The sequence below is a fragment of the Leptolyngbya sp. FACHB-1624 genome (genome assembly GCF_047649235.1).
In the GTDB taxonomy this organism is placed as follows: domain Bacteria; phylum Cyanobacteriota; class Cyanobacteriia; order Leptolyngbyales; family Leptolyngbyaceae; genus Leptolyngbya; species Leptolyngbya boryana.
Genome location: NZ_CP180258.1, coordinates 2,705,293 through 3,166,665 on the forward strand (window position 1 = coordinate 2,705,293; position 461,373 = coordinate 3,166,665).

At 46.5% G+C, this 461,373-nt stretch carries 432 protein-coding genes, 22 tRNA genes and 4 pseudogenes (2 of these 458 cut by a window edge); 245 read left to right on the top strand and 213 right to left on the bottom strand.

The genetic code is table 11. From position 1 onward, the window contains the following. From ACMUEV_RS12545 to recQ, 4 genes are all read left to right on the top strand, one after another. On the top strand, positions 1–1,184 hold the 3' portion of the coding sequence (locus tag ACMUEV_RS12545; protein ID WP_190651987.1) for an iron uptake porin. 559 nt of this gene lie to the left of the window's left edge; only the last 1,184 of its 1,743 coding nucleotides appear in the window; the start codon falls outside the window, past its left edge; the stop codon is at positions 1,182–1,184. 162 nt (positions 1,185–1,346) lie between these two features. After that, positions 1,347–1,793, top strand: coding sequence for an RrF2 family transcriptional regulator (locus ACMUEV_RS12550; protein WP_017288756.1), 447 nt, complete (start codon positions 1,347–1,349; stop codon positions 1,791–1,793). Positions 1,794–1,841: 48 nt separating this feature from the next. Continuing rightward, complete coding sequence (cysK, locus tag ACMUEV_RS12555; protein ID WP_017288755.1) at positions 1,842–2,807, top strand: cysteine synthase A; 966 nt, start codon at positions 1,842–1,844, stop codon at positions 2,805–2,807. Between the two features lie 147 nt (positions 2,808–2,954). Continuing rightward, positions 2,955–5,336: a DNA helicase RecQ gene (gene recQ / locus ACMUEV_RS12560; protein WP_242044523.1), complete on the top strand. Its 2,382-nt coding sequence runs from the start codon at positions 2,955–2,957 to the stop codon at positions 5,334–5,336. On the opposite strand, the gene ACMUEV_RS12565 is transcribed toward recQ, so the two are convergent. After that, entirely contained in the window at positions 5,333–5,854 is a 522-nt protein-coding gene (locus ACMUEV_RS12565; protein ID WP_190651986.1) for a TM2 domain-containing protein, read from the bottom strand. The genes recQ and ACMUEV_RS12565 overlap by 4 nt on opposite strands. A 77-nt stretch (positions 5,855–5,931) precedes the next feature. Continuing rightward, entirely contained in the window at positions 5,932–6,141 is a 210-nt protein-coding gene (locus ACMUEV_RS12570) for a hypothetical protein (protein WP_190651985.1), read from the bottom strand. A gap of 186 nt (positions 6,142–6,327) precedes the next feature. Between ACMUEV_RS12570 and ACMUEV_RS12575 the strand changes: the two genes are divergently transcribed. Together ACMUEV_RS12575 and ACMUEV_RS12580 are read left to right on the top strand one after the other, a co-directional pair. Continuing rightward, on the top strand, positions 6,328–6,699 hold the full coding sequence (locus ACMUEV_RS12575) for a hypothetical protein (RefSeq protein ID WP_242044522.1): 372 nt from the start codon (positions 6,328–6,330) through the stop codon (positions 6,697–6,699). Next, positions 6,696–7,118, top strand: a complete 423-nt coding sequence (locus ACMUEV_RS12580) for an HNH endonuclease (RefSeq protein ID WP_190651984.1) — start codon at positions 6,696–6,698, stop codon at positions 7,116–7,118. Before ACMUEV_RS12575 ends, ACMUEV_RS12580 begins: the two co-directional genes overlap by 4 nt. 13 nt (positions 7,119–7,131) lie before the next feature. On the opposite strand, the gene ligA is transcribed toward ACMUEV_RS12580, so the two are convergent. Next, positions 7,132–9,153, bottom strand: coding sequence for an NAD-dependent DNA ligase LigA (ligA, locus tag ACMUEV_RS12585; RefSeq protein WP_190651983.1), 2,022 nt, complete (start codon positions 9,151–9,153; stop codon positions 7,132–7,134). A 260-nt stretch (positions 9,154–9,413) separates the two neighbouring features. Between ligA and ACMUEV_RS12590 the strand changes: the two genes are divergently transcribed. Beyond that, positions 9,414–9,614 carry a hypothetical protein gene (locus ACMUEV_RS12590; protein WP_190651982.1) on the top strand — a complete coding sequence of 67 codons (201 nt, stop codon included), beginning with the start codon at positions 9,414–9,416 and terminating at the stop codon, positions 9,612–9,614. Here the strand turns inward: ACMUEV_RS12590 and ACMUEV_RS12595 are convergent. From ACMUEV_RS12595 to ACMUEV_RS12630, 8 genes are all read right to left on the bottom strand, one after another. Further along, positions 9,580–10,230 (bottom strand): HAD family phosphatase, encoded by a 651-nt coding sequence (locus ACMUEV_RS12595; protein ID WP_347277613.1) that lies wholly within the window; start codon positions 10,228–10,230, stop codon positions 9,580–9,582. The genes ACMUEV_RS12590 and ACMUEV_RS12595 overlap by 35 nt on opposite strands. A gap of 82 nt (positions 10,231–10,312) precedes the next feature. Further along, on the bottom strand, positions 10,313–10,663 hold the full coding sequence (locus ACMUEV_RS12600; RefSeq protein ID WP_190651980.1) for a hypothetical protein: 351 nt from the start codon (positions 10,661–10,663) through the stop codon (positions 10,313–10,315). A 42-nt stretch (positions 10,664–10,705) separates the two neighbouring features. After that, positions 10,706–11,116, bottom strand: coding sequence for a MerR family DNA-binding protein (locus tag ACMUEV_RS12605; protein ID WP_017288745.1), 411 nt, complete (start codon positions 11,114–11,116; stop codon positions 10,706–10,708). Then, positions 11,116–11,370, bottom strand: a complete 255-nt coding sequence (locus ACMUEV_RS12610; protein ID WP_017288744.1) for a hypothetical protein — start codon at positions 11,368–11,370, stop codon at positions 11,116–11,118. Before ACMUEV_RS12610 ends, ACMUEV_RS12605 begins: the two co-directional genes overlap by 1 nt. Continuing rightward, on the bottom strand, positions 11,367–13,628 hold the full coding sequence (locus tag ACMUEV_RS12615; protein ID WP_190651979.1) for a heavy metal translocating P-type ATPase: 2,262 nt from the start codon (positions 13,626–13,628) through the stop codon (positions 11,367–11,369). Before ACMUEV_RS12615 ends, ACMUEV_RS12610 begins: the two co-directional genes overlap by 4 nt. 20 nt (positions 13,629–13,648) lie before the next feature. Further along, positions 13,649–13,843 carry a heavy-metal-associated domain-containing protein gene (locus ACMUEV_RS12620; RefSeq protein ID WP_017288742.1) on the bottom strand — a complete coding sequence of 65 codons (195 nt, stop codon included), beginning with the start codon at positions 13,841–13,843 and terminating at the stop codon, positions 13,649–13,651. Positions 13,844–14,018: 175 nt separating this feature from the next. After that, on the bottom strand, positions 14,019–15,854 hold the full coding sequence (locus ACMUEV_RS12625) for a polysaccharide deacetylase family protein (protein ID WP_017288741.1): 1,836 nt from the start codon (positions 15,852–15,854) through the stop codon (positions 14,019–14,021). Positions 15,855–16,080: 226 nt separating this feature from the next. After that, positions 16,081–16,785: a HEAT repeat domain-containing protein gene (locus tag ACMUEV_RS12630; protein WP_199329558.1), complete on the bottom strand. Its 705-nt coding sequence runs from the start codon at positions 16,783–16,785 to the stop codon at positions 16,081–16,083. Between the two features lie 94 nt (positions 16,786–16,879). On the opposite strand from ACMUEV_RS12630, the gene hisB reads away from it, so the two are divergent. After that, entirely contained in the window at positions 16,880–17,512 is a 633-nt protein-coding gene (hisB, locus tag ACMUEV_RS12635; protein WP_017288739.1) for an imidazoleglycerol-phosphate dehydratase HisB, read from the top strand. Continuing rightward, complete coding sequence (locus tag ACMUEV_RS12640) at positions 17,512–18,060, top strand: hypothetical protein (RefSeq protein WP_190651978.1); 549 nt, start codon at positions 17,512–17,514, stop codon at positions 18,058–18,060. The genes hisB and ACMUEV_RS12640 overlap by 1 nt, the downstream gene beginning before the upstream one ends. Positions 18,061–18,091: 31 nt before the next feature. On the opposite strand, the gene ACMUEV_RS12645 is transcribed toward ACMUEV_RS12640, so the two are convergent. Further along, positions 18,092–18,913, bottom strand: coding sequence for an SDR family NAD(P)-dependent oxidoreductase (locus tag ACMUEV_RS12645; RefSeq protein ID WP_190651977.1), 822 nt, complete (start codon positions 18,911–18,913; stop codon positions 18,092–18,094). 277 nt (positions 18,914–19,190) lie between these two features. Here ACMUEV_RS12645 and crtW point away from each other — a divergent pair, with 277 nt between their 5' ends. Together crtW and ACMUEV_RS12655 are read left to right on the top strand one after the other, a co-directional pair. Further along, a complete protein-coding gene (crtW, locus tag ACMUEV_RS12650; protein WP_017288736.1) occupies positions 19,191–19,955 on the top strand; it encodes a beta-carotene ketolase CrtW in 765 nt (254 codons plus the stop codon). Positions 19,956–19,985: 30 nt separating this feature from the next. Beyond that, positions 19,986–20,819, top strand: a complete 834-nt coding sequence (locus ACMUEV_RS12655) for a class I SAM-dependent methyltransferase (protein WP_190651976.1) — start codon at positions 19,986–19,988, stop codon at positions 20,817–20,819. Positions 20,820–21,005: 186 nt separating this feature from the next. Here ACMUEV_RS12655 and ACMUEV_RS12660 read toward each other — a convergent pair whose 3' ends face one another. The 3 genes from ACMUEV_RS12660 to ACMUEV_RS12670 all read right to left on the bottom strand — a co-directional run bounded on the left by ACMUEV_RS12660 (position 21,006) and on the right by ACMUEV_RS12670 (position 26,071). Beyond that, positions 21,006–21,383, bottom strand: a complete 378-nt coding sequence (locus tag ACMUEV_RS12660; protein ID WP_190651975.1) for a hypothetical protein — start codon at positions 21,381–21,383, stop codon at positions 21,006–21,008. A 100-nt stretch (positions 21,384–21,483) separates the two neighbouring features. Next, entirely contained in the window at positions 21,484–23,217 is a 1,734-nt protein-coding gene (locus tag ACMUEV_RS12665; RefSeq protein WP_347277612.1) for a hypothetical protein, read from the bottom strand. 7 nt (positions 23,218–23,224) lie between these two features. After that, positions 23,225–26,071, bottom strand: coding sequence for a glycerol-3-phosphate acyltransferase (locus tag ACMUEV_RS12670; RefSeq protein WP_190651974.1), 2,847 nt, complete (start codon positions 26,069–26,071; stop codon positions 23,225–23,227). 124 nt (positions 26,072–26,195) lie between these two features. Here ACMUEV_RS12670 and ACMUEV_RS12675 point away from each other — a divergent pair, with 124 nt between their 5' ends. From ACMUEV_RS12675 to ACMUEV_RS12685, 3 genes are all read left to right on the top strand, one after another. Further along, complete coding sequence (locus tag ACMUEV_RS12675) at positions 26,196–27,893, top strand: iron uptake porin (RefSeq protein ID WP_190651973.1); 1,698 nt, start codon at positions 26,196–26,198, stop codon at positions 27,891–27,893. 11 nt (positions 27,894–27,904) lie between these two features. Beyond that, a complete protein-coding gene (locus tag ACMUEV_RS12680) occupies positions 27,905–28,786 on the top strand; it encodes a hypothetical protein (protein ID WP_348251397.1) in 882 nt (293 codons plus the stop codon). Positions 28,787–28,899: 113 nt separating this feature from the next. Then, on the top strand, positions 28,900–30,210 hold the full coding sequence (locus tag ACMUEV_RS12685) for a cytochrome P450 (RefSeq protein WP_190651971.1): 1,311 nt from the start codon (positions 28,900–28,902) through the stop codon (positions 30,208–30,210). Between the two features lie 164 nt (positions 30,211–30,374). On the opposite strand, the gene psb30 is transcribed toward ACMUEV_RS12685, so the two are convergent. Continuing rightward, on the bottom strand, positions 30,375–30,503 hold the full coding sequence (gene psb30 / locus ACMUEV_RS12690) for a photosystem II reaction center protein Ycf12/Psb30 (RefSeq protein ID WP_017288728.1): 129 nt from the start codon (positions 30,501–30,503) through the stop codon (positions 30,375–30,377). Positions 30,504–30,687: 184 nt separating this feature from the next. Between psb30 and ACMUEV_RS12695 the strand changes: the two genes are divergently transcribed. The 4 genes from ACMUEV_RS12695 to ACMUEV_RS12710 all read left to right on the top strand — a co-directional run bounded on the left by ACMUEV_RS12695 (position 30,688) and on the right by ACMUEV_RS12710 (position 34,344). Beyond that, positions 30,688–31,392, top strand: coding sequence for a response regulator transcription factor (locus tag ACMUEV_RS12695; RefSeq protein WP_017288727.1), 705 nt, complete (start codon positions 30,688–30,690; stop codon positions 31,390–31,392). Beyond that, positions 31,389–32,555, top strand: coding sequence for a sensor histidine kinase (locus ACMUEV_RS12700; RefSeq protein WP_017288726.1), 1,167 nt, complete (start codon positions 31,389–31,391; stop codon positions 32,553–32,555). Before ACMUEV_RS12695 ends, ACMUEV_RS12700 begins: the two co-directional genes overlap by 4 nt. Before the next feature lie 205 nt (positions 32,556–32,760). Beyond that, complete coding sequence (locus tag ACMUEV_RS12705; RefSeq protein ID WP_190651970.1) at positions 32,761–33,549, top strand: alpha/beta fold hydrolase; 789 nt, start codon at positions 32,761–32,763, stop codon at positions 33,547–33,549. Between the two features lie 99 nt (positions 33,550–33,648). Continuing rightward, positions 33,649–34,344: a hypothetical protein gene (locus tag ACMUEV_RS12710; protein WP_190651969.1), complete on the top strand. Its 696-nt coding sequence runs from the start codon at positions 33,649–33,651 to the stop codon at positions 34,342–34,344. A 126-nt stretch (positions 34,345–34,470) separates the two neighbouring features. Here ACMUEV_RS12710 and ACMUEV_RS12715 read toward each other — a convergent pair whose 3' ends face one another. The 5 genes from ACMUEV_RS12715 to ACMUEV_RS12735 all read right to left on the bottom strand — a co-directional run bounded on the left by ACMUEV_RS12715 (position 34,471) and on the right by ACMUEV_RS12735 (position 37,874). Further along, the gene (locus tag ACMUEV_RS12715; protein ID WP_277880399.1) at positions 34,471–35,436 is read right to left on the bottom strand and encodes a glutathione S-transferase family protein; all 966 of its coding nucleotides are present in this window, start codon (positions 35,434–35,436) and stop codon (positions 34,471–34,473) included. Positions 35,437–35,823: 387 nt separating this feature from the next. Further along, entirely contained in the window at positions 35,824–36,132 is a 309-nt protein-coding gene (locus tag ACMUEV_RS12720; protein WP_190651968.1) for a hypothetical protein, read from the bottom strand. 164 nt (positions 36,133–36,296) lie between these two features. After that, complete coding sequence (locus tag ACMUEV_RS12725) at positions 36,297–36,557, bottom strand: hypothetical protein (RefSeq protein ID WP_017288720.1); 261 nt, start codon at positions 36,555–36,557, stop codon at positions 36,297–36,299. Positions 36,558–36,801: 244 nt separating this feature from the next. Beyond that, positions 36,802–37,128, bottom strand: coding sequence for an NfeD family protein (locus tag ACMUEV_RS12730; RefSeq protein WP_190651967.1), 327 nt, complete (start codon positions 37,126–37,128; stop codon positions 36,802–36,804). 227 nt (positions 37,129–37,355) lie between these two features. After that, positions 37,356–37,874 carry a DUF6658 family protein gene (locus ACMUEV_RS12735; RefSeq protein ID WP_026148706.1) on the bottom strand — a complete coding sequence of 173 codons (519 nt, stop codon included), beginning with the start codon at positions 37,872–37,874 and terminating at the stop codon, positions 37,356–37,358. A gap of 169 nt (positions 37,875–38,043) precedes the next feature. On the opposite strand from ACMUEV_RS12735, the gene ACMUEV_RS12740 reads away from it, so the two are divergent. Further along, entirely contained in the window at positions 38,044–38,931 is an 888-nt protein-coding gene (locus ACMUEV_RS12740) for a lysylphosphatidylglycerol synthase domain-containing protein (protein ID WP_190652093.1), read from the top strand. Here ACMUEV_RS12740 and ACMUEV_RS12745 read toward each other — a convergent pair. The 3 genes from ACMUEV_RS12745 to ACMUEV_RS12755 form a co-directional block, all read right to left on the bottom strand. Then, on the bottom strand, positions 38,922–40,319 hold the full coding sequence (locus ACMUEV_RS12745; RefSeq protein WP_190651966.1) for a hypothetical protein: 1,398 nt from the start codon (positions 40,317–40,319) through the stop codon (positions 38,922–38,924). The two genes, ACMUEV_RS12740 and ACMUEV_RS12745, sit on opposite strands and share 10 nt — an antisense overlap. Before the next feature lie 120 nt (positions 40,320–40,439). After that, on the bottom strand, positions 40,440–41,360 hold the full coding sequence (locus tag ACMUEV_RS12750; RefSeq protein ID WP_190651965.1) for a HetZ-related protein 2: 921 nt from the start codon (positions 41,358–41,360) through the stop codon (positions 40,440–40,442). A 158-nt stretch (positions 41,361–41,518) separates the two neighbouring features. Next, positions 41,519–41,773, bottom strand: coding sequence for a hypothetical protein (locus ACMUEV_RS12755; protein WP_017288715.1), 255 nt, complete (start codon positions 41,771–41,773; stop codon positions 41,519–41,521). Positions 41,774–42,060: 287 nt separating this feature from the next. Here ACMUEV_RS12755 and ACMUEV_RS12760 point away from each other — a divergent pair, with 287 nt between their 5' ends. Continuing rightward, positions 42,061–42,735 carry a sugar transferase gene (locus ACMUEV_RS12760; RefSeq protein ID WP_086371008.1) on the top strand — a complete coding sequence of 225 codons (675 nt, stop codon included), beginning with the start codon at positions 42,061–42,063 and terminating at the stop codon, positions 42,733–42,735. Between the two features lie 135 nt (positions 42,736–42,870). Here ACMUEV_RS12760 and galE read toward each other — a convergent pair whose 3' ends face one another. Beyond that, positions 42,871–43,869: a UDP-glucose 4-epimerase GalE gene (gene galE / locus ACMUEV_RS12765; protein ID WP_017288712.1), complete on the bottom strand. Its 999-nt coding sequence runs from the start codon at positions 43,867–43,869 to the stop codon at positions 42,871–42,873. A 604-nt stretch (positions 43,870–44,473) separates the two neighbouring features. Between galE and ACMUEV_RS12770 the strand changes: the two genes are divergently transcribed. Further along, positions 44,474–45,682, top strand: coding sequence for a YdcF family protein (locus ACMUEV_RS12770; RefSeq protein ID WP_017288710.1), 1,209 nt, complete (start codon positions 44,474–44,476; stop codon positions 45,680–45,682). Positions 45,683–45,763: 81 nt separating this feature from the next. Here ACMUEV_RS12770 and ACMUEV_RS12775 read toward each other — a convergent pair whose 3' ends face one another. Then, the gene (locus ACMUEV_RS12775; RefSeq protein ID WP_190651964.1) at positions 45,764–46,834 is read right to left on the bottom strand and encodes a glycosyltransferase family 1 protein; all 1,071 of its coding nucleotides are present in this window, start codon (positions 46,832–46,834) and stop codon (positions 45,764–45,766) included. Between the two features lie 194 nt (positions 46,835–47,028). On the opposite strand from ACMUEV_RS12775, the gene ACMUEV_RS12780 reads away from it, so the two are divergent. Then, the gene (locus ACMUEV_RS12780; protein WP_017288708.1) at positions 47,029–48,783 is read left to right on the top strand and encodes an ABC transporter ATP-binding protein; all 1,755 of its coding nucleotides are present in this window, start codon (positions 47,029–47,031) and stop codon (positions 48,781–48,783) included. Between the two features lie 52 nt (positions 48,784–48,835). On the opposite strand, the gene ACMUEV_RS12785 is transcribed toward ACMUEV_RS12780, so the two are convergent. The 3 genes from ACMUEV_RS12785 to ACMUEV_RS12795 are packed head-to-tail and all read right to left on the bottom strand — an operon-like array spanning position 48,836 to position 51,162. After that, entirely contained in the window at positions 48,836–49,915 is a 1,080-nt protein-coding gene (locus tag ACMUEV_RS12785) for a DUF4350 domain-containing protein (protein WP_190651963.1), read from the bottom strand. Then, positions 49,915–50,535: a DUF4129 domain-containing protein gene (locus tag ACMUEV_RS12790; RefSeq protein WP_017288706.1), complete on the bottom strand. Its 621-nt coding sequence runs from the start codon at positions 50,533–50,535 to the stop codon at positions 49,915–49,917. Before ACMUEV_RS12790 ends, ACMUEV_RS12785 begins: the two co-directional genes overlap by 1 nt. A 6-nt stretch (positions 50,536–50,541) precedes the next feature. Then, positions 50,542–51,162, bottom strand: coding sequence for a CPP1-like family protein (locus ACMUEV_RS12795; protein WP_017288705.1), 621 nt, complete (start codon positions 51,160–51,162; stop codon positions 50,542–50,544). Positions 51,163–51,537: 375 nt separating this feature from the next. On the opposite strand from ACMUEV_RS12795, the gene ACMUEV_RS12800 reads away from it, so the two are divergent. The 4 genes from ACMUEV_RS12800 to ACMUEV_RS12815 all read left to right on the top strand — a co-directional run bounded on the left by ACMUEV_RS12800 (position 51,538) and on the right by ACMUEV_RS12815 (position 53,967). Further along, entirely contained in the window at positions 51,538–51,972 is a 435-nt protein-coding gene (locus ACMUEV_RS12800; RefSeq protein ID WP_415354770.1) for a response regulator transcription factor, read from the top strand. Positions 51,973–52,002: 30 nt separating this feature from the next. Further along, positions 52,003–52,902 carry a transposase family protein gene (locus ACMUEV_RS12805; RefSeq protein ID WP_415354771.1) on the top strand — a complete coding sequence of 300 codons (900 nt, stop codon included), beginning with the start codon at positions 52,003–52,005 and terminating at the stop codon, positions 52,900–52,902. 57 nt (positions 52,903–52,959) lie between these two features. After that, positions 52,960–53,250 (top strand): winged helix-turn-helix domain-containing protein, encoded by a 291-nt coding sequence (locus ACMUEV_RS12810; RefSeq protein WP_415354772.1) that lies wholly within the window; start codon positions 52,960–52,962, stop codon positions 53,248–53,250. A 153-nt stretch (positions 53,251–53,403) separates the two neighbouring features. Then, positions 53,404–53,967, top strand: a complete 564-nt coding sequence (locus ACMUEV_RS12815; protein WP_017288703.1) for a DUF3611 family protein — start codon at positions 53,404–53,406, stop codon at positions 53,965–53,967. 12 nt (positions 53,968–53,979) lie between these two features. Here the strand turns inward: ACMUEV_RS12815 and ACMUEV_RS12820 are convergent, their stop codons facing one another. Continuing rightward, positions 53,980–54,240 carry a DUF2949 domain-containing protein gene (locus ACMUEV_RS12820; RefSeq protein WP_190651962.1) on the bottom strand — a complete coding sequence of 87 codons (261 nt, stop codon included), beginning with the start codon at positions 54,238–54,240 and terminating at the stop codon, positions 53,980–53,982. Positions 54,241–54,679: 439 nt separating this feature from the next. Here ACMUEV_RS12820 and ACMUEV_RS12825 point away from each other — a divergent pair, with 439 nt between their 5' ends. From ACMUEV_RS12825 to ACMUEV_RS12835, 3 genes are read left to right on the top strand one after another with little or no spacing between them, the layout of a single operon-like run. Further along, a complete protein-coding gene (locus tag ACMUEV_RS12825; protein ID WP_190651961.1) occupies positions 54,680–56,326 on the top strand; it encodes an alpha/beta hydrolase in 1,647 nt (548 codons plus the stop codon). A 7-nt stretch (positions 56,327–56,333) separates the two neighbouring features. Then, on the top strand, positions 56,334–57,185 hold the full coding sequence (truB, locus tag ACMUEV_RS12830; RefSeq protein WP_190651960.1) for a tRNA pseudouridine(55) synthase TruB: 852 nt from the start codon (positions 56,334–56,336) through the stop codon (positions 57,183–57,185). A gap of 32 nt (positions 57,186–57,217) precedes the next feature. Continuing rightward, complete coding sequence (locus ACMUEV_RS12835; RefSeq protein ID WP_190651959.1) at positions 57,218–57,691, top strand: molybdenum cofactor biosynthesis protein MoaE; 474 nt, start codon at positions 57,218–57,220, stop codon at positions 57,689–57,691. Between the two features lie 426 nt (positions 57,692–58,117). Here the strand turns inward: ACMUEV_RS12835 and ACMUEV_RS12840 are convergent, their stop codons facing one another. Further along, positions 58,118–59,503 carry a hypothetical protein gene (locus ACMUEV_RS12840; RefSeq protein ID WP_190651958.1) on the bottom strand — a complete coding sequence of 462 codons (1,386 nt, stop codon included), beginning with the start codon at positions 59,501–59,503 and terminating at the stop codon, positions 58,118–58,120. Positions 59,504–60,596: 1,093 nt separating this feature from the next. On the opposite strand from ACMUEV_RS12840, the gene ACMUEV_RS12845 reads away from it, so the two are divergent. The 3 genes from ACMUEV_RS12845 to dut all read left to right on the top strand — a co-directional run bounded on the left by ACMUEV_RS12845 (position 60,597) and on the right by dut (position 64,714). Further along, the gene (locus ACMUEV_RS12845; RefSeq protein WP_242044512.1) at positions 60,597–62,423 is read left to right on the top strand and encodes a S8 family serine peptidase; all 1,827 of its coding nucleotides are present in this window, start codon (positions 60,597–60,599) and stop codon (positions 62,421–62,423) included. A 123-nt stretch (positions 62,424–62,546) separates the two neighbouring features. After that, a complete protein-coding gene (gene hflX, locus ACMUEV_RS12850) occupies positions 62,547–64,265 on the top strand; it encodes a GTPase HflX (protein ID WP_017288697.1) in 1,719 nt (572 codons plus the stop codon). 11 nt (positions 64,266–64,276) lie between these two features. Next, positions 64,277–64,714 carry a dUTP diphosphatase gene (dut, locus tag ACMUEV_RS12855; protein WP_190651957.1) on the top strand — a complete coding sequence of 146 codons (438 nt, stop codon included), beginning with the start codon at positions 64,277–64,279 and terminating at the stop codon, positions 64,712–64,714. A 161-nt stretch (positions 64,715–64,875) separates the two neighbouring features. Here the strand turns inward: dut and ACMUEV_RS12860 are convergent, their stop codons facing one another. From ACMUEV_RS12860 to ACMUEV_RS12900, 9 genes are all read right to left on the bottom strand, one after another. Further along, the gene (locus ACMUEV_RS12860) at positions 64,876–65,361 is read right to left on the bottom strand and encodes a WbuC family cupin fold metalloprotein (protein ID WP_242044511.1); all 486 of its coding nucleotides are present in this window, start codon (positions 65,359–65,361) and stop codon (positions 64,876–64,878) included. A 168-nt stretch (positions 65,362–65,529) separates the two neighbouring features. Beyond that, positions 65,530–67,254 carry an ABC transporter ATP-binding protein gene (locus ACMUEV_RS12865; RefSeq protein ID WP_026148700.1) on the bottom strand — a complete coding sequence of 575 codons (1,725 nt, stop codon included), beginning with the start codon at positions 67,252–67,254 and terminating at the stop codon, positions 65,530–65,532. Between the two features lie 418 nt (positions 67,255–67,672). Continuing rightward, entirely contained in the window at positions 67,673–68,287 is a 615-nt protein-coding gene (locus tag ACMUEV_RS12870; RefSeq protein WP_190651956.1) for a DedA family protein, read from the bottom strand. Between the two features lie 139 nt (positions 68,288–68,426). Then, on the bottom strand, positions 68,427–70,046 hold the full coding sequence (locus tag ACMUEV_RS12875; RefSeq protein ID WP_347277611.1) for an alpha/beta hydrolase: 1,620 nt from the start codon (positions 70,044–70,046) through the stop codon (positions 68,427–68,429). A 99-nt stretch (positions 70,047–70,145) separates the two neighbouring features. Further along, positions 70,146–71,339, bottom strand: a complete 1,194-nt coding sequence (locus tag ACMUEV_RS12880) for a glycosyltransferase family 2 protein (protein WP_190651955.1) — start codon at positions 71,337–71,339, stop codon at positions 70,146–70,148. Between the two features lie 80 nt (positions 71,340–71,419). After that, entirely contained in the window at positions 71,420–73,639 is a 2,220-nt protein-coding gene (locus ACMUEV_RS12885; protein WP_199326392.1) for a GumC family protein, read from the bottom strand. Between the two features lie 308 nt (positions 73,640–73,947). Beyond that, entirely contained in the window at positions 73,948–74,709 is a 762-nt protein-coding gene (locus tag ACMUEV_RS12890; RefSeq protein ID WP_017288689.1) for a WecB/TagA/CpsF family glycosyltransferase, read from the bottom strand. Between the two features lie 1,653 nt (positions 74,710–76,362). Beyond that, positions 76,363–77,007, bottom strand: a complete 645-nt coding sequence (locus tag ACMUEV_RS12895) for a serine O-acetyltransferase (RefSeq protein ID WP_225885690.1) — start codon at positions 77,005–77,007, stop codon at positions 76,363–76,365. Between the two features lie 24 nt (positions 77,008–77,031). Next, entirely contained in the window at positions 77,032–78,306 is a 1,275-nt protein-coding gene (locus ACMUEV_RS12900; RefSeq protein WP_242044510.1) for a glycosyltransferase family 4 protein, read from the bottom strand. A 441-nt stretch (positions 78,307–78,747) separates the two neighbouring features. Here ACMUEV_RS12900 and ACMUEV_RS12905 point away from each other — a divergent pair, with 441 nt between their 5' ends. After that, positions 78,748–79,755, top strand: a complete 1,008-nt coding sequence (locus tag ACMUEV_RS12905; protein ID WP_017288685.1) for a glycosyltransferase — start codon at positions 78,748–78,750, stop codon at positions 79,753–79,755. A 123-nt stretch (positions 79,756–79,878) separates the two neighbouring features. On the opposite strand, the gene ACMUEV_RS12910 is transcribed toward ACMUEV_RS12905, so the two are convergent. Further along, entirely contained in the window at positions 79,879–81,168 is a 1,290-nt protein-coding gene (locus tag ACMUEV_RS12910; protein WP_190651953.1) for an O-antigen ligase family protein, read from the bottom strand. 580 nt (positions 81,169–81,748) lie between these two features. Here ACMUEV_RS12910 and ACMUEV_RS12915 point away from each other — a divergent pair. Next, positions 81,749–83,401, top strand: coding sequence for a GMC family oxidoreductase (locus tag ACMUEV_RS12915; RefSeq protein ID WP_347277610.1), 1,653 nt, complete (start codon positions 81,749–81,751; stop codon positions 83,399–83,401). Positions 83,402–83,504: 103 nt separating this feature from the next. Here the strand turns inward: ACMUEV_RS12915 and sat are convergent, their stop codons facing one another. Further along, complete coding sequence (gene sat / locus ACMUEV_RS12920; RefSeq protein WP_190651951.1) at positions 83,505–84,668, bottom strand: sulfate adenylyltransferase; 1,164 nt, start codon at positions 84,666–84,668, stop codon at positions 83,505–83,507. Between the two features lie 793 nt (positions 84,669–85,461). Here sat and ACMUEV_RS12925 point away from each other — a divergent pair. The 3 genes from ACMUEV_RS12925 (at position 85,462) to ACMUEV_RS12935 (ending at position 88,876) form a co-directional block, all read left to right on the top strand. Further along, positions 85,462–87,165 (top strand): DUF4435 domain-containing protein, encoded by a 1,704-nt coding sequence (locus ACMUEV_RS12925; RefSeq protein WP_190651950.1) that lies wholly within the window; start codon positions 85,462–85,464, stop codon positions 87,163–87,165. A 160-nt stretch (positions 87,166–87,325) separates the two neighbouring features. Beyond that, a complete protein-coding gene (locus ACMUEV_RS12930; protein WP_190651949.1) occupies positions 87,326–87,940 on the top strand; it encodes a class I SAM-dependent methyltransferase in 615 nt (204 codons plus the stop codon). 477 nt (positions 87,941–88,417) lie between these two features. Beyond that, positions 88,418–88,876 carry a hypothetical protein gene (locus ACMUEV_RS12935; protein ID WP_348251396.1) on the top strand — a complete coding sequence of 153 codons (459 nt, stop codon included), beginning with the start codon at positions 88,418–88,420 and terminating at the stop codon, positions 88,874–88,876. 170 nt (positions 88,877–89,046) lie between these two features. Here the strand turns inward: ACMUEV_RS12935 and pyrC are convergent, their stop codons facing one another. Further along, entirely contained in the window at positions 89,047–90,075 is a 1,029-nt protein-coding gene (pyrC, locus tag ACMUEV_RS12940) for a dihydroorotase (RefSeq protein ID WP_190651947.1), read from the bottom strand. Positions 90,076–90,552: 477 nt separating this feature from the next. On the opposite strand from pyrC, the gene ACMUEV_RS12945 reads away from it, so the two are divergent. Next, a complete protein-coding gene (locus ACMUEV_RS12945) occupies positions 90,553–90,795 on the top strand; it encodes a hypothetical protein (protein ID WP_017288677.1) in 243 nt (80 codons plus the stop codon). Positions 90,796–91,232: 437 nt separating this feature from the next. On the opposite strand, the gene ACMUEV_RS12950 is transcribed toward ACMUEV_RS12945, so the two are convergent. After that, complete coding sequence (locus ACMUEV_RS12950) at positions 91,233–91,766, bottom strand: hypothetical protein (protein ID WP_190651946.1); 534 nt, start codon at positions 91,764–91,766, stop codon at positions 91,233–91,235. 68 nt (positions 91,767–91,834) lie between these two features. Beyond that, positions 91,835–93,079, bottom strand: a complete 1,245-nt coding sequence (locus ACMUEV_RS12955) for a serine/threonine-protein kinase (RefSeq protein ID WP_199329554.1) — start codon at positions 93,077–93,079, stop codon at positions 91,835–91,837. A gap of 480 nt (positions 93,080–93,559) precedes the next feature. On the opposite strand from ACMUEV_RS12955, the gene ACMUEV_RS12960 reads away from it, so the two are divergent. From ACMUEV_RS12960 to ACMUEV_RS12980, 5 genes are all read left to right on the top strand, one after another. After that, positions 93,560–94,036: a hypothetical protein gene (locus tag ACMUEV_RS12960; RefSeq protein ID WP_017288673.1), complete on the top strand. Its 477-nt coding sequence runs from the start codon at positions 93,560–93,562 to the stop codon at positions 94,034–94,036. Between the two features lie 88 nt (positions 94,037–94,124). Continuing rightward, positions 94,125–94,628, top strand: a complete 504-nt coding sequence (locus ACMUEV_RS12965) for a hypothetical protein (RefSeq protein WP_190651945.1) — start codon at positions 94,125–94,127, stop codon at positions 94,626–94,628. A gap of 99 nt (positions 94,629–94,727) precedes the next feature. Beyond that, on the top strand, positions 94,728–95,153 hold the full coding sequence (locus tag ACMUEV_RS12970; protein WP_036046024.1) for a hypothetical protein: 426 nt from the start codon (positions 94,728–94,730) through the stop codon (positions 95,151–95,153). 103 nt (positions 95,154–95,256) lie between these two features. After that, positions 95,257–95,742: a hypothetical protein gene (locus ACMUEV_RS12975; RefSeq protein WP_017288670.1), complete on the top strand. Its 486-nt coding sequence runs from the start codon at positions 95,257–95,259 to the stop codon at positions 95,740–95,742. 107 nt (positions 95,743–95,849) lie between these two features. Beyond that, complete coding sequence (locus ACMUEV_RS12980) at positions 95,850–96,347, top strand: hypothetical protein (protein WP_017288669.1); 498 nt, start codon at positions 95,850–95,852, stop codon at positions 96,345–96,347. On the opposite strand, the gene ACMUEV_RS12985 is transcribed toward ACMUEV_RS12980, so the two are convergent. Next, positions 96,344–96,481 (bottom strand): hypothetical protein, encoded by a 138-nt coding sequence (locus ACMUEV_RS12985; protein WP_190651944.1) that lies wholly within the window; start codon positions 96,479–96,481, stop codon positions 96,344–96,346. The genes ACMUEV_RS12980 and ACMUEV_RS12985 overlap by 4 nt on opposite strands. A gap of 56 nt (positions 96,482–96,537) precedes the next feature. Between ACMUEV_RS12985 and ACMUEV_RS12990 the strand changes: the two genes are divergently transcribed. The 4 genes from ACMUEV_RS12990 to ACMUEV_RS13005 all read left to right on the top strand — a co-directional run bounded on the left by ACMUEV_RS12990 (position 96,538) and on the right by ACMUEV_RS13005 (position 98,091). Beyond that, positions 96,538–96,804, top strand: coding sequence for a YkvA family protein (locus tag ACMUEV_RS12990; RefSeq protein WP_190651943.1), 267 nt, complete (start codon positions 96,538–96,540; stop codon positions 96,802–96,804). A gap of 39 nt (positions 96,805–96,843) precedes the next feature. Then, a complete protein-coding gene (locus ACMUEV_RS12995) occupies positions 96,844–97,389 on the top strand; it encodes a hypothetical protein (RefSeq protein WP_190651942.1) in 546 nt (181 codons plus the stop codon). A 99-nt stretch (positions 97,390–97,488) separates the two neighbouring features. Next, positions 97,489–97,674 carry a YqaE/Pmp3 family membrane protein gene (locus tag ACMUEV_RS13000; RefSeq protein ID WP_017288666.1) on the top strand — a complete coding sequence of 62 codons (186 nt, stop codon included), beginning with the start codon at positions 97,489–97,491 and terminating at the stop codon, positions 97,672–97,674. A 45-nt stretch (positions 97,675–97,719) separates the two neighbouring features. Next, the gene (locus tag ACMUEV_RS13005) at positions 97,720–98,091 is read left to right on the top strand and encodes a phage holin family protein (protein ID WP_017288665.1); all 372 of its coding nucleotides are present in this window, start codon (positions 97,720–97,722) and stop codon (positions 98,089–98,091) included. Between the two features lie 52 nt (positions 98,092–98,143). Here ACMUEV_RS13005 and ACMUEV_RS13010 read toward each other — a convergent pair whose 3' ends face one another. After that, positions 98,144–98,503: a hypothetical protein gene (locus ACMUEV_RS13010; RefSeq protein ID WP_017288664.1), complete on the bottom strand. Its 360-nt coding sequence runs from the start codon at positions 98,501–98,503 to the stop codon at positions 98,144–98,146. 317 nt (positions 98,504–98,820) lie between these two features. On the opposite strand from ACMUEV_RS13010, the gene ACMUEV_RS13015 reads away from it, so the two are divergent. The 6 genes from ACMUEV_RS13015 to ACMUEV_RS13040 all read left to right on the top strand — a co-directional run bounded on the left by ACMUEV_RS13015 (position 98,821) and on the right by ACMUEV_RS13040 (position 102,764). Beyond that, a complete protein-coding gene (locus tag ACMUEV_RS13015; RefSeq protein ID WP_026148694.1) occupies positions 98,821–99,027 on the top strand; it encodes a hypothetical protein in 207 nt (68 codons plus the stop codon). Between the two features lie 408 nt (positions 99,028–99,435). Next, on the top strand, positions 99,436–99,954 hold the full coding sequence (locus ACMUEV_RS13020; protein ID WP_190651941.1) for a phycocyanin subunit beta: 519 nt from the start codon (positions 99,436–99,438) through the stop codon (positions 99,952–99,954). Between the two features lie 85 nt (positions 99,955–100,039). After that, positions 100,040–100,528, top strand: a complete 489-nt coding sequence (gene cpcA, locus ACMUEV_RS13025) for a phycocyanin subunit alpha (protein WP_017288661.1) — start codon at positions 100,040–100,042, stop codon at positions 100,526–100,528. Between the two features lie 116 nt (positions 100,529–100,644). Continuing rightward, the gene (locus tag ACMUEV_RS13030) at positions 100,645–101,481 is read left to right on the top strand and encodes a HEAT repeat domain-containing protein (RefSeq protein WP_017288660.1); all 837 of its coding nucleotides are present in this window, start codon (positions 100,645–100,647) and stop codon (positions 101,479–101,481) included. Between the two features lie 45 nt (positions 101,482–101,526). Continuing rightward, a complete protein-coding gene (locus ACMUEV_RS13035; protein WP_190651940.1) occupies positions 101,527–102,342 on the top strand; it encodes a HEAT repeat domain-containing protein in 816 nt (271 codons plus the stop codon). Between the two features lie 221 nt (positions 102,343–102,563). Continuing rightward, positions 102,564–102,764, top strand: coding sequence for a hypothetical protein (locus tag ACMUEV_RS13040; RefSeq protein ID WP_190651939.1), 201 nt, complete (start codon positions 102,564–102,566; stop codon positions 102,762–102,764). A gap of 411 nt (positions 102,765–103,175) precedes the next feature. On the opposite strand, the gene ACMUEV_RS13045 is transcribed toward ACMUEV_RS13040, so the two are convergent. The 6 genes from ACMUEV_RS13045 to ACMUEV_RS13070 all read right to left on the bottom strand — a co-directional run bounded on the left by ACMUEV_RS13045 (position 103,176) and on the right by ACMUEV_RS13070 (position 107,931). Next, positions 103,176–103,433, bottom strand: coding sequence for a phycobilisome linker polypeptide (locus ACMUEV_RS13045; RefSeq protein ID WP_017288658.1), 258 nt, complete (start codon positions 103,431–103,433; stop codon positions 103,176–103,178). Between the two features lie 19 nt (positions 103,434–103,452). Next, on the bottom strand, positions 103,453–104,322 hold the full coding sequence (locus ACMUEV_RS13050; RefSeq protein WP_017288657.1) for a phycobilisome linker polypeptide: 870 nt from the start codon (positions 104,320–104,322) through the stop codon (positions 103,453–103,455). Between the two features lie 133 nt (positions 104,323–104,455). After that, a complete protein-coding gene (gene cpcA / locus ACMUEV_RS13055; RefSeq protein ID WP_017288656.1) occupies positions 104,456–104,944 on the bottom strand; it encodes a phycocyanin subunit alpha in 489 nt (162 codons plus the stop codon). 79 nt (positions 104,945–105,023) lie between these two features. After that, complete coding sequence (locus tag ACMUEV_RS13060) at positions 105,024–105,542, bottom strand: phycocyanin subunit beta (RefSeq protein ID WP_017288655.1); 519 nt, start codon at positions 105,540–105,542, stop codon at positions 105,024–105,026. Positions 105,543–105,973: 431 nt separating this feature from the next. Then, positions 105,974–107,476 (bottom strand): response regulator, encoded by a 1,503-nt coding sequence (locus tag ACMUEV_RS13065; RefSeq protein WP_190651938.1) that lies wholly within the window; start codon positions 107,474–107,476, stop codon positions 105,974–105,976. After that, positions 107,473–107,931 (bottom strand): response regulator, encoded by a 459-nt coding sequence (locus tag ACMUEV_RS13070; RefSeq protein ID WP_242044507.1) that lies wholly within the window; start codon positions 107,929–107,931, stop codon positions 107,473–107,475. Before ACMUEV_RS13070 ends, ACMUEV_RS13065 begins: the two co-directional genes overlap by 4 nt. 521 nt (positions 107,932–108,452) lie before the next feature. Here ACMUEV_RS13070 and ACMUEV_RS13075 point away from each other — a divergent pair. The 3 genes from ACMUEV_RS13075 to ACMUEV_RS13085 all read left to right on the top strand — a co-directional run bounded on the left by ACMUEV_RS13075 (position 108,453) and on the right by ACMUEV_RS13085 (position 110,114). Continuing rightward, on the top strand, positions 108,453–109,040 hold the full coding sequence (locus ACMUEV_RS13075; RefSeq protein ID WP_017288652.1) for a phycobiliprotein lyase: 588 nt from the start codon (positions 108,453–108,455) through the stop codon (positions 109,038–109,040). 3 nt (positions 109,041–109,043) lie between these two features. After that, complete coding sequence (locus tag ACMUEV_RS13080) at positions 109,044–109,613, top strand: hypothetical protein (protein WP_017288651.1); 570 nt, start codon at positions 109,044–109,046, stop codon at positions 109,611–109,613. 81 nt (positions 109,614–109,694) lie between these two features. Continuing rightward, entirely contained in the window at positions 109,695–110,114 is a 420-nt protein-coding gene (locus ACMUEV_RS13085; RefSeq protein ID WP_017288650.1) for a helix-turn-helix domain-containing protein, read from the top strand. Between the two features lie 108 nt (positions 110,115–110,222). Here ACMUEV_RS13085 and ACMUEV_RS13090 read toward each other — a convergent pair whose 3' ends face one another. Further along, a complete protein-coding gene (locus ACMUEV_RS13090; RefSeq protein WP_017288649.1) occupies positions 110,223–110,975 on the bottom strand; it encodes a phycobilisome rod-core linker polypeptide in 753 nt (250 codons plus the stop codon). Between the two features lie 298 nt (positions 110,976–111,273). Here ACMUEV_RS13090 and ACMUEV_RS13095 point away from each other — a divergent pair, with 298 nt between their 5' ends. The 3 genes from ACMUEV_RS13095 (at position 111,274) to ACMUEV_RS13105 (ending at position 113,880) form a co-directional block, all read left to right on the top strand. Beyond that, on the top strand, positions 111,274–112,158 hold the full coding sequence (locus ACMUEV_RS13095; protein ID WP_190651937.1) for a tetratricopeptide repeat protein: 885 nt from the start codon (positions 111,274–111,276) through the stop codon (positions 112,156–112,158). 18 nt (positions 112,159–112,176) lie between these two features. Next, positions 112,177–112,797: an HAD-IB family phosphatase gene (locus ACMUEV_RS13100; protein ID WP_199329552.1), complete on the top strand. Its 621-nt coding sequence runs from the start codon at positions 112,177–112,179 to the stop codon at positions 112,795–112,797. Positions 112,798–112,872: 75 nt separating this feature from the next. Beyond that, a complete protein-coding gene (locus ACMUEV_RS13105) occupies positions 112,873–113,880 on the top strand; it encodes a tRNA-dihydrouridine synthase family protein (RefSeq protein WP_190651935.1) in 1,008 nt (335 codons plus the stop codon). On the opposite strand, the gene ACMUEV_RS13110 is transcribed toward ACMUEV_RS13105, so the two are convergent. The 4 genes from ACMUEV_RS13110 to ACMUEV_RS13125 all read right to left on the bottom strand — a co-directional run bounded on the left by ACMUEV_RS13110 (position 113,877) and on the right by ACMUEV_RS13125 (position 119,404). Beyond that, on the bottom strand, positions 113,877–114,998 hold the full coding sequence (locus ACMUEV_RS13110; protein ID WP_190651934.1) for an ABC transporter permease: 1,122 nt from the start codon (positions 114,996–114,998) through the stop codon (positions 113,877–113,879). The genes ACMUEV_RS13105 and ACMUEV_RS13110 overlap by 4 nt on opposite strands. A gap of 71 nt (positions 114,999–115,069) precedes the next feature. Beyond that, positions 115,070–116,176: an ABC transporter permease gene (locus ACMUEV_RS13115; RefSeq protein WP_190651933.1), complete on the bottom strand. Its 1,107-nt coding sequence runs from the start codon at positions 116,174–116,176 to the stop codon at positions 115,070–115,072. Further along, positions 116,173–118,104 (bottom strand): ATP-binding cassette domain-containing protein, encoded by a 1,932-nt coding sequence (locus tag ACMUEV_RS13120; RefSeq protein ID WP_190651932.1) that lies wholly within the window; start codon positions 118,102–118,104, stop codon positions 116,173–116,175. Before ACMUEV_RS13120 ends, ACMUEV_RS13115 begins: the two co-directional genes overlap by 4 nt. Positions 118,105–118,108: 4 nt before the next feature. Continuing rightward, entirely contained in the window at positions 118,109–119,404 is a 1,296-nt protein-coding gene (locus tag ACMUEV_RS13125; protein ID WP_017288642.1) for an HlyD family secretion protein, read from the bottom strand. An 84-nt stretch (positions 119,405–119,488) separates the two neighbouring features. On the opposite strand from ACMUEV_RS13125, the gene ACMUEV_RS13130 reads away from it, so the two are divergent. Continuing rightward, positions 119,489–120,127 carry a TetR/AcrR family transcriptional regulator gene (locus ACMUEV_RS13130; protein ID WP_190651931.1) on the top strand — a complete coding sequence of 213 codons (639 nt, stop codon included), beginning with the start codon at positions 119,489–119,491 and terminating at the stop codon, positions 120,125–120,127. Positions 120,128–120,158: 31 nt separating this feature from the next. Here the strand turns inward: ACMUEV_RS13130 and ACMUEV_RS13135 are convergent, their stop codons facing one another. Next, positions 120,159–122,021: a tetratricopeptide repeat protein gene (locus tag ACMUEV_RS13135; protein WP_190651930.1), complete on the bottom strand. Its 1,863-nt coding sequence runs from the start codon at positions 122,019–122,021 to the stop codon at positions 120,159–120,161. Between the two features lie 185 nt (positions 122,022–122,206). On the opposite strand from ACMUEV_RS13135, the gene ACMUEV_RS13140 reads away from it, so the two are divergent. Next, positions 122,207–122,725 (top strand): hypothetical protein, encoded by a 519-nt coding sequence (locus ACMUEV_RS13140; RefSeq protein WP_017288639.1) that lies wholly within the window; start codon positions 122,207–122,209, stop codon positions 122,723–122,725. Between the two features lie 78 nt (positions 122,726–122,803). On the opposite strand, the gene ACMUEV_RS13145 is transcribed toward ACMUEV_RS13140, so the two are convergent. Together ACMUEV_RS13145 and ACMUEV_RS13150 are read right to left on the bottom strand one after the other, a co-directional pair. Then, positions 122,804–125,029: a PhoX family protein gene (locus ACMUEV_RS13145; protein WP_190651929.1), complete on the bottom strand. Its 2,226-nt coding sequence runs from the start codon at positions 125,027–125,029 to the stop codon at positions 122,804–122,806. Positions 125,030–125,194: 165 nt separating this feature from the next. Continuing rightward, positions 125,195–125,596: a YMGG-like glycine zipper-containing protein gene (locus ACMUEV_RS13150; protein WP_017288637.1), complete on the bottom strand. Its 402-nt coding sequence runs from the start codon at positions 125,594–125,596 to the stop codon at positions 125,195–125,197. 154 nt (positions 125,597–125,750) lie between these two features. Between ACMUEV_RS13150 and ACMUEV_RS13155 the strand changes: the two genes are divergently transcribed. Then, positions 125,751–127,442, top strand: coding sequence for a 6-pyruvoyl-tetrahydropterin synthase-related protein (locus ACMUEV_RS13155; protein ID WP_190651928.1), 1,692 nt, complete (start codon positions 125,751–125,753; stop codon positions 127,440–127,442). Here the strand turns inward: ACMUEV_RS13155 and ACMUEV_RS13160 are convergent. Beyond that, positions 127,424–128,938, bottom strand: coding sequence for a UbiD family decarboxylase (locus ACMUEV_RS13160; RefSeq protein ID WP_190651927.1), 1,515 nt, complete (start codon positions 128,936–128,938; stop codon positions 127,424–127,426). The two genes, ACMUEV_RS13155 and ACMUEV_RS13160, sit on opposite strands and share 19 nt — an antisense overlap. A 227-nt stretch (positions 128,939–129,165) precedes the next feature. On the opposite strand from ACMUEV_RS13160, the gene ACMUEV_RS13165 reads away from it, so the two are divergent. After that, positions 129,166–129,975: a hypothetical protein gene (locus ACMUEV_RS13165; RefSeq protein WP_190651926.1), complete on the top strand. Its 810-nt coding sequence runs from the start codon at positions 129,166–129,168 to the stop codon at positions 129,973–129,975. 38 nt (positions 129,976–130,013) lie between these two features. Here ACMUEV_RS13165 and ACMUEV_RS13170 read toward each other — a convergent pair whose 3' ends face one another. Next, on the bottom strand, positions 130,014–134,219 hold the full coding sequence (locus tag ACMUEV_RS13170) for a CheR family methyltransferase (RefSeq protein ID WP_190651925.1): 4,206 nt from the start codon (positions 134,217–134,219) through the stop codon (positions 130,014–130,016). Between the two features lie 630 nt (positions 134,220–134,849). Here ACMUEV_RS13170 and ACMUEV_RS13175 point away from each other — a divergent pair. Next, a complete protein-coding gene (locus ACMUEV_RS13175) occupies positions 134,850–135,230 on the top strand; it encodes a response regulator (protein WP_017288634.1) in 381 nt (126 codons plus the stop codon). Positions 135,231–135,256: 26 nt separating this feature from the next. On the opposite strand, the gene ACMUEV_RS13180 is transcribed toward ACMUEV_RS13175, so the two are convergent. Next, positions 135,257–135,808: an IS630 family transposase gene (locus tag ACMUEV_RS13180; RefSeq protein WP_415354687.1), complete on the bottom strand. Its 552-nt coding sequence runs from the start codon at positions 135,806–135,808 to the stop codon at positions 135,257–135,259. 20 nt (positions 135,809–135,828) lie between these two features. After that, the gene (locus ACMUEV_RS13185) at positions 135,829–136,332 is read right to left on the bottom strand and encodes a helix-turn-helix domain-containing protein (protein WP_415354688.1); all 504 of its coding nucleotides are present in this window, start codon (positions 136,330–136,332) and stop codon (positions 135,829–135,831) included. 208 nt (positions 136,333–136,540) lie between these two features. Here ACMUEV_RS13185 and ACMUEV_RS13190 point away from each other — a divergent pair, with 208 nt between their 5' ends. The 14 genes from ACMUEV_RS13190 (at position 136,541) to ACMUEV_RS13255 (ending at position 150,418) form a co-directional block, all read left to right on the top strand. After that, complete coding sequence (locus tag ACMUEV_RS13190; protein ID WP_026148689.1) at positions 136,541–136,846, top strand: hypothetical protein; 306 nt, start codon at positions 136,541–136,543, stop codon at positions 136,844–136,846. A gap of 179 nt (positions 136,847–137,025) precedes the next feature. Further along, positions 137,026–137,946 carry a tetratricopeptide repeat protein gene (locus ACMUEV_RS13195; protein ID WP_190653662.1) on the top strand — a complete coding sequence of 307 codons (921 nt, stop codon included), beginning with the start codon at positions 137,026–137,028 and terminating at the stop codon, positions 137,944–137,946. A gap of 388 nt (positions 137,947–138,334) precedes the next feature. Continuing rightward, positions 138,335–138,796 (top strand): tRNA (cytidine(34)-2'-O)-methyltransferase, encoded by a 462-nt coding sequence (locus ACMUEV_RS13200; RefSeq protein ID WP_190653661.1) that lies wholly within the window; start codon positions 138,335–138,337, stop codon positions 138,794–138,796. An 809-nt stretch (positions 138,797–139,605) separates the two neighbouring features. Next, on the top strand, positions 139,606–141,441 hold the full coding sequence (locus ACMUEV_RS13205) for a peptidoglycan DD-metalloendopeptidase family protein (protein WP_017288629.1): 1,836 nt from the start codon (positions 139,606–139,608) through the stop codon (positions 141,439–141,441). Between the two features lie 98 nt (positions 141,442–141,539). Next, positions 141,540–141,612 (top strand) — tRNA-Met (locus ACMUEV_RS13210). Positions 141,613–141,811: 199 nt separating this feature from the next. Further along, positions 141,812–142,321: an Arm DNA-binding domain-containing protein gene (locus tag ACMUEV_RS13215; protein WP_199329751.1), complete on the top strand. Its 510-nt coding sequence runs from the start codon at positions 141,812–141,814 to the stop codon at positions 142,319–142,321. An 18-nt stretch (positions 142,322–142,339) separates the two neighbouring features. Beyond that, positions 142,340–143,038: a tyrosine-type recombinase/integrase gene (gene xerC, locus ACMUEV_RS13220; protein WP_199329750.1), complete on the top strand. Its 699-nt coding sequence runs from the start codon at positions 142,340–142,342 to the stop codon at positions 143,036–143,038. A gap of 124 nt (positions 143,039–143,162) precedes the next feature. Continuing rightward, positions 143,163–145,280: a DNA phosphorothioation system restriction enzyme gene (locus ACMUEV_RS13225; RefSeq protein WP_415354773.1), complete on the top strand. Its 2,118-nt coding sequence runs from the start codon at positions 143,163–143,165 to the stop codon at positions 145,278–145,280. Between the two features lie 5 nt (positions 145,281–145,285). Next, positions 145,286–145,450 carry a hypothetical protein gene (locus ACMUEV_RS13230; RefSeq protein WP_190653660.1) on the top strand — a complete coding sequence of 55 codons (165 nt, stop codon included), beginning with the start codon at positions 145,286–145,288 and terminating at the stop codon, positions 145,448–145,450. Further along, complete coding sequence (locus ACMUEV_RS13235) at positions 145,447–147,501, top strand: AAA family ATPase (RefSeq protein WP_190653659.1); 2,055 nt, start codon at positions 145,447–145,449, stop codon at positions 147,499–147,501. The genes ACMUEV_RS13230 and ACMUEV_RS13235 overlap by 4 nt, the downstream gene beginning before the upstream one ends. Before the next feature lie 11 nt (positions 147,502–147,512). Further along, the gene (locus tag ACMUEV_RS13240; RefSeq protein ID WP_199329749.1) at positions 147,513–148,394 is read left to right on the top strand and encodes an Rpn family recombination-promoting nuclease/putative transposase; all 882 of its coding nucleotides are present in this window, start codon (positions 147,513–147,515) and stop codon (positions 148,392–148,394) included. Between the two features lie 74 nt (positions 148,395–148,468). Beyond that, entirely contained in the window at positions 148,469–148,924 is a 456-nt protein-coding gene (locus tag ACMUEV_RS13245) for a DNA phosphorothioation-associated protein 4 (RefSeq protein WP_190653658.1), read from the top strand. Between the two features lie 3 nt (positions 148,925–148,927). Then, positions 148,928–149,434, top strand: a complete 507-nt coding sequence (locus ACMUEV_RS13250) for a hypothetical protein (protein WP_190653657.1) — start codon at positions 148,928–148,930, stop codon at positions 149,432–149,434. A 30-nt stretch (positions 149,435–149,464) separates the two neighbouring features. Continuing rightward, complete coding sequence (locus ACMUEV_RS13255; RefSeq protein WP_190653656.1) at positions 149,465–150,418, top strand: HNH endonuclease; 954 nt, start codon at positions 149,465–149,467, stop codon at positions 150,416–150,418. On the opposite strand, the gene ACMUEV_RS13260 is transcribed toward ACMUEV_RS13255, so the two are convergent. Continuing rightward, on the bottom strand, positions 150,415–150,666 hold the full coding sequence (locus tag ACMUEV_RS13260) for a helix-turn-helix transcriptional regulator (RefSeq protein WP_348251647.1): 252 nt from the start codon (positions 150,664–150,666) through the stop codon (positions 150,415–150,417). The two genes, ACMUEV_RS13255 and ACMUEV_RS13260, sit on opposite strands and share 4 nt — an antisense overlap. Positions 150,667–151,124: 458 nt before the next feature. Here ACMUEV_RS13260 and dndD point away from each other — a divergent pair, with 458 nt between their 5' ends. Continuing rightward, the gene (gene dndD / locus ACMUEV_RS13265; protein WP_415354787.1) at positions 151,125–153,038 is read left to right on the top strand and encodes a DNA sulfur modification protein DndD; all 1,914 of its coding nucleotides are present in this window, start codon (positions 151,125–151,127) and stop codon (positions 153,036–153,038) included. Between the two features lie 18 nt (positions 153,039–153,056). Continuing rightward, on the top strand, positions 153,057–153,458 hold the full coding sequence (gene dndE, locus ACMUEV_RS13270; protein ID WP_190653654.1) for a DNA sulfur modification protein DndE: 402 nt from the start codon (positions 153,057–153,059) through the stop codon (positions 153,456–153,458). A 5-nt stretch (positions 153,459–153,463) separates the two neighbouring features. On the opposite strand, the gene ACMUEV_RS13275 is transcribed toward dndE, so the two are convergent. Then, positions 153,464–154,951, bottom strand: coding sequence for a phosphoadenosine phosphosulfate reductase family protein (locus ACMUEV_RS13275; RefSeq protein WP_190653653.1), 1,488 nt, complete (start codon positions 154,949–154,951; stop codon positions 153,464–153,466). Between the two features lie 198 nt (positions 154,952–155,149). Between ACMUEV_RS13275 and ACMUEV_RS13280 the strand changes: the two genes are divergently transcribed. Beyond that, positions 155,150–157,222, top strand: a complete 2,073-nt coding sequence (locus ACMUEV_RS13280; protein ID WP_242044898.1) for a DNA phosphorothioation-associated putative methyltransferase — start codon at positions 155,150–155,152, stop codon at positions 157,220–157,222. Positions 157,223–157,271: 49 nt separating this feature from the next. Here ACMUEV_RS13280 and ACMUEV_RS13285 read toward each other — a convergent pair whose 3' ends face one another. From ACMUEV_RS13285 to ACMUEV_RS13300, 4 genes are all read right to left on the bottom strand, one after another. Continuing rightward, positions 157,272–159,923, bottom strand: coding sequence for a type I restriction enzyme HsdR N-terminal domain-containing protein (locus ACMUEV_RS13285; RefSeq protein WP_190653652.1), 2,652 nt, complete (start codon positions 159,921–159,923; stop codon positions 157,272–157,274). 7 nt (positions 159,924–159,930) lie between these two features. Then, positions 159,931–160,533, bottom strand: coding sequence for a hypothetical protein (locus ACMUEV_RS13290; RefSeq protein WP_190653651.1), 603 nt, complete (start codon positions 160,531–160,533; stop codon positions 159,931–159,933). 48 nt (positions 160,534–160,581) lie between these two features. Next, complete coding sequence (locus ACMUEV_RS13295; RefSeq protein ID WP_415354608.1) at positions 160,582–161,739, bottom strand: transposase; 1,158 nt, start codon at positions 161,737–161,739, stop codon at positions 160,582–160,584. Between the two features lie 112 nt (positions 161,740–161,851). Then, positions 161,852–162,394 (bottom strand): effector-associated domain EAD1-containing protein, encoded by a 543-nt coding sequence (locus ACMUEV_RS13300; RefSeq protein ID WP_190650011.1) that lies wholly within the window; start codon positions 162,392–162,394, stop codon positions 161,852–161,854. 158 nt (positions 162,395–162,552) lie between these two features. Between ACMUEV_RS13300 and ACMUEV_RS13305 the strand changes: the two genes are divergently transcribed. Continuing rightward, complete coding sequence (locus ACMUEV_RS13305; RefSeq protein ID WP_190650012.1) at positions 162,553–163,233, top strand: hypothetical protein; 681 nt, start codon at positions 162,553–162,555, stop codon at positions 163,231–163,233. Positions 163,234–163,379: 146 nt separating this feature from the next. Here the strand turns inward: ACMUEV_RS13305 and ACMUEV_RS13310 are convergent, their stop codons facing one another. Further along, entirely contained in the window at positions 163,380–164,411 is a 1,032-nt protein-coding gene (locus tag ACMUEV_RS13310) for an IS5 family transposase (RefSeq protein WP_415354662.1), read from the bottom strand. 158 nt (positions 164,412–164,569) lie between these two features. Beyond that, the gene (locus tag ACMUEV_RS13315; protein ID WP_190647544.1) at positions 164,570–166,597 is read right to left on the bottom strand and encodes an NACHT domain-containing protein; all 2,028 of its coding nucleotides are present in this window, start codon (positions 166,595–166,597) and stop codon (positions 164,570–164,572) included. Between the two features lie 160 nt (positions 166,598–166,757). Here ACMUEV_RS13315 and ACMUEV_RS13320 point away from each other — a divergent pair, with 160 nt between their 5' ends. The 6 genes from ACMUEV_RS13320 to ACMUEV_RS13345 all read left to right on the top strand — a co-directional run bounded on the left by ACMUEV_RS13320 (position 166,758) and on the right by ACMUEV_RS13345 (position 173,793). Further along, the gene (locus ACMUEV_RS13320; protein WP_190647546.1) at positions 166,758–167,981 is read left to right on the top strand and encodes a caspase family protein; all 1,224 of its coding nucleotides are present in this window, start codon (positions 166,758–166,760) and stop codon (positions 167,979–167,981) included. An 8-nt stretch (positions 167,982–167,989) separates the two neighbouring features. Next, positions 167,990–168,922, top strand: a complete 933-nt coding sequence (locus tag ACMUEV_RS13325) for a hypothetical protein (protein ID WP_190647548.1) — start codon at positions 167,990–167,992, stop codon at positions 168,920–168,922. A gap of 139 nt (positions 168,923–169,061) precedes the next feature. Continuing rightward, positions 169,062–170,276: a toll/interleukin-1 receptor domain-containing protein gene (locus ACMUEV_RS13330; RefSeq protein WP_190647550.1), complete on the top strand. Its 1,215-nt coding sequence runs from the start codon at positions 169,062–169,064 to the stop codon at positions 170,274–170,276. Then, positions 170,273–171,982: a hypothetical protein gene (locus tag ACMUEV_RS13335; protein ID WP_190647552.1), complete on the top strand. Its 1,710-nt coding sequence runs from the start codon at positions 170,273–170,275 to the stop codon at positions 171,980–171,982. The genes ACMUEV_RS13330 and ACMUEV_RS13335 overlap by 4 nt, the downstream gene beginning before the upstream one ends. A 4-nt stretch (positions 171,983–171,986) precedes the next feature. Beyond that, complete coding sequence (locus ACMUEV_RS13340) at positions 171,987–172,649, top strand: hypothetical protein (protein ID WP_190647554.1); 663 nt, start codon at positions 171,987–171,989, stop codon at positions 172,647–172,649. Positions 172,650–172,782: 133 nt separating this feature from the next. Continuing rightward, complete coding sequence (locus tag ACMUEV_RS13345) at positions 172,783–173,793, top strand: hypothetical protein (protein WP_190647556.1); 1,011 nt, start codon at positions 172,783–172,785, stop codon at positions 173,791–173,793. A 286-nt stretch (positions 173,794–174,079) separates the two neighbouring features. Here ACMUEV_RS13345 and ACMUEV_RS13350 read toward each other — a convergent pair whose 3' ends face one another. Then, on the bottom strand, positions 174,080–174,265 hold the full coding sequence (locus tag ACMUEV_RS13350) for a hypothetical protein (protein WP_190647558.1): 186 nt from the start codon (positions 174,263–174,265) through the stop codon (positions 174,080–174,082). A gap of 252 nt (positions 174,266–174,517) precedes the next feature. Between ACMUEV_RS13350 and ACMUEV_RS13355 the strand changes: the two are divergent. The 6 genes and pseudogenes from ACMUEV_RS13355 to ACMUEV_RS13380 form a co-directional block, all read left to right on the top strand. Further along, positions 174,518–174,721: pseudogene (locus ACMUEV_RS13355) on the top strand (hypothetical protein); the annotation flags it as partial. Between the two features lie 138 nt (positions 174,722–174,859). Further along, a complete protein-coding gene (locus tag ACMUEV_RS13360; protein WP_348251645.1) occupies positions 174,860–176,782 on the top strand; it encodes an NACHT domain-containing protein in 1,923 nt (640 codons plus the stop codon). An 83-nt stretch (positions 176,783–176,865) separates the two neighbouring features. Further along, a complete protein-coding gene (locus tag ACMUEV_RS13365; RefSeq protein ID WP_190647562.1) occupies positions 176,866–177,039 on the top strand; it encodes a hypothetical protein in 174 nt (57 codons plus the stop codon). A gap of 112 nt (positions 177,040–177,151) precedes the next feature. Beyond that, entirely contained in the window at positions 177,152–177,529 is a 378-nt protein-coding gene (locus ACMUEV_RS13370) for a hypothetical protein (RefSeq protein ID WP_190647564.1), read from the top strand. Then, entirely contained in the window at positions 177,526–177,927 is a 402-nt protein-coding gene (locus ACMUEV_RS13375) for an HNH endonuclease (protein ID WP_190647566.1), read from the top strand. The genes ACMUEV_RS13370 and ACMUEV_RS13375 overlap by 4 nt, the downstream gene beginning before the upstream one ends. A 496-nt stretch (positions 177,928–178,423) precedes the next feature. Next, positions 178,424–178,627, top strand: a complete 204-nt coding sequence (locus tag ACMUEV_RS13380) for a hypothetical protein (protein WP_190647568.1) — start codon at positions 178,424–178,426, stop codon at positions 178,625–178,627. Between the two features lie 75 nt (positions 178,628–178,702). Here ACMUEV_RS13380 and ACMUEV_RS13385 read toward each other — a convergent pair whose 3' ends face one another. Together ACMUEV_RS13385 and ACMUEV_RS13390 are read right to left on the bottom strand one after the other, a co-directional pair. Further along, a complete protein-coding gene (locus tag ACMUEV_RS13385; RefSeq protein WP_190647569.1) occupies positions 178,703–181,171 on the bottom strand; it encodes a beta strand repeat-containing protein in 2,469 nt (822 codons plus the stop codon). 423 nt (positions 181,172–181,594) lie between these two features. Further along, a complete protein-coding gene (locus ACMUEV_RS13390) occupies positions 181,595–182,320 on the bottom strand; it encodes a hypothetical protein (RefSeq protein WP_242044227.1) in 726 nt (241 codons plus the stop codon). Between the two features lie 125 nt (positions 182,321–182,445). On the opposite strand from ACMUEV_RS13390, the gene ACMUEV_RS13395 reads away from it, so the two are divergent. The 4 genes from ACMUEV_RS13395 to ACMUEV_RS13410 all read left to right on the top strand — a co-directional run bounded on the left by ACMUEV_RS13395 (position 182,446) and on the right by ACMUEV_RS13410 (position 184,217). Beyond that, entirely contained in the window at positions 182,446–182,880 is a 435-nt protein-coding gene (locus tag ACMUEV_RS13395; protein WP_017288620.1) for a hypothetical protein, read from the top strand. 88 nt (positions 182,881–182,968) lie between these two features. Further along, positions 182,969–183,268, top strand: coding sequence for a hypothetical protein (locus ACMUEV_RS13400; RefSeq protein ID WP_190647571.1), 300 nt, complete (start codon positions 182,969–182,971; stop codon positions 183,266–183,268). Between the two features lie 210 nt (positions 183,269–183,478). Then, positions 183,479–183,697 (top strand): hypothetical protein, encoded by a 219-nt coding sequence (locus ACMUEV_RS13405; protein ID WP_190647573.1) that lies wholly within the window; start codon positions 183,479–183,481, stop codon positions 183,695–183,697. Between the two features lie 349 nt (positions 183,698–184,046). After that, positions 184,047–184,217: a hypothetical protein gene (locus ACMUEV_RS13410; RefSeq protein WP_154660832.1), complete on the top strand. Its 171-nt coding sequence runs from the start codon at positions 184,047–184,049 to the stop codon at positions 184,215–184,217. A 56-nt stretch (positions 184,218–184,273) separates the two neighbouring features. Here the strand turns inward: ACMUEV_RS13410 and ACMUEV_RS13415 are convergent, their stop codons facing one another. The 3 genes from ACMUEV_RS13415 to ACMUEV_RS13425 all read right to left on the bottom strand — a co-directional run bounded on the left by ACMUEV_RS13415 (position 184,274) and on the right by ACMUEV_RS13425 (position 186,935). After that, positions 184,274–184,660, bottom strand: coding sequence for a hypothetical protein (locus tag ACMUEV_RS13415; protein WP_086371011.1), 387 nt, complete (start codon positions 184,658–184,660; stop codon positions 184,274–184,276). A gap of 218 nt (positions 184,661–184,878) precedes the next feature. After that, positions 184,879–185,751, bottom strand: coding sequence for a transposase family protein (locus tag ACMUEV_RS13420; protein WP_190647575.1), 873 nt, complete (start codon positions 185,749–185,751; stop codon positions 184,879–184,881). Positions 185,752–186,029: 278 nt separating this feature from the next. Then, positions 186,030–186,935 (bottom strand): LysR family transcriptional regulator, encoded by a 906-nt coding sequence (locus ACMUEV_RS13425; protein WP_190647577.1) that lies wholly within the window; start codon positions 186,933–186,935, stop codon positions 186,030–186,032. 103 nt (positions 186,936–187,038) lie between these two features. On the opposite strand from ACMUEV_RS13425, the gene ilvD reads away from it, so the two are divergent. Next, positions 187,039–188,733 carry a dihydroxy-acid dehydratase gene (gene ilvD / locus ACMUEV_RS13430; RefSeq protein WP_190647579.1) on the top strand — a complete coding sequence of 565 codons (1,695 nt, stop codon included), beginning with the start codon at positions 187,039–187,041 and terminating at the stop codon, positions 188,731–188,733. On the opposite strand, the gene ACMUEV_RS13435 is transcribed toward ilvD, so the two are convergent. Both ACMUEV_RS13435 and ACMUEV_RS13440 read right to left on the bottom strand, forming a co-directional pair. Then, positions 188,722–189,288, bottom strand: coding sequence for an IS630 family transposase (locus ACMUEV_RS13435; protein WP_190647581.1), 567 nt, complete (start codon positions 189,286–189,288; stop codon positions 188,722–188,724). The genes ilvD and ACMUEV_RS13435 overlap by 12 nt on opposite strands. A 25-nt stretch (positions 189,289–189,313) precedes the next feature. Next, positions 189,314–189,673, bottom strand: coding sequence for a transposase (locus ACMUEV_RS13440; RefSeq protein WP_190647583.1), 360 nt, complete (start codon positions 189,671–189,673; stop codon positions 189,314–189,316). A gap of 287 nt (positions 189,674–189,960) precedes the next feature. Between ACMUEV_RS13440 and ACMUEV_RS13445 the strand changes: the two genes are divergently transcribed. Beyond that, entirely contained in the window at positions 189,961–192,033 is a 2,073-nt protein-coding gene (locus ACMUEV_RS13445) for a beta strand repeat-containing protein (RefSeq protein ID WP_190647585.1), read from the top strand. Between the two features lie 15 nt (positions 192,034–192,048). Here ACMUEV_RS13445 and ACMUEV_RS13450 read toward each other — a convergent pair whose 3' ends face one another. The 9 genes from ACMUEV_RS13450 to ACMUEV_RS13490 all read right to left on the bottom strand — a co-directional run bounded on the left by ACMUEV_RS13450 (position 192,049) and on the right by ACMUEV_RS13490 (position 199,228). Continuing rightward, positions 192,049–193,083: a hypothetical protein gene (locus tag ACMUEV_RS13450; protein ID WP_415354774.1), complete on the bottom strand. Its 1,035-nt coding sequence runs from the start codon at positions 193,081–193,083 to the stop codon at positions 192,049–192,051. A gap of 1,498 nt (positions 193,084–194,581) precedes the next feature. Continuing rightward, positions 194,582–194,959: a hypothetical protein gene (locus ACMUEV_RS13455; protein ID WP_190648797.1), complete on the bottom strand. Its 378-nt coding sequence runs from the start codon at positions 194,957–194,959 to the stop codon at positions 194,582–194,584. Positions 194,960–195,241: 282 nt separating this feature from the next. Then, positions 195,242–195,697: a hypothetical protein gene (locus ACMUEV_RS13460; RefSeq protein WP_242044279.1), complete on the bottom strand. Its 456-nt coding sequence runs from the start codon at positions 195,695–195,697 to the stop codon at positions 195,242–195,244. Next, positions 195,694–196,263 carry a metal-dependent hydrolase gene (locus tag ACMUEV_RS13465; protein WP_242044278.1) on the bottom strand — a complete coding sequence of 190 codons (570 nt, stop codon included), beginning with the start codon at positions 196,261–196,263 and terminating at the stop codon, positions 195,694–195,696. Before ACMUEV_RS13465 ends, ACMUEV_RS13460 begins: the two co-directional genes overlap by 4 nt. Before the next feature lie 58 nt (positions 196,264–196,321). Next, positions 196,322–196,927, bottom strand: a complete 606-nt coding sequence (locus ACMUEV_RS13470; RefSeq protein WP_190648794.1) for a PEP-CTERM sorting domain-containing protein — start codon at positions 196,925–196,927, stop codon at positions 196,322–196,324. 109 nt (positions 196,928–197,036) lie between these two features. After that, positions 197,037–197,213 carry a hypothetical protein gene (locus tag ACMUEV_RS13475; protein WP_348251655.1) on the bottom strand — a complete coding sequence of 59 codons (177 nt, stop codon included), beginning with the start codon at positions 197,211–197,213 and terminating at the stop codon, positions 197,037–197,039. 11 nt (positions 197,214–197,224) lie between these two features. Continuing rightward, on the bottom strand, positions 197,225–198,001 hold the full coding sequence (locus ACMUEV_RS13480; RefSeq protein WP_190648788.1) for a hypothetical protein: 777 nt from the start codon (positions 197,999–198,001) through the stop codon (positions 197,225–197,227). Between the two features lie 29 nt (positions 198,002–198,030). Further along, complete coding sequence (locus tag ACMUEV_RS13485; protein WP_190648785.1) at positions 198,031–198,618, bottom strand: hypothetical protein; 588 nt, start codon at positions 198,616–198,618, stop codon at positions 198,031–198,033. 193 nt (positions 198,619–198,811) lie between these two features. Continuing rightward, the gene (locus tag ACMUEV_RS13490; protein WP_190648782.1) at positions 198,812–199,228 is read right to left on the bottom strand and encodes a hypothetical protein; all 417 of its coding nucleotides are present in this window, start codon (positions 199,226–199,228) and stop codon (positions 198,812–198,814) included. Between the two features lie 110 nt (positions 199,229–199,338). Between ACMUEV_RS13490 and ACMUEV_RS13495 the strand changes: the two genes are divergently transcribed. After that, positions 199,339–199,521, top strand: coding sequence for a DUF4278 domain-containing protein (locus ACMUEV_RS13495; RefSeq protein ID WP_190648779.1), 183 nt, complete (start codon positions 199,339–199,341; stop codon positions 199,519–199,521). 78 nt (positions 199,522–199,599) lie between these two features. Here the strand turns inward: ACMUEV_RS13495 and ACMUEV_RS13500 are convergent, their stop codons facing one another. The 3 genes from ACMUEV_RS13500 to ACMUEV_RS13510 all read right to left on the bottom strand — a co-directional run bounded on the left by ACMUEV_RS13500 (position 199,600) and on the right by ACMUEV_RS13510 (position 201,300). Next, positions 199,600–199,920 (bottom strand): hypothetical protein, encoded by a 321-nt coding sequence (locus ACMUEV_RS13500; RefSeq protein ID WP_190648776.1) that lies wholly within the window; start codon positions 199,918–199,920, stop codon positions 199,600–199,602. 6 nt (positions 199,921–199,926) lie between these two features. After that, positions 199,927–200,922 (bottom strand): pentapeptide repeat-containing protein, encoded by a 996-nt coding sequence (locus ACMUEV_RS13505; protein WP_190648773.1) that lies wholly within the window; start codon positions 200,920–200,922, stop codon positions 199,927–199,929. Positions 200,923–200,994: 72 nt separating this feature from the next. Then, positions 200,995–201,300: a hypothetical protein gene (locus tag ACMUEV_RS13510; protein WP_199329319.1), complete on the bottom strand. Its 306-nt coding sequence runs from the start codon at positions 201,298–201,300 to the stop codon at positions 200,995–200,997. Between the two features lie 170 nt (positions 201,301–201,470). On the opposite strand from ACMUEV_RS13510, the gene ACMUEV_RS13515 reads away from it, so the two are divergent. Then, a complete protein-coding gene (locus tag ACMUEV_RS13515) occupies positions 201,471–201,926 on the top strand; it encodes a hypothetical protein (RefSeq protein ID WP_190648770.1) in 456 nt (151 codons plus the stop codon). 64 nt (positions 201,927–201,990) lie between these two features. Here the strand turns inward: ACMUEV_RS13515 and ACMUEV_RS13520 are convergent, their stop codons facing one another. From ACMUEV_RS13520 to ACMUEV_RS13555, 8 genes are all read right to left on the bottom strand, one after another. After that, positions 201,991–202,269, bottom strand: a complete 279-nt coding sequence (locus ACMUEV_RS13520; RefSeq protein WP_242044277.1) for a hypothetical protein — start codon at positions 202,267–202,269, stop codon at positions 201,991–201,993. 198 nt (positions 202,270–202,467) lie between these two features. Continuing rightward, the gene (locus ACMUEV_RS13525) at positions 202,468–203,634 is read right to left on the bottom strand and encodes a pentapeptide repeat-containing protein (protein ID WP_190648767.1); all 1,167 of its coding nucleotides are present in this window, start codon (positions 203,632–203,634) and stop codon (positions 202,468–202,470) included. Next, positions 203,631–204,320, bottom strand: coding sequence for a hypothetical protein (locus tag ACMUEV_RS13530; RefSeq protein WP_190648765.1), 690 nt, complete (start codon positions 204,318–204,320; stop codon positions 203,631–203,633). Before ACMUEV_RS13530 ends, ACMUEV_RS13525 begins: the two co-directional genes overlap by 4 nt. Before the next feature lie 210 nt (positions 204,321–204,530). Beyond that, positions 204,531–204,965, bottom strand: a complete 435-nt coding sequence (locus ACMUEV_RS13535) for a hypothetical protein (protein ID WP_190648762.1) — start codon at positions 204,963–204,965, stop codon at positions 204,531–204,533. Then, positions 204,962–205,456 carry a hypothetical protein gene (locus ACMUEV_RS13540; protein WP_190648759.1) on the bottom strand — a complete coding sequence of 165 codons (495 nt, stop codon included), beginning with the start codon at positions 205,454–205,456 and terminating at the stop codon, positions 204,962–204,964. The genes ACMUEV_RS13535 and ACMUEV_RS13540 overlap by 4 nt, the downstream gene beginning before the upstream one ends. 113 nt (positions 205,457–205,569) lie before the next feature. Then, a complete protein-coding gene (locus ACMUEV_RS13545) occupies positions 205,570–206,265 on the bottom strand; it encodes a hypothetical protein (RefSeq protein ID WP_190648756.1) in 696 nt (231 codons plus the stop codon). A 200-nt stretch (positions 206,266–206,465) separates the two neighbouring features. After that, the gene (locus tag ACMUEV_RS13550; protein WP_415354707.1) at positions 206,466–206,759 is read right to left on the bottom strand and encodes a hypothetical protein; all 294 of its coding nucleotides are present in this window, start codon (positions 206,757–206,759) and stop codon (positions 206,466–206,468) included. A gap of 158 nt (positions 206,760–206,917) precedes the next feature. Then, entirely contained in the window at positions 206,918–207,172 is a 255-nt protein-coding gene (locus ACMUEV_RS13555) for a helix-turn-helix domain-containing protein (RefSeq protein ID WP_017288588.1), read from the bottom strand. Between the two features lie 504 nt (positions 207,173–207,676). On the opposite strand from ACMUEV_RS13555, the gene ACMUEV_RS13560 reads away from it, so the two are divergent. From ACMUEV_RS13560 to ACMUEV_RS13570, 3 genes are all read left to right on the top strand, one after another. After that, positions 207,677–207,940: a hypothetical protein gene (locus ACMUEV_RS13560; RefSeq protein WP_190648056.1), complete on the top strand. Its 264-nt coding sequence runs from the start codon at positions 207,677–207,679 to the stop codon at positions 207,938–207,940. Beyond that, the gene (locus tag ACMUEV_RS13565) at positions 207,933–208,097 is read left to right on the top strand and encodes a hypothetical protein (RefSeq protein ID WP_348251627.1); all 165 of its coding nucleotides are present in this window, start codon (positions 207,933–207,935) and stop codon (positions 208,095–208,097) included. Before ACMUEV_RS13560 ends, ACMUEV_RS13565 begins: the two co-directional genes overlap by 8 nt. Positions 208,098–208,186: 89 nt before the next feature. Continuing rightward, complete coding sequence (locus ACMUEV_RS13570; protein WP_190648058.1) at positions 208,187–208,687, top strand: hypothetical protein; 501 nt, start codon at positions 208,187–208,189, stop codon at positions 208,685–208,687. 63 nt (positions 208,688–208,750) lie between these two features. Here ACMUEV_RS13570 and ACMUEV_RS13575 read toward each other — a convergent pair whose 3' ends face one another. Further along, a complete protein-coding gene (locus tag ACMUEV_RS13575; RefSeq protein ID WP_190648061.1) occupies positions 208,751–209,185 on the bottom strand; it encodes a 3'-5' exonuclease in 435 nt (144 codons plus the stop codon). 186 nt (positions 209,186–209,371) lie between these two features. Here ACMUEV_RS13575 and ACMUEV_RS13580 point away from each other — a divergent pair, with 186 nt between their 5' ends. Beyond that, positions 209,372–211,183 (top strand): hypothetical protein, encoded by a 1,812-nt coding sequence (locus tag ACMUEV_RS13580; protein WP_190648062.1) that lies wholly within the window; start codon positions 209,372–209,374, stop codon positions 211,181–211,183. A gap of 458 nt (positions 211,184–211,641) precedes the next feature. Here ACMUEV_RS13580 and ACMUEV_RS13585 read toward each other — a convergent pair whose 3' ends face one another. The 11 genes from ACMUEV_RS13585 to ACMUEV_RS13635 form a co-directional block, all read right to left on the bottom strand. Then, positions 211,642–211,881 (bottom strand): hypothetical protein, encoded by a 240-nt coding sequence (locus ACMUEV_RS13585; protein ID WP_348251630.1) that lies wholly within the window; start codon positions 211,879–211,881, stop codon positions 211,642–211,644. A gap of 796 nt (positions 211,882–212,677) precedes the next feature. Continuing rightward, entirely contained in the window at positions 212,678–212,986 is a 309-nt protein-coding gene (locus tag ACMUEV_RS13590; protein WP_190648068.1) for a hypothetical protein, read from the bottom strand. A gap of 114 nt (positions 212,987–213,100) precedes the next feature. Then, positions 213,101–213,173, bottom strand: a tRNA-Thr gene (locus ACMUEV_RS13595). Between the two features lie 106 nt (positions 213,174–213,279). Then, the gene (locus ACMUEV_RS13600; protein WP_190648070.1) at positions 213,280–214,773 is read right to left on the bottom strand and encodes an RluA family pseudouridine synthase; all 1,494 of its coding nucleotides are present in this window, start codon (positions 214,771–214,773) and stop codon (positions 213,280–213,282) included. Further along, a complete protein-coding gene (locus ACMUEV_RS13605; protein ID WP_190648072.1) occupies positions 214,757–215,884 on the bottom strand; it encodes a glycosyltransferase family 4 protein in 1,128 nt (375 codons plus the stop codon). The genes ACMUEV_RS13600 and ACMUEV_RS13605 overlap by 17 nt, the downstream gene beginning before the upstream one ends. Before the next feature lie 9 nt (positions 215,885–215,893). Then, positions 215,894–216,190 (bottom strand): hypothetical protein, encoded by a 297-nt coding sequence (locus ACMUEV_RS13610; RefSeq protein WP_017288575.1) that lies wholly within the window; start codon positions 216,188–216,190, stop codon positions 215,894–215,896. Further along, entirely contained in the window at positions 216,190–217,341 is a 1,152-nt protein-coding gene (locus tag ACMUEV_RS13615; RefSeq protein WP_017288574.1) for an NAD-dependent epimerase/dehydratase family protein, read from the bottom strand. The genes ACMUEV_RS13610 and ACMUEV_RS13615 overlap by 1 nt, the downstream gene beginning before the upstream one ends. 169 nt (positions 217,342–217,510) lie before the next feature. Beyond that, on the bottom strand, positions 217,511–218,101 hold the full coding sequence (locus ACMUEV_RS13620) for a chromophore lyase CpcT/CpeT (RefSeq protein ID WP_190648074.1): 591 nt from the start codon (positions 218,099–218,101) through the stop codon (positions 217,511–217,513). A 59-nt stretch (positions 218,102–218,160) separates the two neighbouring features. Beyond that, on the bottom strand, positions 218,161–219,309 hold the full coding sequence (locus ACMUEV_RS13625) for an esterase-like activity of phytase family protein (protein ID WP_190648076.1): 1,149 nt from the start codon (positions 219,307–219,309) through the stop codon (positions 218,161–218,163). A 211-nt stretch (positions 219,310–219,520) separates the two neighbouring features. Beyond that, on the bottom strand, positions 219,521–220,063 hold the full coding sequence (locus ACMUEV_RS13630) for a pyridoxamine 5'-phosphate oxidase family protein (RefSeq protein ID WP_190648078.1): 543 nt from the start codon (positions 220,061–220,063) through the stop codon (positions 219,521–219,523). A gap of 191 nt (positions 220,064–220,254) precedes the next feature. Continuing rightward, entirely contained in the window at positions 220,255–220,455 is a 201-nt protein-coding gene (locus ACMUEV_RS13635) for a heavy-metal-associated domain-containing protein (RefSeq protein ID WP_017288566.1), read from the bottom strand. 205 nt (positions 220,456–220,660) lie between these two features. Here ACMUEV_RS13635 and ACMUEV_RS13640 point away from each other — a divergent pair, with 205 nt between their 5' ends. Genes ACMUEV_RS13640 through rpiA form a run of 3 tightly spaced genes read left to right on the top strand, consistent with a single transcriptional unit; the run spans position 220,661 to position 223,363 of the window. Then, positions 220,661–221,695 carry a hypothetical protein gene (locus tag ACMUEV_RS13640; protein WP_190648079.1) on the top strand — a complete coding sequence of 345 codons (1,035 nt, stop codon included), beginning with the start codon at positions 220,661–220,663 and terminating at the stop codon, positions 221,693–221,695. 18 nt (positions 221,696–221,713) lie between these two features. Then, positions 221,714–222,619: an outer membrane beta-barrel protein gene (locus ACMUEV_RS13645; RefSeq protein ID WP_190648081.1), complete on the top strand. Its 906-nt coding sequence runs from the start codon at positions 221,714–221,716 to the stop codon at positions 222,617–222,619. Positions 222,620–222,658: 39 nt separating this feature from the next. Further along, positions 222,659–223,363, top strand: coding sequence for a ribose-5-phosphate isomerase RpiA (rpiA, locus tag ACMUEV_RS13650; RefSeq protein ID WP_190648083.1), 705 nt, complete (start codon positions 222,659–222,661; stop codon positions 223,361–223,363). A gap of 100 nt (positions 223,364–223,463) precedes the next feature. Here rpiA and ACMUEV_RS13655 read toward each other — a convergent pair whose 3' ends face one another. Beyond that, positions 223,464–223,931 (bottom strand): YbjN domain-containing protein, encoded by a 468-nt coding sequence (locus ACMUEV_RS13655; RefSeq protein WP_190648085.1) that lies wholly within the window; start codon positions 223,929–223,931, stop codon positions 223,464–223,466. A 216-nt stretch (positions 223,932–224,147) separates the two neighbouring features. Here ACMUEV_RS13655 and ACMUEV_RS13660 point away from each other — a divergent pair, with 216 nt between their 5' ends. Continuing rightward, complete coding sequence (locus ACMUEV_RS13660) at positions 224,148–225,023, top strand: DUF2267 domain-containing protein (RefSeq protein ID WP_190648087.1); 876 nt, start codon at positions 224,148–224,150, stop codon at positions 225,021–225,023. Between the two features lie 41 nt (positions 225,024–225,064). Here ACMUEV_RS13660 and ACMUEV_RS13665 read toward each other — a convergent pair whose 3' ends face one another. The 3 genes from ACMUEV_RS13665 to ACMUEV_RS13675 all read right to left on the bottom strand — a co-directional run bounded on the left by ACMUEV_RS13665 (position 225,065) and on the right by ACMUEV_RS13675 (position 227,646). Continuing rightward, a complete protein-coding gene (locus ACMUEV_RS13665) occupies positions 225,065–225,337 on the bottom strand; it encodes an HNH endonuclease (protein ID WP_190648089.1) in 273 nt (90 codons plus the stop codon). A gap of 36 nt (positions 225,338–225,373) precedes the next feature. Further along, entirely contained in the window at positions 225,374–226,354 is a 981-nt protein-coding gene (locus ACMUEV_RS13670) for an ABC transporter ATP-binding protein (RefSeq protein WP_190648091.1), read from the bottom strand. A gap of 167 nt (positions 226,355–226,521) precedes the next feature. Beyond that, positions 226,522–227,646 (bottom strand): ribonuclease Z, encoded by a 1,125-nt coding sequence (locus ACMUEV_RS13675; protein ID WP_415354775.1) that lies wholly within the window; start codon positions 227,644–227,646, stop codon positions 226,522–226,524. Between the two features lie 158 nt (positions 227,647–227,804). Between ACMUEV_RS13675 and ACMUEV_RS13680 the strand changes: the two genes are divergently transcribed. Beyond that, the gene (locus tag ACMUEV_RS13680; RefSeq protein ID WP_190648093.1) at positions 227,805–229,010 is read left to right on the top strand and encodes a SpoIID/LytB domain-containing protein; all 1,206 of its coding nucleotides are present in this window, start codon (positions 227,805–227,807) and stop codon (positions 229,008–229,010) included. 121 nt (positions 229,011–229,131) lie between these two features. Here the strand turns inward: ACMUEV_RS13680 and ACMUEV_RS13685 are convergent, their stop codons facing one another. Next, positions 229,132–230,385 carry a hypothetical protein gene (locus ACMUEV_RS13685; RefSeq protein ID WP_190648095.1) on the bottom strand — a complete coding sequence of 418 codons (1,254 nt, stop codon included), beginning with the start codon at positions 230,383–230,385 and terminating at the stop codon, positions 229,132–229,134. A 174-nt stretch (positions 230,386–230,559) separates the two neighbouring features. On the opposite strand from ACMUEV_RS13685, the gene ACMUEV_RS13690 reads away from it, so the two are divergent. Genes ACMUEV_RS13690 through ACMUEV_RS13705 form a run of 4 tightly spaced genes read left to right on the top strand, consistent with a single transcriptional unit; the run spans position 230,560 to position 234,043 of the window. Continuing rightward, the gene (locus tag ACMUEV_RS13690; RefSeq protein ID WP_190648097.1) at positions 230,560–231,036 is read left to right on the top strand and encodes a thioredoxin domain-containing protein; all 477 of its coding nucleotides are present in this window, start codon (positions 230,560–230,562) and stop codon (positions 231,034–231,036) included. Continuing rightward, a complete protein-coding gene (locus tag ACMUEV_RS13695; RefSeq protein ID WP_190648098.1) occupies positions 231,008–231,949 on the top strand; it encodes a cytochrome c biogenesis protein CcdA in 942 nt (313 codons plus the stop codon). The genes ACMUEV_RS13690 and ACMUEV_RS13695 overlap by 29 nt, the downstream gene beginning before the upstream one ends. A 19-nt stretch (positions 231,950–231,968) precedes the next feature. Further along, the gene (locus ACMUEV_RS13700) at positions 231,969–233,369 is read left to right on the top strand and encodes a sensor histidine kinase (protein WP_190648100.1); all 1,401 of its coding nucleotides are present in this window, start codon (positions 231,969–231,971) and stop codon (positions 233,367–233,369) included. Then, positions 233,369–234,043, top strand: coding sequence for a response regulator transcription factor (locus ACMUEV_RS13705; protein WP_017288552.1), 675 nt, complete (start codon positions 233,369–233,371; stop codon positions 234,041–234,043). Before ACMUEV_RS13700 ends, ACMUEV_RS13705 begins: the two co-directional genes overlap by 1 nt. Before the next feature lie 139 nt (positions 234,044–234,182). On the opposite strand, the gene ACMUEV_RS13710 is transcribed toward ACMUEV_RS13705, so the two are convergent. Then, positions 234,183–235,367: an RpoD/SigA family RNA polymerase sigma factor gene (locus ACMUEV_RS13710; protein ID WP_017288551.1), complete on the bottom strand. Its 1,185-nt coding sequence runs from the start codon at positions 235,365–235,367 to the stop codon at positions 234,183–234,185. Between the two features lie 573 nt (positions 235,368–235,940). Here ACMUEV_RS13710 and priA point away from each other — a divergent pair. Further along, positions 235,941–238,385 carry a primosomal protein N' gene (gene priA, locus ACMUEV_RS13715; protein WP_190648102.1) on the top strand — a complete coding sequence of 815 codons (2,445 nt, stop codon included), beginning with the start codon at positions 235,941–235,943 and terminating at the stop codon, positions 238,383–238,385. Positions 238,386–238,453: 68 nt separating this feature from the next. Here the strand turns inward: priA and queA are convergent, their stop codons facing one another. Next, a complete protein-coding gene (queA, locus tag ACMUEV_RS13720) occupies positions 238,454–239,527 on the bottom strand; it encodes a tRNA preQ1(34) S-adenosylmethionine ribosyltransferase-isomerase QueA (RefSeq protein WP_017288549.1) in 1,074 nt (357 codons plus the stop codon). Positions 239,528–239,709: 182 nt separating this feature from the next. Here queA and ACMUEV_RS13725 point away from each other — a divergent pair, with 182 nt between their 5' ends. Further along, complete coding sequence (locus ACMUEV_RS13725) at positions 239,710–240,099, top strand: hypothetical protein (RefSeq protein ID WP_190648104.1); 390 nt, start codon at positions 239,710–239,712, stop codon at positions 240,097–240,099. Here the strand turns inward: ACMUEV_RS13725 and ACMUEV_RS13730 are convergent. Next, a complete protein-coding gene (locus ACMUEV_RS13730) occupies positions 240,096–240,536 on the bottom strand; it encodes a YraN family protein (protein WP_017288547.1) in 441 nt (146 codons plus the stop codon). The two genes, ACMUEV_RS13725 and ACMUEV_RS13730, sit on opposite strands and share 4 nt — an antisense overlap. A 15-nt stretch (positions 240,537–240,551) precedes the next feature. On the opposite strand from ACMUEV_RS13730, the gene ACMUEV_RS13735 reads away from it, so the two are divergent. Next, the gene (locus ACMUEV_RS13735; RefSeq protein WP_017288546.1) at positions 240,552–241,040 is read left to right on the top strand and encodes a pentapeptide repeat-containing protein; all 489 of its coding nucleotides are present in this window, start codon (positions 240,552–240,554) and stop codon (positions 241,038–241,040) included. A 258-nt stretch (positions 241,041–241,298) separates the two neighbouring features. Here the strand turns inward: ACMUEV_RS13735 and uvsE are convergent, their stop codons facing one another. Both uvsE and ACMUEV_RS13745 read right to left on the bottom strand, forming a co-directional pair. Further along, entirely contained in the window at positions 241,299–242,276 is a 978-nt protein-coding gene (uvsE, locus tag ACMUEV_RS13740) for a UV DNA damage repair endonuclease UvsE (protein ID WP_190648106.1), read from the bottom strand. A gap of 113 nt (positions 242,277–242,389) precedes the next feature. Continuing rightward, a complete protein-coding gene (locus tag ACMUEV_RS13745) occupies positions 242,390–242,602 on the bottom strand; it encodes a DUF2945 domain-containing protein (protein WP_017288544.1) in 213 nt (70 codons plus the stop codon). Positions 242,603–242,646: 44 nt separating this feature from the next. On the opposite strand from ACMUEV_RS13745, the gene gorA reads away from it, so the two are divergent. Continuing rightward, on the top strand, positions 242,647–244,077 hold the full coding sequence (gene gorA, locus ACMUEV_RS13750; RefSeq protein WP_199329262.1) for a glutathione-disulfide reductase: 1,431 nt from the start codon (positions 242,647–242,649) through the stop codon (positions 244,075–244,077). Between the two features lie 117 nt (positions 244,078–244,194). Then, positions 244,195–245,862 (top strand): chaperonin GroEL, encoded by a 1,668-nt coding sequence (gene groL / locus ACMUEV_RS13755; RefSeq protein ID WP_190648108.1) that lies wholly within the window; start codon positions 244,195–244,197, stop codon positions 245,860–245,862. 87 nt (positions 245,863–245,949) lie between these two features. Here the strand turns inward: groL and thiD are convergent, their stop codons facing one another. Further along, the gene (thiD, locus tag ACMUEV_RS13760) at positions 245,950–246,765 is read right to left on the bottom strand and encodes a bifunctional hydroxymethylpyrimidine kinase/phosphomethylpyrimidine kinase (protein ID WP_017288541.1); all 816 of its coding nucleotides are present in this window, start codon (positions 246,763–246,765) and stop codon (positions 245,950–245,952) included. Positions 246,766–246,795: 30 nt separating this feature from the next. After that, complete coding sequence (locus ACMUEV_RS13765; RefSeq protein ID WP_190648110.1) at positions 246,796–247,092, bottom strand: hypothetical protein; 297 nt, start codon at positions 247,090–247,092, stop codon at positions 246,796–246,798. Between the two features lie 508 nt (positions 247,093–247,600). On the opposite strand from ACMUEV_RS13765, the gene ACMUEV_RS13770 reads away from it, so the two are divergent. Further along, entirely contained in the window at positions 247,601–248,986 is a 1,386-nt protein-coding gene (locus ACMUEV_RS13770; RefSeq protein ID WP_190648113.1) for an acyltransferase family protein, read from the top strand. Between the two features lie 541 nt (positions 248,987–249,527). Further along, positions 249,528–250,193 (top strand): hypothetical protein, encoded by a 666-nt coding sequence (locus ACMUEV_RS13775; protein WP_017288537.1) that lies wholly within the window; start codon positions 249,528–249,530, stop codon positions 250,191–250,193. A 339-nt stretch (positions 250,194–250,532) separates the two neighbouring features. Here the strand turns inward: ACMUEV_RS13775 and ACMUEV_RS13780 are convergent, their stop codons facing one another. The 5 genes from ACMUEV_RS13780 to ACMUEV_RS13800 form a co-directional block, all read right to left on the bottom strand. Beyond that, positions 250,533–251,093: an NYN domain-containing protein gene (locus tag ACMUEV_RS13780; protein WP_051077865.1), complete on the bottom strand. Its 561-nt coding sequence runs from the start codon at positions 251,091–251,093 to the stop codon at positions 250,533–250,535. A 146-nt stretch (positions 251,094–251,239) separates the two neighbouring features. Then, positions 251,240–251,524, bottom strand: coding sequence for a Mo-dependent nitrogenase C-terminal domain-containing protein (locus ACMUEV_RS13785; RefSeq protein ID WP_190648115.1), 285 nt, complete (start codon positions 251,522–251,524; stop codon positions 251,240–251,242). A gap of 139 nt (positions 251,525–251,663) precedes the next feature. Beyond that, entirely contained in the window at positions 251,664–252,041 is a 378-nt protein-coding gene (locus tag ACMUEV_RS13790; protein WP_190648117.1) for a response regulator, read from the bottom strand. Continuing rightward, on the bottom strand, positions 252,031–255,306 hold the full coding sequence (locus ACMUEV_RS13795; RefSeq protein WP_190648119.1) for a PAS domain S-box protein: 3,276 nt from the start codon (positions 255,304–255,306) through the stop codon (positions 252,031–252,033). The genes ACMUEV_RS13790 and ACMUEV_RS13795 overlap by 11 nt, the downstream gene beginning before the upstream one ends. After that, the gene (locus ACMUEV_RS13800; protein WP_190648121.1) at positions 255,303–257,669 is read right to left on the bottom strand and encodes a response regulator; all 2,367 of its coding nucleotides are present in this window, start codon (positions 257,667–257,669) and stop codon (positions 255,303–255,305) included. Before ACMUEV_RS13800 ends, ACMUEV_RS13795 begins: the two co-directional genes overlap by 4 nt. A 547-nt stretch (positions 257,670–258,216) precedes the next feature. On the opposite strand from ACMUEV_RS13800, the gene ACMUEV_RS13805 reads away from it, so the two are divergent. The 3 genes from ACMUEV_RS13805 to ACMUEV_RS13815 all read left to right on the top strand — a co-directional run bounded on the left by ACMUEV_RS13805 (position 258,217) and on the right by ACMUEV_RS13815 (position 259,990). Further along, positions 258,217–258,540, top strand: coding sequence for a hypothetical protein (locus ACMUEV_RS13805; protein ID WP_017288531.1), 324 nt, complete (start codon positions 258,217–258,219; stop codon positions 258,538–258,540). A gap of 42 nt (positions 258,541–258,582) precedes the next feature. Beyond that, positions 258,583–258,711, top strand: a complete 129-nt coding sequence (locus ACMUEV_RS13810; RefSeq protein ID WP_277880192.1) for a hypothetical protein — start codon at positions 258,583–258,585, stop codon at positions 258,709–258,711. Positions 258,712–258,868: 157 nt separating this feature from the next. Then, positions 258,869–259,990: a site-2 protease family protein gene (locus ACMUEV_RS13815; protein ID WP_415354776.1), complete on the top strand. Its 1,122-nt coding sequence runs from the start codon at positions 258,869–258,871 to the stop codon at positions 259,988–259,990. A 151-nt stretch (positions 259,991–260,141) separates the two neighbouring features. Here the strand turns inward: ACMUEV_RS13815 and ACMUEV_RS13820 are convergent, their stop codons facing one another. From ACMUEV_RS13820 to ACMUEV_RS13845, 6 genes are all read right to left on the bottom strand, one after another. Next, on the bottom strand, positions 260,142–261,245 hold the full coding sequence (locus tag ACMUEV_RS13820; RefSeq protein WP_190647927.1) for a catalase family protein: 1,104 nt from the start codon (positions 261,243–261,245) through the stop codon (positions 260,142–260,144). A gap of 114 nt (positions 261,246–261,359) precedes the next feature. Next, positions 261,360–261,623, bottom strand: a complete 264-nt coding sequence (locus tag ACMUEV_RS13825) for a hypothetical protein (RefSeq protein ID WP_026148678.1) — start codon at positions 261,621–261,623, stop codon at positions 261,360–261,362. A 342-nt stretch (positions 261,624–261,965) separates the two neighbouring features. Then, positions 261,966–263,147 (bottom strand): RtcB family protein, encoded by a 1,182-nt coding sequence (locus ACMUEV_RS13830; protein ID WP_017288526.1) that lies wholly within the window; start codon positions 263,145–263,147, stop codon positions 261,966–261,968. Positions 263,148–263,705: 558 nt separating this feature from the next. Then, positions 263,706–264,725, bottom strand: a complete 1,020-nt coding sequence (locus ACMUEV_RS13835; protein ID WP_190647925.1) for a mechanosensitive ion channel family protein — start codon at positions 264,723–264,725, stop codon at positions 263,706–263,708. 80 nt (positions 264,726–264,805) lie between these two features. After that, positions 264,806–266,089, bottom strand: coding sequence for a TIGR00341 family protein (locus tag ACMUEV_RS13840; protein ID WP_190647923.1), 1,284 nt, complete (start codon positions 266,087–266,089; stop codon positions 264,806–264,808). 87 nt (positions 266,090–266,176) lie between these two features. Next, the gene (locus tag ACMUEV_RS13845) at positions 266,177–267,448 is read right to left on the bottom strand and encodes a phospholipase D-like domain-containing protein (RefSeq protein WP_190647921.1); all 1,272 of its coding nucleotides are present in this window, start codon (positions 267,446–267,448) and stop codon (positions 266,177–266,179) included. A gap of 199 nt (positions 267,449–267,647) precedes the next feature. Between ACMUEV_RS13845 and ACMUEV_RS13850 the strand changes: the two genes are divergently transcribed. Next, complete coding sequence (locus tag ACMUEV_RS13850; RefSeq protein ID WP_190647919.1) at positions 267,648–268,490, top strand: metallophosphoesterase; 843 nt, start codon at positions 267,648–267,650, stop codon at positions 268,488–268,490. Between the two features lie 34 nt (positions 268,491–268,524). On the opposite strand, the gene ACMUEV_RS13855 is transcribed toward ACMUEV_RS13850, so the two are convergent. The 10 genes from ACMUEV_RS13855 to rppA form a co-directional block, all read right to left on the bottom strand. Beyond that, positions 268,525–269,373 (bottom strand): DUF1206 domain-containing protein, encoded by an 849-nt coding sequence (locus ACMUEV_RS13855; RefSeq protein ID WP_190647917.1) that lies wholly within the window; start codon positions 269,371–269,373, stop codon positions 268,525–268,527. 179 nt (positions 269,374–269,552) lie between these two features. Then, complete coding sequence (locus ACMUEV_RS13860; protein ID WP_190647915.1) at positions 269,553–271,448, bottom strand: cation:proton antiporter; 1,896 nt, start codon at positions 271,446–271,448, stop codon at positions 269,553–269,555. A 105-nt stretch (positions 271,449–271,553) separates the two neighbouring features. Further along, positions 271,554–272,918, bottom strand: coding sequence for a glycoside hydrolase 100 family protein (locus tag ACMUEV_RS13865; protein ID WP_190647913.1), 1,365 nt, complete (start codon positions 272,916–272,918; stop codon positions 271,554–271,556). 57 nt (positions 272,919–272,975) lie between these two features. Further along, the gene (locus tag ACMUEV_RS13870) at positions 272,976–273,785 is read right to left on the bottom strand and encodes a glucose 1-dehydrogenase (protein WP_190647911.1); all 810 of its coding nucleotides are present in this window, start codon (positions 273,783–273,785) and stop codon (positions 272,976–272,978) included. A 37-nt stretch (positions 273,786–273,822) separates the two neighbouring features. Next, complete coding sequence (locus ACMUEV_RS13875; RefSeq protein ID WP_017288517.1) at positions 273,823–274,431, bottom strand: fasciclin domain-containing protein; 609 nt, start codon at positions 274,429–274,431, stop codon at positions 273,823–273,825. Between the two features lie 71 nt (positions 274,432–274,502). After that, on the bottom strand, positions 274,503–275,135 hold the full coding sequence (locus ACMUEV_RS13880; RefSeq protein ID WP_017288516.1) for an SAM-dependent methyltransferase: 633 nt from the start codon (positions 275,133–275,135) through the stop codon (positions 274,503–274,505). A gap of 21 nt (positions 275,136–275,156) precedes the next feature. Continuing rightward, positions 275,157–276,515 (bottom strand): APC family permease, encoded by a 1,359-nt coding sequence (locus tag ACMUEV_RS13885; protein ID WP_415354777.1) that lies wholly within the window; start codon positions 276,513–276,515, stop codon positions 275,157–275,159. A 73-nt stretch (positions 276,516–276,588) separates the two neighbouring features. Next, positions 276,589–276,978: a hypothetical protein gene (locus ACMUEV_RS13890; RefSeq protein ID WP_190647907.1), complete on the bottom strand. Its 390-nt coding sequence runs from the start codon at positions 276,976–276,978 to the stop codon at positions 276,589–276,591. Between the two features lie 312 nt (positions 276,979–277,290). Further along, entirely contained in the window at positions 277,291–278,607 is a 1,317-nt protein-coding gene (locus tag ACMUEV_RS13895) for a sensor histidine kinase (protein WP_190647905.1), read from the bottom strand. A 15-nt stretch (positions 278,608–278,622) separates the two neighbouring features. Then, positions 278,623–279,297: a two-component system response regulator RppA gene (gene rppA / locus ACMUEV_RS13900; protein ID WP_190647903.1), complete on the bottom strand. Its 675-nt coding sequence runs from the start codon at positions 279,295–279,297 to the stop codon at positions 278,623–278,625. A 122-nt stretch (positions 279,298–279,419) separates the two neighbouring features. On the opposite strand from rppA, the gene ACMUEV_RS13905 reads away from it, so the two are divergent. Continuing rightward, positions 279,420–279,812: a hypothetical protein gene (locus ACMUEV_RS13905; protein ID WP_017288511.1), complete on the top strand. Its 393-nt coding sequence runs from the start codon at positions 279,420–279,422 to the stop codon at positions 279,810–279,812. A gap of 68 nt (positions 279,813–279,880) precedes the next feature. On the opposite strand, the gene ACMUEV_RS13910 is transcribed toward ACMUEV_RS13905, so the two are convergent. From ACMUEV_RS13910 to ACMUEV_RS13935, 6 genes are all read right to left on the bottom strand, one after another. Beyond that, the gene (locus ACMUEV_RS13910) at positions 279,881–281,425 is read right to left on the bottom strand and encodes a hypothetical protein (RefSeq protein ID WP_190647902.1); all 1,545 of its coding nucleotides are present in this window, start codon (positions 281,423–281,425) and stop codon (positions 279,881–279,883) included. A gap of 144 nt (positions 281,426–281,569) precedes the next feature. Then, a complete protein-coding gene (locus tag ACMUEV_RS13915) occupies positions 281,570–281,713 on the bottom strand; it encodes a hypothetical protein (protein ID WP_172410460.1) in 144 nt (47 codons plus the stop codon). A gap of 21 nt (positions 281,714–281,734) precedes the next feature. After that, on the bottom strand, positions 281,735–283,072 hold the full coding sequence (locus ACMUEV_RS13920; RefSeq protein ID WP_190647900.1) for a ferric reductase-like transmembrane domain-containing protein: 1,338 nt from the start codon (positions 283,070–283,072) through the stop codon (positions 281,735–281,737). Positions 283,073–283,074: 2 nt separating this feature from the next. Then, complete coding sequence (locus tag ACMUEV_RS13925) at positions 283,075–283,872, bottom strand: superoxide dismutase (RefSeq protein ID WP_017288507.1); 798 nt, start codon at positions 283,870–283,872, stop codon at positions 283,075–283,077. A 29-nt stretch (positions 283,873–283,901) separates the two neighbouring features. Further along, entirely contained in the window at positions 283,902–284,240 is a 339-nt protein-coding gene (locus ACMUEV_RS13930; protein WP_190647897.1) for a phage holin family protein, read from the bottom strand. A 27-nt stretch (positions 284,241–284,267) separates the two neighbouring features. After that, positions 284,268–284,429, bottom strand: a complete 162-nt coding sequence (locus ACMUEV_RS13935) for a hypothetical protein (RefSeq protein WP_190647895.1) — start codon at positions 284,427–284,429, stop codon at positions 284,268–284,270. Positions 284,430–284,604: 175 nt separating this feature from the next. Here ACMUEV_RS13935 and ACMUEV_RS13940 point away from each other — a divergent pair, with 175 nt between their 5' ends. After that, positions 284,605–285,642 carry a beta-galactosidase gene (locus ACMUEV_RS13940; protein ID WP_415354778.1) on the top strand — a complete coding sequence of 346 codons (1,038 nt, stop codon included), beginning with the start codon at positions 284,605–284,607 and terminating at the stop codon, positions 285,640–285,642. A gap of 150 nt (positions 285,643–285,792) precedes the next feature. After that, positions 285,793–286,833 (top strand): AI-2E family transporter, encoded by a 1,041-nt coding sequence (locus tag ACMUEV_RS13945; RefSeq protein ID WP_017288503.1) that lies wholly within the window; start codon positions 285,793–285,795, stop codon positions 286,831–286,833. Here ACMUEV_RS13945 and ACMUEV_RS13950 read toward each other — a convergent pair. Continuing rightward, positions 286,830–287,864: an AI-2E family transporter gene (locus ACMUEV_RS13950; protein ID WP_190647891.1), complete on the bottom strand. Its 1,035-nt coding sequence runs from the start codon at positions 287,862–287,864 to the stop codon at positions 286,830–286,832. The two genes, ACMUEV_RS13945 and ACMUEV_RS13950, sit on opposite strands and share 4 nt — an antisense overlap. Positions 287,865–288,360: 496 nt before the next feature. On the opposite strand from ACMUEV_RS13950, the gene ACMUEV_RS13955 reads away from it, so the two are divergent. From ACMUEV_RS13955 to ACMUEV_RS13970, 4 genes are read left to right on the top strand one after another with little or no spacing between them, the layout of a single operon-like run. Beyond that, a complete protein-coding gene (locus ACMUEV_RS13955) occupies positions 288,361–289,080 on the top strand; it encodes a TVP38/TMEM64 family protein (RefSeq protein WP_242044239.1) in 720 nt (239 codons plus the stop codon). A 2-nt stretch (positions 289,081–289,082) separates the two neighbouring features. Continuing rightward, the gene (locus tag ACMUEV_RS13960; protein WP_190647889.1) at positions 289,083–290,630 is read left to right on the top strand and encodes a mercuric reductase; all 1,548 of its coding nucleotides are present in this window, start codon (positions 289,083–289,085) and stop codon (positions 290,628–290,630) included. Positions 290,631–290,661: 31 nt separating this feature from the next. Further along, entirely contained in the window at positions 290,662–291,387 is a 726-nt protein-coding gene (locus tag ACMUEV_RS13965) for a TVP38/TMEM64 family protein (protein WP_190647887.1), read from the top strand. A gap of 54 nt (positions 291,388–291,441) precedes the next feature. Further along, complete coding sequence (locus ACMUEV_RS13970) at positions 291,442–292,053, top strand: JmjC domain-containing protein (protein ID WP_190647885.1); 612 nt, start codon at positions 291,442–291,444, stop codon at positions 292,051–292,053. A gap of 140 nt (positions 292,054–292,193) precedes the next feature. On the opposite strand, the gene ACMUEV_RS13975 is transcribed toward ACMUEV_RS13970, so the two are convergent. Beyond that, positions 292,194–293,054, bottom strand: a complete 861-nt coding sequence (locus tag ACMUEV_RS13975) for a cytochrome c biogenesis protein CcdA (protein WP_190647883.1) — start codon at positions 293,052–293,054, stop codon at positions 292,194–292,196. A 41-nt stretch (positions 293,055–293,095) separates the two neighbouring features. Further along, the gene (locus ACMUEV_RS13980; RefSeq protein ID WP_415354779.1) at positions 293,096–293,395 is read right to left on the bottom strand and encodes a TlpA family protein disulfide reductase; all 300 of its coding nucleotides are present in this window, start codon (positions 293,393–293,395) and stop codon (positions 293,096–293,098) included. On the opposite strand from ACMUEV_RS13980, the gene ACMUEV_RS13985 reads away from it, so the two are divergent. The 3 genes from ACMUEV_RS13985 to ACMUEV_RS13995 all read left to right on the top strand — a co-directional run bounded on the left by ACMUEV_RS13985 (position 293,361) and on the right by ACMUEV_RS13995 (position 296,145). After that, a complete protein-coding gene (locus ACMUEV_RS13985) occupies positions 293,361–293,717 on the top strand; it encodes a hypothetical protein (protein ID WP_199329258.1) in 357 nt (118 codons plus the stop codon). The two genes, ACMUEV_RS13980 and ACMUEV_RS13985, sit on opposite strands and share 35 nt — an antisense overlap. Before the next feature lie 296 nt (positions 293,718–294,013). Beyond that, the gene (locus tag ACMUEV_RS13990) at positions 294,014–295,471 is read left to right on the top strand and encodes a sensor histidine kinase (protein WP_190647878.1); all 1,458 of its coding nucleotides are present in this window, start codon (positions 294,014–294,016) and stop codon (positions 295,469–295,471) included. Then, the gene (locus ACMUEV_RS13995; RefSeq protein ID WP_190647877.1) at positions 295,468–296,145 is read left to right on the top strand and encodes a response regulator transcription factor; all 678 of its coding nucleotides are present in this window, start codon (positions 295,468–295,470) and stop codon (positions 296,143–296,145) included. Before ACMUEV_RS13990 ends, ACMUEV_RS13995 begins: the two co-directional genes overlap by 4 nt. Positions 296,146–296,243: 98 nt before the next feature. Here ACMUEV_RS13995 and ACMUEV_RS14000 read toward each other — a convergent pair whose 3' ends face one another. Then, positions 296,244–296,981 (bottom strand): DUF2808 domain-containing protein, encoded by a 738-nt coding sequence (locus ACMUEV_RS14000; RefSeq protein WP_190647875.1) that lies wholly within the window; start codon positions 296,979–296,981, stop codon positions 296,244–296,246. A gap of 217 nt (positions 296,982–297,198) precedes the next feature. On the opposite strand from ACMUEV_RS14000, the gene ACMUEV_RS14005 reads away from it, so the two are divergent. The 4 genes from ACMUEV_RS14005 to ACMUEV_RS14020 all read left to right on the top strand — a co-directional run bounded on the left by ACMUEV_RS14005 (position 297,199) and on the right by ACMUEV_RS14020 (position 301,118). Then, positions 297,199–298,002, top strand: a complete 804-nt coding sequence (locus ACMUEV_RS14005; protein ID WP_190647873.1) for a hypothetical protein — start codon at positions 297,199–297,201, stop codon at positions 298,000–298,002. Between the two features lie 548 nt (positions 298,003–298,550). Beyond that, on the top strand, positions 298,551–299,930 hold the full coding sequence (gene mgtE, locus ACMUEV_RS14010) for a magnesium transporter (RefSeq protein ID WP_190647871.1): 1,380 nt from the start codon (positions 298,551–298,553) through the stop codon (positions 299,928–299,930). Positions 299,931–300,059: 129 nt separating this feature from the next. After that, the gene (locus ACMUEV_RS14015) at positions 300,060–300,437 is read left to right on the top strand and encodes a hypothetical protein (protein ID WP_190647869.1); all 378 of its coding nucleotides are present in this window, start codon (positions 300,060–300,062) and stop codon (positions 300,435–300,437) included. A gap of 207 nt (positions 300,438–300,644) precedes the next feature. After that, positions 300,645–301,118 carry a phosphate-starvation-inducible PsiE family protein gene (locus tag ACMUEV_RS14020; protein WP_190647867.1) on the top strand — a complete coding sequence of 158 codons (474 nt, stop codon included), beginning with the start codon at positions 300,645–300,647 and terminating at the stop codon, positions 301,116–301,118. 111 nt (positions 301,119–301,229) lie between these two features. Here the strand turns inward: ACMUEV_RS14020 and ACMUEV_RS14025 are convergent, their stop codons facing one another. Both ACMUEV_RS14025 and ACMUEV_RS14030 read right to left on the bottom strand, forming a co-directional pair. Then, complete coding sequence (locus ACMUEV_RS14025; protein ID WP_242044238.1) at positions 301,230–302,792, bottom strand: Na+/H+ antiporter; 1,563 nt, start codon at positions 302,790–302,792, stop codon at positions 301,230–301,232. 69 nt (positions 302,793–302,861) lie between these two features. Continuing rightward, positions 302,862–304,268 carry an ATP-binding protein gene (locus tag ACMUEV_RS14030; protein WP_190647863.1) on the bottom strand — a complete coding sequence of 469 codons (1,407 nt, stop codon included), beginning with the start codon at positions 304,266–304,268 and terminating at the stop codon, positions 302,862–302,864. Between the two features lie 55 nt (positions 304,269–304,323). On the opposite strand from ACMUEV_RS14030, the gene ACMUEV_RS14035 reads away from it, so the two are divergent. The 3 genes and pseudogenes from ACMUEV_RS14035 to ACMUEV_RS14045 all read left to right on the top strand — a co-directional run bounded on the left by ACMUEV_RS14035 (position 304,324) and on the right by ACMUEV_RS14045 (position 308,431). Further along, positions 304,324–305,001: a response regulator transcription factor gene (locus ACMUEV_RS14035; protein ID WP_017288493.1), complete on the top strand. Its 678-nt coding sequence runs from the start codon at positions 304,324–304,326 to the stop codon at positions 304,999–305,001. A gap of 196 nt (positions 305,002–305,197) precedes the next feature. After that, the gene (locus tag ACMUEV_RS14040; protein WP_190647861.1) at positions 305,198–305,590 is read left to right on the top strand and encodes a response regulator; all 393 of its coding nucleotides are present in this window, start codon (positions 305,198–305,200) and stop codon (positions 305,588–305,590) included. Between the two features lie 126 nt (positions 305,591–305,716). Next, positions 305,717–308,431: pseudogene (locus tag ACMUEV_RS14045) on the top strand (cation-transporting P-type ATPase). Positions 308,432–308,637: 206 nt separating this feature from the next. Here ACMUEV_RS14045 and ACMUEV_RS14050 read toward each other — a convergent pair. From ACMUEV_RS14050 to ACMUEV_RS14075, 6 genes are all read right to left on the bottom strand, one after another. Further along, a complete protein-coding gene (locus ACMUEV_RS14050) occupies positions 308,638–309,021 on the bottom strand; it encodes a DUF302 domain-containing protein (protein ID WP_190647860.1) in 384 nt (127 codons plus the stop codon). 70 nt (positions 309,022–309,091) lie between these two features. Continuing rightward, on the bottom strand, positions 309,092–309,811 hold the full coding sequence (locus ACMUEV_RS14055; RefSeq protein ID WP_190647858.1) for a DUF305 domain-containing protein: 720 nt from the start codon (positions 309,809–309,811) through the stop codon (positions 309,092–309,094). Positions 309,812–310,188: 377 nt separating this feature from the next. Next, positions 310,189–310,761 carry a rhodanese-like domain-containing protein gene (locus ACMUEV_RS14060; protein ID WP_242044236.1) on the bottom strand — a complete coding sequence of 191 codons (573 nt, stop codon included), beginning with the start codon at positions 310,759–310,761 and terminating at the stop codon, positions 310,189–310,191. Positions 310,762–310,769: 8 nt separating this feature from the next. Then, positions 310,770–311,465, bottom strand: coding sequence for an MBL fold metallo-hydrolase (locus ACMUEV_RS14065; protein WP_190647856.1), 696 nt, complete (start codon positions 311,463–311,465; stop codon positions 310,770–310,772). 63 nt (positions 311,466–311,528) lie between these two features. Further along, entirely contained in the window at positions 311,529–312,377 is an 849-nt protein-coding gene (locus ACMUEV_RS14070) for a sulfite exporter TauE/SafE family protein (RefSeq protein ID WP_190647854.1), read from the bottom strand. Then, positions 312,377–312,718, bottom strand: a complete 342-nt coding sequence (locus ACMUEV_RS14075) for a rhodanese-like domain-containing protein (protein WP_190647852.1) — start codon at positions 312,716–312,718, stop codon at positions 312,377–312,379. The genes ACMUEV_RS14070 and ACMUEV_RS14075 overlap by 1 nt, the downstream gene beginning before the upstream one ends. A 502-nt stretch (positions 312,719–313,220) precedes the next feature. On the opposite strand from ACMUEV_RS14075, the gene ACMUEV_RS14080 reads away from it, so the two are divergent. After that, complete coding sequence (locus tag ACMUEV_RS14080; RefSeq protein ID WP_026148674.1) at positions 313,221–313,580, top strand: ArsR/SmtB family transcription factor; 360 nt, start codon at positions 313,221–313,223, stop codon at positions 313,578–313,580. A 120-nt stretch (positions 313,581–313,700) separates the two neighbouring features. On the opposite strand, the gene ACMUEV_RS14085 is transcribed toward ACMUEV_RS14080, so the two are convergent. Further along, a complete protein-coding gene (locus ACMUEV_RS14085) occupies positions 313,701–314,441 on the bottom strand; it encodes an aspartate/glutamate racemase family protein (RefSeq protein ID WP_026148673.1) in 741 nt (246 codons plus the stop codon). 128 nt (positions 314,442–314,569) lie between these two features. Between ACMUEV_RS14085 and ACMUEV_RS14090 the strand changes: the two genes are divergently transcribed. Further along, complete coding sequence (locus tag ACMUEV_RS14090; RefSeq protein WP_036044628.1) at positions 314,570–314,845, top strand: transposase-like zinc-binding domain-containing protein; 276 nt, start codon at positions 314,570–314,572, stop codon at positions 314,843–314,845. 1 nt (position 314,846) lies between these two features. Here ACMUEV_RS14090 and ACMUEV_RS14095 read toward each other — a convergent pair whose 3' ends face one another. Then, positions 314,847–315,563 (bottom strand): GntR family transcriptional regulator, encoded by a 717-nt coding sequence (locus ACMUEV_RS14095; RefSeq protein WP_190647850.1) that lies wholly within the window; start codon positions 315,561–315,563, stop codon positions 314,847–314,849. Between the two features lie 517 nt (positions 315,564–316,080). Between ACMUEV_RS14095 and ACMUEV_RS14100 the strand changes: the two genes are divergently transcribed. The 5 genes from ACMUEV_RS14100 to ACMUEV_RS14120 all read left to right on the top strand — a co-directional run bounded on the left by ACMUEV_RS14100 (position 316,081) and on the right by ACMUEV_RS14120 (position 322,219). Continuing rightward, positions 316,081–317,271 carry an ABC transporter ATP-binding protein gene (locus ACMUEV_RS14100; protein ID WP_190647849.1) on the top strand — a complete coding sequence of 397 codons (1,191 nt, stop codon included), beginning with the start codon at positions 316,081–316,083 and terminating at the stop codon, positions 317,269–317,271. Positions 317,272–317,343: 72 nt separating this feature from the next. Next, positions 317,344–318,636, top strand: a complete 1,293-nt coding sequence (locus tag ACMUEV_RS14105) for an ABC transporter substrate-binding protein (RefSeq protein WP_017288476.1) — start codon at positions 317,344–317,346, stop codon at positions 318,634–318,636. Between the two features lie 82 nt (positions 318,637–318,718). Beyond that, entirely contained in the window at positions 318,719–320,422 is a 1,704-nt protein-coding gene (locus tag ACMUEV_RS14110; protein ID WP_190647846.1) for an iron uptake porin, read from the top strand. 118 nt (positions 320,423–320,540) lie between these two features. After that, entirely contained in the window at positions 320,541–321,392 is an 852-nt protein-coding gene (locus tag ACMUEV_RS14115; RefSeq protein ID WP_036045960.1) for an ABC transporter permease, read from the top strand. Positions 321,393–321,394: 2 nt separating this feature from the next. Further along, the gene (locus tag ACMUEV_RS14120; RefSeq protein ID WP_190647845.1) at positions 321,395–322,219 is read left to right on the top strand and encodes an ABC transporter permease; all 825 of its coding nucleotides are present in this window, start codon (positions 321,395–321,397) and stop codon (positions 322,217–322,219) included. Positions 322,220–322,336: 117 nt separating this feature from the next. Here ACMUEV_RS14120 and ACMUEV_RS14125 read toward each other — a convergent pair whose 3' ends face one another. Further along, positions 322,337–322,963, bottom strand: a complete 627-nt coding sequence (locus ACMUEV_RS14125) for a hypothetical protein (RefSeq protein ID WP_190647843.1) — start codon at positions 322,961–322,963, stop codon at positions 322,337–322,339. 244 nt (positions 322,964–323,207) lie between these two features. On the opposite strand from ACMUEV_RS14125, the gene ACMUEV_RS14130 reads away from it, so the two are divergent. Next, entirely contained in the window at positions 323,208–323,669 is a 462-nt protein-coding gene (locus tag ACMUEV_RS14130; RefSeq protein WP_190647841.1) for a cupin domain-containing protein, read from the top strand. Between the two features lie 149 nt (positions 323,670–323,818). Continuing rightward, positions 323,819–324,649, top strand: coding sequence for an arylamine N-acetyltransferase (locus ACMUEV_RS14135; RefSeq protein WP_347277587.1), 831 nt, complete (start codon positions 323,819–323,821; stop codon positions 324,647–324,649). Between the two features lie 30 nt (positions 324,650–324,679). Here ACMUEV_RS14135 and arr read toward each other — a convergent pair whose 3' ends face one another. After that, on the bottom strand, positions 324,680–325,096 hold the full coding sequence (gene arr, locus ACMUEV_RS14140) for an NAD(+)--rifampin ADP-ribosyltransferase (RefSeq protein WP_242044235.1): 417 nt from the start codon (positions 325,094–325,096) through the stop codon (positions 324,680–324,682). Positions 325,097–325,277: 181 nt separating this feature from the next. Here arr and purT point away from each other — a divergent pair, with 181 nt between their 5' ends. Next, positions 325,278–326,510, top strand: coding sequence for a formate-dependent phosphoribosylglycinamide formyltransferase (gene purT / locus ACMUEV_RS14145; RefSeq protein ID WP_190647837.1), 1,233 nt, complete (start codon positions 325,278–325,280; stop codon positions 326,508–326,510). Between the two features lie 97 nt (positions 326,511–326,607). On the opposite strand, the gene ACMUEV_RS14150 is transcribed toward purT, so the two are convergent. Further along, entirely contained in the window at positions 326,608–330,624 is a 4,017-nt protein-coding gene (locus ACMUEV_RS14150; RefSeq protein ID WP_190647835.1) for a PAS domain-containing protein, read from the bottom strand. Between the two features lie 160 nt (positions 330,625–330,784). On the opposite strand from ACMUEV_RS14150, the gene ACMUEV_RS14155 reads away from it, so the two are divergent. Next, entirely contained in the window at positions 330,785–331,177 is a 393-nt protein-coding gene (locus tag ACMUEV_RS14155; RefSeq protein WP_190647833.1) for a response regulator transcription factor, read from the top strand. A gap of 5 nt (positions 331,178–331,182) precedes the next feature. Next, positions 331,183–332,610 carry an ATP-binding protein gene (locus ACMUEV_RS14160; protein ID WP_190647824.1) on the top strand — a complete coding sequence of 476 codons (1,428 nt, stop codon included), beginning with the start codon at positions 331,183–331,185 and terminating at the stop codon, positions 332,608–332,610. 45 nt (positions 332,611–332,655) lie between these two features. On the opposite strand, the gene ACMUEV_RS14165 is transcribed toward ACMUEV_RS14160, so the two are convergent. Next, positions 332,656–338,490, bottom strand: coding sequence for a HAMP domain-containing protein (locus ACMUEV_RS14165; RefSeq protein ID WP_190647822.1), 5,835 nt, complete (start codon positions 338,488–338,490; stop codon positions 332,656–332,658). Between the two features lie 276 nt (positions 338,491–338,766). Between ACMUEV_RS14165 and ACMUEV_RS14170 the strand changes: the two genes are divergently transcribed. Further along, positions 338,767–339,108 carry a hypothetical protein gene (locus ACMUEV_RS14170; RefSeq protein ID WP_190647820.1) on the top strand — a complete coding sequence of 114 codons (342 nt, stop codon included), beginning with the start codon at positions 338,767–338,769 and terminating at the stop codon, positions 339,106–339,108. A gap of 112 nt (positions 339,109–339,220) precedes the next feature. On the opposite strand, the gene ACMUEV_RS14175 is transcribed toward ACMUEV_RS14170, so the two are convergent. The 4 genes and pseudogenes from ACMUEV_RS14175 to ACMUEV_RS14190 form a co-directional block, all read right to left on the bottom strand. Beyond that, on the bottom strand, positions 339,221–339,988 hold the full coding sequence (locus tag ACMUEV_RS14175) for a hypothetical protein (protein ID WP_017288462.1): 768 nt from the start codon (positions 339,986–339,988) through the stop codon (positions 339,221–339,223). A 79-nt stretch (positions 339,989–340,067) separates the two neighbouring features. Next, on the bottom strand, positions 340,068–340,952 hold the full coding sequence (locus ACMUEV_RS14180) for an alpha/beta fold hydrolase (protein ID WP_190647818.1): 885 nt from the start codon (positions 340,950–340,952) through the stop codon (positions 340,068–340,070). A gap of 183 nt (positions 340,953–341,135) precedes the next feature. Then, positions 341,136–341,720, bottom strand: coding sequence for a toll/interleukin-1 receptor domain-containing protein (locus tag ACMUEV_RS14185; RefSeq protein WP_242044240.1), 585 nt, complete (start codon positions 341,718–341,720; stop codon positions 341,136–341,138). 276 nt (positions 341,721–341,996) lie between these two features. Further along, a pseudogene (locus ACMUEV_RS14190) lies at positions 341,997–343,951 on the bottom strand (COR domain-containing protein); the annotation flags it as partial. A gap of 159 nt (positions 343,952–344,110) precedes the next feature. On the opposite strand from ACMUEV_RS14190, the gene ACMUEV_RS14195 reads away from it, so the two are divergent. The 4 genes from ACMUEV_RS14195 to trpS all read left to right on the top strand — a co-directional run bounded on the left by ACMUEV_RS14195 (position 344,111) and on the right by trpS (position 346,961). Then, positions 344,111–344,410, top strand: a complete 300-nt coding sequence (locus ACMUEV_RS14195; protein WP_190647812.1) for a helix-turn-helix domain-containing protein — start codon at positions 344,111–344,113, stop codon at positions 344,408–344,410. Next, complete coding sequence (locus ACMUEV_RS14200; protein ID WP_190647811.1) at positions 344,411–344,830, top strand: PIN domain-containing protein; 420 nt, start codon at positions 344,411–344,413, stop codon at positions 344,828–344,830. A 68-nt stretch (positions 344,831–344,898) separates the two neighbouring features. Further along, positions 344,899–345,858 carry an aldo/keto reductase family protein gene (locus tag ACMUEV_RS14205; RefSeq protein ID WP_190647808.1) on the top strand — a complete coding sequence of 320 codons (960 nt, stop codon included), beginning with the start codon at positions 344,899–344,901 and terminating at the stop codon, positions 345,856–345,858. Between the two features lie 92 nt (positions 345,859–345,950). Next, a complete protein-coding gene (gene trpS / locus ACMUEV_RS14210; RefSeq protein ID WP_017288459.1) occupies positions 345,951–346,961 on the top strand; it encodes a tryptophan--tRNA ligase in 1,011 nt (336 codons plus the stop codon). A 424-nt stretch (positions 346,962–347,385) separates the two neighbouring features. On the opposite strand, the gene ACMUEV_RS14215 is transcribed toward trpS, so the two are convergent. Then, a complete protein-coding gene (locus tag ACMUEV_RS14215; RefSeq protein ID WP_415354619.1) occupies positions 347,386–347,952 on the bottom strand; it encodes an IS630 family transposase in 567 nt (188 codons plus the stop codon). Between the two features lie 14 nt (positions 347,953–347,966). After that, on the bottom strand, positions 347,967–348,455 hold the full coding sequence (locus tag ACMUEV_RS14220; protein WP_316425929.1) for a helix-turn-helix domain-containing protein: 489 nt from the start codon (positions 348,453–348,455) through the stop codon (positions 347,967–347,969). 285 nt (positions 348,456–348,740) lie between these two features. Here ACMUEV_RS14220 and ACMUEV_RS14225 point away from each other — a divergent pair, with 285 nt between their 5' ends. Next, positions 348,741–349,706 (top strand): methylenetetrahydrofolate reductase, encoded by a 966-nt coding sequence (locus ACMUEV_RS14225; RefSeq protein ID WP_190653116.1) that lies wholly within the window; start codon positions 348,741–348,743, stop codon positions 349,704–349,706. An 85-nt stretch (positions 349,707–349,791) separates the two neighbouring features. Here the strand turns inward: ACMUEV_RS14225 and ACMUEV_RS14230 are convergent, their stop codons facing one another. The 4 genes from ACMUEV_RS14230 to ACMUEV_RS14245 all read right to left on the bottom strand — a co-directional run bounded on the left by ACMUEV_RS14230 (position 349,792) and on the right by ACMUEV_RS14245 (position 355,529). Beyond that, positions 349,792–350,049 carry a hypothetical protein gene (locus tag ACMUEV_RS14230; RefSeq protein WP_190653117.1) on the bottom strand — a complete coding sequence of 86 codons (258 nt, stop codon included), beginning with the start codon at positions 350,047–350,049 and terminating at the stop codon, positions 349,792–349,794. Positions 350,050–350,259: 210 nt separating this feature from the next. Then, positions 350,260–351,975 carry an SUMF1/EgtB/PvdO family nonheme iron enzyme gene (locus ACMUEV_RS14235; protein WP_242044755.1) on the bottom strand — a complete coding sequence of 572 codons (1,716 nt, stop codon included), beginning with the start codon at positions 351,973–351,975 and terminating at the stop codon, positions 350,260–350,262. 86 nt (positions 351,976–352,061) lie between these two features. Continuing rightward, positions 352,062–354,287: a DUF3488 and DUF4129 domain-containing transglutaminase family protein gene (locus tag ACMUEV_RS14240; protein WP_190653118.1), complete on the bottom strand. Its 2,226-nt coding sequence runs from the start codon at positions 354,285–354,287 to the stop codon at positions 352,062–352,064. A 42-nt stretch (positions 354,288–354,329) separates the two neighbouring features. Then, positions 354,330–355,529: a DUF2252 domain-containing protein gene (locus ACMUEV_RS14245; protein ID WP_190653119.1), complete on the bottom strand. Its 1,200-nt coding sequence runs from the start codon at positions 355,527–355,529 to the stop codon at positions 354,330–354,332. A 116-nt stretch (positions 355,530–355,645) separates the two neighbouring features. On the opposite strand from ACMUEV_RS14245, the gene ffh reads away from it, so the two are divergent. From ffh to ACMUEV_RS14270, 5 genes are all read left to right on the top strand, one after another. After that, positions 355,646–357,133 carry a signal recognition particle protein gene (gene ffh / locus ACMUEV_RS14250; RefSeq protein ID WP_017288452.1) on the top strand — a complete coding sequence of 496 codons (1,488 nt, stop codon included), beginning with the start codon at positions 355,646–355,648 and terminating at the stop codon, positions 357,131–357,133. 81 nt (positions 357,134–357,214) lie between these two features. Then, positions 357,215–357,415 carry a DUF2281 domain-containing protein gene (locus tag ACMUEV_RS14255; protein ID WP_242044757.1) on the top strand — a complete coding sequence of 67 codons (201 nt, stop codon included), beginning with the start codon at positions 357,215–357,217 and terminating at the stop codon, positions 357,413–357,415. Further along, positions 357,393–357,740, top strand: coding sequence for a type II toxin-antitoxin system PemK/MazF family toxin (locus ACMUEV_RS14260; protein ID WP_017288450.1), 348 nt, complete (start codon positions 357,393–357,395; stop codon positions 357,738–357,740). The genes ACMUEV_RS14255 and ACMUEV_RS14260 overlap by 23 nt, the downstream gene beginning before the upstream one ends. Positions 357,741–357,871: 131 nt before the next feature. Beyond that, a complete protein-coding gene (rpsP, locus tag ACMUEV_RS14265; RefSeq protein WP_017288449.1) occupies positions 357,872–358,123 on the top strand; it encodes a 30S ribosomal protein S16 in 252 nt (83 codons plus the stop codon). Between the two features lie 5 nt (positions 358,124–358,128). Beyond that, positions 358,129–358,488, top strand: coding sequence for a KH domain-containing protein (locus tag ACMUEV_RS14270; RefSeq protein ID WP_017288448.1), 360 nt, complete (start codon positions 358,129–358,131; stop codon positions 358,486–358,488). Between the two features lie 62 nt (positions 358,489–358,550). Here the strand turns inward: ACMUEV_RS14270 and crtO are convergent, their stop codons facing one another. From crtO to rfbB, 3 genes are all read right to left on the bottom strand, one after another. Beyond that, positions 358,551–360,245, bottom strand: coding sequence for a beta-carotene ketolase CrtO (gene crtO, locus ACMUEV_RS14275; RefSeq protein WP_190653121.1), 1,695 nt, complete (start codon positions 360,243–360,245; stop codon positions 358,551–358,553). A gap of 223 nt (positions 360,246–360,468) precedes the next feature. After that, complete coding sequence (locus tag ACMUEV_RS14280) at positions 360,469–360,861, bottom strand: VOC family protein (protein WP_190653122.1); 393 nt, start codon at positions 360,859–360,861, stop codon at positions 360,469–360,471. Positions 360,862–360,972: 111 nt separating this feature from the next. Further along, positions 360,973–362,055, bottom strand: coding sequence for a dTDP-glucose 4,6-dehydratase (gene rfbB, locus ACMUEV_RS14285; protein WP_190653123.1), 1,083 nt, complete (start codon positions 362,053–362,055; stop codon positions 360,973–360,975). A gap of 192 nt (positions 362,056–362,247) precedes the next feature. Between rfbB and ACMUEV_RS14290 the strand changes: the two genes are divergently transcribed. The 4 genes from ACMUEV_RS14290 to bchH all read left to right on the top strand — a co-directional run bounded on the left by ACMUEV_RS14290 (position 362,248) and on the right by bchH (position 370,088). Beyond that, positions 362,248–363,180, top strand: a complete 933-nt coding sequence (locus tag ACMUEV_RS14290) for a glycosyltransferase family 2 protein (RefSeq protein ID WP_190653124.1) — start codon at positions 362,248–362,250, stop codon at positions 363,178–363,180. 11 nt (positions 363,181–363,191) lie between these two features. Beyond that, positions 363,192–364,355, top strand: a complete 1,164-nt coding sequence (locus ACMUEV_RS14295; protein ID WP_190653125.1) for a glycosyltransferase — start codon at positions 363,192–363,194, stop codon at positions 364,353–364,355. An 11-nt stretch (positions 364,356–364,366) separates the two neighbouring features. After that, positions 364,367–366,313 carry a single-stranded-DNA-specific exonuclease RecJ gene (gene recJ / locus ACMUEV_RS14300; RefSeq protein WP_190653126.1) on the top strand — a complete coding sequence of 649 codons (1,947 nt, stop codon included), beginning with the start codon at positions 364,367–364,369 and terminating at the stop codon, positions 366,311–366,313. Positions 366,314–366,419: 106 nt separating this feature from the next. Beyond that, positions 366,420–370,088 carry a magnesium chelatase subunit H gene (gene bchH / locus ACMUEV_RS14305; RefSeq protein WP_190653127.1) on the top strand — a complete coding sequence of 1,223 codons (3,669 nt, stop codon included), beginning with the start codon at positions 366,420–366,422 and terminating at the stop codon, positions 370,086–370,088. Positions 370,089–370,334: 246 nt separating this feature from the next. Here the strand turns inward: bchH and ACMUEV_RS14310 are convergent, their stop codons facing one another. After that, positions 370,335–371,288 (bottom strand): hypothetical protein, encoded by a 954-nt coding sequence (locus ACMUEV_RS14310; RefSeq protein WP_190653128.1) that lies wholly within the window; start codon positions 371,286–371,288, stop codon positions 370,335–370,337. A 369-nt stretch (positions 371,289–371,657) separates the two neighbouring features. Between ACMUEV_RS14310 and ACMUEV_RS14315 the strand changes: the two genes are divergently transcribed. The 4 genes from ACMUEV_RS14315 to ACMUEV_RS14330 are packed head-to-tail and all read left to right on the top strand — an operon-like array spanning position 371,658 to position 375,880. Continuing rightward, entirely contained in the window at positions 371,658–372,965 is a 1,308-nt protein-coding gene (locus tag ACMUEV_RS14315) for an ABC transporter substrate-binding protein (protein WP_190653129.1), read from the top strand. Between the two features lie 3 nt (positions 372,966–372,968). Continuing rightward, complete coding sequence (locus ACMUEV_RS14320; protein WP_190653130.1) at positions 372,969–373,874, top strand: carbohydrate ABC transporter permease; 906 nt, start codon at positions 372,969–372,971, stop codon at positions 373,872–373,874. A 1-nt stretch (position 373,875) separates the two neighbouring features. Beyond that, the gene (locus ACMUEV_RS14325; RefSeq protein WP_017288437.1) at positions 373,876–374,760 is read left to right on the top strand and encodes a carbohydrate ABC transporter permease; all 885 of its coding nucleotides are present in this window, start codon (positions 373,876–373,878) and stop codon (positions 374,758–374,760) included. A gap of 19 nt (positions 374,761–374,779) precedes the next feature. Beyond that, entirely contained in the window at positions 374,780–375,880 is a 1,101-nt protein-coding gene (locus ACMUEV_RS14330) for an ABC transporter ATP-binding protein (protein WP_190653131.1), read from the top strand. Between the two features lie 148 nt (positions 375,881–376,028). On the opposite strand, the gene ACMUEV_RS14335 is transcribed toward ACMUEV_RS14330, so the two are convergent. Further along, a complete protein-coding gene (locus ACMUEV_RS14335; protein ID WP_190653132.1) occupies positions 376,029–378,548 on the bottom strand; it encodes a beta strand repeat-containing protein in 2,520 nt (839 codons plus the stop codon). Between the two features lie 485 nt (positions 378,549–379,033). On the opposite strand from ACMUEV_RS14335, the gene ACMUEV_RS14340 reads away from it, so the two are divergent. The 21 genes from ACMUEV_RS14340 (at position 379,034) to ACMUEV_RS14440 (ending at position 386,663) form a co-directional block, all read left to right on the top strand. Continuing rightward, positions 379,034–380,038 carry a hypothetical protein gene (locus tag ACMUEV_RS14340; RefSeq protein ID WP_190653133.1) on the top strand — a complete coding sequence of 335 codons (1,005 nt, stop codon included), beginning with the start codon at positions 379,034–379,036 and terminating at the stop codon, positions 380,036–380,038. A gap of 20 nt (positions 380,039–380,058) precedes the next feature. Further along, positions 380,059–380,265: a hypothetical protein gene (locus ACMUEV_RS14345; RefSeq protein ID WP_017288433.1), complete on the top strand. Its 207-nt coding sequence runs from the start codon at positions 380,059–380,061 to the stop codon at positions 380,263–380,265. After that, entirely contained in the window at positions 380,265–381,047 is a 783-nt protein-coding gene (locus tag ACMUEV_RS14350) for a hypothetical protein (RefSeq protein ID WP_190653134.1), read from the top strand. Before ACMUEV_RS14345 ends, ACMUEV_RS14350 begins: the two co-directional genes overlap by 1 nt. A gap of 21 nt (positions 381,048–381,068) precedes the next feature. Next, entirely contained in the window at positions 381,069–382,583 is a 1,515-nt protein-coding gene (locus ACMUEV_RS14355) for a GMC family oxidoreductase (protein ID WP_190653135.1), read from the top strand. A gap of 3 nt (positions 382,584–382,586) precedes the next feature. Then, entirely contained in the window at positions 382,587–383,909 is a 1,323-nt protein-coding gene (locus tag ACMUEV_RS14360; RefSeq protein ID WP_190653136.1) for an FAD-binding protein, read from the top strand. 330 nt (positions 383,910–384,239) lie between these two features. Then, positions 384,240–384,758, top strand: a complete 519-nt coding sequence (locus ACMUEV_RS14365; protein ID WP_190653137.1) for an HNH endonuclease — start codon at positions 384,240–384,242, stop codon at positions 384,756–384,758. A 406-nt stretch (positions 384,759–385,164) separates the two neighbouring features. Next, positions 385,165–385,239 (top strand) — tRNA-Cys (locus ACMUEV_RS14370). Positions 385,240–385,417: 178 nt separating this feature from the next. After that, positions 385,418–385,494 (top strand) — tRNA-Glu (locus ACMUEV_RS14375). A 5-nt stretch (positions 385,495–385,499) separates the two neighbouring features. After that, positions 385,500–385,584: transfer RNA gene (locus ACMUEV_RS14380), tRNA-Tyr, on the top strand. A 3-nt stretch (positions 385,585–385,587) separates the two neighbouring features. After that, positions 385,588–385,675: transfer RNA gene (locus ACMUEV_RS14385), tRNA-Ser, on the top strand. 13 nt (positions 385,676–385,688) lie between these two features. Beyond that, positions 385,689–385,761: transfer RNA gene (locus tag ACMUEV_RS14390), tRNA-Phe, on the top strand. A gap of 21 nt (positions 385,762–385,782) precedes the next feature. Continuing rightward, a tRNA-Asn gene (locus ACMUEV_RS14395) sits at positions 385,783–385,858 on the top strand. A gap of 5 nt (positions 385,859–385,863) precedes the next feature. Then, a tRNA-Gln gene (locus ACMUEV_RS14400) sits at positions 385,864–385,940 on the top strand. A 36-nt stretch (positions 385,941–385,976) separates the two neighbouring features. Next, positions 385,977–386,051: transfer RNA gene (locus ACMUEV_RS14405), tRNA-Gln, on the top strand. Positions 386,052–386,102: 51 nt separating this feature from the next. Next, positions 386,103–386,180, top strand: a tRNA-Leu gene (locus ACMUEV_RS14410). Positions 386,181–386,188: 8 nt separating this feature from the next. Then, positions 386,189–386,265 (top strand) — tRNA-Pro (locus ACMUEV_RS14415). A gap of 4 nt (positions 386,266–386,269) precedes the next feature. Then, positions 386,270–386,342, top strand: a tRNA-Leu gene (locus ACMUEV_RS14420). 4 nt (positions 386,343–386,346) lie between these two features. Beyond that, positions 386,347–386,423: transfer RNA gene (locus ACMUEV_RS14425), tRNA-Leu, on the top strand. 3 nt (positions 386,424–386,426) lie between these two features. Further along, positions 386,427–386,505 (top strand) — tRNA-Ile (locus tag ACMUEV_RS14430). Next, positions 386,506–386,577, top strand: a tRNA-Lys gene (locus ACMUEV_RS14435). Between the two features lie 11 nt (positions 386,578–386,588). Continuing rightward, positions 386,589–386,663: transfer RNA gene (locus ACMUEV_RS14440), tRNA-Leu, on the top strand. A gap of 33 nt (positions 386,664–386,696) precedes the next feature. Here the strand turns inward: ACMUEV_RS14440 and ACMUEV_RS14445 are convergent. Continuing rightward, complete coding sequence (locus ACMUEV_RS14445) at positions 386,697–387,104, bottom strand: HNH endonuclease (RefSeq protein WP_225885739.1); 408 nt, start codon at positions 387,102–387,104, stop codon at positions 386,697–386,699. Between the two features lie 150 nt (positions 387,105–387,254). Beyond that, positions 387,255–387,368, bottom strand: a pseudogene (locus ACMUEV_RS14450) (hypothetical protein); the annotation flags it as partial. 73 nt (positions 387,369–387,441) lie between these two features. On the opposite strand from ACMUEV_RS14450, the gene ACMUEV_RS14455 reads away from it, so the two are divergent. From ACMUEV_RS14455 to ACMUEV_RS14480, 6 genes are all read left to right on the top strand, one after another. After that, positions 387,442–387,518 (top strand) — tRNA-Thr (locus ACMUEV_RS14455). Positions 387,519–387,694: 176 nt separating this feature from the next. Continuing rightward, positions 387,695–388,837: an IS4 family transposase gene (locus tag ACMUEV_RS14460; protein WP_190653138.1), complete on the top strand. Its 1,143-nt coding sequence runs from the start codon at positions 387,695–387,697 to the stop codon at positions 388,835–388,837. 63 nt (positions 388,838–388,900) lie between these two features. Next, positions 388,901–388,975: transfer RNA gene (locus tag ACMUEV_RS14465), tRNA-Arg, on the top strand. Positions 388,976–388,981: 6 nt separating this feature from the next. Continuing rightward, a tRNA-Arg gene (locus ACMUEV_RS14470) sits at positions 388,982–389,054 on the top strand. Positions 389,055–389,058: 4 nt separating this feature from the next. After that, positions 389,059–389,132 (top strand) — tRNA-Ala (locus tag ACMUEV_RS14475). Between the two features lie 82 nt (positions 389,133–389,214). Continuing rightward, positions 389,215–389,297: transfer RNA gene (locus tag ACMUEV_RS14480), tRNA-Ser, on the top strand. 31 nt (positions 389,298–389,328) lie between these two features. On the opposite strand, the gene ACMUEV_RS14485 is transcribed toward ACMUEV_RS14480, so the two are convergent. Next, on the bottom strand, positions 389,329–390,096 hold the full coding sequence (locus tag ACMUEV_RS14485) for an RDD family protein (RefSeq protein ID WP_017288427.1): 768 nt from the start codon (positions 390,094–390,096) through the stop codon (positions 389,329–389,331). 43 nt (positions 390,097–390,139) lie between these two features. Then, on the bottom strand, positions 390,140–390,958 hold the full coding sequence (locus ACMUEV_RS14490) for a DUF975 domain-containing protein (RefSeq protein ID WP_190653139.1): 819 nt from the start codon (positions 390,956–390,958) through the stop codon (positions 390,140–390,142). Between the two features lie 85 nt (positions 390,959–391,043). Between ACMUEV_RS14490 and ACMUEV_RS14495 the strand changes: the two genes are divergently transcribed. After that, positions 391,044–392,009, top strand: coding sequence for a stage II sporulation protein M (locus tag ACMUEV_RS14495; protein WP_190653140.1), 966 nt, complete (start codon positions 391,044–391,046; stop codon positions 392,007–392,009). Positions 392,010–392,070: 61 nt separating this feature from the next. Here ACMUEV_RS14495 and ACMUEV_RS14500 read toward each other — a convergent pair whose 3' ends face one another. The 3 genes from ACMUEV_RS14500 to ACMUEV_RS14510 are packed head-to-tail and all read right to left on the bottom strand — an operon-like array spanning position 392,071 to position 395,474. Then, the gene (locus ACMUEV_RS14500) at positions 392,071–392,790 is read right to left on the bottom strand and encodes an ABC transporter ATP-binding protein (protein ID WP_017288424.1); all 720 of its coding nucleotides are present in this window, start codon (positions 392,788–392,790) and stop codon (positions 392,071–392,073) included. Between the two features lie 2 nt (positions 392,791–392,792). After that, positions 392,793–394,007, bottom strand: a complete 1,215-nt coding sequence (locus ACMUEV_RS14505; protein ID WP_190653141.1) for an ABC transporter permease — start codon at positions 394,005–394,007, stop codon at positions 392,793–392,795. A gap of 9 nt (positions 394,008–394,016) precedes the next feature. Beyond that, positions 394,017–395,474, bottom strand: a complete 1,458-nt coding sequence (locus ACMUEV_RS14510; RefSeq protein WP_242044759.1) for an efflux RND transporter periplasmic adaptor subunit — start codon at positions 395,472–395,474, stop codon at positions 394,017–394,019. A gap of 500 nt (positions 395,475–395,974) precedes the next feature. Between ACMUEV_RS14510 and ACMUEV_RS14515 the strand changes: the two genes are divergently transcribed. Further along, a complete protein-coding gene (locus tag ACMUEV_RS14515; RefSeq protein WP_242044760.1) occupies positions 395,975–397,045 on the top strand; it encodes a hypothetical protein in 1,071 nt (356 codons plus the stop codon). 30 nt (positions 397,046–397,075) lie between these two features. Here the strand turns inward: ACMUEV_RS14515 and ACMUEV_RS14520 are convergent, their stop codons facing one another. Beyond that, entirely contained in the window at positions 397,076–397,924 is an 849-nt protein-coding gene (locus ACMUEV_RS14520) for an alpha/beta fold hydrolase (RefSeq protein ID WP_190653142.1), read from the bottom strand. A gap of 153 nt (positions 397,925–398,077) precedes the next feature. Further along, a complete protein-coding gene (locus ACMUEV_RS14525) occupies positions 398,078–400,753 on the bottom strand; it encodes an MHYT domain-containing protein (RefSeq protein ID WP_190653143.1) in 2,676 nt (891 codons plus the stop codon). Between the two features lie 608 nt (positions 400,754–401,361). On the opposite strand from ACMUEV_RS14525, the gene ACMUEV_RS14530 reads away from it, so the two are divergent. Continuing rightward, positions 401,362–402,156, top strand: coding sequence for a hypothetical protein (locus tag ACMUEV_RS14530; protein ID WP_242044762.1), 795 nt, complete (start codon positions 401,362–401,364; stop codon positions 402,154–402,156). A gap of 10 nt (positions 402,157–402,166) precedes the next feature. Further along, positions 402,167–402,796 carry a hypothetical protein gene (locus ACMUEV_RS14535; RefSeq protein ID WP_199329693.1) on the top strand — a complete coding sequence of 210 codons (630 nt, stop codon included), beginning with the start codon at positions 402,167–402,169 and terminating at the stop codon, positions 402,794–402,796. Here the strand turns inward: ACMUEV_RS14535 and ACMUEV_RS14540 are convergent. Together ACMUEV_RS14540 and ACMUEV_RS14545 are read right to left on the bottom strand one after the other, a co-directional pair. Beyond that, positions 402,793–403,701 (bottom strand): histone deacetylase, encoded by a 909-nt coding sequence (locus ACMUEV_RS14540; RefSeq protein WP_190653144.1) that lies wholly within the window; start codon positions 403,699–403,701, stop codon positions 402,793–402,795. The two genes, ACMUEV_RS14535 and ACMUEV_RS14540, sit on opposite strands and share 4 nt — an antisense overlap. A 42-nt stretch (positions 403,702–403,743) precedes the next feature. Further along, positions 403,744–405,273, bottom strand: a complete 1,530-nt coding sequence (locus ACMUEV_RS14545) for a SagB/ThcOx family dehydrogenase (RefSeq protein ID WP_190653145.1) — start codon at positions 405,271–405,273, stop codon at positions 403,744–403,746. 221 nt (positions 405,274–405,494) lie between these two features. Between ACMUEV_RS14545 and ACMUEV_RS14550 the strand changes: the two genes are divergently transcribed. Further along, positions 405,495–406,046 (top strand): pentapeptide repeat-containing protein, encoded by a 552-nt coding sequence (locus ACMUEV_RS14550; protein WP_202806921.1) that lies wholly within the window; start codon positions 405,495–405,497, stop codon positions 406,044–406,046. A 28-nt stretch (positions 406,047–406,074) separates the two neighbouring features. Here the strand turns inward: ACMUEV_RS14550 and ACMUEV_RS14555 are convergent, their stop codons facing one another. Continuing rightward, positions 406,075–406,899, bottom strand: coding sequence for a hypothetical protein (locus tag ACMUEV_RS14555; protein WP_190653146.1), 825 nt, complete (start codon positions 406,897–406,899; stop codon positions 406,075–406,077). Positions 406,900–407,131: 232 nt separating this feature from the next. On the opposite strand from ACMUEV_RS14555, the gene ACMUEV_RS14560 reads away from it, so the two are divergent. Then, positions 407,132–408,691 carry a gamma-glutamyltransferase gene (locus tag ACMUEV_RS14560; protein ID WP_199329696.1) on the top strand — a complete coding sequence of 520 codons (1,560 nt, stop codon included), beginning with the start codon at positions 407,132–407,134 and terminating at the stop codon, positions 408,689–408,691. 87 nt (positions 408,692–408,778) lie between these two features. Here ACMUEV_RS14560 and ACMUEV_RS14565 read toward each other — a convergent pair whose 3' ends face one another. Further along, positions 408,779–410,299: an N-acetylmuramidase domain-containing protein gene (locus tag ACMUEV_RS14565; protein ID WP_190653147.1), complete on the bottom strand. Its 1,521-nt coding sequence runs from the start codon at positions 410,297–410,299 to the stop codon at positions 408,779–408,781. Positions 410,300–410,462: 163 nt separating this feature from the next. Here ACMUEV_RS14565 and proB point away from each other — a divergent pair, with 163 nt between their 5' ends. Then, entirely contained in the window at positions 410,463–411,566 is a 1,104-nt protein-coding gene (gene proB, locus ACMUEV_RS14570) for a glutamate 5-kinase (protein WP_190653148.1), read from the top strand. 53 nt (positions 411,567–411,619) lie between these two features. After that, on the top strand, positions 411,620–412,396 hold the full coding sequence (locus ACMUEV_RS14575; RefSeq protein ID WP_415354780.1) for a WecB/TagA/CpsF family glycosyltransferase: 777 nt from the start codon (positions 411,620–411,622) through the stop codon (positions 412,394–412,396). A 157-nt stretch (positions 412,397–412,553) separates the two neighbouring features. Here the strand turns inward: ACMUEV_RS14575 and ACMUEV_RS14580 are convergent, their stop codons facing one another. Next, positions 412,554–413,984 (bottom strand): hypothetical protein, encoded by a 1,431-nt coding sequence (locus ACMUEV_RS14580; RefSeq protein ID WP_190653150.1) that lies wholly within the window; start codon positions 413,982–413,984, stop codon positions 412,554–412,556. Between the two features lie 243 nt (positions 413,985–414,227). Here ACMUEV_RS14580 and pyrR point away from each other — a divergent pair, with 243 nt between their 5' ends. The 3 genes from pyrR (at position 414,228) to ACMUEV_RS14595 (ending at position 417,487) form a co-directional block, all read left to right on the top strand. Continuing rightward, positions 414,228–414,764, top strand: coding sequence for a bifunctional pyr operon transcriptional regulator/uracil phosphoribosyltransferase PyrR (gene pyrR / locus ACMUEV_RS14585; protein ID WP_017288410.1), 537 nt, complete (start codon positions 414,228–414,230; stop codon positions 414,762–414,764). Positions 414,765–414,766: 2 nt separating this feature from the next. Next, the gene (gene fni / locus ACMUEV_RS14590; RefSeq protein ID WP_190653151.1) at positions 414,767–415,801 is read left to right on the top strand and encodes a type 2 isopentenyl-diphosphate Delta-isomerase; all 1,035 of its coding nucleotides are present in this window, start codon (positions 414,767–414,769) and stop codon (positions 415,799–415,801) included. Positions 415,802–415,993: 192 nt separating this feature from the next. Next, positions 415,994–417,487 (top strand): NupC/NupG family nucleoside CNT transporter, encoded by a 1,494-nt coding sequence (locus ACMUEV_RS14595; protein ID WP_190653152.1) that lies wholly within the window; start codon positions 415,994–415,996, stop codon positions 417,485–417,487. On the opposite strand, the gene ACMUEV_RS14600 is transcribed toward ACMUEV_RS14595, so the two are convergent. Continuing rightward, on the bottom strand, positions 417,474–418,064 hold the full coding sequence (locus ACMUEV_RS14600) for a Uma2 family endonuclease (protein ID WP_190653153.1): 591 nt from the start codon (positions 418,062–418,064) through the stop codon (positions 417,474–417,476). The two genes, ACMUEV_RS14595 and ACMUEV_RS14600, sit on opposite strands and share 14 nt — an antisense overlap. Positions 418,065–418,165: 101 nt before the next feature. Here ACMUEV_RS14600 and ACMUEV_RS14605 point away from each other — a divergent pair, with 101 nt between their 5' ends. The 4 genes from ACMUEV_RS14605 (at position 418,166) to ACMUEV_RS14620 (ending at position 422,468) form a co-directional block, all read left to right on the top strand. After that, complete coding sequence (locus tag ACMUEV_RS14605; RefSeq protein WP_017288406.1) at positions 418,166–419,791, top strand: DUF2079 domain-containing protein; 1,626 nt, start codon at positions 418,166–418,168, stop codon at positions 419,789–419,791. 121 nt (positions 419,792–419,912) lie between these two features. After that, positions 419,913–421,520 (top strand): DUF3352 domain-containing protein, encoded by a 1,608-nt coding sequence (locus tag ACMUEV_RS14610; protein WP_190653154.1) that lies wholly within the window; start codon positions 419,913–419,915, stop codon positions 421,518–421,520. An 87-nt stretch (positions 421,521–421,607) separates the two neighbouring features. Next, positions 421,608–421,781: a 50S ribosomal protein L32 gene (locus ACMUEV_RS14615; RefSeq protein ID WP_017288404.1), complete on the top strand. Its 174-nt coding sequence runs from the start codon at positions 421,608–421,610 to the stop codon at positions 421,779–421,781. An 87-nt stretch (positions 421,782–421,868) separates the two neighbouring features. After that, the gene (locus ACMUEV_RS14620) at positions 421,869–422,468 is read left to right on the top strand and encodes a sulfite oxidase-like oxidoreductase (protein ID WP_017288403.1); all 600 of its coding nucleotides are present in this window, start codon (positions 421,869–421,871) and stop codon (positions 422,466–422,468) included. 44 nt (positions 422,469–422,512) lie between these two features. On the opposite strand, the gene ACMUEV_RS14625 is transcribed toward ACMUEV_RS14620, so the two are convergent. Beyond that, positions 422,513–422,884 carry a hypothetical protein gene (locus ACMUEV_RS14625; RefSeq protein WP_190653155.1) on the bottom strand — a complete coding sequence of 124 codons (372 nt, stop codon included), beginning with the start codon at positions 422,882–422,884 and terminating at the stop codon, positions 422,513–422,515. 266 nt (positions 422,885–423,150) lie between these two features. Here ACMUEV_RS14625 and folD point away from each other — a divergent pair, with 266 nt between their 5' ends. The 4 genes from folD to ACMUEV_RS14645 all read left to right on the top strand — a co-directional run bounded on the left by folD (position 423,151) and on the right by ACMUEV_RS14645 (position 426,167). Next, the gene (folD, locus tag ACMUEV_RS14630) at positions 423,151–424,029 is read left to right on the top strand and encodes a bifunctional methylenetetrahydrofolate dehydrogenase/methenyltetrahydrofolate cyclohydrolase FolD (RefSeq protein WP_190653156.1); all 879 of its coding nucleotides are present in this window, start codon (positions 423,151–423,153) and stop codon (positions 424,027–424,029) included. A gap of 48 nt (positions 424,030–424,077) precedes the next feature. Further along, positions 424,078–425,001: a geranylgeranyl diphosphate synthase CrtE gene (gene crtE, locus ACMUEV_RS14635; protein WP_190653157.1), complete on the top strand. Its 924-nt coding sequence runs from the start codon at positions 424,078–424,080 to the stop codon at positions 424,999–425,001. A gap of 29 nt (positions 425,002–425,030) precedes the next feature. Continuing rightward, entirely contained in the window at positions 425,031–425,531 is a 501-nt protein-coding gene (locus ACMUEV_RS14640) for a divergent PAP2 family protein (protein ID WP_017288399.1), read from the top strand. Between the two features lie 72 nt (positions 425,532–425,603). After that, positions 425,604–426,167, top strand: a complete 564-nt coding sequence (locus tag ACMUEV_RS14645) for a Uma2 family endonuclease (protein WP_190653158.1) — start codon at positions 425,604–425,606, stop codon at positions 426,165–426,167. A 78-nt stretch (positions 426,168–426,245) separates the two neighbouring features. Here the strand turns inward: ACMUEV_RS14645 and ACMUEV_RS14650 are convergent, their stop codons facing one another. Next, positions 426,246–427,013, bottom strand: coding sequence for a TIGR03943 family putative permease subunit (locus ACMUEV_RS14650; protein WP_017288395.1), 768 nt, complete (start codon positions 427,011–427,013; stop codon positions 426,246–426,248). After that, on the bottom strand, positions 427,013–428,017 hold the full coding sequence (locus ACMUEV_RS14655) for a permease (protein WP_190653159.1): 1,005 nt from the start codon (positions 428,015–428,017) through the stop codon (positions 427,013–427,015). The genes ACMUEV_RS14650 and ACMUEV_RS14655 overlap by 1 nt, the downstream gene beginning before the upstream one ends. Positions 428,018–428,258: 241 nt before the next feature. Between ACMUEV_RS14655 and ACMUEV_RS14660 the strand changes: the two genes are divergently transcribed. From ACMUEV_RS14660 to ACMUEV_RS14680, 5 genes are all read left to right on the top strand, one after another. Continuing rightward, positions 428,259–429,767 (top strand): CPBP family intramembrane glutamic endopeptidase, encoded by a 1,509-nt coding sequence (locus tag ACMUEV_RS14660; RefSeq protein ID WP_017288393.1) that lies wholly within the window; start codon positions 428,259–428,261, stop codon positions 429,765–429,767. Positions 429,768–429,854: 87 nt separating this feature from the next. Then, positions 429,855–430,106, top strand: coding sequence for a TM2 domain-containing protein (locus ACMUEV_RS14665; protein WP_026148661.1), 252 nt, complete (start codon positions 429,855–429,857; stop codon positions 430,104–430,106). Positions 430,107–430,201: 95 nt separating this feature from the next. Continuing rightward, positions 430,202–430,387, top strand: coding sequence for a hypothetical protein (locus tag ACMUEV_RS14670; protein ID WP_017288391.1), 186 nt, complete (start codon positions 430,202–430,204; stop codon positions 430,385–430,387). A 67-nt stretch (positions 430,388–430,454) separates the two neighbouring features. Continuing rightward, positions 430,455–432,764 (top strand): heavy metal translocating P-type ATPase, encoded by a 2,310-nt coding sequence (locus tag ACMUEV_RS14675; protein ID WP_190653160.1) that lies wholly within the window; start codon positions 430,455–430,457, stop codon positions 432,762–432,764. A 212-nt stretch (positions 432,765–432,976) separates the two neighbouring features. Continuing rightward, on the top strand, positions 432,977–433,402 hold the full coding sequence (locus ACMUEV_RS14680) for an FHA domain-containing protein (protein ID WP_017288389.1): 426 nt from the start codon (positions 432,977–432,979) through the stop codon (positions 433,400–433,402). Positions 433,403–433,474: 72 nt separating this feature from the next. Here ACMUEV_RS14680 and ACMUEV_RS14685 read toward each other — a convergent pair whose 3' ends face one another. Beyond that, positions 433,475–433,822 (bottom strand): hypothetical protein, encoded by a 348-nt coding sequence (locus ACMUEV_RS14685; RefSeq protein WP_026148660.1) that lies wholly within the window; start codon positions 433,820–433,822, stop codon positions 433,475–433,477. Positions 433,823–434,109: 287 nt separating this feature from the next. On the opposite strand from ACMUEV_RS14685, the gene tmk reads away from it, so the two are divergent. Beyond that, a complete protein-coding gene (tmk, locus tag ACMUEV_RS14690; protein ID WP_190653161.1) occupies positions 434,110–434,775 on the top strand; it encodes a dTMP kinase in 666 nt (221 codons plus the stop codon). A 70-nt stretch (positions 434,776–434,845) separates the two neighbouring features. Here the strand turns inward: tmk and ACMUEV_RS14695 are convergent, their stop codons facing one another. Beyond that, entirely contained in the window at positions 434,846–436,375 is a 1,530-nt protein-coding gene (locus tag ACMUEV_RS14695; RefSeq protein ID WP_190653162.1) for a serine/threonine-protein kinase, read from the bottom strand. Positions 436,376–436,639: 264 nt separating this feature from the next. Between ACMUEV_RS14695 and ACMUEV_RS14700 the strand changes: the two genes are divergently transcribed. Beyond that, positions 436,640–437,725 (top strand): glycosyltransferase, encoded by a 1,086-nt coding sequence (locus ACMUEV_RS14700; RefSeq protein WP_190653163.1) that lies wholly within the window; start codon positions 436,640–436,642, stop codon positions 437,723–437,725. Between the two features lie 51 nt (positions 437,726–437,776). Then, positions 437,777–438,694 carry a S66 peptidase family protein gene (locus tag ACMUEV_RS14705; protein ID WP_190653164.1) on the top strand — a complete coding sequence of 306 codons (918 nt, stop codon included), beginning with the start codon at positions 437,777–437,779 and terminating at the stop codon, positions 438,692–438,694. Positions 438,695–438,736: 42 nt separating this feature from the next. On the opposite strand, the gene ACMUEV_RS14710 is transcribed toward ACMUEV_RS14705, so the two are convergent. The 5 genes from ACMUEV_RS14710 to ACMUEV_RS14730 all read right to left on the bottom strand — a co-directional run bounded on the left by ACMUEV_RS14710 (position 438,737) and on the right by ACMUEV_RS14730 (position 442,748). Then, a complete protein-coding gene (locus ACMUEV_RS14710; protein WP_190653165.1) occupies positions 438,737–439,504 on the bottom strand; it encodes an alpha/beta fold hydrolase in 768 nt (255 codons plus the stop codon). A 6-nt stretch (positions 439,505–439,510) separates the two neighbouring features. Continuing rightward, positions 439,511–440,197 (bottom strand): lysophospholipid acyltransferase family protein, encoded by a 687-nt coding sequence (locus tag ACMUEV_RS14715; RefSeq protein WP_242044765.1) that lies wholly within the window; start codon positions 440,195–440,197, stop codon positions 439,511–439,513. Positions 440,198–440,320: 123 nt separating this feature from the next. Next, the gene (locus ACMUEV_RS14720; protein ID WP_051077861.1) at positions 440,321–441,430 is read right to left on the bottom strand and encodes a sensor histidine kinase; all 1,110 of its coding nucleotides are present in this window, start codon (positions 441,428–441,430) and stop codon (positions 440,321–440,323) included. A gap of 69 nt (positions 441,431–441,499) precedes the next feature. Continuing rightward, positions 441,500–442,018 carry a GAF domain-containing protein gene (locus ACMUEV_RS14725; RefSeq protein ID WP_190653166.1) on the bottom strand — a complete coding sequence of 173 codons (519 nt, stop codon included), beginning with the start codon at positions 442,016–442,018 and terminating at the stop codon, positions 441,500–441,502. Continuing rightward, entirely contained in the window at positions 442,008–442,748 is a 741-nt protein-coding gene (locus ACMUEV_RS14730) for a DUF3891 family protein (RefSeq protein WP_190653167.1), read from the bottom strand. The genes ACMUEV_RS14725 and ACMUEV_RS14730 overlap by 11 nt, the downstream gene beginning before the upstream one ends. A 138-nt stretch (positions 442,749–442,886) precedes the next feature. Between ACMUEV_RS14730 and ACMUEV_RS14735 the strand changes: the two genes are divergently transcribed. From ACMUEV_RS14735 to ACMUEV_RS14775, 9 genes are read left to right on the top strand one after another with little or no spacing between them, the layout of a single operon-like run. Then, positions 442,887–443,900 carry a class I SAM-dependent methyltransferase gene (locus ACMUEV_RS14735; RefSeq protein WP_415354781.1) on the top strand — a complete coding sequence of 338 codons (1,014 nt, stop codon included), beginning with the start codon at positions 442,887–442,889 and terminating at the stop codon, positions 443,898–443,900. Positions 443,901–443,916: 16 nt separating this feature from the next. Continuing rightward, positions 443,917–445,269 carry a glycosyl transferase, group 1 gene (locus tag ACMUEV_RS14740; protein ID WP_190653168.1) on the top strand — a complete coding sequence of 451 codons (1,353 nt, stop codon included), beginning with the start codon at positions 443,917–443,919 and terminating at the stop codon, positions 445,267–445,269. Positions 445,270–445,276: 7 nt separating this feature from the next. After that, entirely contained in the window at positions 445,277–445,690 is a 414-nt protein-coding gene (locus ACMUEV_RS14745) for a hypothetical protein (protein WP_190653169.1), read from the top strand. Then, positions 445,687–446,730, top strand: a complete 1,044-nt coding sequence (locus ACMUEV_RS14750) for a glycosyltransferase family 4 protein (protein WP_190653170.1) — start codon at positions 445,687–445,689, stop codon at positions 446,728–446,730. The genes ACMUEV_RS14745 and ACMUEV_RS14750 overlap by 4 nt, the downstream gene beginning before the upstream one ends. Positions 446,731–446,754: 24 nt before the next feature. Further along, a complete protein-coding gene (locus tag ACMUEV_RS14755; protein WP_190653171.1) occupies positions 446,755–447,684 on the top strand; it encodes a class I SAM-dependent methyltransferase in 930 nt (309 codons plus the stop codon). Between the two features lie 11 nt (positions 447,685–447,695). Then, entirely contained in the window at positions 447,696–450,074 is a 2,379-nt protein-coding gene (locus ACMUEV_RS14760; protein WP_190653172.1) for a glycosyltransferase family 4 protein, read from the top strand. A 33-nt stretch (positions 450,075–450,107) separates the two neighbouring features. Then, complete coding sequence (locus ACMUEV_RS14765; protein WP_017288368.1) at positions 450,108–451,073, top strand: GDP-mannose 4,6-dehydratase; 966 nt, start codon at positions 450,108–450,110, stop codon at positions 451,071–451,073. Continuing rightward, a complete protein-coding gene (locus ACMUEV_RS14770) occupies positions 451,070–452,188 on the top strand; it encodes a glycosyltransferase family 4 protein (RefSeq protein WP_190653173.1) in 1,119 nt (372 codons plus the stop codon). The genes ACMUEV_RS14765 and ACMUEV_RS14770 overlap by 4 nt, the downstream gene beginning before the upstream one ends. A gap of 10 nt (positions 452,189–452,198) precedes the next feature. Continuing rightward, positions 452,199–453,257 (top strand): glycosyltransferase, encoded by a 1,059-nt coding sequence (locus tag ACMUEV_RS14775; protein ID WP_190653174.1) that lies wholly within the window; start codon positions 452,199–452,201, stop codon positions 453,255–453,257. Here ACMUEV_RS14775 and ACMUEV_RS14780 read toward each other — a convergent pair whose 3' ends face one another. Next, complete coding sequence (locus ACMUEV_RS14780; protein ID WP_017288365.1) at positions 453,258–453,626, bottom strand: hypothetical protein; 369 nt, start codon at positions 453,624–453,626, stop codon at positions 453,258–453,260. It abuts the gene before it with no gap. Between the two features lie 104 nt (positions 453,627–453,730). Here ACMUEV_RS14780 and ACMUEV_RS14785 point away from each other — a divergent pair, with 104 nt between their 5' ends. The 7 genes from ACMUEV_RS14785 (at position 453,731) to psaC (ending at position 459,014) form a co-directional block, all read left to right on the top strand. Continuing rightward, the gene (locus tag ACMUEV_RS14785; protein ID WP_190653175.1) at positions 453,731–454,408 is read left to right on the top strand and encodes a Mo-dependent nitrogenase C-terminal domain-containing protein; all 678 of its coding nucleotides are present in this window, start codon (positions 453,731–453,733) and stop codon (positions 454,406–454,408) included. Between the two features lie 116 nt (positions 454,409–454,524). Further along, a complete protein-coding gene (locus ACMUEV_RS14790; protein ID WP_190653176.1) occupies positions 454,525–454,779 on the top strand; it encodes a hypothetical protein in 255 nt (84 codons plus the stop codon). After that, entirely contained in the window at positions 454,748–455,176 is a 429-nt protein-coding gene (locus ACMUEV_RS14795; RefSeq protein ID WP_199329695.1) for a type II toxin-antitoxin system VapC family toxin, read from the top strand. The genes ACMUEV_RS14790 and ACMUEV_RS14795 overlap by 32 nt, the downstream gene beginning before the upstream one ends. Before the next feature lie 63 nt (positions 455,177–455,239). Next, complete coding sequence (locus ACMUEV_RS14800) at positions 455,240–457,054, top strand: FAD-dependent oxidoreductase (RefSeq protein WP_190653177.1); 1,815 nt, start codon at positions 455,240–455,242, stop codon at positions 457,052–457,054. A gap of 95 nt (positions 457,055–457,149) precedes the next feature. After that, a complete protein-coding gene (locus ACMUEV_RS14805; RefSeq protein ID WP_017288361.1) occupies positions 457,150–457,341 on the top strand; it encodes a hypothetical protein in 192 nt (63 codons plus the stop codon). Between the two features lie 358 nt (positions 457,342–457,699). Beyond that, complete coding sequence (gene hetR, locus ACMUEV_RS14810) at positions 457,700–458,599, top strand: heterocyst differentiation master regulator HetR (protein ID WP_017288360.1); 900 nt, start codon at positions 457,700–457,702, stop codon at positions 458,597–458,599. Between the two features lie 169 nt (positions 458,600–458,768). Continuing rightward, positions 458,769–459,014: a photosystem I iron-sulfur center protein PsaC gene (gene psaC / locus ACMUEV_RS14815; RefSeq protein WP_009458117.1), complete on the top strand. Its 246-nt coding sequence runs from the start codon at positions 458,769–458,771 to the stop codon at positions 459,012–459,014. 193 nt (positions 459,015–459,207) lie between these two features. On the opposite strand, the gene ACMUEV_RS14820 is transcribed toward psaC, so the two are convergent. Beyond that, a complete protein-coding gene (locus tag ACMUEV_RS14820; RefSeq protein WP_190653178.1) occupies positions 459,208–459,594 on the bottom strand; it encodes a hypothetical protein in 387 nt (128 codons plus the stop codon). A 77-nt stretch (positions 459,595–459,671) separates the two neighbouring features. On the opposite strand from ACMUEV_RS14820, the gene ACMUEV_RS14825 reads away from it, so the two are divergent. Continuing rightward, positions 459,672–460,754, top strand: coding sequence for a class I fructose-bisphosphate aldolase (locus ACMUEV_RS14825; protein ID WP_190653179.1), 1,083 nt, complete (start codon positions 459,672–459,674; stop codon positions 460,752–460,754). Position 460,755: 1 nt separating this feature from the next. Here the strand turns inward: ACMUEV_RS14825 and ACMUEV_RS14830 are convergent, their stop codons facing one another. Beyond that, positions 460,756–461,373: the 3' portion of an alpha/beta fold hydrolase gene (locus tag ACMUEV_RS14830; RefSeq protein ID WP_190653180.1), read on the bottom strand. The gene runs 270 nt beyond the window's last position; the window shows 618 of its 888 coding nt (coding positions 271–888); its start codon lies off the right edge, out of view — the gene reads right to left on this strand; it ends in the stop codon at positions 460,756–460,758.

Consider the following 461,373-nt stretch of genomic DNA (forward strand, 5'->3'; position numbering starts at 1 on the left):
AAGGGGAAGCAATTTTCTCAATTTCTGGCGCACAAGGCGACAGCAAAGCAGTTAGCTCCTTGTTGGAGAGAAGAGCAGCAGAAACGGGCGCAGCCGTTGCAAGACCTGACGTTGACGACAATACCACCTTCAGCAACCGAGTTCGTTTGAGCTTGAGAACGAGCTTCACCGGACAAGACACATTGTTGACCCGGATTCAAGCACGAAACATCACCGACTTCGCGGGTGCAGCAGGCACAAACATGGCTGACCTCTCCTATGAAGGCGGTCGGACGGCAGACAACTCGGCATTCGTCGATAAATTGTTCTATCGTTTCCCGATCGGGCAAGGTGGAGCCGTTACCATTGATGCGATCAACGGTGAGTTCTACAACAACGTCAACAACTTCAACCCACTGCTAGCAAGTGATAGCCAAGGCTCGATCTCGCGCTTTGGTCGTTTCAACCCAATCTACCGTCAAGGTGCAAGTGGTTCAGGAAGCGGTGCGGGTGTAACTCTAAACTATCCATTGAGCCAAGCATTCACGGTATCGCTCGGCTATTTGGCTGATAATGGCAACGATCCGACCGACAAGAATGGATTGTTCAATGGCTCAAATGCAGCATTGGCTCAGCTTGCTTTCAAACCCTCTTCAAATATTGACTTGGGTTTCACTTACGTCCGCTCTTATGACCGTTTGACAGGTGCGAGTGTTTCCAGTGGAACAGGCAGCGCCTTGTCGAACAACCCATTCGGTAATTTCATTAATGCAGGGGGAGTTCGGGGTTCGGCAGTTTCAGCAGACCACTTTGGTGTTCAAGGGTCATTCAAAGTGACGCCGGGTCTCGTTTTATCAGGTTGGGGCGGTTTGACCAAAGCCCATGCTGAAAACAGAGCAACCAACGCAGATGCAACAATTCTGAACTGGGCTGTGGGTCTTGCATTCCCTGACTTGGGTGGAAAGGGCAACATGGCGGGTCTGATCTTCGGGATGCCGCCGAAAGTGACCGATAGTGATTTGGTCGTGAACGGTATTCGTCAGGAAGACGAGGATACTTCGTTCCACTTGGAAGGTCTTTACCGTCTGCGATTGAACGACAAGATCTCGATCACGCCGGGCATCATTGTATTGTTCAATCCTGAGCACAACAATGCAAACGATACGGTTTATGTCGGGACAATTCGGACGACTTTCTCGTTCTAGTCTAAATTGATGCCTTGCTAAAACTTGAAAGCCTCGCGATTTGCGAGGCTTTTTTTATATCAAAAAATTGGAAACCTACAAAACCCTAGTGGATAACCGGAGTATACTAGGAGAAAGAGCCTTCAACTCGATCTGAAATCATCTGTTTACCTGAGTGTGCCCGTGGAGATTTCCTGTAAAAGCGAATATGCCCTGCTTGCGCTAATTGAACTCGCGATCGCTTACGAGAGCAAAGAGCCGCTCCAAATTCGGCAAATTTCTGTTCAACAAAATATTCCCGATCGCTATTTAGAGCAACTGTTGGCGATGTTGCGGCGGGGTGGGATTGTGCGATCGCAGCGGGGTGCAAAAGGTGGCTATCTGTTAGCAAGAGAGCCGTGGAAAATTACGCTGTTTGAGATCTTGGCATGTTTAGAAGGATTTGATACGCAGCCGATCGATCAAGAGACGGCGCTAAAATCTGGTAAAACGCTCGAAGGAGCAGTCATTTGTGAAATTTGGCACGAAGCTCAAGAAGCCGCAAATGCTGTCTTTCAGAAATATACGCTGAAAGATTTGTGTGAACGGCGAGATGCGCGTCGTCAATTGGACTTCATGTATTACATTTAATTTTTGCCCCGACGTAAGAGATTGCGTCATTTACCCATATTTTTCTCTATGCGGATTGCTCAGAATGTTACAGCTTTGATTGGACATACTCCTCTTGTCCAACTGAATCGCATTCCTCAAGCCGAAGGATGTGTCGCGCGAATCGTTGCCAAGCTCGAAGGCATGAATCCTTCGGCTTCAGTCAAAGATCGAATCGGAATTAATATGATTTTGGCGGCGGAACGAGAAGGATTGATTTCGCCAGGCAAAACAGTTTTAGTCGAGCCGACTTCGGGAAATACAGGAATTGCGTTGGCGATGGCTGCGGCTGCAAAAGGCTACCGACTGATTTTGACGATGCCGGAAACGATGAGTTCGGAGCGGCGAGCCATGCTGAGAGCTTATGGTGCGGAGTTGGAGTTGACTCCGGGAATCGAAGGGATGGCAGGTTGTATCCAACGCGCGCAGCAGATTGTCGATACGACGCCTCATGCTTATATGTTGCAGCAGTTTCGCAACCCTGCGAATCCTCAAATCCACCGTGAGACGACGGCTTCGGAGATTTGGGAAGATACGGAAGGCGAGGTTGATTTTGTTGTAGCGGGAATTGGAACAGGCGGAACGATCACGGGAGTTGCTGAGGTGATTAAGCAACGCAAGCCAAGTTTTAAAGCGATCGCAGTTGAACCTTCTAATAGTCCTGTACTCTCCGGTGGTCGTCCAGGGCCGCATAAAATTCAAGGGATTGGGGCAGGGTTTATTCCACCTGTACTGAATGTGAATCTGATTGATGAAGTGATTTCAGTTTCAGATGAAGATGCGATCGCGTACAGTCGGCGATTGGCAAGAGAAGAAGGATTATTGTCCGGAATTTCCAGTGGAGCCGCTTTAAAGGCAGCGATCGAGATCGGGAAGCGCCCGGAGAATGATGGCAAGCTGATCGTGATGATTCAGCCGAGTTTTGGAGAGCGATATTTAAGTACAGCGCTGTTCCAAGATCCAGAGTTGACGATGCCGTCCATGTTGAATGGATAAGGGTTTTCGGCTCGATGTCCTACTAACTCATCACAATCAATCTGATAGGGGTGGGGAGATAGGGAGATAGGGGCAATCTGAGTCTAGGTTCTCCCCATCTTCCCACTTTGCAGGATGGATGCGGTTGACGACTAGCGATAAGAAGAGATGCGATCGTATCTCTTGTTAAGCTGGATTAGTACTGCTATTCTGTTGCAGTTGCAGCGCTTCGGCGTTTGGGGCATTTTGGCAATCCTGTTCTCTCTTCTCAAAGTCATGTCTACGTCTTTATCGATTTCGCTCGATTCGCCTTCGTTAGAAGAGGCGCTAAAACATTACTTTGGGTATGACAGTTTTCGTCCGGGTCAGCGCGAGATCATTGAACATGTTTTGGCAAATCGAGATCAGTTGGTGATTATGCCAACAGGCGGCGGGAAGTCGATTTGTTTTCAACTGCCAGCCTTGCTCAAACCAGGATTGATGATTGTTGTTTCGCCGCTGATTGCATTGATGCAGGATCAAGTTGAACTCTTACGAGACAATGGGATTTCAGCAACATTTCTGAATAGTAGTTTGTCAGCAGAGGAGCGGCGATCGCGAGGTCGAGCGGTGATGGAAGGCAGAATTAAACTGCTGTATGTTGCACCGGAGCGGTTGCTGAGTGAGGATTTTCTTCAAGGAGTCATGCCGCACATCGTTGAGCGAGTGGGGATTTCAGCCTTTGCGATCGATGAAGCGCACTGTGTTTCAGAGTGGGGGCATGACTTTCGACCTGAGTATCGGCAACTGAGTACTTTACGATCGCGCTATCCGAACATTCCCATCATTGCTTTAACTGCAACTGCAACGCATCGAGTGCGAGATGACATTGTGCAGCAGTTGAACTTACATCAGCCGCGAGTGAATGTTTCGAGCTTTAATCGTAGTAACTTGTACTATGAAGTTCGCCCAAAGACGAAAACGGCTTATGCCGAGGTTGTTCAGCAGATCAAAGAAACGCCCGGAGCCGGAATTATTTATTGTTTAAGTCGGAAACGAGTCGAAGAGATTGCAGCTCGGTTAAAGCAAGATGGCATTGCAGCACTGCCTTATCATGCTGGACTCAATGCGGAAACGCGCCAAGATAATCAAACTCGTTTCATTCGAGATGATGTGAGAGTGATGGTCGCGACGATCGCATTTGGTATGGGAATTAATAAGCCGGATGTGCGATTTGTAATTCACTACGACATTCCCAAAAACATTGAAGGTTACTATCAAGAATCAGGGCGAGCTGGACGGGATGGAGAACCTTCGACTTGCACCTTGTTTTATAGCTATGCCGATATAAAAACGATTGAATATATCATTTCTCAGAAAGTAGACCCCAACACGGGTGAAGCTCTCGAAGATGAACAACGCATTGCGACTCAACAATTGCGGCGCGTCATTAACTATGCAGAAGCAACCGATTGTCGTCGCACGATTCAGCTTTCTTACTTTGGTGAAGACTTTGCAGGTCAGTGCGATAACTGTGATAACTGTAAGTTCCCGAAACCTGTTGAAGATTGGACGGTTGAAGCGCAGAAATTCCTTTCTTGTATCGCGCGATTTGCTCAACGAGGGCGCACGTTTGGCATGGTACATACGATTGATGTGCTGCGCGGTTCTAAAAGTAAGCGGGTTCTTGAGAATAAGCACGATACACTCAGCACTTACGGGATTGGGAAAGATATCAGTGCTGATGATTGGAAGATGTTAGGTCGATCGCTGATTCATCAACGTCTAGTAGACGAATCAACGGATGGTTACTCTGTGCTAAAACTCAATGATTTAAGTTGGGAAGTGTTGCGATCGGAGAGAAAGGTTCACATCGCGATCGATAAAGCTAAACCTGCACTGACGATTGCTCAAACTGTTGCAGTTGATACGCCTGAATCCGAAGAACTCTTTGAGCGCTTGCAAAAACTCCGCAAACGTCTAGCAGACGAACAATCTGTGCCGCCGTATGTGGTTTTCTCGAATGCAAGTTTGCGGCTCATGGCACAGCAACAACCGCAGACGCGCCAGCATTTTCTCAATATTTCTGGGGTGGGAACGCGCAAGCTGGCACAGTATGGAGATGTCTTTTTAGCAGAGATTCGAGAGTTTCGAGTAGATAATGGGTTGCCGATCGAGATCGAGCCGACTTCAGAAGCCAAGATTACAAAATTAGAGAACCATGTGACAAAGCTCGATTCTGCTCCAGTTCCGCCTGCTGCGAATGAAGCAACTTATACGCAGCTTTATACGCTGGAACTCTTCCAGCAGGGCATGAAGCCTTCAGAGATTGCAGAGGAGCGCAAAATTCGTTTAAGCACGGTGATGACGCATTTGGCAGATTTGATTGAGATGAACTATCCGGTGGATCTCGATCGCTTAGTTGCGCGCGATCGCCAAGCAAAAATTCTCGAAGCGATTCAGCAAGCGGATGATTTCTCGCTGTCTAAACTGCGCGATCGCTTAGGCGATACTTACGGCTGGGATGAAATTCGGTTAATGCGATCGTGGTGGAATGTTCAGAATCACTAAAGTTCTTTGAATTCGTAGAGGACAATTCCTGTTTCTGGATCATTGCCGATTTCAAGATAACCACTGTTTAGCATTTCTTTCAGTAAGTTTTCAACCTGCTGAAAACTTAGCCCGGTTGCCATTACGCCTTGAGTCACAGAGAGCTTACCATCTCTGGATTCTGCTGCTTTTAAAAGCTCAATCGTCGCTTGCTGCCGAGACATCGATTCCATCGAATCAAACAGCTTTGGCGATCGCATCGCTGCAAACTTGGAAGATTGCAATGTGATCTGCTCGATTTTCAGTGCGATCGGGTTTTGCTCTATTAGCGGTCTGTACTGTTCTCCAAGACGAGCATTGTGAACTTCGACCATTTTGGGAATGAGAAGCAGATCGAATAATTGCCCAAAGCCGAACAGCCCAAATGTGCCAAGCCAAAGAAATCCTGTTGCAGTCTGACCATTGTAAAGGCGGTGCAGTCCAGATAGACCCACTAATCCGCCTAACCATAGAACATAGGCTGTTCCGACTTTGTTCATAGCGTCGATCGCACTTTACTGCTGCTATGATAGCGAGAATTTCAGGTCTGTTCGATGCGGTGATGATCGTAAGTATTTCACAAATGAACTCGATCGAGAATGGGGCTGAGATCGCGGTTCAGATCGATTTCATCGGCGACTTTACAAAGCGGTGAGTTACGGAAAAAATCGACGAGCGAAGCATTAGATTTCTGAGGAGCTAAGCTCTGGCTGAGACGTTGAATGAGACGAAGTTTTTCGGCAGGCTCAAGGTTGAGAAGTTGCTGTTCTAGTTCTTGAATGGTCATCAGCCATAGTTTGAACTCGGTTCTTTTAATTTTAAGGTGAGGCAGCACGATCGCGGATTAGGCGATCGTTTGAAATTCAGTGAAATACCATCTGGGTTCTGCATTTTCGGTGTAGCGGGTGAGGATTCCGAATCGCACTTAATCTAAACCGAATCACCATGCCAAAATAATCGTAGAGACAATTTCATGACTTCCATGCAAATTACGATCGACCTTCCTGAAGCCCTGCTAACGCGCCTGAATGCTCTAGAGCAAAGCTTGCCTCAAGTTCTAGAAGTGGGACTCGATGAACTGACTGCCAGACCTCAAGCTGGATTTACAGGTTTTGCAGAAGTTCTAGAATTTCTCGCGAATCTTCCAACTCCCGAAGAGATTCTTGCCTTGCGTCCCTCAGAAACGCTGCAAGCTCAAATCGATCAACTTTCTGAAAAACATAGAGCCGAATCGCTAACTCCCCAAGAAAAGCAACTCTGGCAACAATACGAATATCTAGAGCATGTCATCAGCATGGCGAAAGCAAAAGCTTATCTCAAACTGAATTCCCAAGCGATCGCATGAGCAAAACTTACGTTCCTGCTGAATTGCGGCGTAGAGTAACAGAACGGAGCAGAGGATGTTGTGAATACTGTTTGCGTCCAGAACTTTTCTCTCTCAGTGTCCATGAAATCGATCATGTGATTGCAGAAAAGCATGGCGGTAAAACGACAGAAGATAATCTCGCGATCGCGTGCAAGATTTGCAACACGATTAAAGGCAGTGATATTGCTTCTATCGATCCAGAAACCGACGAAGTGACTGCACTTTACAATCCAAGGCGCGATCGCTGGCGAGAGCATTTTCGACTAGAAGGATCTGAACTCTTGCCTTTAAGCGATCGCGCACGAACAACAATTCGTCTACTTCAACTCAATCGCAGCGCCATTCTAAAGGAGCGCCCATTATGGCCTGCCACTGGAGTGGTTTATATTCCAACCTAAAGCAATTTTTACTTTACCCCTGGATGAGTTGAACTAGATCCGCTTCCGAAAGGATTGAGACTCCTAACGTTTGCGCCTTTTCCAGTTTCGAGCCTGCCTTCTCTCCAGCAACTAAGTAATCTGTCTTCTTACTCACAGAATCCGTTACTTTACCGCCTGCTTTCTGAATCAAGGCTTGCGCTTCATCCCGCTTCAGGGTCGGCAAAGTTCCAGTAATCACAAAGGTTTTTCCTGAAATTGCTGTCTCAACTTGAGCAACTGGTACAACTTCGCCTTTGAGTTGAATTTCGGCTTGTCGTAAGCGATCGATGAGTTCCTGGTTGCCATGATTCTGAAACCACTGTGAAACCGATTGGGCAATCTCAGATCCAAATCCTGGTACGGCTGAAATCTGCTCAGGTGTTGCTGCTGCTAATTCTTCAACACTCGGAAACGCTTGGGTTAAAGTTTGAGCGTTCACACTGCCAACATGCCGAATGCCTAACCCGTACAACACTCGTGACCAGGGCTGAGATTTGGAATCTTGGATTGCTTTGACAATTTTCTCAGCAGATTTTTTGCCCATGCGTTCTAGCGTCAGAAGGTTCTCGATCGTTAAATCGTACAGTCCAGCAACCGAATTCACGAGATTTTGATCCACGAGTTGAGCTACTAATTTCTCGCCTACGCCGTTGATATCTAATGCGTCACGGCTTGCCCAGTGCGTTAATGCACCGCGTAAGATCGCAGGACAAGACGCATTAATACATCGCGTTACCGCTTCATTTTCGGGTTTCACAACTGGTTCATGACACTCCGGGCAATGAGTTGGCATTTCAAACAGTCGGGCATTCTCAGGACGCAATTCGGTCAGGACTCGCACGACTTCAGGAATAATTTCTCCTGCTTTGCGAACAATCACAGTATCGCCAATGCGACAATCGAGTTCGGCAATGCGATCGCGATTATGCAGGGTTGCTCGCGATACTGTTGTGCCTGCTAATTGCACAGGTTTTAGTTCGGCAACGGGTGTAATTGCGCCTGTTCGTCCAACATTGACACTAATATTTTCTAAAATTGTCGGAGCTTCTTCTGCCGGATATTTCAGCGCGATCGCCCAACGTGGAAATTTCTGGGTAAATCCAAGTCGAGTTTGCAGGGCAAACGAATTGAGTTTGATCACAACTCCATCCGTCATATAGCGGAGTTGAGTACGATCGACTGACCAGCGATCGCAATAGTCCTGAACAGCTTGTAAATCAGCACACTTTTCTCGTTCTGGATTGACTCGGAATCCCATTTCTCGTAAGAGTTCTAAAGCCTGCCATTGCGTTTCTAGTTCACCTGGAACATGCAGCGTGTAAGCAAAGAAATCGAGCCGACGCTGGGCGACGATTTTAGCATCAAGCTGGCGTAAGGTTCCGGCAGCCGCATTGCGGGGATTGGCGAAAAGTGATTCTCCGGCTTTTTCGCGATCGCGGTTAATCTGCTCGAACGAGTCGAGAGAAAGAAATGCCTCGCCTCGAACTTCGACCACAGGCGGCGGATTGTCTAAATTCAGGCGCAGCGGCACAGACCGAATCGCCCGCACATTCTGAGTAATTTCTTCTCCGGTCATTCCATCTCCACGGGTCGCACCCCGCACGAGCAGCCCATTTTCATACGTCAGCGCCAAGGCATTGCCATCAATTTTCAGTTCGCAGACATACTCAAATTCAGTCACATCGGGCGCAACTTTCCGCCAACGCTGTTCCCAGGTAGCTAAGTCGGCATTTCCGAAGGCATTTTCTAAGCTGTAGAGTGAAATATTGTGCTTGACCGAAGTGAAGTGGCTAGCAGGGCGTTCTCCGACTCGTTGCGTCGGACTGTCTGGGGTAATTAGTTCTGGGTAGTGCGATTCGATCGTTTGTAGTTCACGGTAAAGCTGATCGTAGACCGAATCTTCGATCGTCGGCGCATCTAGCACGTAATAGTCATAACTTGCCTGCTGTAACAAGCGTCTAAGTTCTTGGACACGCTGCTGAGTTTCCGGGGTCAACTGTGCGACTGAATCCATGCCTTTTCCTCTGCCAATCTCAATCAGAGCATAGTTTACTTGCTAAAATCACTCCTCTACCAGGAAAATGATGTCAAAAGCTTCAGTATTTTAGTACTATTTTCGTTGATTAAGCTCAAGCAAGCTGAAAATTTGAGGATGAAAAAATAAGACTGAGACAGGATTGACGCATGTACTCTGTCTCAGTACGATTACAGAAGGGTGATACCAGATTGAGCAAAGAACGTTGTTAAGGTCCCGATTCGTTCTGGAAAATGTGTATGAACCCCCCATCCGAAATTCCACGCGCCCCCAAACCTGAATCCGAAGAAACCCCTATTTCAGAAGCTGGTGGCATGTTTGATGCATTTGTGAGTTTAGAAGAGATTGCTCCTGACGTAACGTGGTCAGATGCGATCGCAGATCAGTGGGGAATCCCAAACACCCCTAATCAAGCAGCGCCCAAAGTTCTGGAGCAGTAAAGTCCTGAATCGCCAGCGTGGTTCCCATGTGTTTTAAATCCTTTGGGGTTTGAGTCGATGCGATACCAACGGTCAAAATTCCGGCAGCGATCGCAGATTGGATCCCCAGAGGTGAATCCTCAAACGCGATCGCTTGATCGGGTTCGAGTCCAAATTGTTTCAATGCATAAGTGTACGGTGCGGGATCAGGCTTGCCGATGCCGACTTCTTCCGCCAGAATGACGCGATCGAACACATCATCTAATTGCAAAGCCTTCAGCATAAACTGAGCATTCTTACGAGGTGCATTCGTCACCACTGCTTGCTGGATATGCCGCTGTTTTGCCCAGTCGATCAGAGCCATCAAGCCGGGAGTGAGCGGTAATTGCTGCGCAAGCGCACGAAACCGGGCTTCTTTTTGTTCTGAAAGGGCTTCACCCTCAGCAGCACTTAACTGAGGTAAGAATTTTGCGATCAAGCGCGGGTTCGTACTACCGCTCATTTCCTGCTTATAGAAGGTTTCGGTGATCTCAATGCCGAATTCTTTGAGACAGTCCTGCCAGGCAATAAAATGAATCGGGTCAGTGTCTGCGATCGTTCCATCCAAGTCGTAGAGAATAGCCTTTAGCGATTGCACGATCGTACCTTCACAAAACTTCACGGCTAAGGATAGCGTGAATCGGCACAACTAGCCATCTATTCAGCGGATATTTTTTGGCTTAGCACTGAGCGATCGATCGCGTTGAAGGGACACCGAAAATTGGAGTGGCATCTAAGCCAGTAACTTGTTGAAATTCAGTTGGCGTAAACGAGATCGCGATCTGATTCACCTGCCAATGGTGCAATAACGCTTGAACTTGCTGAAAAAACTCAATCCCTCGGGTCATGGGAACTTTCACCCAGTTTTGCACCAGAATTTCGACCAGTGCCAGTTCGATCAAGGCAGGCGGATACAGTTGTAACAATTCGGTCAAACAGTCTTGGCACAGCTCAATGTTTTCGCTATCTAACTGATAGCTACTGATGATGTGTTTTACTCGCTGTTGTTGAATTTGTTCCTGAAGACTCATCGGAAATGAAATTGCGCTACAAACAAGCTTAGCTTAAGTTGATCAATTCGATTCACTTTCAATGATTGGACAAATGGTTGCAGCAGAATTTGTGGCTTGCTGTGCGAGTAATTCTTCTAATTCCTGCTTGAGTATTTGGAGTTGCTGAATTTGGCGATCGATGTCACTCAATTTACCTTTGAGCGCCTGCTGAACCCGCTCACATGGCAGATCTCCTTGATCGTGTACTTCTAAAAACTCATGAATCTCCGATAGACTCATGCCCAAATGTTGCGCCCGCTTGATGAAATTTAGACGAGTGAATACATCCGCGCTAAATAATCGAAATCCGCCTTCTGTTCTGCCTACAGTTTTGAGTAAGCCTAGCTCCTCGTAGTAGCGGATTGTTTTAATCGGAATTCCGCTTTCTCTTGCAACTGTACCAATCAGTTTTGCGTCTTCTTGAACCAACATTAGTTCTCTCCTGTTTGAATTTCGCTTTGAGGCGAACCCTTGCGACGTTTAGGTTTGCTCGATAGGAACCACCACAGTTCTAGACTGATTAATCCTATCCCGCCTAAAGTGACGATCGCTTTATTCTCAAGCGGCTGTTCGATGCGATGGAACTGTCCAGTTTGAGCAGGCTGCATTTCCATGTTGTGAGGAGTTTGAGCCACTGCACGATTCATCAAAAGTAATCCTAAAATAGCAATGAGTGTGTTTTTCATCTTCCAAAGGGCTTGGGTTGAAAATTGCGAAGTCGGAGCGCGTTCGTAACCACGGAAACAGAGCTAAATGCCATCGCTGCTCCTGCAATAATTGGGCTGAGCAACCAACCAAAGAACGGATAGAGAATGCCTGCTGCGATCGGAATGCCTGCCACGTTATAGATAAACGCGAAGAACAGATTTTGCCGAATGTTGCGAATCGTGGCACGACTGAGTTGAATGGCAGTCACAATGCCTTGTAAGTCCCCAGAAATTAGAGTGATATCACTCGCTGCGATCGCAACATCGGTTCCGGTTCCGATCGCGATTCCCACATCGGCTTGTGCAAGAGCAGGCGCATCATTGATGCCATCGCCTACCATCGCAACAATTTTGCCTTCAGATTGCAAAGTTTCGACAGTTGCAGCTTTTTCATCAGGGCGGACTTCTGCAAACACCCGCTGAATATTCACCTCTCGTGCAATCACATCAGCAGTCCGGCGATTGTCTCCCGTCAGCATGACGACTTCTAAGCCGAGCTTTTGTAAAGCACGAATTGCAGAAATCGACGAAGGTTTTACCGCATCTGCGATCCCCATAATTGCTTCAACTTGGCGATCGACCGCAATCCAGACAACCGTTTTGCCCAGTGATTCGAGTCGATCCCACTGCGATCGCAAAATGCTCGTCTCAATGCCTAATTCTGTCATCCAGCGATGTGTGCCAATCTGAATCAGTTGATCCGCGACATAACCTTGAACTCCACTTCCCGCGATCGCTTCAAAGTCTTGAGCGCTCGTGAGTTCGACAGCTTGCGCTTGTGCATAGTGCACGACTGCTTCTGCTAATGGATGTTCAGAATTCTGTTCGATTGCAGCAGCTAAACGGAGCAGATTTAATTCATTGCGATTCGCAGTCCCTCGAACCGTAACAAAATCCGTGACCGTTGGTTTCCCTTGGGTAATTGTTCCAGTTTTGTCGAGAACGATTGTTTGTAGTTTATGCGCCAGTTCTAAACTCTCTGCTCCTTTGATTAAGATGCCATTCTCTGCACCTTTACCCGTACCGACCATAATCGAGGTCGGAGTTGCTAAACCTAATGCACAGGGACAGGCAATAATAAGCACGCCAACTGTCGGAATCAACGCCATCGTCACATTGCCCATGACGTTGTACCAGAGAATAAACGTTGCGATCGCAATGGCTATCACCACCGGAACGAACCATCCGGTCACTTGATCTGCCAAGCGTTGAATCGGAGCTTTTGAGCCTTGTGCTTGTTGCACCAGTTTCACAATCTGAGCGAGAAAGGTATCTTTGCCCACTCGTGTTGCTCTGAAGATAAAGCGACCTGTTTTATTTAAGGTCGCTCCAATCACTTCATCGCCAACTTGTTTACTCACAGGCACACTTTCACCTGTAACCATCGATTCCTCGATCGTCGATCGACCTTCAATAATCTCCCCATCGACCGGAATCTTTTCACCAGGACGCACAATCACGAGATCTCCGACCGTCACTTCCGCGATCGGGACATCCATCTCCTGTCCTTGGCGAATCACGCGCGCTGTTCTTGCCTGCAACCCAATCAGTTTACGAATCGCCTCAGAAGTGCGTCCTTTAGCACGATGTTCTAACAACCGACCTAGTAAAAGCAGCGCAATAATCACACATGCCGCTTCAAAGTAAACGTCTGGAGCAAGCCCTTGAGCGATAAACCACTGTGGAAAAAACGTTGGAAATAGAGAATATAGGTAAGCAGAACCCGTCCCGATCGCAACTAAGGTATCCATCGTCGCAGTGTGTCGCTTCAGAGCTTTCCAGGCATGGATAAAAAAAGACGCACCACACCAAAACAGCACAGGCGTTGTCAATATCAACTGAGTCAGTGGATCATGCAACTCCATCGGAATCCAGGGAATCGGCAGTCCGAGCATGGCAGGAAGCGACCCGATCACCAACACAGCGCTGATGATGCAAGCGACCCAGACTTTGCGGCGCAACTTGCGATTTTGAACTTGTCGTTCTCGCTGGTCTGCATCCTCTTCATCCGCTAGCACATTCTCTTGCATCGGCTGAGCAGAATAACCTGCGTCATTAACAGCTTGCTGAATCTCAGCTAGATTGGTTTTGCGAGAATCGTAAGCGATCGTGGCTTGCTCTGCGCCAAAATTGACGCTGCACTCATTGACACCCTCGACTGAGCGAATCGCATCTTCAATATTCTTCGCGCAGGCGGCACAACTCATGCCTTGAAGTTTGAGCGTGGTGGTTTCCATAAGACAAATTAGGAAAAGAACTAAGCAACCGTGTAACCTGCATCCGTAATCGCTTGTTTTACAGCAGTTTCTGAAGCCTGCGTCTCGATTTGGACAAGTTTAGTTTTGGGATCAGCGGTCACGATCGCAGTTGGATCGATCGATTTGATCGCGCTGGTAATCGTATCGCTACAAGCAGAACACGCCATATTCGGAACCGTAAGTTGTAAGGACATGAATCAAACTCCTGAACTGAAATTTGGAATCTTTATATGATCATTCTGAAATCTCTAGTGGGCTGGAGAGTCAAGTCATTTTTTTAGATTCTGTCTGAAGCATGAGAAAGAAGGCTGCCATTCTGGAATTCAGAACAACAGCCTTCTTTTCAATTTGATGCGCTACTTGCTAACCCTAGGGCTTTGCAGCCGTTTGACAAGCCGAATCTGTTTGTACAGGCGGCATCAATGCCACAATATGAGGGACTGGGCGGGGCGTATAGCTCATCATCGACTCCCCTTTGAATGCCAGCGCGGCACTGGCTCCCGAATCGAGCATCACGGCTTCTCGCAATCCTGCTTTTGCTAGCGCTTCACCGAGATTCACGGAGTTGACATAATCACCCGAAACTCCGACAACTGGACGATCGGCTTGATCAATTCCCCAGAATGCGCGATCGCGCTCTGCATCAAAGCCAAACAATCCTCTGAATGTCTCTGCCGACTGAGGTTTGCCATCTTTGACTAACCAAGCTCCTGCTACAAATGCATCTTTCACCCCAAGCAATTCTGCCTCGACTCCCTCACGCGTGTTGTGTTTCAACGGATCAAACGGGATATATCGAATCGTTTGATCGTTAATTAACACGAGCGGTCGCCCTTCTAACTTAGAGAGTGATCCTTGAGGAGCCGCAACGAATTCGCCAGTTGCAGAACTCATCACAGGTCCAATCATCTTATTAGAATCGAGAAATTCCAGCGAGAAAAAGCCCCCATCAACTGCCGCGATCGCAGGCGTTCCCTGCTTAATTTCTACAACCTGCGCCCGAGTTTTCGCGTGAATCGTCGTCGGTTTTCCACCGGCTGCCAAAATCAAGGGCACTTTATTCACGGTGGTCTTGGTCAACTCCACAGGTGCGCTGAAATTCAGACCATTTTTGAAGAAAGTCATGGCAGGTCCGCCGTTGGCTTCGGCGATCACTTTCTCAGTTTGGGACTGTCCAATCCGTGAAATATTGAATAAGTTCTCAGACTCCGCTGCAAACAAGTTTGCCTCGTCGCTCATTGTCCAAGCCGCTTGATACCCCGCCGCGATCGCAGCTTGTTGAACTCGCTCGTCGTTCTTGCCTTCTGGATAGACAAAATATCGAATCGGAATTCCTAGCTTTGCTTCGAGCATCCGTTTCGATTCGGTCATCTCAAACGCTAACTTTGCATCATCCTTAATCTCGCGTAAATCTGCTGGATGATTGACACTGTGCGATGCGATCGTGATTAACGGATCAGCCGCCATCTCCTGAATCTGCGCCCAATTCATCCCCGGACGGCCTCTAGGCTTGTCAATTTTGGCAGGATAAATCGAAAACGCACCCGGATACCCGTACTTCTTCAATAAAGGATAGACATATTTATAATGTCCTAAGTAACCATCATCAAAGGTGAGAACGACTGGCTTAGCAGGCAAAGGAATCCCAGTTTTCAAATGTTCGACGAGTTGATCCAAGCTAATCGGAGTCAACCCATTTTGTTGAATCAATTTTAGATGTGCCTCAAACTCTTGAGGAGTCACATCAAAAAAGACTTCTTTCTCCGCCACGATGTCGTGATACATCAGGATCGGAACTTTTGCCAATCGCGCTCTTGGATTGATTTGCGGAAACGGTGCTTCTGCGAGTTTTGCTTGCCAATCTTTCGCAAATTCAGATGATTTGGCTCTGAATGTCGTTGGTTTGAAATCAGTGGGAATTGATGTGGATGCTTGATATCCCAATTGCGTCCCCTGGGCACAAACGGGAGCAATGGCGACACTCAAACTAGAGTTGAGTTGCGGCGGCTCGTTGGCTAAGAACGTGGGAGTCAGCGATGAAATCTGGGGAGCCACTTCAGTTGGCAACCAGCGATTTCCTGAAGCAACGATCGCACCTGCCCCAACCAGAAGCGGTAAACTCCCAACGGCTAGAAATTGCCAGCCAGCTTTGGGAGCGATCTGTTTCGAGAAGCCCAACAAACGAGTCCAAGGGGATTTTTTCATGGTGAGGTCAGGGGAAGGTCACTTGAACTATATACTCGATTTGACTTGCATCCCTAAGTCATGCAAATTACACAACGAGAGGGATGCTTGTCAATCATTTCCCTGCTAGTCTCTCCCAATCCGGTGAAAAATCTCTGCCTTGAACAACTTGTATAGAATTCACTGAGACACAAACGCAAATATTTTCAGCACTCAAATGTTTTCAGCGCTCAAATATTTTCAGTACTCAAATATTTTCAGTACTCAAACGCTCTAGCGCGACACGAGCCGCTGCTGCCACATTCGGATTACCGTCTTTTTCCAAATATTTCAAAGCAGACAGACTCTTCTCGCTGGGCATATTTCCCAATGCCTCTGCCAATCGTTGACGAATCAACCAATCTTCAGATTGAGCGAAGCGCAAAATTGCGTTGACCGCATCGACGGCTTTAATCTCTCCCAAAGCCGCGATCGCAGCTTGCTGCACGACAATTTCTTCGCTGTCTAATGCCTCCATCAGCACTTGTTTCGCCCGTGCATCTTTCAAATTCCCCAAGGCAACGGCTGCACTAAATCTCACAAGCCAGTCGGTATCTTCATAAAACAGTCGCACCAATGGCTCAAAGGCTCTGATGTCTTCTAAATAGCCCAATGCTCCAGCCGCATCTGCGCGAATCCCGTAGTCCGATTCGGTTTCGAGAATATTGAGGAGGATCGGAAAACTTTCATCGGTTTGCTTAATTCCTAACGCAAACACAGCCATCGATCGAATTTGTAAACTCTGATCATTCAAGACTTTTTTAATCAAGGGCACAGCGTCCTCAGCCGGAATGTCTCGCAGATTGGCAAGCGCTACCATGCGATCGCGGGTACTGTCACTGTCGAGTTGCTGAGCGATTTGGTTGAGGCTGAGACTCATATTTTTTACAAAACTTAAAGATTGCATTTTCATTGTGACAGAATTCCGAGTTCTGTGCCGCCTCTATGAAGGGAGGCTTCCCGAACAAATCTATAATGGGATTTGCTTTACGTTTTGGATTGCCACTATGCAGACTAGCGATCGACCCTCCCTTTCTTCAACGTTTTCGGTTGCCCGGATTGCTTCTGTCTCTCGTAAGACGGGTGAAACTGATGTGCAAGTGACCGTCAATCTCGATGGCACCGGAAAATGCGTTGCCAAAACAGGGATTCCGTTTCTCGATCATATGCTGCACCAAATCTCATCGCATGGATTGATTGATCTCGATGTGCAAGCAACGGGCGATATCGAAATCGATGATCACCATACAAATGAGGATGTCGGGATTACGTTGGGGATGGCGATCGCGAAAGCGTTAGGCGACCGTAAAGGCATTGTTCGGTTTGGGCATTTCGTTGCGCCTTTGGACGAAGCACTGATCCAAGTTGCACTTGATTTTTCAGGTCGTCCGCATTTGAGCTATGGCTTAGAGATTCCAACGCAACGGGTGGGAACCTATGATACGCAGCTTGTGCGAGAGTTTTTTGTGGCAGTAATCAATCATGCTCAAATGACGCTGCACCTTCGCCAACTTGATGGAATCAATTCGCATCACATTATTGAAGCGACGTTTAAGGCATTTGCGCGATCGCTGCGAATGGCAGTAGAAATCGATCCACGACGGGCACATGAAATTCCCAGTTCAAAGGGTGTGCTGTGATGCGAGGCTGGCAAGTAGGAGTGGGATTGGCGCTGGTGTTGGGATCGCCTATCGTCGAAATGCGATCGGTCAGCGCTCAAGAGAGCATCTGGAAACGATTCACATCCAAGAGTCATGGCTTTTCTATTGTCATGCCCGGTACACCAACTGAGCGCAAACAAAGTGGACTGACCCAATTTGAACTGATTCGAGATGCAGAATCGGTACGGTATGCCGTAGGAGTTCTCAATTTACCTGCTGCTCCCGGAGAGGACAAAAAGCTGCAAAACGAAGTCTATGAAGGGATTCGTCGAGGAGCAGCGCGTGGACAAGCCGAACTCCTATCATTTCGCACGATTAAACTGGGTGAGTTTCCAGGACGGGAAATGAACTTTAAGCTGCCAGATAATATGGTGGCAAAATGGCGGGTTTATCTCGTCGATCGTCGTGCTTACTTTATCAATGTCACCACGACACAGGAAAATCAGCAGCGAGGACTGGCAACGAGCATTAATGTCTTTCTCAATTCGTTTCAACTGATTGGAACCCCGCCAAAGCAGCCGAATTAGGATTTCAATCTCTCTTGCTCAGGATTGTTCTTTAGTAATCTTTGTCACTGTTCTTAAAGGTTCGCCGCATCGCCCATTGTAAAAAGCCTGGGAACAAGCGGCTTGAGAGCAGTGACATATTTGCAGAACCGACCATGACATCCGTTTTCCGATGTTTGACCGCTGTCCAAATCGCCTTTGCTACGTCTTCTGGCTTCTCAACCACAGGAACACTCAAAACCTGCTCTAACTGCTTACGGCGTGCGATCGCATCTTCCTCATCCTTGCCGCGAAAAATCGCTCGCTCCATCAGATCACTTTTGATCAGACTCGGATAAATGCCACAGACAGTAATCCCTTTCGGCGAAAGCTCAGACTGTAAACTCTGAGTCAGCCCAGTCACGGCAAATTTACTCGTCGAATAAGGCACAAGATAGGGAATAGGAACCTTCCCACCCACGGATGCAACATTCACAATCATGCCGCGACCTTGAGCCAGCATGTGCGGGAGTAGAGCTTGAATTGTGTGAATATACCCCCAAAGATTTGTATCAATCACTGTATGCCAATCTTCGAGTGAGAAACTATCGGCTGGACCTGAACTATACACACCCGCATTGTTGACGAGGACATCGATCGTGCCGTACTGCGCGATCGACTGATCAATGAGCTTCTGAACTTGTTCTGGATTGCGAGTATCAGTTGGAATCGCAGTAACGCTCTGACCAATCGCCTTGACTTCTTCAGCCGCTGCGTTTAAGCGATCGACATTTCGAGCAGCCATAATTATGCTGTAGCCATTTCGAGCAAACTGAAGGGCAGTTGCTTTACCAATGCCTTGAGATGCGCCAGTAATCAGAACAGTAGAAGCCATAAACCTTAAACATGAGAACTATTTTTAGTGTGATGGGAATGGGTACAAATACGTCCCACTTTTGTCAGATCTGAGGATTTTGCAATCAATATTACCGTCTTTACGACAGAGACAAGGTTCGCCCCATAGGGAGATAGCGTTATCCAAGGCAATTTATAAACTCGACTCAGAAATTGAGAAGCAGAAAGCGTTTTCGATCGCATTCCTCAATCTCAATAATGAATGTTAAAGTTTGTAAAGATGGTTTTTCAACCTCGATCTTTCCTGGAGTTTTCTTGTGGTTTCCTTCCGTTCAGCGCCAACTCAATTGGGTCAAGATTCTAAAATTCAAATCGATCGAGGTGTATGGGTTGCACTCACGATTTTAGGAATTTGGGCAGTGAGCTTGTTCACACTGCTCAGTATTGATATTACACAATTATCAATCCCATTTAGAATTGCAGGGCTTTTACTACAAACATTTCTATACACTGGGCTATTTATTACCGCACACGATGCGATGCATGGCGCTGTTTCGCCGAGTAATCGTAAACTCAATGACTTGATTGGCTCAATTGCATTGCGCGCCTATGCTTTATTTTCATTGAAGTCAATGATCAAAACGCATTGGGAGCATCATGCACATCCAGCTTCTGATCTCGATCCAGACTTTCACAACGGCAAGAATAAAAGCCTTTTAGGATGGTATTCCTACTTCATGGTGCGCTATTGGAGTTGGACGCGAATTATCTCTTTGATTGCCATCTTTCACATTGTGCATCGACTCTTTCACGTTCCTGAAGCGAATTTAACTTGGTTTTGGGTCGTGCCTTCGATTCTCAGCTCCGTTCAATTGTTCTTCTTTGGGACATTTCTACCGCATCGTGAGCCAGCAGGCGGCTATCAAAACGAAAATCGTGCGACCAGTACTCGCTGGTCACCCTTCTGGTCATTTATTAGCTGCTACCACTTTGGCTATCATTTAGAACATCATGAACGCCCTGATCTCGCTTGGTGGCAACTTCCTGAATTACATCAACGCAAACTTCAAGAAGAAGGCTAAGCTTGAGAATGACGATCGCGGAATGATGTTATGGCAGATTGGGTCAAGCTTCTCAATGAGTATTCAAACAAGGATTTAGAACAGCGGAAGATTTGGTATTCTCCGGTTGTGGAAGCCTACGATCGCGGAAGACCGAGCTATCCTGAAATGCTCATTCAGCGATCGATTGAACTTGCCAATCTTGCCCCCGACTCGAAAATTCTTGAAGTGGGCTGTGGTTCGGGGACGGCAACGGTTGATTTTGCCAAGTTAGGCTATGCGATCGATGCGGTCGAACCCAATCCAGAATTCTGCCGAGTGGCTCAGCGAAATTTTGCTGAGTTTCCGCAGGTCAAGCTTTATCCTCAATCTTTTGAGGAGTGGCAAGTTCAGCCGGATACCTATCAGATTGTGCTGGCTGCGAATGCGTGGCACTGGATTGCCTCAGATATTAAGTATGTGAAAGCAGCAAAAACATTGCGGACTGGAGGTGCTCTAGTGTTGCTTTGGAATATGTCGCTTGAACCGAACTATGAAATTTATCAAATCCTGAATGAAGTCTATCAGGCTCATGCACCCGCGATCGCACCTGCGTATGAAGGGCGAGATAAGCAAGTTGAAATCTTGAGCGGATTAGGGAAACTCGTGAGTGACTCCGGATTATTTGAGGCTCCCGTCACAGAATTGATGCCTTGCGAAAGAATCTATGAAGTCGATCGCTATCTCGATCTTTTGAGTAGCTATTCACCCTATGTTTCTTTAGATCCACAGGTCAAAGAAGCTTTATTGTCGGGATTGAGAACGACGATCGAGGAAAAACTAAACGGTGAAATTCAACTGTCTAACTTAGCAGCAGTTCAAGTTGCGCGGAAGATTGAGGGTTAGTACTTTCTCTCGCTTCGTTGATCACCCGCCCCGGAATGAATTCGGCGCTAACGGTGCGAAGTCCGCTCTGGGACTAACAGCCCATAAAAACCCTTCTTCAGTGGGTTGAAACCCACTTCGCACAGTTAGCCCAAACTTCCAGTTCAGGGCGAGATACAAACGAGAGCAACGATCTTCCAATTCATTTCACATTCCTACTTGTAGGCTCGGAAGCGTCCATGAGAAGAATAGGGTCACTCCAGCAATATTGAAAAGTAAAGTGAGTACTGCCCCAATGATGATGCCTTTAATTGTTGCGTAGCGTCGATCGAGCAGCAAAACAAAAATGACTGGAATCACATAAAACATCTGGGAAATCCCAATCCCAATCACCATAAAGGCAAGCGATGTATACCCATTCAGCAAGATAAACAGCGCTTGAGTGTCTGAGCGACTTGGCACGATCGTGATGAGAGCATAAATCAATAAGCCGATCGCAACTGCGATGACGAAGGCAATCCCATGCAATGCAATCAGTAACAGAATCCCTCTCAAGATTTTCTGCCATTCATTCGATCCACTCATATTGGTCTACCTAGACTAATCTCTACTCTCTGTCTCAATCCACACGAAACAACCCGCCTTAAGGCAAGCTGTCAACCACTGTAGCAAACTGTACCAAGCATCACCCTTCGGCAGCAGTCTTGATACAAGCTGCATCTAGAAGCATAAGTTGAGGTGTATTAAAAACCGAGCAATGAGTAAGCTTTGTGAGTGCCGGAATTTTTCCTTGCTGGAGATTCGTTAATGCGATCGTAAACTCAGGCTCGAAACTGCTCAACCAAGTCGAATTCGTGAGATACAAAGGCGTAAATGCGGGTTGATCCAGCAACCAAAGTTTAATCTGATATTTGTCGATCGTTTGTTTTGCGGCTCTAAGATCTGAACTATACTGCGCTTGCATCACGTCTAAAATACGTTGGCGAATTGGGCGATAGTATCCCAAATGAAACGGAAGCGAGTGTTCTTTACTAAATAAAACAGAGCGTTGAGCAAGAGTCGAAATATTATTGGCTTCATCAGATAGTGTTGCGACTAAAGTATCTTTCGGCTGAGTTTTTAAGAATTGATAGAGAGATGGATCTTTTATCACCCGAACATTGATCCTGGGAAAATCCTGTGAAACTTGTGGATAAGTGAAGAATACGAGCATTGTCATGGTCATCAATGTCAGCCTCGTTCCTAAAGTTATCCAGCGGCGTTGTGCTACGAGAGTTTTGCAGCCTCGCAGTAGAGTATCCAGCAGAATCGTGAGTACAATTCCAGCCGCGATCGCTAAGACAATTCGGAACGTGTGAGTCGTGTATCGCGTTGGAAAAAACAGTTTTAATAACAATAAATGAGCCGCAGCAAATAATCCTAAAGCAACCCAAACCATTCTAGGGAGAATTGCGATTCGGTGATTGATCTGCTGGACTAGCGGAAATCGTACCGGATATCGCATCAAAATCGGCAGCAACACACCAAGCCAAATCAAGGGTGGCATCAACGGTGGAATGATTCCACTATGTTCACCAATCAGCCAGAATGCCCAGGGATTCGGATTAAAAAAGGGATGTCTTCCACCAGGATGAAGTTCTGGCATTGTCCAAGCTTGATCACGCGTGATCACAGGAGCGAATTGGCTCGAAGCGAGTCCATATGGAAGCAGCGCGATCGCGGTAAAACCAACACAGATGCCAACAAATTTTAATTGATTGAAATTTAGTCTTCTTGTATTCCCATCCCAAAGCGTGCAGCATAAAAGCGCGATCGTGATAAACACTAAAGGCGGATAAATCAATGCTTGTAGAACTAGAACGATCAGAATACCAAGCCGCTGATGACGAAGTAGATAGTATAGAAAGGCTAGAAATAACGGCGTTACGAAAGCTCTAGGAGTAGCAGAACCTAAATCATCTCTAGACCATACGCTTTGATTGAGAAGTAGCGTTGTAATAAATCCGGTGATCGGAAACGGAAACAGCCTTAAGCAGAGTGCAAAGCTATAAAAAGTTGTGATCAGTCCTAGACCGACAGGCAGAACTTTGCTGACCCAAAGCGGATGCACTCCGAGGATTGCCATTCCATGATAGAAAGCAGCATATCCTGGCGGAGTAATCGATTTGAAATATTGTGCAATCAAATCATTGGGTAAAAGAGTGGGGTCGAGAAATCGCTGCATCCAGAACACATATTCTCTAGCATCGTCTTGCACCACATATTCAGCTTGAAATGATTTCTGAAGTGCGAGACTACCATAGTAAAGAGCAAAGCCAAGACTTAACCCGAACCAAAGCCTGCTTGAAGTTCGATCGCTTGCTGTTGTTGGCTTAGCTATCAGAAATTGATGTGTTCTAGAGATTAGCGTTTTTATCACAACCTTGTTAGCCCTCGTCTAAGATCTCAACAATTCCGAGCTGTCCGTCGATCCGAACTTTTTGCCCATCTCGCAAAATTTCAGTGGCATGTTGAACGTCCATGACGGCTGGAATTCGATATTCTCGTGCCACGATCGCGCCATGAGAGAGCCGTCCTCCGACTTCTGCAATCAGTCCTCCGACTCGTGCCAAAACAGGCATCCAGCCGGAATCTGTGTAAGGAACGACGAGAATGGTGTCGCGATCGACGGTGCCTAATCCATTGAGCGATCGCATGACTCGAATTGTTCCCGCCACCTGTCCCGCGCTTGCTCCGATGCCTTGCAGCCGATTAGAAGCTTGCCAAGTGGGAAGAGCAGGAGTTGGGGGATCGTCTCCGTAGACTAATTGCGGAATCGGAGAAAGTTGGCGATCGTGATCAAACTGGGCGCGACGATGTTGAATAAGTTCTGAAAACTGTGAGGTTTTACCCTGCCGAATCTCCGCATACGTTAGAAAAAAGATATCGCCCGGCTGATGGAGAATGCCGGAAGCAAGCCACTGTTGTTCGATCGCAAGAAAGCGCCAGCGGAGTTCAGCGAGGAATCGACTATAAATTTCGGTAACTTTTCCTTTTAAAGCAATGCGACGCTGTACGCCTTGATGTTTAATCTTTGGCGAAGTCGGTTCGGGAGTTGGATTTAAGCAGAATTGCCGAAATAAATCTCGAATCGGTTCAGGTTGCTCTCGCCACGTCGGAATCGCAATGTCTGTCCCAACTTCGCTGAGATAGCCGTAGCGATCGAGAATCTGATCAAACTGATGCAAAATCGCTTGCCCTTGAGCCGTTTTTTCAAGTTGAGTAAAGACATCTTCGGAGTTTTCTAACAGCGATCGAGCAGAGCTAGCAAGATTCGACAAGGCTCTCATCGCAGCAACTTCTGGAGTATCCTGATTATCGACCTCGTCATCTTGGACTCGAAACATTGCTTTTCTCAAAGCAGCACTTAAGGGAGCGAGGATGCTGTAGTAAGTTGCACGTTCTAGTAACTCAAGAATTTGCTGAATTTGCTCTGTTAGTTCCTCGATCGACAATTCAGACAGTTCTGCATACCTCGGCTCCAAAGCTGCTAGAAAGCGCGGCTCATCTCTCGCGAAATCCTGCTCTAATCTCATTTCTCGCTTGAGTAATCGCATGAGTCCAGGCGAATTTGCCATCGTCGATTGTAAAGGAGGACGACTAAACTTCGCGCCTCTAGTCAGAAATTCCAAGCTCTCAGCAGGCAGCCCCATGCGTCTAAAAATCTGCCCGAGTAATGTCGCATTAAAATAAGCATGAGAATAATGCAGCGTAGCCGTTTCCTCAAAGTTCAGTCCTTGAGCGCGTGTTCCCAGTACGATCGTAAAGATCTTTCCCCAAACTCCACAAGTCAACGGTCGATTAATTGACCAAGTTAGCGGTCGAATCGCTCCTGGAATCACTTCTGCGGCAATCTTTCTCGTCCAAATTGGAGCTAATGTTGTAATCGATCGAGCTTGTAGTAACCAGAGCTTTTCTCCGTCATAGCTCCACTCGATATCTTGCGGCACGCCATGAAAATATTCTTCTAAATGTCGAGCTAAGTAAGCAACTTGCTGAATCAATCTGTTCGGAACTGTCCCTTGTCCCGACACTTCTAGCATCTGCTCTTTTGGTAAAGCCCAATCTTGACCCACTTCGCGAACATTCACAATGTAGCTCTCTGGAGTCACCTGTCCTGACACAACTTGATCAGCATTTCCAGGCAAAGCTTCAATCAAAACTGCATCGCCTTGCCTCGAAATCGGATCGCGACTAAACGCTACTCCCGAAAACACACCTCGAATCTGATTCTGAACGAGCACAATCATCGAAGCATCTGGAATGGCGCGATCGCGTCGATACTGAACTGCTGATTCTTGCTCATACGAGTCTAAACAGCGCATAATCGCAGGCAACAGTAACTCTCGATGGGTCACATTTGCAATCGATTCGTACTGCCCCGCTGCCGACGCTGATTCTGAATCTTCTCCGATCGCAGAGGATCGAACAATCAAGGGCTGCTCTCGACTCGGCCGCATCGCCTGAATCAACGGCTGCGGATCATCTCCTGGCAAAAGCACCCAACCCTCCGGCACAGGATAACCCGATCGCTTTAACTCGGAGAGCGTTGCTGCCTTTTGTCCAACTTTGTCTGCTTTTAACGCTTGATCGAGCGAAATCAGCGATCGATCTTCGCGAAGAAATTGAAACATTGCTTTTGATCCTCTCTGTGCCGTATCAGATCTGAGATCCAAATCATCTGGAATCTGGTTATAAATCCACCACAAAAACGCTGCCAGTCCCACTGACCCCACAATCAGCGGTGTTTCCTGTGGATGTCGCAATGCGGTAATCAGCGGAAACAAAATCAAAACCCCAAATTTGCCCGCTTGCCGCTCCCGCAAAATCGTAAATCCAATTCCCCCAATCAGAAACACTAGGAACGAGGTGAGTGGATCGTGAACGACATAGCCCCAAACTACATTGGTTGTCCCCGCTCCTTTTCCAATGAAGTATCGCCCATAAGCCAGCGCAATCAGGGAAAAAATTTCCCACTCTGGACGATCCGGAAAGAACGATCGCGCGAGTAAAACCGCCGCAATGCCCTTCAATGCCTCCGAGAGCACCGCCAGCACCCCAACCCATTTACCCCCGTGATAAAACGCCGCCGAGACGCTCACATTCCCCGTTCCAAGCTGCTGCAACCGCTTCCCGGTCAGACGGGTCGTTATCCACCGAATCAATGGCAATCCGCCCAGAATCGGACAGAGTCCGAAAATCAGCAGAGCGCCCCAAACATGCATCAAGGTCATAGCGCGATCGAACCAGAACTTCTCTCTGAAAGTCTACCGAATTCACTCTGCACCGAGAAAGTAAGTGCGTTTTTATACAAGATATTGGGTATAAGGGGAGAGCCGCACTCAGCTTCACCCCCCGATGCCTGAACTCGATACGATCGCTCATCCCCCGAAAACGCCACCGTCTTTTGTTGTGGCGCGCAAAACGATTCAAAAAACTAAATCTACTGGTTTGCCAGCAAAAGCAAAAGTTGCTCATCCAGAAGCACTTCGATCGCCAGAGTTTAGCAAACTGACTAGCTCAGACAGTGGTGAACTGCCTAGCTCAGACAGCATGGAGCAAGTGACTTCTGTTTCGCAACTCTCCGACGTTCGCCCAACCGATTGGGCATTTCAGGCACTTCAAACTCTAGTCGAACGCTACGGTTGTATTGCAGGCTATCCGGATCAAACCTTTCGCGGCGATCGTGCTTTAACTCGATCTGAATTTGCAGCCGGACTGAATGCTTGTCTCGATCGCATTCAAGACCTAATTGCTTCCCAAACGACTAACATCATCACCCGTCAAGACTTAGAAATTGCTCAAAAGCTGCAAATAGAATTCGCAACAGACTTAGCTGCACTCAAAGGTCGCATCGATCGCTTAGAAGCTCGAACTACAACGATCGAGAAACAACAATTTTCCACGACAACACGATTGTTCGGACAAGCGATCGCTTCAGTTCAAACAAGCAATCGAGCCAATATTGATCTCTTTCCCAGAGATGGTGTTCCAGAACGCCAAGGCAAGCTGCAAACAACGCTTGCTAGCAATCTTCAACTCTCGCTCGCCACTTCATTCACAGGTAGAGATTTACTACTGACAACCTTACAAACCGGAAATTTGCGATCGTCTGCCCCAAATTTATTAACGAATATGGGACGCTTATCCTATGAGTCTGAGCAAGACAATCAACTTGTAGTCAGCGATCTCTCTTACCGTTTCCCAGTAAGTAAAAACTTCGGTGTTTTAGTCGGCGCATCTGGAGTAACTCCCTCGAATACGTTTCGAGGGATCAATCCACTCGAAGGCTCTGGAGAAGGAGCACTTTCTCTGCTTGGACAGCGCAATCCGATTTTAGCGATCGGTAATGGCACAGGCGGCATCGGCTTCGATTGGCAAATCAATCGGCGCATGAGTTTGCAAGGCATTTACAGCGCAGAAATCCCTGGATTTCCCGGAAATGCGGATGTTGGTGGATTGATTGGAGGTCGATATGCAGCAGGGGCACAATTGACGATCGCACCAACTCGCAACATCGATCTCGGCATTCATTACTTATTCTCTCGCAGTCCAGATGGCTTTTTGGGCACAGGAATCGGGGATTCTCAACTCCTTTCACCGTTTGCCCCAACCCGCACAGCTTTTACGACTCATGCCGTCGGCGCGACTTTAGCCTGGCGGGTGAATCGGAAATTCACGATCGGCGGTTGGGGCGGTTGGACATCTTCTAGAGCGCTCAGCGTTGTGGGTTCAGTACAGACGACAAATTGGATGGTCTTTTCTGCCTTGCCGGATCTGTTTGTGCCGGGAAATCTCGGTGGTATCCTCTTCGGACAACCGCCTAAAATTACGAGCAGCAATCTACCCGAAGAGTACAACTTTCCTCGATTTAGCGATACAGGGAGCAAAGGCGGTCAGCCAGACACAGCCTTACATTTAGAACTGTTCTACCGAGCTAGAGTCAATCCAGCCTTGGAGGTGACACCTGGCGTAATTGTTATTTTCAACCCCAATCACAACAAAGCAAATGATCCAGTTGTCGTCGGGGCAGTTCGGGCAACTTTTAGATTCTAGGAACAATGACTATGCTCTCGAAATTCTGGGTTACTTTTTCACTTGTGATCGCGGCTCTTAGCTGTCATAGTACGATTGCGTCTGCTCAAATCACCATCCGCAGTACTGGCGTAGTGACTGGAACAGTCGTGCCCCCAAGTCAAAATCCAAATTTCAACCAAGGCACAACCAGAGTCACGACAGATAGCCAAGGTCGCTATTTCCGAAATGGACAATTGGTCTATTCTGCACAGGACTTTGATCCAAATTTAGTCCAAGTCGATAGTCAAGGACGCTACTTTGTAGACTTCCGAGGAATTCCAATCGTGTCAACCGATGGCACACTCACTTCTCCGGTGCTTTCAAACGGTCAACTCCAACCCATTCGCCGCAATCACAACGCCCCAACTCGCTTCCACGGCACAATTCAAGACGAATTAGTCGTACGAGGAAGATACGAAGGTATTGCCACCGATCCAAATACGGGATTGCAGTATCAAGGAGTCTTCGATATCACTGGACAAGGACCGCGTTACAGCGATCGCAATGGCGGCACAAGCCCGACCGTTTTCGATTTTCGATCGCACTACAATTTTTCCGCTAATCCACAAATTCCTCCACGTCCGACTGTTTCATCTTTCCAAATCACTGCGATGCCAGTTCAACTGCGCGTCATCATTCCCGCAGGCTTAGCTCCACTCAGCACAACTCCTACTCCGGTTACGAATCCAATTAATAATCCGATAAGTAATCCAATTTCAACACCGAGTGCATCCTCTACGATCGACAGTGCCCCGAGCCTTGGAGGTATGCTTAGCAATAACCCGTTGCAAGACGTTAGCCGCGTTATCCTCGAAGGTTCAAAAAGTTCTGATGCCCAGATTGGTCCAAGAAGTCGGATTTTACTTCGCTGATTTTTCTCAAAATACAAGAGGGTGTTTTAAGCCACGGAATGGACGATCGCTAACTTGCTTTTGGCGATACAGAGATTAAACTCTAAGAGTTGACATTTACCATCCCTAGCAGCATGTCCAGTTCCCTCCCTTTGCCCCCCGGTTCTTCAGGATTACCCGTTATCGGTGAAACATTCGGTTTTCTGAACGACCCTGACTTTTCTACTAAACGACACAAACAGTTTGGCAACGTTTTTAGAACCAATCTCTTTGGTCGATCGACGATTGTTCTATCAGGAGTCGATGCAGTTCGCTTTGTGCTGCTCAACGAGAATCAATACTTTATTATCAGTTGGCCCCCCAGCGTAAAGACATTACTAGGATCTGCCTCAGTCCCGGTTCAGCAAGGGAGCCTTCATCAACAGCGCCGTAAGCTATTAGTTCAAGCGTTTCAACCAAGAGCACTAGCTAGCTATATTCCGACAATGACGAGCATCACCCAAAACTATCTCGATCGTTGGGCGCAGAAAGAGACGATCCGTTGGTATCCAGAACTGCGGAATTACACACTCGACATTGCCTGTCAGCTCATTGTGGGTATTTCATCTGGTTCGCAAACTCGGTTTGGAGAATTGTTTGAGATCTGGGTAAAAGGGTTATTTTCTGTGCCTCTGAAGTTGCCAGGAACTAAGTTTAGTCAAGCCTTAAAAAGCCGTCAGTTGTTGCTAGATGAGATTGAACGCGTTGTCAAAGCTCGCCAATCGCAAGAAAACATAGAATCAGATTCGCTCAGTCTTTTACTCAATGCGAAAGACGAAGAGGGAAATCGCTTGAGTATTGATGAACTCAAAGATCAAGTATTGACCTTATTGTTTGCGGGACATGAAACCTTGACTTCAGCGATCGCGTCTTTCTGTCTCTTGATGGCGCAACATCCAGCGATCTTAGAGCGGCTTCGAGCCGAACAATCGCAGTTTAAGAACGACGACTTACTCACACTCGAAGACTTAAAGCAGATGGAATTTCTCGATCAAGTCTTGAAAGAAGTGCTGCGAGTCGTATCTCCTGTAGGTGGAGGATTTCGAGAAGTCATTCAAGAGTGTGAGTTTGACGGCTATAAGATTCCTAAAGGCTCACAAGTCCTATACGAGATTGGTCAAACCCATCAAGATAGTACCCTTTATCCGAATCCGAAACAGTTTGATCCAGAGCGCTTCAATCCAGAGCAAAAGCTTGAGCCTTTTAGTCACGTGCCCTTTGGTGGTGGAATCCGCGAGTGTTTGGGGAAAGAGTTTGCCCGATTAGAGATGAGAATTTTTGCAGCGCTACTCGTTCGCAATTATGAATGGGAGTTAGTTCCTGGACAGAATCTTGACTTGCAAATGATTCCAACACCGCAACCGAAAGATGGACTCCAGGTAAAGTTCCGACGAAAAGCTAGCTAGTTTGCTGCCTGCACTCTAGGAGAAGCAATTTGAAGAGAGCCAGAATTTAATCTGTTCATCGACAAATACGACATGAAAAAGCTCGATCATCGAAACGATCGAGCTATGGAGCTACTCTCTCTTAAACCTGAAAAAACTTTTTGATGTCACCTTGAGGAATCGACTTACAGATCTCCACCCCGGAGCGCTAGCAAGAAGATCACCACTGGCCCCGCCAGCATAATCATGGCAATCAATGCCAATTGAACGATTCCTGTAAGGTTAATATCGTTCAGAAAGCTCAAAAACTCCATCTGTCCCCCCAACAAGCCTTTAATATAGGAAAGTCACAAAGCTGCAATACGAGCTATTTTATCGGTACGCGCTCCCCAATCTTAAAGAACTTTACAAAACTCAATAAAAATCCGAAGGCAGCATCACGAAAATTCATTGCTAAACTCAAGGCAAGTCTTTTCGTCCCTTTTTTGCCCGGTTGATATGGAAATTCTGATTGTCGAAGACGAAGCTGAAATTGCTCAACTGATCCAACTTTATTTGGAAAAAGAGGGGTTTTCCTGTCGCACCTGCCGCGACGGACTCAGCGCGTTACAAATCTTCCAAGAACAAAAACCTGATCTGATCATCCTAGATTTGATGATCCCTGGATTAGATGGATTGGAGGTCTGTGCGCGGGTTCGTCAGAAACCGGGTACAAAAGATCCCTTTATCCTAATGTTGACCGCAAAGGGTGAAGAAATCGATCGCATTATCGGACTGTCCACAGGCGCAGACGATTACATGGTCAAACCCTTTAGTCCGAAAGAACTGGTCGCGCGAGTGCGGGCATTATTGCGGCGAACCATGCGCCAAGGTGGACAATCTCAGGTCTATCGCACCCAAAATTTTGTTTTAGATGTGGATCAGCGATCGGCATCTCGTCAGATCAATGATCAAGCCGAACCGCTTGATCTAACAACGCTCGAATTTGATTTACTCTCTACGTTTATGAGCTATCCCGGTCGAGTCTGGAACCGGACGCAACTGATCGACAAGCTTTGGGGCAGTAACTTCTTCGGAGATGAACGCGTCGTCGATACCCATGTCGCAAGATTGAGAAAGAAAATCGAACCGGACCCTGCAAATCCGACCTTTGTCAAAACGGTGATCGGAGTCGGCTACAAGTTTGAGGACACTACCCCATGACAAAGCCCAATCTCCGCACCCGTCTATTTTTGTCGCACATGATCGTCATGGTTGTGGGACTGAGTACCTTAATAACCGTGGGTAAAGTTTACACGCCCCGATTGTTTGTGCTGCATTTAGAACAATTGCAGGGCAGTGGCTTTAACGTGATTCGCGTCAAGCGACAACTGGTCGATGGATTCGAGTCGGCTTGGAGTCGAGGCGCATTTTGGTCAGTGGTGGTTGGGGGAACAACAGCGATCGGATTAAGTTACTGGGTGTCAAAGCGCATTATGCAGCCTTTGATTCAAATGGAGCAGATTACCCAACGCTTTGCCGCCGGACACTTACAAGAACGAGTTCCAGAGAATGAAATTCCAGAACTGAACCGACTGGCAGATAGCTTCAATCGGATGGCACACGATCTCGAAGGCGTTGAACAACGCAGACGAGATTTAGTCGGGGACTTGACGCATGAGTTACGGACACCCTTAACCGTCATTGAAGGCTATTTAGAAGGGTTGGCAGATGGCACGATCGAGCCTTCTTCGGATATCTATCAACGTCTTGCCAAAGAAACGGTACGATTACGGCGATTAGTCAATGATCTGCAAGAACTGTCCAAAGCAGAAGCAGGCTATTTACCAATTCAGCTTCAACCTGTGCAAATTCGACCGCTCTTAGTGGCGATCGTGCAAAAATTTTCTGACCAACTGCTCGAAGAGAGTCCAACGTTAAAAGTAGATTGCCCAGACACGCTTCCTCAAGCTTTAGCTGATCCCGAACGGGTCGAACAAGTGCTGATCAATTTGGTCGGAAATGCGCTCCGCTACACGCCCGAAGGCAGCATTACGCTACGCGCCTGGGCAGAACAAGAGCGAGTCTGGATTGCAGTGGAAGATACAGGCAAAGGCATTGCTGCGGAAGATTTGCCCCATGTATTTGAGCGATTTTGGCGATCGGATCGCTCGCGCGATCGCCATTCAGGCGGAACAGGCATTGGACTTGCGATTTCTCGACGACTGGTCGAATTACAAAAAGGCACGATCGAGGCTGAAAGCGAAGTCGGTCAAGGCAGTACGTTCCGATTCTCGTTACCGATTTTAGTGGAGCGACCCAAACTTTTGTCTTCGTTGCGCGATCGCGAATCTCCCGAATCGGCTTATCCCAAATCCAAACTCTAAGATTCAAAATTCGCTGTCATGTCTTCGACATGAACTTGTCAAACTGGATAACTACAATGACAAGGTTATCAATTCCGCATCGTTTTGTTATGCTTCCTGTAGCTCTTGTCGTGTTGATCATTGGAGCAATCACCTTAGGTGGGCTTGCCTCAATGCGTTATTTGTTCCCTCAGAGCCATCGCTCCTACTCGAATCGCAAACCTTAATGGCTACACCTGCTAGTTTAGATGGCACGCTCATTCGCTTCAATAAAGTAGCGCTGAAAGTCGCTCATTCACCTGGCAAATCTCCTGCGATCGTGTTTATTCACGGAGGCTTAGGCAGTCGGACAAATTGGTGTTTACAGTGGGATTATTTTCAAGCGCTGGGGCAAGAAATGCTTGCTTATGATCTCGCTGGACATGGTGAGTCTGGACGCTATCGACGCTACTCAGTGGGGAGACACCAACGCGATCTCAATCGTTTGCTGCATCATTTCAAAATTCATCAGCCGATTTTGTGCTGCCATAGTTATGGGGTTCCCATTGGGTTAGAGTGGGCAAAGCGGCATCATGCTAGAGCACTGATTGCCATCGGCGGCGGAACGCATAATCTTACGCCTTGGTGGGAAATTCCGGTGATTAAATTTTTTGCGCTGGGCGGACATCATCTCTATCGCTGGCAGTTTGTCCAAGCCTTATTGCAATCGATTTCAAATGAGCAACTCGCAGAGTTTTACAGCCGCAATTCGATTCCGACGGATGCTCATCCTTTTGAAGCGATCGAGGGTTTTTGGGGCTATGACAGTCAGCACCATCCGATTTCTTGCCCAGTTACCGTGATTACAGGCGGCGATGATCCCATGTTTCCGCCCGCGATGGGTCATGAATGGTTAGCGAATCTTTTGCATGTTCAATCTGAGCACAGCTCTCATATTACCGTTCCCAACGTTGGACATTTGGTGATGGCAGAAGCTCCAGAGGTAGTCCAGAATGCTATTACCAAATGGCTCTAACTTTAGCTCTAACTTTCTGCAACAAATACGACACAAAGATTAATCGATCTCCGCCTGAGTCTCTTTTAATGTTGAGATAGGAACTTAGGGGTTGAGACTATGGCAACGCAACGACGATCGCAAAAAAACATCACCTCAAATCACAAAACCCTCACCATTGAAGCAGAAGCTGTACAGCCCGAAAATCAAGACTCAGAGAAGACTGAGGTTCATGAATTAAAGGCTGCTTTAGAACAAGCCCAGCAAACCGAAAAATCATTACAAGAGTCGATCACCCAATTAAAAGCGCAAGTCGAAGATCATGATGCGATCGTCAAACAGTTAGAACAAACCCAGCAAACCGAAAAATCATTACAAGAGTCGATCACCCAATTAAAAGCGCAAGTTGAAGATCACGATGCGATCGTCAAACATCTCCAAGCAAATGTCGAAGAAGCTCAACATACTGCTTTGAAGCTTGCAGAATCGAATCAAACGTTGATTGAAGAGAACAAGCAACTGAGAACCAGTGCTGGGAAAATCGATCATCTGCAATCTGAACTCGAAAAAGCGCAACAAGCAGCTTTGAAGCTTGCAGAATCGAATCAAGCTCTAATTGCTGAAAACAAAACCTTGCAAGAAAATCAAGCCACTGAGCAAAAATCTGCATTAGCAACTGCTCAAGCTGAGGCGGATCTGAGAAGCCATCAGGACATTTTGAAAAAACGCCAAGCTGTAACGCTTGCCCATCCAGTTTTCCCCAATAATTTTGCACCCGTGAAGAGTTCAGATCCGGATGTCGGTTGGTTTGATTAAATCATTTCGACAAGTCCACTCACTCAGTCCACTCACTCAGATTCTGCCCCACCCCGAATTCCATTTCGGGGTGGGGCAGAATCTGAGTGAGTCGATAATATCGAACTTAGAGAGCAATACCGTTTTCTAACTGAATCGATCGCGATCGTGCTTTTCACCAAAATCGATCTGCGGTCCGATCGGAACAATCCGAGTCGGATTAATCTGAGGGTGACTCATGTAGTAATGGCGTTTAATGTGGTCTAGATTGCAAGTCGGCTGAATCTGTGGATGTTGGTACAGTTCTTTGAGATAGTTCCACAGATTTGGATAGTCCAAAATTCGACGCAAATTACACTTAAAATGACCGTGATAAACCGAATCAAACCGCAACAATGTGGAGAACATGCAGATATCTGCTTCTGTTAAGCGATCGCCACACAGATATCTTTGCTTTGCTAATACAGCCTCCCAGTAGTCCAAATTCTGGAAAAGCTCGGTCACTGCTTCTTCATACGCTTCTTGCGTGGTGGCAAATCCCGCTCGATATACACCATTGTTAACTGGCATGTAGATTTTATCGATCGTGTCATCGATCTGCTGTTGGAGATCCTGTGGATAAAGATCGTTCGTTCGCGTTGTAAATTCTGCAAATTCTGTATCGAACATGCGAATAATTTCGCGAGATTCATTATTGACGATCGTACTTTTCTCTTTATCCCACAGCACCGGAACTGTAACTCGCCCCGTATACTTTGCATCCGCTTTGACATAGATCTCTTGCAGATATTCAGCCTGATTGACCGAATCCGGAATCGCCCCCGGATTTTCAGAGAAATACCAGCCTTTCTCACTTAACACTGCATCGACAATTGAAACCCCGATCACTGCCTCTAATCCTTTGAGCGATCGCATCATTAACGTGCGATGTGCCCAAGGACAAGCTAGCGACACATAAAGATGATAGCGCCCTGAGGCGGCTGGAAATCCGCTAGAACCATCAGCCGTAATGCGATCGCGAAACGTCGTAGGCTTTCGGTTAAATTTTCCGCTTTGATCCTGCTGATTCCACTCGGTTGTCCACTTTCCATCAACCATCATCCCCAATGCCATACTTAACCCCTACTGTTTTTCAACAAGTACTGTTTCCTTATCATTAGAATGTATGACAGTTTCTAAGTCCGGCATCTCTTGCCAACAATGTGTACAGAACCAATACACCTTGCCTTGACGAACATGACGAAGAAGCTTTTCTGAGCAGCAAGGACATAGAGGCATAGCGTTAACCTTATTTTTGAATAGAGACAAATTAAATTACGAGGCTAATGTCTCCCCACTATCAGTCATAACAATAAAGGTTTCATTCAACATCTGCCATAGGGAACTTACCCGTTGAGTAAGGAGATCTCCGGTTTTTCTTGTTAATTTTATTGATCATTTGGTTGAGAAGCAGACTCAATTTGTAGCGTATTTAACCAAGCAATTCTTGTTAGAAGAACACTAAAGTTTTAATGACTCCGTGATTAATTCCATCGAGAACTGTAGCCAGTTTTGAGAGACTTCATCCTGACATTGTGCTTTTGCTGGCAAACTGAGCCAGGTTGCAAACAAAATCTGACTCATTGCGATCGCAATCCATATCCAAAATCGATTCTGCTTAGTGACCTGAGTTGCAGCAAAATTTGGTGACGATGGCACTTTCCGCCGCTGCTTCGACCACCTCGAAAACCAGAGCATACTCGTAATTCTGATTCCTGTTTGATCCACACCTCGCCGACTGAGATAGTCATCTGATGAAATCCGCTCCATAATCCCCTTGATCCTCCAGGTACACACTAAACCTCAGAACGATCACTCCTCTCCACACAGGACAGTTCAAAACTTCGTTGAAAAGTTTGAGCACAATCTAAGCCAGTTTGAAGAAGAGGAATCACCGTCCTGAGTTTTTCAATGGGGATAGGAACATCGCAGTTTTAAGGAATGACGATTTCTTTGACAACGCGATCGTCTTCGACCACACCCAAACTCCGACCTTTCTTCTTCTCTTCGCGTGCAATCCCGTACAATGCCAATCCTGTTCTGAGTACCTCCGCCATGTTCTTGCCTGACTCATCCGAAAGCGATTGCAATAAGTCGTAAGCTTCCGGAGACAAATCTAGATTTAATCTCTTTCTGAGTTTGGTGGTGGCAGATTTTTTTGAAGTTGAATCTGTCACAGGAGAATTCTCCACCATTGTTATCTAATCCTCTACGAGCAACTACGCGATTCCGCAAGCCATTTCATCATAAGTATTGAAGCAAAAGCTGCACCCCGATGGAATCTGCTTTGAATACACTTTTGCTCACTCATACTATCTCCATTATCCACACCTTTCTGGTTTTGAACATGGGTCTTGTTATGAACAATTGATATGTAATTATTCTGTGAATTTTATACTTAGCCTTGCCCACGATCGACTTCTCGTAGGCAGGGTTCTTCTACGCAGCGATTTCTCCTCGTTTCTTAGGTCGCAATGCACGGACTTGCGGAGTAGCGAGCGGTTCAACGACTAAGATCAGTTCCACCCGATCGACAACACGAACGCTAGCTCCGGGTAGCAATACAACGTTGTCTAGACACAAAGCTGTCCACCAACTGCCCCGAAATTCGACCTGCCCAAGTTGTCCAGGTCGTAATTTCTCACAGACTTGGGCAATTTGTCCTAATTCATAAACTTTCTCTGCAATCTCGAGATCAGGTTGATGATAGGCATCCGCGATCGAAAAGAAAGATTTCCAGAATTGCAACCCGCTTACACATTTCATGACTGCCTCCAGTTGTGGATTTGAGGTTAGATTCAATAACACTCACTCACTTCGCAGAGAATAATCTTTCGCTGCACCACGCTGAATCTAAGTAAAATTTAAGTAAATAAGCCGCTTGAATTCAGCTTTTATTGGATTATATATTGTGTATTTTTTGTGTGTCAAGACTTCAAAAAAACGCCCGGCTGATCCGAGCGTCATCATATGAGGTTAATTTGAGGCTGAAATTATTTGACCGTGTCTTTTGCTGCGTCGATGGCATCTTGAGCCTTATCGCTCAGAGTTTTCGTGGTTCGCTTTGACTGATAAGCAGCATCATCTGCGGCATCTTTCACATTGTCTTTGATGTTTTGAGTTCCTCGACCGACTGCATTTTTCGCAGTTTCTGTAACGCGATTGACCCGTTCTCCCATCGTGTCACCCAATTCGTCAGAGGTCTTCTCTAGTGCGTTGCCATAACGCGCATCCACATTGCGCTTTGCATTATCTACCAAGGACTTCGCTTTTTCTGAAGGAATTTGTCCTGGTGGCGTGTCATCGTAATTGTTCATGCCGCCTTTGTAAGGCTGGGTTTGATTCACAGGATGCGGATCATTGTCTAAAGAAGTCGATGTCGATAAAGAAGGCATTTTAGCTTGAGCCGCACCACTACAAGCGGTGTTCAGTAACAACATGACTCCAGCAAGGAATGCGATCGTGATTTCTTTTAATCGAAGTGCTTTGACAACCGATGCGATTTTGCTCATAAAAATCTCCATTGAATTTAGAAATTGTGCATATCGAGACACCTAGACGATATAGAACCGCATGATTTCGTGCCCTCTAGCGCAAGTTGCATCTCAGGTTTCAAATTTCAGCATTTCTTTCTGTCCCTAGAACGATTACGCTGAGTAAGCGTTGCTGAGGCTTTGGATTGTGAATCGCAAGCAGTTAAAACCTTTTTTGCGCGGGCTGATTTTGGCTGCCGTGCTGTTTTTCCTGCTGAAAACGTTGGCAAATCATTGGCGCGAGGTTGCTCAAATCCGAATTGATGCGGCTGGAATTGCTTGTTTAACGATTGCACTCGGAATCACCCTTTTCGCTCATATCTTTGCAGGCTACGTCTGGGCATGGATTCTGAAACTTCTGTCTTATCGCGTTTCTGGCGCTTGGGGTGCAAAGACCTACCTGACAACGAATCTAGCGAAATACCTGCCTGGAAATATTTGGCACTTCTATGGGCGCATTTCTGCCGCTACAAAACTGAAAATTCCTGTGGAAGCGGCAACTTTAAGCATTCTCTTAGAACCGCTCTTGATGGTAATTGCAGGCTGTTTGTTTGTTCTGATTGGATCAGGGTCAATCGCTTGGCTGCAAATTGGCATCGCGATCGCGATGCTGATTGCAATTCACCCGATCTTTCTCAACCCGATTCTTCGACAAGTCAGCAAGCTCAAGCCATCAACTTCAATACTGCGACTTGAAAAATATCCGCTTTTGCCATTACTCGGAGAGCTCGGCTTTTTGGGATTGCGATCCATCGGCTTTGTCTTTGCCGTTTTAGCACTGCGTACGGTGAATTGGGGAGATCTACCGCTTCTCGTCACCGCATTTTCATGGGCATGGCTCCTCGGACTGATCACGCCAGGACTCCCAGGAGGCATTGGTGTATTTGAAGCGGTCGCAATTGCATTCCTAAGCCGATCGTTTCCAAGTGGTGAAATTTTAGCGATCGTGGCTCTGTATCGCTTGGTCAATACCCTGGCTGAAACTTTAGGAGCAGGATTGGCATGGATTGACGATCGGCTCTTTCCTCAAGATTGAGAGACTTCTGGAGGTTGAGGGCGAATGATTGGCTTCATCTGCGAGAAAATCCGATAGTGATCCAGCGTCGTCTGAGTTGGAGGAGTTTCTTGCATTTTGACAAGATTGTATTGGACGTTTTCGGCATGAATTGCAAAAGTAACGTTAAAGAATTCCAAGAAGTTGACAACCCAATGGCACTCTTGCTCGGGTAACTGTTCGTAATAGCGAATGAGGGCAGCGATTTGAGCCTCAAGATGCGATCGCGAAGCATTACAAATCAGCACCAGTTTGAGCAAGACAATCACCAAAGTCATCGGGTTACCCTGTGCCAGAAGTAGCACAAACAGCGGCGATGGATCTTTGCGATTTTCAGTCGTCAACGCTTCAATCAGGCGATTACAGGTTCTCAACACCAAAGCATCACTCAGCGCCCTCTGCTCATAATCTGGATAGAGTGCTTCTAATTTCTCAACCAGTCTCGCCTCAAATTCGGCTGCGAACTGACTGTGATGATCGACCGAGAAAATCAGATACTTTTGCAGACTTTGCTTGAATTGTTGATAGTTCAAAGTCTGAATTTGATTAATAAAAATATGCGCTAAATTAGCATAGCTATATTGTCCACGCCTTGCCACGATCGCTTTAATTAACATCAAAACGTTATCGCCTAAAGCAGTCGGATTCTTTGGCATTTTTTCAGCGGATGTTGCAGACTGCGATTTTGCAATATACATCGCTAGATCAAACTTAAATCGGTCTTTGAGCTGACGAGACAGTGCCCGCGCTGCTTCTCGCTGCTCAATCGGATTCTTGGTATCGACATATTGCGGAACCAGTAAATAAGAAGTATATCGACTCACCCATTTCTCTTTGGGCTGTTCCTCGTAGCGTGCCGTAAAAAGTTTTAAATCAGTATAATCTTGACTATTTCTGAAATCTTCAATCCAAGCTTTGAGACGGTTTGCAGAAGGAGAAATAGATGGGGCTGCGATCGCAATTTCTTGAAACGATCGCACTAATTCTTGAATTGATTTGTACTGTCTGGCTGCATCCCAATTATTAACAAGAATATAGCAAGCCCGTTTCAGCGTATTTTTAAATGCAACTTGATTATTACTGATGACAAGCTGATGCACAGCCTGAGCCGCGCCAGAAGTTGCTGTATCCCCTAGATAGAAAAACAAACGCTTAAATTCCAGCAGCACCTCTTCGGGCGGCCATTGTTTCACAACTTCGAGGAGAAACCGATACAGGGTTTCTTGAGCTTGGTGAATCGATGGCTCAACCCATTCAGTACGCGACGGCTCCAAAGCAGCAACATCGACTTCATCGACGGCAATCTGGGCTTCAGGTTCTGAAGCATTTGATCGCAGATCTTGCGGCTGTTGGTCTGACGTTGTACTCATAATTCATTCCCAGAGAACAAACGAGGGAGTTGACCTAAACCTCATGAAACGAGTTCAGTAATCTTACGGACACTACCACTCTGATTCAGTGTGCCCACTCGCGACTCTCAAACGAACAAGTTAACGTCCTAACCATTCTGTAACGAGTTCAGGCTGGCTCTTTTGAGCAAACACACGGACTGCATGATAATTCACTTTCTCACGCAGTCGATACACCTGCTTGATTGGCATATCTAACATCTGCGCGATCGCTTCTTGCGTTTTACCTTGTAAATAAAACCGTAACCACTGGGCGGCATCTTCTCCAACCTTCTCGGTCAGATAGTCTTCAAACTGCCGCGCGATTGCGCCTCGCAGTTCTTGCTGCTGTTGTTGCGCTTCTGCTTCTTGGAATTGCGCGATCGCTTCTCCATCTAGCAAACTGACTGTGCCTTCTGCATCATCCGAGGTAATCTCTTCAGAGACGAGCCGAATAAAATCAGCCGCGGGCACTTGAGTCATGCCGCCCCGCTGAGTGCGCTTTTGAAAATTGACGAATCGATAAACTAGCAAAGGCTGGTTGCGAATCGGGCGGAGACAGTACTCTTCGGTTGCGGTTAGCACGATGGCATTGCGTAATCGGGGATCACTGGTGCATTCAGCGATCCACTTCACTTGTTGCTGCATATAGTTGTCATTTTGCAGCAAGTCCTGGATCACTTCTTGTAAGACATCGACAACCGTCGTTTGCCGATCGCGTGACAGCGCAATCCAGGTGTTAATTTTGTTACGAATGACAAACATACTTCCCAAACGCTGCATCAGATTCTTGTAAGCGCGTTGGGGAGGAGTCTCAAAATACCGTTGAACCAGAATGCGATAGCGGTAATCCATCGCTTGGACTTCGATGTCGAGCCGTTCTGCGGTGTAGGTTTCAAAGCGATCGAGATCGTCTCCTAATAACCATTGAACGATACTTTCTCTCGTGGTCTCGCTGCTACGGGGAAGTTCAGTTTTAAGCCGCGATCGCCAGTCCTCGGCGATCTGTTCTACATATGTCATGGTTGCCGTCCTCAATGCCCTGATATAGAGTGTGCCGCAGAGTCGCTCACAAAATCACTTACCCGAATGGGTAAGACTAGTAAACACCGCACTCACTTATATCCGAGGCTTCAGTATAAATCGTTTCTCAAAAGTCGCTCGATGACTCTTAAAATCTTCTAGCTCTTGGAGTCGAGTGACGTGGCAATCCGATCTAGAGTTTCAGTGAGATGAACAATATGATTGACCAACGTCGATTGATTTTCGGTCAAGGTCTGTAAAGCGTTCGTTAAGGCGGAGAGTTGCTTGCCTTGCTGATCGACTTGTGTCGTAATCGTGTCGAGTCGATCAGAGAGTTGCTCGATCGTTTCAGCCGCCGCGATCGTCGTCTCGGCAAGATCGTGCACGATCGCCGCAAGTTGTTGTGATTCCAAAATTCAATTTCCTCCTCATCAACTGAAATTTGATAGGGCAACGGCTGAACCCTATTTTAATCGAGCTTTCTCATTCCCTGCGCTGTAATTAATTGCGTCAAGCGTAAAACTACTCAGGTTACTCTTCACGGAATCTTCATAAAAACCAAAAATGCGGACAAGAGTAAAAAGTTTTGAGGAAATATCTGAGTGAGGGCTATTAGTAAATTTGGGCTTTCGTTAGGCTTTACATGAAAGTATGAGACCTGACTTCAGTGATACCACGGTTTCAAGCATTTGCCCGAACTATGTTTAATCCTACTCTTGCCTCGTCATTCACCGATTCTCAGATTGCATCAACCAATTTTCAAGTGCCCCATCGATCTACTACTTCTTTCTTGAAGCGCGCCATCGACATTGTTGGTAGCGTAGCCGGACTCTTGATCGTAGCGATATTATTCGTCCCTTTGGCGATCGCGATTCGGTTAGATAGCCCAGGGCCAATTTTCTATGGGCAAGAACGGCATGGTTTGTTAGGCAAACCGTTTCGGATGTACAAGTTCCGATCCATGGTCGATGGAGCCGAGCATCTAAAATCCCAGGTTGAGAATGAAGCAGAAGGCTTAATTTTCAAAAATCAACAAGATCCGCGCATTACTCGGGTTGGGCGTTTTCTTCGGAAGACGAGCCTCGATGAGTTGCCCCAGTTTTGGAACGTATTGCGGGGCGAAATGAGTCTCGTTGGGACTCGTCCACCGACTCCCGATGAGGTCGCTCAGTATAGCGAACATCACTGGCAGCGCTTAAATGTAAAGCCTGGTATTACGGGCGAATGGCAGGTGAATGGGCGATCGATGGTGAAGGATTTTGAAGAAATCGTTCAGTTAGATCTGCGGTATCAAGCGCTGTGGACACCGTTTTATGACATTGTTCTGATTGTGAGAACGATTTATGTCATCTTTGCCAGGGTTGGAGCGTTTTAGATCACTCGAATCATTGCAAACAAAAGCTCTGAGTTCTCAAAACTCAGAGCTTTTGGCATGAATTGGGGATTGTGTCATTTTGCATGAGGCAAGAAGGTGGAGTTTTACAAGACTCCGCCTTCCGAAAATTTTCGTCTAAGCGTGGCGTTTCTGATGCCATTGCCAAGCGTGGCTAAGAATCTGCTCTAAATCCGCATATTGCGGATTCCAACCGAGCAGGGATCGCGCTTTTTCTGCACTGCCAACCAGCGCAGGCGGATCGCCCGGGCGACGATCGCACTCGATCGCGTTAATCGATCGACCCGTCACCTTACGCGCCATCTCGATCACTTCTCTAACCGAGAATCCGTTGCCATTGCCCAAGTTAAATCGCTGAGAATTACCCCCTTGCAGCAAGTAATTCAGCCCAAGCACATGCGCGTCAGCCAGATCGCTGACGTGAATATAATCCCGAATACAGGTTCCGTCAGGAGTCGGATAATCTGTTCCGAGAATTGAGATGGCATCTCGCTTCCCTAGAGCCGCCATCAACACTAACGGAATTAAGTGAGTTTCAGGCTGGTGATCTTCACCGAGCCGCCCCTGGGGATCAGCTCCCGCAGCATTAAAGTAACGAAACGCCACAGATTTGAAATCGTAGGCTTGATCGAAATCGGCTAAGATGCGCTCAACCATCAGCTTTGTCGCACCATACGGGTTGATCGGATCTTGAGGATGATCTTCAGGAATGGGGACTATTTTCGGAACGCCATACGTCGCGCAAGTCGAGGAGAAGACAAAAGATTTAATCCCAGCCGCGACCATTGCTTCTAACAAAGTCAACGTTCCAATCACATTATTGCGGTAGTACTTATCTGGGTAGGCGACTGATTCACCGACATAGGCATAAGCAGCAAAGTGCATCACCGCGCTGAAGGGACGAGCAGCAAACACACGATCGAGCAATTCGCGATCGTTCGTATCTCCTTCGATTAACTCGACCTTCAGCACATTCTCAACAATATCGCGGTGTCCGTAAACGAGATTGTCAAAGACCACCACTTCATAGCCCGCATTTTGCAAAGCAAGCACCGCGTGAGAACCGATATATCCGGCTCCACCTGTCACTAATACGATCGGCTTTTCAGATGACACAATAAATCCTCACCCAAGTTCTAGGACTATTCCCACTTCAGGAACGCGCTTTCACATTCAGGAGAAAGCGGCGAACTTATTTAAGTTTTCATGACGCGGGAGTTACTTGAAAATATCGCGCGTTAACAAGAATAAGATCACTGCAAATACGATACCCGCTAAAATCAGTTCCACTGAATTTTCCTCCTGTACACCCTTAGTCTGTTTGCCACTTTTGCAAAATTGATTGGAAGATTCAAGCCATCAATCTTGAATTTTGCCTGATTTTTGATCCGTTCTGACACTCAAAATCCGTAGATTTTCCAAAAAAGTGTTTCCGCTACGATGTTTTTGAAAAAAATCTGCAATTCGGTTCAAGAAACGCCCTACGAACTAAGAAATTTCGGTACAATCCTAGTCTTGAAACCGTTTATTTTTTAGTGCAAGTCTAAATTAATGGAGTTCGATCGTCATCATTAGGTGATTCATTTTTTACGAACGAGTTACGTTTGCAAATTGGATACCTACGGGTAATCTTGAAGCGATGAAGTTTTATCTTCAATTTAATCGTTGAAGGAGTGCTTTCGGTGGTGAGGAACATTTCAACAATGCAAGGGATTGTTAGATGGTTTTATTAGTAACTGATGTATTTGTGCTATTGACTCAGGTGTTGCTCTGGGTGGTAGTGGGTCTGTTTGCCTGGTATGTCTTGCTGCGCGCACTTCCGAGAGCATTCCTGGGTGGATTAGTTCTTTTACTGCTATTAGGGGTAGCTGCATTTACGTTCTATCGCGGATCGCCTCAAGAAGGGCTGATCGGTGATCTGTTTCGAGTAATTGCGATTCCATTTACCCCGCTTGGGATTATCTTGGTCTTGCTGCTGATTGCCTTTACTGAGTTGGTTCGGGGCGGGAAGTTGTCCAAGACTGGATTACTGCTGCTCCGAATTGCGATTCCGGCGTTACTGATTCTCAGTATTCCTGCGGTATCGTACTTCTTAGCACAGCGAGCAGAGGCGGAAGCGATCTCGATTACTCGTCCGATCGCGACCGAAGCGCTTCCGGCGGGGGCAAGGCGAGTGATTGTGGCTTTGGCACAGGATACGACTCAATTACAGTTAAGACCGCTCACGCAACCGATTCCTGCGCCCCCTGCGCCTCCGACCAATCAACTCATTCAGCCGCCGGCTCCGATTCCGCCTGGAGCATTTACAGTGTTAGCAGAGCAACCGATTCAGCTAACAGAGCGAGGAGATATTCTCACCTATACCAATCAGCTTTATCAGGACGAACGAGCACGGGGAACGGCTCCCCTGGTATTGGTAAGTGCAGGCACTCGACCTGAGCGGAATCGCAAGCAGGGAGAAACTCGGGATGAGGTGTCTGAAGCCGCAGATGCGCGGAGATTTTTACAGCGATTAGGAATTCCAGCAGAGGATATTATCGGCGATTCTAATAGTCCGACGATCATTGATAGCGCAAGAAATGCTCGCGAAGAGTTACGACGACGTGGCGTGAATTTTGGCAATCAGTTGATTTTGGTCGCTTCTGCGATCGAGATGAATCGGGCGACGCTCACGTTCACTCGCGAGTTTAATCTGAATAATGTTCCGCTGAGCGTAATTTCGCGTCCGACGAACTTTTACACGTTGCCGCCCAGAGAGTCACTGCGAGGCAGGGCACAAGGACGAGATGTGGTGGAGCGCAATTTTCAACTCTCGGATCTCCTGCCTAGTATTGATGCGCTGTCTCTGAGTTCTAAAGTGCTTAATGAATACATCGCTTCGATCTATTACTTCTTACGAGGATGGATTCGACCGATTCGGACGCTCTAGAACGCATTTGCATTGAGTTTGTATTGAAAAAGGGTAGAGATGGTCCGTCTCTACCCTTTTTCTTCGGACAGCCCCGCGGGATTAGGGAATATGAGGGAGTTGATTCAACGCTGCTGCAATCTGTTTGCCAATGACGGGTTCTGCCATTTGCGTTTCCCACCATGCCAGAGTTTGCTCGTGAATTTCCTGCATTTGCCGTTGATCGCTCAGTAGTGCTGCAAGAACAGGTTCAAGATTTTTCCAGTTTTTCACACGCACGACTGGAGCATTTCGATAGAACTCACGGTTTGGTAAATCTTCAACGACAATCACGCAGCCATAGCGCATGGCTTCACAAATCCGAAAAGACTCAAGGGTGGTTCCTCGGGGCACTAAACACACTTTGGCGTTCATTAAGTTCTCGCTGTAACTCCATGCCGATTCTTCGCTGACGACTCCAAACGCCTGTTGAATGGCTAATTGCACCCGATATTGAGGATGGTTTTGGTGAAAGCGATCGAGATTTTCCAGCATCTGCGATCGCGCCACAATCTTTGGTGTTTTGAGCCAGTTTTTAGTTGACCACTTGGAATAGATATTGTTCTGAACACTGCCATCGAAGAACACATCATAGGTACGATCTTCTATTGCTTTAATAGGCAAGTTTTCAGAATTGTAATATCCGCCGGGTATATCAAAGATAGGCGCAACTCTTACGTTTTTTAAGATAAGCGATCTGAGCTTTTGAAATTCGTAGTTAATTAGTAACGGTAGCCGTAACGATAGATTGCTAAAATACTGAATTAGCGTAATGAAATCTCGATAGGAAGGCTTCAAGAAATTCTTCCATTGCATTTCCTGAGTAATGCCATAGGACTTAAAGACTGCCCCAACTTTGTGAATGTATTGAGGAATTCGATAGTGTTCATCGCCGATGATTAAGACGATGACATTGTCACCATAAGAGGGCAACGTCCGCATATCACTCAGCGTGACATAGAAAACCAGCCCGCTTCTTCCTAGATTTTCCTCAACCTTTTGCAAGACCTGACCAAAGTAGGCAACAAACCCGCGGTTCTGAGGGTTTGGGTCGTAGATATCCCAAGGTTCTGGGGGAAGGGTTGGATCGACATAAATATAGTACTGGTTTGCCAGCCTCTGCGTGGTTTGCATCGTTAGAAGCGCCAGATAAATTTGATACTTTCTATTGTCCAACAAGTCGCTTATCGATTCCGTAAATCCCCTTAGTGATCTTGTGAACTTTGCGTGAAAAGTTGGTTAAGTTGCATCCGTATTTCTCTTTATTTAATTGAAATTTGCTTTTTCAAGCACGCTACTATAGGAAAGTTTCGATAGTAGGCAGAGTTATGGCGCGATCGCAGGGACAACTTCAAAAGCTGGGAACTTATCTTCGTCCGCATTGGCGAGATGCAACTCTCGGGGTTTCGGCGTTGTTAGTGGTGAATGCGATCGGCATTTATATTCCGCTGCAAATCCGCAATGCGGTTGATACGCTGAGTGTGACATTTAGTGTCCAACAAATTTTCTCTTATGCGCTGTTAATTTTGGCACTTGCATCTGTGATGCTAGTCGTGAGAATGACTTCGCGAATTTTGCTGTTTGGGGTAGGGCGGCAGGTTGAATTTGATTTAAAACAGAAAATTTTCAATCACTTGCTGACCTTAGAGCCTGCCTATTTTGCTGCGAATACGGTCGGAGATTTGATCAATCGGGCGACGAGTGATGTGGATAATATTCGTCGCCTCTTGGGATTTGCAGTCTTGAGTTTAGCGAATACTCTGTTTGCTTATGCGTTGACGTTGCCTGCGATGATTGCGATCGATGCGAGGCTGAGCCTGCTCGCGCTTTCGGTTTATCCATTTATGCTGATTTTGGTCAGTTTGTTCAGTAATAAACTGCGATCGCAACAGTTAACCGTTCAAGAAGAACTCTCAACTTTGAGTGAACTGGTTCAAGAAGATATGAGCGGCATTGCGCTGATCAAGATCTATGCGCAAGAGCAAAATGAGCGGAATGCGTTTCGAGGTCTGAACCGATCGCTACTAAATGCTAATCTCAAGCTCGCCTTGACCCGAAATATTCTGTTTCCGATTTTGCAGGGTGTCGCTTACGGAAGTGCATTGATTTTGCTGTGGTTTGGAGGTGGATCGATCGCGCGGGGAGAAATTACAGTCGGTGACTTTATCGCGCTGCTGATTTTCGTCGAACGATTAGCATTTCCGACGGCATTACTTGGATTCACGATTACGGCTTATCAACGCGGTGAGGTGAGTATCGATCGCATTGAATCGATTCTGACCGTCGAGCCGAAAATTCAAGATACGCCTGACTCGATTCCGCTGCCGTTAGCGCAAGTTAGAGGCAAGCTGAGTGCTCAGAATTTGACATTTCGCTATCCCGGTGCAACTGAGCCTGCATTGAATCAGATTGATTTTGTGATCGATCCGGGTGAAACAGTTGCGATCGTCGGTGCCATTGGATCGGGAAAATCGACGTTGGCAAATGCTTTGCCGCGATTGCTCGATATCTCACCGAATCAGCTCTTTGTGGATGGGTATGACATTACAGATTTGCGATTAACCGATTTGCGAGGTGCGATCGCTTATGTGCCTCAAGAAAGCTTCTTATTTAGTACAACAATTCGCAATAATATTCGCTATGGCAACCCCATGGCGGATCAATCTGACGTGGAACTGGCTGCAAAAATTGCTCAGATTCATGGCGAGGTGCTGAATTTCCCGCAGCATTACGACACGATCGTTGGAGAGCGAGGAATTACCTTATCGGGTGGACAACGGCAACGGACTGCATTAGCCCGAGCTTTGTTAGTCGATAGCCCGATTTTGATTCTAGATGATGCGTTGTCGAGTGTAGACAATCAAACGGCAACTCGGATTTTGAAGAATTTGTCAGAAGGCACGGTTCGGAAAACAGTTGTGTTTATTTCGCACCAACTTTCTGCGGCAGCCTTAGCAGATCGAATTTTTGTCATGGATCAGGGGCGAATTGTACAGATGGGCACTCACGGTGATTTGATTGAGCAACCAGGGCTTTATCGATCGCTCTGGGAGCAAAACCAGTTAGAAGAGGCTTTGAAGTAAGTGTAGTTCGCAGCCAACACGCCTACGGTTTGCAATTTGATGGTGGCGAAAATCACCTTGGAAGATGCTGTTTAATTTCGCGAACTTGAGTTAACCATTTGCGTAACTCTGTCTCACTCAAGCGCCGATTCGCAAAAAGCGGCTCCAATTCTGAAGCAGTCCGACCCGTTTGTTCGACCCAGGCGCTCATCAGCGCTTCTCGATCGAGCAACGCTCCCCCAATGCCTAACGATCGCTGAATCTGCAACCGCTCCTCTCGCCCGACAACATCCACCACAAACTCGCTTCGTCTCGCTTTGTACAGCACGCCTGCTAGCGCCTGCGTATACGCCTGACTATCATTTGTCTTAGGACTTTCCAACGGTTGCGGTTGCCCAAATCGGCGATTCTTTGCCCAAATTAATACCAAGATCACTACACCTGTCTGGAGCAACACCACAGCGAGTGGCGTTCTCATCAAATAATCGCCCCAGTTCCGTGCTTGGTCTGCTCCTGATTCTTCGGATTTGTCCTGATAGCCATGAAGATACTCATCAACCCAAATCTTCTGCCCGTATCGAGTAGCAAGCTGAGCGAAAAATGGAAAATTTCCAGGCTCATCTTGATATGCATTGGCTGCAATGAAAGGCGTTACCACGAAAATGACGCGTCCTTTTCCTTTCTTGACTTCCCACACGATCGAGCCGAATCGATCGCCTAAAATCTCTATTGCACCAGATTTCAGCAATCGCCGAGATGTTTCAATTTTTACTGTCCCCTGATCGCTCTGATGCTGTGTCGAAAATCCTGCCTCGGTTGCGGGTAACTCTCGTCCCAGAATGATCCAAGTATTTCCACGTTCTACCCAGTTTTCTACGTCGTTTGCTCTCGATTGCGTCGGATCGATCTGAATCATCGTATTGCCCGTTCCAGTGATCGAGCGATCGACTTCCGAAGTACTCTTGCGCCAGCGTTGCACAGGGGTGCCTTGACGCTGCATATAAGCGTACCAAGCCCCGTAGCCATCCGGCGAACGGCTAAACGTCGAACCGCTCATCAAGCGATTGCTTCTGGGCGCAACAAGTAACGTGAGGACAATCAGCACCGCGACTGCAATCAGCCCAAATACCCAACGTCGATCGAGTTTTTTCATCACGCCATTTTTGCCATATCGAGGGTCGCGCGTTCAATGTTGCCATAAGCTCGCTGAACCCGCTCAAACATTTCGGCAGAAATCGGCGCATTACTGAAACAAAGCAGCTCATGCGTCTCTAACACCATCTGATAGGACTCAGAGTCTGGTAGAAGCTGAACCAAGCGCAAATATTCTCGATCTGTGCGGCTTTGATCCGTTGGAATCAATTTTGTCTCACTTAACCGCTGCAACATTGCCATATAGAGCGCACGCGAAGCCTCTCGGTAATTTCCCTGCTGTTGAAATTCCTGAGCCGATCTGACCCAAGCCGCGATCGAGCGTTCTTTTTCGGGTTGCGTGGATCTGCGATCGAGAAATTTGCCGAACTGCGATTGATTAGCTTCTAACAGCGGACGCAGCCACAGATAAATTTGCCACAACAGCCAGCCCCCCGCGCCAACAATGATCAGCCAAAATGCTGCTTCCCACCACCAAGCCGGAAACGACCAATTCGGCATATCGGGAACCCCAGGCGGTTGCAATCCAGCGAACCTCAACTCAAGCCATTCACCCGCCTGCCGGAAAAATTGCTGAATTTGCCAACTAATATCACTTTTCTGAAATTGATCCGCCGCCATCTGGATTTATTTGGTAAAGCTACTGACCAACCATAAAACCAGAAAAGTCACCAAACTGATCAAAACTTCATTCGTCAGCACCAACGCACCCAAATAAGGTGCTAAAAATGTGTAAGCCACGCCCCCGATCGCAAATCCCAACAGCAACCCAACTACGCCTAATAAAACTGAGCGACCTAATTTTCGCTCCTTACGGTAAAGAAAATACAACGTGCTGCCTGTTGCGAGCGCCATCGCCATCTGAAGGACAGCATTCGTTGGAGAGAAATACACTAACGTCCCTAGCGCTGCCATTGTCATTCCAGGAATGACAATATCTCTGGCACTCGGCTGATCGATCAAACTTTTCAACCATTGAGCCGACTGATTTGCAGGTGCAGGCGTTTCGACAGGAGCCGGGGTCGCCAACTTTTCAGGGAAGCGAATTCGATCGGGCACTTTGATCTTGCCTTCTTGCCGCAACCGTAGCCGTTCCATCAGCACAGAATCATATGCTGCCTCAATTTCCGAAATTTTTCGCTGATCACCAGCTAATTCTTCAACCAAACGAGTTCGTGCCGTTTGAATCTCTTCAAACGTCGCACCTTCGGAAACGCCTAACTTTTCATAGGGACTTTGCGCGCTCATGGGCTTGTTACTCCACCTTCACCTACTAAAGTAACCTAGCGATGGTCGGGATTACAACTAGAGTGTAGACGATAGAATACAGACTTGAGATATTTTGCCTTCAGCAAATTTACGCCCTGTGATATCCGTACACGGCGAGAACTTCGCGACTTGGAGTGTTCGCAATTTCCACATCGAATAGAACGGCGACCGTGATTTTGCGGAAACTCGGACAAATCGGGATATTCTATTCAAAAGCTGAGGCATACTAATGCTGATGACAAGATTCTTCTGTGTAAGCAGAATCAGGGATTTTTCTGTTGGCTCCGATCTCAATTTGCTCTAGGTACTGTCATCTGCCCTTCTCAATTTATTTTTTAGCGCAAGGTTATGGTCATGGCTCCAGCCAAGATACTCGTCGTTGATGATGATCCAGCGATTCGCAATTTGGTTCATCGTTTCTTGACTAAGCAAAATTATCAAATGGAATCTGCTGAAGATGGAAAGTCTGCGATGCAGGTGTTTGAGCAGTTTAATCCTGATTTGGTGATTTTAGATGTGAATTTACCGGATGCAAATGGCTACTCGCTGTGCCAAGAAATGCAGAGCCGGACAAATGTATTTGTCTTGATGCTGACAAGCCGCACGGATGAGGCGGACAAAGTTCGGGGCTTTGCTCAAGGTGCAGATGATTACATTACGAAGCCCTTCAGTTTGGTGGAATTAGGTGGACGGGTGGGAGCAATTCTCAAACGTCAGCGAATTGTGACCACCGCAGAACAGCAGTGTCTCACGTTTGGTGGATTAATAGACCTGTTGGGAAATAAGTGATAATAGACAAGAGAACCGTCATCTTACCCGATGCTAAACCTTGAACGCGCACTGAACCAAGACCGACTGCTGCGAGCATTGACAGGGCTAAATCGCAAAGCTTTTGATGCCTTGCTGCCGAGTTTTGAGCAGGCGTATGAGGCAAGTCGAGTAGCAGCAAAGCCCGTGCGAAAACGAGCAAGGGGAGGTGGACGCAAAGCGAGACTGCAAAGCATAGAAGCGAAGCTGTTCTATATTTTGCTCTACTTCAAGTGCTACCCGACGTTTGATTTAGCGGGAATTTTGTTTGACCTGGACCGCTCCCAAACACACGAATGGATGCACGAACTGCAACCTGTTCTTGAAGCAGCGTTGGGTCATGAGATGGTGCTACCAGAGCGCAAGCTGCGGAGTATTGAAGCGTTCCTAGAAATGTTTCCAGGTGTGGAGCGGGTGATGATTGATGGGACAGAGCGCCCGATTCAACGTCCGCAAGATCCAGACACTCAGACGCAGAACTACTCCGGCAAAAAGCGCCGACATACTCGCAAGCATCTTGCGGCAGTAGACCAAACCAAGCGAGTGTTAGTGTTGAGTCCATCTCGTGAGGGAAAGCTCCACGATAAGCGATTTGAAGCGGAAGAGGAGATCGCTTTTCATATCCCGGATGAGATCCCAATCGAGGTAGATTTAGGCTTTCAAGGCTTGCAATCCGAGTATGTCAATATTCGTATTCTACACAAGAAACCGAGAGGAGGTGAGCTAAGCGAGGAACAGAAACAAGAAAATCGCAGTTTGAGCCAATCGCGAGTTGTCTGTGAAAATGCGTTTGCAGGCATCAAGCGTTATGGGGCGGCGAGTGCGATTTATCGGAATCGCACACAAGATTTTGATGACCGTTTGATGCTGACTGCTGCCGGACTCTGGAACTTTTACTTGATCGCTGCTTAACCTGATGGCAAAAAGCAGGAATTTCACAACTCTACAACTTATTCCCCAACAACTCTAATGATTGATCCGGTTCGGCGTGAGGTCAAGTTGAATGAGGAAATTGTGCCGTTGACGGCATTAGAGTTTGATTTGTTGCATTTCCTCGCAGCACATCCCGGGCGAGTTTGGCGACGGGCTGAGTTGATTCAAGAAGTTTGGGATTATGAATATGTCGGCGACCAACGTGTGGTGGACGTGCATATCGGACAAATCCGCAAAAAGATTGAAATCGATACGAGTCAGCCTGCTTTGATTCAGACGGTGCGGGGCGTTGGTTATAAGTTTGAATCGCCTGCGGTGGTCAGTTAGAGCAGCATTTGAGTCTGAGTGTGCCGGGATGAAATTCGTCCCGGCTTTGTTGTATTTGGGCGCGATCGCGAGTTTCATCATCATTTTTAATTGCAAGTCCGACTTCCGACTGCATCTTGTTTTAAGCTGGAACTAGCTTCTGTGTGAATTCCTATGGCAAGATCTGACTCTTCTCCGACCTTGAGAGAAATTGCAAACACATTTCGATTCGCGGGATGGTTTAGCTTTTGGTTTCAGTTAGTTTTAACTGTGATCTCTGGCGCAATTTTGTTATTTGCCGCCGTTTCAAATCGCAATCCTCAAGGAACGAATCCAACCACAGGGATTGGAGTTGTGCTGACCGTCTGTGGAATCTTGGTGCTGGGATTCAATATGTATTGGTCGTTAATGAAATATGTTCCGATTGGGCGGCAGCTGAGATCAGAGAATCCAGCAGCACGTCCGAAAAAGGCAGAGGCGATTCAGACGATTCGGATCGGACTGATGGCAAGTTTGGTGGGGACGTTGCTGGCGCTATTGGGGGCAGAAGCGATCGTCGGATTACTGTTTGGAAAAGCTGTGAATCAAGGATTTGCAGGGTTCGTGAACGTTGATCCAGCGAAGTTTATTCAACCGATCGATATTTTGGTGGTGCAAGCTAGTATTAACGTGATTTTGGCTCAGTTTGCTGCGATTTCGACATCGCTGTGGCTACTCAACAAAATGAGCAAGCAATAACTCAAGCAAGTACTAGCGAGCCATCCAATCAAAAATCTGATTCAACTGATCAATCGAGACAAATCCGTAGCGCCAAAGCACCATTGGCAACGTGCCTCGTTCTTGTTGGCAGTGACGCAGAGCAAGGTCGATCGAGTCGTCTGAAACTGCCAATTCGTCTTTTAGATAGTCAATGAGTTCAATCTCTGTGGATTCAGCAGGTGCTACCCAATCGATCTGTTGGAGTGCAACCTCTGAACTTTGTTGAATGGTGTCGGGGGGTAGAACCGCCATCGAAATCCTCGTCATATTGAAGTAGATGTTTTTTTAGGCTGTCGGAGCGCAGGGACATCATCCTATCACTAAAAATTCGTCCTTGTGCTGCTTTAACTGTGACTTCAGGGGGAGAATCTGAAATTTAGAATTGCCGTACCAGATGTTATACGACTAAGTTGAGGAAATTATGTCGATCGAAAGTCTGAACTTGGTAAGGGTGCTCGTTAAATATGAGACACGCTACTAGTAGCAAAAATCAATCAAACTCATCTGTCACACTCTATCCAAAGTGCCCGGAGTTGCAAATTAGACTTCAAGCTAATGATCAAAATTTCAGCTTGGCTTAATTTTTGTTTAGAAGGAATTCTTTTTATTTCTTTGGAAGTTGCCGCTTTTTCTGTAGGTGCGTCAAAATGAGCCAGTCTAGGTTCAGGTCGTTAGGATTCCGTCCGAAGATATGCAACAGTCGAAAGTCGCCAAATTTTTCTTCTCCGCGATCGCAGGACTGATTTCTGTTCTCGCTATCAGTCTCCCAGTCCGGAGTGCTGAGCGGATTTTTCTGTCGTATGGCATTTTAGAGCGATCGGTTTCTGTTTCTGCCCTGGAAGCTTATGCGCGTCAGGGCGTGCTCGATAGCGACCTTTATGTGTATTCGCAATATGTCGATGCAACGCAATTGGCGATATTGCGCAAGGCGTTGCTTGCCAAGGCAGACCTTAGTCCGGTTGCGGTTTCGCAATTCTTGTATACGCAGCAAGGTGAGATTTTGTTACGCCGTCTGGGAGAAGTGATTCAGCCGGAATCTCGCGATACAGGATTTTTTGCGATTCGAGCGGCATTGATTTTGGCATCGGCTGAGCCAGAAGGGTTAACGTTGCTGAATGTCTTTCGGAAGTTTCCAACGCGGGGGATTCGGATTGATTTGCAGCGCAGCCTCCAGATTGTGGATGATTTTGGAGATTTGATTGGACGCACGAAGCAAGCGACTGATTTAATCGCTCAACTTGCAAATCAAGAGTCTACGCCGCTACCGGGAGATATCCCTGATTTAACGGCGCGAGGGGCATATGGATTTCGGCGAGACTCGTGGAGATTAATCGATCGATCGCGCGGATTTGTTCGAGCGTTGGGACGAGAGCGTGTCTTTCCGGTCGATGTCTATTTACCGATCGCGCGTCGTCAGGCTTTGCCAAAATCGATTCCAGTGATTGTAATTTCGCATGGGCTGGGTTCCGATCGCGGAACGTTTCGATATTTAGCAGAACACCTCGCGTCTCATGGATTTGCGGTTGCCGTTCCAGAACATCCCGGCAGTAATGCTAAACAGCTACAAGCTTTAGTCGATGGCATCGCCAATGAGGTCACGAGTCCGAGTGAGTTTGTCGATCGACCGCTCGATATTAAGTATGTACTGGATGAACTGGAGCGTAGAGCCAAGTCTGATCCTCAATACAGTCGTTTGAATGTCAAGCAAGTTGGACTGTTGGGGCAATCTTTTGGCGGCTATACGGTGATGGCATTAGCGGGTGCGCCGATTAATTTTGCACAGCTTCAGCAATCTTGCCGTCCAGAGGAGATCGATCGGACCCTGAATCTTTCTCTCTTGCTGCAATGCCGTGCGGCTGCTTTACCACCGATTAACTACAATTTGAGCGATCCACGGGTCAAAGCGATCGTTGCGATTAATCCGATCACCAGTAGTGTTTTCGGACAGGCATCCGCGAGTCAGATTAAAACCCCGATGCTGATGGTAGGAAGCAATGCAGATACGATCGCGCCTGCTTTGCCCGAACAGATTCAGCCATTTACGTGGTTACAAACGAATGACCGATATTTGGCGGTGATTGATCAAGGAACGCATTTCTCAACTTTGGGACAGGCAAATGATGAAGGGGTTCCGGTTCCGCCAGAAGTGATTGGAGCGAATCCCGCGATCGCGCGACGCTACATGAATGCCCTGAGTTTGGCATTTTTTCAGACTTACATTAACAATCAATCGAGCTTCCGACCCTATATTTCTGCAACCTATGCCCGTTCGATCTCCCAAGATCCGTTACGGTTAAGTTTGGTGCAATCGTTAACGCTCTCGCAGTTGGATAGGTGATTTGCTTGTGGATGGGTTTTTGAATCTCAATAAGCCGTTTGGATTTACGTCACATGATTGTGTGGCGAAGGTGCGGAGGATTCTGGGGACGAAGAAAGTGGGACATGCGGGAACGCTTGATCCGGCAGCGACGGGCGTTTTACCGATCGCGATCGGTCGGGCGACTCGATTGCTGCAATATCTGCATCACGATAAGGCTTATCATGCGACGATTCGATTTGGGGTAACGACCACAACCGATGATTTGGAAGGCGAAATTCTGACGCAAGAAGCGGTTGCGAATCTGAGCTTAGAGGATATACAAGAGAAGCTCTCTTTGTTTCAAGGAGTGATTGAGCAGATTCCGCCAAATTACAGTGCGATTCAAATCGATGGCAAGCGATTGTATGACTTGGCTCGGGCAGGCAAAACGATCGAGGTTCCGGCTCGAACTGTAGAAATTTACAGCCTAAAGGTGCTGGATTGGAGAGCGGGCGAGTTTCCGGAGTTGGATCTGGAAATTGCTTGTGGAAGTGGGACTTATATTCGATCGATTGCTCGCGATCTAGGAGCGGAACTTGGCACAGGTGCGGCTTTGGCGAAGTTGCTCAGAACCGAGAGTAATGGTTTTTTGCTCGCAGATAGTTTGAGGCTTGAAGACTTGCCTGCGCCTTTGATGAATTCTGAACATGCAGTTTTGCATTTGCCAGAAGTCGAGGTAGACGAAATCATTGCGCGGCGCTGGTGTCAGGGACAAAAAATTGCCTTGGGACTTGCGGCAGGAATTGTGCGGGTGAAGTGCGATCGCTTTTTAGGAATTGGAGAGGTTCGAGAAGATGGGGTTCTGGTTCCGAAGATGGTGTATGAACCGATTGCTTAGAATGAGAAAACATTGATTTGCTGCGTTCTTCTATGATTTCATCGACTCCGCCAAAGCCCGTTCCCACGCATCCCGGCGATCGTTTCACGATTACGATCGCGCCGCTTTCGATCGAAGAAGTCTACAGCCAAGCAGATGACGCAGCCAATGGCGCGATCGTGCTGATGAGCGGTATGGTTCGGAACAATACTGATGGATTTTCAGTGCTGCATCTGGAGTATCAAGCTTATGAACCGATGGCGATCGCGGTTTTCAAAGAAATTGCATCTGAGATTCGGCAAACTTGGAAGGATGTCACTCATGTCGTGATTCATCACCGGATTGGACGATTAGAGATTGGGGAAATCAGTGTATTAATTGCCGTTGGATGCCCGCATCGTACGGAAGCATTTGAGGCTTGTAAATACGCGATCGATACGCTGAAACATCGCGCCCCGATTTGGAAAAAAGAGTTCTATACAGGTCACGACGGCGAGATAAAATCCTCGTGGGTCAATTGTTGTTAGGGGTTGTCCTGTATGGATCTTGCTGTAGATCGTGGCGTATGGAAGAGTATCGGGTCGTGAACAATCAGAAAATACAACTTACTAAAACAACGATTGGCTAGGTTATTTGGGACATCAAGACGGGAAGAGAGAGTCATGAGGATCACCGTCTAGAGTATCAGCGTCTCATTGCAACTATAGAGTCTGGGCAGGTGCAAAAAGTTATTTGCACTAGGGTCGATCAACTCACGCGGTCACTCACGAACTGCGAAGCATCCTACTGCCTGTCTATCTTTCACATGAATCGTTGCAAAAACGAAATCATTAGGGGGTTAAGGTCTAAGCCCTAGAAGGAGTACGTGACTTCGGTGAGTGAGGTTGAGCGGCTGAAGGGATAGGCTTTTGGCAACGTGTTGGAATCGACTTAGGGGTTGATAGATGCAAAGATCAATGATCAAAATTATCTAGAGTAGTGGGTAGATTACTTGCTTTTTCCAAGTAAAACTTTCGATCGATCATCGTTCGCTGATGATAGGTTTTGGCAAGACGTAAGCTCTCAGCCAACTGTAAAGTAGGGTCAATGTTTTTTCTGTCTGTAAATGGATGTGAAGGAAAGCTTTCATCTTCTTCTACTTGTGTTAATGCGCCTATGGTCTGATTGCTAAAAGGTTGTGGTAGATGAGGAACTAAGCCCTCGAAACCTGCAAGTCCAAGCATCATGTAACCATAGAAGCGACTTAGCAAAATCAAATCATTGAAAGACTTATCCAGACGGTCACCTGAAAAAGAACCCCCCGAATCTTCAAGCCAATCTGGGTGAGCATTACGGTGTCGTAATCGTTTAAAGGATTCCAGAACTCTGTTGCACTCCTTTTTCCATTGTTTCTTCAACTCATCCGACCCTATAGAGAAGAAATCATTGCGAAATTTAGCTAGTAGACTTTGAACCAACCCATTTGAATTATCGTTTTGATGGAGTGGATAATTGTAAATTGTCCTCAGAGCAGCTTCAAGAATTGTAGAAACCAAAAGCTCTCTTGCTTGCCATCCTTTTTGATAGGATGCCTCAATCAATTGCCAAAAGATATTTTGACAAACATTAGCATTATTTGAATTTAGTGCGAAAAATTCGATTAATTTTATTAGAGAATCGCGATCCAATTTTCTATCGTCTAAAGGTGATAGGAAGCTCAGTGAATATAAAGGTTCTTGCTGTCTAACTTCGGTGATCTTCTGCACTCCACGATACATTTCGCGTTGTACAAGGCAAATTGTCTCACCTTGCCAAATCGATAGAGCATCCTGAATAGCTGATGCCCATCTCCAACCCTGAGATTTTGACCATTGACTTCTGGGGATCTGCCAATGGAGCTGCAGTCGGTTTTGATCAGTAAGATACCCCCGCAATGAGTACTCCTGTCCATCGGAGTTATACCAAATACCTGATGATCGCCAGTTTTCTGCAAATTGCTGATTACTAATATGAGTGAAATGATGTACGCGGTCAGTGAATTTCAAATCAGAGCTTTTAGTAACATATAAAGCAGACCCAGCCCAAACAGAATTAGAGTAGTAGGGTGAACGAGATTTACAGAAAATGACCTGCTTAAAGTTTTTGGAGAGATGCCCCCTTTGAATATCAAACCAGTCAAAGTCAGCTAAGTGGACATGAGGAGCAATTGCCCAGTCGTAGCCTTGAATACGCATACGAAATGAAGAGTAATCACTTCTGGGAATAACTCCAATTCTGCCAATCCTGATAACTCGCGGCATTATCTGAGTGCGCTCAAGAAAAGCTTCGAGATGAAATCCCTCTTCTGGATTCCAAGTCATGATTCCTCGTCCTTGATAGCGAATTCCCCGATGATGAAAGTAAATCAACTCTAATACGTACCGTGTTTCTTGAAAGTAATCACTCATACCCTTAGATAGTACTAACACTCTAGTTAGTGTACAGGATATCCTACAAAATGATACTGGTGGGTTTTTCGGGATCGTGGCTGAAGAGAGCGTTATCTTTGATACTAAGTTTATCTCTCTCGTATTCCATGCTTGTTGATCGTAATTTGAAACGCTTTCTAATCGTCGCTGCTTCTACCATCCCTCTCGGATTCGCCGCGTTCCCTGCAACTGCTCAATCTCTTACAATCACCTGTCTTCGACCAGAAACGCCAGTGCTTCGAGTTGATGCAAACACGATTATTTGCCAGAATCCAAATTCTACTTCCATTAATGATCTGATTCTTTATCGATATTGTTATCTAAAGAATCAACGGCTTGTATCTAATATAGTTAGTCTAATAGCCAATGCTGGTAACAAAAGAGAGGTGAATATATTAGCCTGGGAAAAATGCGAGACATCATCTGATGTAAGAATGACGCGTTTTACACTCGTTGGTCGGAAATTTGATAGATGGGTTCAGACTCCATACTCAAGATCAAAGCCGGATTCGGAACTTATGAATCGCTATCGTCAGGATGTCACACGACTTCTCGATACTTTAGAGAAATATCCAATGCAGAAGCCAACGTTTTAATCTCTGCGTCCACATTCATCGCCATATCGAATCTCCTCACTCCATCCGGTGAAAATCGAACGCTCTAACTCTCATCCGCCATTCAGACTCAATCCAGCAAATACAATCGATAAATTCATGCTCGGAAAAATAATGTTTGACCCTCTCACGTCTATTAAAGGGGTTGTGGGTTCAAATCCCACCGCTCCGATAGTATGAAAATTGACATAGAACTTTACGACCTGTATTGACCTCCGATTTGGAAAAAAGATTTTTACTACGGTGAAGATGGCGCGATTCGCTCTAGTTGGGTCAATTGTTGCTAGGTGATTAGGATCACCAGTGTTATAAAGATTTGACGAATTGAAGCGGGAACTCTGGGAAGGTCGTTCCTGCCTTAATTCGTCACTATGTCTTTCGACAAGCCTGCTTGGAGTGCGATCGCCAATCCCAGTGATCTGATTGCTACGAACTCCAATGAATTGTCTTGGTTCTCGCTCGCTGAAAATCGCGCGGTCAATCGAGCTTCTTACATTTTCGATCGCAATACGCAAGTCATTGATATCTATGACTACGATCGCGATGGTAACCCTGATTTACTCTGGCGCGATCGTCAAAGCTATTCCTTCCTAACGAATGGACAACGAGTCGATCTTTACACCGTTAGTGACTTGAACTGGCAGATTGAGCGAATTGGAGACTTTGATGGCGACCGCGATCGCGATATTCTTTGGCGTAATCAACGTTCTGGAGAAGTCGCATTCTGGCGCTTGAATGGCATGTCCCTCGAATCGAGCCAAATTACGACAACAATCAGTGATTTAGCATGGCAGATTACAGATGTTCAGGACTATGACAATGATGGCGATTTAGATCTGTTTTGGCGCAACGATCGAACTCATGAAAACGCGTTCTGGCAGATGAATGGCACAACCTTAGAACGCAGTATCTACATCGACTCTGTTGCAGGTTGGACATTGGAAGGCAGCGGTGACTTTAATGGAGATCGACAATTCGATCTGCTTTGGCGCAATGGGCAATCGGGACAAGTTCAGATCTGGCAAATTAATGGCATGAGCGTCGGCAAAAAGTCTAACTTGTCGATCGCGCCTGATTTTTCTTGGGATATCAAAGGCTTAAGTGACTACAACCAAGATGGAACAACGGATATTTTATGGCAGCAATCAACGACAGGTGCAGCCGGCTACTGGGGCATCAATCAGCTTCAATTCCAGACGGTCACACTTCTAGACTTCGGAAATTTCCGCATTCAATCCTTTGAGCAAAGTTATGCTCCAAGCCCAAGCTATAGTGCAAGTTTTGGTTATGGGCTTGTGAATGCCGCGATCGCAGTTGCTACTGCTGTGAAACAAGCTCCTATGACTTCAGTTCCAGCAACGTCTTGGAGCATAGATATGCTGAATATTCCAGAAGTTTGGGCGCGAGGCTATACGGGGCAGGGAATTACGATCGCTGTGATTGATTCTGGTATTGATATCAATCATTCTGATCTCAAGTCTAATATCTGGACGAATCCAGGTGAAATTCCTAACAATGGCATTGATGACGATCGCAATGGCTTTATTGATGACGTAAATGGCTGGAACTTTAGCTTAAACAACAACGATATTTCACCTTCGAGTGCTCATGGAACTGCGGTAAGTGGAGTGATTGCTGCGGCTCAAAACAATGTTGGTATCACAGGAGTTGCTTACAGTGCTAAGTTAATGCCACTGCGGGTGACGAACGCTCAAGATAACTGGAATGGGAACTTAGCAAGAGCGATTCGCTATGCCGTGGATAATGGGGCACGTGTGATTAATATGTCGCTGTGGTGGACAGATTCCGCAGAACTCAGAGAGGCAATTGCCTATGCTGCTAGCCGCAATGTGATAACTGTGACTGCGGCATTAAATGAAGGAGCCTCTCAACCGAGCAATCCAGCGAGCTATGCAACACAGTTTGGGATTGCTGTGGGAGCTGTGAATCAAGATCGACAACTCACTGCCTTTTCAAATCGATCGGGGTCGAATTCAAAGATGAATTATGTGCTTGCACCTGGACAAGACATTGAAACAACAGTGCCAGGAAATAGCTATCAATCGGGCTGGTGGGGCACATCTCTGTCAACGCCTTATGTATCGGGTGTGGTTGCATTGATGTTAAGCGCAAATCCAAATTTAACGCATGATCAGGTGCGTCAGATTTTGATGGAATCAGGAAATGCGATCGGGTAAAAGTAAGATGGATGTCAAATTGATTGACTCAAGCGATCGAGGTTGACGCAGGCGGTTTAGGGCAGCGAGAATTTGTCTGCGATTTCACAAACTGTAACTTGCAACTGTCTTCTGCGATCTAGAATGAGATCAAGTCGCGTTTGGCAAAGTTTAGTTATCGAAACCGTCTACGGAAACCTCCAAGGTCTAAAGAGCAGTCAACTCAAGCAGCTTCAACGGCTGTATCATCAGCGCTTACCGGGCGATCGCATCACTACAGCCGAGTTTGCTCAACGGATCGCAGCCATTAGTTCTGAAATCAATCAGCCCGTTTGTACGTATGTGAATCGTCGCGGTCAAGTGATTCGGGTTGGGGTTGGAACTTTACGCCAAACTCAGATTCCAATGCTGGAACTGCCGCGTTATGGTGCAGAGCGACTCTGTGGCATTCGTTGTATTGCGACTCAACTCAAGTCAGATCCACCGGGAGACGCAATGCTGACGGTGATGGCATTGCAACGACTAGATACCTATGTAGCATTAACGCTGACGGGAGGCGGATTTGAGCGGCGAGGTGGTGGTGCAACCGGATATGTGAAGGCGGCTTACTTAGCGCATTTAGTGCCGCATCCAGAGGTGAGTTGGACAGTCTCGCCGCCGCTAGGGTTAGACGTGGTTTCAGAGCAAGATTTTCTGGCGTTGGTTGAAGGGCTAGAAGAAGAATTTCGCCGTGAGTATATTGCTCAGCAAGTCGATCGCGATCATGATCAGGTCTTAATTGTCGGATTACAAACGGATAATAAGTCAGCGCAACGGTTTCAGACCGAGTTAGAGGAACTGGCAAGACTGGTCGAAACCGCAGGCGGCGAAGTCCTGCAAACGGTGAAGCAGAAACGCCCGCGTCCGCATCCTCAAACCGTAGTCGGAGAAGGAAAAGTCCAAGAAATTACTTTGGCAGCGCAAACGGTCGGGGCAAGTTTGATTGTGTTCGATCGTGATCTTTCCCCGGCTCAGGTTCGTAATTTAGAGATGCAGATTGGCATCCGAATTGTCGATCGTACCGAAGTCATCTTGGATATTTTCGCGCAACGAGCACAGTCTGGAGCCGGAAAACTTCAAGTGGAACTGGCTCAGCTTGAATATATGCTGCCGCGATTGTCAGGACGCGGACAAGCGATGTCTCGATTAGGAGGCGGGATCGGTACAAGAGGACCTGGAGAAACGAAGCTAGAAACCGAACGCCGCGCAATTCAGCGGCGAATTTCGCGACTTCAGCAAGAGGTGAATCAGCTTCAAGCGCATCGAGCGCGCTTGAGACAGCGCCGACAGCACGAAGAAATTCCCTCGATCGCAGTGGTCGGCTATACCAATGCAGGAAAATCGACATTGCTCAATGCTTTAACGAATGCTGAAGTCTATACAGCTGATCAGCTTTTTGCAACACTCGATCCAACAACTCGACGATTAAATTTCACCGATTCGGAAACACATGAAGCAACGCAACTGTTGTTAACGGATACCGTTGGATTTATTCATGAATTGCCGCCTTCTTTGATGGATGCGTTTCGTGCCACATTAGAAGAAGTGACAGAGGCGGACGCTTTGCTGCATGTGGTGGATCTGTCGCATCCGGCTTGGCAAAGTCAGATTAGATCGGTGATGCACATTCTGGGTGAGATGCCCATTACACCGGGACCTGCACTTTTAGCGTTTAATAAAATCGATCAAGTTGATGCGGAACAGTTGGCGATCGCTCGCGAAGAGTTTCCTCAAGCCGCATTTATCTCAGCCCATGAGCGACTAGGGCTGGAAACACTTAGACAGCGATTATGTCAGTTGGTTCGATATGCGATGTCAAGCTAATGTTGTAAGGTATGCAAAGCGCAAAAGTAAAACTTGTCAAGCTAGTAGACTCTGCTAAGCTACCCCGATACGAACATGAAGATGATTCAGGTTTGGATCTGTTTGCGCTCGCAGAACAAGACATTCCCCCTGGAAAGACGGCGCTGATTGGAACAGGAATCGCGATCGAGCTACCGCTCGGAACCGAAGCCCAAATTCGTCCGAGAAGTGGGTTAGCACTGAAGCATTCGATTACAGTTCTCAATACTCCAGGCACAGTTGATGCAGGCTATCGAGGTGAAATTGGAGTGATTTTGATCAATCATGGGCAAGAATCTTTCAAGGTGCTGAAGCATATGAAAGTTGCCCAAATGGTCATTGTGCCTGTGATTCGCGCAGAGCTTGAAGAAGTCGATCGTTTATCTGATACTATTCGCGGAGCAGGTGGATTCGGTTCGACTGGAGTGTAAGCACATTGCGCTTTGACTCAGAAGCGACTGACAGTAAAAGAAGGTTGCCATGAATCAGAACTTTAGTATTCCGAAAAGCTCACTTCAATTTTGCTTGAGCAATAGACTCAAGTTGAAGTCTCGTTCTACGATCGATTCTGAATAGATGCACCTGCACAGTACTACTGAAAATGTTGCATCCAAGTTTGAATCCACTGTTGAGCTTCGGCTGTATTTTCTAAAGGAAAAGTTTGCAGAAAATCCTTATCTTCGATCGGCATGTAAGGTCCTTCTTTTAACTCAAACATGACGGTATCTGGCTCAAGCGCAATCAAAGTATGAAACATGCCTTCTCCAAGTTCTACTCCTCTAGTCGTTCCAGTTGCGCTAATTTTCTCGGTATGAATGACTTCTCCGGATCCATCTAAAATCAGAATACCGATCGCGCCTTGCAACACTAGAAAGAATTCAAAGCCACTCTTACCTTCGGGGCGCACATGACGGTGCGGACGAACATAAGTCCCAGGCTGCAAGACATTGAGAAAGCGCTGAACAATGTCGCTATGCTCATGAAAATTGTAGTTCTTGCGATGGCGAGGACTCGTGCGGGCTTGCTCAGCGATCGCATCCATCAAGGGTTGAGTCAGGCATTTAATGGGTAGGGTCATGATCGAAACCTATAAATCGCAATTCCAAATCAGTTGGGGAGTGGGGAGTAGTTCTCTTGATTAGCTCCCTACTCCCTACTCTTCTTAGCCTCTACACCTCAAACCGGATTGCTATAGAACAATCAAAATGACACCCGATCGTTGCTCCACAGATGGTAAACGTGAAGCTTAGCTAAACTGCTGTGCGTAGAATCGTGCATATCGTCCGCCTTCTGCGAGCAATTCTGTATGAGTTCCAGACTCTACAACTCGTCCTTTCTCCATGACCAGAATGCGATCGACTCGTCTCACCGTCGCTAAGCGATGCGCGATGATGAACACAGTTCGTCCTTGCATGATTCGTTCTAATGCTTCTTGAACCAACGCTTCGGATTCTGAATCCAACGCTGAAGTTGCTTCATCGAGAATCAAGATTCGAGGATTGAGCAGAACTGCACGCGCGATCGCTAATCGCTGCCGCTGTCCTCCCGATAAATTTACTCCTCGCTCACCGACCCAAGTTTCATAGCCATCGGGAAATTGACTAATAAACTGATGAGCATTGGCAATCTTGGCAGCTTCTCGAACTGCATTCATATCAAAATCGAGTTGTCCAAAGGCGATATTTTGCGCGATCGTTCCCGTAAACAAAATCGTTTCCTGCGGCACAATCCCGATTTGATGCCGCAAACTTTTCAGCGAGACATCGCGAATGTTCGTGCCATCAATCCAGATTTCTCCTGCTTGAGGATCATAAAATCGTGGAATTAAATTCACGAGCGTCGTTTTACCCGCACCCGATGCCCCCACTAAAGCCACCATTTCGCCCGGATAGACTCGCAGACTCAAATCTTGCAGAACAGGACGATCCGGACGATAGGCAAAAGAGACATTCTCAAACTCAATTCTCCCGGTCACAGAAGGCAGAACTTTAGCATCGGGTTGTTCCACGATCGACGGGTTAATCTGCAACAGTTCAAACACACGATCAACCGAAGCCTCTCCCTGCTTAAACTCGTTGTAGTTCAATGTCACTGTGCTAATCGGCTCAAACAACATCGCGACCGCGACCACGAACGCAATGAATTCACTGCCCGTCAAATTCCCTTGGGAGATTTGCCAACTGCCCACTAACAAGAGCGCGAGAATACCCAGTGCATCTAAGAATCCTTGAACTGGGTATTGAATCGCTCTCAAACGTTCTGTCGCGTATCTGGCTTGACGATTGCGTTCTGAACCTCGGCGGAATTGTTCGATCGCATAATCCTCCGCTGCAAAGGCGCGCACTAATCTCACGCCACTTAACATCTCTGTCAGCAACGCCGACAAGTCTGAAATCCGGCTCTGGCTCCGATACGACAACTTCCGCATCTTCTCGCCAAACCAAGCCGTTAATCCAGCCAGCAACGGAGCCACGATCAGCGTTGAAAGCGTCAACTGCCAATTGAAATACAGCATCGTAATCAGCGTCACAACGAGCTTCATCGCATTCGGCACAAACTGGCTAAAGAGCTTTTGAATCACCTCACCAATGCGATCGACATCTTCTGTCAATCGATAGGTGAGATCTCCAGTCTGCACCGTTTCAAAATAAGCGAGACTCAAGCGTTGAATATGAGAAAACGTGCGATTTCTCAACTCCATCGCAATACTCAACGAAGCTTTGGCAATCAGCGTTTCTTGACCGTATTGTGCAAGTTTTTGGCTTCCCCAAATCAAAATCACATAGCCAGCGGTTTCCGCAATTGCAGCAATTCGCCCCTCGCTGATAAACCGAGACATTTTTTCTGACAAAAATGCCATGGCGGGCCAAGTCACAGCAAAAATGACCGCACACATCAAGGCATAAACGATCGTGCGCCATTGGGGGCGAAGATAAGCGAGAAGTTGCCAGTAGTTAGAACGTTTTTTCAAGATCGATTTGACTTGTGTTCCTGGTAGATGTGAATGTGAGAGAGCAAAAGTGAACTTGCAATCATAACGATTAATAATTAGAAGGATCGGCACCAGCGATTGATCTACATCCGGAGTGACTTTTCCGAGCGAGTATCCTATCACCGTCCGTCTAAATGTCCAATCCCCTTATCAGATTAAACGAAATAAAGGGACAATCGCGCATTGCTCCTATCCTCGCAACGATTGAAGTCAAGGTTCGCACAATAAGTCGAAATCGCGTTGGCACGATCGCTTGATGCCTGGGCTTGTGATCTAAACGGTTGTGCTGAGACAATCTGCTCAAAAGCTAGGAGCCTTATTTCTGGAAGAGTTTACGCCTGAATCTGTTCCCCGTCTCATCTCAAAATTGCGGCACAATTCTAGAGATACCAATGCCTTATTGGGAAGCCTTTCGATGTCGAATTAACCAAACCACAAAGGCGATGACTAAAATGCCGAGAACAATCTTAGAAACAGGCGCAAGATATTCATCCACCAATTCATACTGGTCGCCCAAAACATACCCAACATACGTTAAAGCAGCAGTCCAAATCGTTGTCCCGATCGTGGAATACACCAAAAACGGCATGAGTCGCATTCCACTTAACCCCGCAGGGAGCGAGATCAACGTGCGAATGCCGGGAACGAGTCGCCCAAATAAAACGGCTTTGGTTCCATGTTTGTAAAACCAACGATTGACTTTATCAATGTCTTGACCGGTTACGCCGATCCATTTGCCATAGCGATCTGCCAGTTCTCGAATTCGCTTCTCGCCGATCAAAAGTCCACCATAGTACCAGAGCAGCGTTCCTAAGATTGTCCCCACCACACCAGCCAGCACGGCATACTGAAAGTTCATATCTCCTTTCGAGACAGTGAATCCAGCTAGCGGCATGATCAGCTCGGACGGAATCGGTGGGAATAGATTTTCCATGAACATGAGAAATCCGATTCCGATGTATCCCAGCGACTGCATTGTACTGGTAATCCATACAGCTAAAGCTGAACTCATTTAAGGTGACTCCTCTGTCTCGTAGGTTTCCGTGCGCGGACGATCGCACAGGTTCATGATATGAACTTTTATGAAACTTTTACGAACAAGTTCGAGCCAATCCGCACAGGTTGGATAGAACTTCTCCAGTCCTTTAAATTCAAAAAACCGACGCTAAACTCAGCCAACGCGTAATATTTTCAGGCAGTTCAGTATTCAACCGCATGGGTAACTCTGGCTTCGATAGCGATCGCGCATAATCCGGGGTTAAGAACGGCTGATAGGTTTTGGCAGCAGGAGTCGCTTGTTGCACAAATGCCAAAGTGACCCCTTGCAACAATCGCCGCAATGGTTCAACTTCCTTGCCCCTGCGCTCTTTGACTAACGTTCCTTGCGCCACGGCTCCACTGAAATTGCCGGGATCGCTCACACTGAGATGGGTTGTCCCAATTGCCGTTAATAAATACTTCGGAGTCGGTAATTGCAAAAAGGGTTGAAGCTGCTGCGTAAATGCTGGAGCTAACCGATCGTCGGTACTGGTCAAGATCATCGTTGGCGTAGCCACAGATTTTAGACCTTCCTTACCAAAAATTTGCCCGATCGCCGGGTTGAGCGCGATCGCTTGCACAATTCTTGGATCCCGAACACTAATTCGGTTTTGGGGAAGTTCAGCCGCTGCACATTGCAGCCAATCCGCTGGAACCCGCTCTAATAGACCACTTTCTCGACAGAAATCGCGTAATTCATCAATCCGCAACTCAGCCCCAGCCAGCGCCAACGCTTCATACCCCCCCAACGAATGCCCAATCATTGAAACTTTTTGAGTATTGAGTTTCCCTTGTAGTTCGCCCGGTTGTTGATTCAATTCCGCAAAGCGATCGAGCAAAAAACTCACGTCTTTGGGGCGATCAATAAACTCAGTTCCAGGCACTAAGCGATCAGGATTCAAAGCGGGCAGTGCTCCACCACGCGTGACAAACGGATGCTCGATCGCGGCGACTGTAAATCCATGCGATGCCAAATGTCGAGCCAGATATGTTAAAAACTTCCGATTTGCCTCAAACCCTGGCGCAATCACAATCAAAGGCGCTTGAGGATTGGTCGAACTCCAATACAAATCCACGGGCAATTGGCGATTCCGTTGATCATCGAAGAATGAAAAAAACTGTTCTCGAACCGGCTGATTTCCGGGCACAGATGGATCAAGTTCAGCGCGAAATCCTGGATTGCCCGCTGGCAAACTATTCGTTAATAGCGATTGAATCCCTTGAGTTTTCCAGTAGGAAAAATTCAACTGAGACGCGATGCCTAGCGCTTGGGTGACATCGATCGTCACTGTATCTTGTGGAATCGCTTTGATCACCCCAATTGCATCGAGTTGATTTGCCTGCCGAGCTGCTAACCAAAACCCCGCTTGCAGCGTTTCTAAACTTAATTCTGGAGCAGCTTGTCGGATCGAATTTAAAACCTGCTGCCCCGATGGAGACTTTAACAAGTCTTCAACAATCCGCGTGCCCAACTTGGGATCAAGCTCTAATCGACTTGTTAAAGCTTTGCGAAATTCAGGAGTCAGAATTGCAGTATAGAGCTGAAGCGATGTAGAGACTTTTCCACTTTGAGCAAACTGTTCTAAATCCGCAACCTCAATCGATTGCTCAAACGGTCCAAATCGCAAATTTAAACGTTCAGCAGCGAAACTAGGAGCAACAGCTGACAGAGCTAGGGCTGCACCCCACATAAAACTATGACCGAGTGTTTTCAGGGAGACGAATCGCTTCACGGTAAGACTTCCTATACCAGCTTGTGTGCGCTATGTTCGACTTTAACCCCGACTTAAATCCTCTGCCAAAGTTCCTAATTATTTACGCTTCACGAGTCACTACTCTGAAGCCGAGCGCACATCCCGCTCTGTGCGCACCCAAGTTTTCTGCGGACGCACTAAAAACTTCAGATACACCGGAATCTTCCACAATATGTACATTGGAACTGTGATCAGGTCGCGCAGCGATAAATCGTCGCGCCCAAACTTCGCCCAAGCTCCAAAAACTGTCCCTGCAAGACAAGCTCCAGCCGCGATCGCAATCATTCCAGGGAACCAATGCCCACTTATCCAACCCCAAAACAGCGTAATGGCACTGATTGCCAACCAGCTCATGACATACAGCGATAAGGGCGGGACACTCAGCTCTAGAGCAACTCCTAGCGCATCCAAATTTCTTCGCTGAATTGCACTCTTGATTAAGACTGGAACAAAGGTGGTGATCGCTTGCAAATGTCCATGCTCCCATCGGGTGCGTTGACTTTCACCCGCACGGCTATTCTGCGGCAGCACCCCCGTTACTCGTGCCTCTGGACAATAAAGGGGGGCAAATCCAGCGATCGTTAAATCCACACTGACCTTCATATCTTCAACGATATGACCGCTCGCTAAACTCACGGCTTGAATCGCTGCCCAAGGAAACGCCATCCCTGTCCCCGTTAATAAACACGGCAGCCCAAGATGAGTTAATCCGAGCGGTCGCACCAGATTTTTGAGCGTGAAAGCAAATGCGGCAACAGAGTGTTTAGCCGTCGCTTGAGGCGGTTTCTGGAGTAAATAGGTCGCCTGAACCGGTCTGCCCGTTGCCATCACTGTATCGACTAATTGTTCGATCGCGCCTGGCTGCACCTGACAGTCTGCATCAACTACGATCACGACATCAGGTGGATCTGCAGCTAGATGCGTTGTGCCATAGTCCAAAGCATATCCTTTGCCACGCCGGAGTGTGTCACGGCGCTCTAGTACAATCACACCCATCGATCGAGCAATTTCGGCAGTTCGATCCGTGCAGTTATCTGCAATGACAATCAGCTGATCTTGAGGTCGCTTTTGTGCTGTTAAGGTTTGCAGCGTCTCTGCAATTTCAATTTCTTCGTTGTGAGCAGGGACTAAGATCGCCACCCGCGCAGATGAAGACGACGGATAAGCTGGCTCGATTCGCCGTGCGAACACAGCAGCCAGAGTTTCTAACAATGTCCAGCAGCTCAGCCCCAAGAAAAGAGCTGCAACTCCCAAAAAACAGGCACTCAGCATAAATACAAAATCAAGAAGATCGGTGTGGTTACGGTCAGATGATTTGCCGCAACCCTTTCACATCTACAGAGAATCTGAGACTATTTTGTCAGTAACGAACGGACTGAACGAGCACCTTCTCCCCGTTCCGAAACCTGCTCACGCGGGCTGGTGTAGTAGAAGTAGCTGTCCGGCTCATAACGCACATTGACTCCATTCGCAACTAGGCCTAGAATATTTGGCTCAGAGCGATCGAGTAAAGATTTAGCAGCAGAGATGCTGCCAGCATCAGCTACGCCTGGACGAACTGTGATCAAGACGCCATCCGCCATTTTGCCTAGGACAGCCGCATCTGCAGTTCCCGCTAGGGGTGGCGTATCAAACAGGACGTAATCATAATCCTTAGCAATCGTTTCTAACAAGGTCGTCATTGCTTCAGAATCCAAAATTGCCAGGGGATTCGGTGGCATGACACCCGCAGTCAGAATCGAAAGATTGTTCGTAATCGGCTTGACTGCTTGGCGCAGTTCGCTCTGATCGACAACCACGTTACTCAACCCAACCGAGTTGACAATGCCCCACAAGTGATGCTGCGAGGGATTTCGCATATCGGCATCGACGAGCAAGACTTTGCGACCCGACTGTGCCATCGTAGCGGCTAAGTTCGCTGCTACTTCAGACTTACCTTCACGGGGTACCGCACTGCTGATTACGATCGTCTTCACTTTCTTGTCGAGACTCATAAACTTCAGATTGGCTTGCAGCATCTGATAAGCTTCATGAATCATCGATCGCGGTGAAGTCATTGCAATCACCCGTGGCGAAATGTCATCGGCACTCGGCGAAACGATCGTTGGCGTATCACTGGTTTCAAACTTCGGAACTAACCCCAACATTGTGTAGCCGTATTGCGCTTCGGCTTCTTTGACCGTCTTCAGCGACTTGTCCATCATGTCTCTAAAGAATGCTGCCGCAACTCCCAAGAGCAAGCCGATCATTGTGCCTGCGGCTAAGAGAATCAACCGCATCCGTCCGGTTGGCTGTGTCGGAACAAGCGCGTTTTGTAGCACACGGGCGTTGCCAACTTGCTGATTTCTTGCAACTTGAATTTCTTGCAAGCGGCTTGTGAGATTCTCATAAGCCTTCTGTGCTAAGTCTTGCTTACGCTCTAATTCGCTTTGCTGTTTCACTAATGTTGGGGTTGCTGCCATGCGGCTGCGGAAGCTTGACTGCAATCCAGCAAGCGTTCCTACACGGCCCTCTAACCCTAATTTTTGCGACTGCAGAGTGGCTAGGCTCTCTGCTAATTTCCGCTTGATATCGCCGACTTGTAGCGCACCAGGAGCAACTTGCACACTTGCTCCGACTGCTTCGCTCACCCGAGATTGCAGTAGTGCATTCAAGTCTTGCTCTTGTTGCTGCAAGGTCTGAATTTGCGGAGTGGTGCTCTTGAAGCGAGCTTGCTCAGTGACCAAACGAGTTTGGACTTGTTGCAATTGGCTCAAGGCTTCTTGAACTCCAGGCGACTGGCTGAGTGAAGCGAGATCGATTGCTTGCCCTGTCTCTAACCCTAACTGATCGCGCACGACTTGCTCTTGACGGGCGACATCTGCTAACTGCGATCGCGCTTGGTTGAGCTGATCTTGTAGGAGCGAGAGCGAATTAATATTTGCAGCGGATTCGCGTTCTAAATCTACAATCTGATTTTGAGTTCTAAATAGGCGTAACTCTTCAGAGGCTTTTTGCAACTCTGCTTCCGCTCGCGGCAGTTGGCTTTCAATAAAGCGACCTGCTTTATTTGCTTCTTCTTGGTTTGTCTTCAGATTATTGTCGATGTAAGCCTTCATGATCTGGTTGACCACGTTTGCTGCCATCTCTGCGTCATTATCGCTGTACTTCAAGTTGAGAATGTCCGTTGTTGGCACTGCCTCAACCTTGAGCTGCTTGCTGAGTTCCTCGGGATCCATCGGACGACCCTTGGAGTTTTTCAACTGCAAAGTATCGATCACACGCTGCAAGATCGGATACGACGTAACGACAACCGCTTGCGTGTCAAGCGGGTTACCCTCGCGCTTGAGCGATTCCAGTGTCCCGACTTTTTCACCGACTCCGGTTAAAGAGGTCGTGCGGTTTGACTGAACTAAGAGTCGCCCGTTTGCTTCAAAGCTAGGACGTTGCATCGAAGTAGCTAGCCCAACCAGCCCAACGGTTGCTGCAAGAACAGTAGCAGCAGTTAACCAACGGCGTTTCAGGATAAGCCAATAGTTTTGAAGATCGAAGTCTTCAGAATATTGCTTGGTCTCCATTTTCATGCTTGTCATAAAGGGGAATTGAGGAATGAGGGACTCATAACCTGGGGAACATAGGAAGCCGAAAACTGATGGCGCTGAGAATGATTTGAGAAGCAAACAGGATTCGGTTGAGATGCAAGCCTGAAAATATTCGGCTTTGAGTTCAGTCAACCGATACGACTTTGAGCGCAGCTTTTTAAGTACAGTTTCGCTAGATGGTATCGCGTTCGGATCACCTTGTCAGCCTTTCTCCCATAACTATGCCATAACTTAGCCTTCAAAAAGGTGAGATTAAGGATTTGATATAGAAAATATGCTGAAATGCATCCGTAGTCTCCCTAGATTGTTTTCATTAATGATCGTGATTTTTTATGCGATGCAGTGGTCGGTTCGGATGCCCAGGGGTTTTGATAATTGCGAAAGCGCTGCTGAAGAATCAGCCAGAAGAACGGCAGGTCGTGAACGAGATACCGTTTCCAAAGTCGCTTCGGTTCACACAGAATCCGGAACAACCATTCCAGTCCTACATCACTCATCCAGCGAGGAGAACGCTGGATTGTGCCAGCTTCAAAATCGATCGTCGCCCCAATCGCGAGAAAGGTTTTGACATTCGGAAGCTGATCTTTATAGTTTGTGAGCCAGAGTTCCTGTTTCGGTGCGCCAACCCCGATCGCTAACACGGTTGCGCCAGAACGATTGATCAGGTCAATGATGGCTTGGCACTCTGCTTCGTTTCGCTCGAAACCGAAAGAAGGAGAATGAGCCGCAACAACCATGTTGCGACCAACCTTGTCGTTAATTCGAGTTCGGGCAACCTCTGCAATGCCAGGAGCCGCCCCAAGAAGGAAAATTTTGACGCTGGGGTCGTTTTGATAGTACGTGTAGAAAGCTGGAAACAGATCAGAGCCAGAGATTTTTTCTTGCACCGGGGTTCCTAAAAAATAGGAGGCATATACTAACACACGACTATCACAGACTTTGAAATCCGCCCCTTGATAGGCACGGTAGAATTCATAGTCATGCTGTAACTTCATGAGATGATCCACATTGGGTGTAAAGACTGTCCCGCCAAGCCGCAGCTTTTCGAGTAGCTCAATCATCGTGAGGTTGTGGATTCCAATGTTAAGAAGGTGAACCTGTCTCATTACTTTGCCCGAAAGATCTCTACTACGGCTTGCCCAATGGAGAGCTAGAGCCTGTGCACCGAAATATCTGTCCCAGTTGGGAGACATATTTCGGTGATCTGCTGATTTGCACCCGCATCAAGTTGAAAAAACAACACACAAGAAGCCCAGCTGATTCAGAAGTTATTTTGAGCAGTTGCCCTATCGAACTCCGAGGCGGCTCTGTATGTAATCTAAGTGGCTTTCTGAAGGTGCGTCTACTCGCTTTACTGAATCTTCACGCGACTATTAAGGGATTATTCGGTTAGGGAACCGTGGAACTACGGAACATGTTTCTAATGAATCTGTGAAGTTGTTAATCATCTGTTACACAAAGACAACACACGAAGCGCTCTAAAAGTTTTGCTGCGCCTGATCGTATTGAGCTAAGCGGTTTAGGGAGAAGCTATCTTCTAATTTGGAACAACATACTTCAATCAATTGAACGATTAACAACAAATTCATTAGCAGAACTTTTCTATGAATTTGATACAAAATAGGCTCAAGATTTAGCGATCTCACCAATAGAGATTTTGATAATTTCTCATCATATTACTGGATAAAATCTGACATAAATCCATGAAACTACCTGTCTATTTATTAACAGGCCTGCTTTTGAAATATCACAAGACTTAGATTCTAAACACCTGATTTACTAATTTAGACGTATATAGACTTCTAGTCCAACGAAGATGATATGCATTTACGCCATCACTACATGAACTATTTTATCGCTCTAATGATTTGAGACTAGGTTTTTTAGGGCGTTACCAATTTACAAAAGAATGGATTTACGTTGTTCTCAACTAGAAGTCTTTCAGCGTGGGCGCAAGTTGCGCTGTTATAAAACAAACAGAATTATATTGAAATATATCTAAGATCGTCAATTTTCAGCTTAAATAAAACCTGAATCTTATCAACGCTATTTTTTAGGCATGTATCATTTATTCTCAAGGAATAGTCTAGCTTGCAATACCAGAATATCTTGTAAGCAGAATTGGTGCATTATGATAATTTAGCGATGCTTTAGGGCTAATTTTATCAATGTCAGAACTGGGCATTTGAACCCATTTTACGAGCGCTCTATCGTAGATTACGTGAATGCACTGAACAATGTCTTTTTCGCTCTAAAAGTCCAGATTTTCTTCATTGATGCTTTACGAAGACTTGCCGCACTCTAGGCTAGGCTATGGTCTGGCATACCCAACTACATGAGCAACTCAATTCGATTGAGAACTTTCTATCTCCTTGGATATAGGCAGAGTTTTTTCAACGAGAGTATGGAGCTATAGCAATGCTTTTTCGGCTGGATCGCTTGGGGAGTGCTCGATCTAGAATCACACGATCGAGCTTCCTTTCAACAGTTCAGGTTGCAGTAGTGAATTCTAGGCTTGGCAGTATGATGGGCTACTTAGACGTTGCTACTTCCCGTGGAAATTTGTAGATCTGACCGAGATCGATAAGAACCAGCAGACTATATGACTTCAGAGAGAAGACGTGATCGCTTCGCAAAACAAAGCCCCCTAATAGGCGCGGCTGAATCACCTGTTAGGGGGTTATATTGCTATATATTAATATGCTTATGTAGGGTTATTTAGTAATGGGAGCAGCAGGAGCAGCCATCGCTGCTTCTAGGTTCAACACATCATCAGATGTCCCTACGGGAACAGCTTTTGGCTTAAGGATTTTGGCAGGAATCCCAATGGCAGTTTCTCCAGCTCCAATATCTTTGAGAACTACTGCATTGGCTCCAATACAAGCATCATCTCCAATCACAACCTTTCCTAAAATCTTCGCCCCTGCTCCGACATTTACCCGATTTCCCAGCTTCGGGGCTTCGTAGGCGCGATCCAGATAACGATTGCCTAAGGTACAGCCTTGGCGAATAATGCAGTCATCTCCAATTTCACAATTTCCATGAATGACGATCGCACTTTGATGCTCGATCACCACTCTTCGCCCTAGCTTGGCACTGTAAGGTAACTCAATGCCGTAATGGTTGCGAACTTTGCGAAAGAGCATACGGTAGAGCACACTCAGCGGAGCACGCAAGGCAAGAGGCTGAATTTGCATTCTCCAAACCCCGAAACGGTAAACGGCAACGGCTCGAAATCCGGGTTTTGTCCAGTCACGCCCATGGGCATTCCAGTCTTCGACAATTTGTTGCCACAAGGTTAGGGAGTCGGGTGCATTGCTCATGGATTGAGGCTCTTGTCTAAGGGTAGGGTGAGTCATTGAGAAGAAACGATCGAGAGGAAACTATTGAGAAGATTGCACAAGTGGAACAATCAGATCACGGGTTTCAGTCAAACCCGTTTCTACAGCAGGCTTTGCAGTCATATCTTTAAAGAGATTGGCAAGCTTCTGCGCCTCGATCGCCACATCGTGCTGCTCCAGCACTCGTGCTGCTCCAGTTTGCCCCATTTGAGCTAGGACTTCGGCAGGAAGTTCGATCGCAGTTTTAATTGCAGCGGTGAGTTCTGCGATAGAGCCTGCAGGAACTAGCCAACCGCAATCATTCGGGATGACCAATTCAGGAATGCCTGCGATATAGGTACTAATCACAGGTCTGTGTAAGGCGAGTGCTTCCATTAAGGCAACAGGTAGCCCTTCTGCAAAACTCGGAAGAACTAAAGCACGCGAAGCGAGAATGTGTTCGCGCACTGTTTCGCCACTTGCCCACCCCGTAATTTCGACGTGATCTTGAAGGTTTCCTTCAGCGATCAAAGCTTCAATTTGAGGACGTAAGGGACCATCTCCTACAAGCACTAGCTTAATTGCAATGCCTGCAGCCACGATCGGCTTAATCGCTTCAACTAAAAGCAGTTGCCCTTTCGCTTCACAGAGTCGTCCGACACAGACGATTTTGGGTTCTGAAGGAATAGGAGTGGCGTCTGTGAAGAAAGAACGATCGACTCCACAATGCACAACTTGAATCTTGTCCCATTGCGATTGATCGCACCAGCGATAAAGCTGGCTTCTGCTAAATGAACTCACCGTTGCGACGAAAGAGGAACGCTGAACCTTTTCGACGATCGATAAAGACTGAATCATGTCGAATTCTTCAGGTCCGTGGATTGTGAAGCTGTAGGTTGGACCACCTAGGGCAGTGCACAGCATCGCAACGGTCGTTGAATTCGTGCCGAAATGGGCATGGATATGATGAATACCGTCTGCTTGAAACCAGTCGTTTAGAACACAAGCTTCAGCCAAATAAATCAAATGGCGTAAGACTCCGCGATCGGAGCGTCGCCCAAATTTTACAGCGAGCTTAAGTGCCTGGAGAACTTGATGAGGACGAGTGACGATTGCGGCCGCCAGACTCTTCAATAATATAAATCCACCGCTCTCTAAAACTGTGCGGGTGAGCGCCAGTTCTTTTTGATCTTCGTCATCTACGAGTTCTGCATGACAGGAGCGGATGGCATACCGACCGACCGAAATACCGCTAGCTTCGACTCCGTGAATCTCACGCCGAATGAAACTGTGACTGACTTTCGGATACTGATTCACCAGATATGCAATTTTAGTCATATCATTTTTCATAAGACTTCAGAGTGCAACTTACGGATAGGAAATTAGTCTCAGTATAAGAACGGAGCATATTTTCACAATTCTTTGAGCTTACTCTTTTTCATTCTTTGCTGGAAGTCATGGAATTGTGAAGGAGCGATGAAAATATTGAACCACGCCATGGAATAGCACTGAAACGCTGCGAATGTGATCTAGGTCTACCGATAAGATTGATTCATCTGTTCATGGTTAAAAGGTTCTAATCACGATTACTGTAAATGCAAATATAATTTTTTTGAAGATAATTTACTGTCATCCTAATTACATACCGCAACGATTGATGGATGGGGCGATTTATAGATAGAGCAGCAATCTATCAAATCCTAAAAGTTATAGATTGTTACTCGTGACTGTGCAGGGCTTGTAATCATTAACTTGGACAAAGTTGAGCGACTTAAGATCATGTTGGAAAAAATTGGGGTAGTCGCGATCGGCAGAAATGAAGGAGATCGACTGGTGCGATGTCTGAAATCCTTGGTCGCCCAAATGCCAACCGGAACATTGATCGTCTATGTGGATTCAGGATCAACCGATGGCAGCGTTGCATTTGCGGAGTCGCTTGGAGTTCAGGTTGTCAATTTGGATTTATCGATTCCGTTTACGATGGCGCGGGGGCGAAATGCTGGATTCCGGCATCTGGTCGCCCAGGTTCCAGATCTCAAATATGTGCAATTCATTGATGGCGATTGCGAACTCGTTGAAGGATGGATCGAGACTGCGATCGCGGCATTCGCGAGTGACGCAACATTCGCGATCGTGTGTGGACGACGGCGAGAGCGATTTCCAGAGCGATCTGTCTATAACCGTTTAGCTGACATGGAGTGGAATACGCCTGTGGGAGAAGCAGAAGCCTGTGGAGGCGATGCTTTGATACGGGTCGAAGCGATCCAAGCTGTGGGCGGATATAACGAAACCCTGATCGCAGGTGAAGAGCCTGAGATGTGTGTGCGCTTGCGGAAATTGGGCTGGAAGATTCAGCGAATCGATGCCGAAATGACGCGACATGATGCCGCTATGCTGGAATTTCGGCAGTGGTGGAAGCGTTCAGTTCGTGGCGGTTGGGCAATGGCAGCGTGGACAGATTTACATGGCGCGCCACCTGAACGGTATATGGTGCGCGAAAATCGCAAGCACTGGGGCTGGGTCATGGGACTGCCGCTAGTTGCAATTGGGCTAGCGTATTTTACGTCAGGGCTAAGCTTGCTCGCGTTTTTGGGCTATCCGTTGCTGTGCTGGAAAATCTATCGCTATCGTCTGAGTCGGGGAGATTCGGCATCTGATGCGCGATCGTATGCAGGATTTTGTGTGTTAGGAAAATTTCCTGAATCGATTGGACAGTTTAACTATTGGTCAACTAAGCTACGTGGTCAACAAGCTAAGTTGATCGAGTATAAAGAGCCTGCGATTTAAGCAAAGTGTGAACTGCGATCGCGCTTTGGAACAGACTAAAATCATCGAATTGAACGTTAGATCAAAACAGCGCGGCTCTATCCATGGATGGAGCCGCGCTGTTGCAAGAGAGGCGATCCGTCCTCAAGTCTGAGACTCAGAGAACTGTCGCAACTGTGAAACTTCTGGAACTCGTTCACGTTCATCCTCAAACGCTGGCACTTTCTGCTTCACCGTCAGAATGGTAGCAACAAACAAAACCCAGTAGATATTTGCCAACCGCAACATGTAGCTCTCGGTGACATTATTTAGCGCTAGAAAGGTCAAAAAGCCCAAAGCCCAAAGATGCTCTGGATGCTTAGACCCATACGCTTTCATCAGAGCCATCACAAACCCAATCACATAGCAGATTAAAAACAGCGCTAATCCAACCAAACCAACATCTAGAGCGACTTCAATAAACCCATTGTGAGCGTGAGGTGCATTAAAGCTCTGGGATAGATAATAACCAATCGCCTTTGGATACGGGCTTTCAGGCGACCAGAACGCACTGCGACCAAAGCCGAACCAAGGGCGATCCCACAAGCGATCAAGCGCAACTGACCAAATGTAGGTTCGTCCCGTCAACGTTGGATCTCTTCCAAATGCTTTGAGCAACTCAGTCCAATTCGATAAGATCCCAACCACAGTCGAACCTAAGACTAAAACTCCCAAACTTCCAAGCACGATCGATTTTCTCCCTTGCCATCGGAAGTTTCGATAAAATGTCATCATGGCTAACATCGCGACACCCAAAAGCAAAGCCGTTCTGGAGGTCGAGAGCAGAATCAGTGCAGTTGCTCCAGCAATCCCAATCCATTTGAGCCAGCGATCGCGCGGATGTTCAATCGGCAGCGCGAAGAACGACACCATTGCGATCACCATCATGCTGCCAAAGGTGTTTTTGTAGTCGTAAATCCCTTTCCACGCCCCAGGGTGATCGACAAGATGTTTTCCAATCGAGGGTACGCCCAAGGCAAGCGCAGCACTTGCTAGTCCTCCGATCGCAAATGTCATCGCGTAAAGTTTCACCTGCTGAGTCAGTGAAAACCGAGTAGCGATGTACAGCCCAAAGGTAGTCATTTGGAGCACTTCTCGATTGGCGAGGAGCGTCCATTGGGGAAAGTCTGACCAGGCAAAAGAAAAAAGAACGAGTCCGATAAAGAGCCACAATATCCAATCTCGCTTCACTGTGATGATGGCGCGCTTGGCATTGAGCATCACTAGTAAGGTACTCACTAACCAGATGAAGTACCGTATGGCGGTCATCACAATCACTGGAACAGGACCAGATGTGGTTCCATCCTCACTGCCTCCCAAGGCAAGACCGCCTGTAAAGAAGGTTAAGCCGAAGATGACGAAACAGGTTTCAGCAAACAGAAGCAGCTTTTTCACGTCTCAGTCTATGGATTGAATGCAATATCTCGATCGAGACCTGCAATGAGTTTAAAGGGTCTTGCTCCTCAAAATCACATTCGACACCCGAAATCCGGAGAATCTTGACACTGCCTTACCAATTATGAGGAATTCAACAACCGTAAAACTCCGGAGTTTGATCACCGAAAAATCTGATAAAAACCTTTCACAGTAGTAATTTCAATGATCAGCACAAGCTAACTTTACACAAATTAAACATTCTTTGGTGCAAACCTAATGATCCCGGGTTTTTACATAGATTTTCTGCAAAGTTGATCGGAGTTTACAGAATCAACTTGTCCCCTAGCGTATATTCTACGTGTTCTTCCGCGCCGATCTTGAGAGCAAACTTGTGCTTTAAAGAACAAAAAGGAACAGTCGGATTGATGGGCATTTCCCGAGATGTTCATCTTCGTCTTTTCTATACGGAATGAATAGTGCTACTCACTTTATCTTTAGGTGCATTGAAGTAATTTTCGCAACATCGTTGTGAAGAAAGCTTTGCTCTATCGGAGTGAGTGTGATTGAAAGGATTCGATTTGGCAACGGAGTAGTTAGTGTGAACGTCAGTGACCTCAGAGCTTTGAAAGATAATCTGGTTATCGAAACTGATCTATGTATTGTGGGAAGTGGTCCAGCAGGACTCTCAATCGCGAAAGAGTTTGTAGGAACGAATGTTAAAGTTGTGATTTTAGAAAGCGGGGGCAAGTCAGAAGAACCTGAAACGCAAGCGCTGTATGAAATTGAAAATATTGGTGCGCCGCGCCAACTCAATCAAGATGTAATCCGCTCTCGAATTTTGGGCGGATCGTCTCATATTTGGACAGGTCGGGTGGCACCGTTTGATGAATTAGATTTTAAGGAACGATCGTGGGTTCCTTACTCAGGTTGGTCAATCTCTCGTCGTAGCCTCGATCCTTATTTAGTCCGAGGCGGCGAGAATCTGGGGATTGGTCCTCACTGTTATGATGAGCGGCTTTGGGAAAGATTTAGAGTCAATCGCCCTGCTTCGCTGAATACATCAAAGGTGCAGCCTGTGTTCTGGCAGTTTAGCAAACACGTGACAAACCGCCATGAACCAATGCGATTTGGACAAGACTTTATGCCGGAGGGCGCGCCTAATATCCAGTTGATTCTGCACGCGAATGTCACGCATCTCAATACGAATCAAGCTGGAACGAAACTGGAATCGGTTGAAGTTTCGACACTAGAAGGCAAAAAAGCCTGTGTGAAAGCTCGAGCGATCGTGCTTGCCTGTGGTGGAGTCGAAAATGCCCGGCTCATGTTGGCATCGAATCGGATTGTGCCGCATGGCGTTGGTAATCAAAACGATCTCGTTGGGCGCTTCTTAATGGATCATCCAGGCTGTGTGTTGGGCAGTTTTGACCCAGACTCGGCACAGGAGGTGCGCAATCGCTTTGGGCATTACTGGCTAGATGATGCGAAAGGACGGCATGTGTATCTGCATGGCATTGCCTTAAGCCACAAATTGCAAGAGAAAGAGCAGTTACTCAACTGTGCAGCCTATCTTGAAACGGTAGCCTCTGAAGATGATGCTTGGAACACGTTAAAAGACTTGAAGACCCGCTTGAAAGAAGGAAAAATTTCGCTCAAGTCTTACCAAACGGCTTTGAACGTCCTGACTCGTTCCCCTGAGATTGGACATGGGTTGTATCGCCGCTACATGAAGCATCGCCCCACGATTAACAAGGCAGAAAAAGTGGAATTGTTCTGTCATGTTGAGCAGCGTCCTGATCCCGATAGCCGCGTGATGTTGTCGGATAAAGTCGATCGCTTAGGTATGCCGATTTCCAAACTGAACTGGAAAATTAGCGAGCAAGAGCGGCAATCGGTTCGACGCTTAGCGCATTTAATTTGTGATGAATTCGATCGCTTAGGTCTACCGAAGCCAACTCTGTCGGCTTGGTTGGATCAAAAAGAAGGATGGGAGTCGAACTTTAGCGATCGCGCTCATCCGACGGGCACAACGCGCATGTCAGATGATCCCACTCAAGGCGTGGTCGATTCTAATTGCCAAGTTCATGGCGTAGAAGGACTGTTCATTGCAGGTAGCTCTGTTTTCCCAACGGCGGGCTATGCTAATCCGACGCTGATGATTGTTGGTATGTCGCTGCGGTTAGCCGATTGGTTGAAGTTTAACTACTTACCAAGAGCACAGAGAGCGATCAAGCTAGAACAGAGCGTAGTGTAGAACGCAATCATTCGCAAATTCTGCTTCTACCCGAGGCAGAATGTCTTGCTAAAAAAAGAGACGTTGCGATCGCAACGTCTCTTTCTTGATGATGAATATGTGATTAGACCTTCATTGCCTTCGCTAATTCTGCTGCAACTTCAGGACGTGAGAATTCAGGCGGCGGTAACTCACCCCGACGCAGCATTTCTCTCACTTTCGTTCCCGACAAGTGAATGCGTTCTTCTGGCAAGCTCGGGCTAGTCTTAGTCGTTGCCATCCCTTGCGTCCGAGTGCAGTAAAACGCATGTTCAAATTTCAGAGGCTGAATGCCCAATGCATCTGGCTCAAACTCATCAAAGATGTATTGAGCGTCGTATGTACCGTAGTAGTCGCCGACCCCTGCATGATCTCGTCCCACAATAAAATGGGTACAGCCATAGTTTTTCCGAACGAGCGCGTGGAAAATGGCTTCGCGAGGTCCGGCATAGCGCATGGCTGCGGGATTGATGGCGAGAATGACTCGATCGTTGGGGAAGTAATGCTCCAACATGATTTCGTAGCAGCGCATCCGAATGTCTGCAGAGATGTCATCTTCTTTCGTTGCACCGACCAATGGATGCAAGAACAATCCATCTACTGTTTCCAAGGCGCACTTGATGATGTATTCATGCGCTCGGTGAATTGGATTGCGAGTTTGGAATCCAACTACTGTTTTCCATCCTTTTTCTCGGAATGCAGCCCGTGACACGGCTGGATCAATCTGATAGGACGGAAATAACGGGTGCGGATCACGCTCTAATAACCAGACTTCGCCTGCCAAATTGACATTGCCCTGAGCATAAACGACGGCAACTCCAGGATGCTTTTCTTCATCGGTGCGGTAAACCTTTACGGCTTCGCGCGCTTTGTCATAGGTGTATTTTTCGCTCAACTGCAATACGCCGATATAGCGTCCAGTCGAGTCATCTAAGCGCACTAAGCTGCCTTCTTGTAGCGGTGCAGCAACTTCTTCAGTCACCGAAAGTGTGACTGGAATCGACCAGGGTAACCCATTGGCAAGGTGCATTTCTTCGACCACACGATCGTAATCGGCTTTGCCCATAAATCCGGTCAAAGGGCTAAATCCACCGATCGCGATCAGTTGTAGATCAGAGACTGCTCGTTCGTCTAATTGAACACGAGGCAGGAATTCAGCTTTTGAGAGGAATTCTTCGCGCTGAGCGCCAGTAACAATGCGGTTAATTAATTCTCCGCCGTGCGGTGCGATGCCGTCAGGGTGACTCATGGTATGGAAATTAAAGGGTTTAAATTTCCGCTTTTCACATCGGAAAAGTGGTCTTTATTAAAGTTAGCAGGATGTGTGCCGATTTTGTAATATCACTGTTCAGAAAAATAGAACTGCAATCTAGTCAGCTTTTCATTCTGCGAAAGAAGATTTTGATCTCATCGAAACCAATTCAGTTGGCTGACTTTTTCGATCGGCAAGGGTAGGGCATTCAAGCTATCTATTCAAGTTCCAAGGCGCTCATATGCATAGCGTGCCTGAAACTCAATTCCTTTAAGCTTAAGTAGAACCACTTTTTCGACAAGCAATTGTTACTTAACAAATGCTGTGAACGTTTTCTGCTGATGGGATACAAGGTCGCATTATCTATCCTAGTAAGTTCTACATCAAGCTCATAGTAGTAGCAATAGCTGGGGTATAAATTTGATCTTCAATCAGCTAGCGATGCTTTTTGCGATTACGATCGCTGAACTCGGAAAACTTCCGCCGCTCGAATGACTTTTTGCAGGAGTGAAACGCTCAAAGATTGTATCCTAGGCAAACGAAGGCCTGCTTCTTCGAGAAGAAATACTTAAATCGTTCGTCTAATTTGCTGCCAATTGCTATCATGCGAAACATCAGTCAATCTAATGTTCTAAAAACCAGAATTAGGCGGAAACCTTGATATCGTTAGTGACCCTTCGAGTTGCATATCAGGCAGAGAAAATACGCTACAGTAAATTAATACTTACGTGATCTCTATGATCTGTTGTTTTTGATGCTTAAATTAGCAGAAGCCTAGCTGAATAAACGTATGCAATTAGATGTAACGTCCAAGAAGCGGAGTCTTACTCTACCACCCTCATCCTCCAGCCCACAGGCTTCAAGTGGAATAGTAGAAACTCAATCGAGTGTTGTCATTGTTGGAGCTAACGGTACAGGGAAGACGCGTCTTGGATCGTGGATTGATTTAAGTTCGCCACAAAAATCTTTAGTACATAGGGTTGGAGCGCAAAAATCCCTTCTAATACCAGCTTCCACTACTACATCCTCTATTGATATGGCTGCAAATACTCTTTTGTACGGCTATTATCAACCCGGCATGTCTTTAGAGCAGTTAGAAGCCTATAAGCCTGGTCATAGATGGCAATCTAAACCAAATACTCATCTCCAAAATGATTTTGAGCAACTGCTTACCTATTTGTTCACAAAAGAATTTGAAGAGAGTACAAAATATCGTCAGCAGGTTAAGACTCAAGGAGTTTCAGGGAAGCCTCCAGAGACGCACCTTGACATAATTAAGCGCATCTGGGAACTTACTTTACCACATCGTGAGCTTACTATTGGTGCTGGAAAAATTGAAGCAAATTCCAGATATGGGGAGAGAAATCCGTACCACGCATCTGAAATGAGTGATGGTGAAAGGGTCATCTTTTACTTAATTGGACAATGCCTTGCAGCTAAACAAAATGGAATAATAGTGATTGACGAGCCAGAAATTCATATTCATAGAGCTTTACAAAACCGTCTCTGGGATGCGATCGAAGCAGAAAGGGAAGATTGTCTTTTTGTGTACTTGACTCATGATTTAGATTTTGCTGTATCGCGCTTAGGTGCTACTAAAATTTGGCTCAAGAGCTATGAGGATAATCAGTGGGATTGGCATTTAATAATTGAAGATGAAGATATTCCAGAGCGTCTTCTTCTAGAAATTCTTGGAAGTAGAAAGCCTATTTTATTTGTTGAGGGTGATCGAAGCAGCTTAGATTATTTCTTGTTTTCGCACTTTTTCAAGAATTTTACTGTGACTCCATGCGGTGGACATGAACAAGTAATTCGTTCAACCTGTTCATTCTCCCAGCTTAGCAACCTTCATAACCTTGAGTGCAAAGGCATAATTGATAGAGACTTTAGAACGGATGAGCAAGTTGAATACTTAAAGCAGAGGAATATATTTTGCCTTAATACCTCAGAAATTGAGAACTTGCTTCTTTCGCAAGATGTCCTAAGTTGCGTAGCACAAGATCTTAGAAGAACAGACAAAGAAGTAGATAGTCTACTTAAAAAAGTTCAACAGTTAGTATTTAACCGAATGAGTGAAGAAAGAGACCGTCTTATTTCATCAATTGTTGCAGCCCGTATCGAAGCGAATTTTGCTACGTTTAACGCCAAAGCCTCTGGTCAGGAAGCACTTACCAAAGCCTTAAGTGATGTCGCCAATGGAATCGATGTTCCGTCTTTATATAGTGAGGTTGCTAGCTTGGTGGATGATATTGTACTTAGTCAGAACTACTCTGATGCGCTGAGATTGTATAACAATAAGGGGCTTTTGCCTCAAGCAGCTAGTTTGTTTGGACTCATGGCTAACAAAAATAACAACGAGCTAGTGAATCACATAAAACGGTTGGTCAAGAGCAGAGACAACAGCATGATTTTAGAAGCATTTCAGAAAGCAGCTCCTGAACTGGTTAGTCTTGGTTTTGTTTTAGACACTCCAGTGGCTACAAACTCTGCCTAACAAGCGTGCTTCACTGAAGCATCCCAAATATTGGCTGAGCTGCCAAGTCTATCTGCTCCTGGTGAGTGCGATCGCTAGCCTGCTGGAATTGTTAGTTACAACTAGGCTTAGTTTGAAGTGTGAGCAATAGAATTTAGAGAGTCGTTAGTTGAGAATCAACATGCATCCAGAGGATACCGCCACTCGATACGATCGTATTGCCTTTTGGTGGCAGATTCAGCATCAAAGCTCGTCTTATGGGATTGCACAGTTGGAGCGGGCTATCAAATTTATTCCCAACAAGCAATTAGCGATCGATATAGGATGTGGCAGCAGTGGGCGTTTTATCCAAGTCCTAAAAGAACATGGATTTCAGGTGGAAGGGCTTGATATTTCTGAGGAAATGATTGATTTAGCTAAACAACTGCATCCAGGCATCACCTTCTATCGAGCAGACATCTGCTGTTGGAATCCTCCCAAACTCTACAGCTTGATTGTTGCTTGGGATAGCACATTTCATCTGCCGTTAGAGATGCAAAAACCTGTTACACAAAAGCTATGCGATGCTCTTGAACCGGATGGCGTGCTGATGTTCACCTGTGGAGGCGGATATCGACAAAGTGAAGTTTCTGGAAGCTTTGAAGGTCAGGACTTTGAGTACAGCACGCTGGGCGTAAATGCCTTCCTAAAGATTCTGGCTGAGCATCAGTGTACGTGTCTTCACCTTGAATACGATCAATATCCTGAGAATCATGTTTATATCATTGCTCAAAAGACCGAATCGACTTTGAGCTGAATTGCGATCGCCTCAGTTGAAACCCTTGCTGGGAATGTATTTTAAGTCTTTTATTCCGGGCTAAGCAGTCAAACTGCTATTTTCCCCTTGCTCAAGGGACTGCTGCTAACAGTGGGTGATGCCGAATCAAGTTGGTATGAGGCGAACTGTTAGCCTTCCCTAAAACGGTTCTTCTTTAGATCGTAAAGAGCTTAGTAAAACAAATCGAGAGTTAGAAGACGTTGGAGAAGCAAATAAGATCTCTCTAAGTTTGACTTTCATACGGCACTCCAAACCTGAATAATGTGGGTTTCGTTACTAAAAGTGCTACTTCACCAAATCACTGAGATGCTCGCTCCACTACTCTAGGTTATCGATCATACAGTCTAGACTCTGCTATCAGATTTAGAGTACACTCATCTCCAAGACATTGAACCGACTATGCATAGACTTCAGAAGATAACAGCAACCATACTCTGCACCTATGTTAGCTTGGTAGTGCTGACGATTGTCGTCATGCTTTTATTTCAACAGGCTGGCTTGTTTTTCCTGAGTGCGTTCTTACTTGGCATAACTTTGCCAGGAGCAGTTCTGTTGCTTTTGTTGCAATGGTTTCCAGGATTAAATAGTCTAGGTGGTACTATTGCTTTATTGTCAATCGGAGCGCTAATCAATCTCTCAATCATTTTTCTTTTGATTCGGCTGAGAATAAGAGAAGGTCAACTGATTCCTTTAAGGAAAAGAGTTTCCATTATTACTACACAATTGTTTAGCCCCATTGTTGGTTGGGTTCTTGCATTAGTCATCGCAATACCGATTTCAGCCTACATAGACAGAGATTGGGATGGACTCATTTTTTCTCCAGGTATGAATGCCCTCTTCTATGGGGGAGCACTTGGCGCATGTATAGGTCTATGGTTTGGCATCCTAATGTCTATTCAGGTGATGCGTGGTTAACAGCCCCTACACATTGCTGGAAAAAGCTATTTTAACGGGTAAAGCCTTGTAAGGTTTCTGTATCTCGAAGCACTCGAAGGAGCGTAAGAATTTCTAGCTTTCAATGATCAAGGAACAGCATATCGATAACATACGATCGCTGACATCAATCCACGGCTCTTGTACTAAGATCACGCCATTTGCCAAGTCATTTCTTGACCTGCCCATAAAGGCACAAGCTCAGATTCCGGAAATGGAACTTCATCGGGAACACGCCAAGTCGTTTTGGTCAAAATAATATGTTCGGTATTGCGTGGAAGTTGATAAAAATCTGCTCCATAGAAGCTGGCGAAAGCTTCAAGTTTATCCAGAGCATCAACGCTCTCAAATGCTTCTGCATACAACTCCATCGCGTGCAGAGCCGAATAGCAGCCCGCACAGCCACAGGAACTTTCTTTGCTATTGCGAGGATGAGGAGCGCTATCGGTGCCTAGAAAGAATTTAGGATTACCAGAGGTTGCTGCTTGCAAAAGCGCCGATCGATGTTCCTCTCGTTTCAAAATGGGCAGGCAATAAAAATGGGGGCGAATCCCACCTTGAAATAGGCTATTGCGATTAAACAACAAATGCTGTGGCGTGATAGTTGCAGCAATGTTGCTTGCCGATAGAACATACTGCACTGCATCTGAGGTCGTAATGTGTTCAAGGACGACGCGCAGCTTGGGAAATCTTTGCCTGAGTGGGATTAAATGTCGATCGATAAACACCTTCTCGCGATCAAACATATCAACCGTGTGATCAGTCACTTCTCCATGCAGAAGTAAAGGCAAGTCTACCTCCTGCATCGCTTCAAAAACGCGATCGCACTTGCGAATATCCGTTACCCCAAGGTCTGAATTGGTCGTTGCTCCGGCTGGATAGTACTTGACTGCTTTGACAAACTGAGAGGCTTTTGCCGCGATAATTTCTTCGGGGCTGGTATTGTCAGTGAGGTAGAGCGTCATCAGTGGCTCGAACTGTTGCCCCTCTGGAACGGCTGCAAGAATGCGATCGCGATAGGCTGCGGCATCAGCGACCGAGCGAACTGGAGGCTTCAAATTTGGCATGACGATCGCGCGGGCAAACTGACGCACCGTATGCGGCAGAACTGCTTTCAATGCCGCGCCGTCGCGTAGATGGAGATGCCAGTCGTCAGGTCGGGTAATCGTGAGCTTTTGCATTTCTCAATTATAAGACGGTGAGTGCCTCAGAAAGACATACGCTAATCGGCACAGGGAAAGGAAGATGATTTCTTGTTTTTGACCAGACGAGACTTTATTTGATGTAGAAGAATCGAGATTAAATGCTTCAGCAATATTTCGGATTCATCATTGAATAATGTATCGATCCTACGCATTCTTCATCAGAACTTTACCGATTGCGCTCGAATTTCGTCTGATCACCATCGACACTCAGCATTTGTAGCTTGTATGGTAGTAGACGGACTTCTTTCGCATACTTAGCAGGTTGCTCAATTGTTTGCAATACAAGTGTTTTTCACCCCTTTGAGTGTTTTTTATAAAACCTAAGTATGCTGTTTAATTCTTTACGTTAATCGTTTTTTATGTCCGGGTATTTTGGGAGAAACCGATGTTTCTTGAGTAAATACTGAGTGGACGACGTGTACGTAAACAAACTTAGTCCCCAGGAGAGAGTTGATGACGTTACGAGGAACTGAATCCCAGGCAAAAACTCGCCTTTTGCTGACATTGTGGGAGATGAGCAGTATTGAGACCGAAATCAAGAAGAGTGATTTAACGAGGCGGTTGCAGCGCAAAGGTGAAAAAGCCGCAGATTACCAGCCAATTTTTTCGACATTAGATAAAAATGGCGCGATCGCGTTAAAAAACAAAATGGTTCAACTCAATCCGAAAGGGCAACAACTCTTAGAGAGGGTCTAAGAGCAGAGTCGTTTGAATTTGATGCCAGTATTGGGGCGAAGACAGCAAATGTTTTGTTGAAATGGATTCGGATAAATTGTGCAGCCAGTGTGATAAATGGTAACGGGAAGAAAAGCGCGATCGCATCTTATGAGGACTTTAAGCCTGTTGCGCTGGAAGTATACGATCGCCTGAATCGTGATTTCAACCTCGATAACTTAGTGGCAATTTACCGGATTCGTCGGGAAATTGGGGAGCGAGTTGAGCGATCACATTTCAATGAATGGTTGCTAGAAATGCAGGCAAATGATGTCTTACAGCTACTTGACAAATCCCATGACAGGTCTTCGTTCAACTCGCCCCGGAATTCCATTCCAGGGCGAGCCAGCAGCGAAGCGAGAGAACTCGCCAAACTGATGTTTAATTCTGCCCATCTACTTCTCTGCTGTGAATTTAGATTACTTCGCCAACTGCTGAATCACCACTGGCAACACAGGTGCAATCTTCTTCAGAAAACTAGTGCGTTGAGACTGTGGAGCTTGTGATACTGATCCTTGAGGCGGTGCTCCAGGCGTCAGTGCTCCAGGTGGTAGTCCTTGAGGTGCTCCAAGTGGGAGTCCTTGAGGTGGTGCTCCGGGCGGCAATCCTTGTGGTGCTCCCGGTGGTATCATCGGCGCACCTCCAGGTGGCAGTATTGGAAGATTAGAGCGCATCACTTGAGAGCTTTGAGAAGATAGAATTTGACCTGGAAGTTGAAGGACTTGACCGGGAAGCTGCATCAATTGAGCAGGTAATGCACCTAACCCTTGATTCGGAGCGCCTTGAGTCGGTGTTGAAGTACACAGTGCTAGACAAACTTGTCCGCCTTCGATCAGGCTAATATCCGGGAGAAGAGACTGGGCAGAAGCTTTTGACGGACTACTATAAGTTGCACTGAGTAAAATCGCTAGCATTCCACTTACTTGAACGAAAGCATGAAGGGGCTTAGACATGAGTTGACCTCTTTTACAAAATGATAAATCTGTTACTTCTATGAATCACTACGACTTGAAAAACGAGCTTATGCAACGATTCGAGATAACTTACGTTGAAATTCGATCGCATGTTGAGCATTCGGAATTTTAGCGGCCAATGCTGTGAGCAATCCCTCTGACGAAGTGACACCACTGAGAACTTCTTGAACTAAAAATCGAGCAACTGGCCCGATGTAATTGACTAACTCTCGCTCGCATTGATCAATCAATACCGCACTAATTGTTGCCTGCTGTGGTGCGATCGCGGATTGACTCACCACTGTAACCACAGGAACCTGGCTCACTAAGGTAGTATCTGAGTTCTCTAATGCTGCTAACACATCTTGAGCGGAAGCATACCGTTCACTCGGCTTGTCATTCAGCATAGTATTAAGCACTTTGGCAAAGCGATCGCTGACTTGCACATGCTTTTGCCACTGCCAGGAAAGTGTCCGAGAATCGACTAAATTCTTTGGTTCTTTTCCGGTTAAAAGTACGATCGCGGTTACTGCCAAAGCATATAAATCGCTACTAGGAAAACACTGCCCCATCCAAAGCTGCTCATGAGGTGCATACCCTACTTTTCCAACGATCGAATGCTTTCTCGAATAAGCAGGAACTTCATTAGAAAGCTGCTCGATCGTCCATTTTCCAACTCCAAAATCAATCAGCATCGGAATATTGAGATCTTGATGCAGCATGATATTGTCTGGTGAAATATCACGGTGAATGATATTACGATCGTGAATATAAGCCAGGACTGGCAGTAAATCTTTCAGCCATTGCAGAACTTCTCCTTCAGCAAATCCTTCTCCCTGCCGTTCTCGAAGCAATGCAGAATAGGTGCGTCCTTTCACATACTCTTGCACCAGAAACAGACGATCCATTTCTTCAAAACAAGCCAGAAACTTGGGAATCTGAGGATGATCAATGTCGTGCAAAATTTTAGCTTCTCGCTCAAATAGATCACGAGATTTTTCAAGCTCATAGTCTTCTGTACTGTGCGGATGAAACTCTTTGACGACGCAAAGCTCATTAAACCGATGTCGATCGACAGCGAGATAAGTTCTACCGAAGCCTCCCTGACCGAGGACTCGCTGAATCTGATAGCGATTGCTGAGTAAAGATTGAGCAGAGACTTCTGATTCAGAAGAGGCAAACAGCGATCCGGTAATGTGTTCGAGTGAGCCATCGACATAGAGTTTGAGTGGAACCATCTCAGTTCTGCCGTTGGACTGCACTTTGGCGTAGACAATTCTGACAAAGGCATCTCCTGCTTGATGCTCAACCATAAAAACCTCCTGTGTGGATAATCTTGTAATCCAACGACTGGATAAATTGAGAAGTCCAGTTGAGATGATTGACTGGCTTCTTCTGTTTCATGCGAATGACGAACAGTTTTTATGCAGTTCACCTTATTGAAAGCAAGCGTAAAACTTTTTCCTGAAATTGTGTGATTCAGATATAGCAATAGTTTCAAGGCTTTTAATTCAAGAAATTTTCGAGTCAGTCTGCATAAGCCATTGGAACAGGTCGTAGTGCAGAGTGTGAGAGGAAACGAAGCAAATCACTCAACTCTGACTCACTCGAACCAACAAGTTCAACAATAGATTCGACAACGCAGAACAACACTGAATGTGTCACAAAAAATAGACCAAAAGATTCAGAGCTGCATAAATCGAAAAACGAGTCGTAGAAAAGAGTGAACCGCTAAAACAAATCTCTCAGGTTCAACTCAAACACACACTTTATTCAACAAGGGACAACGAACAATGACTACTGCAAAAGCAATCAAAACTTCCTTCTTCGGTTTAATGTCTGCTGTATTGATGACCGCTCCTGCTTTCGCTCAAAACGCAGCTTCGGTCGTTCAACAATCCAGCCAAGGAACAGAACAAGCTGGAGTCGGAAACGTTTCGGTGCAAGGCAACTTACAAACGGCTGATGTGACTCAATTGAGTTCACCCGTGTATCCTTACGGCGCCAGCATCAACGGCGCAAACGTGATTCAAGGCAACTCTCAACAAGCAGGTCAAATTGGCTACGGCAACACCAACATTCAAGGCAACGCAACCAGCGCAACGGTAACGCAAGGAACACCGACTTCTCCTTGGTTCCCCGGCTATCCGACTCCGGGTGTGAATGGTGCAAATGTCGTTCAAGGCAGCCAACAAGGTGCATTTCAATTCGGTGGATTCAACAGCTCTGTTCAAGGCAGTGCAACGGATGCAACCGTAACCCAACACTAAATTTCACAACCGGGTTTCGCCGATTCCCCACTCGCTAAAAATCGGCAGACTTACTTCACACTCTATTCAACAAAAGGAAAAACTCATCATGTCTGTTAAATCAATCAAACTTGGCGCGATCGCATTGTTAACTTCTGTTTGTGGCTTCGCAACGGCTCCCGCTTTCGCTCAAAATGCAGCTTCGGTCGTTCAAACTTCGGATCAGAGCACCACTCAAGTCGGTAGCGGTAATGTATCTGTTCAAGGAAACGTCCAAACTGGAGTTGTCACTCAAAATGGTTCGCCTTACTACGGAATTCAGTGCTTTGCTGCACCCTGCCCAACTGCTGGAATCAATGGCGCAAGCGTGATTCAATCGAATGATCAAAATGCTGCTCAAATTGGTCATGGCAACACTTCGATTCAAGGCAACTCTTCGACTGCTAACGTCTTCCAAGGCAGTGCTCCCTACTATCCTTACTATCCCTCTAATCCTACGAACATCAATGGTGCAATGGTCTATCAAGGCAATGTGCAAAATGCAGGTCAGTATGGCTATGGCAATACCAGTGCTCAAGGCAATGCAGCTACCGCCGTTGTAGGTCAGCACTAAGCTCAAGATTTACCGCTCAAGATTCACCCAGGTTTGCCGATTCCTGATGCAAAAAATCGGCAGGTTCCTTTCCTCTCTCCCAATTCTGGAGTCACACTCATGCTTAAGTCACTATCAATTGGTCTTCTCTCTACAGCAGCTTTCTTGCCTTTCGCACCTGCATTTACGTCGTCTGCTTCTGCTCAATGCGTCATGCTTGATGTCTCGAATCAGTTAGCTATTCATGGATCGCAAACCCCTTCCACTCAGCAAAATAATGTGGGCATGACTGCAAATGGTGGATGTGTTGGTGGTGCAGCAGTCACGACCAATTCTCAAACAGCAGTCACACCAGGTACCGCTACGCAAATTCGCAATAGTCAATCGACAATTACAGATGGAATGCAGGGAGTTCCAAATGTTCCAGGCATTGGAGGTCCGACGATTCAGATTCCAGTCAATACTCAAGTTGATGTTTATAGTCCTGCGCTCGATCCGACCTTTATGCATCGCTTTAGTGGAATTCCACAAACAAACATGGGTTAAGTGCGACTCATGCCTTGCCTAAAAATATGCCCCACAATTCAGGAGCGACTCCATCCGATCTCCTGAATTTCTGTGACGGTGATTGTACTTTGGAGGACTCTTTATGAATTCGCAATTATTACTCAGATCGAGCTTTGGAACGTTCTGTGTGTTCTCGCTGTTGGCTTGCCAGAGCAGTTTTGCTCAAACTTCGCTTCAAATCCGCAATAACAGTATGGTGATTCAGTCTAATGGGCAAACAACCCTTTTGAATTCTTCCTTGCAAAGCAATCGGCAGCGAACTTCGGTCACGCTCAGATCAACAGCGCTAAAGCAACCGTGTTGGTTAACTGTGTCGATCGCAAAAGGACAACTCGGTGGACAAATCAAAATTGGAGACAAAGTGATTCAATCGTTGAAAGGCTCGCGAACTGTTGTTAATCTGGCTCCTTATCTCTCTCGCGGAACCAAGACGATCGACATTTCCGGCAAATATCAGCCCGCGCGTGGAGCGCTACGCATTGAATTTTCAGGGGCAGGAACTCAAGTTTCACAGCAAGCAAGTGGCACAGGCACGTTTAATCACAGTTTGATTGTCAGCGTCCGTTAGATACAAAAATCAACGATCGATAGACTCAATCGTTAAACGATCGTTGATTTTTGACGAATTTCTCATTTCTTGATCTTAAAAATAGAAATAAAACTTTTCTAATCACGATGAAACGACTTCTAACAACTTTTGTTTCTATTGCGTCTGGAATCGCCACTGTCCAATTCATTCACAATCCGGTCTGTCTTGCCCAAACCGCTACGAGTAATCAAAACAGCACCGTTGGAGCAAACTCAAACTTCAACCAAGTGTTGCAAAACAATCCACAAGTTCCCATCAACAGCGTCAACACCACCAACATTCGCGTTCCCAATATCTACCCGCTACAAAACCTCCCGAATGCCTATGTCAATACGGAGAATGATTTTGGGATGAATTTGTCAGTCGGTGTCAATACATTAGATGCCTCGAATGTCACCGTTTATTTAGGCTTGATTTATCAACCAGGACGCAGTGCAGATCATCAAGCCCGAATGGCACGACTCCGCAAAGAAACGGAAGTGTTAGAAGTTCAGAAGAAGAATATGGAATCAAATTTAACCCTGCTTCAGAAACAGATTGAAGAAGCAAATCTGCGCTTGCAGAAACTGCAAAAAACACCTTAATTTGGACATTCATCCGCAGCGATCGTCACTAAAAATGACCCTAGCAACTGCCCATTCATCAGGATTGCATCACCTGATCGCTCCCCAGGGTTGCGAGGTCGTAGAACTACACCAAAACCAGGGGTTTTCCACACCCGACAGTCGCTTCTAGGTTTGCGAAGATGATGTTGTCGATTGAAAGAGCGCCATCATGAAGAAGTTCCTAGTTCAGCCCCTCTACAACTGGTATCGCGCCCTTCTGCGGAATTCTAAATATCGTTGGATTGTGGTTGCAGGTAGTTTGCTCTATTTGATTAGTCCACTTGATTTCGCAACTGATGTTGTTCCAGTTCTAGGTTGGATTGATGATGGTGTTGTGATTACTGTACTCGCAGCCGAAGTTACTCAGATTCTAGGTGAGCAACTGAAGAATCGTAAAACCAAAGCGAGCAAGGCTGATTCAGTCGTAACCACTTAAGTCGATCGCCACTCTATCACTTCATGCGGAAGGTTAACTATGTCTGACTCTCTTAAAGATCGCCTTAAGACGGATCTGCAAGCCATCAAAACAGAAGGCGGAAACCGAACATCTCGAATTCGCGAAATCATTCAGACTGCCGCGACCCAATCGATGACAGAACTGAAAGAAGGTATGGGTGAAATTCGTGCGACTGCCAATCAAAGCATTTCAACAGTTGCTCAAACATTGAATGATGCAGAAACGCCTGAAAGTTCTGAAGCACCTTCCTTTTCAACCATTTTCAAAGGGTTGGGGAAACGGCTTGTGAATCAATTGAGAAGTCAGCTTGTTAACCTAGATGCAAAGTTGGTAACTCAATATGGAAATCGGTATGAAACGGTGAAGCAACGCATCGGATTGTTCCAACTTTGGTACGACAAAACGAAGGCGAATGCAGAAGCAAGTGGGATTGATCCAGTGCAGCAAAAGCAAGCAGAGATCGAACTCAAGATTGCTAACCAGGGTGCATTTGTTGCCCGAAAAGAGCAGCAAATTCGGCAGCAAGTCAAAGAATACCTGAATACCGTAATCTCTAAATCCTAGAACTTTCAGAGGTGCGCCAAGCTTTTACAGCTCAACCTCTACGAGCACCGCTTCATCACCGCTCCAACGTCCAAAATTTACTCCATTGAGGTTAATTTTATGCAACTCGTTCGGTTACTTCTAGCAATCCTTCTGCCTCCTGTGGCTGTTTTCATGACCTATGGCTTTAGCTTCACGCTCATCGTGAGTATTGGGCTGACGTTGCTTGGTTGGGTGCCTGGCATCATTCATGCACTCTGGGCAATCTCGAAGCATGACGAAAAGATCAAACAGTCCACGATCTAGCTTCCACCTACACTTTCTACACTCTCAAATGAAGGAGAAACAAATATGCTTAGCTTTTTGCTCACCACGCTGACCACGGCACTCGGTCTTTTGGTTGTTGACCTTGTGATTCCGGGTGTGACGATCGCAACTTTCCCTGCTGCTTTAGTTGCCGCAGTTTCTGTTGGATTAGTCAACGGTTTCGTGAAGCCTGTACTTTCTGTGCTCTCTCTGCCGATCACCTTTCTAACCCTCGGATTGTTCTCGCTCGTTGTCAATGGACTCTGCTTCTGGCTCGCTTCAGTCTTTGTGCCTGGGTTCGCAGTTCACGGATTTCTAGCTTTCATTTTGGGACCCGTTGTTCTGTCTTTTGCAACAACTTTCTTGAACAAGTACTTTGCAGAAAAAGGGATTGGTTCTTTGCCTGCGAACCAATAATCTGCTTCTAAGCTAATAAAAGAGAGATCGCATACTTGATGAGATCTCTCTTTTAATTTGTCGAATCAAACCGAGAACGCACTCCCCCATACTTCAGCCAATACTGCTTCAAAGAATGACAAGGCGTATGCAAACTCGCTTTCGCTTGATACAGCACAACCTGCCGATGCTCCCCCATCCAAAGCTTATCCGCCGGATCAATAGAAATCACCGAACCTCCTAGCGCCGCCACACACTCAGAAAAGCGCTCGATCGCGCTGAGATCAACCGATTCAAACACAAAGAAATGACCCGCACAAATCAAATGACGACTGCGAATCCAAGCTTGCATTTTCTTTTGCGCGAGAGAGGGAGAAAGCTTCTCATCCTCAGCAGAACTTCGATAGAGATCAGGCGAAGAGTGCGTTTTCATTGCGAATAGCGCTATTCAAAGGTCAGGAGGCGATGCCTTTTTATTCAAACTCCGTCCGCAAAGGCTGAACGTTTTATTTATACGATTTCTTATGATCGAATTCTCTTATAAGCCCGCAGTTCTGAGTCTTAAGGTTCATAAATCTTTGTGCAAATCTTGTGCAAAAGATAGAGGTGTATAGTAAAGTCCTGCTGTATCGTAATTCGGTATAAATGTCTAGCCTCAATGTCGTTAAGTTGACAGAACTTAATGATTTAGGCTGGCACAATGTAGAGCATCAGCCATTTGCTGATGATTTAACGAACGAGGACTTCCGTATGAGTGAAATACCTATGGGCGGGCAAATGCTTTGGAAACTAGAAGGAAACAATCGCGTTTTACATTTACGACACACCGACGCAGAACCCTGGCGACATTACGAAGAGTTTCCCCAGTATTTTCTTCCTGACCCGCTAGGATTTTCTAAAGGACTCGCAACCTTCATTGCCCTACGCAAAAAAGACTGGACAGCGACCGTTGCTTAAATCTGTCGCGAACGGCGATCGTACCTTCCTACGATCGCCTTCTCATTTTTGAGAAAAGAAATTAAGCGTGTAGTAGCCCAATCCGCCGCAAAACTTGAGCAGGCACGCTATTCAGAAGTTTTAGACATCATTTAGATTGTAACGATTTGTAAAAATACTTTGTAACAAATCGGGATTGAACGACATAGTATAAACAAGCAAGCTGAAAGACAGACTACTGCCTGGAGATAACGATTGGTTCGTCATCTTGCAGTGAACCGTCAATCAGCGATCGCAGGAAATGAACGACTCTCGCAGCATCGCGACGGGAAAATTCAACCCACAGATTCTCAACTGGACTAAAGGAAGCATTCTTTGGTCGGATTCTTTTTGAACCTACACGCTAGACGCTATTAAGAGAGAAAGATTATGTTGGACGCATTTGCAAAAGTAGTTGCACAAGCTGATACACGCGGCGAATACCTGAGCGCAAACCAAATCGATGCCTTGATCGCTATGGTTGCAGATGGCAACAAGCGCATGGATGCTGTTAACCGGATTACCAGCAACTCGTCGAAAATTGTTGCAGATGCAGCTCGTGCATTGTTTGCTGAGCAGCCTCAATTGATTGCTCCTGGTGGAAACGCATACACCAACCGCCGTATGGCAGCGTGCTTGCGCGACATGGAAATCATTTTGCGCTACGTCACCTATGCGATCTTCACAGGCGATGCAAGTGTTTTAGAAGATCGTTGCTTGAATGGTTTGAGAGAAACCTACTTGGCATTGGGCACCCCAGGTGCATCAGTTGCAGCAGGCGTTAGCAAAATGAAAGACGCAGCTTTGTCGATCGTGGGTGATACCAATGGGATCACGCTTGGCGATTGCTCTAGCTTAATGTCGGAAATCGGTGGCTACTTCGATAAAGCAGCAGCATCTGTTGCTTAATTTCTCATCTGCATGGGTCGAGAACTCTACATCGATCCATGCCGTTCCAACAGACCCGACCAGAATTTATTGGAGAGTTCCGATCATGAAGACCCCTTTAACCGAAGCAGTTTCAACTGCTGATTCTCAAGGACGTTTCCTCAGTTCAACCGAAATGCAGGTTGCATTCGGACGTTTCCGCCAAGCATCAGCAGGTTTAGAAGCAGCAAAAGCATTAACTGCGAATGCAAATAGCTTGGCAAGTGGTGCTGCAAATGCAGTGTACCAAAAGTTTCCCTACACCACGACCATGTCTGGCCCGAACTATGCTTCGACGCAAACCGGCAAAGACAAGTGCGTGCGTGATATTGGTTACTATCTGCGCATGGTTACCTACTGCCTAGTCGTCGGTGGAACTGGCCCGATGGATGACTATTTGATCAGCGGATTGGCTGAAATCAACCGGACGTTCGACTTGGCTCCGAGTTGGTATGTAGAAGCGCTGAAATATATCAAAGCGAATCATGGCTTGAGTGGCGATGCTGCTGTTGAAGCAAATTCCTACCTCGATTACGCAATCAATGCTTTGAGCTAAAGTTTAGGTTGACTCCTGCCCGGAAGAGCGCGCGATCGCGAATTCGTGATTGTGCTCTTTTCCGGGCAGTTTCTTATTTAAGATAAGAGTGGTGAATCACTTTTAAAGAAACTGTTATGGCAAATGAAGCAGAGCTGCAAGCAGGTCTTCAAGGAGAGAGTTTGACGGTAGAACAAGCGATCGTCAATCTTCAAGGTGAAGATTTGGGATTGCGCGTCTACGCTGCCTGGTGGTTAGGGCGATTTCGCGTCAATGCTCCTCAAGCGATCGAGATTCTGATCGCGGCGTTAGATGATGAAGACGATCGCACCGATGCGGGAGGATATCCGCTCCGACGCAATGCAGCCAGAGCTTTAGGAAAATTAGGCGATCGACGTGCAGTTCCGGCATTAATTCATGCGCTGGAATGTTCGGATTTCTATGTGCGTGAAGCCGCAGCCCAATCTTTAGAGATGTTACAAGATTCAGCCTGTGTGCCTCGACTGATCGAATTGTTGAATAATCAAGTTCCCGGCACGTTACCCGCACCTGAACCCCCTCAGCTAGAACAACCTTTTGATGCCATTTTAGAAGCGTTGGGAACCTTGGGTGCAACCGAAGCGATTCCTCACATTCAGCCATTTTTAAACCATTTTGTTCCCCGAACCCAATTTGCTGCATTAAGAGCAATGTACCAACTCAGCCCAAATCCTGAAATTGCGGCTGAATATGGCGATCGCTTAGTGCAAGCACTATCGAGTCAAGACCTGCAACTTCGGCGCACGGTCTTAGCAGATTTAGGCGCGATCGGATATTTAGCTGCAGCAAAACCGATTTCTGAAACCCTAGCAGAAAATAGTCTGAAATTAATTTCTTTAAAGGGATTACTCGAAACGCAATTAGTCGAAAGTCCGCTCCCCAACTTATCTGAGGGCGCAATTCAAGTGATGCACTTGATGGATGAACTCCTTTAGACGCGATCGAGCGACAATACACTTAGCACTTAAATTCTTCTCCTCATGTCTGACTCTCTTTCATCGTTGATTCAGGCGGTCGATGCCGCAGATTCTGCTTATGCTTTGCTCAAGGCTGTTCAAAATCTTGCCGACGCAAAGTTAGAAGGTGCGATTCCAACGTTGGTCGCCTCGCTGAGCTATAACAATCCAGGGGCAGCCGTTGCAGCCGTGGAAGGATTAATTGAGTTAGGAGAACCTGCGGTTGCACCCCTGCTCGAACAACTCGATGGACATAACTATACAGCACGAGCTTGGGCGATTCGGGCACTGGCAGGCATTGGTGATCCAAGAGGATTAGTGACATTGTTAGGCGTCGCAACTGCTGATTTTTCGCTCAGCGTGCGGCGAGCCGCAGCCAAAGGACTCGGAACCATGAAGTGGCATTGGTTCCCAGAAAATTTGTTAGAGATTGCTCAAGAAGAGGCCCTAGAAGCATTGATCTTTGTCGCACGCCAGGACGAAGAATGGGTGGTGCGCTATTCAGCGATCGTAGGGTTGCAAGCTCTGGCGCAAGCGATCGCACAGACCTATCCCGATTGGCGATCGCAGATTCTCGCTCAGTTTGAACAAATTGCAGAGCAAGATGAGAGCGATGCCGTTCGCGCTCGGGCGTGTTGGGCACAGCAACAAGTGAAAAACGCAGTTCCCGCTCCTAAAGTCGAGGAGCAACCCTCTCCGCTATCGGCTTCTGATTGGCAGATGATTTTAGATAAACTGTACGATCGCAAAGGGCAGGAACGGCTTGTCCTCGCAGAAGGTGATCCGCGCCGCTATCGTGGACTCGCTTTATCGCTTTCTCAGAATGACGAGAATCTCTGATTTCTACTTTGGATGCCATTTGGAAAACTTCTTGAATCTGGTGGATGAGGCGATAGCTCATTGAACGATCCGAAGTCCCGATTTGAAGGTCTGGATGCATCAGCAGACCTTCAAACCTATACACAGTGGGTAAAATGGAAATCAGAACACATGAAATCAGCGGAGAGTTGACTTCACGACAAAGCTATAATGTGAGGGAAACCCAAAAGCTGTAGTCTGTTATGTCAACTCTTGAGCAAATCGAAGCTGCTATCCTGACCCTGCCATCAGACGAGTTTCAGCGCCTCAGACAGTGGTTCTTTGACATAGATTATCAGCGTTGGGATGAGCAGCTAGAACAGAACATAGCAGACGGCAAATTAGAAGATTTGGCTGAAGAAGCGATCGCTGAATTTAAAGCGGGGCATTGCCGAGAAATCTGATGCACTACACCACACGAAGATTTTGGAAGTGCTATGACGATTTGCCTAAGAATGTTCAAGAGACAGCTGCCCAATGTTATGAACTTTTGAAAGCCCATCATTGTATTTCAAGAAGATCGGTAAAAAGTACTGGTCAGTTCGCGCAGGATTAGATTATCGCGCTTTAGGGGTTGAGGTGGAAAGCGGCATTTCTTGGTTTTGGATCGGAACTCACGCGGAATATGACAAGCTCATCAATAAGGTGTAGTCAGCAGCAGAGCAAGCCCGTTGCACACCGACCGCAAGCGTTTCTTCGTTAAGTCCGAGGAATTCCGCAAAATTAATGCAACGACTAGCAACCTCACAAAAAAGAGGGAGCATCCAAACTCATCGTTTTAGATCTCCCACTTAATTAATAGAATTGTGAAACGATTATTCGCCGTGCTCTTCAGAAGCAGGTGCAGGCGCTGCTTGTCCAGCCGGACGAATGTTCACAATTCTTCCACCCATGCGGGTAATCTTTTGCATCTGAGCATTCATCTGACGATAAGGCACAGCATAGGTCACCGTGCTGCTATTCCGAACCGGATAGCTGTTGTTCTCCGTCTGATCGTTTTGACGTAGACCTTCGACTTCATAAAGGAAAACACGATTATCTGCTGTTGCAGACCGATTTGATCCAACCAACATAATGACACGCTCCTTTTATCTATTGCGCCAAAGTTACGCTAGCTACTTTACCGCCCAGCTTATTGATTTGCTGAAGCGTGCTAGACAACTGCTCGTAAGGAACTACGATCGCTTTATTGCTGCGACGTACCCAAGGATAGCGAGGCAACGAAATGCCAGCCACCTCAATCCGGTAGAGCCGATCCGAAGATCCAGTGGAAGACCGTCCAAATGTCCGAGTTGGAGTTACGCCTTGCAAAGAAGGACGATAAGCAAACCCGCTCGAACCGCCAGAAGTTCCAATGACAGCAGAAGCACTGTTTCGAGCCAGTTCCGATGCCAAGCGAGAACTTGCACCCTCTAACTGAGAACGATCGCTGCTAGCATAGCCGCGATACAGCCGGAACATGCGAGTAAATCCAACGGTCTTTTGACTAACTTGGGTTGAAAAACCGCGGTAGTAAGGAACAATATTGTCCCCAAAATTTGCATCATACTCAGCAGAATCGATATAAGAATCAATATCCGCCTCATATCCCTGCGTCTGATAGCGATCCAAATGCTCAATCACTTCTGCTTCATCGTAGGGCGCACGACCCAAGAGATGCTTGAAGTTCAGCTCGATCACACGAGTATGAAAATTAGGATATAAAAACTTCGTCTTGTAGAGTTCAGATTTTGCGACTGCGCGGACGAACTCGCGCACGGTGATCTTGCCATTGCTCAGCAACGACTCTAGACCCAGCAATCGCTCTGATGCCATCAAGTGATCGTTGCCCAATACATGACGGTAAACCGCTTGAATTACGATCTTGGCATCCTCTGGAGTCCAATTCGATCGTAGTTCAAGCGGGCGGGCTTCGCTAAATGCATCAGTTCCCAAACGGGAAGCAGCAGTTGTAATCGCCACAGGATTTTCTCCTCTAATTGTTTCAATTCAACGGGGTGAAATTGACAGCAAGATGCCCAGACCTCCAACCTCCTGTAGATGCGTCGTATCGGGCATCCCGCAGGAAATAGTCGCTCTGGGCATTCAAAATTCCCTAGCTTAGGGCATTGATTGCATAGTCAATGTAGGAGTTTGCTTCGACAGCAGCGTCGCCGCTCAAACCATGGTTTGCTTTGATGTGCTTCAGAGCTTCTACATACCAGCTCGGAGACAGATCAAAGGTGCGGTTGATTTCAGCCAATCCACCGATCAGATAGTCATCCATCGGTCCGGTGCTGCCTGCAACCAAGCAGTACGTGATCATGCGGATGTAGTAGCCGATGTCACGAACGCATTTTGCTTTACCAGCAGGGGTAGAAGCAAAGTTGTTCCCTTGCATTTGAGTTGTGTAGGGGAACTTTTGGTAAACAGCGTTAGCTGCACCATCAGCCAAGCTGGATGCTTTGGAACTCAAGCCTTTTGCAGCATCTAAGCTAGCAGCAGCCTGACGGAAGCGTCCAAATGCAACTTGCATTTCGGTCGAGCTGAGGAAGCGACCTTGCGAATCTGCGGTTGCGACCGCTTCTGTTAAAGGCGTTTTCATACCTAATCAACCTCTCAAGATGGTGTACAAAGAATGTTCAAATTGATTCAATCGTTTGGATGCGGGTTGGTCTTAGAGACTAACCAACTGCTGCTGCTGCTTTGTCGAAGTAGCCGCCCACTTCCGCCATCAAGGAGCTACAGTCACCACGGGTTACACCGTTGGGATCGTTTGCGATCGCAATTGCAGCTTCTTTCATTTTGCCAACGCCAGCAGCGACAGAGCTACCAGGAACGCCTAATGCGAGGTAGGTTTCGCGAAGTCCGTTGAGGCAACGATCATCGAGAACGCTGGAGTCACCTGTGAAGATAGAGTAGGTAACATAACGCAAGATGATTTCCATGTCGCGCAAGCAAGCTGCCATGCGACGGTTGGTGTATGCGTTTCCACCAGGAGCGATCAATGCAGGCTGTTCTGCGAACAATGCCCGTGCTGCGTTAGCAACGATAGCGGAAGCGTTTCCGGTGATGCGGTTAACTACGTCCATCCGCTTCGAGCCGTCTGCAACCATTGCTTTCAAAGCATCGATTTGACTATCGCTGATGTAGTCGCCACGAGTATCTGCCTGAGCAACCACTTTGGTAAAAGCGTCTAGCATTCAAACATCTCCTGTTAATGAGATAAGTTTACTAAGGAGTTTTAAGCCTTAACTTTGGTGGAAATGAGTAGCTATATAAAGCTGCTTATTCCGCACCTAATCTCAAGTTCGTTGAGTTGAACTTGAGCGAACTGAACGATTGAAACCAGGTCAACTGCTCAGCGGCTCTCCGATAGTTATGATTAAAGCAACTTAATTGTGCAGATTTTGTGCAAATCCTAGGATCAGGCTCAAAGAAGAAGTTAAGAAATAATACGAAAGCCTCAAACCCTTACTAGACAAGAAGTTTGAGGCTTTTACAAGATTTCTGAAACCTTGCATTCCGTTTACATTTAGATACTGTTCTTAACATTTAATTTAAGCATTGCAGCTTGTCGCAATCTTTCGCGATCGCGTTCTTATTTTTGAGCAGAATTTTGGGTCAGTTCTCTTTAGCTTTGACTCCAAGCTTGAACGCGCTGAAGGCGATTCAAAATTCGATTAGCGAGATCGATCGCAACGATCGGCTTACAGAGATAATCATCAATTCCCAAAGTAAACGCGAGATTCTGAGTACTGAGGTCAGTCACAGAACTCAAGACTAAAATTGGCAGTCGTCGCCAAGCCGGATGCTGCCGAAGTGCTTGGCAGAGTTGTAATCCATTGATTTCTGGCATATGGATGTCTAACACCAGCGCATCAGGCTGAACAGCTTCTAGAACCGCCCAAAACTGCTGCGGCTCTCCCAGTGTTGTAATGTTGAAGTGCCAGGGCTGGAGCAGGGTCGGCAGCATCCGCAGAAAAGCATGGTCATCGTCCACAATCATGACGCGAGGATTTTCCCTAGAGATTGGTTCTGATTGAAGTGGAATCGATACAATTGCAGAATTCGGCTGGCTTGGTGTTCCTGGAACCGATTGAATCTTTGCCGTCAGTTGCACAGTTTGCTGAAGCGCGATCGACAATGGCTCAAGTCGTTCTGCCTGCTGCGATGACAGCATCGTCTGGCTAGAAAATTCTTGTTCAAGTAAGCGAGCAAGCTCCATCGCTTGATTCAGTCCAAATGTTCCGAGCGTGCCCACATGCTTATGAGCAATTTGGCGCGCCTCAGCTTGTAATTCCTGGCTGCATGTTCCCGCCTGTAGTGCCGCGATCGCTTGATTGATCACTTCTAATTGCTCAAGTGCTTTCGGCTGAGTTTTACTCCAAAGATGGTTCAAAAATTCTAAATAATTGGGCTGCTTGTCTTGTTCGGGAGTCGGCGCAGGTCTTGGCTCAGATTGAAGCGTACCGAGATAGTAACCGCGTCCATGTACCGTTGTGATGAAATTTTGAGGTGCGCCAATTTCGACTAATTTCTGACGCAATCGTCGAATGTGCGATCGCACCGTTGCCTCTGAAGGAAAATCATCAGAAGACCATAAGCGATCCAGAATTTCTTCTACGCTTAACAAATTTGGACTGGTGCGTAAGAGCAGTTCTAGTAGCTCATATTCTTTAGTTGTTAACGTCAGTGGTAACCCGTCATAGGTGACTTCACACGTACTCGGATTGAGAAACAACGCCCCCCAAGTCATGATAGGCAAAGGGCAATTGCTACTCCGGCGAAGTAAAGCACGAATGCGGGCAACAAGTTCTTGAGTGTCAACAGGCTTAACAACATAATCATCTGCACCTGCGTCTAAAGCACTGACCTTAGCAGTACTCGCACTTTCAGAAGTAAGCAACAAAATCGGAGTAGTATCGTTTTCCGATCGTAATCGTTGACACAGACAAATGCCGTCTAACTTTGGCAACATCAAGTCCAGAATGATCAAATCGTAGTCAAACGTCGAGGCATACGTCCAGCCTGATTCTCCATCATGAACCGCATCCACCACATAATGATGTGCAGCTAAATTCTGAACTAAGATCGCAGACAATGCCTCATCATCTTCAACCAGTAATATTTTCATTCAATCCACTCCAAAATCTTGGCGATCTGTTTGGACAAATCCAGAGCGTTAAACGGTTTGGTAATGACTCCGCTAATTCCTAAAGTCTGAAGTTGCTCTTCTAAAGACTGCACTTTTGCCGTTAAAAAGATCACAGGAATTCGATTTGTTTCGGAACAGGATTGAAGCGCTTTTAAGGTTGCCATACCATCCATCTTTGGCATCATATAATCGAGCAAAATTGCGTCTGGTTGTTCGGCTTGAGCAATTTGAACCCCGGTTAAACCAGAGTCTGCTGTTAAAACCGTCCAACTGGCAGTCATCTGCAGCCCAAAGCGAATCACCATCTGGATTGCTTCTTCGTCATCAATGATCAAAATCGTTCTGGGGCGAGTTTCATGCCCACAGGCATTCGGCTGCCTTGTTTCGGTTGCTTGGTCCATCAAGTCTGTGGGATTACAGGATTGCTTTTCCATCGTGACCTTACCTCTGCCCTAAGGTGTTGCAACTCCAAAACATGATTGACCCATCACACTAATTGCTCCGTATTTTTATTGATCATCTCCAGCATCTGCTGGCACGGATTCAGAAAGAATGCTGAGTCACTCGAATCGCTGAAATTTTCTAATTACAGCCCCAGGCTTAAAAGGTGAATGTCAAAGAACTAGACATTTTGTGCTCCTTAAATTAAAACTGAATAATCTATATAAAAATGGTGAATTCGTGAACCAGCTTCTCATGACGATAAGAGATCAAGGGAGCTGCTGTCTCAAGAATGAGAAACAAAGTAATAATCCTTAATATTAAAAAATGTCTAGCCTTTGTTGAGTTGAATAAAGTTATGCTTTGGGAGGTTGCGGTTGCTTGACGAACATGCGGTTTCAGCAGGCTACGAATCTATCAGAACTGCGATACGATGAGAAAGTTAGTTCACAACGCTTAATCAACCAGCTTTTCAAGGGTCGTTTGAGTTGAATTTATAGGGAGCGAGATTGAGATGAAGGATGCGATGGAGTTTTTTCAGCAAAGTACAGGGCGTTGGCGATCGCAGCGCACAACGCATCACCTCGCATTTAAACGCGCTGAACCGGGCGAGTCTCAGATTGAAGTTGAGGCACTCGCGGCTGACCATCCGAAAGTGATTGAGATTTGCCAGTTACATGAGGTCGATCCGAGTTTAGCGATCGGCGGCGCGTATGTGGCATGGCACGGTTCGATGGCTTGGGATAAAGATGATGAAAATCACCAAGGTTCGACCGTCTTTGCATTAATTCCGGATGCAGAAACACCTCGGCGAGGCACACTGTTGCGCGAACGTGGCTATGCCGAAATCGTTCCGGTCGCCGGACAATATCATATCGACGACGAAGATGGCTTAGTGCTAACGACTGAATATGAAACGATGAGTTCGACCGAACGGTTCTGGTTTGCAAATCCTGACCTGCGTATGCGAACCAGCACCGTTAAGCGGTTTGGTGGATTTAGCACCGCGACATTTTGTACAGAGACTCGAATCGCTGAAACATCAGATGCTGAGGCTCCTGCGGCTGAATCTACAAAGTATTTCTCTTATTTTGGTTGGTAGAGGGTGAGCGATCGTTTGATTGTTACAACCAGTGCAGACGCTTTTGCGCGCGGACTCGATTACCTCTACGGAATTCGCAGTCTCGCGCCTGATCCAGAGATGATCGATCTGATTCATGATTCCAAGAATCGTGAAGTGATCTGTACTTGGATCGGGCGGAAAATTGATGCGGTCAATCAACGACTCCATCAAATTCTGCAAGACTGCCACAACTGCTTTCATACCTGGGAGCAGCCGAATCTCCAAATTTTTGCAGCACCGTTTGCTCGATCGTTTGGCATCGATGCCATTTGTAATCTTGAAACTGAGCCAATCACGATTTTGGTCGATGTGGGGCGAGTCTTGCCGGAAGATTGGTTGCTCCTGGTTCTGCACGAATATGCTCATGCTCATGCAGGCTCACCGGGTCATCATTTGCAATTTGCGCGATCGCTGACGCATCTTTGTCTAGGGTTGGAGATTACCCCACCGATCGTGCAGCCTGGGCAGGAAGACTGTTTGCGATTTTATCCGCCTTGTCCTTTAATCCCAGACCCCTTAGCGTTTTGGAGAGGCGAAGGGCAGGAGTGGTGATATGACAATTTTGATCATCTCTGTTTAAGCTGCACCTTGCCAATTATTCTGGAGATACTTACTCTTTCTGAATCTTGAGTCATGCCAGCCCGGTTGCAGATTAAAGCTGAAGATTGCTCTCCGTTGGGGCAGTTTATTCTCCGATATCTGGAAGAAAATCAAATCAGTATGAATCGCTTGGCAGAGCTATCCGGTGTGCCTCAACCTCGTTTGAGGGGTGCTTGCTTTAAAGGGACTTGTCCGACCCCTGAAACGTTGAGAAAGCTTGCAAGAGTGATTGGCAAGAACCATTTAGAGCTTTACACGTTGGCTTACGAAGGGCGAATCGAACAGCTTCCCGAAACGGCTGAGGAAGATTCGCTCGATCGCTTAATTCGGGAGCTATTTGACACGGCTCGTGAACTAGAGTTGACTGCACCAAAGGTGTTGCCCTCTAAAGCGAAGATCCGAAAAGCGTTACTAGAGCTAGGCTTTTTAGAAGAGAACGCTGATCGAGCTTGAGCGTTTTTGCCAATAGAAAAACCTGAAGGCAAGAGAATCTAAAATCTCTTACTTTCAGGTTTTCAACGATCGACTTAATTCGGAACTGATCGATCAAACTTTCAGCACTTATCGACGATAAGGAACTGACTTCTCAATATCAATGTTGAGTGCAGAGATCAGTTGCGGCGGATTAACTCTTGGGCTGATACTGCGTGCCATATCCAAGAACGCTGCTGGGCTGCCTGCTTTGGCTTGCTTGTCTTGAGGCACAAAACTGCGAACCGTAGACTGCCACATGATTTGCGGGAAGCCAAGCTTGCCACGATAGTAATCATCGTAGCGGGGTGATTTGATGTTGAACGGAAGTTCTCCAGCAGTTTGGCTCGGCAAGATGCGACGGCGTTGGTAGGGAACCGTGTCGTATCCGAACGCTTCTAGATACTCTGCACTGTTGAGCAGATCATCGATAAACCCAACAATTCCTCGGGTTGCAACCACGATCGACCATGAGATTTTTTCACGTTCGCCATAGACATCACGTCCTAGCACCCGTTGAACGGTCTGTTCCACAAAGCGATAGTTGCTGTTGAGATCGTAGAAGCTACGCTTGTAGGTATCAGAAAGTACGAGTCCGCGAATGAAGTCGCGCACGGTGATTTGTCCACTGCGAAGTTGCGATTCTAAGAAACGCTCTCTGTCTGCTGCAAACGCATGGAAAAAGATTTGACGATATGCCACTTCGATCAGCGTGTCCATATCGGATGGGGACAGCAAGTTTTCAGTGGAGTAAATCCGGGGCTGCTCATCACTTCCCACTTCATATCCAGCGACCCGTTGGTTTTGTGAAATCGGGGAATATTCTAAAAGAGGAATTGCCACGCCTAATAATCTCCCTTAATTCTTACGAATTCTTACGTGAGTTATTCATAATCATAAGGGTGAAGGCGAGCCATTATTCGATTTAGTCTGATAACGTTTACATATCTTAATCAGAGTTGGTGTAACGCAATTTTAGACACGATCTCGGCTGAATTTGAGAGATTTGCGACACATTTGATCATTTTACTCAACAGATATCAACTCTTGTTTAACTAACTTTATATTCTACGGAGTGTCGTTTGACGGGATCAAAAAGCCTTTTCACAATGAAAGCGATCGCGTCACTGGAGCTAGCCTGATGAGCCGACCGAAGTATCTGCAAGTGTTCGCTGGTTTGATGGCATTTTTGATATGGCTGATTACGCCCCAACCTGCGTTATCTTGCTCGATCTCGTTTCATCAAGGCGTTGAAGCATTACAGACTGGGCAGTTTGAAGATGCAGTCCGTGCCTTTAGCATTGCTATTGATGCTGATCAAAATCAATCGTTAGCATATGCGAATCGCTGTCTTGCTCAGCTTGAATTAGCCCATTATTCAGAGGCGATCGCGGATTGTACAGCTTCGTTGAATCAGCAGCCTAATCAATCCGAAGTTCTGCTCAATCGTGGACTGGCTTACTATCGCATGGGCAATTATCAAGCTGCGATCGCGGATAATAGCACTCTGTTACGCACTCATGCTGATGTTCGCGCTTACTTTAATCGCGGATTGGCAAAAGTCGCAATGCAACAGTACTGGCAGGCTTTAATTGATTACGATCGAGCACTCGCTCAACAGCCAGAAGATCAATCCACGATCGCTGAAATTTATACCGATCGCGGTTTAGCTTATTTTGCATTGCAGCAGATGCCAAAGGCAATCTCAGATTTTAGTCAAGCGATTGATTTGAACACACAGGATGAGCGAGCTTACTACAATCGCGGCTGTCTGTATCGCTGGCAAGGGAATTTTGTAGCGGCGATCGCCGATTTTACAACTGCGATCGCACTTCAACCGGATCATGCAAGCGCATATTTAGAGCGAGGAATTGCTCACGCTCAGAAGGGTCGAGCAGCAAGCGCACTTTCAGACTTGAAGAATGCAGCTTCTCTGTTTGAGCAACACGGACATACGATCGCCTATCAGCAGACTGTCGCTCTCATTCAGCAGTTACAATTGACAAGGCAAACTGCGATGGGTTGAGGGTTTTCAGTGAAGCGAATGGTTTTTTGTGATTTCGATGGCACGATTACAGTCGAAGAAACATTTGTGGCAATGTTGAAACGATTTGCACCTGAAGCTGCGGCTCAAGTGCTGCCTGAAATCTACTCAAAGCGAGTCACGCTTCGGCAGGGTGTGCGGCAGATGGTGGAAGCGATTCCTTCTTCGAGTTACTCGGATATTATTGAGTTCACGCGCCCAAAAGCGATTCGACCTGGTTTTGTTGAGTTACTAGATTTCCTAGAGCAAGAATCGATTCCATTTATCGTGATTTCGGGTGGATTTCGAGGCATGGTGGAGGCTGTACTCGAACCGTTTCTCGATCGCATTGTGGCAATTCATGCAATGGATATTGATACGACAGATGATTACTTGCAATTGAATTCGCCTTATGAGAGTGGCACTGAAATTGTTGCAAAAGCTGAGATTATGGCAACTTATGGGGCAGATGAGACAATTGCGATCGGAGATTCGGTGACAGATTGGAATCTCGCAATGGCAGCTTCTCTCGTGTTTGCACGTCCACCGCTGACTCAATATTTAGAAGAGCAGAAAAAGCCTTATCTAGCTTGGGAAGATTTCTTTGAGGTGCGCACTCAGCTTAAAAGCTATCTAAAATAGGCAACCCATTCCCTTATTGAACCCTGTTTTTTGATAGAGTGAGCGAGTTCAATCCGAGCGATCGCGCTTTTCTCTATGCTCCCTCAATCGTCGCATCCAGATTTACCGCTCACTGCTCTTGCACCGATGCAGGATGTGACGAATCTCTGGTTTATGAAAGTTATCGCTCAGTACGGTAGCCCGGATTATTTCTTCACTGAGTATTTTCGGGTGAATGATACATCGAGACTCGATCGCACCATTCTCGAAGCGATTACTGAGAATGATACAGGTCGCCCAGTTTTTGCGCAGATGATTGGGGAAAGCATTCCAGATTTAGTCAGAACTGCAAAAGAACTGTGTCGCTATGAATGTGCTGGAATCGATTTGAATATGGGCTGTCCAGCACCCAGAATCTACAAAAAGAATGTGGGTGGCGGATTGCTGCGAGAACCTGAAAAAGTCGATCAAATTTTAGGCGCACTCCGACAAACCGTGACCGATCGACCGTTTACCGTCAAGATGAGAGTTGGGTTTGACAATACAGATAATTTCTACAAAATTTTAGACTTGATCAATCGCCACAACGTTGATCTACTCAGCTTGCATGGTCGAACTGTTAAAGATATGTATCACGGGACTGTGAAATACGATTTGATTGCTGAAGCAGTTCGATGGGTGAATTGTCCTGTGCTAGCAAATGGCAATGTTCATTCGGCGAAATCGGCGATCGACGTTCTGGCTAAAACAGGTGCAGCAGGCGTAATGGTTGGGCGTTGGGCGATTGGAAATCCTTGGATTTTTGAGCAAATTCGACAAGGGTTACAAGGTGAGAAGATTACTCCTGTCCCTTTAGCTGAAGTGCGTCAGTATATCGATCGATTATGGAAAACTCCAACAGCAGCAAATGTTCCAGAGCGTGCAAGACTTGGCTATCTCAAGATGTTTTTGAACTATGTTGCGCTGAGTATTGATGCTGAAGGGAATTTTTTGAAGTCGATGCGCCAGACTCAAACTGAGACGGAATTGTTTCATTTATGCGATCGCGTTTTACTAACCGATCAGACAAAAACTTTCGCATTAACGCCTTATGCAGGAGTCTAATTCAACTGACTGCGAAATCGATTTGTACTAATCAACAGAAACGCGATCGCAAATACAAACAGCACGATCGCCTCTGGATACAGCACATCTAATCCATTGCCTTTTAGTAAAACGCCTCGCGCGATTTTAATGTAATGTCGCAGTGGATTCGCAAGCGACAGGATTTGAAAAAACTTCGGCATACTTTCTACAGGCGCGATCGCTCCTGAAAGCTGAATCAACGGAAGATTGATAAAAAACGAAGTCAAAATTGCTTGCTGCTGCGATCGCGAAATCGTTGCTAGTAAAAAGCCTATTCCAATTCCAACACAAGCATACAGCCCAGAAAAAAATAGAAACAACAACAAATTCCCGCGAAACGGTACATGAAAGATAAAGTAAGCTACCGAAAGTGCCAACATCACTTCACCTAATAGTAAAAAGAACAAGGGTACAACTTTCGCTAAGATAATCTCCCAATCTGCCGCAGGAGTCATAAGTAGCTGCTCTAAAGTCCCCGTATCTTTCTCTCGCACGACCGCTGATGTTGAGACTAAAGAGCTACCCAGATTAAGCACCAGCCCAATCACACCTGGAACGATAAACCAGCTTGAAACTAATCCCGGATTGTAGAGGATTGCAGCTTCGGTTTGAATTGGAGGAACCGTATCAGGAGAAAATTGCCGCCCAAATTGTCGAATAATCTGAGACGCATAGCCACTAGCAATCCCTGCTGTATTCGCATCGACTGCATCAATGAGAACTTGCACTTCCGCAGGTCGATCGCCTTTGAGCGATCGATTAAAATCGCTTGGAATGACTAATCCCGCTGTAATCTCGCCTTTTTGAACTTGCTGACCTAATGTGCGCTCATCGATCGGACTCGATTTAACGTCAAAGACCCGATTGACCGTCATTGTTGCCGTCAATTCTCGACTCAGCGTCGTGTTCGCATAGTCTACGACTCCAAGCTTCAGATGCTGCACATTCGGACTCAGAGCAAATCCGAAAATCAAAAGCTGTACTGTTGGCGGAAAGACAAGCAAAAAGATCAATTGTTTGTTGCGGAGAATCTGCCGAATTTCCTTGAGTGCTAGGACAAAAAATCGACTGGCTAGGAAATGACGAAGGATAGGCATGGGTTGATCTCCAATAAATTGGAATGGGGGAGTGGGGGAATAGGAGCATTCTTTTGTTCTTCAACTGCAAGCTATCCGGGTAGCTGCATTCGACCTAGGATTCGACGAGCGATATTGAACAATACAAACGCGATCGCAGCTAAACAAACCGGAGCCGCCCACACTCCAGTCCATCCTGCTCCTCTCACAAACGCATCCCGTGATAGTTCGATAAAGTATCGAGCTGGAACGACACTCGAAACTAGCGATAACGGAAATGGAATGTTGCTGAGTGGATAGATAAAGCCGGATAACAACAGCGCAAGTAAAAATCCAGCCGTTGCGACCGCTTGCACAGCAACAGATCGATTTCCAGTTCTCACTCCAATTAACAATCCAAACATCACGCTTGCTAGCAGAAACAATGCTCCTCCAAACAGAAACGGACTCGGATCGCCGACAAACCTCAACTGCCAAATCGCTGCTCCAATTCCTATCACCACGATCGCTTGTCCGATCGCAATTAAAAAATAAGCCAAACATTTTCCTAAAAGTAATTCAGCCGCACTAATATTAGAGGCGTAAGTTTGTAGAATCGTCCCTTGCTCTTTCTCTCTCGCCATTGCTAGCGCTGCAAGTAAACTCGGATAAACTGCCAAAATCACCCCAAACACTCCAGGAACAATATACAGAGATTCTTGCCGCCCAGGATTAAACCACAATCGAATTTTTGCGACTAATTTAGGAGACGATCGTAGTAAACCTTCATCCTGAATAAACGCATTTGTGAAGGCTTGAAGACTATTCTTGATCACCCGCGCATTGTTCACATCAGTTCCATCAATCAGCACTTGCACATTTGTCGATCGACCTGCCTCCACATCTGCACTAAACTTAGGCGGAATGATCACAGCAGCTTGAGCAATCCCGCGTTCGATGCCATCTCGTAATGGATCAAGCCCGCTCCATTGCACCGGAACAAATTGATTCGTCACATACAGCCTTTCTGTATAAGTTTGACTGAGATGAGTGCGATCGAAGTCCTGCACAATCAACGCAATATTCTTTGCCTCCAATCGAATTGCAAATCCAAAAATGAATAAGGTCATCAATGGCAAAATAAACGCCAGTGCTAGAGTTAAGCGATCGCGTCTAAATTGAGCCAGTTCTTTCTGAGCTTGAGTGAGAATACGTTTCATAGCTTTGCCTGAGCGCGCTGGACAACCCCGATAAAGGCATCTTCGAGGGAGTAGGGAATGGGAAGTAGGGAAATAGGAGATAAATTTGCAGCGATGAGCCGCGATCGCAGTTCTTCAATCTCTTCGGGATGATCAATCACCACATGTAAGCGATCGGCAAAAATTGAAACACGCCAACTTTCCATCTGTTGCTTGAGTAAGTTGGAAGCAATTTGAGCGTGAGGAACAACGACTTCGATCAGTTGTCCAGGTTGCGCTGCTTTAATCTGACTCGGTGAGCCTTCTAGTACCGTTTCGCCTGCCACCATAAAGCTCATTCGATTGCATTGTTCTGCTTCTTCCAGATAGTGAGTAGTAACCAAGATCGCAGCACCATTTCGGGCAAAATCATTAATCAATCGCCAGAATTGCCGTCTTGCGAGCGGATCAACACCAGATGTCGGCTCATCCAAGAATAAAATATCAGGCTCATGCATCACAGATGCGCCAAAAGCAACCCGTTGCTTCCATCCCCCCGGCAATTGTCCCGTGACCATATCTTCCTGTCCTTCGAGTCCGCAGGTTGCAAGTACCCAGTCGATCTTCTCGCGTCTGTGTTGACGCGGCACGCCATACACACCACTGTAAAACTCTAGATTTTGAACGATCGACAAATCATCATATAGCGTAAATTTCTGGCTCATATAGCCAATGCGCTTTCTCAAATCGCGACTGCGAAGATTTCCCCGTTCTCCACCAAGGGCAATCTCACCTGAGCTAGACGGCAGCAATCCACACAGCATTTTGATCGTGGTGGTTTTTCCAGCTCCATTCGCACCAAGTAATCCGAAAATCTCACCGTAGCGAACTTCAATATTCGCATTCCTAACTGCTTGGAATGTGCCGAAGACTCGATTGAGATTATGCGCATAGATTGCAATCTCTTCTGGAGATTTTCGACCCGATCGAGCACGCGGAAATTCTAAAATCTTCGGAGCTAAACCTTGCTGCCGCAGTTGAGTGACGAAAACATTTTCTAACGTGGGTTCTGTAATCTGGAGTGAGGAGAGTTCTAGCTGTCGATCGCGAAATTGCTCTCGAATGGCTTGCTCTCCCACTTTTTCATCGACGACTAACACATCTAAGCGATCGCCAAAAGTTTGCACATCTGCAATCTCGCTATGATTGCTCAACATCTGTTCGGCGACTGCAAGCTGCGGGGTATGCACTTCCAGTCGATGCAAGCCTAAACTTTGTCTCAATTCAGCCGGAGTGCCAATGTGCTGAATCATTCCGTCATACATCAATGCAACTCGATTGCAGCGTTCTGCTTCATCTAAATAAGGTGTTGCTACGATGATCGTCACTCCTTCGGCTGCTAAAGTAGCAAGCACATCCCAGAATTCACGACGTGATACGGGATCGACACCCGTTGTCGGTTCATCGAGCAAAAGCACTTGAGGCTGAGAAATTAAAGCAGAACAGAGTGCGAGTTTTTGCTTCATTCCGCCTGAGAGTTGTCCAGCTAAGCGATCGCTAAATTGATCTAAGCTCATCAATCGCAGATACTTCTCTCGCCGCTGTTGAAAAAGATGATCTGGAACTTCTCGCAATCCAGCCATGTAGCGCAGATTTTCATCAATGCTGAGATCCAAGTACAACGAAAACTGCTGAGTGAGATAGCCGATCTGCAATCTTGCCTCTCTCGGCAATCGTCCCAACACTTGAACATTGCCAGCCGTTGCTTCCATCACCCCTCCCAGAACATGAAAGGTCGTCGTTTTCCCGGCTCCATCCGGCCCAATCAAACCAAACAGTTCACCTGAAGCAACACTAAAATCAATCCCGCGAACTGCCGTCACGCGACCATATTGTTTCTGCAAGTGCTGCACTTGAACAATCGGATCAGCAACGCGCTGAGAAAGAGGAGCAGATACGATCGCAGTCATAGCTCTACTCCTTGAGTAAAATTTCCCCGTCCGCAGGCATTCCAGGCTTGGCAAATCCGGCTGGATCGTCGATCGCAATTTTTACTCCAAAAACTTGTTTAACTCGATCGTCTCGAAAGTAGATATTTTCTGGCGTAAACGAAGCTTTCGGATCGATCGCAGCGACTCTCGCACTGAGCGGCTCTTTCGGAGCAGAATCTAAAAATACTTGAGCGCGCTGACCTACACGAATTTTGCCAATACTACTTCCAGGGATATATCCTCGTAAGTAAACTGTGTTCAAATCAACCACCGTTAACAATGTCTTGCCCGTTGCCACCACTGCTCCAGGTTCAACAGGTCGAGCCGTAACCACACCACGAATCGGACTTTTCACAACGAAAGAATCTAAGCGTTTCTGAATCTGTTGCTGATTGGCTAACGCATTTTTCACTTTTGCCTGTGCGGCAGCGAGTTTTGCTTGAGCTTGCTGTCGTTGCTGTTGTAATCCAGCCAGTTGTGCCCCGCGAATCTCCGGATTCAATTCGGTCGTTTCAGTCTGGGTTAATCCACCCTGCGCCGCATTCAACTGATCTCGCGCTGCATTCACCGCTTCTTCTCGCGCTTGTAAAGTGGCGATCGCCGTTTCTACTCCTGCCTGAGCCGTCTCAAAATTCATCTGAGCTTGATCAAACTGCTGCCGATTCACAGCGCCTTGAGTCACTAACCGCGCATAGCGATCGCGATCGGATGCTGCTAGCTTGGCTCGCGATCGTGCTTCTTTCACTTGAGCTTCTGCCTGCTTTACTTGAGCTTCTGACTGTGCTAACTGTGCCTTTGCTGCCGAGACATTAGAAGTCGCTTGATCAATTCGTCCCCGCGAATCCCCTTGCGATTGTTGCACATTCAACTGTGCTTCTTGAATCCGACTCTCTGCGACTGTAATCTCTAATCGCGCCTGCTGTTCTTCTTGCCGTGCTGCTGCGACCTGTGCTTCTGCTGCCCGCAATTGCTCATTCACTTCCTCATCGATCAATTGCGCGACAACTTGATCTTTCTGCACCTCATCTCCTTCGCGAAAATTGATTGCACTAATTCGCCCGGCTGTTTTCGCACCGATATCGGTCTCATCGGCTTCGATGCGTCCGCTAAGCGGTAAGGTCGTGGCTTCTGGCTTTGGCAAGAAGTGCCAAGTAGCAAATCCAATTCCGACGATCGCGAAAACCGCAGGAATGATCAAGACTCGCTTCGATTTCTGAGATGGCTTCTGAGACGGCGCATCTGGAACGTGATCTGCAGGCTGTGGAAGAGTGTGAGCCATATTGTGAAGTCTGGTTGCAGAATACAAATCATACTAGACCGTCTAGTATGATTAAACAATGTTTTCTTTGGAAAAGTTCACCAAATGCCGAAACTTTCCCCGGATCGTCAAGTGGTTAAACGAGAGCAAATTCTCAAAGGTGCAATGACCGCCTTTCTCACATCCGGCTATGCTGGAACGAGTATGGATCGTGTTGCAGCAGAGGCAGGGGTTTCTAAACAAACAATTTATAGTTACTTCCAAGACAAAGAGGGATTGTTTCGCTCACTGATCGAGCAAGCGACGATTATTCGCTTTACCACTCTATTTGAGCTAGATCATCAAAAGGTTGAGCCTGAACAATTACTCCGACGATTGGCAGAAATTTTCTTCAATGATGTGGTCGATCGCGGCAACTATATTCCGCTCCTGAGAATTGTGATTGGCGAATCAGAGCGATTTCCAGAATTAGCACGACTCTATACACAAGCAGTTGTGCAGCGTGGAAAATCAATGCTGTGTGAATATTTGCGATCGCGCAAAGAACTCAAGTTGCATGACCCAGAAGCGATCGCTCAGATCTTCTTCGGCTCAATGGTCTCTTGGGTGATCTTGCAAAAAATGCTTTACGGAGAAGAATTGATGCAACTCTCCCGCGATCGAGTCGTAGATCAATTAGTTCATTTGATTTTAAGCAACTCTGATGAGCGCAAGATTGAATCTACGCCGATAGAAAAGCATTGATGATGAAAAACCTTGAGTTCACCGTGAAATCTTAAGCTTGGCGATATCGATCGAGTAATTCTCTCAAATAGTCAAATCCATCGACTCCAATTTCTGCGATCAAACTCGATCGCTGACTTTGCAAAATCTGCTCGAAGCGATCGCCTAATTGTCCTTGCAAAATCGTGAGCAATCCAGCCGAGGTGCGCCAATCGGTTGAACCCATCTGTTCAAGTTTGTACATCGCCATTGCCGAAGCCACAATTGCTTTTTCTGCATCTTGACGCTGATAAAATACCTCACCCACATACGCTAAACAGAGTGCATGTAAATAGCGATCTCCTGACTCTCCTGCCGCATAGCTGCCTTGTTCGAGGTACTTCAAAGCTTGTTCAGCGTCATTCAACGTCACGTAAGCACTGCCTAAGCTAATCGCACATAAAGCTTGGCTCTGCAAATCTCCGAGTTTTTCAGACAGCGCTAAGCCTTGTTCTAAATAGCCGATCGCTAATTCATAAGCATCCGGATCAGATTCGAGTAATTGAGCTTGAAAGACCTCAGCATAGCCCAAGTTAGCCAGCGCATTTGCTTCCCCCATACGATCGCCCGATTGCCGACTGAGAATTAAAGCTCTTTGACTGGTACTAATTGCTTCTGCATAGTTCTTCTCGATGATACTAATGCGGCTTAAATGATTGAAATTCGCAATCTCACAACGCCTGTCACCCGCGTCTTGAGCAATCTCCTTTGCCTGTGTATGTAGCTCTTTTGCAACCTCTAATGCGCCAATGATGCGCTGTGTCGATCCAATCAGCGTCAGAATTCGCGCCTTTTCCTGGGTTCCTTTCACTCGCTTCAAAGGCTCACTCAGATAGTTCATTGCCTCGCGGAAGTAAGTTCCAGTAAAAGACGTATAAATCGTTCCATATAAGGGGAAGTATTTCCGTTGGGCAAAAACTCGGAGAATCTGCAACGTGACTCGAAACGAGGCTTCTGAAAAACGTTCGCGATTGATCGAATTCAAACCCGTCGATCGAGAAAATCCTCCTGCTAGCTCCGACCAAATCAACGCAAATGTGAGAAAAATCGAAACCGACATTGACGTTCCTGCTTTGGAACTATAGCTTTGATTTTCCGCCCAACTGACTAATCCTCGTTGTAACGTTTGCACAACGATCAGAAATTCAATCCAATCTGATAATGCAACTTCAGTCTGCGATTCTGCCCATTCTCCTGCGGATTGTTCTTGATCAAGAGCCGCAAAAAACGACTTTGGCAAATCCCCGATCGCTTGCCCTGCCCACAATTCCCAGGGTCTGACTCCTCTCGATGTTCCTCCAAATCCTAATTGCTCCGGGTTATAAATCCAGCTAATTAAATGAGGCTGCAAAACCTCCCAAGATTTGAATCCTCGCAGAATTCCATCACTAAGTTGCGAGAGTTCTTGCTGAGTTTCTGCATCAGAAATCGGTTGCTGCTTGAGAGTCAGCGCAACTTGCTTGAGTTGATCAGAATTGAGGCTTTCAGGATGATTTGGATCGCTTAACGTCAGAAAAATCAGAATGCGATCGCGTTTATCTGCCTGATTGAGTTGCCGCACAGAAGTTGCGATCGCACTTCTATTTTGATTATCCGATTGCCAGCGTTTCCATTCTCCTTCAATCGTCTGCAATGCCCGCATCGCTCGCATCGCTTTCGCCTGTTTTAACTCATCACTTTTATCATTCGCTGTGGTTTGAGTCTGCACCATGCGATCGCGAAATTTGGCATCAAACACTTCACCGCTATCCGGTTCAATCTCTTGCACCAGCATTTGATAAACCTGTTCTTTGGATCGAATATTCCCCTTCAGCGTTTGCTGAATAATTTGTTCAATCAAATTAGAATAGCGATCGCCCAGTGCAGAATCAGACATAACGAATCAGAATAAATGGAGCTTTCCCTATTCTAAAAGTTTCCGCCAAAGTCTTTTATTTCTGATCAAAGTTCTGATCAAAACTAAGTGCGTAGGGCTTGAGAATCGGGCATTCTTCGGTATGATGAAAAATAATTCGATCGCATTTTGGTGCGTCGCTGTTCCTGGTCATGAGGAGTCGAGCAATGGAATTTTTAACAGGTTTGTTTGGACGATTCGATAAAAAACTTGGTATTTGTGGAGCAGCGCTCATCGGAATTTGTGCAATTCAAGCGCCTGCTTCTGCGCAAGCCGCATATGGTAGCTATGTCGGTGTGGGACCAGCATTTGGATTGTCGAGCGGAGATGGAGATGGAAGTCGCGTTTCAGCGGTTGTGGCTGGACGCTACAAGTTTCTCAGAGCACCCATATCATTGCGCGCCCAAGCGTTTATTGGCAGTGGAACCGCGATCGTACCCACCGTTTCTTACGATTACCCACTGAATTGGCAGACTGATATTTATATCGGAGCAGGGGCTTCGATTCCGCTCGGCGGAGATACGGTGTTGGGAAATCGCACCAGTTTTGCGATTCAGCCAGGGATTGATTATGCATTACCCAACAGCAATGTTGTCGTATTTGGCAATGCGGTGATTGCGTTTGATGGCTATAAGAATGGGGGCACAGCCGCAACCCTGCAAGGTGGAGTCGGTCTGCGATTCTAAAACTCAAGGTTCGACTTTGCTCACTCTGCTTTGGCTCTGTTGCCATAAGTGAAGCGAAGTCGAACCGTATCGCGTGTCTTAGACGATCGTTGTATCTGTAGCGTAACCTGCGATCGCTTTTCCTGCATCTCTCGACACCACCACGACACAAGGACGAGGTGGCGCATCCGCTTTTTTACTCGGAAAATTAGATCCAAGCGGCACTTGACGGATTTGGGTAAAATCTTTCCCATCCGGTGTTTTCATCGCAAATTGCCGAGCCTCAGATTTCATCCCCTGGCGAATCCCTTTAAATTCGCCAGGATGCTGAACTGCTAAAAAGAGAGATTGGCGATCGCGACTCATAAATGGTCCTGTAAGTTCTGCCTCCATCGGAGCCATCGCAAACAAATACGCTTCGCCAGCATTCTCGCCCGAAGTTGGAACAAACCACAGACTATTATTGCCAAACAATCCGCGCAAATTCGACTGGCTGATTGGAACTCCGTTTTTACCAACCCGTTTTGGCACTGCTTTATTGAGCTTGTCAGACGACATATCCGTCACAATCCAAACATGCCCATCAGGGTCAATCATTAAGTTATCCGGATTCGAGAAGCCCGCACCACCTGCGGTTGGTTCACCTCCGAGGGCTAGCATTTTCCACTGAAATGTCATTGCAGCCGGATCATTACCTTCCTCAGTTAAGTGCATCACAAATCCATGCTCATAAGGCACTTCGCCATTCAACCCTTTGAAAATGCGCTGATCAGGACCACCATCGCGACTATCGGGTGAGCCAGAAGTAAACGCAATGTAGAGTGAACCATCGGGTGCAATTTCTGTATCTTCAGGGCGGGCTGTGCAGGTTGCACCACAAGCATTCGCAGCATAGTGAGCATCAATCAAAATCGCACCTTGTTTTTCGGTTGGATTGCCTTCATAGAGATCGCCCAAGGTTTTGAATTTTTGTTTGTATTTCACAATCTCTGCTTGCTTGCGAAATGGCGAGAAGCCGCCTGCCGGACGATTGGGGAGATTGATCATTCCACCCACGATCGTACTTGGATCGTCAGGATTCACAGGGGTATCTGCTTTGAGCGCAATCCATTCTCCTGTGCCATTCTCATTGAACTTTGCAGCATAAAGCATTCCGTCAGCTAGTAACCGAGAATTTGCTTTATCTTTCGGATCATTAATCTGCTCACGGCTGACAAATTTATAAATATGTCCACCTCGTCGATCGCAGCCTGAATAAAATGCTAGCGGCTTACCAGCTTCCGCTCTGACTCCAACTGCTTCATGTCGATAACGCCCTAACCAAGTGTGCTTTGTGCCGAAATCTTTGGGATTCGCAGGATCTACTTCAACAATCCAGCCGTACTTATTACCTGCTAGCCCAAAGACGTTTCCCTGCCCAGACACTTCTTCATCGTCGATTCTGAACGTCACGCGATCGGGCGGAAAAGAAGTGCCATCTGCATACACCGGATCAGGAACTTGGGTTTGAATATTCTCTTCTGCGCTGAGGACAGTTCCCCAAGGCGTTGTCCCTCCTGCACAGTTTGCAAACGTTCCAATTATACGATCGCCTAATTTGTCCAAATATCCTTTACCCGATTTCTTCTCAAAGACGGCTTTTGCGGCTCCCGTACATTTGAGATAGCGTCCATCTTCTAAACCAGAAATTCCGGTAATTCGTCGATCGTTGGGCGAAAAAGTTCGTTCCCACTTGCCTTCTGCATTTTTGCGAATCGAAATCACACCCATCCCTTGATCAATCAAGGCTTCTTTGCAGATGGTTGCGATCTGAGTCTTGAGCGGATTCTTCTCAACCAAGGCAAACGCATTCAATCCGCGATCGCCGTTCTTTTTCAATTCTGTCTGAGCCGCTTCGACAGACAGCTTTTTACCCAGGACTTTCGAGTAGCTCTGCAACCAAGGAATTGCACTAATATATTCAAAATTAATGGTGAGATAGCCTTCATTTGCAGCCGTTTCAACAAATGAAAGATAGTCATTGTTATACCCAAACCGTGAGTCTCCAATCTTATCGCCCCAGGCTCCAATCACATCATAGGTAAAGCCTTCAGGTAAGACCAGATCGTCTTGAATTTCGTACTGAGCCAATGCCGAAATGCTCTGATCTGAGGCAATTGCATCTGTCAAAAGCGGCATTGGACCTTGAACCGATTTGAAGCTGATAGTTGCCGAGCCAGAAGACTGAAAAGGGATTGAAAACTTCTGATGATTCTTTGCAAGACTCGCGATCGCAGCAGTTCCCGCCGCTGCACTCAGAAAAAGCAACAAATTCCGGCGTTTCATCAGGTAGAACTCCAATCATGACTCGCATCAGGAGGAATCTACCAGATTGAGGTTAAGGCAGAGTAAAACTCAGGTTGTCGATCGCACCGAAAATGTTCTCTGAATTAATAGGGGAATGGGGGATATAGCATTTCTCTAAAGAGTGCTATATCCCCCCTCCCATTCCTAACGGCGGGGCTTCGGAGTCAGAATATTAATCACCGCTCCTACTGCAGCTCCATTCGCAGTATTCCGCACTGCATGACGGCGATTTGTCACGGAGCCAACTGCTGCACCCGTTCCTGCACCCACAGCAGCATCTCTGAGAAAGTCAGGACGCTGACCTTTCTTCGTGGTTAAATCTCGCGATTGATTGACCGCTGCTCCGGCTGCAGCTCCGTTGATAATATTCGGAACGACCTTATGTCGCGTGATTGCGCTAGATGCAGCTCCAACTCCTGCCCCAATTCCAATGTCCCGCCAGATGTTTTGATCGGCGGCAGCAGGTTTGATCGGCAGCAGAGTTGCACTGACTAAACTCGCAGCAAGAACTCCAGGAGTAATCGCCCGCTTGAATGTCAAAGTCATCGCTAAACCTCCATATCTCAACAAATTAAGCAAGTCATTCGCTCACTTAATTTCTCAGTCTAGGCAGCAAACAGTGCGATCACCTACCTCTCTAGCTAGAGATCAAAAGCATCTGTTTTCGTGTGTAATAACGGCAAAATGCTCTGTTTAGCCTATGCCAAGATTCACACATCTATCTAATTCCGTAATCCTTAGCGCGATCGCAGTTCTGATCCTCCTCCCTGCCATTTGGCATGGAGTGTTCGATGCAATGGACTTACAATTTCATTTACGCTGGACAGAGCAATTTTCTGAACAGTTTTGGAATGGCGATCGCTATCCCAGATGGCTCCAGAATATGAATGCAGGGTTAGGCAGTCCCGCATTTTTCTTTTACGCCCCTGCTCCGTTTTACTTTACTAGCTTATTTTCTAATTTTTTCTCAGCAGAAGCGAGACAGTGGGGACAATTGAGCAGTTCGATTGTGCTTGCTATGATTGCGTCTGGATTCACGGTCTATCTGTGGTTGCAGCAAATTACAAATCGCAGAACTGCCTTAATCGGTTCGTTACTGTATATGGCACTGCCTTATCATTTGGGCGTAAATCTCTATTGGCGGTTTGCTTTTGCAGAATACTGGGCACTCGTTTGGTTACCTTTGATTCTTTACTTTACTCATAAACTTATTCATCAATCCAAATCTGCGATCGCAGGTCTTTCAGTGAGTTATGCGCTACTCATCATGACGCACTTGCCGACGCTCGTGATGTTTGCTCCCGTGTCGATCGCGTATGTTTTGATCAATCAAGTCAAAGCATTCTGGAAAGTTGCGATCTCTTTAACGCTTGCAATTGCTCTTTCTGCAATTTACTTACTTCCAGCCCTGATGACGCAAGATGCAATCTCAATGAATGCAATTCGAGAGGGAGGCTATCTCTACAGTAATAATTTCCTCTTTTCTCGAAAGTTCTTGCCTTATCACAATCCCTATTTTTGGATGTACTTAGAAGGAATAGCAGTCGGCATGATTGCGATCGCGACTTGTGCCTTTACCGTGACAGCAAAGCAACGAGAAAGCCGATTTTGGTTCGGAGTCTCGATTGTCTCCTTTTTGATGACGACTCCGATTAGCCAGCCGATTTGGGCAATTTTACCTGCACTTCAGCGAATCCAATTCCCCTGGCGATTCAATGCCGTTCTACTTGTATCAGTGACAGCATTAATTGCGATCGCACTCGCCAAAGCCAAGATTTTCCAAAGCCTCCGACCTCTGCACCTGCGAAAAGTCAGTATGACGATAGGAGTTCTATTAACAACGGGGTTGCTGCTCACGAACATAGGTGCAATGAAGCTTCGACTCAAGCCAATTGATGATCCTCAAGTTATTCGAGCCATTCAAATCCACAAAGAAACCGCACTTGAATACCGCCCAAAATGGGTTGCGCCAGAATTTTTTACCAATGAAGCGATCGCGAATCTAGCAAAACTGCCTCAGAACGAGAGCACGATTCGTCAATGGAAACCGCGAGAGCTTGTATTTCAATCCAAGACTCAAACCGAATCTTGGATCACTTTGAGACAGTTCTACTATCCTGGCTGGTTCGCCTACACAGACTCAAAAAAGCTCGATGTTCAACCTGCTGAACGCACCGGATTACTCCAAGTCAAAGTTCCAGCAGGTCTGCATCAAGTTCAAGTCAAACTGGGGCAAAGTTCCTCAGAACTTGCAGGTCGATTGATCAGTGCGATCGCGCTTTTGATTTGGGGCGCGCTGATTTGCACACTTGCTAAATCTAGAGCGATCGCATTCTCACTGCTCGGTATGCTCGGTCTCTGCGCCGTCTTCCTCTACTTCTCGATTTGGTAGCCAAACAGATTCGGATCAACCTCACCCAATTCCAAATCGGCAAGCCCATATTCCGCCCAACGTCGATCGACCATTGCAGCGACATCCGGATCAGACTTCAGCGGGTCTGCCCAGGGTCGATCTGTTTCTGGGAAAATCTTCGTCGTCGCATCAATTCCCATCCGACTGCCCAAACCTGGTTTCTCCGTCGCAAAGTCCAATGAATCAAATGGATTCTCAGGCAAGATAAACACATCCCGCGCCGGATCGACTTTAGACGTAATCGCCCAGACTACGGCTCTCGGATCGCGAATGTTGATGTCCTTATCGACCACAATCACAAACTTAGTGTAAGTAAACTGCGGCAACGCACTCCAAAATGCCAAGGCTGCACGTCTCGCTTGACCTGGATAAGCTTTATCGATCGATAAAACCGCTGCTTTATAGCTCAACGCTTCCATCGGCAAGAAGAAATCAATGATCTCTGGGACTTGCTGACGCAGAATCGGCGTATAGATGCGGTTCAACGCGATCGCCATCATGGCATCTTCTTTCGGGGGGCGACCGCTAAAGGTTGTCAAGTAAATTGGATCTTTGCGATGCGTCACACAGTTGAATCTGAGCAAGGGCGCTTTCTCATTCACCCCGCCGTAATAGCCCATATGATCACCCGCAGGCCCATCCACGCCCGTGTCTCCGGGTGTAATCGTTCCTTCAAACACAAATTCCGAATCGGCTGGCACTTCTAAATCAACGGTTTTGCATTTTGCTAAATGCACGCCCGTACCGCCATAAATTCCGGCAAACAGCCATTCTGAAAGATCGACAGGTAAAGGAGTTGCTGCCGCCAAAATAATCAAAGGATCAACACCAAGCGCGATCGCAACTTCTAATTTCTCACCGCGTTCTGCTGCTTTTCTTAAATGTCGAGTCGCGCCACGCACCGAAAGCCATTGCACCGTCATCGTATTCTGCGATTGCACCTGTAAGCGATAAACTCCAACATTCGGAATTTTCGTTTCAGGATCTTTCGTAATCATCAATCCCAGCGTGACAACTTTACCTGCATCACCCGGATACACGCGCAAAAACGGCATTTGATTAAAATCAAACTCACCTTCTTTCAGCACAATTTGCTGACAAGGAGGGAAAAAGTCCCGCGCAGGTTTGGCTTGAACGACATCATATAGAACTTTTCCAAGTTCGATCGCTTGAGAAAATTTCTTCGGCGGACGTGGCTGATACAACAGCGCTAACTTTTTCCCCAACGTTTCTAACTCAAGCGGCGACTCCATATTCATCGCCCAGCAAACCCGCTCGACAGTTCCCATCAAATTGACAGCAACCGGATAGTTTGACCCTTTCACATTCTCAAACAGCAATCCCGGTCCGCCGTGTTGCAACATCCGATTTGCAATCTCAGCGATTTCTAGATTCGGATCAACCAGCGTCTTAATTCGACGCAATTGTCCGCGCTCTTCGATCTGTTTGATAAATCCTCGCAAGTCTCTCGGCATAGTTTCGACATCGTGAAAAAGCTCCTTCTATTATGAAGGGTTATGAAGAACGGGGGAGAAATGAGACTGTACTCCTTCGTACCGCAATGCGTGACGATCGCTGATTTCTTGACTACTGATTTCTCGATCTCCTCACCCTGATTCCTCGATTTCCTCGTACAAACTTCTAGCTGACTTCGGGGCACTTTATAGAAACGATAGAAGTCTTCTCCTGCCCCTTTTCACCCATGTCTACCCAAAGAGTTCCACTCGAAGTCCTCCAAAAAATTCGACAACATTTGAGATCTGCTTTGGTTGTACCCGAATCTGAGAATCATCCCAATCTCTACAACAACATGGATGAACCTCCAAAACCCGATTCCTTAGAGGAGTTAGGCAGCTTATTTCACTTCGGCAGTTCACTCGATGAAACGCTGCAAATGCCGAATAATCAAGGGCGATGGTTTATTAGCGCCACAAACCCTGGTGCTGTCCTCGTGACACTTCCAAGCATCAAACTCAAGCCCGATTTTCGTTTAGTGACTTATCTCTTTCGTCTAGGGGAAGACGGGACAGGCGTAACTTGGGCACTACCTGAGTCCTGTAGTACCACTTCTCATCTGGAAAAAGCATTACTCACAGCCAGCGGACGCGACAATCCTCCTCAACCTGAAGGCGCATTGGCAGATCTCATGGAAGCGATCGACGGCGATCATTCCCCACGATCGTTTGTCATTGCCTCACTCTTACGCCGCGAACTGCGAGAACTGGGGAAAATGGGAAAGGTTGCAGATTGGGTTCATCATCGTTTGATCGATGCGCTCCCAGATTCTGCAAATTGGCAGTGGCGAACTGAACCCCCGAAAGATTTTTCACCCAAAGTCCGAGTTTCAGAAGGTCGAGCTGCGATTGAGTTTTTTACGTGTCGCGTCACTGCCCCGATCGTCATTTTCCAACACGTCGATCAATATGTCGTAGGACAATATCAAGCGAAACATCTCGATCGACCCCTCGCCATCAACCGGACTCCAGCCCTGAACGGCAAAAAACCGATTTAACCTGAAGTAGAAGAAATCACAACTTTGCTGCCAAAATCCTAAATTCGTCTTACCAACTCTGCAATCAGCCCTGCTAATTGAGCGGGTTCGATCGGTTTTGCAATGTGCATTTGAAACCCAGCATTGATCGCCCGTTGGCGTTCTTCTTCGCCAGCATAGGCAGTCAGCGCGATCGCTGGAATTTGTCCTCCGGCTTCTGGGCTAAACGATCGCACATGTTGAATCAACCAGTAACCATCTTCCTCCGGCATTCCAATGTCACAAATCAGCAAACCATATCGGCTGGGATTTTCGCTGAGAGCCGCTAAAGCTGCTCTAGCAGAGTCTACCGTCTGCATTTCGGCTCCATAAGGTTCTAGCATAAATTTAAGGATTTCAAGCGTATCAGCTTGATCATCAACCGCTAAAATCTGTAACCCCTCTAACGAGCAGACAGGTTCACTCAAATGACTTGCGCTAACTTCTAAGACAGTCGGCTCTAAACTGCTCGACGGTGTAGACTCCTGGGGAACGTTTTGCATCGGTAGCACAATCGTGATCGTGGTTCCTTGCCCTTCACCTGAACTCTCTGCTTCAACTGTTCCACCATGCAGTTCTACCAAATGTTTGACGATAGCTAACCCTAGCCCCAGACCAGAACTGGCTTTTGTCATGCTGGAATCTGCTTGACGAAATCGCTCGAAAATGTGCGGTAAGAGGTCTGCCGAAATTCCTTGTCCGGTATCTTTCACCTGAATTTGAGCATGATTGCCGACCGAAGTGAGTGTGACTTCGACGCGTCCCGACTCAGGGGTGAATTTGATCGCATTTGAGAGCAGATTCCAGACAACTTGCCGTAAGCGATCGCCATCACCGATAATTCTCACAGAACTTAAGTCTGCAACAATTTGAATCGTTTTTGCCTCGGCTGATAGCTGAACCGTTTCGATCGCAGCTTGTACGATGAAGCGCAGATCGATCAATTTAGTGTTGAGCTTGAGCTTCCCGCTAACGATTCGAGAAGTATCTAAAATATCTTCAACCAGTTGAGATTGCGCTTTGGCACTGCGCTCAATCACTTCTAAGGCGCGGGTTACGGTTGCTTGATCGAGGCTGCGGGTCAGCAGCATTTGTGCCCAGCCCAGTAGGGCAGTCAGAGGGTTACGCAGTTCGTGCGAGAGGTTGGAAAGAAACTCATCTTTGGCGCGGTTGGCGGCTTCTGCGTCCTCACGAGCCGCTCGTTCTTGAGCGAGCAGCCGAGTGCGTTCAATTTCAAACTGCTGCCGCTCGGTAATGTCTTCGATCGCTAGCAAAATCATGAGCGTATCGGCTTCATTGAGCAGTCGGCAAGCATTGAGCAATAATGTTTTCTGCCCAACTGGCTCAAACTGCTGCTCAAGCTCAAAGTTCTGAATCTGGATGTCATTGACCAGCACATCTTCGAGCAGCGATCTCAGTTGAGGGAGATTCCATTGCCCGTGGCCTAGCTCAAGCAGAGAATGTTGCACGGTTTCAGCCGCAGAAGTCTGAAACAGTTCGTAGAAAGACCGATTCGCCGTATTTACCCGTAGATCAGCATCCAGCACTATTAATGGAATTTGCACAGTTTCAACGATCGATTCGGCATAATTGCGAGCCAGTTCCAGGGTGGTGGCATGACGTTTGAGCGAGTCAATATCCATGAACACTATCGTGACACCATCGATTTGGTTCTCCGTGGTGCGATAAGGACGAATTCGGACGGTATACCAGTAGCCCGATCGCGTTTGAAGCTCTTGTTCTTGTGTGTTGAGCGTTTCTAACACCTCCAGCGTCATCGACTCTAGATTCGCTGCGTCAAAGTCGGTGCGGAGGTCACTAAATGGTCGTCCAATATCTGTGGGAATGACATTAAAAAGTCGCTGGGCAGCGGGGGTGAAGCGGCGAATCCTCAATTCATTGGTCAGCATGACGACCGGCACACTGATGCTTTCCACAAAATTGTTCAGGTCACTATTGTCCCGGTTTTGCCGCAAGTTGCGGCTGCGAAGTTCATCGTTTGTGGTAGAGAGTTCTTCGTTGGTCGCTTGGATCTCCTCTTTTGCCGTTTGGAGTTCCTCATTGGTGCTGCGGAGTTCTTCGTTGCTCGACACAATCTCTTCGTTTGCTACCCGTAGGTTTTGGTTGAGATAGTTGTGTTCCTGAATCGCCGCTTGCAGATGAGCTTGCGCCGAAAGTTCACGTTGCGTGGCGGCAGCAAGCGCCTGCCGGAGCTGTATGACTTCCCGCTCTAGATTTTCGATTCCGGTTTCTGAGTTGGGAGCGATCGCGCAACTCAATTGATCCGGTACAGGCAAAACCGCTTCAAAAATCAGCAGAAAATAAACTGGACTTGTGGCGATCGCAGGCTGAAACGGAATCACTTCCAGATTGAGCAGGTCAGAGCGATCGCCTTCATCAATCTGAACTTGCTCTTGTCGAACAGAAAGTCTTTGCGTTTGCGCTTGATACATTGCGGAGCGGAGCGGAATTGCCAATCCTTCTCTCGCCATTAGCAACAGATTTAAATCTGTTGTACCGGGCGGTAGCCTCAGATAAGGGTCAGTGTCTCCTCGCACGTGCAGGATGTGCATCTGTTCATCCACCACAACTGACACGGGCGCATAGCGATTGGCGATCAGTTGGTCAACATCTCTAGCAAGGTCAAAGTTACTGGTGATCGATTCAATCAGTGACGGCTGCTCGGTACTCATGACAGAACGAGCATTCGAGGTAAATGAAAATAAAGGACGGGCCAGGCTAAACTTTTTGGCATAAATTTTGGTAGGTTCATGGACTGGGCGAAACAGGTCTGAAGCAGTTTTGACGCTCTCTGAAGTCCCCAGCATCAAGAAACCAGTTAGATTGAGGCTGTAGTGGAACAGAGCCATGATGTGTTCCTGCAACGGATCGGATAGATAAATCAGCACGTTGCGACAGCTAATCAGATCGAGGTTGGAAAACGGCGGGTCGCCGCCTAAATTATGTCGAGCAAAGACACACAGTTCGCGGATGGCGCTGCTAATTTGATAGCCCCCACTCGCTAAGGGGACAAAAAATCGGCTGCGGCGCTCTGGGGACACGGCTTCCATCTGAGCTTCTTCATAAAAGCCCGATCGGGCTTTGTTAATTGCCGCGTTGCTAATATCGGTGGCAAAGATTTGAATCGGCGGCACGGTGGCGCGATCGCTAAAATACTCCAACAAACACATCGCGATCGAATACACTTCTTCGCCCGTAGAACAGCCCGCTACCCAAATCCGAATCGGGGTGCTGGCTGACTTGTGTTCACTGATGGTCGGGAAAACCTGGGTTTTTAATTGTTCAAAGGCTTCGGGATCACGAAAAAACTCAGTGACGTGAATCAAAATTTCTTCATAGAGCGCCTGCACTTCACTCGGATGCGCTTGCAGATACTGAGCGTAGTCTTCCAGCGTTTCTAGCTTATGCAACAGCATCCGGCGGCGAATCCGTCGATCGAGGGTCGTTGGCTTATAAAGGGTAAAGTCAACGTCGGTCGCGGTTCGCAGGAGGGCAAAAATGATGCTGAGCGCATCCCCCGGCTTGAGTACTGCTTTCACTATCTGAAGCGGCTCTGGATGAACCAAAAAGGGGCTACAACTAAGCCTGATTAGTTCTTCAGCAATCTCTTCCGGCGGCAGAACAAGATCGACGTTGCCAGTGGCGATGGCGGTACTCGGCATACTGTCAAACTTTGCGGTTGATTCGCATTGAGCGAAGGTGATCCCACCCGCCACTTTAATGGCTTTCAGTCCTAACGCGCCATCTCCATCAGTGCCCGACAAAACAATGCCGATCGATCGATCGCCACGATCGGCGGCTAAAGACTCGAAAAAGACATCTGCTGGCATATATTTTCCAGCGATCTTTTGCCGGGGAGCCAGCCGCAACAGCCCATTTACAACGGTCATCTGAGTGTTCGGCGGAATGACGTAGACTCGGTTTGGCTCAATGCTCATTCCGTCTTGCGCCTGAGTTACAGGCATTTCCGTGACTCGACCCAGAATCTCAGATAGCAAGCTTTCGTAGTCAGGAGATAAATGTTGAATGAGTACAAACGCCATGCCCGTATCAGTGGGTAAATGTTCGAGCAGGCTGGTAAATGCTTCTAGCCCTCCAGCAGAGGCGGCAATGCCAGCGATCGCAAAAGATTCAACTGGAGCCGCGCTAGAAGCTGAAGTTGACGAGGTTGAATCATCATCAGAAGAGGGAACGTTAGAAGCCATTGAGGGTTACCTGGAAAGTACTGGGTAAGTAGACGGTCAGCCATCTCTTGATCTGCCACAATTTCAAACTGACTAATCTCAATCAGCAAGATTCGTAGTTGCCGAATTTCTAGTGATGTTGGCTTTGTTCAATCATTCTCCTGCCGATTGAACAAAGCTACCGTTACGCCTAGTTTGCAGAGTATTACTTTTGAGTGAATCCGTAGAGAGCCAAAACTAAAGCACTTACAGCAGCCAGATGAGATTCAGAGGTTTTCATGAAGGTAAGAACCTTCAGATGCTCTATCAAAAACCTAACAGGTAAAACGCCAGATAGTAAATTAAGATTACAGCGTCTGTCAAATAAGATTAGAGTGTTTCTGCACCTCTCTCCTTGGGATAGTTGATTCTGCTGCAAAGATTTTTAGCCGACAAACGCGTCAATCTCTCAACGTTCTTCTTGCGGTATTGAGGGATTAGAAATTCCATCGTCGGTTTCACAATCCGTTTCCTGCTGTTACGCCTTCGTTGGAGACTCAGGTTATTTAACCCCTTCACACTCTCTTCACAGATTTTTCTCGGAAGCGGTCTACAGTTGGATGAATAATTCAAATATAAGGCTAGATACCAGATTGAGTGGAAGGAATCGCTATGAGTTGGGTTTTAGTCGTGGACGATAGCGCGGTTGTGCGAGAACTCATTTCTACCGAATTGCGGCATCAAGGATTTGATGTTGCCGTTGCGAATGATGGTGTTGATGCCATATCCGTCATTCAAAAACATCCACCCGACTTAGTCATTACCGATGTGGTCATGCCACGGATGAATGGCTATGAACTTTGCCGTTGGATCAAAAGCGATCCGCGCAGCCAGAATATTCCCGTCATGATCTGTTCGATCAAAGGTGAAGACTTCGATCGCTATTGGGGAATGAAACAAGGCGCAGATGCCTACATGATCAAACCCTGTCCACCTGCTGAGATGTTAAGTGCGATCGACTATTTACTGTCTCGCTCAGCCACGTCAAACTGATCCGCCTGCCGCAATTTGATACCAAATCAAAAAATTCCTGCGACAGATAGTGCATCTACGATAAAGCTAAAACCAGTCACAGAAGCAACCGTTTCAGTCGTTAAATCGGCAATCAGTCCATCTACCTTGGTTTGTAGCTGAGTCAGATTTTTGAACAATGCCCAACGCAAATCCTTTTTCAAGTGCTGCCACAATCGCTCAATCGGATTTAACTCCGGGCAATACGGCGGTTGAAACAGCAAGATGATGTTGTCGGGAAGAATCAGGTCTTTGGCTTTGTGAAAGGCTCCGTTATCCACTTGGAGAATGTTGAGACTATCGGGATAGACTTGAGAAAACTGGTCGAGAAAAAGCTGGTAGCAGTCACTATCGACATGCGTAAATTGCAAGAAGAACTGCTCTCCGGTCGTCGGTTCCACGGCTCCATAAATCCAGAAGGCTTTGAACTGCCATTGCCAACTGCCAAGCGGTTTGACTCCCAGGCTTGTGATCAACCGTCCGACGGTCGTTTTCAAGCCAAACCGACTTTCATCTTGAGCAAAGTAGCGCAGTCGCTTAAATTCCGGTTTGGCGATCATCGCATACTGCTTGAGCAGAATTAGGTCATCGCTGAGGTTTGCTTAAATGCCTCCAGGGCTTCGGGATTCTGCTTGGCATGAACTGGACGAGCGGCTTTCAACTTTGCCCCCAAGCGATATCGCACCAGATGATGCACCGTGGCATACTCAGCTTGGACGTTCAAATTGTCGGATAACCACTGCTGCACTTGGGTATAGCTTCCAAAGCCAGTTTCAGGGTCATCTAAGCGCTGCTTTAAGCTCTTGACTGCCCAAGCCGGAATAACTTGCGGTCGTCCTGGACTTTGCCGGGTCTCCAGCAAGCTGGCAAGTCCAGTGCTACGGTACTGCTTCAACCAGCGTTGCACACTCCCACGGTTCCGTCCGACGACTTTTGCAATCTCGCTAATGCTCAGAGCATTCGGTAACTTCAGCAAGTACAACACTTGCAACCGCTCCTTTAGGTTCGGATTCGATTGCTGTTGAATCAGAGCTTCGAGTTCTGCGACTGTTTCTTGAATTTTGATGCGAGTCACGCCTGCCATTGCTGTTTTTCTCCACCCGACAGAACCTATTCTCTCATTTGTTACTCTGTTTTTTCAATTTGGTATGATTAACTTTTCTACCCCACTGCGGATCATTGCCTTGAGGGAAAATTACAGATCCTTTCAATATTCTTGAGAAATCGACTCCATCTGTTGATCAGCGTTACGTTTAGATAATCTCTCAAATCTTGCTGATGTTTGGAGCATTATGAATAACATGCACCGTTACCGAATGGTCTGTACGCTCTCGTTTGGCGACATCTACGGTCAGATTATTGTTTGGTTGATCGTCATTTTTCTCAGTTTGGCATCTGCAATGGCAATGATGGGTGCAAGTCGCCCTATCTACGCACTTGCAACGGTCGGTTTAATTCTCGTTTTATCGCTCCCCTTTCTCCTATTTGCATTCGTCACGACGCTGTTAAATCACATCGAACTGAAAGAAGTTGACCCTGCAGCAGAACCGCGATCGTCGTCTACGCCAGTGGCAACTCAGCGACCTGCTCAAGCCTAGTTTAAGTAGAGAGTAGGGAGTAGGGTAAAAGCAAATGATGTGAGATCTCTACTGCTCTCCTCACCCCCTATCTCCCCACTCCCCACATTTCCGCCTCCATTTCACAACTTTGCGCTATCGTTGAATCTGCTAATCCCATTTAGCCTGTTGACTTCTGCAAAGAACTGTGAGGTAATCCCGTGACCGAAACGCGCAAAAATCGTTGGCTCCTGAACCTTGTCTTAATCGTGGCAACGGTCGGCTTATTGGGTGTGACGATGTTACCCCTGGTTACCTCTGCGATTAGCAGTAACTCACAAGCCAATAAGCCAAATCCTAGCCCTTCTCAAGCCGCCACTCCTCAAGATCAAAAAGCGGATATCGAAGCACAAGCGAGAGGCTACGAAGAAGTTCTCAAGCGTGAACCCGAAAACTCGACTGCTCTGCGCGGGCTTTTAGAAGCGCGGCTCAAGCTCAACGATGTTAAAGGGGTGATTGACCCGCTCGAAAAACTCGTCAAACTCAATCCGAATCAGACTGAATATGCCGTTCTGCTCGCTCAGGCAAAACAGCAGTTGAACGATCCAGAAGGAGCCGCACAAGCTTACCGCAATATTTTGCAATCCAAACCCGGTGATCTGAATGCGCTCGCTGGAATTTCAGACTTATTAATCAAACAAAAACGTCCTGAAGCCGCGATCGGGCTGTTACAAGACACCCTCAAACAAGCTCCAACCGCCAATAAAACTCAGCCGAATAGTGTAGATACCACTGCAGTTCAAGTCTTACTCGGCAAAGTTTTTGCGTCTCAAAAACGCTATGACGAAGCTTTAACCACGTTTGATGACGCGTCTAAAACCAATGCCAACGATTTTCAGCCAGTTCTCTACAAAGCCCTAGTGCTGAAGGAACAGGGTAAAAACGATGAGGCAAAACCGCTCTTTGATAAAGCGACCTCTCTTGCACCTGCTCAATTTAAAGATCAAATCACTCGGTTAAGTACAACTCAACCTTCAGCTTCAGAGTCGGGAACCACTAGCCCAACTACTAGCCCAACCAATTCTGCTCCCGCTATGCCAAATCCAGGAGCGGCTCCCACAAATCCTGCTCAAAGCAATTAGAGCGTCTATCTCATTCCTAAAAAAGCCAGAAATTGGAGAAAAAATTTTCCAACCTGGCTTTTTTGTTTGTCGATAAATTGTAATCTAGATTACGAAAACCCTTATCCTATCGGAATTCTAGCTAATTTTCTTGCTCAGCGATATGTCTGGATCTTCTAAGCGATCTGCCTGAGCTTATCTGAGAGAAACCACAAGTTTTTCTACTAAAAAGTTGGAAATTGATAACAAATCAAGGAGGTTTATCTCACTTTCGGTGGATATGCCGATGTAATTAGAATATTTAATCAATTCTTCTTTGTGCTCAATCATTAAAAAATCGTATATGAGCATGATTTTCTACTTTTTAAGCAGGATCTCGTTCATTCTCATCCAAAGTATCGATTAACTCATGCCTAAAGTTGTTCTCGTTCATCCCCAAATTCCGCCCAATACAGGTAATATCGCCCGCACTTGTGCCGCAACTCAAACTGAACTTCACCTCGTTGCCCCGCTAGGTTTTGAAATTAGCGATCGCTATCTCAAGCGTGCGGGTCTCGACTACTGGGAATACGTCAACCTCACGGTTCACGATTCGATCGACGACTTCCAAACTTACTCTCAAAACCAGGGTGGACGCTGGATCGGCTTCAGTGCCAAAGCGACCCAGAACTTCACCCAAATTCAGTATCGAGACGATGACTGGCTCTTGTTTGGTTGTGAAACCGCAGGTCTGCCTGACGACGTGATGCAGACTTGCCCAATTCTTGCCTATATTCCCATTACTCAACCTGCAGTGCGTGGCTTCAACCTCTCGGTCAGCGCCGCACTTGGGCTGTTTGAAGCGCGCCGTCAACTCGGGTACCTGAGTTAGTTGTTTTCCCACATATATATATAGATATGAGATAGATAGGAGCAGGAGCGATCGCACAATTTCTTCCCAAGCGCGATCGCTCCTCCCACAACTTGCAACGTTCTCACAGTTAATTAGTTATTTAGATCACCGAATGCCGCTTTTTAGATAAGAAATCCATATCTGAAAATTCATTCTTCGCGTCCGTAATCTCGCGGATTTTCTACCAGCTTCATTCAACTGAATTGTGAGTAAATATCATATTCAAACCTCCAGCCACACTGGATTTCAGAAATCTAAACCATAGAGAAACCAAATAGACGTGCTCTGTCGCCTGCATGATTTCACGGTTGAGCGATGATATTCTTTACATTAACTTCTTGTCATCAAATACGGACGACAAATGGCTTGACTAAAATCTCGAATTTGTTCTAAAACATCTCAGTCGGGATGATTCACTCCGAGTTCACCAAATCAGCTAAACTTTCTGTCTCACTTGACCCTGATGAACACACTGGCTCCCCTAATTTTTGCCTCGTTGCCAAAGGATTTTTCTAAATTCTTTGCAGCCTTACAGCATCTGGGATTCAGCCAGTTTATTCAACTCAGACGAGTTGACAGCCAGTTGGAATATCTGCTATCGATTCTTTCGGATACGAAAAGATGCATCGAGCATTCCGGATTTTCCCAATTTGGGAGAAGCGGGTTCCCTGGTTTGAGTAATGGCTCCGGATTGGCTCCGAACGATTTGAAAAACCAAATCGAGTGACTGGCAAAAGGTTTCGCACTCGATGACAGTTAAATGCTGCACACTTTAGGAGGTCGTTTTTTTGAAACGAGCAGTTCCGCAAGACGCAAACTCAGTTCTGTTTAGCGCGATCGAACCCGAAAGCGCTGAAGAACAGCCCCGGCAGTTGCCCCAAGAGACATCCCGAACCGTTCGGACCTCTGCTGCCATGTTTGGACTCGCTTTCTCAGTCGGTGCTTACGGACTTGCTGCGCCCCAACAGGCACAAGCGGCTGTCCCCACTGATTCGACAGCGTCTGACCTGACACCTGGCACGCCTGCTTCGGTAGATGCGCCCACCGCCACTGCACCGACTGCAGTTGCTGCTTCCACGACGACCCATACTGTTCAAGAGGGTCAAACACTCTGGAAGATTGCCGAACTCTACGGCATCGACGCTGCAAAGCTAGCGAATCTAAATAGCTTGCAAGCCAATGCAGTCCTCTCGGTAGGACAAGTTTTACAGGTACCGATGGGCGATCGTATGGCAGCTACTATCAGTGGCGCTCCCATCAAGTCGTTACCGAATCTCAAATCTATTCCGGTGATTCCCGCGCAACCGCAAGTCCAGTCCACATCGGAACGTGTAGCATCGGTTGTCGCAAAACCTAAGCAAACGGCACTCGCTGAATTGAAGCAAAACCGTGATCGCTTGAAGCAAAGTTTGGCGGAGTTGAAGTCTGAGGAGCCAGCACAATCTCAAACCGTTGCGATCATGCCTCAGGCAGAGTCACAGCAGCTTGTCACATATCGAGTGAATCCAGGTGAAACGCTTTCCTCGATCGCACAAGCGCATGGCATGACGGCTCGCGACCTAGCAGCACTGAATCGCCTGAATAACCCCAATTTGGTGCAGGCAAACCAATTCATTCAAGTTCCTCAAAAATCAGGTCAATCTCTGGTTGCTCAAGCTCTCCCTGAGCCAGCCCCACAAGCTCCTGTTGCATCAGTACAGGCTCCTGCTGATATCCAGGTTCCGACCGTCCCCAGTTTGGCATCGACTCAAAATCCGAGTGTGCCATTAGCGATTGGCGGTGATGCCCGCCAGTTTGCATTCCGCCCTGCTCGTAATCGCGCGCCTGAAGTTCAACAGGTGGATGTGCGCCGATCTGACGATCAGTACGTGAATACCTTGCTGGGCGAAATCTCGCGACTGAGAGAACGCTATCAATCTCGCTCTGTAAATCGTGAAGCGCCGAAGGCAGCCGAAGCAGTTTCTTCTCGTCGTAATCCTCAGTTCAACCCGAATCGTACGGTCTCTTCCCTTCGCACGACGAGCCGTAGTGCCAATAGTTCTGATGTAAACAACTCCGGTCAAACGCGTTTAGAGCGAATGTTAGCAGACGCACCGAAGCCACAGCGTCAAGTGGTTGCGACTGCGCCAGCTGGATCTGAGTCTTACGCGCCTATTCTGCGTTCTCCGGTTGGCAAGACGGTTTCGCCGAACTTGCCGCCTCTGGGGCGCTCCGACGCTTATATGCCAGGAGATCGCTTCAAGGGCTATATGTGGCCTGCGAAAGGGGTATTGTCTTCTCCTTATGGCTGGCGTTGGGGACGGATGCACAAAGGGATCGATATCGCAGCTCCGGTTGGGACTCCGATTGTTGCAGCCGCTTCCGGTAAAGTTGTGACGGCTGGCTGGAATGATGGCGGTTACGGGAAGCTTGTGGAAGTTGAGCATGCAGATGGTAGTGTGACGCTCTATGCTCACAACAACCGGATTCTGGTTCGTGTGGGTCAACAAGTCCGACAAGGGCAGCAAATTGCTGAGATGGGAAGTACAGGTTTCAGTACGGGTCCTCACTCACATTTTGAAGTTCATGTACCCGGTCGGGGGGCTGTAAACCCGATCGCGTTGTTGCCTCAGTCTCGAAGTTAGATTGATCTTCAAGGGGAGGGTCAACCTTCCCTTGAAGGCTTCTTCCAAAATAGGGCTTTATTTGTAGTTACAGTTGTGATATTATTGGAATGTTGTAAGGCTCAGTAGCTCAGTGGTTAGAGCAGGGGACTCATAAGCCCAAGGTCGCAAGTTCAAATCTCGCCTGAGCCATTAAGGAAATCAAGCAGTAGAAAGCGCTTGGAGAGGTTCTTTCAAGGATCTCTCCAATTTTGCGTTGGACGTTTTTAGACGTTTTTGGAGCGAAAACTGGTGTAAAACTGGTGTACGGATTTTGAGCCGTTTACCAGGCTCCCGACCTACTTTGGACTGCAAGGGGTGCTGTTCACTCTGCTATTTAGGAGTAACCACCATGCAAGCGAAAAAACAGCCGAAAGAACGTCACAATAAAGGTTCCGTTGCAGTTCTGGTTTCTAACGATCGGTTACAGCTTCGATTCAGCTATGCAGGCAAACGGCATTACATCTCCTTGGGTCTGACTGATACGATCGCTAATCGGCGCGTTGCTGAGGCAAAAGCGAAATTGATCGAATCGGACATCGTTTACGAACGATTGGATGTCACTTTGGAGAAGTACAAGCCGCAATCGGCGATGAGCGTTGCGACTCCGGTTACACCAATTTTTACACCACCTCCCAAAACGAATCTTGCTGACCTGTGGGAGAAGTACACCGAGTTTCAGCAGGAGCATTTGGAGAAAAGCACTATCGTCCGAGATTACGGCAAAATCGAGAAGCGGATTGCGAAGTTTCCGAAGCCGTTCTTGGAAGATGCGATCGCAGTTCAATCCCACCTTCTCAGCAAGTATGCGGCTGAGACTGCCAAGCGAACGTTGAAACAATTGAGCACCTGTTGCGATTGAGGGATTCGGAAGAAGTTGGTGAGCGAAAACCCGTTCAAGGAGTTAGCGGCTGAAATCAAGACTAAGAGCCGCAAAGCGAGCCGAGTGTCAAGGAAACCGTTTTCTAAGGAATGTGTCGCTGCCATTCTTGCCGCGTTTGAAAACGACACCTATTGCCCGAAGTTCACGCCCGTGCGTCATTCCTTCTATGCGCCCTATGTAAAGTTTCTGCTTCACACAGGCTGCCGACCAGAGGAAGCGATCGCATTGAAGTGGAAACACGTTGAGAAAAATCGCATCTACTTCTGTGATGCTATGCCGACCGATGTTCGTATTCGGAAGGATACCAAGACCCATGCGCCTCGCTATTTCCCGATTAACGAAGAATTGCGGAAGCTGTTCGAGACGATTCGACCCAAAGACTGCCATCCAGAGATGCTGGTCTTTCCGGCTAAGAATGGCAAAGAGTTGCACACTCATAACTTTTTGAACCGAGTTTGGAAGCCGATTCTTGAGCGCTTAGTTGCGGAAGGGAAGGTGCGGCAGTATTTGCCCCAGTACAACTGTCGGCACACGTTCATCACGCTCTGTTTGGAAAGTGGTGTACCCTCGCGTCGAGTCGCGGATTGGTGTGGAACTTCAGTGGCGGTGATTGAGGAGCATTATGCAGGTGCGATTTCTCACATCCAAGTGCCATCATTTGATTTAGGAAATCCTCTAACTAATCCTGAGCGATAAAAGTAGATCCGGCGGCTACGTTTTGATCACAGCGAAGTCGCCGGATTCTTGACTAGGCTTGAATCGATAAGCGTGATTCCTGTAGGAGAGGCTAAACTCAGATAGATGATAGCTGGGCGAAGTCGTGGGCTTAAAGGAACTGGATCTTCGGAATCAATATCGGAGCGATCGCGCAGATCTCGTCCAAGACTTCTACATTCCCTGCTTGCAGCAGTCGATAACCTACGATCGCGCTGTGGGCTTCTTTTCTAGCACTTCGTTAACGGTTGCAGCACAAGGACTCCATGTATTTATTCACTCTCAAGGGCGGATGCGGTTAATTGCTTCGCCTCATCTTTCTGATGAAGATGTTAACGCGATTCAGCAAGGGCTGAAACAAAGAGAGCAAGCGATCGCTGATGCTTTATCACGAGAATTGGAACAGGATTTGGAGCAGGTGATTCTGGATCGCCTCGCTTGCCTTGCTTGGTTGTTGAGGCATGGCTTTCTAGAAATCAGACTTGCAGTTCATCGGAATCTTGATCACGGAATTTATCACGAGAAGTTAGGCGTATTTGCTGATGGAGCGGGGAATACCGTCGTATTCTCAGGTTCTGCAAATGAGAGTGTTAGTGCGTTGAGAAATAACTTTGAATGTATTGATGTGTTTCGCTCATGGCGAGTGGGCGATGATGAGCGGATTGCTGAGAAGATTGACGATTTCCAACGACTCTGGGAAAACAGAACACCCAATCTCGAAGTGTTGGAGTTTCCAGAGGCGGCAAAGCGATCGCTCCTCCAGCTTTGTCCTGAACGAATGCCAGCCTTAGCGCGATCTGTACAAGAGGCAGAAGCTGAGTATTCAGTGTCTCCATCCAGACCTCGATCTCTGTACCCCATGGTGCCAGACGGGTTGGTACTTCGCCCCTACCAGCAACAGGCGATTGATAATTGGTTTGCGAATAAAGGTCGCGGCACTCTGAAGATGGCGACTGGGAGTGGTAAGACGATTACGGCATTGGCAATTGCGGCTGAACTTTATCGCAAGAGTTCTCAACAGAATAAGCCACTTCAAGGATTACTGATTGTCTGTCCCTACCGTCATCTAGTCACTCAATGGGCACAAGAAGCTCAGAAATTTGGGCTGGAGCCAATCTTAGCGTTTGAAACCGTTCAAAATTGGCAGGGAGAGTTGCAATCTCAATTACTCGCTGTCCATTCTGAGCGGCAACCTTTCATTACGGTGATTACCACGAATGCAACCTTGATTCGAGAGAGCTTGCAATCTCAACTCCAGTTCTTTCCAAGGCGATCGATGATTATCGGCGATGAGGCACATAATTTGGGGGCAACTCGTTTGGAGGCGAGTCTGCCTCAAGCGATTCCTCTGCGCTTGGGACTTTCTGCAACACCAGAACGATATTTTGATGAACAGGGCAGTGAAAGACTATTTGATTATTTCGGTTCTGTATTAGAGCCAGAGTTTACGCTCAAAGATGCGATCGCTGCCAAAGCTCTGGTTCCCTATCTTTACTATCCAATTTTGGTTGAATTGACGGAAGCAGAAATTGACCAGTACGCCGAACTGAGCAGTAAAATTGGTCGAGCGATTGCAATCGGAGGTGATATCAACGAAAACGAGGCATTGACAGCTCTGTTGATGCAACGCGCTCGGCTCGTGGGAGCGGCAGTCAACAAGTTAGAGGCTTTACGAACTCTGATGCTGAATCGGCTTCAAACCCGTCATACCTTGTTCTACTGTGGAGATGGCTCGGTGGAAGATGAGGTGACGCAAGAAAGTACTCGCCATCTTGCCGCAGTGACGGCTTTACTGCAAGATGAGTTGGGGTATCGGGTCAAACCCTACACCGCAGAAACAACGCTCGTTGAGCGGGAAGAGCTTCGGCAACAATTTGCTCAAGGGAGTTTGCGAGGGTTGGTGGCAATTCGCTGTCTCGATGAAGGCGTGGATATTCCAGCCATTCAGTCAGCAGTGATCTTGGCAAGCAGCAGTAACCCCCGTCAATTCATCCAGCGGCGAGGGCGCATTCTACGTCCGAGTCCAGGCAAGGAGAGAGCAGAACTGTTTGACATGATTGTGATTCCACCTAATTTGGGTCGGGAATCCTGGAACACAGAGCGATCGCTGCTCCGAAAAGAGCTACGGCGCTTTATTGAATTCGCAGACTTAGCGATCAATAGCGGACAGGCAAGGAAAATACTGTTACCGTTGCAAGAAAAGTATCAATTGTTAGACCTCTGATCATCATGAGCGCAGACACCAATGACATTGAAGAACCCATTACAACCGCACCTGCCGAGGTTGAAAAAATTATTCGAGCTGTGATTCTGTTGGAGAAAGAGAATATACACTCAGATCGACCCAGAATTAAAGCAGACATTCTCAAAATTATCAAGGATGCCGTTGAATGAGGCTACTCTCGATCAAGCTATTTAATTTTCGCCAGTTTTGGGGTGAAGTTGAAATTGAATTTGCTAACTTCTCAGGGCGAAGCGTGACCGTGATTCACGGCAATAATGGTGCAGGCAAAACGACTTTGCTGAATGCGTTTACTTGGGTGTTGTATGGGCAGCACACAGGTGCATTCGCGTCGCCAGAGCAGCATATTAATAAACGCGCGATCGCAGAAGCCGCATTAAACAGCCGTGTTGATTGCTGGGTTGAAGTGGTGTTTGAACATAACAACAATCGTTATCGTGCCCGTCGATCGTGTTACCTCGAAAAAACAAATTCAGACGACCTTCAAGAACAAGGTGGCGAACTAGCACTGCAAATCAATAACAAGTTAGTTAAACCGCCCGAATTACCAGAGGACAAAATTGGACAGGTTTTGCCAAATAGCTTGCATCGTTACTTCTTCTTTGATGGGGAACGCATCGATCGCATGGCAAAATCTGAGAACAAATCAGAAATTGCGAAAGCGATCAAAACCTTATTGAGTGTGGAAGTTTTGGATCGTGCGATCAATCACCTGAAAGAGGCGCGTCGATCGCTGGATAAAGAGCTTGCAGAAATTGGCGATCCTGAGACAAAACGCCTGGTTCAAGCTAAAAACGATCTGCTTGCTGAGAAGACAGAACTTGAAGTCAAACGAGAAGCACTGTCAATCGAGATTGACGACCAGAAATATTTGCAAGCCCAGACGAGTGCCGCATTGCGAACCTACGATCAAATTGGGCAAATTCAGGCACGACGAGACGATCTGAAGCAGCAAGTTGAAGAGATTCAAGCACAGTTAGACCGTAGTGAAGATAAACTCCGACGCACAATCTCAGCGCGGGGCTATACCGTGTTTTTAACCGATGCGATCGCGCAATTTCGCACTTTGGCAGATGAATTACGGCAACGGGGAGAGCTTCCGGCTGGAATCAAGCAGCAATTTGTAGAGGATTTGCTGGAGGGAGAATCGTGCATCTGTGGCACTCCGTTGAAAGCGGGAACGAAAGCGAGAAAGCAAGTTGAATCGTGGCTCGATCGTTCTGGAATTCAGGATGTAGAAGAGGCGGTCATTCGCATGGGCGGGGAAGTGAGCAGCATCGAACGGCAGATTCCTGAGTTTTGGGCGGAAGTGGAGCAAGAGCAAGCCAGTATTGAGAATTTGCGCCGTCATCTCTCGACGCTAGAAACGCAGCTTGACGACATTCGGGAACAGTTGAAAGGCAACGAAGATGTGAATGTGCAAGGCATGGAGCAGCGATTAGAGCAGATTGAGAACAAGATTATTGAACTGCATCGAGAAGATGAAAATGCGTTTCGGGACATTCAAGAGCTTGATGCAGAGGTATCAAACCTGAATAAGCAAATCAAAGATCTCAAGGCAAAGAGCAAGCAACAGGCACAGATCAAACGGCAAATTGCGGCAACCGAAGATGCGATCGCTCGAATCGAAGAAGTACGCCGACGAGTCGATCAAAAGTTTCGCGCTGTCTTGGAAATGAAGGTACGCGAGATTTTTCGGCAAGTTTCGTTTAAGACTCAAGTGCCAAAACTAACCGAAAATTACGAATTGGTTCTGGTCGAAACTCTGATGGATGGGGAGAGTGTTGTAGCTCCATCGACCGGGGAGAACCAAATTCTGAGCCTTTCATTTATTGGTAGTATTATCGATCGCGTTCGCTATTGGAGCAAGAAACATTCTCTGCTTGGGTTAGCGGACAGTAGTTTCCCGATCGTGATGGATTCGCCCTTTGGGACGTTAGATGAGAATTACCGTCGCCAGATTGCCAAGCTGATTCCGGGGTTGGCAGATCAATTGGTTGTCTTGGCAACCAAAACTCAGTGGCGCGGAGAGGTTGAAACGGAAATGGCTCCGTATATTGGCAAAGAATATGTATTGGTGTTTAATTCGGCAAAGTTGGAGGGGCAGTCGGAATCGATCGAGCTAAACGGCGAAACGTATCCTTTAGTTCGGCAAAGCCCGAATGAGTTTGAATATACAGAGATCGTGGAAGTCGATCGTTGAGGGGCTGATCGATGAAGACGGATAGCCTGTTTTATCGAATTTTCCAACTTGCGCCCAGCATTTTCTTTGAACTCATCGGAGAATCTGGAGAAACCGCTAGAGATTATACGTTTCGTTCTGTTGAACTCAAGCAAACTGCTTTTCGGATTGATGGTGTTTTGTTGCCGACTGGGGACGATCGCCCAGCCTACTTCTGCGAAATTCAGATGCAAAAAGACCAACGGCTGCATCATCGATTTTTTGCTGAACTCTTTCTCTACCTGGATCAGAATCCAGACACTTATGATTGGCAGGGGGTCTTAATTTATCCTGATCGGAGCATAGAACCGGATCAGTCCAGGTTGTATCAGGTTCTGGTAAATAGCCCCAAAGTGCGACGAATTTATTTGAATGAATTGGGATCGGTGGCAGAGTTGCCCTTGAGCGTTGGGGTGGTCAAGTTGGTTGTCGAGCCAGAAGAAACGGCTGTCACGCAGGCGAGGCAATTAATTGAACGCACACAGGAGGAAGCTATCAACGAAGCTTCAAGCCAAGCGATAATTGATTTGATTGAGACCATCGTTGTTTATAAATTTGCATCGTTAAGCCGGGAGGAAATTCAATCTATGCTGGGATTAGATGATCTAAAGCGAAGTCGAGTTTATCAGGAAGCTCTGCAAGAAGGGCGACAAGAGGGACGACAGGAGGGGCGACAAGAAGGGCGACAAGAAGGGCGACAAGAAGGGCAGCGTGAGGCGATCGAGAGTTTGCTTAAAGCCAGATTTGGCGATTTGGATGAGGATTTGTCGATCGTGGTTGAGGCGGTGCTGGCGGTTCCGGTCGCTGAGGGGATGTCTTTGTTGATTCGGTTGTCGCGTGAGGAGTTGATCGATCGGTTTGGACAGAAGGGGTAGCGCGATCGCAGATAAAAAATGCTCAAAGCTCCTGAAGAGGTTTAAGATAGGGGCGATTGCGCGATCGTCAATTTATGAAAGGTAGAGTTAGAGTCGCAAAGGATAAAGCTGAATTCATTCGATCACTAAAGAGTTCTGAAACTGCTAGTTCACCGTTTCAAACTTATGCAGATGTTGTGGCTTTCGCGGCGGTAATCGGTGCAAAACACAAGAAACGCGAGCCTTTAGAAAAAATCTCTTTGAAAGAGCCTGATCCAATTCCGCAAGAGCAGTTCTTCACCAGAGGGTATGAGTCTGTGATCAATTTGCTTGCGATTACAGCAACAGCAAACCCAAAAACGCTTGCTTCGACTGAAGAATATGAGAATCTGCGACTTAGGGTATTTGAAGAGTACGCAAATGCAGGATTCAGAATTCTAAAGAGTGAATTGTTCGGGGCTGAGGACTACACAAAACAAATTCTACTAATTCTGAGTAAGACTAAGCTTCCACAAGATGAAGACATCAATCTTAGTATGTTCTTCGAGTGATGTATGCCTACTTTTGATCACTTGGAGCAATTGAAGTATTACTCGATTCGGTTTTCACGATTGCGAGTCGATCGCGCTCACGGTATTGCTCCACATAAGCCGATTTTGGTTCTAACTGTGATTGAATTAATCAGAGTAGGTGCAATCAAACGAAATCAAATCCTTCTATCTTCTACCTTGATTGATACTTTCTTGCAGGTCTGGAGCTATCTAGGCTCAGAGCGTCATAATCCAGACATATCTAGACCTTACTTTCACTTGCAAGGAGACAAATTTTGGCATCTGACACCAAATCCAGGTTTCAGAAAGATTATCACATCCAAGATAAAGCTGAAGACCTTTCAAGAAGTAAAGCAGGCAGTCAAATATGCTCAAATCGATGATGCTCTATTTGAACTACTACAAGAGCCATCAACAAGAACTAGCTTAACAACAATCCTGATTCAGAAATGGTTTCATACTAGACTTGACCAAGTTGAGCAATTAATGCAGGGTTTGGGGCATCACTAAATACAGGGTCAACATCGGAGAGCAGTATAGATGAATAAAGATCTGAATTTCTATACCCATAAATTCACGAAACTCAGAGTCGATAATGCTCATGGTGTTGCTCCTCATAAGCCGTGTCTGTTGCTTTCTGTGATTGAACTGTTTGAGCAAAATAAGATCGAGCGTAACCAGATCTATCTGTCTCCAGAACTCATTGCAACTTTTCTAAAATACTGGTCGAACTTAGTTACAACTGAGCATCGATCAGATATTGCTTTGCCCTTTTTCCATCTCACGGGTGACAAGTTCTGGTATCTCATGCCCAATCCTGGATTTGAGGCAACGATTGCTACAAGAACTAAAATTAAGGGCTTATCTGCTCTTAGGAATGCTGTGAAGTATGCTTACGTAGACCATGAGCTATTCGAGTATTTACAAGATGCAGCGGCAAGAGTTCAACTAGCTGAAGCTTTGATTCAAAAGTGGTTTCCAGCTAAAGCGCAGAAATATAATCAGTTGTACCAAGTTGATGAGTTTCAAAACGTCCAGCTTCGGTTATTTGAGAAGGGTGGAGCAACTTACACGATCAGCGATTTGAAAGATCAAGATAAAGCTTTTGTCAGAAATGCAGCTTTTCGCCGGATCGTAGTTTCTCTGTATGAGCAGCAATGTGCTTTTTGCAGATTGAAGATTGTGAGTCAGAGTAGCCAAAATATCGTAGATGGCGCACACATTAAACCATTCTCTGAGTTTCGAGACGATCGCTTTGATAATGGTTTAGCACTTTGCAAAAATCATCATTGGGCATTTGATCGCGGGTGGTTTGGCATTGATGATAACTATAGGATTGTTGTTCCGCACGATCGCTTTTATGAGGCAGCACCAAAGGGAATGCGATCAATGAGAGACTTTGATGGAGAAAAAATTCTTCTTCCTAACAATGAAATTTACAACCCCAGAATTGATGCTCTGCAATGGCATTTGAATTTTTGGAAGATTGCTTAGTTGTCTTCCTCTAGCTCGTTACCCATATATAGTTTTCTAAATTCTGTAGCTGCATCAGGATCTAATTTTTCCAGTGCATCCAGAATCTTCATGACAGTTTCTGAGCCTGGGTCTCGAATCTCGTTTGCCCAACGATAAACGTTAGATGCACCAATTCCCATTGCTGCCGCTAATTTCCCTTGGCTAATGCCGTAGCTTTGCATCACTGTTTTTAGAACCTTACCCGCTTTTCCCATATCCTTAAACACGAAAAATCGCCCCAAGCATGATCAATCGTGTCAGAGCTTTGCGTTATCGTATACAGTCCAATTGGACTGTGCTATCCTGTAAATACTAATTGGACTGTGACAAAATATGTGACGGTTTTTCAAAAATCAGGAGTATTGAGAATGTTCATCGACAGAGCAACCGCAGATAGTTCGGATCATCAAGCAGAAGAGAACGTTACAAAATCGTCCTCAAACGATCAGCCCGTGAAAATGACTCTGATTGGAACTCGCAGAACAATTGAGCAGATGATTGGTTTATTGCACAGGCACAATATTATTTCAGGCAGCGAATGGAGCAGACCTATTCCAATCAAGCACTCGTCGGAATTTATCAGCGTTGCAAGTAGAATAATTCGGCTCAATTAAAAGATTCCTGTTCCAAAGCAATAGTGAAGGGGTGAACGCCCGAAAATTCAGACGGAGGCGATCGCCCCATCATCCTGATTGGTGGGTTAAACGGTGGTGGCAAAACAACCTTGATGGATGCGATCCGCCTCGCTTCATATGGGCAACGCGCTCAAATCGATCGACGCAAAAAATCCCAATCTTACGGCGACTTTTTGAGTCAAAGCGTTTCTACTAGAGCCGAAGACAACGCAACTGCCTCTGTGGAACTCACCTTTCAGCATGTTCTTCGATTTGGCACGATCGATAAACTCGCTGAAATTCGTGTACAGCGCAGTTGGAGTCGTAATCCCAAAGGTGGTAAAGATCAACTCCAGGTCTTCCTTGACGGTTGGCAAGATGAAATCTTGACCAAAACTTGGGATGAGCGGGTTGAGGACTGGTTGCCTTTGGGCTTGTCTAATTTATTCCTCTTCGATGGTGAACAAATTAAGGAACTAGCAGAACAAGATACACCTCCCGCCAGTGTTATCGAAGCGATTCGCGCCGTTCTCGGACTAGAACTCAGCGATCGACTCGCTGCTGATTTAGAGATCTTGGTGAATCGTAAACGCCGAGAACTTGCAGAAAACCGCGATCGTCAGGTTCTTGATTCGATCGAACAGCGTCTCAATCAGCAACGGGCTGACTTAGAAACAGAACAGGAGCGTTTAGAAACCCTGACAGAAAAACTTCAAACCGCAGAAGTTAACTTTCAAGCTGCCCAAGCTAAATTTGATGCCGAGGGCGGAAATCTTGCTGAAGCTGCACCCCAACTTCAGCAACAGCTTCAACGACTTCGGAACGAGGCTGACCATCATCGGCAAAATCTCCGTCATCTCGCAGCAGATTTACTACCTCTGGCACTCATTCAGCCGCTTCTTAAAGGAACTTACCAACAAGGACAAACAGAACTGCATCGCCAGCAGGCACAAGCCGCTCAAGATCTCATTGCGGATCACGATCGACGCTTGCTGTCTTTAATTGAGCAACTCAAGCTCAAATCCACGCAAATAAAGCCGATTCAAGCATTCTTAGAACAAGAGAATCAGGCATTAGCGGCTGCTATTACAGGTGAGTCTTGGCTTCATATTGATGCAAAAACGCTTCAGCAACTTGCTCAGGTTCTACAAGAATTGCCCAATCAAGTCAAACTCACTCAGACCCAACTCGCAACCCTCAAAACCTTGGATCTCGAAATTAGCGCGATCTCGGCTCAACTCGAAGCAACCCCATCGCCCGAAGATTACGAACACTTGCGATCGCAACTTGAAACCGCTCAACTCCACCGAGAAGACGGTCTATTTAGTCAAGAACTCAGCCGCCGTCGCTGCACAGAACTTAGCCAGAGCATCGAAGCGACTAAAGCCGAACTGCAACGTTACAGCGAACAGCACATCGAGCAACACAATACCGATCACTTTTTGAAGGTAGCGCCCAAAGTTCAAAAGACCCTCACGGCTTTTCGCGAAAAGCTGACGTTGCGAAAACTCGACGAGTTAGAGTCCAGTGTTACGCAATTCTTTCGCTTGCTCTTGCATAAAGAAACGCTATTACATCGTGTTGTCATTCGCGCCACGGACTTTAGCCTCACGCTTTACGATACTCAAGGTCAACCTGTTTCTAAACATCGCTTGTCTGCTGGAGAAAAACAGCTTTTAGCGATCGCGTTTCTTTGGGGACTTGCCAGCATCAGTAAGCGTCAACTTCCCATCGCCATCGATACTCCCTTGAGTCGTCTTGATTCCTCACACCGCCAAAATCTCCTGGAAGAATACTTTCCCAATGCCAGCCATCAAATGATTCTGCTCTCAACAGATACGGAAATTGGAAAAGCAGAGGTCAACCAACTTAGGGAGAAAAGCGCGATCGCGCGTGAGTATCTGCTTGAATTCAACTCAACCACACAACAAACTCAAATCAAATTAGGATACTTTGATTTTGAGGTCAGAAGTCCCAAGTCTTAATCTCATTCATTGTGCTGTATGGAACCACCTATCGATCGCATCAAACTCTCCCAATCCGCCAAGGATCAACTGATTAAACTTAAACGCATCACCAAAATCGACCAGTGGAACATCCTCTGTCGCTGGGCATTCTGTCGTTCTTTAGCAGAACCAACGTCTCCCTCCCCTGTTCCGATTCCTGCGGATAGCAATGTTGAAATGTCTTGGCAGGTATTTGGCGGCGAAATCGCTGATTTACTTCTAATTGCACTCAAGCAACGTTGTCATCAGGATGGGCTGCCTACAGATAAAGACGCTCTCGCGACCCAGTTTCGGCTTCATTTACACCGAGGCATCGGCTACTTATCAGGTGATCCAAGTCTAAAACGAGTTGAAGATTTAATTGGATTGGCGCTCCTCACAGAGACAAAAGATGCCTAAGAGGTTTAACTCAATAGTTCGTATTTTCCATCGGATCTTTTTCTGAAATATTTTGGTGCGATCGCATCTTTTCGATCTAAGCCTTCACACCGCCGTTCAATAGCTCCACGGACAATCCCTTTAGGATCTTTTGAGCTGAAGCCATACAGCTTCTTGTCAATAATTGCTTGCGTAATCTCTGCACTCGTCATCGGTTGTTTTTTTGCCTGAAGTATTTGAATTGCAGCTTGAGCGATCGTTAGTTTTTCCATCGGTTTTTCTTGGTTAGACACTGAGAGTTTTTCAAATAATAATGGCTGAATACTTCCGTCTGGTAGAATCTCTGGCAACCATTCGTCCCCTCGTGGTTCTGTTCCATCCCATTTTTCGGGGTAGGTTCGATCAGCAATGAGTTCTCTGATTCGAGCCAATTCCTCATCATTAATCAAACTGATTGTCGGGCGGCTCTGAGCGGTTGCCTCTTGGTTTACTGCTTCCTCGATCGCCAATACCTGCTCCAACATCCACTGTCGAGCTTCTATGGTTAGCGGTCCTAAACGATTTTGTTTAGCAGACATCGAACCATTCTTGTTGACCTCACCATGTTTACGATGTCGATGTTGAGGCTTCTTAACCTCCCAATATAACGATCGAAGCTTTTGTAGAGGGGCTAAATAAGCCCATTCTGGTTGAGCGACAAGACGATCAAGTGCAGCATCCTCTTGAACCAAGGGACAACCGATGCACCCAGTTCTAGCATTCAATGGCTCTTCACCATCGCTGACATCCTGACCATAAATTCTAGCAATTTCAAACGTCGGAAACCCAAGTTCCAAATCTGCTCGAAGCAACCAGTCCCAAACATGACAAACTCGCCAGTGAACGATCGGAGCAAGGATATCTGCAACCGCACTCGAAGACGAATGCTGAAACCAGCCTTGACCGCACTCTCCACCATCCTTGGTGCAGCTAACAGCAATCCGTTGATCCCTAGCTGCACTTTCGCCAATCCGCACTCCTGTGAGCATTAGAAACTTCTCGCCTCGTTCTTGACGCAAAGTCTCTAATTCTCGCTCCATGTTCATGACTTTCAGCTTTGGAGTACACCAGCGAAACGTATTAGAGGGCGGTGGAACACCACGACCTAGCATATAGACAAAATAACGATGATTTAATTCGGGCAAGACGATCCGAGTTTGAAAGCCATCCTTGCCCAATATGGGTTCAAGACGATCGCGCAGTGCATTTAGAATACCGAGTGCAGAAGTATGAAGCGGTGGCAACTCCTGTCTCGTATCTGCATAAAGAATCGTGAGGCTTTCCGGTTTGGGAATTTTTCCCGTTTCAATGAGATGAGCAACAAGCGTCACGGTTGCTGAGGAGTCCTTTCCGCCAGAAAACGCGATCGCCCAATGTTTGTAAAAAGAACCATAATGACACAATGATTCTGCCGATAGCTCAATGCTTTTCGGTAAAGTTAGACGATCCTCTTCAAACAGACTTAGCGTTCTCATCACCCTTGCTGTCCCTTCAGTGGCTTCTAACAATAACAGAATTTTAAACTTTGCGCTACATATAGCGTATAAGTAACAGTTATTTAATTCTCAACGCTATGTGTTTCCTTGCCTCAGTGTTAGTATAACTGTACTTTTCCCTTTTCTGCCTCAAATTGAGAAATGCCCTATGCTGTTTCTAGGGAATAGATTGGCATCATGAACAGCGATAAATTAGTGATGTGTACTTCCGATTTTATTACGCAGCGATTTTCTGAAGTTGTGGAGTGCTGCAATCGCAGTGCGATTGGAAAGCGGTTGCCTGGAGCGCTCTATGTGCATATCTCAGCCCTGTCAAGCTTGGAGTTGCCGTTACAAGAGTATGAGATACTGGTTCGCTTACATTTGAAAGAAACCGAGGAAATTACTCTAATTAAATTCAGTACTGAGCAGCCCAAAATCTCGTATCTGTTTTATCCCCAGTTTGATGTTGATCCTCATCCATCATTGCAGCAAAGTATCCAGGTTGATCTCGCCACGTCTCAAGTTAATGTTCGGAACTACAATAATGCCGAGAATCCTCCTGTTCTTCACCGAAAGGAAACGTTTGTTACACCAAGCTACCCGCTCTACCAGGTATTTGCAGAACTGACGCGACAGGAAGAAACGCTAGGGTTGCTGAGCCAGTCGCGAGAAATCGGGTTTCGTGATGCTTGGCAAAGACGCTTACTATATTGTGGAATTGAAATTCACGAGCATTCTCTGGCTTGTCCAATCTCTAAAATCCCGATTTGCAATCAACCTAAAATCGCTCGACACAAAGCAGCACTTGTTCGGTCTGAACTCTCGAAGCCTGTTCGAGTGGCTTTAGAAGCAGGCTTGTTCACACCAGAAGCCACTTTTTTTGATTATGGTTGCGGACATGGTGGAGATATTCAACAGGTTCGCGATCGTGGTTACATTAGCTCCGGTTGGGACCCTTATTACTGTCCCAATACTGACTGTATTTCAGCGGATGTCGTGAATCTCGGCTACGTCATTAACGTGATCGAAGATCCAGTAGAACGACGAGAAGCATTGATTAAAGCATGGGGTTTAACCCAAAAAGTCTTGATCGTCGCGGCTCAAGTTTTAATTGAAGACCGGATGCGGGGCATGATGACTTACAGCGATGGTGTAATTACTCGTCGAAATACCTTTCAGAAGAATTACAGCCAAGAAGAACTCAAAGGTTACGTTGATCAGGTGTTAGGAGTAGATGCGATTGCGATCGCGTTAGGGATTTACTTGGTGTTTCGAGATGAAGCACAGGCACAAATCTTTCGAGCCTCTCGCTTTCGTTCCCGTACGACAACACCAAGGGTCAAAGCTGCTACCAAGCGGTTTGAGCAATATAAGGAAATGTTGGCTCCTTTGATGGCATTTGTCACTGAGCGCGGGCGCTTACCGATCGAGGAAGAGATCCAAGATTTTGCAACGCTGCAATCAGAGTTTGGCACTTTGCGCCGAGCGTTCCAAATTGTTCTGCAAGCAACGGAGGTACAAGAATGGGATGCAATCGCAGACAAACGGCGACAGGATTTGCTCGTTTACTTGGCTCTCAGTCATTTTAGTTATCGCCCAAAACTGCGACAGCTTGCTCCTAGCGTCCAGCACGATATCAAGGGGCTGTTTGGCAACTACCAGCAAGCTTGCACTGCCGCAGATCTCATGCTCCTGAGTTTAGGCGATTTAGAGGTAGTAAAAGCAAGATGCCAAGCAAGCGCGATCGGCAAAAAGCTATCTAATTCACTTTGGGTTCATATTTCTGCTCTAGAATCGCTTGATCCACTACTACGGCTCTATGAAGGCTGTGCCTCTCGTACGATCGGTCGCCCTGAAGAGGCAAATGTCATCAAGTTCCACTGCCATAAGCCGAAAATCTCTTATCTGGTCTACCCAAACTTCGATGCTGATCCTCATCCGGTGCTTCAGACCAGTATGCAGGTTGACTTGCGGGATTTGCACGTCAGCTATCGAGACTATGACCCAAACGATAATCCACCTGTGCTGCATCAGAAAGATTTGCTCGTTATGTCGGACTACCCACTCTATGAAAAGTTTGCCAAACTGAGTCGGCAGGAGGCGGATTGGGGGTTACTGGATGATTTGGGTAAGATTCGCGATCAACGAGGTTGGCAAAAGTGTCTGGAGGAGCACTGTGCAGAGTTGAAGGGGCATCGAGTCGTTTGGCGTAAGGACGCTGACCCATATCGAGTGAAGTTGGGGCGATCCTTAATGCGTAAAAAGTAATCCACACAAAAAGATACAGGCAGGATTTCTTAGAAGCGAGACTGTGAGACTAAGTACCAGTTTTTATATCCAATCCGTCTATAGGCAATGAAAGTTGACGATATCCATAGACATGGAGAACATATTCAGGATCAAGCGTAAAGCAGCTTGATGGTGGTGGCAATTGCAAAGCTAGAATTTGGTCTTTATCCCGACATTCATATGCCTCATGAACAAGTTCCCAAATTTTTTGAAGCAAACGTAGAAGGTCATTTATGCACTTTTCGGAGTGATAAAAAGTGGCTATATGTTTGGAGACTCCGTAGAGATTTATGTACTCTTGACGTAGCTCATCTGGAGTATCTGATAAAGCTTCTAAAGATCCAGGGCAGCCAAAACTCCCAAAATAATCCTCAAAAAGCGTTGAAATTGCTAGCTTTATTCCTTCAATAAACTCTTTATTTAAGTCAATTTTCCCTGATACTAATTGCTTGGATACTTCATCTAATAAGGCTCGAGGGGCAGTATAACCTAAAACTTTAGCAGCACTTCTTCTGAGACTAGAAGAGTAACTATTCAGTAGATTTATTAAGGCAGGAGTAGTATCAGATTCGTAGGGATCATCAAAACATAATTCGGTGCCAAACCGTTTAAATGCATCAAGAATTACTTGTCCAACACCTCCAATTTCTAGTGGATATTCTTCGTCAGTCTCTAATAATTTGGTAATGAACTTTTCTAAATCTTTTTCGTCTACAAGTATTGAAGCTAGCCATTCCTCATCTTCGGATTGCTCCGCAATCAATTTAGCAGCCTCTACTCTAACAAGCATATTTTCATCAGCTATTGCTTGCTCAATAATCTTATTTATCCAATCTTCTTTGGAAGAGAAGCAAAGGGGGTTGCGCCTAATAGCCGATAGTATTAGTGTTTTAGCGGAAGCTTCATCTAAGCTATGAAATGTAGAAGAGACTGCTCGGAGGTGATTCAAGTGACTTGGTTGCCTAAGAAACCAGTGGAGCGATTCAAGACCAACTCTTGTAGCAATAGCGTGATATAGCTCAGAACAAATACTCTCTGGCTTTTCTAGTAGCCTCTGCAACCAATTTCGTACCAGATAGGCAATTAGGAAATCTCTTTCACGTCCATAGTAAAAATCTATAGATGGTAGCTTTTGATTACTAAAAACCTTTGCTAAAAGTGCTGATTCAAATAAGCCTATGGGTAAATCTTGTGTAGCTGATATTTCCCATTTCTTTCTTACTCTAGATTGGCTTATTGGAGCATCTGCTAAAAACATTTCATCAGCCAGTTCTATCAAAAGCGTTGTCACAGTATCCTGATGAAGGTTTACTACTCGTTGAGCCTTCAGTTGAATTATTTGCCCTAATAGTTCTGGTTCATCAAGAACCAGTGGAAGTTCCTTGCCATTGCAGATCTCTATGCCAATTCGCAGAACAAGTGGATCAGAAACTTTTACATGAGTTGATGGGATTTCTACATTATAGGCATTAGCATATATTTCATAAGCTCTGTCTATTTCCTCATTGTCATACTTCTGAATTTCAACTACGCTACAAGTTTTTCCAAGCTTTTCAGGAGCAACTTCAAAAAGCGGAATGGCTGTTTTATTGATAGCAGTTGCGTCTGCAACATAAGAGGGATTTCCCAAATCATCAAGCAATAATCGACTTGCAGCGACATTAGTAAAACTGATAACAATTTGAATTTCATCACATGCAAGTCTTTCACTACCTTTATCGATAGCACGTGCTAATTCTTGGCTGGCTTCATTCCACCCATCAATAAAAATAATAAGTTTTTGTCCAACTCTCTTTAGGACTCGATTTAGCTTGCTAACGATTTGATGCAAGCTACCATTTTCATGAATAATCCATTCAAAATCCTCTTGAATTTCCTCCAATAAACCTTTTTGTATCCCAATAGCTGGATAAAATAAACAAGGTATTCCCTCCTCAAGCTTCTGTTCTACTGTGCGACAGGCAAAGTTTGTTTTTCCAACCTGTGGTTCGCCAGCTAAAATTACAACTCTTCGATTCTCGTCACCCAGGTGCTTGTGCAACTCTTTTCGCGCTTCAGTACGCTCAATGTAGAGTTGAGGAATATATTTCTTCCCACTATGAAGGTCGTCACTGCGTAAAGGACGCATTCGTTCTGAAACTTGAATACGACAAAATTCAATCAAATTGTCCGGTGATAGCGAGATAAAGGTTTCTAGTGCTTCGGAACGTAGAGCTAGATCGTCAGCAGTAACACGAAAACCATTTTGGGCATAGGGATGGTTTGTAGGAACTTGAATATCGTCGATTAATTCACCTGAGATACTGTCATAGATTCGAGTTTCATTACCATTGGTCAAGACGACAAAAGGTGCAATCCCTCCCACCCGTAATAAACGCGCATAGGATATTCCTTGTTCCTTTGCGCTTTCATCTAATGGTTCGCCTGGTGCTTTCACTTCAACAATGAGTAGATTTCTACCATCACAGCTTCGCACTACAATATCTGCTCTTGGGCGAAACACAGGTGATCGGACGGGTTCATTAGAGCCAACTCGCAGAATTCCTCTTCCTAAACGAATCTCGAAAGAGAATTCAACTGAAATGCTTTCCGCAGCAAAACCATGATCTGCCAACCAAACGGCTACAACTCTGGTTCTAATATCCTCTTCAGATAATAATCGCTGCTCTGGGGTCTGCATCTTCGCTTCAGAACATCAAGTAGGATTGACTACCTCGATTATACTGATCTACTAATTTGATGAGGTTTGCCATTCCCTTCTTTGTTGGCATCCCCTCTGGCGTGAATGTCCAAATTTCTTGCTTGTGTTGCATTCCGTAACTAATATGAATCGGTCGATCGCTACTATAAAAATACAGCGAATCAAACGGCAATCGCTGTTCTAGAATCCATTCCACCAAGCGATCGCTCTCTAAATCCACAATCCTAAAATCGCAGGCAGCTCCTAAGCGATCGCAATAGTACTTTCCATTCCGATTCACCTCATGCGCCATATGTTGATCTCGGCTCGGATCAACCCGCCCGTTTTTAATTCCCGTCTCCGGATCTTTCTGACTCAAGAAGCGTTTTAAGTCTTTCGAGCAGAAGCCATAGGTAAGCTGAAATCGCTCTTTGCCAAAATGGTCAATAATGGGGTCAAGCAACTGATGACAGAGCGCTCGTAGTGCTGGAATGGTTTCTTCCACATTCTGGGGATAAGGATAGATGTAATCGCGGTACTTTCCGTAAGTCTGTGTACAAGTACAAAAGTCATCAAGATCCAAATATCGACCTAGCATCTGGTTTTGCATTCACTTTAAACCCTGTTAACTTAGTGATGTAGAAAACTTTTTGCTGTCTCACGATGAGAACGTGGTGACTTTGGAGAATAGAATCCTTTGATTTAAACGATCGCGCTTACTTTGAGAAGCACATGCCGTCGGTGGACTCCGACGTGGCAGAGGCTGAAATCGGGGCAAGGGTTGACCCAAATGACGAAGTTGTTTGAGATAGCGCAAACCAAGTTGCAGAAAACTCAAGCCTCGCTCTGGATGGGAATCGAGCCGTTTGCGTTGACCGCAACGCACGAGCAAAAAGCCTAAAACCAAAGCAATCAGCGTTGCCATATCGAGCAGCATGAACAGACGGGTAAGCCCTGTGGCATCGCGTAAATGAGAGCCAATGATGTCAAAGGCAGCAGATTTGTAGTCTTTAATGTGCGGTTCAATTCCGCCAAAGCGATGACCATAGCGCTCAAACGTCTGTAATGAAGGGGGTTGGCTACTGAGGACAGCCCAAGGCTCTTGTCCCCCTGGCAGTGTAGCAGTGGCGAGATGGCAGGGGATGTCTTCGAGAATTGTCACGTTCGGGAACAAGTAAGCCTGCTCGACTGGAGACAGCAATTGAGCAACAGACTGCGATACACCGGGAGCGAGGGTAATCGTGAGATTGCTTTTAGCCCGAATCAACCAGTCCCATGCGTGTCGATTGCACCACCGCATCAGTTCGCCATGCTCAAAGCCACGGTCTGCCAGCAGCGTCACCCGACAATCAGAGGGCAACAGGCTGAAAACTTGCTCTAAGACAGGAAGATAAGCTTCAAAAGCAACTGTTGCACTGCCATGTTCCAAAACCATCTGAGCTAAGGTGAACGAGCGTCCACCCCAAACAAAGCAGACCCCAATCCAACAGAACTGATCCCACAACACACTGGTATCGAGCGTCAGCAGCAAGTCTGTCCCGGCAAAGGCACAGAGCAATTGCTGCAATAATGGAACATAGAAGGTTTCAGCATTGACCTGCGGATTGGTCAGTAAGTAATTCAAGCGAGCATGGTGACTGCGGGCGGTACAACCGCGATGGCTCAAATAGGGCAACCAATGATTCAAGCAGGCGCTCTCGGATTGTAGAATTGCAGCAACCGCTTCGGATACGCCCTCTAAGTGCCGTTGGTCACGCGGTTGAATCCATTGACGGAATTGGTCGATTAGTTCACGATACAGATGGGGCAGTTGCATGAGATTGTTTTTGTGTAGGAACTTAAGCCTCTCACAATTTGCCCCGCCCAAGCCATTCTTGTCTCACATGAGACTCTCGATAAATCAGACGTTTCAGGACTTTTCTACATCACTAAGCAGCGTGGCTAACCGAAATCACCTGCGGGTTAAGAGACAAAGGTTGACGAATTTGAACGTTTCTGCGCCGCAAGTCGTGCTTCAAGCGATCGCAAAAATGCTTCAAAAACGCTTTCTCGCTGCAAGGAACAACAATCCCAATTAGACCTTTCTTTTCAAGCAGTTCCTCCAAGCACTTCTCGATCAGTGGATTCAAGTCGAACCTGAACACTTCTGGAAACTGTTGAAACGCAACATTAGATGCAGCAGAACTAGGCGGAGTTGTAACTGGGTTGAGCTTTTGATTAAACCAGGACAATTCAGCATGATGGGTTCTCTCCTGATAGGCAACCGCAACTAATTCTGACAATCGCCCCTGACTTTTTGCCCACGTCAGCAAATTAAATACAACCTCAGAATGGTCAGTTCCACCTGCGATCGCGTCTAGGTCTTCTCCGAGTTCAAATACAACCAGTTCTCTCAACTCTTGACGAGGAAAAGTTTCTAGGATCGCCTTCCTTAAGCGCCTAAATTCAGAACCCGAAAGCTGCATCGTCATCTAGCCAAATTGCTCGTAAATTGTTTACTTCCTCATAAGAAAATACACTGAGATTGCAAATTTTCCGAATCATACAGATATTGGAAAGATGAGGGACAATTCGTGTTATTGAAGATAATGGCAGAAATCGGCTACTAGAGAACTCAGGGAGAGCGATCGTGGCTCACAAACAATCCAAAGGAACCTGCGCTTACTGTGGCAAAGAGTGGTCTAAGAGTGGCATCACCAAACACCTTACGACTTGTCCACAACGTCAAGACGCAATCGCCACGACTGAAGGGAAGAAAGGAAATTCCGAATCGCTTTACCATTTGCGGGTGCAGGATACTTACCGTAGCGAATTCTGGCTCGATCTGGAGATGCGCGGCTCTAAAACGCTGCAAGATCTCGATAACTACCTGCGGGCGATCTGGCTAGAATGTTGCGGACACATGAGCCAATTTTCGTTAGGGCGTGGCTTCGAGCGGGAAGTGGGGATGCGGCGAAAGATTAGCGATGCTTTTCAGAAGAGCGATGAACTCACGCACATTTACGATTTCGGCACGTCCTCAGAGACACAGGTCAGATGTGTAGGGGTGCGAGAAGGAAAGCCTACGACGACAAAAGCGATCGTACTCATGGCACGAAACAAGATGCCAGAATACCCGTGCATGGATTGTGAAGAGATTTCAACTCATTTGTGTATGGAATGTTTGATTGAGGATCAATTATCAGGAACACTATGCGACAAACACGCGAAGAGCCATCCTCACCATAACTATGGTGAGCCGACCGAGTTGGTCAATTCTCCTCGAATGGGAATGTGTGGCTATGATGGTCCGGCAGATCCGCCTTACTGATTGCGATCGCGGAAGTTATTCGTCTTCTATGACAAGCTAAAGGGAACCTCGAAAAATTCATTTCTGGACTACCGATGTCGTAGTATAGACGCAACACACCCAAGCGTAACTTTTACATGAGTATCATCGCTGCATTCCTGCCTGTTTTAGGCTACGATTTGAGCCTGATGACACACTAATCGCTTGAAATTGTAAGTCAGATGCTTCGGTCCCAAGTGAGCTGTTGCCGCATCCAGCCCAATCGAGCGCACAATCTTACCTCCCATTGTCATGATCCAGTTGCCAAAGACGTGTTCGACCTTGGCACGAACCCTGGAGCGCTCACGATTGTCTGCTTGCTGTTGTTCGGTCAGCGGATGATTGCGGTAAGCACGTTCATGAATGTGGCTCTCAAACTGCAACAGGTCAAGGACGGCTTCAATTACCTCAGACCGATACGCACTATCTCCCCACACCGCATCCGTTTCGTTGTCATCATCCAACAGTTGCTCCAGCATCTGAGAATCATGCACTGACGCATCCGTGACCGCATAACGCCGAATAAAACCATGCTCGACATCAATGCTGATGTGACTCTTGTAGCCGAAGTAGCTTTTGCCGTGCTTCTTTGTCCACCGTGCATCCAAGTCTCGCTGCTCAAACCGTTTCGGATGCTCGCTCCAACCAGTCGGAATCTCCCCTTGCTCTAGCTGTTCGGTATCCTCCTTGCGGTTGTGCTGTTTCGGAACCGGAATCAACGTCGCATCCACGATCTGCCCCCCTTTGGCTTGATACCCCTGGGTTCGCAGATATCCATCAAACTGCTCAAACAAGGCTTCAATCAGTCCCAACTCGCGCAACTGTTTGCGGAATAACCAAACACTCGTCGCATCCGGGACGACATCCCCGATGCTCAATCCCAAAAATCGCATGAATGAGAGTCGGTCATTCACTTGATACTCTAGTTCTTCATCACTAATGTTGTATAACTGCTGCAATATCAGCAGCTTGAACATCAAAATCACATCATGCGTTTTGCGTCCCGCTCTGCTCTTACGCGGCTTTTCATGCACCCGTTCTAGACTCGCTCGAAACGCTTCCCACTCAATTACTTCACCTAAGCGCACTAACAGGTCTTTCTTCTGTTCTAGTTTGGTCTGACGTTGTTCGATTCTCTCTTTGCCGAATCCTTGTCCCATTGGTGACATTCTCCAAGTGACGCTGCTTCTACCCTGACACTCTTTATCGCTATCTTCCCGGCTCTTAATCTAATTTTTCGAGGTGCCCTAAAGATTAAGGTTTAGCATAATCTCCGTATGCAACTTGGAGGAAAAATCAGTGTTCATCAAGCTACTTGTCATCTTTCACTTAGTTTTCCTTCCAGTGGCATAGCAGCAAAATGTTCCTGTAACAGCCTGTGAATAAATCGATAGCGTCCACCAATGCACTGGAGTAGTCGGCGTTCAGTAGCGTAGTTGAGAAAACGAGCATAGTTCCAAGGAACGACACCGCTAGAGTAGAGCAAGCATCGAAGAACAAAATGTTGAATTACAGCATAGCCTCCATAGTTTAAACTCAAAATCAGTCCTAAGAATATTAGGACAGTCGCCCCAGTAAAGAGTCGATTGTTTAAGTGGCTAGTTATCTGGAAACCTATCAAAAAGAGTGTTCCAAGTAAGGTTCCGCCTACTACACCAACGATTAAAGAACTATTTAATGAATTCCGGATTCCCTGGTTAGGAATACGTTTATCCTGTAAGTCAACACCAGATAAACCAGCCATTAATCCTATTGTTGAAGTGACTAATCCTGTAGCAATTAGTACAAGCAATAGATTTGTTTCAGGTCTTATAAGCATAAAAACTAACAGTAGAATTGGTGCAACGATCACAAGAGCAATTGATGTAAGAAGCAACCCTATTTTTGCTCTTGACCAAGACCATTTTAGATTTTCAATTATTTGAATCTCTCGAAAAAAATCAGCTTTTTTACCAGAAGTAAGACCAAAAAGAATTCCAGCAATTACTCCTGATGTCACGTTCTCTGTAAGTGCAAAGAATATTCCAAAGAGAAGACCCATACATAGATCTATTCCCCATTTAATTTTTAGACAATAACTCCTTTGTAAATTCTCGTTTGATAGGTGAGAAGGCTGTAACGCTTCAATCAAAAAGTCTGTTTGAAAATCTTTGGTGAGCTGTTGAGCCAGCCAGATTAGCCAAAATTGCGTTCTTTCACTATGCGGAATCTGATCGCTATATGAGCTATTTTTAATTTCACGCGCTAGCATTCGTCTCACATACCCATCTAACAAGAGTTTAATTCTTGTAGATGTTGAATTTGCTTGCTGCCATTCTGTCAATTTCAACTCGTCATAGGAAAGAACTGTGATATTTAATAGCAAAGGACTTCGGTTTAGCTCTAACAAATCAGCATCTGATTGCAGGGCTTGCCAAAGCTCTGAACGCTTCACTTTAATTAAGTAGTTCTCGATCTGGCTATTATCTAGCTCGTGAAGCAGAACTGCACCGTTCAAATTTAACTTCTCTTCATATGCTTCATATTCCTCAAGCCGACTACACACCGCAATATATAGTGGATAGTAGTCACTTTCTAATAATTGATTAATCGCTTTCACGCAAGCTAGTTGATACTCTGGTCTTACCTCATCGAGTCCATCTAAAAGCAGCAAAAGGCGCTTCTCTTTAATCCATTCTGCTCCTATATCTGTTGGTTTTTTGTATTTCGATTTCAGTTTTTCAATCAGCCAATCCTTCATCTCTTGCTGAGTACTTTTCCAATCAGATAAATCGAATAGAACTGGTATTGGATAGTTCGGATCGCTTTCTGCTTTTTCGACTAATGCTTGAGATAAATCCAGCAGAGTAGTAGTTTTTCCAGATCCTGGTTTTCCAAGAATTAGGAGTTTCCCAACGATTCCAGGTTGCTCAAAAATTCCAAGGATACTGCTGTTCGGTGGTAACGATTCATTTGGCTTTGTCCCAATTATAATCTGAGCATCCCAAGGACGACGAACTTGATAAGATTGCGACTCCCTGCCTAAATTAATTAATACTTCACTGTGCAGGGATTGATTCAACCGAGATTGAACTTCTTCCTTCACTTCTTGTAGCAGAATCGTTAAATTACGATCGCGTTTGCTCAATAAAAACTGTATTGTTTTCGCGTCGGCTTCAGAAATCACGATATTACGATCGCCTACCACATTTCTATCACCGGTCACAATCACAGTGCGATCTACGCTCCCCTGGATCGTCACTTGGCGCGACCGCACAGCCGTCCTCAAAACCTGCCAATCTCGTTTGCTTAGGTCTTCTCCTGCTTCGATTCGATTAAGAACAGCCTGTAGTGTGGGATCAACCATACTGGAAATTCAACATAGGCTCATCGTTTCGTCGTTTCTAACTATACCGCTTCTTTTTCGGTGGCAAAAATAGAGTTGATAAAGTGCTGTTTTCCCGTAAATCCACAGACTAACGAGGTTATCTTAAAAAGTGGATACCCAACCCGGAGAAAATCTTGTCATGTCCCAAACTTTTGCCCACGGTTATGCTCTTCTTGTTGGGGTTGGACAATGCGCTGATTCCCGCCTATCGCTTCCTGTCACCGTCAAAGATATCCAAGCCCTACGCCAAGTTTTGGTCAATCCTGAGTTGTGCGGCTATTCTGAGTCTCATCTACGATCGCTCCACGACGATAGTGCGACAAAGCAATCTATCCTCGATGGACTAGCGTGGCTCAAAAGCCAAGCCGAGGCTGATCCAGAAGCAACTGTGATTGTGTACTACTCTGGGCATGGCTGGCTCGACACGACTGATCAGAGCTACTACTTGCTGCCTCATGACCTCAATCCGTATGCCTGGAAAGATAGCGCGATCGCAGCAGACAAATTCAACGCTGCCCTACATCAAATTCCCGCAAAACGGCTGCTAGTCATTCTTGATTGCTGTCATGCTCAAGGAATGGCAAGTGCCAAAGATGCACCGATGCTGCCGCCTAATGTCACGCCAACGGCTCCTGCGAAGAGCTTCTTTGATCGGTTTGCTCAAGGAGAAGGGCGCGTCATTCTGCTTTCCTCGAAAGGCGAACAGAAGTCTTGGATTCGCAAAGATGGCGCGATGAGCATCTACACATACCATCTAATTGAGGCATTACGTGGCAAAGCCAATAATCCCGGCGAGACCGCTGTAACTGTAGCGGACGTGGTGAAATATCTCGATCACACTGTACCCATCAGCGCCCAACAAGAATATCAAGCGGATCAGCAACCGTGGGTCAGTAGTGAAACGACAAATTTCGAGATTGCACTAATTCAAGGCGGAAAAGGACTTCCCGCAGGCGGATGGGAGGCGGTGAAAGATCAATCAATCGCATCAGTCAATATTCAAGCGATCGGCGATCGTTCCGTTGCCGCTCGAGATGCCTCAGGGTCAACGATCGTCACTGGGGACGGCAATGTAGTGGGCAACCGAAATGTGGTTCAGCGCGGCAAGTATAATCTCAATGCTGGACAGATTCGAGGACTTCGCTTAGGAGACTCAGTGGATGAACAGGATGATGACATAAGTACCACTCGCTCCGACAAAGGATTTGAACCGTTACCCGGTGAAGCGCAACCGATCGCAGCCACAAAATATGTGTGTCCAGAAGTAGACTGCGAAATTTCTTGGGTGCGTCGTTCTGTGGGACAAGCAATTCCGCAATGCTCGATTCACCATATCAATCTTGTCCCCGTCCGCCGTTCATAAAGGATGCTATGCTACCAAAGTTTTTGGAGAGTCTGGGCGATACACTTGCTAAAGAGTGGGTTGCAAAGGTCTTTACGCCTGCCTTTGTCTTTTGGTTTGGGGGATTATTGTCTTGGGTGTTGCACTCGCAATCAAACTGGGATACCTTTGAACAATGGCTGAACCAGAAAACACTCGTACAGCCCCTGACCACTCTCATTGCCGGACTGCTCATCGTTGCGACTTCCGCGATCGTCATTCAGCAACTTGAATTCTCGATCTTGCGATTGCTCGAAGGCTATTGGTTCCGATGGCTGCGTCCGTTGAGACGACAATTAATCAAGCGGCAGAAGGCGAAAATTGATCGAGCAGAAAAGCGATTTCAGATCTTGGCAAGTCAGGGAATTGAGAAGCTTACACCAGAAGAAGCGGATGAGTATGTTCAACTCGATTGGCAACTGAAGCAGACTCCAACCGAGAGAGATCGCTTGATGCCGACGCGATTAGGCAACATTTTGCGAGCGGCTGAGCGTCGTCCCTTGGAAAAGTATGGATTAGAATCAGTGGTTTGTTTTCCACGCCTCTGGTTGATCCTGCCCAGCGAGGTCAAAACTGAACTATCTGAGGCACGAGCCAGACTCAACACGATGGTACGGATCTGGATCTGGAGTGTGCTGTTTTTGGTTTGGAGTGTTTGGGCATGGTGGGCAATTGCGATCGCTGTTTTTTCGGCATTGCTTGCCCATCGTTGGATGCTTGATGCGGCTGTAATTTACGGAGATTTAGTAGAGTCTGCCTTTGATTTGCATCGCACAATGCTCTACAAATCCTTACGATTCCCGTTACCCAAGAATCCCACCGAGGAGCAACGAATGGGACGGGCGTTGACCGATTATCTTTGGCGGGGATTTACAGAGCCAGAGCCTAGTTTTGAAAACTTGGATAAGGCGAAGGATGGGTGATTTGAACGCGGGAGGACAAATTTAGATTCACAAATGCCACATCAATTGTCTAAGAGTTTGAGAAACGGTATTGGTATAACGCTTGAATATCCCAAATAATCTGCAAAAATGTTTCACATTGCCGCTCAAGAAATCGACGATGCCTAGAGACGAAGCCAATCCAACAGCAACTCAGTCAGCCCACAGTTTTGAGCAGGTGCATGAAACTGAAGGCAATCATTATGCTGAGCAGAATGTGCAGCAGAAAGGTAAGTATGCAATTAATCTAGGGAAAGGGCAGAGAGTTCACATCGGCGATCGCATTATCTACCAAACAGATATATCGGCAATCCGGCGAATTGTTAGAGAAGAACTTTTAATCCACAACAAGGAGTATGGAGAACCGATTAAAACAGGCTTGAGCGCCTTGGCAGAATTGATGCAACTCCCCACGGTTCAGCGAGCGGTTACTGCCTTTCGGGTTGATTTCCAAGCAGCACATCAACAAATTGACGTGATTGCTGATCTAAAAGAGCTTCATGATCAGCTTCACACTTTGGATCAGTGTTACCGCAGCATTGCAAGAGATAAGCACCTTAAGACCTTCACAGAGGACTCGATTGCTTTAGAAAGCTTAATAGGATATCATCAGGCGCTTGAGGTCGTGATTGTTCGTGTATGGGAAATTGCAAATCGACGGATTATTAGTATCAGCAAATTGACATGGTTGGAAAAATTAGAGCAGGCGCACCAAGCGTTGCAGCAAGCGATCGACTGCTTGAGCGTAGAGCATTTGCAAAAGACAATTTGGCTATTGGAGCGAGTTCTAGCAATTCAACCCTCGCGCATTAACACCAGTTTGAATGCAGCCGCAGGTGCACTACGTTTACCAGCGCTAATCACTGCAACTGCAACGATATGGCAACAACTAAAAGATAGCGAGGTTGATCTAGGAAAATTGAGCCAGTTCAAAGATGGAGTGGAAGCGCTTGCTGAGCTAGATAGTAGATTAACTGCCCTGATTATTGCTCATGACTACCTACAGGAGATGGATTTAGATCTGCGACGGATTGAGGCAAATTTGGATTTAGATTTGACAGAACTGGAATTGTCCTGGTCTGATTTGAGAAGCAAGACTGAAATGCTGTTTGAAAACCAAATCGATGATTGGGCAGTTTCTTTTAAGCAAGATTGTCAGAACCTGAATTCAGCACTTTTAGAGAAAAATCCAGCAAAAATAAGGCGGTGCTTCTGGTCATATCAAAGGCAGGCAAGACATAGCTTCTACAAAGTTGACGTAACCTTAAAAAGGCTGTGTGACGAGTTAAGAAAAGTAGGTGAACCCTTAACTGCTATTTTGAGGATACTCGAATGAGCCAGCCTATCATTCCCATCCAAACAAATGATGGAGAAGCTTTTCCATCCCTGGCAGCACTTAGAGTGCTTCACAACCAGTTGCTCCGGCGATATCGAGAGCAGGGAAACGCTCCTGAGATACTGGATGAAATTGCGGCATTAATTCGTCGAGGTAAGAAACTTGGAGCCTTGCTAGACAGCGAAGACGATCGCTGGGCTGCCCAAGGACTTCTAGATTATTGGTCATCGATGCTATATCGAGCGGGTTATGAACCTCCTGATGCCACGTTGGATGAATTCGATTCAACGGATGCTCCAAATCTAGAGGATAGTTCATGTCCCTATGTAGATTTTGAGCCGTTCCAACGAATTCAGAGCGCAAATTCAACTGTCAGCGAGCTGCGAGAAGTCATCGAGAAGCCAGCAGAACTGGTTGGTCTAAAGTTCGAGGAAGGGATCGTTGATGCTTTGATACAAGACACACTCTATGAGCCAGATGGCGCATCGCTATTGCAGTTCATTTTGCTAAGTTTATGGGAAAAGCGCGATCGCAACAAAATTACTTGGGAAAGCTACCGACAGGTTAGTAGAGGACGACAAGCATTGATTCAAGCTGCTGATCAATTCTTTGATGGATTGACCTCAGAAGAACAAGACATCTTGAAGCGCATCATGCTGAATCTAGCTGAATTCGGCAAAGGACCCAATCTGGTTAAAAGAAGAATTACTCGATCAGAGCTTTATGACTTGTTAGAACCTTCTGAAGAAGTGCAATCGTCTACAAACTTAAATCCGTCATCCACAACCGATAACGCAACCCGTTCTGATATTACATCGGCAAGCGATGCCTCTTCAATGGAGTTTAATGAGATTCTCCTAATGCTTGCCAGTAATGCCCCATCTCCGTTCACATCAGGCTCTCCTGACATTCAAGATCAATTCTATGGTTTGTTAAAGCAACGGCTTCTTTTTGAAAGTCAACGTAAGCCACCATTGTTTCCGTGGGAAGCAGAGCTACCTGCTAATTATGAAGTAGAGGAGTTAGCATCTCTTGGAGCTACCACACAACCTTCTCAAACGATCTCACTATCCTTCTGGAGTCCCCAACTCACCCATCTTCAATTACCTGTATCGATGCCGAAAGAACTTTTAGAGCAACTTCTAGAGCATTGTCAAACAGTAGCAGTACGGTCTCTAAGAGAAGGGGCAAAATTGGTGAAAGCTGTAGAAACGCTCTTTCCAGGTCAACATCAACTGCTCAACAATGTTGCGGGTTATGTGATGGTCTCGCCGACTCGATCAGGGAATGCCAAGCTGCAAGGCGAAAATAGGGAGGGGTTGCCAGCGTCATTTGATAGCGCGATCGAGACCCAGCAGATGGCTCTGTCTCTACTGGCAGCACGGCAGATCATAGAGGCGCTGACTATCTATGTTTGTCCAGAGGGGTCTGTAGTTGAGCGTCGGTGGAATACTAAGGCTGGTACACTTCTACTGAAAGCAGCTTATAGAAATAATCAATTACTGATTGGAGTAAGGATTCCCTGCGGAGGAGAGATATTCCTGCAAACTCAGGCAGAAAACGTCAAGGCACAACGCGATAATATTGGCAGTGTACGGCTAAGCCTGTCCGATCCTGGTCTGGATCAGATCTATCCGGTCAAAATTCAGCTTGCTGCCCCAAATAGTCCAAGCATCACTTTTGCAATTCACCTTCTTAAAGAGTAGAACTATGGCAAACCGTTTGATCGATCAAGTTTTAGATAAACTGATTCAAGCGAGATTAGTTCGCTTATCGCCAGGTGCTACGTTGGAAGATGAGCAGCTTGAACTTACTCACGAATGTTTGATTCACAACTGGAGTCATTACCAAAGATGGCTGGAGGAAGAGGAATTAAAGAGGTACAGACGTTGGCGTTTAGCGAAAGACGCTCAAGAATGGGTAATGCAGGGAAGACCCGCTGATCTCCTACTACACGGAAGAAGGCTAACAGAGGTTAAAGCTTACGAAAGTTTAAGTCACCTAGAGAAAGAATATATTCAAGCCAGTGAATCTCACATCAGGGAAATTCAGGAACAAGAGAAAACTCAAAAAGACCAAATAAGGTTACTTAGGCACCAACTTGCAACAGTCAGACAACGAGAAGAAACTCAAAGACACAGACTGCGATCGCTCGAAGCTGAACTTCAGGCAGCGAGACTGCACGAAGCAAGCAAAACTTCTAGACTTCAGCAGCTAGACAGTACGGCTACGAAATTATCAGTTCAAAAGAGACGAAATCAATACCATCGCCTTCTGACAATTTTATGTTTAATATTGGCGATCGCAACGACAAGTATTGCAGTTCTGGCAATTCAGCGAGCGGCCCAGACAGAAACACAACAAGTTCGATGAATTGAATAGTACAAACGCTTGGCATGAATTAAACTGATGTGAAGGAAATCTCTAAAAGCGAGTAAAGTGGGATCAATTCAACAAGCTTGAGTATAATCCAAGCCATTCTCAAGCTTCGATATACACATCAGGGATGCTTGACGACGATCTGGGTGACATCATTGAGCGGCTGAATTCCAAGACGCTTACGGACGAGGATATCCAACTTCTGTGCCAACTACTGCAACAAAATGTCAACCAAGGCGTTTTGCAGTCAGGGAAATTTAACTTGGCAATTGAAGAGGGGAGCGATATCCAGGTTGGCGATCGATACACAGGGGCAACACCTGAGCAAATTCTAGCCATTGTGCGGGGATTGGTTCAAGAACTGCAAGCGTTCCAGCGGACTCCTAGTTCGCCCTCTTCTACTGAAAATGCCGAAGACGATGTGGAGGATCTCCCTCTTAGAAAGCTAGTTCTCGATTCAACTACGGTAAAAGCAATCAATGCGAGACTAGAAATTATCCAGGAGATTTCAGAGTCTGGCTACCTGCCAGAGACTTTTCAAAGTGAACTCAGACAATTGAAGCAACGCCTCCAGAATTTCCGCACACTAAATGAAGATTTGCAGCGAATTTCAGAACAGGGCGATCGCTTGATTCAAAGTGCAATTGCAGAGATGAGACTACAACTCAATGAACTCAGATTGGCAGGTCGAGGCTTGGCTGAAGATACTCAAGCTCAAATCTCTCAGATCACTCTAGACTGCCAGCAGGCAGAAGTCCAAATTTTCCAAACATTCACCGCTCGACTTGAGAACAGCCGTCTTGGTGCAGAGTGGATTGAAAAAAATATGGAGCCACTAATCAAATATGGTAGCAGAAAAGTTTTTGAACAATTTCCTGAACTCGATGCTTCTGAGCAAGCGATCGATGATTTTAAGTTCTCATTGAAGCAGTTTCTTGAGCAGGTCAATTTCTGCCTGTACTGGGGAACTTATGACATACTAGATTCGCGTGAAATTCCGCTTGTTTACGGAGTAGAGCAGTATGAAGTTGCTTTTCAAGCTGTCAAAGAACGGCTCTCAAAGCAACTTCGCAGCGAAACAATTCAAGAAATGCAAGCCTGTCTCGATTACTTAATCGAGTGCCTGCAACTCTACTAGCAAAGTTTTAGGTCAACGCCTAGAATCTCTAAGGTCTCGTTCAACCTGCTGAATATGCATGAGTAGCTGCTGGGCTTTAGCCGCCGCTGCAGGATGCTGACTCGAAATTGTCTGAAACACTTCGTTGGTAGAACACCCCTGACGTATCAAATTCTTGATGTCTTCATCAAGCTGATAGTAAGGAGAATTCATAAGCTATCATTCATCCCAAGAACGACTCTTACTTTTACGAAATTCAAACTCCTGATCCGGAGGATGTTAGAAAAAGTCTCACTAGCAATATGAACTAGCGATCGCTTTTTGCCGCAGAGCGTTCCTCGCGCTCTTTTTCTTGACGCTCACGCATGGAATGCTTTTCAGCTTCCACCTGCTTGCTGTATTCATCCACAAAGCTTTTGGCTTCAGGAGTTGTCTCACAGCCATTTTGCCGATGCTCTTCTAAAGCATTCTGAAGCCAACTAAAGGCACCCATGCTTTTTCTCACAAAACTACCTACACAAACTGCTTTCAAGGTCACATACCGCTGTCAGGACGATTTGGCAGTTTTCTAGAAAGTTCTTGACCAAGATTAGTATAAATAATCAGTACAGATAAACTATATTAGCAATTGAAATTTTTCTTTTGCGAAGCTGCAACCTGGCAGTTCAAACTTTAGATAAGGAGAAATAGAAACTCCAATTAGAATAGAAGCAAATTAAGTCTTCTACCCCGTGCAAAGCCGCTTATGCCCTCCGACGATGAACTGAGCAGAATTTTTGATCGCATTGCAAACCAACAGCATACCGATGCAGATCTAGAGATGTTGCGGCTCTGGTTGATCGAAAGTAGACAATCAATAGGCAAATATGAGTTCAATCTGGAACAAGGACAGAACATTCATATGGGAGACCGTACCTACATGGGTGCAGATGCAGACACGATTCGTGAGATTTGCCGCGCACTGATTCAAGAACTGCAATTGACTTCTGAGGATACTCGCTTTCGACCTGCCGCCGTTGATGGACTAGTAGAGCAGGTACGATCGCGGTGTTGTTCTAAGATTCTAAACCTGTACAGCAAGATTCAGTTGTTGAATCGTCAGTTAGTGGATGTCGATCAGTTCTACGTAGATGTTTATCTCCTGGAGAAGTTGTCAAACGAAACCTTTGCTACAATTCCAGGACTTTTGAAAGGTAGAGATTTGAGTGATAGCGATCGTATTGGGTTAGGAAAGCGTGGCGCAAGACAGTCTGGTGTAGAAGCTGTGTCTAAGCACTCAAGACTAATGATTTTCGGAAAACCAGGATCAGGTAAGAGTACGTTTCTGAGACATTTAGCGGTTGCCTGTGCGAAAGGCGAAATTTTAGCGGAATATATCCCTGTTCTGTTTGAACTCCGATTTGTGCGGGAATCGAACCAGTTCGATCTATGGGAAATTCTGAAGCGTGAGTTTCGAGTAAAGGAGCGATCGCAGGTTGAGCAAATTCTGGATCAAGCACCGATATTTCTGTTACTTGACGGATTGGATGAAGTCCCCGCAACATTCCGACAGACGGTGCAGAACCAGATTTTAGAGTTTTTCCTTGATCAGCATAATAGTCGATGTATTCTCACTTGTCGCACTCAAACCACAGAATATGTTCTATCTAACTTTAAGTCTGCGGAGGTTGCGGATTTTAATGCAGGACAAGTGGAAACGTTTGCAAAAAAATGGTTTCGTTCGATTGCAAGTTCACCGGATGAAGCAGACGAGTTAAAGAATCATTTTGTGCAAAAATTGCGCGAAAACATCTCAACAGCAGAGTTGGCAGTTACACCAGTTCTATTAAGCTTGACGTGCTGGGTATTTGGAGATTTAAAGGATCTGCCGTCGAAGCGTTCTGTTTTGTATGAGCAAGGTATTAGATTGCTGTTAGAGCAGTGGGACGAACGGCGTGGGATACAACGACAAGGAAATAGTGCAATCTATCGTCAGCTGTCAGTCAGAGAGCGTCAGGAGCTTTTAAGTTTCATCGCAGCTCGTAAGTTTGAGCAAGAGCAATATATTCTATTTGAGCAAGCAGAACTTGTTAGTTACATCGCTGAGTATCTGAAGATTTCGAGGGAGGATGCTGAGGCAGTGTTAGAAGACATTGCAGAGCAGCATGGATTATTGATTGAGCGATCGCAAGAAATTTGGTCATTTTCGCATCTAACATTTCAAGAGTATCTAATCTCTATGGAGATCATTCGATTGAACTTGTTTGATCAACTCACATTCCATGTTACTGAGAAGCAATGGAAAGAAGTATTTCTTCTAACAATTGAGATGCTCCCTAATGCAGATCTGTTAATTATTTTAATCAAGCAGAAAACTGATCAATTACTAGCAAATAGTGATGAGTTACAGAGGTTTTTATCTTATCTAAACTCTTTTGCCATTTGGACTAATTTCCCTAACGAATTGGCTGTTATTCGAGCATTACTTCTCGACCTAATGTTGGATTTCTTCGCTCAATCATATAATAGTTTTAGCCTCTCTAGTACCATAGATAGCAAATTTAATAGAAACCTAACACTGGAGCGCTGCACAAATCTAGAAAAAGAATACTATTTAGTACCTATCTGTATATATAAAAGTTATTTTTGTCTTGGCTTTGACTTGAAGAATTTTCATGTTTTCGGATTTGAGAATTCCCCCGAATTGAGAGAACAACTCCAGCTTATGATTGAAAGACTGCCCGAAAGAGAAGAGTTACATCGTGAACATTATCTTACCTGGTGGGTAACGTCCGGTAGCTGGATGATTGAAGTAGTAATAAATACTGCAACTAATAACCCTGACACTTTCATGAAATTGCAGTTTCTTAAGGAAAATGTTAAATTGCTAAAAGATTACTATCAAGCTAACAAGCTTTTGGTAGACTGTCTTAACCGAGGCGGTGAAGTCAGTCTTGTAGTACGGCAGAAAATTCAGGCAGAACTCTTGTTACCGCTCACTGAAATCGAAAAACGTAAACCGCAAAATTAATTCAGTAGGATTAAGACAAAATACTCTTGTAACCCTCTATGAATCAATGACGCTCACTAAGTCCCCAATGAGAGATCCAATTTTTGAAACAATTTGGAGATCGCACAGCTTGGAACGCTCAAGCAATTTCTTCTCTGGCTGACCCACTCCTAATTCATGCAGAATTACAGATGAGTCCGGATAGCCGCTTGCGAGAAACTGCAAAGCGCCTTTTTGATGCACAAAATGCTCCGAAGGCAATCTGTGTATACCATTAAACTCTTTTGAGAAGAACGGCTGATGAACTTAAAAACCAGCGATGAATATGAAAAATACTTGCTCCCGTCTGAACGTCTATAATTTCTCTTAAGCCGCTTTCGAGTAAACCCTATGACAACTGTTGCTATTCTGCCCATCTCTGATGTTAATGGCGATCGCATTTATCAAGCAATCGCGCTGCAACCCGGATCGAGCGACAGGAGCTCCACCGGGAGAACCGCAGGTGAGGCTCTAGACGCTTTAACCGCACAATTGGGACAGGGTGAATTGCATCCATTCTTTGTGATTCAGAACTTTCAGCCAGACGGGTTCTTTAGTGCTGAACAGCAAGCCCGGTTGTCGAAATTGATGGAGCGCTGGCGAATACTGCGCGATCGTAATGAAACCTTACCTTCGGATGAACAGGCTGAATTAGACCAATTAGTGGCAGATGAATTAAAAGCTGCAACTGCTCGATCTGCTGCACTCAGCCAACAACTGACTTCATGAATCCGCTCTATACGCTTGTCGCTGCTCGTGCTGCACATCGCTGCGAATATTGTTGTGCGCCTGAATTAGTGTTCAATTTTCCCTTTGAAGTGGAGCATATCATCCCTGTGAGCCGCTCAGGGACAGACAGTGAAGACAATCTCGCGCTTGCTTGTCGCTCTTGTAATTTGTATAAAGGCAATCGAATCAGTGGGGTTGATCCTGAAACCGGAACTGAAACTCGACTTTTCAATCCTCGTGAGGATACCTGGGATGAGCATTTTCAAGTGGAACCCCAATCGGGTGCAATCACTGGCATCACTGCGATCGCACGAGTAACGATTACTGCCTTAGAACTGAACAGTCCCCTTCAACTGGCGGCTCGACAGATTTGGGTTCGCCTCAGCTTATTTCCATAGCGTTTTACATCGGCTGAGAAACCTCGATCGAGCAGGGGCAATTGCGATAGAATGCTGGAAACCTCCTGCAGTCAAGGTTTGGAGCAAACTGGTGTAAAACTGGTGTACGCTTCTCGCACAACGTCTGAAACCCTTGAAAAATAAGACTTCTCCGGGGACTCATAAGCCCAAGGTCGCAAGTTCAAATCTCGCCTGAGCCATAGGTTTCAAAGGTCAGGGAAAAACATTACCCCAAATTACCCCTAAAACCGAAACACAACTGAATAGGATGGAACGCGATATCAAAGCGTATTCACAGCTTCTTAAGGGAAGAAATCCCAGTAAAAAGTTATGAATACCGATTTGATACCATGTCTCTTTGTGTGTTAGAAGCTGATTTTAATAGCTGGAAGTCTTATAGCGTGGTTCTAACACGCACTTGATTAGAGATTAGAAGTCCGCACTCGACGAACTCCACGTCTGGGAATCCTAAGCCCGTCCCTCAAGATTTGCGCCAATGGAAAATCAATGGACAGCCCGCCCGTTGAAAGTGGTTCAAGGGGTCGTGATTTCATCCCTGGTTATCGTGGTTCTCGCCTTCATCTACGGTAAGTTTGTTCACCATCCGTTGCGTATCTGGCTGGCGGATGGTGAATGGTGCGTAAGATTTTCTCCAGATGGATCAGGAAAAGTCCTCTATGGCTCCGAGTGCGATCGCTGAGTGTAGGGAATTCTATCTAAACGGGCAATGCGCTGCTCGTTTTAGGCTATGAGCTCATCTGCGATCGCGCTTGATTCAATATTTTGCAGCACAAGTCACTGTTGAAGAAGTCTTTGCCGGTTGGGCTGCAACTAATTCGACCTTCCCGGTTTGGGGATGGCGATACCAAGTTGTTGCTTCTACGAGCATGGCAGTCTGAGTTGGAACTGGCGCGATCGCAGGTTTGTGAAAAGCCGAGAGATCACGCATATCATTCCAGGCACGATCGTGGGGCACGTTCTGAGTTGGATTTTGAGGAATCCCACCACGTCCTGTAATCACAAAACTACTGCCTTGAGTACCGGAACAGGCAGCAGTGACTTGTTGATTTGAATCAATCAGTGTGGTGGATAACTCGACTAAGCCAGAGTTCGGGTCAACTCCCACATTGTTGACCTCAACGGTGCCATTCACGCCGAATTCAGAACTAGCCGTAATGTCGTTTTCTGGGGTTAAGCGATCGCGATACTGCAACCCAATCATGCCCTGAGTGGTGATTTGAATGTTTCCACCTCGTCCCTTCTCAGCATTGGCGACAATATCACTATTTTCTAGGCCAACAGCGATCGGAGCATTCAGAATGATATTACCGCCATTTCCAAATTGGCTAGCTCTGGCACTAATCAGGCTTTGGTGTCGCATGAGTAGTAGATCGCGCGTTGTGATCTCCAAGTTACCCCCATTACCAACCGCAGTGGCAGTTCTAATTTGACCTTGATTGTCTAACTCAATCGAGTTGGCTTGAATTTGCAAGCGTCCAGCATCTCCACTGCCTACATTCTCAGCCGCAATGTATCCTTGATTCCTGACCCGAATGTTGGGTGAAGTAATCGCTAAGTTTCCACCATTGCCAGTTGGTAACGCTGGTAATCCGTAAATTCGTCTAAACGTGGGAGGTAAGAGTTGTCCTGAAGCTGTAATCCGGCTTCGCTGGCTTACAACTGAGCCAGACCCATCGATATCAATGAATTCACTGGCATGAACAGTGAGGCTACCCGCATTGCCAGCTCCAGACGTACTTGCAGAAATGAGTCCTGAAGCTCCCAGACTTAGCTGTTTTGTGTCGATCAAAATTGAGCCAGCATCTCCACCAAACAATGTCGTTGAGACAATATTGGAGCCTCCAGCAGTACCGGAATTTTCACCAAACAGGGAGATTGTATCGGCGCTGACCTGCACATTTCCACCCCGAGCACCGCCCAACACAAGCGATGTAATTCCAGCTCCTTCTCTCACCGATAAATTAGAGGTCGTTACCGTTGTGTTTCCACTGCGACCGCCGCCGATGTAGGTTCGCGTCAGAACTCCACCTGCACGGGATGGATCGAAGGCAGCGAATCCAGAAGCCAGGATAGAGTCGGTTGCATTCACGACAATATTGCCACCGCTGCCTCCATTTTTGTAAGTCGTCGAGAAAATGGCGCTGCCATCTCGGGTTACAACCTGTCTTGCTGACACGTCAATATCTGCTCCGTGGCTACTGCCGATGTTTTCTGACAGAATCAAACTTTGATCTTTCTTCGGCAAGAATCCGTTGATTTCTAATACGTCTGCATCGACTTTAATCCGACCCGCAGCTTGTTGTCCCTGGTGCTGAATAAATACGGCAGAACTTTCTTGAATCCGAATGCCTTTCCCTTGTAAATGAATTGATCCACTCGGGTTGCCACTTGCATCAATCAGTGCAGCACGAGTGAGAGCAATGTCTGAAAAACTAGGAACAGCATTATAGTTGAATTCCCAGTTGGGAGTTGCGGTGTTGAGCTTGATCGTACCTGTGCTTACACTTCCTAATTCCAACTGTCCACTTTCAGCAATGAGAACTCCTCCATCCAAAAATACTCCATTGCCGAGCAGGACTAATTTTTGTCCTGGTGGAACCTTGAGTCCTGCAAGATTTGGATCACGCGTGACAGAGCTTGTGAATGTGGGTGGATGCAGAAGATTGTGCCCTTGTCCTTGGACCCGAATACTGCTTGAGGTTGCGCCGAACTGTACACCAATTGGCGCACTCATCGTCAACAAGGGCAGACTACTAGGCTTGACTGCACTAAACTCCGTTCCATCGGCAAATTGGATGCTATTGCCAGTCGTTCCGATAAAGGAACCACCAATATTCAACTGTGCATTGACTCCAAATAGAATGCCGTTGGGATTAAGCAGAAACAGACTCGCAGTGCCATTGGCTTTGAGGAGTCCATCAATATTGGAAGCGCCGCCTCCGGTAACGCGGGCGAAGATGGTCTGGACATCTGTAGCGTTGTTGAAGAGAGCAGAGCCACCTGTGGGAATGGAGAGTTGGCTGAAGCTATGAAATAGATTGTTGCCCGATCGAGTACCTCCATCGATCATGAAGTCGAGATTGTTAGGCGTTGTGACTGCAGTTGGCAAGGTGCCATCGGGAATGACTTGTGCCTGAACGCGAGCAGTCTCGACGATAGTTTCACCCAACAGTGCAACCATGCTTCGACAGAGCCAACCTAACGTGAGCATAGCCCGCTTCATTCCCGTCTGACCTCACAACCTGATATGTCAAACGTAGAGTGCCCGTGAACAGAGAAATATAATCTTGATTAGTTAAGCCTGCGTCCCTAGGCTTCGTGCCTGAAGTGGTTGGATTGACTGACTTCATTGATTAAGTGCAGGAGTGTGATCGCGCTCCCAAAAATAAAAAGCCACCCCACGAGCAGGTAGCATCCGGTTCATAGAACGATCGTAATTATGCGATTGAAGAATTTGCAGAACTTATAAAAAAGGCAAAGTCACGGCATCCAGTTCAAGAACGATCGTACCTTCCGCGATCGCGTCGCAAAAATCGCGAAATTTGGGAAAGTTGAACAAAAGATCATTGCCATTTGTGGTGTCCCGTCCTTGTGGCGGGATTTTTTGTGTGAAGAATGATTGGCAATCGATTGTCAGCTTGTTTGATCATCCAACCGACTGAGAATTTCTCTTGCCACGCGATCGGCTTGTGCGATCGTTTGCTGGATTTCGACATACCACTGGGATTGCTTCCCGGTTTTCAGTCGGTTCTGACTGACTCGACGTTTCCCAGCTTGGGTTTTGGCTCCCGTTGATTTGAGCCACGGTTTGAGCGTCAGCATCATCTGCTGTTGTCGCTCTCGCCGTTCCTGAGTCCATCTCCCCGCCATGAATTCCCCCTAACTGATTGAGTTGCTTGTCAACGTAATTTTTAATAAATTGCGTCGGTTTCTTCGGATTTTTGATGGTGTCGATCGCTAGAATCAGCTTTCGGCATGAATTTGATGCCTTAAACGCGAGTTCAAACAATGACTGTGCGATTTGAGGCTGTTTCAAATTCATCGCAGCAAGATTGGTGAGTTGCAGGGTTAAGGATTCCATGACCACCAATTGCACCGTCAGCGCTCGAACGGAGGCTTTAGAAAAGTCCTCTTCCATCTCGCGAACGCGATCGTCAACTGCTCCGAGATAGCCAGCGAGTTCTTTTGATCCTTCAACAAGATTGCCTTTGCAAATCATGAGAGACGTTGCCGCGCCGAAACCGGGATCTTTTGTGGCACGAATCCCTACTCTCGGATCGCCTGTTAAGTCGATCGATCTGCTCACGCTGTCGGCATAAGCATTGGCAAGCTTCAAATCCTTCAGGGAATCAAGGTGCTTTAGGATATCCATATTTTTCAGAATTGTTCCTATTCAAACTATAGCGCTCGATTTTAGTTCTCCCTTTGCCAAAAATCGTTCAAACTAATAGAGTATGGGTGTTCTAGATAAATTAAAAATAGTTTGGAGTTGAACGGATGCCACGCAATAAGAATCGCATCAAAATCAAGCATCGTCCGCATTCGAGCCAATCGCATAATATTCACGACTGGCAGCCGTGGCAACACTCAACGGGTGCAAAAACACCCGAAGGTAAGGCGAAAGTTGCTAAGAACTTGCACCTTAGCCCTGCTTACCGTGAGTGGCGGCGCATTTGCACCCTGTTGGAACTCGATCCGAAAACGACGTTCAAAATTGATCTAGAAATTCCTTTTACGATCGCAACTCGACTCCGTGGCAAAGCTGATTTTGAGCCGTTCCCCGTTCGCTTCAAATGCCGATTGAGTAAGGATAGAAGCCGAATTCTGAGCAAATCATTTGAACAAAAATACTATAGGGGATCTGGGAAATACAGTGCAGCCGCAATTGATGAAGTAACGGCGATGCTATCGAAGATCGTGCGCGCGCTGTAATGTGACTTTTTTGGACAATAAGCATGAGGCAGTCAAAAAACTGAATTCTTTGACGTCACAACAGGAGGGATCAAATGAATTAATCATCATGAATCTTTCCCTCGAAACTCTTCTGCAAGAGAGATCGCTTGCCCTTGAAGCCGCACGAGCCAAAACTGCAAAATCGGCATTGTTGAGAAAGCTCACGGATTTTCGATCGCTCCATCAGAATCGCACTGGGAACCTTCGCTTGGATGGCTCAGAAGTGGCGCGGCTCGTCGAACTGATTGGTGATAAAAATCCCGCTCTGGCGCAAAGACTTTCAGGCTATCGGAATCAACTCAGAAGCGAAATCACGCTGTTACCGCATGAAGTCAATTCTCTCATAGCGATCGTCGAGCGTTCTTGATCGAGCCGGTAAACGGCTCCGGTATGTGGCTCCCGTCCTCCATCTCTTCAATACTGAGGCTGTGAAACTCATTCCATGTGGAATAAGTTGAGATGTTGCATTCCATCTCCTCAGTGCTGAGGATGTAGCTATCCTGCTCGAAAATGAGCGGGGTTATCCCTCGAAACACTATAGGCTTAAATCCTTTCTCGCCAATCGTTTGAGAGGATTTTGCCGCGAAAATACTATGGGCTGAAACGCCGTTTTTATCGAATTGAAAAAGTTAGGGGGGAGTCCCCATCGGTTTTAGTTCCTCAATCAGGCGATCGCTGGAATGCTCAAAGCCTTACAGGACAAGAAAGTCCGTTCCTCAAACGGAGCGATCTCTGGCTAAATGTCCTCCACAGGGACATTCTGATCTTGTACGTCGAATTTAGTGCAGCACCCTAAACCCATTGCCCTATAACGGCTTTAGCCATTTTTAAGCGGTTTAGTGCAGTGGTAGCGCACCACCCTCAAACTTTTACGTAGAAAGGCTTCATCAGGAAAATCGCTGTTTTGGCTGAGTTTCAGGGATTTTCGCTCTCGGTACTCTGTCCATCACGCAGATAACCAATATTCTTCTAGTTTTGAAATCCTCTCTATATAATGCTTCAAGCGTGAGACTGAATCAAGACTAAAACTCTGGACTAAAAAAGGACTGACTTGGACTAACTCGGATCACAATGCGATCGCACTTCCCTGTCTCACCTGTGCTAATTTTGTTAGCGTTGATTGCGCGAATTGTCTCAACCCAAGATTGAAACTAGACGTAACTGAAACTTCTTTCTATGAGGATAAAAACCGCGCCTTGTGGGTATATGCGATCGTTCCTCATCCAATTCGCAATTGGTTGTTACCATTGGCACTGCCCGATCGTTGGCTAGACAGGTTTTTTGGCAAAAATCTAGGTCTACTGCCGAAGCAATAATTTCTATCTGAAGTCAGCATCCCGACTCACTTGATCGAGTGTATGGATGGCTTCACTTATCTGCCTTGATAGTTCTGCTCAATCCACAGGCGTAGCTCTGCTTCGGAGTCTGCATAAACACACTCACCAGTCTGAGGGTCAAAGGCGTACCACCATTGGTCGCTGCCTTGTTCGTATTGGTACACTTGCAATTCTGTGCCACCGAAAAGTACCTCAGCAACTCTCTGCTTGAACGCTTTGAGTCTAGAAGAGAGCGATCGTCTATCTCGATGTGGAGCGGCTGTCGGTGCAATCTGCTGTCTTTCTTGCTCCAATAATTTCATCAATTGGAGATCATTGACTGCTTGAGCAGCTTCGATACGGCGTGCAAGGGCAGCCATCATGTTGTCCTGATGTTTGGCAAACGTTTGGGAAACGTTTGGATTAATTGTGCTAGTCATCATAAGCTCAGGGAATAATGGTGATTTGTTTTATTCATGACTATACAATATTTTCTGTAACCGAAGCTACAAAAGTTGTCTTTCCCTAACATGAATCGGTAATGTTCTAGACCTGTTGGGGAATAACTTTACCTCAAAGTGAAACTCCGACAATTTCAGCTTTCTGTCATCAGATCAAGCAGCTTTCAAGTAGAAATTCCATAATCCAGCGGCAGTCAGCATCAAATGGTCATCAAAATCCTTGATCCGAGCACTGCGTGACGCAAGCAAGTGCGATAAATTGCACTGACCGCACCATAACGCTTGATGCCTGCGAAAGCGTTCTCACAAACGACTCGCGACTGGCTCAAACTGCGATTTTCTTGCTTCTGTTTCTTGCTTAGCTCACCCCCTCTAGGCTTCTTGTGTGGAATGCGAATGTTCGTATACTCAGATTGCAAGCCTTGAAAGCCCAGGTCTACTTCGATGGGAATCTCGTCGGGAATGCGAAACGCAATCTCTTCTTCGGTTTCAAATCGTTTATCGTGAAGCTTTCCCTCACGGGCATGGCTCAACACTAACACTCGCTTGGATTGATCTACTGCCGCGAGATGCTTGCAAGTATGTCGGCGCTTTTTGCCAAAGTAGTTCTGCGTCTGAGCTTCTGAATTCTGCGGACGTTGAATTGGGCGCTCTGTCCCATCAATCATCACCCGCTCGACTCCTGGAAACATTTCCAGAAATGCTTCAATACTCCGCAGCTTGCGCTCTGGTAACACCATCTCCTGTCCTAAAGCTGCCTCAAGCACAGGCTGTAATTCGTGCATCCATTCATGCTTCTGTGAACGGTCAAGGTCAAACAAGATGCCTGCTAAATCAAACGTCGGGTAGCATTTGAAGTAAAACAGGATGTAGAACAATTTCGCTTCGATACTTTGTAATCTTGCTTTGCGCCCGCCGCCTCTGGCTCGTTTTCGCACGGGCTTTGCCGCAATTCGACTGGTTTCATACGCTTGCTCGAAACTGGGCAGCAAGGCATCAAAAGCGTTTCGATTCAGCCCGGTTAATGCTCGCAGCAGGCGATCCTGGTTCAGTGCGCGTTCAAGGTTCAGCATGTGGCGGCATACTGTTGGTCTTGTCTATTATTACCTATTTCCCAACAAGTCTATTGATAGAAGTCAATTGCTAAAGATATAGTAACTTCTCACCAATCCTCGAAGCGTTGACGTAGTTGTTCGCGATAGCGTTTCGCGCTCAGTTGATATTGCTTTAGGTGAAAGTGTCTTCGAATTGGGTCAAAAGCAGCAATCGAAATTTCGGCGCAAAAATCGAAAAAAGGATAGATGTGGGTAATTTCTGGAACATGCACAATGCATCAGAACGAACAATAGTTTCAGGCTATTTTGTTACTTCTTGCATTCACGTAGCATTTAACAACCTGCAAAAATTCGCGCAAAACACCTGAAGTACTATCTGGTCGCCATACGATAGCCGTTTCAACTTGTGGTGTTGTTTCTCGTAATGACTTGTAGACTACGCCGACTCGTTGTAGATTTTGTAGCGATGCTGGAACTAATGCAACTCCCATTTCTGCTGAAATTAATCCAATAATTGTTTGCATTTGGATTGCTTCCTGCATCACCTTTGGACTGAAGTTCACTTGCTTGCAGAAGCTCACAATCTGATCATACAAACCGGGTCCCAAATGGCGCGGAAACAGAATAAAAGATTCATCAGCAAGCGAATCCATCGAAATTATTGTTTCAGTTGCCAATGGGTGAGATTCAGGCAAGACAACGACTAAAGATTCTTTCAAAATAGATTCTGACTGCAAGCGATCGTCCTTAAGGGGAGGATGACAAAAACCAATGTCGATCCGCTGATTGTGCAATGCTTCTTCCTGCTGAGTCGTCGTCAATTCTTGTAGTACAAGCTCAACTTGTGGGAAGTGATGTCGAAACTGATGCAGGATAGTCGGCAGAACATCATAAACTACAGAGCTAGTAAATCCGATCGTTAAAGTTCCAGTCTCACCTCTGCCCGCACGTTGTGTGTCATAGATTGCCTGTTCCAGTTGAGCCAGGATCGGGTAAGCCGCCTGCAACAAAACTTGCCCTGCCTCGGTTAGCTGAACTTGCCGCTTGGTGCGACGGTGAAACAGTGCTACGCCTAATTCAGTTTCTAACTGCTTGATTTGTTGGCTCAACGGAGGTTGAGCGATGTGTAAACGCTCGGCAGCGCGATTGAAGTGAAGTTCTTCCGCAACCGCCACAAAGTAACGCAGGTGTCGCAGTTCCATTTTTTGATATGTTTCTCGTCTTAAATCTATCAAAACATATATTGGACATCTCAAAAATCGCTTTTTATACTCCAGAAACAATCCATTAAGAGCAAGCAACACCATGCCCGAAAATTTGAGAAGCCAAACGATTACTCAAGGCATTGCGCGATCGCCGAATCGTGCCATGCTCCGTGCAGTCGGATTCGAGGATACTGATTTTACAAAGCCGATCGTGGGAGTCGCGAGTGCTCAGAGTACAATTACGCCTTGCAATATGGGAATTGCGCCGCTGACTGTTCAAGCAGAATCAGGAATTCGTACAGCAGGCGGAATGCCTCAGATGTTTGGCACGATCACCGTAAGTGATGGGATTTCGATGGGAACAGAGGGAATGAAGTATTCGCTCGTGTCGCGAGATGTGATTGCAGATTCAATCGAGACGGTCTGCCATGCTCAAAGCCTGGATGGTGTATTAGCGATCGGCGGCTGCGATAAGAATATACCGGGAGCCATGATTGCAATGGCACGAATGAATATTCCCGCCATTTTTGTCTATGGTGGCACGAGCAAACCTGGACATCTCGATGGAAAAGATTTAACAGTTGTCAGCGTATTTGAAGCGGTGGGACAGTACAGCACTGGAAAAATTGAAGAATCAATGCTGTATGCAGTCGAGCGCAATGCTTGTGCAGGTGCAGGTTCTTGTGGTGGAATGTACACTGCGAATACGATGTCTGCTGCATTTGAAGCGATGGGCATGAGTTTAATGTATTCCTCTACCATGTCCAACATTGACCCTGAAAAAGCTGAGAACACAGCACTTGCTGGGAAAGTGTTAGTCGAAGCCATTCGGAACCAACTTTTACCGCGTGACATTATTACTCGCAAGTCAATTGAAAACGCAGTTTCAGTGGTGATGGCGATCGGTGGTTCAACGAATGCGGTGCTGCACTTCTTAGCGATCGCCCATTCTGCGGGTGTGCCTTGGACGCTTGATGATTTTGAAATCATTCGTCAACGAGTGCCTGTCCTCTGTGACCTCAAGCCATCCGGTCGCTATGTCGCGACAGATTTGCACAAAGCAGGCGGCATTCCTCAAGTGATGAAAATGTTGCTCAAACAGGGCTTGATCCATGGCGATTGTTTAACGATTACAGGAAACACGATCGCGCAATGCCTCAAAGACGTTTCTGAATCACCACGTCCATCCCAAGAGATCATTCGTCCTTGGAGTCATCCACTCTATGCGACTGGACATCTAGCCATTCTCAAAGGCAATTTAGCTCTCGAAGGAGCCGTGGCAAAAATCACAGGGGTCAAAAATCCTAAACTGACTGGACCTGCTCGCGTATTTGACTCAGAGGAAGCCTGTTTAGAGGCGATTCTCACAGGCAAAATCAACGCAGGTGATGTTCTCGTCATTCGCTATGAAGGACCGAAAGGAGGACCCGGTATGCGAGAAATGTTAGCTCCGACTTCGGCACTGATTGGTGCAGGGTTAGGCGACTCGGTGGGGCTGATTACGGATGGACGCTTTTCTGGCGGAACCTATGGCATGGTGGTTGGTCATGTTGCGCCTGAAGCCTTCGTCGGAGGCGCGATCGCGCTGGTGCAAGAAGGAGATGAAATTACGATCGATGCTCATGCTCAATTGCTGCATCTTAATGTTCCAAACGCAGAACTTGAACAGCGTCGCGCAACTTGGCAACCGCCTACACCCCACTATCAGCGAGGCGTACTCGCAAAATATGCAAAATTGGTTTCGACCAGCAGTTTAGGAGCTGTAACTGACTTACAGCGGTTTCTAAATGAATAAGCCACAATGAGCGAACCAAGCGATTGCATCCTCCTCCGAGATTTTTTCAGTCACAATCTCAGTCAAAGCTTGATTGAGAGCTTCCAAAGATCGGGCTTTAGCAGAGCGTAGTAACTGCTTGAGTTTCGACCAACACAACTCAATCGGAGATAAGTCTGGAGAATAAGGTGGCAGGAAGACAAGTTGTGCGCCAGCAGATTCAATCGCTTGCCGAACTCGTTGAGCATGATGCACAGGAAGATTATCCATGACCACAATTGCTCCGACCCAAAGTTGCGGGATCAACACTTCGAGCAAGTAGACGACAAAGACCTCGGTATTGACACTACCCAGAATCGTCATTGTCGCAATGAGTCCTTCTAGTCCAATGGCACCAATCAACGAGATGTTTTGTCCAACATTGCGTGGACGGACATCATGCACTCGCTCTCCCTTCGCAGCACGACCATTCATTTGGGTCATGCCCAAATGAATGCCTGCTTCATCGACAAAGACCAGATTGCGAAGGTCAATGCTGAAGCTCCAATGTCGGAATGCAAAACGTAGCGCTTGCACTCGCTTTGTTTCGGCTTCAGTTGCCCTAAATGTTTTTTTTGACGCTCAGGTTCATCTGCTCCCGCACTCGCCACATCGTCGAGATGCCGACTTGAACAGCACATTCTTGTTCGAGTCGCTCACACAATTCCCACAACACAAGGTCAGGTTGCTGTTTCAACCAGTCGGCAATCAGGGCTTGCTCCTTCACACCGATTTTTGCGACGGCTCCACCCCCATGCGGTTTAGGGTGCACCGTCTTCTGCTCTCGGTAGTGGCGCATCAAGTCTCGCACAAACGACAAGCTGACCTTGAACCGTTTTGCCAGTTGGCGTTGACTTCCTTCTTTCGCCTCGTAAGCATCCAGAATGCGTTGGCGTAAATCGACCGAGTAGGCAGCAGGCATTGCTCATTCCTCATGACTGCTGCTAAGGTGCCCATTCTGTGGCAGACCCAATCAGAAACCGCTGTAAATTGAGATTTTGTCCAATGCCTCGATTGAAATTAAAGAATATCGGGGCAATTGAACAAATCTGGCAATTCTTTAACGGCAAAATTGAGGAATAGGGCGACTGTAGCACCTCAGCTCCTTGCATAAAATCCAGGATCGCACCGTGTACTTTGCTTACAGCACTTCACCTTCTGGAGTGCTCGTTTTTCAGTTCTATCCAATCTATTTTTCCCAGAAATATTATGGCAATTTTCGCTTTTTCTGCGGGCGGGTACCTGGCAATTTTGGGCGACAACCTCGATAACACCATTAAGGTGAGTCGAGATGCGGCGGGCGCGCTCTTAATCAATGATGGAGCCGTCTCCATTTTCGGATCTCGCCCCTCTGCTTCGCGTACCCAACAGATTGATGTATTGGGCTTCGGCGGCAACGATACGATTACCTTAGATACAACCCTCGGTGCATTGCCTGCGACTCGGCTCTTTGGAGGATCTGGCAGCGATGTTCTGCGATTTACAGGAAGTGCTGACGCTGAACAGTTCGATGTTTCTGCCAATTCTAATCGAGTTCGCCTCACCCGCAACCTTGGCAACAGTGCAGTAGACTTGGACGGCATTGAGCAACTCGATCTCAATCCTTTGGGTGGAGCAGATACCGTTACGGTTAATCCTCTAGCTACAACCGCACTCCGCACGATTAACTTCAATTTAGAAGGCAGTGTTAGCCACGGAGATGGAGCACTTGATCGTCTGATTGTGAATGGAACGAATAACGCAGAAACGATTGATGTTACGGGGACAGGCACTGGTAGTTATTCCATCAGCGGATTGTCTGCAATCATCAATGTCAAAGGGTCGGAAGCAACGGATTCGTTAGCGATCAACACCTTCGGAGGAAATGACACGATTCGCTCTACCCTTCCTGCGTCAGTGGTGCAATTCACCGTCGATGCTGGAGCAGGCGATGATACTATGCTTGGCGGAGCAGGTGTAGAGACTTTCTTTGGCGGTGACGGGAATGATATCGTCGATGGCAATGGTGGTAACGACATTGCTTTTCTGGGTGCTGGCGATGACCTCTTCATTTGGGACCCTGGCGATGGCAGTGATGTCGTGGAAGGGCAAGCGGGCAGTGATACTCTACGCTTCAATGGCTCCAATGGTAATGAAGTGTTCGATGCTTCTGCAAATGGGGGGCGAGTTCGCTTTTTCCGTGACCTTGGCAACATTGTTATGGATTTCGATGATGTAGAACGGCTCGACCTAAATGCGCTCGGTGGTGCTGACTCCATCACGGTAAATAATTTGACTGGAACCGATCTGAGTCAAATTGCCCTGAATCTGGCAAACAATGGCACGGGTGATAGTCAAGTCGATACGATCGCAATTAGCGGGACGAATGGAAATGATACGATTACGGCAAGTTCATCGAGCAGCGGGATTGCGATCGCAGGTTTAGCTGCCAATATCACGATCGTTGGCGCTGAAACAACAGACACCCTCACTCTGAATGGCTTAGCCGGAGACGATACCATCAACGCCAGTGGCTTAGCAGCGAACTTAATGCAACTAGCCCTCAATGGCGGACTTGGCAACGATACGTTCTTTGGCAGTGCGGGCAATGATCTTATCAACGGCGGAGATGGCACGGATACGGCATTTATGGGAGCGGGCAACGATACCTTCATCTGGAACCCAGGGGATGACAACGATGTAGTCGAAGGGCAAGCAGGCAGCGACACCCTACGCTTCAACGGTGCAAACGTTGCTGAGACGTTTGACGTATCTGCAAATGGGGGTCGAGTTCGGTTGTTCCGTGATGTTGCCAACGTGACGATGGATTTTGATGATGTAGAACGGTTGGAACTCAATGCCTTGGGCGGGGCAGATACCATCACGATCAACAACCTAGCAGGCACCGATCTGAGTCAAGTTGATCTCAATTTAGGGGCAGGAGACGGGGCACAAGATTCGATCATTATCAATGGCACGAACGCTGATGATGTCGTAGTGTTGGCTGCATCTGGCAATGCCGTTAATGTTATTGGATTAGCATCGAATATCGCGATCGTAGGAGCAGAGAGTAACAATGACAAACTGACGATTAATGCACTCGCTGGTAATGATGTCGTCGAAGCCAGTTCTCTTCCTGCTGTGATTGGGCTGACAGCAGATGGCGGCGATGGCGACGACATTCTTAATGGTGGTGATGGCAACGATGTTCTTCTCGGTGGTCCTGGGGATGATGTTCTTCTCGGTGGTCCTGGGAGCGACGTGCTCGACGGTGGTTCTGGGAATAATGTCGTGATTCAGTAAAACGTGAACAAGATGCTAATTCTCGCCCGCTCCTAGAACGATCAGTTTAATTCGCATCATTTGCGATCGCAGTCTTGCCCATTCTCGAAAAGTCTGGGCTTTTTGTTTGTCCAGTGCGCTGAGATTGCCTAAGAACTGCGTTGTTTCGCCGTTTCCTAATCTGTAGTCCAGCTCAATTAATTTGTGCTGCAAAGCCTGCCTACGAGCGATTTCTTGAGAGATTTGAAACTCTCGACGGGTTTGATCAAAGTCGAGAACTTGAAGGATGACATTCTCACGTAACTTCGCCGCAATCTCACCCCGTTTATTTTGAATTTCGGCAAGTTTGACCTGTAAATCTCCGATCGCGATCGCTCGACTTTGAGCAGCAGCATCGCCACCTGTCGCATTCCTGAATAAGGGCACACCTACCAGGGGCAGAATCTCATTCACTGAATTGAGCGTATTACCGAAGAACAAATCCCCGATGCGATTGAGAATGCCTTTCTTTCTCGCTGGCTGACCTGGAACAGTAGGAACATCTTCGACTTTGATCCAGGACTGCACCAAGGGTTCAAACACACCAAGTTGAACCGTTTTGATGTTATTGCGCTTTGCCTCATCGACTTTCTGTTCGATGACCTTCACCCGTTCATCGATCGCTTTTAGTTCGGGGGAAGTCTCGATCTCTTTTTGCTGCAATTGCTGGATGCAGGCATCCGACATATCCAAGCAGGGCAAATCACCGAGCATTCCTTTCCAGAGGTCATCATTGATGCGGATTTGGATTAAGCGATCAAGCGAGTCTCCAGCCGGATTAAGGGGGTTCTCGTCGGCTTTGAGTGCGTCGGGATCTTCGGTCTTTTCCTCGCTCGACTCTTCCGGCTCTGATTCATCTTTGAGAATTTGAGGATTGGAAGGGGGGCGTTTCTGGCTTTGATTCGTCTGAGTCGCCGGAACTGGCTTGCTTTGAGCGAGGGGTGTTTCGCAGATCGCCCACAATAAGAGTAAGTTCAACAGTGAGAATTTGATTATTCTGACCTTTCCATTTAACCCGTTGAACTTTGGCATTGTAGGCACTCTTGACGATCGATAGGTTGGTAAGTTGTGTTTCTAAGTTTTGAAGTTGCACATTCACTTGAGCAAGTTGGAAAACGCGATCGCGCTCTTGCTGTTCATGTTCTTGTAACTGTCGCTGATATTCTTGCTGCTGGCGTTCAAGGTCGATGCTGCGCTTACTGATTTCTAGTGAATGCTCGTACTGCCGATATTGATAGTTTTCCTTGGCGCGATCGAGCTTTGCTCTTGAGAGTTCTAATTCTGCTTTGGCTTGTTTCACATCGCGCTCTCGTTGCCGCAGTTTCTCTTGTTCGTGGGGCAGAGTGCTAGGGGGAAGATCACTTGGATTGAAGCCTTGCAGTAAATCGATTTTGCGCTGTTGTCGGTTCCAGTCCTGCTCAACTTGCTGAAGGGCGACTTGTTTACGATCAATTTCTGCTTCTTCTTCGATAAATGAGGGGGTTGGAAGATTGGCAATTCCTGATGCGGCTTTGGGTGCGAGGGGTTTGATTGGGGCTTGTTTGAGTCGATCGAGTTGGATCAAGACTTGAGCTTTCTGCGCTTCTAATCGTTGGCGCTCACGAGTGCGATCGCTTAATACTTGACCCATTACAACGATGTCACCTTCTCGGACTTTCAAATCTTCCGGCGCGGATAAGCTGAGTTCTAGGGTGAAGCGCTTCGCTCTGGCGTTAGAAACTGAGGAAGCTGTGGGAGTTGGGATAATGGTGGGAGTCGGACTCGGAGTTGAATTCTGCGCCTGGGCAGTACAACTTGTTAGGAGCAAACTCACTGTAAATATTAACAGTCGATTCATTGAGAATGAGGGCAATCACTTTGAGTAGTGTGCCCTTGATGAAGAGTCCAGTCATAAGGAGGACAACTGCAATGCACCAGAACTTTGAAGTATGTTGTTCGTATCAGAAATCGTTTGCGTCCGGTGATCGCGAACTTTGGGCTTGCTTCGCAAAGATTTCAAAATCGTTCGTCCCGAATTGCAGGAAGCATAGCTCACGGACATAGAATGCAGCAGATAGATTTAGAAGTGCGCTAACTACCTTAACTACGTCATGCAAAGGTATTAGTTCCCCTCCCCCCGACGAACTGCCTCTGCCAATGGGACAGAGAGTGAATCCTCCGTATTGAGGTAACCAAGTTGCAAACAGGTAACTCCCAATTCGTTTTGTCTGAAGCTTTCTCGTAATGCATCACCAATGCCCGTAAGAGCAAACCTTGATGCACCGAACGTGACTTCCGGGCGACCGCTCTGTCGTAGACCGGATGTTGGTCTAGTCAGAATTCACCAGGGTTGAGAACTGTTGAGAAGCTTCGGGATGAGCCGTTTTAGAAGGAGAATTGCACCAGCAATATTAATGTTTACTATCTCATGTCAATATCTAAGTAGGTAAACATAATTAAGTTAAAACCTCTTCGTGCAAACTCCTGGCTTCGCCATCCTGCTTGTCAAGGGGAATTACAGGGGATATTTCGGGAAGCGCTATCTTACAAATCATTCCGTTAATCTACTTATTAACGTAAATACACCACTACCGCTTTCTATAGGATTATCGTATGGGAAAGCTTTGTTCCAATCGTAGACGACCTCGATTGCGCCTCCATTCTTGCGAAGTTCGCCTTCGCCGAAAATGACCAAGTCCGCACTTGTAGCTGGGATCTCTAGTCCCTTGCACAGCACATTGATGAGACGTGAAATAATCAAATTTTTGGAAACCAACATGCAATCAACATAGAAGTTGATCTCTCGGTGACTTCCGATCCACCCTGGACCAATATCGGGATAGACGATCCATCCCACTCCAACGCGAGCTTGTTCTACAAGAAGGCAAAACGTAGCTAAGTCAGGAACTTCAAATGGCTTTGATGTCACTCATCGATCTCTCCAAGAACTTAACGCCGCCTAACTATTGTTGGGACTGAAAAATTCCGCCTAAGATCCCAATTTGAGGAACTTAGCCCAACAACTTTTCCGCATAATACCCCTCTGTAGGAATCTTAGCCTGAAATCTTCTGTATTTTTTCCACTAGAGAAGGCACTTTTATCTGTCTAAGATCCCCAATCAAAGGATTAGGTAGACACCTTAACATGACTCGATCAGGAAAGCAGCTTGATCAGGTTTCAGAGATCTCTAGCAACCCTCTGGACAAAACTTCACTGCGGTCGCGGACTAATCACCTTCACCATCAACGTCCCCGTTACATACTGCTCACCCAAATGCTGTAGAGCCGACTCAATCGGGTGAAATGTCATCGTTACCGTCTTATCTACCAGTTTCGCTGTTTGTAATCGATTCGCATCGATCGCAATCCTCACATTCTCAGGCATATCCACCACGATCGAGCCACCAAGCAAAATCAAAGCGTTGGGCTGTGATGCTGCAACCTCCTGAAGTTTCGGCACGATCTCCTCATCCATAAATGAGATCGTTTGTAACTGAGTTGTAGCAGGATTTCCGATCGTCGCAGTAATCCGCTCAGTCAAAATCTGCTGACCCGTTTTGAGAAATCCGCCCTTGCCATCCGCCACGATGAACGAATCGCCTTCATTAGCAACGACGAAGTATTTCCCATCAGCGCGAGTGCGATCGCTTGCCCAAATCCCCTTCACATCCACCCAAACATGATTCGTCGCTGACTTCTTGTTATACCATCACTCATGCCTAATGCCGTTGTAACCTGCTGAGAGAGTCCGCCACTGCTGCCAATGTGCAACCCTAGAACGAGTAAGAAAAGCGCGATCGCTAATACCCAATACTCACCCGTTCCACCCGTTGTAATTCGCCGCTTTGGATTTGAAACGCTCCAGCACCAAGCCGGAACCGGATAAAACCATTGCACCCCTTTCACCGTAAAGCAGTCGGAAATGCAGGTTAGCAGGTGTCCGAGTGGCAGGGATAGCCAGATGAGAAGATTGTTTGTGAAGTAACCGATCGGAAGTGCGATCGCGCAAAGGAATCCGGTTGCTAACAGGCTGTGCGTGATCGTTCGATGCGGGAATCTTGCCTCAAACCATCGACTTACAGGAAAGAAGATTTGCCCGATATAACTTGTGGATGTGTCCAGGTCTGGAAGCTGTGACCCGATTAGCGATAGGAAGAGTGCTAAGGGTTCAGCGGTTCCGAGAATTAGGGAAGTGCCTGCGGTTGCGATCGCGGCATGAGTCACGGACATCATAAGGCGCAAGAGTTCTGAAACTTGCTTCTAGATTGCCCTCGCTGTTTCTAGTACAGTCCTATTTGAGAGAGATCGTCTTAGAACGTTTACGTTTTAATTTCCGATAGGAAAGCCAGCCAAACATCAAGGCAACTGGAACTCCTGCGATCACGCTAGGTTCCGGGATTACCTCAGAACTCGTCAATTGCACCGTGCCGTAAGCGAGACCAGCATTATTAAATGCAGCGGCAAAGCCATTACTCGATATGGCAAGCGATGAACTTTCATCACTCGTGCCAACCAGAAAACCCTTGAGTTGATAGCTTCCTGTATCGGTTCGGTTGAATGAAAAGTAAGTAGTAGAACGACCAATCGAGGAGTCGTTCACTTGTGTGTAGCGACGGTTGAAGAAATCAAGAGAGAGGCTAGTTGGTCTCTGAGCATAGTAGCCAAACGGTGGTCGTGCATAGGGATCGAAAAAGTTATTCTCGTTGTACTGAATTTGGGATTCATCGAACGTCAAAGTTCCGAAACCCTTTGTTCCGACTGGCGGCAGTCGATCGGAATCAAAAGATCGATCAACTGTTATTTCAAAGTTACTCACGATCGTCGCATTGAGCGGACTGGAAATGCTGCTGAGTCCAATCCAACCGATCGTCGCAAGAACAGTCGAAAAAGTACGCATGATCAAGCCATCGATACGATGACTAAATTGTAGGTCTGCGAATCAGTCTTGGGTAATGCAAAGAATTAATTTGTAAATAAGGAACCGTGAGGTTCAAAAGTCCTGACGGTCATCCTTCGCGTTGCTGTACATTCTCAAGCTGCCGTCCCAAAAGCTCAAGAATCTTAGCCCTAAACAAATCCGGTAATTCCTCCCATTGATCGCTATTCGCAAACAGCACGACAACAGAATCGGCAAAGACCGCAAAATCCTCAAACCCGTACTCATCAAACTTCTTCAGCAACATATCCAACGTTCTCACTGCCCTAACTTCCTTCTCGTTCCCGACACTCTACCCAACTGTTTCAACGCCATTCCCACGGTCAAACAAACGCCACCTGTGATGTAAAGCCCTTTATTGTTAGTTCCCAAACCCACAAAGCGCACTACTGCAAACGAGAACAGTGCAGCAACCAGAATCGGCATGATTACAATTCCTTGGGTGTGTTCTACTTTGTCTTGCTTCATGCCCAACTTTTCGCGCTGAATCACTTTCCGCGCAATCATCGGGTTTCGTCCCGCAAGTGGCTGTAATTCTGCGATTCGCGACTGATCAATCTGCAATCCGAGTCTCTGTGCCTCCGATGTCATCACATTGCGGATATGAGCGTCTGATGGCAGTTCTAGCTCGACTTCCAACATCCGCAGAAACATATCACGACCAGGATTGATCGGACTGAATGCAACGACTCTTACGCCGGATGCGATCGCATCTTCCAACCAGTACCGAATACTCGCCGGAAGTCGTTTCGCTTCAGGCAGGATGAACAACCAATCATCAGAAGCATTTGAGAGAATTTCGTCCTTCATCTCATCAACGCTCATCGGCTTGAATTTGCCCTCGCCGACTTCGATTTCAGTCGGACATCCAACCTGTTCAGCCAGCGACTTGAAGAAGGTTTTCGTCGTGCCCTTGTAGGTTTCAGTCGCGCAGGTGAATTCACCCTCGAAACGATCTCGAACGGAAACAGCGAGATCATCGACTCCTGATCCCGTTTCTCCAATGACAAGAATGCTGTGACCGGATTCGACCACAGCACACACCTTATTGAGAGCTTCTTGATTTACGCTGCTGTTTGTCGGCTCTGGCGCAGTTGTTCCATTAACTTGTCCGCGATCGCGCTTGGATGAAAATTTGGGCGAGTTGCCTCCTCGGTACGTTCGACTTGCGCTTTAAGGTCTTCAGGTAGATCGTCCTTGGTCATCCGGTTCGCGACTTCTCGAACGACTTGCGGAATCATTGCCAATTCGGAAGCCTTCAATTCAGCGGCTGCTCGAAAGATTTGCTTGCCCAAACCATTCTCGATAGTCGGTTCTTCTACTGCGGGGATCGGTTCTGCTAAATCACCACCTTCCACTGCGGCGAGGTTAGCAGGATTTACAGGTGCAAGTTCTCCGCCTTCACTATCAATAAATCCGTCCATCTCTCCGGTTTCTCGAATGTGTTGATCGAGTCGCTTCATTCGATCAAATTGCGATTGGTCGAGGTAAGCCTTTCCTTTTTCATCCTTGTGAGCTTTGATGCCGAGAAACTTTAATCGCTCGTAATACTGAGCAGATTTGATATCAAATTCTCGTTGAAATTCGTCCGGTCGGTACTGCATCTCAGTGGTGGAATTCTGGTTAGCAGTGGCGGAATTCTGGTCAGTCATAGCGGAAAACATTTGAATCAACTGTGCATATTATGTGAGTCTCGCAAAAAATTTCGTGTCCGAGACTCTACCGGAATTCCGATCAACGATCGTAAAGACTTGATGAAGACCGGAAACCGGAATGTTCCACAATTGAATTGGTTCGGTTCAATCTTTCTCACTGTAATTATTTACAGTTAATTCTCAATCCCAATTAGGAATCCCGCTGATCATAGGGAGATATCTTAATAGGCTCTACCTCGATCGTTGAATACAAAATTGGCAACCATGCGAGCAGAAGAAATCCAACCAATACAGGCGACGCAGAAGGCTTTTTCAGATAGTATCGTCGCTCTCCCTCAACTAATCGAGACTCAATCACTCCGGCAATGTGTAAGTTTCGGGTCTGTCGCCTCACCTGTTCATAGGTCAGTCTCGATCTCTTAACTAATTCGTTGCGGGTAAGTCCATCTGTCTCATTGAGAATTGCCAGAATGCGCGATCGCGTTCCTCGTCCCTGTTTCGTTTGTTCGTATATCGACAGCATGAGATAGTACAAAACTGCTGCTGTCAAAGTGCCCGATGGGTGGGAAGCGATCGACAAACGAGCAGCGATCGCGCAGATTTCCAAACTGGCTGCATAAATTTCAGAACTTCATCGTGGAAGTAATCAAGAGAGCGATAACACCCTCTGAGTTTTGCTCTCTTTCATTCCTCTACTTACCCCCAAGGAGATCTATCATGCAATTGAAATATCGTGGCTGCTCTTACAACTCCAACTCCACCAGCGCTCAAGTGGCTCCCTCCAACCCGACCCTTATTTACCGAGGAGTCAAATATCAGCCAAATTCTGCGGCTCCTCAGCGTGCAACATCACAATGTCAGATCTTGACCTATCGGGGATCAGTTTACTTTGCTTGCTAGTGCTTTGAAACTATCAGGAGCGCGATCGCACCCTCACTTTACCCGCGATCGCGTTCCTCAGCAGTAGCGTGATGGTTTTCAACTTTCAAAGGGCTGGATCACAATTCCACCAAACCGGTGCTCATCTGCCCAGCACTTTACGCCTTCGATGTAGCAGATGTGGTTTTCATTCTCCTCGTCTGTTTCCTCGACTACTGCTTTGAATCCACCGCTGAATGAGACGTTATAGAAGCCCAACTTTCGCCCTTGATCGTCACAGGCTTTATCGAAACAGTTGTGGCAGACTGATTTTGGGTATCGCGCCCAATGTGGTACTGAAGTTGAACAGATGGGGCAGGGATGAAATTCGGTTTCGCTCATATCGTTGGGATTGCTAATTGTGCTAGGGTCAGCAGTCATCAAAGCTCATTTCTTAGGTTTGAGTTTGTCACAATCGCGATCGCTCTTTGTACCATCGGGCATTATGGTATTGCAGAGCAGCGTCCCATCTAGAATTGGCTCAAACATAATTGCGTCCTTCAAGTTAGCGAAACTTAGATTTGTATCTCTGAGATCCGCCATACTAAGATCTGCTTTACTAAGGTCTGTTCTACTAAGATTAACTCTTCTTAAATTTGCTGCACGTAAGTCTGTTCCGCTCAAATTTGCTCCATCTAAATTTGTCTTTTCCAATCTTGCAAGATTCTCATAAGACCGAAAAATCATCACTCTAGACGGCTCCTTATTCCCCATCTTGCGCTCGGCTGACAAAATTGAATCCGTATCAGGTAAATTTAGATCAGATAGGTTGATCCCAACTAGGTCAACCCCAGCTAAATCGATTTCAGATAAGTTGCTTCCACTCAGATTTGCTTCTCTTAAATTCGTTTGTCTAAGATCGAGGACTGGCTTTTTCGCTTGAAGAAGTTTCGCTTTATGTAGAAACTTGATTAGTTGTCCTTGTCGCTCTCCATCCAGTTCTCTCAAAGCTGTTAACGTTCGTGCCTGTGCAACAATTCGAGATTCATCATCTGCGTTCGCAGTCCGTAGCCCCCGATCAAATAACAACGTCGAAATCTGGTCAAAATACCGATTCAGCGTCTCTTGTTTCGCTCGATCGTCTGCAATCTGCTGATCCTTTTCCCGATTCGCCTGGGCAATCTCCAAATCTCTCTGTTTCGACGTTTCCTGCAAATAGAACGCACCGATCGCTAAAGCAGTCGGCACAATCAACAATTGCAACACATCCCACAGCTTTTTTTCCTTAAAGCCTGCCCAGTTCCAAAATCTGTGAAGCGGCGATCTCTTTTTCTCATAACGAGACTTTGCGGCTGAAGGCAATGAAGGACTTGTATTTTTTTGTAACTCTAGCTTTTTTTCTGAATTATTATTCGTCGATTCTGGGGGCGTTGGTTGCGTCATCGTTGAAATGGAGACTCAATACTCAACTGATACAGCCAATTCCTTGAGTATTTCAGAATTCTCTGTGGTTAATTAATAATCTCTGTCGCAACATCGCCCCTCACAATTCCGCCTGCTGCGAATACACCCCGTCTTCACGAATCGCTCTCCATGCTTCCTCACGGTCGGATAAGCCAACCATTGAAGTGGAATTCCTGTCATCTTCCAAACCAGCCGACCAAAGGAGTGCAATACATCTGAGGCTTCGTCTAAACTCGGCTCAGCGATGAATTCTTTCAGTTCTGCTGTGAATGCTGACCACTGAGATCGAATTTTTGGAGGATGACAGCGATCGTAGGCTGCCATACCAGTTCGATAGTGCTTGAGAATCTCGAACATAGAAATGTTTTCCCTCATCATCTGGAAACTACAAGCAAGCAACATGCTTAATCCTTTTGCACCCATACTGCCGGATTTCCGGTTTTGAAAGTTGTTCTAAAATGCAAAGTCTTGAAGGGGTTGAGTTAATATTTTCCTGAGTTCTCAAAATCCTTTCAACAATATCTCAAATGATCAAAATTTCGGGTCAACGGGTATTACTCCATGCTGCAATCTTACTGGCGACAGCAGGAATTGCTTCACCTGCGAGATCTGATGAAGTCTGGGACAGTGACTATGGCAGAGTGGTCTATCAGGCTGATCGAGGAAAAACTGCGATCTTGACGTATGGTGATGCTGTCCAAGGGGCACTATTCATTGACGGATTGGCAGGGCAGCTTCAAGATCGAAGAAACTACTCCGGCTACTGGAGCCAATCGACCTCAAACGTTCGGTGTGAGACTTATCGTGAGGGGCGCAATGGGCAAAAAACCTACTACTGGGGGACTGTGCATATTCAATTTCTTGACTCGGAGTTTCCATCTCGATGGTCTGCCATGATCGGATACTGTGATCAACCAAAAAAATTGGGCTGGAGAGCATCCCCAATCGTCGGAGGAGTTCAACAGCCTTTGAAATTTCCTTGATATTGAAGATTAGTTTCTCTAACGACATTTTTGAAGCCTTTAAAGTAAGCATCTCGAACGTCACTTAATTTTTGGGCTTATTGGCTCCTGGCATTCCATCGGGTGTGTAAACCACAGCACTGGCATCAATTCGCCCAATAATGGTTAATGCTGTAGTTGCTAGTATGACAACCATTTGCGCGATATCATTCAGATCAGTTTTGCCCGTGTTCTGATAAGCCGTAATGCTTTTGGCAATGAGAGGAGCAATAGATGCGATCGCAGTCAGCACCGCGCCCCAAATTGTCTTGCTCTGAACCATGCTTTTGGAAGGGACAGACGAGGGAGAATTAGAAGTTTGCATCGAGTACTCCGGGGAAATGGTCACATTCATACCATAAATCTTCAGTAGAGTGCCTCTTCTGAAAATGTTTTCAGGCTCGACAATGGTAAAAGATGTGTTGATCGACTTCCTCTAATCGTTGCTGCCAATCTTTCAGTTCTTCGCGTGTGAATTAAGGCAGAATCTCAGACATAATTCTGGGTGAAAGGGATAGATAATTCACCTTCTCATCGGCGATAAAGCTGATTTACGATCTCCCAAAGAGTCGTTAAAAATTGCGCCTCGTCGCTGTAAGTCACGCTTTTCATCTTCGGAAAGTCCTAGCCCTTCACCAAGTTGAGCGGATTCAACGATCGCATCTCTCAAATCTACGTCTGTGAAATCTACATCTTCAAGAATCGCATTTTCTAGGATTGCATTTTTGAGATTCACATTTTTGAGAATTGCGTTTTTGAGAATTGCATCTTTGAGAGTTGCTGCACTAATATCCGCTCCGCTCAGATTTACCCCAGTTAGATCTGCTCTTTCTAAGATGGTTTGACTAAGATTCACTCCGCTCAAATTTGCTCCACTTAAATCCAATCTGCGTGGAGTGTTATTATTTCTGCCTTGTCGTAGTATTGCTCCAGTTCTCAATCTACCTTGATATTGCGTGAGAAGCTTCCTACCTACTTCATTGTTGTTATTGACCAGTTGATGAACCAGATACCACTTAGGATGCATACTTGTTTTCTCATCTATGGTTACGTCTTTCAAGTTTGCACCACTTAGATTTGCAGATGTGAGATTAACACCACGGAGGTCTGCTCTTCTAAGATTTGCATCTTGAAGATTTACATTAACGAGTTTAGCTTCACCAAGACTAGCACCACTAAGATCTGCGCCTGCTAAATCGGTGTGCATGAAATTTGCCCCTTTTAGATTGGCGCAAGTGAGATCAGCACAGGTTAATCTAGCATTACTCAGATCAGCACTACCAAGGTCCATACCACTAAGATCAGCTTGAATAAAAGCGGAATTGCTGAGATTAGCGCGCCGAAGAGTAGCACAGATGAGAACTGCATAACTGAAAATTGCATCAGTGAGATTTGCCTCAACGAGACCAGCACTTCTAAGGTTGGCACCTGTAAAATTAGCCCCTTCCAAAGTAGCACCATTGAGATTTGCACCACTCAAGTTGGTGCCACTAAAATTAATACCTCTGAGGTCAGCATATCTCAAGTTAGTTCCACTTAAGTCCGCTCCAATAAAGTCTGTTTTCAGATTTCGACCAAAAAGTTTTGCTAACTCACAGAAGTTATCAGTATCCGCTTGTTCAACTTGTCGAACGAACTTTTGAAATTCTTGAAACTCTCGTTCCTCAATCTCGAACTCTTGTCCGTTCATAGTTGCATCTCCACTTGACTTAAGTGTGGCTGTAGTTTTCTTTCAACAAACTGTTGGAAGAAAGCCCTTTCAATAAACGCTGACTTGTTACGGCTTAAATTACTCGCGCCCAGAAGGCCACCTGATTCGATTAAGTATAGGTCGGACTGCATTCTAATTTGAAATGTTGCTTTTACATAACAAATCTCATCGGCTATCTCGACTATTCCTAATCGCTCCTGTGTTAGTTGACCTTCGAGAATACCTTGCTCTCCAGTTTTTGCCTCGAATACCCAAATTGGATTCGTTTCATCTCCTCTGGTGCGACACTGATAAACTTTGCGCTTCACCTTGTCACTCTGTTTGCTAGTTCCTTTGTCTTTCAGCCCTCCTGACATTGCAAGATGCGCTTCGATTTCCCGCCCAGTCTCCCGCCCGGTTTCTATCTCAATTTCAGTCGCAAACTCAGATTTCAGTCCCATCGTTTCCAGCGGGATTTCGCCATTTTCAAGCTTCAACTTAAGCTCACCGCCTCGTAAGCCAAACTGAACACTACTGCCTAATTTAGGCGTTTTTATTTCGTGCCTACCAAACCGAATTGTAAGTTTGAGGTCAACTTTTCTACGATTGCCACTTTGATATTGAGTAAAAATTGTTACTAACGGTGAACGTCTTTTTTCATCAAGAGGTTCGTTATGTAATTTCATGAAAACACAGTCTGGAAAGCGATTGGCTGGTTCAACGCGAGAGGTGGGTATCTGAGTCATGATTTCTGACACTGAAGAAGTTCCACTTATCACTCTGCTTTTAGGCAATAAGCGGCGCGACCAGTATCATTTTAAGCAACCGAACAGTTCGCTGGATAGTTCACCAAACATGCTTGTTGTCACCATACAAAGTGAACGATGTCACTTTACTTACGTTCCCTTCTCCAACAATCTCAACGTCTCCCGAATCGGCGATCGCATCCCATAAACCGAATTTTCCACATCCGCATACTTCGCCTTGGGAATATACCGAGATCGCTTCTGTCCCTTCTCTTCCCAGTGCAACCAAGCCTGTTTCGTCTCCCAGATATCCCCATTCTTTCGCTTACGTCGCACGGTATGAAACTCGATCCACCCACAAGAATGTGTGCTGGGGGGTCTTTTTCCCGTAGTGTCATCCTCACCCCCCAGCACTCTTTTTGTAGCGTGTCCATTTGGGGACGATTCCGACTTCTCCTGATCAAAGAGATTCAGTTGCAATCGAGTTGAATCACGCTGATGTCCAGCGAGTTCAACCGACTTCTGATCAGGCTGTGATTCATATTCCGCAGGTGATTCGCAGACAGAAGAAAGACGATAATTCATACCGCTCCCTCTGATTTCTCAGCTTGATCGACATCCGGCTCTAGAATCACTTGCTGATGATCTTGTTCAGCTTTCTGAGTCTCTTGCCAAGTGCGATCGCGCTTCCTCAAATTCATTTGCTGAGTCAAGTCCTGAATTTTCGCTAAAGCCTGCCGTCTCGCCTCAAACTGGTTCCGTAACGTAATGCGCCACTGCTCCCGATTAATGCGATCAAGTTCGATACAGATCTCGCGTTTAAACCGCCAATCAATCGTTCCCGAAACTCCTGGCGATGATCCCTGTACCCAGTTTCCAGCTGAGCAGTTTTGGCAAAGCGGTAACTTATCCTCATTTGGTTTGTAATCCGGGACGATCAAGGGCATCAAACTACTTGCAATGAATCCACTGTCTTCACAGCAAAAACAAGTCCATTCCGGTCGCCACATTTGACGATCGTGCTGTTGCTCTGGAGAAGAAATCGGTTCTCTGGGAAATTGAGGGAGGTCTGACATGATGAATCCTCCCTAATACAAGCCTTGTTGCTGCGCCCATTCATAGAACGATCTGCGCTTCCGTTTCTCAGCCTGATCGCTGCATAACCCGATCCAACCCAACCCCTCATCATTTAGGGCAGCAAGGTACTCGTTTTGGAGCGAATGTACTGACAGTCAATATCGGGCACAGGCGTGGTGGAACGCTCGATTTGGAACTGCTCCCACAACGTTTTGAGGTGGGCTTCGATCCATCGGTTCGGTAAAGTTGGACGCTTTGGTAATTCTTCTATTTTCTTCTTACAAAACTTTTCAAACTTCTCTCTCTCTGCTTCTGGGATCTGAGAGAGAAATGGATCAGTTTGATCTTTCTGATCTATATGAGGCGATCCAGAATCTATATCTGGTGCGGGTTCTAGCGCTTCATTTTCTCGCTTTTGAGACAACTTTCTCAAATTTGAGACGACTTTCTCATTTTTGATACTGGAGTCTCGTTTTTGAGACAACTTTCTCATTTCTGAAACTTCTGTCTCATTTTTGAGACTATTTTCTGTCAAAAGTTTTCTAGCTCCGACTAAGTTGCGGAACGCAATCTTGGCAGGTTGAGTATCGAATAGTCCTAGTTCTTGAAGTCGTGCGATCGCTCTATAGAACGTTGGCTTAGAAAGATTGCACTCGGTCAGTATGGTTAGTAGATCGAGGTCTTGGTAATGCTCACCAAAGGGATCGATCGTCACTAAATAGATCCAGAGTCGCCATTCTGCGGCAGTTAATTTGGCAGCACGAAGCGTTTGAGCCAGTTCAGCAGTCAGAGGATAATGTTTAGACATCTTGCACCTCTGAAATCGTAATCGAACTGAATGAAGGCTGTGTGTGATTTACTACAGATAGTGAAGATTTCTCACTCTGGATAGATGCCGGGTGAGTAGGCGAAGATTGAGTATTCATAATTTAGAAAACAAGTTACTTGTGCCCTATCTGCTCCAAACAGGTAGGGCGTTTACTTTCTGAAGGTCAAACGCTTGAGAGATTAAGAAGCTGCTTTCTCAGGCTCAGTTGCAATGAGTTGCTTGATTCGTTCCTGCACCTTTCTTGCGAGTGCAGCATCCTGTCTTCTTAATTCCAGCCCTTTGAGCAGGTCTGTTTTCTCCATTCCTAGCTGTTCAGCAAGCACGTTTAAGCTTCGTTCTGATAGCCCTCTCGATTTCGTCCATGCCGCAAAATCACTCGCTCCAAACCCAGTCAGAGCGGCAAGATCAATATGACGGGCATAGCGAATATCTTCGATCGTCAATTTCACCGAAACCTCTTGAGAAGTCTTCATGTGATGAGTTTCCATTTAGAACGAATAGATTATATAAAAATATAATCTATTATACTTTTTTATAATCACGGAAAGGGGAAGGTGACGATTGCACAATAAAAAATCCCCTGCCGATGACAAGGGACGAGATTCGGCTTGATCGTGAATTGAAGCTAAACCTACTCTTCTTCCTTTGCAGCTTCAGAAGCAATGGTTTCATCCTTGTAGGCTTTAGCGACCAGATTTAGCATATATTCGCGCTGCTCTTGGGTGAACACCTCAAGAATCTTCTCTACGCTGTCTATTCTTGGATTCTTAATTCCATTGCGAAAGTGGCTAATTTGTGTAGTAGTTAAACCAGTTTTCTCAGCAATTTCAAGTCCGGTCAGTTTAAACCGAAACATTGTATCCCTAAAAGCATTCGCGAACTTCATTGCCAATAGACCTGCTTCATATGTGAGTCATAAGTAATTGTCTGATACACCAACCGTATTCAGATTCAACAATCTTTTACTTGAACCTGTAACAAATTACAAGATCGAAGAATCTAGAATTGTATTTTCTTATAATATATTATCTAATAATATAATCCTGATGAGAAAGTAACTAAGGTCATGTTAGCCCTATTCAATCTTGCAGGCGTATAGCCTTCAGGATTTTATCGCCACTTTGTTCGCCAGCAAATTTCCTCTATTCTAATCTGGAGTTCCAATTGAGACTTGCTTCTCTTCTACAGGAAACCGCAGCCCGATATCGCTCAGCCGTTCACAGGGTTTTAGAAGATTGGTCGCCCGTATGTGGATGCGATCGACCTGGTTCTCACCCAACCTGTGAAGCCTGTCCATGTCTGCCTGTCTTTGAAAGACTTTTAAGACAAAAAATGCATGAAAAGACGATTGAGCCAGGAACTACCCCTTCAGCCCGTAATAAAAGTACCCATGCCGCGACCGACCCGACCTCTATTTCCAGATCACAAGTTTGATTTTGGCGATCCGGCTTGGGTGGTTCCGATTCAGCAAGGAGGAACGATCGAAGCAATATGGTATCGACAGAATGATGATGCTTGGCTATATCGTCTCACTGGGCTGAGCCAACCTGAAAAATGGTGGCATGAAGAAAAGCTAGAGAACGCTTGTCCAGATTGCGGTCAGTCCTGGAGCGGTACGAGAACTTGCCAGTGTGGACGATCTCCAGATGAGTGAAACAGAGCCTACAAAAGAAAAAATGATCCGCTTCACTGCGGATTTGCCTGAATCTCTGCATCGTCGTTTCTCGATTTATGCAGCGAGAGAAGGCAAGAATAAAGTTGTACTGTTGCGGGAGTGGCTGGAAGAGAAGCTTAGAAACCGTGGGTGTTGATTTCAGCTCTCTCAATTAAGAATTGTGAATTAAGAGAACCTTATTCGGGTTTTCAAGTCTGCAAACTTAAAGTCTCGCGAGGGTATTTGATGATGAACCGCAAACTTGCTATCGTGCTGTTTGCTCTGCCCTTCGGAATGTCTGCTGCATTGACTAGATCTGCATCGGCAACTGATCAACTTGACAGACACCCCTCTGTCGTCGTAGCCCAACGATACGACGATCATGACGAGCGGTGGAACAACGACCCACGCTACGATAACCAACGTGACCGCAACCAGCAATACAAAGATCATCGGAATCGCAATCAACGACACGAGGATCGACGAAATCGCGATCGACGAGAGGCGATTCGTCGTGAGCAGCTTCGGAAGAATGAACTTCGGCGGCAAGATGGTTCTCGACGGAATGATTCTCGGTGGGAGCAGAATCGTCGTGATAACGTCCGCTGGGATCGAAATCGCCCTATCGATTCTCGCTGGGATCGAAATCGCCAAAATATTCGTAGAGTCTGGATTCCTGGACACTACGAGCGCGGCTTTTTAGGCATTGGTCGTCGCTGGGTTGAGGGTCACTGGGAAACCCGTTAAATTGCTTCAAAGCCTGTGAAAAGATCGCATCTACTACTCCACAGGCTTTTTTGTTGAACTCTCTTAGATTCGGTTTATGGCAACCTGAACCCTTTGAACAAATTCTGACTCTCGATCGCACGTCATCACCAATTCATCGATCGCTCTTGTCATTGCCACATAAAGCAATCTCGCTTCTTCTTCAGGGGAGCGATCTTTAGTCGGCATAAATCCCACACCCGGAACGAAGACCACCGGAAATTCTAATCCCTTGCTAGAGTGCATTGTTACTAATTTGATGCTTTGAGCAGTGGGATTGTAATTGCGGCTCTCGCTGTCACGATTCACCCATTCGATCGGAATGCCGACCTGTTCAAACTCACTGTAAATATTTTCACCCATGAATTTAGAGCGGTAGACGATCGCCATTTCGTTCCAGGCGATTCCTTGAGCATTGAAGCTTTTCGCGCGATCGATCAAATATTCTGTCTCTTTTCTAAAGCTGGGAAGTCGAATCAATTTTGGAAGAGGTAATCAGAATTATTGTGGGTTGTAAACATTACTGAACTTTTTTCTAGGATCTCCGGATATGGGGTAGTAATGCAGTCATTCTGAGGGGTTAAGTGTAGCAAATGCGACTAGTTATTTGATTTTCAATATGAGAGCGTTCTTTGCCACACCCTGCCAGATTAAGGGAGTCCTAGGATGAAACGATCTACTCGTCCGTTATGGCGTTTGATGACTGCAATCGCTACAGGTTTCGGAATTTCTACAGTAATCAATACTAGTGATTATCAGGGCTACTGGTATGGAACAATACGACGGGTTCAAACAGTTGACCTTAATATTTTGTCTCACATAGCACCTGCAAAGTTGTCATTAGCCTTAATGAAAGGTGACACTGACGAGCTAAAGCGTACTGTGGACAGTAATTATGGGCTGTTCGGACTTGTCGTGACAGACTGCACAACGACTCAAACTGAATGCCCTGGTCAAAAAATCCTTTTTGCTTCAAACTCGAAGAACCAGTGGAGATCGAGCTTAACGGTGGAGAGCTTACCTCAAAGTTCCTACGATTTCTTAATGAATCCACCCCCAATAAAAACGGAAAAAAGCTTTAAGAGTCCACACGAAGAAAATCGGGACGCAACTGGTAACAGAAACTCAGGTCAAATTATTGGGCGCGTTTACTATGTTCGCGGTATTCCGCCCACATTTCTAAATGATTATTGGCGTTGGATACAGAATCCTTTCAGTACGAGTGGCACTCATAAAGCTTACTTTGTGAATTCAATGCTGTCTCTGAATGTGGCTTTATTGGTCTGGGTCTTGGTCGAGTTTTTGCTTTATAGAAAACGAGTTCGGGAGGCAACTCTTCTTCGCGATGCCCAGAGAGTACAATCAGACCTTCAAGTTCAATTACAGGAAAAGTCCTCTCTTTTGTCAGAGCGAGAACAATACCGAGCAAAGCAAGAGAAGCGCAATCAAGAGTTAGAAGCTGTAATCGCTCAATATCATAACAAGCTAATCCAAACGGAATTAGAGCAGCAGCATAATGTAGAGCATCTGAGAAATCTAGAACTCCAGCTAGAAGAAGCACAGCAAGCGAAAGTTGAAGGACGGGAGCAGTTAGAAACAATCGTTCTGCTTCAGAACCAAATTAGTATTCAGCAACAGGAGAATGCAAAAACCGCTGAAAACCTAACGCGCTTACGTCATGATCTCAAAATTGCTAATCAACAAGCAGCTGAATCGAGCAACCGAATTCAAACCCTAAATGCTTCCATCGCTGCTCTCTCTCAAGAACGGAATGCAGCTATGGAGCATTCTACTGCCCTAGAAACTGAGCTTCAGGCTACTCGTACTCAGATGATTCAATCTACCCAATTACTCAGTACGTTACAACTTGCCAGCCAAGAAACAAGACAATCTCAAAGGTGGGGAAGAGATTATGAACAGTGCCTCGAAGATGATAACCAACAACTCAATCAATGCATTCAGCAGCTAGAACAAACACGTCAATCTATCTCTGATGAGCGTGATGACCTGCAATTCGAGGTTTGGGATTTGCAAGAGCAGCTAGACTGGCTTCAAAACCAATTCAAGGTTGCTCACATCCATCAACCTCCTCGATGGGTAGCACCGGATAGTTCAGGGCTAGATTCGTCTAATCTTCGTATTGCGATCGTGGGAGGACACCAAAGAATGCGTAACTGTGTATTGTCTCGACTTGAAAAATCTGGGCTAAACAACGTTGTCGAAATCCCCCCATTTTCTGAGAAGACGATTGATCAAAGCCGTCTCAAAAAAAAGATTTCTGAGTGCGATTTAGTAGTTGTAATTACGCGCTACGTAGGACACGAATTAACTGGAATGGTGTCTAATTTAAGGGAAAACGGTTCACTGCGGGGTGAGATAATGAATTTGAACTATAGGGGCGTAACAGGAGTAACCCGCGAAATTCTTGAACATTTGGGCGATTCATGCTCATCGAATTCAGAAGACGATATCGCGTAAAAGCGTACAAGTACTTATGACCGAAGAATCCTTCTACGTAAGAGAACCAATCTCTCAACCTCTAGACCGCTTCACCAAAGCCGAAAAACTCGAACTTCTGATGTGGCATCCTCTCTTCACTGGGAAATGTCCTTGTTGTGGTCAAAAACTCGCTGAGTCGATCGCTGAATGTGAGTGTGGTTGGAAGGATGAACTTGAAACCAAACCTTGATTAGTCCGGCTCGACTGCATGTTGTCACAACGAATCGAAGCTGCTTTCTAAGCAATCATAGAAACTAGCTGATATTATATTATAATGTGATTAATTATATTATAATATAATCTCGATTGGCAGAATATAAGGATTGTAGGAGCAGCTATCTTGACTGAGAAATATATCTCTGAAAGCCAGCTTAAAGAAGCAGTGCGTGCAGTATTGTCCGAAATGTTAGGTCTGGGAATCACCTCTTAAGTTCCTGTTACGCGCCAGTGGTTTGATACCGATCCGGCTTATCAACTGTTGGGACTAAAAGACGCTGAGCAGTTGAGGGAAGCGGTTCGTTCTGGTCTTTTACGAGTGGGACATGAAGTTCGCGATCGTCGTAAGCCTCAAGCAAGACTACCTCGCTATCAATTTCACATTGATAAATGTCAGCAGAGGCTTTCTGAACGTCCTGAACGGCGACGGGCAGGCTAAGGCGGCTTAGGTCTATCCTCATCTCTTAGCACATCATCATAAACCTGTTGATGCTGTTCCTTGCTAATCCAACGATTATAAGTTTGCCAATGAATTGTTGGGCTATGCCCCATATAAGCAGCCGCCACTGCGACAGGTAACTTGAATACTACTGATATCCGAATTGCATAAGCATGACGCAAATCATAGGGAACAAAGGGAATTCCTGCGCGTTTGAATGTTCTGGAAACTCGTTCGCTATAATCCTGATTGATTCGTGCAGTAAGCTTAGGAAGCTTCTTATTCCAGAGTTGCCATCGTTCTACCCATTCTGGATAGAATGGCTAGACCTCTCGTGTTCCAGTTTTACCATCCGTTACTTTTGCGACTAGAATCCGTTCTCCGGACTCACTATCTCGCCACTCAAGCTCAGTAAAAAATACTTCGTGATCACGAAGCCCATAGGTTGCCATCAATGCGTAAAGATATCTCTAAGCAGGGTTAGGAAGCTGTTCAATGGCTTGAGAAATAATCTTATCGGTGGGAATCGTTCTAACGACTTTCTTAGGACTATAGTTTCCGATGTAAGGTCCGACATCGACTTCAATTTGAGCGAATCTCGCAAACTGTCGTAGGACGGTACAAGCAATCTGTCGTGATCTCGTGTTTGGCTTCGATCTTTGAGCAACTGAAATTATTGCAGATGGGCTTAATTCAGATGTTGCAGGTAGCCACTTCAAAGCAGGATTATAGTAGCGTTTTCTCCAAAGTACTTCCGCAGCTTCAGGCGTTTCGGCTTTTAACTGAGTATCTAGACAATACTGCTTAAATTTCTCAATTCAGGCTTGACACGTAGCAATGTCTGAATTTTCTTCACGATCTAAATACAACTGCCAATCAAATTCCTTGCAGGCAATAAGCGCACCCAATTTTCGCGCTTCTGCCTCTGCCCTTTCCAAACCAGCGGGGTTCGCATAAATTTTGAGCGAAACATCCTGTTGATGAAACTGGATTTTATGAGAATTTGGCTTAGGGGGAAGGGTCGCCCGCAGGTAAAGGCGATTTCCCTTTTGTCGAACCGCCGCTCCAACATTAGCGGATCTCAACCGCTCATTGATTGCCTCAACAGTCAATTTACCCTTAACCACTTACCCTGTCTTCCCTAAACTTTCCCTAAAATATAGGGTATATTCTGCCATATTCCGGGGTACTCCCGGATATTCAGAATGCCTGAGATCCTGACAGGGTATGGGTTAGAAGAAAGCTGGTGACAAGACTCGAACTTGCGACCGGCTGATTACAAATCAGCTGCTCTACCAACTGAGCTACACCAGCGTGTACGATTCAGCAATTAGACATCATTGACTTGAGTAGCCATCAATTCATATTACTGCGCGCGATGTATATCGTAACAAAAGATTTGCATCGCGCACCACTTTTTTCAAAAAAAAGGCGTTTTTGTTGTCAAGTTGATCGTTTCGCCTGTGATCGGATGGGTGAATCGAATATCTCGTGCGTGCAGATGTAAGCGTTGATCTCCTTGTGAATTCCCATACAGTCGATCGCCGACGATCGCTGATCCTAATCCTTGAGCTGCATGAACCCGGAGTTGATGCGTTCTGCCAGTAATCGGTCGAAATTCAACTTGGCATGAACTCAGGACGCGAAAATAGGTCAAACAGGGTTTACCAAACTGATAATTGACCTTCTGTTTTGGACGATCGCTGGGGTCACTCCATAAAGGCAGATCGATCTGACCTTCTAACTCAGCAATTTCTTTTTCTAAGACCGCTGTGTAGACTTTATGAATTTGGCGCTGTTCAAATTGCTGGCTTAAGTGTTTGTAGCTGTGTGAATCGCGCGCCAGAATCAGTAAGCCAGACGTGTCTTGATCTAATCGATGTACGGGGATGAGCGGTTCAGAGAAGCGATCGAGAATACAATCCTGCCCATATCGCCCTCGGACGGAAAGCAACCCGGCAGGTTTATTGACGACAACGAGGTGATCATCCTGATAGACTGTCTCAATCGAACTTGTGCCAGCAAGCAGAAATCCGAGCATTGGCTGGCAACGCTCCACGCAGGCTCCATAGAATTGTCCTGGAATTTTGTCTCCCATCGGTTCACCCCACCAAAACTCAGCCATTGCAATCGGCTTTAAATCATGAGTTGCAGCGTAATGTAGAAGCTTAGGCGCACAGCACTCTCCGGTTCCCGTGGGCATTGAGGTGAGAAGCTCGCTGAGCGATCGCGTTTCTCCAGCAAAATTTTTCACTCGATAGCTAGCGTGCATCTGTGCTTGAAGTTGCTGCGAGAGTCGCTTACGTTTTTGTTTAAGCTGACGAATTTGTTCATCAGCTTGATCAATGATTTGTTTGAGTGGAATGAGATGTGAATCGCGATCGCGTTTTAGATTGCGTTTCTCAATGCCATCGCGTTTGCTTTGCTCATCTAATTCAAAGGTCAGATCTAGATTGTGTCGTTGCTGTTGGCGTTCGAGTTTGCGTTGGTGATGAAGGATTGAGAGTTGTTCAAGTTTCTGCTTGTATTCTGTCTCTAGGAGTTTGTACTGCTGACGCTCAGGAATACTAGAGAGTTGAATTAATTGCTGCTGAATCGAGTTGAGTTGGGAGAGAGTTCTGGCTTCTTCGAGTTGCACTCGATCGCGCCCTGGAATTGGTGGAACCCAACCTTCAACTCTGCTTTGTCCATTCAGTAACCCAGAAAAGGCTTTGAGAATGTGTTGCTCTCCAGAAGCAGACTGAGCTAGTAAAACGCCGTACATTTTACCTTCGCAGGCTGGAAGATCTTGCATCAATTGACGCGCGATCGCTTCGACAAATTTTGTGCGTGGTAGTCGTAGGAGAGTATTTGAGTTTGGACAAATTCCCTCATACCAATAGGTAACTCCATCAGGATCAAGCTGCGATCGCATGTTTTGCTAAAACGCCTTCATAGTAGTTCTGCAATTGCTTGGTTGCAGATGACCAACTCCAACGCTCTGCTTCATGGCGGGCATTTTGGCGAATCATTTCTCGCGTTTCGGTTTGAGCTAAGAGCGATCGCGTGGCAACGATCGCACCATTCTCATCGGTCGGATCGAAGAGATAGCCATTCACGCCATCTTCCACAATGTCAGGAATTCCACCTGAGCGAGCCGCGACCACTGGACAACCTGCTGCCATTGCTTCGAGCAGCACTAAGCCTAAAGTTTCAGTCCGAGACGGAAAAACAAATGCATCAGACGAAGCAAAGGCAGAAGCTAGCTCTTGACCTGCTAAGTAACCCACAAAATTCGTATGAGTACCAGCAAAATGCTTTTCTAACACTTGCCGATTTGGACCATCGCCAACTAGAGCTAAGCGAGCATTGGGAATCGATTCGAGCACAGGTTTAATGCGATCGATTTCTTTTTCGGCTGAGAGCCGCCCCACGTAAAGTAACAATGGAGCTTCGGGATGACCTTGAGAAAGCCGCGATCGCATTTCTAAACTTGCTAAATGAGGCTGAAAGGTTTCAGTATCGACTCCTCGCTGCCACAGTCTCACGCGCTCAATCCCGTGCTCGGTCAATGCCTGCATCATGGCAGTAGAGGTGCAGAGATTGATTTCTGCTTGATTATGTCCTGCTTTCAGCAATTCCCAAAGCACACCTTCTAAAGCACCTAGCCCATAGTGCTGAAGATATTCTGGTAAATGGGTGTGATAGGAAGCAACGAGCGGAACATTGTGTAATTTGCTATGGAGTAAGCCTGCTAATCCCAACACTGCGGGATTGACGACATGAATTAGATCAGGTTTGAATCGATTGAGTTCATCCCCGATCGACGGTCGCGGAAAAGCCAGCTTGAGTTCTGGATATAAGGGGAGCGGAACGCCTGAAACGCCGTGAATTCTTGCGCCCTTATATTCGGTTAGACCTCCATCAGGCGAGAACACAAGGACTTGATTGCCCTGTCTTTGCAGATGATCGACAGTATGTTTGAGTCGGGTAACAATCCCATCAACTTTGGGAAGAAATGTCTCTGTAAATAGAGCAATCCGCATATTCAAAATTTAGTTCGATGTTTTCTCAGGTAATCCACACAATCCATGAACTCCAATCGCGACAATCACACCACCGAGTAACACTCCGAGTCCTTCTGCAAAGCAGTTGATTCGATGACGTACTTCGGCAGATTGAGCGATCGAGAGTTCACGCGCTCCGGCTCCAGTTCGGCTCAATTGCTCATAGTTGCGATAAGCGCGATCGAGGGCTGCCCATTCTGGAAAAAGATAGAACGTGCTAATGACGATCGCACTCAATCCAGGCACGATCGTGGTCAGTAATAAGAGCAGCCCTCGATGGTTCATTAGCGCTTCCAAGTCACTTTCGGCAGAATTTCATCGTGATCAACGCGATCTTTGTATTTAATCGCGAAGTTCAACAATGAATCGAGTAACGAGTCAGAGAGATAGTGAGGCTGCAAGCCTAAATCCAGCAAATTGGTATTTTTCGCGTTGAAGTAATGCTCTTCTTTTTCAATTCGAGGATTGTCAAAGTTTTGAACATCAACTTTCAAGCCCATGGATGACCCTGCTTTCTGAATCATGCTGGCAATTTCGCCTACGCCAAACAGTTCAGTAAATTGATTGAAGACGCGGAATTCTCCGGGCTGTGCTGGAGTCTCGATTGCGAGTTCTACACAGCGCACCGTATCGCGAATATCCAGGAATCCACGAGTCTGTCCGCCTTTTCCATAAACGGTTAGCGGATGTCCGATCGCTGCTTGAATACAGAATCGATTCAACGCTGTTCCAAATACGCCGTCATAGTCGAGACGGTTAATCAGCATCTCATCCATGCCAGTTTCTTCGGTCAAGACTCCGTAGACGATTCCTTGATTCAAATCAGTGGCTCTCAAGCCCCAAATCCGACAGGCAAAATGGATATTGTGCGAGTCATGCACCTTACTGAGGTGATACATGCTGCCGGGCTGCTTCGGATAGGGCAGGGTATCTTTGCGTCCGTTGTGCTCGATCGTAATGTAGCCTTCTTCGATGTCGATATTCGGCGTACCGTATTCGCCCATTGTCCCGAGTTTGACCAAATGACAATCGGGGAAGCGCTCTTTCATGATGTAGAGCAAATTCAGCGTTCCGACGACGTTATTGACTTGAGTCAGAACGGCATGTTCGCGATCGATCATCGAGAACGGGGCAGACCGCTGTTCGCCGAAATGCACGATCGCATCCGGTTGGAACTGATCCATCGCTTTGCTGAGAAATTCGTAATTTGTGATATCGCCGATGAAAAGATCGATCGTCTTTCCGGTAATGTCTTTCCAGCGTTGCAAGCGTTGTTTAATTGGTGCGATCGGGGTGAGGGTATCAATGCATAATTCATTGTCCCAATGCCGTCGCACTAAGCTATCGAGAATGCCGACCTCATGACCTCGATTGGACAAGTAGAGGGCAGTTGCCCATCCACAATAGCCATCACCACCAATTACTAGGACTTTCATCTTGCTCAATCTTTTCTGCCGATACTTTGCCAAATCTATCAGGTTTCGGCACTCAGAAGATCGCTTCTAGCAACGACTTAGAGTGAATCTCACTCTAAACCGCGCTACTCAAGGAAAATCTCTATCCTGGGAATTATTTTTTCACTCGGTCTAAGTATCCTAGATCACGTCATACTCGGATTTCATCGGCAAAACTCGCCCAGCGAACGAATTCAAACTGTCCTGCAACCGATCCCCAAACTTGCTCATCGGTCTGTGGGTCACGCCCGCGATCGAGACTGGTAAACCACGATTCGTTGATTTCAAATTCGCTATCGAGATAGGTTTCTTGCCCTTTGCGAGTGACCATACAAGCCTTGCCGGGTTCGATGCTGCCTTTGAAACTGCTGCCTGTCCAGTGCACGATCATGTTGCATCCCGGCATTTTCTCAAACTGGTCGGGGCTGAGTTCTTTCAGGCGATCGAGGTTGCGGGATGCGCCGTAGAATTTTTCTTCATCGCGCACGTGATAATTTTCAATTTCAATATGATCGGCGTGTGCCACTAATTTCAAGGCGCGCAACCGATAGGGGACATTGAGCATGTAATCGTATGCCTGTTCGACAAAAAATCCAATCCCACCGGGCAGTTCAAAGGGCAACGGGCGCATACACACTCGAATGTGAGCATACATGGGCGGATTTTCAAATGCCTGTTGTTGATTGCTAAAATCGGCTGCCATCCAGCGCGCTAGGGTGGCGATATCGGTAGAGTGTGACATGCGATTTATATATAAAAGACGTGCGACTTAAATTGTAGAACGTTGCGTGGGACAAAGACTTAGCCTTTTAACCCTGTCAGTCGAAAGAGGAGAAACTGTGTAATTTGCACGAGTCCATTGAAATTGTCGTCGCTCACCAAGATGAGACTCTGAGAGCCATCCGGGAATCGTGCTCCCAGAGTCATGCCTTCTAAATTATCGAGCCGTACACCTAACGTATTGAGGTCTAGGAGCAACTCTTTGCGCGCGGTTTGTACGCCTGTCGCATCGCGCAATGTTTCGATCCTGGAAGTATCGCTGGCGGTTCCAGTTTCGACTTGAAACAGTTTCGCTTGAAATCCGCCGAGTCCTAGAGATCGCTCTAAACTCAAAAAGTGTCCGCCCTGGTCGATCGAGAGTAAATCGGTCAATCCGTATTCGATCGTATTTGAGGGTTTGGGATCGAGCGGGTAGGCATGTTCAGAAATCAGAGCAGCGCGATCGCCGATAAACTGATAGTGCAAGATTCGATTCAAAACGCTTTCGCTGCGGTTCGGTAAGGATAAATCTTGAACCAGGGGAGCTTCCAGCGCTGCAAATAGGCGATAGGGTTCAGCGGGTGGTGCAGTCGCAGCCCCTGCATTGAGTGACATCGCTTCAAACGCACGATTATTTTGGATACCGCGCGTTTGTTTGATCCCTAATTCATCTGGAAAATAAGCGTCTGGCAGTTTTAGTTTTCGCTTCAGTTGTCCGGTTTGTAGATCGAATTCTCCAAGAAAGGGAGAGATGCTTTGATTCGCTGCACCTTCGCTGGAAATGAAGACGGTTTTCTGAGGAGACAAGGAGATTGCTTCAGCATCGATCGTATTGTTCTGAAACGGCTCCCCGTTCTCATCTTTCAGGGTTGTGACGTTTTGAATTTCAACAGATTGCAGGCGCGGGGTTGAATCGATGTTCAATTTCAGCGTGTAAAACCGTGCAGGGTTGCGATCGCTGCGATCGTCTGAGACCGCATAATAAAGATCATTTTTACGATCGTAAGTAATCCCTGAGAGTCCTCCGACTGCCGTATTTTGAAATTGCTTATCAGACAAGGTATGGCTGCCCAAGAATTCCACTTGCAACGGCAAAAACAGTCGATCTTCTGCTTTGACCTGGGGCAGACTGCATCCAGTCAAACCGAGAAAACAACAGACGATCGCGATCCAAGAAACCCAGCGACGCATTGATCTTTCCCTTGAAAATTCCTGTTTCACTTTAGCGCGGATAGCTCAGAGTGTTTGAATTTGTCTGTCTCGATCGTACAGCGCATTGGCTGATTACTATTTCACCGTGTTCATTTTGCGGAGTGAAGAGATGGAGAGAACCAAGCTCTGATTGCTTCCTATCTTCCCATCCCCTTATCCAATTGATTGTAGTGAACTACTACTTGCTGAACTAGCTCAGAATATGGGTTGGCAAACCATCAATACTGACCTGATTTTTATCGTGCCAATACTGTTGAATTCCAGCTTCTCCTTTCTTCTCTGCCCAATCGACGAGCGTTTCTCGATCGCCCAAATGCTCATACAGGGGAACGCCAAATCCGCAAGACGTTTGCACTGCCTCCAGAGAAACCTTCACCACCTGTCGCGCCCCTGGTATCGGCTCAAATAATGAATAAAAATCCTGCCAATCATGATCTCTAGGGCGAATGACACAGCCTGTGCCGTAGAGCCGCAGAATCATCGGTTTCTCGGCGAAACTGCAAAACATAATCGTCATCCGCCCATTCTCGATCAAGTGAGCGCTCGCTTCATTTCCACTCCCCGTGAGATCCAAATAAGCAACTGTATGAGCATCCAAACATCGAAACGAATTCATGCCTTTTGGAGAGAGATTAATTCGTCCTTGAATCGGCGCAGTTGCAGTAAAGAAAATATGCTGTGCCTGGATAAATTCCTGAAGAGATTCGGTCAGTTCCGGATAAAACTTTGCCATTGAATTAAATGACTGAGGAGCGATTCAAACCTTATCATTTTTCTGGAAATGAATCGCTCTTATTCAGAGCTGATGAGCATGGTGTTAGACCTAAATCAGTTGTAAAGCGAGGTCTGGAGTGTGATTTTCTTAATAATCCCCACTCCCCACTCCCCACTCTTTCTAGCTTTTACAACTCAAGCAGAATCACCTTAATATCCACTAATTTGATGACCCGTTGCCGTGATTGCCTGTTTGAAGGTTTCTTCTGAGGCTTTTCCTTCTACCGTGACTGTTTTTTGCTCCAGATTAATATCTACTTTTGCGTCAGGTTCGTGTGTCAAAATCGTGTCTTTAATATCTTGTGCAGCTTCAGGGCTATTAAGAGTCGGAACGTGTAGTTTGAGTGCCATAGTTATTTATCCATATCGACGCTCTCTATCCTGTTGAACTCTCAGCAAAGTTATCCCTCGCTACAGATAGATTTTGTTGCAGAGTATTTCACTTTCCGGATCGAATTCCCAAGATAGCGGATAACAGAACTACGGCTTGACTGCATATTTTTTGCGACTGCTCCCTATTCAAATTTTATGGATCAATTCAATTGGTAATCCTGTTATGACGATTCAACGTGGCATCGTTGCGGCAAGTTTTCTCGCGTTCGCCTGTGTTCTTCCCGTGCAAGCCTCCTCCGCTCTCTTAACTCGGGGTGAAGTCTACAAACTCACGAATCAAGCGCAATTGCTTCAGCGCAATCGTCCGGCACGTCCAGCTCGACTCTCTGATGTATTAGTGCCCCAAGATGCAATTAAAACGGCAACGCGATCGAGAGCCGAACTCCTTTTTAATGAAGGCTCTCTCGCCCGAATTGGTTCAAATGCAATTTTCCGATTTATCCCCGGAATGCGCGGGTTTCAGTTGCGTAATGGAACCGCTTTGATCATGAGTCCGCCGACTACCGTTGCAACGCGGATTGAGACATTAGATGGAAGTGCGATCGCAGAATTACCTCCAAGCGCGATCGATGCTCCTCCAACCAGCGAGCAATACCAGACTCGCAGTTTAGCCATGGTAGTTCACGTCGATGGTGCAAACAATAAAACTCAGTTTTTCAATCTCACGAATAATCCAATCAAGATTTTAGACAATAAAGGCAACTTCATTGTGATTAATGGTGGAGAAACCGTAACAGTACAAAATGGCGTGATTGGGAAAATTAATACCTTTGACTTGAGAAAGTTTTATCAGACGAGTTCACTTTCGGCAGGGTTAGCACCTGCTCAAGAAAGCCTGATTGCTCAAGAGCCTGCGAAAGTTCAAGCTACTTTGAATTTAGTGCGCGTTGCCACGATCTCAGCGTTAAATCTGCAAGCGCGCAAACTCGAAGGACTTTGCACATTAAATGCTCGGGGAGGAGCAAGCACGCTCAGCACAAATTGCATCACAACCGATTCTGACGATCCGCTGCGAGACTTTCAAGATCGGCGCGATGTCACCACGCCTCGACCTGAACGGCAACCGCCTGTAGATGTCGTTGTGCCAACCACTCCACCCATCACTCCCGACACCAATCCCAATACTAATCCCAACACCAATCCCAACACCAATCCCAATTCTCCAGTTGGCGTTCCTGTCTTCGTTCGCCCTAATTAATTCACTTGGTAAATTCCAATGCGCTACATTCTCGCTGTGCTGACAATTTTGGCAACGCTAGGAACGATTTCTCCTAGTTTTGCCCAACCTGATCCAGTGTCTTCTCCCCTCGATCGTGCGCCGACAGACGATATTCAACCCCTCGACCCCGAAGATACTCAATCTGAACTCGGAGAAATTGAAATCATCGATCGACCTGCTCAACCTCCTCGTCAACCGGATGTGCAGTTGCTTGTGCGATCGTCGGTGTTTTCTAGCTCCAATATCACTGCACTTGAAGCCCTGAAACAATCTGATACTGTTTTCACGAATACGGCTCACCTGCTCATCACACCCAAGCTCGGCGAGAATACCAGACTAATTGCCTCAGCAGGCGGTGGAATTGTCCGATTTGCATCTGAAGGCGATTCTAACTACAACATTGAGCAGTACAACATTGCAGTACAACAAAGACTTGCACCTGGAACATTCGGACAGTTGGGATGGGTGCAAGACACCTTGCGCCGTCCAGGGAGTGGCGATTTGCTGACGCGAGATAATGCGGTGCAGTTGATTGTGGGACGGCAAGATCAGTTAGGCAAGCAAGCTCGACTCGATTCGTTTTATGAATTTCGATCGAGCTTTACGAAGCCAAGTGAAGACAGTCGGATTACCAATACGATCGGTACAAGATTGCGCTATGACATTTCACCGCAAGTGCAGGGCGCATTAGATTATCGCTTGTCGTTTAAGAATTTTACGCAAGGCGTTTCTCGTTCAGATACCAAACATCAGATTAGTGCGATCGTGATTTACAACATTAATCCAGATGTATTTTTAGCCGGATCTGCGTCGTATTTGTTTGGACGATCGTCAAATGCTGCGATCGATATAAACAATCTGTCATTCGGGCTGAGTTTGGGCTTTAACCTGCCCCTCTTCTAGTAGAGTGAATGATTGGAAACTTTTTTATCGAAACCAATCATGAACGCAGACCCCGTAACATTGATGAAACAGCAAGTCGGTTATGCCGCTGCTGCCAAAGTCCAATCCAATTCGATCGTCGGATTGGGGACTGGTTCTACGACTGCTTATGCGATTCAGGCGATCGGAGAACGGCTTCAATCTGGCGATCTGCAAAATATCAGGGGAATTCCCACCTCGTTTCAAGCGATCGTTTTAGCGCGTCAGTACGGAATTCCTTTGGTCACTTTGGATGAAGTCGAGAAAATTGATATCGCGATCGATGGTGCAGACGAGGTAGATCCGCAAAAAAATCTGATCAAAGGTGGCGGTGCCGCTCACACTCAAGAAAAAATTGTCGATAGTTTAGCCGACCAATTCATTGTGGTTGTCGATAGCGGCAAATTGGTGGATCACTTGGGTTCAACGTTCTTGCTTCCGGTTGAAGTGTTACCGATGGCAGTAACTCCGGTGATGAAAGCGATCGAGAAACTAGGCGGTAAGCCTCAGCTTCGCATGGGCGTGAAGAAAGCAGGTCCGGTTGTCACGGATCAAGGCAATCTCGTTATTGATGTGAAGTTCGATCGCATTGATCAACCCGCCGAGCTAGAAAAGACGTTGAATAACCTTCCCGGTGTGCTAGAAAACGGCTTGTTCGTCGGTGTAGCAGACATCATTATGGTGGGCGAAGTCAAAGATGGACAGCCGAGTGTGAGAGAGTTTTAAACGGTTAGATTGAGTAGGGGAATAGGGAGAAAACTAGCAATGGCTCTTGCTCCCCACTCCCCACCATTTTCAACTTGACAAACAACTAGCCGATATCAAATCAGGCTGCTCCAAACTCTGCTTGCAAAGCATCATCGTTATCATCAGCGATCGTTGCCACAATTGTGATCAGCCGAGAAATTTCGCCAGGAGATAGCTCTGCAACAGTTCGAGAAGAAACGACTGCGACTTTGGAATCGACGATCGCAAAATGAGCTTCAAACGTACTGAGCCAATTCATCTCAAGTAGCTTTCGCATCAATTGCGGCTCGTTTTGGACGGGAAGATTCAGAATATGTGCCCAAACAGAAAATGCATCATCGTCAGAAGTTCCGGTCAGTTGCACAAATGTTTCTACGCTGCCGTATTTGAATTTCCATACAGAGCTGCCCTCACTGTGGCTCACCATTGCGCTCTTGTTTTGATCCAAGCTACCAATGACAGTTTCAATCACTTCTATAAGCTTGACCCCTGTAATCGCAGCTTCTTCAGGCGTTTCAGTTTCGAGATCAGGTTGGTAAGTTTCCATAAGCAAATAGGTCTAGAGTCCAGTTTAGAGTTACGGTAGCGTTTCCTGATAGGGATTGCCCTAGTCTTGGGGATTTCTTTACTTTTAGCAGGGAAACCAAGGTTTGAACCATTTTGTCTGTCTATTGGTAGAGATAGCAAATGCTTCACCTGAGAGATGAAAGGATTTGGTCGATCGCGGAATAGTTGAGAGGCTAAGCGATAAAGGAGAATTATTATGCCGATCGCCATCCGGGATGACGTGGTTTATATCATGCTGAAAAAAATCGACGAGAGCGATCAAGGGCCAGGGCCTGATCCGGTGAAATTTGATGAAACTGATTTTGCAGGGATCAAGCTGACTCCCGTTGATCTGCTAGGACATTTAGATTTTCTCAATCAACGCCAGTACATCAATGCTGAATTTTCTGGAAATGCTTATGGAAACCAGGATGATGTACCGAATGTTGTCGATCGCGAAGAGTTTGGTTTGAGAATTGCCAATACATATGGCGCAGCAGATGGTCCGTTGCCTCATCTGATTGAGTTCAAAAAAGCTGAACTGACTGAGAAAGGTCGGAAAATGCTCGAAGAAATGGAAGCTAAGCCGCCTGAATCTCTGCAATCTGGGACAACTGTTCCGATCGCGACAAAAGATACGCCATTCCTTGAAAAAGTAGCGCTCAAAGGCGGATTTTCTGACCTCTATGATGCACGCGATGTGACGGAAGTTGTTTTCCGAACCATGCGAGACATGATGACGAATGAGGCAGTTGAGCATGTTTCAGAAGAGTTACATGTTCCTCTCGATGAAGGGAATCCTGACAGAACGCTTTACACGGCGACTCCACTAGCAACGGAAGTTTCCGATTTGTGGGAGGATACCAATCCGATCGTGCATTTCCTCAGTCATATCCGTCCACCGTTGAAGATTAAGTCAGAGACTTTCTTGTTCCGAGTCAGACAAGAAGGAGGACTGCAGCCGAATACGTCACCAGAGCAAGTTGTTTCAGCAGTCTTTTCAGCAACGAAAGATGAGCTATCACAGGAGCGAATTCAAGAGGTTGCAAGTTTCTTGCCGGATGAAATTCGTCGCTTGTGGGAGACGGCTTAATTAGATAGGGGGTGGGGAGTAGGCCTCTACTCCCCACCCCTCTACTGCTTAACTCTCACCTTACGATCGGGATTCTGCTTCCTCACCCACGCCAAAAATTTCGACATCGCTGGATCATACTTCAAGCGCTCAACCGTATTGAGTTCTTGAGCCAGTTGGCGATTGTCGAATAGAGTATGAATTTGGCGATGGCAGGCAGGGCAAATCTCGATCGTTTCACCCGGATCAAGTTTTTTGCGTTTGGTATGCTGTCTGGGAACTAGATGGTGTTCAGTAAGTGCGGGGACATCGCGATCGCAAAGCTGACAGTGCATGAAGCTAGAAACAGTAACTTTCTTCTAGCCTAGCGCTCACGAACTTGAATGGATGCCACGATCGCGCAATTGCTTGACAAAAAATTCTTCGAGCGATGGACGAGCCAACGACATCGAAATTAGCTGAGCATTCATCAAAGCTAGACTGTCGATAAAATCGGCTGCTGCACCGTTGAGATGTCCTGACCAAAGCCCATCCTGAAACTCCATGTCTGGCAGCCACGGCTGCAACATTTCTGGTCTGCCGCCTTTCACCATCACATAATATTTTTCAGCCGTTCCAAGGAGTTCTTGCATCGAACCTAGGGCAATGAGTTCGCCTTGAGCAAGTAAAGCAACGCGATCGCAGATTTTCTCTACATCGGATAGCACATGACTGTTGAAGAAGATAGTTTTGCCCTGAGCTTTGAGCGACACAATAATCTCTCTCATCTGATAGCGACCGAGCGGATCGAGTCCAGACATCGGTTCATCGAGAAAGACTAAATCGGGATCGTTGATTAATGCTTGTGCCATACCGATGCGTTGTAGCATTCCTTTCGAGTATTGCCGCAACTGTTTCTTCTTCGCCGCAGATTGAGCGAGACCGACGAGATCTAACAGCTCAGGAATGCGTTTCTTTTGGCGCGATCGCTCAATTCCGAACAAGTCTCCGGTGTAGTTGAGAATTTCCCAACCCGTTAAATAATCGTAGAAATAAGGATTTTCAGGCAGATATCCAATCCGCTGTTTGACAGCACGATCGCCCAAAGATGCACCTAAAATCATGGCGCGTCCTGAAGTGGGGCGGACAATGCCAAGCAGCGTTTTGAGTAAAGTAGTTTTTCCGGCTCCATTTTGTCCGAGCAGTCCAAACGTCTCTCCCTCGTATACTGTGAGACTGACAGAATTGAGAGATTTCACTTTTTTATTCATCCAGAACCCAGTGCGGTAAGTCTTACTGAGTTCGTAGGTCTGAAGCGCGATTGAGCGTTCGATCGTGGGAAGTTGAAGGCGAGTTGCAACAGCAGAATCCATAAGTGCCTCGATCACTACTGAGTAGCCATTTAATCACTCTTTACAATTCCCGCTTCAGCATTTTTTGCGATCATGCGACTCGATACTTCTATATTTTGTAAACTTTGTTTAGAAGCTTGGGGAAATGATGATGAATCGATCGAAATTTGTCGCCGTGATGACTGGAATTATTTCTTTGATTTTGGGCGTGGGCTACTTGCTGCTGGTGCAGTTGTTGGACTTTCGAGGCGAGATGCTTCCGGCTCCGATCGAGATGATTCCGCTGGGCTGGTTTTAGTCGCAGCAATTCGTCTCGGAACTTCATACGTCCAAAAATCCGAGGCGAGTTCTGTATTCGGAAAAATTGCTCGTGCTTCATCGAGAAGATCGTTGATACCGATCGCATTTCCCGGCGCATATCGCGGGCTGAAATGCGTCATGATCAAAGTCTGCACTTGAGCGAGTAATGCCGTCTGCGCTGCCATTGTCGAAGTTGAATGCAGCCGTTGAAATGCCATCTCGGCATCTTGATGGGCAAAGGTCGCTTCGTGAATTAGTACGTCTGCACCTTGAGCCAGTTCGATCGCGCTTTCACAAAAAACAGTATCCGTACAATAAACAACCTTTCGCCCAATTTCTGGCTCACCGCAAAGAATTCTGCCATCGATCGTTCGCCCGTCTTCTAGCGTGACCGTTTCTCCGCGCTTCAACTTTCCATAAATTGGGCCGGAAGGAATCCCTAATTCTTTGGCAAGCTCAGCCTTGAAATGTCCTGGACGATCTTTTTCAGTAATGCGATAGCCAAAAGCCGGAACCCGATGTTTCAGCAACTGACAGGTCACTGTAAATTCTTCATCCTCAAACACCAGTCCTGGGCTGACTGGATGAAACTTCACAGGATAAGAAAAATGCGTTTGCGAGTAGCGTTTACAGGCTTTGAGATAGGGATCGAGATCCGGTGGCCCATAAATATCGATCTGTTGAGGATTTCCAGCAAGTCCACAGCTTGCCAGCAATCCCATTAAGCCAAAAATATGATCGCCATGCACGTGAGTGACAAAAATTCGACGAATCTGGCTGACTCGCAAATCACTGCGCAGAAACTGGTGCTGCGTGCCTTCTCCACAATCAAATAGCCAAACTTCAGCCCGCTGCGGCAATCGTAGCGCGATCGCGCTGACATTCCGCGATCGTGTGGGTACACCAGAACTCGTTCCCAAAAATGTGATCTGCAAAGCCGACTCACCTGAACTCAATACACTATCTTCATACTGCCACAGGAACTTGCCTGTAACCGAGGCGGTCAGAGCCAAAGAACCGATGAAAATTTCATGTGGTTTCCGTGATCCGGATTACAGCCGAGACGAAGTGACATATATTAACAAATGTTAGAAATTCGAGAAATCGTGGCAGATTGATCCAGATAGCCTCGTGTGACCGCTGTTTGTTGTTAGTGAAAACCCGTAGCAATATGGTTAATCAAATGAATTTTCGATCGCCCCTTTCGTCTCTAGCCGCAAAACTAAATCGTCCGAAAATTTGGGGTTTTGCGCTCTTACTTTGGGCAGTGCCCTTCATGCCTGCTGAGGCAAGAGAGACTGTGAATTTAAGAGTCGCGATCGAGAATGGCGTTTCGCAAATTACTGTCGGCAGTTCGACCAATGCTCAAGTGTTAGATGCGGCTGAGACAACGTTGCTAGGCGAAATCCAAGGCATGAACGGTTTTGCTGCACAGGCACAAAATGGTCAAGTGGCATTAGACAAATGGCGATCCGGTGCCCTTACGATTCGACCGAAAGATAACGGTGTAGTCTGGATTGGCAATCGTTGGTATCGCGGCACTGTGCGGCTGATTGCTTCAGGTGGCAGTTTGACCGTTGTAAATAATGTTGAATTAGAGCAGTATTTGCTCAGCGTCTTGGGCGCAGAAATGAATGGCAACTGGCCGAAAGAAGCGCTCAAGGCTCAAGCTGTAACGGCTCGGAGTTATGCCTTAGAAAGACGTGAGTCATCGATTCGGGCGGGAAAACCTTACGATCTCTACGATACTCAGACCTCTCAGGTTTATAAAGGGCTGCAAACTGAGTCGCAAGGCACACTGCAAGCAGTTGCCGAAACGGCAGGACAAGTTTTAGTTCACAATGGTCGATTGGTGGAAGCGTATTTCCATTCCTCTGCCGGGGGCTGTACAGAACCTTCTGAAAACGTTTGGTCATCGTCGCGTCCTTACCTACAAATGGTTAAGAACGACTTTGATAAAGGCACACCTGTGAGTGAGTGGTCAAAGACGCTTTCTGCCACTGAACTTGGCAATATTTTTGGGGTGGGAACGGTTCAACAAGTGATTCCAGTGCGGGCAACCGCTTGTGGACGAGTTCGAGAAATGAGAATTGTGGGCGATCGTAAAACGGTCACGGTTTCCGGTGAAAGAATTCAAAGTGCTTTGAATCTGAGAAGTACCTTATTCGCATTTAACCCTCAACAATTGGCAGCGAGCAAAGCAGGTGGCAAACCTTCAATGCAATTTGTGGTGAATGGTCGAGGATTTGGTCATGGTGTCGGTATGAGCCAATGGGGAGCTTACAACATGGCACGTCAGGGTAAGACTTATCTGCAAATCTTGGCGGAATATTACCGAGGTGGCGCTGGAGTGACAACCATTAAAACTGACCAATAATCGTGGGCGATGTGTAACTTTCAACTGCTAGGACATGAAAAAGTCGCACATCGCCTGAATAGTAAAATTTGTTGCCTTTCGAGGAGTTAGAGTTCTTGAAAAACTCTAACTCCTCAATTGTTTAGGGTTGAGATCGACCTTCTAAACGGCGCTGCCATTCTGCATCGATTTGCGCTGATCGATCAATGTCTTGTTCAATCAAATCGCGATCGCTCGAATAAATCACATCCGATTCTTGAATCACATGCTTCGCCGCAAATCCACGCGCATAGGCGAGCTTTTGTTGAAGCATTGAACTTGCTTGAGCGAGGAAGTTCGCACGAGATTCGCGATCGTGATTTCGGGTCAAAATTTTCTGATTTCGCCCTTTGATCCAGAAATATCGAATCGCTGGAATAGTGAGAAATGCGGCACTATAGCCGAGCGAGAGAAAGGCAAGGATTTTAAGCGCACCTCCACTGACGATCGCCGTCAGCACGAGTGCGAGAACCAGCAACGTTACACCCAGCCCGATCGCTAAAGTAATTTGTCCAGAACTCGCCTGACTAAACTGATAAAGCGACTCGCGCAAAAATGCTGGCAACCATTGCCGCTCTTCACGTGCCACCGTTGTTTGAAGCGATGGAAATTGATAGATAAATTGTCCCTCTGGACTGACTTCAGGACGACCATCAAAGCGCGCCAACACGGGCAGCATGTACTGTTCGTATTCTTGCTCGGATTGCGTCCCCAAATCGTCTAAATACGGGGCAATTTGCTCTGAAATTACTGCGCCTTGATGAGTCTGGATTGTTGCTGCGATCGCTTGCCAACGTCGATTTTCTAAATCCGCATTCGGGTTGCCATCTCCGAATAAAAAGGAATAAATTGATTCGAGGAAATTTAATTCACTCTTTTCGCGGGTTGGACGACGCTGGTTGTAATCTGGTGTGAAAATCCAGAAGAAATCGGGACTAAACCAGATATTCGGCATATCAAAACCGCCGCCATTGTTATCATCGCGCGAAGAATTTGCTGCGATCGTAATGGCAAGAATTGCTAGAAATGAAGCGAGGATTAACAGAACTAAAACAATCCCGAAGGAAATCCGAATCAGGTAAAACAGAATTCGCCAAATCTTTTCCCAGCGTTCTTGCCAGCGCAAGCGCGCATCTTTCTCACGCAGAATACTGCGAAAATTTTTCGGAAACTGGTAGACCACATCTCCGGATTCAGCAACTTGCAAATGTCCGCCCGCTTGAGATGCGAGGACAAGCAATCCTTGTTCTGCCAGATTGATGTTTAAGCCTGCTTGCGACGCGACATCCCCAACGGTGGCGCGATAGTTGAGAGATTCGATCGCTTTTAAAATCGCGGCATTTGGTGTGGCTGACATTCGCTGATTTCCCTATGTCGGACTTCTCTTCTCTCAGTATAGATCTTTGAAAAATTGACGGTTTTGAGAACATGAAAGATCTTTCATAAACCGTTCATTTGTCATTCATCCCCGAGTCCGATAGTAGAACCTGTGAGGCAACTGAAACCTTCAACTCACGGGAAACAACGATTTATGAAAAAGTATCTCATTCCTTTGATTGCTCTAGGAATTGGTGGCAGCGCGATCGCATTCAATCTGCTGACTCGTTCTTCTGATTCGCTCAGTCAACCGCCGAGTATCATCCAACCTGTTCAGGCTCAATCTCCTACGGCTCAAGATAAACCGATACTCGTTCAAATTCATGCGGATTGGTGTCCCGCGTGCAAAACACTCGCCCCCATTGTGACTTCATTGCAACAGCGGTATCAAGGTCGGGCAAATTTTGTGATCTTAGATGTGACCGATCGCGGGAAGACTCAAGCCTCAGAAGCCAAAGCACGAGAATTGGGACTGTCAAACTTCTTTGCTGCGAACAAGTCGCAAACAGCAACGATCGCGCTGATTAATCCAAAAAATGGTCAAGTCATCCAGACATTTCGCAAGAACTTCGACACTCAAGCTTATGTGAAGGCGATCGACAATGCCATCACTCAAGTCCGCCAGCGATGAAATTTCAGAGGTCGGAGTCTTACGGAAACTCCGACCAACATCCTTGAAATCTGGAGAAGAATTTGCCATGACCTTATCGAAAAAACCGTCTCGCCTTGATCGTCTCAAACAATGTGTAACGTCAAGCGCTTTCTTTTACACTGCATTGTTTTTGAGTGCTGTTGGACTCGCACTGATTGCGCCTCACTTTGGCAGCCTCTATGAGTTACTAGGACAGTGGGTTTCTCAAATTGAAAATCCCTATTACCAATGGTTTCAGCAGCAAAATCTGAGTAATGCTTTCGTGTTGATTCCACTTGCATTTTTGGGTGGTTTACTTGCGAGTATTTCGCCTTGTGTACTCTCATTGCTTCCTGTCAATCTCAGCTATATCGGAACACTCAATATTCATTCACGTCGAGATGCCGCAACGAAAGCAGGACTCTTTACGCTTGGAGTGATCACAGTTTTTAGCTTACTGGGATTGTTCTCGTCATTTGCAACGGCTGTGCTGGTTGATTTTCGAGGATATATCAATATTGCAGTAGGGACGTTGATTTTTCTCATGGGGTGCAGCTTTGCAGGTCTATTTCACTTACCTCTCCCTAAGTTGAATCCTTCAGTATCGAGTGCAGGTTCCTATGGCGTAGGAGTAACATTTGCTTTAATTAGCTCGCCTTGCTCTAGTCCTGTCTTGTTTGCAGTCTTAGCAGCAGGAGCCGCAACCGGATCGCAATTCATCAGTACGGTTACGATGGTGAGCTATGCGATCGGGTATACAGCCGTAATTTTCTTTGCGAGTCTCTACACAGGTTTGGTCAAACAGAGCCGCGCTTTACTTCAGCATTCTGAATGGGTTGTTCGTCTCGGGAGTGCAGCCTTGATTCTTGCAGGCGGGTTTTATCTGGTGAGCGGAATTCATTGGTTTCTGTAAAATTTGAGGTAAAATCCAAATGTCGCATCATCGACGGGTTGCAATGAAACAGTCTCGAAAGCAGCAGAGCTTTGTTGGTGTGCGATCGCGGATTTTGGCTTGGTACTTTCTACTGACGGCTAGTATTACTTTTGTTTCGGTTTATGCGACGTATAAAATCTTTTGCGACTCGACTCAGAAAGAGCTAGGCGGACAACTTCAACGAGACATTCAAGCATTTGAGCAGTCTAGCGTTCAACCTTCCAATCCAGAAGCGCTAACGCAAGCGATTCAAACCTTCTCAAGCCGTCAAGTTTCGACTCCAAACCGTTATCTACTGGTCTTCTCCAAAGGTCAAATTCTCCATACTCCACAATCCGCGCAATTTGTCCAAAACAACCAAGCTGTACTCGATCGCTGGAAGCAACTCCCTGAAAATGCTCCTCAGCAGCTTGATGGTTATCTCGTCTCAGTTATGCGTCCGCTGAATGGGCAACCAGGAAGAATTATTGCGGTGCATGATGCAACGATGCAGTATCACATGGCAGAGCTAACGCTGAGACTTGTCGTGCAAGTGACTTTAGTTGGGCTGATTTTGTTTAGCGCGATCGCGTGGCTCACGGCTGGAAAAATCCTGTCTCCTTTGCGCCAAGTGACAGAAACGGCTCGAAACATCAGCGAAACGGATCTCACTCAACGGCTTTCAGTTCAAGGAAAAGACGAGATTGCTGAACTCACGCTGACGTTTAATCAAATGCTCGATCGACTTCAAGCCGCATTCACAAGCCAGCAAGATTTCATCAAAGACGTAAGCCATGAACTGCGAACGCCGATCACCATCATTCAAGGACATCTAGAATTACTCGGAGACGATCCAGAGGAGCGCCGAGAAACGATCGCGCTTGTCCGAGACGAACTCAAACGGATGAATCGATTTGTCAGTGATTTACTCTTGTTGATGCGAATTGAGCGTCCGAACTTCTTACGAGCAGATCACTATGATGTCGCAACCTTAACAGAAGAAATTTTTGCGAAAGCTGAGGCATTGGCAGATCGAAGCTGGAAACTTGAATCGGTTGGAACAGGAGAAGTTTTCTGCGATCGACAACGCATCACCCAAGCTGTTCTCAATCTCGCTCAGAATGCAAGCCAGTACACGCAAAAAGGCGATGTGATTGCAATTGGTTCTGCGATCGTTGAAGAAACCGCCCGATTTTGGGTCAGAGACACGGGTGAAGGAATTGATCTCGATGATCAAGCTCGAATTTTCGATCGATTTGCACGTGGGTCAAATAGCGAGCGACGATCTGAAGGGTCAGGTTTGGGATTATCGATCGTACAAGCTATTATCAAAGCTCATCAAGGTCATATCGATCTCTGTAGCCGACTTGGAGAAGGTTCGACATTTACAATCACACTGCCGCTGCGAGGAACGCATTGATGAATCGGATCTTAATTGCAGAAGATGAATCGCGAATTGCAGCCTTTTTAGAGAAGGGATTTCGAGCAAATGGATTTACTTGCACGATCGCAACCAATGGGCATGAAGCGATCGGTATGGCACACAGTCATGATTTTGACTTACTCATTTTAGACTTAGGACTTCCAGGGAAAAACGGCTGGCAAGTCTTGGAAGAAGTACGGGGTAGAGGTGAACGACTGCGAATCATTGTGCTCACAGCACAGGATGAAGTGGAAGATACAGTTGCAGCCTTAGAGGGCGGGGCGAATGACTATGTGACTAAACCATTTGAATTTACAGAACTCCTTGCCCGTGTGAAAGTGCAATTGAGAGATAGCGTGATTCTCAAAAGTAAAGCAGGCAAAGAAACAACGTTTCAAGCGGGCGAAATTGTGCTGGATTTGCTCACGCGGCAGGTTTGGCGAGGCAGCACCTTAATCGAAATGTCTTCTAAAGAATTTGCCTTAGCCGAGGTATTTCTCCGTCACCCGATGCAGGTGATGAGTCGGGAACAACTACTTGATCGAGTCTGGGGATACACCTATGATCCCGGCTCGAACATCATCGATGCTTACATCAAACAATTGCGAAAAAAATTGGGAAGTGAAACGATCGAAACCGTTCGAGGAGTCGGCTACCGACTTCGGGTATGAGGATACTTCAGCAGTCGAATCTGTTGGAATCTATCAAGATTGGAGCGCTTGAAAGATGAGCATGTTCATATAAAGCACGATCGCTGCTACCAACACATTTCTGCTTAAATAACAGCGATCGCAATCATGGCTAATTTTTCTAACCTAACCAACCTTTTAACCGTTCTGCAATCTGAGGACGGCGCAACTTGCGCATTGCCTTACTCTGAATTTGACGCACCCGCTCCCGTGACAGATTGAACATCCCGCCAACTTCTTCCAGCGTGCAAGGCTTACTCGTCGTCAAACCATAGCGCAACGAAATGATATCTTTCTCACGCTCGGTTAAGACATTGCCCAATACCTCCCAAATCTCTTGGCGTAACATCGTTTCACTCATCTGAGATTCGGGTGATTGAGTATCGCCATCTTCGAGTAAGTCCATCAATTCTGTATCTTCGCCTTTACCAACTCGATGATTCAGCGATAACGACTGACGACGGACTTGATGTAAATGCTGCAATTGCTCAACGGTCAATTCTAGAGATTGAGCCAGTTCTGCTTCGGTCGGATTGCGATTTAACTCTCGTTTCAGGTCGCGATGCGCTTTCTTCAGCTTATTCAGCTTTTCGACAATGTGAATCGGTAAGCGAATCGTACGAGCATCATTTGCGATCGTTCTGGTGATCCCCTGACGAATCCACCAGTATGCATAGGTCGAAAACTTATATCCCTTATCGGGATCAAACTTTTCTGTTGCGCGGTTGAGTCCCAATGCACCTTCTTGAATCAAATCAAGAAACGGCACGCCGCGATTTAGATACCGTTTCGCGATCGACACGACTAATCGAAGATTCGATCGAATCATCTTCCGTTTCGCTACTCGACTCCGGTGTAAGCGATGATCCAATTGCCGTTCAGTGAGTCCAAAGTGTTCAGCTAATTGAGCCTTGGTAGGAGCATGACCTAATTCTTGATACAGCTTGCGTCGAGCGCTATCGACTTCAACTAAGTACTGTACCCGTCTTGCAAGCTCCACTTCCTCATCCGCTTTCAGGAGTGGATACCGTGCCATTTCTTTAAAGAAAGCTCCCACTGCATCATCGGCAACGGTCTTGTTATAGCCAGAGGAGCGAGCTGATGCGATTTGATCGACCTCATCCTCTGATGAATTTCCAACAGACGTAAGCTCAAGAATATCCGGCTCAATCTCGATCGGGGTGCTGTCTTCTAAGTCAGCTTCTAATTGCAATGAGTCTACTGAATCTAACTCAGCAACGTCCATTGCAAAGTCCATATCCTGAGAGAGGGCTACGGTTGGGGAACTGTTGCTTTGTTCGCTCATAGTGTTATATCAATGAAGTTTTACAGGGGGCTATTTGAGCTAATTTAAGTGTCAAACTAGACAGAACCTTAAGTCAGCGATCGACAGTTTTGAATGCTATGTTTTCGTTTCAATTTATAAATGACAAAATAATCAACTCCTCCTGAACTTATGACGAATTTCGGCGTTTTATAGAAACTTTTTGGAAACTTTTAGAAATGAGTTGAGATTTGGAGATCAAATCACTCACTTCGTCCACATAGGCTGGCATGATCCCCAGCAATATAGTTCAGCGTGGATGAAGATTCCAGAGATTTAGGATTTCAAATGAATCCCTAGCTGCTATAACAGACTCTCATACCTGTTTCGGTTTACATCTCTACCAATGGTCGGAAAAGCCAGAGCGTTTTTTGTGAATCTATCGTAGGTAGAGTCGTGCGATAGGGCGAGTGATCCTGTAAACTCATCACACGTTAAAATTAGAATTAATGGTTAGTGTATTTGAACTAATAAACTTCTCGACTCCTCTGATTATTTAATACCGCGAGTTTGCAAAGCTGCGGATTTTCTTAAGTTTTTCTCTTCATTTGCGATATGTCTGAGTTGCAGTCTGTGGCGGAATTAAAGGCAGAGTATGGGGTGTCACCTGCTTGGGTCGATGTGTTAGTCGATTGTCCAGGGTCGCAAGGAGTCTATACTTATCAGTCGCGTCCGGATTTATTGGTGCAGCCGGGTGACATTTTGAGTGTGCCTTTTGGCGCACAACAGGTCGGTGGGATTGCGGTGCGCGTTGGGAATCAACCGCCGGATTTATTGCCCGAGCAAATTCGATCGATTGATTCGATCGTCAGTGCTGGCTTCTTTCCTGCCTCTTATTGGGCATTGCTCGATCAAGTCGCACGCTACTATCAAACTTCATTAATGCAGGTGGTACGCGTGGCGTTGCCGCCGGGATTATTGGCGCGATCGCAAAGACGCATTCGCTTGATCAAGCCCGATGCTAATGAAGCCAGTCTGAATAGTGCAGCCCAACAGATTCTCAAACTGCTCAAGTCGAGCAAAACAAAAGATTATTCCTGGCAATTTGTGCAACGGCAAGTCAAAGGCGCGAATCGGGGCTTACAAGACCTGCTCAAGCTGAATTGGGTCGAGAGCTATCTGGAGCCACCTGCCACGATTCGTCCCCAATTGCGGCAAGCGGTGATTTTAGTCTCAACTCAGGGTGAGTTGAGCGATGGCTCCGCCACACAAAGCAGTGTCCGACAACGTGAGATTTTAGAAGTGCTTAAGCGCAATGGCGGTGAAATGTGGCTGACAGATCTGTTGCAGCACTGCCGAACGACTTCACCCACTGTAAAGCGCTTACAAGAGCAGGGCTGTGTGCTGCTTCAGGGGCGAGAAGTGCTGCGAAGTGAACATGCACCGGATGTTGAGCAGGATGCGGCAAAAGTGCTGACGCATCATCAAGCAGAAGTGCTGAAAAAGATTCATACAGTCACAGCATTTGAAAAAATTTTGCTGCATGGGGTCACGGGATCAGGCAAGACTGAGGTTTACTTGCAAGCGATCGCACCACGGCTGCAACGCGGTCAATCTGCTTTAGTCTTAGTGCCTGAGATTGGGTTAACACCGCAATTGACGGATCGCTTTCGGGCAAGATTTGGCGATCGCGTTTGTGTGTATCACAGTGCTTTATCCGATGGTGAACGGTTCGACACTTGGCGACAAATGCTCACAGGGTCGCCTCAAGTGGTGATTGGAACGCGATCGGCAGTGTTCGCGCCGTTGCCCAATCTCGGATTAATTGTCTTAGACGAAGAACATGATTCGAGTTTTAAGCAAGATCAACCTGCACCTTGTTACCATGCTCGATCGGTTGCACAATGGCGGGCTGAATTAGAAAACTGTCCCTTAATTCTCGGCTCAGCAACACCTTCGCTAGAGACTTGGTTAGACTCACAATCATCTACTTATCTATCTTTACCGAAGCGAATCTTAGATCGCCCTTTGCCGAAAATCGACATTGTTGATATGCGGAAAGAATTGCACGATCGCAATCCTTCGATTTTTAGTCGATCGCTGCAAGCTCAGTTGAAAAAGCTCAAAGAAAACAATCAAAAAGGCTTGTTATTCATTCATCGTCGTGGACATAGCACGTTTGTGTCTTGTCGGAGTTGTGGCTATGTGATGGAATGTCCCAATTGTGATGTTTCACTGTCCTATCATCACGTTCACGAAACTGCTCAACCGATTTTAAGATGTCATTATTGTAACTATACTCAGCTTCAACCGCAGCGTTGCCCTAGCTGTAGTTCTTCGTATTTCAAAAACTTTGGCAGTGGGACTCAACGAGTCGTTCAAGAAATCGCCAAACTTTTCCCCGAATTGAAAACAATTCGATTTGATAGTGATACAACCCGCGCAAAAGGAGCGCATCGAGCTTTACTAAGTCAATTTGCTCACGGGGACGCTGATTTACTCGTCGGAACACAGATGCTCACGAAGGGGATTGACTTACCCCAAGTAACTTTGGTTGGGATTATCTCAGCCGATGGGTTACTGAACTTAGCAGATTTTCGAGCCAGTGAGAGAGCTTTTCAAACGTTAGTTCAAGTTGCCGGACGCGCCGGACGCGGAACTGAGCCTGGACGAGTGATTCTTCAAACTTATGCGCCTGAACATCCAGTGATTCAAGCCGTTCAACGTCAGCAATATGAGCCTTTTGTTGCCACTGAACTAGAGCAGCGGGCAGCGTTGAACTATCCCCCTTACGGGCGGTTAGTGTTACTCCGCCTGAGTGGATTGAATGAGCAGACTGTCCGAAGTACGGCGGAGCTACTCGCTGATCAGCTTCTACACTCTGAAGATGAAGTATTGGGGCCTGCTCCCGCCACGATCGCAAAAATTAACCAACGATATCGCTGGCAGATTCTTCTCAAACTCACCAGCGATCGCATTCCGAATGTGATGGAACTGAGATCGCAGTGTCCTTCGACGGTGAGTTTAACGATCGATGTCGATCCAATGAATCTCATGTAGCTCAAAGCTGCAACTTGCGATCAACCTCTTGTATACATCGCAAATGCCCAATCCAGAGCGACTAGAAACTAATTCCTGAGTTTTGCTTCTGGCAAAATCAGCATCGCATCGCCAAATGAATAAAACCGATACTGATTGTCGATCGCATCTTGGTACACCGATAACAAGCGTTCTCGCCCGATCAAGGCACTAACAAGCATCAGCAAACTCGATTTCGGTAAGTGGAAGTTTGTGATCATGCCATCGACCACACGCCACTGATAGCCCGGATAAATAAATAAATTCGTTTTGCCACAATAGGGTTCAAGTTGACCCGACTGCGAAGCGCCTTCGAGCGATCGTACAACCGTCGTCCCCACGGCAATCACTCGTCCGCCTTTCGCTTTTGTCTCCCGAATCTTCTCTACCGTCTCCGGCGAAACTTCGATCCATTCTCCATGCATCTGATGTTCAGTAATATTTTCAACCTCCACAGGTCGGAAGGTTCCTACCCCAACATGCAGCGTCACAAAAGCCCGATCGATACCCTTTTGTTCTAAGCGCTCTAACAGTTCGGGCGTGAAATGCAATCCCGCAGTCGGCGCAGCGACAGCGCCTAAGCGATCGGCATACACCGTCTGATAGCGATCGGCTTCTGCTTCAGTGTCGTGAATATAAGGCGGCAACGGCACTTCACCAAAATGATCAATCACTTCGAGCAGCGATCGTCCATCCGACACTTCAAACTGTAAAATCCTGCCGCGTGTTTCTGGATCGCTGGCTAAAATTTGGGCATTCAGCTTGATGTCCGTCTGCGATCGAGGGGTAAAAGTAATTTGATTGCCAGGCTTCAGCCTTCGTCCCGGCTTCACCAATGACAACCACTGATTCTGCTGCTGTTCTTCCAACAACAAAATCTCTACCTCAGTTCCAGTCGATTTGTGTCCATGCAGACGAGCCGGAATCACTTGGGTATTATTCAGCACCAGCAAATCGCCGGGTTGCAGAATCTCGACTAGATCATGAAACACTTGATGACAATGTTCCGTCAATGTTTTGAGAACGAGCAATCGCGCGCTATCCCTTGGCTCAGCGGGATTCTGGGCGATGCGGTCTTCGGGTAAATGGTAATCATAAGCCGAGAGGAGTTGATCAGCTTCCACGGTCTCAGTCCTAATTGGTCGTCACAGGTGAGTGGTTAGTATTTTCTGATAATTTTGAGCCTTTAAATATAGAATCCTAAAAATGGGTGAGATTCCCTAGCCAATATCGGGGGCTTTGCCCCTATGTGAAAAGGCGATCCTCAATCAGAATAGAAGAGTAGCATTTGCTGGGTTTGTGTTCTATGGAATATGTCTACTCCCTCGCGAATGCCAGTCTAACTCTGAGAATTGTGGAACATCTGCACAACTCAAAGTCTCTGCCGCTCAGTTTCATAACTGTCATTCATCAGATTGATGGTTGGGTCGTGAGGGTGAAACTGGCTAAATCGCTCGATGAACAAACAGAAGGTGACTTTCAAGCATTCCTGAACGAGTTGGGTATCGTCTGTCACCCCAGCATTCGGATTCAGATGGTGCTCTGGGGTTTAGAGACGGGTCAATCCCCGATCGAGGTCATGCAGCGGTATCAAGTCGCGGTTGTGTCTCATGGCAACCCAGATCGCGAAGAAATTGAAGAATTTCGCAAACAGTTTGTACAAGGCTTAGGCTATTGTCCTGAAACACTAGCTTAGAAAAACGCATCACAGATATAGTCTTGTAGCACGAATTGATTTTTGGTGAGGTGGGGGGAAGTTCTTGGATTTCCCCTTTTTCGTACCAAGGCGACATCAAAGCGACAGGCAAGATGCGCGAGATGCGGATGCTTTAAGAGAAAAAGTTGGGCGGCGGTGATGATTTTGCGCTGTTTAGCAGCCGTAATCGCCAATGCACCATGATTGTCCCAATTGCCGCGACTGCGAGTTTTGACTTCGACAAATGCCACAACTTGGTCTTGCGTTTGCGCAACGAGGTCTAATTCGCCCGATCGACAAGTCCAGTTGCGCGCCAGAATAGTTGCTCCTTGTGTTTGTAGCCAGTCTGCGACAAAGTTTTCGCCGGATGTTCCAATTTCTGATGTCGAATTCTGCTGATCCACAGGTACGATTTTAAAGCAGTTCTCTTTCAACATTCCCTGATTTTTCCGATGAGTTCTAAACGCTTAAAAGGTTTGGTTTGTGCCGTCGTCGTTCTAATTGCGACTTGGGTTGTTTTCGCGACACCCGTGCTCGCGTTAGATTACAACCGAGAATCATTGGTCGGGGCGGATTTTTCCGGTCAAGATTTAACGGATTCGGAATTTACCAAGGCGAATATGCGCGAAAGTAATTTGAGCCACACGAATCTCAAAGGCGTGCGATTTTTTGCGACAAATCTGGAACGGGCAAATCTGGAAGGGGCAGATTTGAGAAATAGTACGTTAGATTCAGCCCGCTTGACGCGCGCGAATTTGACGAATGCAAATTTGGCGGGTGCCTTTGCCTCGAATGCGAAGTTTGAAGGGGCAATTATTGATGGCGCAGATTTTACCGATGTAGAGTTGCGCCCCGACGTGCAGAAGCTGCTGTGCAAGGTTGCACAAGGTACGAATCCGGTGACGGGACGCGAAACGCGCGAGACGCTGTATTGCGATTAGTGAATTGAGAAGTTTGATTGATTCGCTGATCAAACTTCTCTGGGTCAAGCGCAAATTAGACTTTCTGTATGAATCTAAATTGTCTGCCGAATGGAATTCGGGGCTACACAGACAAAACCTGCTTTTGCAGGTTAACAGCCAGAGTTGGAACAGTCCACGACGGCGGACTTCGTTTGTCTAGCCGCGAATTCTATTCGCAAAGGCATTTGCAGGAAAGCGATTGAGTCAACCGACCTGAGCCGAAACGGGTTCATTCGATCATTTCCGAAGGCTGACCTTTTGAGCCGCACGAGAAACGGACGCGACTTTAGAGGGCGATGGCTCTGCCTCTACTGGCGAGAGAACATTGAGATCAGAATATAACCATTCCTGCTGAAGTTTCTGAATCGCTAATTCTTTTTGCTTTGCTTCAATCTCGATCCAAGGCGCTTGTCGATAAGAGCTTGGCATCACAGTAATGTAATCGCTGTGACGCTGATCGAGAAAGCTTTCTGCTCCATTCGAGATATGGACAAGCTGCCATTCTGGAACCTCCCACGTCGATCGAGCCGCTTCCAACATTGCACCTACGCTTTCGTGCTCATAGCTATCGACTTGCGCATAGATCACATGATGATGGGCATCGAACACGTGCGGAATTTTAGCAGCAGAGCAAATCGAAACCATTTGCTCTGCGCTGTAAGTATACTCGTCGTTTTCGAGCGTGAGTCGGAGTCGAATATTGTCGGGTAAGTTTGCGATCGTATCTAGCAATCGCTCTATACGATCGCCTTTTCCACCATGGATGTTGATCAATGCCCAAGGCGATTTCGGCAGTCCTAACAAATCAAAAACATGCGCATGCATCGTCAAAATTTTGATGCTATTTTCGATGACTTCAGGGCGATCGGAGTTGAGCACAACGAACTGATCGGGATGAAACACTAAGCGGATGCCCAATTGTCGTGACTGATCTCCCACTAAGCTCAGCCCTTCTGCAAACTCATCTAAGATGGCAGATCCGATAGGCTCATCGGCAAAGGGAAATAAGCCAGAGCTTAAACGATAGAGCCGAATATGATGCTCAGCGCAGAACTTGATCGCGATCGCTAATCGGTGCAAGTTTTCGGTATAGAGTTCACGTAGAACTTGCTCTTGCTCTGCGAGTTCAAATTGTAAGAATCGCTTACGTGTCATCGTTTTGAATCGCACCGTTTTCGATGCAGAGACACACACTAAACCAAGTTCGGGAGTCATGATGATTGAGGATTGAGATAAACGTAGAAGTTGAGATCTTTAGAATCCAGAGTTCTTTAGGTAACTTTAACGTCTTCTCCTTATTAAAGATCTCCGATCAACTCGATTTGAGGTCATTCTTTCTTTTTTAATTGCTCGGGTTTATGAATCGCTTCCTTATGGCTCTTAGAAGTTTCAACTAAGTATTCAGGATTTTCTTCTGAAGCCTCAAAGTGGTGATTTTTAAAGTCAGTAGGTTCTGTAATCTTTTCCTTAACTTCGCCCTCGGTTTTACCGCCCGAAGTATTCCACTCAACGTGATCGCCTTTCTTCAATTCCTGACTCATAGCTTTTCTCTCGATGTGCGGTCTAAATTTTATGGATTTATCGCTTGGCTAACCTCTACCCAGAGTTGCGCCTCATTCCTCTCTTGCGACAGTTGGGATCGCTCTGCGAACTCAATTACGCTACTCAAAAAGGAATTCTCGCCATGACCTATCGCTGTGATTTATTTGTAATTGGTGCAGGCCCTGGTGGACTATCCGCAGCCAAAAAAGCGGCGAGCTATGGCGCGAAAGTTGCGATCGCGGAATCTGCCCACGTTGGTGGAACCTGTGTAAATCTCGGCTGTATTCCTAAAAAACTCATGGTCTATGCTGCCGATTTTGCAGAGTTCGCACACCTTGCCCAAGAGTATGGCTGGTCACAAGAAACTCCCAAATTTAGCTGGCAACAGTTCAAGCAAATCCGAGATCGTGAACTCGATCGCTTACGCCATGTTTATCAATCTAAGCTCAAAGACAAAGGAGTCGAACTCTTGCAAGGCACGGCTGTATTTGTCGATGAACATACGATCAGGGTGAATGATCAAAAAATTACAGCCGATAAAATCCTAATTGCAGTCGGTGGAAAAGCAACAAAGCCTAACATTTCAGGCATCGAACATGCAGTGACTTCAGATGAAATGTTTCATCTTGAGAAACTCCCCAAACGGTTAGCCATTCTAGGTGGCGGCTACATTGGCGTAGAATTCTCTAGTCTGATGCGCGGATTGGGAGTTGAAGTCTTTTTGATGAATCGAGAGTGTTGCATTTTAGAAGGGTTTGACGACACTGTTCGTAATACTGTGAGAAATGAATTAGTCGATCGCGGAATCTATAGCTATTGCAATACAACTGCGGAAAAAATTGAACGAGTTGGAGATAACATTCAAATTCAACTCACCGGAGATCGCTCAGACCTGCTTACGGTAGATACGTTGCTCTGTGCGACCGGACGTATCCCCAATTTAGAACATCTCAATTTGGACACCATAGGAATTGAGCAAGACAATAAAGCGATCGCCGTTGATGAATTTAGCCGCACAAATCTGCCGCATATTTACGCGGTTGGAGACTGCACGAATCGCAAGCAACTCACTCCGGTCGCCCGCGCTGAAGGACGAGCCTTTGCCGAAACTGTGTTTGGCAAGTCACAGATGGCAATCGATTACCATTTGATTCCTTCTGGCGTGTGTTCTCGTCCTGAAGCTGCAACGGTTGGCATGACCGAATCTGAAGCGCAAGAAAAATTTGGCGATCGCATCAAATGTTATCAAACTGAATTCACGCCCTTACTGCGAACCTTAAGTCAAGAAAAGCGTCAGAGCTTAATCAAATTTGTAACTCATGACGATCGCATTCTTGGAATTCACATCGTGGGCGACGATGCGATCGAGATCATTCAAGGATTTGCACTCGCGATGCAGAAAGGACTGACGAAAGCTGAACTCGATCACGCGATCGCGATCCATCCATCTTCTGCTGAAGAATTATTCTCCTGAATTTTCCAATTCAAAATTCAACCTTCAATGCCGTAAGGACGGTTTTCCGATCTGTCTTCTTTTAGCACTCTGTCCCAGTGAGTGCTAAATTTCTAGGTGGAGAACTGAGACATACCTATGGCAAAGATTGTTGTCTTTGATGACGAATCCAGACAGGCGTTAGAACGGGGCGTGAATGCGTTAGCAGATGCAGTGCGCGTCACCCTCGGTCCTCGCGGACGGAACGTGTTACTTGAGAAAAAATTCGGTGCGCCTCAAATCGTCAATGACGGTGTGACGATCGCAAAAGAAATCGAACTTGAAGATCCGCTAGAAAACACAGGCGCATCCTTGATTCGTGAAGTCGCTTCTAAAACGAAGGACTTGGCAGGGGATGGAACAACGACCGCAACGGTTCTCGCTCAAGCGATGATTCGCGAAGGCATGAAAAACGTTGCAGCAGGCACCAATCCGATCAGCTTGCGCCGTGGCATGGAAAAAGCGATCGCGAAACTGGTCACTGAAATCCAAGCGGTCGCAGAACCCGTTGAAGGCAACGAAATTGCACAAGTCGCGACTGTTTCCGCCGGAAATGATGATGAAGTCGGACAAATGATCGCAGCAGCGATGGATAAAGTCGGACGCGATGGTGTGATTACGGTTGAAGAATCGAAATCCTTAGCGACTGAAATGGATATCGTCGAAGGGATGCAAATCGATCGCGGTTATCTCTCTCCTTACTTTGTCACCGACACTGAGCGCTTGATTGCTGAGTATGAGAATGCTGCAATTCTGCTCTGTGATAAGAAAATTGGTTCGATTCAAGAATTAGTTCCAGTTCTCGAAAAAGTTGCCCGTGCTGGTCAACCTCTGTTGATCATCGCAGAAGACGTTGAAGGTGAAGCATTAGCAACGTTGGTGGTCAACCGTCTGCGCGGTGTATTGAATACAGTTGCAATCAAAGCACCTGGATTCGGCGATCGTCGGAAGCAAATGCTGCAAGACATCGCAGTTCTGACCGATGGGCAAGTGATCTCCGAAGAAATCGGTCTGAGCTTAGATGCAGTTTCGGCTGACATGCTCGGAACCGCTAGAAAAATCACGGTCACGAAAGATTCCACCACGATCGTTTCAGATGTCGCCAACAGTGAGAATATTGAGAAGCGCGTCGCTCAATTGCGTCAAGAAGTTGAGCGCAGTGATTCTGACTACGACAGAGAAAAGATCTCTGAGCGGATTGCGAAATTATCCGGTGGTGTTGCAGTGATCAAAGTCGGTGCTGCTACTGAAACTGAGTTAAAAAATCGCAAACTCCGAATTGAAGATGCTTTGAATGCGACAAAAGCCGCAGTCGAAGAAGGAATCGTTCCGGGAGGCGGTGTTTCTCTCGTTCACCTCGCTGGAAAGCTAGTTGAATTGAAATCGACGCTGAATGCTGAAGAGCAAATCGGTGTGGATATTGTGATTCGCTCGCTCGATGCTCCGCTCCGTCAGATTGCTGATAACGCGGGTGCTGAAGGCTCTGTGATTGTTGAGAAAGTCCGCGAAATGAGCTTTAGCCACGGCTACAATGCGCTGACCGACAAGTATGAAGACTTGCTGGCAGCGGGCATTGTTGACCCTGCGAAAGTTGTGCGAACTGCACTTCAAGATGCAGCTTCGATCGCAGGCATGGTGTTGACTACTGAAGCATTGGTCGTTGAGAAACCCGAACCCAAATCTGCTGCTGCGCCTGATATGGGCGGCATGGGCGGCATGGGTGGTATGGGTGGTATGGGCGGCATGGGTGGTATGGGGATGATGTAATTCCCATCGCGCTAAGTGTCGAAAAAGGGGGAGTGGGGATGCAATGATTGTCCCTACTCCCCCTGTTGCTATCTGTGCAATCTCCTCTTAACTATCTGAGAGTAACAAGGGGAAAAAATGCCCGACTGGACCTTGACCTTTCCCAATTGCTAATGAATATTTCAATGCAGTCGTCACATAGCTCTTAGCAAGGTGAACTGCCGATCGTAGATCTTTCCCCAATGCCAAATTTGCCGCGATCGCTGCCGACAATGTACATCCTGTCCCATGCGTGTGCGGTGTATTCACGACTTGAGTGGTTAAGGTTTCGCACGCATTGCCATCAAACCAAACATCAACTCCTCGCAGTTCTCCACTCATTCCGCCACCTTTGACGAGAACGGACTTTGCTCCCAATTCAAAAATTTTCTCAGAGGCAGCCTGCATGTCCTCTAAGGTGAGAATTTCAAGCCCACTGAGTAATTGAGCCTCGTAGCGATTTGGGGTCAGAATTGCCGCTTGTGGAATCAGGTGCGATCGTAAAACCGCGATCGCAGAATCATCAATCAATTGCGCTCCAGTTCGAGACACCATCACTGGATCAACAACTAAATTAACAATTTTACAAGCGGCAACCTGTTCAGAAACCGTAGCGATGATTTCTTGATTCAGTAACATTCCGGTTTTAGCAGCTTGCACTCCGATATCTTGCACGACAGCCTGAATCTGAGCGGCTACGGCTGCTGAAGGTAAAGCATCAACTCGTGACACACCTAAGGTATTCTGTGCCGTAACGCAAGTAATCGCACTCGCTCCATGCACGCGATGAAAAGCAAACGTGCGGAGATCAGCTTGAATTCCAGCCCCCCCTCCACTATCTGAACCCGCAATAGTTAAGGCGATCGGAATCGAAGTAAGAGTCATGGGACAACTGAAACGAGAGTTTTCTCTATTTTAGTGCGACATGCATTGTTGACGGTGTAATCGGGTCTTCGTCCGATAAACTTCCTCTGCCGCATAGCAGATCGACAGATACTTTGTACCCAGTACCAGCGACACAGCGTTTACCATGCGATCGAGTTCTTCCATCAATTGATCGACGCACCAAGGCTCTGAACAATGAATGAGCAACGCATCGAATTTTAGCTCTAATTTACAGCCTACAAGTGTCTGGGCATAAAGTTCATGAAAGCGCTCAAGGCGGAAATCGTCCAATCGTGACAAGTCTTCAGCGGTGAATTTAATACTCATGATGTAATCGTCTTATATGTGTTGCACAGATTGAATCGGATTCGTCCAAGGATCTATACGGTAAGATCTTGGAACTTTATTTTCTTCTGATGACACAATTACGTAAATGTACGGGTTTCCCGATTAATATATTTCGGTGCTTCCAATTCACTTACATTAACCCTGATCTTCTTCCAGAGACTTTCGATGGGGCATCACGTTGCGTAAAAGATCATGTGTCAAAGCTATCCTCCTTTCAGTATTGCATCTGTCATTCTTACGCGAGATGAAATTCTGTAAAGGAGTTGAATATACTGAGTCTGCAAAATGGTAAAGCATCGGCTCGGTAACATTGGTCAGGAATAAAGAGTGATTAAAAGTAGTTAAGTCATTCCTTGCGTCATATTAGAAATCATGATTTTCAAAATCCGCCAATAGGCAGATTTGTCCGTCGATTTATAGAAACGATGCCACACTACTACCTGGAAATACATCAAGAGCCTAGAAAGGGGATTTGAGGAGAAACTGGATGGCAAGTTCTAAGAAATTACAGCGGTTAGCATGGCTCGAAGGCATTCGGATTTTTGCAGCAGTATTGCTGTTGCTTTATCATGCTCAGTTGTTATTTACGAAATATGCTTTTACACCTCAACCAACCGGACTTGCTGCGAATTTGCAACAGATATTTTTAGCGACGCGTCAGATGGGTGATAGTTGGTTGACTCAAGTTTTGAGTTTACTTGTTTGGTTTGGCTATCAATTTGTCGATGTGTTTGTTTTGGTAAGTGGATTCAGCTTGGTGCTATCACTGAAAGGGCAACCGATCGAAGTAGGTAGCTTTCTCAAGCGACGAATTTTAAGAATTTTACTACCGTTCTGGACAGTCGCGTGGTTGGCTTACCCAGTACTTTGGACGGTTGGGGAGTTGACGAATAGCTATATTCCTGATGCTTGGCATACATTTGCAGGCATGTCGTTCCCAATTTTGTTTGATTATGGTGGAGAACTGCTTCTTCCCACAAATGGTCCTTGGTGGTTCGTCCCATTGATTATGAGTTTTGCGTTGATTTTCCCAGTGCTTTGGTATCTGATGAATCGATGGGGATCGCGCAATTTGTTGCTGACGACAACTGTGATTACATTGGTGTATCGAGCCTTAGCGGTTTATGTCTTCAAGGGTCATCCCACTTATGCGATCGTCAGTGCATCGGCAGGTTGGCAACCATTTGTGCATTTCATTGCAAAGCTCAGTACTTTCGTTTTAGGAATGGTAGTCGCTCGGCAGTATTCGCAGGGTAAAGGCGCGATCTTTTGGAAGTCTTCTAGAGCATTTTCGATTGGTATAGCAGTTTATGCGATCGGATTTGTCGCTCAGTTTTATCGCTTTGGCTGGATTTTTGATGATTTCTTGCTGGCTATTGGTTTAACGCTCTGTTGCATGGTCGTATTTCGATTTTTCAGCGATCGCTTAAAGTTAGGTGCAATAATGATTTGGCTTGGCATTCATAGCTATAGCTATTTTCTGATTCACAATTTTGTTGTCGATCGCACGTTGAATTTGTATGTGCATCAGCAGTTGCCGCTGTATTATCAAGTTTTACCTTGGATGGTGCTTGGAACATTAGCATTGTCTGTGATTGCGGATCACGTCACGCCTTGGGTTGTAAAGGGTGCGGTTTGGCTTTGGCATTATACAGATGCGAGATTAACGCCGATCGCGAAGATTGGTTGGACTCCGAGAGTCGGAGAGTCTGTGCAATATAAAGGAAAGTCAGGTTGGACAATTCAGAAGGTCGAACGAGTGGTGCATGATAAAGCATTTTATTTGTGTCGAATTTCAGATGGAAGAAAAACGGTGTGGGTCAATCAGAATGATTTGAAACAAGCTGCTGCAGCGCAGCAGGCGAATGTCTAAGTATCGATTACATTCCATCCTATCCTTATGTGCATGAGCATAGTTACGCTCTAGAGAAAATCTGTGATGGCTATGTCATAGCAGATTTTTGCATGTTGAGTTATGCTATTCACCTCGCATCCAGTAAATGGCGTTGAACGAGATCTCAGACAGATATAGTGCAATTTCTAAAGAGAAATACGTAAATTTCCGGTCTAATCCTCATGTTTGGGAGTAATATGCGAAACATGGATTAACCTAATGTTTTCAATTTAGGCATTAGACGGAAAAAGTCAGTCTAATTTTCTAATTTAGGATATTATGCCAAATCCAAGTAGCCTAAATCCTTCTGATAGGATAGTATGTCGATCATTCTCGGCGACGTTTAGATTCAGATAATTAGGCTAAGAGAGGCAGTTTTAGAAATTGTTAGACTGCTCATTGCTCGATTGAGGTACAGTTTGAGGCGTATCTTTAGATACTAATGCTCAAGTAATCGGACTTTTTCGGTTGATACGGATAATTTCATTAAGTTTCAGGTAGTCCGGGGGAGAATTGCTAAATGGCTCTTTCTGAAAAGATCATTGAATTAGTTATTGATAAAGTTTTACTTGGTGGCATTGTGCTAGTAGCAGGTTACTGGCTCAACAAACGTTTTGAGGTATTCAAGAACGAAACCAATGAAAAGTATTATCAAAGACAGCTTATTGCTGAATTGGAGAATCAGCAGAAACAACAGATATCTGAGTTAGAGAATCAGCTTGTTGTAGCTCGATACAATGCAGAACTAGAATTTATAGAAAGGCAAATCTCCGAATTCTACTGGCCTATCTATTTAAGATTGGAAAAAGATACTGTAATGTGGAAAAGAATTAAGTCTCTCAGTTCTGAGCAAGATGTTTTACCTGATGCTGCAAGTGAGGCTATAGAGAAAGAATTTATTCTTAAAAATCACCAAGAGATAGTTGAAATTATAGAGACAAAGATCCATTTAGCTGAAAATTCAGCAAATAGCAAAGAGTTAATCGATGAGTTACTAAAGTACATCAAGCATGTTGCAGTTTATAAAACAATTCGTTCTATCAAAGAACTTCAAAACGTTAATCCAATGGATTTAAATGAACCATTCCCGCCAAAGCTTTTTCCATTAATTGAACACAATTTTCGAGAGCTTCAAAGTAGATATGAAAGCCTTAAGAAAGCAAAGGCTAGGGAGCTTCAAAAATGAGTTAGTCACGCAGTCTAACTCGTCAAATGCAGCCGACACTAAGTCACGGTTGCTGGATTTGAGATTGCTTACTGTCGCTGATTTGAGAGGTTAGCAGTTTTGGTATCTGCTAACAAACCTTCCTTAAAGCTCGACTTTTAACCGGGTAAGTGGGACAAACGTTGTAAATAGCATTTAACTTTTGAGCGATTTCAGCGTTAAGTAGGGCTATATCACTTTAGTAACGGGGAGACGCGATAACTGAGTGTCTCCGTAAGGTTTGCTTGAGAGAACCTCGAAAAATTAAGTAAACCATGATTTCTACACCTGTCATACTAGCTTGAGCAAGTAGATCTTAAATTATGTGGTCCTAGTGACACAGTCTGTATAGCCAGCACCAGTAGGCTTTTGAATGTTCTCCTTGATTGTGTCAAGATCGATGTAGGAGTCAGCAACATTGATCAAGCTATCACTTGTCATTGAGCGCAAGCTGACGACAGCGACACGAACGCCTTGATAAGCAATGGAATTGACAGCATAGGCTAAATCTCCATCACCGCTGACTAAGATAACAGTATCGATGTGGTCTGCCAAAGTTAGCATATCTACCGCAATTTCGACATCCAAGTTCGCTTTTTTGGAACCATCTGGCAATTGAATCAGATCCTTTGTGATCACTCGGTAACCATTACGACGCATCCAAAGCAAAAAACCTTGTTGCTTTTCATTGGTACGATCGACACCTGTATAGAAAAAAGCTCGCAGTAGCCGACAGTTCGCAGTGAGTTGACCCAGTAGCTTTGAGTAGTCAATCTCAATTCCAAGCTGTAAAGCAGCATAAAATAAATTTGAACCGTCAACAAAGATCGCAACTCGACCCTGATTTAGACGAGCTTGATCTGATGCATCATTTTGTGGCATTTTAATCGATTTATTTTTATCACCATTTGTCAAATGCTCTGAGGAGCAAGGCTGTTTGAGGAGCGTTGCTGGAATTTCTTCGGGTGTGTGTGTTGTTGGCATCAGAACCTCAGTTTTAGAGAGAACCCCTTCCCCACAAAATGGAGCTAAGAATAAAGCGTTACATCTTCGCCACACTGGTCTGCTAGATAAACTAAAGATTTAAAGCGAAGACTGACGATTTGATCGTAGAAGGGATTTAATTTACAAAGCGGTGGAATCCGAACAAGCGTGTAATCAAACAGTTTGATTTGCCGTTCAAACGGACAACGAGCCGGGATGATTTTGCAGAGCGATCGTGCTGTTTGAGGATTAGAAATTTCGATCGACTCTAGTCGTTGTCGAATCGGGTAGAGGAGAGCGCTCAAGTGATGAAGAGTTAGGGAGTTCACGGCAGGTCAGGCAGTCAAGCCTTGAAGAAACGATCTTCGGATGCAAAAGAATGACACTTCCACCTCCGATAGTTTCTACGTTAGATCTGAAAAGTGCAGAACTTGTGTAGATGAACAATTAAACTGGCAGCCATCACGCTTAGCTCCAACCGAGTATCTTGGAAATCTGTTCTGGAAGTCTCATTGCCTTAAAAGGTTTCGTGATCATTCCTGCCACCTCTAGTTCTGCAAATCGCCGTTGCTCCGCCGCTTGCACCTTTGCGGTCATCAAAATGACCGGAATCGCCTGAGTTGTTGGGTTCGCTTGAAGAGCACGAAAGGTTTCGATTCCATCCATTTCAGGCATCATGACATCGAGCAAGATCACGTCTGGCTGCTCGCTGGCTGCTTTGGCAAGTCCCTCGTGACCTGAAGAAGCGCTCGATACCTCCCAACCCCCTACCGTCTTCAGAGTGAGTTGAGCCACTGCCCGAATATCGTATTCATCATCAATAATCAAAATGTGTCTAGTCGTCATCGAGACTGTCTCCTGCCTTTGATCGAATCATTCGGTTGAGCAGATTAATCACCTGCTGCTCAAATTCTTGTGAAGTAATGCGTCCTTTGGTCAAAAATAGGGTTTGCCCGAGTCTTAACCGTTCCCGTTCATCGTCATTTAGATCGCGAGCCGTATAAATGACCAACGGCATTTGGCAGAGGCGATTATGCTGACGCAGCCAGTCTACAACAGCAAAACCATCATCAGTCGGTAGTCCTAAGTCAAGGACTAGCAGATCAGGAAGCACCTGCTGGCTGAGTTGAATCGCATCTCGTCCGGTTTGAGCGTGAAATGTTTCGATGTGATAGCGAGACAATAAAGTTGTGAGAACTTGCGCTAAATCCAAATCATCTTCAATAATCAAAACTTTCAAAGATTGGGTCTGATTGACTAAAGCTCGATCGAGTGCTTGCCGGAGCACTCTAGGATCTGGCGGTTTTACGACCCAATCACTCACGCCATCATAAGGTGTTTCTCTAGCATCGGGTAGCAGTCCACTCAGAATAATGACAGGAATAGCCTGCGTTTCAGATTGCTGTTTCAAAACTGTCAACGTTTCCCATCCATTCATACCGGGCATCAGCAGATTCAGTAAAATCACATTTGGCTGATGGGCACGTGCCTGTTCTACAGCTTCCTGTCCTGAAGCAACTGTTAGCACCTGATAGCCCTGCCGTTCCAACATCACTCGCACCACTTTGCGAATCGAAGCATCATCATCACAAACTAACACCAGCGGAGTTTGTGATTTGGTATCTAGTGCCGAATCGACTAAGTCGGACATCAAACTTAAATTCTGCGAACTTTCAGAAGCATTAAGAATCGGTAAGGTAAAACAGAAAGTGCTGCCCATTCCTAATGTACTTTCTGCCCAGATTTTTCCTTCATGTTGCTGAAGGATGCTGCGACAGATTGCTAATCCTAATCCAGTACCTCCTCGACGACGTGAATCCGAAGCATCCACTTGTTGAAAGCGCTCAAAGATGGATTCTAGTTTATCGGATGGGATACCACGTCCTTGATCGATGACTTTGATGAGAAGCCAGTTGGCAGAACTTTGCTGATCTTCTCCAGCCTGATTATAGTTGGCTTCTAAAGCCTCATTGGTGATTAATTCTGCGCTCAACCAAATTGTGCTACCAGGAGAGGAGAATTTGATCGCATTGCTGAGTAAGTTTGTTAGGACTTGAATTATTCGGTCGGGGTCAGCCCAAAGACGAACTGTGAGCAGCGCGATCGAGAGCGTGATTTCGGCTTGTTCTGCAATCTCTTGAATGGCTTCTACCGATTGATTGATCAAATCAGCAGCGTCGCAGACTTGTCTAGTCATGACAATTTTGCCAGATTCAATCCGCTCAATATCCAAAATATCGTTAATCAGGCGCACCAATCGATCGGTGTTATTTGCAGCAATTTGCAGCATTTGTTGCGCGTCTTCGGGCTGATTTTGCAAAACGCCTTCAGCTAAGAGATCCAAAGCAGCGGAAATTGAGGTGAGCGGAGTCCTGAGTTCATGACTCACGATTGAAATAAATTCATCCTTCATGCGCTCAATTTCACGTCGCTCACTGATGTCTTTTACAAAGCAATAGTTACCGTTAAACTGCTGCTGCTGGTCATAGGCTTTTACCATCACAATTTGCTTATCGAGAACGCCGCCATCTTTGCGAATCGCTCTTGCTTCTGTTTCCGCCTTACCATGCTCCAGCATTTGCTGATAGGCAGCCTCTACAACAGCAATATCCTCTGAGTGAACTGTTTGCTGCCATTTCACGCCTAATAGTTCTTCAGGCTGATAGCCTAACATCGCAGCATAGGCGAGATTGACTTGAACATATTGTCCTTGTGTATTTAATCGAGCAATTGCTTCGATCGCACTTTCTAACGCCTTACTTAAATTCCGAAGTTGCTCTTCAGCCGCTTTTCGCTCGGTGATGTCGCTAGCAATTCCCAAAAATCCTGTAATCTGATCGTCTGCATTCTTGAGCGCGGTGATTGACAATAACACAGGAAAGCGCGAACCATTTTTGCGAATGTAAGTCCACTCATACTCATCGATTACGCCACGACGTGCCTTGGTAATAAATACATCAAATCCTGGCTCGATTCGTTCTCCTAATTCCTGTGACAGCATTTGCGATCGCAGCACAATTTCCTGCCAGTCATGAATCAATAGAGGCGTTGTTTGTCCAATAATTTCTGCGGTTGTATAGCCAAGCCATTGCTCTGCTGTGGTGTTAAAGGTGAGAATCGTGCCATCAACGTTGGTCGAGATGATGCTGTAGTTCGCGCTGTTTAAAATTGCTCGCTGGAATGTCAGTGTCTCGTGTAGCGTTCGCTCTGCTTCTTTCCGTTGATTGATGTTACGAAAGTAGACCGATAACCCATCTTTGGCAGGGTAGGCATAAACCTCAGTCCACTGGTTCAAAGGTGGATAAAATGCTTCAAATCGAACACTAATCTGCTCTGCAATAGCACGCTGATACTCCTGATAGAAAGTTGAATCGATCGTTTCTGGAAACTCATCCCATAAAACTTTCCCCAGCAAGGCTTCTCGCTTTCGTTGCAACAACAACTCTGCCTGCCGATTGAGATAAGTAAATCGCCAATCGTGATCTAACGCAAAAAAAGCATCAGTAATACTCTCTAAGATATCTGTAATCTGATTGCGGGCAGCCTGCTCTTGGGCAAGAAGCTGGATGCGAGTTTGCTCTGCTTGCTGCAATTCGGTTGTTGTTTGTTCCACCCTAACCAAATTACGTCGTAACTCTAGTTGAGAAATGACCTGACGACTCAAGGCTTGTAAGGCTTGAATCTGATCAGAATTGAGCTGCCGAGGAATGCGATCGATAACACAAAGCGTTCCCAGGGAATAGCCATCTGAAGTAATGAGCGGTGCGCCTGCATAAAATCGGATATGAGGCTCACTTGTTACAAGAGGATTCGTCGCAAATCGATCGTCTTGGAGCGTATCTGAAACAATCAACACATCGCTAGGCTGCAAGATAGCATGGGCACAGAATGCAACATCACGAGGCGTTTCTGTAGCCTCCAACCCAAATTTAGATTTGAACCACTGACGACAATCATCGATTAGACTAATTAAAGCAATTGGCGTACCACAGATAAATGCTGCTAGCTGAGTTAAATCATCAAATGCAGCTTCAGAAATAGTATCTAGAACGTTGTATTGTTGTAGGGCATTCAGCCTATCAGATTCGTTGTCTGGTAATGGCGCTTTCATTGTGGATGCTCCTCAGAGCGCGTCAAATTCTCAGCCTCATTTAAGCTAGAGCGGGCGGCTTGGTATAACAACTGAAGATCCGCACCCTCTTGAGGATACTGAACAACTTTTAGTTTTAGGCTGACGTGCAACGAAGTTCCACTCACCTCCACCTTAAACTGCTGCCAGGATTGCTGAAAATCAAAAACACGTTGACTTCCATCCGTTTTAGTCATACCAGGCATACCGATAACAAATTCTGTCCCACCCCAACGACCGACAACATCTTCATTGCAGAACGATCGCCGCAATAATTCTCCGAAGCGTGCTAACACTTCGTCTCCGACTGCATGACCATACTGCTGATTGATGTCCTTTAGATTAGCTAACTCTATCAGCGCTAAACAAAATGGCTGCTGGCACTGATCACACCACTCAAGTAACTGAGTTAATGCTGTGGTAGATTTGCGGCGATTTGCGATGCCCGTTAGCGCATCAATCTCTGCTAAGCTCTTGAGAAAATGAGTGCGCTCTAATCGATTAAAGATCCGTGTTACTAACTCTGGTCCAATGATCGGCTTGCTCACATAATCATCTGCGCCCACAGCAAAGACTTGATGCATGGTTTCAGCATCCGTATGAGCTGTGAGAAATAGAATCGGCAGATTACTCCAGCGCGAATCATTGCGAACAACCTGACAGAGTTCGATTCCGCTAATGTGTGGCATTTCAATGTCCAGAATCAGCAGATCAGGCGGATTCGCTTCCAGAACATCTAGAAATGAAAGTGGATTGTCGAGGACCGAAACATGAAGCCCCCAGGGAATGAGTAACCGCTGAAGTGCCACTAATACTTGCGCATCATCATCTACAACCAGTACTCTGGCTTGCCTTGGACGGGCATGTTGCAGCGCTTGATTGACTGCTTCTAAGATTTGAGGTGCAGTGACAGGCTGTTGAAGCCAACGTCCACCTAACCGGGCGATCCTGACTCGATCGATTAATTTATCTTGCTGGGTCAAGACTAATGTAGGCACTGGTGGCGTACAAGCACTGAGTTCGGACAACAACATGAAGTTATTTGCGCTAGCAGTAACAGAAAAATCCAGCAGTACAACATCTGGATGCGTTTCAGAAATCTGCTCTCTAGCAGTAACGGGATTGGCAATGACCTGAACTCGTAAACCCCAACTAGGCGATGCTTCCTGTAATTGTGCGGTAAGCGTTGAATTTGAGCTGACAATCAGTAGCCAAGGACGTTGATCAATTGGTTCACTAACTGAAGCGCCTGTTTGCTGCTCATTCGTTAAATGCTCAGCATCCAAGTGTTCTAGCTCCTGACGCAAAGCAGTGATAAGTTTAGAGAGTTGCTGCATCTCGTGATGAGTCAGCGATCGCCCTTTTTGGAAAAGCGGTTCAATTTCTTGGGCTAATCGAGAGCCTTGATCTGCGCCAAACATACCCAGCGACCCTGCCAACTTATGGATCTCCTGTTCAGCTTGCTGCCGCAATTCTGGATTCAGTTTGTTTTGTAGCAACAGCGCTGCTGCCTGCTCAACAGTTGCAATTCGATGGGCAACAGTCTCTTTAACCTCATTCCAGATGCTGTTCATCCCAGCAGTGGTAGTTTGTATTGCGATCGTCGGTGCGCTTTCGTCTTCGCTTTTTGTCTCTTTGTTCCTTTGTTTCTTGCCTTCTCTCTGATTTTCCTCTGGAGATCTAAGCCGATAGCCAATAGCATAAACAGTTTCAATCGGATCACCTAGAAGTCCTGCTGTTTTCAGTTTTTGCCGTAGTCCTTTGATATGGGAGCGGATAGTATCCTCGCTTGGGGTTTCCTCAAATGACCAAACGTGATCAATCAGCGCACCCGTATTAAAGATGCGATGTGGGTTACGGAGAAATAACTCTAGCAGACTGTATTCTTTTGGCGTTAAGCGCGCGATTTTACCATTACAGCTCACTTCGCAGGTACTGGGATCAAGCTCTAAATTTCGCCATTTCAGCAAGGGAGGTAATGCAGCGCCGCCTCGTCTGAGTAAAGCCCGAATACGTGCCAACAACTCCTGCAAATTAAATGGTTTAGGCACGTAGTCATCTGCCCCAGCATCTAACCCCGTCACTTTGTTCGTGCTAGCATTTTGAGCCGTTAATAAAAGAATGGGAGTCTGATTTCCTTGTGACCGTAGTTTTCGACATAAATTAATGCCGTCCAATTTTGGTAATACTACATCTAGCAAAACTAAGTCATAGGTAAAGGATTCCAATAGTGACCATCCAACCTGCCCATCAGTTGCAACATCTACGACATAGTGTTGATCAGTCAAAGCCTTGACAAGCGGTTCAGAAATTAGCGAATCGTCCTCTATGAGTAGAATTTTCATAACTCGCTAGCCGCAACAATAGAACAGGAATTCTGACAGATACAGCCTTCCTACGCTAAGGCTAACCCGAATCAAACCTTGTTATCTTATAGATTTGTTGAGCATTGTCGGACGCATAGATTCAGTCGAGCAATGAGGGTGTGTCGCAAAAAAAGGGTCGTTGTCCTATTGCTGTGAATTATGCCAAGATCAAGCACCTCCTGCTGATGAAGATGCAAAACTGACCCTGCGAAAATAACATCGAAACCTCCCTATGCCTCATAACGCCGAAAAGCAGAATAGATTCGGGTGTAATGAATTTCCGGTCGTCTTTCTTGGGGTTTCTCAAAAAAACTTGAGCCATTTTAGATAGAAACGGTAGAAGCTCAGACCATCAGGAGCTTTTAGACAAATTCATCAACACGGAAAAAACCGCAACCCGTTGATTGCGCAGGACATAGGGGCTTGCTCAGAACTAGATTGCTTTGATTGTAGTTCCAAGCCGAGTCAATGAATGAGAGCAAAGCATTAAGATAGATGAAACCTGCTATTATTTTTGCCAAGCCTGATGTCTAATTCACTCGACCCTACCGAAGATGCAGAACTCGTCCAAGCTGTTCAGGAAAGTCTACAGCAGATGTCGATCGAGCTTGAACATCCACAGGATGCAGAAGCGATTCAACAGCTCTATCAAAAAGCGCAAGCACTGCTTAGTCATCTTACTCCTGACCCATTGACAGTCGCGCGCGTGACGGGTGTATTGTTGGTCTATCAACTGCCAGGGACAGATCCGGAAGAGGTGAAATGGTTTGAGGGTGAGCTACAGAATTCTTTAGATCTAGAATCGATCGAAGAGCTAGTCGATTCAATCTTCCGTCCTGATGCGTTGTAGTCCTGAAGGGCTGGCAACGCAGAGAGCGCTTCTGCCAGCAAGATGGGATCACCAAAGTTAGATAGCTGTGCATTCGTTCAATCTGCTGAGACGTTGGCATCGTTGCTGATTCAGCATGTTGAACTGGGGCTTGGAGCGCATCTTGCCAAGCTTCAATCTCGATCGATTTAGGTGGAAGACCAAGAGCGGCTGCATCGCTCCCGTCAGTTCATTCAAAGGGCGGTAATTACGGCAATAGAAAAATTAGAAAGCGTTTTACACTTCGTTACATTAGAGAAGACAGAACCCAGGGCGATCGAAATCGTCTGCTACATCGGAGGTACCCGATATGAATAATATTCGTGTCGGCAGTTTGTTTGGAATTCCTTTCTATGTCAACCCATCCTGGTTTTTAGTGTTGGGCTTAGTCACTTTTAGCTATGGCTCAGGACTGGCAGCCCAATTCCCCAATTTGCCTTCGGGGCTGTCTTGGGGATTAGGATTGCTCACAGCACTGCTATTGTTTGGTTCTGTGCTGGCTCATGAACTCGGTCACAGCTTTGTGGCGCTGAAGCAGGGTGTGGGTGTCAAATCGATCACGTTGTTTCTATTCGGGGGATTAGCGAGCTTAGACAAAGAGTCGCAAACTCCCGCTGAAGCATTTCAAGTTGCGATCGCAGGGCCTTTAGTCAGTTTGCTCCTTGCTGGTTTGGCAACCCTTTTGGCAGTTGGTACGGGCATCTCTGGGGCACCTGCTGCAATCTTGGGCGTGTTGGTTTCGGTGAACTTCGCGTTAGCGCTCTTTAATCTGATTCCGGGTTTACCGCTGGATGGCGGCAACATTCTGAAAGCCTTAGTCTGGAAAGTGACGGGCAACCCTTACAAGGGGATGAAGGTTGCGGGTCGGGTCGGTCAATTGATCGGTTGGTTAGCGATCGCATCGGGACTGCTACCCTTGGTTGTATTTGGCGGTGGGCTGAACTTCTGGAACATCCTAATTGGCTGGTTCTTGCTTCAGAATGCTAGCCAAGCTGCTCAGTATGGCGTGGTGTTGGATCGCTTAGCAGGGCTGACAGCATCCGATGCCGTCAGCACAAATAGCCCGGTTGTTGCTGCTTCGTCAACGTTGCGAGAGTTTGCTGATCAGCGGATTCTGGATCAGCGGGCATGGCAGAAGTTTTTAGTCACGAATGTAGAGGAACAACTCATCGGTACGCTTGCGATCGAGGATCTGAGAGCCATTCCAAGTGAACGATGGTCTGAAACTTTAGTGCAATCCCTTGTAAAACCATTAGATCCATCGCTCACGGTACAGAGCGATCGTCCTCTGTCGGAAGTAGTAACTTTGTTGGAAGAACGCAAGTTAACCGCACTCTCTGTTGTCCGAGAGAACAATATCCTAGTAGGCTTGTTGGAAAAAACTGCCATTGTGAAGCTGCTCCAGAATCGCGTACAAGCTGCTCCGGCTTAGACTCAGCCTGAAACAGATGAATGATGTGATTGTTGACCTGCATCGATAACAGGGCTGAAATCAATCACAGTGACTAGAGTAGAAACTTCAGGGAAGTGGGCAACTGCTTCCCTGAAGTTTTTTATTCTGCTTTGGTTTGACTGTGGCTGATTTAATCAGGCATCTCCTCAATACTGCGCGGCTCTCTCTTTGGCTGTTGGTTCATTTCATGGCGATAATAACTAGAAGCCTCATAGACCTCTCTGCGAAGGCGCTGAATTGCACCGAGCGGCTGATGCGCTGCAATGGTATGCCAGGCATTGAAGGACAATACATCGTCCACATACACCTGACGGGCTGGACTATAGGCTTCCTGCATCCCAATTGTGATTTTAGCGATCGCTTGATAAGGGCTGTCCTGCTCCGACCAACGAACCGAAGCATCTTCGATCGGCATCGTTTCTAGATTGGTACAAAGTTGGACACGCAATTCATATTCAGCCGACTGCCTCTGGAAAAACTCTACAATCAAATCGCGTAGAGTAGAAGCATTCTGCGTCTCAATTCGTTTACCTTGGAGCGGCTGAAGACTTGTGGATATGGGAACTGCACTGAACTTGGCAATGTAATCTCCATAGCGCAAAGCAGCAGAAGTATAGTACGTTTCTCCTAAGATATGAGTCTCTGGTTGCGTAATCCCTAGCGCAGTCGGATAGAGATTGATGCCGACTTTCTGAGTGACTGCATTCACGGTGCGGGCAGTTATCCCCAATAGTTGTTGCGCCTCTTCTGGGGCACTGACCACTACTTTTTCCTGAAGCAACTGTTCAGGAAGAAAGCGAGCAAGATTCCCGGATGGAAAAATCGGACTGTTAATCATCAGAAAATCTTGAGTGACTGCATCAGGTTCAGTAGAGAGAAGCTTCGGTTCTTCTACACCAAGGACCTTAATTGCCATGCCACGAAAGGTCGAAAGACTATCCGGCAGAATATCACCCGGAACACTTGAGAAACGAATCATCACTGGATAAGTGCGAGGTTCGCGAAACAGCCCTTGGGCAAGATGAGTGGGTAAGTTATCGTAAATTCGCAGTTCTCCCTTCAGTCCGCCATGACTTTTCGCATGAGCACCGCGCATCGCATGACGATGTTTGTCGAACACCTTTTGTCCTTGCCGAGCAACGGAGTCTAGAATTTGGCGGATCAGTCTATCTTCATCCGGTTGCTTGACTTCTACATTTGGGGAGTAGCGAACGTATTGATTTGAGTTGAGCATTCAGCAAGGAGCCTGAGGGCGAATTCAAATGGTTATCGTTTAATCATTCGTACCTAGGTTCATTTTCTTCATCCTCCTTGTGTTAGAAGTTGACGATTCGCGATCGCGAGTTGTTTAGTGAACCACAAGCCACCCATAAGTTAAAACACCCAATCCCAAAACGCCAACGATCGTCTCTCGCTGCTCCTCCCACAAACGACGCACTCTACTGAAGAAATCGCTAAACGCTGCTCGTCGCGATTGCCCTAACTCGGTCATCAAGCCTTTAACTTTGGCATCAACTTCTTCTAGCGTGACTTCCCCTCGTTGGTAAGCGGCTTCGAGTTCATTCAGTTTGTGCCAGTACTCATGGGTGGCTTCTAACAAATTCGGAGTCATAGGATAAAAGGTGCTGATATAAACTTTTGTGAAGCTTAACGCACTTAATTCAGCAACTTGATCTGTAGTTGGACAGAACTGTTGTGGTCGATCGGTAGAACTGAGATTACTGACACAGTGAAGAGTTACGAAGCAGCGAAGAAACGGAACACTTTCATCCAAAGCAACATGAACTGAGTGCAAAATGCTACCGAGAACAGCTTCAGCCTGGTCTTATTCGACGTTCAATTGAGCAGTCCCCATGCTGATCGGTGAAGACAATTGAAACTCAACTGCTGCTTACGACCAAGGACTGCCCAATCACTTCTACTCCCCACTCTCCACTTGAATCCCCTCTCTCATTCAACCTTTGACACAAACCACCTGCTTCAGCGTCGCAACGATCTCGACAAGATCGCTTTGATTTGCCATCACCTGCTCGATCGGCTTGTATGCCCCTGGAATTTCATCCAGCACGCCAGCATCCTTGCGACATTCGACTCCCGCCGTTTGAGCGATTAAGTCATCTAGAGTAAACGCCGTCTTTGCTTTGTTTCTTGACATTAACCGCCCTGCACCGTGAGAGCAGGAGCAATAGCTGTGAGCATTGCCCTTTCCTTTCACGATAAACGACTTCGCTCCCATGCTGCCTGGAATAATGCCGTAATCGGTTTCGCGAGCACGGACTGCGCCTTTGCGAGTCACATATACTTCTTCACCGAAGTGAAGTTCTCGTTCGGCATAGTTGTGGTGACAATTTACCTCCAGCAAGGGCTTCATGGGCTTACCACCCGCTAAATGTCGATCGACAATCCGCTGGAATCGCAGCAGCATCACTTTCCGGTTGTAAAGCGCATACCCCTGTGCCCACTGTAAATCATGCCAATAAGCAGCGAACTCAGCGGTGCCGCGAACAAAGTAAGCTAAATCTGGATCAGGAAGCTTCTCCCCTGCTAGCTTTGCTAGTCCTTTTGCAGTATCAATATGCCGCTGTGCTAGCGCATTCCCAATATGCCGCGAACCAGAATGCAGCATCAGCCACACTTGTTCCTCAGCATCCAGGCAAACCTCGATAAAGTGGTTTCCTCCACCTAGCGAACCCATTTGCTTGAGGGCTTTGCTTTCAAGGTTCTCGACGCCGGGGTGAAGCTGCTTGAACTGTTGCCAGCCTTGCCAGTTGAGAACAGTCTTTTCAATTTCTTTGTTCTCGTTGAATCCAGTTGGGATTGCTGCTTCGATGTCGAGACGAATCTGTTTGAGCTTTCCTTCTAGCTGGGTGGCATTGTATGGAGTTTTAATTGCTGCCATACCGCAACCAATGTCTACCCCGATCGCGGCTGGGATAATTGCATCTTGGGTTGCCACAACCGATCCAACCAAGGCACCCTTGCCCAAATGCACATCAGGCATCAGCGCAACATGTTTGAACACAAAGGGGAGAGCAGCAACATTTCGAGCCATTTGTGCTTCGGTGTGTCCTAACTCATGACCTGCCCAGGAGAGCACCGGAGCGCGAGTTGATAAAGTGAGAGCTTCGTAAGGCATCGTGTTGTCTCCTAAGCGTTGTCGTCTTGAACACAATCTGATCACTGCGATCGATGAGCAAAACTGAAGGAAAGATGTGGGAAATTTTCCCAATATTGTCTCCAGTCATTCATCGGCTTGAAAGCCTCGAAGCGTCACATGCTAATCACAGCAAAGCGTCCCACGCCTTTACATATCGATTTCAATTGAGATTGTTGATTTTAGCTGAGATTGCGTTATTGACATACTACAACATACTACAAGTTAAATCAAGGGGTTCCCCTGTAGCAAAGTTAATTGAGTTCAGCTACAGTCCTCTCCGTCGCTAGGTTTGAAATATCAATCAAATTCGATGCGCAATCGAATGGTCTGGGTGCAAGTTGGATCGCACTCAAAAACCGCTCTGGAGTAAGCTGACGGTCACTTTACTTCAGAGCGGTTTGCTCAGAGATCGCGGTTTGAGGAATTGAGATAGATTTGGGGTAGAGGGGTGATCAGATCGCCAGAATCCTTGCAGGATACTCTGCATTCTAATCCCGGACAAAATGACCTCAGAACCAATCCACTGACCCAAGGGACTTACTGGTCTGCTGGTTGACGCATATCATTTTGTGTGGGGTGGTGGGAGTTGTCCTGTTTGCCATTGTGTTTAGCTAAGCTTCGGAGCGCTCCACCAACGCTGCGAGAGCGAGGAGATTGCTTTTGTCCAGCCGGCCATCCTTCGCGCTGCTGAGTGCGATCGCCATCTGTTTCCTCGGTCTGATCATGGAACAAAATTTGCTGGGTGGGAAAAGGTAAATCAATGCCGTTTGCAGTTAATTTGTGCTTGATTGCGGTGAGAACCTGATCGCGCGATCGCAGATCATCAATCCGGCGGGGTGGCTTAATCCACCAGCGCACTCGAATATCGACAGTGCTTTCTGCAAGTTCCATAACTAATACATCGGGAGCCGGATCCTGTAAGACTTCCGCAATCTCATCGAGTGCTTCGTAGATTAGACGTTTCGCGTGTTCAATGTCGTCTCCATAGCCGATGCCGACATCATATTCCATTCGGCGAGTGTCAAAGGCAGTATTGACCGTGACTGAATTGGTAAAGAGTTCTGAATTCGGAATCACAATGCGGCGATTATCATAAGTTCTAATCGTCGTTGCACGAGTTTCGATGTTTTCAACAGTTCCTTCAAAGTTTTTGAAAACGATCTGATCTCCAATCCGAAAGGGTTCCGTTAATAGAATAAGAATTCCTGCCAAAAAGTTTTGTAAGATATCGCGAAACGCAAAGCCGATTGCAACCCCACTGATTCCAAGTAATTGAACTAAGTCACCAGCTTGAAACGATGGAATGACGATCGACAACGCGACAAATAATCCAATCAGAATAATCGTTCCTTGTGCTAAGCGCCCTAACACTAATCCGAGGTTGCGGGCATGTCGTCGATTTCCGGTCGCACGTCGGACGATCCGCTTAACCGATCTTGCAATAAAAAAGAAAATAAAAAAGACAATAACTGCAAATATTAAGCTGGGAAACAAGGCAATAGAGCCACGCACCATTGCCTCAAGCTGTTTCCACAGTGCTGATAGCTCAAAATTCATAACCGTTTTTTATGCACGACAACTTGAATATGAATTTTAGAAAAGTAGCGGAAAAATAACCTCTGTCTCTAGGAGTGCGATTATTGGGTTTTGGGTGCTTCTAAAACAGTCACACTGACGAGGGGGGTCACATTGAATCTTTGAGTGAGCAGACGAGTTTGAATAGTTTGAGTTAAGCGATCGCGAATCTGCTGATCAGAAAGTGTACTTTCAGGTTGACGTTGAACATAGACCTCAGCTAATAGGGAGTTTTGTCCTGGGATCTCTGAGCGGGTAAAGCGCACGTTCGCTTCGACTAATTGTGCAAATTCGGTCTGCTCAACGGCTTGTTGCACTTCTGCATTGGCGCGCTGAGCGCGACTAGACCGTTCAAACTCGGGTGAATTCCAGAACTGCAAGGTTGCAATTGCAGCGAGTGAAACCAGAGAAATACCGAGTGCGATCGGAAAAACTTGTTGATTGCCACGCGAATAGCGGCTTCCTTGCGAGGTCAGTCCATACGCTCGAAAAATCAACGTCGCTGATACATGAATGCCAAATAGCTGCAAGACAAGTAAAAACAATCCACTCATGGTCATATCCCATCGTCCAATCGCGCTTGCCATTCCGACAATTCCCGCTGGTGGTGCAAGCGATGCCGCCACTAACATTCCGGCGGCGGCTCCAGAGACTAAGCTACTTCGCTCCGACTGCACTAAGTTTAATGCTCCTGCTGCTCCTGCTGCTAAAGGGATCAAGACCGCTACGGTTGAAATCTGACTGTTCTCTACCATGAGAGGCGTTGAGATCTGCTGTTGAAGAAGCAAGCTTAATAGAAATGAGATCGCGATTGTTACCATTAGCGCTGTAACATACCGAAGAATACTGCGTTTCAGGAGTTGTAAATCTCCGCGTGCAGTTGCGATCGCACTATTCATAGCGGGACCTGCAAAGGGTGCAATCAGCATTGCAGCAACCAGAAGATAGTTTGTATTCGTATACAGTCCAATCCACACGACTACTCCTGCCACCGCAGCATAGGCGAGAAAGCTGCGCCAAGATCCGACACTCTGCAATCCTGATAAGAAGATTTCGATCGGGCTACGCGCTCTGACATTTTTAACTTGTTGCGCAGCTTCAGACGCAGGGGGACGTAGAGCAATGATCCCGGATGGCAGCAAGGTAATATGAACCTCTGGTAGATCTTCGAGCTTAGCAAGCAAATCTTCAACTTGTCGATTAGAAACATGAACGATGACAAGATCAATGTTTCGGTCTGCGCTTTGAGCTTCAATTTTTGCAAGATTCACTGCATCACAAGACTCTGCGATCTGTAGAACTGCTTTTCCTTGTCCTTGCGGTACTTGGATGATCAGTTGACGCATGGTTGCTCTCCTCGAACTGTTTGTTGAGTCTACTCAGACTTGAGCTAGATGACGACTTCCAAAGGAGAGAGGATCATCGAGCAATTTCTAGAGTTGCCAGCGTAGCAAAAGCGCAAGTTGACCGATCATTTTTTGCCACCAGGGTCGTTTTCTCCAGCTTGATAGTTCAATGCGATCGCTCTTGCTAAACGCATCTGTAAAAAATTGTTCGACAGTCGGAGCGAAGTCTGGAGCAAACCAGGCAAGATTCAGTTCATCATTGTGAAAAAAGCTCCGAGGATCAAAGTTTGCGCTGCCAAAGTTAATCCAATCTTGATCCACAAGCATCAACTTGGCGTGCATCATGCTCGGTTGATACTCATAAATTGCAATGTCAGCTCTTAAGAGCGTGTGATAGCGCTCCCGAACTGCATAGTAAACAGGTGGCTTATCATTGTGGACACCAGTCGTCACGATCTGCACATCTACACCCCGCTTTTTAGCAGCAATGATTGCATTGCGAGTATTGCGCTCCAAAATAAAGTAGGGACTCGCAATCCAAATTCGGTGCTGTGCCGCTTGTAGACCAAACCAAATGAGCGCGTTGATCAGTGACAACTTACTATCGGCATCACTGGCAATCACTAACATTGGCTTTGCCGCCCGTGAGGCTTGCTGTACAGGTAAATGCTCTACCATGGCTTGACCTCCTGCATAGAGCCAGTGACGCAGGAAAATGCTCATGAGGACAGAGACGATCGTACTTTCTAACTGAATTTCGCCGTCGAGCCAGGGTGCTCGATCGCCAATTTTAGGATTGCCGTCCCAATCATCGGATACGCCCATTCCTCCAATCAAGGCGATCGTTCCATCAATGATCAGCAGTTTACGATGAGTCCGGCTCAAGTATTGCAGCGGAACTTTGAGCCTAGGAGGATGAAAAAAACGCACCTCAACCCCCGCACCTCGAAGCTGTTTCCAATACGAAGCAGGGATCTGAGCGGTGCCAACGTGATCGACTAAAACTTGGACTTTCACCCCACATCTCGATCGCTCAATCAATGCCTGAGCAAACTGATCGGCACGATACCCTGGAGTCATGAAAAAAGTCTCAAACTGAATCAAGTGCTGTGCTTTTTGGATTGCTTCTAGTCGCGCTGTATAAATCTGGTCTGGCTGTGACCAAAACTGAGTGAGCCGCGCTTGTGTCGCGATCGACTTTGAGAAGCCGACTAACATCGGCAGAAAATTTGGACTATCGAGTGCGATGCGACGATCAAAGCGATAACAGATTTGCGGCTCGAAAACGCCGCGAAGATAGAGAATCATCCAGACGACGATCGCAGCAGCAAAGAGAAGAAAAAAGGTTGTCCAAGTCATGGCTTCTAGGAGAACGTGCCGGGTGTTGTTCAATCTATCAGTCGGGTACGATCGCTAGAGTCCTTCATCGGATAGAACTTTCCTTGAACGGAGTGAAACGACTTACCTAAGCTTTTAGAGCACTGCAACTCTGGTTTTCCGTCTTTCGAGTTCTTTTCCAGTTTGTTAGGCTGAAAGCAGTCTGAATTTGGTGAAGAGCGTGTCCCAGATCCCGTTTTTGTCAGAACCTCTAAGTGTGGAAACCGTTGAAATCGAAGTTTCTGGACTACCCAATCGCTTAAATGGCATTAAAGTAGTTCAGCTTTCTGATTTTCATTACGATGGCTTGCTGTTGTCTGATGAATTGTTGAACCAAGCGATCGAGACCGCGAATTGTCTTGAACCGGATCTCATCGTTCTTACGGGCGATTATGTTACGCATACCCCGAAACCTATTGATCAACTTGCTCGACATCTCCGCCGATTACAGAGTCGATCGGGTATTTATGCCGTGTTAGGCAATCATGATCTGGAACTCCCTGAATCAAAAATTAAGATTAGTCGCGCCTTAACCGATGCCGGAATTCAAGTTCTTTGGAATCAGATTGCTTATCCGTTTGGGGAAGACTTCGCGATCGTTGGCTTACCCGATTTCTGGTCGTCTGACTTTGCTCCTGCTTCTGTGTTTGAGACTCTAAATCCAACGGTTCCTCGTCTAGTGCTCTCTCACAATCCTGACAGTGCAGTGCCTCTGAGCCAGTGGCGCGTCGATTTGCAGCTTTCTGGACATACGCATGGTGGACAAATTGCAATTCCAGGAGTGGGAGCCGTTCCCACTTGGATTCAGGCTTCACGCGATCGCATTCCCGAGCCATTATGGAAGTGGGTGCCGTTCCTGGATTTAAAATGGCCCAAAGTTGTACAGCATTGGCAATGGGCACAAGGTCTGCATTCGGTGGGTGAGAATCGGCTCTATGTCAATCGAGGATTAGGAACCTTTCCACCGGGACGGTGGTACTGTCCTCCAGAAGTCACTGTGTTTTCCTTGAGTCGCATTGACTAGAGGTTGTTAATGTCCCAGAGAACTAACAGACATCTCAAGAGCGAATGAGACTGCGATATCGAGCTTCGATCAGCGAGTACAAACTATAAGCAATCAAGCCTAGCGCCACAATTCCCAGAATCCATGCTCCATAAGGCTGTTGTGCCAAAACGGCTAAAGCTTCTCCCAATCCTTTGACTTCAGTTGCATCGGAGCGCAGTGCCGCAATGATCACAAACAAACCAATGATGCAAAAAACAACCCCACGCGCAACAATCCCAAACTGTCCTAGCCGCTTTGCCCACTTGCGTTCGGTTGCATTCATTTGATTGAGTTTGAAATATCTTTGAAACTTGGCAGTGTAAGCCTGATAAAAATACGACAAGCCCACCCCCAATACGATCGCGCCTGCTAACCCCACAAGCCATTGTCCCAAAGGTTGAGCCAAGACCAGTTTTGTCCAGTCTTCCGTCCCTCTTCCATTCGTTCCACCACTGCCTAAGATGAGTTTAACCGCAGTGAAAGCTAACCCTGAATAGCTGAGTGCACTGATCAAATATCCGATACGCTGCACAACGCGCTGTGTAGAATTTGATTGTCCCGTATGCTCTGGATCAAGCAATGCTTGAGCAAACCGCCACAGGACATAGCCAATGATACCGATCGTCACCAACCCAAGCAGCAATTTTCCAAACGGCTGCACCACAATTTCTTGTAAGGCTCCACTCGTATCTGTGGTGCGTCCTCCACTCCCGATCGCAGCTTGTGCTGCCAGCAGTCCCACTACAAAGTAAACAATCCCCTTTGCTGCATAACCGAATCGAGCCAACTTTTCAAACTTTGGATGAGCAACAGTCTGTTGTACAGGCTGTTTTAGATTAGGAGGAATATTGGGGGTCGCCATATCAGTGCAAGAATATTATCTCGCACAATAGAATGACAGACTTGCACATCGCATCTATCAGAATAATGAATTCTTCTAGGCTTAGATTGACTGTTGCTTTTGAGGATTGACGAGCTTCTCTATTGAATTCGTCAGTTGTTCGATCTCATCAATTTAGCGCTTAAGTTGGTCAGTTAGTCTTAGCGACAATCTGCCCATTCGCTGGTGTTCAGGGCAACCTTGACAAACGGCGATTTCTCAAGCGAAATCATTGCGTCTGCGGATTTGTGCAGTAAGCAGGTAATACGATCTCCCGCATGCCATTCTTCATTTGAAATAACAATTCGCACCTCCTGGTTTCGCTCAACGATCAGGGGCATGAGGTTATTCGAGGCGATTAAGGTTTGTAGCTCTGCTTGCTGTGCTGCAAGCGTCGGCGATCGTAAAACAATTTCGACAACCTGCGCTTCATCCTGGTCGAGCCATTGATTCCACTGATCGAGAGAAATCTGGGGAGCAAACGCAGCCTGAATCCCTGGCGTGACTGCACTCAGGCTGTTTCCATCCCCTAGCGGTGATGGAGACAAAATTGCAATCAGATCAGGACGAAACAGTTCCGCAGCCCGTTGAGCTAAAATGCCGTTGACTTCTGGGCTAGAACTTAAAGCGAGAAACGAGCTAAATGAAGAGATGCCTTCGGCTTCTAGTTCTTCTAAATTCAAGCGATCGCTCAACGCAGGATTTTCATCAATCGGCTCTAAATTGGTTGTGTTTACATCAAAGTCGATCAGCATCGCTGCTTCTCCTTTTTGCTGCAATAATCGTGACAACAATCGGGCGAATGAATCCCCGCCTACAATCACTGTTCTGACTTGATTCGTATGTAAGCCAAGCCATCGTGCAATCCAGCCTGCTGTCACTCCTTGCACAAAAACGGTGATCAGAATCGTGAGAAACACCAATGCTTTAAGCGCATCACCCCCACTCATCCCTTGATTGTTCAGAGAAATGGCAAATAACGATGCCATTGATGCTGCTACGATGCCACGCGGCGCAACCCAGGACAAAAAGAACTGCTGTTGCCAGCTAAAGCCGCGATTCCAAGTCGAGATTAGAACATTGATAGGACGAACAATCAGCATTAATGCCAAAACTACGATTACCCCTTCTTGCCCTAAATCGAAAAGCTGCTCGATCGATAAATCAGCAGCAAGCAGAATAAATAGCACTGAGTTTGTCAAAATTCCAAGCTGCTCATTAAATTGCCGCAACAACCGCTCATCAGGTGTAGCAGCGGCGCGTAGAACGATGCCAATGATCACAACAGCCAGCAACCCCGACTCACTGCGTAACGCTTGCGCTAGGCTAAACGATCCCCAGACTACTGCTAATACAATCAGATTCTTGAGTTCTTGCGGAAGAATCTTAGACTGTTTGAGAAGCAAGCTCAGCAAACTCCCAGCAATCAATCCGATCGCGACTCCGATTCCTAAGCGCAGGAGCAATCCTTTCAAAATTAGAAGTGGGATTGCCGTGTTACTTAAAACGAGCGGAACTGCCTTGCCACTCAACACAATATTGAGCGTAATCACCGCAAGAATTGCACCGATCGGATCAATTAGAATTCCTTCCCCTTCTAATAGCGTTGCGACTCGTCGCTCTACCCCCACAAGCTTTAAGAGTGGAGTCACAACCGTTGGACCTGTGACGACGACTAAAGACGCATAGAGGAAGGCGATCGACCAGGGAAAATCAAGCCAGGTATGAGCCGCAATGGCACCGCCAACCAGTGTAATGGCGACCCCGATCGTAATCAGATTGCGAAGGCTGATCGAAACGCTTCTCAGATCACGAATCTGTAAGCTCAAACCTCCCTCAAATAAAATAATCGCGATCGACAAAGAGACAATGACTTCCAACCCACTGCCTAAAAGAGACGGGTCGATCCAACGGAGTCCACTCGATCCTAGAGCCAAACCCAATAGCAGGAGGAAGACAATACTAGGAATCTGTAAATATCGAGCAATGACCTGAGCACCAATGCCAATACCAACGGTGGTACTCATCAAAACTGTGATCGTTAAAGAGTCTTCCATTCCATTTATCAAAGCAAAACAGATTGCCTAATTCTGGCATTTCTCGTCATGGATCACAGAAAACCCGCATTGAATTGACAGTAGATAAAGCGATGCTTTAAACGGTCATTCGAGACTGATCAGAGATAAATGATCAGGATGTGCGATGAATTCTTTAGCAGCCAGCAAGCCTGCAATGCTCCATGTTTGAAACAATCGAGCTTCTCTTCCAATCAAGTATCCAGAGCGACCGTCATAGTATTCTGGATAGTTGTCTTGCACTAAACGCTCCTCGGCAATGTTAATTGCACGTTCTGCTAACTCGACTCGACCTGTTTTTTGAGCCGCGATCGCAAATGCCCAAAGTAGCACTGCCCAATTCCCCCCATTGTGATACGACCAAGGCGAATTTTTCGGGTCACACCCTGTGAGCGTTCGCCATTCTTCTCCCTCGATCGCAGGATAGCAAAGCTTCACGGGCATATAGCCAATTAAATCCTGCCAACGCTGCTCAAACAAATTCATAATCCTTTGAGATTCAGATTCATCTGCGAGTGAGAAGACGATCGCTAACAGATTTCCCAATGCAAAAAAGCGAAAATCCAGCCGTCCAGGTCCCAAATTTCCAGCTAAGTAGCCTCCTGTTTCAGGCAACCAATCTGTTAACCAAGCGGGAATCGATGCTGGATAGATATTAAACTTATTCGCAATGTTTTCACCATATTCATCTACCTCAAACCGGTAGATTTGATTGAGGCGGTTGAGATCAATCCAGTAGTATTCCCAGACATGATAATGTAATGCGCTGAGACGCTGTGTTACTGCCTTGAGATAGCGTTCTTCTTCTGGCAGCAGAAACTCTTGTGCAACTCGCAACCCTGCATAGAAAAGTACCTGAATCTCTAGGGGATGACCGTACACACCCATGCGTCGATCGATCATAAAAGCCCCATCCGGAACCAGCAGCGTAGGATAGAGCGAGAACCGATGCGCCAAACAGAGATCAAGAATGAGCTTGATTCCGGTTTGAAATTCGGGCTGATGTGCTAATGCGACATCTCCGGTTGCTTGAACGTAAGCTCGAAGTAAAATCAGCCACCAAAGACAAGAATCGGCTGGCGGAACGCGCGCGATCGCTGCTTCTCCAAAATCTGCCTCTAACCATTCTTGTCCGTCTGCTTGAACGACTTTGAAACTTGCAGGCATCAGTCCCGTTTCTGCCTCAAAGCAGTCCATTTCTTTGGGTCGGCTTTGCAAGTTCAGGGTTTCAACTAAGAAGTTCCGAACAATGTCAGTTCGACCTTGCATCAGGAAAACCAAGGCAGAGGGGACAAAATCGCGAATAAAACATTGATCGTAGTTCAGAGCATCGACTGTGGGATCTTGTGCAGCGATCGTGCCGATGGGCTGACCCCGATAATACAGAATTGACTGATTGAGAAGCTCTCTTGCCTCGTTTAAGTGGCGCTCCGCAGAGTGTTGAATGTTCATTGAGTTGGCGCAATAAAGTCTACTTTGGATTGAGAAATCGCTTGATCAGCTTTCAAGTTAGGCAGACCACGATTCCCGAAAATCGGCATAGAGCGTGAGTCCACCATCAATAAACAAGGTTTGCCCCGTGATGTAAGCTGCTTCCTCAGAAGCAAGAAAAGCAACCGCAGCAGCCATTTCCTCAGACGTTCCAGCACGACCCATTGGAATGTGGCTTTCTACGATCGCTTTCTGCTCTGGATCATCTGTCCAGGCTTCATTGATTGGCGTAATCGTTGCTCCAGGCGCAATTGCATTGACTCGAATTCCTCGATCGGCATATTCCAGCGCTAAGGTTTTCGTCAGGTTTCCCATGCCGCCTTTACTCATCGAGTAAGTTAAATACGACGGTCGAGGAATGACTTCATGAACGCTAGAGATATTGATAATCGTGCCAGGTTGGTTGCGAGCAATGAAATGCTTAATCGCTTCTCGCGCACATAAAAATGCACCCCGCAAGTTAATCGATAGAATGCGATCGAACTCATCGACCTCAATTTCGTGAGAGGGAGACTCTGTTTGCACCCCGGCATTGTTGATCAAAATATCCAAGCTGCCAAATTGATCAATGGTCGTGTTGATCATGTTGAGAATGTCTTCCTCTTTGGACACATCCCCTTGAACCAAAAGCGATTTGACTCCACAATTCTCCACTTGACCACAAGCTTTTTGCAGTGCAATCTCCTCGGTCGTTTCAGCTTCCTCAACCGTCTTGCGATAGTTAATCGCAATGTTGCAGCCTTCCTGAGCGAGACGAATTGCAATCGCTTGTCCAATCCCGGAACTTGCTCCGGTAATCAGCGCATTTTTTCCAGCTAATCCTTTCATCACAGCTTCCCTCTCACGCATCTGCTACAGATTCACGTTACAGATTGACATTGGGCGGTAAGATAATGCGATCGACAATATGCACCACGCCGTTTGATGCTTGTAAATCCGGTTGGATAACTCGCGCTTCATTCACCCGAACCTGCTGTCCATCCACTTGCACGTTGACTGAGTTCCCGGCTTGCGTTTGAACTTGACCTGGCTGCAATTGATTCGCGGTTAAGCTGCCCGGAACCACGTGGTAAGTCAGGATTTGGCGAAGTAACTGTCGATTCTCCTCTCGAAGCAGACGCTCACGAGTTTCAGCAGGGAGAGCTGCAAATGCTTGATCCGAGGGTGCGAATACGGTGTAAGGTCCACCTTCTCCTAATGTATTGCTCAAATCTGCTTCATTGATTACAGAAGAAAGTGTGCTGAGCGAAGGGTTGCTACCAATCAGATCCGTTACATTGCCAGCGTTTGCTTGTGTGCCTGGAGCCGGGGAACCTTGAGTACCCGGAGCCGGAGCAACCGGAGCAGTCGTCGCTTCGGGAGCAGGTTGCGTGGGTGCTTCTGCGGTGGGTTGTCCCCCACAAGCAGCAACGATCGGCATCAGAATCGCACCTAAAGCAGTTGCAGCAATTGTTTTTTTCAGTTGTTGTCTCATGATATGTCTCCAAAAAATTGAGGTGAGAGTAGTGATTAAACTGAGTGAGTGAGTGCAGTGAGTGAGTGAGTTTATTGTTTAAGATTAGCGGGAACATTTTCTGGAACTGTCCAGTAATAGATCACTCGCCCATCGACATTTTCAACACGTTCCGGTTTCCAATCGCCCATGTCAAAAGCGTGAGAAACAATGCGAGTACCAGGTTTGAGTTCACTGAGCAATTTCGGGCGTAACCGTAAATTGACTTCAGGAAGTAAGTAAAGGGTGACAACGGTCGCTTCTCGAAAATCTGTCTCGAATAAATCTTGCTCTCGAAACTCTACGCGATCGGTGACGTTTGCTTGTTGAGCATTTTGGTTGGCTTCTTGTACCCGTTGAGGATTGATATCGACTCCGATCGCTCGTTTTACATTAAATTGCCGAACGGCAGTAATCGGAATCCGACCATCTCCACTTCCCAAGTCATACACCACATCGTTGCTGTTCACATTTGCGATTTGTAGCATCCGATCGACCACAGCTTGAGGAGTCGGGACATAAGGAACATCTGGAGAGCGGGCTGGAGCTGGTGATTGGGGTGGTTGAGTCGTAGCAGGATTCGTTTGAGCATCGGCTTGAAAATCGCGCTGTTGAGTGCATCCTACACCCACTCCCACAACACTCAGCCCAATGACCAATCCAGCAAACAAACGTTTGAATTGCATAGTTCTAACTCCTAAGTTGTTTTATGAACGACGATGTTGAATCCGAGACCAATACAAAAACGGAATACCCAGAGCCACAACAATGATGCCAACGCTCGCACCTAAGCCTGTATAAACGAGGCTGGAGTACAGTAGATAGCTACAGACGGCACAAAATAACAGGGGTGTCACTGGGTAGAATGGCACGCGAAACGGCCGAAGACGATGCGGATCTTGCATTCTGAGCAGAACTAAGGAAATCCCACTCAGGAGAAAGAAGAACCAAAACACCGGAGCAGTGTAATCGACCATCGCTTCAAATCCATTGCGGGTGAAGGTTCCCATGAAGACAAGCAGCAGCGCGATCGCACCCTGAACTAAAAACCCGGTCATGGGAGTTCCTGCCTGAGACCGCCAGCGTCCTAGAAAGTTGAACAAAGCGACATCTTGCCCGAAAGCATAGTTCGTTCTCGCTCCCGTAAAAATTGAAGCATTCAACGAGCCTAACGCAGTCATCGCAATCAGCGCACTGATCAAAACGGCTCCTGGCTCCCCCAAGATTTGTCGCATCAAATCGGCTGCGATCGCTTGAGATTGTGCCATTCCCGACACACCCAATCCGCGCAAAAATGCCGCATTAATCAACACGTACAAAGCAGTGATAATGCCAATGCTCCAGAGCAGCGATCGCACAATATTCCGCTGAGGTCTTTGAATTTCCGCAGAGATATAAGCGGCTTCATTCCAACCCCCATAGGACAATAGGACAAACAGCATTGCTGCTCCCCAGTTACTCGAAGCAACGATCGGTGCTGCTAACTGAGGTGAGGGGCGACCCAGCAATAATCCTAAAATAGTAATCGTTACTAATCCTAGAATCGTGATCATAGTCAGCCCATTCTGAATCCGTTTCCCTTGTCGAATGCCAATGATATTAAGGCTGGTGAGAAGTACGATCGCACCGACAGCATAAATTGAAGATGACCCTGATCCTAAACTAAAGAGTTGAGACGCATAGTCACCAAAGATAAAGGCGAGTAAAGCAATTGATCCGGTTTGAATGACAGTCATGCGTGCCCAAGCAAACAGAAATGCGACATTCTGACCAAATGCCCGTTTCAGGTACTCATAGTTTCCTCCAACGTGCGGATAGGTTGTAGCTAGTTCGGCATAGCACAACGCTCCAACAAAGGAGACAGCCCCCCCAATTACCCAAGTCAGTAAGACAATAAAACCGTTACCGCTATTTGCAGCAACGAGCGCAGGAGTCTCAAAGATGCCTGCTCCAATCACAATACCAACAATAATGGCGATCGCATCTGAGAGTGTCAGGGTAGGTGACTTTAAATCTGCATGACTAGCAGATGAATTTAAGGAATAAGGTGTGTCCAGTTTAGTCACAAGTACCTCGTAGTTCCCAAAAAGTAATCGCGTCTTAAGTTCATTGATTTGAACAGGGTTTAGTTGAACTGGTTTAGTTGAACTGGTCTGCAATTCTCTGAATTACAGTTCCAGTTGAATTAAAGGTAATATTTGTCCCATCTGCACGAGTAATCGAATAGGCATCGAATACACTCGCCTGTGCATCTGGGACAACGACGACCGTTACAGGCTCATTCGGTCGTAGGTCGATCATCTCTCGCTTGTTCACAGTCAACAAACCAAGATTAGAATCGAGGCTAAACTGAGTTTCACGGACTTGATTAATACGTCCATGCACCATGACCAGAGGTACACTACGATTGACCTGAACGCTGGCATCCTGAGAGGATGGAGAGCGATTTGCAGGTGATGTTTGTGCAATAGTCGGAGATGCTGTGCCGATCAAAGCTGTGATGGACATCAGTAACCCAATTCGTTTCATGATTGTCTTCTCCAATGCAGCTTATGCCTGATTTATAAACCTCACAAGTCCGTAAAACGAACGATTAGAGGATAAAACTGCTTGAACTGCAAGCGATTGATTTCTTATTCTTAGCGTCGATACTAAAAGTGACGCAAAAGTGACAAACTTAATAAATTGATCATAATTTCTAACAATGTCTCTGAGATATCTCTAAAGGAGTAGTTGAAGGAAATACTATTTGTACATTGAAACCATAGTAGTCAAAGGATTTTGCTAGAAAATCGACTGCCTTTAGATAGATATCAAGTTAGAGAAGATGAAAGTTATAAATTAGATAGAGGACTGGAGCGGAAGCACAATTTGGAATACTGAACCCTGTCCAACTGAACTTCGAGCGGTAATCGTTCCGCCATGTGCCGTAATAATTTGTTGGGCGATCGCAAGCCCTAACCCTGTTCCTCCTCGGTCTCTAGAGCGATCCTGATCGACCCGATAAAATCGCTCAAAAATATGCGGCAGGTGCTCAGCTGGAATTCCAATGCCCGTGTCTTCTACTTGTACGATCGCTTGACGAGACTGAACAAACAGCCTGAGATTCACTGTTCCATCCGCAGGCGTATACTTACAGGCATTCGTGATCAGATTCGCGATCGCTTGCTTCAGGAGTTCTGGCTCTGCATGAATCGTGACAGCGCGTTCGGGTAAGTCTAGACTCAACTGAACCCACTGAGCAACCGTCCGAATCGTCGATTCTTTGATCAGTTCTTGTAGGACGCGACCCAAATCTGTCGGTTGTAGGGCTTCATCAGTAATCCGACCAGAACGCCTTGCCAAAAAGAGCAGATTGCTAATTAAAACCGTCATTGATTTCGCAGTCGCAGCAATTTTTTCGAGGCGTTGATGCTTGCTTTCTCCCTTTTCCATTGGAGCAAGCAATCCAACTTGAGCGTTACTTAAAATTGCGGCAAGCGGGGTTCGGAGTTCGTGAGACGCATCTGCTGTAAATTTCTGCAAGTGATCATACGACTCCTGAATCGGTTGCATTGCCACGCCGCTTAATGCCCATGCTGTCACCACAATCACAATCAGGGCAATTTGAATCGAGATCAAAGATATCAGTAAATCTTGCTGTAATTCTCTTTGTAAGGGAGCAAGGGGCACTGCAACTTGCAAGTAGCCTAGCATTTGCCCTCGATATTGCACAGGCAGCGTAATCTGCCGTACTAACATCAGTTGATCAGCGCTTTGCACAACGCCATCGGCACCGCTCAAGAGTCCCGCATCAATCGTCAGCGTGTGTAACTCTGGAACATCTTCTAACATTGCAGGCGGCGAAGCAATTCCAAAAAACTGCTGTAATCGTCCTTGTGGGTCATACCATCGTGCATACACGGCATCACTTCCAGGGGGCAACGGCGACTCTCCTAGAAACGGAACATTTCTGAAGTCAATTTGGCGGTGTCCGTCTCGCTGCTTGTACTGTACTGTCGCGGCAACGACCTGAGCCTTCTTATACAGCAGTTGATCGAGATACTTCAAGCGCTCGATCGCAGTCAGATAATAGCGAGTAACCGCAAAGACCATCAAAATACTTCCCATTGAAAGCATAAACCAACGAGAAAGATTCCGACGGCTGCGCGTGAACATAAACGGATCGCCCTCCTATACTTTCGGACTCAGACGATAGCCCATGCCATAAACGGTTTCAATCCAGTCTGCAACTTCAAGGGATTCTAAACGTTGCCGGAGTCGCCGCACAAGGGCAGTGATTGCGTTACTTTCTGGTTCATCACCCCACTCCCATAACGCGTGCTCTAACTGATCTCGACTCAGGACTTGACGCGGATGACGCATGAGATATTCTAGCAGTTGAAATTCTCGGGTTGAAAGTTGAATAGCGCGATCGTGACGTTCTATGGAGAGCGTGGTTAAGTTAAGCATGAGGTCTTCGATTTGAAGCGTTTCCCCTTGCCACAGTGGAGAGCGTCTGCCCAATGCCCGAACTCGTGCTAGCAATTCAAACACATCAACAGGCTTAACGAGATAATCATCGGCTCCCGCATCTAAGCCAGTAATTTTATCGCTCGTCGTGTCTTTTGCTGTGAGGATGAGCACAGGTGAAGTTTTTCCCGCACTGCGGTAGCCCAGACAGAGATCAATTCCACTCACCTCGGGCAGCATCCAATCCAGAATGAGCAGATCATAGTGATGCTGCGACAAAATCCACTGCGCGATTTCGCCGTTCTGCACCGCATCAACAATATGCCCAACCTCTGATAGTGCGGTATGGAGGGGTTCGAGTTGTTCAGGATCATCTTCAACGAGCAGAATTCGCATTGCTGAATAAAAATACGACTCTTTCAAATTAGAGAGTTCCAGGCTGACAAACTTCCTGCTCTGGCAAGATTTCAAATCTATCTCCAGGGATTACGCTAGCTCACGGTCTAGAGAAGGTGGTTATGAAACGGCTCCGGCGAGTCATTCGGCAGGTTAAATCGATCGGCGCAGAATTTTGGCTGGTGCTGGCACTGGCTGGCATTCTGTTCTGGCTGACGGGAAGTGCGATCGCGTCTCAAGTGTTGTACAGCTCTTATACGAGTCCAACTCAGCTTCAAGCCGATACGCAGTTGGAAATGAAGCTATCTGTCACAATTTTGGTGATTCATGCCGAGATTGATCAGCGTCGTAAAGCAACCGCAGTCTCGATTAAAACGACTGATTCTAATCTGAAAAAATTAGAATACGAGTTCCCGATGACTGAATCGAGACAAATTGAATCTATGATCGCAGAGGAAATTGGCATACCGATTCAAGAGGTCAGAAAGCTCGTGCGCTATCGAATCGTCAATTAATGCAGCGTCTTGTGTATGTTTTTGGCGCATAACAATACTTTCAGCGATTGTCCATAAGACTGATTTGTTTAATTCTTTGATACAGTCATGTTGCGGTAGGGAGCCATCCAATATCCAGCAATTTTTTTAACTTTTCCTTGTTTCTCTAAGCGTTGACCAAATTGCTCAATCTCTTCAGGAAACGACTCTAGCCAGTCGCGCTCAACGAGATAGATTATAGGCGAGGCAAGTACTGCTTGAACACAACGCCCGCACCGAAAAAAACTTTGGTCATGAGGTGTGCAGCTTGTTTGCTCCGGAGCCACAATGCACATGAGATAAGATGCCCAATACTCTCCGATAAAGCCAGCTTGCCCTAGTGTCGCAATGGGTTGAAGCATGGAAAAGCGAGATTGTGGTTTCTCAAGCGCAAACACATATTCAGGTAAACTCAAACTTCCAAGCAGCGCTGTTAGAACTAACAAGGTCGTGACTCGGCGCAAAGCATTTTTGCGGATAAGTTCTGGAGAGCGAAGATTATCGAAAACAAGTAATGCTGACAGCCAGAAAAAAATATAAATTCCAATAAAGTAGCGAGGAGGCGTAGATTGAATCAACGTCCAACGCGACAGCAAAATTAAAAAGAAACTTCCGATCGCGCTTCCCAGAAAAAAAGGAATCCAGTAAGTCCGGTTGGTAAACACTGGAGTATGACGGGCTTGGAACCAATAATAAGCAAGAACAAAGACCAGCCCAAGAACTGCGATCGCATAGAGACTCAAGAAAGGATTGCCGACTTGGAAAAGGAATGTATGACTTACCGCAACCAATATCGATCGAACAATATCAGCAATAACATCTAATCCATTAATTGCAAGAATTCCATAATTCTCATCTTGTTGTGAAGCAGTCGATTTTGCATAAACCAGAAATGCACTGCCTAACAGCAATGTCACAAAGGTGCAAATGACGATTGAACTTGTCCGGAGTAGTTTTAAGGTTGCATCTTGAGATTGATGGGCGAGCGTCTCTCCGACAAATCTGTTTTGCTTGTTTGACTTGCGATACCGTTGTAGAAACGTTGACACCACTAAAATTGCTGCCAGCCCTTTAGGCACTAATGAAAGATCAGACACCCAGACACTCAGAATCAGACTCACAAGAGCCACGAAACTCAAAACATTTTTTTTAATCGTGTTCGATTCTGGGGACGTGATGAGTTGATCCGCAGAGACAAGTGCAATTCCGAGTAAAGCAAATTGCGGCGCATACGGATGAGCAACTTCAACCAACTTTAGAAAAGGCTGAGGAGGTAAAAAACAAATCAGCGCAAAAACAACTTTTGTAATCGGCTTTCTGAACAAACGAATGAAACAGAAAAAACTAATAGCGAGAAACCCATATTGAACATAAGAAACGACTTCAAGCGGAGAGAAAGGCGAAATCTTCAGCAGCCAATGACTAACGATCGGGAGCAAACTGCCTAATCGACTTTGCCCCCAATAGTAGAGATCTTCGGGAAGTTGTAGATCATATGCCATCATCACATGGACAGCTTGATCCGCGTCAAAATCAGGTGCTAGAAAACCAGCAAATGCCCGAAATGACAAGATAAAAATCAGTACGATGAACATGTTCAATAGTACTGAATTAAAGCTAAATCTAGCCATTGTGATTTGATAGGTACTTGAACTTGAGTAGAGTAGTCAAACGGCAAAGTCTTGCTATCAAGTTGATCGGCGCGATTGACAGGCATTCAACCCGGAGTGCTATGTTGGTCAAGCACGCAGTTCTAGGTTTTTCAGTGCAGTGCGATTTTGATCAGTTGTCGGACGGTTCTGAATCCAAGCGAAAAAAGCAGCCGTACCGAGTAGAACAAGCGTCAAAAAACCGACCAGTTGAAGCATGATACTGTAACGCATGATCTTTGTTTCTCCGTTGATTCAGGCTAGGTTGTAATGCTCTAAATGCACATTGGTCACAGGAACATTGAGTTCGTGCAGGGCACGCTCTACTTGATCCATCATTTTGGGCGAAGCACAGGTAAAATAGTGCCGAGTGCCTCGACGTTTGGGGATATAGAGATCGAGCAATTCTTTATCCACATATCCGGTCTCTCCTTCCCAAGCTTCTGGTGGTTCACGCAGCACATGAATGATCGTGAGATCTAATCTTGTTTTGAGTTCTTCGATCGCTTCACGGTAGGTAATTCCATCCCAAGTTTTATTGGCATAAATCAGGGTATAGGGGCGATCGTCTCCTCGCTCTGCTGCTGTGACCAACATACTCATTATCGGGGTGATGCCAATGCCGCCAGCAATCAACACAAATCCAGCCGCATCTTCATAGCGATCCGTTGTAAACACACCATAGGGACCATCCAGATATGCTTTTGTTCCGGGTTGATAGTCCCTGATGCGACTGGTAAAATCTCCCACGGCTTTAATGCCAAACTCTAATCGCTCCGGGTGTTCTCCACTTGACGACAACGAAAAGGGATGTTCCCGCATACTAAACGGGGTAATGTTCAGGGTAATCCAAGCAAACTGACCGGGCTGAAACCGGAAACCATCATGGCCCACAGGGCGAAGGGCAAGTGTCCAAACATCGCCGCGCTCTGGCTTGACTTCTTCAACAAGAAACGGTTTTTTCGTCATCAACCAGGGTTTAACCAGGCGAATGTAAACAATTAACCAAATCGCGACAAGTGCGATCGCTGACCACAAGACCGATTTCCAAAACAATCCCAGATAGTTCCCGACCCCCAAGGCGTGTCCCAGTCCTAATCCCACCGCTAACACTGATAAAATCGAATGAGACAAGCGCCAAGGTTCATAGGGAATCTTGAGTGGTTTGCGCCAAATTGTAGTCACAATCATCGTCATAAATGCCAGAGTTGCTAAGACTGCCAGTTGCGCCCGCAACGGAGCTACTGGAAAATTTAGCAACTCAATGGTATTCGGCTGCGCCCAAAACAGAATCAGCGGATGCACCAACACCATCACAAAAGCAACAAACGAGGTATAACGATGAAACGACAAAATCAAATCAATCCCGTAAGAGGCTTCAATTCGATTGATTCGGGCTGTCAGTGCAAATTGTAGCGCCATCAGTGCTAAGCCAATGAAGCCAAGCGCTACCGAGAAGTCAAGCCAAAACCCTCGCCCCGCTGGCGGCGAATAGATGAGCAGAACAAATAGAGGGAGAATCGTAAAGAACAGAAATGCAATGATCCAACCGAGCGCAACCACGATCGGGCTGTGCATCAATAAGCTTCGCATTCTTAACTCCTCGCCTGCTGTTGTGAAGCCGCTTGGAATCGGCGATTAATCTCGTTCCAGTTGACGACATTCCACCAGTTGTTCAGATAGTCGGCTCGGCGATTTTGGTAGCGGAGATAGTAAGCATGTTCCCAAACATCGTTGCCCATGATGGGATAGTTGCCTTCCATAATGGGATTATCTTGATTCGCGGTTGAGACGATTTGAAGTTGTCCTTGAGCATTCCGCACCAGCCAAACCCAGCCGCTTCCAAAGCGATCGCCCCCCGCTTCATTAAACTGTTTACGGAAACTTTCAAAATTCCCAAAGGTTTGATTGATGGCTTGAGCGATCGCTCCTGTGGGTTGTCCGCCGCCGTCTGGACTCATGATCTGCCAGAAAATCGTGTGGTTGAGATGTCCTCCTGCGTTGTTGCGGATCGTGTTGCGAATATTTTCAGGAACCGCATTAAGGTCGCGCAGCATCGCTTCAATACTCAGGTTTTGCAAGTTTGGCTGATCTTTGAGCGCAGTATTGAGATTGTCTACATAGGTTTGGTGATGTCGATCGTGGTGAATTCGCATCGTTTCAGCGTCGATCGCTTTACTTAATGCACCTGCATCATAGGGCAAGGGTGGCAGTTGAGCAGGAGAAGCAGTTAAGGGACGATCGACATAGGCAACTGGAGTCGAAACTGTGGGTGACGCAGTTGGACTCTGGGCTGGAGTTTGCTGAGTAGAAGCTTGGGGCTGGCACGCAACAAAGAAACCTAAAATCAAGGTAAGAAATAGAGTAATCGGATGCTGTAGGAATTTTCGCATAGATACAGATCTCCTAAAATTATGGCAATCTAAATAAAAGACAGAAAGATCGAATTGATGATTGATAAAGCAATCGAGCCAAGCAAAGCACTCCAAAAACCATAGCGCAATTGGAATCCCTCAACGATCTCTGCCGCAATGCTAAAAATGATTGCATTCAGGACAAATACAAATAACCCGAACGTAATAATAATTAGGGGGAGTCCAAAGAGCAATAGGATGGGTCGTAGGAACGCATTCAGCACTCCGAAAACAACTGCCGTGAGCGCAGCTTTTCCAAATCCATCAATCTCAACACCGATAGGTAGTCTGGAAATCATGAGAAAGCTCACAGTCGTCACAAGCCAATTCAAGAGAATGCTACCCATTGCAACCTCCTCATATTTCAAATCCCGCTACTTCAACAGTTCAATGAGATTGTGACTAAAAAGTGACAACTTCTTAAAACGAATCGCGCGATCGCAGCATTGAAGTCTCGATCGCGCGATTTGCTCCTCAGCAGAATTCAGAGCATTTGCCCCAATCAGCAAATCCCATTCAGAGGACAGACGAAACATTGTCACTTTCTTGTCATGTTTTGATAGCAACTATTAGAGGTAAGGCTAGAGATAAAGCAACTCTCACGCCCATAACTCATGCTTTCCCATTCATTGAGCAACGCAAACGATGCTGTCAACCCGATCTTCTCTCTCTCAGAGATTGACTCGTAGGCAGTTTACAACGCTTTCTACGATGAGCTTTCTAAGCCTTATGGCATCTGGTGCAGGGGCTGTTGTGGCATACCCACAGCTTAAGCATCTCATGCGAATGAGCCATTCATTCAAATTAGGAACAACGTTCAGCCAGCTTCAGTGTGAGTATCTCAACCTAGACTATCAAGAAACATTCCGCCAGATCTGTGATCTGGGGTTCCACCGAATCCGCCTTTGTAGCTATTGGAATGAAGTCGAGCCGATCGAAAATCAGTATGACTTTAGCGTTCTCGATTGGCTTTTAGAAGAAAGCGATCGACGTGGGTTAGAAGTGATCCTGACAGTGGGTATGAAAGCCCCAAGATGGCCTGAATTCCATTTTCCACACTGGTTAGAAGTCCAGCAAGATACTCGAAATACAACCCAACCCATAGATGATAATCGGGAGATCGCAGAGCGCACTCTTCGCTTTGTCGATCGCGTCATCCATCATACTCGTACAGCTCAGAGTGTGCGCTATTGGCAAGTTGAAAATGAGCCGTTTGCGCGAATGGAGATTACAGGCGATCGCTTTCTCAGCCCTGAGTTTATGCGACAGGAGGTAGAGTTGGTGAGAAGTTTAGCTCTGCCTCAGCAAAAAGTGGTGCTAACCAATGCCATCGGTCTTCCGACCTACATTGAGGAAGATGAGCAGGCATTTCAAAATAGCTTAGCCTTAGCAGATGCGATCGGGATTAATGTATATACAAGAGTTCCCGATGGTCATGATGGCTACCTAGAACCAGGTGAATCCTATTGGAAGAAACTCAAAGACTGGCAGGAAGTGATGAGACGGAATCGCATAGAAGCATGGATTGCGGAAGCTCAAGCTGAACCTTGGGAACCGAATCAATTGGTTGCAATGAATGATATTCACTACCCTAGTGCATCTCCAGAGCGTATAACCGAACTTATCAGTATGGTGAAGAATCTTGGTTATCGCACAGTGATGCTTTGGGGCTGTGAGTATTGGTATTGGCATCAGCGAAACGGGCGAGATCATTGGTGGCAGGCTATTCAAAACCTTGTCGAGGTCTAGCGGACAGCACACACTGAACTATCACGTCTACAGAATTTAAATCCGTCCCCGTCGATAAGTTGTTTTTTGCAGATGTTGCGACATCCCTACAGATAGAGGATATTTTTGACTTTATTGTGCAAGCTCTAACTCAAAGTCAATCGAACCATTATGAATGAGCCAAATCGTCAATCCTTTTGGGACAATCTCACGAACACGAAGTTAATTCGCTATGTACTACTCTTTGCATTGGCATGGGCAGTGGTTCAAGTTCTCGCTTATTTTGAGACGGTTATTATTATTTTTGTATTTGCTGCTATTTTTGCGTTTCTGCTCAACTTTCCTGTGCGGTGGGCATCACGAATCATGCCAAGGGGAGTGGCAACCGTTCTGGTTTTCCTGCTTAGCTTGTTGCTCATTGGTGGGATTGTAGTAACATTGGGAATTGCTGCATTCTCGCAGGCACAACAGTTGGTTGAACAAGCACCCCAACTCTTGAATAGTGTGACCGAACTTCTGGGTAATTTGCAAAGCCTGCTGCAACGGTGGAATCTCAATGTAGATTTCAGTGAGTTAGAAGGACAATTACGAAATGGAGCACTCTCAACGTTAGGGCTAGGCTTTACAACTGTGCAGAATGTACTCGCCAATGCCCTCGATTTGATTGTGATTGCGGTGGTTGCATTCTTCATGCTCTTGGATGGCAAGCGCCTCTGGGACTTAATTCTCCGAATTTTTCCGAGAGGAATGCGCGATCGCATAACTATTGCTGTGCGAAAAAACTTTCTTGGTTTTTTCTGGGGACGGTTTTTACTGTCTGTCTTCTTTGGGATTTCGGTTTACATTGTGTTTATTTTACTAGGTGTGCCCTATGCTTTGGGATTAGCCGCGATCGCGGGAGTCTTCGATCTCATTCCGGGGATTGGCGCAACGCTTGGGATTACTTTAATTTCGCTGATTATTTTGCCTCAAGGAATTGGATTAGCACTCACGGTATTAGTTAGTTGCATTCTACTCCAGCAGGTCGAAGAGAACATATTGATGCCACGCATCATGCAGGGATCAATCAATATGAATCCTGTGGTGATGTTCTTTGCTCTATTAGTGGGTGCAAGAGTCGCAGGGTTAGTGGGTGTATTTTTATCGATTCCGATCGCGGGAGTGTTGATTAGCTTATTTGAAGTGGAAGAAATGCAGGGAAAGCAGGATTAGCGTCCCGTCGGTTGTTGCCAGCGATCGAGAATATCCTTGAACAGCACTTCCTCGATGCAGGTTTTGACGACAACTGCGAGCGGGAGCGCCATGACTAAGCCTAATGCACCGAAGACAGTTGTGAAGAAGAATTGAGCCGTCAACGTAATTGCAGGAAGAAGGGCAACTTGATTTGCCATGACTGTCGGCGTGAGCCAATAGCTCTCAATGTTTTGAATCAAAATGTATAGGACTAATACAGCAACAGCTTTCCAGGGTTCATCTAGGAATGCGATCGCGATAGGAAAAATTGCACTCAACGTCGGTCCAATATTGGGAATAAAGTTGAGGATACCAGCTAAGGCTGCATGAGCAAGAACTAGCGGAACTTGTAAAACCCATAGACTCACCCCACTCAACACTCCGATAAACATCATTTCGATCAGAGCGCCTTTTGTCCAATTTTCGAGTCCGGTCGCACAACGTGTTAACACTTCATCGACACGAGATCGATAGAAAGCTGGAAAACACCGGATAAATGCGTGACGATAGGGTTGAGGATTGATGAGCAACATTAACGTAAGGATCAATACAATCAACAGTTCAAACACTGCGCTAATCGAGTTTGCAAAGAAGATAATTGCCTGTCTCGATAAATTGGCGACAAACGGCTGAAGTCGCGTCATGATCCAGTCAAAATTTGGGATATTCGGAAAGTAGGGATCTAAAATTTGGTTCTCAATCCAATTGATGCCTTGCTGAATTGCAGACAGTGCACTGGGAAAGGTAGTAATTAATTCAGCAAGCTGCGCGATTAAATTCGGGACAATCAGTACAAGTGCTACCAGTGCTAATATCAGCAAAGTCACCAGTGTCAGCAAAATTGCCCATCCTCGCTTGAGTCGAAACCGCTGCAATTGACGCACAACGCCATTCAGTGCAGTCGCAAGCACGATCGCGGTAAATCCTAGTAGTAAGAGTTGCCGAACCTGCCGAACAATGTAAAGTGCAGCAACCAGCACAATTAATCCAAGCCATTGCCCAATTTTCATAACAGATAGTTCTAGAGGATGTTCTTTGATATGGGCATCAATTCTGATTCTTGATTGATGTATGAATAGATGATTGCAACAGCAGAATTAAACACGCTATAGACAGAGATTGAATTCGGAAAGAACACTAAAGAACTATTTTTGAATAATTCAGCTTGTCATTTCTGTGTCACATGTGAGCAACGATACAGTTCATGAATTTAAGACAGTTGAGACAATCCCGTAAAAGAAAAAGACCGCAAGCCTTTACACAGGTGAGCTATTTCAAGTGAATGGGGAAGAGATAGCAGATTAAAACATCTATCTTTTCCTTATTTCAGTAATCAAAAAATGCCGCTCTTTAGCATAAGTCAACCAGGATATTGAATACAAACAGGGTTAGGATAGTCGAGCAATGAGCAATAGACCATCTCGCCTGAGGGTTGTTTTTAGAAAAAATTCATCTCCCTCTCATCTAAATGCTTTATATTTCAGAAAACCGCACACCTTTTGCAAGATGATGTCGCGATCGTACTTGAAAAAATCTAGATTTTGGCTACAAGTCTTGCTCGGCAATGTTCTAGTCATTAGCTTAGGCATTGCTTTCTATCACTTTAATCTACACACCTTTCTACAGAACGTCCTAATTTGGATTAAGGGCTTAGGTGCAATCGGCATTTTGGTATTCATCGTGGTCTATAATCTGGCAACTCTTTTGTTTGTCCCAGGCTCATTGCTTACGCTTGGAGGAGGAGCGATTTATGGGGTGTTTTGGGGTTCGATTTATGTTGTGATTGCGGCAACTTTCGGAGCAATTATTGCTTTTTTAGTGGGACGCTATTTTGCAAGAGGATGGGTCAGTCAACGGATTCAAGGTCATCCCCGATTTCAAGCGATCGACAAAGCGGTTGCTCAGGAAGGTTTAAAGATTGTGCTGCTGACTCGCCTTTCTCCAATTTTTCCATTTAACTTATTGAACTATGCCTTTGGTGTTACCTGTGTCTCTTTGAAGGATTATGCGATCGGCTCGATCGGCATGATTCCTGGGAGTGTGATGTATGTATATCTCGGTTCTCTGATTGGCGAGATTGCCTTGTTGGGAATGCCACAGGGGATGAGTTCCGAGGCAAAAATGGTACAGTGGTGCATCAAAATTGTGGGCTTCCTTGCCACGATCGTGCTCACCCTCTACATGACCCGTATTGCTAAAAAAGCCTTAAATCAGAGGATGAACTAACTATGACACATTCTATTCGACAAGAGCCTGCTCTTCAGCCTTTGGATGAATACAATCAATCTCTCATGTCCCAAGTGCATCCCCCCGATTGGGTCAATCCTCAACCTGCGGCTTGCTATGATCTTGTCGTGATTGGGGCTGGAACTGCGGGGCTGGTCGTCGCGGCAGGTGCGGCCGGACTGGAATTAGGTTTGAAAGTGGCATTGATTGAAAAGAGCTTGATGGGCGGTGATTGTCTGAATGTTGGCTGTGTACCTTCTAAGTGTGTGATTCGATCGTCGCGAGTAGTTGCCCAGATGCGAGAGGCTGCATCATTTGGAATTCAATCACCAGAGAACATTGAAATCAATTTTGCAGCAGTCATGCAACGGATGCGAAAGATTCGGGCTGGGATCAGTCACCATGATTCAGCAGAACGGTTTCGCAAGTTGGGAATTGATGTATTTCTGGGGATGGCTCAGTTTGTGGGTGAAGATGCGATCGCAGTTGGCGATCAACAGTTGCGCTTTAAGAAAGCAGTGATTGCTACAGGCGCACGCGCAACTCGTCCTAAAGTTCCTGGGTTAGCTGAAGCAGGCTATTTAACCAATGAAACAGTCTTTTCGCTGACCGAGCAACCGAAGCGCCTCGCTGTGATTGGAGGAGGCCCGATTGGGTGTGAGTTAGCTCAAGCATTTAATCGGCTTGGTAGTGAAGTGACCTTATTGCATAAGCATGGGCATTTACTCGATCGAGAAGATGCGGATGCGGCTGAAATTGTGCAGCAGCAGTTTTTGCAAGAGAACTTGCATCTGATTCTGGATTGCTCGCTTGAACACGTTGAAAAGACAGATATCGGGAAAGTAATTCACTATCGCCAAAATGGTGCGATTAAAACTGTTGCTGTTGATGAAGTTTTAGTCGGAGCGGGACGGGCACCGAATGTAGATGGACTGAATTTAGAAGCAGTCGGAGTCCAGTATGATGCGCGTCGGGGTGTAGTCGTCGATGACTATCTTCAGACAACAAATCCTCGGATTTATGCGGCTGGAGATGTTTGTATGAACTGGAAGTTTACTCATGCAGCAGATGCGGCGGCTCGGATCGTGATCAAAAATACATTGTTCTCGCCTTTCGGTCTGGGGCGGAGTAAGCTGAGTAGTTTGGTGATGCCTTGGGTGACTTATACTGATCCAGAAATTGCTCATGTCGGCTTGTACGAGCAAGAAGCACAAGCAAAAGGATTTGAAACGAATACGATCAAAATCCCATTTTCAACCGTCGATCGTGCCTTAGCAGATGGCGAACCGGAAGGCTTTGTCAAACTTTTGCACAAGCGCGGATCAGATCAGATTTTAGGGGCAACGATCGTGGCGCGTCATGCTGGAGAAATGATTAGCGAAGTTACGTTCGCGATCGTCACAAAACAGGGATTGAGTGCCCTGTCTGGTGTGATTCATCCTTACCCGACTCAAGCAGAAGCGATTAAGAAAGCGGCGGATGCTTATCGACGCACGCTTCTCACGCCTCGCACAAAATCTTTTTTGAAGCTCTTAACAAAGTTGAGCTAAACATAACCAAGCCTACCGAGTCGAGGAATCTATGAAATGTTCAAATCGCATGGTTAAGCGGATGTATGGGTTAGGATTGAGTGTGATCGCGAGTTTGCTCTTTGCTTCTCCTGCACTTGCTCAGAGTTCGGCAGGATTCAATCCCCAAGAATTGCTTCGTCATGCTTTGCAATGGGTTGAGAGTTTGGGGATTGTCGGTGGTCTTGCCTTTATCGTGATCTACATTGTTGCAACCGTTGCGTTTCTGCCTGGATCGATCTTGACCTTGGGTGCAGGCATTGTCTTCGGAGTTGGGTTCGGCTCGATCTATGTGTTTATTGGAGCGACTTTGGGCGCGATCGCAGCTTTTCTAGTCGGACGCTATTTGGCACGGGGATGGATTAGTAGCAAAATTAAGGGCAATCAGAAATTTGCCGCGATCGATCAAGCAGTGGCAAGAGAAGGATTTAAAGTTGTGCTATTAACTCGACTTTCACCCGTGTTCCCGTTTAATTTGCTGAACTATGCGTTTGGATTGACAGGCGTTTCGTTGAAAGACTATGCCCTGGGATCAATTGGAATGATTCCAGGAACCGTGATGTATGTGTATATTGGTTCCCTCGCTGGTGATCTCGCTAGGATTGGAACTGAAGGTCAGCCAACGAATCCAGCGATTCAATGGGCGATTCGGATCATTGGCTTGATGGCGACAGTTGCGGTTACTGTTTATGTGACTCGCATTGCCCGTAAAGCATTGGCAGAGCGCGTGATGGATTAAAGGTTGTCAAATCATTTTTTAGCGGAATGTACATCTAGCTCTCAAAACAGACTCATGATAGGAAAAAACTGGTTCGTCACCAACGAAGGGCAATGCCAATTAGGTGAACCCTCTCATTTGATTGAAGATCTCACCCAACCTTATCGACTTTATCGGTTCCTCACTGATTTAGAAAATATCTTAGACGGCATTACCGATGACTCGTTACGGCTCCAAGCGATTTGCCCACTGGTTCGCAAACTCTTAACCAGTTCTACTTGGCTCCAAATGATGCCCCTCCATCCCGATCCTGAAACAGGTTGGGAAGTTACTCTGCTATATGACGAACCTTTTTTTCCGCTGACTGTTCAGCTTGTTGCTTGGGCACCTGGGATCATCTCACCGATTCATAACCATGCGAGCTGGGGATTAGTTGCACTGCTAAGCGGACAGGAGAAGAACACATTCTGGCAGCGATCGCCGTCTTCAGACTCTCCTGATAAAATCGAACCTGTGGGTGAGCAGATCCTGGCTCCTGGTGACATCCTCTGCTTCATGCCAGAAACCATTCATCAAATTGAAGCGCATGGCGATCAGCCCACAGTTAGTTTTAATCTGTATGGAGAAACAGACTACGATCGCCGATTTGAATTTGACCCGATTCAGGACACTGCTACTCTCTTCTGAGCAAACTGTGAAACTCAGCCACCTGATTCGAGTCGTGAAGTCCTTCACCGAAGATTTTATCAACAGAATTGATCAAAAGTGGATGAGACAACTAGTCAAGACAGATTGATGTTCAGCAAGCAAGCCTTCTCCATGCAACTCTAGGTTCCCAAAAACCATTGTGTACCCGTAAACAGGTAGTACACTCCAGTCATGATCAGCGCCACGCTGCCAAAGCGAATAATGCCCTCGGAGTGTTTCAACAACTGATGACTCTGTTTGGCTAATCCAGTAAACAAGCTTGCCAAGAAAATCAAGATGGTATATCCCAAAGCATAGCTAACCATGGCTAGAGTGCCTAGAATTTGAGAGCCTGTTGCCGCTGCTGCCGCCAGTACTGCAAATAAGATAGGACTAGCACAGGGAGAACTCACAAACGCAAAGGTCAACCCCACACCGTAAGGCCCAGCGTGGGGCAATTTCACCTCGATCGTGGGTAAAGGCAGTTTAACGAGACCCATGAGCCATAGTCCCATCACTGCCATAATCAGTCCCACGACCACGTTGATATAGCCCCGATACTCAACCATCACGGCTCCAGCAAACGAGGAAACCAGCCCAAACAAGCTCAGAATGGTAACAGCACCCAGAACAAATAAGCCTGCTTTCACAAACGCATCCCAGCGAGAATTAATCTTGAGCGTCCCAATGTAACTCAGATTGACGGGTAGGAGTGCCAAAATACAGGGAGAAACGCTGGCAAGCACACCGCCCATAAATGCCAATGGTAGTAGCACGAATGGATTTGCCGTATCTTGCTGATCGAACCACTGTTGATAGCGATTTTCGACGATCGAAATCAGGTATTCAATCGGACGACTGATAGCAGATCCCAACGTGAGAACTAGAATCAGCGCAAGCAATCCTAACCCGCCATAAATTAGCCATTTTTTCGAGGGTCTAGCCCATTGAAATCGTCGAGCGGGCTGCTGGTTTGTGGATGACCGAGGCATGGGTGCCATGAAATTCTCCTAATTGTTAGAGCGGCATGTCAGAGCAGCAGTTATTGAGGGATTGCAGCATTCAAGACGGTCGTATAGTCTGCCACGTTCGGATTGTTGCGATGTTGTGCAAGAATTTTACCTGTTGCGGGGTCAATGATAGCGACTAAGCCTGTTTGGGCTTTGTTTTCTGCTAGAAATTTGCTGAGTCCAAGCTGGTTTGCTTTTGCTTCGGCTTCGGTAGATGTTGCGCGATCGCTGACATCTAGAACCACAAAATTGGCTTTTCCGTCATAGTCTTTTTTCAGTTGCGACAAGGTGGGCGCGATGTTTTTGCAAGCAGAGCACCAAGTTGCAAACACATCAACAATGACAGGTTTTCCTTGTAGCTCTTGTGCTAGGGGTGCGCCTATTGAGGCTGCTTTAGATGCACAAGGATTCGCTTTAGATGCACAAGGATTCGCTTTAGATGCACAGGGATTCGCTTTAGATGCACAGGGATTCGCTTTAGATGCACAGGGATTCGCTTTAGCTTCGGTGCTGGTACTAGCAGATGTTTTTGTTTTTGCTGCGCAAGGGTTCGAGCAACCTGCAATCACTCCTAAACTCAGTAACGAAGTAACTGCAAGTACAGAGAAAAAACGAATCTTCATGACATTCTTCTTCCAGATAGAATTAGGATGAGTACAATTTTGACCGTCTCTTAAGCGATAAGAGCAAGCGGCATTCAAGACAGAGATACAAGCAAACTTGTTCGCATGTGATTTGAATTAAACTCTAAAAAAATGAGTGTCAGATGAAAATTAAATGGATATTCGATAAAACCTATCAACTGCTTGCAGGAAACAACTCAAAATCACATCTGCCAATTTTTCAGCAAAAATTCATCTGGGCATCAGCTAGGAATCACATTTACACCAGATTCTTCTTGTACAGTTAAAGATAGGAACAATCTATCTCGATTACATGGACTTGCAATCATGAGCCGCTCGATTCGAGCTATCATCACAACCTTCACAGGTAAGCGAATTTCTGCTTCGTCGCTTCAGTTTCGCCTGACGTTGGAATTAGTCACACTCTCAGTTCTAGGGCTAGGAAGCATTGCAGTGTGGGCAGGCTGGCAAATGGAGCAAAACCTCGTCGCGGCTCATAAGCAAACGCTGGAGTATGTTGCACGGCGCTTTCCTGAGCAAATTCAGCTTTACAGTGAAATGGGCGCGATCGAGACTGGGGTAGAACAGACAATTCATAAAGTGTCGGCTCCTGGCTTGCTGGTTTGGGTCAAAAATCTACAAGGACAACTGCTTGCCCAATCAACCGGGATTCATTCGGCTTCACTCGACATGCAGAGCATAGATACGCTCGCCCAAATGCCCGAAAAACCACAGGTTGTTCGATTTGGCGATCGCGATATCGTCCTTTGTGGTAGCCCGATTGCCGTCAATGGAAAACCCTTTGGTCAACTCTATCTAGCACGAGATATCACAGAGGATCAGCAAAAATTCAAAACTGGGCTGTGGCAACTTCTGTTTGTGAGTTCAGTCATTATTGTGCTTTTAATGATTGCGATTTCTAAGCGCATTCACAAAGCAATGCAGCCTTTAGAGCAAATGAGCCAGCTTGCCAGTGCAGTTTCTGCTGACGATTTATCAGAAAATTTAAATGATGCAAAACTCCAATTACATCATGCACCTGATGAAGTTTTGGGACTCGCACAGGCGTTTAATCAAATGCTGTTCCGACTATCGGGGGCTTGGGATCAACAGCGTCAGTTCGTCGGGAATGTTTCTCATGAATTACGGACTCCTTTGACAGTAGTTCTGGGCTATCTACAGAGTCTTCTACGGCGGAGTACAAACCTCAGCGCGTATCAACAACAAGCCCTAGAAACAGCAGCGGCTGAGACTGAGCGAACTATTCGGATGTTACAAGACTTACTGGATCTGGCTCGTGCGGATAGTGGTAACTTACACTTTCGATCAAATCCAGTCATGCTCAATACCTTAGTTGCAGAAGTTGCTGCGATGAGTCAGAAGGTTAGTAATCGAACTATTACAGTTTTATCGACAGATGAAGATGTGGTCATCTGCGCGGATCAAGATCGCTTGCAGCAGGTGTTGATCAATCTTGTAGACAATGCGATCAAATATTCGGCTGAGCACCCGATCGAGCTAATTCTAGAGAAAACAGCCCAATTCGCGCTTATCCATGTCCAAGATCGCGGAATTGGTATTCCTTTATCTCATCAAAATCGCATCTTTGAGCGTTTCTATCGAGTGGATGAAGCAATGACTCGTTCTAGAGATGGCACTGGGCTAGGACTCGCGATCGCGAAAAGCCTGCTCGAAGGGATGAAAGGTCGGATTACATTACGATCTAAACCGGGTGAGGGAAGTACGTTTACAATAACGTTGCCACTCTGGAATCCACCGCTATGACTGATCACATTCTCCTCGTTGAAGACGATCCGAAACTGGCTGAGTTTGTTAAGACTGAACTCAGGTTAGAAGGATATGCTGTCACGGTTGCGACCAATGGAATCGACGGCCTTGAGATCGCGCGGGACGTTCAACCCAATCTATTGATTTTAGACTGGATGTTACCGGGGATCTCTGGCTTAGATTTGTGCCTACGACTGCGAAAAACCGGGATACAAGCGCCAATTATTATGTTGACTGCAAGAGATGAAGTTCCCGATCGCGTGACGGGCTTAAATGCAGGAGCCGATGACTATGTGACCAAGCCTTTTAGTATTGAAGAGCTTCTTGCACGCATCAAAGCCCGTCTCCGCTGCATCCGCCCTGAAGCATCTAAGATATTGCAGTTTGAAGATCTCAGTCTCAACCATCTCACCCATGAGGTCTATCGAGGAACACAATTGATCGAGCTAACTGCGAAAGAATTCGATCTACTAGAACTCTTTCTGCGTCATCCTCGTCAAGTCTTTACCCGTGATCAAATTATAGAAAAAGTTTGGGGATATGACTTTGCAGGTGAATCGAACATCATTGAAGTCTATGTCCGAGCCTTACGCTTGAAATTAGAAGCCCATAATCCACATCGATTAGTTCATACGATTCGCGGTGTCGGCTACGTGCTTCGAGAGCATTAGGGCTTTGAGCAGTTCCATCCTGTGAGCAGTTGTATTAAAAGATGAGCACCCCATTCGTTTGCTTCTAACAAATGGGGTGCTCATCTCTCAGATTTGAACTAGCTAGAACTATTTTGGAAACTAATCCGTCTCAATCCCAAGAACTGTCCTAACCCATTTTCTCCGTCTGGAAATGCAGTGATACCAAACTCATAGATTCCTCCTGCTTCTGGGTTTGCATTTGTTTCAAACGTAATCGTGACACTGCTACTAGGTTGTACAGGTTGAGCAAAGACAACCATTGCTTCACCCGGAGCAGATTGACCTCCTACATTTACGAGAGGAATTTCAGTACCTGCGGCAAAGTACTCTCCTGTAAAAGCTTTACTACGATCGAGAGCAAATTTGACAGTACTGAGATTGAGTTCTTGAGCAATCTTGACCGCTTTGAGAGGTTGCCCAGCATCAACGGGCACTCGCAAGGTCACGGCATAGGTTGAAGGCGCATTGGCTTGACGCTGAGAAGCAATAAGCTGAACTAGCCGAGGAGGGTTAGAGAAAAAAGTTTGCCCATTTGCAAGTCGTTGTTGAGTTGTCTGAGCTTGAGGGATCTGAGATTGGACTGTCTCAGGAGCAGCAAGCTTCATCTTGCCCACCTCAGAGAGATGCGGTTGAGTAGGATTCTTGAACTGTTGTACAGATTCAGTTCGAGTCTGAAGGGGGGCTGCGTTCCCAATTTCTGATAGATGAGACTGTGTGGAATTGCTAAAAGTGTTTTGAGAGCGGGCAAATGGTTGAATGCTGATAACCGTTGAGAGTGCAAACATCATTGCAACTGTGAAGTGATCTCGTTTCATAGTCAATTCTCCTGAAAAATAGCTTTTCCCGCTTTCTCAATCTGAGTTTTCTCGGGATTGACTATGATTAGACTTCGACAACCTGAAGTTGACCTGATGACAAAGTTTAGATTAGATAAATCCTTCCTGAAGCGAAGATGAATCAGACCACAAGAATTTAGCTCGTTCTTATCGATTTTTCATTTGTTTTTCATCTTGGGCTGATAGTTTAAGTACAATGAACCGTTTTCCTCTCAACAAAGTGGCTGATATGTATGATTGGCAGGTATCACTACAAAGATTGATGAATGCAACTTTTGATCCAATTCGTCCGAATGCAAAAGCAGACCTGCTCACGTTCAAACAGATCGAGGTCAATCAATCTACATTTCTGCTGATTGAGATTCGAGATTTTCAGGGAAACGCGATCGAGCAGTTCGATCTTCTTCAAACTCATCTGATGCACTTGCTGGTGATGAGTGACGACCTACACACATTTGATACGTTGTATCCAACCTATCAAGGCAATGGACGATTTACGGTGAGAACCACGTTCTCAAGATCTGGAGAATACACGTTATTTAGTCGTTATCAACCCAAGGGTCAGTCAGAAGTAACTTCTGCGCTCGCTCTAACGGTTCTAGGTTTGCCTTCACCTGCGCCTGCCATTCGCTTGAGCGCGACGCAACAGATTGACAATACAGAAGTCCATTTTCATCTACCTCAACCTATTACTCAACTTGAACAGAAAACAGCGATCGCGTTTGAGCTACGAGATAAAAGAGGTGAGGTCAATCAAAACATCAATGTACCTGAGAAAGTAAATGGCACTCTTGTGATTGTGCGACGTGCTGCAAAAGATTCAGGAGTGGCTTATATTCCAACTCAACTTCAAACAGCAACAAGCGATCAGATAATCTTCACCGCTCAGCTTTCTCAGCCGGGGCTTTACAAGCTATGGTTTCAATTTGAGCGCGATCGCGAGCCAATGCTAGCTGATTTCTGGTTGAATGTTGAATCTTTACGCGATCGCTCAAGCTGAATTTGCCACAAAAGAAAAAATAAGCTAGGACTGCGATGTAATGGCACTCGGCTAGTCACCCTGGAAACATTGTATCGAGCATTTGAATCTATCGTGCAGAAGTATGTGCTGGATGGAGTGAGTCTGAGTTATCTCGAACTGACGCAATTTGAATCAAGTTCCCTCAGTCGAGAACTGCAAGAATTCTGCACTTACTACAGCAATTAAATGAGCGCGTCGGAAGTTGCCTTCTTAGTTGATCGACACTGTAGCGCATGAGTGCGCAAGCAATTTGGTACTTTAATCTATGCTCCTCCCGAAATCCCCCCGATTTTCCTCCGAATTGCTCATTGTGAGGTGATATGGTCAAGTCATTACACTATTGTATTTAGGTGTCATGCTTAGGCTTCTTGATTCAAGATGAATTGAATCAGCATAGATTATTTTATTGATATAAGGAGAGCCAAAATAGCTCAATAGCAATGTAGAAAAAGTGCCCAGTAGTGATCCGTTCCCAAACTACATTGAAAAAAGGTCAAACCACTATTTTTCAGAAATAGGAAGCTACCGTGACTCAATTTCCACCCAATCTCACCCGACAAGAGTTAAGGGAGTGGGTACGATCGCAACTGCAACCGCTGTTGGAGCAAAAGGACTTCCAGGCAGCCAAAGCACTCCTCGTTCCCATTCAGCCTGTTGATATTGCAGACGCGATCGAGGATCTTCCATCGGTCATGCAAGCGATCGCATTTCGGTTGTTGTCGAAAGATGAAGCAATCGAAGTTTATGAGTATCTGGATCCCGCGATTCAAGAAGCCCTCCTAGAAGATTTTAAGCGACCCGATGTTTTAGAAGTGGTTGATGGGATGTCGCCAGATGATCGGGTGCGATTGTTTGATGAGCTTCCAGCAAAAGTGGTGCGACAACTTTTTTATCACCTCAGTGCTGAAGAACGCGATGCAACGGCGCTGCTGTTGGGCTATCCAGCTAATACTGCGGGGCGAATGATGACCCCAGAGTATGTCTCCCTCAAGGAGTCCTGGACTGTCGCTCAGGCACTCGAACGCATTCGCCAAGTCGCTCGATCAACAGAGACAATCTACTATCTCTATATCACTGATATCAGTCGGCGTTTGAACGGGATTCTCTCACTGCGAGACTTGCTGACTGCTGATTTGGAAGTGCTCATCAGCCAGATTATGAACCGAGAAGTAGTCAGGGTCGAGACGAATACCGATCAAGAAGAGGTAGCGCGAATCATTCAGGACTATGATTTAATTGCACTTCCCGTTGTCGATCGTGAGCAGCGTCTCGTAGGAATTGTGACCGTCGATGATGTTCTAGATGTATTAGAAGAGGAAACGACGGAAGATATTTACACATTAGGCGGCTTGCAATCGGATGGTGATGATTATTTTCGTGCTAATCTTTTCACGATTGCCCGAAAACGTGTGGTCTGGTTGTTAGTTCTTTTAGTCACGAATACTGCAACCAGCGCTGTGATTCGCAGTCAGGAAGATGTGTTAGAGCGGGTGGTTGCACTAGCAGCATTTATTCCATTGTTGATTGATACGGGTGGTAATGTTGGGTCACAATCGTCTACGGTGATTATCCGGGGATTGAACACTGATAATGATCAACTCCGGAACCGCTTGAGTGTGATTCGACGAGAAGCGATCGCAGGCAGCATTCTAGGAGCAATGTTAGGTGTGATTGTGACCGTGTGGGCTTATTTCTTGCAAGGAGATATAGGAGTCGCGCTTGCTGTCGGGATTAGTTTATTTGCGATTTCATTGATTGCCTCGATCGCAGGTTCGGGTCTACCGTTTTTGTTTCAAGCATTCAAACTTGACCCCGCCTTGATGTCTGCTCCGTTCATTACAACAGCAGTAGACGTATTCGGCGTATTAATTTACCTCAATGTTGCACGGTGGATTCTACGTATTTGAACAGGGCAGTCTCTTGAAAACAGAGCGTTCTTCAAATTTACTGCAAGTTTTTTAGGCTCATTTCCCCCCGACATCCCCCCGATTTCCCTCCGATATCTTAACGCTTATTTGGTAGAGTCCTCAGGCGATATGACCTTGGAAAAACCAGAAACCATAGATATTACGGTTAAAAGCGGAGGCAAGATGATCGAGGTTTATTATTTAGACCACATCGTTAAAGCTGTTTCTCATGATGGAGGATGGCAGGTCTATGTGAACGATCCAACTCCTAAGCCGATGCGAGTTTATACTTCTTCTGCTGTCTATGCAACTGCTGAAGAAGCAATGGGTTCTGGAAAAGAATTTGTGCGCCGACAAGCTGCTTTATCCTTGATTTTGAGGTTTCTGGATGAATGGCGAGTGTCGGAGAAAATTAGTGATGCAGAGTTAGATGCACTCTCTGCTTCGCTCTGCTTTTTCTGTTGTTTTCAAGATTCCTACTCACCGAAAAATTATTGGTATCAGTAATAGCTTTCAACCCGAACTCTCAGCTAATGTGAGTTCGGGATATTCGAGTGATCTTTTTTCAGCGATCGTACCAAAACCTTCAATCAAGCGGTGGAACGCACTCATTTAAAGGTTACAGTGAGTTAACGTTGAAATGCTCTGTGCAGTGAGGGCGAGTCAAACCCTCCGCGCAAGATTTCTTGTTGCTGATGATTAGAAGCGATCATTATGAGATCTGTAGGGGAGAAGTTCATTCAATATCTTTCATCCTTTTTTGCCGATGATACCTATGTGAGGTCGATTCGACGATTTGAAAAATTTGTTTCAAAAGTGCTTTCAGCCGCTCTACTGATTGTCATATCTGTTGCATTACTGGATTTGATTCTGATTTTAGCTAGAGATTTATTACAGGAGCCATTCGGATTTTTCAATCGGGCATTAATTGATATTTTTGGATTATTTCTCAATATCCTCATTGCGCTAGAACTGCTTGAAAATATCACGGTCTACTTACAAGAAAACACAGTTCGACTAGAACTCGTGATTGCAACGTCGCTGATTGCGATCGCGCGCAAGATTATTATTTTTGATTTCAGTAAGTTTAGTCATTCGGAACTCATCGCTTTAGGCATTGCGATCTTCGCTCTTGCGCTGAGCTATTGGTTAATCAAACGCCTCAATTCTCAATTGCGATCGCCCTAACTCCGGTAGTTAATGTACATCCCGCCGAGATCTAATGCAATGATTGTAATCCCTGAAATCAAGATATGGAAATCATACGAGAGTAGAGCGAATAAGTCCTAAACATCACATTTATACAGAATCTATTTCAGATGCGTGTTGCATCAGAGGAGCGAGTTCTTGATTGAGTTGACCCGATTGAACTAGCTCGGCATAAGTTTCGGCTTCCACTGCTAAAAGTTCTTCGCGGAGTTGGTCATTTGCAAAGCCGTTTAGACTCGGATACTCAGACTGAAGTTGCGCTGCTTCTTGGCTGAGTCGCTCGATTTCTCCTTTCACAAGAGCCTCTTGGTAACAATAGAATTCTGGCTCAATGCCTGGACGTTGTTGGACTTGGTGCAGGTGATCTAACACTCGATTCATCGCAGTTAACCGGGCAATTACCTCAGCATATTGCTGGCGGAGTGGCTGATCGCCGAGCAGTTTCAGAACTTCTAACAAGGGTTTGATTGTTAAACCTTGAACCAGCAAAGTAAAGAGAACCACGCCAAACACCACAGCGATGATCTCTTCTCGCTCCGGTAAGACAATCGGAACGCTCAAGGCAAGTGCGATCGCAACTGATCCCCGTAAGCCGCCCCACCATAACAAGGTTTGCTCTCGCATCGAGATATCTGTGGTTGTGAGGGCATTACTCAACCGTCCTAAACCATACACTGTAATCGCCCGCGCCAAAATCATTCCGAGAATCGTGACAACGATCGTTTTCCAACTGTCGTCTAGGATGGCAAAGCGGATCTGATCCCCAATTAGCAAAAACACGATCGAATTGACAAAAAAGGCAAGGAACTCCCAAAACTCGGTCACAATAATCCGAGTCCGGGGATTCATGCCAATGCGTGACCCAAAGTTCCCCAAAACCAGTCCGACAACAACGACTGCAATTACACCAGAGCCACCTAAATCTTCTGCAATCAGATAAGTTGCATAGGCAGAAACCAGTGTCAGGGATTGCTCGACAAGCGGTAGATCAAATCGCTGGGTGAGATAAGAAATGCTAAATCCAATCAAAGTCCCAACTGCAACGCCCACTCCAACGACGACAAAAAACTGCCCCAGAATCGATTGGAGTGACAAAGTTGCAGTTCCTAGGGGTAATCCAACTAACAGACTAAAGGCAACGACTGCCATCCCATCATTGAATAGGCTTTCGCCTTCCATCACTGTAGATAAGCGTTTGTCTACTCCCAATTCTCGAAAAAGAGCAATCACTGAAACCGGATCAGTGGCAGATAAACTTGCTCCAATTAACAATGCTGTCGTAAGTGGCAGGCTCACGAGGTAATGTAAGCCAAATGCCACTCCTAGAATGGAAATGACTACGCCCAAGATGGCATACAGCGAGATCGGAACCCACTGCTGTTTTAGCTCTGTCCATCTCAGATTCCATGCTGCTTCAAACAGAAGTGGGGGTAAAAAGATCGAGAGAATTAATTCCGGAGAAAGATTGACGAGGCGAACATCGACAAATGCTAACCCTAGCCCCACAATCACCAGCAGCAGCGTATAGGGAATTCGGCGAAACCAGCCAAAGAACTGAGGGAGAGTTGCTACACTGAGAGACACAGCGAGAACCAGTAAAAAAGGTTTGAGGTTACTTTCGATCGTTGCCTCTGCAATCAATGTTGTTAGCATGAGATGTTCCATACAATTCAGAGCTTATCCTTTCTAGTAACGCGCTTTTAGATCATTGAGAGAATTACCTTAAGCGGAATCTTGCAGCTTAGCGTGGGGAATTTGAATCGTAAAAGTTGATCCACTGCCTAGTGTACTCTCTACATCAATTGTTCCTTGATGTACATCGAGGCACTTTTTCACGATCGCTAATCCCAATCCCGTGCCTAAAATGCCTCTTGCATTTTTCCCGCGACTAAAGGGATCGTAAAGCTTTTGTTGATCCTCGATTCCAATGCCAATCCCTTCATCTTTGATCTCAAAGATCATGTGTTCAATCTGATCTTTGAACGTGAAATAGATAGTACTGTCGATTGGAGAATATTTAATGGCATTTGAGAGCAAGTTACTGAGGATTGAATAGAGCAATTTCTCATCGACCCAAGCATGAGTTGTACTGCCTTGTTGAATAAATTTAATCGATCGTCGCGATTCACTGAACAATTGAGAATCTTCGATCAGATTGAGACAAAACGTTTGCATCTCCACCCAAGCGGGATGAAATTCTAATTGTCCTGCATCAGCGCGTGCTAACGTTAACATATCGCTCAACAATTGAGTCATCGCTTTAGCCGAGACATGAATGCGATTTAAGTTTTTCAGCTTGATTGGGTCATGCAAGGGTTTTAAGCTTTCTGCTAAAAGTTGGGCTGATCCTAAAATCAAACTCAGCGGAGTGCGAAACTCATGCGACACCATCGAAAAGAACCGAATCTTTAGCTCACTCAGTTCTTTCTGCTGCGCCAAGCTCTGTTGTAACGCTTCTGCGCGTTGACGCTTGACCATCTGTTGATAGAGCAAGGCATAAACTCCTGACAACACGATAAACGTGAATACGGTTCCTAGCACTTCAATCAGCATTCTGCCCTGAAGATTTGTTTGCGATCGCCGCATTTGAGTTTGTAAGAGGTCTTCTTCAGTCGTACGGAGTTGGTGAATGACTTGGCGAATCGCCTCCTGATTTTGTCTAAGCTCAGCGAAGAGAGGATTTTGAGCCGGGTTTGCGTCGGAGCGAGCCTTGAGAGAGCGCTGTAACAATGCGATTCGGGTAGTAATCAGACGTTTTAGAACTTCAACCTGCGATCGTTGATCGGGCGTAGTGGTGAGAACATTCTGCACCTGATCCACTTGATCACTCAGTCTCTTGACTGCCATCTGATACCGCTCTAAATCTTCGCTCGCCTGAAATGAACGATAACGCCAGCGTTCGGACTCTGCTTCTGTCAACGTTGTAGAAATATCAGTGAGAGATTGTAAGACTTCATTGGTTTGTCGCACCTGCTGAGAGCTTTCCATTAACTGAGTGGCATTTTGGTATGACACAAAACTGACAACTCCCATTAAGAGAAAGGCGAATCCCAATCCAGATCGAATCCATTGTCCTTCGAGTGACTTCTTCATCAGCACTCCTTTTAAGCCATCTACAATCGCCACCATTCACAAAATTATGACTAGAACGGCATAATTTAACAAAGTCTGATTACAAGCTCTAATGCGAATTCTAATTGTAGAAGATGATATTCAACTCGCAGAGATGTTGACGGAAGCGTTAACCAACCGTCAATATACCGTGGATGTCGCCCAAGACGGCGAATCTGCTTGGCATTGGATTGAGCTATCGGACTATGATTTGGTGTTATTAGATGTCACCCTGCCTAAAATCGATGGGATTCGATTGTGTCAACAATTACGCGATCGCAATACTGCCATTCCGGTTTTGATGTTAACTGCACGCGATACGATCGCCGACAAAATCATTGGGCTAGATGCGGGAGCCGATGCCTATATGGTAAAGCCCTTTGACCTCGAAGAACTGATGGCTCAAATTCGCGCACTGCTGAGACGGGGCGGTACCCGAATTCGTCCCAAACTCTGTTGGGGGAGCTTGTGCCTTGATCCGACAACCTACGAAGTGATGTATGGAGAGCAACTCCTGACATTAACCCGGAAAGAATATTCGCTGTTAGAACTATTACTAGCTAACGGTCGCAGAGTGTTAAGTAGACCGGGAATTATTGATCGATTGTGGTCGATCGACGAGTCTCCGACCGAAGAAGCCGTAAAAACTCATATCCGAACCTTACGGCAAAAACTCCGAAACGTCGGCGCACCTGATGATTTGATCGAAACTGTCCACGGCTTAGGGTACCGTATGAAGCAACTTGATTGAGAAGCCCCCGAAATCCCCCCGAAATCCCCCCTGTTCTCTAACATCTCCCGTGGTACTAATGAAGTCAGTAGCACTGTTTAAACAGGCTGCGAAGCGCTGTTGTGACGATTCATCTGGTTCTGATTCCTACCGCACCCTAATTCTTGAGGTCGATTCAAAGAATTAGGGTTTTTGCCCTTAAGTTCATCATTCAACAATGATCAAGATTCTTGTTCTAGAAGATAATGTTCTGAGCCAGGATTTATTGTGCAGTTTATTGATTCCAGAAGGCTATGAAGTTGTCTGTGCAGCAGATGGACAATCAGGACTCGCACAAATTCAAGAACAGCATCCAGACCTCGTAATTTCAGACATTGATATGCCTGGAATGAATGGATTAGAAGTGTTACAACAAATTCGATTAAATCACTTAACGGCTAGCCTTCCTGTTATCATCTGTACAAGTGCTGAAGATGAGAGTTGTCGCAGATTAGCAACACAACTCAATGCAATCTATATTACGAAGCCCTTTTATCCGTCCAAACTGCTGAAAATTGTGACAGAGCAACTTCCACAACAGCTATCTAGCTCTCAACAATCGCCTGCCTAGGTTAAGTTCTACAAATTCGTTAGAGTTGTGAGCGGTATTCTTCTGCACTCTTGAGTGAGGAGAGATCGCGATCGATTTTTTATTGTTACTGATCACATCTTAAATTTGACTCGTGACACTACTATTATGACGACAAATACACGCTCTCAAGCTTTGTCTCGCTCGCATTATGAAGCAACGGCTCCAGAAGTCATTGCGCAATTTCAGAGCGATCCTAAAGCTGGGTTATCTTCTACTCAGGTTAGCCAGAATCAACAGCGCTATGGCTTGAATGAGCTAACAGTAAAACCAGGAAAGCCAGCTTGGTTAAGATTTCTACTTCAGTTCAATCAAGCGTTGCTCTACATTCTGATTGTTGCTGGTGCAATTAAAGCATTCTTAGGATCGTGGACGAATGCAGCCGTCATTTGGGGTGTGACGATCATTAATGCCATCATTGGGTTTGTGCAGGAGTCGAAAGCAGAAGGCGCGATCGCGGCTCTTGCCAAAGCAGTCACCACAGAAGCAACGGTGATTCGCAGCGGACAAAAACAGCGTATTCCTTCACAAGAGCTTGTTCCAGGAGATCTAGTCCTCCTCGCTTCAGGCGACAAAGTTCCTGCTGATTTGCGCTTGATTACTACTCGCAACTTACAAATTGATGAATCGGCGCTCACCGGAGAATCTGTTCCGGTTGAAAAACTGACGGAACCCCTGCAACCCCAAACACCGCTGGCAGAACGACAAAATATGGCGTATGCGGGCAGTTTTGTCACGTTTGGACAAGGAAGCGGCATTGTCGTAGCAACGGCAAACGAAACTGAGGTCGGCAAGATCTCGCGATCGCTCGATCAACAAACGGATCTCAGCACTCCTCTAACGCGCAAATTCGCTAAATTTAGCCATACCTTGCTCTACATCATTCTCGCACTGGCAGCACTGACCTTAGCTGTGGGGGTGGGACAAGGACAATCACTAGCGGAAATGTTTGAAGCGGCAGTAGCGTTAGCAGTGAGCGCGATTCCCGAAGGATTGCCTGCGGTAGTAACCGTGACATTAGCGATCGGGGTCAATCGCATGGCGCGGCGACACGCGATCGTGCGAAAACTCCCTGCGGTAGAAACCCTTGGAAGTGCGACTGTGATTTGTTCGGATAAAACCGGAACGCTGACCGAAAACCAAATGACGGTGCAAGCTATCTATGCAGGCGATCAGACTTATTCAGTCAGTGGCACAGGCTATAGTCCCGACGGCGAGATGACTGACTCCACTGGAGCAATCGTGAGTGTGACCAATGCACGTGCTTTACAAGAATGCCTAACTGCCGGACTCGCGTGTAATGACTCCCATCTAGAGGAAGAGAACGATCGTTGGCTTGTGATTGGTGATCCGACCGAAGGCGCATTGATCACGGCTGCGAACAAAGCAGGATTTCATCTGGCTCACATTTCGCAATCCCTGCCTCGCATTGATTCGATTCCGTTCGAGTCGCAATTTCAATACATGGCAACTTTGCATGAGACTGCAACTGAGCACATCATCTATGTAAAAGGCTCCGTCGAAGCCATTCTCAAACGGTGTGAACATACAATCGAGAAGCATCCACTTAATCGTCAACACATTGAACAACAAGTCGAAACAATGGCGCAAGAAGGCTTACGGGTGCTAGCGTTTGCGAAGAAAACTGTATCTAAATCTCAGTCGTCGATCGATCATCATGACCTTGATTCTGGATTGATTTTCTTAGGTTTACAGGGCATGATCGATCCGCCTCGGTCTGAAGTGATCGCGGCTGTTCAGTCCTGCCAGTCTGCGGGTATCCAAGTAAAAATGATCACGGGCGATCATATTACGACTGCGAAAGCGATCGCTCAACGCATCGGACTCCAAAACGCAGGTCATGCCGCTGCGATCGATGGACAGCAACTCGAACGCATGGACGATCGAGAACTCTCTCAGGTTGTAGAAAACAGTGTTGTCTTTGCGCGGGTTGCCCCAGCCCAAAAGTTTCGGCTCGTCGAAGCCTTGCAATCGAAAGGTGAAATTGTTGCCATGACGGGAGACGGCGTGAACGATGCGCCTGCATTGAGAAAAGCAGACATCGGCATTGCGATGGGGGGCGCGGGAACGGATGTAGCGCGGGAAGCCGCAGATATGTTGCTGACTGATGATAACTTTGCGTCGATCGAAGCTGCTGTGGAAGAAGGACGCACCGTTTATCAGAATCTCAAGAAAGCGATCGCGTTTATTCTTCCGGTCAATGGTGGCGAATCGATGACGATTTTGATCAGTGCCTTATTTGCGAGAGCTTTGCCGATTCTATCGCTGCAAGTCTTGTGGCTGAATATGGTGAACTCGATCGCGATGACGGTTCCTCTAGCCTTCGAGCCAAAAACTGAGCGGGTTATGCAACATCCGCCGCGCAATCCGCGTGAACCTTTACTATCAAAAACTCTGATCTACAGAATTTTAGTCATCTCCGTCTTTAACTGGATTTTGATCTTCGGGATGTTTGAATGGGTGCGTCAAAGTACTGGAAATCTGGAACTAGCGCGAACGATGGCAATCCAAGCACTTGTCGCAGGTCGGATTGTTTACTTACTCAGCATTAGCCAATTAGGCAAGACGATCATGGCTAAACTTCGCGGGAAACAACCTATTTCATTCGGTGATACCCGTGCCATACTTTATGGAATTGCTGGAGCTGTGATGTTATAGATTGTCTTTAGCCAATGGAGTGTGATGAATACTCTATTTAAAACAGCTCCCTTAAATCTCACTCAATGGCTCATCTGCTTATTGCCCGCAGTGCCAATGATTCCGGTTGCACTTTTAGCAAATCGCATTGATCCCTTTGATTGAGCCGGAATGTTGCTATCATGGTGGACTCCCAGGCATTTGTACAGAGACATCTGCCATTGCACCCATTCCGAAGCGCAAAGCAACTAAGATAATCAAAAGCACGAGCTTAGAATCGATCGACGATTTGGCAAATTGACTCACTAAGCCGAGGAGACTTCGATTCAGGGTGTGGAGCCGTTGAATGATTCATAAGAACAAAACCTAGCTTATAAAGTCTCGATCGCGGTTTTCAGCTTGGCTCTGACTTGCTCTGCAATTCCCTGTAGATCTGAGTTTTCGATCGCTTGCATTGATGCGATCGGATCAACGGCTGCCACTTCGACCCCTTCAGGCTTTTGTTGGACAACCACATTACAAGGCAGCATAGTTCCAACTTTATCTTCGAGTTGCAGGGCTTGATAAGCAAAAGATGGATGACAAGCTCCTAGGATTTTGTAGGCTGGCATTTCGACATCAAGTTTCTTTTTCAGCGTGTTTTGCACATCGATTTCCGTGAGAACGCCAAATCCTTGCTGCTTCAAACTTTGATTCACTTGATCAATGGCTTGATCAAAAGAGGTATGGAGCATTTTGCTGAAGTAATAACTCATATGAAGTGTTTCTCCGGTTCAGGGTTGGAGTAGAATCGGCTGAATCTCGGGTGTCTGTCCTTAAGACGTTCTATTGGGTTTGGGACGGATACCAAGTCTGATACCACTGCTGCATCTGGTTAATCTCTGCAGTTTGAGTTTTAACAATGGATTCCGCCAAACGCTGAATTTCAGGATGCTGAGAGTTCGTCAGTACCATTTGTGCCATCATGACTGCCATTTGATGATGTGGAATCATCTCTTCGATAAAGGTACGATCGAAGTCTTTGGCATTTTGCAGCGCTACCAAATCTGTGCGCATTCCCATCATGCCTCTATGCCCCATCATTCCCATCCCCCAACCAGGAGAACCCGCTGATCGAGCCAACTGGTTGCTCGGACTCTTGATTCCCATTCCTGGTTGCCATTGCGGAACCGTTGCGCCATACCACTGCTTGTACCAGGTTTGCATCTCCTGAATTTCACGGGTTTGGGTCGTTTTAATCGATCGTGCTAGAGCTTTCAGTTCAGGATGCTGAGCGCGATTCGATGCTAAGTCAGCCATCGCTACAGCATCCTCATGATGCGGAATCATCATCACAATGAAGTGTTGATCGGTTTGTCCCATCATCCGCGGTCTAACGGGAATAGAAGCGGGATTTGCAGAATTCCTTGTTGAATTGGATACGGGATCAGAATTCGAGGAATTCGAGGGGGCTGTGGGTCTAGCCGTCAGCAGAATCAAAGCGGTGATCACACCACCTGCGAGAAGACCTGCAAGACTGTAGAGAATAGGTTGGCGATGAATCATAGTTTCTTCTCCTGAATTCAGAAAATGAAGCGATTCTTATTCTTCAGTCATTGAGAAAAATGAAGCGAAACAATCACTCAATGCTGTTCTTTCAATATATCTGATTGCTGCTGGAGATGATCGAAAGAGATACTAACAGTTGCACTTTTTCTTCTACTCGCGATTCTAGCGATTGAAGTAAAAAGTAGCCACAGTTCTACAGAACAAGTGCTTGAATATCATTGCCAGCAGCAATTATTCCTGGAACGTAGCTACCCTTTGCTGAATTTTGTAGCGGTAAGGTCTTCAAACTTAGACGACTTTGAAGTAACTTGTGTGAGCCTGCTATCATCCGCACAAGCAAGGGTTGTGAGATGATGCAGTGCTCACTTTGTTTACTACAATCTAGCGCGATAACGTTGGTTATACGGGAGTTTGGCAAGGATCATCGCTAACATGCAGGTATCTGTGACTCCAGAAAATACAAGTCCTGCACCAAAAAAACCGCTCAACAGCAAAAACCAAGGAGACACAAATGCACCTAAGAGTGTACCAAGTACCACACCTGATCCAGCCACAATCTGTACTTGGCGCATCAGACTAATGGGTGCTGCGCGATCGATTTGAGTCGGATAGCCCGTCTCTTTCCAAGCAACGAGTCCATCAGCAAGATGAGTGACGTCCTCGAAACCTACATCCAATAGTTTTTGAGCAGCGATCGCGGATCGATTTCCCGATCGACAATACAAGACAATGTTTTTATCTTGCTGCTGTGGAATGCTAGCTGGATCAAAGCGAGAAAGCGAAACAAGTGTTGCGCCAAGAATATGTTCTCCAGCGTACTCTCCGGGTTCTCGCACATCAATCAGCGTGACTGTATCTTGGTCGATGGCTTGTTTCAAAGTTTGAGCATCGATCGTCTTTAATTCTTTCAATCGCATCATCGTCATGGTATCTCTTCTGTGAATCATTGTGTAAACTAAACTGTGATCAAGTTGCCGCAGCGTTCGTTTGCAGGGACGGCTTCCATCATCTTTTTCGGATTGGGCAAATTGAGGCTGTTCATCAATTCAATAAAGTCATTGCGGCTGCGTCCGCTGAATCGGGGATTCCATTGTTTCTCTTCAGCGATCGTAGAAACTGTGTGTCCTCGATAGTCATGTCCAGGATAAACAAGCGTTGCTTCTGGTAGAGTGAACAAGCGTTCTGTCACAGAATCGTACAAGGTTCCAGCGTCGCCGCTTTGAAAATCAGTCCGTCCACTACCGCGAATAAACAACGCATCTCCAGTGAGCAAATGAGTCCCATTCACTAGATATGCCATATGGCTGTCTGTATGTCCTGGGGTTGCGATCGCTTCAATTTGGACACTGCCGACTTCCAAAACTTCGCGATCTCGAATTTTGCGATCGGCACAAGCGGCATGGGCATTTTCAGGCACAATTCCGCAACAGCCTGTTGCTTCTCGGAGTTTTGCGGTTCCTGTGATGTGATCCGCGTGAATATGCGTTTCGAGACAGAATTTCAGCGTCAAGCCTAATTCATTGAGGATCTGGCGATCGCGTTCCACTTGTTCGAGAACCGGATCGACAAGAACTGCTTCTTTTGTGGTTAGATCAGCAATCAGATATGTGTAAGTACTCGTTTCTGCATCAAAGAGTTGTCGGAATAGCATGAGAGTAAACTCCAAACAAAAGACTTTTGATTCATTATCTTACTATATAGTAATACAGTAAAGTCATAATTGTCTACTTGATTGTTGAACGACTTGTGCGTGAACGCTATTATGAGATTGAGAGAGTTTGAAGCTATGACGATTTTGCGCAAGAACAAAGGCTGCGACGGCTAACAGAAAATAGCCAAACGTCTGTTGTAATCGTCGCGCTGGCACAAATCGGGCGAGATATGCGCCAGGAATTGTGCCGAGGCTCGCTGCCACAATAAACGATCCCATCAATTCCCAATCCAACGGCACTTGCCCCAGATAGCCGAGAAATCCGGCGACCGAGTTTAAGACAATCACGAGCAGTGAAGTTCCGATCGCTTGCTTCATCGGGATGCGACCAAGCAGCACCAACGCAGGCACGATCGCAAATCCGCCTCCAACTCCCACCAGTCCAGTCAAGACTCCAACGCCAATTCCTTCGGTCAACAGCCAGAGCCAACAGTACTTGCAGACAGGCTTTGGATAAAAGTCCAATTCGCTCGCTCGAGTGCGTTTAGCACTCTTCTGAATCATAAATCCTGCTGCCAGCACCATCATCACCGCAAACAAAAGCATTTGAAAGGTTCCAGATACAAAGGGCAGCGCGGCAATTTTCGCTCCCACAAATGCCCCAATCATCGTTGCTCCACCAAACACCAAAGCGGTCTTAAGGCTGACGTTTCCAGCTTTCCAATGCGGAATCACACCGAGTAAGCTGACTGTCCCGACAATCACTAACGTCATCGCGATCGCGGATTTCGGCGCAACACCCATTACATAGACCAGAATAGGCAGCGCTAGCACCGAGCCACCCCCGCCAATCAAGCCCAAGCTGAGTCCAATACCAACAGCGAGAAGATGTCCAATGATCCAAATCATCATTATGCTCCCTTTCCAACTTCGAGCGGATATCCGAATTGTCTCCAAGCACCGATTCCATGCTCGAGTTGAATGACATCCAAAAAACCTGCCTTCAGTAACTTCCGAGCAGCGATCGCAGAGCGATGACCCGAACGACAATAAAGCACAACCCGCTTAGCCGTTTGAGGAATGAGTTGAGCATTGAATCGGGACAAGGGCACAAGAATTGCACCGGGAATATGTTCTTTGTGATATTCAAGGGGTTCACGAACATCAACGAGGATAACGGTGTCTTGATCAAGCTGTTGTTTCAAGGTTTGGGCATCAAGGGTTTGAGAAGGATGAGTGCCAAAAAGGTTCATAGTCAATTCTCCAAATGAGCGTCTCGTTTACAAAGAACGCTTTTTTCACGTGCACATCTATCTCAAGCAGAATCTGAGCAGTGCAAACTAGGAGCAGGCTTACTCTCGATCGCTGAGATTGTTCAGGAAGAAGTCATTAAATCTCGTGAATTCATTATATAACGAATTAGTAGTATAAAAGCAAGAATGTATTGGCGGAAATTTAAGATTTATCAAAGCACACTGAAATTAGGCATTTAATCCCTTTTGCTTCTGCCTCTCAGCAGAAAACAGGTTGTCCCCTTGGATCGAAGAGAGCGCACTCAATCTAAGCGAAAAAATTATGACGCTCTTGTTTGAACAGATTAATTTTGAACAGATTAATTTTGAGAGCTTCGCTCATCTGTTTGACAAGATAGCAATGCCTAGCAATGTTCGATTTCACTTAAGGTCTGCTGACTTTCCAAAACTTGAGATTCTTTATCCTATAATATTGTCATACGGTAATAGATTAAGAATTGATATGGCGAGTCGATCGAAGTTGCAAGCTTCTCCTACAGCATTAGCTCCTGTAGCAGATTACTTTAAAGTATTGTCCGAGACGAGTCGGCTTCAAGTTTTGTGTAGCCTGAGATCGGGAGCTAAGAATGTAAGCGAGATTATTGACGAAACGGGATTAGGGCAAGCCAATGTGTCGAAACATCTGAAGATTCTAGCGCAAGCAGGTCTTGTCTCTCGGCAGCCCCAAGGCGTGAGCGTTTACTACGAAATCACTGATCCGCTAATTTTTGAACTATGTGAGTTGGTGTGCGATCGCTTAGCAATTCGGTTAAAAGAACAATCCCAGCAACTCAAGCAATTAAATCCCTTACGCCAAAAATAAGCGTTGAAAAACTGTTTGTACAGGTTGGTCAAATATTGATCGACGGATTTCGTTTGTGTAGGCGAAACTTTCATCTGCAAGGCTGTGAACTATTCTGATTCACGATTCTAAACTGTTCTCCTATGGATTTTCCGACGAGGAGAAAGATTGAAAAATTCCTGTATAAGGTTTCGCGATCGGGAATGCGTAGCTTCCAGCTTTGCTCGTTTTGAGCTTGAGCGAGATCACTGCTTCAGCCAATTTCACCGCAGCGCTCACTCCATCGATAACCGGAACATTGAGTTCCTGAGTCAGTTGAACTGCAAGATGCGCCATTCCACCACACCCTAAGACGATCGCACCGACTTGATCCACCTTAATGGCTCGATAACACTCTTCTAAAATTGCAGTCTGTGCTTTTGTATCTGTCTCAATGCTCAATACCGGAAGATCGATCGATCGAATGTTCCGACAAAATTGATTCATTCCATATCGATCGACTAAATGCTGAGCAATGATTCGAGTCCGAGCCAACGTAGTCACAATCGAGAATTCTGAAGAGAGCAAGACTGCGGTACGCATTGCAGCCTCTGCGATCCCAATCACAGGACCTCGTGCCAGTTCACGCGCTGCATACAATCCAGGATCACCAAAACAAGCAATCACATAACCATCTGTCCCCTGGGCTTCACCCTTGCGAATTTCATCTAAGACACCGATCACACTCAAAGCCTCATCGTAAAACCCTTCGATCGAAACAGGTCCCATGTCTGGATTGACCGCCACGATTTCTGTTTCTCGACTGGCAATGCTCCGCGCTGTTGCACCAATTTGCTCAGTCATACTCGCACTGGTGTTCGGGTTGATTACTTTAATTTTCATAAATTTGTCGGCTCTGAGTTCCATCAGCTTTTTCGCTGTTGCCGTATCTAAATCTTAGCGACAAAATCTTGAATTGTTTACCTAATTATTGTATACAAGATTTCATACAGCTTTTGTATACAATAATTATGAACTGTCCGTATTGTGGGTCTAGCATGATCCGAAAGAATGGGCATCGGCAGGGCAAACAGAACTATCGATGTAAGGACTGCGATCGGCAATTCATTACGGTTCACACGCGGCGTGGCTACTCAGACGAGGTGAAACAAATCTGCTTGAGAATGTACCACCTCGGCTTAAAACTGCGCGAAATCGAGCGATTGACAGGCATTCGCCACACCACGATTCATTCTTGGGTCAAACAGTCAAAATCTGATGTGATGTCATCGTCTAATAACAAATAGTTCAGCGTAGAGAGGGCGATCGTGATTTCAAAAGATCGACTAGGCTCGCATTGCCATTCAGCGATGCCCGCGCATTCAGTGCGGATTCAATTCCGTCGAGATGACGCATCGCAGCATGAACAGCCGCTTCTTCATCCCCTGATGCAATCTGATCTAAAATCTCGCTGTGTTCATCTTTGGTGCAGATCGGCATACCCTGGACTTCGTAAAAAAATGCCAGGGAAGTTTGCGGGATCAGTTCTTTGAGAAAGCGAGCGAGATACTTGTTTTGGCAAAGATCTGCAAGTTGGATGTGAAACTGAGCAGACAATCGACTTAATCGCGGCACATCTCTCTGTTCACATGCGATGCGTTCTTCTTTCACCAGAGATCGAAGTGCAGCGACCTGTTTACGGGTAATGTTGCGGGTCACATCACGAACGATCGCCGCTTCAGTCAGTCGCCAAGCTTCATAAATTTGTTTTGCCTGATCGAGTGTCAAACTCGCTACAAATGCCCCACGATGCGGCTCCAACTTGACTAACTGATCATGTGCCAACCGCATCAAAACTTGCCGAATAATAGTGCGGCTCACACCGTAATGCTCTGCCAAGAGGTTTTCTCCCAGCTTGGTATCCGGTGGCAAGCGGCGCTCTAAAATCGAGTCGAAAAGCTCAGTGTAGATTAGTTCTTCGGTCGGCTTGGGTTTGGAGCCAGCGGGCAATGGAGCAGTACGCATAAGAAGTTTTCAGAGCAGAAATGTACAATTGTGGGATGCTTCAATCGAGAAGTGAATCGTTCTAAACTCCAATCTACAAGCTCTGCGGACGTAGAAGAGTATTTTGCACCATTGCGATTTTTAATACTATTCCATCCAGTTGTAACATGCCAACCGCATAAGTCCTCAATAAGTGTATACAACTTTTGAAAAATCTGCGCTTTCTTGACGCTTTATTAAGGTCTTGATCCCTATCCCAGTTCAAGATCGGAGAATCTAAAGTTAATTGAAAATTGTAGCGAAAAAGCCAAAAAAATCGATTCAAGCGTATCCGTCAACACTTTTTTGCATCAGCAAATTGGTTACAAGAATCGTATACAATTTTTGCAACTTATCAGTTTGCATGGGTTGTAGAACAGATTCGATGCAATGTCTTGCAATTCTGAGCAGAACTGACTGAGCTTTCACGATTGAGCTAATTTGCCGAACTAACCCGCTGAAAATATCGCAATTCACACCACCGACACAGGGGAAAATCATGACCGTGAACTCTGGGCGTGTCTCCGGGGCACAGAACGCCACTCAACTGACTGGAAATGGTATTCAACAAGCGTTAGCGAGTGTTGCCGCAGGTGTCGGGCTTCGCAACGTCACGAAAAAGTATGGCAGTGTTACTGCTGTCGAAAACATTACACTGGACATTCCTGCTGGAAAGTATTGCTGTTTGCTCGGACCAAGTGGCTGCGGCAAAACTACGGTACTTCGCATGATTGCAGGTCACGAGGAGATTTCGAGCGGCGAGATTTTTATTGGCGATCGACGAGTCAACGACATTCCTGCGGCAAAACGCAGTACGTCGATGATGTTCCAAAGCTATGCGCTGTTTCCACATAAGACCATTTGGCAGAATGTGGACTTTGGGCTAAAAATGCAGAATGTTCCGGAAGCAGAGCGACGAGCGCGAGTCGGAGAAATCTTAGAAATGGTCGGGCTGAGTCATACTAGCGATCGTAAACCGACTCAACTCAGCGGCGGTCAACAACAGCGAATTGCACTGGCTCGAGCCTTAGTGACTCGTCCCCAAGTCTTGATGTTAGATGAGCCGCTGAGCGCGCTCGATGAAAACCTGCGCGTGAAGATGCGAACCGAGTTGCGTAACATTCAAAAGCAGTTCGGACTCACTTTTATTCAAGTGACGCACCATGTTGAAGAAGCATTTGCGCTTTCAGATAGCGTGGTCGTAATGAACCACGGAAAACTCGATCAAGTCGCAGCACCGCAAGAGATCTTTAGCACTCCTGCCTCACAGTTTGTCGCAAAGTTCATGGGCGACAATAACATCTTTACGGGCAAAGTCATTCAATGTGCTCCGGACACCGACGGTACGGATCTCGTGGAACTGGAAATCGAAGGACTAGGATCATTGATGGCAAAAGGCTATTGCGTCCAACCAGGACAGATGGCAGCTTGCTCAGTGCGTCCGGATTTAATGTCGATCGAATCCTCTACCTCATCTGCTCCAACTCCTTACGCAAACCGAGTTTCAGCCCGAATCACTGGAATCGAGATGACCGGATACGTCACGCGCATTTCATTGATGGCAGAAGCAACAGGACAGGAATTGCTTTACAAAGTCCGAACTGAAGATTGGAACAATGAGACATACGCAGAGGGGCAACTGGTCACGCTCCGTTGGTCAGCCGACAACTGTGTGTTTCTGGCTCATTAACACTGTGTGCCTCCTAGCTTTTCGACCTTAAGCTTACTTTTTTCAACATTTACAATTTGAGTGCTATCAACTATGACGAAGATGAGTCGGCGAACTGTAATTCGTTCAGGATTAGCAGCAGGTGCATTGCTTGCAGCCACAAGCTGTAAAAGGCAATCAGCAAGTAGCGGTCCTACTGTCATTACCAATTCGATCAAAGATGTAACGCTGCGCATGATTGGAACAGGTGCAGCCCAAATCAACGACATCAAAGAAAAAGCAGAGCAAGAGTTAGGATTCAAGCTGCAATTACGTGCGCTCAGCACTGAGGAAAACAATCAAATCGCGATTACTCAGCCGAAACAGTATGATATGTTCGACGGCGAGTATTTCAGTCTTCCTTTGGTGTTTCCGTCTGGAAACTTACAGCCGATCGAAGTGAAGCGCATCAAAAACTGGGATAAGATTGTGCCTTACTTCACAACGGGCAAGTTCGATAGCAGTTCACGCGTGAATGACTCTCAAGGAACTGCGCCATTTAAGGTCATGTATGTCAAAGACAAAGACTCCAAGGAATTTTCAACGACTCCAACAGATTGGGCAACTCTGATTCCATTCCAATACAATGCAGATACGCTTGGCTATCGTCCTGATCTCACGGGCAAGAAGATCGAATCTTGGGCAGAACTACTCGATAGCAAGTTTAAGGGTAAAACGGCGCTGTTAGACATTCCCTCGATCGGGATTATGGATGCAGCAATGGTACTCGAAGCTGCTGGCATGATGAAGTTTGGCGATAAAGGCAACATGACCAAAGAGGAACTCGATAAGGTTGCCCAGATGCTCGTGAAGCTGAAGAAAGACGGACAGTTTCGCGCGTTCTGGAAAACGTTCGATGAATCGGTGAATTTGATGTCTTCGGGAGAAGTTGCCCTGCAATCGATGTGGTCGCCTGCAGTTACAGCCGTGAAAGCGAAAGGGATTCAGTGTACTTATGCGCCGTTGAAAGAAGGCTATCGCGGTTGGGGTGGCGGAATCGGGTTGTCTCGCAATCTATCCGGCATCGCGCTCGATGCGGCTTACGAGTACCTGAACTGGATGCTCGATGGCTGGGTGGGTGCGTTCTTGGGTCGTCAAGGTTACTACAGTGCTGCTCCTGAAACTGCGCGGAAATTTATGAAAGCAGAGGAGTGGGACTATTGGTATGAAGGTAAACCCGCTGCGATCGACATTGTTGATCCGTTCGGCAAAAAGATCGACTCAAAAGGTGCAATTCGCGACGGTGGCTCATTCAAAGATCGCTTCTCTAACATTGTTTGCTGGAATTCAGTCATGAAAGAGCAGACTTATCTGGTGCAGAAGTGGAATGAGTTTGTCGCTGCTTAAGTTGTTCTAATTCGCGAGGTCTAATCAGCGTTTGATTACACTTGGCGATTGAGCATTATTGATTCTGTGAGGAGTTTTATTGATGTTTAATTTTCTCAGACATGGGCTGGGACAGGGTTTTGCTGTCTTTTTCTCGATCGCGTTACTCAATCAAGTTGCAACAGCTCAAGAAGGTTCTCAGGCTGTCCAAAGCGAAAATCTTACGAAAGATCTCACCAAAGATCTCACGAAAGTCAGCGATTTAGCTGACTCTACGAATCAGAGTTTCGGGCAAGTCACATCGGTTTCACAGCTTTCTGATGTCAGACCCACGGATTGGGCGTTTCAAGCCTTGCAATCCCTCGTTGAGCGGTATGGCTGTATTGCAGGGTATCCCGACCGTACCTATCGCGGCAATCGTGCACTCACGCGCTATGAATTTGCAGCAGGTCTGAATGCTTGTCTCGATCGCGTCAATGAACTGATTGCGGCTTCAACTGCCGACTTAGTCAAGAAAGAAGACCTTGCAACACTGCAAAAGCTGCAAGAACAATTTGCGGCTGAACTCGCAACGCTCCGAGGTCGCGTAGATTCACTGGAAGCGCGAACCTCAACGATCGAGAAACAGCAATTCTCAACGACGACAAAATTGATTGGAAATGTAGTCTTTGGGGTTGCTGGTGCATTTGGATCAGATAAAGCGGTGAGTTCGAGTGCAGGACTTTCACCGAATCCGCCTGGACAAGCAGGCGCACCCGGAGTTGTTCCCGCGCAACCACGTGTGCCGATCGATGACAATATCATCTTTTCCAATCGCGTTCGACTAGTGCTGACGACCAGCTTTACCGGACGAGATAAGCTCATTACCCGTCTACAAGCCGGAAATACACCGAATCTTGCTCTTGCAACCGGAACCGATTCTGCAAAGCTATCGTTTCAGGAAACCCGAGGCAATCAGGTTGTGATTAACCAGCTTGAGTATCGGTTTCCCTTAGGCGATCGTGGAACAGCATTCATTGAAGCATTTGGATTCTTAGATTTATTTGTTCCGACATTACACCCGCTCGACGGAGACTATGATACGGTTCTGACTGGGTTTAGCTTGCGGAGTCCAATCTACTTCCCCAGTGGCGTAACCGGAGTCGGCTTCAATTACAACATCACTGACACGATCAACATTGGAGGGGGTTACTTAGCAGGAAATCCGACTGCAAACAATCCTTCGAGCGGAGGTGGATTGTTCAACGGACCCTATGGCGCACTGGGTCAAGTCACCTTCCGACCCAATGATAAATTTGCGATCGCGCTAACTTATCTGAATGCTTACGACGACGGTACAGGGAATGCGCCTCCAGGGGGATTCTTTGGCAGTAAAAATGCTGCTTTCCCATTTGGAGCGACTCCGGTAGTGACGAATGGTTTTGGGGTTCAAGCAGAGTATCGGTTTAGTCCAACGTTCAGCATCAATGGCTGGTACTATCGGGCAAATGCAAGCTCCAAAAGTGGCGTGACAGATGGAGCCGATGCAACCATTCAAGCGTGGGCAGTGGCACTGGCATTCCCAGATTTGGGTAAGAAGGGGAATTTAGGAGGCTTGATTGTGGGGATGCCGTCCAAAGCAACCTCGAATGATGTGCAAGGCTTCCGAGATCCGAATACCTCGATTCAAATTGAAGCGTTCTATCGATATATGCTGAACGACAAGATTGGCATCACACCGGGACTAATTGTGATTACCAATCCAGAACACAACAGCGCCAACGACACTGTTTATCTAGGAGTTCTGCGGACGACCTTCAATTTCTAATCGTTTCTCTCACACCATGACTTTAGAGGCAAGACTGCAATCATCGCTAGGATTGCCTCTATTTCTTAAAAATATTCTGATTGCTTATTTAAGCTTGTTGTTACATAGAGGCTCACTGATGCGAACTTGGAATACAACTCGCCCTTATTTATTAGCAGCCCCTCAAACGCTGGTATTGCTGGCATTTCTGGTGTTGCCGATCGCGGCGATCGTGATTGTTAGTTTTTGGGAGTTCAACGGCTATGCCATGACTCCAGCTTTTACGTTAAGTAACTATCTCAGCATTTTCTCAAGTACGACCATCGCAACTTATCTGAACACATTTAAGTTTGCGGCATTGGTTTGGGCGATTTGTCTGCTGATTTGCTATCCCGTTGCTTATTTTCTGTCATTTCATATTAAAAGCACCAAATGGCAAACGATTTGGTTTTTGGTGTGTACAGTTCCGTTTCTCACCTCGAACATTATTCGGATGATTTCGTGGATTCCTTTCCTTGGAAGAGAAGGACTGGTCAACAAGTCTCTTCTTGCCTTACATGTGATTGATCAACCGCTTGAAAAGCTCCTGTTCTCAGACTTCTCAGTCGTACTAGCAATGGTACATCTCTATGCTCTGTTTATGGTTGCGCCTGTGTTTAATAGCATGATGCGAATTGATCGCTCACTTGTTGCTGCGGCAGAAGATTTAGGCGCGTCGCCGTTTCAAATTCAGAAAGAAATTATTTTGCCGTTGAGTGCACCGGGAATTGCGATCGGGACAATTTTCATCGTCACCTTGGTGATGGGAGAATTTGCAACCGTGCGATTGATGGGAGGTGGACAGGTTGCATCGGTTGGGAATCTGATCAAAAACCAGATTGGAAGTTTGCAATATCCATTAGCAGCAGCGAATGCAGTCGTATTGCTCATCGTGACTCTGATGCTCGTCTTTGCCATTCTGCGCGTTGTCGATATTCGTAAGGAGCTTTAGTGATGCAAACTGCTAAAAAACCATTCTCATACTATCTTCTGGCTGGATTTTTTGGATTATTTGTGTTGTTCCTTTATGGTCCAATGTTCGCCGTTTTTATCCTCTCGCTTCAAGGTCCTGAAGGCTCACTCACCTTCCCAATGAAAGGGTTTAGCTTTTATTGGTTAGGACAAGTGTTTCAGCAACAACGAGTCGGAAACTTTGTTGACGCATTTTGGCGATCGCTCTTTTTGGGCTTGCTCGTTTCAATCATCACGGTCACGATTAGTGTGATGTCGGGACTAGCATTTCGCGATCGCTTCAAAGGCTCAACGGCACTGTTTTATTTAGCAATCTCTAGCTTAATTGTTCCGAGCATTCTCATCTCACTCGGAATTGGCATTGTCTTTAGCTTGCTAGATTTAAGTAACGACTGGTACACCTCTGCATTAGGGGGACATCTCACTTGGAGTTTACCGTTTGCTTTCTTGATTATGTTAGGAATCTTTGGGCGATTTAACCCAGCTTACGAAGAAGCGGCACGTGATCTGGGTGCAAGTGAGATGACTACTTTTTGGCAAGTCGTTTTCCCATTGATTGCTTCAAGCGTGATCGGGGTTGGACTCCTTGGATTTACTCTGTCCTATGATGAATTTACTCGAACTTCGCTGATCTCTGGAGAAACGAATACGCTCCCGCTCGAAATCTTTGGGATGACCACAAATGTGACCTCCCCGGCACTCTATGCGCTAGGAACACTCACTACATTGTTCTCGTTTGGGCTGATTGCGATCTCGATTTTTGCAATTCAATTGCTCAGCGATCGACAAACCAAGCCAAAGCAATAAACCGACCTGCGCTTCCAAATCAAATCCCAATAGCAGGCGAGTCCGCATCAGGCGGACTTTGCTTTTAAAGAACTCATTTGAGTTCTTCTTGAGAAGTAAAGCTACCAGAGCAAAATGCTAAATCTTCTTAAATGAGCGGATGATTTGATCAAATGCCGTTTGGTAAGCTGAATCATTATTGCTGTCGCCTATTTTAGCCAATGTGATCAGAGTAATCTCACGATCTGCCGATCGAAAGGCAATATGCTCATGTTCATACAGCCCACTCGACTGAAAAGCCATTCCTGATCGTCCTGCGATCGTCGTCGGTTTAAATTGTTTCGGGGCTGAGAATCGATTGTTTTGCGCTACCCAATTTTGCAAGTCTAGCTGTTTTGGATTCTGATAAACTGCGACTTGGACATTTGCAGGGTATTCTGTTCCACCTTCATAAGCACCCGCTTTGAGTTTTTGATACTGTTGCTGAGTCCAGATTTCAATTGTCGCGATCGTCAATTCTTCAGTGGGTGGAACTTTGGTTTGTGGGTCAACAACAAAATTCTTTTCAGGATAGCGAAACTCGAATCCTAAACGATCGTTGCGATAAACACCTGCTGAAGCAACCTGTGCAGCAGGTGTCGGAGAGTTTTCGGGAGAGTTTTCAATTGTGGATGATTTTGTTTCGCAAGCGATTGTTGTTCCGGCGATTAAACTCAATACAACTGAGCTTAGTATCCATTTTTGAAACGGGTAACAGCGTGTCATAGCTTCTTGCATCAAATAGAGGAATTAAAACTTCAATGTGAAAGCACAGGATTCCAAAAGCTTCGATAAAATCAAAATTAGAGTCGGCTAAATGAAATCACAAAGTCAAAAGTACCGCAATCGTTGAGTCAGTGTTGCATCGTCTGTTAACCCTGAAGCACCCCAAGCGAGAAACAGTAGAAGAGACGACTTCGCTTGCATCGCGATCGTGGTTATCTTCCAACCCTAGTTCTCGGAGAAACTGATGTCACTTCCATTAATTCTGCAACCTGGAGAAGGGCGCTCTGTCCAAATTCGCACTAGCACCTGTACATTTAAAGCGACTGGGCAAGAAACGCATGGGCATTTTGGACTGTTCGAGTTTGTGATGGAAGCGGGAGCGAATGGAGCCAGTCCGCATATTCACAAAGAACTGACTGAGATGTTTTACGTTGTGGAAGGTGAAGTCGAACTGCTTGTAGGTGAACGTCATATCATTGCTGAACCCAAAGCTTTTATCCTCGTCCCTGAAAATACACCGCATGGATTCGCTAACGTGGGGCAGACTCAGGCAACGCTATTAATCTTGTTTTGTCCTGCTGATTCTCGTGAACAATATTTTGAGGGTTTGGCAGAATTAACCAAAGATGGACGACAACCGAGCCAAGAAGAACTTCTAGAATTGATGCAGCGATTTGATCAATATCCGGTTCCACAGTCTGAATAGCGATGAGCGTCAACAACAAAAGGTACAGCATAACTACGGCTATGTTAGTAATGTCTGCGTGAGTCAGGGTCTAACTGTTGTTTCAGGAATCACTCCCATTTGCTAGAGCTATGACATGATAGAAGTGGTGTCAGTTGTAGGATACGAAAGTGGAATCTTTGTCAGAAACCATGAATCTAGATGCCTATTTCCAGCGAATCGGGTATGGAGGCAGCGCATCTCCCACGCTTGAAACATTGCAAGCGATTCACTTGCATCATGCAACAACGATCGCATTTGAGAACCTGACTCCCTTGCTCAAGCAACCTGTTCTTTTAGATCTCCAATCCTTAGAGAAAAAGCTGATTCACGATCGACGGGGTGGCTATTGTTTTGAGCAGAACTTATTACTGCGATCGGTGCTGATTGCTTTGGGCTTTCAAGTGAAGAACTTAGCAGCACGGGTGCTATGGAATCTTCCAGAAGGCGCAACTACGCCCCGCAGTCATATGCTGCTGCACGTCGAAATTGACGGCAAGCCCTATCTAGCAGATGTGGGGTTTGGTGGCATTACCCAAACCGCTCCACTCTCACTCACACCAGACATCGAGCAAAAAACGCCACACGAGCCATTTCGGGTCATTGCTACTGAGCAGACTTACATCCTGCAAGCCAAGTTGAATGGCGAGTGGAAACCATTGTATCGATTTGATTTACAAGAACAATACTTGTCAGATTACGAAGTGAGTAACTGGTATGTTTCCACTCATCCAAACTCGCGGTTTGTCACAGGGTTAATGGCAGCTCGCCCAGATACTGATTGTCGCTACAGCTTGCTGAACAATCAACTCACAACTCATTATCTCAACGGGCAAACCGAGCGGCGGGTCTTGAAAGATGTGACCGAGTTTCATCATGTGCTAGAAGATTTATTTCGCTTGCAGCTACCGATGGCTTTGGATCTCGATCGCGTCTTGCAGCAGTTAATTACATCCGGTTAAGTGAAATCATTCATCGGATGTACATCCGTGTCAGTCGTCGATCGCCTCAATCCCAAGTTGCTTCAGTCGCTCAAGATTGTCTTTCATGGTCTTGAGCGCTTCGGGAGAGTGCCCCTGCCAATCTGTAACCTCGCCCGTCACCCACAGTGGCTCCCGTGAGCGGTAGGATTTCGTGGGATTTCCTGGGTATTTTTTGTCTGTCAGATTGGGATCATCCATAATTGAGCCAGTTGGTTCCACGATGTAAATTCTACCGGGCGCTTCGCCAACTGCCAGTTCTGCTCCCCAAATGGCTGCATCTAGAGTGGCAGTCAAGTAAACGTAGCTCGCCTTCTTCCTCTGACCGTAGTTTGAGTTGTAGCCCGGTTCGATTAGGTCTCCCGGCTTCAGGTTAGCTCGTGTGCCATGATAGAACTGCTGCGGAATCATATCGTCGGTAACTGTCATTGGCTCGCTCCTCATTCGGATAGGTGAGTTCCATCTCACATCTTAATTGCCCTCTATTTTTTGCTGCTTCTATAAAACTCATCCGGGATCTTAAGCATTCTGATGCGAGTGATCTGAAAGTTAACTTCCCTCCTCTACATCAGATAATGAAAGGAAATTAAACCTTCTTTCGTTTTTCATCATGGTTGATCTGACACTCTGGGGTACGTCCCTGACTTCCACTGCTCAACGGCTTCTCTTACTTGGCTCTGGCGAACTGGGCAAAGAAGTTGCCATTGAAGCGATGCGTCTGGGCTTGGAAATCATTGCAGTTGATAGCTATGCGAATGCACCTGCAATGCAGGTCGCCCATCGATCGCATGTGATCAATATGCTGGATGGAGCACAAGTGCGGCAAATTGTGGAGCAGGAAAAACCGGGACTGATTGTGCCGGAAGTCGAAGCGATCGCGACGGCTACCCTGGTTGAACTGGAACAGGAAGGCTGGAAAGTCATTCCCACCGCAAAGGCAACTCAGCTGACGATGAATCGAGAGGGAATTCGACGGCTCGCTGCCGAAGAGTTAGGACTGAAAACCTCACCCTACCGTTTTGCTGAGACAGAAGCGGAATATCAGCAAGCGATCGCAGAGGTGGGATTCCCTTGTGTCGTCAAACCTGTCATGAGTTCCTCCGGAAAAGGTCAGAGTACCGTTCGTACTGAGGCAGACGTAAACTCTGCCTGGGAATATGCCCAAGCCGGGGGACGCACCAAGGGCGGGCGCGTGATTATTGAAGGATTTATCTCCTTTGACACTGAGATTACTTTACTAACAGTTCGCTCTGCTTCGGGGACACACTTTTGTCCACCCATTGGACATATTCAAGTCAGTGGCGACTATCGAGAATCCTGGCAACCCTGCGCTCTGCATCCCCAGACGCTAGAACGGTGCCAAGAGATTGCGGAAAAGATTACGACAGCGCTTGGAGGATGGGGTCTCTTTGGCGTTGAACTGTTTATTCAGGGAGCTAGCGACACCGAGCAAACGGTTTACTTCAGTGAAGTGAGTCCTCGTCCTCACGATACTGGAATGGTGACGTTGATTAGTCAGAATATGTCTGAATTTGAGTTGCATGTGCGGGCAATCACTGGGCTTCCGATCGATGAAATTACCCTCATTCAACCCGGAGCCTCGGCTGTGATTCTCGCCGATGTGGCAGGCGACAATCCCCGATTTACGGGAATCAGTGAAGCATTGCAGATCCCGACGAGTAAAGTTCGTCTGTTTGGCAAGCCTCGGGCTTATCGGAATCGTCGGATGGGAGTTGCTTTGGCGCTCGGCAATACGGTGGAGCAAGCTAGAGAGCGAGCAAAATCAAGCGCGGCGGCTGTTACTGTTTTGGTCGATAATGGCGAATCAATGAGTTCGAGATGAACGCAGACAGAAATTCGATACCCTCAAGGTCTACTCGATAATTTCACAGCCAGCGAGTCGTCAGATTTCTGATGTGATAGTGCTGGCTTCCACTAGGTCAGGAGCAATTCTGGCGAGTTTTAACCAGGGATGCGATCGCATTCACTAATCGCTCTGGCTCTATCGGTTTGGCAAGGTGTAGTTGGAATCCGGCACTGAATGCCTGGTGTTGATTGAATTCTCCAGCATAAGCAGTCAGTGCGATCGCAGGCAGGTCAGCTTGTTTTGCGATCGCACGATTTCTTCCAGGGTGTTCTGCTGACAAAGATTCGCGTTGCACAGCCTCCAAGCGTCGGATCTGGCGCATCAACATATAGCCATCCATCTCCGGCATCCCAATATCACTAATGAGTAAATCTGGCTTCCATTGTTCCAGAATCGTTAACGCTGCCATTCCGGAGGCAGCAACTTTAACCTCTATGCCATAGGCTTCCAAAATCGTCTCCATCAAGTTGCACATATCCGCTTCGTCATCGACGACCAGAATCTTCAAATCGCGTAGGTCAGCCGTTGAGGTCGTGGGCGGTGGCTCTGAGGCGGTTTCGCAAGGCAGCGTTTGCAACGGCAAGCGAATCGTGAACGTAGCTCCCTGTCCGTCTCCAGCACTTTCTGCGCTGACTGTTCCGCCATGCTGTTCGGTTAAATGTTGCACAAGCGCGAGTCCTAATCCCAGACCGCCAAATTTTCGGGTCGTCGCTCCATCCTCCTGCCGAAAATAGTCGAACACATAAGGGAGAAAATCGGGGCTGATACCCTTGCCCGTATCCTGCACTTGAATTTGAGCAAACCCATCGCGGCGATCGAGGCGTACTTCAATCCGTCCATCCTGCGGCGTAAACTTGACTGCATTGGTCAAAAGATTCCAAACGATTTGCTGAAGCCGAGCCGCATCTCCGGCAACAATATTTTCATGACTTCCATCGTCATCGAGAGTGGCGTGAATTTGAATATTTTTCGCTTCTGCAGCGAGGCGAACGGTTTCGATCGCGGCTTTGATCGTCGTTGCCAGATTCACAGAACTAACATTGACCAACATCTTGCCTTGTAAAATCCGCGAGACATCAAGCAAATCTTCAATGAGTTGGGCTTGCAGCTTGGCATTACGTTCGATCGTGGCGAGTGCCTGAGCCGCTCTTTCCGGGCTAAATTTCTGGCTTTGCAGCAGTTTTGTCCAACCGAGAATCGGATTAAGCGGCGATCGCAGTTCGTGAGACAAAACCGCTAAAAATTCATCTTTGATGCGGTTGGCTCGTTCAGCTTCTCCACGGGCAGCTTGTTCCTGCCGGAGCAGTAAGTCTCGCTCCGCTTCGATTTGCACTCGCCGACTCACATCCAGGGAAACGCCGATCATTCGTTCTGCTTGTCCCTGTGCATCAAAGTAGGTACGCCCTCGGCTGTGCAACCAGCGCACCGTTTTATCAGGACCAATCACTCGGTACTCACACTGGAAAATGCCTTCTTGCTGCGCGTCTACCGTTGCTTGTGCCATTAGGGCGCGATCGTCGGGATGTACTGCGGCAAGGAAATCAGCCACAGTGCCAATTTGTGTCCCCCAAACTTCCTCGGAATTCTCGGAACACACCACGCGATCGACTTGTAAATCCCAATCCCAAACCACCATGCGTGCAGCATTGAGCGCGAGGCGCAACCGCTCCTCGGCAGTCCGTAAATCTTGTTCTGCTTGCTTGCGATCGGTAATGTCCTTCAATATCCCAACCAAACGAAGGGGCATACCATCGGCTGCAAACTCGACTTGCCCATTAGCCTCGATCCAACGCCACTGACCATTATCGTGCCGACAGATGCGGTAAACCGCCTGATAGGCACTGCCCTGCACCATGCTTTCCGTTAACTTCAATTCAAGCGACTCTCGATCGTCGGGATGAACGGCAGTGTTGATTAACTCCGTTTTGCTGAGTGCGCCATCGGCTAAAGTTCGCCCGAAAATCTCGTACATTCGGGAGTTTTCCCAAACGGCTTGATCAGTTTGGATGTTCCATTCAAACACCCCTAAGTTTGCTGCTTTGGTTGCCAAGTCAAGCCGTTGTTTTCGTTCGCGCAACGCGACTTCCACCCGACTGCGTTCCGCTTCACGCTCTTTGGCATCGGTCATGTCGGTATGGATTCCTAGCATCCGCAACGGCTGCCCCTGATCGTCCCACGCGACGATCTTACCGATCGATAAAATCCATTTCCAATCGCCCGATTTCGTGCGTTGTCTGAACTCCACCCGATAGAGATTCCGCTTGTTCGCAATGTAATCTTCATAAGCCTGAGCGGTGACAGCGAGATCATCGGGATGTAAGCGATCGCGCCATTTGGCATTGGTTTCTTGAAATTCATCTAGCTCATATCCGAGCATCCGCGCATATTCTGCATTGACGATCGCTTCACCGGTTTGCACGTTCAGATCATACAATCCCTGATTGGCAGCAGTTAACGCCAAGCGTAAGCGCTCCTCACTCTCCCGCAGGTCAATTTCTGCTTGCTTGCGTTGGGTAATATCACCAAACGAAATGGCAACCCCATCTCTTAATTTCACCGTCATATTGCGAAACCATCCGGTGATGCCGTCAGCTACATAAGACAGTTCGATATCATGGGGTTCGCCTGTTTCCACCACACGCACATAACGTTCAAACAATTCGCTGTTGATTTGATTGCCGGGAAGCACTTCTAGGAGTCGTTGACCAATCAAGTCTTCGACGGGATGCTGAAGAATCTCGGCAGCTTTGGGGTTGGCGTAAGTCCAAATAAAATCGATGATCCTCCCGGTTTCATCCCGCACACTATCGAGCAGCGTAAAGGCATCTAGCGAGAGTTCTTGACTGATGCGGAACCGTTCTTCACTCCGTCGTAAGGCTTCCTCATCCCGCTTGCGTTCGGTGATATCAAACAAGACTCCAATCGATCGAATTGCTGTTCCATCTGAGTTGTAAACAAAACTACCGAGTCCAGATACCCAAGCAATCTGCTGAGTATCTGCTCGGATCATGCGACACTCGGCGCAGTAGTTTCGATGCTCTTGGCGAGACTGTTGCCATTCCAACGCCACCAGTTCGCGATCGTCTGGATGAATTCGGTCATACCACATCTTTTCGGACGCTTCGCCTGTCGGGGTTGGTTCATACCCCAGCATCAGGAAATGGCGGTCTGACCATAGGGCTTTTCCGGTGATCAGATCCACATCCCAAGTGCCCATTTGTGCGCCTTCCATCGCCAAGCGTAGCCTTTCCTCACTTTGGCGCAATGCGGCTTCTGCCTGCTGGCGTTCTGCTTCGTTGCGTTTTGCTTCGCTGCGATCCAGCACAAAGCCGATGACAGTTCGATCGTCACGCAGCACCGAGCCGAGCAAAATCGGCACCCGCGACCCATCTTTGCGAATGTATTCTTTTTCAAACGGTTTACAAAACCCAACTGTGTTAAGTTCATGCTGCGATCGCTGACTCACCTGCTGATATTCTGGCGGGGTCATCGTATCCCACCGAATTCTTCCAGCGAGGAGATCTTCTCGGGTATAGCCGATCATTTTCAAAAAGGCATCGTTGGCATCGGTCATCGAACCCTGAAAATTGGCTGAAAAGATGCCGATAATATTCGACTTCGTAATGTGAGTCCATTGAGATTCACTATTGCGCCAAGCTTTGAAGTTAGCCTTAGCTCGACGGTTTGCATTCAGGCGAGATTCATTCAAGTAACTGATCAAAATTGACGCGATTGCAAATACGCCAGACTGAACCACCGTTTTGAGATCAATAGCACTAAACGAATGGTAGGGTTCTAGAAAAAAGTATTTGAGAAAAATCGTGGACAATAGCGTTGCAAACAAGCCAGGTCCAAATCCTCCAAACCAGGAGATGATCATGACTGCAACATAAAATAGGGCTGCTGGAGTGTCTTGCAGCAGGGGAGCGATGAGCAATGTAATTCCTAACGCAGTCATCACGATCAGCAGTGCAAGACCGTAATACCAAAACTGAGTGGTTTCTTGCTCGAAACCACTGAGGACAAACTGTCGTAGTTTAGTTGCGTAGCGTCCTAAACGCAACTTTGAAAAAACTCCCCGAGTTGCCATCGTCTTTCTCCTCCTTTAGGAGGAAGAATAGGACACTCATAGATAGAGACAAACCTGACTAAAGGAGGATTTTGCAATTCGGACGTGTAATCGTTGTCCCTTCAAGATGAAAATAGATAAGAGTTGAATTCTCTAGGGCGAACTGTCTGAGTTACGAATTATGCCTCATGTCTTACTGGTTGATGATGAAGCACCCTTACGGGATAGCCTAAGCTACGCTTTGCAGAAGGAAGGCTATCACGTCACAACCGCAGCGGACGGTGCTGCTGCCTTAAAACTCTTTCACAAGCAAGTACCAGATGTAATTTTACTGGATCTGATGCTGCCAGAGGTGGGAGGTATGGAAGTGTGTTGGCGCATTCGAGCGTTTTCTGATGTTCCCATCGTCATGCTGACAGCAAAAGATCAAGATCTCGACAAAACCTGGGGACTCGAAGCCGGAGCCGATGATTACATCACCAAGCCGTTTAACACACGGGAATTGCTGGCGCGGATTCGGGCAGTGTTGTTGCGGCAGCATTCGGCAGGTGAAGGATCAGCGATCGTAGAGTAAGGGCAATGCGGCTTAAACCATTGAGTTCAATCAAGTGGAATTCCTTACACACAAAGCTCTTGGTCACTTACTGGTTGCTCACAGTGCTAGGAACGTCACTGATGGCAGGGTTTCTGCTGCAATCGCTGTCTCGCTACTTTATCCAGATGCGACAAACCGATTTAGAAAATTGGACGACTGCGATTAGCGAGAGTGTTGCAGATGAGTTAGAACAGCAGAATATTGCGCGAGTTCAACAGTTCATGCAACGCTACGGGAAACCCGAAACTATAACGCTGCGCGTTTTGAGTCCACAAGGGCAGCTCCTCGCATCTTCTGCCCAGACAGACCGTCACATTACAAACTGGCTGGCGGTTCCGGGGGTGCAAGAAGCTTTGCAAAATCGAACAGTGCAGGGAACAGCGAAAGGGGTATTCTCAGGCGACGATCGCTTGTATGTTGCACGCCCGATTTGGCGTAATGGGCAGTTTCTCGGCGTGCTGCGAATGTCAGTGACGCTAGAACAATTCCAACAGCAGTTTTCATTTTTATGGTGGACGGTCATTGGGACGCTCTTGCTGACCATGATTCTGTGTGCTGTCATTAGCGATCGCTTAGCTAGAAGTGTTTCTATCCCCATACAAACGATGCGAAATTTTGCCATTCGTTTAGGCAGCGGTCACTTTGGTGACAAGTTAAGCATTCGTCAAAGTAATGAGCTAGATGAACTCGCGAACGAACTCAATCGTATGAGTGAACGGTTAGCGTCATTGGATCAAGAGCGGCGTACTTTTCTCGCGAATGTTTCACATGAACTGCGTACCCCCATTAGCAATATTCAAGTGACGGTAGAAGCCCTGCAAAATGGAGCAGTCGAAGAACCGAATTTGCGCGATCGCTTTTTTCAAACCATTGAAGATGAAACACGGCGATTAGCCCGCTTGATTCATGACCTCCTCGATTTGGGGCGATTAGAAGCGGGGGCAACGGTGCTAGAGCAGCAGCGAATTGACCTGAGGCAGTTAATCGATCGGGCAGTTCGAGCGGTAGAAACGCGAATGCAGATGCACGACATGTCGTTTCATCTCAATATTGCAAAGGTTTCTCTCGTTGGTGATCCAGAGCGGCTTTTGCAAGCTTTGCTAAATATTTTGGATAACGCTATCAAATATTTCAAAGAACATTCTCAAGTTTCTATCACGGGGACACGCGACGGTCAGCACGTCGTCATTATCATTCAAGATCAAGGTCCTGGCATTGAGCAAACTGCATTGCCCCGAATTTTTGAGCAGTTTTACACGGGTGATCCGTCGCGAAAAGGCAGTAGTACAGGATTAGGACTTGCGATCGCACAACGCATTATCCAAGCCCATGAGGGCACAATCACGGCAAGTAGTACGATTGGGCAGGGAACTAAATTCACAATTTGTTTGCCTGTTCGATCCATGAAGTAATGCCGAATGTAGGAGGCATCTCTATGCCTCCCAAAAACAATAGAATTAGCGCTGAAGCCAAACTCGAAGTACCGAGAGAAGTTGATCAGTTTCGACAGGTTTCGTGATGTAGTCTGATGCTCCGGCTTCCATACATTTTTCTCGATCGCCTCGCATTGCTTTTGCAGTCAATGCAATGATCGGTAAGTTTAGGAACTGGTGGTCTTGTCGAATTGCGCATGTTGTTTCATAGCCATCCATTTCTGGCATCATCACATCCATCAACACTAAATCAATATCTGGATGTTCTTGCAGCATCGTAATGCCTTCTCGACCATTTCCAGCGTAGAGAATTTCCATCTGATACCGCTCTAGAACACTTGTCAACGCAAAGATATTCCGCATATCGTCATCAACGATGAGAATTTTTTTGCCTGCCAGGGTTCTATCCTCTTGCTGCGATCGCTCTAGCATCTGTCGCTGCATTTCTGGTAAGTTCGCTTGCACTCGATGCAGGAACAAAGCAGTTTCATCCAGCAAGCGTTCTGGCGATCGCACATCTTTGAGAATGATAGTGTCTGAAATGCGCCGCAGTTCTCGTTCTTCTTGAGCAGTGAGATCCTTTCCGGTGTAGATGATAATGGGTAAATGGATGAGGCTCGGTTCTTGCTTGACTTGCTCTAGGAAGGCAAATCCATCCATATCAGGCAATCCTAGATCGAGCACAAGACAATCAAAGCGTTGCGATCGCAGCATTTCTAGCGCTTCTGTCCCAGTTCCTACAGCCGTACTGACGACATCAGTATTGCCAATCAACTCGACAATGCTTTGACGCTGCACGTCATCATCTTCCACAACCAGTAAAGTTTTCACGGGACGCTCGACAAATTCTTTGATGCTTGACAAAGCATCACGCAGAGATTCACTGTTCACAGGCTTTTGCAGGTAAGCGATCGCACCCTGTCGTAAACTCCGCTGTAAGCCTTCCTCGACGGACATGATGTGAACGGGAATATGGCGAGTAGCATTGTGATGCTTCAGCCGATCTAACACCATCCAACCATCCAGAATAGGCAGGCGAATATCGAGCATGATTGCCGTCGGTTTAAACTGCTGTGCGAGTTCTAGACCAACATTGCCGCGCGTTGCAACGATGCCTTTGAAGCCTTGCTGCCGTGCTACATCGAGTAAAATGCGAGCAAAATTCACATCGTCTTCGATCATCAGCAGGGTCAAGTCTCCAGGCTGAATGCTGTCTCGGTCATCTTCGATCGTTTGCTCAAGCACTGTAATTGCTGGTTCTGGCGGATTACTGGTCGAGGTTGGAGCTTCAGAGGCGGATTGCATTGCCGCAGACCGAACTATCGGAGATGGGGACGCAGCGATCGCTGATGCAGATCTAGAGGAATCCCAACGCCCGCTATCATTTTGGGGGAGATAGAGCGTAAAAGTGCTGCCTCGCCCAAGTTCGCTTTGCAATCGAATTTCGCCTCCTAACAATCGAGCAATTTCTCGACTGATCGATAAGCCTAAGCCTGTCCCGCCGTACTTGCGACTGGTCGTCCCATCTGCCTGCTGAAAGGCTTCAAAAATCACCTGTTGTTTGTCCGGTGCAATACCAATTCCAGTGTCAGAAACGGCAAACGCAATCACACGATCGGCACGATTCAGGATGTTTTGATCAAAACTCCATCCCCCAGTTTCAAGACTGACTCTAAGGCTCACTTGACCTTGTTCAGTAAACTTGAACGCATTCGAGAGCAAGTTTTTCAGCACTTGCTGCAACCGTTTCGCGTCGGTGTACAAACTGCGCGGCAACTGTGAATCAAAGTGCATCTGGAAATCAAGTTTGCGATCTTGGGCAACTTGCCGGAAGGTGCGATCGAGATGATTTCGCAGGTCAGTAAATGACATAGGTTCTGGATCGAGCGACATTGTTCCCGATTCGATTTTCGCGAGATCGAGAATGTCATTGATCAGTCCGAGCAAGTCATTTCCAGAAGAATAGATGGTGCGAGCATACTCGATCTGCTTATCCGTGAGGTTGTTCTCTGTGTTGTCGGCAAAGAGACGAGCCAGGATTAATAAACTATTGAGCGGTGTTCGCAACTCGTGGGACATATTCGCCAGAAACTCAGACTTGTATTTAGAACTTAAGGCAAGTTGTTCGGCTTTTTCTTCTAGCGATCGACGCGCATGTTCAATCTCTTGGTTTTTGCGTTCTACTTCCCGGTTTTGCACGGCTAATAGTTCAGCTTTTTCCTGGAGTTCTTCATTGGTTTGTTGGAGTTGCTCTTGTTGGTTTTTCAGAAGTTCTTCAGAAGCTTTCAGCGATTGTGCTTGTTGTTCTAATCGTTGATTGGTTTCTGTGAGTTCTTTCTGTTGACTTTGGAGTTCTTCTGCCAAAGATTGCGACTGTTTGAGGAGTTCTTCGGTGCGCATACTCGCCGCGATCGTATTGAGGACGATCGCAATACTTTCGGTCAACTGATCGAAGAAAGTTAAGTGAATATCGCTAAACCGAGAGAATGAAGCAAGTTCGATCACCGCTGTTACCTGTCCTTCAAATAACACAGGTAGTGCAACTGCATTTAATGGAGCCGCTTCGCCCAATCCCGAACTAATGGTGATGTATTCAGGCGGTACTTCAGTCAGCAAAATGCGCTCTTTCTCTAACGCACATTGTCCGATCAGCCCTTCTCCGAGTTGGAAACGGTTTCCTAAGTGCTTGCGCTCTCGATAAGCATAGGTGCTGAGGAGCTTGAGATAAGATGCGCGATTTTCGCTCGCTTCCATCAAATAGAAGACTCCGTGCTGTGCCGATACTAAGGGAGCCAATTCTGACAAAATCAGTTTGGAGACGGTTTCTAAATCGCGCTGACCTTGTAGCATTCGCGTGAACTTCGCCAAGTTGGTTTTGAGCCAGTCTTGTTCGGTGTTCTTTTGCGTCGTTTCGCGCAAGTTGGCGATCATCTGGTTGATATTGTCTTTGAGAACCGCGACTTCTCCTTTGGCTTCAACAGAAATCGATCGCGTTAAATCTCCCTTCGTGACCGCCGTTGCAACTTCAGCGATCGCTCTTACTTGCGTTGTTAGATTCGCTGCAAGTTCATTCACGTTGTCGGTCAAATCGCGCCACGTTCCTGATGCCCCCGGAACTTTCGCCTGTCCTCCCAGTTTGCCTTCACTTCCAACTTCTCGCGCAACGGTAGTCACTTGTTCTGCAAACGTTGCCAACGTATCAATCATTTCGTTGATCGTGTCAGCTAACGTTTCGATTTCACCTTTGGCATCGAGCATTAACTTCAGTTTCAAGTTTCCGTTCGCAACCGCAGTTACCACTCGTGCAATACCTCGCACTTGTGCTGTGAGATTGCTTGCCATCGAATTAACGTTATCAGTGAGATCCTTCCAGGTTCCAGCGACTCCAACGACTTGCGCTTGACCGCCTAACTTCCCTTCAGTTCCTACTTCTCGCGCCACTCGTGTCACTTCAGAAGCAAAGGAACTCAATTGATCGACCATTGTATTGATGGTGTTTTTCAGATCGAGAATTTCTCCTTTGACATCAACGGTGATCTTTTTAGAGAGATTGCCATTCGCGATCGCAGTTGCGACTTCTGCAATGTTCCGTACCTGTGCTGTGAGATTGCCTGCCATCAAATTGACGTTATCAGTCAAATCTTTCCAGGTACCACCCACACCTCGGACATAGGCTTGCACACCTAACTTTCCTTCAGTACCCACTTCTCGCGCGACTCGTGTGACTTCAGAAGCAAACGAATTGAGCTGATCCACCATCGTGTTGATCGTGTTTTTCAGCTCTAGAATCTCGCCTTTGACATCGACCGTAATTTTCTTTGACAAGTCGCCATTTGCGACCGCTGTTGTAACTTCAGCAATGTTTCTCACCTGTGCGGTTAAGCTTCCCGCCATAAAGTTCACGCTGTCGGTGAGATCTTTCCAAGTTCCAGCAACACCCTTAACTTCTGCTTGTACTCCGAGTTTGCCTTCGGAACCCACTTCCCGCGCCACTCGTGTGACTTCAGAAGCAAATGAGTTAAGTTGATCAACCATTGTATTCACAGTGTTTTTCAACTCTAGAATCTCACCTTTGACATCGACGGTAATTTTCTTCGAGAGATCACCATTTGCGACCGCCGTCGTCACGGCTGCAATGTTTCTCACTTGTGCAGTTAAACTCCCTGCCATGAAGTTCACACTATCGGTGAGATCTTTCCACGTACCCGCAACCCCTCGAACATCTGCTTGTACTCCAAGTTTTCCTTCGGAACCCACTTCTCGCGCCACTCGCGTCACTTCTGACGCAAAGGAACTGAGTTGATCCACCATGGTGTTGATCGTGTTCTTCAGTTCGAGAATTTCGCCTTTGACATCGACGGTAATCTTCTTCGAGAGATCACCATTTGCTACGGCTGTAGTAACTTCAGCAATATTTCTGACCTGTGCAGTCAAATTACCTGCCATGAAGTTCACACTGTCGGTGAGATCTTTCCAAGTTCCGGCAACGCCACGCACTTGAGCTTGTACCCCTAACTTCCCTTCTGTTCCCACTTCTCGCGCCACCCGTGTGACTTCCGAAGCAAAAGAATTGAGCTGATCCACCATGATATTGATGGTGTTTTTCAACTCCAGAATTTCACCTTTGACATCGACGGTAATTTTCTTCGAGAGATCACCATTCGCAACCGCCGTTGTGACTTCTGCAATGTTTCTCACTTGTGCCGTTAAGCTTCCCGCCATAAAGTTCACGCTGTCCGTGAGATCTTTCCACGTACCTGCAACGCCTTTGACCTGTGCTTGACCGCCAAGCTTTCCTTCTGCTCCTACTTCTCGCGCCACCCGTGTGACTTCCGAAGCAAATGAGTTAAGTTGATCCACCATCGTATTGACGGTATTTTTCAACTCTAGAATTTCACCTTTGACATCGACGGTAATTTTCTTCGAGAGATCCCCATTTGCCACGGCTGTGGTCACTTCGGCAATGTTCCGCACCTGTGCGGTCAGATTGCCTGCCATCGAGTTGACGCTATCAGTCAAATCTTTCCACGTCCCTGCAACCCCTCGAACATCTGCTTGCACTCCAAGTTTGCCTTCGGTTCCCACTTCCCGCGCCACTCGCGTTACTTCTGACGCAAAGGAATTGAGTTGATCGACCATTGTATTGATCGTGTTTTTCAACTCTAGAATTTCACCTTTGACATCGACGGTAATTTTCTTCGAGAGATCCCCATTTGCCACGGCTGTGGTTACTTCGGCAATGTTCCGCACCTGTGCGGTCAGATTGCCCGCCATCGAGTTGACGCTATCGGTCAAATCTTTCCATGTACCCGCAACTCCGGGCACATCTGCCTGCACGCCCAACATGCCTTCGGTTCCCACTTCCCGCGCCACTCGCGTCACTTCTGAGGCAAAGGAATTGAGCTGATCGACCATTGTATTGACGATTTGAGCGGATTGCAGAAATTCTCCTTGTAGAGGTCTACCATCAATCTCAGTCGCGATCGTTTGGGTTAAATTTCCGGTTGCGACTGCCCGAATCACTCGTGTCGTCTCAGTCATCGGCTGTACTAAGTCGGTAATCAGCGTATTCACAGAGCCGATCGATGCCTTCCAAGCGCCGCGCGCATTGTCGATCGTAGCTCGTTCACTAATTTTTCCTTCTTTGCCAACCACAGTGCTGATGTGTTCTAGCTCAGTTGCCATTTGCTCATTCATCTCGATGATGTCATTGAGCGTATCGGCAATTTTTCCTGCAATTCCAGTTTGATCGATCGGCATTCGGACAGAGAAATTGCCCCTTTTTACTTCAATCAGTGTTCTGAGAAGCTGCTGAAGATCAAGATTATCTGATTCGCTGGTGAGAGGTGCGGTTGTCATAGCAAAGTGAACGGGTAGTTTAAGCCAAAGTCAGAATTTTCTCTGCTTCAATCCAATACCAGAGACATATTCGGACTCATTATCCGTCTTCTATATCTATGAATGGCTTCTACCAATGGAGGTAATCTTTGCTGCTTTCTATCTTTAGATAGAAGATAATACACAGCTATCAACCTATTTTAACGCGGGCGTAGTATAGTGCTTTGCTTAGCACTTCGCTAAATTCATTGCTTAGATTGTAGGTCTTGCTCATTTAACTTAGAAAGGAATTCTCTTTTGAAAGGTCAGTCATTTAATCAAGAACCCAGTGCTAAAGATTTCAATCATTTAGTCGAGTCTGTCGTCCAAGCTGTGTTGAAAGTAGGTCAGAGCCAAAATCTAGAAGAAGCGATCGTCATTCGCAATGAACTGCGTCGTCTGCCGGATGGACTTCTCACTGAGGTTCTCAATCAGGTGATCCTGCATCTCGTGTCAGTCGATCCGCTCCTATGTCGCTGGTTTATTATTGATGTCTTTCTCCGCGATGCTCCAGCAGAAGGAAGAGCAGATGTAGCAGAACGAATCAATCTCTTATTAGCGGATCTAAGATCAAACGAGTCTTCTGACCCCCAAATCTAATCCTATCCGAAAGGCTTCAGTGATATGTTTCTCATGCTCTAGGCAAATCGATTTACCAATCACTAGAGGAATATAGCAATGGAGCAGCAAGCCCTGACTAAAATCGTCTTGCTTATGCAGACTTAAAAAAGCGAATAATTTCTCGAACATGTTCTAAAAATTGTCCGTCTGCTGTAATTTGCGCGATCGCTTGTCGAGCTTCACGAGAGAGCCGTTCGTGATCGGCTTGATTTGTCGATCGCAACTCTTCTTGAAGCGATGCGAGTCGAGTCAAATCTTGGCGTAGTGCAAGCATTTCTCGCTGTTGAGTCGCTACCCAAGAACTAGGATTCTCGGCATCGAATTGAGTTTCTAACCGCTCAGCTGTACTTTCTAGCGTAATTAGGCGGTTGCGAAGTTCTAGGACATCTTCACGGGGATATTTGAATTGTTCGCGTAGGGTTGCAATCCGAAAAGCAAAGTAGCGATAGGTTTGAATTGCAGGACGTAATCCAGTCAGGAGTAAAGCTGCACCTGAGCCGATATAGCCAACCGGCGTAATTTCCGCGATCGCGAGTGCATACAAAGCCAGTGCAGACAGCCCATGCAGCACAAGTACAACCCAGAGCGAGCGAGATTGTACCTGTCTGAGATAGTTGATTTGTGCGGGATCAACTGAGATATTTGCATCCGTTGAAAATTCTGCTTCTGCGATCGCTTCTCTTGCTGCAAAGTGAATGTTCCAAGGAACCGTGACAATCACCACTAACCAGCCAAAAATAGCAACTCCAATGACCCAATCTAGAAAGCTTCCCGTTGGAATGTTTAGCCATTGTAATCCACCGAAGCAAAGCAAAACGAGTGCCACGATCGAGAAAGCAAAACTTAAATATGCAGACATCGCACGATACCTTCAAAGCTTGTGGCTTGATTGTGCGAGGTCAAGCTTTGAAAGAGCGAATCACTTATGCCAGTTTTCATTACGCCACAAAATCAAGGATGTGTTGAGCAGTAATTTCTGGTTTTTCAAGGTGGGGAACATGTCCACATTGCTCGATCCAGATCAGCTTACTGTTCGCGATCGCGCTTTCAAATTTTTTTGCATCTTTTGTGCCTAAAATTTGGTCAGAGTCACCCCAGAGAATCAAGGTAGGACAAGCGATTTGAGAGATTTTATTGCTCAAAAAGTTATAGCCGCCGCTCTTGGTAAACGCAATTAAAGCTTCATTCCAGCGAGAGAGTTTAAGATGCAATGCAGCACAGAGTTCAGCATCTTCCGTGACAAAGCTCGCATCACAATATGCTTTCAAACTGACACTGCGCCGCACATTCGGTTTTCTGAGAAATTCAGTTGCTAGATAGCCGAGCGGAGGAATCAGAAATTTACCGATTGCAGGGCCAGCCGCAAAACCTGCACTATCGAGTAAGACCAGTTTTGCAACTGTTTCAGGATAAGTTAGAGCAAAGTCGATCGCAGCAGCGCCTCCCATTGATGCACCGACTAAAACTACAGGACGCGCAATCTTCTCCTTCCAAAAATCATAGAGATGCGTTTTGATGGCTTCTGGGCTGAATGGCGTATTGATTGGGCGATCGGTAAACCCAAATCCGAGTAAATCAACAATCCAAGTGTCATGATGGCTTGCAAGCCGAGGAAGCAATCGCCGAAATTCAAATACTGAACTATCAAAACCGTGGAGTAAGAGAATTGGGATTCCGCCTTCGCCTTGATGCACATATGCAGTTTCAATCGATTCCAAGCTGATTGAAGTTGGAATGGGAGCGCGCCGAATTTGGCGGGCTAGCGCGATCGAGGTTTCTTCAGTGAGTTGGGAGACTTCGGACGGTAAAAAGCTTTCAAACATTGCCGATGCAGAAATTGATTCTATCTAATCGTTTCATATTTTTGCCATTTTCTGCCCGATTCTCAAATCTTAGAGTCTTGTGAGAAATTGTGAGGGCGAGACTTCCGAGATTTCAAAACCTCGGAAGTCTATGAGGATCTGTGATCTTCATACCAATCTTCAGCAATGCCTGACCGTGAAGGCTTATCGGTGAAGTTTCTCACGGATGACCTTCTCAATGCCTTGTTCGATCGCTAGCCAAGCAGCGTCTCGATCTGTCCACTGTGTAACGGCTTTTAAGTCAGGGGGGAGAGCTTGAAGATGGTTAAACGGAATCGCGTTCCAGTTTACCGGACGGATTAAAATCGGAAGCACGATCGCTTCTTTTGCTTCGTGTCTTTTTAGGGCTTGTTCGACCTCGATTTCATAGCAGTAGTCTGAAGCAATGAAGTCAGAACTGATAAGCAGCAGAATGATATCGGCTCTTTCTAAATTTGTGTCTAGCTCGTGTTTCCAATCGGCTCCGGGTAAAATTCGACGATCGTGCCACGGTTGAATTAAGTTATTGCGTTGGAGGAGTTTTAGACGGACTTCTAATTCGTCGCGGAGGGCTTCATCCTTGTGAGAGTAGCTATAAAACAATCGTAGGGCTTGATCTCGGAATCCTGCATCGGGTCTCCTTCTGCGAGTGTCAGTTAAGTCAACGCCTTTGAGTAAATCTTGGACTTTGAGAGTAATTACTTTTCCGTTAATCACATGCGGAAATTCTCTGAGATTGTTTTTCTCCATCACAATCAAGTCTTGATAGTTCAGGAGAATTTCTGGGTGGGCGGGGACGGGGACTTTTTCTTCGGGTTTGAATTTGAAATTGCTATGGATACGATCGAAGTCCGATCGAATAATTCCAAGCAGGCGATTTCGACTATTGATCGCACCATTGATATTGATCGTAATAGCGCGATCGTTTCGATCTGCTTTGACAAGTGCCTGATTGCCTTCAAATTCTAGAATGACACCTGTACGCCAACGGAGGTGAGGCGGACTCAAGACATGGGTGCGAACAATGAAGCGGGGAAGTAAGCCTTCTGGCAGGATGGGATATTCATAGCGGAAATTGAGACATTCGGCAGGGTGGAAGGCTTCGGCTTCGGGAGGTTGCTGCTTGTCGAGTAGATCGGGGATGAGGTAACGGTTTTCGTCTTCTTGGAAACGGAAGCATAGCTCGAACTTTCGCATCAGTTCTAGTAGAAAGTCGTAGCATTCTGGGGGATAGCTTTCTCGATCGAGCGTTTGAGCTAGATTTGGGTGGTTAATTCGCCCTTGTTTGCGGTGATTTCGGGGGCGTTTAGGAGTTGATAGATGCCACTTGTGACCCAGTGGGGATTGAGGACGTGAGTTCCGCGTAGGCGCAGATCGTCTTTGTAGTTGAGTGCGATGCCGAGGTTGTGGAGATGGGTGGCAAGTGAGTCTTGAGCGCTGGCATCCATTTCGCCGTCTGCTGCACAGATCGATCGATATTCTTCAAATCGGATGTAGTTTTTTGTGCTCAGGGTGAGGCGGTTTTTGATCTCAAACCAACTGGTCGGAAAGACTAGTCGGAGATGTTCTAAGCGATCGGTTTCTCGTTCGATCGCGGTTCGGAGTTGCTCCGTGCCGATCTGAGCTTCAAAATCGGTGGCGATGAACTCACAGATGTTGGGGAATTTTTGCTTGAGAGCGCTGCGATTGACATCGAAGGGATGGTCTTTAATTTTGTTAAGAACGACGATGACGGGAGAGCTACTGCCAAAGCTCTGAATCAGTTCTAACCAGTATTCCGCGTCGGAGTCTTCGTGACCTTGGCGACCATTGAGGACGAGGAGATACAGGCTGCGTTCTGTGAGAAAGAACTGATGGGTAGAGTGCATGATTTCTTGCCCGCCAAAGTCCCACACGTTGAGTTTGATCTCTTCGGTGTCGTTGAGTTGCAGATTCCAATGAGTGATTTGAATGCCTTGAGTCTTTTTAGAATCTGGATCGAATTTGTTGTGGATGAGACGATTGATGAGCGAGGTTTTGCCGACGTTACCGAAGCCTACTAGGATGAGCTTGGCTTCGTTTAAGGGTTGTCGATCTGTTTTAGATAAGGTGCGGAAGTAGTAGTCTAGGATGTCTTGGGGATTGGCTGGATCAGCGCCATACTCGATATCGCTCCAAGAGGCACCAAGAATTTCAGTTGGTATTGCAAGCTGCGTATTGTTGTGAAGACACAATATATGCAAGTCAGGAAGATACTTTAGAAATTCTGGCAGATAGCTAAGTGCATTATCACTTAAGTCAATGTCTTCGAGCTTAGAGAGTTGAGTAATAAATTCCGGAACACTTGTCAATTGATTGTTGTCGAGAAAAAGAGATTCCAGATTTGCAAGTTGTCCCAGTTCTGCTGGAATACTCGTCAATTGGTTGTTGTAGAGAGCAAGCACTGTCAGATTTGCAAGCTGTCCTAGTTCTGCTGGAATACTTGTCAATTGATTGTTGGAGAGGTCAAGCCGTGTCAGATTTGCAAGCTGTCCCAATTCGGCGGGAACCGTCGTCAATTGATTGTTGGAGAGGTGAAGCACTGCCAGATTTGCAAGTTGTCCCAATTCGGCAGGAATACTTGTCAATTGATTGTTGGAGAGGTCAAGCCGTGTCAGGTTCACGAGTTGTCCCAATTCGACAGGAACGGTTGTTAGCTGAAGACCAGGTAAATCTAGTACGTTCGCATTACTCAACAGTGCCTCTTGAATTCGCCGTTTTGCCTCAGAATGCCATTCCTCTTCGGATACAATCTCTTCTGGTGACAACCCTAGAGCCTGTGCGATCGTAGTCACACTCGCTTCACTCACTCGCCTTCCTTGCCACAATCGTCTCACCGTATCCACACTAACCCCGGCTCGTTGCGCGATCACCGCATGGGTCAGATTAAGTTTTGCTTTTGCTGCATTGAGTCGATCGATTCCTTCTGGACTCGCTAAGAAAGTACGAGAGTTGGCTGGCATCGTCTGAATCCTAGTGTTCAGTTATACTTTACAAAATTTTCTGAGAGTAGAAGAAGCGATTGGGCATATCTCCAGAAAAAGCTTCGTTTTCTACAGCGACCTGATACTACATCTCTGGAAAACGATAAAATTGAACCAACGCTTATTCTGAAAAGTTCTATGGTTCTTGCCACTTCTACCGAAGTTCTCACCCTCGAAGAAACGGCTGCCTACTTGCGCCTGTCACCAGAAGTCGTCGAACGCCAAGCAATACAAGGCAGTCTACCAGGACGGAATATTGAAAATGAGTGGCGATTTCTCAAGTCTGCGATCGACGACTGGCTCCGAACACCAAACAGTCACACTGCACTCCTTCAGCAAATTGGTGCGCTTGCTCATGATGAAACTCTTGCTGAACTGAGAGATTCGATTTATCGCGATCGAGGTCGTCCAGAAGTTGATGAGAACCAAGACGCTTAAATGTATCTATTGGACACCGATACGCTGACTCACCTATATGCAGGAAATGCCAGAGTCGCAGAACGATTTAAAACTGTGGGTGATCCGGATACTGGAACCACGATCGTCACAAAAGCTGAAATGTTGCGCGGAAGAATCGATTACATCCTCAAAGCAACAACAGGAACAGAATTACTCCGCGCTCAAAATCTTTTTTCCGAAACTGAAGCTTTGCTGTCACAAATTCTAGTTGTTCCATTTAATCAGGCAGCAGCAGAACAGTTTGAGCAACTTGTTGCACTCCGTAATCTCAGAAAAATTGGTCGTGCTGATTTACTTATTGCGAGTATTACGCTTGCAAATCAAGCCATATTAGTGACTCGCAACATACGGCATTTTCGTCAATTTCCAGGCTTAAGAATTGAAAATTGGGTAGACTAACCATCCGATAGAGGAGGCAAAACAAAATACCTTCTAATATGGTTCGGTTTGATGAAAAGGAAATCATTATGAAATATCGTAGGTTAGGAGATAGCGATCTCAATGTTTCAGAAATTATTCTAGGTTCTTGGCTCACTTATAGCGGCGGAGTTGAGCGACAAAATGCTGAAGCTTGTGTGCATAAAGCTTTTGACGTTGGGATTAACTTTATCGATACGGCGAATGTCTATGGTAGAGGATCAGCCGAATCGTTTTTGGGAGAAGTTTTACAGGGGATCGATCGTTCTTCCTACGTTCTAGCAACTAAAGTGTACTTTCCCATGTCCGACACGGATCAAGGATTGTCTGCCGCTCAAATTCGCAAACAAATTGATGCGTCGCTTCAGCGCTTGAAAACGGATTACGTCGATCTCTATCAATGTCATCGCTATGACGAGAACACTCCTTTAGAAGAAACGATGACTGCTTTAACCGAAGTCGTTCAACAGGGGAAAGCTCGCTACATTGGCTTTAGCGAGTGGAGTCCATCTCAGATTCAAGCCGCTTTAAATCTTCCGAATGTGGCGAAGTTTGTTTCGAGCCAACCTCAATACTCGATGCTATGGCGGAAGCCCGAAGCGGAAGTCTTTCCTTTATGTGCTGCCAACGGAATTGGACAGATTGTTTGGTCGCCGCTTGCCCAAGGGGTATTGACCGGAAAGTACAAGCCGGGTGAAGCTCCACCTCAAGATTCGCGTGCAGCAAATAGCCAGATGAATGGATTTATGGGAGATTTTCTCAACGATCAAATTTTGAGCGCGGTGCAGGATTTGAGCGCGATCGCGGAAGAGCTGAATATCTCGATGGCACAGTTGGCGCTCGCTTGGGTGCTACGAGATCAGCAAGTAACAGGTGCAATTATTGGGGCGAGTCGTCCTGAGCAAGTGGAAGATAATGCAGCGGCTTCTGATGTGACGTTGAGTGCAGCAGAATTACAAGAAATCGATCGGATTTTGCAGCCTGCTCTCGCTGCGACAGCGACGCGGTAAGTCTGAATTGCAGATTAGCCAAAAAATCAGGATTTAGTCGCCAAGAGTTTGCTAAATTCATTGAGTAACGACGGGCGACTAATTCTAATTGTATGACTAAGCAGCGTGTTCTTTCTGGCGTTCAAACCACCGGAAATCTTCATCTTGGCAACTATTTGGGAGCCATTCGTAACTGGGTCGAAGGGCAAAACCAGTACGACAACTATTTTTTCCTTGCTGATTTGCACGCTATTACCGTCCCGCACGATCGTACAACGCTGGCAGAAAACACTTACGAAGTTGCGGCACTCTATCTTGCGTGCGGACTTGATTTAGAACACACAACCATTTTTGTTCAATCTCATGTCCCCGCTCATGCTGAATTCGCATGGCTCTTAAGCTGCATCACTCCGCTCAACTGGCTCGAAGACATGATCCAGTTCAAAGAAAAGCGCATCAAACAAGGGCAAGATGTCGGCACAGGCTTATTGACTTATCCGGTTTTGATGGCTTCAGACATCTTGCTGTATGAGCCGGATAAAGTCCCAGTGGGCGAAGATCAAAAACAGCATTTGGAATTAACGCGCGATTTAGTCGATCGCTTTAATTTCAAATTCGCGACTCCTGAAGCTCCGGTGCTCAAACGTCCCAATCCTCTGATCCGAGCCGATGGCGCGCGGGTGATGAGTCTGACCGATGGCACCAAGAAAATGTCAAAATCTGACCCGTCCGAACTGAGCCGCCTGAATCTGCTCGATCCGCCGGATGTGATTCAAAACAAAATCAAACGCTGCAAAACTGACCCAGTTCGAGGTCTAGAATTCGGCAATCCAGAGCGTCCAGAATGCAACAACTTACTCACGCTGTACATGTTGCTCTCTGGCAAACCCAAGGATGAAGTCGCAGCAGAGTGTAAAGACATGGGCTGGGGACAATTCAAACCGCTGTTGACGGAAACCGCAATCGCGGCGCTTCAACCGATTCAGGAAAAATATCACGCAATTCGAGCCGATCAAAGCTACTTAGAGTCTGTTCTACGATCGGGAAGAGAGAAAGCTTCTGAAGTCGCGAACCAAACTTTGAATAAAGTGAAAAAAGCAATGGGATATACGCTTCCTAGTTAAAGAACTGCAACTGTGTATAACACTGCTGTTTGATTTGTCAGATCTTGCCAGTTGGGGGAATGAGGGAGTAGAGAAAATTGCCCCTCTTCCCCCATTTCACAACCAATTTAGGACTGCTATGAAAACATGAGGAGAGATTATTTGAGACTTGTTTCATCAATACTAAAGTCCGCAAAAATTCGACTGATTCCTCGAATCAAACTTTTCACTCAGTCTTTCAGAGACTTCGCTTGGCTTTGACCTGCCAAGGTATCTCGATTTGCAGATAGGCTTCAGTAGATGACCTGAGTAGAAATTATGCAAAACACTACATTTTATACTAGAGATAAACCCATGTTTTTTCTAGGCTGCCAGTATAAACTGAGTAAATAGAAGGGGCAAGCCGAAGATTATTTAGTGAAAATACGGCTTTTATACCAAATCTCTAAATTCCGGCTACAGATAGTGCCTCTAGAATGGATGCTCGCCCTGTGATTGATGCGATCGTCTCCGGAGACAATGCCTGAATTTTCTGAGTCATCCACTGTCGCAACTCCTCTAAAGTCTTGGGCAGATGCCAGCGAAACCGCCGCTTGAGATATTGCCAAACCTGCTCAATCGGGTTTAACTCAGGACAATGCGGCGGTTGAAACAGCAACACAATGTTGTCAGGCACTTGCAGGCGTTTGGCTTTATGAAACGCGCCATTATCGAGTTGCACAATCAGCCAGTCTTCTGGGAATTGTGCAGCGACCAAGTTAAGAAAGATTTGGAAGCAATCAGTATTGAGATGGGAGAACTCATAGAAAAAGGAGGCTCCGGTTTGCGGTTCGACGATGCCATAGAGATAGGTTGCCTTGAACTGCCATTGCACCTTGCCGATTGGTTTGACTCCTTTGGCAGTGATCTTTCGCCCACTCACCGTTTTGAGTCCAAAGCGCGTTTCATCTTGGCAGAAGAAGCGCACTCGGCGTTTGATACCGAGGACATTGAGGCTGAACCACACCAACATTGCCAAGTTTGCGCCTAAGTTTTTTTATATGCCTCTAGCTGCTCTTTGGATTGCTTGATGCTCTGGGGGCGAGGAACTTTAGGCAATCCTCCTAGTCGTTGATAGACCAGTTTATGCACGGTCTTGTAGGGAACACTCAGACCCAGCGTGGTCTCTAGCCAGTCGCAGATGGCTTGATAGCTCTCAAATCCCTCTGGCTCTTGTAACCGCTTGAAGAGCGCTTGTTCTGCCCATTGCGGTAGGTTGCGCGGTCGCCCGGTTTGCTTTCTGCTCATCAACAGCGCCGCAATGCCGCCACTCCGATAGTGCTGCAACCAGCCTTGAACCGTCACACGATTGCGCCCAATCAATTCAGCCGCTGCTTGTACGGTCTTCGCTTGCTTCGTTTGCAACAGATACAGCACCTGGAGCCGTTCTTTACCTGTCGCCGTGGTTTGTGCCCTGAGTAGTTGTTTCAGTTCTTCAGCGCTTTCTTGAATCTCTAGCTTGTAAACGCCTGCCATCGTCGCTGACGGAATGCTACATCTGAGTTATATCATCTGTAGTCATATTTTGGAGATTTGGTATTACCATTTGCGTTAGATCGTCGCAGTACGAAGGATTTCGGATCGGTCTCGGTACTTTTTATACAAAACAGATGCAATCCTTTTTAGTGTAAGTATTGTGTAAAGATTTAATTACGCTCGATTTTCTTGCCGATTCTGTAAAAGTTTCGCGAAAAAACTTCAAACCTCTCAACGTTCCCCGATACGCTAGTCAAGAAGTTGCACTTTTAACGATCGTTGCTCATGACCTATCCTCAAATCTCACAGCCCCTCGGTCACGCCCCGCTTTCTGCCTTCCGTACAGCCGCTCGAAATGGCGAATTTCTTGTCACTGCTGAAGTTGCGCCTCCCAAAGGCACTGATCCAACTCATATGGTGCAGATGGCACAAGTGCTTAAGGGAAGGGTACATGCGGTCAATATTACCGATGGCAGTCGGGCTGTGATGCGGATGTCTTCGCTCGTTTCGGCAGCATTGCTTTTGCAGCAAGGAATTGAACCTGTTTATCAAGTTGCTTGTCGGGATAGAAATGCGATCGGGCTACAAGCGGATCTGCTCGGTGCTCATGCTTTGGGGATTCGGAATGTTTTAGCTTTAACGGGTGATCCGCTAAAAGCAGGGGATCATCCTGAGTCGAAGGCGGTGTTTGAGCTTGAATCAGTGCGCTTGTTGCAGATGATTAGTAAGCTCAATGGCGGCAGTGATTGGAACGATAAAGAATTGACGGATGGAGAGACGGATCTGTTTGTTGGGGCAGCGGTTGATCCGCAGTGTGCGAGTTGGTCAGGGTTACAGAGACGATTTGAGCGGAAAGTACAAGCAGGGGCACAGTTTTTCCAGAGTCAGTTGATTACTGATTTTGAGCGATTGGATAAATTTATGAATGAGATCGCTGCGGGCTGCAATAAGCCTGTGTTAGCTGGAATTTTCTTACTGAAGTCGGCAAAAAATGCGCGGTTTATTAATCGGGCGGTTCCAGGGGTGAATATTCCAGACCATATTATCGATCGCTTAGAAAAAGCTTCTGATCCTTTACGCGAAGGAATGGTAATTGCGGCTGAGCAAGTCAAACTTGCAAAAGAGGTCTGTCAGGGTGTGCATATGATGGCAGTGAAGCGCGAAGACTTAATTCCAGAGATTTTAGATCTTGCGGGTATTCCAGCGATCGCAAAGCAAACTGAACTAATCTCAGCAGTAACTCTTAGCTAGATTCTTTATCTTCCATAGCATTCACCTGTCCCGGAATGGAATGCCGGGACGGGATAGAACGAAGCGAGGAAATTGTTGATACTTTTCAAAATCCTTTAACGTCGATCGAACATTCACCCTTGATGTCCAAATCTTTGCTGATGATGATCAATACATCTCTAACGTCGATCGAACATTCACGCTTGATGTTCAATTCCTCGCGAACCTCGATCGATGAAGCGTCAATGTCGATCGAACATTCACGCTTGAGCCGCAATTCCTCGCGAACGTCGATCGATACATCCCTAACGTAGCTCGAACATTCACGCTGGATGTTCAAATCTTCGCTGATGATGATCAACATATCTCTAACGTAGCTCGAACATTTACGCTTGATGTTCAATTCCTCACGATCGATGAATCAACGATCGTCATCTAATGAATCGTCAATGACGATCGTTGATTCATCGATCGCAAATCATCCCAAAATGCTCAAAAAATTTGATCGCGCTCTGCGCGAATAAGAAGAGAAAAGAAACAAGAGCAAAGGGCTAAAAGGCAAGAGAGCAAAGGGCTACAGAGTCCTCGGCGCAGAACACACAACGCGAAAACCGATGTAGCTGCCGCGAAACCCCGCATCATAATCGTAGCGAGTCGCAGAACGGCAATACCACGGATAGCGGTTCCAGGAGCCGCCCCGCAATACTCTGTAGTCGCTTCCCATTTCCCAAACACGACCATCCACAGGCGCATTTACATAGCTGTCATGCCACGGATCAGCACACCATTCCCACACATTTCCGTACATCTCATACAGTCCAAACGCATTCGGAGGAAAACTTCCTACCTCGATCGTTGTTTTGCGATATTTCCCTTTTGCTGCATTCGCATATGTGTAATCGCCGCTGTAGTTGACTAACTCAGGCGTAATCGTTTCTCCAAAATGAAACGGGGTCGTCGTTCCTGCCCGACACGCATATTCCCATTCAGCCTCACTCGGTAATCGGTATCGCTCTCCCGTTTTTCGAGTTAAGCGATCGCAAAACTCGATCGCGTCATCCCAAGAGATTTGCTCAACAGGTCGATTATTGCCTTTGAAATTGGACGGATCTGGGTTGAGATCCCAATTGATTTTGGGCAATTGAGCGATCGCGCTCCATTGCGCTTGAGTCACCGCATACTTACCCATGAAAAAAGGCTCGATCGTGACTTGATGCTGCGGCTTCTCACTATCTTTTGCTTCTAACTCTCCCTCTGCCGCACCCATCCAAAAGGTTCCACCTGGAATAGAAACCATATCGAGAAAGACACCTTTCGCGAGTTCTTCTCGACGGTAACTCGCTTGACTTTGACGACGATCGATTTCCTGTCCTCGATCGTTGACCGTAATCACTTCAAAGCTAAAAGTCGGCAGTGATGACTTTGGAGGAACAACAATCACGGGTTTTGAGATCGAAGCCAGAACATTTTCAATGATTGCCGCCGCATCTGCATCGCTCAGATTTAGTCTCTGTTGCGCTCGATCGAGCAATGATTGAATTCTCGGTGTGACTGATCCTTGAGGCTTGATTAGCGCGATCGCTGCTTCTCGAAACTCCTGAAACGGGCGAAGAACCTCAGCTTCTAGCGCTTTTGCTCGCTCCTCAGAAAGCTGAAAACTCTTGCGCGAAATCTCCAGCACAATCCGACTCTCAGGCGAAATCTCACCCCCATCCTGACTCAGAACAAACAACACCTCTTCTCGATACTGAGCCTCTCCCTGCCCCGACTCGACAATCTCTTGCACGATCGTGTCCGTCTCTCGACCCACCTCTTCTGAAGTCGAAATCTCTTTCAAGCGTTCTGCAATCCGCTGAACCGCACCCCGCACCCCTCGCACAATATCCAGAAACGCCTCATCTCGATTTTCCGAACTCGTCACAGGCTTCGCATTCTTCGGATATGCCTGCAACTTCGCAAACGGCTCATTTTCCCAATCACAAGCGCGCAAAATAATCGGAATCACACAAGCCGTCCCCGCCTCATGCTGCTCCATTGCCTGCGTCAACTCCACACTAGAGCAGTAGTCTGAGTGAATAAAAGCCGGACTAATCAGCAACAAAATCACATCAGCAGATTTGAGATTCCGATCGATTTCCTTCGCCCACTCCGCCCCCGGATCAATTTTACGATCGTGCCATTCCGCGATCGCACGACTCCGCCGCAACGAACTCAAATGCTTCCCCAGTTCTACCCTAAGCGGCTCATCCTCATGCGAATAAGAAACGAAAACATTAACAGCACGTACCATTGAGAAAATTCGTCGGTGAGAGGGCTTTACTTATTGTAGGGTGCGTTTTATTACGAGAGAAGCGAGTCGTTCAGCACAATTATCTACTAACGCCGAGATCGCCGTTTCATCACCTCCTTCAACTTCCGCTGCAACTCCGGCAAATCCGGCACCACTCGACCATAGCGCCAACTCACATAAGCCTGAGAAATTTCTTCAATCACAGCAGCCCGATCCGGTTGTTGAGTTCGCTTTGCCTGTCGCGCATACTCCAATGGAGTCTCAGCAGAATGTTTCTGAAAGCCCTGCTTTGCTAACTGGTTCAGCATATTCTGATAAAGCCGCTCCATCGGTCGCAAGCGCTTCATGTGCTGATACTGTCGCCATCTTTGCCAGCCCTGCACACTCAGCCAACCCAAGAATCCAAGACTAAACAAAATAATCGAAGCCTGAAAGAAACCTGATAAGCCCTGATTCAGCAAACCGAAGAACCCAGAGAGCGTAGTTCTGACAATTTTGAAAATTTCAGCAAACCAAGCCGTAACCGGAGAAGGCAACCATCCTGCCACCCAGCTCCAAAACCGTTGCACCAAGCTAAACGGCTGATACTCCTCTACCGAAGGCGGAATTAACTCATGTCCAGGAATCGGATCGATCGTAAACCAACCCGATCGCGGCACTTGAATCTCTGTAATCGCATAAGCATCCGTATTGCGAACAATATACAGCCCCGTAAACGGATTGAATTCTCCAGGTGCAAAGCCCGCGACTAATCGAGCCGGAACTCCAATCGATCGCAACATCAACGTTAACGTCGTTGAGAAATGATCGCGATCGCCGCCTTGATTGCGTAAAAATGCCTCAACCACATCTTCGCCCGGTTTCAGTTCTTGAAAATCTTGAATCCGATAGCGCTGTTTCAGATATTGACCCAGATAGAGCGCTTTCTCATAATCTGAATCAATCGGTTTCTCAGACGTTGCTAAAATTCGCTCTGTTTCCTCTGCTAATCGTTGCTTCAGCCGAGTTGGAAGTTGCAAATAGGGGCTATTTTCTGGATACTTTGCTTTGAGCGAATTCAACCGTAGCAGAGTGCGATTGCGATAAGGCACATCTGAAACCACGCTGTAAGTCATGCCAGAATGCAATTCAACAGGCGATCGCAGACCGAATTCAGTATCGATCGCAATCTCATCGGTTGGAAAATACAATTCCCGAGGAGCCGAAAGCGCCGGAATTAAATTCGGCAGATCAGACAAAATCGTGAACGTCTGAATCACTTCTTTTGTCTCGCTCATCGTCACCGGAGGCGAAAGAAAGAATCGATATGACCAAGGTGTCCGCTTAATCGTTCTCGTTTGAGCATTGCGAGACACGTCCCACCCTTGTCCGGTGTAGCGATCGAATGCCATCACCCGCCAAAATCCCTCAATCTGCGATCTCACCCGCATGATCACCCGTGGCTTCAAAGGTTTGCGGCGATTTTGACTAATGCTGTTTCCAAAGCCTGGGTAAAGCTCATCACTGCGATCGCGCACTTCTCCCCGTTGCGCTGAACTTCCTCCGCCTCGGACTTGTGATTCTAAAGCGCTTCGACCTGCACCTGGAGTTCTAATCTCTTGATTATCAAATCTTTCCTGAACCGTTATAGGCGCACTTACAGGAAACATTCTCAGTTGATAGCCAGGAAACCGTGGCATCAGCAGAAAAAATACTAATCCCAAAGCAACGACGATCGCGAAAATCATTGGCAGCTTACCAAAGGTAATTTTCTGCAATCGACTGCGATCGACTTTGACATCACTCACGCCCAACCGTGAACTATAGTCCAACATCAACGTCGGAAGCGCGATCGCTAAAAAGGCAACCAGCAAGCCACCAAAGAGCATCGTTTGACTTAAAGTACTTGCGAGCGAGAGCAACACAAGCCCAATCATCATCGAGTAACCCAAATCCTTGCGGCGCGGCAAATCGAATGTATGCAAAACCTGCACTTGAATGAGAAATTCTGCTAAAACGAGCCGAGTATCGCCCGTCTGCCAAGCCGTCGGTAGCTTACTAAAAAACGTGAGTAATGCGACCATCATCGCGATCGCCAGTAAGAATTTAAATCCAGTATTCTTTTTGCGACGACAGTACCAACTCCAACTCGCCCCAATTGCACTCAGCGGAATTGCCCACAGTCCAATGTGAGTTTCTGCGGCTAAGTCAATTGCCAAAATTCCAATCGTGACGAGCGATTGGGCGAGTACTCGAAACAAAATCGAGTCTTCAGGCTGAATTTCTGGAATGACTTGAATTCGGGGTTTGAACTGTTGCCACCAGTTTTTCATGGGAGAAAAGAGTGAATTTCCAACCCCCAGAGTACCCCTTGATTAGCCTTCAGTGACCTGTGCTTTGAATTCTGCGTAGTCTCGCTCAACTTGTACGGCATACGATCGAGCATAGTCAAGTAGAGAATCGTGCCAGACCGAAGCAGTTTCAGCGAATGTGATGAGATCATCTGCGATCGCTGATTTTTGTCGCCCTGTACTGCGCATTTGTCCCCAAGCTGTGACTTCTGCCATCGTTTTGATCACTTTTTTCAATCGCTTTATTTTGCCATTGCTTTTATCGAGGTCAACGCGATCGGCAGTCGGTTGAAGTTCGCGTAAGACGTAAGATTTTTCTGCAATGGTTAATCCATGTAACAAGGCTGGCGGAGATTCTTGAAATCGATTTTGAATAGCAACAATGCGATCTGCTTCACTGTTCCAATCAGGCTGTAGGCACGGAGTATAGGCTTGCAAGGAAGACGATCGAGATAGCTTTAGATCTAATAGATAGTTCTGATGGGGTGAGCCATTGCCTTCGACTAAGATCACATAGCGTTCGAGTCCCAAACTTCCGGTTCCTGCAATTCGATGCATCACATCGAGAATTGTGTAAAACTCTGGTTCTGGATATGTTTGAGTGCTTTCTGCGATCGCTTCTATTACCCTTTCACGCTCGGATTCTGTCGCGGGTTTCGTTTTGCCTTCAATGAGTTTGAGCGATCGCACTTTTGATTTCAGTTCCGTTCGTTCATCTAGAAAGTCTTTGCGTTTCCGCGTTTTCAATCCTAGTAACAATTCCCGAACTAACCCGGTTGACACTTCACCATGAACAGTTCGATCTTTTCCGGTCAAGAGTTCTTTGATATAAGTTTCGAGGAAGCAACGGCAAAGTGCGATCGCTGTTTCATCGTCAATATTGAGCGTATGAGCGCCAACAATCACACTCGTTAAAAACCGCACAACATCCCAGGTGCAAGGGGCTAAGAGCGCTTCATCAAAATCATTGACATCAAAATAAACTAAGCGATCGTCTCCCTTGAAGCTGCCAAAATTCTGTAAATGCAGATCGCCACAACTCCAAACAGGCGGTGCAGAGGCAAAAATGCCTTCAACTGGTAAATCCTGATAAAACAGATGACAAGTTCCTCGCAAAAACGAAAACGCATTTTTTGCCATCGTTTGATATTTGAGTTTCAGCAGTTCAGGATCGCGTCCCTGATTAAACTCATGAATGCGATCGACAACAGTTTGATTTGACATTTGGAGAAATAAAAACAGGACAATCTAATTTAACGGATTCGGACGGGTTTCTCGACTTCGCGATTGTGCTGGAAACACGCTACTCTGAGAAGGATATCTTCTGATCAATTTCTCCTATGTTTGACGCTCTTGCCGATCGCTTAGAACAAGCCTGGAAAAAAGTTCGCGGTCAAGACAAAATCTCTGAATCGAATGTCAAAGACGCGCTGCGGGAAGTTCGGCGCGCGCTCCTTGAAGCAGATGTGAATCTGCAAGTCGTCAAAGATTTTGTCGCAGAAGTTGAACAGAATGCACTCGGTGCAGAAGTCATTGCAGGCGTTCGTCCCGACCAGCAGTTTATCGAAATCGTCTATAACGAACTGGTCAAAGTGATGGGCGATGCCAATGTGCCCCTCGCTGAAGCAGAAACCGCTCCCACGATCGTACTCATGGCGGGTTTGCAAGGGACAGGTAAAACGACTGCAACTGCAAAACTGGCGCTGCATTTAAGAAAAGAAGATAAAAAAGCATTGTTAGTCGCAACCGACGTTTACCGACCTGCTGCGATCGACCAATTAATCGCACTCGGTAAGCAAATTAATATCCCCGTATTTGACATGGGGAAAGATGCCGACCCCGTAGAAATCGCACGTCAAGGGGTTGAAAAAGCGAGAGCCGATGGCTTTGATGTCGTGATCGTCGATACTGCCGGACGTTTGCAGATTGACGAATCCATGATGGGCGAATTGAAGCGGATCAAAGATACGATCGAGCCGCACGAAACCCTGCTCGTCGTCGATGCGATGACGGGTCAAGAAGCCGCTAACCTGACTCGCACCTTCCATGAGCAAATCGGCGTAACGGGTGCAATCCTTACCAAAATGGATGGGGATACTCGCGGGGGTGCGGCACTCTCGGTACGGCGAATTTCTGGACAGCCGATCAAATTCATCGGGATCGGTGAGAAAGTTGACGCATTACAGCCGTTTTATCCTGACCGGATGGCTTCACGGATTTTGGGCATGGGCGATGTCCTGACCCTCGTTGAGAAAGCGCGGGAAGAAGTGGACATGGCAGAAGCCGAAAAAATGCAGGAGAAGATTCTATCTGCAAAATTCGATTTCTCTGACTTCCTCAAGCAAACTCGCCTGCTGAAGAACATGGGATCGCTCGGCGGTGTCATGAAGCTGATTCCTGGCATGGGCAAGATGGTGAACGAAGAACAGCTTGCCAAAGGTGAAGAACAACTGAAAAAAGCCGAAGCGATGATCGGCTCCATGACGGTCGAGGAACGGAAAAATCCCGATCTGCTTGCCAACTCTCCCAGTCGTCGGAAACGGATTGCCAAGGGTTCCGGGCATTCTGACAAGGAAGTCAGCGAATTGGTGACGAATTTCCAAAGAATGCGATCGCTGATGCAACAAATGGGTTCAGGTCAGATGGGTTTTCCTGGAATGGGTCCGATGGGTGGAATGCCCAATCCATTTGGGGGTGGAAATCCATTTGGCGGAACGGGTGGTGGAATGCGTCCACCCCAGCCTGGATTTAGAGGCTATCAAGGCGGAGGCGGGAAGAAGAAAAAAGGCGGCAAAGATAAGAAGAAAAAAGGCTTCGGCAATCTGTAGAGTTTGAATTCAAGACCAACGTCAGCCTCACAATATTCTTGCGTTGGTCTATCACTCACTTGAAACGCGATGGAAACCTCAATGACTTCCGAACAGCGACTACTAGTTAAGCTCCAGCAACTCTCACCTGAAAAGATAGCTGAAGTCGAGAATTTTATTGACTTCTTATCGCAACGAGAGCAAGAGAATCAGCAGCTCACTGCGATCTCAACTCAGCTTTCAGAACCCGTTTTTCAGAAGATTTGGGATAATCCCGACGATGCCGAGTACGACAACTTATGAATTCGGGAATGTTTTACTTGTTCCTTTTCCCCTCAGCGACCAATCCACAAACAAAAAGCGTCCTGCCGTTGTGATTAGTTCTGGAGCGTATCATCAAGCCCATCCAGATCTAATTCTCATTGCAGTTACAAGTCAAATTTCAACTCCCCGATTTGGAGACTTGATTATTCAAGATTGGCAGTCCGCAGGCTTGTTAAAAGCTTCAATGATTAAACCTGCGATTACAACGATCGAACAAAAATTAGTGATTCGTAAACTCGGAACTTTGCAATCTTCTGATCAGCAAGATCTGCATCAACTCTTACAAACAATCTTAGGAATTTAGCAGCCTTGCGGTAAGTAATAGAGTGAGTGTCTCTAATTTCCCCGCACCGTGTTAGGATGACTATTCCGGGAAGTGTGGCAATTCCGCCATATCACGTTGAAACTATCAGAAAGGAGTCCTCGGTTCTAGTTATGCTCAAATTGAGATTAAAGCGCTTTGGTAAAAAGCGTGAAGCCAGCTATCGGATTGTTGTTGCTCAAAGTACCACTCGTCGCGATGGTCGCCCCTTGGCAGAAGTTGGATTTTATAATCCCAGATCAGATGAAGTCCGTTTAGATGTTCCGAAGATCTTGGATTGGATGAAGAAAGGCGCACAGCCGACGGATACAGTTCGCGATATCCTCTTCAAAAACAATGTACTTGAGCAATTGAAAGCTGAGTAATTCTTGTGAAACCTGTGACTCCAGATTATGCCGGACTGATCCGGTTTCTTGTTGAACCTTTTCTCGAAACGCCAGATGCGCTGAAAATCGACTGTGAGGTGCTCGCCAATCGATCGCGGATTTGGATTCGTTTAGCGTTTGAAGGCACGGACAAAGGGCGTGTCTTTGGTCGAGGTGGACGAAATGTGCAGGCAATTCGGACTACGATCGAGGGTGTTGCGAAGGCGGCAGGACAGACGGTAAATCTGGATGTTTACGGGAGCGGTCGAGAAGATTCTGAGGATCGCCCTCCCAGACGCGATCGCCCTCAAGGGCGACCGACTCCCCGCACTGATGCTCCCAAACGACCCACGCGAGAAAATTAATTCGTGTGAATCGGTCAACTTGTAAGCTTCGCGAATCGAATTTGCGAAGCTTTTGAAGTATTTTACGATCGACTAAACAAAGATTTTGCAGCTGATTTGATCACATTACCTGTATCCGATAGCGTTTGAGAGACAGGATGTTCCGTTTGCAAAATGACTCGCGCACAGTTGCGTCCTGGCAAGCCTGAAATTGATCCGCCGGGATGAGTTCCTGCACCTGTGAGAAAGAGTCCCTCGATCGGGGTTTTATAGTTCGCAAGTTCCGGCAATGGGCGGAAAAACATCATTTGATCAAAGCTCATATCCAGATGATAGTAATTGCCTTTTGAAACTCCAATCCGGCGCTCTAGTTCTGGTGGACTTTCAATATGACGGGCAATGATTGAAGATTTGAGATTGGGGGTGTATTCAGCCAGTTTATCGAGAACACGATCTGCGACTTGATTTTTTAAGTCTTCTGTCCATCCTGTTCCTTTTAGCCCAGTGCCTTCTGCTCCTGCAATCTGGTACGGCACAAAGAATTCAATCCAAAGTGTATGTTGACCTTCTGGAGCTAGGGATGGATCTAGTAAAGATGGCAAGACCATATATATCGACGGATCATCGATTGGAATTCTGCCAATATTCGGATCAGTATGGGCAAGCTCTACTTGAGTGACCGAATCTGCAATCAACGCTGAACCCATCCAGTATTGATCTTGATGATTGTGATGTTCAAAGCGAGGCAATTCTGATAAAGCACAATCAATTTTGAGAATGGCTTCATTGTGGTTGGCAATGCGACGAGAAACTCGTTCTCGCAATTCAGCATCTGCTGCATCAACATCGCGCTCATCGATCAATTGTAAAAATAGTCTTTGAACATCCAGGCTCGATATCACTCCCATCGTCGATCGATATTCTTGACCATTAGTAAGCCGAACTCCTACCGCTTTTCCATCATCGATCAAAACCCGTTGCACCTGCTGATCCATCCGAATTTCACCACCGAGATCCTGCACACATCGAACCAACGCTTGCGTGAGTGCCCCAGTTCCACCTTTGGGACGTGCCATACCCGGATTGTGCCGCAATGACATCATAATTGAACCCACTGCCATATTCTTTTGGGAAGGCGGGGTGCTAAGTTCAGCAGAAAGTCTTGCGAGAGGCGCTTTCAAAAACTCTGAATCAAAGTATTCATTGATCACATCAAGCGGGCTAGATAACATGGTGCGGATGAGATCCAGCGTTTTGTCTCCTGACCCCATCAATGACATCATATCTTTGATTTTACTGATGTCGTAGTTGCCTGCCATATCCACGATCGACTTGGGAGGAGCATTAAATATCGGAGTCAGCATTCCAATCACCCGCTGCCAGAAGTCAGTAAACTCAGCATATTTGGCAGCATCACGGGGGCTGAATCGTGCAATTTCAGCACAGGTTTGCTCGACTGAGCGATGCGCTAAAAAGTACTTGCCATCTGGATGAGGGCAAAACACAACTGGGTCACAGAATAGATATTCCAGCCCGTATTTTTCGAGCTCTAATTCTTCAACAACGGGTCCTAAATGAATAAAAATATGATTGATCGCACAAGGGCTAAACAGAAATCCAGGAGCGTCTTCTGGCATCAGTTCTTCTGTCGTCGCTGCCCCGCCTGGAATGGAATTTTTTTCAAGCAGTAGGACACTATAGCCTGCTTTGAGGAGGTAGGCAGCACAGACTAAGCCATTATGCCCTGCACCAATAATGATCGCGTCGTAGCTTTGCATGTTAAATACTGTTAGAAATTAACTTCAAGAGTCGCGCGTGCGTGAGTTACGATCGCACGGTACATCCTACAGTCAATCTTGAAAGCTCCGAATCACTAAGAAGTTGCACTTTTGAGTAGTAAAAAATCTGCCAAAAGAGAGGCGAGCTCGCTTGTACTTTTTTAAACCGCGAAAACTCTTGCTAGCCAATTTTTCCCTCAATCAAGAGTCAACATCGGAATTGCTATCGCAGTTCGTAATTTTCTTTATACTCTACGAGTTCTAGCCATGTGCTATCGGGATCTTTTACATAGATGCGGTACTTGGTTTCTGGAGAATCCTCAAGCATATATTCAATTCCGTTTGCTTCTAGTAACGCGGTCATTTTTTTGCCATCTGCAATCACAAAGCCGATGTGATCAATATTTCCGGTATGAAGTGGACTGGCTTGAGATGCGTTGGGTCGTTCGTAGAGTGAGAGATAGAATTGCTGATTACCAAAATGCAGCCAACTCATGTCGTTTGACTGTTCTTGGGCACGGATAAACCAATCAGGAAAGAGGGTTTGGTAAAACTGCAAGGTTGCTTCTAAGTTCTGACAAACCTTGTTGATATGTTCAATTCGATAGAAGTTCATAGTCACCTCTGAAATCTTTGTTGCCTAAATCATACTCGTTATGAGTTCGACTTGCAACCCAGATTTATCGCGATCGCACTTCTATTCGAGTTTTTTCATCCAGAAGCAGGCTTATACAGCAGTTGAAGAATTACGATCGCCGTAGTTCTGTTCAATCCAAGCCTGATACGCTCCAGATTGGACTTGTTCGACCCAATCAGTGTGATTGAGATACCACTGAATTGTTTTGAGTAAGCCACTGGCAAAACTTTCTTTGGGTTCCCAGCCTAGCTCACGCTGAATTTTACTGTTATCGATGGCATAACGGCGATCGTGTCCGGGACGATCTTTAACAAAGGTAATCAGTTCAGCATGTTGAAAATTCGCCTTGGGAGCCAGTTGATCCAACACGAGACAAATCTGATTAACTACTGCAAGATTCGTTTGTTCATTGTTTCCACCAATGTTGTAAGTCTCTCCAGGTCGTCCATACTGCAAGACTTGATAGAGTGCATCACAATGATCGTCAACATAGAGCCAGTCTCGAATGTTTTGCCCATCTCCGTAAATCGGGAGAGGCTTTCTATTAAGAGCATTGAGAATGATCAAGGGGATGAGCTTTTCCGGAAATTGGCGTGGCCCATAATTGTTAGAACAATTTGTCGTCAGCGTTGGTAAGCCATAGGTGTGATAATAAGCGCGAACTAAATGATCAGCACCAGCTTTAGAAGCAGCATAAGGACTGTTCGGTGCGTAAGGCGTATCTTCCCGAAATGCTGGCTCAGTTGGGCTGAGGGAGCCATAGACCTCATCAGTTGAAACCTGTAAAAACCGGAAGCTATCGCGCTTCTGAGTTGGCAATTTCTCCCAATACGCTCGACTCGCTTCGAGAAGACGAAATGTGCCTAGAATATTGGTTTCAATGAATGCATGTGGATGCAAAATTGAGCGATCGACATGACTTTCTGCGGCCAAGTTCACAATTGCATCTGGCTTGTACTGCTCCAACAAATCCTTAAGTAATTCAAGATCACAAATATCTCCTCGAACAAAAGTATAGTCAGGATGCTGCTCTAACTCTGCGAGAGTCTGATAATTACTAGCGTATGTAAGCTTATCGAGGTTGATAATGCTTGCCCATTGTTCTTTGCAAGCCTTCAATACAAAATTAGAGCCAATAAAACCCATTCCACCGGTGACAAGAAACGTTTGCATAGCTTGGCTCTGATCAACTGAATCAAATATTATTCTCGTGCTATCGCTTAATTAATGATTGAAACTAAGACTTTAACATTATGCCTATTGGGATAGACAATCTTGACTGTGTGCATTAAAGCCTTCCCTTAGAAAGATGAACGAACATATTTAATCTCTCACATTAGGTTACGAGTCGTTAAGACCCTAGTTATGATGAAATCTGTGAGCGCTATTCAGCTTTCTATTTGTGTTGGAACTCGGAATCGTCCAGCGGATTTGATCCGATGTCTCAATTCATTAGTATTACTCGATACGATCGAGTTTGAGATCATTGTGATCGATGATGCTTCGGAAATCGCGATCGCGGATCGGGTTCTTCAAGAAATTCATCCTAGCCTTGTCTCTAAAATTCAGTTTTTCCGCCATGCGCAGAATCGCGGGATTCCTGCAACTCGGAATGAACTTGCACAGCGCGCAAATGCACCGTATTTGTTCTGTCTTGATGATGATGCTCAGTTACTCAGTGCGAGTAGCATTTATGCCGCAATCCAAGTGTTAGAAACAAGTCCAGAAGTCGGGGCTGTAGCACTGTCTCAAACCAATGAGCGAGGAGAATTGTTACCTGGACAGCCTGCACCCGCAAGTTATCGATGCTACGCCCCAACTTTTATTGGATATGGAAGCTTACTGCGGCGCGAGCTATTTGTAGAGCTAGGAGGCTATCGGGAAGTGTTCGCGGCTTATTATGAGGAGCCAGAATTTTGTAAACGGATGCTCGATCGTGGTTTTTACGTCGTCTATCTTCCCGATGCAGGCATCATTCATCACCAATCTCCGATCGGACGCAACGATTTAATTGCGCTCAGAAATGGCTGCCGGAATAAATGTTTTGCTGCGGTTTATAACGAGCCACTCTTCATGATGCTCTTGAGTATTCCAGCAAGACTTTTGGTTTACAGCTATAAGCATCAGCGATACCGCAAACAACAAGGTATCGAAAGTGAGTTTGGAGCGGGGTGGATTTTGGCAGAACTACGCAGGAATTTTTCAGTGCTTTGGCGCGATCGTAAAGCGTTGAAGTGGACGACCTACTACAAATGGCATAAAGTTAAACGTACTCCAGCCTATGAACTTGTAACCTAAAGTTTTGACGTATGAAGCTATTAATTATTAATCATTCCTGTACGATTCCCGTTGTACAGCAGTTTTATGCTGAAGTTGAACGGCAAACGGGTTGGGAGATTACGATCGTTGTTCCCAGTAATTGGCAAGATGAATATAATCGCGTCCGTACAGTGGAGCGATGGAAAGACTTTACAGGACAGCTTATTAGTCTACCTGTTTGGAAATCAGGGAGTATTCCATTACACATTTATCGGTCTTTATTTTTCAACCTGTTGCGAGATTTAGCTCCTGATTTTATCTATGTGCATCAAGAACCTTATGCGTTAGTCACTCTGCAAATTTATTTAGCAAACTATCTCACTATTCGTAAGTCCATTGGCTTTTTTACTTGGCAGAACATTTTTAAGAACTATCCAGTTCCTTTTCGACAAATGGAGCGCTGGATCTTGAAACATACAGATGTGATGTTTCCAGGATCGCACAGTGCAGAAGCAGTGATGCGAAAAAAAGGTTTTACTGGACAAAGTGTTTTGCTACCTTCAGGGGTTGATCCGGCGATTTACTATCCCAGAGAACAGCAGTCTAGACCTGACGAAATCTTAATTGGATATGTGGGGCGAATTGTTGAACAGAAAGGCTTGAAGACATTATTACTAGCACTTGGAGAAATTGCACATTTGCCGTGGCGATTTGTTCTGATTGGAAGCGGAGAATTTGAGCCAGAATTTGATCAGATTGCTCGATCGCTGAATTTAAGCGATCGCATTGAAAAACATGGTTTTGTCCCGTTTACAGAAACACCAAACTATCTTTCTGAGTTAGATATTCTCGTCTTACCCTCTGAGACGCGATCAAATTGGAAAGAGCAATTTGGACGAGTCATTATTGAAGCGATGGCCTGTGGAACAGCGGTGGTAGGGTCTGACTCAGGAGAAATTCCGTATCTGATTCAAGCGACTCAAGGTGGAGTAGTTTTTCCAGAAGGAGATGCGATCGCGCTTGCTCGATCGCTTGAAAGATTAATTGTAGAGCCAGATTTTCGAGTTTCTTTAGCCGAAGCAGGACGAAAATCGGTGCATCAGAATTATACGAATGCGCTATTGGCTCATCGTTTTGCGGAAGCAATCAAAAATCAAGTGGAATTTGATCCGAAATCGCAGCGTTCAGGAGTACAATCGTTTCCGTCTCCTTAAATGTTCAGCGTATGTCTCTTTCGCGATCGCGTATTCCAGATCAACGTTGGTATATTCATCCCGATCAAAGCGATCGAGCGATTCAGCTTGCCTTAGAGACAAATCGCTCTCCACTGTTAACGCAAGTTCTGCTCAATCGCGGATTAGAAACTTTCGAGGACATTCAAGAATTTCTCGATCCACAGCAAGAGTTGCCGTCTGCACTGGAAGATTTTCCGGATTTAGCTGTGAGCTTAGAACTCTTGATCAATGCGATTAATGACAAAACTCGGATTGCCATCTGTGGAGATTATGATGCGGATGGAATGACGAGTACAGCATTGCTACTCAGAGCATTGCGATACTTAGGTGGACGAGTCGATTATGCGATCCCCAGTCGGATGAGTGAAGGCTACGGGATCAACACTCGGATTGTAGAAGAGTTCTACGAGGAAGGCGTAGGAATAATTCTCACGGTTGATAATGGAATTGCCGCCCATCAACCGATCGAACGTGCTAGAGAGCTAGGTTTAACGATCATTGTGACGGATCACCATGATCTCCCTCCAGAGCTTCCAAATGCAAATGCAATTCTCAATCCGAAGCTGATTGCAGAAGAGTCACCTTATCGAAGTATGGCAGGGGTGGGAGTCGCTTATGTGTTGGCGCTCTGTTTAGCTCAGAGTTTTGGACAGACGAGAGAGTTGCAGAACTCTTTGCTAGAGCTATTTACATTGGGAACGATCGCAGATTTAGCACCTTTAACCGGGGTAAATCGCCGATGGGTCAAACGAGGCTTACAGCTTTTACCTAAGTCTAAGATGGCTGGAATTCAAGCCTTGATTCAAATTGCAGGATTGAGCAATGAGAAAAATTTGAAGCCGGAAGCGATCGGGTTTCGGTTAGGGCCAAGAATTAATGCGATCGGGAGAATTGGCGATCCGCAAGTTGTGATTGAGCTACTTGTTACTGATGATGACGGCGTTGCTCTAGAACAAGCAATGAAGTGTGAGATCGAGAATAAGCGACGGCAGCAACTTTGCGAACAGATTGAGAAAGAAGCGATCGAGTATTACGAAGATAGTTCATTTGATGCAAAAGCCGATCGAGTATTACTGCTAGTAAAGCGAGATTGGCATCATGGTGTGATTGGGATTGTTGCATCTCGATTAGTTGAGCGCTATGGAGTTCCCGTGTTTATTGGAACTTACGAAGATGACGATCATATTCGCGGTTCGGCTCGGAGTATTCCAGAATTCAATGTGTTTGAGGCATTAGAATTCTGCAAGGATCTGATGCTGAAATCAGGGGGACATAAAGCAGCGGGTGGGTTCTCGTTTAAGGCAGATCGTTTAGATGAAATCCGCGATCGCTTGAGAACGTTCGCACATCAATCTCTCAAGCCTGAGCATCTTAAGCCTTTAGTCACAGTCGATGTTGAAGCAGATTTAACTCAAATTGACCTTGCCCTTCATGCACAGCTTGATGTTTTACATCCTTGCGGGATGGAGAATCCTGAGCCTGTATTTTGGACACCGAATGTTTTAGTGACCGAGCAGCGGCGCATTGGCAAGGGACATATCAAACTTGTCTTAGAATCTGCGGGGCAAAAAGTAAATGCGATCGCGTGGCGTTGGGGTGAGTATTTTCCGTTACCAAGCCCCTTAGATGTTGCATATCGAGTCAAGTCGAATGAGTGGAATAATCAGGTTTCTGTCCAACTTGAAGTTCTCGGTGTGAGATTCCCAGGACAGAGTTCTCAGACAGAATTTCGATTTAGCGATCGAGTCTATCACTGCACAATGCTCAATCAAAAAGAGTTGAGAATTCAAAACGCGAAGGGCGATATTTTAGTAATCCAAAAAGGACAGAAAATTGGAACACTTGGGAGATCAGATCAAACAGTACAAGAAGTCGATGTTTCACAAGCACCATACTATGATCTGGTGAAAGCTGCGGTGAATGCTTTGGCAATTTAGATTGATAGACTTGAACTGAAACGGAAGAAATCGGTCGTTCTTTCAAGGCTGCCCTCTACTTTCTGCTCACTCTTCTACAATAGGGTTGAGACATTTTCTAAGGCTTATGAAGCGGATTGTTCTGATTGCGGGATTTGAATCGTTTAATGCAGGGCTGTATCGGCAGGCGGCAGATTTAGCACAGTCGCAATGCTCACAGCTAGACATTCGAGTATTTAGCGATCGCGATCTCACCTCAAATCCGACAGAAATAGAAGCCGCATTGCAGCAAGCTGATGTCTTTTTTGCCAGTTTGCTGTTTGACTACGATCAAGTACTTTGGCTAAGAGAACGAGTACAGACGATTCCCATTCGCTTGGTGTTTGAATCGGCATTGGAATTAATGAGTTTGACGCAGTTAGGGAAATTTGCAATTGGGGATAAGCCCAAAGGAATGCCCAAACCTGTCAAATTCATTCTCGATAAATTCAGCAATGGGCGAGAAGAAGACAAGCTTGCAGGCTATATTAGCTTTCTGAAAACAGGCCCAAAATTATTGAAATTTGTCCCAGTTCAAAAAGTTCAAGATCTGCGAAATTGGTTGATCATTTATGGCTATTGGAATGCAGGCGGAACAGAGAATGTCGCGGCTCTATTTTGTACGATCGCTCAAAAGTATTTAGGTCTGACTGTTGGCGAAATTGCAGACCCCATTGAAACTCTAAATATTGGGCTTTTGCATCCTAAGTATAATGGTTATTTTGAATCTCCAAAGCAATATCTAGAGTGGTATCGTCAGCGTTTTAATTCTAATCATCCGACTGTTGGAATATTGCTCTATCGAAAGCACGTCATTACAAATCAGCAATACATTCCAAAATTAATTAAAGCATTTGAGAAAGCCAATTTAATTCCAGTTCCAATTTTTATTAATGGCGTTGAAGGTCATGTTGCTGTTCGTGATTTGATGACGACAGACTATGAACAGCAACAGCGCGATCGCGGCATCAATGCAACGCTTTCACTTTCGGATCAAGCGGTAAAGGTAGATGCGATTGTTTCCACGATCGGATTTCCCTTAGTCGGAGGCCCCGCCGGATCAATGGAGGCAGGAAGACAGATCGAAGTTGCTAAACGCATTCTCAGCGCTAAGAATGTTCCCTACATTGTTGCGGCTCCATTACTCATTCAAGACATTCATTCTTGGACAAGGCAGGGAATTAGCGGATTGCAGAGTGTGGTGTTGTATGTGCTGCCTGAATTAGATGGCGCGATCGATACGATTGCGCTCGGTGGTTTAGTCGGAGAAACCATTTACCTCATTCCAGAACGAGTAGACCGATTAACCGGGCGATTAAATCAATGGATTAAACTCCGCCAAACTCCTGCTAAGCAGCGAAAAATTGCGATTCTACTGTATGGATTTCCGCCCGGATATGGAGCAGTTGGGACAGCAGCATTGCTGAATGTGCCGCGATCGCTGATCAAACTATTACAGGCGATGAAAGAGCAAGGATATGAGATCGCAGATTTACCCGAAGACGGAGAAACTCTGATTCAAGCTGTCAAACGCTCAGATGAAGGAGATGCGATCGCAATTTCAACCCAAACACTTGAGAAATGGTTAGGCTATCTGCTCACGTCTAGAGTTGAAAAGCAGTGGAAATCGTTATCCAGTAGTGGCATTAAGACACTCGGTGATGATTTAGTGTGGGGAGGCGTTCAGCTTGGCAATGTTTGGATCGGAGTGCAACCTCCACTCGGAATTTCAGGAGATCCGATGCGATTGATGTTTGAGCGGGATTTAACGCCTCATCCGCAGTATGCAGCATTTTACAAATGGCTTCAGAACGACTTTGGAGCAGATGCGATCGTGCATTTCGGAATGCATGGAACCGTCGAATGGCTCCCCGGTTCACCGCTTGGAAATACAGGTTATTCTTGGTCAGATATCTTACTCGGCAATCTTCCAAATCTTTATGTCTACGCGGCAAATAATCCTTCAGAATCGATTCTGGCAAAGCGCCGAGGCTATGGCACTTTAATCTCTCACAATGTTCCGCCTTATGGTCGAGCAGGATTGTACAAAGAGCTAGTCAACATTCGAGACTTAATTGCAGAGTATCGCGAAGATCCAGAAAAGAACTATGCGCTCAAATCCGCGATCGTGCAAAAAATCATCGATATAGGAATTGATGCAGATTGCCCGTTTGCAGAAGCAAAGCAACTAGGCATTGCGTTCAATCTTGAAAATATCAATCTCTTTAGCAATGATGCTTTTAATCGTTATCTGATTACTCTGTACGAATACTTGCAGGTCTTAGAAAATCGATTGTTCTCATCGGGCTTACATACCTTAGGTGAAATGCCCTCACCAGAGATGCTTGAAAGTTATCTCAAAGCATATTTTGACGATCGCATTCCTGAATCGTCGATCGCTCAAATTGCTCAAGGTGAAGATCTAGCACAATGGCAAGAAGCCGTTGATATTCGTAATCTGCTACTACAAACGACTGACGAACTGACGAATCTACTACGCGGATTGAATGGCGAATATATTCCTCCTGCGCCCGGAGGTGATTTACTTCGAGATGGCTTAGGCGCATTACCCACGGGTCGAAATATTCACGCCCTTGATCCCTATCGAATGCCTTCTCCTGCTGCTTATGAACGCGGTCGCGAGATTGCTCGTAAAATTATCGATCAGCATCTCAAAGAGCATCAAACCTATCCAGAAACGGTAGCAGTCATGCTTTGGGGACTGGATGCGATTAAAACCAAAGGTGAATCGATCGGAATCTTACTCGAACTCGTCGGAGCGGAACCTGTTAAAGAAGGAACAGGCAGAATTGTCCGATACGAACTCAAGCCAATCTCAGAAGTTGGACATCCTCGAATCGATGTTCTCGCGAACCTTTCAGGCATTTTCCGCGATAGCTTTGTCAATATCATTGAGCTACTCGACGATCTGTTTCAACGAGCCGCAGCACTGGATGAACCAGCAGACCAGAACTTTATTCGCAAACATGCGATCGCACTGCAAACTCAAGGAATCGACAATCCAACCGCCCGCTTATTCTCCAATCCCGCAGGTGATTACGGTTCGCTCGTCAACGATCAAGTGGTTGCCTCAAACTGGGAATCCGGTGAAGAATTAGGAAAAACTTGGCAGAGTCGAAATGTCTTTAGCTATGGCAGAAAAGATAAAGGAGAAGTGCGATCTCAAGTCTTAGAGACTCTCTTGAAAACTACCGATCGCATTGTCCAAGAAATTGATTCAGTCGAATATGGCTTAACTGATATTCAAGAGTACTATGCCAACACAGGCGGACTCAAACGCGCCGCAGAACAGCAAAAAGGGACGAAAGTTCAAGCGAGCTTTGTCGAAAGCTTTTCAAAAGATACAACGCCTCGAAATTTAGAAGACCTATTGAGAATGGAGTATCGCACAAAACTGCTAAATCCAAAATGGGCAGAAGCAATGGCAGCCCAAGGATCAGGAGGAGCTTACGAAATTTCACAACGCATGACGGCTTTAATCGGGTGGAGTGGCACTGTTGATTTCAAAGAATCTTGGGTCTATGACCAAGCGGCGGATACATATGCTTTAGATGTAGAAATGGCAAAAAGACTTCAAGAAGCGAATCCTGAAGCCTTTCGCAATATTGTGGCACGAATGCTAGAAGCAAACGGACGAGGATTTTGGAATCCCGATGATGAGAAGCTATCGAAACTTAGAGCGCTCTATGAACAATCGGATAGCAAGCTTGAAGGAGTAGAAATTGCTTCAGTTTAGCTTGCTTCCCGACGATTCAATCGGAGCACATCCTAAGAATATGCTTTAAAAGTAATCGTTGAGGCGCATTCACCCGCCCTGGAATGGAATTCCGGGCTAGTTGAACGAAGTCCACTGAAGGGACTAACAGCCAATCAGAATGGGGTCTTCAGTCCTTTTCAAAGGACTTCGCACCGTTAGCCCCGAATTCATTCCGGGGCGAGCTAGAACGGAGCGAGAAAACGGTTGATACTTTTAAAACACCCTCTAACGGCGCAGGTAGGTAAACTTCGCATTCGGTCTGCCCACAAAGCAAGACTGATTAAATCCATACTTCCGAATCACCGCCAAAGACTGTTCTGCCTCAGCCTGATTTCCTTCAAAATCAAACATCCAGTGATTGCCATCTACAATTTTCCAACGATTGTTAATCTTGCTCACCGTCGTCGTTGCCGGATTGAACGGAATACAATCTTCACCGCGCATTGCGCCTACTGGAGCAGCATTGCTCACCAACATATACTGGAATGAAGGCTGAGGTCTACCCACAAAGCAGGACTTGTTCATTTTATAGTGCTTGATCGTGCGGAGAGACTGTTCTGCTCTTGCACGATCGCCTTCAAAATTAAACATCAAGTGATTGCCATTTTCCACGATCGTCCAACGCCCCTGAACATTCTCAACGGCTGTATTGTTGGGATTGAACGCAATGCAATCTTCATTCAGCGCAGTTTGACCGAGCGAAACTGCATTCGATCGATATTTTCGATCCGTTTTACGATCGTGCAACACAATGTAAACCGATTGGGGCGGGGTTTTGCCTTGCTGAACTGCAAACCAGAGCTTCGTCAGATTTTCTGGATTTGAAAAAGCACAGAACCCATAGATTCTCTGATTCGATTGAGCATCATAGATATCAACCCAAGTTCTCGAAGAATTGGTGTTCGCACCGCAAGCAGGCAAATCCGGAGCACTCGTAAACAGCGCAGCATTGATTTGCTGCCAGTTCGTAACCGTCAAATTGTAGTAAGTATAGCCATTTTTGTTTTCGGTTCCTTTGAAAGCGAGAACAGGATTTGGAGAATTCAGTGCAGTCAAGTTACCAAACAGATTCGGATTCACATGAATCGGTTTAATCTCATTTGCAAATCCGGCTGTTGTGCCTAAACTTAACATTAGCCCAGCCAATAATGTGCTTGCTAACAAATGTTTAGATTGCATATTCCTTGAAGCTCCAGTAAATGAGTGGATACGGGTTAATAGGGAAGCGATCGAGACTTTATGCACTGCCTTTCTATCGCTTGTCATTTCAGCCTAAGCGCCCCTACAAAACATCCACAGTGCCCAAACGGGTAAGAAAAACGGAGCGAATTATTATTAGGTATTGGTAGGTTTATTCAAGTAACTTAACAGCTTTTCTCAGGCGATCCATCTTAGAGGAGATGAGGTAGGGATCACCGTATTCGTATGATTTTCCAATGCTAGGACTTCTACAGAAATGATGAGTTTTAGCGATCGAAGTGTGAAACAAACCATTTATTCACTAAAGCGCGATCGTGAGTGAAGTTGCGATCGCAGGGTGACACGCCTATGGAAATGCTACAAGAATATCGCTATAAATTAGCGCAGTTTTGGCGATCCTCGATCGTCTTTCGCAGTATTAGCTTACTTACAATCTTTGCCATCTCTGCGCTTCTGATCGTGTTACCTGCGCGATCGCAGCCCGTCGTTCTCACATTTTTGATGAATGCACCCGAAGTTCCAAATCTGCGACCTTTAATCACAGAATTTGAGAAGCAAAATCCAGGCATCAAGCTCAACATGATTGAAGGTCCCAACGCTTCAAACTTGATCGAAGACTTGAATACGTCTGCTTTTCTGTTAGGAAGTGCGCCTTATGATCTCGTCAATATGGATGTCACTTGGGTCGCAAAATTTGCAGCAGCAGGATGGCTGCGTGACTTAACCAATGAAATTCCCCAAGAACAGTTAAACGAGTTCTTGCCCGGAGACATCGAAGCCAGTCGCTATCAAGGCAAACTCTATCGAGTGCCCTGGCGAACAGATGCAGCGTTACTCTTCTACCGGAAAGATTTGCTCGACCAAGCAGGACTTCAGCCACCCGAAACTTTTGATCAGTTGATCAAAGCCTCGCAGCAAATTCAAGGTAAGAATGGCGCACAGTGGGGATACGTTTATCAAGGGCGACAGTACGAAGGCGTTGCTGCGATGTTTATTGAGGTCTTAGAAGGCAATGGCGGCTTCTGGGTCAATCCTCAAACAAATGAAGTTGGACTCGATCGACCTGAAGCAATTCAAGCCTTAAACTTCTTAAGAACCACTGTTGACAAAGGTGTGACACCAGCTGGGGTCAGTACCTATCAAGAAGAAGAAGCGCGGCTCCTCTTCCAAAGTGGGAACACCGTATTTATGCGAAACTGGCCTTACGCTTGGGCATTACTCAACAAAGAAGACTCACCTGTTCGCGGCAAAGTTGCCGTCAAACCTGTGATTCACGCACCTGGAAAACTGAGCGTGTCTTGTCTAGGCGGATGGGGTTGGGGAATCGCTAGCACGACTCAGCATCCTGTAGAAGCTCGGAAAGCGCTCGACTTCTTTACAGGAACCCACGTTCAAAAAACCACATCCCTTTCCTCTGGGTACTTGCCGAGTCGCAAAGCGTTGTACAAAGACCCAGAAATTCTCGCGAAATACGACTTTTTCCCAGTCGCGCTCAAAGCTCTGGAAAATCCTGGAATTCGACCTCCGATCGCGCAATATGCCCAAGCGTCTGATATTTTGCAGCGCTATCTCAGTTCCGCAATCTCAGGACGCATTTCACCCGAAGAAGCGATGAAGTCAGCAGCCCGTGAAACACGCGCATTGTTAGGAGTTTAGCCGATGAAAGATGTGATTCGAGAGCGAGAACGTCGTACAGGTTGGCTCTTAACGATTCCAGCCTTGCTGATTTTGACGCTGGTCTTTGCTTATCCAATTCTGCGAGCGTTCTGGCAAAGTCTATTTGTTCAGAACTTAGGAAATCAACTGAACCCACACTTCACAGGATTGTCTAATTTTGCCCGGATGGCTCAAGACGGGCGATTCTGGCAAAGTATGGTCAATTCAGCGATTTTTACGTTTTCATCCGTGGCGATCGAACTTGTGCTCGGGATGGGAATTGCGCTCGTACTCAACCAATCTTTCCGAGGTCGAGGAGCGGTAAGAACGATTGCTATTCTGCCTTGGGCTTTGCCGACTGCGCTGATTGCACTCGGTTGGACATGGATTTTTAATGATCAATACGGGATTGTCAATGACATTTTGCTGCGGTTGGGATTGATCGATACGGGCATCAACTGGCTCGGCAATCCGACGTTAGCCATGCTAGCAGTCATCTTTGCAGATGTTTGGAAAACGACACCCTTCATCAGCATTCTATTACTTGCTGGACTGCAATCCATTCCCAATGATTTGTACGAAGCACAAGCGATCGATGGCGCTTCTCCTTGGCAAAGTTTTCGACAGATTACCTTGCCTCTGCTGATGCCGCAAGTGGTCATTTCACTGTTGTTCCGGCTCGCTCAGGCATTCGGAATCTTTGACTTGATCAGTGTCATGACTGGAGGTGGCCCTGGCGGTGCGACTGAAACAGTTTCGCTCTACATCTACGCCACAGTGATGCGCTATCTAGACTTCGGTTATGGAGCAGCATTAGTTGTGGTGACGTTTTTATTATTAGTGTTAGCCGTTGCGATCGCAAGTTACTTCCTAACTCGATCCAGAGCTAAAGCATCGGGAGCAATTTAATATGACAACTGTATTTCCAGAATCCGTCGATCGACGAATGCCAGGAGGCAAATCAACTCGAATTGGGCGAAAAGTCGTCTTGCCGATTGCAGTTGCCTTTACTGTCATCTTTTGCCTGGCTCCAATCCTTTGGCAGCTCTTAACCTCATTCAAAGTGAATGCTGACATTGCGGCAATTCCCAATGTTTATTTCCCAACTCGATTTACATTAGATCATTACCGTTCTTTGTTTGAGCGTCGCCCATTTTTGAACTATATCTTCAATAGTGCGATCGTCTCTTTTGCTTCAACTATCCTCGCTTTAGGAGTCGGCTCTCCCGCAGCTTATGCGCTCGCCAGACTGAAACTTCAAGGAGAACGCTGGATTTTAGCAGGTGTTCTGATCGTGACGCTATTCCCACCGATTCTGCTCTTCCTGGGACTCCTCGAAATCGTTCGGGCGCTTCATCTTGGAAACAACTATCTTTCATTGATCATTCCTTACACCGCGATTAACTTGCCGCTCACGATTCTGGTGATGCGAAGCTTCTTTCAGCAACTTCCCAAAGATCTCGAAGATGCGGCAAGAGTCGATGGCTATAGCACCCCTCGAATGCTGCTCGAAGTCGTTCTACCGATGACGATTCCAGCACTCGTGACGACTGGAATTTTGACTTTCATTTCTGCCTGGAATGAATTCATCTTTGCCCTGACTTTCATCACTCGCGAAGACATGAAAACAGTTCCAGTTGCAGGCGCACAACTCGGCGGAGCTTCGCCCTTTGAAATTCCATTTGGACCGATCGCAGCAGCAACGGTTCTCGGAACAATTCCACTGGTGTTGTTAGTTCTCTTCTTCCAACGCCGCATTGTCCAAGGGCTAACGTCTGGAGCAGTCAAAGGTTAATTCACTCTTCTCAAACATCATGGATAAGAAACTAGAACTCATTAACTTGAGAAAAGCTTACACTCAGCAAATTGTTCCTGTAAAAGACATTAACTTGAGTGTCGAACAAGGCGAATTTCTCACTTTGTTAGGACCTTCAGGATGCGGTAAATCGACGATCTTGCGCTTGATTGCGGGATTAGAACAGCCGACTAGTGGACAAATCCTGATCAATGGTCGGGATGTGAGCCGCTTGAATCCGGGCGATCGCAATATTGCAATGGTCTTTCAAAGCTATGCACTCTATCCGCACATGACCGTGTATGACAACATCGCATCCGGGCTAAAACTGCGGAAAACGCCCCATGCAGAGATCAAAGAAAGAATTCGTGAGGTCGCAGATTTCCTAGGATTGCATGATCTGATGAATCGTAAGCCGGGTCAACTGTCTGGCGGACAGCGACAGCGAGTTGCAGTCGCAAGAACCTTGGTTCGTCGTCCTGATTTATTCCTACTAGACGAACCTCTGAGTAACTTGGATGCATTGCTCCGAGAACATGTTCGGGCTGAGTTAAAGCAATTGTTTGGTTCACAAAATGCGCCTGTTGTTTACGTGACGCACGACCAGACTGAAGCAATGACCCTTTCAACCAAAGTAGCTGTGCTGAATAATGGTTACCTGCAACAGTTCGATCGACCTGATGTGATCTACAGCCAACCTGCCAATCAATTTGTTGCAGGCTTTATTGGTAGCCCACAGATGAACTTTTTACGGGTTCCTTGTCAGAATGGCAATGCGATCGTGGGCAATGCCAAAATTCCTCTACCCCGAAGCGTTAGCGCTCAAGAGATTATCTTAGGAATTCGTCCTGAGCATGTGCATCTTGCGCAAAACCGCAATGAACCGACGCTAGAGGGTGAAGTGTTCCTAACCGAGAATTTAGGCATGCACGATTTGGTCAGTGTACGGATCGGACATGGAACAAGTGAACCGATCAACCTGCGCGCGATCCTCCCAGTCCATTCGGGCTTAAAAGCAGGAAGTGCCGTGCAGTTAGCCTTTTCAGATGAAACCATTCATTGGTTTGATGTGGCAACGGGCGATCGCATAACAGATGCGCGATCGCATGTGATGGCATAGCTCTGTTGCAATCTGCAATTTACCCCTCAAATCTTCACTGCTTGAAGACTTGAGGGGTATAGGTTTATTTGATAATAGATTACAGCAATGCCTGTATAGCTCTCAGTGCTAACCTTGTTTGGAAATCTCAGAATACTCAATCTTTTAACTAAGGTGCTGAATTAATGTTTTCTCCAGCGCAATTCAGTGCGGAAATTGATGATACAGGGGCATGTTTCGCAATTAATTCAACCTGACCCGCCGCATTGCGTCGCCATTCGGTTGCCTCTACCATCATTTCATGCATTTCACTGCCCGAAGACACTGTTGGGCGAGATGCACGACCGTTTGACAATTTTAAATCAGCAAGATCTCGCAAATCAGACCAGACCAAATTGTGAGCCACAGCATGAGTCGGATCTTCTGGAATTCCACCTCGCCCTGTGACGACAAAACGGCTGCCTTCGAGCGCTGAACATCCTTTTGCAACTTGCTGTCCTGCGTCGAGGAACTCAACAGGTAATTGCAACAATCCTGCATTGATATCTACATCAGGACTCTTAATGGCGACACTGCCATTCACACCAAAATCCGAACTCGCAGTAATGTCATTTTCAGGGGTCTGCTGCGATCGAAACTTTAAGCCAAAAATGCCTTGAGTCGTGATTTGAATATTACCGCCATTGCCTCGCTCAGCCCTAGCAACAATATCACTGTTTTCTAACCCTAGTAAAATCGGCGCATTGACAGTAAGATTACCTCCATTGCCTCCTCCCCTCGCCTCAGCCGTAATTCCACTTCCACGACGCATGATGATCGACTCTTGAACTTGAAGATTCATATTTCCACCATTGCCAACCGTCGTCGAAGCGGCAAGACTTCCTCTTTGATCTAGATAAATTGAATTTGCATTGACATTCAAGTTTCCAGCATTTCCAAAGCCAAGATTTCTCACTGTAACCAGTGCGCCATTAGCGACCTGTAAGCGATCAGTATTGATCGTGACGCTGCCTGCATTCCCACTTGGCAGACGTGGAGTATTGTAGAGTAGACGTACGCTCTCTGGCAGAATATTGCCAGCAGAACTAATTTGGCTAGGAATTCTGGCAACAGGCGCAATTCCTTTCACAGTTACAGATTCACTTGCATTGACAGTAATATTTCCAGCATTACCAAAAGCAACCGTCGAAGCACCAAGCCGCCCCCCGTCCCGAATCAACAATCGCTTTGTATCAAGCGTGAGGTTGCCTGCATTTCCTGTTCCAAAAGAGACATCAAACAGAGTGCTAAACTGCCGGAATCTTGGCTCTTCTCCTCCCAATTCTACAGACTCAGTTGCTTTAATATCTAGGTTTCCGGTTGAGCCAGCGCCCAAAGTCCCAAGCCCAATTGATCCTCCATTTACACTGCTCAACTCGCGAGTTGAAATACTGATATTGCCTGTATTTCCTGCACTGCTGCTTCGACTATAAGTGTAGTTAGTAATCGAAGAGAAATTAGAAGAATCGATCGCTGAAAAATCCTGTACTCGGACGGCTTGATCAGCATCAATTCTGATATTTCCTGTATGAGCACTGCCAAAGGTTTTGCTGCTAATTCCTGCCCCCGCTAGTACTTCAACCTGTGGCGCAACAATATTAATCTCATTTCCATTTCCCGTATTGACTTGTTGCATGTGCAGCCCAGTCTGAATCGTGCCATCTGGTGTCGTGCCGCTCAGATAAAGCTTTTCAGAAGCGCGAATTTGAATTTGACCAGAAGACACCGTTCCTTGATTCTGAATCAGCGCAACAGACCCTCCACTTAGCGCGATCTGAGCACCATCAAGCTGAATGGAGCCATTTCCTAAGCCACTTGCATCAAGTAGAGCTTGCTGAGACAGTTGAATGTTTTGCTTACCCTGGACTTGCTCATAGCCTAGCTGCCAGCCCTGTGCATTGGGCAGAAGACTCACATAGCCTGAACTTACACTGCCCAACGCCAAATGCCCCTCAGGTGCACTGAGAATTCCGCCATCAAGTGTTACGCCAGAGCCAACTAGAGCAAGTGTCTTTCCAGATTGTACGCGCAATCCTGTTGTGCTACTTCCTGCACCTACAAGAGGATTTCTCACATCTGGGCGTGTTCTACCCGTTAATGGATGTCCAATACCTTGAACTTGGATTGCTCCAGCAGGCTGCCCAAACTGCACGCCAATCGGGGCACTGACGGTTAGCAAAGGACGCGCATTAAGATCTGTTGCTCTAAATTCTGCACCATCTGCGAACCGAATACTAGAAGCTGTTGTCCCAACAAAAGAGCCGCCAATATTCAACTGTGCATTCGCACCAAAGAGAATCCCCGCTGGATTGAGCAGAAACAAATTAGCAGTGCCTTGAGCTTCAATCACGCCATTAATACTAGATGCAGTGCCACCTGTAACCCGACTGAAGATGTTCTGAATCTCTGAGGCATGATTGAATCTTGCCGACCCGAATGCTGGAATCGAGAACTCTCGGAAGCTATGGAATAGATTATTACCCATACGATCGCCAAAATCGATCGTGAAGTTTAATCCATCTGGAGAGGTGACTTTTGTCGATAACGTACCATCTTCAACCACTCGAAGCTGAGCAGATGCTGGACGTGCAAAGCTTAATCCAAGCAGCGCAATACTAGTTAAACCAAGGGAACAAAGTAAAGGGCGCATAAGGAGAACAGAGCATAATTCAACTTTAATGTGCCCAAAAGATAACAGTTTGAGTCAACTTTTTTCGTAAAGATATAATTAATCCAATCTTCAGAAAATTGATAGCAGGATTCACCATTTTTCACTCTATTTTATTAAAAATTAACTTAGACAAAGCAACATATTTCACGAATTCTAAAGATTTTGCTCTGTTTAAAACAACAGATTTGTATTGAGTTGAAGCTCAATTCTAAGCAAATCAATTAATATATAAAATCTTCATTGAATCTTGATGTATAAGAGTTTCACATTCATAAAAAGCCTAAATTCCAATTTTTTCAGGCTGAAAATTTAGTGTTAATACTGAATTAAATAGGAGAAATAAATTGATAGGCTAAAAGCTCAAGATGAAATCACAATTGACTTGAGTACTACCTTCTCGCTATTACTCAACCCAATTTCATCAAGGTGCAGAAACCATGACCTACTCGATTTTCAGTTAAATCATGCATGCTCTAGCGCTCTCTCGAATCTCATCCGATCATTCAGCAAAGCTCTTAACTGTCCCAGAATTTGAATCCGTCAATTTTGGTCAGGTGTCACTCAATCCAGAGCAAACTTCAATGCTCTCCTTCATGAATCGCCAAATGATTGAGCTATGTCGCTCCCTACCAGAGCCATTGCGCGGATCTGCTCTTCTCACAATTCAAAGACACTACACAGGGTTTCAACTCTCAAACTTGGTGAACTTCTTTACGAAATTCTATACTCCAAGTTGGTCGATCATCTATTGGATGCAGCAAAATCAGCCTACTCTGCAACAAGATGAGCTAAAAGCTGCCTTGAGCGCACAGGCAATGGCATATTTCCTACATATGCTGGACGATCACATTTCAGATGGGCAGCTTGCACCAAGTCATCTCCTCCTGCAACTGAGAACACAGGCATGGATGAAGTTTAATCAAGAGACCTTATCTCTTGCTCAATGTTTACCTGAAGGCGAAACGATTGTTAACTCTCTGTTAGCTCGATACTTTAGTGGGGTGCATTGCCCGACTCCAGTAGTTGGGTTGGATGCCTACTGCGAATTGTTCCGTAAGCAGTTGAGTACGACCTTAATTTCACCGATGTTGACTGCACATCGTACAGGAAGTGATGCGATCGCGGTTCAAACTGCTTACGAGGCATTTTGTATTGCATGGCGACTGTTAGATGATTTGCGCGACTGTAGCAGCGATGCCTTTGCAGGGGAACTCTCAGCTGTGTATCACCTACTGTCTCCAGAATACCAACTCGTCTGGTTGGGGTGCGGAGGGAAAAATCATCAGTCTCCTGAATGGAGAATTCTGCAACAGCATCTCGAAGAAACGAAACTGCTTTCTACTCTCGTTTCTTACATTCTTCTCTGGTTAAGGGAAGCCCAACAGGCAGCAGAATCAATTTCCCTCAAAACCTATGCTTCTGAGTTGCGGCAACTCGCTTGCCCCTTGGAAGAATTATCTACAATTTGACTTCAATAGGAAGTACTCTCATGAAAACGTACACCGATTTTATTCTAGATATCACGACTCAAACCGATTTGCTTCAAGAACTCAATCTTGTTCTACCTTTTCCCGAAGCTGAGCAGATGCAATCGTGGTTTGTCAGCAAAGGTTACCATCTGGAATCCTTTGATATTGAGATGCTTTATCAAAACCAGAATGCATTATTAGAGGCAAACGAACAGGTCAACTATTAATGCTGAAACAACTACAATCCGCTCCTACCGTCCAAACAATTTTTAACTTGAGAGGATGGAATCCGCGCCCTGTCTTTCGCGTTGAAGCAGGTTGGTTGCCTAAGATTTTCTGCCTTGCCATGCAACCTCACTGGCAACACATTCAATGTGGGGATGCCATTCAAGATCTCAAGGGGACAAGCTATTTGCTGTTTCCTGCACCTACCCCTGGTTGTTCTTACTCTGCTCATTTTGATGCAACGAGTCCTTATTTTCATGCCTTTTTTGGGGTCTATGTGATTCCATCTGTTGATGGACAGAGACTACCGCCAGAGATTTTTGCTGAACTCGGCAATCGAGATAACTTAGGTTGGCTTCGCCGCATGGGAGATCCATCTCCTGTTTCAATTCCGACCCAAATTGAAGAACTAGAACAGATTGAAACAGATAGATGGTCATTTCAAGTCACTTACAAAATGCATAGTGGCTTGGGGGATCACATGCCTCAGTCGGGTATTCCAGAGTTATTCATTGCTCCGAGCGATGCTTGGGATTCGCATCTCGATAGTTATCAAGAACTTCATCTCACGTCTTATGGTTTTATTTGGTATGAAGGCAACTATCTTGTCATGAATTTCTTTAATGGCATTGAGTTTCAAGACAAGGCAGGGCGATTCGTGAATACAATGCAAGACTATCCAGAGTTGCGATCGCAGATGGAGCGCATGGCATCTGCAATCAAAATCATCAATGATGGAACTGACTTTTCATCGCCTCCAGTCGGGAACTTCGCTGGAATCTAAAAGAACCTTGGAGTAGGCGGGATGCTACAGCAGCAGTCGTTTGACTATGTCGTGATCGGTGCGGGTTCCGCTGGATGTGTAATTGCGAATCGTCTCAGTGCTGATTCTGACGCTACTGTTTTGGTCTTAGAAGCAGGAGGTTCAGCCAATCATTCTAATATTGATCAACCGTCGGAATTATTTAGTCTTTGGGGATCTCAACACGATTGGTCTTACTTCACTGAGGAACAGCCTGGACTCTGTAACCGCCGCATCTTCATGTCACGAGGCAAAGTTTTAGGGGGATGCAGTAGTATTAACGCGATGATCTACGTTCGAGGCAGCCGTCATGATTTTGATGGCTGGAAGAACTTAGGGAATGAGGGATGGAGCTACGATGAAGTACTTCCCATCTTCAAGAAGTCAGAGAATTTTGCTGGAGATGTCTCTGATTTTCATGGAATTGGTGGGGAGATGAGTGTTCGGTACTGTCCTGAACCCACTGCCGTTTCAAGAGCTTTTGTGCAAGCAGGCAGAGAACTTGGCTATGGCGTAGATTGGGATTTTAATGGGGAGCAGCAAGAAAATGGAGCGGGCATTTATCAAGTGAATGTAACTCCAGATGGGCGAAGATGTAACGCCGCGATCGCATTTCTCAATCCGGTTCTCCACCGCTCGAATCTAACGATTCAGACACAAGTCCAAGTCACTCGTATTTTGCTAAAAGGCAATCGTGCCATTGGTGTGGAATATATTCAAGCAGGTGATATTCAGCGAGTTTACTGCAATCAAGAAGTCATTCTTTGTGCAGGAGCGATCGACTCACCCAAACTTTTAATGCTTTCTGGAATTGGTTCTACCGCTCAGCTTAAAGCGCACGACATTTCAGTTCAAGTCAATTTGCCAGGAGTCGGACAGAACTTACACGATCATCTGATGATGGTTTTGATATATCGAGCTAAACAAAATCTTGAGCTTCCTACTTTTCTAGGAGAAGCTGGATTATTTGTCAATACAGATGATCAGCATGAAGCACCAGATTTACAATTTCACTTCACAGGAAATATGCGTGGATTGATTCCTCAAGAATTATCGATCGAAGATTCTGTGTTTTTTTGTGCACCAACGTTAGTCAAACCTGAAAGTCGAGGTCAGATCAATTTGCGCTCTGCCAATCCGTTGGATTCAGCAAGGATTGATCCAAATTATTTGAGTTGCGATCGTGATTTGAAAGTCTTACGACAAGGGATTCAGCTTGCTCGTGAACTGGCTCATACTTCAAGCTTAGTGGAGTTCAATGGCGGCGAGTTTACAGCAGATATCGATGACTTGAACAGTCTAATTCGCACTCAGGCAACGACGATTTGGCATCCTGTTGGAACCTGCAAAATGGGACAAGATGAAATGGCAGTAGTGGACTCAAAGCTCCGAGTCCATGGGGTTGAAGGACTGAGAGTTGCGGATGCCTCGATTATGCCTGTGATTGTGAGTGGGAATACTAACGCAAGCTGCATCATGATTGGTGAGAAAGCAGCTCAAATGATTCTGGATAAGTAAATTATGTCTGACATTCTAGATTCACTTCGGCAAGGCATACAGGGCGAAGTTACAGATATTGTGCCTGCACAGTATCAAACTGATTTCGGAGGGTTGCGACGCAAGCAACCTGGCATTTTAGTAACAGCGCATCAGGAGAAAGATATTCTTCATGCGTTAGAAGTGGCTCAGACGACTGGAACTTCGCTAACAGTTCGAGGGGCTGGTCATTCATGTAATGGGCAGAGTCTCAATTCTAGAGGCATTCTTCTTGAAAACTTTAGTCGATCGGCTGAAGTTGAGTTCTTAGAAGATGGCTTGGTTGAAGTTTCGGGGCGAAGCTGTTGGCGTGCGGTTGAGGAATGTTTGAACCAGGCAGGCAGACAATCAGCCGTTCTGACTGATTATCTGGATTTGTCAGTGGGTGGAACGCTTTCAGTAGGTGGAATGGGGCTGAATTCGATCGCGCATGGTTTCCAAGTCGATCAAGTTCGTCGCCTGCGTTTGATTCAACCGAATGGACAAGTTCTTTGGTGTTCTCCGCACGAGAATGAAACGCTGTTCCGCTTTGCTTTGGCAGGATTAGGACAAGTTGGCATTATTGACAAAGTCGTAATGCAGACTCAGCCCTTCTCAAAATTTACACATACTGTTAAGCGACAGCATGATAGCGTTTCTGAAATGCTGGAGTTTTTACCAGAGCTAGCTGCCCCGAACAGTGGAATTCAGCATTTCAATGGCTATATCTCTTTGAATGAGATTGCTTCTGAGTATGGTTATATGAGCCAGCAAGAGCAATTTAGTGACTCTTGTATTGCCCCTGCTTTGTATCAAGATTCAGATCAAGTCAAGAGTGAGCAAGATTTTCCCTTTCAGCTACAAGCGCGCAGAGATGTCTGGCTTTCCGCATTCCCAGATCATTTTCAGATTTGGACAGATTATATCTTTGACTATGCTAACGTAGTTCGCTTCATGGAATTTCTGGAACCTTTGATGAGAGAACAGCCTCTATCTGAAGCACTCAAAGCAATTTACATTCTCATGATTCGTCGCCCAGCAGACCATACGAATTTTGCTTTTCTTCCAGCACCGAAAGGAACATTACTCTTTAGCGTGGGGCTTTACACAATGGTGAGCCGCTGGAACCCGATGCTGCTGACCAAGACGCTTCCAGTTTTACAAATGGCACTACAACAATGTTGTGCTCTAGGAGGTCGTCCTTATCTTTATGGCTGCAATGAGATGGACGAACGGCAAAAGCAAGCGTTTTATGGTGCAGACTATCTCACCTTGCATGAGTTACGTCGTCAACATGGGTTGTCGAATTTGAATCGAGAAAGTTTCTGACGAGATTGACGATCGCTCAAAGCTGAATTGACGAAAAAATTCCCGAAATCGCCTGGACAAATTTGTAATATATCTGTAGTATGTAAATAAATCATACTACAGATACTACATCGCAATGATTTACGGCTTTTCCCATTTATGTGACTGCACATCTGCCCCAGTTCCGGGTGTAGAAAGTGCGTGCATGTCGGAAAACTGGCTGAAAAATCATGGTGCAAAAAGCGGGCGAAATCGGGAGATTCTATCTCCAGCGTAAGGGCATTTACTCACCACCCTTTCCCCGCTTCTGGCACATCAGGAGCGGGGTTCTTTTTTAGGAGTGAAACCGTCATGCAGGCAACTGAACCACATATATTACAAGCGTCGATCGTGGTTTTTTCTAAAAACTATTTACCGATCGCGCGCATCAACATCAAACGTGCAATTGTTCTGATTATTTCTGGACAAGCTGAAGCACTCGATTTTGAAGATGCTCAGCAATGGGAAGTTCGTTCTCCCAATGTTGTACTACATGTTTCTGAGCACATCCGTTTAACGGGATCGAATCCAGAACGGCATTGGAAAGTGCCTGCGGTCAGTCGCCGAGAAGTTCTCCGCCGAGACTGCCACACCTGCCAGTATTGCGGAACTCAGAAGCAGTTGACGATCGACCACGTGATTCCCCGTTCCAGAGGTGGAACTCATACCTGGGATAACGTTGTGACGGCTTGTGCAGGCTGTAATTCTAAAAAAGGCGATCGCTTTTTATCTGAACTCGGAATGAAGCTTAAAACCAAGCCGAAAGCCCCGATTCATCCCGCAATTGCCTTTGCTGAACAGTTCTGGAAGGCATCTGAAAAAAAGTTGTAGTACGCTCTTGACAACTCTGTAATACAGAATGTAGTATTAATGTAGTACAAGAGAAGACAAACCGGAGGCGACGAAATGATTCTGTTTCTAAGACATCCGCGATCGGACTCCTGGAACTTTAGCTGGGATCGACGCAGAGATCAATCAGCATCGGATCGGCGAAAACAAGCCGAAGCCGTTTCAAAAGTGCAAAGTGAAGGCTTTTTGCAACGGCGAACACTACTTTAGACTGCACTAACTTCTGAACCATGAAAACTGAATAGTTCACCCATATGATCCATAGCAGGTAAGCCTAGCAATCTTACCTGCTTCTTAAGAGGATGTAGTTCAGCCGAGTCAAGCACTGAACTATCAAGCCAGAAATCGCAAGGTTCAAATCTTGTGCCAAATCTCGTTATCCTCGCCTGTCCGGGTAGCCAAGTGGGAAGGCGGCAAACTGCAAATCTGCTCAACAGGGGTTCGATTCCCCTCCCGGACTCCAAATTCTAAAGTTTTGCAGTGTCCTGACGGTCAGGATCTTGATTCATATCCAAGACATTCGGGGTTCAACTCCCCGCACTGCGACCAAATACGTTGGGATGGTGTAACGGTAACATTTCGGTCTCCAAAACCGACGATCTGAGTTCGAGTCTCAGTCCCTTCGCCAAATCAAATTTCATGGTGCTGTAGGCAAATTGGTAAAGCCACAACTCTTTCAAAGTTGCGTTTGCGGGTTCAACTCCCGTCAGCACTGCCAAATCTGGGTCGATATCCAAGTCTGATCAAGGAAGCCGTCTGTAAAACGGTTGCGCAAGCATCGTTGGTTCAAATCCAACTCGACCCACCAAATGGAGAGGTCGCCATTGGCAAGGCAAGTCGTTTGCTAAACGATCGAGGTTTAATCCCCTCTGTGGGTTCGACTCCCACTCTCTCCGCCAAACAAACTTTTCAGGGAATGTAGCTGAGTTGGTTTTAGCATCAGGTTGAAGCTCTGAGGACGCGGGTTCGATCCCTGCCATTCCCATCCTGAAATCTTCAGGAACATTGCCCCATAGCTCAACTGGCAGAGCATCCGACTGTTAATCGGAGGGATGTAGGTTCAAATCCTACTAGGGCAGCCAATCAATGCCGAGTGGACGACTTGGAAAGTTGCTATGACTCTGAATCATGGAGATGTTGGTTCAAATCCAACCTCGGCATCCAAACTATTCAAATCATTCAGATCATTCAAATCGATAGTGGGAAGTACGCAAATTAGGTAAAGCGATCTGTCTTTGAAACAGATGGTTGAAGGTTCGATTCCTTCCTTCCCAGTCGGGAGGCATGAAATGCTTTTGGGTCAGCACTTCTATCCTCCTGTCTTTTGCTCCTGTAGCCCAACTGGTAGAGGCACCTATCTCAAAAATAGTTCACGTATGAGTTCAAATCTCATCAGGAGTACCAAACACGATCGGGGTATGGCGCAATTTGGTAGCGCGGCGACTTTGGGAGTCGAAGGTTGTGGGTTCAAATCCTACTATCCCGACCAATTCACCCTTGTAGCAGAACGGAATATGCACTGGTCTTAGAAACCAGAATTTGTGGGTTCGACTCCCACCAGGGGTACTGTACTCCCGTGGCGAAACGGTAAACGCCTCCGTTTGAGGGACGGAGTTTATGCAGGTTCAAGTCCTGTCGGGAGTACCAAATGCACCGAAGGCGGGGATTGGTCTACGCGCACGCCTGATGAGCGTGTTACTAGCAGGTTCGAGTCCTGCTCGGTGTACCAGGGCGTTTGGCAGAGCGGTGATGCATCTGGCTTTTAATCAGACTCAGACAGGTTCGATTCCTGTAGCGCCCACTAGACCATCTGCCCCTGTGATGCAATTGGGAAGACATCGCTTACTTAAAATAAGCGTCTTGCTGGTTCGAGTCCAGTCGGGGGTATAGCGGGGGTAGAGCAGGAGTGGCTCGGCAGTCTCATACGCTGCGATCACTGGGTGCAACTCCCAGCCCCGCGTCCAACTCTTTCAACAAGAGTAATCCATTATCTAGCTCCCAATGATGATTTGGACAAAGAGCAATCAAATTTGAAAAAGCATTAATTTCGGAGATAAGAGCATGATCTGAAAATTGACTAACAGGCTTTCTATGGCAGATTTCTATATGCAAGCTATACCCGCAAATAGCACATTGTTTTCGACCACCACTAGCAAGATAGATTCTTGAGGCATGATTTCTAATGCTAGTTCTAGCTGATTGCCAGTTCTTTCTTCTACTAAACAATTCTGCTTTTGTTAAAGATAGAACATTGATTCTCTTAGCCTGGTACTCTTTAGTATTCTTGGCAATAACTGTTGTGCCATGTTCGGATAGAGAACGTTTCAAACATGAATCGCAGTACTTTCTCTTGTAGTACCCACCTCTTGCTGCTCGCTTAAGCTGAATAGGTGCAGAACATCGTTGACAGGGAAGAATACCCCCTGTTGGTGAAATTGTAATTTTTCTGGGAAACATCCTACCGTTGTACGACGCAGAGCAAGAGCGATCGCAAAACTTCTTCTTTTTGAAGTCAGAAAGACGCTCATTTTCGCGCCTATGAAAGAGTTGCCCGCAGTGTAGGCATGTTTTTGGAGGAGGATTAATAGCCATGAAAATACTATAAGCGTTCTTAAATGCGTTAGAAAAACTGTCTAGAAAGTTTTACACAGTATTTCAAGTTCTTGCTGATGTAGCTCAATTTGGCAGAGCAGCTACCTTGTAAGTAGCTAGTTGCAGGTTCGATTCCTGTCATCAGCCCCATTTGTGGATATAGTGTAACGGTAGCATGAGAGTCTTCCAAACTCTGGGTGCGAGTTCGAGTCTCGCTGCTTAAGGGGTGACAACACGACTGAACGGTAGAAAGGATGCCGGATAGCAGCATTGAGAGACAGAAAAAATGAGGTGATTCCACTTGTTTCACCTCATCAATCTAAAAGATGTTGCCCTCATTCTATCAAACCTGTTTACAATCGCAATTAACGGAAGCGCAATTTGTGACGCTAGAAATCTTGGTCGAACTGTTGCAAAAAGAGCGAAGAATTACGATTGAACGGATAGCGACCCTGTTTCCGCAACCGATTCTATTTGAGAGCAGACGGCGGAATATTCAGCGATTCTTGAGTCTGCCGCAACTGACTCCACAAGCGATCTGGTTTCCGATTGTCAAGCAGTGGATCAAACGACATTACTCAGGTAGAACTCCGCTTCACCTGGTGATTGACCGGACGCAATGGCAAAACCATAACTTGATCATGGTGAGTCTTGTATACCAGAAGCGGGCAATCCCATTGCACTGGATGTGGCTGAACAAGCAAGGACAGAGTTCGCTGGCTGAACAACGAAAAGTGTTATGTCCGGTATTTCATCTGTTGAAAAAGTATCGCTTCATTTTGCTCGGAGACCGTGAGTTTCACAGTATCGAGCTTGCTGCTTGGTGTGTGGAAAAACAAGTCAAATTCGTGTTCCGTTTACCGAAAAGTACGACCATCAAACCGAATGACAGCGATGCGTTTACTCGCCTCGACGATTTGCCACAAACGCCCGGAATCACTGAGCAATATCTGCACATTCAAGTCACGCAAAATCGCGGGTTCGGCAAGCATAATTTAGTCTTGCGCCAAAAACGCGCCTACCGTCAATCGAATTCTGATGCTTGGTATCTGCTGACCAATCTCGTCGGTGCCGAACAAACTCTGAAAGCTTACTCTAATCGCTTCTCCATTGAGCCGCTGTTCAAAGACTACAAATCCGGTGGCTATCATCTCGAAGATTGCCATGCCGATTCACGCCGATTCAATGCACTACTGGTTCTGATTGCCATTGCTTATTCGCTCTCAACGCTTCAGGGACGACGCATTCGCCAAAAGCAAGTGCAATGCTACGTCGGTCGAGTCAAGGAGCCGAAGCGAACCCGAAACCGACATAGCAATTTCTGGATTGGCTTGTATGGCAGGTTGTGGATTGAACCCTTGCAATTGTGGTCAACTCTGGCGACCAAGTTGATGGCACTCAAGCCGCAAAAACGTCCCTTTTTTCAGCGAGGTCTCAATGCCATTTCCTTGATCCAGTCTGCTCTCTAGCTTCGTTGTCACCCCTTGAGGTCTCGCTGTCCATACCAATTTTTTACTATCTGAGAACTATCTGAGAGTGTCGTCTAATGGAAGGGCATCGGTCTTCTAAACCGATCTGTGTAGGTTCGAGTCCTACCACTCTCGCCAAAACATAGGAGTGTAGCTCAATTGGAAGAGTACCAGGTTTCGACCCTGGATGTTGTAGGTTCGAGTCCTATCACTCCTGCCTTGGGTTCGTAGCTCTAACTGGGAGAGCGATCGTCTTGCACACGATAGGTTGCGGGTTCAAATCCCGCCGAATCCACTGTGACTGAATCCGAAGTGATCGAGGAGCTAGTCTGTGAAACTAGTGTTAGCGAGTTTGAGTCTCGTCAGTCACCCCAAATGGAGAGTATCGCTAAATGGTCGGCAATCGGTCTTGAAAACCGAGACTGGGTAAAACCTGGGGGTTCGATTCCTCTACTCTCCGTCTATTGTTTCTAAGTCTACTGGTTCTGAGTCTATTGTCTCTGATATGCCAAGTAGACTGCTTCCAAAAACAAATCTGCTGTCATTTCAAATGGAAGCTCTTTCATCTCTAGTAAATCTCTGACCTGTCTTGCTAACTTCAGGCTGAGATCATTTTTAGCTCGATTGTCTAACATCGATCGACGTTGCAAATACTCCCGAATGACGGCAAAATCATCAGGTAACAACACGGCGACATTTTGAGTTGCGACTAGTTGATTTGCCAGCGAGTCTGCTTCTGGAGACAGCTTAAAATTCGCAGACGAGATCGGACGTTGTTCTTGAACAACCAAAGTTCCCGCGATCCAATCTCCCAAACGTTTTTCGCGTTTCGTCAGAATAATCAACAACATCCCGATAAAAGCAATATCATCGATCGGGCGAACCAATGCTCGTAAAATTGCCTGAGTTGCCCCCACTGGCTGCCCATCATCTCGAATGACTCGGATTTTGGTATAGCGTTTTCCTGGCGTTTGTCCCTGCCATAGGGTTTCAAACAGAACAAAATAGCCCGTGTAGATGGCAAACGAAAGCAGGATCGAAATGGCAGTCAACCACATCTCAATGTTTCTGGTATTTGGAAAATACTGCTGAATTTGGACAGACAGAATTAACCAAACCATTAATACACCGATCAGCAACGCACCCCAGATGAGGTAATCCACAATCAGCGCGATCGTACGATTGCCAATTCCTGCGAGCGTAAACTCTAATTCGACGCTCTCTGGAGTGCGGACTTTGATGTGGTTAAACAGACTCATGACCGTGATTCGATAAGGAGGACTATCTCAAGTCATTCCCACTTTAACCGCGATCGCGCAATTCCAAGCCAAAACCTTCTCGTCGCGCTCTCAAATCGTAGTACACCACCGCTTTAATGGTTTGCCACAGCGGAGTAATGAACGCACTGCCAATTAGGCTAATCGCAAAAAACAAGAGTGTTGCAGTCACAGCAATGGCAGGATCAGTATCTTCCCCTACAGGAACCGCTGCACCCACAAATTGAGAAGGAACGTTGACGATCAGCGTCAGGATGAATGTGACAAAGAAAATCCACTGAATCCGACCGACCGATCCTTTCGTCAGATTCCAACTGCGACCAATACAACTCGAAGCATCCAGATTATCCTCGATCGCTAACGCCGCATCATAAATAAAGACCCGAGACATAATCCGGATAAAAGTAAACAATCCAAATATGAATGCAACAACCATTAACAAGCCACCAACGATTCCTAACGGCGGATTCACTGCTGTTAATGCTGCTGTAATCACAATCAGGATGAAAAAGGCAATTAAAAAAGCCATGTATATCCCAATCACAATTAACCCCATCAGTAATCCCGCGCCTAGAAAATTCCAGACTTTTGGTTCAGTGTTTTGCTGAGCTTCAGTGAGAGTCTCTGGTTGATTAATTAATTCTTGATAAGCAAGGCGAGAGATGCGACCCGTGATTTCTGCACTTTTTGCCCATCCGTACACGGGAACAAAAATCCAAAGATAAGTCCGCAACACTAAAATCAAGTATCGTTTGAGATTGGAGCGGTACAGACGCACACCTGCACTGATCACATCTCCAACACTGAGGGGCTGAATGGGATTACTAGGGCTAAGATTAGACATAAATTTCGACGTGAATGAATCAAACCGTACGGTCTGAGGCTATCTTAGGCGAGGTTGTCCGAAACACCCGAAAATTTTACAAACTATGAATGTTAAGCGCTGGATTGCTCGACGTGAGCCGAATTGGAAACAATTAGACGAACTTCTCACCCGGATAGAAAAGCGAGGATTACGATCGCTCTCGACACAAGAAATTAAAAGTCTTGCCAGTTTATATCGCTCGGTATCTGCCGATCTAGCCAGAGCACGCACCAATCAAGCCCAGGTTGGCAATACGCTCGTCCAGGATTTACAACGGCTCACCTCTCGTGGATATAGTCAGATTTATCAGGGATCGCGCAAGCAAGATTGGAAAACTGCGATCGACTTTTACAAATGGGGCTTGCCTGCGGTGGTGCAGGAGACGTTCGGCTATACTGCGATCGCAACCGGAATATTTTGCTTAGGTGGATTAATCGCTTGGTGGTTTTCCTGGCGCGATCCGCAGTTTCTCGAAATGATTGTTCCAGACCATCTGATTCGCACTGTACGGGATGACGGGAGACTCTGGATGGGTTCGATTCTAGGAGTTGAACCAGAAGCAGCAAGCCAGATTATGACGAACAATCTAGGGGTGACTTTTCGAGCCGTTGCAGGGGGTATGACACTCGGACTATTTACGATCTTCTTGCTATTTATGAATGGCTTGCTGATTGGGGGTGTAGGCACTTTAGTGGGACAGAACAATCTCGCTTTTCCATTTTGGGCGTTTGTGTTTCCACATGGTTCGTTGGAACTTCCTGCCATCTTCTTTTCTGGCGGAGCAGGATTGTTAATTGCAAGAGGCATTCTGTTTCCAGGACAGTATCGACGGATTGATGCGATTAAAGTCTACAGTTTGAAGGCAGCACAACTCATGTTTGGAGTTATTCCCATGTTGATTGTTGCAGGCGTGATTGAAGGCTTTTTCTCACCGAGTCCAATCGTGCCTGATCCCCTGAAATATTTTGCAGGCATTGGCTTATTCATTGCATTGATTCGCTATTGCAGTCGCCAGCGAGAGCATGTTTAGCGATCGCGAGAAACTTGCTAGATCTTCTCTCGCAGGAGATATCAATTCATTCCTGAATTTCCTAGCTCACGGTTGCAACGCCTACTTCTTCTGGAGCTAAGTAAGGCGTTAGCACCTGTCCATCTTTGAACCAAATCACTCGCCGAGTACACCGAGCAACTTCTGGTTCGTGCGTTACCATCACAACTGTCATTCCACTCGCATTCAACTCGGTAAAAATATTCAGAATTTCCTGAGTCGTGGTCGAGTCTAATGCACCTGTCGGTTCATCTGCTAGCAATAGCACCGGACGATTGACGATCGCTCTAGCAATGGCAACCCGTTGCTGCTGTCCCCCCGAAAGCTGAGTCGGCTTATTTTGCATGCGCTGCTCTAAGCCGACTTTGATCAACGCTTCTGTTGCGCGATCGCGCCTCTCTTGAGCAGGTACATTCCCATAAACCATCGGCAACATCACATTCTCTAATGCAGTCAGTTGCGGAAGTAAATGAAACTGCTGAAACACAAAGCCCAACTTCTGATTACGAATATGAGCTAAAGCACGATCGTCTAACTGAGCAACATCTTCTCCGTCGAGATAGTACCGTCCAGCAGTCGGTCGATCAAGACAGCCGATAATGTTCATCATCGTCGATTTACCCGACCCAGAAGCCCCCATAATCGCGCAGTACTCACCCTGTTCGACGATCAGATCGACTCCTGCTAAAGCATGAACAGTTGTATCTCCGATTCCGTAGACCTTCGTAACTTCTTCTAAGCGAATAATAACTGAATTTGGCATGATTAAGCACTCCGGAGCGCAACGATGGGGTCGAGTTTGGCAGCTTGGCGAGCAGGAATCACACCAAATCCTAATCCGATCGAGCCTGAGACTCCAACGGCAAGAATAATGGCAGCAGGAGCAACGATCGCTTCAAGCGGCGTAAAGGCAGCTACCAGCACCACACCGCCCACACCAACGATCGTTCCAATTAATCCACCTGCTGCTGAAAGAATGACAGCTTCGATCATAAATTGCATCAGAATGTCATTCCCTGATGCTCCGATCGCTTTGCGTAAACCAATCTCTGAAGTTCTCTCCGTCACAGAAACCAGCATGATGTTCATAATGCCGATACCGCCAACCAGCAGAGAAACAGCCGCGATCGCCGCTAGCATTGCCGTCAATCCGCTCGTAATCGTACCAACGATTTGCAAAATATCTTTCTGAGTTTGCACTGTGAAATCATCATCTGTGACAATTTTGTGTCGTCGTCGGAGTAAGTTTGTAATCTGAAACTCAGCCGCCGGAATACTCGCTTCATCTTTCGCTGAAATCGAAATAAACGACAGATCTAATCCGTAGGGCGATCGACCCGTCAAAGTACTCGACATGGTCGTTAAAGGAATATAAGCCGCGTCGTCTTGGTTACTGCCAAGAAAAGAGCCTTTCGCTTGCAGAACACCGACAATCTTGAAACTGACGTTGCGAATTCGGATCTCTTCTCCGATCGGATTTTTATCTCCGAAAAACCGATTTGCCAAATCTGCGCCCAACGTGACGACTCGCTGATTTCGCTTCAAGTCAATCTCGGAAATAAATCGCCCTTTTTCAACATCAAAGCTCCGCACCGTCAAGAATTCAGGAGTCGCACCCACAATCAGCGACGTAGAATTTCGACTGCCATACACCACTGGAAACGAAGCATTTTTCTGGGCAGAAACGCCTGCTGCGCTCGGAACTTGTTCAGCGATCGCTTTTGCATCGTCCCAGACTAAGGTTCTCGGGATATTATTCGTCCGTTGCCGTGCCTGATTTCCGCCCGGTGACACAAACAATACATTCGGTCCCAACGATTCAAATTGCTCAGAAGCAAGCCTTTGCGCGCCTTGTCCAATTCCAATCATGGCAATAACCGACGCATTGCCAATGATCATTCCCAACATTGTCAAACTACTGCGAAGCTTGTTGGCAGTCAGCGTCTTCGCTGCCATTTTTAAGCTCTCACCAAAATCCATTGCTCTACCCTACTGATTGGAATTCTCGATTTTCTGTCCTGCAGGTGGCTGTACGTAAATGCGATCGCCTGCCTTAATTCCCTCTAAAATTTGAGTCTCGTTATCAAAACTCAGTCCAGTCGTCACGGTTTGGAAACGCGGTTTATTGTTCTCACCGGGAACCCAAACGCCTGTTTTACCTTTCTGAGTTGAAAGCGCAGCCGTCGGAACAACCAGCGTTTCAGGAATCGAATCGCCTAAGAAACTGACATCGGTATTCATCTTCGATCGCAGTTTGTCGCGTCCTGTGAGAATATCAATCCGCACTGAGAAAGATGTCACATCCCGCTCTGTCACAGCTTCAGGAGCAATTAAACGAACTCGACCTTTAAAGGTTTCTTGCGGATAAGCATCGACTCGAATATCGACTTCTTGACCGCGTTTAATTTGAGCGATATCCACTTCTGGCACTTTCGCCCGTACTTCTAATCCGCTGGCTAAAGCGAAGATCGAAGTCGATGCAGAACCGTCAGCCCCAGCAGTGGCTTGAGTCGTCGGCGTGACAAACGCTCCAACGGTGGCATATCGCTGAGTAATGACTCCTGAAAAAGGAGCGCGGATGAATGTATCTTCAAGACGGTTTTGGACTTGCTGAAGCTGAGCGATCGCGGATGCTAACTGTGCCTCAGACTGCCGAATCTCCTCCGGTCGCGCCCCATTCTGACGCTGTTCTAATTGTTGGTTCGCTTGACTCAACTGAGCTTCTGCTTGGCTCAACTGAGCACGAGCTTGACTCAGCGTTTGACTCGCATTCTGTTCCCGTCGCACAAATTCATCCAGTGAATTCGCCGAAATTGCCCCCTGGCTTGCCAGATCTCGCTGTCGGCGCGTTTGAGTTCGAGCAAAATCTAGCGCAGAGTTCGCATCCGCAACTAATCCTCGCACTCGCTGCACTTCGCCTTCTGCTCTCGCAACTTCTGATTCTCCTTGGCGCAGTTCTTCAACCCGCGTTCCCGCTCTCAATTGATCTAACTTCGCCTCAGCCTCCGCAACTCGCGCTTGAGCCTGATTGCGTTCTGCTTCAATATCTTGGCTTTCCATTCGCGCCACAACCTGTCCTTGCGTCACCTGATCGCCTTGATCGACTAGCAACTGAACGATCTTCCCGGCAGTTTTCGGACTTAAATTAACCGTGCGAACTGGGATAATCTCGCCACTCGCTGAAATTCTCGCAGTCACGGTCTTCGATTCGACAGAAATTGTAGCGGTTTCCTGACGAGGGCTAGACTGCCGTGAAGCCAGAAATACACCACTTGGAATCGCGATCGCGCCTGCTGCAAGCAATGCCAATACCCAACGAGATGGCTGACTTTTGCCAACCTTGCCAAAAAACGGAACTTGCATGTTCAAACTCACCAAACTCGGTGAAACACTAAATACATAAGGAGCGCTAATCCACATCTGCTTCACAATGACTTCATTTCGCATCCGAAAGATTCCTGAGGCGACGGATGTGAAGCGATATGTATTACTCGTTTACAAATTTTAACGTAATTGTCAAGGTTTCGTGTAGCGCCATAAGTATTGATTCTAGGCTCTCTACTGCTGGGTAGATTTCTATATCGAAATTTCCGAACAGAGACACACAGGCAGAAATCTCTGTTGATCTCAATCAAATCACGGGAAATCTTAAGATTGTTGCCTTCCAAAGCGATTTGGACGGCATTAGAAATCAGTATCATAGGCATAGTATTCTTGCTGACACGATGCCGAAGATGCTAAGAAAGAGGTCTATGAAGTGCCGTATTTTCCAGTATGGCATTCTCGTAGTCACTCTGGAGAATCCGAAACAACCGCAAGTTTAGCCGATGAGAAATATTTTTTTTGTAAATCGGTCTAAAAGCGTTCGGATTCTTGAAAGCCAGCCTGCATTCAGTACAATAAGCGACTGATTGCTTTTTGCCCTCAGCCTGTGACGATGACAGCCTATGAGTCCCTTGCCCAACCGACCGCTCCAGCCTCCTAAATCCTATGCCGCCGAGACTGCGGCTGAAGGCTCTGACATGCCACAATCCCCAGATGCATCTGATCCAAAGCCGCCGACCGCCCAGCGCCCGCTGGTGCGACCTGTCGCGCGCCCTCAACCTGCTCCTGCGGCTCCGACCTCACCTCCGCCTGCTGTGGAGAAGCCTCCTGAGCCAGAGATCGAATTGTTTGATCCTGCAAGTTTGCGCCAGCAGCCGATTCCGGCTCCGAGCGAACCGATGCAGTATCGTGCGATCGGGCTTTTGAGAGGTCGCTATACTCCGTCTGAAGAACAGTTCACGCGGGGCGAGATGAAGACCGCAGATGGAACCACGATCGAAGCCGTGCTGCTCGGTCGGGTGATGAGTTTAGTGAAAAACCATTTAGACCTCGAACAAGAGCATCTCTGGGTCGTGTATCCACGCACTCGTGAGAAGCACGAAGATCTGCATGTTCAGATCGTCGGAGTTTGGGAGCCTGAAAATCTCAGTAAGTCTGAAGAAGAGTCAGAAGCCGAGGAAACCCCAAATTATCTGCCTTCTTCTGAGGTAGAAGATAATTACTTTTCGATTCGAGGCGAAGTGATTTTTCACACGCCTGAAGAGAAGTCGATGGTGATTAAGATTCAGCAAGCTCCACGCAAGAAAGACGATCGTGCAAAAGCCTTCAAGCTGAAATTGCGCGGTGAGTTGACCGGAAAATCGGTTGGATATTTCTGGGAAATTAACGCGAAGCGCGAAGGTGCAGATCTGGTCGTCATGACTGCTAAGTCGATCGGCATGATTCCGCCTCGGAAGAAGTCGAAAGAGGAGATCGAACGCGGTCGCTTCTCTCGCCCAGGCGGGCGTTTTGGCGGCGGCGGTGGTGGCGGCGGCAGAAGACCGTTCGGCGATCGTAGACCGAGTGGCGGCGATCGTAGACCGTCAGGAGCTGCGCCTCAACCACAGGCGGCTCCGCGTCGGACGGAACCTCTTCCCAAGCCCGTGAAACGTCGAACCGACGAAGGCACGGACAACGTAACAAGCGAAGCATAGGCAAAACGGGGCGATTCTGAGGGATTGCCCCTATTTTTTAGCAATGAATTCTGAAACTGCACTCAGTAGGGCTTGTGGTTCATCTAAACGGATGAGATGTCCACTGTTCTCAAAAATTTTCAGCTCTGCGTTGGGAATCGCGTTGGCAATTTCTTCTGAGAATTCGGGTTGGCAGATCCAATCGTGCCGTCCGCCAATGACGAGCGTAGGAACAGTGATTTTGTGAAGCTGATCGAGAACGTTATACGATCGCAAAAATCCTCCAAACGCCATGTTAATTGCATCGATCGAGAGAATCGTGCGCGATCGACCTTCTGCAACAGGATGACTCACAGAATACAACGGCTGCATGATGCGGAAATAGTCAGCAAGTTGCGCTTCGGTTTCAAAGTTGCCATTCCAGAGATATTGGGCAATTGCGATTTGTTCGGGTGTGCCTCGCTCGTTGAGAATCGTTTGAGCGCGTTTGAGAAAGCGGAAATCGGGAACGGTCGCGATCGCAATCAGATGAGAGAGATTTTGGGGATAGCGAGTCGCATAAGTCAGCGCCACCATTCCCCCGTAAGAACCGCCGATCGCAACAATTTTTTCGAGTCCTAAATGTTGCCGAAGCGCTTCCATATCTTCGACATTTTGATCGAGCGTGTAAGTTGATTGGTCGCCTCTTGCCGATCGTCCTTGTCCGCGATGATCAAAGTAGACGAGTTGCATTTGATCACTCAGGGCAGAAAAAGTCGGCTTGTAGGAACTGTGATCCGCGCCAGGGCCACCGTGAATGAGAAAACCGATCGGTTTTTCTCGCATGCGATCGCCATCGGGAACGAGTCCTGCTCCTTCGATATCAAAGTAAATCTGTGTGTCTCGAATCTTCGCGAACATAAAATCTATACGGACGAGTAAGGTGTTTAGGAATTGACAGGATAGACAGCACTACTAAGACAGCCCGAATCGTTTGAACTTCTCGGAAGTTACGATTGAACTTTCATCCTCGGTTAGTCATCTGGAATTAGAACACGATCAGGCATCACTGATCTAGATTGCTTGTTGGATAGGGATTTGGATAATAAACTGTGCGCCCTGATTGGGCTGTGAATGGCACTCTAGTTTGCCACCATGTTTTTCAACAACGATTTTATAGCTAATAGATAATCCCATTCCGGTTCCTTTCCCAATTGGTTTTGTGGTAAAGAACGGATCGAAAATTCGTTCCCTAACTTCTTCAGGAATTCCGATGCCATTATCGGCAATTTCGATTCCGATCCATTGAGAATCGATCAAGGATGTGCGAATTGTGATCTGGCTCGGATGTTTTTTGATGTCTTGAAGAGTTCGTTTCTCGTTATGTTCCTCCAAGGCATCGATAGCATTGCTAATTAGATTCATCAATACCTGGTTGAGTTGGCCAGGATAACAGTCCACGATCGGTAAACGCTCATAATCTCGAATTAACTCGATCACTGGACAGTTTTTACTTTCCTTCAACCGATGTTGCAAGATCAGCAAGGTACTCTCAATTCCCTCATGAATATCGACGGATTTAAATTCCGATTCATCCATGCGCGAGAAGTTACGCAACGACAACACAATCTGACAAATGCGATCGGTGCCAGTTTCCATTGAAGTCAAAAGTTTCATCAAATCTTCCTGCAAAAATTCGAGATCAATTTCTTCAGCCTTCGCCTCAATTTCTGGAATCGAATCGGGGTAATGTTTTCGGTAAAGTCGCACAAAATCTAATAAATCTGAAGCATAGGACTGTAAATGATTCAGATTGCCGTGGATGAAGTTGACTGGATTATTGATTTCATGAGCAACACCCGCCACCAATTGTCCTAGACTAGACATCTTTTCACTTTGAACTAGGTGGAGTTGGACGCTTTGTAGCTCTTCCAGAGTTTTTTGGAGGGTTCGGGTTTGCTGCGTCAGTCGAACTTCAGATTCGAGCAATTGTTCAGCTTGCGCTTGCGCTTGCAGTGCAGTATTTTCCATTCGGGCATAGAGATCTCCTTGTTGAATGGCAATCCCTAACTGACCCGCTAGTCGATATAACAGCTTGCCTTCCTCCTCCTTCCAGACCCGAGTGTGGCTACATTGATGCACAATCAGCAAGCCCCAGAGCTGATCGCGCACCATAATCGGCACAATCAGATTGGCTTGCACCTGCAACCCTTGCAAAAACTGAACATGAGTCGGATCTAACCCTGCTTCAAGCACATTGTGAATTGCCCGAATCCGACCGTAGCGGTACTTTTCAAAACATTCGCCGGGCGCACAATTATCTGCTGCTTCGCCTAGAGTAGGAGACCAAGGTTCTGCCACATCTTCTAGGGCAACTTGTCCCCGCCAATCTGCATCAAATTGGTAAATCAGTGCGCGATCGACAGCAAATAGTTTCCGCACTTCGGAGACTGCCGTTTGCAAAATCGTCGGAAGATCCAGAGATTCTCGAATCTGAGATGAAAGCTGGTTGAGCAATTCTTCCTGAGTTGCTAAGTCTCTGAATTTTGCTTCGGATTCCTTGAGGCGATTTTCAGTACGCTTTAACTCAGTGATCTCATTAAACGTACAAACCATCTGAGTGACCGCAGCATTCGATAATTTCAAAGGAACAGCATTCACTAGAAGCGCCGTTGGTTCTTGCTCCTCAGTTTCAATATAAATTACAGCATTCTGTACTGGCTGTTTGGCAAGGATGTTTTGCAATACAGGTTGCATTGAATGAATCAGCGGATTCTCTGAATCCTCAAGCAGGGTTGAATCCAGGCAGCCTGTAATACCTTGATTCCACAGCTTTTGTAGGTCTGCTTCACTGGAGAAATGTAATAGATCGAGCACTGCGCGATTGGATAACTGAATTTGAGCATCTTCTTCAACCACCAATACACCAACTTGAATGCCTTGAAGAATCGTTTTGAGATATTGTTGGCTCTCCTGAATCGCCTGGGCATAGATGATTTGAGCAGATAACCGCCGATCGAAAAACGCAGCTAGTAATGCGAGTCCTAAAATAATCAGCGTGCCAACAATCACAGCAGCAGCTAAAGGGACTACGTTTTTGGGGGGTTGTAAGCTTGACTCTGCGAGCATATTAGACATCGGCATGAAACAGGCGGCAGCCATGCCCGTGTAGTGCATCGTCGGAATTGCTATCCCCATAATTAAGGAAGCTAAGAGTTTTTTCCAGAGTTGGCGCGACGTGGTTTCTTCTCGCAACTGGAAGACCAAAAACAGTCCTGCAAACGAGACGACGATCGCAATCAGAACCGAGAGCGCAACCACACGAACATCATAGTGAATGACTGCCGCAGCATTCATTGCCAGCATACCGATGTAGTGCATGGAGGCAATTCCCAAGCCCATGCAGATACTGCCACCTAGAAGTTGAAACCGACCGAAGGTTGGACGACTAACCAAAAATAGCGCCAATCCTGAAGCAATTATGGCAGGCAAAATCGAAACGAGAACTGTGAGAAAGTCATAATTTACGAAAACGGGCAATCGGAATGCCAACATACCAATAAAGTGCATTGACCAGATGCCAATGCCCATCGCAATAGCACCACCGAACAGCCAAACCTTTTGAACTCGGCTTTGGGTTGCAGTCACTCTTCCCGCAAGATCTATAGCAGTGTAAGAGGCTAAAACAGCAATGAGAACTGAAACGATGACAAGTTGAAAATTGTAGCCAGCGGTTAACGAAGCAGCCATGAACCTAAGATATGTGAGGAGAGAACAAAAATGTTTGAGATGCTTCGATCGCAATGCTTTCGTAAGTCATCTCTCTAAACTAAAAAGAACGACCTCTTCAATTCGCTCTAGGACAATCTTTTGTGGCAATCTTTTGTGGCAATCGATGGGGGCAGAGTTCTGGATTTTGTTTGAAAGAAGTATTTTCTAGAAACTCTGTGTCTAGTCATTCCCCATTCGTGAAGACCAGCGTCTATGCCTAAAGATAGAAATCAGAGTGCCTTGGCGAATAGAATTTACGCCTAGACAAACGAAGTCCGCCTTCGCGGACTGTTCCAAAACTATCTTTCTTCTATCACTCTCTCGGTAGTAAATTCCAAAACCCTTGTACAATCGGCTTTTCCCATTTTAGTAGTCCGAAAATAACAGAACAGCCAAACTTAGATGTGGCAAGGACATTAGCTTTTTCTTCTGCTAATGTGAGGAAAGAGGGATAGCTTTGCAATTCGGGAGTTTGAGAATATATTACGTTCAAATTTGTAAAGATAGCGTTTGGAATTAAAGCACAATCAGGAATCACTGAAGTTTGTTCTGTATTGAATTGGGCACCCCCCTGCTGGAGCAGAACAATGTCAATGTCGAGAGGAGATCGAAGAACGAATTCTGATGATAATTCCATTAATCATCCTCGATCGCGACAATCAGAACCTCTGTCCTATCATGAATTAAGACAGCATCTATCGAATGCGCGTGCTGATCGCGCCCAATTACAAGCCCTCTTAAGTACAAAAGAGCAAGAGTTTGAGCAAACTCATCGATTGTATGTAGAAGAACAGCAAAAATATCAGTCATCGCTGACCCTATATCAAGAAATTCAGCAAAGCTATCAAACGACGCTCCAGCAGTATGAGGAAGTGCAAGTTCAATCGCATTCTTACTTGAAACAATACGAACAAGCTCAGGCTCAAGCTACCGTTTATCTGACTCAATTTCAAGAAGCTGAAACTCAATTCCAGTCGTATTTGACGCTGTATCAGTCTGAGAAGACGAGGGGCGATCAGTTGTTGGTGCAATTTGAGGAAGTACAGGCGGAGCGCGATCGCTATTTAGCCTTGTATAACGAATCTCAGGATGAGCTTAAATTTGAACGGCGATCGAAAGCTGGAATTAAAGGCTGGGAAACTCGCCGCAAACGAGAAAATCAACGATTGAAGCAAGAAATTGCAGAGATGACCGTTTTACTTCGAGATTCGCTAGAGCGCAAAGAAGAAGCTGTAGATAGTTTGTATGCTGTAGCTGAGCGGATGGATCGAATTCAACGTTTAGTAGATTCAGTCGATGAAGACTCAACGACGAATCCAGTCGGGATGATTCAAAAGTTCCAACGCATTTGGCAGGCGGTTAGAGAGATTTTGGCAGAGTAGAGAGAAACACATGGATGAACCATCTGTCGAGATTGTCACGCATCAAGAAACCGCAGGCGATCGCATTCGCAGAATTGCGGATCAGTTGAAACAAGAAACGAGTGTGCAAATTAAAGCAACGTCTCGCATTTTGGCAGCAGCAGCGCAGATTTCGCAAAATCACGATCGCTTGATTGAGGAAGTGGTCGAAATGGTTGAGGAGGATTTAGAGCAGCAAGGGCAAGCTGAACGATCTTCAGATTCATCGGCTTCGATGGAGACATCGGGAAGTTCTCTAAATTCTCCAAATTTAGAGAACTTTGAATTAGAAGTGCTTGGCTCGAAGCCTCCCATAGTCGGGACTTTAGAGAGCAAAAGCTGTTCAAAAGAAAAGGAGAAAATTACAGTTGCGTCTTTAAAACAAAGGTTCAAAAAACTAGACCAAGCGAAAGCGCATTTTGGGATAAAGGCAGGCAGTTGGGCACTTCTTGCTGATAAGCTCAATCAAAAAGCGTTGCCAAATTCTAAAGCGTTGCCAAATTCTGATGAGCTTCCCGTCTCTCAGCGATTAGACAAAATTGAGGCTGAGCTAGAAGCATTGCGAACCGATGTGAATCAGTCCCTCAATCTTTTGGCTCTCATCTTGAAAAAGCTCTCTTAAGCCTTCAAACAAGGTGCGATCGTTGCCACCACCGATCGCGCTAACGCATCATAGTCATATCCGCCTTCTAACCCAAACACAATCTTGCGAGTCAGACCCAAACAGTATTCTGTAAACACACGATAATCATCGGGCTGGAGTGAAACGCCTGCTAACGGATCGGCAGCATTCGCATCATATCCAGCACTAACGATCAGCAGATCCGGCTCAAATTCACTTAGAAATGGAATCACTTTCTGCTGAAAGAGCGGTTCATAGTCTGCGATCGTACTTCCCGCCGACACAGGCAAATTCAGAACATTCTGATAAAACCCTTTTTCAGAAGCATCTCCTGTTCTCGGATATTGAGGCGATTCGTGCAGCGAACAGAAGCGAATGTTCGGATTCTTTTCGACGATCGCTTGTGTGCCATTGCCGTGATGTACATCCCAATCGAGAATCGCAACGCGATCGCACTTTTGCAGCGCGTAATGAGCCGCGATCGCAGCATTACTCAGTAAGCAAAATCCCATACCCAAATCTGCGATCGCATGATGTCCAGGCGGGCGTGCCATCACAAAACAAGGCTGGCCCGAAAGCGCCATCTCAACCCCATCAATCCAAGCATTGACCGCAAGCAGTGCAACTTCATAGCTGCGTGGAGAAATCACAGTTTCACCATCGACAAACCCACCCCCGCGATTTGCAGTCAACCGAACTTGATCTAGATAATGCTGAGTGTGAACCGCTTGAACCGATGAAAGGGGAGATCGAGTTTCGACCGGAGTCGGAAGTTGCCAGTGAATCTGACTGGGGAATGTTGCTTTTAATGCAGCTTGAATTGCAGTCAGTCGCCCAGAGTTTTCGGGGTGAAAATGCCCCGTATCGTGCAGCAGAAACTCATCGGAATAGATCACCGGAAACATAAGCGGATATCTGCAATAGATTCAGTTTTTCACTATAGCAACTTATTCTCGCTTTCTCGGTCGTCCCAAGGCTGTGATGTACAAGACCGCTTCATCTTCGGGAATCCCTAAGACTTCATTGACTTGATCATCAAAGAATCCACCAATGCCACTTGCGCCTAGACCGAGGTGAATGGCAGCCAGATTTATTCGTTGTCCAAGATGTCCGGCATCCATATGCAGATAGCGATAAACTCGATCACCATATTGCTCGATCGCCGTGCGTAAATCAGCCGTGTGAAACACAATCGCACTCGCATCTCGCCCTAAATCTTGTCCTAAGCAAAGAAAATGCAGTTCTCGGCGAAAGTTTTTAAACCGAATCTGCCGAAGTTCTTGAGTCGCAGGCGCATAGTAATAACACCCATCCTCCAGGTCTTGAATCCCAGATACCGCAATGAATGTCTCCACCAAGCTTAAATCAAAATAATCGGGAGATCGATCGAAGTTTTGCTCAATGTAATGCTGAGGTTGATAAGTAAAATCGAGGACAGCGCGAAGTTCATCCAGCGATAGCTTCTCTCCACTAAACGCACGAGTGGAGCGACGGTGAATGATCGTTTGTTCAAGTCCAGATAAATTCGGACTCCAATCGATCGGTGGACAAGTCATGGAAACCTTTAAGCAGAACGGAAAATTGTACTTATCCTGCTGCGCTTTCGGTTCAGGAACTTGCCAATTTACTTTTGCATTCGGATTGTCGGGAATTTGGGTGGCTTGATGAAAATAGCTCAATAAACTGCCGTCTGGAATACGAGGATACTCTAGCTGAGGAGTCGTGGGTAGCGCAGTGCGAGCTAGGGGCAAATTTTCGCGCAGTTCTCGTAAATCTGCGATCGGTAACACTGCGATCGCACCTTCTTGATTCACGTCAAAATACAGCAATTGATTGATCGCTTCGTCGGCAAATCCCCCAATCAAATGGGGACGAAAATCAGTCATCGCACAGGCAAGTTCAATGTTGCCCAGTAAGTGCCCACTGTCGAGAAAAATCCGTCGATACGCTCGATCTTGATACCGCCATACCGAGCGGAAAAACACAGCAGAAACCACGATCGCAAGCTGTGTATCTTCGAGCACTGGATTCCAAAAACACGCCGATTGTAAAGCTGTCCAGACATCACTCTGCCAAAAATGAACCAGCGTATGCGTTTTCGATTGATAGTTGTAGAGTCCGGCAGGAAGATAGGGAGTGCCGCGTGAGATCAAATATATCTCCGCCGGATAAAGACCGCCTGCCGATGGGGACGATCGCAGATAATGCGGTTCGCCATTGGTGGGGATTGCTCCGGTCAAACCGTAACTACAAACTAAAAGCTTAGAGAGCCTTTGCCACCAAATCGTCTCATCGCCTTGGTTGGTCTCTTCGCTCAGATAGGGCTTCAAATCGAACGATGTACCAAATCGGTATGCTTTGAACGGAATGGGTTGTTCTTCCCAATTTAGGGCTTGGCTTTTGGCATGAATCGTTTGGGGGTCGTATTTGGTACGTTCGTGATAGTGTTGAGCGATCGACACTTGCAAGTCCGGCATAGTCCTGGTTCGGCAGCGTACTGTTTTTGATATTGACACGAGATGGGGTTGAGAGCTAGTCGTTCGCAGAACAACTTGATTCCAAGATAGAGACTTTTCAATTTCTTGGATTGCCGTTCCCCATATTTTCAAGATCTTTTTTGGATGATCCCTAAAGAAAATGTTAAGTATCCTTAACCTATTACAATTCTTTTTTACATTTTTGTAATGAGCGTTGATTGGTGGACTTTAGAACGGTAATGGATACGATCGCAGCAGAAGAGCTAATTTCAAGGTACAACCAGGGAGAACGGAATTTTGAACGGTGTAACTTAGAACAAGCAAACTTTTTTGAGGCGATGTTAGTCGATATCAATTTGGCTGAATGTCGCTTGAATCGAGCCTATTTACCGTATGCGAATTTGCGACAGGCGAATTTGACATCGACTCAGTTACAGTTCGCAGAGTTGAGTGATACCCAACTGCATCAGGCGAATTTATCAAATTCAGATTTACAGCAGGCGAAAATTTCGCGATCGGATTTGAGTTTCGCAAATCTAAGCGGAGCAAATTTGACGGGAGCCGATTTAGCGGGAGCGGATTTGAGAAACGCCGATCTCAGCGATGCAGATTTAAGCAATACGGATCTGCGTCGCGTGAATTTCCGCGATGCAAATTTGAGCGGCGCGAATTTGAGCCGAGCCAATTTGGATCGAGCAATTGATCTCGACTTAACAGGTGCGATCGTTGATGCCTTTACGATTTACCCGGACGGACATCGCCATGCGGACTAATCTCCGCTCACACTAATCTCCGCTCACACTAATCTCCGCTCACAAAGGCTTGCATTTTCCATTCCCCTTGTTCTTTGCCAAAGAAAACTCGATAACCGACTGGACTGTAAGCATATCGACTCGAAACATATCCGCGTTTATCGTTGGGCAGTACGATCGGAGTCCAACCGTTTGGATCATCCAGTCTTAGCGCCTCTTTTGCAGCGGAATTCTGAAAGGTTTCCATGTCATACTTGACAATTTCGTTGGTCAGAGTAGCGATGACAGCAGCATTTTCCTGAGGTTGCGATCGCACATTCACATTTTGTCCGACTACGACAATGGCAGAAAAAGCATCGATGTTCGCATTACTCTTCTTGATAGCTTCGTCGAATTGATGAAATACAGTTGGGCAAGAATAGGCTTGAGCCTCCTGCGAACAACCAAGCGATAAGGCTTTTTCCAGGGATGTCCAGAAAGGAGATTTGGGATTGTCGGGATTGAGATAGTTAATCGATCGATGTTCGCCAAAGCTGAAGCGAGTTGCTGGGGTGACAATACTGCGAATATATTTTGCATCGCGATCGCGAACCGCTTGTTTTGTACGATCGAGGAATTTCGCAAATTCTGGCGATTGCACAGACTCATCAACTAGAGTAATCGGCTGACGAGAAGATGCAGGCGTGGGAGAAGTTGCAACTGGGGGATTGAATTTCTCTGTTGAGGGGGTAGATGTGGGAGCAGGTTGAGGTTGTTCAACTGGCGGTTGCTCAACTTTTTCTGCTGTCGGACGTTGATAGGTGACGGTCGCGATCGTTGATGCGACGGCGGCAGTTAGCACCACGGCTCCAGTCAAAAGTGCAGTTTTGTTCATATGCGTCAGTACCTGAACTGAGACGATTTAGGCACTGTCCTCTTGTCTATAGATTCACGAGCGAGGAAACAGGTTCCGGATCAGGAGATGGTCTGTCCCACTAGAGATAAAGTTATCATCTAGCTCAAATCAGCACAGCACCAAAATTAACCAAAAGGAGTCCATCTTGGAGACGAATGCGTGGGAGCGATTCTCTGCTGAAAGGCAGATTCTTCATTATCCTTACCCGACGATGAGACAGGTTGTGATGGGAACGCGAGGAGCCGTTGCAACTAGCCAGCCTTTAGCAACGTTCGCAGGCATCCAAATGCTACTTGCAGGTGGAAACGCGATCGATGCTGCCATTGCAACCGCGATCGCGCTCACGGTTGTCGAGCCGACCTCAAACGGCATTGGCTCTGATGCTTTCGCACTGGTCTGGGATGGCAAACTGCATGGACTCAATGCTTCCGGCAGAAGCCCGCGTCATATTCCAGTCGAAACGCTGCTCAATGCTCCGAGAATGCCTGATTTAGGCTGGAAAACGGTGACGGTTCCGGGTGCGGTTTCTGCTTGGCGATCGCTCTCAGAGCGTTGGGGAAAGCTACCGTTTGAAAAGCTGTTTGAACCTGCCATTGAATATGCGGAAGCAGGCTTTCCGGTTTCTCCTGAAACGGCTCGGGCTTGGCAACGAGCCGAGCAAATTTTTACTCCACTTTCAGGCGCGGAATATCAGCCCTTTCAAGCGGTCTTTTTTCCGAATGGACGTGCTCCCCGTGCAGGCGAAATTTGGAGCAGCCCGAATCATGCAAAAACGCTCAGATCGATCGCTCAAAGCCAAGGAGAGTCTTTTTATCGAGGTGAACTCGCAGACGCGATCGCCCAATTTGCAGAACAGACGGGAGGATGGATCGATCGCACAGATCTAGCAACTCATCAAGCAGATTGGGTAACTCCGATTTCAACGAATTATCGAGGCGTGGATGTTTGGGAAATTCCACCGAATACCCACGGAATCGCAACATTAATGGCTCTGAACATTTTAGAGGGATTCGACTTGACTCAATTTCCACGCGATTCGGTCGAGAGCTTCCATTTGCAGATTGAAGCAATGAAACTTGCATTTGCAGATGTCGATCGTCATGTGAGCGATCCTGCATCAATGATCGTCTCCGCTGCGGATCTCTTAGATAAAACCTATGCCGCTCAAAGGCGACAACTCATCTGTGACACCGCTTTGCCTGAAACGAGTTCAGGACTACCCAAAGGTGGAACCGTCTATCTAGTAGCCGCAGATCAGGACTTTATGGTGTCTTTTATCCAATCGAACTATGCAGGATTTGGCAGTGGCATTTTAATTCCTGGTACTGGAATTGCACTTCAGAACCGAGCTTCAGGTTTTTCAACTCAAGCTGGACACCCCAATCAAGTTGCACCTAGTAAACGTTCCTATCACACGATCATTCCTGGCTTTTTGAGTGTCAATGATCAACCGATTGGAGCTTTGGGTGTGATGGGTGGCTTCATGCAACCTCAAGGTCACTTACAGATGGTTGTCAACCTCATCGACTATGGCATGAATCCGCAAACGGCTTTGAATGCTCCACGCTGGCGATGGTTCGCAAAAAACCAAGTTTTACTAGAGCAGACTGTGCGATCTGATATTGCGATCGCACTGACCGACAGAAATCACCAAATTCAACTCACCGCCGAACCGAGTGCATTCGGACGCGGACAGATGATTCTCAAGTCTGGCAAGGTTTTGATTGCAGGTTCAGAACCGAGAGCAGACGGATGTGCGATCGCATTCTAAACCTCAGCATTGCGAAACCCAATTTTGAGACCACATCAGCCCAGTGAATTCCATGCACCAGGCTCGATATGGTTTGAATCTGCACACCTAAGCAACATTTGACCAACGACTGTACGCATCGGCAAGCTTTTCATCGTAGCGATTCACACGATAGCTCTCGCCATTGTAGCGAAGCGCAAATCCTGCCCAATCGCGGTTAATCAAAAAGCGATCGAGACGATTGCTCTTGATGAAATTGAACATTGCCGCAAGCTGCTTTCCTTCACTCTCATGCATATCTCGCACAAACGATTCAGCATCTCGATAGCCCGCTGCACTATGATTGAATCCCATGATTTGCCCCAGTCCCCAAGAAGCAGACATCAAAGCCGCATTCCGATTCAAATTCACTGCTTTATACAATCGATCCCATTCACCTGCACCCCCAATATAGAGACTACGGTTCCAAACTGGGCTAGAAATATCACCATTGCTATTATCAAAGCGCCCATTGGTAAATTCTGAGAACCAATGCGCCTCAAATAGAATCTTCGGTCTACCATCCCGCAAAAATCCAGACCCTGCAGCTTCAACTTCGACAACTGCTCTCACGGCTGCAACCTCACAGCCAATCGATCTGGCAACATCTTGAAAATCTTTCGATTGTAGCGATCGCACTGGCCGGACAACCTCAATCTGAGGAATCGCAGGCTCCAACAACATCAAAGCTGCTTGCGGTGAAAGCTCATCGGCTTGAAAGCCATAAACTCTAGTAAACCCGGCATAAGCCGTTTGCGTTCTGCCTCCCCAGAGTCCATCGATCGATCCAGGCTGGTGCCCCATTGCATCTAATCCTTGTTGCATCTGACGAACCAAGCGAGCATCTGTGCTGATTCGATTCAATTGCCAAATCCAAACATCATTAGCAATGGGACGTAGTCCAGTCGGTAAAGCTTGAGTTGCTGGAGCAAAGCGAGGAGACGAACTAGGAGTTGGAGTTGGGGTCGGGGTCGGAGCAGGGGTTGGGGTCGGAGTCGGGGTTGGGGTCGGTTGTTGAACTGAGGTCGGAGTCGGAGTTGGGGTTGGAGCAGGCGTGGGGGTCGGAGCAGGCGTGGGGGTCGGAGCAGGCGTGGGGGTCGGAGTTGGAAGAGATTGACGTCCTAGTAGCAACTGGGCAGCACGAGGAGTCACTTCGGTCGCTCTAAGCTGAGCACGGGTTGCAAAAGCAGCATAAGCTGCTTGAGTACGACTGCCCCAGATTCCATCAATAGGTCCAGGTTGAAAGCCTAAATTTGTCAAGCGCTGTTGAAGCTCTCTGACGATTGTTTGTACATTTTGAATCGTCGATAGTGCGATCGTCACTGTCCCTGATGCAATGTTATTTAGGGTATTGATGCCGAGTAAGACTTGAGCCGCACGCGGGCTGATTGCAGTGGTTGTGAACTGGTTGCGAGTCGCGAAAGCAGCATAAGCCGCCTGCGTACGACTGCCCCAAATTCCATCGACAGGACCCGGTTGAAAACCTAATGCAATCAGGCGTTGCTGAAGTTCTCGTGTCAAAGTCTGATTGGTCTGAACAGTCGTCAAATTAATAGTTGCGGTTCCTGATGCAATGCTGTTAAGGTTCATATCTCTCACCCACGCACGTTTGGCAGTCTAAATTGTAGGCATGTTTGCCCTTTATTCTTTAGAAGATCCTACGTATTTTCCAGAATTGTGAAATATTTTGTCACATCTTAATCGGTGAAACCGTTTGATAGGATATTTGAGCGGTTTTAGGTCTTTCGCGCTCATGTCTCAAACGATCGTGGTGAAAATTGGAACGTCGAGTCTAACAACTCCGGATTCGGGGATGTTAGCACTATCTACGATCGCGTCTTTGGTCGAAGTGCTCAGCCAACTCCGCGCTCAAGGAAATCAAGTGGTTTTAGTCTCGTCTGGTGCAGTAGGAGTAGGCTGTGCGCGGCTGGGTTTGGTCGAACGTCCGAAATCGATGGCAAAAAAGCAAGCCGTTGCAGCAGTTGGGCAAGGGCGACTGATGCGAATTTATGATGATTTTTTCACCGCATTACAGCAACCGATCGCCCAAGTGTTGTTGACTCGCGGCGATTTGATTCAACGCAATCGCTATATCAATGTGTTGCATACCTTCCAAGAACTGCTAAAGCTGGATGTCATTCCGATCGTCAATGAAAATGATACTGTGTCCGTCGATGAGTTGAAGTTTGGGGATAACGATACGTTGTCGGCTCTAGTTGCCAGTGTGGTCGATGCGGATTGGTTGTTTTTGTTAACCGATGTCGATCGCTTGTATTCTGCTGATCCGCGTAGTAACCCCAATGCTCAACCGATTACGATCGTCAAAAATCTCGATGAACTCGCAGAAGTCCAAACTGGAAGCTCTGGAACGCAATGGGGCACAGGGGGCATGGTGACGAAGATCCAAGCGGCTCGAATTGCAACTGGGGCAGGCGTGAGAACGGTAATTACTCAAGGTCGCACACCTCAGAATTTGAGCAAGATTCTAGCAGGTGAGTTAATTGGAACGCAGTTTGAACCTCAGCCTCGCCCGTTTAATGCGCGTCAGCGTTGGATTGCTCATGGATTGGTACCGACGGGGCAAATTTACTTAGATGAGGGTGCTGTTAGAGCGATTCGTAGCAGTGGTCGATCGCTATTAGCTGCCGGAATTGTGCAGATTGAAGGAGCATTTGAAAGTCAGGAGGCAGTGAAATTGTGCGATCGATCTGGGCAAGAGATTGCGAGAGGGATTGTCAACTACAGTCATGACGAACTCGAAAAAATTCGCGGACATCAATCCGATGAAATTCCTGAAATTCTAGGCTATGCCGGAGAAGAAACCGTTGTACATCGCGATAATTTAGTCCTGTCGTAATGGCGAATTCCTGATACAATTCGATCCCTGAACACCTAATGTGTGAGGATTGCGTGTCGAACATTCCCTATTCATCGGATATTTTGCAGCCTGTCTCGGTTTTGGGCTTGCCGATGCACCTTGCTCAGGATTATCCGCGCTGGATTACGCATCGTTTAGAACAGGGTTTGGGATGTCATGTCATTACACTGAATGCAGAAATGACAATGCAAGCGGAGGAGACTCCGGTGCTTGCACATATTATTCATCAAGCAGAATTAGTCATTCCAGATGGGTCAGGAATTGTCTTCTACATGCGAATTCATGGCAAGCGGGTGCAGCGAATGCCAGGGATTGAACTTGCGCAGACGTTGCTAGAGAGATCGACGCAATTTGGCGAACCCTGGTCAATTTTCTTTTTTGGGGGCGCACCGGGAGTAGCTGATACTGCAGCAGAACATTGGCAAAAAAAAGTACCCGAAATCTCGATCGTGGGAACGCAGAATGGCTATTTAAAACCAGAAGATGAGCGGGAATTTCTCGATCGATTGAAAATGCTACAACCGCGCTTAATTTATGTCGGGTTAGGTGTACCGCGTCAAGAACTATGGATTTCCCAAAATCGCCACATTTGCCCAAATTCGGTCTGGATTGGAGTAGGCGGTAGTTTTGACGTGTGGGCGGGAACGAAAGAGCGCGCACCTCAGTGGTTCTGTGATAACCATTTGGAATGGCTGTATCGGCTGTATCAAGAACCTTGGCGATGGAAGCGGATGATGGCTTTACCAAAGTTTGCAGCAAGAGCGATCGTCTATCGGTTGACGAAACGAAATCCGGTGAGTGAGCTTTAAGCCGGAGTAAGGAGATGGGGAAATGAGGAGAACCCAAACTCAGATTGCTCCCTATCTCCCTATCCGATTGCTGGCGCTGAACTACTCATAACAAAACCTCGCAGCACTTTTCCAAGTTGGAGAGCTACTGCAAGGCATAATTGTTGAGATCTAAATCCTATTTTTTCGGGAAAGTTGGCAGTTCAACTGCTGCTAAAGAGTCGAGTTTCTTTTGCGATCGCTGAGGATACACGACAGGCGAAGGGCTTTCTCCCACAGGTGGCAGATCCTCATCCGGTTCATCCCGTCGAATTCGATCATTCACACCCAATGTAATAAACGGAGAAGCAACCGGAACAGTTGGCTCAATGGTAGGTGGCAAAGCGAGAGTCGGACTTGCTGCTACTTCCTCGACTGGTTCAATGGCAGGCATCGAATCAATGTCGATCGCAGGTTCACTGACTACAAAATTCTCAGGTTCTGTTTGCACCGCAGTCGGCTCAAACAGGTGAATATCGTGATGAACAGACGGGACTTCTTCCGTCGATCGCTTAATCGTATAGCTCAGCGGTGGGCTAATCACAATCGGTTCAGGAAGCTCAACCTGAGTGTCATCTACATCTACATCAAGAGACACTGGCTCAACTTCTGGTGCAATCTCATCTGAAATTTCTGGCTCAAACAAAATGTCATCATCTGGTGCAGTCGCCCAAGCGGCTGGAGTCAGTTCAGGTTCGTTCCAGCTTGTCGTACTATCGAGCGTCGTAGACCAAGGTTGAACTGGCTGCGCTTTGACAAAACCAACTGGCTCAGCATGACATTCACTCTGTGAAATCGCTTGATCCACAGACTCTTCAATCTTCTGAGTTGCGGACACATCCAAGCATTTTTCTAAAGCAGCCTTGAATTGCAGCGTGTATTGCTGCTGGCGATGCAAGCGCGATCGCAAATCCCGACACGCTGCCTCAGATTGGCGCAATTGCTGGATTTGCTCATCATATTGCTGCTTGGTTAACGCACAATCTCGCTCTAACTGGGCAACTTGAGCCTGACTCGCTTCAAGCTGAGCGGTCAAAGTCTCGATTAAAATCTGCTGTTTTTGATGCACTTGATGCGCTTGATCCAAATTCTGAGCCAGTTGCTTCACTTCCAGTTGAACTGCATTGATCGCCTCAACTTGTTCCGAAAGCTGTGCTTCTTGGTCTTGCAATCTTTGGCGCGACGCATCTAGGGCTTGACGCTGTTTGGCAATCATCACCGTTTGCTGCTGAGAAAGCTGAGCTTCTTTGAGCGCTCGCTGTTCTGCCTCTGCTTGCTGTGTACTCAACTGAGTTTCTAAGCGCTTCGTCTCAGACCGCAAGGTGGCATGAGCTTCACCCAACGCAAACTCCAACTCCGCAGCCCGCGATCGCAGACGTTGATTTTGCTGCTCTAAATCCTTGACCCGAATGCCAATTTGAGTCGGTTCAGGCGTTGGTTCAGGCGCAGCTTCTGGAATGCTATCGAGGTCGATCGCATTCGGAAAGTTAACAGTTGTCCAACCCGACTCCTGAGTTGAAGGAGCTTCGATCGAATCAGCGGAAGAATTGGGAATTTCAGATTCACTCATGGGATAACCTGCAGGACGTAATCAGCTCAGCTCAGCAGAGGAGTTTAACGTTCAAGGACGTTTAATGATACTTAGTTATAGCGACAGTTCATCAGAATTGAACGTTTTCTTCTAAATTTCTGTCACACCCTCACATCACAGCTTAATTTATCAACCTTTAGAGAAAAGAATCAATGTCTTGAGGCATTGTAATTGCTGATTTTTCGTCATGTAAACTATGGCTATCCCTTTTGACGATCGCTCATGCCTCTAGAACAGATTGAAATTTTATCGACTGAAGAAGTGCGCCGAACCGTGAATCGCCTTGCCTCAGAGATTGTAGAGCGATCGGGTGATTTGTCCAAGTTAGTCTTACTGGGAATCTATACGCGCGGTGTTCCCTTGGCAAAAACGCTGTGCGAACAAATTCAAATCTTAGAGAAAATTGAGGTTCCCTTAGGCGCGATCGACATTACCTTTTACCGAGATGACCTCGATACCATCGGCGTTCGCACCCCTGCAAAAACGGACATTCCCTTCGATCTCACGGGGAAAACGGTTGTTTTAATCGACGATGTGATTTACAAAGGACGCACGATTCGCGCGGCATTAGATGCAGTCAATGACTACGGACGACCCGAAGTGATTCGATTAGCCGTATTAATCGATCGCGGACATCGAGAAGTCCCCATTCACCCAGATTACATTGGAAAACAGCTACCCACGGCGAAAGAAGAAAAAGTCAAAGTCTATCTGCAAGAAATCGATGGACGAGACGGTGTTGAACTTATCAAAGGATAAAAATGGACGGAGCGATCGAAACCCAAAACCGCAAAGCAGACCATCTCAAAGTTTGCTTAGAAGATGATGTGCAATGTCGTGAAGCAACCACGGGATTGGAAAATTATCACTTTACACACTGCTGTTTGCCCGAACTCGATCGCGCTGAAATTGATATCAGCACTCGGTTCTTCAATAAATGCCTGAGTGCGCCGATTCTGATTTCCTCAATGACCGGGGGCACAGATTTGGCGAAGACTATTAATTACCGACTTGCTGCGATCGCACAAGAATATCGGCTGGCAATGGGAGTCGGTTCGCAGCGAGTCGCGATCGAAAATCCAGCCGTTGCAGATTCGTTTAAAATTCGCTCGATCGCTCCAGATGCCTTGCTGTTTGCGAATCTTGGTGCAGTGCAGTTGAACTATACCTATGGAATCGAGCAGTGTTTACGCGCGATCGATCTTTTAGAAGCCGATGCATTGATTTTGCATTTAAATCCTTTGCAAGAAGCGGTGCAAACCCGTGGGGATCAGAATTTTCGCGGCTTGCTCGACAAAATTGCTCAACTTTGTGAAGCGCTGCCTGTGCCTGTCATTGCCAAAGAAGTCGGCAATGGGATTTCTCAAAAAATGGCAGAAAAACTGATTCAAATCGGGGTCAGTGCGATCGATGTCGCGGGAGCCGGAGGAACCTCTTGGGCAAAAGTCGAAAGCGGTCGCGCTCAAGATCCAATCCAACGACGATTAGGCTTAACCTTTGCCGATTGGGGTATTCCGACAGCCGACTGCATTACACAAATTCGGCAAGTCGCACCCACGATTCCCTTAATCGCCTCTGGCGGATTGCGAAATGGTTTAGATGTCGCAAAAGCGATCTCACTCGGCGCAGATCTCGGCGGCTTAGCCCTACCATTTTTACAAGCAGCGAATGACTCAGAAGCAGCGCTGCATCTGCTCGTCGAAATCCTTGAAGCAGAAATTACAACGGTACTCTTTTGTACCGGAACGCGCGATTTGAACGAATTAAAGCGATCGGGCGTATTGGAGAAGCGCTGAGAAACTGAGTCGTCACTGCATTTATTTTGCAAAACGGGAGAATATGGAGAACCCACACCCAGACTGCTCCCCCACTCCCCACTTCTGATTCAATTGCTTACTAACCAAGGAAAAAATTGCGCCGAACTGAGAAATCTTAGCTATCTTTCTAGGGGCACTTGTAATGTGCGATTTATTACCCAGCCTCTACCCATGAGCTTACTCAACCTCGTCTCTTTTCTTGGTATTTTCGGCTTATGCATCATCGCATGGCTCTTCTCGGAAAATCGCAGTCTTAAAGTGTTTCCCTGGAGAGTCGTTGCGACTGGAATCTTACTGCAATTGGTTTTGGGTGCATTCGTCTTTATCGTGCCAGGAACCCGTGATGCGCTTCAGATTTTCAGCAATTTGCTCGATAGCGTCTTTACTGCGGCAGACACGGGGGCGCGTTTTGTCTTTGGGCGCAACATCGTTCCTGCTCCTGGATCTCCACCCGACGTAAATTTGGGATATATTTTTGCCTTTCGGGCTTTGCCGACTGTGATCTTTTTCTCAGGCTTAATGGCACTCCTGCAAAATCTAGGTGTCATTCAAATCGTCACCAACGCATTCGCGAAAGTGTTCTATCTCACCATGCGGTTGAGTGGAGCAGAATCACTCAGTGGAGCAGCCAACATTTTTGTTGGAATTGAAGCCGCGATCGTCGTTAAGCCTTACTTACCCAAAATGACCCGCAGTGAACTCTGTGCCATTTTGGCGTGCTGTTTTGGGACGGCTGCTTCCTCAACCTTAGCCATCTATGTCAGTTTCTTACGTCCTGTGTTTCCCAATATTTTGGGGCACTTGGTTTCTGCCTCGATTATTGCGATTCCAGCTTGCTTTGTACTGTCGAAGATTCTGGTGCCAGAAACTGAAAAGCCTTTGACGATGGGTGGAATTCCCAAAGAAGAGAAGAAATGGTTGGCAGAAGACGGAGAAATGCTCGAAGAGGTCGCTCTAGCTGAACCGATCGAGAAAGCTAGCCCTTTAGATGCAGCGATCATCGGCTCATTGGATGGGATAAAAATGGCGGTGTCGATCGCGGCTGTGTTGATCTTGATTCTGGGTTTAGTCTCATTGATCAATCAAATCTTTGCTGGATTAGCCACGATACCGGGTCCGATTGGAAGTATTTTCCAAGTCGTGACACTGGCAAATATTGCAGGGGTGATCTTCTTGCCGTTTACGCTCCTGACTGGGGTTTCATTAGAGTGGAATGAGCTTTGGGAATCTTCGGTGATCATTGGTCGGCGTTTGCTCGAAACCGCAATTCCGCCTTATCAAGCATTAGCAGCAGCAGCAGCAAGACCCGAAAATCCGATCAGCGATCGAGCCGTTCTAATTGTCAGCTATGCGCTCTCAGGATTTGCTCACTTAGCATCCGTGGGAATTTTTGTGGGTGGAACAATCGCTCTCATTCCTTCTCGCCGCAAAGACATTTCTGAATTGGGCTGGAAAGCACTATTTGTCGGCACATTAGCCACAATGATGATTGCCTGTGTCGCAGGTGTATTTGACACGGGAGGCGCGGGCATTCTAGGCGAGAAAGAACCGATTGTCGCCCCTAGTCCACAGCCGAGCGTTTTGCCAGTTCCGGCAACTCCACAGTCGGTGAAAGTTTCTCCGAAACCTACAAAATCGCCACAACCGAGTTCTACTCCTCGCTAAAAACTTGAGCAGCAGTAAAGTCGAGACTGGGAAAAGTGGGAGAGACAATGAGTTCATGATTTGCAAAAATGCCGAACGTAACGTAGTCGCGATCGCGCAATTCTAGAACCGTAATCGAACGAGTTTGAGGATCAAGAATCCAATATTCAGGAATTCCGCGCTCGGCATACTGGGCGCGTTTTCTGTTGAAATCTCGATCGCGGTTTTGACTTCCCGGACTGATCACTTCTGCAACTAACTGTGGAGGTGGCATATCAGCTTTCACGGTTAGCCGCTTTTTCATCAAGTCTCGATGTTCGGGTCTTAAAATCACAAAATCTGGAAACCGATTTGCAGGATCTTTGGATTCGAGAACCGCAACTTGAATCTCGCATTGATGAGCGCAAAGCAGTTTACGCGGGACAATCTGAGCAAACAAATCTCTCAAATACCAGGCAGAGAAGATATTTTCTGGGGATTCGGGCGGCAATTTAACTAATTCTCCATCGATCAATTCGTAGCGTCCTTCGAGTTCGAGATCATCGCCCGCCGCGAAATATTCTTCAAAGCTAGAGAACCGCAGTTTCGTCTGAGTCATATCTTGCTGCCTCTTACCAGACAATATGTCGATTATACCAAAGGGCTTTTGAGACATTGGAATGCTATAGTCTTTCCTGATCTCAAGTGTGTTTGAACGTGATGAACTTCTCCACAGCATTAAAAGCGATCGTGCCCAGTCAAGATCAAGTTGGCTTGCGTCGCGCCTGGTATTGTGCGATCGTCTTTTTTACCATCACATTGATCATCTCAATCAATCGCTATTTCACGTTCTATACCTCTTACGACCAAGGACTTTTCAACCAAGTCTTCTGGAATAACCTGCACGGGCGTTGGTTTGAGAGTTCACTCACCTCTGGAAATTCCGTTGCTACGATTCAAGATGGCGTTACTCCAACCGTATCTTTTGTCCATTTAGGACAGCATCTTGTTTTAGATTTTCTACTCTGGTTGCCCTTATATGCGCTCTTTCCTCACCCTCTGACCTTGAGCTTTTTGCAAGTTGCTTTAATGACTGTGGGTGGCTTAATGCTTTATGCGTTGGCACGACATTACCTTGCACCGCAGCTATCTGTTTGGATTACTGCAAGTTACTACAGCGCGATCGCAGTTGCAGGTTCTACGATCGCAAACTTCTACGAACACTGTCAAATTCCACTGTTTGCCTTTGGGACATTACTCGCATTAGAAAAAAAGCAATGGGTCTGGTTCTGGATCTGTGTTGTTCTAGTCTTAGGCGTTCGCGAAGAAGCAGGCATTATTCTCTTCGGGATTGGGGTGTATCTCTTACTGAGCCGTCGGCATCCCTGGATTGGTTTAGCACTCTGCATTCTCAGTTTTAGCTATGTTGCTTTTGTCACTAACTTTGTACAGCCGAGATTTTCAACTGATGTCTCTCGACTCTATTTAGCGGCTCGCTTCAGGCAGTTTGTAAATAGCGACAATCCAACGACATTACAAGTTTTATGGGGAATGATCACCCATCCCGCTGAACTTGCAGAAAGTTTATTCACCCCGGTCGATCGCCGAATTAACTATCTGGCAAGTCAATGGCTCTCATTAGCATTTGTTCCTGCTGTCTCAGGAGCCGCTTGGACAGTCTCAGGCTTTCCTTTGATCTCACTGTTTGCACAATCTGGGGTGACTGCTTTAGCGGTCAACATTCGCTACGCAGTTGCAGTCGTTCCAGGTGTGTTTTACGGTGCAATTCTCTGGTGGTCACGTAATCCTCAGAAATTCACACCCAAGTTTCGCCGCTGGTGGAAAGTTGCCATGATTCTGTCTGTACTGTTCATGCTGAGCGGCAATCCCCATCGAACTTTTTCGTTCATGATTCCCGATTCGTTTCGTCCTTGGGTGTTTGTTCCCCTAACCCGCCAATGGGAACATGCAGGTCATATTTACAACGTGATTCGCAATGTTCCAAAAGATGCCAGCGTGACGACGACAACGCACTTAATTCCACAGCTTTCGACTCGACGCGCGATCGTGCGATTACCCCTGATCGAAATTTATGACGATCGCAATCAGAAAGTACAACTCGAATACGCGATCGCGGATTTGTGGCAGCTCAAAGAATACAGCAAAGCCTTCAAAGACAGCCAGTTCTACCTCACGAAAACGCTGCCGCTGCTTGAAAAACTCGTGAATGAAAAACAATATGGCGTATTGCAAGTCGAAGACGGCGTTGTGATGATTGCAAAGGGTCAACCTTCTAATCCAGCCATGCTCGCAGAGTGGCAGAAACTTGCCGCCAGCCTGAAATAAGTTGATTGCTTCGGTGAGCGGGAATTCTAAAAGGATTCACCTCGACATCATTTTGCCCGCCCGGATTCATCCCAAACTGAGGTGAAGTTCACCGTAGCGATAACAATTTTGAGGAACGCTCATGGCTTTAAAAAAGCTCATTCTACCTGGTCTGGCTGTAGTCGCTCTCGTGGGGGGTGCTGCAGGCTTCTTTTTTCTCAATCGCACATCTTCTGATAAAACCACACCTTTAGCGATCGCCAAAGTGCTTCCCGATGAAGCGTATATGGCAACCTTCGTTTCAACCGATGAGAAGACTTGGGAAAAGCTGAAAAAGTTCGGTACGCCCGCCGCTCAAAAAGCGATCGAACAAAACCTGCAAAAAATGCAGCAAGACATGATGAGCGATGCCAAGCTTGATTTCGACAAGGATATCAAACCTTGGATGGGCAACATGATGATTGCCGTCATGCCCAGCAGCAAGCAAGAAGACGCCGAAGTCGTTGCCGCGATCGGCATCAAAGACAAAATGAGTGCCTTGAGTTTCGCCAACAAAGTGAAAAGCGACTCCAAAGCCAAAACCACTGAAACCGAATACCAAGGAGTCAAAATCTTTGAAACCTTGCCGGAGAAGAGTAAAACACCTTACTACACCGCTGTTCTCAACGACGCTTACCTTGTCATCGCAAGCAATCGCGCTGGCATTGAGCAATCGATCGAGGCAACCAAAGGCAACCCCTCTTTCGCAACCAATCCCGAAACGGCAACGCAACTCGCTCAACCAGACGCTGGAGAAGCAGTGATTGCCCGTGTTTATATGCCTATTCCTGCGATCGCGAAAGCAATGAGCGCTGATCCCAAAATGGATGCGACAGCGATCGAATCTCTAAAAAGTCTGCAATCGGTAACAGGCACACTCAGCATCGCCGATGTCGGATTGCGCTTCAAAGGAGAAGTCAAAGTTGATCCCAAAATCGCGATCGACTTCAAACCTTCGGCAGGAAAAGCCGCGGCTCTTTTCCCCGCTGACACGTTTGCTTTAATCTCTGGCTCGAATCTCAATTCTTACTGGAATCAAGTGACCGAGCAGTCACAAAACAATGAGGAGGCTAAAAGAATCGTCGATTTGATGCGAGGCAGCAGTCAGATGATCGGGCTTGACCTCGACAAAGACATTTTTGGTTGGATGACCGGCGACTTCGCGATCGGACTGATGCCGATGAACCAAGGCATGATGGCGGACTTGGGATTTGGTCAAGCCCTCGTATTTCAAACCAGCGATCGCAAAACTGCCGAATCGACTTTAGGCAAGTTGGATACTTTGGCGAAAAACCAATCTTTGTCGATCGCGCAACGCGATGTAAATGGCAAAAAAGTCACCGAGTGGCAAACTCCTCAAGGTGCGCTGTTAGGACATGGCTGGATCAACGACGATACGCTATTTATTGCCACGGGTGAACCGCTCGTTTCTTCTTTCTCAAGCCAAGCGAATCCGGCACTCGACAGCAGCGATGGCTTCAAAAGCGTGATGGCGGCTTTGCCGAAGCAAAATACGGGTTATTTCTACATGGATGTCGAGAAAATGACCGCCTTGATGACTAAGTTCACTCAGGGAACCCAAGCCGCCCAACTCGACCCGGAAGCCCGCGCCGTCTTGGAGTCAGTACGCAGCATCGGCAGTACGACTAGCCAAATTGACCGAACCACCAGCCAAGTTGAAGCCGTCCTGGCATTGAAACCAGCGAAATAGAGTGGATGCAAATTTCCGGAGTCGATTGACTCCGGAAATTGCGATCCTGCCGTAGAATAGGAAGGCTGTTTAAACTCCGAGCCGATCATGGCACAACCTAAGAAGAAAACCTCAAGTGCAAAGCGTGACCAGCGCAAAGCAACCTGGAAACGTAAAGCAAACCTGCAAGCACAACGCGCTTTGTCCCTCGGCAAGTCAATTTTGACCGGACGTGCGAAAGGCTTCGTCTATCCAACTGACGAAGAAACTGACGAAGAATAACGAGAATGCGTGATTCCGACGCAATGAAGAGTCACGCATTTCTGATTCTGATCCTATGATTTAGGGTAATGATTAGGAGTCAGAATCATGATAGGTAAGTATTTCAAAAAACCAGGCAGCGAACATGGCGATCGCGTTCCTCCAGGTCAAAGACTCGCTTCAGGATTTCCCGTCTTGACTTATGGAGAGACCCCAATTGTCGATCGTGCAGACTGGCAGTTTCGAGTCTGGGGATTGGCAAAAGAAAAGACTTTTTCTTGGGATGATTTTATGGCACTGCCGCAAAGTGAATTTACGGCAGATTTTCACTGTGTCACCACTTGGTCAAAACTCGATGTGAAGTGGGTTGGCGTAAAAGTCACAGATTTTATGAATGCGATCGAGGTTGATCCCAAAGCAGTGCATATCATGGAACACTGCTACGGAGGCTACACCACAAATATTTCGATCGATGATTTCGTCCGCGAAGAAAATTTCTTCGCTCACACCTTATTTGGCGAACCCTTACCCGCAGATCATGGCGGCCCGATGCGTACCGTTGTTCCCCATTTATATGCCTGGAAAAGCGCTAAATGGATTAATGGTCTAGAGTTTCTTCCGAAAGAAGATCTCGGATTCTGGGAACGCAATGGGTATCACCATCGGGGCGATCCCTGGAAAGAGGAACGGTATAGTGGCAGGTTTTGATGAACGTGAGGAGTGGGGAGTAGGGAATAGACTCCCCACCCTCTCTACTGCTGCTCAATATAAACCGAACTCTGATCCTTCCCCCCAATCTCGATCTTCTGAAACTTCACCCTACCTTGCACACTCACCCGGCTTCCGGTTGCAGGCACAGTTCGATCGCTCACCACCCAAACACTGCCCGTCTCATCCTGCACCTCATACGCTCGCTGTCCGCCCATGAGCGGAGCCTGCGCCTTAATTTGACCCTGTACTTGCACCACGCGATCGCGTTTCTGACTCACCTGATTCGCTTTTACCTGCTCTCCAGGCTCAAGCACCGCCAACACATTATTCGACGTAGACGGCAAATCTGGCGAAGTCGTACACCCGATTGCACTCACACACAACAGCACAACTCCAATCCGTGAGAAACCCATAAGTCACCCGCCCTTTCCTGAGAAAACTATGCGATAGCACCCTACCGACTCGTCATTTCACTTCAAGAGCAACCTTCCCCGCAAAAACTCAATTCACCCAAGAATGCGTGAATCTGCGAAACTAATGAAAGTCACTATCTATCCAATGCAAAAAGCTTCCTCATCATCGGGAAGTTCAAATCAAACCTTCATCAACCTGAGATGTTACGTCTCACATTTTGTCCGATCTTTTTAGTTTTTAGTCAACTTTTTTCACGTCTTCACGTATGTCTTCGATCGCGCAACTCCTCGACGGAAAAGCCCTTGCTCAAAAAATGCAGACTGAACTCGCTACACAAGTTCAGTCTTTGACTCCCCAATATGGTCGTCCTCCCGGTTTAGCCGTGCTGATGGTCGGCGATAATCCCGCCAGTGCCGCCTACGTTCGTAACAAAGAAAAAGCCTGCGCCGCAGTTGGGATCGCTTCATTTGGCAAACATTTTCCCAACGACGCAACTCAAGCCGAAGTTGCAGAGACGATCGCACAACTCAATGCGGATGATCGAGTAGATGGCATTCTTGTTCAACTTCCACTTCCCGATCATCTCGATAGCGTCGCCCTGCTCAACCAAATTCATCCAGACAAAGATGCCGATGGCTTGCATCCGATGAATTTAGGACGATTGGTGAGAACAGAACCAGGATTGAGAAGTTGCACGCCTTATGGAGTCATGCGACTTTTAGAAGAATATAACCTTGATCCCGCAGGCAAAACAGCAGTTGTCGTCGGGCGCAGCATTCTCGTAGGCAAACCGATCGCATTGATGCTACTCGATGCCAATGCCACTGTCACGATCGCGCATTCTCGCACTCCGAACCTCGCAGAAGTCACTCGCAGCGCTGACATTCTCGTTGCCGCAGTCGGTCGTCCCAACTTAATCACCGCAGACATGGTCAAACCGGGCGCGATCGTCGTTGATGTCGGGATCAACCGCATCACTGATGAAACCACAGGAAAAAGCCGACTTGTCGGAGATGTAGACTTTAATGCGGTACAATCCGTGGCGGAATATCTTACTCCTGTTCCAGGTGGAGTAGGTGCGATGACTGTCACCATGTTGTTGCACAATACAGTATGGAGCTATCAACAGCGCTTCCAAAAATAAAGCAACTTCAAATTGACATCACGAATTTAGGCTTAGGAGGATACGGGAATGGTCGCGACCGGGACAACTCAATCGAATCAAGCAGCGCAATTCGATTTAAAGGGCTATTTATCAGTAAAACAGCAACTAGTTGAAGCTGCTCTCGATCGAGCCTTTCCCGTCGTCTATCCCGATAAGATTTATGAAGCGATGCGCTATTCCCTCTTCGCAGGGGGAAAACGGCTGCGTCCTGTCCTCTGTCTCGCTGCCTGTGATCTGTTTAATGGCACACCAGAGATGTCTATTCCGACTGCCTGCGCGCTGGAGATGATCCACACGATGTCGCTGATTCACGACGATTTGCCTGCAATGGACAACGACGATTACCGTCGCGGCAAACTCACCAATCACAAATTTTATGGAGAAGCGGTTGCGATTCTAGCGGGTGACGGATTACTTGCCTATGCCTTTGAGCACATTGTGGAAGAAACTCGCAATGTCAGCGCCGATCGCTTATTAAAAGTGATTTCTCGCCTGGGTCGTGCGGCGGGTGCGGCTGGACTCGTTGGCGGTCAAGTGGTCGATCTCGAATGCGAAGGCGTAAAAGACATTACCCTTGATACACTGAACTTTATTCACACGCACAAGACGGCGGCATTGCTTGAAGCCTCCGTCGTCAGTGGCGGTATTTTGGCAGGCGGGTCGGAGTCTGATCTGCAACGTCTCAGCCGTTACTCTCAAGCGATCGGATTAGCGTTCCAGATTGTTGATGACTTACTCGATATCACTTCGACTCAAGAAGAATTGGGTAAGAGCATCGGCAAAGATGCGAATGTTGAGAAAGCGACTTACCCCCGCCTCCTAGGCATGGAAGAATCGAAACGTCAGGCTCAACAACTCATTGAGCAGGCGAAAGCTGAGGTCGCTGGATTTGGTGAACAAGCGCTGCCACTTATGGCGATCGCTGATTACATCACTGCCCGCAAAAACTAACTCTACCTATCCCTCTATCCCCCCACCGTATGCAGGACTTTGCTGGAATTTTGGATAACGAAGTGCTGCTCTTAGCGCTCGTTGCCTGTTTGATTGCTCAAGCCACTAAGCTCGTGATCGAACTGATTGTCAATCACAAAGTCAATTTTCGGGTGTTAGTCGAAACCGGTGGAATGCCCAGTTCGCATTCGGCTTTAGTTACAGCGTTGGCAACGGGTGTGGGCATGGTTGATGGCTGGAGTAGTACGCAATTTGCGATCGCAACGATCGTGGCGTTTGTGGTCATGTACGATTCGCAGGGTGTAAGACAGGCGGCTGGAAAACAGGCGAAAATCCTCAATCAAATCATGGATGAATTTTTTACAGGCGATCATCATTTCAATGAAGACCGCCTGAAAGAATTGCTTGGACATACGCCTGTGCAAGTGATTGCGGGATCACTGCTCGGAGTCGTCGTGTGTGTGATTGGCGAATGGTGGTTAGGAGGAAGTTGGCGATCGGTGTTTGCTCAAATTGCAGGGGTGCATTAGAGGATTAAAGCTCGAGATCGATCATCAAAAATCCTTTACTATCAAAGCAAGATCTATCTTCCAATTCTTCCCATGACTCAAGCTTCTGATCGAGTTCGTTGGACAACTGAAGATCTCAAGCTTCTGCCGGATAGCAGCAGTCGCTATGAAATTATTGATGGACATTTGTTGATGACTCGTGCGCCCCATTGGAAACATCAAAAAGCGATCGGGCAGGCTTACCAAATCCTCAATCTTTGGTCAATTTCATCCCAACTCGGTCAAACGGTTCCAACTCCAGGCATTATTTTCGACGATGCAGACAATGTAATTCCCGATGTCATCTGGATGTCTCATGAGCGATTAGCCGCAGGAGTTGATGAAGAAGGGCATTTCACGATCGCGCCAGAATTAATTATTGAAGTCCTCTCGCCGGGAACACAGAATGAACGGCGAGACAGAGAAACAAAACTCAAGCTCTATGCAGAACGAGGCGTTCAAGAATATTGGATTCTAGACTGGCGACTTCAGCAACTCGAAGTTTACGATCGCCAAGATGCACTGTTGAAACTGTCCGCAACATTGTTTGCTCAAGATACATTGACCTCTAGAATTCTCCCGAATTTTAGTTGTGCGGTTACTGAGTTCTTTCGCTAAGCATCGCTGCGAGAAATCGTCACGACTCAAGGGTTCTTCTCAAGACTAGGAACGTCTCCCGATCTTGAGAAGAACTCTTTAATAATCGTAGGGATTCTTCGGTTCGGGAATCGGTTTGATCGAACTGGCTTGAACGACGAGTTGGCGCTTATCTGCGATCGTTTCTGTGATCATCTGCCCTTCGACTTCGAGCCAAGAATCGACTTTGTAATCTGAATTCTTGCCGCTGGTTAATTTCACAGGCAATCTCACGGGATACACATCTGCTGCACAGCAAGTAATGACAAAACGAGTCAGTAAGAAATACTGCTCTGAAAGTTCTGGAGTCGTCACCACAAAGCCCTGCAATTTCGCTTTTTGTCCGGTATAAGCATCCGGTTCGGGATACACCTGAAGCGTGCGAATCCAATCAATTAAACTCTTATCTTCAGTTCGCGCCGAAGCTTGAAACGTCTGCGGTCTGACACGAGTCAGCGTAATCGAATCATTGACGCCGCGATCGATTGCCGTCTGACTTGCAAACGGACGAGGCGTAATCACCAATCCTGCGATCGCAACGATTAACAGCAGTGCACTGCTGAATGCAGGCGGAAAGAACGTCGCATGAGGCAAATCAGGTTGCACAAGTTGCGGTTCTCGCCGTGCTCGCCAAAGGTAAAAGCCTTTTATCCCAGCAACGAACAGCAGGCCAAATCCAGCCGAAATCGTCAAAATATTGTAATTCGGATGGATGAGCAGAAATAACTGTTCCGTCAGCCAAAACTTGAGAATGGCAAATCCCCAAGCCGCGATCGCCATCAAATTTAACCACGGAGTCAACACTCGCCAAGGAATTCTAGACATCATTAGCTGATATACAAATTCACAAATAAACAGAACAGAAACGTCAACAGACCCGCCAATCCAAAGATATACAGAATTGCCCTCGGCTTAAATACCGATAGCATCAATCCCACACCTTTGAGATCGATCATCGGACCAAATACCAGAAAAGCGACCAGTGAACCTGTGGTAAAAGTCGAAGCAAATGACAACGCGAAAAACGAGTCCACAGTCGAGCAAATCGAAACCACTGCTGCCAGCAGCAACATTGCGAGAATAGAAGTCACATTATCTTGACCCAACCCCAGAATAAAGTCACGCGGGACGAAGACTTGGAGAATTGCCGCGATCGCACTACCTAAAACCAAGACTCCACCCAACTCGCGCATCTCTTGAATCGTGTTATCGAGCAACAAGTGAAACCGATAATTTGCAGGTTTCTCAGTTTTGTTACTGAGCATCGCTTGATATTCGAGCGGGTCAGTGATCAGAGGTTTATTCGACTGTCCTAGGAAATAAGTGCCAGATTGTAATAATGGCGACGCTGAAGACGAGGTTTCTAACTTGCGATTCATGTAAGCGGCAACACCCGACTGCAGCAAAGGGCGGACATCTTTTTGCACACTAAAAACCCAGCCGATTACGGTCGCAATAATCAGCGAAAATAGGATACGAAAGAAAACGACTTCGGGCTGATCACGAAAAGCGGTCCAAGTTGCCCAAAATACGATCGGATTAATCGTCGGCGCAGCTAAGAGAAACCCGATCGCGACCGAAGTCGGCGCACCTTGTAACAAAAGCCGTCGAGCCACAGGCACATTACCGCATTCACAGACCGGAAAGAGAAATCCAATACAGCTACCGACAAATGCACCCAGAAAAGCGTTTTTGGGTAAAATCGCCACAAGCTTTCGCTCATCGATAAAAAATTGCAGCAAGCCAGAGAACAGCACCCCAAGTAGCAAAAAGGGCATTGCCTCGACCATCAAACTCATAAAGAGCGTGAATGCACTGTTGATTTGAGCCATTCAGTCAGGACTTGTGAGGAGATTAGAGGGGATCATAGCAGGGAACCGGAAAGCGATGAAAGTAAACGGATAGAGAAAAAACAATCTACATGCCTTTTTCACCAAATCGAATCAGCATTTCAGGCGATCCTAATTTTTTCAGCGTTCATGCCAGTCCGGACTGCTGCATGAATGACCTCCTGAAATGATCTTCAGTTCCGTCGCGGTTCTCTAAAATAGCTAAGGGCACTAGGAGAACTTTATGACAGCGAAGCGGATTTTATTGTGGGGTTTAACGTTCGTTGCGATCGCAGCAATTACGTTCGATCTGATTGGAAGTTGGAGTCAGCCTCAGTTTCAAAGCCGCTTAGAGCTAGCCCAGAATGATTTACTTCTAGAGGCAGCGGAATATCGAGGCAACCAAACCACGCCCGTTTTAACGGATCGAACGCCGCAAAAAACAGCATTGAAAGCCTATCAAGACACACGATCGTCGGTTGAAAAAGCCATCGTGTCTGCTCAGTCTCAAATTGAGGAAGATTCTGCAACCGATCCGATCAAGGTAGAGCTTGCAAAACAGCAAACCCTTAGAGATGAATTAGATATTAGAATTGGTATTCTTCAAACGCAGCAAAACCAAGTAGAAGCCGCACTGAAAAGTTGGGCAACGCTGAAGACAACGGGATCACAAACCAAGAAAAGCAGCGAATTACGATCGACGGCGACTACCCTCACCGCCCTTTGGCAAAATTCGTTACCACCGCAAGCAGAATCTATTCTGAAACAAAATCTCAACGGCTGGTTTCGCAACCGCGCCCTAGAAAAGCTCTACACCTTAGAGCAACGAGAAACTGCTTTGAATGAATTGCGATCGCTCGAACAAGTCGAGTCTCAGTCAGCCCTCACGAAATGGGTCACTGCGAATGCGATTCCAACCATTGCTATGGTTCTTGGATTTGGCTTGCTGCTCTTTCTAGCAGGTCAATGGCTGCTTCAGCGCAAACAGTCGCTTTTAGTCGGCACAAATCTGATCAAATGGACTGTGCCTTGGGATTATGAAATCACTTGGCAGGTTTTAGTCGTGGGATTTTTTGCTGTTGGTCAAATTTTGATTGGGCAGATTCTTCTACCGACAGGACTTGCAGTGGCGAAATCGGCGTTTCAGATTGATCCGACGATGTTTACAGTTCGCGATCGCGCAGTTCTCGCGCTGATTACTTATGTTTGTCTAGCTGCGGGCGGTTTAGGCGTGCTCTATGCCTCGATTAAACGGTTCTTATCGTTAGAAGACAATTGGTTTCGCTTCAGCTTGAAGGGCAAATGGCTGCTGTGGGGAGTTGGAGGCTATGTTGCGGCGTATCCGTTACTGGTGGGAGTTTCTTGGGTCAATGAAAAGATTTGGCAAGGGCGCGGAGGAAGTAATCCTTTATTGTCGATCGCACTCGAAGGTCAAGACGGAATCGCAATTACGCTGTTTTTCATTACCGCAGCGATTTTAGCTCCTTTGTTTGAGGAGACATTTTTCCGAGGATTTTTACTGCCTTCATTGACGCGATATTTCACAACTTGGCAAGCGATCGTGTTGAGTGGGTTAATTTTCGCGATCGTGCATCTCAGTTTGTCCGAAGTTGCACCGTTGACCGTGTTAGGAATTATTCTGGGATTCGTTTATACCCGTACTCAAAATTTGATGGCATCAGTGCTACTCCATGCACTCTGGAATAGTGGAACCCTGTTAACTTTGTTCTTATTAGGCAGTACATCTACCTAGAACAAGTGTAAATTTTGTGTTTGGAATTGATAAAGCTAGGGTACACTGCGGTCGTATTAGATGAGTTTCGATAAGGACTTTAAACATATGACGAGTGGGTCTTCGAGCGACGCGAACAAGAAAGTTGCAGCAGGAATTTGCGGCATCTTATTAGGTGGACTTGGTGTTCACAAGTTTGTTTTGGGATATACAACTGAAGGCATTATTATGCTCATTGCCTGCCTTCCGACCTGCGGTTTGACAGGGATTGTTGGATTGGTTGAAGGGATCATCTATTTGACTAAATCCGACGAGGACTTTGTTGCAACCTACGTTCAGAACAAAAAAGGCTGGTTTTAGTCAAACCGCTAAAAGTTTTACGTAATGTGAGAACTCCGAGTTTTTGAAAAACTCGGAGTTTCGTTAGTCTCTCCCAACTTCGAGCGATCGCCCTAATGCTGCAAAAACTCCCCAAACCCTCGCTGTACTTTCTCTGTGCCCTGTTAGGAATGGGATATTTCAACGCCTTTTCCTCGCTGGATATCAATCCAATTCTGAAAAATTATCTCGCGCTCGTTCCGGTGCAGATTGGTTTAGTCATTTACTTCCTCTGGTTTCGCCGCGATACCTTGAAAGATTAGAAAAACTCTCCACAATTTAGTCAAACTCTTCTACGCTCAAGAAAGAAGTTTTCCGGAGCGCTGAATTGTGTCTGAAGCTCTCTTATCACCTACTCTCGAATCAACTGAAACTGTCACGATCGATATCACTGGCATGAAATGCGCCGGATGCGTTCGAGCCGTTGAAAAACAATTAATCCAACAACCCGGAGTCAAATCTGCCACAGTCAATTTGGTGACTGAACTCGCAACCGTGGAATGCGATCGCTCAGTTGATCCTGACCATCTTGCGGCAACTTTGACAGAAGCTGGATTTCCAAGTCAGCCTCGCACGTCTGAAGATTCAACCCGTGCAGAAGATTTAGCCGCGCGTCGGCAACTCGAACAAAAACAGCAGACGACCAATTTAGCGATCGCGATTCTGTTGCTGATTTTCTCGACGATCGGGCATTTGGGAATTCCTTTGCTCAGCGATGTTTGGGTTCACTGCGGACTCGCGATCGCAGCTTTGAGCTTGCCAGGACGATCGATGATTGTAGAGGGCTGGCAGGGGCTACGCCGCAATGTCCCTAACATGAATACGCTCGTTAGCTTGGGCGCACTGACTGCATTTACAGCTAGCTTTGTTGCCTTGATCGTCCCACAACTCGGATGGGAGTGCTTTTTTGATGAGCCTGTGATGTTAGTCGGATTTATTTTGTTAGGACGCACGCTCGAACAACGCGCCCGTGGACAAGCTGCGATCGCGCTGCAATCGCTCGCCGCATTGCAGCCCAAATCCGCAAGGTTAATCGGTAAACAAGACACGCATCAAAGCGCGATCGAAATTCCGGTTGCGCATCTTCGTCCCGGGGATTGGCTCCAAGTTTTACCCAGTGAGCAGATCCCCGTTGATGGCGAGATTGTGAAGGGTGAAACGACGATCGATGAATCGATGTTGACTGGGGAATCCGTTCCGGTACAAAAACAAGTCGGCGATTTTGTAACCGCTGGAACCATGAACCAATCCGGCGCGATCGCGCTAGAAGTCACGCGAGTCGGAAAAGAAACGACCTTGGCAAGAATCCTCGAATTCGTCGAAACAGCCCAAGCGCGGAAAGCCCCGATTCAAAAACTCGCAGACACGATCGCAGGATATTTCACTTACGGTGTCATGTCGATCTCGCTGCTGACCTTTCTGTTTTGGGAATTTATCGGCACAAAACTCTGGTCAAACGCCGGAGCTTGGACAATTGGCATGGAGCATTCTCATAGCATGGGAATGATGTCACATCCGTCTCCGATGTTGTTGAGTGTCAAACTCGCGATCGCTGTCCTCGTGATCGCTTGCCCTTGTGCGCTTGGACTGGCGACACCGACTGCGATTCTCGTCGGATCAGGTATTGGCGCTGAGCGAGGCTTATTGATTCGAGGAGGAGACGTTTTAGAGCGAGTACATTCCCTTGATACGATCGTCTTTGATAAAACTGGAACGCTGACTACAGGTCAGCCAGTCGTCACAGATGTAATTGAATTCGAGAACAACCAAGTGCTACAAATTGCAGCCGCTGTCGAACGCGGAACCCGTCACCCTTTAGCTGCTGCAATCCAGCAAGCCGCTACCGATTTACCCCTGCTCCCTGCTGAAGATTTCTATACCCTGCCTGGATTTGGAGTATCAGCAACGGTTGATCAGCAGCCTGCTTTTCTCGGAACTGCACAATGGATGGAGAAAAATCAGATCGAGATTTCTGCATCTGCGATCGAGCAAGCGAATCAACTCGCCGCCTCTGGAAAAACGATCGTCTATGTTGCGACTGACAAGCTGATTGGCATTATTGCCGTATCCGATGCTCTGAGATCAGATGCAAAATCAACAATTCAAGCGCTGAAGAAATTGGATCTCAAAATTCTGATGCTGACTGGAGATCGCAAAGAAACCGCAACCGCGATCGCATCTGAACTCGGAATTACTGAAATTCTGGCTGAAATTCCGCCCGAAGAGAAAGCAGCCGCGATCGCCCAACTGCAAGCGAACCAGCATCAAGTCGCGATGGTCGGAGACGGAATTAACGATGCGCCCGCACTGGCACAAGCAGATGTCGGAATTGCGCTCAAATCCGGCACAGAAGTCGCGATCGAAACAGCAGGTATTGTATTAATGCGCGATCGACTGACGGATGTTGTGGAATCGATTCGGCTCAGTCGTGCCACTTTTACTAAAATTCAGCAAAACTTGTTTTGGGCTTTTGGCTACAACTTGTTGGGAATTCCGATCGCAGCAGGTGCATTGCTTCCTAGCTTTGGACTCTTACTCAGTCCGGCTGCTGCAGGGGCATTGATGGCACTGAGTTCAGTCAGCGTCGTTACGAATTCTCTATTATTACGAGGATTTACAAAATCGTCATTTTCGGAATGATCAGCTAAAGTAGGGCTGATCAATGAGAGCCAGGATCATTTCGATCAAATTTGCTCCGACCATGTTTTATTTATTACAATGAAATCCCGCAGCAAGTTATCTCGAGAAATGTCGGTACTCGTACTGTGTTGATCCGATCAAGCTCGGTCTATCCTAAGTCCATCTTAGGCTGATCCCCTTTCTATTCGCCCACCCTTTCAAGCTGAATATCAATGCCTTCAGAACCGCATCAAAACCACCTGATAATTATCGAAGACGATAAAGGTCGCCGGGAGTTTGTGTTAGATGCTCCTGTTTACTCGATCGGACGCGATGCCAAATGTGACATTCGCTTGGTGTCTCAGTTTGTCTCTCGTCGTCATGCGACTTTACTTCAATTGCCAAATGAAGATGGGACTCACTATTATCGAATCGTTGATGGCAATCTCAAAGGTAAGCCCAGCGCGAATGGCTTACTAATCAATGGTCGGAAACTGCAACAGTGTGATCTTCGCAACCAGGACGAAATTGTGTTTGGTCCTCAAGTTCGTGCGATTTACTATCTGCTCAAGCGGGATGCCGTTTTGACAGTTCCACCAGATGAGTTTGATATTACGTTAATTAGCCCGAATATGGTGGGTGATCCAGAGGATGATTGAGTTTTATCTTTTGATATAAAAAATGCCCTGGCAGATTTATGTTGCTAGGGCGTTTTTTTATATCCCAACCAATCACCCCGTCACCGTCTCAATCAAATTCCACCCCTGATTCTCGGTAATCGTTTGATTGACCAAATTAAACATTTTGCGGCAGTGATTCTCGAGCTGGAGCGGTAACTCCTCGTTTTTGATCACGAAATTGAGGCGAGTTTCTTTCTCGGTCGCAGTCGTTTTGTCGATCAGCACTTCAACAGTGACTAGTTTTGGGAATGCCACATTTCCGGGGATTTCACGCGCCATCAAATAATCCTCAGTCGCGTAAATCACATCCAGATTGCAGGATTTCAACGTCTGATTCAACAGCGGCTGGAGCTGCTGCATTGGGACTCCAACAGTGAATAGACAGGTGTATCGAGCCATATCAAACCCCAATCTTGTGACAAGCGAATCTTCACTTTATGTTTCCAACCTACGCTAAAACGATACCCCGGTCTAGGGAAGTGTTCTTAAATTTTAATCCTGGCTTCCGGACTAAGAGGATGGCTCAGGCAGCGAAGGTGTTTTCCAGTTTGTCGTGTTTCTGTCAATCTGTCATCATTCCCTTTATACCGAATTCCTCTAAAAGTGGTTTAATTTGCCAGGATCAAATAGAAAAGTTCGAGTTTTGCAATACTCTAAAATGTCGAAGAGAAAAGCGATCGAAACAAATGGACGGTAAATTAATTGTCTTTGAAGGGATTGAAGGCTGTGGAAAAACGACGCAGTTGCAGCGATCGCGCCAATGGCTGACGACGCAGTTGGGGAGCGAAGTGATGACAACTCGTGAGCCAGGAGGAACACAGCTCGGAATAGAAATCCGACAACTATTGCTACACGGAGAAGAAGAAATTTACGATCGCACAGAATTATTACTGTATGCTGCCGATCGTGCGCAACATGTGGAAGGTTTTTTGCGCCCGCACTTAGAACAGGGACATTGGATTTTGTGCGATCGCTATACGGATTCGACGATCGCTTATCAAGGCTATGGAAGAGAGTTGGATTTTGAACTGATTGATCAGCTCAATCAGATTGCCACTGGGGGCTTGCAGAGCGATTTGACGCTTTGGTTAGATATCGAGGTGGAAGTAGGTCTAGAACGGATGCAGAAACGGGGACAACGCGATGCTTCTGGAACCGGAAAACCTGACCGGATTGAGCAGGCGAGTCTCGATTTTCATCATCGGGTTAGAGCGGGATTTGCAGCTTTAGCTGAACGGGATCGCGATCGGGTGTTGAGAATTGACGCGAGTGGGAGCGAAGATGAGGTAGAAGAGCGAATCAAGACCGTATTGAGTCAGGCTTTAGCAAATTGGGGAGCTTTGACTGTTTAGAGAACGTGCTTTAGTCTGCTTGATTGGGGTTGAGTTTTGGCTCTGCTCAACCCGTAACCCGTAGAGAGATTTAAAAATTAGAATCTTCAGCCACTTTGCGCTGAGATTTGAGATCGCCTGACTTCTCACTCAGAAGATTCTGAGCAATTCGATGCCATTCGCTCCGGAACTTCTCATCAGCTTGTGATTGAGTAAGCGGCTTGCCTCGTCGCGCGGGAAACTTACGGTAAAACTCATCGTTGACTTGAGCAATGAAGTCGTTGTAATCAATGCCCAACTTTCGACATTCCGCTTCGTAGTCGATCGCTTGAACACTCGTTGGTTTTGGCAGAACTTTACTAAAGTCAGGAACAGCTTTACTAAAGTCAGGAACGGCTTTACTAAAATCAGGAACCGATTTAGCAACATACGGAAAGACTTGCGGCACAAGCCAGATGAAGCTGACGATCGCTAAAATCCAAAGCAGCACTCGTACGACTAATTTAGTCATACCGAACATCGTCAATCGCACGATGCCAAACATCGCTCGAAACATCCACTTCAGCAGTTTGTAAGCCCCGTGGAATAACGCAAGTGGCACATCAAATGCAGATTCAAACCAAGGACGCGGATAAGTTCCAGTAGTCGTTGAGTTCGCAACCGTTGAACGGCGATGCCTTTTGCCTGCCAGCGCAACTGTTCCTTGATGAGTTGAATGGGTTGAGTTAGGAGGGATCGGCGGCGGGATAGGAACAGGCGCATGGGTTAGAACCATAGAACCAGATGAAACTCTGGACAGCGCTTCCATCACTTCTTGAGCAGCAGGATAGCGATCGCGAGGGCGATTACTCAACATGCGATCGATCACCTGCGCGAACGCGGGCGAAGCGTTCGTGTATTTCTTCCACTGACAGGTCATATTCATCGAATCGAACAGCGATTGGGCTTCGCGTCCCGTCAGCAGAACAATGATCGTCACAGCCAACGCATACAAATCACTACTCGAATCCGCGCTGCCTTTATGAAGCTGTTCGATGGGAGCATAGCCAGGTTTACCGACTAAGGTTTGCCCGGAATGTACCGCTTGAGTTGCTGCCGCTTTGACGACACCAAAATCGATTAAGACAGGCTTTTGATCGAGATCTCGCAGAATGATGTTATCTGGAGAAATATCACGATGCACAATGCCCGATCGATGAATGTAGTCTAAAACGGGTAGAAGTTGTTGCAGGAGTTGAACGGCTTCCGACTCGCTGAAGGTCATGCCACGATTTCGGCGATCGTTTAGCAATTGCTCATAGGTTTTGCCTGCGACGTAATCTTGAACTAAGAAAAACAATTCCCGATTCTGCGTTTTGATCTGAAACAGTTCGCGGAACTGCGGAATCTGAGGATGATGCAGTTGATGGAGAACCTTAGCTTCGCGAGTAAAGAGTTCTTCTGCTTTCTGGGCATGTTTGGAACCTTGTGAGGCAGGTTCAAATTCCTTTAGAACACAAGTTTCGTTGAAACGATTCGTATCTTCTGCTAGGTAAGTGCGACCAAAGCCACCCTGACCCAACATGCGTTGAATTCGGTAACGGTTTTGAACGATCGTGCCATCAGGAAACGGTAGGCTCATAACGAGGTCAGGAAATGATGCTGATCAACTGTATCACTGGATCTTAAATTGATCGGAGTAAGCGAGGCGGTTTTTCGATCGCCTAAGAATAGGAATCAAGTTGACCCAAAGCTATCCCTGAATTTTCTCTGGGATTTTTTGGGTTGCACATGACTCATGCGGCGGTGCTTGATTTAAAGCCTGACTAAATTATGGCAATTACCTTTCTTGGATCGCGGTCAACGTTATCTTCTAAGATCAATTAGCTGTTCATCAAGACATTTTGTGGCTCGACTCTTATTACTCTCAACACCCGTTGGTGCGATCGGTTCTGGTTTAGGAGGCGGAGTTGAATTAACACTGACAAATATTGCGCGATCGCTGATTGCTCTGAATCATTCTGTCACGGTCGTTGCACCCGAAGGTTCTGCCTTAGAAGACATTCCGCTGATTCAGATTCCCGGTCATCTGCAAATTACTGCTCAATCTCAAGGTCGAGATGCCTTAGTAACGCTGCCTCCTAATTCAGTGTTGGGCAAGATGTGGGACTATGCGCGTCACAATCAAAGCGACTATGACGTGATCATCAACTTTGCCTATGATTGGTTGCCGTTCTATCTCACGCCCTTTTTCGATTGTGCGATCGCGCATTTAGTGAGCATGGGGTCACTCACCGATGCAATGGATCACATCATTGAACAGGTTGCATCCAGCTTTCCAACAACGATCGCCGTTCATAGCCTTGCTCAAGCCGAAACCTTTCGCTTCAAAGATGCCTGTTTCAATTTGAAAAACGGCTTTGATCTGACTCAATATCAGTTCAATCCAACTCCGAAACATCAATTAGCTTGGGTGGGTCGAATCGCGCCGGAGAAAGGCTTAGAAGATGCCGTCGCAGCGATAGAAAAAGCGGGAATCCCCTTAAAAATTTGGGGCGTGATTCAAGACGAATCTTATTGGCAAAGCATTCAAGCAAACTATCCCGATGCTGCGATCGAGTACTGCGGGTTTCTTCCAACACAAGACTTACAAAAAGCTTTAGGAGAATCACAAGCTTTGTTGATGACTCCGCGTTGGGTTGAGGCATTTGGCAATGTTGCGATTGAAGCGTTAGCGTGTGGTGTCCCGGTGATTGCTTATCGTCGCGGTGGGCCTGCTGAAATTGTCAAAGATGGCAAAACAGGCTGGTTAGTTGAACCCGATAGCATTGAGGGATTAGCTAGCGCGATCGCAAAGCTCGACCACATCGATCGCGCAATGTGTCGGCAGGATGCCGAACTGGAGTATTCTTTGAGCGCGATGGGAAATCGCTTAGAAATTTGGCTCGATCGCATTGTACAATCCCGAAATTCGAGTTTCGGTTGTGCTTAGCCTGGAGCTTAAGCTTTAAGCGCAGCCAAAACGCATCTTACGGATACTTCTATGAAACGCTGTCAGATTCCGGCTCCACTTCGATCGGGTGACTTATTGCGGGTGATTGCCCCAAGCGGAGCCTTGCGCGAATTGACAGCATTTCAGCAAGGGGTAGAAGTTTGGCGGCAAAGAGGCTATCAAGTTGAACTCACTCCCGGATTTGACGATCGCTATGGCTACCTAGCTGGAACCGATAAACATCGCCGCATTCAACTGGAAACCGCGCTTCAAGATCCAAATTGTCGCGGTATTCTCTGCGCGCGCGGTGGTTGGGGCGGTGCAAGATTACTTGAAAAATGGTCGTTTCCATCGGTTGAGCCGAAATGGCTGATCGGCTTTTCAGATATTACAAGTTTGCTCTGGGCGTATGCAGAACAAGGTACTTCTGGCGTTCATGCACCTTTGTTGACGACGATCGCATCCGAACCGGATTGGTCACAAACTCGATTGTTTGATTGGGTTGAAGGGCGAGCTTTGCCGATGCTGCAAGGAAACGGCTGGGGTATGGGAAAGGCATCCGGCTTGTTACTTCCTGCCAATCTAACTGTTGCAACCCATTTACTGTTTACACCTTGGCAGCCAGATTTAACCGACGTAATTTTAGCGATCGAAGATGTGACCGAAGCCCCGTATCGCATCGATCGCATGTTAACGCATTGGAGAACCTGTGGAGCTTTGGCAAAAATTCGAGGCATTGCGATCGGACGATTCAGCCAGTGCGATCCGCCTGCCAATATTCCCAGCTTTCAAGTTGAAGAGGTTTTACGCGATCGCCTCTCTGATCTAGGAATTCCCATTGTTTCAGGCTTACCGTTCGGACATGATGGCGAGAATGCAGCGCTTCCAGTGGGAATTCCGGTGGAGTTAGACAGCGATCGTGGACTTCTCAAGTTCGAGACTCATCTCAACCCCCTGCCCCATTCGTAGCGCCCTTAAGCACAAGAAAACCAGCGATGCGGATTCATCTCTCTACGCAAACCCGCGAGCTTCTAAAATCTGATACAAATTGACATCCGTTTCCAACAAACAGGTATGCCCACTCTCCGGCAGCACCACGACTTCTGCCTTCTGAAGATTTGCCTTTAACCGATACGCTTCTGCCAACGACGGCAACAATCGATCCTTCGCACTCGCTAAAATCAACGTCGGAATCGTCAGCGATCGCAAAGCCTCACTCGGCACTTCAAACCCCTGCAATAAATTCATTCGCCAAACCGAGGTCGGTTGCGGAACCGATCGCACTGCTTCAATCAAGGCTTGGCGATCAACGGATGAAATTCGTTGAAACGCTGCCAACAAAGGCAGCAACGACACCGAAGACCAATGGTATGCTACCTCCGGCAAATGCTGACTTATCTGTGCGCCCCAGCCAATCCAAGGTCTGCGATTAAACGACGACGCAGGATTGACCAAAATCAAGCGATCGAACAACTCCGGCGCACGCTCAATCACCTTCATCGCCAAACAGCCGCCAAAGGATTCTCCACACAAATAAACTGATCGGGGCGCGATCATCTCACCTTTGACCAAATCCACGACCCGCTGCGCTAAATCTTCCCAATTCGTCAAATCATCAGGCGGAATCGCCAAACAGCGCACATCAAACCTTGCTTCCAACCCTGCCGTCTGCGCTCGTAACAATTGCCCTGTTCCGTCCATTCCGGGCAAAAAGACAAACAGTGGGAACTGAGGTCGTAGCGCTTTGGGGGTCAGAAAACAAGGAGAGCTATGCAGCATGAGAATCTAAGGACAGCCTTGGTCTAATAAGGATTTAATTTCAGTTTGGGCACGATCGACTAATTCAACCACAGCTTTCCGGGCAAACCGACCTTGATAATCAGCCCGATGAGTCGGGGTCATCCAAATCGGATGCCCAATCATGACATTTACAGTCTGATACAAAACTAGCGGATGCCAGCCATCTTGGTCAAACAGCGGCTCGGTCGGATCGAAAAAGCTTAAGACTCTTAATGGGATCGCAGAATTGATCGTCTCTTTCTCAGGCGCGATCGCAACGGGTAAGATTGCTAATTCCTCGATCGGAGCTTTCAAGGCGAGATGTGCAAACCCGCGATGAAATTTTCCCATCTCAGGCGGCTGAGGCGGTTGCACCATCGGTGACGTTCCTTCTGGAAAAATTCCCACAGCTTCTTGGGACTTTAGTAAACCGATCGCTTGCTGAAAAAAACTGGCTTGCCGATGCTGATCACTTTCTAACGGAAAACATCCCAACTGCTTTACCACCTCACGCATCACAGGAACTTGTCCCATATAGTGATGGCAAGCAAATCGGATTGGACGCTCGATCGCACTCATCAACACCAGTGCATCCATGACACTGCGATGATTACTCACGACGAGTACTGCACTATTTCGGGGAACTCGCTCGGAATGATACGAATACATCCGAATTCCCATACTCATCAGCATGAATTGGGAAACTTGAAGGGGATTCAAACCTGATATCAAACCTGGGCAGTCCTCAAACGACTTCTTACCATTATTGAATGAAATTCTGCCCAATCTGCCATCTTCTGAAAGTTCGATCCATCTTCAATGCGTCGGCAAATAAACCGTAAACGTACTGCCCTGATCGGGTTCAGTCATGACATTAATTCTGCCATTGTGCGCTTCTACAATCCGTCGCGTCAGGTGTAATCCTAATCCGCTGCCAGATTTCTTATGTTTGCCAGGGATAAAACTTTCAAAGAGCGTAGCGCGATCGCTGTCTGAGATGCCTGCTCCTGTATCTTGCACCTCAATTTTGATCGCAGGTACAAGCCCTGTATCTACTTTGATCAAGCGAACAGTGACCGAACCTTCATCCGTAAACTTGATCGCATTGCCAATCAAATTCGTTAAAACTCGGTACAGTTCTAAGCGATCGCCTTTTGCAATATATTCTTCTGAGGCTTCTGCTTCGAGCTTCAGCGCTAATTGTTTGTCGATCGCTAAAGGTGAAAGCTCCTGAATCACTTCTTGAGCCAGTTCGAGTAGATTCACCGGAGAGAAAATTAGCGTCTTGCGACCTGCCTCGTAGCGATACACTTCCAACAAAGTATTGACCATCGTCAGCAAATTAGAATTGCTGCGAATCATCGTTGCAATTGCATCTTGCACGTCATCAGACAGATCGCCCAATGCGCCCTGTGCCATCAGATTCAACATGCGATCGGCAGCCACTAACGGCGTTCTCAAGTCATGCGTCAAACGAGACACAAAATCTTCTCTTTGTCGGGCAATCTGATCTCGCTCATCAACGCTATGCTTCAGCCGCAGGAGTGCTCTGACTCGCGCCAGCAATTCGTCAAAGTGAACAGGCTTGCGGATAAAATCGTCTGCTCCGGTATCTAATCCCTGAGCGACACTCGGCTGATCGTAAGCGGTTGTGAGGAGAATGGGAATAAATGGCAATGCAGAATTTGCCCGAATTCGGCGTGTCACCTCATATCCATCCATTTCTGGCATCATCACATCGAGCAGAATCAGATCAGGGGGAGATTGTTCAATAATTCGCAAAGCCTCCTTGCCGCTATCTGCGAGTTCAACTTGATAGCCTTCATCCTGCAAGATCGCCTGAATTAGTAAACAGTTATCAAGCGTATCGTCAACCACAAGAATGCGATCGATCGTCCGCGTTCGGCTAAAAGGAGTATGATTCATCCCAGACATCGACAAAGATGAGCGTTTAGTGTTCCTAAGTACTAAACACTACTTTTGTCACGTTCTACCTCATTCTTCTGGGGGATATTCGCTGTGCTGTCTGATGTATGCAACAGCAATCGGGGTGATTCGTTGAATAAGTTCTGTAAAGATTTCCCGTTCTGCTGCTGTCCAAGGTCGGGGGCGATGCATCATGCAAGGCTGCAAAACTCCCCATAATTGATTGTCATCGCAAATATGACCATGAATTAATGCCCGATGTCCAAAATTCTCTCGCTCAAAGTCTGCATTCAAAACCTGAGCACTCGCCGTTTGTACATCTTCGACAAAAATAGAAGGTTTCGTCGATAGTGCTGCCGCAAACATTGGATCTTCATCCGGTAAAGACTGCGGCTCGGGTTTCCAATCTTCATCGTAGACAATAGGAATTTGTGAATTGCGTGTCCAACAAAACGGAACGCGACCGAGACGAGTTTGGGGATTGCGAAGGTAGAAGAAACAGCGATCGCAATTGAAATACTCTGCGATCGCTCGCATTAACTCAGACAAATCACCTTGACTCAGTAATTGATCAATTTCAGGCGGCATCTTTGACAAACGTCCATTCCAAAACTTTACGGGGTGCAGATTGCAGTGCTTTTGTCAGACTCTTGTTGTCTTTGAATTTGACCTCTGAAAGGGTGACGGCTTCGACATTCACCGTAAATTGATCGTCTTGAAAGCACCAAGGATTGACAGTGACTAACCCGTTTTCTAATTGCTTAATGTCATAGCGTTGACCGTCATGAGCTTTGCTGATTTCCAGCCAGCGTTCATCGGCGGGGAGTTCTTGCTGGCAGAGAATGAGCGAACAGCGATCGCACCATTGCAGAAAGTCATACGCTTGCGTCGCATCTGTTTCAGAGATTTCTAAATCTTTGCGCCAGCGTTTCTGATTTTCGATCTGTTCATCCAGGAAAGCATCTGCTTTCGGCGAGGTTCCTCGTTTTGCAGAATTCAATCGCAGCAAATGCATCGACGTTAAAAGTGCCACCCAGCGCCCGCGATACAACGAACCTTCAAGATGTCGCCGCAAGCTGTCATAGTCGGTTTCTTGCTCGCTATCTTGAGTAAAATCTTTTGGTGCACCCGCTTTATTCAGATTGTTCTCATCCCATTCGCGCTCTAGATCGTCATGATGAGAAATCGCAGCAACAGTTTCATACAGCCGAGGAGGAGCATCTTTTCTGCACCACTGCCCTGCAATCTGTGCAGCAAGGAGCGCATGTGCCCGATGATAAATAATTTGCCAGCCGTTTTGAGTCGGATTAACGATCATGTACCGTTTTAGCGCGAACAACGCTAAGCATCATAGTGATTTGCGCGGTTTGCTGAAATCTATCTGACGATCGAGAATTCGCGGGAACCACTTTCCCGTTGGAGATTCAATCAGTTTGGTATACTATCTTCGATTCTTTTGACAGCGAAGCCCATGATCTCATCTGACCCAGTTGCCGATTACACACCGACTAGCGAACGGCATATGCCAGTGTACGAGACAGGAACAGATACTTCGCTTGCAAATGTGGATCATATGATTCGCTATGCGTATGTTGCACCCTTTGTCGTTGGAAAACGGGTGTTAGATATCTCTTGTGGAACGGGGTATGGGACACAGTTTATCGCTCAGCAAGGCGCTTTAGAAGTTGTTGGGGTCGATGTGGATCAGTCGGCAGTGAATTTTGCATCTAAGTTTCACGCGCATCCGAATGCAACGTTTATTCAGTCCGATGCTCATTACGTGCGGCAATTAGAAGATGCTTCGTTCGATGTGATTGTTTCCTTTGAAACGATCGAGCATTTGCCGAATCCGCGAAAGTTTGTAGTTGAACTCAGACGCTTACTGAAACCAGATGGACAACTGTTTTTGTCTTGTCCAAATGATTATCGCGTTGCGCCTTGGATCAGTGAGTTTCATTTGCATAAGTTCCGATTTCCTGAGTTTCGAGAATTGGTGTTGAGCACGTTTGGTGAAGCGGTATTTTTAGGGCAGCACTACAGCGTTTCGAGTCATATTGTTAAGCCGATTTCACCTGCATTAAAAGGCGTGAGATTTGAGAGTTATCAGAACCCTCTGCCGAAGGATTTCTTTGAGCGTGAGTATTTAGAAAATCTTTCTGCGATCGAGAATGCTGATGGATATTTAGCGATCGTGAATGTAGATGAATCACAGTTGCAAAATCAAACCAGTATTTCGCAGAGTGCATTTCAGTTTTTGATGCGACTTCTAACTGAAACGTTACCGCAATCAGACCAGGTTAACCAGCTCAATCAAGAGCTTCAGCAAACCCGACTTGAACTCGATCGTGTCCATCAACTTGCCGCCGCTGCACAGACTCGAATTCAAGCCATGGAAAGTAGTAAATTCTGGAAGTTACGAGCAACTTGGTTCCAACTCAAGCGAAAATTGGGATTGCCAACTCAAGAATAGTTGAGCGTTGAAGAATATGCCTGAAAGAATTGTCTGCACTGTCGTCACGAAGAGCTATTTGGCATATGCTCGAACCTTAGCTGAAACGTTAACCGAGCATAATCCAGAAGCAAAATTATATGTTTTGCTTGCCGATCGGGTTGAGGATTATTTTCAACCAGAAACGGAGCCTTTTGAGCTAATTTACTTAGAAGATCTGCCCGAGCAAGATGCGATCGCTCAGATGAGTTTCTATTACACTCCCTTAGAGTTTTGCTGTGCGCTACGGGGATTGTTACATGAATATATTCTGGAACATACAACAGCTGAAAGCTGGCTGTTTATCGATTGCGATATTTTAATTGGTGATTCTCTAGAGCCAATCTTTCAAGAACTTTCTGAAACATCATTAATCTTTAGTCCACACTGTAGCCGACCTGTCCCATTAGAGCAGGCTGAACATGAGATTAATTTCTTGGTTCATGGCATCAATAACGGTGGATTCATGGGATTGCGAAGAACTGAGCAAACTCGACAATTTATCCAGTGGTGGAAAGGACGATTAATTCATTACTGTTTTTTAGATTGTGCGATCGGAGATCCAAGAGGGCTTGCCGCAGACCAGTTATGGCTAAATCTTGCCGTGCTTTATTTCCCGGATTTCAAATTCTTAAAACATCCAGGCACAAATATTGGTCACTGGAATTTCTATGAAAAGGAATTTGAGCTAGATCCGCAAGGAAATGTACTTGTGAACGGTCAACCTTTATTATTTTTGCACTTTAGTGGATGGGATATCGATCGTCCTCATTTTGTTTCTAAGAATACGGCTCTTTATCCTGAAGAAATTACTTCGCCCTGGGCAAAGCTCGCGGATATTTATCGAGCCAAATTGTTGAGAAATGGCTATGAGAAAACGCAGAAATTCCCTTATACCTTTAGCAAGTTTAATGACGGAACTCCGGTCACACAAGCGATTCGGCGCGGCTACTATGATGAGCTAAAACAAGGAATTGCAATCTCAGCGCCGTTCGAGAATTCTGAATATTTTCAGTCGAAAAGGTACACACTTGATTCAACTCACTTTTTACGAGAAGAGTTATATGGAGTTTATCAACAACTCGTTGAACTTCAGCAGCAGAATCATCAAACTCATTTAACGCTTCAACAGACGCAAACTTCGCTGCAGCAGACACAAACTTCGCTGCAACAGACCGAAGCAGAATTTACACAGTTTCGCCAGCAAGCAGACGCAGAAATTGCGCGATCGCATCAAACAATCTCAGAAATAGAGAACAGCATTTTTTGGAAAGCGAGAAATGTTTGGTGGAAAATCAAACAGCGATTGGGTCAACCTGAAGTGAAGTTATTAGAGCAAAAAAAGGAGTGAATCTAACATGAGTGACCCCGTAAATATTGACACTCTGATCGATAAAATCCGGCAAGAAGCAGCCCAGAGACAAACCGTTTCTCAATATCAACCTCCTGCAAATATAGATGCGGCAAATCGAATTCGATCGAGCAATATTGAAGCACTTTTGAATGCTGCCAGCGCAAAATCTCAGATTAGAACAGATTTGCCTGCCAAATTAAAACGATTCCCCTGGAACTTGGGTAGAGGATTTGGGAAAGCCGCTTTGAAAACTTACAGTTTTCTCTTTAAGGAACAGCGAGCGGTTAATTTTTCTCTCAATCAAGCTTTGCGAGAAACTTTATTACTGAATCAAAGCCTAGTGAAGAAAGTTTCAGAGTTGCAGGCAGAAATTAGCGATTTGCAAGCTCGATTAGATGCGATCGAGGAAAAAGAATGAGAATTGCGATCGCCACTGTTCAAGTTCCCTTTATTCGAGGCGGAGCGGAGATTTTAGCCGACGGATTAGCAAATGCACTGCAAGCAGCTGGACACTCGGTTGAAATCATTGCGATGCCATTTCGATTTTCGCCTGTCTCAGAAATTCAGCGAAGTATGAAACTCTGGGCATCTGAGAATTTTGAGAATTTGAATGGCTATCAATGCGATCGTGTGATCTGTCTCAAATTTCCGGCATTCTATTTGCAGCATCCGAATAAAGTAGGCTGGCTTTTACATCAACATCGCAGTGTTTATGACCTATGGGACACTGAATTTACAGCAGAATTTTCTCGCAGTGCAGAAGGCAAACAGTTAAAACAAGAAATTACAGAACAAGATACGAAAGCACTAAGTACATTTCGAGGCGTTTTTACGATCGCGAAAACCGTGTCCAAGCGATTGCAAAAATTCAATCAAATCGCTTCTATCCCGCTCTATCATCCGCCCCAATTTGCAGAACAGTTTTACACCGCGCCTGCCGAACCTTATATTTTCTTTCCGAGTCGATTAGAAACTCTGAAACGGCAGGATTTGCTGATTCAAGCCATGCGATTTGTGCGATCGCCTGTGGTTGCCTTAATTGGTGGCGAAGGCGGTCAGTACCCTTATCTACAAGGTTTGATTGATCAATTTGGACTCCATCAGAAAGTCCGCCTGCTCGGTCGGCTCAGCGACAATGAGAAACTCAGTTATTACGCACATTGTTTAGGTGTTTTTTTTGCGCCTTATAACGAGGATTACGGTTACGTTACCTTAGAAGCAATGCTCTCTCGCAAGCCTGTGATTACCTGCAAAGATTCGGGTGAACCCGTTGAATTTGTTGTAAATGGGCAGACCGGATGGATTACAGAAGCTGATCCAACGGAGATCGCCGAAAAGATTGATCATCTCTATGAACAGCAAGCGATCGCGAAAGAAATGGGATCAGCAGGATACGATCGCTACAATGCACTCGACATTTCATGGGCTAATGTTGTGCAAAAGATATTAGGATGTTGAAACTTGTTGTGTGGAGTAAATGTAATGATTTCTCTGAAAGGCTTATTGAACTCGATTCAGAATCTCAATCGAAAACCGACCAAAACAAGCCCAACTCCCTACATCTATCGTCCAGACGTCGCTCAGTTCGATTTTGCTACAGGGGTAGAACAGCTTCGGCGCAGCGGACGCTCTGTGGTTGATCATGCGATCGAGAATACTCGCCCAGAAGTCGTCTCCAATATTATCGAACTCGGCAAACAAGTTGGAATTGAATTTAATGAATTCTCAATCGATCCCAGCCTTTATCAGGAGTATTGCAAGAGCGCAGAATACTCAAAACGCTATTCTGAATACTATCGAGGAAATCAGCCTGAGAAAACATTAGAACACTATATTTGCTATTCATTATTAGGTTTAAATTCAGAAGATGTTTTTGTCGATTTAGCCAGCGAACATTCTCCTGTCCCAGAAATTTTTCGGCGTTTATCAGGAGCAAAAACTTACAGTCAAGACATTATGTATCCTGACGGAATTAACGGCGATCAGATTGGCGGCAATGCTTGTAATATGCCGATTCCCGATGGATTCATCACGAAAGCAGCACTCACTTGCTCTTTAGAACATTTTGAAGAAGATGCAGATACAGGTCTGTTTCAAGAACTGGCGAGGGTTTTAAAACCAGGCGGAACAGTTTGCGTTGTGCCATTCTATGTCTTTAATCAAGAAGCAACTCAAACTGATCCAACGGTTAGCGTTCCTGCGGGTGTCCCGTTTGATCAAACTGCAACCATTTACTGCGCTGAAGGATGGGGAAATCGGCACGGGCGTTTTTATAGCCCTCAGTCTTTTATGCAGAGAATCATTCGCCCGACTCAAGACAAACTTAAGTTCCAGTTCTTCTACTTGAGCAATGCACAAGAGATCGATTCTTCGATCTATGCTCGGTTTGCGTTTACTGCGACTCGTCTCTAAATTTTCATTTTATGCATATCGCGATCGTTGCACCCAGTCCTGTTCCATTTTGTATTGGTGGAGCCGAGAAACTCTGGTGGGGATTACAAGAAGAAATCAATCAAAATACATCGCATCAGGCTGAGTTGATCAAACTACCCAGCCCAGAGCAGAACTTTTCAGAGTTGATTGATAGTTATCAGCAATTTTCTGAGCTAGATTTGCGCCATTTTGATTTGGTCATTTCCGGCAAATATCCGGCTTGGATGGTCAAGCATCCGAATCATGTTTGCTATATGCTACACCGATTGCGAGGCTTATATGATGCCTATCATTTGACAGGTTTACCGGAGCGATTTACGACAAATCATCCACCCCTTTCTCGTCTTCAAAAACGAATTCAACAAGGAAAACGTGGCGATTTACCAGAGATTTTTTTACAGCTTAAACAGTTAGAATCTAGTGGGAAATTACCCGAAGAAGCCGCCCATTTTCCTGGCGCTTTTGTTCGAGAATTGATTCACTATTTTGATGGAATTGCTTTAGATCCCAAAGCCATTAAGAAATACACTGCTATCTCTCATAATGTCGCAAATCGAAAGAATTATTTTCCACGTGGCAGTGCGATCGATGTCATTTATCCACCTTCAAGCCTGAGAAGATTTGAGCAGGGAAGTAGCGATTATTTTTTCACAATTAGCCGTTTAGACAGTGCAAAAAGAATTCGCCTACTCGTCGAAGCCATGCGCTTTGTAAAGTCAAAAGTTCAGCTTAAAATTGCAGGAACTGGACCGGATGAAAAACGGTTAAAAGAGTTAGCTGGAGACGACGATCGCATCGAATTTCTTGGATTCGTCAATGACGAAGATGTGATTGGGCTGTATGCCAATGCGATCGCAGTTCCGTATCTTCCTTATGACGAAGATTATGGCTTAGTCGTGATTGAAGCCATGATGAGTGGAAAACCTGTTTTAACCACAATCGATGCGGGTGGTCCGAACGAGTTTGTCATTAATGGAGAAACCGGATTTTCTGTTTTACCCGAACCTGCTGCACTTGCTGAACGAATAGATTATTTTTATCAGCATCGTACAGAAGCCAAGCAAATGGGACTCACAGGTCGAAAACTGGTTGAGACAATTACTTGGGAAAATACGGTCACTCGTTTGTTAAGCGAACCTCCCTTAAAGACGATGAGCAATGGAATGAGTAAATCTCGCCAAAAAATTACGATCGCGGTTACATTTTCAGTCTTTCCTCCACGCGGAGGCGGACAAAGCCGCGTTTTCCATTTATACAAACATCTTGCCAAATATTTCGATATCGAATTTGTTTCAGTCACCGGATTCGATCAGGTTCCGTTTGCAGGCGAAATCGCTGAACATGTTTACGAAATTCGTATCCCTAAATCGGCAGAACATCAGCAAAAAGAACAAGAAATCGAAAAAGAAACTCGAGTTCCAATTACTGATATCGTCATGCCGGATTTGATTCATTTGACTCCGGAATATCTTGAAGCATTAAAAACGTCGATCGCATCTTCAGATTTCGTCATTGCTTGTCATCCTTACCTCTATCCCGCCATTCGATCGATTACGGATAAACCGATTTGGTATGAAGCCCAAGACGTTGAAGTCGATTTGAAAGCGAAAATCCTCCCGGATAATGCGGTCAGTCGGAAGCTCTTAGAATCGATTAAAAAAGTCGAATTAGAATGCTGTAACGCGAGTCAATTGATCATGACTTGTTCGCAAAATGATGCGAATTTGCTCAATCAAATTTACGGTATTGATCTCAATAAAATGATTGAGGTTCCAAACGGAGTAGACACTGAAGCGATCGCATATATTTCTCAAGAAAAACGGCGATCAATGAAAGAAAAGTTAGGAATTTCTAATAACTTTACTGCTTTTTTCTTGGGAAGTTGGCACGATCCAAACCTCAAAGCCGTTGAAACCATTTTGAATCTTGCTCCATCACTGCCTGATATCAATTTTCTAATTGTTGGAAGTGTAGGTTGGGCATTTCAAGATAAAAAACGCCCGGAGAATGTGGGATTTTTAGGAGAAGTAGAGGAAGAGACAAAAGCGATCGTTTTAGAGATTGCCGATGTCGCACTCAATCCAGTCACCTTTGGTTCAGGGACAAACCTAAAGATGTTAGAGTACTTTGCGGCAGGCATCCCAGTCATTTCGACTCCAACCGGAATCCGAGGATTGGGCGTGGAACATGGCAAACACTGCATCGTCGCAGAAGTTGACCAGTTTGCAAGCGCGATCGCGCAAGTGCGATCAGAGTCTTCAACGATTCAACTGACCCGAATCGAAGCCGCCAGAACGCGAGTGCAGCAGCAGTATGATTGGCGAGTCATTGCCGACGATTTTATGGCTGCTTCTGCAACATTCAGGTAAAACGTTCATCAGCTTAAATCGAGCAAGATCATCGTGAAAAAAGCACTCATTACCGGACTGACCGGACAAGACGGATCGTATCTCGCAGAACTTTTGCTAGAGCAGGGCTATCAAGTCTTTGGGTTAGTTCGTCGATCGAGTTCGGGCAATGCCGATCGCATTAGCCATTTATCAGGAACGGTCGAGATTTTATCCGGTGACCTGCTAGATCAATGTTCGTTAATGGATGCCGTTTCCTACGCCCAACCCGACGAAATTTATAATCTGGCATCTCAGAGTTATGTGCCACTGTCTTGGACACAGCCCGCTTTGACCGCAGAATATACTGCTCTAGGAGTTTCACGGTTACTCGAATCGATTCGCCGCTGTAAATCGGATGCTAGGTTTTACCAAGCATCTAGTAGTGAAGTGTTCGGACAACCCGATGAGTCGCCTCAAACCGAACGAACCGCCTTTCGACCTCGAAATCCTTACGGAGTCGCAAAAGCTTACGCGCACTGGATGACGATCAATTATCGCCAGCAGTATGGACTCTATAGCTGTTGTGGGGTGACCTACACGCATGAGTCTCCGCGTCGAGGCACAGAGTTTGTCTTTCGCAAGATCACCCGTGGGGCAGCTTTGATCAAAATGGGTTTAGCCAAAGAATTGAAGCTTGGAAACTTAGACGCGAAGCGGGATTGGTGTTATGCGAAAGATGCCGTGCGGGCAATGTGGATGATGTTGCAACAAGAGCAACCCGATGATTACATCATTGCCAGCGGTGAAACGCACTCCGTTCGAGAGTTAGTGCAGACTGCATTCGACTGCGTGGGATTGAACTGGGAAGAGTATGTCTCAGTCGATCCGAATTTTTATCGACCGGATGAAGCCGTGCAGCTCGTTGGCTCGATCGATAAAATCCGCAGACAGCTAAATTGGGAGCCGCAATATCCGTTTAAGCAGTTGGTCGAGTTAATGGTGGATCACGACTTGAAGGAATTGAGCGAAGCCCAATGAAAATTGCGATCGATGTCACCCCTTGGATGCCGAAACCAAGTGGAATTGGGTTTTATGTCTCAAACTTGATTCAAGGGTTGATGCGATCGCAGAACGCTCCAGATTTAGAACTGATTTATCAGCCCGGACTGAAAAAATGGCTCAAGGGAGATTTTGCATTTCCCGATTATTTACGAGCTTATTCGCATCTCAATCTATTTCCACTTCCGGTAAGATTGTCGAATCTAATTATTGACTTTCCTTTCTTATTTTCTAATAGCTTAGAAGCCTGTTTCCAGCAAGCTGATATTGTGCATGGGACGAACTATACTGTTTTCCCAACTCGGAAAAGTCGTCGAGTGATTACAATCTACGATTTGACGTTTATTAAGTATCCTGAATTTACGAATTCAACGGTTAGTGCTTATACAGAACGGTTAAAAAAATGCCTGCGCTGGACAGATTTAATTTTGACCATCTCGCATAGTTCTAAACGCGATATCGTTGAGTATCTCAAGGTTGATCCAGATCGAGTTTGGGTGACTCATTTAGCCAGTCGTTATCAAGTTGATCAGCCGATTCCTAAATTCTCGTTTCCGAAACCTTATATTTTATTTGTCAGTACGATCGAACCGAGAAAAAATATTCGATCGCTGATTTCTGCATTTGAATATTTGAAGCGAAATTATCAAATTGAGCATCAATTAATTCTGATTGGTCAAAAAGGCTGGTTATACGAACCCATTTTTGATCAAATTGCGCGATCGCCTTATCAAAGTGAAATTCAGCATCTCGATTATCTTCCCGACGCTCAAGTCATGCAGTTTTACCGAAATGCAGATGTATTTGTGTATCCCTCGCACTACGAAGGGTTCGGAATGCCTGTATTAGAAGCAATGACGTTAGGTGCACCTGTTGTGACAACGAATGTCTCATCTCTGCCAGAAATTGCGGGCGATGCGGCACTATTGATTGAGCCAAATGCGATCGAAGATTTAGGAGAAGCGATTTTGAACGTCATTCGCGATCGCACTTTACGCGGGAATTTGATTCAAAAGGGCAAAGAACAAGCTAAATTATATTCTTGGGAAAATACGGCTCAAGAAACATTGAAAGCTTATCGATCAATTCTGTGATCTTAGTTCTGTGATATTAGTCAATCTTACATTTTTAGCTTCAAAACCGACAGGTCACACTGTCTATGCAAAAAATTTACTACCTGGTTTAAGCGCGCTTGAGCCAGTTTTATTATCTGGAAAAAATATCCCTCCCTACCAGTGTTATCCCATCTCAGATCAACTCACACCAGATCAAGGAACAAAAGGACATTTCAATCGATTGAAATGGACACAATTTGAATTACCTAAAATTTATCATCAGCTTCAGAGCGATCTTATTTTCTCTCCAATTCCCGAAGCTCCAATTTTTACAAAATGTCGCTATATTGTGACATTACATGATTTTATTCCGCTGCGATTTCCGCGTTTCACATCGCCATTAACTCAATATTATCGATTCTATATTCCCCATGTTCTTGCCCAAGCTCAGCATATTTTGAGCGATTCAGAATCGACGGCAAATGATGCGATCGAGTTCTACAAAATCCCATCAAATAAAATTACAGTAGTTCCACTTGCCTACGACAATCAGCACTTCAGATTTCTAGATTTACCCACTAAAAATTACTTTCTCTACGTCGGGCGACATGACCCTTATAAAAATATTGGTCGAGCACTCAGCGCTTTTTCTCGACTTCCTAAAGATTATGAATTCTGGATCGCAGGCTCACCCGATTCAAGATTTACCCCTCAGTTACAACAACAGGCTGAAAGCTTGGGAATCGGCGATCGCGTTAAATTCTTGAGTTATGTTTCTTATGCAGAATTACCTGTATTGATCAATCAAGCCACTGCGCTTGTTTTTACCAGTCTGTGGGAAGGTTTCGGCTTACCTGTACTCGAAGCAATGGCATGTGGAACTCCCGTCATTACTTCTAATCTGTCCTCAATTCCTGAAGTGGCAGGCGATGCGACGATTTTAGTCAATCCTTACCGTGAATCGGAAATTTTCGATGCGATGAATGCGATCGTCCAAGATTCAAGCCTCCGAACCCAACTGAGAGAAAAAGGACTCGATCGCGCTCAATCTTTTAGCTGGCAAACTACTGCGAACCAAACCGCAGAAATTCTCAAACGCTATCTCTAATTACTTTTTTGCCATCAGCATCACAACACCGCAGATAATAAACGCTAATCCAAACAGTCGGATCACCGGAATCTGCTCATTAAAGACGAATTTCCCGAGCAGCACCGAAAATACATATTGCAATGCAACTGCCGGAGCCAAAATACTGAGAGGAACACGAGTCAGCAGCAAAATGTATAAGATTGCACCCGCTCCATAGCATCCTAGTCCAATCACCAATTCAGGCGTTGTGGCAATACTGAGAACATGGCTCACTGCATTATTAGAAGTGAGTTGCCCCAGTTTTAATGCTCCTGATTTGAGAAAAAACTGACCTGCAACACCTGCCACGATCGACATCAGAAACAATGCAAATTCTTGAAAACTCACAGGAAATCTTTCTCCACATTTCGCTTTTTCAGTTTACAGCTAGCTTGAGCGTCTGACCGGGAAACCTTGAGCTACATTTATTTTGGAAGCATGAAAAACTCACGATGAATTCTTCAACCCCTGTACAACCGACCTACACTGACGCCCAAATTTCCATTTGGTTACGTGGTCTTCTCACTTTGGCTTGGGCAGATGATAAGTTCGATGAAGCGGAGCAACAGTTAATTGCTTCTCTGACTGAACATGCCTTAACCCAGGAAGAAACAGAGCGATCGTTTCAACCGATCTCGAATGAAGAACTGCGATCGCACTTTGCCCCTGACGCTCAGCTTGCCGAGAATTTTCTCAGAACCGCAGTGATGGTTGCCCTCGCAGATGGAGTCTACACATCCAGCGAAGACGAAATCTTAGAACAATTCTGTCAGACCTTGAATACTGGAACTGAGATTCTAGAAAATCTGCGGCTGACTTTATGCGATCGACATGCCGAAACTCAAGCGCTCCAGCCGCATCCTGAACTGCATCTTGATGTGTTGCAGCCTGTACGATCGTGGCTCGACGGCTTCCAAGTTCACGATCCAAAAGTTGCACATTTTCTCTGCAAACTCATTCCCGCCCAATGCCCCTTTGAGCGAGACGTAAAGCTATTCGGGCACAAGATTGTGCATATTCCACCCATGTGCAAGCTGAATCCGCTGTACGAACAGCTAGTCGGTTTACGATTCCGTGCACTCTCATATCTTGCAGACGAATGCGGCGAGGATGTTACACCTTACTGTTAGAAGAATTGGCGATCGCTCTTGAAGAGAGGAGCGGTCACAAAATTATATGGATCGCATAAGAATTGAGATTGATTTCGGTAGACTGAGAGCAAAGGTTCTCTACTCGTTTCTGCTTTATGTCAGTCTCAATTCCACAACAGGTTTTAGATACCTTACAAATGCTTTCTCCAGAAGAACAGAAAATGGTTCTCGAATTTGCAGTGAAGTTGCAACACAAACAAGTTCCGACTTCAAACTCGCCTGAATCTTTTCAATCGTTCTTTGACGTTGCTAGAGAGTTTATTGGTCGCGGGGAAGGACGGAGCGACTTATTAACCAACCCCGATTACATGAAAGGATATGGACAGGATTCACCAGCAAGTCATTCTTGATACGGGGCCACTTGTTGCTTTAATTAATCGTCGTGAGCCTCGTCATGAATGGGTGAAGCATCAGTTAATGAGAATTCAGCCACCATTATTTACCTGTGAAGCAGTAATTTCAGAGACAGTGTTTCTCTTGCAGCACGTTCACCATGGGATACAAACACTCAAAGGCTTACTAGAAACAAAAAGTATCTATATCGGTTTCCAGTTTAATTCTGAGGTTGAGCAAGTTACAGATCTATTAGTTCGCTACGACTCTGTTCCAATGGATTTTGCAGATGCTTGTCTCGTAAGAATAGCAGAACTCTTGCCTGATAGTGCAGTTCTCACACTTGATAGCGACTTTCTAATTTACCGCAAGCATAAAAATCAAACGATCGATACAATCGCACCTTGGCAGTAAGTTCGACTTGCCCAAAACTCCATTCACCGCGATGATTGAAAGGATTTTTTAGCTCAAAAAACGATGCAAGAACTGATCGCGGATGTATTGGTCGTCGGAGGCGGAACAGGCGGAACAGCCGCAGCCATCCAAGCCGCCCGACGCGGTGCAAAAACAATTCTCGTCAGTGAATTTGAGTGGCTCGGCGGAATGCTCACCAGTGCAGGCGTAACCGCTCCCGATGGCAACGAACTTGCAGCCTTTCAAACCGGAATCTGGGGTGCATTCCTGCGCGAATTAGAACGCCGACAACCCGGAGGACTCGACAACGCTTGGGTCAGTTTCTTCACCTACGAACCCCGAATCGGAGCCGAAATCTTTGCCGATTGGGTCAAGGCTTTACCGAATTTGCAGTGGATCGCCGGAGAAATTCCCACTGCCGTTTTGCAAGAAAATGACCCTTGCGGTATCGGCGAAGCCGCACGCATTCTCGGAGTCGAATTTCAAACCGTCAGAGTCGAGGCAAAAATTACGATCGATGCCACCGAACTCGGCGATCTTTTAGCTTTGGGCAACATTCCTCATCGCTGGGGATGGGAATTGCAATCCGAATTCAACGAGCCAAGCGCTCCGCCTGAACCCAACGAACTGACTCAAACCTATCCTGTTCAAGCGCCAACCTGGGTCGTTGTGATGCAAGATTTTGGTGAAGCAGAAGCACCAGAAATTCCCAAACCTGAACATTACAATCCCGACTTATTCGAGAAAGCTTGGCAAAACTATGGCGCTGAAGCATTTTTGAATTACGGACGGCTTCCCGGCGATCGCTTCATGATCAACTGGCCCATCTCTGGCAACGACTATGGTGAGAATCCCAATCGGCTACTCGATCGCTCAACTCGCCTCGAATTCCATGAAGAAGCAAAAATCCACTCTCTCGCTTTCGCCCACTTTATCCAAACCAAATTAGGGCGCAGATACGGACTCGCCGAAAACACCTTTCCGAATGGCACTGCCTTTGCTCTGCATCCCTATTATCGAGAAAGCCGCCGTCTCATCGGTATCACCACCCTGCGCGAACAAGATCTGCTTCCCAAAGGACAAGTTGCCCCACTCCCCTACCAAGTCGATGCGATCGGCTGTGAATACGCCGAAAATTTCTGCCAAGCGATCGCGATTGGCAACTACGCCAACGACCACCACTATCCGAGCGGCGACATTCCATTAAAATCAAAGTCCATCCGCTGGGGTGGGCGTTGGACAGGAACCCCCTTCACGATTCCTTACACCTGCCTGATTCCAAAAGAAATCGACAATTTCCTAGTCTGTGAGAAAAACATCTCCGTCACCCACATCGCCAACGGCGCAACTCGATTGCAACCGCTCGTGTTAGGAATTGGACAAGCCGCAGGCATGGCAGCCGCTCTTTGCATCGAACAAATCTGCCATCCCCGTCATTTAGATGTGCGATCGCTGCAACTCGCCTTACTCACCGATGCGAGCGCGCCCGCTGCAATTTTTCCTCTGTTCAATTTGTCACCTAAACACCCAGAATGGCTCGTCTGGCAGCAATACTATCTCGACCATCCAGAAAGTTATCCGACAAACGGTGAATGTCCCGCCAGTAAAAGCATTCAAGCACCTAGCGACCAAGCTAAACCATTCAATGGAATTTTCCACCGCAAAGGAGTACAAGACTATACATTAAAATCTACAGAACCATCCCAAACTGAATGGCTGATCGTTACAGTAGATCCCGAAGTCAACGCTCAACTACAGAAAATTCAGACCGGACAATCACTGAGCGGTTTAGGTAAATTTAATCAGTCTGGAAATTGGATTTTAGTAGAAGCGCTGAATACGGATAATCAACACTACCCTGAAGCGTTTGTCAAGTAGGTACGACTACCGAATTTGAGTTTTCAGGCATTTTTTGTCCTGATGTGATGCCCAAAATTGTGAAGAAAGGGGTATCAACACTGAGGACGTAAAATATGCGCGCTCAAACTTTGGTTGCACTCTTTAGCTGGCTCATTGGAGCAGTTGCTATCGGTTCTTACACCACCGAGCGTTTCTTCCCCGCCGCCTCTCAGTTAAACGCCCCTCAACTGATTCCACACACACTTGCCCATCGGGGCAGCGGACGGATCGAAACCCAACTCGAACAGATGAACTTTCTCATCTAATTTTCTCAATCTCAGCTTTTCAATCTGAACAGTTTACATTGAGCTTCCAAACTGTATGGAGATCGCTTTTCTAGAGGGTCGATCTCCCTCTTTAATTTTTTCCATCGACGATCGCAGTCTATTCCCTGACAAAGCACTATAAGACCCAACTGTTGAGTTTTCAGCGAGAGTTGGGCACGTTCAAAAAAGCAATTTTATCGAAATCTATTAAAGATAAAATTGTTAACGTATGCCAACGATGAAGTTTTGCTCTGTATTGAGAGAATTCCTGTTGAAATACAGACTCTCGCTGTAGACTGGATTTCGGCATCGTTTTGATTGTATTCGTGTTCTTTGTTTCAGCGGTGGCGCGATCGATATGACAAATGACCTAGATCTGATCAAACTTCTCAGCCCTAGTGCAATGGATCAGATTATGTTGTATCTGGCGTTTAGCGCAATGCGAACGGGCGGTCATCGTCATGGCGCATTCCTAGACGCAGCCGCAACAGCTGCCAAGTGCGCGATTTACATGACTTACTTGGAGCAAGATGGCAACATCCGGATGACGGGTCATCTGCACCACATCGAACCCAAACGAGTAAAGGCGATCGTGGAAGAAGTCAGACAAGCTCTTACCGAAGGCAAACTCTTGAAAATGCTAGGGTCACAAGAACCTCGGTATTTGATTCAGTTACCCTACGTCTGGATGGAGCAATACCCCTGGCAACCGGGACGCTCACGCGTTCCTGGAACCAGTTTGACTTCTGAAGAAAAGCGCCAAATCGAACAGAAATTGCCCAACAATCTGCCCGATGCCCAACTGATCAACTCCTTTCAGTTTTTAGAACTCATCGAGTTTCTGAATACGCGATCGCAAGAAGATCTTCCACCTGAGCAGCGAATGCCTCTGAGTGAAGCACTGGCAGAGCACATCAAGCGCCGCCTGCTTTACTCTGGAACCGTCACTCGCATCGAGTCGCCTTGGGGAATGCCTTTCTATGCGCTCACCCGAGCATCTTATTCACCTGAAGACCAAGAAGAACGCGCTTATGTCATGATTGAAGACACAGCGCGATTTTTTCGCTTGATGCAAGACTGGGCAAAGCGCGAAGATCAAGTCATGCGAGTCTTAGAAGAATTGGATATTCCAGACGATCGAGTGAGAGATGCGATCGCAGAACTGGACGAAATATTACGCAACTGGGCCGATCGGTATCATCAAGAAGGTGGAAAACCATTTGTCGTGCAGATGGTATTTGGTTCAACCGAAACGTAAGCAGTTTAGACTATTACGCAATTTAAACTTTTGCAACTGTCTGAAAGATAGCGTCAACTCCCCAGAGTAAACTAGGCAATGATTCTAGGATGAAGCGGTCTAGTATCGTCGAAGCTTAGAACTACAGATGATGCCAAATCATAAGCACTAATCTGGAGCCTTCCATAATATGTCTCATACGGTCAAAATTTACGACACCTGCATTGGGTGTACACAGTGCGTTCGTGCTTGTCCTACGGACGTTCTAGAAATGGTTCCCTGGGATGGGTGCCGTGCGGGTCAAATCGCATCGTCACCGAGAACAGAGGACTGTGTTGGCTGCAAACGTTGCGAAACGGCTTGCCCGACGGACTTCCTCAGCATTCGGGTTTACTTGGGTGCTGAAACGACTCGCAGTATGGGTCTGGCTTACTAAGTTTGTCTTATTAAGCAAAACTTCATACAGCAATCATTTTTCATTTATGTGGGTTCAAAGTTATGGGGGCAAATTGCCCTCATTTTTTTGTTTTCAATCGAAGCAGATTAGCCTTTGCAGGCTTCTAATCCCTCTCAACTCTAATCGCGACTTCAAGCACCCAACAAGATTATAGAAGCTGTTGAAAAAGTATCTATTGATTGTTCTCTCGGATCGAATTGGGTTCGTACAAAATAATGCGATTGCCGTCAGGATCATAGGCATAGGCTTCGCGTCCATGAGACACCGTACGAATCTCACTGATAAACGCATCAATGCGATCGAGTAAAGCGATCGCCTCTTCCAACTTTTCAATCTGCACACACAAACTTACGGCTGGAAATAAGGTAATCGGCGCTTTCTCTGGCGATTCCTCAACCGTTGGGCGATAAATGCCGAGCCGGATACCAAATGCTTCAAATTCTGCATATTTTTCAGGCGTGAAAATCTGCGGCTCTTGCTGAAAAAGTTGCTGATAAAAGTTGACAGACCGATCGAATTGCACGGCTGCGATCGTAACCCACGCTTTTTGGATGCGCATAAAAATCCCCTTCCAGACATAAATTCATTTTGGAACAAAACGTTAGATTGAGAGGGAACAGTATTGAGGAAACTGCGATGACCGCTACACTCTCTGCGCCTCAGTCGGTAACATCTTGGCTAGGAGATGAAGGAGAAGATTTACTCACCTATCAAGCCAAAGTTTCTAAGGATTTATTGCATTTGCCGGGTCCCGATTTTCTCGATCGCGTTTTTGTTCAAAGCGATCGCTCTCCCCAAGTGCTTCGGAGTTTGCGCCAGCTTTATTCATTTGGAAGGTTAGCAAATACAGGTTATATTTCGATTTTGCCTGTTGATCAAGGAATTGAACATTCAGCCGGAGCTTCGTTTGCCCCGAATCCGATTTACTTTGATAGTGAAAATATTATCAAACTCGCGATCGAAGGGGGATGTAATGCAGTTGCAACAACGCTTGGCGTACTCGGCAGCGTTTCACGGAAATATGCGCACAAAATCCCCTTCATTCTCAAGCTCAATCACAATGAGCTACTCACCGTTCCCAATCAGTACGACCAAATCATGTTTGCATCTGTTGAACAGGCTTGGAACTTGGGAGCGGTTGCAGTTGGGGCAACGATTTACTTTGGGTCTGAAAATTCAACTCGACAGATTCAAGAAGTGAGTCAAGCGTTTGCGTTAGCGCATGAATATGGCATGGCAACAATTCTTTGGTGCTATCTGCGCAACAGTGCATTTAAGCAGGATAAAGACTATCATCTCGCAGCAGATTTGACTGGACAGGCGAATCATTTGGGAGTCACGATCGAAGCTGACATCATTAAGCAAAAACTGCCAGAAATCAACGGCGGCTATGCTGCAGTTGCGAAAGCGACCGGGGAAAGTTATGGCAAAACTGATCCAAAAGTGTATAGCGAACTGACGACAGATCACCCGATCGATTTAACGCGCTATCAGGTGCTCAATTGCTATGCAGGTCGAGCAGGATTAATTAATTCGGGCGGTGCTTCAGGTAAAAATGATTTTGCAGAAGCGATTCGGACTGCTGTGATTAACAAGCGAGCAGGCGGAACTGGATTGATCTCTGGACGCAAGACATTCCAACGCCCCTTTGACGAAGGCGTGAAACTGTTCCATGCGATTCAAGATGTTTATCTCTCGCCTGAAATTACGATCGCTTAAATCAAGATTGGTCAATCCATCGCTGCAAGATCGGATTGACCAGTTCCGGCGCTTCATCTTGGGGACAGTGCCCAACATTTGGAAGTTCGATAAATTCTTTCACCTGGGGATATTCTGCGAATTTGCGGGCTAACTTGAGCGGTTCCCAAGGGTCTTTCTCACCCCACAGCACGATCGCGCGACACGGCAATTGCGGAAACAGATCTTCAGGCAAAGGCCCTGTGGAATATCCGGTAAACGCAACGAAAACAGCGGCTGCACCTTCATCGCTCGCTGCACCAAGCAAAAGCTCAACTAATTCATCAGTCACAGCTTCCGATCGCGCATAAGCCTTGAGCAAAATATTTCTGACCGCTTTTGGCTTGGCAACTTGCTTGAAAAACCATTCTCCGAAGGCTTGATTTTTCAGAACTTTCTGTAAAATTGGCGCTCCAATTCGTTTTACCCAGGGTTGGGTTGCTCGATATCGTTCATGTAAAAGCCGTAGTGAACAGTTGAGCAACGCTAGCGATCGCGCAATTTCGGGATGATCGACTGCAGCCTGCATGACCACAATACAGCCGATGGAATTCCCGACTAAAACTGCAGGCTCTCCAACAATTTCACGACAGAAATCAGC

Bases quoted from the DNA above. Each gene is read 5' to 3' on its own strand.
- cysK (WP_017288755.1), top strand. From the start codon at position 1,842: ATGCGGATTGCTCAGAATGTTACAGCTTTGATTGGACATACTCCTCTT.
- recQ (WP_242044523.1), top strand. From the start codon at position 2,955: ATGCGATCGTATCTCTTGTTAAGCTGGATTAGTACTGCTATTCTGTTG.
- ACMUEV_RS12565 (WP_190651986.1), bottom strand. From the start codon at position 5,854: ATGAACAAAGTCGGAACAGCCTATGTTCTATGGTTAGGCGGATTAGTG.
- ACMUEV_RS12570 (WP_190651985.1), bottom strand. From the start codon at position 6,141: ATGACCATTCAAGAACTAGAACAGCAACTTCTCAACCTTGAGCCTGCC.
- ACMUEV_RS12575 (WP_242044522.1), top strand. From the start codon at position 6,328: ATGACTTCCATGCAAATTACGATCGACCTTCCTGAAGCCCTGCTAACG.
- ACMUEV_RS12580 (WP_190651984.1), top strand. From the start codon at position 6,696: ATGAGCAAAACTTACGTTCCTGCTGAATTGCGGCGTAGAGTAACAGAA.
- ligA (WP_190651983.1), bottom strand. From the start codon at position 9,153: ATGGATTCAGTCGCACAGTTGACCCCGGAAACTCAGCAGCGTGTCCAA.
- ACMUEV_RS12590 (WP_190651982.1), top strand. From the start codon at position 9,414: ATGAACCCCCCATCCGAAATTCCACGCGCCCCCAAACCTGAATCCGAA.
- ACMUEV_RS12600 (WP_190651980.1), bottom strand. From the start codon at position 10,663: ATGAGTCTTCAGGAACAAATTCAACAACAGCGAGTAAAACACATCATC.
- ACMUEV_RS12605 (WP_017288745.1), bottom strand. From the start codon at position 11,116: ATGTTGGTTCAAGAAGACGCAAAACTGATTGGTACAGTTGCAAGAGAA.
- ACMUEV_RS12610 (WP_017288744.1), bottom strand. From the start codon at position 11,370: ATGAAAAACACACTCATTGCTATTTTAGGATTACTTTTGATGAATCGT.
- ACMUEV_RS12615 (WP_190651979.1), bottom strand. From the start codon at position 13,628: ATGGAAACCACCACGCTCAAACTTCAAGGCATGAGTTGTGCCGCCTGC.
- ACMUEV_RS12620 (WP_017288742.1), bottom strand. From the start codon at position 13,843: ATGTCCTTACAACTTACGGTTCCGAATATGGCGTGTTCTGCTTGTAGC.
- ACMUEV_RS12625 (WP_017288741.1), bottom strand. From the start codon at position 15,854: ATGAAAAAATCCCCTTGGACTCGTTTGTTGGGCTTCTCGAAACAGATC.
- ACMUEV_RS12630 (WP_199329558.1), bottom strand. From the start codon at position 16,785: ATGAAAATGCAATCTTTAAGTTTTGTAAAAAATATGAGTCTCAGCCTC.
- hisB (WP_017288739.1), top strand. From the start codon at position 16,880: ATGCAGACTAGCGATCGACCCTCCCTTTCTTCAACGTTTTCGGTTGCC.
- ACMUEV_RS12640 (WP_190651978.1), top strand. From the start codon at position 17,512: ATGCGAGGCTGGCAAGTAGGAGTGGGATTGGCGCTGGTGTTGGGATCG.
- ACMUEV_RS12645 (WP_190651977.1), bottom strand. From the start codon at position 18,913: ATGGCTTCTACTGTTCTGATTACTGGCGCATCTCAAGGCATTGGTAAA.
- ACMUEV_RS12655 (WP_190651976.1), top strand. From the start codon at position 19,986: ATGGCAGATTGGGTCAAGCTTCTCAATGAGTATTCAAACAAGGATTTA.
- ACMUEV_RS12660 (WP_190651975.1), bottom strand. From the start codon at position 21,383: ATGAGTGGATCGAATGAATGGCAGAAAATCTTGAGAGGGATTCTGTTA.
- ACMUEV_RS12670 (WP_190651974.1), bottom strand. From the start codon at position 26,071: ATGACCTTGATGCATGTTTGGGGCGCTCTGCTGATTTTCGGACTCTGT.
- ACMUEV_RS12675 (WP_190651973.1), top strand. From the start codon at position 26,196: ATGCCTGAACTCGATACGATCGCTCATCCCCCGAAAACGCCACCGTCT.
- ACMUEV_RS12680 (WP_348251397.1), top strand. From the start codon at position 27,905: ATGCTCTCGAAATTCTGGGTTACTTTTTCACTTGTGATCGCGGCTCTT.
- ACMUEV_RS12685 (WP_190651971.1), top strand. From the start codon at position 28,900: ATGTCCAGTTCCCTCCCTTTGCCCCCCGGTTCTTCAGGATTACCCGTT.
- psb30 (WP_017288728.1), bottom strand. From the start codon at position 30,503: ATGGAGTTTTTGAGCTTTCTGAACGATATTAACCTTACAGGAATCGTT.
- ACMUEV_RS12695 (WP_017288727.1), top strand. From the start codon at position 30,688: ATGGAAATTCTGATTGTCGAAGACGAAGCTGAAATTGCTCAACTGATC.
- ACMUEV_RS12700 (WP_017288726.1), top strand. From the start codon at position 31,389: ATGACAAAGCCCAATCTCCGCACCCGTCTATTTTTGTCGCACATGATC.
- ACMUEV_RS12705 (WP_190651970.1), top strand. From the start codon at position 32,761: ATGGCTACACCTGCTAGTTTAGATGGCACGCTCATTCGCTTCAATAAA.
- ACMUEV_RS12710 (WP_190651969.1), top strand. From the start codon at position 33,649: ATGGCAACGCAACGACGATCGCAAAAAAACATCACCTCAAATCACAAA.
- ACMUEV_RS12715 (WP_277880399.1), bottom strand. From the start codon at position 35,436: ATGGCATTGGGGATGATGGTTGATGGAAAGTGGACAACCGAGTGGAAT.
- ACMUEV_RS12720 (WP_190651968.1), bottom strand. From the start codon at position 36,132: ATGGAGCGGATTTCATCAGATGACTATCTCAGTCGGCGAGGTGTGGAT.
- ACMUEV_RS12725 (WP_017288720.1), bottom strand. From the start codon at position 36,557: ATGGTGGAGAATTCTCCTGTGACAGATTCAACTTCAAAAAAATCTGCC.
- ACMUEV_RS12730 (WP_190651967.1), bottom strand. From the start codon at position 37,128: ATGAAATGTGTAAGCGGGTTGCAATTCTGGAAATCTTTCTTTTCGATC.
- ACMUEV_RS12735 (WP_026148706.1), bottom strand. From the start codon at position 37,874: ATGAGCAAAATCGCATCGGTTGTCAAAGCACTTCGATTAAAAGAAATC.
- ACMUEV_RS12745 (WP_190651966.1), bottom strand. From the start codon at position 40,319: ATGAGTACAACGTCAGACCAACAGCCGCAAGATCTGCGATCAAATGCT.
- ACMUEV_RS12750 (WP_190651965.1), bottom strand. From the start codon at position 41,360: ATGACATATGTAGAACAGATCGCCGAGGACTGGCGATCGCGGCTTAAA.
- ACMUEV_RS12760 (WP_086371008.1), top strand. From the start codon at position 42,061: ATGTTTAATCCTACTCTTGCCTCGTCATTCACCGATTCTCAGATTGCA.
- ACMUEV_RS12770 (WP_017288710.1), top strand. From the start codon at position 44,474: ATGGTTTTATTAGTAACTGATGTATTTGTGCTATTGACTCAGGTGTTG.
- ACMUEV_RS12775 (WP_190651964.1), bottom strand. From the start codon at position 46,834: ATGCAAACCACGCAGAGGCTGGCAAACCAGTACTATATTTATGTCGAT.
- ACMUEV_RS12780 (WP_017288708.1), top strand. From the start codon at position 47,029: ATGGCGCGATCGCAGGGACAACTTCAAAAGCTGGGAACTTATCTTCGT.
- ACMUEV_RS12785 (WP_190651963.1), bottom strand. From the start codon at position 49,915: ATGAAAAAACTCGATCGACGTTGGGTATTTGGGCTGATTGCAGTCGCG.
- ACMUEV_RS12790 (WP_017288706.1), bottom strand. From the start codon at position 50,535: ATGGCGGCGGATCAATTTCAGAAAAGTGATATTAGTTGGCAAATTCAG.
- ACMUEV_RS12795 (WP_017288705.1), bottom strand. From the start codon at position 51,162: ATGAGCGCGCAAAGTCCCTATGAAAAGTTAGGCGTTTCCGAAGGTGCG.
- ACMUEV_RS12800 (WP_415354770.1), top strand. From the start codon at position 51,538: ATGGCTCCAGCCAAGATACTCGTCGTTGATGATGATCCAGCGATTCGC.
- ACMUEV_RS12805 (WP_415354771.1), top strand. From the start codon at position 52,003: ATGCTAAACCTTGAACGCGCACTGAACCAAGACCGACTGCTGCGAGCA.
- ACMUEV_RS12810 (WP_415354772.1), top strand. From the start codon at position 52,960: ATGATTGATCCGGTTCGGCGTGAGGTCAAGTTGAATGAGGAAATTGTG.
- ACMUEV_RS12815 (WP_017288703.1), top strand. From the start codon at position 53,404: ATGGCAAGATCTGACTCTTCTCCGACCTTGAGAGAAATTGCAAACACA.
- ACMUEV_RS12820 (WP_190651962.1), bottom strand. From the start codon at position 54,240: ATGGCGGTTCTACCCCCCGACACCATTCAACAAAGTTCAGAGGTTGCA.
- ACMUEV_RS12825 (WP_190651961.1), top strand. From the start codon at position 54,680: ATGCAACAGTCGAAAGTCGCCAAATTTTTCTTCTCCGCGATCGCAGGA.
- ACMUEV_RS12835 (WP_190651959.1), top strand. From the start codon at position 57,218: ATGATTTCATCGACTCCGCCAAAGCCCGTTCCCACGCATCCCGGCGAT.
- ACMUEV_RS12840 (WP_190651958.1), bottom strand. From the start codon at position 59,503: ATGACTTGGAATCCAGAAGAGGGATTTCATCTCGAAGCTTTTCTTGAG.
- ACMUEV_RS12845 (WP_242044512.1), top strand. From the start codon at position 60,597: ATGTCTTTCGACAAGCCTGCTTGGAGTGCGATCGCCAATCCCAGTGAT.
- hflX (WP_017288697.1), top strand. From the start codon at position 62,547: ATGAGATCAAGTCGCGTTTGGCAAAGTTTAGTTATCGAAACCGTCTAC.
- dut (WP_190651957.1), top strand. From the start codon at position 64,277: ATGCAAAGCGCAAAAGTAAAACTTGTCAAGCTAGTAGACTCTGCTAAG.
- ACMUEV_RS12860 (WP_242044511.1), bottom strand. From the start codon at position 65,361: ATGACCCTACCCATTAAATGCCTGACTCAACCCTTGATGGATGCGATC.
- ACMUEV_RS12870 (WP_190651956.1), bottom strand. From the start codon at position 68,287: ATGAGTTCAGCTTTAGCTGTATGGATTACCAGTACAATGCAGTCGCTG.
- ACMUEV_RS12880 (WP_190651955.1), bottom strand. From the start codon at position 71,339: ATGCTGAGTGCCTGTTTTTTGGGAGTTGCAGCTCTTTTCTTGGGGCTG.
- ACMUEV_RS12885 (WP_199326392.1), bottom strand. From the start codon at position 73,639: ATGACAAGCATGAAAATGGAGACCAAGCAATATTCTGAAGACTTCGAT.
- ACMUEV_RS12890 (WP_017288689.1), bottom strand. From the start codon at position 74,709: ATGATTGAGCTACTCGAAAAGCTGCGGCTTGGCGGGACAGTCTTTACA.
- ACMUEV_RS12895 (WP_225885690.1), bottom strand. From the start codon at position 77,007: ATGACTCACCCTACCCTTAGACAAGAGCCTCAATCCATGAGCAATGCA.
- ACMUEV_RS12900 (WP_242044510.1), bottom strand. From the start codon at position 78,306: ATGACTAAAATTGCATATCTGGTGAATCAGTATCCGAAAGTCAGTCAC.
- ACMUEV_RS12905 (WP_017288685.1), top strand. From the start codon at position 78,748: ATGTTGGAAAAAATTGGGGTAGTCGCGATCGGCAGAAATGAAGGAGAT.
- sat (WP_190651951.1), bottom strand. From the start codon at position 84,668: ATGAGTCACCCTGACGGCATCGCACCGCACGGCGGAGAATTAATTAAC.
- ACMUEV_RS12925 (WP_190651950.1), top strand. From the start codon at position 85,462: ATGCAATTAGATGTAACGTCCAAGAAGCGGAGTCTTACTCTACCACCC.
- ACMUEV_RS12930 (WP_190651949.1), top strand. From the start codon at position 87,326: ATGCATCCAGAGGATACCGCCACTCGATACGATCGTATTGCCTTTTGG.
- pyrC (WP_190651947.1), bottom strand. From the start codon at position 90,075: ATGCAAAAGCTCACGATTACCCGACCTGACGACTGGCATCTCCATCTA.
- ACMUEV_RS12945 (WP_017288677.1), top strand. From the start codon at position 90,553: ATGACGTTACGAGGAACTGAATCCCAGGCAAAAACTCGCCTTTTGCTG.
- ACMUEV_RS12950 (WP_190651946.1), bottom strand. From the start codon at position 91,766: ATGTCTAAGCCCCTTCATGCTTTCGTTCAAGTAAGTGGAATGCTAGCG.
- ACMUEV_RS12955 (WP_199329554.1), bottom strand. From the start codon at position 93,079: ATGGTTGAGCATCAAGCAGGAGATGCCTTTGTCAGAATTGTCTACGCC.
- ACMUEV_RS12960 (WP_017288673.1), top strand. From the start codon at position 93,560: ATGACTACTGCAAAAGCAATCAAAACTTCCTTCTTCGGTTTAATGTCT.
- ACMUEV_RS12965 (WP_190651945.1), top strand. From the start codon at position 94,125: ATGTCTGTTAAATCAATCAAACTTGGCGCGATCGCATTGTTAACTTCT.
- ACMUEV_RS12970 (WP_036046024.1), top strand. From the start codon at position 94,728: ATGCTTAAGTCACTATCAATTGGTCTTCTCTCTACAGCAGCTTTCTTG.
- ACMUEV_RS12975 (WP_017288670.1), top strand. From the start codon at position 95,257: ATGAATTCGCAATTATTACTCAGATCGAGCTTTGGAACGTTCTGTGTG.
- ACMUEV_RS12980 (WP_017288669.1), top strand. From the start codon at position 95,850: ATGAAACGACTTCTAACAACTTTTGTTTCTATTGCGTCTGGAATCGCC.
- ACMUEV_RS12990 (WP_190651943.1), top strand. From the start codon at position 96,538: ATGAAGAAGTTCCTAGTTCAGCCCCTCTACAACTGGTATCGCGCCCTT.
- ACMUEV_RS12995 (WP_190651942.1), top strand. From the start codon at position 96,844: ATGTCTGACTCTCTTAAAGATCGCCTTAAGACGGATCTGCAAGCCATC.
- ACMUEV_RS13000 (WP_017288666.1), top strand. From the start codon at position 97,489: ATGCAACTCGTTCGGTTACTTCTAGCAATCCTTCTGCCTCCTGTGGCT.
- ACMUEV_RS13005 (WP_017288665.1), top strand. From the start codon at position 97,720: ATGCTTAGCTTTTTGCTCACCACGCTGACCACGGCACTCGGTCTTTTG.
- ACMUEV_RS13010 (WP_017288664.1), bottom strand. From the start codon at position 98,503: ATGAAAACGCACTCTTCGCCTGATCTCTATCGAAGTTCTGCTGAGGAT.
- ACMUEV_RS13015 (WP_026148694.1), top strand. From the start codon at position 98,821: ATGAGTGAAATACCTATGGGCGGGCAAATGCTTTGGAAACTAGAAGGA.
- ACMUEV_RS13020 (WP_190651941.1), top strand. From the start codon at position 99,436: ATGTTGGACGCATTTGCAAAAGTAGTTGCACAAGCTGATACACGCGGC.
- cpcA (WP_017288661.1), top strand. From the start codon at position 100,040: ATGAAGACCCCTTTAACCGAAGCAGTTTCAACTGCTGATTCTCAAGGA.
- ACMUEV_RS13030 (WP_017288660.1), top strand. From the start codon at position 100,645: ATGGCAAATGAAGCAGAGCTGCAAGCAGGTCTTCAAGGAGAGAGTTTG.
- ACMUEV_RS13035 (WP_190651940.1), top strand. From the start codon at position 101,527: ATGTCTGACTCTCTTTCATCGTTGATTCAGGCGGTCGATGCCGCAGAT.
- ACMUEV_RS13040 (WP_190651939.1), top strand. From the start codon at position 102,564: ATGTCAACTCTTGAGCAAATCGAAGCTGCTATCCTGACCCTGCCATCA.
- ACMUEV_RS13045 (WP_017288658.1), bottom strand. From the start codon at position 103,433: ATGTTGGTTGGATCAAATCGGTCTGCAACAGCAGATAATCGTGTTTTC.
- cpcA (WP_017288656.1), bottom strand. From the start codon at position 104,944: ATGAAAACGCCTTTAACAGAAGCGGTCGCAACCGCAGATTCGCAAGGT.
- ACMUEV_RS13060 (WP_017288655.1), bottom strand. From the start codon at position 105,542: ATGCTAGACGCTTTTACCAAAGTGGTTGCTCAGGCAGATACTCGTGGC.
- ACMUEV_RS13065 (WP_190651938.1), bottom strand. From the start codon at position 107,476: ATGAAAATATTACTGGTTGAAGATGATGAGGCATTGTCTGCGATCTTA.
- ACMUEV_RS13070 (WP_242044507.1), bottom strand. From the start codon at position 107,931: ATGGAAAAGCAATCCTGTAATCCCACAGACTTGATGGACCAAGCAACC.
- ACMUEV_RS13075 (WP_017288652.1), top strand. From the start codon at position 108,453: ATGAAGGATGCGATGGAGTTTTTTCAGCAAAGTACAGGGCGTTGGCGA.
- ACMUEV_RS13085 (WP_017288650.1), top strand. From the start codon at position 109,695: ATGCCAGCCCGGTTGCAGATTAAAGCTGAAGATTGCTCTCCGTTGGGG.
- ACMUEV_RS13095 (WP_190651937.1), top strand. From the start codon at position 111,274: ATGAGCCGACCGAAGTATCTGCAAGTGTTCGCTGGTTTGATGGCATTT.
- ACMUEV_RS13100 (WP_199329552.1), top strand. From the start codon at position 112,177: ATGGTTTTTTGTGATTTCGATGGCACGATTACAGTCGAAGAAACATTT.
- ACMUEV_RS13105 (WP_190651935.1), top strand. From the start codon at position 112,873: ATGCTCCCTCAATCGTCGCATCCAGATTTACCGCTCACTGCTCTTGCA.
- ACMUEV_RS13110 (WP_190651934.1), bottom strand. From the start codon at position 114,998: ATGCCTATCCTTCGTCATTTCCTAGCCAGTCGATTTTTTGTCCTAGCA.
- ACMUEV_RS13115 (WP_190651933.1), bottom strand. From the start codon at position 116,176: ATGAAACGTATTCTCACTCAAGCTCAGAAAGAACTGGCTCAATTTAGA.
- ACMUEV_RS13120 (WP_190651932.1), bottom strand. From the start codon at position 118,104: ATGACTGCGATCGTATCTGCTCCTCTTTCTCAGCGCGTTGCTGATCCG.
- ACMUEV_RS13125 (WP_017288642.1), bottom strand. From the start codon at position 119,404: ATGGCTCACACTCTTCCACAGCCTGCAGATCACGTTCCAGATGCGCCG.
- ACMUEV_RS13130 (WP_190651931.1), top strand. From the start codon at position 119,489: ATGCCGAAACTTTCCCCGGATCGTCAAGTGGTTAAACGAGAGCAAATT.
- ACMUEV_RS13135 (WP_190651930.1), bottom strand. From the start codon at position 122,021: ATGTCTGATTCTGCACTGGGCGATCGCTATTCTAATTTGATTGAACAA.
- ACMUEV_RS13140 (WP_017288639.1), top strand. From the start codon at position 122,207: ATGGAATTTTTAACAGGTTTGTTTGGACGATTCGATAAAAAACTTGGT.
- ACMUEV_RS13145 (WP_190651929.1), bottom strand. From the start codon at position 125,029: ATGAAACGCCGGAATTTGTTGCTTTTTCTGAGTGCAGCGGCGGGAACT.
- ACMUEV_RS13150 (WP_017288637.1), bottom strand. From the start codon at position 125,596: ATGACTTTGACATTCAAGCGGGCGATTACTCCTGGAGTTCTTGCTGCG.
- ACMUEV_RS13155 (WP_190651928.1), top strand. From the start codon at position 125,751: ATGCCAAGATTCACACATCTATCTAATTCCGTAATCCTTAGCGCGATC.
- ACMUEV_RS13160 (WP_190651927.1), bottom strand. From the start codon at position 128,938: ATGCCGAGAGACTTGCGAGGATTTATCAAACAGATCGAAGAGCGCGGA.
- ACMUEV_RS13165 (WP_190651926.1), top strand. From the start codon at position 129,166: ATGTCTACCCAAAGAGTTCCACTCGAAGTCCTCCAAAAAATTCGACAA.
- ACMUEV_RS13170 (WP_190651925.1), bottom strand. From the start codon at position 134,219: ATGGCTTCTAACGTTCCCTCTTCTGATGATGATTCAACCTCGTCAACT.
- ACMUEV_RS13175 (WP_017288634.1), top strand. From the start codon at position 134,850: ATGAGTTGGGTTTTAGTCGTGGACGATAGCGCGGTTGTGCGAGAACTC.
- ACMUEV_RS13180 (WP_415354687.1), bottom strand. From the start codon at position 135,808: ATGATCGCCAAACCGGAATTTAAGCGACTGCGCTACTTTGCTCAAGAT.
- ACMUEV_RS13185 (WP_415354688.1), bottom strand. From the start codon at position 136,332: ATGGCAGGCGTGACTCGCATCAAAATTCAAGAAACAGTCGCAGAACTC.
- ACMUEV_RS13190 (WP_026148689.1), top strand. From the start codon at position 136,541: ATGAATAACATGCACCGTTACCGAATGGTCTGTACGCTCTCGTTTGGC.
- ACMUEV_RS13200 (WP_190653661.1), top strand. From the start codon at position 138,335: ATGCCTAAAGTTGTTCTCGTTCATCCCCAAATTCCGCCCAATACAGGT.
- ACMUEV_RS13215 (WP_199329751.1), top strand. From the start codon at position 141,812: ATGCAAGCGAAAAAACAGCCGAAAGAACGTCACAATAAAGGTTCCGTT.
- ACMUEV_RS13230 (WP_190653660.1), top strand. From the start codon at position 145,286: ATGAGCGCAGACACCAATGACATTGAAGAACCCATTACAACCGCACCT.
- ACMUEV_RS13235 (WP_190653659.1), top strand. From the start codon at position 145,447: ATGAGGCTACTCTCGATCAAGCTATTTAATTTTCGCCAGTTTTGGGGT.
- ACMUEV_RS13240 (WP_199329749.1), top strand. From the start codon at position 147,513: ATGAAGACGGATAGCCTGTTTTATCGAATTTTCCAACTTGCGCCCAGC.
- ACMUEV_RS13245 (WP_190653658.1), top strand. From the start codon at position 148,469: ATGAAAGGTAGAGTTAGAGTCGCAAAGGATAAAGCTGAATTCATTCGA.
- ACMUEV_RS13250 (WP_190653657.1), top strand. From the start codon at position 148,928: ATGCCTACTTTTGATCACTTGGAGCAATTGAAGTATTACTCGATTCGG.
- ACMUEV_RS13255 (WP_190653656.1), top strand. From the start codon at position 149,465: ATGAATAAAGATCTGAATTTCTATACCCATAAATTCACGAAACTCAGA.
- dndE (WP_190653654.1), top strand. From the start codon at position 153,057: ATGGAACCACCTATCGATCGCATCAAACTCTCCCAATCCGCCAAGGAT.
- ACMUEV_RS13275 (WP_190653653.1), bottom strand. From the start codon at position 154,951: ATGAGAACGCTAAGTCTGTTTGAAGAGGATCGTCTAACTTTACCGAAA.
- ACMUEV_RS13280 (WP_242044898.1), top strand. From the start codon at position 155,150: ATGAACAGCGATAAATTAGTGATGTGTACTTCCGATTTTATTACGCAG.
- ACMUEV_RS13285 (WP_190653652.1), bottom strand. From the start codon at position 159,923: ATGCAGACCCCAGAGCAGCGATTATTATCTGAAGAGGATATTAGAACC.
- ACMUEV_RS13290 (WP_190653651.1), bottom strand. From the start codon at position 160,533: ATGCAAAACCAGATGCTAGGTCGATATTTGGATCTTGATGACTTTTGT.
- ACMUEV_RS13295 (WP_415354608.1), bottom strand. From the start codon at position 161,739: ATGCAACTGCCCCATCTGTATCGTGAACTAATCGACCAATTCCGTCAA.
- ACMUEV_RS13300 (WP_190650011.1), bottom strand. From the start codon at position 162,394: ATGACGATGCAGCTTTCGGGTTCTGAATTTAGGCGCTTAAGGAAGGCG.
- ACMUEV_RS13310 (WP_415354662.1), bottom strand. From the start codon at position 164,411: ATGGGACAAGGATTCGGCAAAGAGAGAATCGAACAACGTCAGACCAAA.
- ACMUEV_RS13315 (WP_190647544.1), bottom strand. From the start codon at position 166,597: ATGGTTGATCCCACACTACAGGCTGTTCTTAATCGAATCGAAGCAGGA.
- ACMUEV_RS13320 (WP_190647546.1), top strand. From the start codon at position 166,758: ATGTCCCAAACTTTTGCCCACGGTTATGCTCTTCTTGTTGGGGTTGGA.
- ACMUEV_RS13325 (WP_190647548.1), top strand. From the start codon at position 167,990: ATGCTACCAAAGTTTTTGGAGAGTCTGGGCGATACACTTGCTAAAGAG.
- ACMUEV_RS13330 (WP_190647550.1), top strand. From the start codon at position 169,062: ATGCCTAGAGACGAAGCCAATCCAACAGCAACTCAGTCAGCCCACAGT.
- ACMUEV_RS13335 (WP_190647552.1), top strand. From the start codon at position 170,273: ATGAGCCAGCCTATCATTCCCATCCAAACAAATGATGGAGAAGCTTTT.
- ACMUEV_RS13340 (WP_190647554.1), top strand. From the start codon at position 171,987: ATGGCAAACCGTTTGATCGATCAAGTTTTAGATAAACTGATTCAAGCG.
- ACMUEV_RS13345 (WP_190647556.1), top strand. From the start codon at position 172,783: ATGCTTGACGACGATCTGGGTGACATCATTGAGCGGCTGAATTCCAAG.
- ACMUEV_RS13350 (WP_190647558.1), bottom strand. From the start codon at position 174,265: ATGGGTGCCTTTAGTTGGCTTCAGAATGCTTTAGAAGAGCATCGGCAA.
- ACMUEV_RS13370 (WP_190647564.1), top strand. From the start codon at position 177,152: ATGACAACTGTTGCTATTCTGCCCATCTCTGATGTTAATGGCGATCGC.
- ACMUEV_RS13375 (WP_190647566.1), top strand. From the start codon at position 177,526: ATGAATCCGCTCTATACGCTTGTCGCTGCTCGTGCTGCACATCGCTGC.
- ACMUEV_RS13380 (WP_190647568.1), top strand. From the start codon at position 178,424: ATGGAAAATCAATGGACAGCCCGCCCGTTGAAAGTGGTTCAAGGGGTC.
- ACMUEV_RS13385 (WP_190647569.1), bottom strand. From the start codon at position 181,171: ATGAAGCGGGCTATGCTCACGTTAGGTTGGCTCTGTCGAAGCATGGTT.
- ACMUEV_RS13390 (WP_242044227.1), bottom strand. From the start codon at position 182,320: ATGGATATCCTAAAGCACCTTGATTCCCTGAAGGATTTGAAGCTTGCC.
- ACMUEV_RS13395 (WP_017288620.1), top strand. From the start codon at position 182,446: ATGCCACGCAATAAGAATCGCATCAAAATCAAGCATCGTCCGCATTCG.
- ACMUEV_RS13400 (WP_190647571.1), top strand. From the start codon at position 182,969: ATGAATCTTTCCCTCGAAACTCTTCTGCAAGAGAGATCGCTTGCCCTT.
- ACMUEV_RS13415 (WP_086371011.1), bottom strand. From the start codon at position 184,660: ATGATGACTAGCACAATTAATCCAAACGTTTCCCAAACGTTTGCCAAA.
- ACMUEV_RS13420 (WP_190647575.1), bottom strand. From the start codon at position 185,751: ATGCTGAACCTTGAACGCGCACTGAACCAGGATCGCCTGCTGCGAGCA.
- ACMUEV_RS13425 (WP_190647577.1), bottom strand. From the start codon at position 186,935: ATGGAACTGCGACACCTGCGTTACTTTGTGGCGGTTGCGGAAGAACTT.
- ilvD (WP_190647579.1), top strand. From the start codon at position 187,039: ATGCCCGAAAATTTGAGAAGCCAAACGATTACTCAAGGCATTGCGCGA.
- ACMUEV_RS13440 (WP_190647583.1), bottom strand. From the start codon at position 189,673: ATGCCTGCTGCCTACTCGGTCGATTTACGCCAACGCATTCTGGATGCT.
- ACMUEV_RS13445 (WP_190647585.1), top strand. From the start codon at position 189,961: ATGGCAATTTTCGCTTTTTCTGCGGGCGGGTACCTGGCAATTTTGGGC.
- ACMUEV_RS13450 (WP_415354774.1), bottom strand. From the start codon at position 193,083: ATGCCAAAGTTCAACGGGTTAAATGGAAAGGTCAGAATAATCAAATTC.
- ACMUEV_RS13465 (WP_242044278.1), bottom strand. From the start codon at position 196,263: ATGATGTCCGTGACTCATGCCGCGATCGCAACCGCAGGCACTTCCCTA.
- ACMUEV_RS13470 (WP_190648794.1), bottom strand. From the start codon at position 196,927: ATGCGTACTTTTTCGACTGTTCTTGCGACGATCGGTTGGATTGGACTC.
- ACMUEV_RS13475 (WP_348251655.1), bottom strand. From the start codon at position 197,213: ATGTTGCTGAAGAAGTTTGATGAGTACGGGTTTGAGGATTTTGCGGTC.
- ACMUEV_RS13485 (WP_190648785.1), bottom strand. From the start codon at position 198,618: ATGACTGACCAGAATTCCGCCACTGCTAACCAGAATTCCACCACTGAG.
- ACMUEV_RS13495 (WP_190648779.1), top strand. From the start codon at position 199,339: ATGCAATTGAAATATCGTGGCTGCTCTTACAACTCCAACTCCACCAGC.
- ACMUEV_RS13500 (WP_190648776.1), bottom strand. From the start codon at position 199,920: ATGACTGCTGACCCTAGCACAATTAGCAATCCCAACGATATGAGCGAA.
- ACMUEV_RS13505 (WP_190648773.1), bottom strand. From the start codon at position 200,922: ATGACGCAACCAACGCCCCCAGAATCGACGAATAATAATTCAGAAAAA.
- ACMUEV_RS13510 (WP_199329319.1), bottom strand. From the start codon at position 201,300: ATGTTCGAGATTCTCAAGCACTATCGAACTGGTATGGCAGCCTACGAT.
- ACMUEV_RS13515 (WP_190648770.1), top strand. From the start codon at position 201,471: ATGATCAAAATTTCGGGTCAACGGGTATTACTCCATGCTGCAATCTTA.
- ACMUEV_RS13520 (WP_242044277.1), bottom strand. From the start codon at position 202,269: ATGCAAACTTCTAATTCTCCCTCGTCTGTCCCTTCCAAAAGCATGGTT.
- ACMUEV_RS13525 (WP_190648767.1), bottom strand. From the start codon at position 203,634: ATGAACGGACAAGAGTTCGAGATTGAGGAACGAGAGTTTCAAGAATTT.
- ACMUEV_RS13530 (WP_190648765.1), bottom strand. From the start codon at position 204,320: ATGAAATTACATAACGAACCTCTTGATGAAAAAAGACGTTCACCGTTA.
- ACMUEV_RS13535 (WP_190648762.1), bottom strand. From the start codon at position 204,965: ATGAATTATCGTCTTTCTTCTGTCTGCGAATCACCTGCGGAATATGAA.
- ACMUEV_RS13540 (WP_190648759.1), bottom strand. From the start codon at position 205,456: ATGTCAGACCTCCCTCAATTTCCCAGAGAACCGATTTCTTCTCCAGAG.
- ACMUEV_RS13545 (WP_190648756.1), bottom strand. From the start codon at position 206,265: ATGTCTAAACATTATCCTCTGACTGCTGAACTGGCTCAAACGCTTCGT.
- ACMUEV_RS13550 (WP_415354707.1), bottom strand. From the start codon at position 206,759: ATGAAGACTTCTCAAGAGGTTTCGGTGAAATTGACGATCGAAGATATT.
- ACMUEV_RS13555 (WP_017288588.1), bottom strand. From the start codon at position 207,172: ATGAAGTTCGCGAATGCTTTTAGGGATACAATGTTTCGGTTTAAACTG.
- ACMUEV_RS13560 (WP_190648056.1), top strand. From the start codon at position 207,677: ATGCCGCGACCGACCCGACCTCTATTTCCAGATCACAAGTTTGATTTT.
- ACMUEV_RS13565 (WP_348251627.1), top strand. From the start codon at position 207,933: ATGAGTGAAACAGAGCCTACAAAAGAAAAAATGATCCGCTTCACTGCG.
- ACMUEV_RS13570 (WP_190648058.1), top strand. From the start codon at position 208,187: ATGATGAACCGCAAACTTGCTATCGTGCTGTTTGCTCTGCCCTTCGGA.
- ACMUEV_RS13580 (WP_190648062.1), top strand. From the start codon at position 209,372: ATGAAACGATCTACTCGTCCGTTATGGCGTTTGATGACTGCAATCGCT.
- ACMUEV_RS13585 (WP_348251630.1), bottom strand. From the start codon at position 211,881: ATGAGGATAGACCTAAGCCGCCTTAGCCTGCCCGTCGCCGTTCAGGAC.
- ACMUEV_RS13600 (WP_190648070.1), bottom strand. From the start codon at position 214,773: ATGCGATCGCAGCTTGATCCTGATGGAGTTACCTATTGGTATGAGGGA.
- ACMUEV_RS13605 (WP_190648072.1), bottom strand. From the start codon at position 215,884: ATGCGGATTGCTCTATTTACAGAGACATTTCTTCCCAAAGTTGATGGG.
- ACMUEV_RS13610 (WP_017288575.1), bottom strand. From the start codon at position 216,190: ATGAACCATCGAGGGCTGCTCTTATTACTGACCACGATCGTGCCTGGA.
- ACMUEV_RS13615 (WP_017288574.1), bottom strand. From the start codon at position 217,341: ATGAAAGTCCTAGTAATTGGTGGTGATGGCTATTGTGGATGGGCAACT.
- ACMUEV_RS13620 (WP_190648074.1), bottom strand. From the start codon at position 218,101: ATGTCACACTCTACCGATATCGCCACCCTAGCGCGCTGGATGGCAGCC.
- ACMUEV_RS13625 (WP_190648076.1), bottom strand. From the start codon at position 219,309: ATGCGTCGCTGGGTTTCTTGGATCGCGATCGTCTGTTGTTTTCTCGGT.
- ACMUEV_RS13630 (WP_190648078.1), bottom strand. From the start codon at position 220,063: ATGGCAAAGTTTTATCCGGAACTGACCGAATCTCTTCAGGAATTTATC.
- ACMUEV_RS13635 (WP_017288566.1), bottom strand. From the start codon at position 220,455: ATGGCACTCAAACTACACGTTCCGACTCTTAATAGCCCTGAAGCTGCA.
- ACMUEV_RS13640 (WP_190648079.1), top strand. From the start codon at position 220,661: ATGACGATTCAACGTGGCATCGTTGCGGCAAGTTTTCTCGCGTTCGCC.
- ACMUEV_RS13645 (WP_190648081.1), top strand. From the start codon at position 221,714: ATGCGCTACATTCTCGCTGTGCTGACAATTTTGGCAACGCTAGGAACG.
- rpiA (WP_190648083.1), top strand. From the start codon at position 222,659: ATGAACGCAGACCCCGTAACATTGATGAAACAGCAAGTCGGTTATGCC.
- ACMUEV_RS13655 (WP_190648085.1), bottom strand. From the start codon at position 223,931: ATGGAAACTTACCAACCTGATCTCGAAACTGAAACGCCTGAAGAAGCT.
- ACMUEV_RS13660 (WP_190648087.1), top strand. From the start codon at position 224,148: ATGCCGATCGCCATCCGGGATGACGTGGTTTATATCATGCTGAAAAAA.
- ACMUEV_RS13665 (WP_190648089.1), bottom strand. From the start codon at position 225,337: ATGCACTGTCAGCTTTGCGATCGCGATGTCCCCGCACTTACTGAACAC.
- ACMUEV_RS13670 (WP_190648091.1), bottom strand. From the start codon at position 226,354: ATGGATTCTGCTGTTGCAACTCGCCTTCAACTTCCCACGATCGAACGC.
- ACMUEV_RS13680 (WP_190648093.1), top strand. From the start codon at position 227,805: ATGGTTAATCAAATGAATTTTCGATCGCCCCTTTCGTCTCTAGCCGCA.
- ACMUEV_RS13685 (WP_190648095.1), bottom strand. From the start codon at position 230,385: ATGTCAGCCACACCAAATGCCGCGATTTTAAAAGCGATCGAATCTCTC.
- ACMUEV_RS13690 (WP_190648097.1), top strand. From the start codon at position 230,560: ATGAAAAAGTATCTCATTCCTTTGATTGCTCTAGGAATTGGTGGCAGC.
- ACMUEV_RS13695 (WP_190648098.1), top strand. From the start codon at position 231,008: ATGCCATCACTCAAGTCCGCCAGCGATGAAATTTCAGAGGTCGGAGTC.
- ACMUEV_RS13700 (WP_190648100.1), top strand. From the start codon at position 231,969: ATGTCGCATCATCGACGGGTTGCAATGAAACAGTCTCGAAAGCAGCAG.
- ACMUEV_RS13705 (WP_017288552.1), top strand. From the start codon at position 233,369: ATGAATCGGATCTTAATTGCAGAAGATGAATCGCGAATTGCAGCCTTT.
- ACMUEV_RS13710 (WP_017288551.1), bottom strand. From the start codon at position 235,367: ATGAGCGAACAAAGCAACAGTTCCCCAACCGTAGCCCTCTCTCAGGAT.
- priA (WP_190648102.1), top strand. From the start codon at position 235,941: ATGTCTGAGTTGCAGTCTGTGGCGGAATTAAAGGCAGAGTATGGGGTG.
- ACMUEV_RS13725 (WP_190648104.1), top strand. From the start codon at position 239,710: ATGGAATATGTCTACTCCCTCGCGAATGCCAGTCTAACTCTGAGAATT.
- ACMUEV_RS13730 (WP_017288547.1), bottom strand. From the start codon at position 240,536: ATGTTGAAAGAGAACTGCTTTAAAATCGTACCTGTGGATCAGCAGAAT.
- ACMUEV_RS13735 (WP_017288546.1), top strand. From the start codon at position 240,552: ATGAGTTCTAAACGCTTAAAAGGTTTGGTTTGTGCCGTCGTCGTTCTA.
- uvsE (WP_190648106.1), bottom strand. From the start codon at position 242,276: ATGACTCCCGAACTTGGTTTAGTGTGTGTCTCTGCATCGAAAACGGTG.
- ACMUEV_RS13745 (WP_017288544.1), bottom strand. From the start codon at position 242,602: ATGAGTCAGGAATTGAAGAAAGGCGATCACGTTGAGTGGAATACTTCG.
- groL (WP_190648108.1), top strand. From the start codon at position 244,195: ATGGCAAAGATTGTTGTCTTTGATGACGAATCCAGACAGGCGTTAGAA.
- thiD (WP_017288541.1), bottom strand. From the start codon at position 246,765: ATGACTCTTACTTCGATTCCGATCGCCTTAACTATTGCGGGTTCAGAT.
- ACMUEV_RS13765 (WP_190648110.1), bottom strand. From the start codon at position 247,092: ATGAGTATTAAATTCACCGCTGAAGACTTGTCACGATTGGACGATTTC.
- ACMUEV_RS13770 (WP_190648113.1), top strand. From the start codon at position 247,601: ATGGCAAGTTCTAAGAAATTACAGCGGTTAGCATGGCTCGAAGGCATT.
- ACMUEV_RS13775 (WP_017288537.1), top strand. From the start codon at position 249,528: ATGGCTCTTTCTGAAAAGATCATTGAATTAGTTATTGATAAAGTTTTA.
- ACMUEV_RS13780 (WP_051077865.1), bottom strand. From the start codon at position 251,093: ATGCCACAAAATGATGCATCAGATCAAGCTCGTCTAAATCAGGGTCGA.
- ACMUEV_RS13790 (WP_190648117.1), bottom strand. From the start codon at position 252,041: ATGACGACTAGACACATTTTGATTATTGATGATGAATACGATATTCGG.
- ACMUEV_RS13795 (WP_190648119.1), bottom strand. From the start codon at position 255,306: ATGAAAGCGCCATTACCAGACAACGAATCTGATAGGCTGAATGCCCTA.
- ACMUEV_RS13800 (WP_190648121.1), bottom strand. From the start codon at position 257,669: ATGAAAATTCTACTCATAGAGGACGATTCGCTAATTTCTGAACCGCTT.
- ACMUEV_RS13805 (WP_017288531.1), top strand. From the start codon at position 258,217: ATGTCTAATTCACTCGACCCTACCGAAGATGCAGAACTCGTCCAAGCT.
- ACMUEV_RS13810 (WP_277880192.1), top strand. From the start codon at position 258,583: ATGGGATCACCAAAGTTAGATAGCTGTGCATTCGTTCAATCTGCTGAG.
- ACMUEV_RS13815 (WP_415354776.1), top strand. From the start codon at position 258,869: ATGAATAATATTCGTGTCGGCAGTTTGTTTGGAATTCCTTTCTATGTC.
- ACMUEV_RS13820 (WP_190647927.1), bottom strand. From the start codon at position 261,245: ATGCTCAACTCAAATCAATACGTTCGCTACTCCCCAAATGTAGAAGTC.
- ACMUEV_RS13825 (WP_026148678.1), bottom strand. From the start codon at position 261,623: ATGACTCCGAATTTGTTAGAAGCCACCCATGAGTACTGGCACAAACTG.
- ACMUEV_RS13830 (WP_017288526.1), bottom strand. From the start codon at position 263,147: ATGCCTTACGAAGCTCTCACTTTATCAACTCGCGCTCCGGTGCTCTCC.
- ACMUEV_RS13835 (WP_190647925.1), bottom strand. From the start codon at position 264,725: ATGAATTTTGAGCTATCAGCACTGTGGAAACAGCTTGAGGCAATGGTG.
- ACMUEV_RS13840 (WP_190647923.1), bottom strand. From the start codon at position 266,089: ATGCGTCAACTGATCATCCAAGTACCGCAAGGACAAGGAAAAGCAGTT.
- ACMUEV_RS13845 (WP_190647921.1), bottom strand. From the start codon at position 267,448: ATGACTTGGACAACCTTTTTTCTTCTCTTTGCTGCTGCGATCGTCGTC.
- ACMUEV_RS13855 (WP_190647917.1), bottom strand. From the start codon at position 269,373: ATGGCGACCCCCAATATTCCTCCTAATCTAAAACAGCCTGTACAACAG.
- ACMUEV_RS13860 (WP_190647915.1), bottom strand. From the start codon at position 271,448: ATGGAAGACTCTTTAACGATCACAGTTTTGATGAGTACCACCGTTGGT.
- ACMUEV_RS13865 (WP_190647913.1), bottom strand. From the start codon at position 272,918: ATGAACATTCAACACTCTGCGGAGCGCCACTTAAACGAGGCAAGAGAG.
- ACMUEV_RS13870 (WP_190647911.1), bottom strand. From the start codon at position 273,785: ATGAAAGGATTAGCTGGAAAAAATGCGCTGATTACCGGAGCAAGTTCC.
- ACMUEV_RS13875 (WP_017288517.1), bottom strand. From the start codon at position 274,431: ATGAGACAACAACTGAAAAAAACAATTGCTGCAACTGCTTTAGGTGCG.
- ACMUEV_RS13880 (WP_017288516.1), bottom strand. From the start codon at position 275,135: ATGCAATTCAAACGTTTGTTTGCTGGATTGGTCATTGGGCTGAGTGTT.
- ACMUEV_RS13890 (WP_190647907.1), bottom strand. From the start codon at position 276,978: ATGAAACGAATTGGGTTACTGATGTCCATCACAGCTTTGATCGGCACA.
- ACMUEV_RS13895 (WP_190647905.1), bottom strand. From the start codon at position 278,607: ATGTTCACGCGCAGCCGTCGGAATCTTTCTCGTTGGTTTATGCTTTCA.
- rppA (WP_190647903.1), bottom strand. From the start codon at position 279,297: ATGCGAATTCTGCTCGTTGAAGATGATCCTGAACAACTCGAACCCCTC.
- ACMUEV_RS13905 (WP_017288511.1), top strand. From the start codon at position 279,420: ATGAAACGGCTCCGGCGAGTCATTCGGCAGGTTAAATCGATCGGCGCA.
- ACMUEV_RS13910 (WP_190647902.1), bottom strand. From the start codon at position 281,425: ATGTTCATCGTACTGATTTTTATCTTGTCATTTCGGGCATTTGCTGGT.
- ACMUEV_RS13915 (WP_172410460.1), bottom strand. From the start codon at position 281,713: ATGCGTTACAGTATCATGCTTCAACTGGTCGGTTTTTTGACGCTTGTT.
- ACMUEV_RS13920 (WP_190647900.1), bottom strand. From the start codon at position 283,072: ATGCGAAGCTTATTGATGCACAGCCCGATCGTGGTTGCGCTCGGTTGG.
- ACMUEV_RS13925 (WP_017288507.1), bottom strand. From the start codon at position 283,872: ATGCGAAAATTCCTACAGCATCCGATTACTCTATTTCTTACCTTGATT.
- ACMUEV_RS13930 (WP_190647897.1), bottom strand. From the start codon at position 284,240: ATGGGTAGCATTCTCTTGAATTGGCTTGTGACGACTGTGAGCTTTCTC.
- ACMUEV_RS13935 (WP_190647895.1), bottom strand. From the start codon at position 284,429: ATGTTTCGTCTGTCCTCTGAATGGGATTTGCTGATTGGGGCAAATGCT.
- ACMUEV_RS13940 (WP_415354778.1), top strand. From the start codon at position 284,605: ATGAGCTTTCTAAGCCTTATGGCATCTGGTGCAGGGGCTGTTGTGGCA.
- ACMUEV_RS13945 (WP_017288503.1), top strand. From the start codon at position 285,793: ATGAATGAGCCAAATCGTCAATCCTTTTGGGACAATCTCACGAACACG.
- ACMUEV_RS13950 (WP_190647891.1), bottom strand. From the start codon at position 287,864: ATGAAAATTGGGCAATGGCTTGGATTAATTGTGCTGGTTGCTGCACTT.
- ACMUEV_RS13955 (WP_242044239.1), top strand. From the start codon at position 288,361: ATGATGTCGCGATCGTACTTGAAAAAATCTAGATTTTGGCTACAAGTC.
- ACMUEV_RS13960 (WP_190647889.1), top strand. From the start codon at position 289,083: ATGACACATTCTATTCGACAAGAGCCTGCTCTTCAGCCTTTGGATGAA.
- ACMUEV_RS13965 (WP_190647887.1), top strand. From the start codon at position 290,662: ATGAAATGTTCAAATCGCATGGTTAAGCGGATGTATGGGTTAGGATTG.
- ACMUEV_RS13970 (WP_190647885.1), top strand. From the start codon at position 291,442: ATGATAGGAAAAAACTGGTTCGTCACCAACGAAGGGCAATGCCAATTA.
- ACMUEV_RS13975 (WP_190647883.1), bottom strand. From the start codon at position 293,054: ATGGCACCCATGCCTCGGTCATCCACAAACCAGCAGCCCGCTCGACGA.
- ACMUEV_RS13985 (WP_199329258.1), top strand. From the start codon at position 293,361: ATGTTTTTGCAAGCAGAGCACCAAGTTGCAAACACATCAACAATGACA.
- ACMUEV_RS13990 (WP_190647878.1), top strand. From the start codon at position 294,014: ATGAGCCGCTCGATTCGAGCTATCATCACAACCTTCACAGGTAAGCGA.
- ACMUEV_RS13995 (WP_190647877.1), top strand. From the start codon at position 295,468: ATGACTGATCACATTCTCCTCGTTGAAGACGATCCGAAACTGGCTGAG.
- ACMUEV_RS14000 (WP_190647875.1), bottom strand. From the start codon at position 296,981: ATGAAACGAGATCACTTCACAGTTGCAATGATGTTTGCACTCTCAACG.
- ACMUEV_RS14005 (WP_190647873.1), top strand. From the start codon at position 297,199: ATGAACCGTTTTCCTCTCAACAAAGTGGCTGATATGTATGATTGGCAG.
- ACMUEV_RS14015 (WP_190647869.1), top strand. From the start codon at position 300,060: ATGACCTTGGAAAAACCAGAAACCATAGATATTACGGTTAAAAGCGGA.
- ACMUEV_RS14020 (WP_190647867.1), top strand. From the start codon at position 300,645: ATGAGATCTGTAGGGGAGAAGTTCATTCAATATCTTTCATCCTTTTTT.
- ACMUEV_RS14025 (WP_242044238.1), bottom strand. From the start codon at position 302,792: ATGCTAACAACATTGATTGCAGAGGCAACGATCGAAAGTAACCTCAAA.
- ACMUEV_RS14030 (WP_190647863.1), bottom strand. From the start codon at position 304,268: ATGGTGGCGATTGTAGATGGCTTAAAAGGAGTGCTGATGAAGAAGTCA.
- ACMUEV_RS14035 (WP_017288493.1), top strand. From the start codon at position 304,324: ATGCGAATTCTAATTGTAGAAGATGATATTCAACTCGCAGAGATGTTG.
- ACMUEV_RS14040 (WP_190647861.1), top strand. From the start codon at position 305,198: ATGATCAAGATTCTTGTTCTAGAAGATAATGTTCTGAGCCAGGATTTA.
- ACMUEV_RS14050 (WP_190647860.1), bottom strand. From the start codon at position 309,021: ATGAGTTATTACTTCAGCAAAATGCTCCATACCTCTTTTGATCAAGCC.
- ACMUEV_RS14055 (WP_190647858.1), bottom strand. From the start codon at position 309,811: ATGATTCATCGCCAACCTATTCTCTACAGTCTTGCAGGTCTTCTCGCA.
- ACMUEV_RS14060 (WP_242044236.1), bottom strand. From the start codon at position 310,761: ATGATTCACAGAAGAGATACCATGACGATGATGCGATTGAAAGAATTA.
- ACMUEV_RS14065 (WP_190647856.1), bottom strand. From the start codon at position 311,465: ATGCTATTCCGACAACTCTTTGATGCAGAAACGAGTACTTACACATAT.
- ACMUEV_RS14070 (WP_190647854.1), bottom strand. From the start codon at position 312,377: ATGATGATTTGGATCATTGGACATCTTCTCGCTGTTGGTATTGGACTC.
- ACMUEV_RS14075 (WP_190647852.1), bottom strand. From the start codon at position 312,718: ATGAACCTTTTTGGCACTCATCCTTCTCAAACCCTTGATGCCCAAACC.
- ACMUEV_RS14080 (WP_026148674.1), top strand. From the start codon at position 313,221: ATGGCGAGTCGATCGAAGTTGCAAGCTTCTCCTACAGCATTAGCTCCT.
- ACMUEV_RS14085 (WP_026148673.1), bottom strand. From the start codon at position 314,441: ATGAAAATTAAAGTAATCAACCCGAACACCAGTGCGAGTATGACTGAG.
- ACMUEV_RS14090 (WP_036044628.1), top strand. From the start codon at position 314,570: ATGAACTGTCCGTATTGTGGGTCTAGCATGATCCGAAAGAATGGGCAT.
- ACMUEV_RS14095 (WP_190647850.1), bottom strand. From the start codon at position 315,563: ATGCGTACTGCTCCATTGCCCGCTGGCTCCAAACCCAAGCCGACCGAA.
- ACMUEV_RS14100 (WP_190647849.1), top strand. From the start codon at position 316,081: ATGACCGTGAACTCTGGGCGTGTCTCCGGGGCACAGAACGCCACTCAA.
- ACMUEV_RS14105 (WP_017288476.1), top strand. From the start codon at position 317,344: ATGACGAAGATGAGTCGGCGAACTGTAATTCGTTCAGGATTAGCAGCA.
- ACMUEV_RS14110 (WP_190647846.1), top strand. From the start codon at position 318,719: ATGTTTAATTTTCTCAGACATGGGCTGGGACAGGGTTTTGCTGTCTTT.
- ACMUEV_RS14115 (WP_036045960.1), top strand. From the start codon at position 320,541: ATGCGAACTTGGAATACAACTCGCCCTTATTTATTAGCAGCCCCTCAA.
- ACMUEV_RS14120 (WP_190647845.1), top strand. From the start codon at position 321,395: ATGCAAACTGCTAAAAAACCATTCTCATACTATCTTCTGGCTGGATTT.
- ACMUEV_RS14125 (WP_190647843.1), bottom strand. From the start codon at position 322,963: ATGACACGCTGTTACCCGTTTCAAAAATGGATACTAAGCTCAGTTGTA.
- ACMUEV_RS14130 (WP_190647841.1), top strand. From the start codon at position 323,208: ATGTCACTTCCATTAATTCTGCAACCTGGAGAAGGGCGCTCTGTCCAA.
- arr (WP_242044235.1), bottom strand. From the start codon at position 325,096: ATGACAGTTACCGACGATATGATTCCGCAGCAGTTCTATCATGGCACA.
- purT (WP_190647837.1), top strand. From the start codon at position 325,278: ATGGTTGATCTGACACTCTGGGGTACGTCCCTGACTTCCACTGCTCAA.
- ACMUEV_RS14150 (WP_190647835.1), bottom strand. From the start codon at position 330,624: ATGGCAACTCGGGGAGTTTTTTCAAAGTTGCGTTTAGGACGCTACGCA.
- ACMUEV_RS14155 (WP_190647833.1), top strand. From the start codon at position 330,785: ATGCCTCATGTCTTACTGGTTGATGATGAAGCACCCTTACGGGATAGC.
- ACMUEV_RS14160 (WP_190647824.1), top strand. From the start codon at position 331,183: ATGCGGCTTAAACCATTGAGTTCAATCAAGTGGAATTCCTTACACACA.
- ACMUEV_RS14165 (WP_190647822.1), bottom strand. From the start codon at position 338,490: ATGACAACCGCACCTCTCACCAGCGAATCAGATAATCTTGATCTTCAG.
- ACMUEV_RS14175 (WP_017288462.1), bottom strand. From the start codon at position 339,988: ATGTCTGCATATTTAAGTTTTGCTTTCTCGATCGTGGCACTCGTTTTG.
- ACMUEV_RS14180 (WP_190647818.1), bottom strand. From the start codon at position 340,952: ATGTTTGAAAGCTTTTTACCGTCCGAAGTCTCCCAACTCACTGAAGAA.
- ACMUEV_RS14185 (WP_242044240.1), bottom strand. From the start codon at position 341,720: ATGGAGAAAAACAATCTCAGAGAATTTCCGCATGTGATTAACGGAAAA.
- ACMUEV_RS14195 (WP_190647812.1), top strand. From the start codon at position 344,111: ATGGTTCTTGCCACTTCTACCGAAGTTCTCACCCTCGAAGAAACGGCT.
- ACMUEV_RS14200 (WP_190647811.1), top strand. From the start codon at position 344,411: ATGTATCTATTGGACACCGATACGCTGACTCACCTATATGCAGGAAAT.
- ACMUEV_RS14205 (WP_190647808.1), top strand. From the start codon at position 344,899: ATGAAATATCGTAGGTTAGGAGATAGCGATCTCAATGTTTCAGAAATT.
- trpS (WP_017288459.1), top strand. From the start codon at position 345,951: ATGACTAAGCAGCGTGTTCTTTCTGGCGTTCAAACCACCGGAAATCTT.
- ACMUEV_RS14215 (WP_415354619.1), bottom strand. From the start codon at position 347,952: ATGTTGGTGTGGTTCAGCCTCAATGTCCTCGGTATCAAACGCCGAGTG.
- ACMUEV_RS14220 (WP_316425929.1), bottom strand. From the start codon at position 348,455: ATGGCAGGCGTTTACAAGCTAGAGATTCAAGAAAGCGCTGAAGAACTG.
- ACMUEV_RS14225 (WP_190653116.1), top strand. From the start codon at position 348,741: ATGACCTATCCTCAAATCTCACAGCCCCTCGGTCACGCCCCGCTTTCT.
- ACMUEV_RS14230 (WP_190653117.1), bottom strand. From the start codon at position 350,049: ATGTTGATCATCATCAGCGAAGATTTGAACATCCAGCGTGAATGTTCG.
- ACMUEV_RS14235 (WP_242044755.1), bottom strand. From the start codon at position 351,975: ATGGTACGTGCTGTTAATGTTTTCGTTTCTTATTCGCATGAGGATGAG.
- ACMUEV_RS14240 (WP_190653118.1), bottom strand. From the start codon at position 354,287: ATGAAAAACTGGTGGCAACAGTTCAAACCCCGAATTCAAGTCATTCCA.
- ACMUEV_RS14245 (WP_190653119.1), bottom strand. From the start codon at position 355,529: ATGTCAAATCAAACTGTTGTCGATCGCATTCATGAGTTTAATCAGGGA.
- ffh (WP_017288452.1), top strand. From the start codon at position 355,646: ATGTTTGACGCTCTTGCCGATCGCTTAGAACAAGCCTGGAAAAAAGTT.
- ACMUEV_RS14255 (WP_242044757.1), top strand. From the start codon at position 357,215: ATGACTTCCGAACAGCGACTACTAGTTAAGCTCCAGCAACTCTCACCT.
- ACMUEV_RS14260 (WP_017288450.1), top strand. From the start codon at position 357,393: ATGCCGAGTACGACAACTTATGAATTCGGGAATGTTTTACTTGTTCCT.
- rpsP (WP_017288449.1), top strand. From the start codon at position 357,872: ATGCTCAAATTGAGATTAAAGCGCTTTGGTAAAAAGCGTGAAGCCAGC.
- crtO (WP_190653121.1), bottom strand. From the start codon at position 360,245: ATGCAAAGCTACGACGCGATCATTATTGGTGCAGGGCATAATGGCTTA.
- ACMUEV_RS14280 (WP_190653122.1), bottom strand. From the start codon at position 360,861: ATGAACTTCTATCGAATTGAACATATCAACAAGGTTTGTCAGAACTTA.
- rfbB (WP_190653123.1), bottom strand. From the start codon at position 362,055: ATGCAAACGTTTCTTGTCACCGGTGGAATGGGTTTTATTGGCTCTAAT.
- ACMUEV_RS14290 (WP_190653124.1), top strand. From the start codon at position 362,248: ATGATGAAATCTGTGAGCGCTATTCAGCTTTCTATTTGTGTTGGAACT.
- ACMUEV_RS14295 (WP_190653125.1), top strand. From the start codon at position 363,192: ATGAAGCTATTAATTATTAATCATTCCTGTACGATTCCCGTTGTACAG.
- recJ (WP_190653126.1), top strand. From the start codon at position 364,367: ATGTCTCTTTCGCGATCGCGTATTCCAGATCAACGTTGGTATATTCAT.
- bchH (WP_190653127.1), top strand. From the start codon at position 366,420: ATGAAGCGGATTGTTCTGATTGCGGGATTTGAATCGTTTAATGCAGGG.
- ACMUEV_RS14310 (WP_190653128.1), bottom strand. From the start codon at position 371,288: ATGCAATCTAAACATTTGTTAGCAAGCACATTATTGGCTGGGCTAATG.
- ACMUEV_RS14315 (WP_190653129.1), top strand. From the start codon at position 371,658: ATGGAAATGCTACAAGAATATCGCTATAAATTAGCGCAGTTTTGGCGA.
- ACMUEV_RS14320 (WP_190653130.1), top strand. From the start codon at position 372,969: ATGAAAGATGTGATTCGAGAGCGAGAACGTCGTACAGGTTGGCTCTTA.
- ACMUEV_RS14325 (WP_017288437.1), top strand. From the start codon at position 373,876: ATGACAACTGTATTTCCAGAATCCGTCGATCGACGAATGCCAGGAGGC.
- ACMUEV_RS14330 (WP_190653131.1), top strand. From the start codon at position 374,780: ATGGATAAGAAACTAGAACTCATTAACTTGAGAAAAGCTTACACTCAG.
- ACMUEV_RS14335 (WP_190653132.1), bottom strand. From the start codon at position 378,548: ATGCGCCCTTTACTTTGTTCCCTTGGTTTAACTAGTATTGCGCTGCTT.
- ACMUEV_RS14340 (WP_190653133.1), top strand. From the start codon at position 379,034: ATGCATGCTCTAGCGCTCTCTCGAATCTCATCCGATCATTCAGCAAAG.
- ACMUEV_RS14345 (WP_017288433.1), top strand. From the start codon at position 380,059: ATGAAAACGTACACCGATTTTATTCTAGATATCACGACTCAAACCGAT.
- ACMUEV_RS14350 (WP_190653134.1), top strand. From the start codon at position 380,265: ATGCTGAAACAACTACAATCCGCTCCTACCGTCCAAACAATTTTTAAC.
- ACMUEV_RS14355 (WP_190653135.1), top strand. From the start codon at position 381,069: ATGCTACAGCAGCAGTCGTTTGACTATGTCGTGATCGGTGCGGGTTCC.
- ACMUEV_RS14360 (WP_190653136.1), top strand. From the start codon at position 382,587: ATGTCTGACATTCTAGATTCACTTCGGCAAGGCATACAGGGCGAAGTT.
- ACMUEV_RS14365 (WP_190653137.1), top strand. From the start codon at position 384,240: ATGCAGGCAACTGAACCACATATATTACAAGCGTCGATCGTGGTTTTT.
- ACMUEV_RS14460 (WP_190653138.1), top strand. From the start codon at position 387,695: ATGTTGCCCTCATTCTATCAAACCTGTTTACAATCGCAATTAACGGAA.
- ACMUEV_RS14485 (WP_017288427.1), bottom strand. From the start codon at position 390,096: ATGAGTCTGTTTAACCACATCAAAGTCCGCACTCCAGAGAGCGTCGAA.
- ACMUEV_RS14490 (WP_190653139.1), bottom strand. From the start codon at position 390,958: ATGTCTAATCTTAGCCCTAGTAATCCCATTCAGCCCCTCAGTGTTGGA.
- ACMUEV_RS14495 (WP_190653140.1), top strand. From the start codon at position 391,044: ATGAATGTTAAGCGCTGGATTGCTCGACGTGAGCCGAATTGGAAACAA.
- ACMUEV_RS14500 (WP_017288424.1), bottom strand. From the start codon at position 392,790: ATGCCAAATTCAGTTATTATTCGCTTAGAAGAAGTTACGAAGGTCTAC.
- ACMUEV_RS14505 (WP_190653141.1), bottom strand. From the start codon at position 394,007: ATGGATTTTGGTGAGAGCTTAAAAATGGCAGCGAAGACGCTGACTGCC.
- ACMUEV_RS14510 (WP_242044759.1), bottom strand. From the start codon at position 395,474: ATGCGAAATGAAGTCATTGTGAAGCAGATGTGGATTAGCGCTCCTTAT.
- ACMUEV_RS14515 (WP_242044760.1), top strand. From the start codon at position 395,975: ATGAGTCCCTTGCCCAACCGACCGCTCCAGCCTCCTAAATCCTATGCC.
- ACMUEV_RS14520 (WP_190653142.1), bottom strand. From the start codon at position 397,924: ATGTTCGCGAAGATTCGAGACACACAGATTTACTTTGATATCGAAGGA.
- ACMUEV_RS14525 (WP_190653143.1), bottom strand. From the start codon at position 400,753: ATGGCTGCTTCGTTAACCGCTGGCTACAATTTTCAACTTGTCATCGTT.
- ACMUEV_RS14530 (WP_242044762.1), top strand. From the start codon at position 401,362: ATGTCAATGTCGAGAGGAGATCGAAGAACGAATTCTGATGATAATTCC.
- ACMUEV_RS14535 (WP_199329693.1), top strand. From the start codon at position 402,167: ATGGATGAACCATCTGTCGAGATTGTCACGCATCAAGAAACCGCAGGC.
- ACMUEV_RS14540 (WP_190653144.1), bottom strand. From the start codon at position 403,701: ATGTTTCCGGTGATCTATTCCGATGAGTTTCTGCTGCACGATACGGGG.
- ACMUEV_RS14545 (WP_190653145.1), bottom strand. From the start codon at position 405,273: ATGCCGGACTTGCAAGTGTCGATCGCTCAACACTATCACGAACGTACC.
- ACMUEV_RS14555 (WP_190653146.1), bottom strand. From the start codon at position 406,899: ATGAACAAAACTGCACTTTTGACTGGAGCCGTGGTGCTAACTGCCGCC.
- ACMUEV_RS14560 (WP_199329696.1), top strand. From the start codon at position 407,132: ATGAGACAGGTTGTGATGGGAACGCGAGGAGCCGTTGCAACTAGCCAG.
- ACMUEV_RS14565 (WP_190653147.1), bottom strand. From the start codon at position 410,299: ATGAACCTTAACAGCATTGCATCAGGAACCGCAACTATTAATTTGACG.
- proB (WP_190653148.1), top strand. From the start codon at position 410,463: ATGTCTCAAACGATCGTGGTGAAAATTGGAACGTCGAGTCTAACAACT.
- ACMUEV_RS14580 (WP_190653150.1), bottom strand. From the start codon at position 413,984: ATGAGTGAATCTGAAATTCCCAATTCTTCCGCTGATTCGATCGAAGCT.
- pyrR (WP_017288410.1), top strand. From the start codon at position 414,228: ATGCCTCTAGAACAGATTGAAATTTTATCGACTGAAGAAGTGCGCCGA.
- fni (WP_190653151.1), top strand. From the start codon at position 414,767: ATGGACGGAGCGATCGAAACCCAAAACCGCAAAGCAGACCATCTCAAA.
- ACMUEV_RS14595 (WP_190653152.1), top strand. From the start codon at position 415,994: ATGAGCTTACTCAACCTCGTCTCTTTTCTTGGTATTTTCGGCTTATGC.
- ACMUEV_RS14600 (WP_190653153.1), bottom strand. From the start codon at position 418,064: ATGACTCAGACGAAACTGCGGTTCTCTAGCTTTGAAGAATATTTCGCG.
- ACMUEV_RS14605 (WP_017288406.1), top strand. From the start codon at position 418,166: ATGAACTTCTCCACAGCATTAAAAGCGATCGTGCCCAGTCAAGATCAA.
- ACMUEV_RS14610 (WP_190653154.1), top strand. From the start codon at position 419,913: ATGGCTTTAAAAAAGCTCATTCTACCTGGTCTGGCTGTAGTCGCTCTC.
- ACMUEV_RS14615 (WP_017288404.1), top strand. From the start codon at position 421,608: ATGGCACAACCTAAGAAGAAAACCTCAAGTGCAAAGCGTGACCAGCGC.
- ACMUEV_RS14620 (WP_017288403.1), top strand. From the start codon at position 421,869: ATGATAGGTAAGTATTTCAAAAAACCAGGCAGCGAACATGGCGATCGC.
- ACMUEV_RS14625 (WP_190653155.1), bottom strand. From the start codon at position 422,884: ATGGGTTTCTCACGGATTGGAGTTGTGCTGTTGTGTGTGAGTGCAATC.
- folD (WP_190653156.1), top strand. From the start codon at position 423,151: ATGTCTTCGATCGCGCAACTCCTCGACGGAAAAGCCCTTGCTCAAAAA.
- crtE (WP_190653157.1), top strand. From the start codon at position 424,078: ATGGTCGCGACCGGGACAACTCAATCGAATCAAGCAGCGCAATTCGAT.
- ACMUEV_RS14640 (WP_017288399.1), top strand. From the start codon at position 425,031: ATGCAGGACTTTGCTGGAATTTTGGATAACGAAGTGCTGCTCTTAGCG.
- ACMUEV_RS14645 (WP_190653158.1), top strand. From the start codon at position 425,604: ATGACTCAAGCTTCTGATCGAGTTCGTTGGACAACTGAAGATCTCAAG.
- ACMUEV_RS14650 (WP_017288395.1), bottom strand. From the start codon at position 427,013: ATGATGTCTAGAATTCCTTGGCGAGTGTTGACTCCGTGGTTAAATTTG.
- ACMUEV_RS14655 (WP_190653159.1), bottom strand. From the start codon at position 428,017: ATGGCTCAAATCAACAGTGCATTCACGCTCTTTATGAGTTTGATGGTC.
- ACMUEV_RS14660 (WP_017288393.1), top strand. From the start codon at position 428,259: ATGACAGCGAAGCGGATTTTATTGTGGGGTTTAACGTTCGTTGCGATC.
- ACMUEV_RS14665 (WP_026148661.1), top strand. From the start codon at position 429,855: ATGACGAGTGGGTCTTCGAGCGACGCGAACAAGAAAGTTGCAGCAGGA.
- ACMUEV_RS14670 (WP_017288391.1), top strand. From the start codon at position 430,202: ATGCTGCAAAAACTCCCCAAACCCTCGCTGTACTTTCTCTGTGCCCTG.
- ACMUEV_RS14680 (WP_017288389.1), top strand. From the start codon at position 432,977: ATGCCTTCAGAACCGCATCAAAACCACCTGATAATTATCGAAGACGAT.
- ACMUEV_RS14685 (WP_026148660.1), bottom strand. From the start codon at position 433,822: ATGGCTCGATACACCTGTCTATTCACTGTTGGAGTCCCAATGCAGCAG.
- tmk (WP_190653161.1), top strand. From the start codon at position 434,110: ATGGACGGTAAATTAATTGTCTTTGAAGGGATTGAAGGCTGTGGAAAA.
- ACMUEV_RS14695 (WP_190653162.1), bottom strand. From the start codon at position 436,375: ATGAGCCTACCGTTTCCTGATGGCACGATCGTTCAAAACCGTTACCGA.
- ACMUEV_RS14705 (WP_190653164.1), top strand. From the start codon at position 437,777: ATGAAACGCTGTCAGATTCCGGCTCCACTTCGATCGGGTGACTTATTG.
- ACMUEV_RS14710 (WP_190653165.1), bottom strand. From the start codon at position 439,504: ATGCTGCATAGCTCTCCTTGTTTTCTGACCCCCAAAGCGCTACGACCT.
- ACMUEV_RS14715 (WP_242044765.1), bottom strand. From the start codon at position 440,197: ATGCTGATGAGTATGGGAATTCGGATGTATTCGTATCATTCCGAGCGA.
- ACMUEV_RS14720 (WP_051077861.1), bottom strand. From the start codon at position 441,430: ATGAATCATACTCCTTTTAGCCGAACGCGGACGATCGATCGCATTCTT.
- ACMUEV_RS14725 (WP_190653166.1), bottom strand. From the start codon at position 442,018: ATGCCGCCTGAAATTGATCAATTACTGAGTCAAGGTGATTTGTCTGAG.
- ACMUEV_RS14730 (WP_190653167.1), bottom strand. From the start codon at position 442,748: ATGATCGTTAATCCGACTCAAAACGGCTGGCAAATTATTTATCATCGG.
- ACMUEV_RS14740 (WP_190653168.1), top strand. From the start codon at position 443,917: ATGCCTGAAAGAATTGTCTGCACTGTCGTCACGAAGAGCTATTTGGCA.
- ACMUEV_RS14745 (WP_190653169.1), top strand. From the start codon at position 445,277: ATGAGTGACCCCGTAAATATTGACACTCTGATCGATAAAATCCGGCAA.
- ACMUEV_RS14750 (WP_190653170.1), top strand. From the start codon at position 445,687: ATGAGAATTGCGATCGCCACTGTTCAAGTTCCCTTTATTCGAGGCGGA.
- ACMUEV_RS14755 (WP_190653171.1), top strand. From the start codon at position 446,755: ATGATTTCTCTGAAAGGCTTATTGAACTCGATTCAGAATCTCAATCGA.
- ACMUEV_RS14760 (WP_190653172.1), top strand. From the start codon at position 447,696: ATGCATATCGCGATCGTTGCACCCAGTCCTGTTCCATTTTGTATTGGT.
- ACMUEV_RS14770 (WP_190653173.1), top strand. From the start codon at position 451,070: ATGAAAATTGCGATCGATGTCACCCCTTGGATGCCGAAACCAAGTGGA.
- ACMUEV_RS14785 (WP_190653175.1), top strand. From the start codon at position 453,731: ATGAATTCTTCAACCCCTGTACAACCGACCTACACTGACGCCCAAATT.
- ACMUEV_RS14790 (WP_190653176.1), top strand. From the start codon at position 454,525: ATGTCAGTCTCAATTCCACAACAGGTTTTAGATACCTTACAAATGCTT.
- ACMUEV_RS14795 (WP_199329695.1), top strand. From the start codon at position 454,748: ATGGACAGGATTCACCAGCAAGTCATTCTTGATACGGGGCCACTTGTT.
- ACMUEV_RS14800 (WP_190653177.1), top strand. From the start codon at position 455,240: ATGCAAGAACTGATCGCGGATGTATTGGTCGTCGGAGGCGGAACAGGC.
- ACMUEV_RS14805 (WP_017288361.1), top strand. From the start codon at position 457,150: ATGCGCGCTCAAACTTTGGTTGCACTCTTTAGCTGGCTCATTGGAGCA.
- hetR (WP_017288360.1), top strand. From the start codon at position 457,700: ATGACAAATGACCTAGATCTGATCAAACTTCTCAGCCCTAGTGCAATG.
- psaC (WP_009458117.1), top strand. From the start codon at position 458,769: ATGTCTCATACGGTCAAAATTTACGACACCTGCATTGGGTGTACACAG.
- ACMUEV_RS14820 (WP_190653178.1), bottom strand. From the start codon at position 459,594: ATGCGCATCCAAAAAGCGTGGGTTACGATCGCAGCCGTGCAATTCGAT.
- ACMUEV_RS14825 (WP_190653179.1), top strand. From the start codon at position 459,672: ATGACCGCTACACTCTCTGCGCCTCAGTCGGTAACATCTTGGCTAGGA.